Raw genomic sequence first — 408,136 nt, 5'->3', positions numbered from 1 at the left:
GCGTCCCTGTACGCCCTGCCCCACCCCACCGTACAATGCCGGTCCCGTCTCGATACCGACAGACCGCCCAGCCATGCGTACCAGTCAGTTCCTGCTGTCCACCCTCAAAGAAACCCCTTCCGATGCCGTGGTGATCAGCCACCAGTTGCTGCTGCGCGCCGGCATGATCCGCAAGCTGGCCTCCGGTCTCTACACCTGGTTGCCGCTGGGCCTGCGCGTGCTGCGCAAGGTGGAAGCCGTGGTCCGCGAGGAAATGAATGCCACCGGTGCCCTGGAAGTGCTGATGCCAGCCATCCAGCCCGCCGAGCTGTGGCAGGAATCCGGCCGCTGGGAGCAATACGGCCCCGAGCTGCTGCGCCTGAAGGATCGCCACCAGCGCGATTTTTGCGTGGGCCCGACCCACGAGGAAGTCATCACCGACCTGATGCGCAACGAGCTGAACAGCTACAAGCAGTTGCCGATCAACCTGTACCAGATCCAGACCAAGTTCCGCGACGAGATCCGTCCGCGCTTCGGCCTGATGCGTGGTCGCGAGTTCGTGATGAAGGACGCCTACTCCTTCCACCTGAACCAGGCCTCGCTGCAGCAAACCTACGACGCCATGTACCAGGCGTACTGCAACGTCTTCAGCCGCCTGGGCCTGAATTTCCGCCCGGTACAGGCGGACAATGGCGCCATCGGCGGCAGCGGCTCCCATGAATTCCACGTGTTGGCCAGCTCCGGCGAAGACGACATCGCCTTCAGCGACAGCTCCGACTACGCCGCCAACATCGAGAAGGCCGAAGCCCTGCCGCGGGAAATTGCACGCGGCGCCGCCACCGAAGAACTACGTCTGGTCGATACCCCCGAGACCAAGACCATCGCCGATCTGGTGGAAAAATTCGGCCTGGCCATCGAGAAGACCGTGAAGACCCTGGTCGTGCGTGGCGCCGAGGAAGGCAAGCTGGTCGCCCTGGTGGTGCGTGGCGATCACGAGCTGAACGAAATCAAGGCGGCCAACCTGCCCGAGGTCGCAAGCCCCCTGGTGTTCGCCACCGAGCCCGAGATCCGCGCTGCCATCGGCGCCAGCCCTGGCTCCCTGGGCCCGATGAACCTGCCGATTCCCTGCATCGTCGATCGCTCGGTCGCCCTGATGAGCGACTTCGGCATCGGCGCCAACGAGGAAGACAAGCACTACTTCGGCGTCAACTGGGAACGCGATCTGCCGCTGCCGCAGGTCGCCGACCTGCGCAACGTGGTGGCCGGCGACCCGAGCCCCGACGGCAAGGGCAGCCTGGTGATCAAGCGCGGCATCGAAGTGGGCCACATCTTCCAACTGGGTACCAAGTACAGCGAGGCCATGAAGCTGTCGGTCCTGGGCGAGGAAGGCAAGCCCACCCTCCTGACCATGGGCTGCTACGGTATCGGGGTGTCCCGCGTGGTCGCCGCCGCCATCGAGCAGAACCATGACGAGCGCGGTATCCGCTGGCCGGCCGCCCTGGCGCCCTTCCAGATCGCCCTGGTGCCGATGAAGTACGAGAACCCCGCGGTGAAGGAAGCGACCGATCGTCTCTACATCGAGCTGAAAGCGGCGGGTTTCGATGTGCTGCTGGATGATCGGGACAAGAAGACCAGCCCCGGCGTGAAGTTCGCCGACATGGAGCTGATCGGCATCCCCCATCGCCTGGTGGTGGGCGAGCGCGGCCTCAACGAGGGCGTGGTCGAGTACAAGGGTCGTACCGACAGCGACAGCCAGAATGTCGCCCTGGCCGAGATCGTCGGCTTCCTCAAGGCCCGCTAAGGGCTACCGCTCCAGGTCAGGCGTCCTTGCGCCTGACCTGGAAGTCGGTCAGGCCTTCGCAGGCCACCTCTTCCAGCACCACCCCGGTCACCTGGGCCGCTGTCGGTCCCTGCCAGAGCCAGCGCTCCATATGGGTAAGTGCCTCGACCGAACCTTCCAGGTGGCACTCCACCCGGCCATCCGCCAGATTCCGCACCCAGCCGGTGACGCCCAGTCGCTGCGCCTGCTGCCGGGTACTCTCGCGATAGTAGACGCCCTGTACGCGGCCACTGATCAGGCCGCGACGCGCCGCTCTGTCCCTCATCGCGGGGCTCCCCGTTCTTCCAGCGCCGGCGGGACCTTGAGCCACTGGGCCACGCTACCGGCGAGCAGTTCATGACGTTGTGCCTGCAGCCGCGCGAAGGCTTCCCGCAACCGCGGATACCAGTCACCGGGAAAGCGCTCGGCGGGCGGCCAGCAATCCGGCGCAGGCGGCGCCCAGGGCGCGCGATCCAGCAGGTCCAGCAGCGCATAGCCATGCAGGTCGCGGCAGAGCACCCAGTGACCGCTGTCGTTCTGGCACACCAGGCGTTCCTGTTGCAGGAAGGCCAGCACCGCGTGCCACTCATGCTCCGGCAGCTTCCAGCCGGCCTGGTGCAGCCGCCCCAGGTGCAGGCTGGAGCCACTCTGCTGCCTTTCCAGAAAGGCCCGCAGCACGGCGAGCAGGATGAAGAAGGCCGGCAGCGGCGCGCGGCGCCAGTGATGGGTGGTGGACAGGCTGCAGACCACCTCCGCGCCCAGTAGCACGATTAGCCAGCACACATAGATCCACACCAGGAACAGCGGCACCGTGGCGAAGGCGCCATAGATCAACTGGTAACCGGGGAAATAGAAGACATAGAGACCGAAAATGCTCTTGGCCGCCTCGAACAGTACGCCGGTCAGGGCGCCGCCGATCAGCGCATGGCGCAGCGGCACCCGGGTGTTGGGCACGGCGGCGTACATCAGGGTGAAGGCGGCGATGCTGAACAGCAGCGGCGTGACCTTGAGCAGCGCCTGGGCGCCGGACATGCCGTAGGAGCCGAACACCAGGGCCACCGAGGCCAGGTAGGTGCTCATGGCGAAGCCGGCGCCGAGCAGCAGCGGGCCGAGGCTCAATACCGCCCAATACAGTAGGAAGCTGGACACCCCGCGCCGCGGGATACGGACTCGCCAGATGTCGTTGAAGGTCTTTTCCACCGTCACCAGCATGAAGAAGGAGGTGACCGCCAGCAGGGCTACGCCGAGCCAGGTCAGGTGCCGCGCCTGCTCGATGAAGTTGCGCAGATACTCCTCCAGCGTCGCCCCGGTAGAGGGCACGAAGTTGCGGAAGATGAAGGCCTGGATCTGGGTTTCGGTGCCTTGGAAGGCGGGTATCGCCGAGAGCATGGCGAAGGTCACGGTCATCACCGGGACCACCGCGAACAGGGTGGTGTAGGTCAGGGCCGCGGCGTTGTTGGGCGCGCGGTCTTCGATGAAGCGGTCGGCGAGATAGCGCAAGAAGGACCACAGTTCACGCAAGCGGGCCGGCATTGGCGGTTCCTCGAAAGGCACGGTCAAGGGCTGGCGCGGCGGTCCTCGCCAACCCGCTACAATGGGCATCTTACCTTCTATGGATCAGCCCATGAGTGAAATCGTCCTTTATCACAACCCGCGCTGCTCGAAATCGCGCGCGGCCCTGGAGCTGCTGCAAAGCCGCGAGCTAGCCGTATCCGTGCTGCCCTACCTGGAAACGCCGCCGGATGCCGCGACCCTGCGCGCGCTGCTCGCCAAGCTGGGCCTGGCCGCGCGCCAGTTGCTCCGCACTGGCGAGGACGCCTATCGCGAATTGAACCTCGCCGATCCGGCGCTGGACGACGAAGCCCTGATCGCGGCCATGGTCGCCCACCCCCGCCTCATCGAGAGACCCATCGCCGTGCGCGGCGAACGCGCCGTCGTCGGTCGCCCCCCCGAGCGCGTCCTGGAGATCCTGCAATGACCCCCGAAGCGTATGTCCTGGTGCTCTACTACAGCCGCCATGGCGCCACCGCCGAGATGGCCCGCCAGGTGGCGCGCGGGGTGGAAATGGGCGGCATGACCGCCCGCCTGCGGACCGTGCCGGCGGTATCCGCCGAGTGCGCCGCCGTGGCACCTGCCGTACCCGAGCAAGGCGCGGTCTACGCGACCCTCGATGACCTGCGCGACTGTGCGGCGCTGGCCCTGGGCAGCCCGACGCGCTATGGCAACATGGCCGCCGCCATGAAGTATTTCCTCGACGGCACCAACAGCCTCTGGCTGACCGGCGCGCTGGTGGACAAGCCCGCAGGCGTCTTTACCTCCACCGCCAGCCTGCACGGTGGCCAGGAGAGCACCCTGCTGTCCATGGCGCTGCCGCTGCTGCACCACGGCATGCTCATCACCGGCCTGCCCTACAGCGAGAATGCCCTGTTGGAAACCAAGGGGGGCGGCACGCCCTATGGACCGAGCCATTTCGCCGGTGCCGATGGCAAGCGCGCGCTGGACGAACAGGAGACGGCGCTGTGCCGGGCCCTGGGCAAGCGCCTGGCGACGCTGGCGGGTCGCCTGCAGCAGTAGCGGGAGCCGGCGCGGCTACCAGCCCATGATTTCCTTGACGAAGGGAATGGTGAGCTTGCGCCGCGCCTGTAGCGACGCCTGATCCAGCCGTTCGAGCATGTCGAACAGCGCATCCATGCTGCGGGTATTGCGCGAGAGGATGAACCGACCGACCTCGTCGGTGAGGTGCAGCCCACGCCGGGAGGCACGTAGTTGCAGGGCGCGCAGCTTGTCTTCGTCGGACAGCGGACGCAGCTGGAAGACCAGCGCCAGGGTCAGCCGCGACTTGAGATCGGGCAGCTGCACCGGCAGGTGCCGCGGCGCGGCGGTACTGGAGATCAGCAACCGCTTGCCGGCGTCGCGCAGCCGGTTGAACAGGTGGAAGAGTGCCTCCTCCCAGCGGCGCTGGCCCGCCAGGGCGTCGAGATCGTCCAGGCAGACCAGCTCGCACTGCTCGAGGTTGTCGAACAGCTCCACGCCATAATCGGCCAGTTCGCCCATGGGCAGGTAGATGGCCCGCTCGCCCAGTTCCTCCAATCGGTGACAGGCGGCCTGCATCAGGTGGCTGCGACCGGCGCCGGCGCCCCCCCAGAGATAGATCAGGCTTTCCGTCCAGCCGGCATCGGCGTCGCACAGACGCTCGACATAGCCGAGCGCCGCGGCATTGGCGCCAGGGTAGTAGTTGACGAAGGTGGCGTCGTCACGCAGACGAATGCCCAGGGGCAGCTGTAGAGGCATCATGCCGGCTGGAACGGCTCTTGGCGGTTACGCGAGGGCGCCAAGTCTAACCAAAACCCGGCCCCCTCGCAGCAGCCACTTCAGCGGCCGTCGCTCGCCCCTATGGCCAGCGGAAATACAGGGTCGTCCGTGCGGGCTGGGCAGTCGGAGCCGGCTGGGCCGCAGGGGCGCCCGGGGCGGCATTGGCGTCTACCGGTGCGCCCGGGATAGCCGGCGCAGCAGCGGCCGGGGCCGCGGCAGGTTGCAGGCCGGCGAGACCCAACTGCGCCTGCAACTGGTCGGGGTTGGCGGTGAGGTCGTAGGTCAGCTGAGTACCCTCGACCTTCACCAGCCGACTCGAGAGGGGTTCCAGCACCTTCTGCAACTGGGCATAGCGCTCGAAGGTGGAGTTGTCGGCCACCAGGGTCAGCGGCTGGGTGGTGCCCGGACGGGAAACGAATTTCTTCGATAGCCGCGAACCGACGTCCTGCAGGACGGCCGCCGCCAAGGCGTCCTGGTCGGCCGCCTGGCTGCTGCCCTGCTCGGCGGCGCCGCCGTTCCACAGGCGCCACTGGGCCTGCCAACCATTGCCCTGGGGCTTGGCATGCACGGCCAGCAAGGCGTTGGCGCCATAGCGCTCGGAGGCCTGGCGCAGGGCGGTGGGATCGTTGGCGTCGATGTTGGCGGCGGTGCCGGCCAGTTGCTCGGTCAGGTCAGCGATGGGCAGACGGATTGGCAAGCCGGCACGCTGGGCACCGCGCTGCACGCTGGCGCTGGCGGGCTGGCCGTCGCCCACCAGAGTCGCGCCGCCGTCGCTGTCGTTGAGCCACCAGATCATCACCACCGGGCGATTGGCGCCCCAGACGGACAAGCCGGCCTGGCCCAGCGCGCGCTCGGCAGCGGCCGGATCGAAGTTGACCACCAGCACCTCCGGCGGACCGGCGTCATAGCCGTACTGGGTGACCAGGGCTTCCGGCGCGGCCAGGGCGCTGGCCAGGCCAGGATTCTGACCGGCCTGAGGATTGCCGGTCAGCCGTGCGGCGAGGACTTGAAAGGCGCGCTTGAGGGCGGCAGTACGCTCGTCCGGCTGTTGCGAGGCCACCGGCTCGCGAACCTGATAGAGGTTGTCCACCACCTCGGCGCGGGCCAGCGGACTCAAGACCAGCAGCGAGGCGAACAACGAAAGGACGAGACGGCGCATGGCGATTCCATAGAGAGGGCAAGGGGCATACCTTAAAAGCCGCCTGTCTCGCGGGCAAGGTGCCCGCGCGGATAGCGCGAAGTCGACCCGGCCGAGCAGGCGCTTAGCAAGCAGCCAAGTTGTGACCACGCCACGGTGGCCGGGTGCCATCCCATCCCGGACCGGAGGCCACGGCTGGCCGCGTGCTTTGGCACGGCTTCTGGTAAAATCGCCCGCCTCATCGCCGGCTGGCGCCAGCCGGCTCGTTTCGCCATTCGCTAAAGGCCAGGATTCATGAGCAAACAACCCCAGCTGAGCTACAAGGACGCCGGTGTAGACATCGACGCCGGTGAGGCTCTGGTAGAACGCATCAAGGGCGTCGCCAAGCGCACTGCCCGCCCGGAAGTCATGGGCGGCCTGGGGGGCTTCGGTGCCCTGTGCGAGATCCCGGTCGGCTATCGCCAGCCGGTCCTGGTCTCCGGCACCGACGGCGTCGGCACCAAGCTGCGGCTGGCCATGAACCTGGCCAAGCACGACAGCATCGGCATCGACCTGGTCGCCATGTGCGTCAATGACCTGGTGGTCTGCGGTGCCGAGCCGCTGTTCTTCCTCGACTACTATGCCACTGGCAAGCTCAACGTCGACGTCGCCGCCCAGGTGGTGACCGGCATTGGCACCGGGTGCGAACAGGCCGGCTGCTCCCTGGTGGGCGGCGAGACCGCCGAGATGCCCGGCATGTACGAAGGCGAAGACTACGACCTGGCCGGCTTCTGCGTCGGCGTGGTGGAGAAGTCCGAAATCATCGACGGTTCCAAGGTCGCCACCGGCGACGCCCTGATCGCCCTGCCCTCCTCAGGCCCGCACTCCAACGGCTATTCGCTGATCCGCAAGATCATCGAGGTGGCCGGTGCCGACATCGAGAACATCCAGCTCGACGGTCAGCCGCTGACCGAACTGTTGATGGCGCCCACCCGCATCTATGTGAAGCCGTTGCTCAAGCTGATCAAGGACACCGGCGCGGTCAAGGCCATGGCTCACATCACCGGCGGCGGCCTGCTGGACAACATCCCGCGCGTACTGCCCGAGGGTGCCCAGGCGGTGCTCGACGTGGCCAGCTGGCAGCGTCCGGCGGTGTTCGACTGGCTGCAGCAGCAGGGCAATGTCGACGAGACCGAGATGCACCGCGTGCTGAACTGCGGTGTGGGCATGGTCATCTGCGTGGCCCAGGACCAGGTCGAGAACGCGCTCAACGTCCTACGCGCCGAGGGTGAGCAGCCCTGGGTGATCGGCCGTATCGAACAGGCCGCCGCCGGTGCCGACCAGGTGGTGCTGAACAATCTGAAACAGCACGGATGAGTTCTGCCGACTGCGCCGTGGTGGTGCTCGTCTCCGGCCACGGCAGCAACCTGCAAGCCCTGATCGACGCTGCGAGGCCACCTGTGCGGATTGCAGCGGTGATCGCCAACCGTGCCGAGGCCTATGGCCTGAAGCGGGCCCGCCAGGCCGGCATCGCCACGGCGGTGATCGATCACCGCGAGCATGCCGACCGCGACAGCTTCGACGTGGCCCTGGCGGCCGCCATCGATGCCCAGGGCGCCGATCTGGTGGTACTGGCCGGTTTCATGCGCATCCTCACGCCAGCCTTCGTGCGGCGCTACCAGGGTCGCCTGCTCAATATCCATCCCTCGCTGCTGCCGCTGTACAAGGGGCTGCACACCCACCAGCGCGCCCTCGATGCCGGCGATGCCTGGCATGGCTGCAGCGTGCACTTCGTCACCGAGGAACTGGATGGCGGCCCGGTCGTCCTGCAGTCGCGGGTGCCGGTGCAGCCTGAAGATACGGCGGAGAGCCTCGCGACACGGGTACACGCCGCCGAGCACCTCCTTTATCCTGTGGCCGTGCGGTTGTTCGCCGAAGGTCGTCTGCGGCTGGGTACCCTGGGTGCCGAGCTCGATGGCGAGGCACTGCCGCCTACCGGGGCCACGTTGCCGTCGCTGACGGCCGCAGCCTCCCTTTCCTGATCCAAGGAGAAACTGATGCGACGTCTGTTGTTCCTATTGGCCACCCTCTGCAGTGCCTCGGCCTTCGCCTTCGACCTGCAGCCGTTCACGGCCAGCTACACCGCCGACTGGAAGCAGATGCCGGTCAGCGGCTCCGCCGAACGCTCGCTGGAGAAAGAAGCCGATGGTCGCTGGGAGCTGAAGTTCGAAGCCTCCATGCTGGTGGCGGGCCTCAACGAGTCCAGCACCTTCCGCCACGAGGGCGAGGCCTTCCTGCCGGACACCTACCAGTACAAGCGCAGTGGCCTGGGCAAGAGCCGCGAGAGCGAGCTGACCTTCGACTGGGCCGCCAAGAAGGTCACCGGCAAGGACAAGGACGATCCGGTCAGCCTGCCCCTGGATCGCGGTCTGCTGGACAAGTCGACCTATCAGCTCAAGCTGCAGCAGGACGTGGCCGACGGCAAGAAGAGCATGAGCTACCAGATCGTCGATGGCGACGGCATCGATACCTATGACTTCCGCGTCATCGGCCCCGAGCGCATCCGCACCCCGCTGGGCCTGTTCGATGCCATCAAGGTCGAGCGCGTGCGCGATCCCACCAAGAGCAGCCGCAAGACCGAGCTGTGGTTCGCCAAGGACTGGGACTATCTGCTGGTGCGTCTCTACCAGCAGGAGAGCGACGGCAAGGAATACCAGACCAGCCTCAAGGAAGGCACGGTCAATGGGCGCACGGTGAAAGGCGCCAACTGATTTGAGTCTTGATCACGACGCCCTCTTCGGAGGGCGTTTTCTTTTCAGCCAGGTGATTAGCGAACGGGCGCTATTGCTGGATTCCACCAGTGCGGCCGCTGCTTCGCGAAAGAATGGAACAGGGGAGCGACTCGCTCGACCGTCCGCTCGAGACTGCCCACCGCCAGTGCGAGGGTAGGCCCCTCGTCCACCGTTCCCAAGGGCGAGGCACTGCGCGGACAGCAGGCGCGGCAGGTCGCCGCCGAGAAGCGCCAGAGCGCGGGTTCGCCCCCGGGGCCCGTCCAGCGCAGCTGGATTTTGTCCAGCTCGATACAGACCAGGGTCAGGGCGCCCGAGCATCTTCGACAGTGCCCACAGGAGCAGATGTGAGGATCACGAGGAGATCCGCGGAATCGTTAACGGATACATCCGCGGAGACAACCTCCCGGCTAGGTCAGGTCCATCAGGCGATATCTCCAGCATTCCGCTCGATCAGGCGCGCCTTCTCGTAGCGTACATCCGTACCCTCAAGCCGGGCGACCTGCTGCCACCCCCGCGCCCGGTAGAAGGCATTGGCCCGTACCGAGGAGGCACCATCGGTGACCAGCCAGATCAGGGCATGGCGCCGAAACAGGGCCGTCTCGGCGGCAGCCAGCAGCCGGCTACCGAAGCCCTGCCCCTGACGATCGGGCCGGACGAACAGGGCGAAGACCTCCCCGGCGGCCAGATCCACCATGCTGAAGCCCACCACCTCTCCGCCCAGTTCCAGTACCCAGGCACAGGGTTCGGCGGCAAGGGCCGTGGCGATGGCTTGGGGAGTGATGCCCAGGTCGGCGAGTTGCTCCTGGGTCAAGGCGTTGTCCGCCACCGCGGTGCGGATGGCGAAGAGCGCCGTCACGTCGGCCAAGGTAGCGAGACGCAGAAGGCCTCTGGATGTCTGCATGGTCACGGGGTGGAACTCGAAGGCGAAGAAAGTCGAAGGCGCGGAGCCGGCTCACCACTGGCGATGAAGCCTGGCTATCCTTCCACGACCGCGGAAACTGCGGCGGATTGTCGCAGAAGTTGTAACGGCTTGTTGCTGAGACGTGCCTTGGTCCCGAAGCGAAACGCTCTAGTATGGGGACCAAGCCCAGCCGTAGCGCGGGCTCGATCAAGGAGATACAGCATGACCATTACCGTAACCGAACGTGACGAAGACCATATGTCCCGCGAAGCCCGTGGCTTGGGCCTGCATCTCTGGGACGTGAAGCAAGAAGGTGAACTGGTCGGCGTCTACCAGAGCGAGGCCGCTGCCCTCGAATACAAGGAACAGATCGAGCACGAAGGCGCGTCGCACGCGGAGTGAGTCGACAGGTTTCTTGATTGACTGCCTGAAAAAGGCCCGTCTCTTGGAGGCGGGCCTTTTTCGTTTCAGGGTGGGGTAAGGACGAAGAAGCCCAAGGCCCCTTTGTTCAGCGATGCACCGATCTATCCTCACCCCAGCCCTCTCCCGGAGGGAAAGGGAGTGGTCTGGTGCAGGTGGGTGTTGCTTGGGTTTGGCCGAGAAGGCTCCATTACCGAAGCCCCACGACCTACCTTCCTAGTGCAACAGCTCGTCGGCGAACACCTTGTCCAGGGTGAAGGGCAGATCCCGGACCCGCTTGCCGGTGGCGTGGAAGATGGCGTTGGCGATGGCTGCCGCCACCCCGACGATACCGATCTCGCCGATGCCCTTGGCGCCTAGCGGATTGACGATCTCATCGTGCTCCTCGACGAAGATCACCTCTAGTTGCTGGATGTCGGCCTGCACCGGGAAGTGATATTCGGCGAGGCTGTGGTTCATCCATCGACCTTCGGTGGTGTCCATCATTCCCTCTTCCTGCAGGCCCATGCCGATGCCCCAGACGATGCCGCCGGCCACCTGGTTCTCCCCGGTCTTGAGGTTGAGGATGCGGCCTGCAGCCACCGCCGTGACCACGCGACTGACCTGGACGCTGCCGAAGTCCTCATCGACCTTGACCTCGACGAACACCGCCGAGTGGGTACCGGTGGCGTAGTCGTCACGGCCTTCCGCCGGTTCGGCGCTGGCCAGGGTTTCCATGGACGGCGAGCCCGAAGCCTTGAGGATGGCGGTGAAGTCGACGCGCTGGGCCGGATCGGTCTTGAGGCTGATACCGCCGTCGGCGAACACCACCTGCTCCAGTTCGGCCTTGGCCAGCGGGGAGTCGTCCATTTCCTTGGCAGCATCCAGCAGTTGCTGACGCAGCTGGTCGCAGGCCAGTTTCACGGCGGTGCCCACCGAGGAAACGGTAAAGGAACCGCCCTCGAGGGGTGCCTTGGGCAGGGTGGAATCACCGAGCTTGAAGGTCACCTTGTCCAGCGGCAGACCGAGATTCTCGGCGGCGATCTGGGTCATCACCGTATAGGTGCCGGTGCCGATGTCGGCCGTGGCACTGGCCACCACCAGGCTGCCGTCGATGTTCATCACCGCCTTGGCGGTGGCGGGTTGCTGCATGGCTTCCCAGACCCCGGTGGCCATGCCCCAGCCCACCAGCTGGTTGCCGTCGCGCATGGAACGCGGCGCCATGCTGCGCTGCTCCCAGCCGAAACGCTCGGCCGCCTGGCGATAGCATTCCAGTAGTTCCTTGCTGGAATAGGGCTTGCCCTTGGCCGGATCCGTGTCGGTGAAGTTGCGGATGCGCAATTCCAGCGGATCGATGTCAGCGGCATAGGCCAGTTCGTCCATGGCGCTTTCCAGCGCATAGACGCCCAGCACCGCGCCGGGGGCGCGCATGTCCAGCGGGGTGTAGACGTCCAGCGCGGCCAGTTGATAGGCCAGCTTGACGTTGGGGCAGGCATAGAGCGAGGCGGACCAGACCAGCACCATCTCGGTGAAGTCTTCGAAACGCGAAGTGATGCCCAGGGCGCTGTGGTCGATGGCCTGCAGCTTGCCGTCCCTGTCGCAGGCCAGCTTGATCTGCTGGTAGGTCTCGGGACGATAGCCGAAGGTGAACATCTGTTGGCGGGTCAGGGTCACCCGCACCGAGCGCTTGAGCTGCAGCGCCGCCATGGTCGCCAGCACCAGTTGGTACTGGGGCCGCAGACCGGAGCCGAAGGCCCCGCCGACGAAGGGCGAGATGACCTTCACGTCACCCTCGCCCAGGCCGAAGATGCTGCTGACGAACTGGGCGCTGTTCTGCACGCCCTGGGTCTTGTCGTGCACCGTCAGCTTGCCGTCCTTGTGGTAGATGACGGTGGAGGCGTGCATCTCCATGGGGTTATGGAATTCCGCCGCGGAGTGGTACTCGGCCTCGATACGCACGGGCGCAGCGGCCAAGGCAGCCGGGGCGTCGCCGCGATTGTCCGGCAATTCCATGGGCGCTTCGTGGGCCTGATCGCGGGCCTTGGCCAGGTCGGTGGCGTGGTCTTCTTCGCTGTAGCGAGCGCGGATCAGCGAGGCGGCGTGGCGGGCGGCTTCGAAGGTCTCGGCCACCACCAGGGCGATGGGCTGGCCGCTATAGAGGATGCGGTCGTTGTACAGCGGCCGGAAGGGCTTGCCGTCGGCCGCGTCCATGTCGGTGTAGCTCTCGTCGTAGCTGGCCATCTTGGGCCGATTGAGATGACTGAGCACCTCGATCACCCCGGGCTGAGCCAGGGCTTCGCTGACATCCAGGTCGAGCAGGCGACCCTTGGCGATGGTGGCGTTGACCACGAAACCGAAGGCCAGATCCGGCACGCTGAATTCGCCGGCATAGAGCGCCTGGCCGGTGACCTTGAGCGGTCCATCGACGCGGGGAACGGCTTTTTGCAGATGGACGACGGTCATTGCAGGGTACCTCCGGCGGCTTCGGTAAGGGCACGCACGATGGCGCGCCGGGCCAGTTCGATCTTGAAGGCGTTGTGGGCGAAGCCCTGGGCGCCTTGCAGCAGGCGATCGGCCAGTTGGCCAAAGGCCGCCTTGTCCGCCATCTGACCGATCACGGCCTGCTCGGCCTCCGGCAGGCGCCAGGGCTTGTGGGCCACGCCACCCAGGGCGACGCGAACCTGCCTGATCCGGTCGCCATCCAGCTCCAGCGCCGCCGCCACCGAGACCAGGGCAAAGGCATAGGAGGCGCGGTCGCGGATCTTCAGGTAGGCGCTGTGGGCGGCAAGGCTCTCGGCCGGCAGGGTCACGGCGGTGATGAGTTCGTCGGCGGCGAGGTTGGTGTCGCGCTCGGGGGTGTCGCCGGGCAGCCGATGGAAGTCGGCGAAGTCGATGACACGCTCGCCGTTCGGACCGCTCACCTCGACCCGGGCTTCCAGCGCAGCCAGGGCCACGCACATGTCCGAGGGGTGGGTGGCGATGCACTGCTCACTGTGGCCGAGGATGGCATGGATGCGATTCTGCCCTTCACGGGCGCCGCAGCCGGAGCCAGGTTCGCGTTTGTTGCAGGGCGTGCCCACGTCATAGAAGTAGTAGCAGCGGGTGCGCTGCAGCAGGTTGCCGCCCGTGGAGGCCATGTTGCGCAGCTGTGGCGAGGCGCCGGCGAGGATGGCCTTGGCCAGCAGCGGGTAACGACGCTGCACCTCGGGGTGATAGGCCACCTCGGCATTCTTGACCAGGGCACCGATGCGCAGCCCACCTTCGGCGGTAGTCTCGACCTCGCGCAGGGGCAGGCCGTTGACGTCGATCAGTTGCTCGGGGCGCTCGACGTTTTCCTTCATCAGGTCCAGCAGGTTGGTGCCGCCGGCGATGAAATGGGCCTGGGGGCCATGCTGGCGGATGGCATCGGGCACGGCGTTGGGCTTGGCATAACCGAAGCGGTTCATTCGCGGCCCTCCCCTTGCTGGCAGTCTGGACGCGCCCGCTCGATGGCGGCGCGGATGTTGCGATAGGCCCCGCACCGGCAGAGATTGCCGCTCATCTGCTCGGCCACCTCGGCGTCGCTGTGGGCGTGGCCTTCCTTGAGCATGCCGATGGCCGAACAGATCTGGCCAGGGGTGCAGTAGCCACACTGGAAGGCGTCTTCGGCGACGAAGGCGGCCTGCATGGGATGCAGTTGCTCGCCCTGGGCCAGGCCCTCGATGGTGGTGACCTCGGCGCCGTCCTGCATCACCGCCAGGGCCAGGCAGCTGTTGATGCGAGTGCCATTGACCAAGACGGTGCAGGCGCCGCACTGGCCATGGTCGCAACCCTTCTTGGTGCCGGTCAGGTCGAGGTGGTCGCGCAGCAGGTCCAGCAAGGTGGTCCAGGGCTCGACCGCCAGTTGCAACTGCTTGCCGTTGAGGGTCAGGGCGATGGTATGGGACTCGGGTTCGGCCAGCGGCTGGAGCTGGCGCGCGGGGGTGGCGTTCATGGCGGACCTCACGGTTAAAGCCGCGGGGTGCAGATTGCCCCCGTGGTCGGAATAGGCGGTGGCAGCGAAAGGCCACCTCAGGTAAGGGACAGACGCCGACCGGAAGCGGTTCAGCACCCCTGCCCAGCGGTATTCAACGTGACGTTGAAAGTCGCTCAGCGAAGCGCTGAGAGTGCCAATCCAGAGCCCTTCTCAAGGGGCAGGACACATTCGGTATGCCGCCTGCTCGGGCCGGCAGCCCAATGGGCTGAACCCCACTGGCACCGGGGTAGTCATCAGAACTCCCGTGATGTGCCCCTAACGATGAGAATCCGACCATGGCTTCCGACTCCGATGCACGCTGGCGCCTGTCGCGGCGGCAGTTCCTCGGCACCTCCGCGGTGCTGGTGGCGACCAGCGCCATTCCCGGCTACACCTTCGCCCAGGCCAGCGGTGGCGCGCCCCTGACGCCCCAGGCCATCGCCGCGCGTCTGCCGCAGCTGCTGCCGCTGACCCTGCAGATCAATGGCGAGGCGCGCAGGCTCAAGGTCGACAGCCGCACCACCCTGCTCGATGCCCTGCGCGAGCACCTGCACCTCACGGGCACCAAGAAGGGCTGCGACCATGGCCAGTGCGGCGCCTGCACGGTGCTGGTGAACGGCCAACGCATCAACAGTTGCCTGAGCCTGGCGGCCATGCACGAAGGCGACGCCATCACCACCATCGAGGGACTGGGCCAGGCAGAGCGCCTGCATCCGATGCAGGCGGCCTTCCTGGCCAAGGATGGCTTCCAGTGCGGCTATTGCACGCCCGGGCAGATCTGTTCGGCGGTGGCCCTGCTGGAGGAGGTCAAGGCCGGCATGCCCAGTCACGTCTCGGCGCGTCTCGACGGCCCCATGACATTGAGCGAGGAAGAGATCCGCGAGCGCATGAGTGGCAATCTCTGCCGCTGCAGCGCCTATCCCAACATCGTCGCGGCCATCCAGATGGCGGGGGGCCAGGCATGAGAGTCTTCGACTATCGGCGCGTGCAGAGCGAAGCCGAGGCCAGCCGCCAGGGGGCCGAGGCCGGCAGCCGTTTCATCGCCGGCGGCACCAATCTGCTGGATCTGATGAAGCTGGAGATCGAAACGCCCAGCCAGGTACTGGACATCAATCGTCTGGCACTGGATCGCATCAGCCCTACCGCAGAGGGCGGCCTGCGCATCGGTACCCTGGTGCGCAACTCCACCCTGGCCGCCGACCCCCGGGTACGGGCGCGCTATCCGGTGCTCTCCCGCGCGCTGCTGGCCGGCGCCTCGGCGCAACTGCGCAACAAGGCCACCACCGGCGGCAACCTGCTGCAGCGCACTCGTTGCTCCTACTTCTACAACACCGCCATGCCCTGCAATAAACGCCAGCCGGGCAGTGGCTGCTCAGCCCTGGGCGGCTTCAACCGGATGAACGCCGTCATCGGCACCAGCGACCAGTGCATCGCCGTGCACCCCTCCGACATGGCAGTGGCCATGCGGGTCCTCGATGCTACGGTGGAGACCCGCGCGGCCGATGGCCGCACTCGACGCATTCCTATCGCCGACTTCCATCGCCTGCCCGACGATACCCCACAGATCGAGACGGTGCTGCAACCCGGCGAACTCATCACCGCCGTGACCTTGCCGCCACCGCCGCCCGGCATCCAGGTCTATCGCAAGGTGCGCGATCGCGCCTCCTATGCCTTCGCCCTGGTGTCCATGGCCGCCATCGTCGAGCTGGACGGCATGCGCATCCGCAGCGCTCGCGCGGCCTTCGGCGGCCTGGCGCACAAGCCCTGGCGGGTGGCGGCGGCCGACCAGGCCTTTGCCGGCCAGACCGTGGACAGTGATCTGGCGGCCGTGGGCGATGCCCTGCTCGCCGGTGCCCGTGGCTATGGCCACAACGACTTCAAGCTCGAGCTGACCCGCCGCGTGCTGCGCGCCGGGGTGGCCGATGCCCGCCAACAGGCCTGAGGACAGCGCCATGGAAATGAATGAACCCGCTGGCCGCAACCTGATCGACGAGAATCGCGGCGGCCTGATCGGCAAGCCCATCGACCGCGTCGACGGCCTGCTCAAGGTCACCGGCCAGGCGCCCTACAGCTTCGAATTCCGCAACGACCGCGTAGCCTACGGCTTCATCGTCGGCGCCACCATCGCCAAGGGCCGCATCCGCCGCCTGGACACCTCCGCCGCGGAGAGCGCGCCGGGCGTGCTCAGTGTGCTGACCTATCGCAATGCGCCGCGCCAGGCCGCCCGCGAGCCGGACAACAGCGGCCGCTTCACCCGGCCCAAGCCCTACCTGGACAGCGACCAGGTGCGCTATTTCGGCGAACCTGTGGCCTTCGTGGTGGCCGAGACCTTCGAGGAGGCGCGCCTGGCCGCGGCCCTGGTGGAGATCGACTACGCCGCCGAGCCGGGTGTCTTCGACCTGGCGGCCAACCTTGGCCAGGCGGTGAAGCCGCCGGATGCCGACCAACCCACCGACACCGCCTCGGGCGATGTCGACGCCGCCTTCGCCCGGGCGCCGATCAAGCTCGACGAGCGCTACACCACGCCCTACCACATCCATGCGCAGATGGAACCCCACGCCAGCCTCGCCCAGTGGGACGGCGACCGGGTGACCATCTATTGCTCCACTCAATTCGTCGAGCAGGCGCAGAGTTGCGTGGCCAATACCCTGCAATTGCCCAAGGAAAACGTCCGCATCGTGGCGCGCTACATCGGCGGCGGCTTCGGCGGCAAGCTGCCGATCTATGCCGACGCCCTGATCGGCGCCATGGCCGCCCGTACCATCGGCCGCCCAGTCAAGGTCACCCTGACCCGCCAACAGATGTTCCAGATCACCGACCATCGCTCCGCCACGGTGCAGCGCATCCGCCTGGGCGCCGACCGCGATGGCCGTATCCAGGCGATGGCCCACGAAGGCTGGTCCCATTCCGCTCGTGGCCTGACCTACTACGAGCCCACCGGCCTGTCCTCGCGCACCCTCTATGCCGGCGACGACCGCCTGGTGGCACACCGCATGGTCGAGCTGGACCTGCCCGAGTCAGGCTCCTGCCGGGCGCCCGGCGAGGCCGTGGGCATGCTCGCCAGCGAGAGCGCCATGGACGAGTTGGCGGTCATGCTCGATCTCGATCCCATCGAGCTGCGCATCCGCAACGAACCCAGCCAGGACCCGGAAAAGCACATCCCCTTCTCCTCCCGCAAGCTGGTGGAGTGCATGCAGGACGGTGCCCGCCGCTTCGGCTGGAACAGGCGCCAGGCCAAGCCCGGTCAGCTACGTGACGGTGACTGGCTGATCGGCATGGGCATGGCGGCGGCCAGTCGCGCCAATATGCTCAGGCCGTCCCAGGCCGGGGTTCGCCTGGAGGCAGACGGCACGGCCACGGTCAAGACCTCCATGACCGACATCGGCACCGGGACCTATACCATCCTGGCGCAAATCGCCGGGGAATCCCTTGGGCTGCCAGTGGAGCGGGTCAAGGTCCTGCTGGGCGACAGCGACGACCCCGCCGGGGCCGGCTCCGGTGGTTCCTTCGGTGCCGCCAGCTCCGGCTCCTCGGTGTACCTGGCCTGCGAGAATCTACGCCTGAAGGCGGCCGAGGCGGCTGGTCTGGACCCAGCCAGCGCGCGCTTCGTGGGAGGTCGATTGATCGCCGACAACGGCAGTCGCGACCTGGCCGAACTGGCCCGCGAGCACGATCTCCAGGCCATCGGCGAGATCAAGCCGGGGCAGACGCTCAAGGACTATTCCCAGCAGGGCTATGGCGCCTTCTTCGCCGAGGTGGGGGTGCATGCCCTCACCGGCGAGATCCGCCTGAGGCGCATGCTCGGGGTATTCGCCGCCGGGCGCATCCTCAACGAGAAGACCGCTCATTCGCAGATGCTCGGCGGGATGATCTGGGGCGTCGGCAGCGCGCTGCATGAAGACGGAGTGATCGATACCCGCCACGGCCACTTCGTCAATCGTGACCTGGCCGACTACCACTATCCCAGCCACCTGGACATCCCCGCCATCGAGGCCCATTTCCTGCCGGAGCTGGACGACAAGGCCAATCCGCTGAAGATCAAGGGCGTCGGTGAACTGGGGATCTGCGGCGCCGGGGCGTCCCTCACCAACGCCGTCTACAACGCGTGTGGGGTGCGCATCCGCGACTATCCGCTGACGGTGGACAAGGTGCTGGCGGGAATGCGGATGGTCTGAGAGCCTGACGCCAGGCCGGGGCGGGCCTCAGGGCTGTGGGCGCGGCACGGGAACGCTCTCGCTGCCCGGTAGCAGCGCCGCCAGGTCCACCGCCGCGGCCAGGGCGCGATTGCCCGCGTCGCCCGGGTGCAGATGATCACCGGAGTCGTACGCGGGCGCGAGCCGCGTCGGTTGGTGGGGATCGCGCAGCGCGGCGTCGGCATCCAGCACCGCATCGAAGGCGCCGGCCGTGCGGATCCAGGCATTGAGGCGCTGGCGCAGCTCTTCCTTGGCGGGCTGGTAGTAGTCGGCCAGGGGCGTGTCCGGTAGCGCGTCGGCGAAGGGCGTCAGGGTCGCACCCATGACCCTGAGTCCCCTGGCATGGGTGCGCTGGATCAGCTGTCGATAGCCGGCAATGAGTTCCTCCAGGGTCGGTCGCGAAGCCGTACGGGCGAAGGCGGTCCCCGGCCAGGCGATGTCGTTGATGCCCAGCAGCACGATGACGCTGGCCACACCGGGCTGTGCCAGGACGTCACGGTCCAGGCGGTCCAGCGCCTTGACCCCCATGCCGTCGCTCAGCAGCCGCGCCCCGGAGATACCGGCGTTGACCACCGCCACGCCCTGGGGCGCCAGGCGTTCGGCGAGGACGTCCGGCCAGCGCTGGTCTCGATCCAGAGTGGCCGTCGCGCCGTCGGTGATGGAGTCGCCGATGACCACGACACTGCGACCAGCCGCGGTCGTCTGCACCTGGATACCCGCCAGCAACGGTCGCGCAGTGGTCTCTACCGCCTTGTCGCCAGCGTCCGGGCGCAGAGCACGGGTCCGATCGCCCGGCACGATCCAGCCGGTCTGGCGGCCATCCCAGTGGAAGGTGGTCATGGGCGTGCGCCGTGGCAGGTAAAAGCTGACGACGACCTGGGCCAAGGCCGCGACTGGCAGGGCGACGGGATCGCTGAGCAACTCGCCGCCCGCGGGGATGACCGAGGTGGGCTGACCGCCGAAGGTCACCGCCTTGAGACTGGCCGCCACGACACTACCCGCCGTCGCTGCCGGCAACGCCAGGGTCACCGGCCCGAGGGGAACGGGCTGCCGGCCATAGGCATTGGAAAACAGCACCCGCACCCGTTCGCCGCCGAGGCTCAGCCGCGCGACCTGGCGTACCGTCTGGTCATTCAGGAGGTGCGGCAGCTGCGTGGGAAACAGGAAATCCTCCCCCCAGACCGGTTGGGGACTGGCCTGCCAGCTCGCCACCCAATGGCTGGAGCGAGTGTCTTCGGCAGCCTCCACACGGCCACCGGCCAGCAGGCCAGTCATCAGGGCACACAGCAGTGAGCCGGCTTTCGCCAGACTTGGAGAAAGGGGAAGAACGGTCATCGTCGGGCTCCAGAACGGGAAAGCTCCATCCTGCCGTTGCATGCCAAAGGCGAATAGACTGCCCGCAGGAACAGCATTGATGAACTGAATTCAAAGGAGTGCAGGGATGAGCGTCAATCGCTTCGGCGAACTGGAGGTCTTCGTGCGGGTGGTCGAAGCCGGCGGCTTTTCCAGCGCCGCCCGGGCCAGCGGCCTGACGCCCTCCGCGGTCAGCAAACTGGTCACCCGGCTCGAACAGCGCCTGGGCACCCGCCTGCTCAATCGCTCCACCCGCCAGTTGCGCCTTACCGCCGAAGGCTGCGCCTTCTACGAGCGCGGCGTTCGTCTGCTCGCCGATCTGGAGGAAGCCGAGCGCTGCGGTAGCGCGGGCAGCGCGCCGCGCGGACGCTTGCGCATCAACGCCAACGTGCCCTTCGGCCACCATGTGCTCTTGCCCCTGCTGCCCGACTTCCTCGCCCGCTATCCCGAGGTGACCCTGGACCTGGTACTCACCGACGAGGTGGTCGACCTGCTGGAGCACCGCACCGACGTGGCCATCCGCGCCGGACGGCTGAAGGACTCCCAACTGGTCGCCCGCCGACTGGGGACGACGCCCATGCTGATCGTCGGCGCCCCCCGCTATCTGGCACGCCAGGGCACGCCGACCACGCCCGACGATTTGCTTAGGCATAACCGACTGGGCGCGAATTACGCCCGGGCGCAACCCGGTTGGCCGCTGCACCAGGGCGCCGAGCTCCTGACCCTGCCGCTCTCGGGCACGGTCCAGGCCAGTGACGGCGAGGCCTTGCGGCATCTCGCGCTGGCCGGCGTCGGCCTGGCGCGGCTGGCGGCCTTCCAGGTCGCCGATGATCTCGCCACGGGTCGCCTGCAGGCGGTGCTGCAGGACTGCAACCCCGGCGACCGCGAGGAGATCCACGCCGTCTACCTGGGCCAGGGCGGCCCGATGCCCAAACGGATACGCGTCTTTCTCGACTTCCTCGCCGAACGCGTGGTCCTGGCCGAGCCTGAAGCCGGCTAGCGCGCCTTCCTGCCGGTACGGGTCGCCAGCAGCACCCCGCCGATGGCGATCGCCATGGCGCCCCAGGCCAACGGCGGCAGGGTCTCGTCCAGCAGCAACCAGGCGGTCAGGGCGGCGCCCGGTGGGACGCAGAAGAACAGCGCGCTGACTCGCGCTGCCTCGCCGGCGCGGATCATCCACACCAGCAGGCTGATGGCCAAGAGCGAATTGGCCAGCACTAGGTAGGCCAGGGCACCGACGAAGGCCGGCGCCCAGTGCACCGGGCTGTGCTCGAACAGCAGCGCCACGGGGGCACAGCAGACCAGGCCGACGCTGTACTGCACCAGGTTGTTGGTCACCGGATGCTGGGCCACGCCCAGGCGCTTTTCGTAGAGCACTGCGCTGGTCATGCCCAGCAGCGCGCCGACCGCCAGGAAGATGCCCGGGACGGACTCCACGGCGACGCTGGCCCGCGCCAGAATCACCCCGATGGCGCCGAGCAGGCCCAGGGCCAGCCCCAGCCACTGCAGCGGCGCCACCCGCTCGCCCACCAGCAGCGGAGCGCCCAGGGCCACCAGGATCGGCTGCAACGAGGCGACCATGGCCACCACGTTGGCCGAGGCACCCAGCACCAGGGCGCCATAGCTCATGCCGAAATAGACGCCCTGGATCAGAAAGCCCACCACGGCAAGATTCGCCCATTCCCGCCGCGTACGCGGCAGGGGCGGACGCAGAATCAGGAAAGCCACCAGCAGCACGCTGAATGCCAATGCATAACGCATCGCCAGCAGGGTGAAGGGCGGCGCATAGGCCAGGCCCACCTTGGACACGGCGAAGCCAGCGGACCAGAGGGCCAGGAACACCAGGGGGATGAGACGCAGCAGCCAGGGATTCAGCGGGGTGGACGACATCGGATTCTCGAAGCCAGGCGAATCAGCAGGACGCCACTCGCGAGCGGGAAGGATAGCTGACGATCAGCAGACCGCTGAGCACCAAGGCCGCACCGGCGAGAAATCCCGGCCCCGGTGTTTCGTTCAGCAACCAGACGCCCATCAGCACGCCGAACAGTGGCGTCATCAAGGTCAGCACGCCCAGAGGTGCGGCGCGATAGCGGCTGAGCAGCACGAACCAGCCCAGCAAGCTGATGCCGGCGACGATGAATACCTGGAACGCCAGGCTCGACCAGGCCAGGGAATCCAGCGCGGCCAGATTCAGTCGCTTGCCGAGCGGCAGGGCCAGCGCCAGCAGCAGCACGCCGGTCACCCCGAGTTGATAGAACAGGGTCCGCAGCGGCGGCGCCTCGGCCAGGGCGCTGCGGCGGATCAGCACCGTGGTGGCGCCCCAGCAGGCGCCGCCGAGCAGGCCGATGAGATCGCCCTGCCAGCTCGCCCCATTAGTCGGCTTGCCGACCAGGAACGCACAGACCACCCCACTTCCCGCCAGCGCGATGCCCAGCCACTGGCGCGCCGACAGCCGCTCCCCAGGCACCAGCCAGTGCAGGCCGCAGGCCGCGAACAGCGGTGCGGTGTAGATGAACACCACCATGTGCGCAGCGCTGGTGTACGTCAGGCCCACCGCCATGCAGAGGAATTCCAGGGCGAACAACGAGCCGGCCAGCAGACCGGGCACCAGCGTCTGGTCCCGGCCCAGGCAGCGGATGCCACGCCAGCGCGCCAGGCCATAGAGCAACCCGGCCGCCAGCAGCGAGCGCCAGCCGATCTGCAACAGCGGATCGACCTGCTCGGCGATGGACTTGATCGCCGTCTGTTGCAGCCCCCAGACCAGGCAGAGCATCAACATGGCCAGCACCGCCGTGGCATCCAGCTCCTTGCGCATGATCGTCTTTCCAGGAAAAAGTGAGCCTGCATGGTGACGGTGGCTGAATAGGTCGGACAAACGATGTTTAATGGGCGTCAGGCTCAGGAAAACTAAGGCTTGCCTGAGAAGTCGCCGCGCGAAGATCGGGCAAGGCGCAACGGCCAACGGCCGGCCCGAAGGGTGAGCGCCAGCGAATCAAATCGGCGAGGAAGCGGACCGGGCTCGCGCTCGGGTTTACGAGTGGTAAATGAGCATTGCGGCGGGGCCACCCTGGCCGGGTTGGCGATCCAGCCGGTGTTTAACGCGGCATGACCGAGCGCAGGCACTTTTCAGACAAATCGAGGCTGCCGTGACGACTACCCTCCCCCTCAACGCCCTGCGCGCCTTCGCCGCGGCAGCCCGTCATCAGCACTTTGCCAAGGCCGCGGAAGAGCTGCACGTCACCGCCGGGGCCATCAGCCGGCAGATCCGCCTGCTGGAGGAGGAGCTGGGGCAACCCCTGTTCGAGCGGCTGCCGCAGGGAGTGCGCCTCACCGTGCAGGGTCGCGCCCTGGCCGCCGAGATCGCGCCCCACCTCGACGGCCTGACCCGCGCCGTGGCCCGGGCGCGGGTCAAGAGCAGCGTGCTCACCGTCAGCGCCCCCCCCCACCTTCGGCCAGGAATGGCTGCTGCCGCGGCTGGAAGACTTTCAACGGCAGCACCCCGACATCGAGGTCTTCCTCGACGCCTCATCCGCCATCGTGCCCTTGGGTACCGAGGGTGGTGCCCAGGCAGCGATTCGCTATGGCCGAGGCGACTGGCAGGACGGTGAGACCCGTCTGCTGCTGCGCGAATGGATCTTCCCGGTGTGCAGCCCGGCGCTGATCCCAACGCCCCTCGCCGAACCCAGGGCCCTGCTGGACTATCCCCTGCTGCACGCCGAATGGCCCGGCGGTTGGCGCGCCGGCCGCCCGAGCAGCAGATTCAATGCCTGGCAGGATTGGTTCGCCAGCCAGGACGTCGGTCTCGGCGAAAACCTGCGCGGACCGCGCTACTCGCTCAGCGGCATGGCCCTGCAGCAGGCCGCGGCGGGCAAGGGCGTCGCCCTGGGCGGCTGCGTGCTGGCCCAGCGCCTGCTGGCCAGTGGCGCCCTGGTCCGCCCGCTGCCGGATCAATTCAACCAGCTCTCGCCCCAGGCCTACTTCCTCGTGTTGCCCCAGGGTCCGGTGGAAGCACCGGTCCAACGCTGGATCGCCTGGCTGCTGGAGCAGGTGCGCAGCTTCCGCGACACCCAGGGCCAGCGGCAGGAGACCGATGGTGCCTGGTGAGAACCTGGCAATTAGGTCAGTCTAGGCGGACTGCCCTCGACCCAGCCTTCCTGCATGATCGTCGCTCGCCGCCTCTCCTTGCTTCTCGCCCTGCTGCTCGCGACCTCGGTGCACGCCGCGGAAAGGCCATCGGTCGACTGTGAGCGCCAGGGCGATGAGCGCCAACTGGCCGCCTGTGCCGCTCAGGATCTGGCGGCGGCCGAGACCCGGCTGGACGAGGTCTATCAAAGGGTGCTGGCCGCCACCACGCCGGCCCAGCGCCCCAACCTCGAACGGCTGCAGCGCCTCTGGCAGGACGACCGGGCACCCCGCTGCGCCACCGCCACCCGGGGTTTCAGCGGCGCCATGCAGCAGTTGCAGTACCTGAGCTGTCTGAAGTCCATGACCCTGCTGCGCCTGGACGACCTGCAGCGCCAGGTTCCACGCCACGACTGACCCTTCGTCGCCGCCGCTGCTGTCCTGCGCCAGAACTCACTATCATGGCGCCCCGCTGTTGGAGTTCACGATGTACGAGCCTTACCTGCCCCTGGCGGTCCTGGTTGGACTGCTGCTGTTGGGGGCATCCTGGTGGTGGCAGCGCCGCCGCCAGGCCGCTTTTCCCTATCGCCAGGTCGAGGCCCTGTTCACCCCCGCCGAACAAGCCTTCCTCGCCGTACTCGACGAAGCCGTGGGTGACGACTACCGGGTGTTCGGCAAGGTACGCATCGCCGACGTGGTGCAGACCCTGCCGTTGCGCGACCGCCGCCGCTACCTGGTCGCCCAGAATCGCATCAACGCCAAGCACTTCGACTTCGCCATCTGCCGCCGCGACGACCTCGCCGTGCACGCCGTGGTGGAACTCAACGACCGTTCGCACCTGCAACGTCACCGCCAGCAACGGGACCGCTTCGTGCGGTCGGTATGCGAAGCGGCCCAGTTGCGCCTGGTGGAGATTCCGGCCGCGGCGCGCTATTCCGCCAGTGCCGTGCGCGACGCCGTGTTCGGCGGGCGCCGCCCACGCCTGCGCGCGAGCGAGCCGAGTCGGGCCCTGGCACCGCAATGCCCGGACTGCCAAGCCCCCATGGTGCGGCGCCGCGCCCGTAGCGGGCGCCACCAGGGCCGGGAATTCTGGGCCTGCTCGAATTACCCTGACTGCCGTGCCCTGCTCGACATCGACGACTGACGAAGGGGTCTCCCCCATGCGCTACCTCACCACCCCGGACGGACGCTACTTCGTGGTCAGAGGACGCCTCTGGCGCTGTACCGATCCCGCGCTTTCGAGCGAGCGCCGCGAAGCCTTGACGCACGACCTGATGGACGCGCGGCGTCAGGTGGGCGCTGCCAAACGCCAGGACGACGCAGCCGCCCTGCGCACCGCCCGCGCCGCGGTGGACGAGGCCAAGCGCGCCCTGGGTGAGCGCGGCCCGGTCTGGTGGACCGACGGCGCTCCCGACTACAACCGCCACCTGGCGAAGAACACGCCCTATGCCGACTGGTACGAGGCACTGGACGCGGATGCTTCCTAACGCCACGACCGGGGCGTAAGGTGAAACCCGACTCCTGCCTGCGAGACTCCTGCTTGCGCATCCGCCCCGCCTACGTCACCGATCTCGCCGCCATCTGCCGGCTGGCCGAACAGCTTGCCGCGCAGCATCATGACCATGCCCCCGAAACCTTCGCCACGCCCTCCGGTGGCTGGCGCGACCAGGACTACTGGGCGGCGCAGCTGGATCCCGAGGACGGCGCGCTCTTCGTCGCCGAGGCGGATGACCAGTTGGTGGGCTTCGTTACCGCCCGGCTGTCCGATACCCGCGCCATCTCCTTCCTGCAACCGCTGATCCTCTGCCGCATCGGTACCCTGGTGGTGGCCGCGAGCCACCGACGCCACGGCGTCGGCGCCCGCCTACTGGCCGAGGTGGAAACCTGGGCCAAGGACAACGACGCCGACGAGATCCGCCTGGAAGTCATGGAATTCAACCGCGACGCCCAGGCCTTCTATGCGCGGCAGGATTTCCATGGCCAGTCGCGGATTCTGGCCAAGCCGTTGCGGTAGACGGCCTCTAATCTAATGTGATCGCGGCCATGGCGGCCCGCTGCGGTGATCGATGCCAGGAAATGGATGTTCCGTTGGCGGAGCGGACCCTTATCGCGGCCACGGGCAGCTCCTACAGAAGCATCACACCCTGTAGTAGCGGCCCGTGGCCGCGATAAAGACCACTCAGCGCCGTAGCGTGGCAAACGGCGCAGCCTTTTCCACTGGGCCTGCGTGGCGAGAGTCGCCCTCACTCCAACCCCCACCCGAAGGGAGAGGAGCTATCCGAGCAGGCGCTCATCTCCATAACCCCGGCAAGATCGGGATCAGCCGTCTTCCCTCCCTTGGGAGTGGCCATATCGGCGGCCCATGGCCATGATCCGCCAAGCCCCCTACACACTCTCCCGACTCACCAGTTCGAACCCCAGATCCACGCAGGTCGGTTGGCTACGGCCATCGAGCAGGCCCAGCAACAGTGTCGCCGCCTGGCGGCCGACTGCAGCGCGGGGGGTCTGGATGGACGACAGCCGCGGCACCGTGTGCGCCGAGCCGGGCAGGTCGTTGAAGCCGATCACCGAAATCCGTTCCGGAATGGCGATGCCCAGGCGCTGCGCCTCGAACAGCGCGCCCTGGGCCAGGTCGTCGTTGCAGAAGAACAGGCCATCGACGTCCGGGCGCCGGGCCAGCAAGGCGCGAAACTGCTCCGCCCCCAGTCCGACGGACGAGGGCTGGGGGTCCAGCACGTCCAGGCTCGGGTCGTAGCAACCGGCTTCGCGCAGCACCTGGCGAAAGCCCTCGCCCCGCGCCAGCGCCCGGGGATCGAGCTGGGCGGCGACATAACCCAGGCGCTGGCGTCCCGCGGCCAGCAGATGCCGTGCGGCCGCAGCGCCCGCCTCTCGCTGGGAGAAGCCCACGCTCGGCACCCCGGCGTCCGGGTCCAGCTCCATCATGTGCACCCGCGGCACCCGGCTGGCGGCCAGCAGCTGGCGCGCCGTCTCGGTGCGGTCGAAGCCGGTCAGCAACAGGCCCCGGGGCTGATAGGCCAGGTAGTTGCGGATCAGCTTTTCCTCTTCCTCGGGATCGTAGTGGTAGTTGCCGATCAGCACCTCGAGCCCGCGTGGCCGCAGTACCTCATGGATGGCTTCCAGCGGCTCGATGAACAGGTGGTTGGAGAGCGAAGGCACCAGCACCACCACCGAATGGCCCTGGGCCGAGGCCAGCGCACGAGCGGCCGGATTGGTGACATAGCCGAGTCGCGCGGCCGCTTCCTGCACGCGGGTGACCAACTCGGGCGCCACGGTGGCGACGCCGCGCAGCGCGCGAGACGCCGTGATGGGGGAAACGCCGGCTTGCAGGGCCACCTCGGTGAGGGTGGGCCGGCCGGAACTACGAGAACCCGTTCGATTCATTGTTATGGTTTCAGGCTTGTCAGCGACGGAGAACGCGCCTAAGGTAGCGCTGTCTCACCAGACACTACAAGCCTGGCGTGCTCGTCTGACGCGCATGGGCATTCGGCTAACAAGATCGACAAGAACTGAAAGCCGCTACCTTTTTCTCCTTTCGGAGGTAGCGCTATCTCAGACCGGAGGTGACGATGAACACTCCCATTCCCGCGCTGGTGGTCATGGGCGTCGCAGGCTGTGGCAAGAGCAGCGTCGGCGCGGCCATCGCCGAGCAGGATGGTGGCCGCCTGATCGAAGGCGACGCCTTCCACCCCCCGGCCAACATCGCCAAGATGAGCGCCGGCATTCCCCTCGACGACGCTGACCGCGCCGGCTGGCTGACCCGCCTGGGTGAAGAGCTGGCCGCTGCCGTGGCCGCCGGCGAACGCCCGGTACTGACCTGCTCCGCGCTCAAGCGTCGCTATCGCGATCAACTGCGCCAGGCCGTACCGGGCCTCGGTTTCGTCTTCCTCGAACTGACCCGCGAGACCGCCGCCCAACGCGTCGCCAATCGCCCGGGGCACTTCATGCCCGCCAGCCTGATCGACAGCCAGTTCGCCGCCCTCGAGGCACCCCACGGTGAACCGGCTACGCTGGTAGTGGATGCCCGAGATCCGCTGTCCGCCATCGGTACCCAGGTCACGGCCTGGTGGAACACCTCGACGCGCCTGGCTCAGCCGGCCTGACGAGACAGCGCTACCCAAGCACACCCTCTAGCTTGCCCACAACAACAATAGGAGAGGCGCCATGTTCGGCATGGACCACAACAGCTTCCTTCTGCTCGACGCCGCGATCACCATCATCGGCCTGGTGCTCCTGATCACCAAGTTCAAGGTCCATCCCTTCATCGCCCTGACCATCGCCTCGGGCTTTCTCGGCCTGACCTCCGGGATGCCGGTGGAAAAGGTCATGAAATCCTTCCAGGACGGCTTCGGCGGCGTGCTCGGCTTCGTCGGCATCCTGCTCGGCCTGGGCACCATGCTCGGCAAGCTGATGGCCGATTCCGGCGGCGCCGACCAGATCGCCCAGACGCTGATCCGTGCCTTCGGCATCAGGCGCGTGCACTGGGCGATGATGTTCGCCGCCTTCCTGGTGGGCATCCCGCTGTTCTTCGAGATCGGCTTCGTGCTGCTGGCCCCCCTGGTGTTCATCGTCGCCCGCCGCACCGGCCTGTCGCTGGTCAAGCTGGGCATCCCGCTGCTGGCCGGCCTGTCCGCCGTGCACGGTCTGGTGCCGCCGCACCCGGGCCCGCTGCTGGCGGTCGGGGTGTTCGGTGCCGACATCGGCAAGACCATCTTCTATGGCCTGATCGTCGGCCTGCCCACCGCCATGATCGCCGGCCCCCTCTTCGGCGCCTGGATCTCCAAAAGCATCCCCGGTTCGGCCAATCCCGAGCTGGTCGCCCAGATCGCCCAGGAAACCGACAACCGCAACCTGCCGGGCTTCGGCATCACCGTCTTCACCGTGCTGCTGCCGGTGATCCTGATGCTGCTCAAGGCCTTCGCCGACATCTTCTTCGCCGCCGACAACCACTTCCGCATCTGGATGGACTTCATCGGCCACCCCATCACCGCCCTGCTCGCCGCACTGCTGCTGAGCTTCTACAGCTTCGGCACCGCCTGCGGCTTCTCCCGCGAGAAGATCGTCAAGCTGCTCGACCAGAGCCTGGCGCCGGTGGCGGCCATCGTGCTGATCGTCGGCGCCGGCGGCGGCTTCAAGCAGATGCTGGTGGCCAGCGGCGTCGGTGAGGTGATCGGCAACCTGGCGGTACAGACCCAGATCTCGCCGATCCTGCTGACCTGGCTGGTGGCGGCGGTGATCCGCGTGGCCACCGGCTCCGCCACCGTGGCGACCATCACCGGCGCCGGCATCGTCGCCCCCGTGGTGGCCCTGGTGCCCGGCGTGAACAAGGAACTGCTGGTGCTGGCCGCCGGCGCCGGCTCGGTGATCCTCTCCCACGTCAACGACGCCGGCTTCTGGCTGGTGAAGCAGTACTTCAACATGACCGTCGCCGAGACCTTCAAGACCTGGTCGATGATGGAAACCATCCTCTCGGTGGTGGCCCTGGCCTTCATCATGCTGCTGTCGCTGTTCGTCTGACGTCCGCTATGCCGGGACGGCCCCCGGCCGCCCTGCCTCCACCACGAAACTCGCCCGGGTGCCACGCGCGGCATCCGGGCGGGTGCGGTCGGAAATCGTGCGCAGATCCACCCGTAACCGCTCCCGCGTCAGCTCCAGGGCCAGGTAGCCGCGCTGCCGACTGTCGAAGAAGCGTACCTGGGGATTCTCTGGCAACAGCGCCTGGAAGCGCCGGTAATCCGGGCCGTCCGAGGTGACCGAAGTGCCGACGAACTCGCTCGCCACCACCGGGCTGGCCTCGTTTTCCGGCTCGCGGTGCAGATCCGTCACCCAGAACGAATGGATGTCCCCACCCAGGGTCACCGGATTGGCCAGGCGGCTATCGGCCATGGCCGCGAGCAGACGCTCGCGGGTGGCCGGATAGCCATCCCAGCCATCGGTCCAGCGTGCGGGATCGCCATCGGGCAGGCGTTGCCGCAGGGGCGCCAGCAGCAGGTCCTGCGCGATCAGGTTCCACTGGGTGGTGTTATGGCGAAAGCCGTCCATCAACCAGTCTTCCTGCGCCTGGCCGAGCATGCTGCGCCCGGCATCGCGCAGGCCCGGGCAATCCGGTGCGACCAGATGACCGCCGCGGGTCCGGGACGTCGCGCAGGCCGGCGCGCTGCGGTACTGGCGGCCATCGAGCAGGTGGAGCTCGGCCAGATCGCCGAAGCGCCAGCGGTCATAGAGACGTGTCTGCGCGGCCTGGGTCCGCCAGCCCCGCAGCGGCGCATGCTCGCGAAAGGCCTGGTAGGCCGCCTGACGCCGCAGGGCGAAGGCCGCGGGGCTGACGGTGGGATCGGCCGACCAGGCCCCGGAATAGTCGTTCTGCACCTCGTGGTCGTCCCAGGTCAGCAGGCTGGTGACGTTGGCGTGCAGGTACTGCAGATCGGGATCGGTACGATACAGGGCATAGCGCCGCCGGTAGCTCGCCAGGTCGCGGGCCTCTGGCAGGCCATGTCGACGAGCTGCCGGCAGCAGCGGAGGCACATTCGACTCATAGATATAGTCGCCGAGGAACAGTGCCAGATCCGGTTGTTCGTCGGCCATGTGCCGATAGGCACTGAAGAAACCCTTCTCGTAGTGTGAGCAGGATGCGGCCACCAGCTTCAGGCGTTGCGGCGTACTGGCAGGCGTCGGCAGGGTGGTGGCCCGGCCAATCCGGCTCTGGTGGCCCAGGGCGGTGAAGCGGTACCAGTAAGGCCGCCCCGGGGCCAGGCCCCTGAGGGTAACCGGCAGACTGAAGGCCATTTGCGGCAGCGCCGTGACCGTGCCCCTTTGCACCACCTGGCGCAGGCCTGGGTCCAGGGCCACTTCCCAGCGCGCCTCGACGGGGCCACGCAGGCCACCCAGGCCGTCCATAGCCAGCGGATCGGGCGCCAGGCGAGTCCAGATCACGCAGCCATCGGCGCTCGGATCACCGCTGGCGACGCCCAGGGTGAAGGGGTCGGGTCGCGGATCGCGAGCGCCGCAACCGGCGAACCAGGAGGCGCTCAGGCCTAAGCCGAGCAGACCGAGCGCCTGACGTCTCGAGGTATTCATCCAGGACTCCGGGCAAAGACCCCAGCATGGCGCAGGCGGGTGACAGCGGGATGTCGTACGCCTCAGGCCAGCGGCAGCTCCTCAAGGATCATGATCTGCGGCGCCTCGACCAGCAGACCGTCCAGATCGGCCAGCAGCCGCTTGAAGTGGGGAGTTTGCTCGTGCTCGGCCAGGGCCTCGCGACTGGCCCAGCGCTCGATGAAGACATAGCGACCTTCATGGCCTGGATCGCGGTGCGGGGTGTAGAAATGGCAGGCCGCCTCGGCGCGGGAGGGGGCGACGATGGCACTCAGGGCGCGCTCGACCGCGATGGCCTGACCGGGCCGGGCTTGCAGGATGGCGACTACGCGGATCTCGGTGGTCATGCTGGAACTCCGGATGGGCGTTTCAGCATGACGCGGTAGTCATATGATTGCCAGGGCCAAGGGCGCATCGGCCCTGGCCGAACTTCAGGGCTTGGCCTTGACGATCTTATCGATCACCCCGTTGCTGCGCTTGATCAGGACATAGTCCGCGCCGATCTTCACCCACTGGCTGTCTTCACCCGGTTGTTCGAGGCCGTGCTTCTTCCAGTCCTTGATCACGTAGTCGTCGCGGATGTACTTGCGCGGCGCCCGGCCGCCCTCTTCCAGCTCGAAGGTGGGATGGTCGGGGTCATGGGTCACGGCCTCGTCCCCCTGATTGCTTTCCTTCTGGTTCACCTTGTTCTGGTATTGCGAGCTGGTAGGCTCCGAGGCTTCCTTGTTGGCATCGGGCTTGACCGGCGTCGTCGACTCGGCCGCCTGCGCCTGCAGGGCGCCGCCCAGCACGACGGTACCCAGCACCAGGGAGAGCAGCGATTGTTTGATCATGGGTATATCTCCTCTGCGTTCCAGGTTATGACCCCGGGGTCAGGGGAAAAGCTCCACAGATACATACGGCCGCTGCGCCTGGTGTGGTGTTTCAGAAGTTCGCGCAAGAATTGGCGAGTGATTTTTGTTCGGTTCGGCGCCCCGAATGGGCCAGGCGCCGCGACGAGTCATAGCAGGGCTATGGCGAGGAGTGGCAACGACGTCCAGGGCGGTCCGCCGCTGCGGACAAAAAGCGCCGCCAAAATTGTGTAGTCAACGTCTGGAACACCACACTAGCTCGGCGAAGACTCTTCCGCGGTCTTCACCAGGGTCAGCACCGGGGGCAATTGCCGCGAGCGGTCGGTGGAGAAGGCGTCCAGGGAGCAGCTCAGCCGGAAGGCCTGCTGGGTGAGCCGCGAGGTTTCCTGACGCAGGGTCAGAAAGTTGAGGAAATAGCGTTGGTGCTGTCGCTTGGCCTGGCTACCGCGTTCGAGCAGGCGCTTGGCCTCGGCCATCACCATGATGTGGCGGTCTATCACGTCCTTCATGCAACGGCTTCCTCGCGGCGCTGACGACTATCGAACCAGTCTTCTGCTGACTGTAGCAGCCCGACCCGGCAGGCGCAGGCCAATCCACTGACTTTTCGTGTACACGCCAGGGACAGCGGACTGGCGCCCACCGGGGCACGTCAGGCAGAGTAGCCCACCTCTTCCGCCAGAAAGCCTGTTCATGGAACGCTGGAAGCTGCTCGCCTGCCTGGTGAGCTTCACCTTCTTCATGGAAAACCTCGACGCCACCGTCATCGCCACGGCCCTGCCGCAGATGGCCCTGTCCTTCGGTCGCGATCCGGTGGACCTCAACCTGGGCATCAGCGCCTACCTGCTGGCCATCGCCGTCGGTATTCCCGTGAGCGGCTGGATCGCTGAGCGCTTCGGTCCGCGGCCGGTCTTTACCCTGGCTATTGGCGTCTTCACCCTGGCCTCCTTGCTCTGCGGGATGGCCCAGTCCCTGGAACAGTTCATCGCCGCGCGCATCCTCCAGGGCATCGGTGGTGCCCTGATGGTGCCCGTGGGGCGCCTCGTGGTGCTGCAGGTGACGGAGAAGCACGAACTGGTGCGGGCCATCGCGCTCATCACCTGGCCCGGTCTGGTGGCGCCCGTGCTGGGCCCGCCCCTGGGCGGCCTGATCACCACCTATGCCGACTGGCGCTGGATCTTCTATCTCAACCTGCCGCTGGGCCTGATCGCTCTGCTGCTGGCCTGGCGACTGGTGCCCGCCGACCTGCCGACCCAGCGCCATCCGTTGGATTGGCGCGGGTTCCTGCTACTGGGTGGCGCCTGCGTTGCCTTCATGTGGGGCGTGGAACGCCTCGGCCAGAATCAAGGCAGCCTGGGCAGCAACCTTGCCTGGATGGGGATTGGACTGATTCTTGGCACCAAAGCGGTGCGCCACATGGTACGCATCGAACGACCGCTGATCGATTTTGGCACACTGCGCATTCCGACCTACCGCGCCTCCATCCTCGGCGGCGGACTGTTCCGCGTCACCATCGCCACCGCGCCCTTCCTGCTGCCGCTGATGTTCCAGCTCTCTTTCGGCCTGGACGCCTTCCAGGCGGGCCTGCTGCTGCTGGCGCTGTTCGCCGGCAACCTGGCAGCCAAACCCTTCACCACCGCCGCCATGCGCCGTTTCGGCCTGCGCCGCATCCTCACGGTGAACGGCCTGCTCAGTGCGCTCAGCCTGCTGGCCTGTGGCCTGCTCACGCCGGCCTGGCCGCTGCCACTGATCATGCTCCTGCTATTCGCCAGCGGAGTGTTCCGTTCGCTGCAATTCACTGCCGGCAACGCCCTGGCCTTCGCCGATATCCCCAAGCCGCAGATGAGCCATGCCTCCACCCTCTTCAGCACCAATTTCCAGCTCGCCATGGGCCTCGGCGTGGCCGTTGCCGCCCTGCTGCTGCGCGCCTCGATGGAGTGGCACGGGCACCTCGATCCGCAGCTGACGGACTTTCGGCTAGCCTTTTGCATAGTGGCCGTGCTCGGCATCCTGAGCACCCTGGATGCCTTCCGCCTGGCCCGCAATGCAGGCGATTCGGTCAGCGGCCATGCCCCTGAAAGTTGACCAACCGGTCAGTGCTCGATCTGATGCCGATTTGGGGGTAGGCCCTGGGTCTTACCCGTGTCAACCGAACTGTTATGATGCGCGCCGTTTTTTCCGATCAGACCGGCGCGTACGAGGCATCCCATGCTGGAAAGACTCTTCCAACTCAAGGCTCACAACACCTCCGTCCGCACCGAACTGCTGGCCGGGGTCACCACCTTCCTGGCCATGGCCTACATCCTGTTCGTCAACCCGAGCATCCTCGGCGCGACCGGCATGGACAAGGGCGCGATCTTCGTCGCCACCTGCCTGGCCGCGGCCATCGGCTCGGCGCTCATGGGGCTCATCGCCAACTACCCCATCGCCCTCGCCCCGGGCATGGGCCTCAACGCCTTCTTCACCTACACCGTGGTGCTGCACCTGGGTCATACCTGGCAGGTGGCCCTGGGTGCGGTATTCCTCTCGGCGCTGATGTTCTTCCTGCTGTCGATCTTCCGCATCCGTGAATGGATCATCAACAGCATCCCGCTGCCGCTGCGCTCGGGTATCGCCGCCGGCATCGGCCTGTTCCTGGCGCTGATCGCCCTGCAGACCGCCGGCATCGTGGTCGGCAATCCGGCCACCCTGGTCGGCCTCGGCGACCTGTCCAAGCCCGGTCCGCTGCTGGCCATCCTCGGCTTCTTCCTGATCGTCGTGCTGGAGGCGCGCAAGGTCACCGGCGCGGTGCTGATCGGCATCCTGGCGGTCACCGTCATCGCCATCGCCCTGGGCGTCAGCGCCTTCGGCGGCCTGGTGTCCATGCCGCCGTCGCTGGCGCCGACCTTCCTGCAGCTGGACATCAAGGGCGCCCTGGACGTCGGCCTGATCAGCGTCATCTTCGCCTTCCTGTTCGTCGACCTGTTCGACAACTCCGGCACCCTGATCGGCGTGGCCAAACGCGCCGGCCTGATGGGCAAGGACGGCCACCTGCCGAAGATGGGCCGCGCCCTGATCGCCGATAGCTCCGCCGCCATGTTCGGCTCGCTGCTGGGCACCTCCACCACCACCAGCTACATCGAATCCGCCGCGGGCGTCTCCGCCGGTGGCCGGACCGGTCTTACCGCCGTGGTGGTCGCCGTGCTGTTCCTGCTGGCGCTGTTCTTCGCGCCCCTGGCCGGTAGCGTGCCGGCCTTCGCCACCGCCCCGGCGCTGTTCTTCATCGCCGTGCTGATGACGTCGGGCCTGGCCGAGATCGAGTGGGACGATCTGACCACCGCCGCCCCGGTGCTGGTCACCGCCCTGGCCATGCCGCTGACCTATTCCATCGCCAACGGCATCGCCTTCGGCTTCATCACCTGGACCGTCATCAAGCTGCTCTCCGGCCGCACCCGCGAGCTGAATTCGGCACTGATCGTGCTGTCGATCCTGTTCGTCATCAAGCTGGGCTGGTTCAACGCCTGACCCCTCCCCTCGGGGCTCCGGCCCCGAGGTATCCCCCGCCTCGGCGCCTGCTCGACCTCCGCTACGCGTCGGCCAAACGGCGTGGAAAGTGGCCCGGATCACCCACCCGGTCCAGGCGACCCCGACGCAATGCTCATTCATTACTTGTAAACTCGCCCGCGTGCCCGGTCCTCTCGGCTGTTTTTGCGGGACCGCCCAGGCCTTGCCCGTCTTTGGCTCGCAAGACATCGAAAAGCCTCTTACCCCCCTGCTGCGGATCTACCCATGTCCCAACCCTCCTTCGCTCCCGCCGACTACCAGGCTCAACTCGACGCCAAGGCCGACCGCCTGCGCGAACTGCTGGCGCCCTTCCAGGCGCCTGAGCCCGAAGTCTTCGCCTCGCCGCTGCAGCACTACCGGCTGCGCGCCGAATTCCGCCTGTGGCGGGAAAACGAGGAGCGCCACTACGCCATGTTCGCCCCGGGCGACAAGCACACGCCGATCCTCATCGAAGCCTTTCCCATCGCCAGCCAGCGCATCAACGACCTGATGCCGCGCCTCAAGGCCGGCTGGCAGGCGGACGTGGCGCTGTCGTTCAAGCTGTTCCAGGTGGAATTCCTCACCACCCTGAGTGGCGACGCCCTCATCACCCTGGCCTACCACCGTCCGCTGGACGCCGCCTGGCAAGCCGCCGCCGAGCGCCTGGCCGCCGACCTCGGCGTCAGCCTGATCGGCCGCTCCCGCGGCCAGCGCCTGGTGATCGGCCGTGGCCATGTGATCGAGGAACTGGAAGTGGCTGGGAAGACCTATAGCTATCTGCAACCGGAAGGCGGCTTCACCCAGCCCAATGGCACGGTCAACCAGAAGATGCTGACCTGGGCCCACGCCGCCCTGGGCGAGCGCGAGGACGACCTGCTGGAGCTCTATTGCGGCAACGGCAACTTCACCCTGCCGCTGGCCAGCCGCGTGCGTAAGGTGCTGGCCACCGAGGTGAGCAAGACCTCGGTCAATGCAGCCCTGCACAACCTGGCCAGCAATGGCGTGGACAACGTCAGCCTGGTGCGGCTCTCCGCCGAGGAACTGACCCAGGCGCTCAACGACGTCCGCCCCTTCCGCCGCCTGGCCGGCGTGGATCTGAAGAGCTACCGCTTCGGTACCGTCTTCGTCGACCCGCCTCGCGCCGGCATGGACCCGGATACCTGCGAGCTGACCCGCCGCGTCGAACGCATCCTCTACATCTCCTGCAACCCGGAGACCCTGGCCGAGAACATCGCCCAGCTGCACGACACCCACCGCATCACCCGCAGTGCCCTGTTCGACCAGTTCCCCTGGACCCACCACATGGAGAGTGGGGTGTTGCTGGAGCGGCGTTGATACGCCCGCGTGGAAAAGGCTGCGCCGTTTTCCACCCTACGCCGGGGCTGAGCGCCCCTCTCCCTCGGGAAGAGGGCTGGGGTGAGGGAGGCTACTGAACCGTAGGTTGGGCTGAGACGGCTCTATCGTCGAAGCCCAACATGCCAGACACCCTTGTTGGGCTTCGCTTCGCTCAACCCAACCTACGAAAACGCAGCGGTGGCTCTGGACGCCCCCTCTCCCCTAGTGAAGGTTGGGGTGAGGGACCGCTAACTCATAGGTTGGGTTGAGACGGCTCCACCGTCGAAGCCCAACAGCCAAGCCCCGTTAGGCTTCGCTTTGCGCAACCCAACCTACACGAGCCCCGCCTTGACGCCCCTCTCTCTGGGAGAGGGCAGTTTCAAAGGCTCAACGTGGCGACAATCACCGCTAAAAAACGCATGCTGAGCCTTCCGATCAGTCAGGATCGATCATGGCGCCCAGCAAATCCTCTTTCGTGCGACCGCTGCCCTGCAAGCAACCAGGCATTGAAGCGATGGTGGCCGATACGTCCTGCACCTTCGCCCGTCATACCCATGACGACTTCGGTATCGACCTGATCCACCGGGGCGCGCAGAAATCCCTGAGCGGTCGAGGGCTGGTCGAGGCCGGTCCAGGAGATGTCATCACGGTGAATCCCGGCGAGGTACACGACGGGACGCCCTTTGATGAAACCGGCCGCGCCTGGCGCATGCTCTATCTGCATCCCAGCCTGGTCGCCGACGTGGGACAGGATGTTCTCGGGCACGCCCGCCAGGTGGAATTCAGCCAACCGCGTATTGCCGATAGACGCCTGTCACAGGGCTTCGCCAACGCCTTCATCGCTACGGTGAGCCCGGACAGCGAGGCCAGCCCCTTGGCATGGGAACAAAGCCTCATCCTGTTGCTAAGTGGTTTGCTCCAGCCTCGACTACTGGAACGCTGTGCCATTCCAGCCGGTATTGTCCGGGCACGAGAGCAGCTCGATGAAGCTCCGCTGAAAGCTCCTACCCTCGCCCAGTTGGCTGAGACTGCCGAGCTGAGCCGCTATCAGTTGCTCCGCGCCTTCACCCGGGCAACAGGACTTACCCCCCACGCCTATCTCACTCAGCGCCGGCTGCAGCAGGCACGCCGGCTGATCTTGGGGGGCATGTCGTTGGTCGAAAGCGCTGCGGCTTCGGGCTTCGCCGATCAGAGCCATCTCACTCGACTGTTCAAGCGTACCTACGGTTACCCGCCCGGTGCCTACGCCAAGGCATCAGTCAGCCTGCAATTTCGTTCAAGACGCTGAATGCCAACGCCGGCCAGGCTAAGACCCTGTTTCCCTGACAGGTATCAGCCGTGCACGCATTCAAAGATTACTTCCCGGCCTCGCGCCAGAAAGCTACAGACATCGACCTTGGTGCCTGGGTAGCCGTGATAGGCCAGGCGTTTTCTGGGGCGAGTCAACAGTCATGACACTCGACTTCTTGCTGACTACCTTCATCGTGGTCGCGTCGCCAGGGACAGGCGCCCTGCTGACGATAGCGGTCGGCACTACCTATGGACGCCGCGCCGCGCTGTTGGCCGCCGCAGGTTGTACCCTCGGAATCCTGCCTCACCTGCTGCTGACCCTTTGTGGCCTGACAGCGCTGCTACAAGCCCGGCCGCTAGTGCTGGAGGGCCTGCGCTATCTGGGAGTGACCTATCTGCTCTACCTGGCCTATCGGCAGATCCGCAATGCCAGCGCCTGGAGCACGGGCGCCACCTATCCCAACGGGGATCGACAGATCATCCGGCAAGCCGTCCTGCTGAACCTGTTCAATCCCAAGCTAACCCTGTTCTTTCTTGCCTATTTGCCGCAATTCCTGGACCGGCAATCTGCCGCGCCGCTCACCCAGGCGCTGCTTCTGTCCGGCGTGTTCATGGGCATGACGTGGGTGGTATTCACCCTGTACGGCCTGCTTGCAGCGCAGATGAGGACGCGCCTGGTTGCCAGCCCGCGCCTGGCGCAAGGCCTGAGTATCGGTTTCGCCTGCGCCTTTTTCAGCATGGCCATCCGTTTGTTGTGGACGAGCCTATGAGGGGATGCGAGGCGTAGCCCTGTTGGGCTTCGCTGCGCTCAGCCCAACCTACAAGAGCCCACCATGCCACCCCTCTCCACCGGGGAGAGGGCCGGGGTGAGGGAGGCCCTACTCGTGAAAATCCGCCACCGTCTCGCGCCGGCCATAGAGAAAGGCGTCGGCCACGTGGCGCAGCGGGGCCACGTCCACGTCGGAGCGGTTCTGGGCGACCAGCTCGGCGAAGCGGGCATAGAGGCCGGCGTATTCCCGGTCGGGGCCCTGGTGGGTCAGCTGGCCGTCCAGGTACAGCTCGCTGCCGCCCTTGCTCAGGGTCAGGCGACCGGCCTCGGTGTCGACGTGGATGTCCCAGGTCTGGGGGCCGGTCTGCAGGAAGTCGAAGTCGGCGGCGATGGGCACGCCAGCGCTGTCGACAAAGGCCAGTTGCGCGGCCACCGGGGTCTGGCAGTTACCCGGTACCTGCAGCGTCGCCTCCTTGAGGAAGAACGGCCGCGGCAGGATGGCGGTGACGATGGACAGGGCATTGATGCCCGGATCGAACACGCCCATGCCACCCGGCTGCCAGATCCAGGCCTGGCCCGGGTGCCAGACGCGCACGTCTTCCTTCCACTCGATACGCACCCCTTGGATGCGCTTGTCTTCCAGCCATTCGCGCGCCGGCTGCACGCCCTGGGCATGGCGGGAGTGCCAGGTGGCGAACAGCGACAGACCCGCCGCCTCGGCCTGGCGCGCCAGGGCCTCCACCTCGCTCAGGGTCGCGCCCGGGGGCTTTTCCAGCATCACGTGCTTGCCGGCGGCCAGCGCCTCGCGGGCCTGTTCGTAGCGCACCGCCGCTGGAGCGCAGAGGGACACGGCGTCGATGGGCGGGCCGTCTTCCAGCAGGGCGCTCAGGCTAGGGTAGTGGGCAACGCCCTCCAGCTGGGCGTTGCGGCTGGCCACGGCGACCAGTTCGTAGTCGGGATTGCTCTGGAGCGCCGGCAGGTGCTGGTCACGGGCGATCTTGCCCAAACCGACGATGGCTATTCTTATCATGATCGTCCTCGGTAGACGGTAGGAGTCCGCCGCCTAGGATCGGGCAATCATCACACCAAAGCAACAGCTTCGCGGGCAGTCTCCAGGCTCTCGTGCAACGCCAGCCAGCTGCGCAGATTGGCACCTTCGCGGCCCTTGCGCCACATCAGCCAGGTGGTGGCGCGGGTGAAGCGAGCCTCGATTTCGTGACGCTGCACCCGCTCGCGGCCGGGCAGGCTGTCGAGCATGGACTGCGGCATCAGCGCTACGCCGCCGGTGATCACGCAGGCCAGCATGCTGTGGTAGGACTCGATCTCCATCACCGGTCCGCTGGGCACACCGGCGGCGGCGTACCAGGTATCCAGGTAGCGGCGATAGGAACAGCCGGCGCGAAAGCCGAATACCGGCCGCCCGGCCACGTCGGCTGGCGAACGGACCGGACCATGCTCCAGCCCGGTGATCAGCACCAGGCGTTCTTCGAACCAGGGCTGGCCTTCCAGCGCCGCATCGGGCGCCGGACCGTCCACCAGGGCGGCGTCCAGGCGACCGGCCAGCAGGCCCTCCACCAGCTCCCCGCTGGGTCCGCTGTGCACCTGCAGATTCACCTTGGGATGACGCTGGTGATAGCGCGCCAGCAGCCCTGGCAGATGGATGGCTGCGGTGCTGAACATGGAGCCGAGCACGAAGGTACCGGCCGGCTCGCCATCCTGCACCGCGCTGCGCGCCTCGTCGGCGAGCGCGAACAGCCGGTGCGCATAGTCCAACAGGCGGTGGCCGGCGGCCGTCAGGTGCAGCCGCTGACGCTCGCGCAGGAACAGTTCTACACCGAGCTTTTCTTCCAGCTGGCGCAGGCGCGTGGAGAGATTGGACGGTACCCGGTTGAGGCGCTCGGCGGCCCTTACCAGGGAACCTTCCTCGGCCACCGCCTGGAAGATGCGTAGCTCGGCGAACTCCATGACCATCACCCTTTCTGTTTGGCTGAACATCTATTTCTTTATTATTCGTTTTTATTGATTAACTTCAAGGCCTAGGCTGTACTCATCCGCTCGCTACTGGAGTCTTGCGATGACCGCCACTACTCGCCTGCTGGCCTGCCTGCTGGCCCTGGCCACCGCCATGGGCATCGGCCGCTTCGCCCTCACCCCCGCCCTGCCCCACCTGATCGCCGAGGGCCAGATCGACCTCACCGGCGCCAGCCTGTTGGCCGCGGCCAACTACCTGGGCTATCTGCTCGGCGCCCTGGACGCCCTCTTCGCCCGCCGTACCCATGCGCGCCTGGTCGGGGGACTCTGGCTCTGCGCCGGTCTGACCCTGGCCTCGCTGCTGGCCTATGGCCTGGCCGCCCAGGCGCTGCTGCGCTTCGGCACCGGCCTGGCCAGTGCCTGGGTACTGGTCATGGTGACTGGCCTGAGCCAGCCCCTGGCCGCCGAGGCCGGTCGACCACGCCTTGGCGCCCTGATCTTCACTGGTCCCGGCGTCGGTATCCTCGTCAGTGGCCTCATGGCCCTGGTCAGCAATCGCCTGGGCGGCGGCTCCAGCCAGCTCTGGCTGAGCTACGGCCTGCTCGCCACCGTCGCCACCCTGGCGCTGCTGCCCCTGCTACCCCGGCGCGGTCCGGCCACCCCGCTGCCTACCAGCGCCGCGCCCGCCAAGCCTTCCCCGGCGTTCAACCGCTTGATCCTGGCCTATGGCCTGGTCGGGGTCGGCTACATTCTGCCGGCTACCTTCCTGTCGCAGATGGCCGCCAGCCGTTTCCATGGCCAGTGGCAGGCCGATCTCTTCTGGCCGGGCTACGGTCTGGCGGCGGCCCTCGGCGTGGTGCTGGTGAGTCTGAGACGCCCGGGCACCGATACCCGCCGCTGGTTGATCGCCACCCTCTGGCTGCAGGCCACCGGGGTGCTGCTCTGCCTGCTGCCGGGTAGCCTGGCGCTGTTCCTCGGCGTGCTGCTCTGCGGGGGGCCCTTCCTCGCCTGCATGCAGCTGGTGATGCAACACGGCCGCGAACTGGCGCCGACGACTCCACAGCGGAATGCCGGGGTCCTCACCGCCAGCTTCGCTACCGGCCAGTTGCTCGGTCCGCTGCTTGGCGCGGCCAGCAGTCACTTCGCCGGCAATCTGCAACCGGCCCTGGTCGTGGCCGCCTTCGGCCTGCTGCTCGCCGGCGTCCAACTGCTGCGGCCCAGCGCGACGCTCCAACGCTGCGCTGCGTGAATCGTTTCCGCTGTGACCATTCGTCACAGTTGCGGAAGCTGGCTGCGCCTTGTTTTGAAATATTTCGTCATTCCTGAGTACAGTTGCGGCTGCGCCTCACGAGGAGGCGCTTCAGGCGCTCGCCACCCACCCTTACAAGGAATACAAGACTCATGATGAAGGCCTCCGACCTGGTCGTTCGCTGCCTGGAAAACGAGGGTGTGGAATACATCTTCGGCATTCCCGGTGAAGAGAACCTGGACCTGCTCGAATCCCTGCGCCGCTCCTCGCAGATCAAGCTGATCCTGACTCGCCACGAGCAGTCCGCCGGCTTCATGGCCGCCACCTACGGCCGCTTCACCGGCAAGACCGGCGTCTGCCTCTCCACCCTCGGCCCAGGCGCTACCAACCTGGTCACCGCCGGCGCCTATGCCTACCTGGGCGGCATGCCGATGCTGATGCTGACCGGCCAGAAGCCGATCAAGAAATCCAAGCAAGGACGTTTCCAGATCCTGGACGTGTGCCGCATGATGGCGCCGCTCACCAAGTACACCCACCAATTCGCCTCCGCCGACAACATCCCGTCGCGCATTCGCGAGGCCTTCCGCCTCGCCGAGGAAGAAAAGCCCGGCTCCGTGCACCTGGAACTGCCGGAAGACATCGCCGACGAGCACACCGAGAGCCTGCCGGTGCCGCCGAGCCTGAGCCGCCGTCCGGTGGCCGAGGCCAAGGCCATCGCCGCCGCCGTCTCCAAGCTGGAGAACGCCCGCAGCCCGGTGCTGGTGCTGGGCGCCGGCACCAACCGCAAGATGACCGCACGTGTCCTGCGCCAGCTGATCGAGAAGACCGGCATCCCCTTCGTCACCACCCAACTGGGCAAGGGCGTGGTCGACGAGCGCCATCCGCGCTTCCTGGGCAACGCCGCTCTCTCCGCTGGCGACTTCGTGCACCGCGCCCTGGAGTCGGCCGACCTTATCGTCAACATCGGCCACGATGTGATCGAGAAGCCGCCGTTCTTCATGACCCGTGGCGGCACCGAGGTCATCCACATCAACTTCCGCTCCGCCGAAGTCGATCCGGTGTACTTCCCCCAGGTCGAGGTGGTCGGCGACATCGCCAACGCCATCTGGGAGATCAAGGAGCGCATCGAGGTCCAGCCCACCTGGGACTTCGACCGCCTGCTGCACATCCGCGAAGCCAACGAGGCCCACGTCGCCGAAGGCGCCACCGACGACCGCTTCCCGGTCTATCCGCAGCGCCTGGTGGCCGATATGCGCAACGTGCTGCCCTCCGATGGCATCGTCGCCCTGGACAACGGCATCTACAAGATCTGGTTCGCCCGCAACTACAAGGCCTACATGCCCAACACGGTGCTCTTGGACAATGCCCTGGCCACCATGGGCGCCGGCCTGCCGTCGGCCATGGCCGCACGCCTGGTGCACCCCAACACCCCCATCGTGGCGGTGTGCGGCGACGGCGGCTTCATGATGAACAGCCAGGAACTGGAAACCGCGGTGCGCCTGAAGATGAACCTGGTGGTCATCATCCTGCGCGACGACGGCTACGGCATGATCCGCTGGAAGCAGGCGCAGATGGGCTTCGAGGACTTCGGCCTGGACTACGGCAACCCGGACTTCGTCCGCTACGCCGAAAGCTACGGCGCCCAGGGCCACCGCGTGGAAAGCGCCGCCGCCTTCGCCCCGCTGGTGCAGCACTGCCTGGACACCCCCGGCGTCCACGTCATCGACTGCCCGGTGGACTACTCCGAGAACGACCGCATCCTGCACCAGGAGATCAAGGAGCGCAGTGCGGCGGTTTGAGTGGGTAGGTTAGGTAGATAAAGGAACGCCCCGGCCGTGAGGTCGGGGCGTTTTTTCCATTGCCAAAGTGCTTCGCCAGACAGACATTCAGTAGGGAGTTTGAACGAGCTCTGCCAGCAAGAGGCGGCAGCGCCTCCTGCACTCAGCCAAATAACCTCTATCCAGCCTCCGGACCATCCAGCAACGGCGTACTGGACAGTTTCACCGCTGCCTCCTTGGTGATCAGTAATTGCTCTTCTAGCTTCACCCCTTCTGCCGCGCCCTGCTCACCGATTCTCCTCGAAGACACCGTCGTAGCCCCACTCTGCGCAATCCACCGCGTAGGCCATGCAGGGATATTCATCGGCCAGACCGCAGCCGTGAGCCATCATCATGTAGCGGCTATGCTCGACTTTCTTGGGTAACGGCCAGCAGCACTCGGCGAACTCGCGATAGGTCAAACCCGCCTTGATCAGATCGATGTTGTGGCAAAGCGGGTCGCAGGCCGTTTGCAGCAGCGATGCCTGATGGGCCGTAGGTGCCTTGCCGGAGCAGATGAAGGAGCGGGAGATATCGTGCAGATACCTACCCGGCACGATCATGTCGATATCGCCGGCTTGGAACACCGGGTCGGTGGCGTCTCCGTCCCGACTCGGCTTATACCGGCATTGCCGTGAGGCTAGAGAATCCGGCAGGCCCGGTGCGCGGTCAGGCGCTCTACCAGGGTTCGTCCGAACTGACTCAGGCCTACAGGCCACTGCTCGCAACGCTCATTGAACGCCTGGCACCCGCGGCGAGTTCATCGACCGCCCCCATCGGTGATGAAGTAGGTCGCCCGGTCGGGGGTTCGCGGTAGCTGATCGAGTTCCTGGGTGATGAGCCCGAGACTCCTGGCGGCCGGGTAGTCCAGGCGGCGCCGGTTGCTTTCGGAGGAGAGCAGCGTGGCGATGTCGTTCGCGGGCAGCTTGAGACAGTCCTTGTAGATGTCGCTGAACTTGAGATTTTCCTGCTCGGCATCCTCGAACGCCTGCTTGGCCTGGTCAGGCTTGAGGTAGCCGCTCATGGCAATGCCGACCGCGGCCGGATGCAGGAGAAAACGCGAGAGTGGCTCGGCATAGCGGTCGGCGGTGGCGCAATAGAGCATCGTGGCGGCGGAGTCCGTGGTCGCCGCATTGATGGCACTCACCTTGAGCGGATAGCGGCGAAGGAATTCATAGGCGACATAGCCCGCCTCCATGCTCCCGCCCGAGCTGTTGATATAGAGATTGACGTTCTGGGTGCCCGGATACTTCGCGGAGATGTCGCTCAGGGCCGCCAGCAACGAACTGATCGAGCGATCGTTCACCCCCGCATTGAAGTACACCGATGCGGAGGTAGTGGTCGCGGCGCTGCCTTCCGCCCGAATCACCGTCATCTCGGCGAAGGCACTGCCCATGCAGGGGCTGACCGCCAAGGCCAAGGCCGCTCGCCTCAGCCAGGGCCTCGTCTTCGAAGGTCCGATGCTCATGCGCGTCTCGCAGGCTGCAGGCCGTCGAACCGGCCCGATTCCAGCAGCCTAGGGCGCGAGGCTTAACGTCTTCTTAAGCCGAAGCTCGGTTGCCAGGGCAAGCTGGCAACCGAGCAGCGCATGGGGATAAGTGCCGCCGCTCAGGGCCTGAACCGCCAGGACCCAACCTCGTTCAACCCCGCCCACCACACATCGCGGCCATGGGCCGCTCCTACAGGTGATGAGGCTTTTGTAGGAGCGGCCCATGGCCGCGATAGTCCAAACCAGAGCGGTCGCTACGGCGCACCGGCATGACCGCGACAAGACAGTTGCTCCTACAGAGGCGTGATGCTCCCGTAGGAGCGGCCGCATCGGCGGACCGCCATGGCTGCGATGAATAGCTGCTAACTGGTTGAAATCGGGCTAAACCCAACCTTCGCTCGGGATTAATCCTTTCTCAACACCCACTCCAGCCCCGCGAAGGGGTTGTGGGTGGCCTGGACCACCTTGGGGGTGCTCAGGGAGCTGTCGCAGAAGTACCGCTGGTCGGTGTAGCGGCCGTGCTCGTTGTCGTGGCAATAGAGGCACAGCAGTTCTCAGCTGGAGCCGTCCTGGGGATTGTCGTCGTGGTTGGTCACGATGGTGCACGGTCAGCTCGCTCAGGCGCTTGCCGGAAAATTCCCGGGCGCAGCGACCGCCCACAGCTGCTAGCCCGATGCCTCGGGCTGAGGATCCTTCAACAACGGGCAATTGCTGCAGAGGTCCTCGTCCGGCAACCGGTAGCGGATGCAGCAGACACGTCGCTGTCGCCACTGCCAGGACGTCCGCGCGGCATCACCCGCCAGGGGTAGCTCGACGTAGATCACCGGTTTGAACAACGGATTGCGTACACCCTGAGCGTCATATGGCTGCTCGAGCCAGTGATCGAAGGGCGGCAAGGTACTGGCGGGAAACCCTGCCTTACGCAACTCACCGACAAACCATTCCAGGTAGTTGCCAGCGTTGCTCCAGAGGACCTTGGGCGACAGCTTCACTTGCGCACAAACCCCTTCGATGAAAGGCCGAAGATTTTCAAGCACCAGCGGCTGCAGCACATCCAGGGGATCTTCCGCGAAAGCTTCGCCACCGTGAGGCAACACGAAGGCTTCCGGCACCCAGGCATCATTCAAGACCAGCCCCAACTGATCGACAGCGACCGGCAAACGCCAGCGCCGCAGCAGCGAGGCCGCCGCGACCGGCGGAATCAGCCGGGAGAAGTAGTATTTGGACCATACCGAGAGCAGCGCCCGCTGATCGAGGTCGGGGTCGCCGCCATAGTTCTGCAACACCTCTGTCAGCCCGCCAGCCAATACGCGACTGAGGGGTACTACCTCCTCTCCTGCCTTGGGCAAGCGCAACATGGTGGAGAACGGTTGAAGCGGCCCGCTGAAGAGGGGCGCCAAGGCGGGAATCATCGATTGAGCGATCCTATGAAGATTAGATCAGGTGTCATTCACCTACCTTAGAGAACCTGTTCAAAGTCTACTGCGCGTCGGCCAAACGGCGTTGGAAAATGCCCTGGAAGGCCAGCCCCACCTCGGCGGCCCGTCGCAATGCTCATTTACCACTCGTGAACCCGAGCGCGGGTCCGATGCGCTTCCTCAGCTATTTTCGCGGGGCCACCTGGGCCTTGTTTGGCTCTGGCTCGCGAGACATTGAACAGGCTCTTGGGCAACCGGCCTGCTGGGGCCAAGCACGCCGATACCATCAAACTTCCGGCAGCGTCACTAGTCGAAGAGGCCCCCATCGCCAGGGAAGACGCAGAAGTATTCCGTGCTCACGTTGTCCCTGGCTGGCAGATCAGCAAGGGACATACGCCACTTTCCCCAGGCCTCTGCGCAACAGGGCCCCTACGCCTGGCCCCCGTAGCCGCGAGAAAGCTTTGGGTTGGATATGAAAACTCCACCGGCATACAGACGGCAATGGGCGCCCCAAGGATAAGCGGCGTGGCCGCAATAGCTCATGACGTGCCCCTGCAGAGCAACAGCCTCGTAAGCCCGCTCCCTTAAAGGACGAACGAGGCACGCGGCTGTTTAGCGCGGCTGACAAATTATCGCGAACGGGCTGTCAGGCGGGTGCACGCAAGTGTACGAGCGGTACATGAGAATTCCGAGCACTGCACGCGCCCACCTGGCGGACGCGCAGCAGGTTTTTTAGTCGCTCTTTGTGCCTGCGCAGTCGCGAGGCAATCCGCATAACGGGCGACTATCCAGTGTGGTGTTTCAGACGTTCGCGCAAGAATGGGCGAGTGATTTTTTGGCGATTCGCGGCAATGCCGCACAGGAGGTCCGCCTCTGCAGCGAAAAAGCGCCGCCAGCATGGTGTAGATAACTTCACACCAGCCCGTCGGGGCCATGCACGCGTTGCTAAGCCCCAGGCAACCTGGCGACCGACAGACGTGATACGCGCCTGGCACACCGAGGATCGCGAGACCGCCGACCACAAGTCCGTCAGCACCAGCAGCGGCAACATTGATAAGCATTCTCGCTTGTTTTAGGCTGCCGGCTCGATCTTCCTCTGCGGCTGTCTCCATGTTCGAACTCCAAGGCGCCTCCTTCATCCTCGGTGACCGTGCTCTGTTGCAGCCGCTCGACTTGCATCTGCCGGACGGGCAGGTCGTCGGTCTCATAGGCCACAACGGCTCGGGCAAGTCGACGCTCATCAAGCTGCTTGCCCGCCAGCAAGGGCTGAGTGCCGGCGAAATCACCTTCGACGGACGGCCTCTGGCGCAGTGGAATAACCGGGACTTCGCACGCCGCGTAGCCTACTTACCGCAGCAACTGCCGGCGGCCGATGGCCTGACCGTACGGGAACTGGTCAGCTTTGGCCGTTACCCCTGGCATGGTGCCCTGGGTCGCTTTGGTGCCGCAGATCGCCAGTCCATCGAGCGGGCGCTGCAGCTCACCCATACCGAGGTGTACGCCGAGCGGCTGGTGGACAGCCTGTCCGGTGGCGAGCGTCAACGCGTCTGGCTGGCCATGCTGCTGGCTCAGGATACGAATTACTTGCTGCTGGACGAACCGACCTCGGCACTGGACATCGCCCATCAGGTCGAGGTCCTGCAACTGATCCGCGAGCTCAGCCACCGTCTTCGGTTAGGCGTGGTGGTAGTCCTTCATGAGATCAACATGGCGGCACGCTACTGCGACCACCTGGTGGCCTTGCACGGCGGTCGTCTGCTGGTCCAGGGCAGCCCAGAAGAACTCATGGACGGCGCGACGCTGGAATCCATCTATGGCATTCCCATGGGCGTGATTCCGCACCCCGTGAATGGTCGCCCGCTCAGCTTTCATCTCTAAAGAAGCTGTTCACGATCTCGCGAGCTAGAGACAAACAAGGCGCAACGACCAACGGGAGTAACAGCCAACGGCTGGCCCGTAGGGTGAGCGCCAGCGAATCAAATGCTTGAGAAAGCGCAGTTTACGCGTGGTAGATGAGCATTTCGAAAGCATTTTCAACGCCGTTTGGCCGACGCGCAGCAGATCGTGAACAGCTTCCAAGGCCTGTCTCCGCGCACCGTCAGGCGTGGCCTCAGGCCAGCACGCAACGGTCGAAGAAGCGCTCGCGCTCCAGCAGCATCAGCGCGGCTCTCTTGTGCGGAAAATCGAAGTCCTTCTGTCGATAGAAACCCTGACGTTGCAGATGGGCGATCATGCGCTCGTTGTCCGCTCGGGGCTCACAGACCAGGCGCTGCGTACGCGGCTCGTCCAGGAACAACCAGTGCGCCACCGCGGGCAGCCAACAAGCGACCTTATGTGCCCCCCGATGCCCTTCCTCGCCAACCAGCATGTGCAGGCCGCGGTCGTGATCGCCGACGCCATAGTAGGGTCCGATGCGATCCTCCTTGGCCCAGTAGGCCTCGAAGTAGGCGAAGGGTTCGTCGTCGAAGCAGCCGATCAACGTCTGGACGTGGGGATCCTCGGCGAGGCGCTGTAGATAGGCGCGGTGCTGCTCCAGGCTGCCCTCCTCTTGCCAGAAGGCGGCGACTCGCGGCGAATTCTGCCAGCGATGAAAACTCGGCAGATCGACCGTCAGATCCAGTGTGCGCAGAGAGATCCAGCTACCCAGGCGCGTGTCGAAGCGCCGATAGACCTCTCCTTCCGGCTTGGGAGGCCGGCGCAGATGGCGGATCGCGCCACTCCAGGCCCAGGTCTGCGGCCAGGGGGTCGTGGCGGGCTGTCGCAGCCACGGGGTTGGCAATTGCCAGAACGCCGTACGCTCGGTGACCAAGGCGCCATCGGTACGCCGAAGCACCAATCCACTGCGATTTGCCAAGTCCGGCGACAAGCCCTGCCATTCAAGCTGGTCGGCGACGCTGCGCACCAGCAGCCAGTAGGCCAGGCACCAGAGACTGGACTCTTGCTCGGCAGCCAGCTCCCTGACCTGCCAGAGATCATCCACACCGGTCGCAGTCGCCAGCTGACGGCCGTTCAAGCTCAAGGTCAGTACAGCCTCACTCCAGTGGCCATGGAGTTCCTGGCCGGAAGGAAGCAACAGGGTAGTCGGGACGGTCATGGCAGCTTTTCCAAAGGGCATCAGCTGGAAAGACGAAGCACGCCCACCAGGAATTACTGCCCCATCTGGTGGCGTTCGGGGTCGAGCAGGTTCTGGCGCGTCGCCAGCATGCAGGCCGCAGCCGCCGCCTGGGTATGTATCTGCAGACCATCCAGCCCCAACGCAAGGCGCTCATCCACGTCCAGCAGGCGAACCGGGGCGCCACGCGCCCTGAAAGCCTGGTAGGCGCTGCGCGCATTACGAAACTCGACCACGGTATCGCGCGAAGCGCCACACAGTAGGGTCGGGGTACGTGGCGTCCAGTCCAGCAGATCGTTGCGCCGCAGCGCCACGCGGAACGGCTGTTCCGGGTTTTCCATGAACTCCCGGGTGAAAGCCGGCTGCCGCAAGCGGTCGAGATGATTCGACGCCGGTAGCGCCTGCTCGCGCAGGAGCTGGAAAACGTTGTCCGGACCCGGCAGCAGCCGCTCCACACGCGTCGCCCAGGGCTCTTGCAGCAACTCATCCGGTCGTTGATAGAGATTCCCATAGACTCGCTGCATGGCCACCAGGGCATAGCCGAATAGATAAGGCGCGAAGACATTGGCGCCTGCTGGCGTGCGCCCCGACCAGTTATCCAGAAAGGTCTGACTCAGCGCATAGGGTCCGGACATGGGCGCACTGGCGACGAGATCGAACTCCTGGGCATAGCGCTGCTCCAGCGTCCGTTGCGCGGCCAGGGTGGCATGGCCGCCCTGAGAGTAGCCGGCCAACATGACCTGGCCAGACAGCGCCACCCCCTCGCGCGCCATGACTCGACGTGCCGCGCGCAAGGAATCGATCACGGCGCTGGCCTCGGTGGCGGCATGCAGATAAGGATGGAAGGGATAACTCGAATGGCCCAACCCCAGATAGTCGGTAGCGGCCACTGCGTAGCCCTGGGCAGCATAGAGTTCGATCAAGGGACTGCTGCCAGCCTGAGCCACAGCCTCCGCCTGAGCGGAAGCTCTGCGGGTCTCGGTCCCCCGTGCCCAGCCGAGTAGCGCCTTGGGCTCCCGGCAGTGAGAACCTTCGGGCAACAGGAGCATGGCGGAAGCATCGGCCGGCTCGTCGTGAACGCCCTGGGTGCGATAGGTGATCTCGATCAGGCGAACGTCGCAGCGGGGCTGACCGACACTGCGCACACGGTCGCCCAGCCTGGCGGCCAAGGCATCAGCCTTGAATACACGCAGGGTGCGCTCGCTCAGCACCTCGCCCGCTAGGGGGTCCGCCCGTACCCAAACGGGTACGGCCAGGCAGATAGACAGCGAAAGACGACACAAACAACGAAAAACAGGCACTCGTTCTCCCAAAAAACCAAGGGGACGGCAGGTGGCAACGCCTGAGCGTTGCCACTGTAGATCAGACGTCTGCCAGCTCGGCTCGCTCAGCCCGTAGCCGCGCGGACTCGAACGTCGCGTGGAGTGCCTCGGCGATCTCCCCGGCTCGCGCCGGCAGTACCGACAGCAAGGTATCGCTGAGGCCATGGCTGTGCTGACAGAAGCCCTGCAGGTAGATCGGTGCCTGCAGGCGTTCGTCGGTCTGCAGGCGATAGCTCCGATCCACCTCGAAATCCTGCAACAGCGGCGCCAGGGGTTCGAGCAGCTGTCGATGGGAGGTACGCTCATAGCCAGTCGCCAGGATCACCGCATCGTAGCGATGATTCTCCACCGCAGCGGTGGCCACATCCCGCAGGCGCAACTCCACTTTCCCGTCGACCAATTGCGCCGACTCTATGCTGCGGCGGCACAGGAAACCGTGGCGCTGGTTCCTGGCGACCTTCTGCCGATAGAGAATGCCGTAGATGCGCTCGATGAGATCGAGGTCCACCACCGAATAATTGGTGTTGTGATACTCGTTGATCAGCCTTTCACGCTCCTCGGGCGGCTGGTTGAACACCAGATCGGTGTACTCAGGAGCGAAGATCTCGTTGACGAAAGGACTGTCGTCGGCGGGCTTGAGCACCGCACCGCGAAGCACCATGTCGACCCTGACCTGGGGATAGCTGTCATTGAGATCGATGAAAGCCTCGGCCGCGCTCTGGCCACCGCCGACTACCGCGATGCGCATCGGCTGGCCCTGGGCGCAGGGTAGCGCAGCCAAACGCTCGAGGTACTGCGCATGGTGGAACACCTGCGGATACTGGCGGAGTGCGCGGAAGACCTGAGGAATGCGCGGCGTACCGCCAGTACTGAGCGCCAGGGAGCGGGTCCGATAGCGCCGCTCCTGCCCTGCCGCATCGCATGCCACGACGTCCAGCTGGCGCAGAGAGCCGTCGGCTTCCTGAGGACCAGGCTCGACCCGAACCACCGCTTCACCGTAGCGGCTTTGGCTGGCGAAGTGCTCCGCCACCCAGCGCAGGTAGTCGTTGAACTCCAATCGACAGGGATAGAAGGTCCCCAGGTTGATGAAGTCGACCAGGCGCCCTTGGCTATGCAGGTAATTGACGAAGCTGAAGGGACTGGTGGGATTACGCAGCGTCACCAGATCCTTGAGGAAGGAAATCTGCAGCTCGCTCTGGGTAACCAGGGTATTACCGTGCCAGCGGTAGTCAGCCTGGCGATCGATGAACAGCGAGCGCAGGGGGCGACCATCACGCTCGCTCTGCTCACGCAAGGCGATGGCCAAGGCCAGATTGGAAGGTCCGAAACCGACCCCGAGCAGGTCGTAGGGTGTGCTCGATGCACTGTCGTGCTGTGCCATGAGTGCCGTCCTCTGGAAAGCGGAAGACCCGAGGCGCCGGAGGCGTTCGGGGGTGCACTAGGAGGGACGACAGGACAGAGCCGGGATTTACCTAAAACGAACAACCAAGGTGCGCCTGCTTACGGCAATGCACCTCATCCAGGCATTGCGGATGCGGGCAAGGATCAGGCGTTCCAGTCCAGCAGACGGAGGCGGCAGTGGCGCATGGCGTTGACGATGTGCTTTTCCACGGAAGCCTTGGATAACCCCAGTTGCTCCGCGATCTGGACATGGCTCAACCCCTCGAGCTTACGCAACAGAAAGGCTTCGCGACAGGCTGGCGGCAGCTCTTCCAGCGCGCGGCGCAGCAGGGCAAGCTGCTGATCGCGCGCCAGACCTTCGTGGGGACAGTCGGCGGTCGGTACCTCTTCGGCCTCGAGACCACTAGTCAGCTCATCCTGGCGCACCCGCTCGCGACGCCGCAGATCGATGGACAGGTTGATGGCCGTGCGATACAGCAACGCCCGCGGCTCCTGGATTTCGACCGCGGACGAACGGTCGAGAAGGCGAAGATAGGCCGCCTGGACGAGGTCGGCCGCAGTCTGGCGATCACCCGTCGCGCGCGTCAGGAACTTGAGTAATTCCTGGTAGTAGCCTATCAATTCGTGCCTCCCGTGCCGATGAGTGGCGCCCATATTGCAGATCGCCACTATGCTTTACTCTGACGGTGCCAGCAATGTAGGTTGCCGGTCCCTTGCATTTTCGCCGATGGATGTCCGCCCGTGACCTGGTCTGCCGAACAACAGCGCCTGAGCGAAGAAGCTGCCACCTGGCATCTACGCCTCCAGGCGGAAGACTGTTCCGCAGCCGAGCGCGACGCCTTCAACGCCTGGTGTGCCCAGGACCCACGCCATCTGGCCGAATACCAGGCGATCGAAACCCTCTGGGGCTTGGCCGGCCATTTGCCGCCCACGCCTGCCCAGTTCCGACCACGCCTGCGGCGCCGACGGCTGCTACGCCTGAGCTGCGCGCTGGCGACCTGCTGCGGGCTGTGGTTGGCCGGCTGGTATGGTGGGCTGCTACCCAGTAGCGTCCGCTACTACGGTGCCACGGCAGGAATGCAGCAGATCAGCCTGCCCGACGGCTCTCAGGTGAGCCTCAATACCCATACATCGCTGTTCTACGGCGACTTCATCGACCGCCGGGATCTTTATCTGCCCGCGGGTCAGGCCTTCTTCGAGGTTCATCACGACCGCTTCCACCCGTTCACCGTCAAGACGCGCCAAGGCGAGATCAGGGTCACCGGCACGCGCTTCGATGTCTGGAATACCGGCAATGACCTTATCGTCACCGTCGCCGAAGGCCGGGTACGGGTGACCCCGGAAGGCCGGACCCAGGTCGTCGAGCTGACGGCCGGCATGCAGGCCCGCTACCTGGCCGGGCATGGACCGGAAATCCGCCACACCGATGTCCAGGCGCTGCTGGCCTGGCGCCAGGGCCAACTGGTGCTCGATGGCCAGTCGCTGGGCGAGGTCCTGCCGTTGATCGGTCGCTATCTGGAGCGTGACGTGAGAGTGGCCGATGCCCAGGCCGCCGCCATGCGCCCGGGCGGCATCTACAGCGTCGCGGCCCTGGAAAAGCTGCTGTACCAGCTACCGAAGATTTTGCCGGTGGAGGTGACCACCCAGCAGGATGGCAGCGTGCTCGTCGCGAGTCGCTACAAGGCCTTGTGATCGGCCAGCCACCGCGGACGGAGCCGCCCACCGCCGCGCGCCCTCGGTAATTTCCCACGCCCGCCATTCGTCACCTCCTGAGCCGTCCGTGACCAGGTTCAGCCTGGCCCCTCACTACAGGAATCCTTCATGCGCGCAAAATCCTCCACGGCCCTCGTCGAGCTCTTGGGACTGTTGCGGCCATTCTGGCCAATCCTCCTGTTGTCCGTGCTGCTGGGCATTGTCGGCGGCCTGAGCATCACCGCGCTGCTGGCCACCATCAATCGCAGCCTGCACGCCGAGGGCCTGGTGCCCAGTACCCTGCTGCTCGCCTTCGGCGGTTTCTGCCTGCTGGCGTTGACAGGTTCCATCCTCTCCGACATCGGCACCAACTACGTGGGCCAGCACGTCATCGCCAGGCTGCGCAAAGAACTGGGCCGCAAGATCATCAGCGCGCCCATGGACCAACTGGAACGCTATCGCAGCCACCGGCTGATCCCGGTACTGACGCACGACGTGGACACCATTAGCGACTTCGCCTTCGCCTTCGCGCCTTTGGCGGTGTCCTTCACCATCTCCCTCAGCTGCCTGCTGTACATGGCCTTCCTGTCATGGAGCATGTTCCTGGTCACCGCCGTGGCCATCATCATCGGCAGCGCCATCCAGTACTTCGCTCGCAGCCGCGGCATCCGCGGCTTCTTCGCCGCTCGCGAGCAGGAAGACGAATTGCAGAAGCACTACCAGGCACTGATGGAAGGCGCCAAGGAACTGCGCATCAACCGCCAGCGGCGGGAACGCCACTACGATGGGCGCCTCAAGGGGACCGCCGAGCGGATTTGCGCCATCCAGCTGAGCGCCATCAATCTGTTCGTCATCGCCAAGGGCTTCGGCTCCACGCTGTTCTTCATCGTCATCGGCGTCGCCCTCACCTACGAGTCGCTCTGGCCGAGCACCGACAAGGGCACCTTGAGCGGCTTCATCCTGGTGTTGCTGTACATGAAGGGCCCGCTGGAAAGCCTGATCGGCAACCTGCCCATCGTCAGCCGAGCCCAGGTGGCCTTCGGCCGCATCGCGGAGCTATCGGCGGACTTCTCCACCCCGGAACCCTCCCTGCCACTCAACGCCACCGACACCCCCCCTGCGGTCCTGCGCCAGGGCATCGAGCTACGTGGCCTGGCCTACCGCTATCCCGCCGCCGAGGGCACGGGCTTCGCGCTCGGCCCTATCGACCTGCACCTCCGCCGGGGCGAAATCCTGTTCATCGCCGGCGAGAACGGCTGCGGCAAGACCACCCTGATCAAGGTATTGCTGGGGCTGTACGAGGCACGTGACGGCGAGTTGCTGCACGATGGCGTACCGGTCACCGCGGAGAATCGTGATGCCTACCGCCAGTTGTTCACGACGGTGTTCACCGATTACTACCTGTTCGACGACGTCCTGCAGGACTCCGCGACCCTACCCGAGCAGGCCTTGCAGTACCTGGCGCGCCTCGAGATCGGCCACAAGGTGGACATTCGGGATCAGCGCTTCTCCACCACCGATCTATCCACCGGCCAGCGCAAGCGCCTCGCCCTGCTACAGGCCTGGCTGGAAGGGCGCCCGGTCCTGGTATTCGACGAATGGGCGGCAGACCAGGACCCTGCCTTCCGGCGCATCTTCTATCGCGAGCTGCTGCCCGAATTCCAGCGTCTGGGCAAGACCATCGTGGTCATCTCACACGATGACCGCTACTTCGAGGTAGCCGACCGCGTGTTGCATCTGGAGAAGGGAAACATCGTCACCCAGACCGTCAACGCACCGGTCGAGCCGACGCTCTTCGACTGAAAAGGCTCTATCCCCGCCCTCTAGCGAATTTTTTTCTTCCGGTTTTCCCGAGGTGATGCGTCTTATAAGCGAATAATTCACATTAACGATTGTCGTCCTGCACGGAGCACTTGCAACATGGGCTTTTCACCTCGCGTCTTTCGCCCCCATCGACTCGCCATGAGCATCACCTTGACCACGCTCGGCGCCCTGACCGGGAATGCCTGGGCGGTTCAGCTCGATATCCGTCCGCAGCCCCTGGCGCAGGCGCTGACCGACCTGGGTCGCCAAGCCAAGGTGCAGGTGCTCTTCGATGCCACCCAGGTCCGCGGTCTGCGCGCGCCTGCCGTACGCGGCGATCTGACGCCGCGCCAGGCCCTTGACCGCCTGCTGGGCGGGACCGGCATCCGTTACGAGCTCGAGGGCGACCGCGTCACGCTGCTTGCCAACGCCAGAACGGCGAGCGACACCACTGCCCTGCCCGCCACCACCATCGCCACCACGATCCAGGACGAACCCACGGGTTTCGTGGCCAATAGCAGTCAGGCCGGCAGCAAGACCGGCGCTCCGCTGTTGGAAACGCCCCAGTCCATCTCGGTGATCACCCGGCAGCAAATGGACGTGCAGAACGTGCAAAGCGTGACCCAGGCGCTGCGCTACGTGCCCGGGGTGAAGACCGAGACCTATGGCGTCGACCCCAAGGGCTACGACTGGCTCTACATTCGTGGCTTCAATGCCCAGAGCACCAGTGACTATCGCGATGGTCTGCGGCAGTTGAACAACAGCTACAGCTTCTTCCGCAGCGAGCCCTATGGGCTCGATAGCATCGAGGTGGTGCGCGGTCCATCCTCCAGCCTGTTCGGCCTGGGCGATGCCGGCGGCATCATCAACCGGGTGAGCAAGATGCCGACCGCCGCGGGTGTCCATGAGGTGGAACTGGGCTATGGCAGCCACGACCGTACCCAGGCACGCTTCGATATCGGTGACCGGCTGACCGACGACGGCACCCTGCTCTATCGCGTGGTAGGCGTGGTGCGTAAAAGCGATACCCAGTTCGAGTATTCCGATGGCCATGAGGTACCCGACGATCGCTTCTACCTCGCGCCCTCCTTCACCTGGGCACCGGACGACGATACCAGCCTGACCGTCCTCGCGGACTTCCTGAAGGACGACAATGGCGGCACCCTCTCCGCCTACACGCCCTATTACCAGCACGTCGACGAGGACGTGCTGCTTGGCGATCACTCCTTCAACCATTCGTACCAGCGTCAGTTCAGCCTGGGCTACCGCTTCCGCCATCGCTTCAACGACAACGTCGAGTTCCGCCAGAACCTGCGCTACGGTCAGGTGGACTTCGTGCTCAACAACCTGCTCGGCCAGGGTACCGTGGCCAGCGTGGCGCCCCTGCTCCAACTGCCGCCCGCGCAGACCGCGGCCCTGGTCAACGGCCCCCTGGCCAACTACGTGGTACGCCAGCCCCGCCGCTTCGACGAGCACCTCAATGCACTCACCGTCGACAACCAGCTGCAGTTCGACTTCGCCACCGCCGGCATCCAGCACACCCTGCTGACCGGGATCGACTACGCGCGTACCGAATCCGACGTCAAGCGCTACCAGACGCCGCTGACCACGGCCAACCTGGGTACCCTGCTGCCGCTGCTGCTCAATCCGGCCAATCCCGTGTATGGCCTCAACGTTGGCCGGCCGAACGCCCTGGCGGTCGACCAGAACCAGACCCAGGACCAGATCGGCTACTACCTGCAGGACCAGATTCATCTGGACGATCACTGGATCGTGACCGCCGGCGGTCGCTACGACGAGGTACGCACCAGCACCGCCAATCACCTCACCAGCAGCGATGCCCTGGCCAAGGATCAGGACTTCACCGGTCGTGTCGGCCTGACCTACCTGACCGACTTCGGCCTGGCGCCCTATGTCAGCTATGCCGAATCCTTCGTCCCCAACAGCGGGACCGATATCCGCGGTGCCACCTTCGATCCGAGCGAGGCGCGTCAGTGGGAAGCGGGGGTCAAGTACCAGCCCAACGATGGCCTGCTGCTGACCCTGGCGGCCTTCGACGTCACCAAGACCAATGTGCTGACCAATCTTTTGGTCAACGGTATTCCGAGCGGCTTCAGCGAGGCCACGGGCGAGGTGCGTTCCAAGGGCATCGAGGCCGAGGCGAAGGCCCGTCTGAACGCCAATTGGGATCTGCTGGCGTCCTATACCTACACGGACACCGAGATCACCAAGAGCAACAACGGCGACAAGGGTAACGAGTTTTCCAACGTGCCCAGGCACATGGCGTCCGGCTGGCTCAACTACACCTTCCGCGACGGCGCGCTACGCGGCCTGAGCCTGGGTGGCGGCTTGCGCTACGTGGGGTCCTTCTACGGCGACAACGCCAATGTCTACAAGATCGACCCCCATACCCTGTTCGATGCGGGCGCGAGCTATCCCATCAACCGCAACGTCACCGTCTCGCTCACCGGACAGAATCTGGGGAACAAGCACTACGTGGGTACCTGCGACGGCACCACCAGCTGCTATCCCGGCGAAACCCGTACCTTGCTGGGTACGGTCAAGTACAGCTGGTAAGCGTTGATCGACGATTCACCAGCCGCCTCACCCTCGAAGCCCCTCACGGGGCTTCGTCGTCTGTTTCGAGAACGTATCGTCCATGATCTTTGCCCGTCGTCAGTTGGTAAAAGGGTTGCTCGGAGGCGCGTTGCTCAGCGCGCTGCCACCCTTGTTCGCCGCCCCCGCTCAGCAAGCACGCATCGTCGCCATCAACTGGGCGGCCCTGGAGACGCTACTGGCCCTGGGGGTGATACCCCTCGCCGGCTCGGACACCGGCTATTACCGACGCCGCATGCCGACCTTTGCCCTGCCTGCACAGGTGCAGGACATAGGCCCCTTCTGGGAACCCAATCTGGAACTGCTGCAGCGCCTGCAGCCCAGCCTGATCCTCAGTGATCCGCTGGCCCCGGTGGTGGATCGGGCACTGCGCAGCATCGCGCCTACGGAAATCGTCGACCTCTACCCCTCCGCCGATCCCTATACGCGCGCCAGCGCCCTGCTGCTCACGCTGGGCGCCCGCCTCGACCGGCTCCAGGAGGCCCAGGCCTACCTTGCCGAGGTAGACCGGCGGCTCGGTGCCTTGGCTGCCCGCCTGGCCACCAGCCCACGCCCACCGGTACAGGTCGCCCTGGTCAACGCCGACGGGCGCCATGCCACCCTGTATGGGCGTGGCAGCCTGATCCAGGCCGTACTCGAGCGCCTGGGCCTGCGCAACGCCTGGCAGGGCCGCAGCAACGCCATGGGGGTGACCCTGGTGGGGATCGAGCGCCTGGCCGAGGCGCCCGAGGCCCTGCTGGTCTGCGTGGAGTTGCCGACCCGCCTGGCCGAGCTGCAACGCCTGCGCCAGGACGGTACCCTGTGGCAGGCGCTGCCGGCGGTCCGCGCCGGCCACGTGTTGACCTTGCCGCGCTTCTTTCCCTATGGCGGCGTGGCCTCGGCGCTGTTCCTCGCCGAGCAGTTGACCCGCCATCTCGAAGGAGTCCGACATGTCTGACTCCCGCCGCTCTTCGCCCTGGCCGCTGTTCGCCCTGCTGCTGGCGCTGGCCGCCTTGCTCACGGCCAAGGGGCTCGTGCCGCTATGGCCGGGTGTCAGCGGCGCCGACTCGGCGACCAGCCTGCAGGCGGTGCTGCTGCGCGACAGTTTCGCGCCGCGGGTGGCCATGGCCTGGCTGGCCGGCGCCGCCCTGGGCCTGGCCGGCGCCCTGTTCCAGCAGGTGCTGCGCAATCCGCTGGCCGAACCAGGCACCCTGGGCGTCTCGGCGGGGGCCAACCTGGCCCTGTCGCTGTGCCTGCTCTGGGCCCCCGGCCTGCTCGCCCATGGCCTGGAGGGCGTGGCCTTGGCCGGCGCCGCCCTGGCTACCCTGCTGCTGTTCGCCATCGCCTGGCAGCGTACCCTGGTGCCCCTGAACTTCATCCTCGCCGGCATGGTGATCAGTCTCTATTGCGGCGCGCTCAACTCGCTGCTGATCCTATTCAACCACGACTACCTGAGCGATCTGTTCCTCTGGCAGGCCGGCTCCCTGAGCCAGAACGGCTGGGGCGGGGCGACCTACCTGGCACCGCGCCTGCTGGTCCTCGGCGTGCTGGCGGCGCTGCTGGTCCGCCCGCTGGCGACCCTGGGCCTGGCCGACGAGAGCGCCGCCAGCCTGGGCGTGAATCTGGCGCGCACCCGCGTGCTGGCCCTGGCCATCGCCGTGACCCTCAGCGCCTGCGTGGTCGGCAGCGTCGGCCCGATCGGCTTCATCGGCCTGGCCGCACCGGCCATCGCCCGTCTCAGCGGCGCCCGGCGCTTGCCCCAGCGGCTGTTCTGGGCGCCGCTGTTCGGCGCGGTCCTGCTGTGGCTGGTGGATCAGGGCGCGCGCGAACTCTCGGCCCTGGCCGGCGAGGTCCCCGCCGGTCTGCTGACCTCGGTGCTGAGCGTGCCACTGCTGCTCTGGCTACTGGGCCGCCAACCGCGCGCCGCCCGCCTGCGGCCACCGCCAGCGCCGCCGGCCCGGGCGGCACGCCGCGTCGCCCCCCTGTTGCTGGGCGGTCTGCTGGTCGTGGCCGTGCTGCTGGTGCCGGCCCTGCTGCTGGGTCGCACGCCCCAGGGCTGGAGCCTGGGCGACAGCAGCCAGGTGGTGCTGCACTGGCGTCTGCCGCGGGTGGCCGGTGCCCTGGCCGCCGGGGCCATGCTGGCGCTGGCCGGCGCCTTGGTGCAACGCCTTACCGGTAATCCCATGGCCAGCCCGGAAGTGCTCGGGGTGAGTTCCGGGGCCGCGCTGGCGGTGATGCTGCTGTTCCTGCTGGTGGCCACCCCTCAGCCCTATCTGCTGCCGGCGGCCCTGCTCGGCGCGCTCCTCGCCCTGGGTGCGCTGCTGGCCATGGGGCGCCGCGACGGCTACGGCAGCGAGCGCATGCTGCTCACCGGTGTCTGCCTGACCACCTTGCTGGGCGCCCTGGGCACCCTGCTGCTGGCCAGTGGCGATCCGCGGGTGACCCAATTGCTCGGTTGGATGACCGGCTCGACCTACGCCGTGGACGGCCCACGCGCCCTGCTCGCCAACCTGGTCATGCTGCTGGGTCTGCTGCTGGCACTGGCCTTGGGCCGGCCCCTGGATCTGCTCGCCCTCGGCGGGCCGGCAGCGGCAGCGCTGGGCCTGCGCCTGGGTGCCGCACGGCTGGCCCTGGTGCTGTGCGCGGCCCTGCTCACGGCCACCGCCACCCTGGTCGTCGGACCGCTGAGCTTCGTCGGCCTGATCGCGCCGCACCTGGCGCGTCAGCTGGGCATCCACCGGGCCCGTCCGCAGCTGGCCCTGAGCGCCCTGGCGGGCGCCGGACTGATGCTGGTAGCCGACTGGCTGGGGCGCAACCTGGCCTATCCCTGGCCGGTCTCGGCCGGCCTGCTGGCGGCGTTCATCGGCTGCCCCTACTTTCTCTGGCTGATGCGCAGGGATCAGAAGCCCGCGCGCTCCGCCAGGAAGGCGCCGATCCGTCCATAGTGCGCGGCCACGTCTGGAACCAGGCTGCCGAGGCGCAGAAAGTCGTGGGTGAGCCCGGGGCAGATCGCCCAGTCGACGATGGTCCCGGCCGCCAGCAGGTGGTCGACATAGGCGCGGCCCTCGTCCAGCAGCGGATCGAACTGCGCCAGGAGCACCAGCGCCGGTGCCAGGCCGGCCGGAATCGGGCCGCGTAGCGGCGAGCAACGCGGATCGGCGCGGCGTCCATGGTCTGGCAGGTACAGGTCGTAGAACCAATCCAGGGTAGCGCTTTCCAGTAGATAGCCATCGGCGAAGACCTCGCGCGACTCGTAGTCGCCAAGGGCATCGGTGGTGGGATAGCAGAGTACCTGCGCACGTGGCGCTGGCTGTCCCTGGCGGGCGGCCGTGGCGGCGACCACGGTTGCCAGGGTGGCCCCGGCGCTGTCACCGGCCACCACCAGGCGCTGCGGATCCAGGCCGAGATCGGGGGCCTGGGCGACCAACCACGCCCAGGCATCCAGGGCGTCTTCCACCGGGCCTGGGAAGGGATGCTCGGGGGCACGGCGATAGGCGACCGCCAGCACGGCGCTGTCGGTCGCCACGGCCAGGCGCCGACAGAGGGCGTCATGGGTCTCCAGGTCGCCCACGCAGTAGCCGCCACCGTGGAAATACAGGATAGCCGGTGCCGGGCGCGTAGCCCGCGGCAGATAGAGGCGCGCGGCCAGCTGCGCGCCATCCCGGGTAGGCAGGTTCAGGGGCTCGTGGGCCAGGGCGGGGGCGGTCGGATCGAGCTCGCGGGAGGCCTCGGCGAAGCTCGCCCGGGCCGCCGCTATAGCCAGGGCATGCAGGGGCGGTCGCCCCGCCGCACGGCCCTGGTCGACCAGATCGAGAAAGGCTTCCAGGTCGGGATGGATGTTCATCGCGGATAACTCCCAAAACGAATAGCGGACTTCAAGCCGGTAGCTCCTTGGTGATCCGAGCCACCGCCGGTACCTGGCAATGCTCCAGCACCGCCAGCAATTCCTCGTGATAGGCCTGCATCAGGCGCTCCACGGTGCTGCGGCGGAACATGCGGCGGCTGTACAGGCAGCGCAGACGCAGGCGCCCGCCATACACCTGGCCGACGATCTCCAGCCAGTTGCCGAGCGGCGCCTGGGGGCTGTAGACGTCGCCGGCACGCTCGGCCAGGGGCCGGAACGGGGCGTCGCTGGCGAAGCTCTGGTCGAACTGGCCGAGGTAGTTGAAGGTGATACGGGCCTGGGGCTGGTCGCGCAGTTGCGCCTGTACCTCGGGCGGCCCCAGGTAGCGCAGCACGCCGAAGCCCAGACCACGGTTGGGGATGGCGGCGAGCTGGTCGCGGATCGCCGGGATGGCGGTCGCCAGGCCGCCGGGGCCAGGGGTCAGGCGCACCGGGAACAACGAGGTGAACCAGCCCAGGGTGCGCGACAGGTCCAGGTCGCCGAAGAGGTCTTCGCGGCCATGGCCCTCCAGGGCGATCAGCACCGACTCGCTGTCCAGCCAGCGGCACAGCACGCGACTCAAGGCCGCGAGCAGCAGGTCGTTGATCTGGGTGCCATGGGCCTGGGGCGCGCGCTTGAGCAGCGCCTGGGTCTCTTCGGTGGACAGCTCCAGGCTGACGTTCTCCGCTTCGGCCACCCGGGCGCGACCACGGGGATTGTCGCGCGGCAGTTCGGTCGGCGCGTCGGCCAGTTGGCCGAGCCAGTAGGGCAATTCCGCCGCCAGCTCGACCCCGCGCGCCTGGTCGCCAAGCGCCTGTACCCAGTCCCGGTAGCTGCTGGTGGGCGCCGGCAAGCGCGGTGTCTCGCCCTGGACCAGGCCCAGGTAGAGGCGCTGCAGCTCGTCCAGCAGGATGCGCCAGGACACCCCGTCCACCCCCAGGTGATGGATGATCAACAACAGGCGCTGCTCGCTGCCAACCCCATCGATCAATACCGCCCGCAGCAGGCGCCCCTTGGCCAGGTCGAGGCTGCGCTGCGCTTGATTGGCGATGGCCAGGGCACTGTCTTCGTCGACCGCCTGGCGTTGCCAGACCAGGGGGTCTTCGACGATGGCCGGGGCCAGCTCCGCCATGCTGCGCTCGCGCTGCACCCATTGGCCCGCGGCACGCTCGCGGAACGCCAGGCGCAGGCTAGCATGGCGCTCGAGGAGCAGGCGCAGGGCCTGCTCCAGGCACTCCGCGCGCAGCGGCTCGCGGCAGGCCAGCAGGACCGCCTGGTTGTAGTGGTCCGGCTCGGCGCGATTGTGCTCGAACAGCCACTGCTGGATCGGCAACAGGCCGAAGTCGCCGCCTTCAGGGCTCAGGTCGGCATGTGCCACCGCGGTCTGCTCGGACCGCCGCGCCAGCAGGCCCGCGATGGTCTGCTGCTGCAGCAGATCGCGCAGGCGCAGTGGCAGCCGCTCGCCGAGGGTCTCGCGGATGCGCGAGACCAGTTGCAGGCTGAGAATGGAATCACCGCCCAGCTCGAAGAAGTTGTCGGTGATGCCCACGCGCTCCACCTGCAGTACCTCCTGCCAGAGCGCCGCCAGTTGCCGCTCGAGGTCGTTGCGCGGGGCCTGGTAGGTGTCCTGCGCCCGTTCGGGCTCCGGCAGCGCACGCCGGTCGACCTTGCCGCCAGGAGTCAGCGGCAGCCGTTCGAGCACCACCAGCTGCGCCGGCACCAGATGCTCGGGCAGGCGCTCGCGCAACCAGCCCTTGAGCGCGCTGGGGTCCACCGCGCCCACCACATAGCCCACCAGTTGCCGACCGGAAAGAGCGGTGCGGGCATCCACCACCGCCTCGCGCACCTGCGGGTGCTCCAGCAGGCAAGCTTCGATCTCGCCCAGCTCGACGCGGAAGCCACGGATCTTCACCTGGTGGTCCAGCCGGCCGACGTAGTCGATCAGGCCATCCGCTCGGCCACGCACCAGGTCGCCGGTGCGATAGAGCCGTCCGCCCGGCGTGAAGGGATCGGCGACGAAGCGCTCGGCGGTGGCCGCCGGACGGCCCAGGTAGCCACGCGCCAGGCCGCGGCCGCCGATGTAGAGTTCGCCAGCCACCCCCAGGGGCACCGGTTCCAGGCGCTCGTCGAGGATATACAGCCGGCGCTCGCCCACCGCCTGGCCAATGGGGGCATAGGCGGCGCCGCAGGCATCGTCCGGGCCGGCCTTCCACAACAGCGGCGTGACCACGGTTTCGGTGGGACCGTAACCATTGATCAGGTGCGCGGCGCCGAGCAGGCGCTGCGCCTCGCGGAAGCTGGCCTCGGGTACCGCTTCGCCACCGAAGCAATAGATGCGCATGGATGGCGGGTTGCCGGTGCGGGCCACCTGAGCCACCAGTTGCTGCAGATAGACCGGTGGGAAGGCAGCCACGTCGATCTCTTCCCGGGCCAGCACCTCGAGGGTATGCCCGGGCGTCCACAGCTCCTCGCCGCGAATGAACAGTCGACCGCCGTGCATCAGGGGGGCGATCCAGCGCTCGTGGGCGCCATCGAAGGCGAAGGACATGAACAGCAGCTCATGGGTATGCTCGTCGAGGCTGTAGCGCTGGCCGATGGCGCGGCCATGCATGGCCAGGGCGCCATGGGCCACGGCCACGCCCTTGGGCCGGCCGGTGGAACCGGAGGTATAGATGACGTAGGCCAGGTGCTCGGGGCCCAGCGGCGGCTCCGCCGGGTACGGCGAGCAGGTCGTCAGGTCCAACTGGTCGAGACAGACGCGCAGCGTGCCGGCTACCTCCGGCAGGCGCTCGACCAGGGCGCTCTCGGTGAGCAACAACGCGGCACCGGCGTCCGCCAGCTGGTAGCTCAGGCGCTCGGCTGGGTAGCTGGCGTCCAGCGGTACATAGGCGCCGCCGGCGCGCCAGATGGCCAGCAGCGCCACCGGCCAGTCGACGCCCCGGCGTAACGCTACCGCCACCCGGGTTTCCGCGCCGACACCCTGTCCTTGCAGCCAGCTGGCCAGCCGGCCGCTGCGTTCCTCCAGCTCGCCCCAGCTCAGGCGTCGCTCAGGATCGCCCAGCACGGTTGCATCCGGCCGGCGGCGCGCCTGGGCGAGGATCGCCTGGGGCGCGAGGGAGGTCGCCGGGTCCTGCCAGGGCTCTCCTTGCAGCCGCGCCAGGGCGGTCTCCTCGACGACGCTCAGGCCATCGACCGTGCCCAGCGGCCGATCGGCCCCTGCGGCCAGGGCGAACAGCAGGTGTTCCAGGTTGGCACGGATGCGCTCCACCGCCGCGGCGGCGAAATGGCTGCGCAGGTACTGGTATTCGATCTCCAGGGTCTCGCCCAGGCGCACGGCCAGGTCCATGGGCACGCTGGTCTCGTCCTTGACCTGCAGCGGGCCGAAGCTCAGCCCGGCCCCGGTGCGCTGGCGCAGGGCCACGTCCACCGGATAGTTCTCGAATACAATGATGCTGTCGAACAGAGGTTGTCCCCCCTGCCCGGCCCAGCGCTGGATGTCGTACAGCGGGCTGTGCTCGAAGTCGCGCAGCCGGGCGTTCTCCTGCTGCAGCTCGCGTAGCCAGTCGCCCACGCGGCGGCCTTCAGCTACCGTCTGGGCCACTGGCAGGGTGTTGATGAACAGCCCGAGCACCTCCTCCATGCCGGGCAGCTCGGCCGGGCGACCAGCCACGGTGCTACCGAAGATCACCTGGGAGCGACCGGTGTAGCGCCGTAACAGCAGCAGCCAGGCACCCTGGATCAGGGTGTTGAGGGTGATGCGCTCGGTCCGGGCGAAACGTTGCAAGGCCTGGGTCGCCTCGGCATCCAGCCGGGTGAAGGTCAGGCCGTGGCCGGCGCCTCCGGGCGGGCGCGGCAGGCTTTCGGCCAGCAGGGTCGGCGTGGCGCCGGCCAGGCGTTGCTGCCAGAAGGCCTGTGCCGCGGCGGCGTCCTGACGCGCCAGCCAGGACAGGTAGTCGGCATAGCGACCGGGTACCTCCGGCAGCGCCTCGCCGGCATAGGCCTGGAGCACCTCGCTGATCAGGCGCGCGGCGCTCCAGCCATCCAGCAGCAGGTGGTGGCTGGTCCAGATCAGTTGTTGGCGCTGGTCATCCAGGCGGACCAGGGTCAGGCGCTGCAGGGGCGGCCGACCGAGGTCGAACGGCCGGCCGCGGTCTTCGGCGGCGAGGGCGGCCAGGTCCGGGGCGTGCTGGCGACCGTCGATCTCCCGTAGCGCCAGCCGCGCCTGGCGGCGGACCACCTGGATCGGATCGCGCAGACCTTCCCAGACGAAGGCCGTGCGCAGGATCGCGTGGCGCGCCACCGCGGCCTGCCAGGCGGCGGCGAAGCGGGCGTTGTCGAGGCCCTCGACGCAAACGCTGAGCTGATTGACGTAGAGTCCCGCTGTCGGTTCGTCGAGGACGTGGAACAGCATACCGCGTTGCATGGGCGAAAGCGGATAGGCATCGTCCAGCGCGGCGGCGTCCAGGTCCGCCGGCAGCGGCTCCGTCAGCAAGGCGAAGCGCTGGGCCGACGCGGCCGCTGGGGTCTCTTGCGGCAAGGTGGCTGCCGCGGCCAGGGCGGCCAATGTCGGCAGTTCGAAGACCTGCCGCGGCGCGATCTCCAGCCCCGCCTGGCGGGCCTGGTTGACCAGTTGCAGGGACAGGATGGAATCGCCGCCCAGTTCGAAGAAGTTGTCGTCCAGCCCGACCCTGTCCACCCCCAGCAACCGCTGCCAGATAGGCGCCAGGGTACGCTCGGCGGCGCTGGCCGGAGCTCGGTAGGGCCTGAGGTTCTGGCTGAGGTCCGGCTCCGGCAGGGCCTTGCGATCCAGCTTGCCGTTGGCCGACAGCGGCATGGCCTCCAGCACCAGCAGCTGCGCCGGCACCATGACGTCCGGCAGCGCCGCGCGCAGCCAGTCGCGCAGCTCTTCGACCGCGACAGCGCCGGTGACGTAGCCCACCAGGTGCAGGCCACCCTCGCCTGACCGCGCCACCACCACCGCTTCGTCCACCGCCGGATGGGCGCGCAGCCGTGCCTCGATCTCGCCCAGCTCCAGGCGCTGGCCGCGGATCTTCACCTGGTGATCGATCCGCCCCAGGTAGTCCAGGGCACCGTCCGCCCGCCAGCGCGCCAGGTCACCGGTGCGGTACAGCCGTGCTCCAGGCGTGAAGGGATCGGCGACGAAGCGTTCGGCGGTCAGGCCGGGCCGGCCGTGGTAGCCGCGCGCCAGGCCCGCGCCGCCGATGTACAGCTCGCCGGTCACCCCGTCCGGCACCGGCGCCAGCCAAGGATCCAGCACCAGCAGGCGCAGGTTGGCGATGGGCCGGCCGATGGGCACCGCCAGGCCTTCGTCTGCGGGATCGCACGGCCAGTGGCTGACGTCGATGGCCGCCTCGGTGGGACCATAGAGGTTGTGCAACGCGGCCCCGTGGGCCTGGTGGAAGGCCTGCTGCAGTTCGCGCGGCAGGGCCTCGCCACTGCAGATCACCTGGTCCAGGCTCGGGCAGCGCGCCAGTTCGCCAGCGGCCAGGAAGGCCTGCAGCATGGACGGCACGAAGTGCAGCACCTGCACCCCTTCGGCCACGATCACCTCGCGCAGCGCCCGTGGATCGCGGTGGGCGCCCGGCTCGGCCACCACCAGGGTGGCGCCGGTCAGTAGCGGCCAGAAGAATTCCCACACCGAGACGTCGAAGCTGAACGGGGTCTTCTGCAGCACCCGCCGGCCTTCGCGCAGTTGAAACGCCTCCTGCATCCACTGCAGGCGGTTGAGCAGCGCCGCCTGGGTGTTGCCGGCGCCCTTGGGCCGGCCGGTGGAGCCGGAGGTGTAGAGCACATAGGCCAGGTGTTCGCCGTGCAGCGCCGGGGTGGGCGCCTGCGCCGGCTGGTCCTGCCAGGCCGAGCGGTCGTCCAGCAGCAGTTGCGGCACGCTAGTGGTTGGCAGCCGGGCCTGCAGGTGACTCTGGGTCAGCAGCAGCCGCACCTGGCTGTCTTCGAGCTGATAGGCCAGGCGTTCGGCGGGATGATCCGGGTCCAGCGGCACATAGGCACCGCCGGCCTTGAGCACCGCCACCAGGGCTAGCACCAGTTCCACCGAGCGCTCGGCGGCCACCCCCACCAGGACGTCGGGACCCACGCCCTGGGCGATCAGCCAGTGCGCCAGGCGGTTGGCCTCGGCGTCGAATTCGGCGTAGTCCAGGCGCCGCGCGCCCTGGACCACGGCCAGGGCCTGGGGGCTGCGCCGCGCCTGCTCGGCCAGCAGCGCCGGCAGCAGCGGCGTCCGTGGATAGGCCACGGCGGTCTGGTTGCGCGCCGCGACCTGGGCCTGGCGTTCGCTGGCGTCCAACAGGCACAGCTCGCCCAGCGGCTGGTCGAGCAGCTCGGGCAGGCGTTGCAGCAGGCCGTCCAGTTGCCGGGCGAAACCCTGGACCTGGGGCGCGCTGAAATGGCTGAGGCGATAGTCGAATCTCAGCCTCAGGGTCTCGCCCTGGCCGACCATCAGGGTCAGCGGATAATGGTTGAGTTCGGCGGTACGCACCCCGGAGAACCTCAGGGTGGCGGGTGCCTGGGCCAGGGCCGCGGCGATCGGATAGTTCTCGAAGACCAGCAGGGTGTCGAACAGACCGTCGCTGCCCTGCCCCGCCCAGCGCTGGATGTCCTGCAAGGGCACCTGCTCGTGTTCGCGCAGCGCCAGGTTGAGCTCCTGCAGCGCCGGCAGCCAGTCGCCGAGCGGCTGGGCGGCCGGTGGGCTGACGATCAGCGGCAGGGTATTGATGAACAGCCCGAGCTGGCGCTGGATACCCGGCACCTCGGCTGGCCGACCCGACAGCACCACGCCGCAGGCGACCGTCGCCTGGCTGGTATGGCGCTGCAGCAACAGGGTCCAGGCGGCCTGCAGCAGGGTGTTGAGGGTGACCTTGCGACTCCGGGCACAGGCCACCAGGGCCGCGGTGGCCGTGGCCGACAGTTCCAGGCGTAGCTGGGCGACGCCCTCGGCCGCCACCGTGGGCGCGCTGGCGGCCAGCCGGGTGGGCGCCGGCAGGCCAGCCAGTTGCGCCCGCCAGAAGGCTTCCCCGGCGGCGGGCGCGTAGCCGGCGCGCCAGGCGCGGTAGGCCGCCAGCCCCTGGGGCGCGGCGGGCTGGCCACCCGCGTACTGTTCGAGCACCTCGGCGAGCAACTGGGCGTTGCTCCAGCCGTCCAGCAGCAGGTGGTGGTTGGTATAGATGAGGTGATGCTCGTCGTCGCCGCGACGTACCAATGTCAGCCGCAGCAGCGGCGCCTCGGCGAGGACGAAGCCGCGTTGGCGGTCGTCCGCGGCGAGTTGCTCCAGATCCGCCGCGCAGGTGGGACGGTCGCGCCAGTCGAGCAGGGTCAGCGGCAGTTCCACCTGGCGACGTTGGGCCTGCAGCGGCGTCTCGCGTCCTTCCCAGAAGAAGGCCGTGCGCAGACTGGCATGGCGCTCCAGGGCCGCCTGCCAGGCGGCGGTGAAGGCCGCTACGTCCAGCCCGCCGACGTCCAGGCGCAACTGGTTGACGTAGGTGCCGTCGCCGGCCAGTAGCGCCTGGTAGAGCAGGCCGAGCTGCAGCGGACCGAGGGGCTCGGCGCGTTCGAACAGCGTCGGGTCCAGTCCGGCCGCCACCACCGCCGCAGGATCCTCGGCCTGGCTGGGCAGCGGCTGATCCGGTACCCGGGCCACTGGCTGCGCCGCCGCGGCCAGGGCGGCCAGCGTCTGGTGCTGGAACACCTGGCGCGGGGTCAGGCGCCAGCCGGCCTCGCGAGCCTGACTGACCACCTGGATGGAGACGATGGAGTCGCCGCCGCTTTCGAAGAAGTTGTCGTCCAGACCGACCTGTTCCAACCCCAGCACCCCCTGCCAGATGGCGGCCAGGGCAACTTCCGCCGGTGTCTGCGGCGGGCGCAGGGTACGCCCCTGCCACTCCGGTTCGGGCAGCGCCCTGCGATCGAGCTTGCCATTGGGCGTGCGTGGCAGGCGCGCCAGGGCCACCCATTGCGTCGGCACCATGTAGTCCGGCAAGCGCTCGGCGAGGGCCGCCTTGAGCGCCTGGCGCCGGGTATCGTCGACCGCCGCCGCATCCACCCAGTAACCCACCAGATGCTGCGCCTGGCCCTGGCGACGCACCACCACCGCGGCTTCGCGCACCCCTGGCAAGGCGTTGAGACAGGCTTCGATCTCGCCCAGCTCGATGCGCAGACCGCGGATCTTGACCTGCTGGTCCAGCCGTCCGAGGTAGTCGAGGCGACCGTCCGCCCGCCAGCGCGCCAGATCGCCGGTGCGATACAGGCGTGCCCCGGGCGGGCCGAAGGGATCGGCGACGAAGCGCTCGGCGGTCAGGCCGGGACGCCCCTGGTAGCCGCGAGCCAGGCCGGCGCCGCCGATATAGAGCTCGCCAGCGGCGCCCAGGGGGACCGGATTGAGCGCCGTGTCCAGCACCCAGAGGCTGGTATTGGCCAGCGGCTGGCCGAGATTCGGCGGGCCCTCCGGAGTCACCGCACAGGCCGCCGACCAGATGGTGGTCTCGGTCGGCCCATAGAGATTCCACAGCGCCGTGCCCTGGTTGGCCAGGCGGTTCGCCAGTTCCTCCGGCAGGGCTTCGCCGCCGCAGAGCAGGCGACAGCCGTCGAGGCAGGCAAAATCCGGGTGCTCCAGCAGCAGGCGCCAGGTCGAGGGGGTCGCCTGGATCACGCTGACGCCCTGGCGCCGGATCTCGCCCAGCAGCAGTTCCGGGTCGCGCGCCTGGAGCCGCGAGACCAGCACCACCCGCGCGCCCACCAGCAACGGCAGATACAGCTCCAGGCCGGCGATGTCGAAGGACAGCGAGGTGAGACCCAGCAGTCGATCGCTGGCCGCCAGGCCCGGAGACCGCGCCATGCTGGCGAGGAAGTTGGCCAGTCCGCCGTGGCGCACCGCCACGCCCTTGGGCGTGCCGGTGGAGCCGGAGGTGTAGATGACGTAGGCAAGGTCCTCGGCCCGGGGCGTCCACTCCAGGTCGGTGTCGGCCTGCTGGTCCAGCGCCGCGGCGTCGCGATCCAGGCACCAGGTCGGCGTCGTCGTGGCCGGCAGTTCCGCCAGCAGCGACGCCTGCGTGAGCAGCAGCGCGGCCTGGCTGTCCTCCAGCATCAGGCGCAGGCGCTCGGCGGGAAACTCGGGATCCAGGGGCACATAGGCGCCGCCGGCCTTGAGCACCGCCAGCAGCGCCACCAGCAACTCGGGGGTGCGCTCCAGAGCGACCCCGACCGCCACCTCCGGACCCACGCCACGGGCGCGCAGCAGACGCGCCAGGCGGTTGGCCCGCTGATTGAGGGTGGCGTAATCCAGCGCCACGTCGCCGGCGACCACGGCGCTGGCCGTCGGCGTGCGCCGGACCTGGGCTTCGAAGGCACGGGTCAGGGGCCAGTCGGGCAGCGGCGCGGCGGTGGCGTTCCAGCCTTGCAGGGCCGACCATTCGGCCGCCGGCAGCTCCGCCAGGTCGGCCAGCGCCCGCTGTGGGGCGCGGCAGGCGGCGGCCAGCAGGCGCCGCAGATGTTCCAGCAGGCGCTCGGCGGTAGCGGCCTCGAACAGGTCGGTGGCATAGGCCAGCACCAGGCGCACGTCCGTACCCTGCTCTTCGGTGGTGAGCATCAGGTCGAACTTGGCGATCTCGCCGTCCAGTTGCAGCGGCTCCAGGCGCAGGTCGCCCAGAGTGGTAGCCGGGAGCTGGCGCGCCAGGTGGTTGTAGGCCACCTGGAACAAGGGATTGTGCGCCAGGCTGCGCTCCGGACGGAGCGCATCCACCACCTGTTCGAAGGGCAGGTCCTGGTGATCCTGGGCAGCCAGCACGTTACGCCGGAGCGCGCCCAGCAGGTCGGCGAAGGATTGCCGGGGCGTCAGGTCGCTGTGCAGCACCTGGGTATTGACGAAGAGACCTACCACCTCGCGGGTTTCGCTGCGAGTGCGCCCGGCCACCGGGATGCCGACGCGGATGTCGCCCTGGCCGCTGAAGCGCGCCAGTACCGCCTTGAAGCCGGCCAGCAGCACCATGAACAGGCTGGCATCGGCGCCGCGCGCCAGTTCGCGCAGCGCCGTCACCTCGGCGGCGGTCAGGGTCAGCGTGCGGCTGGCACCGCGGTAGCTCTGCTGCGGCGGTCGCGGTCGATCGGTGGGCAGGGCCAGGGGACGGTCGCCGTCGCCCAGGTGCTCACGCCAGAAGGCCAGTTGCCGCTCGCCCTCGCCTGCCGCCAACCACAGGGACTGCCAGCGCGCATGATCGCTGTAGTCGATGGGGGGCGTCGCGAGCCGAGGCTCCGCGCCGGCGCTGTAGGCGGCGTAGAGGGTGGCGAAGTCCCGTTGCAGCAGGTCCAGGGACCAGCCATCGGCGATGATGTGGTGCACATTGATCAGCAACAGGTGATCGTCGGCGGCCAGGCGCACCAGGGTCACCCGCAGCAGCGGCCCCTTGGCCAGGTCGAAGGGTTGCAGGGCGGCGGCCAGCAGGCGCTCGCGGGCTTCGCTCTCCCGCTCCGCGCCTTCCGGGGCCGCCAGCGACAGCTCCTGGAGGGCGACCTCGGCCGGCGGCCGGATGCGTTGCCAGACGGCGTTGCCATCCGTCTCGAACAGGGTCCTCAGGCTGGGGTGCTGGCGCTCCAGGGCGGCGAAGGTGCGGGCGAGGGCCACCCTGTCCAGGGAGCCGCGCAGGCGCAGGGCGCTGGGCAGGTTGTAGGCCGGGCTCTGGGGATCGAGCTGCCAGAGGAACCAGAGCCGGCGCTGGGCGGCCGACAAGGGCGCACGGGTCGTCGCCTGGCGCACGATGGGCAGCCGCTCCAGGCGCACGCCCTTCTGCCGCAACTGGCGCAGGAAGTCGAGTTGGCGCGCCTCGGGCAGCGCGGCGAGACGCTCGGCGATGGCGCGCAGTTGCGCGGCCGGCGTGGGCAGATCGGTCATTGCAGGTTCTCCAACTCGTCCAGCAGGTCGTCCATCAGGGCCAGCTCGTCGCGGGCCGCGGTGCCGGATTCGGTACTCAATTCAAGGGCGAGACGTTCCACCGTGGTGGCCTCGAACAACCGCTGGAACGGCAGTTCGACGCCCAGGCGCTCACGGATGGCCAGACCGATGCGGGTCAGCAGCAGGGAATGCCCGCCCAATTCGAAAAAGTCGTCGGTGACGCCGATGGGCGCGCTGGCGAAGACCTCCTCCCAGATCGCCACCAGGCGGGCTTCCAGCTCGGTACGGGGCGGCTGATGCAGCCGCGGTTGCCAGCCGGGCTCCGGCAGGGCCTGGCGATCCAGCTTGCCGTTGGCCGACAGCGGCATGGCCTCCAGCACCAGCAGCTGCGCCGGCACCATGACGTCCGGCAGCGCCTCGCGCAGCCAGCCGCGCAGGTCCTCGACCTTGGCCGTGCCGGTCACGTAGCCCACCAGGTGCAGGCCACCCTCGCCCGACCGCGCCACCACCACCGCTTCGTCCACCGCCGGATGGGCGCGCAGCCGCGCCTCGATCTCGCCCAGCTCCAGGCGCTGGCCGCGGATCTTCACCTGGTGATCGATCCGCCCCAGGTAGTCCAGGGCGCCGTCCGCCCGCCAGCGCGCCAGGTCACCCGTGCGGTACAGCCGTGCTCCAGGCGTGAAGGGATCGGCGACGAAGCGTTCGGCGGTCAGTCCGGGCCGGCCGTGGTAGCCGCGCGCCAGGCCCGCGCCACCGATGTACAGCTCGCCGGTCACCCCGTCCGGCACCGGCGCCAGCCAGGGGTCCAGCACCAGCAGGCGCAGGTTGGCGATGGGCCGGCCGATGGGCACCGCCAGGCCCTCGTCTGCGGGATCGCACGGCCAATGGCTGACGTCGATGGCCGCCTCGGTGGGACCATAGAGGTTGTGCAACGCGGCCCCGTGGGCCTGGTGGAAGGCCTGCTGCAGCTCGCGCGGCAGGGCCTCGCCACTGCAGATCACCTGGTCCAGGCTCGGGCAGCGCGCCAGTTCGCCAGCGGCCAGGAAGGCCTGCAGCATGGACGGCACGAAGTGCAGCACCTGCACCCCTTCGGCCACGATCACCTCGCGCAGCGCCCGTGGATCGCGGTGGGCGCCCGGCTCGGCCACCACCAGGGTGGCGCCGGTCAGTAGCGGCCAGAAGAATTCCCACACCGAGACGTCGAAGCTGAACGGGGTCTTCTGCAGCACCCGCCGGCCTTCGCGCAGTTGAAACGCCTCCTGCATCCACTGCAGGCGGTTGAGCAGCGCCGCCTGGGTGTTGCCGGCGCCCTTGGGCCGGCCGGTGGAGCCGGAGGTGTAGAGCACATAGGCCAGGTGTTCGCCGTGCAGCGCCGGGGTGGGCGCCTGCGCCGGCTGGTCCTGCCAGGCCGAGCGGTCGTCCAGCAGCAGTTGCGGCACGCTAGTGGTTGGCAGCCGGGCCTGCAGGTGACTTTGGGTCAGCAGCAGCCGCACCTGGCTGTCTTCGAGCTGATAGGCCAGGCGCTCGGCGGGATGATCCGGGTCCAGCGGCACGTAAGCGCCGCCGGCCTTGAGCACCGCCACCAGGGCCAGCACCAGTTCCACCGAGCGCTCGGCGGCCACCCCTACCAGGACGTCGGGGCCCACGCCCTGGGCAATCAGCCAGTGCGCCAGACGGTTGGCCTCGGCGTCGAATTCGGCGTAGTCCAGGCGCCGCGCGCCCTGGACCACGGCCAGGGCCTGGGGGCTGCGCCGCGCCTGCTCGGCCAGCAGCGCCGGCAGCAACGGTGTACGCGGATAGGCCACGGCGGTCTGGTTGCGCGCCTCGACCTGGGCCTGGCGTTCGCTGGCGTCCAACAGGCACAGCTCACCCAGCGGCTGGTCGACTAGGGCGGGCAACTCGATCAACAGCGTCTCGAAGGCCGCCGCCAGGCGTTGCACCGTGGCGCGGCTGAAGCGCTCGGGGCGATAGCTGTATATGAGCTGCAGTTGCTCGCCCGCGCTGGCGATCAGCGCCAGGGGATAGTGCACGCCATCGACATGGCTCGGCGTGCCGATGCGCAGCCGCGGATGGGGACTGGCCAGGGCCGCTTCCAGGGGGAAGTTCTCGAACACCAAGAGGGTGTCAAACAGTCCGTGCCCGGCATGGCCCGCCAGGCGCTGGATCTCGTGCAGCGGTACCTGCTCGTGCTCGCGCACCTCCAGGTTGTAGGCCTGCAGCTGCGGCAGCCACTCGCCCAGGGTCGCCGCCGAAGCGGGCCGCTGGACGATGGGCAAGGTATTGATGAACAGGCCCAGCAGTTCCTCGGCGCCCGGCAGGCTCGCCGGGCGTCCCGCCACGGTGGCACCGAAGCACACCTGGGCCTGCCCGGTGTAACGCTGCAGCAGCAGTATCCAGGCCGCCTGCAACAGGGTGTTGAGGGTGACTCGCCGGGCCTGGGCGAAGGCCTGCAGGCGCTGGGTACTGGCCGTATCCAAGACCGCGACCAGGGGCTCGGCCGGCTCCTCCGCCGGCCCGGCCGACGCTAACGGCAGGGCGTCGGCCAGGCGGGTGGCGCCGTCCAGGTCGGCGAGCCGGGCCTGCCAGAAGTCGGCGCCCGCCTGCGCATCCTGCGCCTGCAGCCAGGCAATGTAGTCGCGGAACTGCCCGGCGGGTGCACCAGGCGTCCGTCCGTCGTAATGCGCCAAGACTTCGCCGAGCATCCGGCTGCTGCTCCAGCCGTCCAGCAGCAGATGGTGGCAGGTCCAGACCAGGCGGTAGCGCTGCTCGTCCAGTTGCACCAGCGCCAGGCGCTGCAACGGCGGCCGGGCCAGGTCGAAGGGCTCGGCGCGCTGGGCCCGGGCCAGTTGATCCAGCGCCATGGCGTCGACATCGCGCCCACGCCAGTCGAGCAGGGTCACCGGCAACTCGGGTGCCTGACTGACCCACTGCAGCGGCTCGCGCAACGCCGCCGCGCCACCTGGCACCAGGAAGCCGGTACGCAGGATGGCATGGCGCTGCTGGACGGCGCGCCAGGCCCGCACGAACAGGTCGGCATCCAGGCCGTCGAGGGTCACCGCCAGCTGGTTGACGTAGAGCCCAGCGCCAGGCCGGTCCAGGGCATGGAACAGCAGCCCCTGCTGCAACGGCGACAGCGGATAGAGATCGCCCACCTCGGCCAGGGGCAACGGCAAGCGATCAAGCTGCTCCTGGTCGAGACCGGCCAGGGGTACGTCACTGGGCGTCAGGCCGCCGCGCGGCGTGTTCAGGCACAGCTCGACCAGGGCTTCGAGTTCTCCTTGGAACAGGTGCAGGAGAGTCTCGATGTCGGCACGCCCATACTGGGCCGAGCTGTAGCTCAGGGCGAAGCCGAGACGACCGTCGAGGACCTTGCCGCTGAGGGTCAGGCGATTGCCCAGGGGCGCCGCCGGCTCGACGGTTCGCCCGGGCGACTCGGGCGCCAGGCTGAACAGCGCCTCGTCGCCGAACGCCTGGTCGAACTGCCCCAGGTAGTTGAAGGTGAGCGTCGGCTGCGGCAGGGCGGCCAGCGTGGTGCCCTGCGCGCTCAGGTAGCGCAGCACCCCGTAGCCGATCCCGCCGCGAGGCACCTGGCGCAGGTATTCCTTGACCAGCTTGAGGTTGGCCAGCCGCTCGCCGCCACCCGGCAGGCGCACCGGGTAGAGACTGGTGAACCAGCCCAGGGTGCGGTCCAGCACCAGGTCGGTATCGGCGCTCGGTTGCTCACGACCGTGGCCTTCCAGCAGGACCAGCGCCTCGGTCTGGTCGCTCCAGGCGCCCAAGGCGCGGCCCAGGGCGGTCAGCAGCAGCTCGTTGATGCGGGTGCGATAGGCGCGACTCGCCTCCTCCAGTAGGCACCGGGTGGTGGTCGCATCCAGGGCGAAGCGGGCCTCGGCGACCTGGGCCCAGGTCGCTGGCGCCTGGGGATCGCCTGGGGGAAGGCACGGCGCATCCTGCAGGCAGGCCTGCCAGTAGGGCAGCTCGGCGAGCAGCTCGGGGCTGCTGGCCAGGCGCTGCAGCTGGGCCGACCACTCGGCGAAGCTGCTGCCCTCACCGTCCTCCCCCTGTCCGGAACCCGTCGGCGCAAGCACCTGCCGATAGGCCAGTTGCAATTCTTCCAGCAGCACCCGCCAGGACACGGCATCCACCACCAGATGGTGAATGACCAGCAGCAGCCGCTCGCTGCCGTCCGCCAGGCGCAGGTGCAGCAGCCGCAACAGCGGACCGGCATGGATGTTCAGGCTGCCCTGGGCCGCGTCGACCTGCTCGGCGAAGGCCGCGGCATCGGCCACCTCGCGAACCCACAGCAGGTCTGCCACGGCCTGGGGCTGGCCGGCGCGGGCCGTCCAGGGCGCGGCGTCGGTGAATACCAGGCTCAGCACCGGATGGCGCGCCAGCACCTGGCTCAGCGCGACCAGCAGGGCCGCCCGCTGCAGGGGCTGACGCGGCGTCAACAGGACGCTCTGGTTCCAGCGCTGGCGCAGCGGTGCCGGCACCTCGGCGAAGAAGCGCGCCTGGATCGGCGTGGCGGCGATCGCGCGGATACTCGCGTCTGGTGCGGGCTCCGCCGCGGTACGGCTAGCTTCCAGCCCCTGGGCCAGCTGGCGCAGGGTCTGGCGCTCGAACAGCTGCCGCGGGGTGAGTTTGTAGCCCAGTTTGCGGACGCGCGCGACGATCTGCAGGCTGAGAATGGAATCACCGCCCAGTTCGAAGAAGTTTTCGTCCAGGCCTATGTGGTCGCGCTTGAGCACCTGCTGCCAGATGGCCATGAGCTGGCCTTCCAGAGCGTCCGGGACGACCTCGGGCGGAGTAGCGGGCTCCAGCTGGCGTGCGAGCTGGCGCACCGTCTGGCGCTCGAACAGCTGCCGCGGGGTGAGCCTGTAGCCCAGTTTGCGGATCCGCGCGACGATCTGCAGGCTGAGAATGGAATCGCCACCCAGTTCGAAGAAATTATCGTCCGGCCCCAGCCTGTCGCGCTTGAGCACCTGCTGCCAGACCTCGGCCAGCTGGCGTTCGAGTGGCGTCAAGGCCGCTGCTGGTGCGACGCCTGCGGCCTCGACCGCAGCGACCCGCGCCAGGGCCTGGCGATCGACCTTGCCGTTGGCCGTGCGCGGGATGCGTTCGACCCGCTGCAGTCGGGCGGGCAGCAAGGGTGCCGGCAGGCGTTCGGCCAGGGCCTGGCGGAGGGCCTCGACGCTCTGCCCAGGCGCGACGCAGTAGGCCAGCAGCCGCGCCGGCTGTCCTGCGGGGCGCTCGGCCAATGCCCAGGCGTCGGCGACTCCCGGCAGGCTGGCCAGCACCCGCCCCAGCTCGGCAGGTTCGACGCGATAACCGCGGATCTTGACCTGGTCATCGGTCCGCCCAAGGAATTCGATGGCGCTCTGCGCGTTCAGCCGGGCGCGATCCCCGGTGCGATAGAGGCGTTCACCGGCCACATGGGGATCGGCGACGAAGCGCTCTGCCGTGAGTCCCGGCTGGCCCAGGTAGCCGACGGCCAAGCCCGCGCCGCCGATATAGAGTTCGCCGACCATGCCCGGCGGCACGGGATTCAGGTGGTCATCCAGCAGGCAGATCCGGGTGTTGGCCAGGGGCCGACCGACGGGCAGCCGGGCCGGTACCTGGATTCCAGCCGGCCATTCGTGGGTCAGGACCCCAACGGTAGTCTCGGTCGGGCCGTAGTGATTGACGATGCGCAACGCCGGGGCCAGCGTGCGGATCCGCGCCAGCAACTCAGGCTCGCAGGCCTCGCCGCCCAGCACCAGCAGGCGCCGCGGCAGCAGGGCAAGCGGCTCGGGCGCCGCGGCGAGCAGCCCGCCCAGGTGACCAGGGACGATCTTGAGCACGGCGACCCGTGCCTCTTCCAGCGCCAGGGCCAGGCGCTCGGCATCGGCGACCGTATCGTCGTCGGGCAAATAGAGGCAGCCACCGCTGGTCAGGGCGCCGAACACCGTGGTGTAGCCCAGATCCGCCGCCACCGACGACAGCATCGCCTGGCATTCGCCCGCCTCGGGCTGGAGCCGGCGGGCCAGGGCCTGGGTGTAGTTCAGTAGGGCGCCATGGCTGACCAGCACGCCCTTGGGCCGGCCGGTGGAGCCGGAGGTGAAGACCACATAGGCCGGATCGCTGGCAGCAGGCATGATCGGCGTGACGCGCGGCGCCGCGTCCGCTGCCTCGCCGTGGACGCTCAATGCCCGGCCCGCGAAGCGAGCCCCCTCCTCCGCGGCGGCCACCAACACCTTGACCGCGCCGCTCTCGTCGAGCAGCTCCTGCAAGCGGGCCGTGGGCTGGCGCGGGTCCAGCGCGACGCAGACGGCGCCAGCCCGGTGTACCGCCAGCAACGCGGTGATCCAGTCACGGCCACGCGGCAGGCAGAGGCCGACCCGCTGCCCAGGCGCCACGCCGGCAGCGACCAGCCGCTGCGCCAGGTGCGCGGCGGTGGCGTCCAGCTCGGCATAGCTCAGGGCGCCGCGCCCATCGCGCAGGGCGGCTGCCGTGGGGGTCTGGCCGCACCAATGGGCGAAGGATTCCAGCCAACTGCCGCCGGCCTGCGCCAGGGTCTCGCCGGCCAGCCGCGCCATGGCACCGGGCACTTCCAGCTCGCGCAGCGGGCGGGTCGGCGCGGCGACCAGCGCCCGCAGCCAGCCGCGGAAATGCTCGGCCAGGGCCTGGACGCTGGCCTCGTCGAACAGGTCGGTGGCATAGGTGAAGGCCCCCTTGAGACCTTCGCCGCTGGCCGCCTCGGCCAGGTCCAGCGCCAGGTCGAAGCGAGCGCCGTACTGGGCTTCGTCGACCAGCGACAGCTGCAGCCCGGCCGGACTGGGCAGCGCGGACAGATCGAAGCCGAAGTTGAACTTCACCTGCACCAACGGATTGTGCGCCAGGCTGCGCTCGGGTTGCAGCGCCTCCACCAGTTGCTCGAAGGGCAGGTCCTGGTTGGCCTGGGCCTCCTGTACCGCCTGGCGGGCGTATCCGAGCAGCCGGTCGAAGCCCTCCTCCAGCCGCACCGGGCAGCGCAGCACCTGGGTGTTGACGAAGAAGCCCACCACCCGTTCGATCTCCTGCCGGGTGCGGTTGGCCACCGGCACCGCCACGCTGATCTCGGACTGGCCGCTGTAGCGCGCCAACAGGATTTGGAAGGCGGCCAGCAGGACGGTGAACAGGGTGGTGTCCTGGGCCCGGGCCAGGGCTCTCAAGGCCGCCCCTTCTTCGCCAGTCAGGGCGAAGGGCAGGCTCGCGCCCTGCAGGCTCTGCACCGCGGGCCGCGGGCGATCGGTGGGCAGGTGCAGAGGTTCGTGGTGCACCTCGCCCAGCCGGCGGGTCCAGTAGTCCAGTTGCCGCTGTCCCTCGTCGCCGGCCAGCAGCGCCTGCTGCCAGTGGGCGAAGTCCTGGTAGCGCACCGGCAGCGGCGCGAAACGGGGTTCCTCATCCACGGCATAGGCACTGTAGGCGCTGGCGAACTCCTCGATGAGGATCGCCAGGGACCAACCATCGGCGGCGATGTGGTGCAGGGTCAGCAGCAGCACGTGCTCCTGCTCGTCCAGGCGCAGCAGGCGCAGGCGGAGCAGCGGTCCCTGCTCCAGGTCGAAGGGCCGCAGGGCCTCCTCCCGGGCCAGGCGGGCGACTTCCCACTCCCGGGCGGCCGCATCCAGTTCGCGCAGGTCCTGCAGCGCGATGGCCTGGTCGCTGGCCGGCTGCACGCGCGGCCGGACCTGGCCGTCATGCTCGCCGAACAGGGTACGCAGGCTCTCGTGACGCGCCACCAGGGCACTGAAGGTCCGCTCCAGGGCGCTCCGCACCAGCGGCCCCTGCAGACGCAGGGCGGCCGGGATGTTGTAGGCCGCACTCTCGGGGTCGAGCCGCCAGAGAAACCACAGGCGGCTCTGCGCCGGTGAGGCCACCGGCGCCTGACTGTCGTCCAACCGGCGCAACGGCGGCGCGGTGGATGCCGCGGCCGGCGTCGCCAGGCGCTGCACCAAGTCGGCGAACACCGGCGTTTCGAACACCCAGCGCAGCGGGCACTCCAGCCCCAGCTCGAACTTGAGCCGCGCCACCAGGCGGGTGGCCAGCAGGGAATGTCCGCCCAGGTCGAAGAAATCGTCGGTGCGCTCCAGGGCCGGCACCTCCAGCAACTCTTGCCAGAGCGCCGCCACCCGGATCTCCAACGCACCCCGCGGTGCTTCGCGCGGCGCGGTGGTCGTGGCTGGGGCCGGTAGCCGGCGGCGATCCACCTTGCCATTGGGTGACAGCGGCAAGGCATCCAACACCAGGATCTGGCTGGGTATCTGATAGTCGGGCAGTTGCAGGCGCAGGGCCTCACGCAGGGCCCGGCTTTCCAGCGTCGCCCCGGCCTGGGCGGTCACGTAGGCGGCGAGGTAACGGCCCTGGTTGCCCTCGACCGCCTCCACCACCGCCTCACGCACCCCCGGCAGCCGGCGCAACTGCGCCTCCACCTCGCCGGACTCGATACGAAAGCCGCGGATCTTCAACTGGCCGTCGAGACGACCAAGATAGTCCAGGGCACCATCCGCCCGTTGCCGTACCCGGTCACCGGTGCGGTACATGCGCCCGCCGGCCAGGAAGGGGTCGGCGATGAAGCGCTCCGCGGTGAGCCCCGGTCGATTCAGGTAGCCACGTGCGAGGCCCGGACCGCCGATGTGCAATTCGCCGGCAACCCCGGGCGGAACGGGTTGCAGGTCGGCATCCAGGATGTAGAGCCGCCGCTCGCCGACGGCCGTGCCGATGGGCGCATAGGCGGCACCACAGGCCTGGTCCGGCTGCGCCTTCCACAGCAGCGGCGTGATCACCGTCTCGGTGGGACCGTAGCCGTTGATCAGGTGCTGCGGGCGCAGTGCCTGCCAGGCCTTCTGGTAGCTGGCCGCGGGCACGGCATCGCCGCCGAAGCAGTAGATCCGTACCGGCGGCGCCCAACCGACCTGCTCGGCATGCTCGGCGAGCTGCTGCAGGTAGGCCGGCGGAAAGGCCGCCACCGTCACCCCGAAGCGCTGCAGCGCCGCCTGGGTCTGCTCCGGTGTCCAGAGCTCGTCGCCGCGCAGCACCAGGCTGCCGCCATGGGCCAGGGTCGCCAGCCAACGCTCCTGCACGCCGTCGAAGGCGAACGACATGAAGAGCAACTCGCGATCCGCCGGCCCCAGGCCATAGCGCTCGCCGATGGCCTGGCAGTGCATGTCCAGTTCGCCATGGGCCACGGCGACGCCCTTGGGCTGGCCGGTGGAGCCGGAGGTGTAGATGAGATAGGCCAGTTGCCCGGCGCGGATGACCGGCCGGGACGGCGGCGCCCCCTCCTCGTCCAGCAGCTCGGCCACGTCCAGGCACTGCACCTCCGGCGGCAGCGGCAGGCAGCCCGCCACCGCGCGGGTGGTCAGCACCCAGCGCGCGCCACAGTCCTGCAGCAGATAGGCCAGGCGTTCGCGTGGATAGTCGATGTCCAGCGGCACATAGGCGCCACCTGCCTTGAGCACGGCGAGCAGGGCCACCGGCAGGTCGAGACCGCGCGGAAGCGCCACCGCCACCCGCTCTTCGGCTTGCAGCCCGAGCCGCCACAGGGCGGCGGCCATTCGCTCGCTGCGCCGGTGCAGCTCGGCATAGCTGAGCGCTCCCTGGTCGGCCAGCAACGCGGGTCGTTCGGGTTGCCGCTCGGCCTGGGCGACGATACGACCGACGATACCGCTGCGCGACCAGCGGCCCGCGGCATCCCCATGCAGATCGGCCGGTGCCAGCCAGGCGAGGTCGGCGACCGCTCGCTCCCAAGGCGTGGCCAGCAAGGCATCCAGCACCGCGCGATAGTCCGCCAGCAGACGAGCGACGGTGGCCTCCTCGAACAGCGCCTTGGCATAGGTGAACTCACAATCCAGCCGGCCATCGGCCTGCTCCAGGGCATCCAGCGCCAAGTCAAACTTGGCTACCGGCGGCGTCTCTTCGAGCAACCGGGCCTGCAGCCCCGCCATCGTCGGCAGTTGCCAGGCGTCGCGCCGCTGATGGTTGAACAGCACCTGGAAGGGCGCGTTACCGGTAGCGCCACGCTCGGCCGCCGAGCCCTCGAACAGTCGCTCCAGGGGCAATTCGCCTTGGCTCTGGGCGTCCAGCGCCTCACGTTGCAGCGTGGCCAGGAAGCCGCCCAGGCTCAAGCCCGAGGCACGCGGCGCGCGCAGCACCAGGGTATTGACGAAGCAGCCGATCAGGTCGCTGGTCTCGGCCCGGGCACGCCCGGCGACCGGCATGCCGAGGCGCACGTCGCGCTGCCCGGCATGGCGTTGCAGCAACAGCATGAAGCCGCCCAGCAGCAGGTGCGGCAAGGTGATGCCCTGGGCCTGGCCGCGCTGGCGCAGGGCAGCCACGGTCGACGCCGCCAGGCCCAGGCGCAACCGGGCGCCCTGGGTATCGAGCTGCGGCGGTCGCGGATGGTCGAGTGACAACGGCAGTACCGGCGGCTCCGTCCCCAGATAGTCACGCCACCACTGGCGCTGGCGCTCGGCCTCGCCAGCGGCCAGGCGCTGCTGCTGCCAGCTGGCGTAGTCGGCGAATTGCACCGGCAGCGGCGGCAGCGCGGCCTGCGGCTCGCCATAGAGCGCCGCCAGTTCGCGCAGGAAGATCGCCACCGAGACGCCGTCGGCCACCACATGATGCAGGCTCACCAGCAACTGATGGCGCTCCGCGGCCAGACGCACCAGTTGCACCCGCAACAAGGGACCGCGCTCCAGATCGAAGGGCCGCAGCGCGAAGGCCTCGCGCTGCGCCGCGGCACGCTCCGGCACAGTCGTCAGATCGAGCTGCTCCAGTGGTAGGTCGCAGCGCTCGTCGATGCGCTGCCAGGTCCCCTGGGCATCCTCATAGAGCCGAGTGCGCAGACTTTCGTGGCGCTGCACCAGGGCCTGCAGGGCGCCTTGCAGGCGGGTCTGGTCCAGCGCCCCCTCCAGCTCCAGGGCGCCGGCGATGTTGTAGGCCGGACTGTGCGGGTCCAGGCGCCAGAGGAACCACAGACGCTGCTGCAAACCGGTCAGGGGCAGCGGCCGAGCCCGATCGGCGCGGGGGATGGGCAGGCGCTCGGAGATATCGATGCCTTTTTTCGCCAGCACGGCGGTCAGCGCCCGACGCTGGGCGGGGGTGAGCTGCTGCAGGGAGTGCGTGAGGTCGTTCATGACAGATTCTCTTGATCCGCGCGCTCGGCGAGCGCCAGTAATTCGGCTTCGGACAGCCCTTCGAGGGCGGCCAGGGCGGCGGCGACTTCCTGGTCGACGGCGGTGGTCGGGGCGTGTGGCTGCGCCTGCTCGAGGCGCCGGGCCAGCTCGGCCAGGTCGGCCGTGGCGAACAGCTCACGCAGTGGCAACTCGACGCCGAAGCGTTCGTTGATCCGCGCCAGCAACTGGACGGCCAGCAGCGAGTGCCCACCCAGCTCGAAGAAATTGGCCGAACGACTCACCCGGACACGGCCCAGCGCCTGGGCCCAGAGCTCGGCCAGGACCGTCTCGGTGGCGCCCTGGGGCGGCTGGTATCGACGCTCCTGGCCGTTATCCTGCTGGGGTTCGGGCAACCCCGCCTCGTCGAGCTTGCCGTTGACGGTGAGGGGCCATCGCGGCAGGACGAACAGCCGCGCCGGGATGGCCTGGGCGGGCAACGCCTGACGCAGGCACTCCCGCAACCCGGCTTCGGCCAGGGCCATACCGCTCTTGGCCAGCGCATAGCCGACCAGCACCTCGGCGCCGCTGGGATCGCGACGCATCCGGACCAGGGCGTCGGCTACGCCGGGGATGGCCCGCAGCTGGGCCTCCACCTCGCCCAATTCGATGCGGAATCCCCGGAGCTGGACCTGGCGGTCGGCACGCCCCAGGTATTGCATGCCGTCTTCCGGCGACCAGCGCGCCAGGTCGCCGGTGCGATACAGCCGTGCGCCCTCGGCCCAGGGATGGGAGATGAAACGCTCCGCGGTAAGGCCCGGGCGGCCAAGGTAGCCCCGAGCCAGACCCGCCCCGCCGACGTACAGCTCGCCCACCATGCCCGGCGGGACCGGTTCTCCATATTCGTCGAGCAGGTACCAGTCGAGATCCGCCAGGGGCGTGCCGATCAGGCTGGGGCCGTCCAGATCGGCCGCCGCCAAGGCCCGAGCCGTGACATGGACAGTGGTCTCGGTAATGCCATACATGTTCACCAGGCGCGGCCGCTCGACACCAAAGCGCTCGAACCAGGGCCGCAGCAGCGCCGGTTCCAAGGCTTCACCGCCAAAGATCACGTAGCGCAGCGGTGATGGCCGCGGATCGGCCACCGCCACCGGGATCAGACCGCGGAACGCCGACGGCGTCTGGTTCAGCACCGTGACGCCCTCCTCCTGCAGCAAGGCCTGCAGCGCCTGGGGCGAACGACTGGTCAGCCAGGGCACGACCACCAGGCGACCACCGTGCAGCAAGGCGCCGAAGATCTCCCAGACCGAGAAGTCGAAGGCGTAGGCGTGGAACAGCGTCCAGACATCCCGGGCATCGCAGCGGAACTCCGCCGAGGCGCTCTCGAACAGGCGCAGCACGTTGCCCTGGGTGACCTGAACGCCCTTGGGCGTACCGGTGGAGCCCGAGGTATAAATGACGTAGGCCAACTGCTCAGGTAGCACCCGGCGCGACGGATTGGCCGCGCTCCGGCGTTCCGCCCAGTCATCCAGGTAGAGGGTGTCCCGCTCCCGTGCCCAGGGCTGGTCGTCCAGCAGGCCGCGGCTGGTCAACAGCAGGTGCACCCCACTGTCGTCGCACATGAAGGCCAGGCGCTGCGCCGGATAGCCCGGATCGAGCGGCAGATAGGCACCGCCGGCCTTGAGGATGGCCAGCAGGCCCACCACCAGCTCCAGCGAACGTTCCACCGCCAGGCCGACCAGTACCTCGGCACCGACGCCGCGACGCTGCAGCTCGTGGGCCAGGGCATTGGCCCGGGCATTGAGATCGGCATAGCAGAGCTGCGCCGCACCACAGGTCACGGCGATGGCCTGCGGCCGGCAGGCGGCCTGGGCCTCGATCAGACCGGCCAGGTCCGCATGGGTCCAACGCAGTCCCGGCTGCACCTGGCATGGTCGCTGATTCCAGGCGAGGACCTGCGCCCGGGCCTGGGCCGGGCTCTGCCAGGGCAGCTGGGCCACCAGGGTGGTCACCGGTGCGGCCAGCTGTTCGAGCAGGGCCAGCCAGCGTTCGGCCAAGGCCTCGAGGGTCGTGCGCTCGAACAGGTCGCGGCGATAGACCAGGCGTGCCGACAGCACGGCGCCGCACTCCAGGGTATGCAACGCGAGATCGAACGGCGTCTGTCGCTGGACCAGCGCCAGCGCTTCCAATTCCAGGCCCGGCAAGGCAGCGAACCCGGGAGCGGGACGCCACTGGTGGTCGTAGACCACCTGGAACAGCGGATGGGTGCCGGCCAGACGTTGCGGATGCAGCGCCTCGACGATCTGCTCGAATGGCAGCTCGCCGTGGGCCTGGGCCGCCAGCAGTTCGTCGCGGACCTGGGTCAGCAGGGTACCGACCGTGGCCTCCTCGGCCAGGCTCAGGCGTAGCGGCAAGAGGTTGACGAAGAAGCCCACCAGCGGCTCCAGTTCGCGGCGACTGCGGCCGGCGGTGGTCACGCCGATGCAGAAATCGCGCTGGCGGCCATAGCGGCTCAAGACCTGCTGGAAGGCCGCCAGCAGCAGCATGGGCAAGGTCACCCCGCGCGCGATGGCCAGTTGCCGCAGCGCCTCGACCTGCGTGGCGTCCAGGGTCACGGCCACCTCGGCGGCCGGTCCCTGGGCCGCCGAGGTGCGCGGTCGATCCAGCGGCAGCGCCAGCACCTCGGGCACCTCGGCCAGGCGCTGTTGCCAATGGCGCAGCTGGCGTTCGCCCTCGGCACCGGCCAGGCGTGCCCGCTGCCAACGGGCGAAGTCACCGTAGGCGACGGCCAGCGGCGTCCAGCCGGGCTGGCGGCCCTGAAGCGCCGCCCGATAACCCTCGGCAAATTCCTCCAGCAGCAGATTGAGCGACCAGCCGTCCGCGGCGATATGGTGGGTGCAGAGCTGCAGGGTGTACCGGTGATCGCCCGTGGACAGCACCTGGACGCGCAACAAGGGTCCCGTGTCCAGGGCAAAGGGGGCGTCGGCCGCCTGATCGAGCAGCGCGGTATCGCCCTGCAGATACAGTATCTCGACGGGTGCCGCCGACAGCACCTCGGCCTCGGGCTGACCCGCCCGCTCGATCACCCGGGTGCGCAGGGGGGCATGGCGGGCGACCAGTGCATCCAGTGCCTCCTGCAGCGCCTGGTGCTCCAGGGTACCGCGCAACTGCAGGCGCCCGGCCAGATTGTAGGCGGTATTGTCCGGCTCCAGGCGCCAGAGGAACCACAGGCGATTCTGCGCCGGGGACAGTTGGCGATGCTCGTGCTCGGCGACCGCTACCAGGACCGGGTCGGCACCCGTGGTCGCCGTGCCCAACTGGCGGGCCAGCTCGCCCAGCGTCGGTGCCGCGAACAGCGTCGCCAGCGGCAGTTCCAGGCCCAGTCGTTCGCGCACCCGACTGGTCAGTTGTACCGCCTTCAGCGAATTGCCGCCGAGGGCGAAGAAATGCGCGGCGCGCTGTTGCGGACGGACGTCCAGCAGCTCTTCCCAGAGATCGGCCAGGCGGCCTTCCAGCTCGTCCAGGTCGTCGACCGCGGTCGCGACCGGCGCCGCCGGGGCCAGCAGCGGCAACTCGCCGGCCTCCAGCAGGCGGCGGCAGGCCGAGCGCTGCAACTTGCCGCTGGAGGTCTTGGGCATGCCGCCCGGCTCCAGCAACGCCACCTGCTGCGGCGCCTCGCCATGTACCTCGGCCACCGCCTGGCGGATGCCGGCGACCAGCGCGGCGACGTCCAGATCGCGCAACCGGTTGCGCGCGACCTCGGCGGCGATGCCGATGCCCGGCATGCCGCTGGCATCGCTCACGGCGAAGGCCGCCACCCGCCCCTTGCGTAACACCGGCGCCGCGGTTTCCACGGTCAGCTCGATGTCCTGGGGATAGAGATTCTGACCGCGCAGGATCAGCACGTCCTTCAGCCGGCCGGTGACATAGAGCTCTCCATCCAGCAGCACGCCCAGGTCGCCGGTGCGCAGCCAGCGCCGCCCATCGCGCTCGACGAAGGTCGCGGCGGTCGCCGCGGGATTACGCCAGTAACCGCGCGCCACGCTGGGGCCGCTGGTCCAGATCTCGCCGACCTGACCGGCCGGCGTCAGCGCGCCGCTGTCGGCATCCACCAGCAGCAGTTGCTGGCCGGGACAGGCCTGGCCGCAGGCGGCCAGTTGCAGGTCAATGCCCATCTCGGCACGCCCGGCGGCCAGGGCGTCGCGGGAAAAACCACGCCGCCCGATCCCTTCACCCGGGGCGCCGCCGCTCACGTAGAGCGTCGCCTCGGCCAGGCCGTAGCAGGCCATGAAGGAGGTCGGCGCGAAGCCGGCCGGCGCGAAGCGCTCGGCGAACAGATCCAGGGTGTCCGGGCGAATCGGCTCCGCCCCGGAAAAGGCCACCCGCCAGCGCGACAGATCCAGCTCCGCCACGGCGCTGTCACGCAGGCGCTCGGCGCAGAGTCGATAGGCGAAATCGGGTCCGCCGCTGACCGTGCCGCCATAGCGCGCCACCGCCTGCAGCCAGCGCACCGGACGCTGCAGGAAATGCAGCGGCGACATCAGCACGCAGGGAATGCCGCTGTAGATGGCCTGCAGCAGGCCGCCGATCAGGCCCATGTCGTGGTAGAGCGGCAGCCAGCTGACCATGACGTCGTCGCTGCCGATGTGGAAACCCTGGCGGATGGCCGCTTCGTTGGCCGCCAGGTTGCCATGGGTGACCTCGACGCCCTTGGGCGTGGCGGTGGAACCTGAGGTGTACTGCAGGAAGGCGATCTGCTCGGGCGCCGGCAGGCACGGCTGCCAATCGGTCGACACCGGCAGGTCGTCGGTGGCCAGCACGGTAGGCGCCTCGGCGCCCTGGCCGCAGGCCTGCTGCAGGCTCTCCTGCAGGCTGCCCAGGGTCAGCACCAGGCGTGGCGCGCAGTCGGCGAGGATGCCGTGCAGCCGGGCCAGGTGTTGCGGGCGCAGGGATTCCGGCGGGTAGGCTGGCACGGCGATGACGCCGGCATAGAGACAGCCGAAGAAGGCCGCCACGTAGTCCGGTCCGCTGGGATACAGCAGGATGGCGCGCGCGCCGGGCTCCGCCTCGGCAAGCAGCCGGCGAGCGATGGCGCGCGCCCGGGCATCGAGTTCGCGATAGCTCAGCGGGGTTTCGCCCTGCTCGTCGAGAAAGCGCAGAGCCAACCGATCGGGGGCGAGCCGCGCCCATTCGGTCAAGGCCGCGGCCAGGCCCCGTGCGTCGTCAAAGCGACCGTCCATTGCATCGTCCTGTAGGCAGGCGAACGCAGCTCCGCGGAGAGAGCCGTGTTCAGAGGGTTTCATTGAGGTTGGAATGGCCTTCGGCCATGGCCACGATGACCTTGCGTGGCCCTTCGAACGGGGCGCGGGCATGGGCGGCCAGCATGTTGTCGAGCATCAGGACATCGCCGCTCTGCCAGGGAAAACTGACCTTTTCCTCTTCCAGTACGCCCCGTACGTCGTCCAGCAGGTCGACCTCGATGGGGCTACCGTCGCCGTAGTAGACGTTACGCGGCAGATCCTCCTCGTCGACGATCTCCAGCAGCGACTCGCGCACCTCGGGCGGCAGGTTGGAGACGTGGAACAGGTGAGCCTGGTTGAACCACACCGCCTCCCCGGTACGCGGGTGCCGGGCGGTAGCCTGGCAGCGCTGGCGCGTGCGCAACTCGCCATCGTCCTTCCACAGGCAATCGATACCGCGCGCTCGACAATAGGCTTCCACGACCTGGCGATCGGAGGTGTTGAACACCTGTTCCCAGGGCACGTCCAGGCCGTTACCGAAGTTGCGGGTGTAGAGCAGGCCGCGCGCCTCGAAGCGTTCGCGGATCGCCGTACCCATCCGCGCGTAGAGGGCGCGACTGTCGGCGATCGGCGTCTCGCCACCGCGAGCGGCCGCCACCAGGCTGTAGAACCAGATGCGCAGTGGCCACTCACGGGTATAGGCCTGCTCGTTGTGCAGGGGGATATGCTGGTGCGCCGGATACTCGGTGGAGGTGTACACCCCCTGGGTCACGTTACTGCGTGGCGTCGAGCCGAACTCGTAGTTGAGCAACGGCTGACCGAAGCCGGCGGCGAAGCTGCGAAAGCGCTCGGCCTCCCCCACGCTGAAGCCACGGAACAGCAGCCCGCCGCAACGTTCCAGGCGCTCGTCCACCAGCGGTCGCAGCAACGCCTGGGCCTCGAGCAGATCGACACCCGGCTCGCGGGCCTCGACCAGCAGGGGTAGCGCGCCCGGTACCCCGGGCAGCGTCTCGATACGGAACAGTTCGGTGTTCATGCGGGCCTCGTCTCCCCGGCCGCCGCGACGGCCGCTTGCAGGTGAGCCACGAGTGCTGCGAGTACCGCGGCCTCCTGGCTGTTGATGAAGAAGTGGTCGCCCGGGAACCAATCCAGGGTGAAGGGACCGCGGGTCTCCTGCCGCCAGGCCTGCATGACCGCTTCGCTGGCGTCATCCTCGCGGCCGGCGAAGACGTGCAACGGGCAGTCGAGGGGCGGCCGCGCCAGGGGCTGGTAATGCCCACAGAGGTGGAAGTCGGCGCGCAACACCGGCAGGGTCAGGGCCAGCAACTCGGCGTCTTCGAGCACCGCCGGATCCGTCCCGCCCAGGCTGCGCAGCCGCGCGATCAGCAGGTCGTCGGAGAGCGGCCCGCGCAGCTCGGCATCGTCACGCCGAGTCGGCGCCTCGGTGCCGGAGGCCAGTAGCGCGCACGGCATCGGCGCGCCCTGCTCGCCCAGGGCATGGGCCATCTCCAGGGCCAGCAAGGCACCGAGGCTGTGGCCGAAGAGGGCATAGGGCTGTGTGATGGCCGGCACGATCTCGCCGGCCAGCTGGCGCGCGAGGCTGCGCAGATCGGTGGCGAACGGCTCGTCGAAGCGCCGACCGCGGCCCGGCAACTCCACCGGCCGCACCTCGATCCAGGCGGGCAGGAGTCGCCGCCAGCGGGCGTAGACCATGGCGCTGGCGCCGGAATGGGGCAGGCAGAACAGGTGCAGACCCATGGCTTACTCGCCTGCCTGGGCTTCCATGGCCTGGCGCAGACTCAACGGCCGCATGTCGGTCCAGGTACGCTCGACGTAGTCCAGACATTCCTGCTTGGAGCCGCGAGCCCCGGTCTCGCGCCAGCCTGCGGGCACCGCCTTGTAGTCCGGCCACAGCGAGTACTGCTCTTCGTGGTTCACCAGCACCTTGAAGGTCGCGTCTTCTTGATCAAAGGCCATCTCAATTCTCCTCTGGATAGGGGCGTGCCACCCGCGATTCGCTCGAGGGTGTAAGCCATTGCTCAAAGGAAGACGCGTGACCGAAGAGATTAATTAGCTGCTGATCACGGGTGGGCGCGCTCAGTCAGCCGAATGCGGACCAGGCGAGCGGTGTCACCACGAACCGAACGACACGCCTATGGCAGGCAAGGTGCCGTTTGTAAAACTATTGTAAACCATTCTCATTAACATTAGATTAGAGTCCCATTTCAGCAGGAGGCCAAGCTATGTCCGTTCGCCCCGATCCTCTTCCTCAAGAAGGTTTCGAGTCCCTGCAAGAAATCTATCTGACCAATCGGCCCTCCCTGCTCAGCGTGGCCACCCGTATCACCGGCTGCCGTAGCCACGCCGAGGATGTGGTGCAGGACGCCTTTTTCCGCCTGAAACGGTCGTCCTTGTCGAACATCCGATCGCAGATCAGCTATCTCTTCCAAGTCGTCCGCAACCTCTCCATCGATCACTACCGCAAACAGACGCTGGAACACCGCTACGCCGCGCCTGAAGAAGAGGGGCTGGCGGTCGTCAATCACTACGCCACTCCTGAAGAGATCAATACCCAGCAGCAGACGCTCGAAGTGGTGGAGGAGGCCTTGGCGCAACTTCCGGAGCGGACGCGCTATGCCTTCGAGGCCTATCGGCTCCATGGCCGCCCGCAAAAGGACATCGCCCGGGACCTGGGAGTGTCCCCTACCCTGGTCAACTTCATGATTCGCGATGCCATGGTGCATTGTCGTAAGGAAGTGCTAAGGCGCGATAGCTGACTCGCCTTGAAGCGGTGACCTCGACCGGGCTACCCAGGTAACCGTCCGGCGCCCCTGGAGATCAGCACCACCGCCTGCCGGCGCGGTGCCCAGGTGCCGATGAGGCGCCAGGGCAGCTCCATGGCGCCTCGATAGACGGGTAGGCGCCATGGATTGCCCCAGTGAAGGCGGATGCCGGCCGCTGGGAGCCAGACCGCCCGCGCCCTCACTCCTTCTTCAACAACCCCGCCAGCCCCGCGAAGGGATTGTGGGTGGCCTGGGCCACCTTGGGGGTACTCAGGGAGCTGTCGCTGAAGTACTGCTGGTCGGTGTAGCGGCTGTGCTCGTTGTCGTGGCAGTACAGGCATAGCAATTCCCAGTTGGAGCCGTCCTGGGGATTGTTGTCGTGGTTGTGGTCACGATGGTGCACGGTCAGCTCGCTCAGGCGCTTGCCGGAGAATTCCCGGGCGCAGCGGCCGCAGACGTGGGGATACATCTTCAGCGCCTTGTCGCGGTAGCCGCGTTCGCGCTCGCGCTGGGTCTCGGCGAGGATGCGATCCAGCTTCGAGGTATCGGTGGCCATGCTGCGTCCTGGAGTCGTGTGGAAAGACCCAGTATAGCCCGCGCCTGGCCCGGCGGGTGATCAGGCGCGAGCCCGCTCAAGGCTTCGGCTGGGCGCCACCCTCCTCGCTCTCGAACTGGGCGAAGTATTGCTCCGCCATGGCCCGCAGCGAGCGACCGATGTTGGCGTATTCGTATTCGTTGAGGTTGGCCAGGGACACCCGGGCGGCCGGTTGCTGGGTGCCGAAGCCCTTGCCGGGCAGGAGCACGATGCCGGTCTCCTTGGCGATGCGGAACAGCAGGTCGCCGCTGCTGAACTTGGCCTTCACCCAGGTGGCGAAGGCGTCGCCATGGAGCTTGCGCGCCAGGTTTTCCAGATCCAGCAGGGTGTAGTAGTCGACGGCATTGGGGTCGCTTTCCGGGGCGACGCCCAGTTCGCGATAGAGGGCGGCTTCGCGGCGGCGCACCAGCTTCTTCAGTTCGGTCTTGTAGCCGTCGCTTTCGTCCATCAGGGCGAACAGCGCGAACAGCACCATCTGCACCTGCTGCGGGGTGGAGAGCCCGGCGGTGTGGTTGAGGGCCACGGTGCGGCTGTCGGCGACGAGGCGGTCGAGGAACTTGAGGCTGCGCACGTCCGGCAGCAGGCTGCCGTAGCGGCGGTCGAGAGAAGCCTTGGTCTCCTCGGGCAGTTCGGCCAGGGCCTGGTCGAAGATGCTGTCCTGGTGCGCCCCTATCACCCCCAGCCGCCAGCCCGTGGCACCGAAGTACTTGGAGAGGGAATACACCAGCAGGGTGTTGCGCGGGCAGGTGGCGAACAGCGAGCGGAAGTCGTCGGCGAAGGTACCGTAGACATCGTCGGTGAGAATGAAAAGGTCCGGACGCGCCTCGGCGACGAGACGGGCAACGGTGGCCAGGCTGCGGTCGTCCATCTTCACCGAGGCCGGGTTGCTGGGGTTGATGCAGAAGAAGATCTTGATCGCCGGATCGCGCAACTTGTCGAGTTCGGCCTCGGGGTACTGCCAGTTGGCCTGGGGATCGGCGTGGATGTGCACCTGCTCCAGACCGAATTCCTCCAGCTCCGGGATCTCGATGTAGGGGGTGAAGGCCGGCATGCCGATGGCCACCTTGTCGCCGCGCCTGACCAGGCCGTTCTGCTGCAGCGAGTGGAAGATGTAGGTCATGGCCGCCGTGCCGCCTTCCACGGCGAAGAGATCGACGGAACCCGCGGGGACGTAGCCACCGATCATCTCCTTGACGATGTAGTGACTGACCACCTGCTCGGAGATCCTCAGCATGCGCGGCGGCACCGGGTAGTTGACGCCGAGGATGCCTTCCACCATCTCGTGGAGAAAGGCCGAGGCCGAGAGTCCCAGCTGGTCGCGCACGTAGCTCAGGCTCTTGGCCAGGAACAGCACCCCGGGCTGGTCGCGGTGCTCGGCGGTGTAGCGCTCGAAGCGTGCCTCGATGCCATCGATCTGCGGTAGCCCGCCGACCCCATGGGGCATGTAGGAATAGGACAGCTCGGCCTCGCTGGTGGCGAACAGGCCGAGGCGGAAGAAGGCCCGCCGCGGCAGGGTCGCCAGGAAGTTGGGATTGCCACGCCCGGCATTGAGCATCAGGCGGTTCTCGCTGCCGGAGGCGAGCTTGATCAGTTCGTCCTTGAGCTCGAAGGGACTCAGCTTGGCGTATTGGGCGTAATCGTCTTGGGCTTCGCTCATGTCTTGCCTCTTTCGGTTAGGCGAAGGCCACCACCAGTGGCCCGAGCAGGGTGAGGAACACGTTGGCCAGGGCGTAGGTGACCGCGAAGGGCACCGTGGGGATGGAGTTGCCGGCCTTGTCCAGTACCTCGCCGAAGGCTGGATTGGCACTGCGGGCACCGGCGACGGCCCCGGCGAACAGCGCCAGGTTGTCGTAACGCAGGAGGTAGCGGCCGACCAGGATGGTGATGACGATGGGCACCACGCAAACCACTACCCCGATCAGGAAGATGGAGAGGCCCTGGGTGGCGATGGTCTCCACCGCCTGGCGTCCGGATTGCAAGCCCACCACCGCCACGAAGCCGGCCAGGCCGAGGTCGCGCAACAGCGTCGAGGCCGGCAACGGCAGGTTGCCCCGGGTCAGGTGGCGACTGCGATACCAGCCGAACACCAGCCCGGCGATCAGCGCCCCGCCGCCGCTGCCCAAGGTCAGGGGGATGGCGCCCAGGCGGATCACGATCAGACCGATGAGCAGGCCCACCGCCAGGCCGAAGCCATGAAAGACGAAGTCGGTCTTGTCGCTGGGCACGACGAGGGAGCCGACCTGCTGGGCGACGCGCTGGATGTCGTCGGGAGTGCCGTAGAGGGTGACCAGGTCGCCCGCCTCGATGACGGTGTCCGGTTCCAGGGCCAGCGGTCGCCCGGCGCGTTTCACGCCCACCACGTAGACGCCATGGCGCAGGGCCCGATTGGCCGCCTGGCGGATCTCGGCCACGCGGCGGCCGATGAAGGTGGGGTTGTCGAGGCTGACGTCGCGTTGCACCACCACCACGTCCATGTCGGGCGAGGATTGCAGCTCGGCGCCCAGCCGCGCGGCGATGGCCACCACCCCGGCGCGGCGCCCTACCACCAGCACCACGTCGCCGGCTTCCAGCACGGTCGTCGGGCTGACCCCGATCAAGGCGCCGTCGCGCTTGATGCGCTCGATGGTCAGGCTCGCCTGGGAATCGCCCTGGCCGCCCACCTCCAGTTGCTCTACGGTCTGGCCGGCGGCCTGGTCGATGCGATAGAGACGGCCCACCAGCGGCGGGATGGCCGGCAATTCCCCCGGTCCGTAGACCTTGGCGCCGGCCAGCAACTCGGCCTCGGCCCTAGTGGCATCGTCGCGGATGCTGCGCTTCATGAACCAGGGCAGCACATTGACGCAGAGGATGATGGCGCCGAAGGAGCCGAAGATGTAGGTCACGGCGTAGCCCACGGCGACATTGCCCTGCAGCACCTGGATCTGTTCCAACGGCAGGTCGAGCTTGGCGATGGCCGCGCTGGCGGTGCCGATGATGGCCGACTGGGTCATGGAGCCAGCGGCGATTCCGGCGGCGATGCCCTTGTCGAGACCGAACAGCCGGGCGCAGGCGATGATGGTCAGCAGGCCGCTGAGCGCCATCACCGCGGCCAGGACGATCTCGCGCAGGGACTGACGCCCCAGGGAGCGAAAGAATTGCGGCCCGCTCTCGAAGCCCACGGCATAGATGAACAGCGCGAAGAGCACTGACTTGATGCCGTTGTCGATGCTGATGCCGACCTGGCTGAGGACCACCGCCACCAGCAGCGAACCGGCGACCCCGCCGAGCTGGAACTTGCCGAACTGGATGCTGCCGATCCAGTAGCCGAGGGCCAGGGAGAGGAACAGCGCCAGTTCCGGGGCCTGGTTCAAGATCTGGTGGACGTATTCCATGGGGCTACCTTCGACCGGGGTCCGCAAGCGGAAGAAGGTGAAGCGGGTATCTGGCCTGACACCTGAGCTGCCGGGAGAACCACGTTCCACCTGGTACGCTGCCTGTGCCCTGCAGGATTTTCCTGACCACGAGGGCGGCCTGCTGGAAATGGTCATGTCATAAGAAGACATAACTCAACAGGGCCCAAGGAACCTAAGCACAGCATTCCAGAGCTGTCAAAAGCGCGACCGTGGCGAATTCGGACTGGGAAAAGAAGGTTTTCAAGGGTGAATTCTGGGCACTAGGGGCACCTCTCGATAGCGGTCGATAGGAGCTCGAGCACCCGCCGTGACTCGGGTTGCGCTGGATCGAGGCAAGCCGTCGCGGCGGCGCCCCTGCCTGCTCGAACAGCCCGGTACCTAGCCGGTCCGCTCGTCGGGTTCCACGTCGGGATGCCCGAGAGCGGCAATGGCGGGCTCGCGGTCCTGGCTATCGGGGGCAATAGCCAGCCCTAGAGCTTCATCCCCACCGCCAGGCGGTTGAAGGCATTCATCAGCGCCACCACCATCGTCAGGTCGGAGATCTCGGCGTCGCTGAAGTGGGCCTTGAGGGGCTCATAGAGAGCGTCAGGCGCCCCCTTGTCACTGACGTGCGTGAGGGTCTCGGCCCACTCCAGGGCGGCGCGTTCGCGGGCATCGAACAGCTCGCTGATCCGCCAGCCGGCCAGGCGGTCGAGCTTGGCCTGGGCGATGCCCTGCTCGCGCAGGGTCTGGGCGTGCTTGCCGAGGCAGAAGGCGCAGCCGTTGATCTGGGAAATGCGCAGGTAGACCAGCTCCACCAGCGGCAGGCCGAGCGAACTGTCAGCCAGGGCCTGGCTGGTGGCCACCAGGCCCTGGTAGGCAGCGGGAGACAGGGTGGAAAACGGCAGGCGTAGCAGACTCATGATTCACTCCGGGAGGGTCGTGGGGGAAGGATCGAGATGCCGGAAGGGCACCTCCTGGGAAAGCTGCAGGCGCGCGCGGGCCAGGGTGTCGGAAACCCTGTGGGGATCGCCGACCAGGCCTTCGAGATAGCAGAAGTGCAGGTCGAACAGCCCCAGGGTGCCCAGGGCATGGCGCAGGTAGGAGGTGAAGAAGTCTGGCTGACGTGCCTCCGGACCGCGGTGGCGGCCACCCGAGCCGACAAGCAGATAGACCGGGCGATCGGCCAGCAGGCCGACCTTGCCCTCGGCGGTGGCGGCGAAGGTGCGGCCGATGCGCAACACGTAGTCCAGCCACAGCTTGAGCGCCGCCGGCAGGGTGAAGTTGTGCAGCGGTGCGTTGATCAGCAGCAACTCGCTGGCCTCAAGCTCGGCGATGAGGGCTTCCGACAGAGCGAACACCGGTGCCTCAGATGGCGTGCGCCGGGTCAGGGCAGCGGCGTAGTCGGCGCTGAGCGGCGGCAGGGGCTCGGTGGCGAGATCGCGTTCCAGCACCTGAACGCCGGGGTGGCCGTGGCGCAAGGCCCCGAGCAACTCGCCGGCCAGGCGATACCCGTGGGAACTGACCGGGCGCGGACTGGCGTTGAGGGAGAGGACGGTCTTCATGCCCGCCCCTCCCCGGTCAGCCGTTCGGCGAAATGCAGGCCACGGGCGAGCAAACCTTGGCGGAAGTAGAAGCGCTGGGCCAGGGGCATGTGCAAGCCGGTGTCCAGGATGAGGTGCGCGCAGCCACGCTGTACGGCCTCGACGCGCACGGCGGCGAGCAGTTGCGCGCCCAGCCCTCCGCGCTGGCACCCTGGCTGGACCACCAGGTCGTCGACATAGACGAAGCGGCCGTACAGCAGGTTTTCCAGTTCGCGATAGCCGGCCAGGCCGACCAGCTCGCCTGCGACGCAGGCGGCCAGCAACCGATAGCCCTGGGCGGCCTGGCGCTGGAGCTGATGCTGATACGCCTGGGCGTCGACGAGCTGTGGGCGCAACTCGCGCATCAGCGTAAAGCTGGCCGGACACAGGGGCGAATCCGGTTCCACGTGGTGGAAGGTCAGGGCCATGGGGCAGGTCTCCATTCAAGATGGCGCCACTCTAGCCGGCGCATGCCCTAGGCTATAGGGCCAAGAAAGCGACAAACGACTAGGCCATGACCCTCTCCGCCGCCCTCGACAAGCGTCTCGCCCTGCCCCTCTACCGGCAGCTGTACCAGCGCTTCCGCGACGCCCTGGACGAAGGCCGGCTGCGTCCCGGCGACCGGGTACCGGCGGTGCGCGCCCTGGCGGCGGAACTCAATGTGGCCCGAGGGACGGTGGAGGCGGCCTACCAGCAATTGATCGCCGAAGGCTTTCTGGTGCCCCGCGGGCCAGCGGGAACCATCGTCTCGCCGCAATGGAGCCGAGCCGCTCCGCCCGCTGCCGCGACCGCGCTGCCCGCCCCGGCCATCGCGCTGACCCACACCGGCGGCGCCCCCCTACCACTGCAGCTGGGCCTACCGGCCCTGGACGCCTTTCCACGCAAGCTCTGGACCCGCCTGGCCGCCCGTGAGCTGCGCGGCGCCGGCGTAGACGGCCTGGTCTATCCGGACGCCTGCGGCCACGCTGGCCTGCGGGCGGCCATCGCCACCTACCTGGGGCTGTCCCGCGGGATCACCTGCAGCCCGGAACAGGTGTTCGTCTGCGCCGGTTACCGCGCCTGCCTGGACCTGGTGGTCCAGACCCTGCTGGCGCCTGGCGATGCCTGCTGGTTCGAGGAACCGGGCTACTTCATCGCCCGTCAGGCGCTGCAGGCCGCACGCCTTGAACTGGTGCCGGTATCGGTGGACAACCGGGGGCTGGACGTCGCTGCCGGCCTCGCCCAGGCACCCCATGCCCGCTGCGCCCTGGTCACCCCGAGCCACCAGAGTCCGTTGGGCGTCTCCCTCGCCTTGCCCCGGCGGCTGGCGCTGCTGGACTGGGCGCGCCAAGCCGATGCCTGGGTCATCGAGGACGACTACGACAGCGAATTCCGCTACCTGGGCAAACCGCTACCGGCGCTCAAGAGCCTGGATGACGGCGGCAGGGTGCTCTACACCGGCACCTTCAGCAAGGTGCTGTTTCCCGCCCTGCGCCTGGCCTATCTGGTGGTACCTCCCCGGCTGGTGGACAGCTTCGCCGCCAGCGCGGACCGCCGGCACAACCATGTCCCGCCGCTGTGGCAGGCCACTGTGGCGAGCTTCCTGGCGGAAGGCCACTTCGCCCGTCATCTGAATCGGATGCGCACGCTCTATCGGCAACGCCGCCAGTGGTTGGCCGAGGCCCTCAGCAGCAGCCTCGGCGAGCGTGTAGGAATCGACCTCCAGGCCGGCGGCCTGCACCTGCTGGCCCGCCTGGAGGATGGCGAAGACCAGGCCTGGGCGGCCGCGGCCCAGGCCAAGGGGCTGGCGGTCCAGGCGCTGTCACGCTGGTATCTGGCCGCGCCGCAACGCCAGGGACTGCTGCTGGGCTTCACCAACGTCACCCAGGCCGACGAGGCGTTGGTCCTGGCCCAACGCCTGGCCCAGCTGCGGGTCTGAGCCGTCCCGCGGCGGTGCCTCTGTGGTGGAAAGCGCCTTACCATTCAGCCAGCCTGGACAACCATCCATCGCCAACCGCTCTGGAACGCCCGTTTCGCACTCTCGTACGGATCCAGCGTCGGGCTTGGCTTTCGCCTTTCGCGAAGGCTTCACTTGCCGCCACGCGCGACGAAAGCGCGCACTGTGTCACAGAAAACTTTTTCCAGAGCGCTCCCTCCAAAAACGGGTCCTGCGGCTCTGGCAAGCACCTGCTGGCCGGGCACGCCTCTCCTTTCAACGCACGGTCCAGACACCGACCAGGCCGCGTACGCCACGCCTGGGCGCCGCTGCCTGCCAGAACCGTCCGCATCGTCGTACCGCCACCGCGCGAGGATTCCCATGCTGAAACGCCTGACTATCTCGAACAAACTCAACCTCGGCTTCGGCGCGATCCTGGTCATCATCCTGGCGCTGATCCTCGCCGCCAGCCGGGGCTTCACCGAGGTCAACTCGGCGGTCCGGCAGAACATCCACTCCTACGAGGTATTGCAGGACTCCGATGCCGCGCTGCTGGCACTGGTCAACATGGAGACCGGCATGCGCGGCTTCGCCCTGACCGGCAAGGACGACTTCCTCGCACCGCTGAACGAAGGCGAGCGGCTGTTCGCCGAGCAGTTGCAGGAGCTGATCCAGCTCACCCATGACAACCCCGAGCAGCAGCGCAGCCTGACCCAGCTCGGCGCGGACAAGGCGGCCTGGAATGGCGACTCGGTGCAGCAGATCCTCGCCCTGCGCCGGCAGGTCAACGCCGGCACCCTGTCCCTGGACGTCCTCACCGCCCGCATCGCCACTGCCCAGGACAAGGCGAAGATGGACGCCATGCGCGCGCTGTTGGGGCAAATCAAGGCCCGCGAGACGCAGTTGCTGGATGCCCGTACCGCGTCCATGGACGACGCCAAGCGCCAGGCCATGCTGACGCTCATCGTCGGCGGTGTGATCGCCGCCCTGCTGGCCCTCGGCATCGCCTGGTCGTTGTCGCGCACCATCGTCGGTCGCCTGGCCCAGGCGGTGACGGTGGCGCGCAACATCGCCGACGGCCGCCTGGATTCGCCCATCAGCGAAAGTGGTGGCGACGAAGTGGGCCAGTTGCTCGGCGCCTTCGGCCTGATGCAGGAGAAGCTGCGCGAGATGATCCAGCGCATCAAGCAGGGCACCGACCAGCTGGTCGCCGCCGCCCAGGGCATCTCGGCCAATTCGCAGCAGCTCTCCGCCGCCGCCCAGGAGCAGTCCAGCGCCGCCTCCAGCATGGCCGCCACCGTCGAGGAACTGACGGTGAGCATCAATCACGTGGCGGACAACGCCAACGAGGCCCACGACCTGTCCAGCCAGTCCGGTCGCCTGGCTCAGGATGGCGGTCGCACCATCCAGGCGTCGGTGGACAGCATGAGGTCCATCGCCGGCACCGTGCAGTCCTCGGCCGACCGCATCGGCGAGCTGGGTGGGCACGCCGAGCGCGTTTCTTCCATCGTCAGCGTGATCAAGGGCATCGCCGACCAGACCAACCTGCTGGCGCTCAACGCCGCCATCGAAGCAGCCCGGGCCGGGGAACAGGGACGCGGCTTCGCCGTGGTGGCCGATGAGGTTCGGCAGCTGGCGCAACGCACCGCCAACTCCACGCAGGAGATCGCCGCCATGATCGAGAAGATCCAGGCCGCCACCCATGCCGCCATGGCCGACATGGACGTGGGCGTGCGCCAGGTCAACGCAGGGGTGGACCTGGCCAACCAGGCCGGCGAGGCGGTGGTCAGCATCAACAGCTCGTCGGACAACGTGGTGCGGGTGGTCAACCAGATTTCCCTCGCCCTGCGCGAACAGACCGCCGCCAGCCACGACGTGGCGCGCAACGTCGAACGCATCGCCCAGATGGCCCAGCAGAACAGCGAAGCCATTGGCGAGACGGTGCAGACGGCGGTATCCCTGGACGCCCTGGCCCAGGACCTGAATCGGCAGATCGGGCAGTTCCGCTGCTGAAAGTTAGAGAGTGGCAGCAACCTCCGTTACGAAACAACCTGCCACTCAAAAACTCAGGCGTCAGACCTTTACCAAACACCAAGTATAGGCTACCAAGAAAAATCACCGACCCAAAATCAAACAAAATACAACACCAACTAAAACACAAGATTTCAATCAACGTAGTCATCCCACTTAACGTCCCTCATCAGCAAGCAGCCTGTAATTTTAGAAAGAATTGTAAGAAGACGCGCAAGCCCAACAGAGGGATCGTCATAAACAAGATATGACCCAGACCCACTAACAGGATAGATAAGCCCCTCATTCCTAATAAGAATCCCCTTCTTAAAATCCAAATACACATCAGGAATGGAAGAATCAGAAAAATCATCAAATTTACGTAAAATGCTGTCCAAGCTTGATCCACCATACGTTATTACCACCGTCAATATTCTTGCATACGGCCAGGTAGCATCACCAAGCTTAGCTCCCCCAAGAGAGCTAGACTTGAGACCCCTTACACTTTTTATATTTTCAAAAACATCTTCAAGCAATGATGGAGTTATCTCTGTTTTTATCTCAAAAGTAGCAACCACGCCCTCCTGAAGTATCAAGTCGTGACCGCTAGCAAAGGGCAACCTTGGTATAGATTTGAGCACAAGAACTATATCCTGCTGCTTTGAGCGAGCCCCGCTTGAATCTACAATAACTCCACTTACGGCATTAGTCATCTGAGGCAGATGTGCAATGAGAAAATCCTGAATGAGCTTCTCACGTGTAGAGCCCATAGTCGCAGAATGCCCTAAAACTTTAGTCATTTCATATTGAGCAATGATCGATCCAACTGCTCCACAACAATACTCGACTAATGGTTTCATAAAGCACCTCTAATATTTTGCTTTCTGAAAATCTCGGACCTAAAACTCACCTACCAGTGCAAGCCCCCGAAATACCTTGCAACATTCACCCAGCGAAGCGGTCACACAGGCGTCCCCCTCAAGGCTTCGCTTGCATGACTACCCCTCGCCCCGCCGATCGCCTGCCCCGCCTCAACCAACTGCGCAACCTGAAGATGGCCCGCTCCGCCCACGCCTATGTGCGCGGCAGCACCGTGCAATTCTATGAGTGGCTGCACAGCCAGCCCGGGCGCAACCTGCCCAATGGACCGGCGGTGTGGATCTGCGGCGATTGCCATGCCGGCAACCTGGGCCCGACTGGCGACCTCAAGGGCGCCACCGACGTCAACATCCGTGACCTGGACCAGACCGTGGTGGGCAATCCGGCCCATGACCTGGTGCGGCTGGCTTTGTCACTGGCCACCGCGGCGCGCGGCTCCGATCTGCCAGGGGTGACCACCGCGCGGATGCTGGAAGAGATGATGCGCGGCTACGAAATCGCCTTCGAAGACGATCTCGAGCGCGAGGTGCCGCGCCCCGCCCAGGTCAAGGCCGGGATGCGCAGCGCGGTGCAGCGCACCTGGAAGCACCTGGCCCGCGAGCGCATGGAGAACACCCGGCCCAAGCTGCCACTGGGCAAGCACTTCTGGCAACTGAGCAAGGCCGAGCGCCAAGCCATCGCCGAACTGTGCCAGACGCCGGGTATCCACGCCCTGGTGACCTCGCTCAAGGGCCGCAGTCACGACAGCCGCGTCGAGCTGCTCGACAGCGCCTACTGGGTCAAGGGTTGCAGCTCCCTGGGCCTGAGACGCTACGCCGTGCTGTTGGGGGTGGATGATGGCGACGACCAGGACTTCTGCCTGATCGACGTCAAGCAGGCGGTGGCCGCCGCCGCACCACGGGCCGCCCACGCCGCCATGCCGCGCGACAACGGCAAGCGGGTGGTGGAAGGCGCGCGCCAGCTCTCCCCTGCCCTGGGCAATCGCATGCTGGCGGTGCGCCTGCTGGAGCACTCCTTCTTCATCCGCGAGCTGCTGCCCCAGGATCTCAAGCTGGAGCTGGACGAGATCAGCGCCCGCGAGGCCATGGGCGCGGCGGCCTATCTGGCGCGGGTGGTGGGCCGCGCCCACGCCCGGCAGATGGACCTCGCGACCCGCGTGGAGTGGATGAGCGACCTGCAGCGCAACCGCACCCGAACCCTGGATGCGCCCTCCTGGCTGTGGAGCAGCGTGGTGCAACTGGTGGGCGCCCACGAGATGGGCTACCTGGAGCACTGCCGGCGCTATGCGCTGGAGCATGCGCAGGACTGACGTCGGCAAGGCTATGCCGCCGGAAGGTGCACGGTCCGGGTACCAGACGGACAGCCAGAACCGCGAATGATCCAGGAGGGGATGTAGCGATGCCACCGGCACCTGTTACCGCTCTTCCCCTCCTTTTGCCCGTCTGCCAGTTTCAGCGGCAACAACGTCATCCGGCACTTAAACTTCCGTTTTTACAAGGAGGTTCCAGTGAAAAGGACGATCATTCTCTTGGCTGCGTTGCTCGGCGGCTGCAGTATCAAACAGCAGGTAGCTCCTGCAGAGCTGTCCGCGGCGAGCTCTTCCGAGATGTGTACCATCCCCGCTGCAGGACTGAGATCAGGCTTCAATACGACCTATGTCAAGGCTCTGCAGCAGAAAGGATTCAAGGTCAGGCCACTATCTGCCGGTTCCAATCCCGGCGAGTGCGAGCTTTCGACCACCTACACCGCCACCTGGGGCTGGGATCTGGCGCTGTACATGAAGTTCGCCGATATCCGTGTGTTTCAAAACGGACGCCAGATTGGCCAGGCCGTATACGACTCACGCTGGGGCTCTGGCCGACCGGACAAGTTCATTGACGCCGAAAACAAGATCAACCAGCTCGCCGACGAGTTGTTTCCCCGCGGTGCCAGCGCACTCGCCGCCCGGTATCCAGTGTCCTCTTCCATCCCAGCGCCTGGCAGCTTGTCCAAGGAGGCCCAGATCCAGGCGCTTCAGGGGCAAGGTTTGTCCTATGAGGAGTACTCGAAACGGTATCGGGAAATCTTGGCTCAGTGATAGGTCGCACCTCGTTGCTGTTCAAGCCAACAGACCCCTGGGGTAGATTTTGAGCGACCTGCAGGTGACAACGCTGAAGCGCTGCTTTCGCCCGCCCATTCCCGCGCTTCTCGATGTAGCACGCTATCTGGACGCCGCGGTATCCGCGCACCACGCCGGCTATGCACTGGACGCAGCAAGGCTGTTCACGCTCGCGGACTGTTCGATTTCGCGGCAGTGGCTGGAGTCCATCTGGGGCCGGGCCAGTCCTTACGTGACGGTGACCAGGTTGCCGCCCGTACCTATCACGATGCCCGTCAAGGCCAGGATGCCTACCGGCTCTCAGATCCGCTGCCTTCATCAGCGCGACGGTTTTCACTGCCGCTTCTGTGGGCTACCCGTGATTCGCGCGGAAATTCGCAAGAAGGTGGTCGCGCTGTATCCCGATGCCGTCAGCTGGGGCAGGACGAATGCCTCTCAGCATGCGGGCTTCCAGGCGTTATGGGCCCAGTACGATCATGTCGTGCCCCATTCCGCAGGCGGTACCAACGAGCTGGATAATCTGGTCGTGACCTGTGCTGCCTGCAACTTCGGCAAGATGTCCTATCGCTTGGAGGAAATTGGCTTGCTGGACCCGAGAGAGTTTCCAATCGTGGTCAGTCATTGGGACGGACTGGAGCGGCTTTAGGCGTTCCCAGACCAAAAATTCGATCTGAGTAGTGACTCTTACTACCTCATAGGGTCCGATTCTGCACGTTCCTGAACAAGGCTGTACTGCGCTCATGCCCTCCTCCCCCCGTCCCGGTTTCGTCTCCGTCCGCGGTGCCCGCGAGCACAATCTGAAGAACGTCGACGTAGACATCCCCCGCGATGCCCTGGTGGTGTTCACCGGGGTGTCCGGCTCGGGCAAGTCGTCGCTGGCCTTCGGTACCCTCTACGCCGAGGCCCAGCGGCGCTACTTCGAATCCGTGGCGCCCTATGCCCGACGGTTGATCGACCAGGTCGGGGTGCCCCAGGTGGAGGCCATCGAGGGCCTGCCGCCGGCGGTGGCCCTGCAGCAGCAACGCGGCCAGCCCAGCAGTCGCTCGTCCATGGGCAGCGTGACCGGACTGTCCAGCCTGGTGCGGATGCTCTATTCACGCGCCGGCCGCTATCCGGCCGACCAGCCGATGCTCTATGCCGAGGACTTCTCGCCCAACACGCCCCAGGGCGCCTGCCCCGAGTGCCACGGCCTGGGCCGGGTCTACGAGGTGACCGAGGCCTCCATGGTGCCGGACCCGTCGCTGACCATCCGCCAGCGCGCCATCGCCGCCTGGCCCACCGCCTGGGGCGGGCAGAACCTGAGGGATATCCTGGTGACCCTGGGCTATGACGTCGATATCCCCTGGCGCGACCTGCCCCAGAAGCAACGCGACTGGATCCTCTTCACCGAGGAGCAGCCCACCGTACCGGTCTATGCCGGCCTCACCCCCGAGCAGACCCGCGCCGCGCTCAAGCGCAAGGCCGAGCCCAGCTACCAGGGCACCTACACCGGGGCGCGGCGCCATGTGCTGCACACCTTCGCCAACTCCCAGAGCGCCAAGATGAAGCAGCGCGCGGCGCGCTTCATGATCGGCCAGACCTGCCCGCTGTGCCACGGCAAGCGCCTGACCCGGGCGGCGCTCTCGGTGACCTTCGCCGGCCTGGACATCGGCGAGCTGTCGCGCCTGCCGCTGGACGACCTGAGCGTGCTGCTGCGCCGGGTCGCTGCCGGCGACTTCGACGAGACCAAGGACGCGGAAGTGCTGGACGCCAAGGCCGGCCAGCAGGATCGCGCCCGGCGCAAGGCCGCCGGTGGCAGCGACCACGCCGGCGCGCCGGACGTGCGCCGCACCCCCAATCTGTCCCCGGAAAAACGCCTGGCCGCCCAGCGCATGGCCAGCGAATTGCTGGAACGACTGCAGACCCTGACCCGCCTGGGACTCGGTTACCTGGCGCTGGAGCGCAGCACCACCACCCTTTCCTCCGGCGAATTGCAGCGGCTGCGCCTGGCGACCCAGCTGGTGTCGCAGCTGTTCGGCGTGGTCTATGTGCTGGACGAACCCTCCGCCGGTCTGCATCCCGCCGACGGCGAAGCCCTGCTGGAGTCCCTCGACGGCCTCAAGGCCCAGGGCAATTCGCTGTTCGTGGTGGAGCACGACCTGGCCACCATGAAGCGCGCCGACTGGCTGGTGGACGTCGGCCCCGCGGCCGGCGAAGGCGGCGGCCGGGTGCTCTACAGCGGTCCGCCCGCGGGCCTCGCCGAGGTCGAGGAATCGGTGACGGCACGCTATCTGTTCGCCGCACCGCAACGGGAGACCCGGCCACCGCGTGAACCCCAGGGCTGGCTCCGGCTGGCCGGGGTCACCCGCAACAACCTGCAGGGGCTGGACGCCGCCTTTCCCCTGGGCTGCCTGACGGCGGTGACCGGCGTTTCCGGCTCGGGCAAGTCCAGCCTGGTCAGCCAGGCGCTGCTGGAACTGGTGGGCGCCGAGCTGGGCCAGCGCGCCGCCGAAGACGGCGACGAGGCTCCGGAACTGGACGGCGACGCCCTGCCCGCCACCACCGGCCAGGTGGTCGATGGCCTTGGCGGCATACGCCGGCTGGTCCCGGTGGACCAGAAGCCCATCGGCCGCACCCCGCGTTCCAACCTGGCCACCTACACCGGCCTGTTCGACGGGGTGCGCAAGCTGTTCGCCGCCACCCCCGAGGCGCAGGAAAGAGGCTTCGACGCCGGACGCTTCTCCTTCAACGTCGCCAAGGGCCGCTGCCCGACCTGCGAGGGCGAAGGCTTCGTCAGCGTCGAGCTGCTGTTCATGCCCAGCGTGTATGCCGCCTGCCCCACCTGCCAGGGGGCGCGCTACAACCCCGAGACCCTGGAGGTGCGCTGGCAGGGCAAGACCATCGCCGAGGTGCTGGGTCTGACGGTGGACGAGGCCCTGGTCTTCTTCGCCGATGAAACACCGGTGGCGCGCGCACTGCGGGTGCTGGCCGATATCGGGCTGGGCTATCTGCGCCTGGGCCAGCCGGCCACCGAACTCTCCGGCGGCGAGGCCCAGCGCATCAAGCTGGCCACCGAGCTGCAGCGCACCAGTCGTGGCACCACCCTCTATGTGCTGGACGAACCCACCACCGGCCTGCACCCAGCCGACGTGGAGCGCCTGATGCGCCAGCTGCACGGCCTGGTCGATGAAGGCAACACGGTGGTGCTGGTGGAGCACAACCTGCAGGTGGTGGCCGGCAGCGACTGGCTGATCGACATCGGCCCCGGCGCCGGCGCGGCGGGCGGCCGTATCGTCGCCAGCGGCACGCCGCGCGCGGTGGCGGACGATCCCGCCAGCCCCACGGCGCCCTATCTGCGGCCCCTGTTCGACTAGCCCGTGATCGGCGCCACGCTGCGGCGGCAGGCCGCCAGCACCAGCAGGGAAGCCACCGCCGCCAGGGCGCCGAACTGGAAGGTGGCGGCGGCGCCGAGGAAGTGCCAGAGCGCACCGGCGATGGTGCTCGCCAGCAACAGGGCGATGCCGCTGACCAGGTTGAACAGGCCGAAGGCGGTACCGCGCAACTCGGCCGGGGCGGTGCGGGCGACCATGGCGGCGAGCAGGCCCTGGGTCATGCCCATGTGCAGCCCCCAGAGCAGGATGCCCACGGCCAGGCCGGTCCAGTTGCTGCTGAAGGCCAGCGCCAGGTCAGCCAGGATCAGCAGGACCAGTCCCCAGGCCAGCAGCGTGCGGTGACCGACCCGGTCGGACAGCGCTCCCAGCGGATAGGCCGACAGCGAGAACACCAGGTGCATGCCCACCATCACCAGCGGCACCAGCGCCAGGGGCACCCCAACCTGCTCGGCCTTGAGCACCAGGAACGCCTCGCTGAAGCGCGCCAGGGTGAAGACGCCGCCGAGCAGGGCCACTTGCCAGAAGGCCGCCGGCAACTTGCGCAGCTGGCTGCGGGTGAGTGGATTGGTGCGCGCCTGGACGATGGCCGCCTTGGGTTCGTCCAGGCCGAAGTACAGCAGCGCGACGGCGATGAAGGCCGGGATCACCGCCACCCAGAACACCGCGCGAAAGTCATTGGCCCAGAGCAGCATCAGCCCCACCGCCAGCAGCGGGCCGAGAAAGGCGCCGAAGGTGTCCAGCGATTGGCGCAGGCCATAGGCGGCGCCACGGATCTCCGGCGGCGTGACGTCGGCCACCAGGGCGTCACGCGGCGCCCCGCGGATGCCCTTGCCGATGCGATCCATGAAGCGCGCGCCGAACACCAGGCCGGCACCGCTGGCCAGGGCGAACAGCGGCTTGCTCAGGGCGCCCAGGCCATAGCCCAGCATCGCCAGGCCCTTGCGCCTGCCCAGGTAGTCGCTGAGTACGCCGGAAAAGATCTTGGTGATGAGCGCGGTCGCCTCGGCCACCCCTTCGAGGATGCCGATGTAGAGCACGCTCAGGCCCAGGCCGGTGGCCAGGAACAGGGGCAGCAAGCTGTGGATCATCTCCGAGGAGATGTCCATGAACAGGCTCACCCCGCCCAGTATCCAGACCCCGCGGGGTATCCGTCGCCAGCTTCCCATCATCCCCAAGACTCCCCCAGTACCGTGGCAGGCAAACCGGTCGAACCTAGCATGGCGATTGTGCACGGCTCTACCAAAGCGACATCCCTGGTTACACTGATGGCCACGTCCACCGTCGAGACAACCTCATGAAAACCCTACTGGTCATCGGCATCGGCGCCGGCGATCCCGACTACCTTACCCTCCAGGCCGTCTCCGCCCTCAATCGCGCCAGTACCTTCTTCCTGTTCGACAAGGGCACGGAGAAGGACAGCCTGATCCACCTGCGCGAAACCATCTGCGCTCGCCACATCCGCCAGGCGGACTATCGCTTCGTCACCGCGCCCATTCCCGAGCGCCGCCGCGAAGGCGACTACCGCCAGGCGGTGGACGACCTCAACGCTGCCAAGCAGGCGCTGATGGTGGAGATGATCGAGCACGAGCTGGCGGACGACGAATGCGGCGCCTTCCTGGTCTGGGGCGATCCGGCGCTGTACGACAGCACCCTGCGCATCCTGGCGGCGATCAAGCGCGAAGGCCGGCTGGACTTCGACTACGAGGTGATCCCCGGCATCTCCAGCGTCCAGGCCCTGGCCGCGCGCCACCGGGTGCCACTCAATCGCATCGGCCAGGCCCTGGAGATCACCCCCGGCCGGCGTCTGGAACGCTTCCCCGAGCACCTCGATAGCCTGGTGGTGATGCTCGACTCCCACGAGGCCTATCGCCGCCTGGACGAGCCCGATCTCTACATCTATTGGGGAGCCTACGTCGGCACGGCGGACGAGATCCTCATCGCCGGACCGCTGCAGGAGGTAGCCGAGGACATCCACCGGGTGCGCAGCGCGGCTCGCGAAGAGCACGGCTGGATCATGGATACCTATCTGCTGTGCCGGGGGCCGGCGGACGCCTGAGCGCCCGCCAACCGCCGATCCAGGTGAAGGGTCAGCCAGGGCAAGGCCGTCTCCCGCGCGACGACCTGGAAGCCCTGGCCGAGCCAGAAAGCCTCGGCGCCAGGCAGGAAGGGATGGGTGTGCAGGTACAGGCGCTCCACCCCATCGTGCGCCGCCTCGATCAGTAGTGCCTGGAACAGCCGGCGCGCCAGGCCCTGCCGGCGGTACTGCGGCGCCACGAACAGCCGCGCCACCTCGACCACCCGTTCCCCGACGTAGGCCAATTGCGGAAAGCGGCAGTCATAGGGTCGATAGGCGATGCTGGCGACAGGCTCACCCGCGGCATCGCGCACCAGCAGCAGGCAACCGCGACCCCTCCCGTAGTGCTCGCTGAACAGGCGCAGATCCGCCGGCACTGCCCCCGAGGCCAACCGACCAGCGAACAGCTGGCGCTGGTTCGCCAGCAGGAAGGCCAGCACCTGGGGTTCGGCGCAGGTCACCCGCTCGAGGGGAAGGGGCAAGGCGTGGTTCATATCCGTTGCGGATCGTTCTGCTGGCGAATCGGGAGCGCGACATTTCGGCGCAGGCGAGGCTTGCGTCCGTCCGGGTGGGCTGTGTGCCCGCGGCGACGATGATACAGTCCACCGCCATGAAAACCGTCCGTTCCCCGCGCGCTTCGCTCGCCTGGATGCTGCTCGCCTGCATCCTGCTGAACGGACTCGTCTGCGCCCTGGGGCATGGCCAGATGCTGGCTCGTTTCACCCAGCCGCTGCCGCCCAGCGGCGTCCAGGCGCACGCGCATCACCACGATGCCCAGGCGCTGCCCATGCCCGCGGACATGGCCGGCATGCACGCCCAGGCGCCAGGCGGCAGCGTCACGACGCTCTCCCCCACCGGCGATTGCGTGTTCGCCGCCACCCTGCTGCTCGCCACCCTGGCCACCATCCTGCTGCAGTGGCTGCTGCGCCCGAGCGATCCCCACCGGCGCCGCTATCGGAACGCCCTGCCGCCCCCGCCCCGGGCGCGGCGCTCCGCGCTCCACCCCCAGGCCCCCTGACACCTCGGCTACGGAAACCTTCGTCCTCCTTTTCCGTCATTCCGCACGTGGCCACCCTCTGGCCGCGCGCCGCTCCGTGGTGAACGCTATGACTTCGTCCTCTTCCGCTCCGGCCAGCAAACCGGGGCCGCTGTTGCAGCTGCTGGCGCGGCTGCATTTCCTGATCGGTCTGTTCGTCGGCCCCTTCCTGCTGGTGGCCGCCGCCAGCGGCCTGCTCTACGCCCTCACCCCGCAACTGGAAGCCCGCCTCTACGCCGAGGCCTTGCATACCCCCAGTCGCGGTGAACCCCTGCCACTGGCCGAACAGATCCGCGCCGCCCAGGCGGTGGCCGGCCCGACCCTGACCCTGGGCGCGGTACGGCCGGCGCCGGCCGCGGGCGATACCACCCGGGTGATGTTCAACGATCCCTCCCTGGGCGAATCGGCCCATCGCGCGCTGTTCGTCGATCCGGTCACCGGCGCCATCCGGGGCGACCTGACCGTCTATGGCACCAGCGGCATCCTGCCGCTGCGCACCGCCATCGATCAGTTCCACCGCAGCCTGCTGCTAGGCGAACCCGGCCGCCTCTACAGCGAGCTGGCCGCCTCCTGGCTGTGGGTCGCCGCCCTGGGCGGTCTCACGCTCTGGCTGGTACGCCGTCGCCAACGCCGCCCGGCTCGGGAGTTGCGCGGCCTGCATGCCAGCACCGGCATCTGGCTGCTGGGCGGGTTGCTGTTTCTCTCCGCCACCGGCCTGACCTGGTCGCGCTTCGCTGGCGACAACATCGGCATCCTGCGTGCCCACTATGGCTGGTCGACGCCGAGCGTGAAGACCGCCCTGGGTGCCACGCCGGCACCCGCCGTGGCCCACGACGAGCACGCCGACCACCACGGCCATGGCGCCATGCCCATGGCCATGGCCGCCCCCCTGGCCCCCTCCACCTTCGACCGGGTACTGGCCAGCGCCCGCGCCGCCGGGATCGATGCCGGCAAGGTGGAAATCCGCCCGGCCCGCAGCGCCGACAAAGCCTGGACCGTCAGCGAGATCGACCGCCGTTGGCCGACCCAGGTCGACGCCGTCGCCGTCGACCCGACCAGCCTCAAGGTGGTGGATCAGGTGCGCTTCGCCCAGTACTCCCTGCCAGCCAAGCTGACCCGCTGGGGCATCGATGCCCACATGGGCGTGCTATTCGGCCTGGCCAACCAGCTGGTGCTGGTGGCCATCGCCCTCGGCCTGCTGGTGATGACGGTCTGGGGCTACCTGCTCTGGTGGCGCCGTCGGCCCACCCGAGATCCGGCGCAACCCGGCCTGATCGGGCTCTGGCGCCAGCTGCCGCCGCTGTCGCGTCTGCTGGTGCCGGTCGTGGCCCTGGCACTCGGGCTGTGTTTGCCGGTGCTGGGCGGTAGTCTGCTGGTCTTCCTGCTGGTCGACGCCCTGCCCGGCCTGCGCGGTCCGGCGCTGCGTACGGAGGCCGGTTCGGCCTGAGGTGGAAAGGAGGCAAGGGCTGGGGTGAGGGCCCGGAGCGTGGAAAACCGCGCAGCGTTTTCTGTGCCATGCCGGACGCGTGGACAAGGCTGCGCCGTTGTCCACCCTACAACGCGCACGGCATCTCGCCTGCTCCAGACCATCCATCGGCCTACCCCGTTCCTGGCTGGCGCACTCTGACGAGGCGATTATAGTTATCGCAATCCCCATCACCCCAGGATCTGCCCATGCCTCGTCTGCTGCACGTGATAGGTTCGCCCCGCCAGGATCGCTCCGCCTCCCTGGAAGTCGCCAACGCCTTCGTCCAGGCCTGGCAAGGCAAGCACCCGGATGGCGAGGTCGACATCCTCGACGTCTGGCACTGCGCCCTGCCGGAATTCGACGGCCCCATCCTCGACGCCAAGTACGCCGGCATCCAGGGTCAAGCCCTGAGCGCCGAGCAGGAGCATGCCTGGACGGTCGCCAAGCAGCTGGCGCAGCGCTTCAAGGCCGCCGACGTGCTGCTGTTCGGCGTGCCCTGCTGGAATTTCGGCATTCCCTACAAGCTCAAGCAGCTGTTCGACGTGGTCAGCCAGAAGGACCTGCTGTTCACCTTCGACGAGCGCGGCCTCAACGGCCTGCTCGGTGGCCGCCAGGCGCTGGTGATCGCCGCTCGCGGCGCGGCCCTGGATCGCCAGGAGCACCAGGAATCCTATCTGCGGACCTGGTGCGAGATGGTCGGCATCGACCGGACGCACACCGTGGTGCTGGAAAAGACCCTGTTCGGTCCCGACGTCGACCAGGCCTCGCGCGACCAGGCCAGCCGCGAGGCCGTGGCGCTGGTGGACAAGCTCTGAGCTCTCGTCCCGCCGTTGCTTCCTGTAGGGGGCTGAGCCCAGGCCAAACTGGAGCCACCCTCCCCCCAGCCCTCTCCCGGCGGGAGAGGGGACGGCCCGAGGGTGTGCCTGCCGGACCACCGCACGATCAGAGACTGGGCAACAACTGCGCCGGCACCAGCTCGTTCAGGCAGCCGCCCGCCAGAAGGTCCACCGCACGCTCGATGTCCGGCGCGAAGAAGCGGTCCTCCTGATAGTAGGGTACCGCGGCGCGCAGCAGGCCACGAGCCCGCTCCAGCACCGGCGTGGTCTTGAGCCCGGTGCGGAAGTCCAGGCCCTGGCAGGCCCCCAGCCATTCGATGGCGAGGATGCCGCGCACGTTGTCGGCCATGGCCCAGAGCCGCTTGCCGGCGTTGGGCGCCATGGATACGTGGTCTTCCTGGTTGGCCGAGGTGGGCAGGCTGTCGACGCTGGCCGGGTGAGCCAGGGCCTTGTTGTCGCTGGCCAGGGCCGCGGCAGTGACCTGGGCGATCATGAAGCCGGAGTTGACCCCGCCGTTCTCCACCAGGAAGGGCGGCAGCTGGGACATGTGCCGGTCCATCATCAGCGAGATGCGCCGTTCGGACAGGGCACCGATCTCGGCCAGGGCCAAGGCCAGGTTGTCGGCGGCCATCGCCACCGGCTCGGCGTGGAAGTTGCCACCGGAGATCACCTCGAATTCCTCGGCGAACACCAGGGGATTGTCGGAGACGGCGTTGGACTCCACCTCCAGTACCTCGGCGGCCTGGCGCAACTGGGTCAGGCAGGCGCCCATCACCTGGGGCTGGCAGCGTAGCGAGTACGGGTCCTGCACCTTGTCACAGTTGGCGTGGGACTGGGCGATCTCGCTGGTCTCGGTGAGTAGCGCCCGATAAGCCGCGGCGGCGTCGATCTGGCCACGCTGGCCACGGGCGGCATGAATGCGTGCATCGAAGGGCGCGCGCGAGCCAAGCATGGCCTCCACGCTGAGTCCTCCGCAGACGGTGGCGGCGGCATAGAGATCCTCCCCCTCGAACAGGCCACGCAGGGCGTAGGCGGTGGACACCTGGGTGCCGTTGAGCAGCGCCAGACCCTCCTTGGCCGCCAGGGTCAGAGGCTCCAGGCCGGCGACCGCCAGGGCCTCGCTGGCCGGCAGCCACTGACCGCGATGACGCGCCTTGCCCTCGCCCAGCAGCACCAGGGATAGATGGGCCAAGGGCGCCAGGTCACCCGAGGCACCCACCGATCCCTTGAGCGGAATGTGCGGATAGACCTCGGCATTGATCAGTGCCACCAGGGCGTCGATCACCTGGCGGCGGATGCCGGAGAAGCCGCGCGCCAGGCTGTTGACCTTGAGCCAGAGGATCAGCCGCACCAGGGCGTCGTCCAGCGGTTCGCCGATACCGGCGGCGTGGGACAGCACCAGGGAGCGCTGCAGCTTCTCCAGGTCATGGGGGGCGATGCGGGTCGAGGCCAGCAGGCCGAACCCGGTGTTGATGCCGTAGGCGGTGCGACCCTCGGCGAGGATGCGTTCGACGCAGCCGACGCTGGCGTCGATGGCCGCCGCGGCACCCTCGGCCAGCACCAGGGTGACGGGCTGGCGATGGATCTCGCGGAGCTGGGCCAGGGTCAGGTGGCCGGGCTGCAGGGTGAGGGTGTTCATTCGGTGACTCCAGTGTCGATGATGGGCAGCGTCAGCCCCTGCTCCCAGGCGTGATCGATGGCGAGGTCGTGGCAGAGTACCGGGCCCCAGGCCCTCGCACCGCCCTGATGCCGCGATACCCCATAGAATGCAGACAGCGGCAGCGCCCATACCAGCCTATATATGTATATACATTTAATCGAGAACACCGGAATCGTCAAGCCTGGCCATGCCGGCCTCTTGCTGCAAAAGGACTTGGAGCAGCTAAAAGAGCGAAGAAGGTACGGCCGGTCCTGGTATAGCCAACAATGGAGCAACTATCGGAAGGCCGATAGCCAGGCGCTGCCCTGCTGCCACAGCCAGGTAAAACCGGGCCGCATCAGCGGTTCCGCCTTGAAGATCGCCACTATCAACAAGACCCGCACGACCCAGATCATCAGAGGCGCGAAGCTATAGCGACAACGCCGCTGCCAGTCGTCCAGGCCCAAGAAATTACCCAACACCAACCAGGTCAGTGGCAGGCCGACGAACAGCAGATAGAGCCAGGCCTCCAGCGTCTTGGGCCATAGGATCACAGCGGATCCCAGCAGGACGTAGAAGGCCGTCGAACCGAAATACGAAGAACGGGAAGGACCAAGCGGGATATTCAGCCAGCGGTCATTTTTCATGATTGGAATCCTTTCCAGCGTTACGTCTACAGCGGCGTCACCGTCACCTCGACTACCGGATCGTGATTCCCGCCGCCGAGGATGACCCCACGTAGGGGCGAGACGTCGGTGAAGTCGCGGCCCCAGGCCAGGGTGATGTGCTCCAGATCCGGCAGGACGTCGTTGGTGGGGTCGAAGTCGACCCAGCCCAGCACCGGGCAATGCACGCTGACCCAGGCGTGGGAGGCGTCGGCACCGATCAGCCGCGGTTTGCCGGGCGGCGGCTGGGTCAGCAGGTAGCCGCTGACATAGCGCGCCACCAGGCCCAGGCCGCGCAGGCAGGCCAGCATCAGGTGGGCGAAGTCCTGGCAGACCCCATGGCGATGCTCCAGCACCTCGCGCAAGGGCGTCGCCACCTGGGTGGCGGTGGCGTCGAAGCGGAATTCGCGGTTGATCTTCTCCATCAACGCCTGGCACCCCAGCAGCAGCGGCCGGCCAGGCGGGAAGCAGTCCGCCGCGAAGCCGGCGAAGATGCGGTCGATGGGGACCGCCGGCGATTCGAAGCGGAAATGGTGGACGTCCAGCGCCACGGTGGCCGCCGGATAGCGCAGGCCCTCGCGTACCTCTTCCCAGGCCGGCGAGTCTTCCAGCACCCATCCGGCGCGGGAATCCACCTCCACCTCCAGGTCGGTGCCGACGTAGAGTTCGTCGTGCGGGCGCTCGAAGGACAGCCGGGTCAGCGGATTGCCGAAGGCGTCCCAGGCGTCCTGGCGCTGGGTCGGTGCCGGCAGGATGGCCAGTTGCTGCGACCGGCAACGTTGCCAGGCGCACTCACGCGGCGAGAGGTGCAGCAACTGCTGCGAGAGCGACACCGGCGCCTCGTAGCGGTAGTGGGTGTCGTGCTGGATGCGATAGCGAACCTGCTTCATCACATGGACACCGTGCGCTGGCTCACGACGTCGACATGGGCGAAGCAGCGATAGATGACCCGTTCGGAGAGCTGGCCGCTGGCCTCGGCGATCTGCCGCAGCAGCCGCGCCAGGCCCTGCTGGACCTCGACCCGGCCGACGTCGCCGAACAGGGTGCTTTCCAGGGTGCCCAGGTCGAACCGGCGCAGGCGATCGTAGGCGTCGTTCAGCGCGGGATCGCGCGCCAGGCCGAAGTAGCGCTCCAGGTGTTCCACGGCGTTGATCAGAGCATGCAACTGGAAGCGGATCGAATAGGGGTTGTGCTCGTGCAGCATCAGCAGGTCCAGCACCGGGATGAGTTGCGGTGCCGCCTGGTAGCGCGAGCGGTAGGTGATGATGCTGTTGCCCAGTTCCAGCAGCCACTCGAGCCCCGCCGCATCCCAGGTGGCGCCGCCTTCGAGGAACTGCGCCAGGCTGCCGGCGAGGAACTGCACCCGCTCGATACGCCGGCCGATCATCAGGAAGCGCCAGCTCTCGTCGTGGGTCATGTCGTCGAAGGTGAAGCCGGCCACCGCCGCCAGGGCCATCACCAGGCGGTTGAGGCTCTGCAGGGCTTCGCCCGGCTCGCTGCCTACCTGGCCCAGTCCGCGCGCCTCGCGCTCCACCTCGCGGACCGCGCGCCAGTTCTCCGGCGACAACCGTCCACGTACCTGGGCCGCGGCCCAGTGCAGGCGTTGCAGGTTGGCGCCGAGACCGCTGGGGAAGTCGCCCGGGCCGAGCGCCGCATGCAGCTGTTCGGCGAGGGTGCCCTCCTCCGGCAGCAGCTCCAGGGCCATGGCCAGTTCGATGGCGGCCTGCACCGCCGGTCCCTGGTCGTCGGCATCCAGGTAGCGGCTGAGCACGATGCGCAGCAGGCGCGCGGCATCTTCGCAGCGCTCGCTGTAGCGCCCGTACCAGAACAGATTCTCGGCGGTGCGCGAGGGCAGGAAAGGATCCTTGCGCACCAGGTCGCGCACCCCCAGCATGCGCGGTGCTGGCACCTCGGCGGCGCTGCGACTGCCACCCAGCACCCAGGTGTCCTTGCTCGAACCGCCACGCTGCATGGACACCACTTCGGCGCCCTCGTGGGCGACCCGGGTCAGCCCGCCGGGCATCACCCAGTAGCCATCTTCGCTGGCCACGGCATAGACGCGCATGCCGATGGCCCGCGACTGCAGGCTGCCGCCCTGCCAGACCGGCGCGCGGGAGAGCTGGATGCGCTCCTGGGCGACGTAGGCATGGGGCCGCGCCTCGATGCGCTCGCGCAGGGCAGCGTGCTCCTCGGCATCCAGGGCCTTGCCGAATACGGGCTCGAAGCGCTGGGAGGGATAGGCCGGCTTGATCACCAGCTCGCCGAGGCGCGCCAGGGCCTCTTCCCGCACCGGCGTCTCGCCGCACCACCAGGTGGCGACCGCCGGCAGCGCCAGGGTCTCGCCCAGCAGCGCCTGGCAGACGCCGGGCAGGAAACCCAGCAGGCCAGGCGACTCCAGCAGGCCGCTGCCCAGGGCGTTGGCCATGATGACGTTGCCCTGGCGTACCGCCTCCAGCAGCCCGGGCACGCCCAGGGCCGAGTCGGTACGCAGTTCCAGCGGATCGCAGAAGTCGTCGTCCAGGCGGCGGAACACCGCGTGGACCCGTCGCAGTCCGCTCAGGGTCTTGAGGTAGAGGCAGGCGTCGCGAACCGTGAGGTCCTGGCCTTCCACCAGCGGGAAGCCCAGTTGCCGCGCTTGGTAGAGGTGCTCGAAATAGGTCTCGTTGTAGCGCCCCGGGGTGAGCAGCACCGCCAGCGGCGCCTCGTCACCGGTGTCCAGGCCGGCACTGAGGGTACGCTGCAGGGCCTGGAAGTAACCATTGAGCGGCTGGACCTGCAGGTCGCGGTGCTGCTCGGGAAAGGCGCGCGCCACGATGTGACGGTTCTCCAGGGCATAGCCGGCGCCGGAGGGTGCCTGGGTGCGGTCCGCCAGCACCCACCAGCGGCCATCCGGCGCCCGCGCCAGGTCCACGGCATAGACGTGCAGCCAGGTATCGCCCGGCGGGCGCAGGCCCTGGCAGGCCCAGAGGAAGTTGTTGTGGCCGAACACCAGCTCCGGCGGCAGCAGGCCCTCGCGCAGCAGCCGCTGTTCGCCATAGAGATCGCCCAGCACCCGATTGAGCAACCGGGCCCGCTGCGCCACCCCGGCGGCCAGCGGCGCCCATTCCTCCGCCGAGATCAGCTGCGGCAGCAGGTCCAGCGCCCAGGGCCGGTCGCTGCCCTTGGGATCGGCGTAGACGTTGTAGGTCACGCCGTTTTCCTGGATCTGCCGGGCGATCAGCGCCTGGCGCTGGTCCAGCTGGGCCGGCCGCAACCCGGCCAGGTGCCCGTAGAAGCGGCGCCAGGTCGGGCGGACGCCGCCGCGGGGGTCCCAGAGCTCGTTGAAGCTGCCGGCCGCCTCGAGGGCGGCACGTGTGGAGGTCGGTTGCATGTCGGGAGCGGTCAGCTGACGTGGGTCTGGCGCAGATCCAAGGTGAAGGGGGCCTCCAGACTCGTCGCGAGAGAAGTCGGAACCTGCCGCCCCGGGGTATGCCCGAAGCGGAAGAAGCGCGCCAGGCGCCGACTTTCCGCCTCATAGGCGTTGACCGGTAGCGTAGCGTAGTTGCGCCCGCCCGGATGGGCCACATGATACTGGCAACCACCCAGGGAGCGCTGCATCCAGGTATCCACCAGATCGAACACCAGGGGGGCGTCCACGCCCAGGTTGGGGTGCAGGGCCGAAGCCGGTTGCCAGGCGCGGAAGCGCACCCCGCCGACATATTCGCCCACTCGGCCGGTCGGCCGCAGCGGCACCCGGGCGCCGTTGCAGGTCAGGGCGTAGCGATCCGGCGCGAGGCCGGTGACCTTGACCTGGACCCGCTCCAGGGAGGAATCGACATAGCGCACCGTGCCGCCGATGGCACCCTCCTCGCCCAACACGTGCCAGGGTTCCAGCGCCTGGCGCAGCTCCAGCTCGATGCCCTTGACCGCGAAGTCGCCGTACTTGGGAAAGCGGAATTCGAAGTGCGCGGCGAACCAGGCCGGGTCGAAGGCGTAACCGGCGTCGGCCAGCTCGGCGAGCACGTCCTGGAAATCATCCTGGATGAAGTGCGGCAGCAGGAAGCGGTCGTGCAGCTCGGTGCCCCAGCGGGCCAGGCGCTCCGGCGCATAGGGTTCGCGCCAGAACCGGGCGACCAGGGCGCGCAGCAGCAGTTGCTGCACCAACTGCAGGCGGCTATGGGGCGGCATCTCGAAGGCACGCAACTCCAGCAGGCCGAGGCGCCCGCTGGCGCTGTCGGGCGAATAGAGCTTGTCGATGCAGAATTCGGCGCGGTGAGTGTTGCCGGTCACGTCCACCAGCAGGTTGCGCAGCAGCCGATCCACCAGCCAGGGCGGACAGGCGGTGCCCGGCGCCGGCAGCTGGGCGAAGGCCTGTTCCAGTTCGTAGAGGGCGTCGTTGCGCGCCTCGTCGACCCGTGGCGCCTGGGAGGTCGGGCCGATGAACAGGCCGGCGAACAGGTAGGACAGCGAGGGATGGTTGTGCCAGTAGCTGATCAGGCTGCGCAGCAGGTCGGGGCGGCGCAGGAAGGGCGAATCGCCCGGCGTCGCCCCGCCCAGCACGCAGTGACTGCCACCGCCGGTACCGGTATGGCGGCCGTCGACCATGAACTTCTCGCTGGTCAGGCGCGACAGCCGCGCCGCCTCGTAGAGGAATTCGCTCTGCTCGACCAGGGCATCCCAGGTCGCGACCGGATGGATGTTGACCTCGATGACGCCGGGGTCGGGGGTCACGCGGAAATTGATCAGTCGGGCGTCGCGCGGCGGCTCGTAGCCTTCCAGTACCACCGGGCAGCCCAGGGCGGTAGCGCTATCCTCGATGGCGGCGACCAGCTCCAGGTAGTCCTCCAGGCGTGCCAGTGGCGGCATGAAGAGGTACAGCCGACCCTCGCGCGGCTCGGCGCAGAAGGCGGTCCGAACGATGTCGCTCGCCGAGTCGAACGGCGCCGGTGCGGCCTGAACCTTGCCCGCATCGACGCTGCGTGCCGGCCGCGGCGGACGCCAGCGTTCCTGCTGGCGGACGGGATCGGGCAAGGGTGGCAAGGCCTGGTTGGGATCGGTGGGGTGCAGGTAGGGATAGTCTTCGTCGCGCACCCAGGGCTGGGAATCCAGCGGCAGGCGATAGCCCAGCGGGGAGTCGCCCGGTACCAGCCGGCACTGCTCCTCGCGCAGGAACCAGGGCCCACTGCGCCAGCCATCCTCGGCGACGGTACGCGCCAGCGGCAGGACGTAGCCCACTACCCGATCCAGGCCCTGGTCGAACACCCGCCGCAGTCGCTCGCGCTCCAGCGGATCGCTCAGCCGCGAGTCCAGGGCGTCGACGTTGCTCGGCAGACGGCGCTCGCGCCAGAGGTAGTACAGCCAGTCCTCGAAGGCCGGGAAGCGATGCTCATCGGCCACGCCCAGACGCTGGGCCACTTCCTGCACGAAGCGCTCGGCCAGGGCGGCGTCGGCACCGTAGTCGCGACGCTCGTCGGCCAGCAGGGCGGGATCGCGCCACAGCGGTTGGCCGTCGGCGCGCCAGAAGCAGTTGAGCGACCAGCGTGGCAGTTGCTCGCCGGGATACCACTTGCCCTGACCGAAGTGCACCAGCCCCTGGGGTGCGTAGTGCTGGCGCAGGCGGTGGAACAACTCGGCGGCCAGGCGGCGCTTGTTCGGCCCCAGGGCGGCGGTGCTCCACTCCTCGTCGTCGGGATGGTCGAGGGCGACGAAGGTCGGCTCGCCACCGAGGGTCAGGCGTACGTCCTGGGCCTGCAGGTCGGCGTCCACCCGCCGGCCCAGGGCGAGGACGTCCCGCCACTGGCGCTCGTCGTAGGGCCGTGTGACCCGTGGGGCTTCCCACAGGCGCTCCACGCCCATTTGATGGGTGAAGGTACACTCGCTCTCGCTGACCAGGCCGGAGATGGGCGCTGCCGAGGCTGGTTCCGGGCTGCAGGCCAGGGGGATGTGACCCTCGCCGGCCAGCAGGCCGCTGGTGGGATCGAGTCCGATCCAGCCCGCGCCGGGCAGATAGACCTCACACCAGGCGTGCAGGTCGGTGAAGTCCACCTCGGTGCCGGAGGGGCCGTCCAGGGCCTTCTGGTCGGCCGTCAGCTGGATCAGGTAGCCGGAGACGAAACGCGCCGCCAATCCCAGGTGACGCAGCAGCTGTACCAGCAGCCAGGCGCTGTCGCGGCAGGAGCCGGAGCCCTTCTCCAGGGTCTCCTCCGGGGTCTGCACGCCGGGTTCGAGGCGGATCAGGTAGGCCACGTCGCGACTCAGGCGCTGGTTCAGGGCGACCAGGAAGTCCAGGGTCGCCACCGGCTCGCGGACGATGCCGGCCAGGTAATGCTCGAACAGGGGCATCACGGGCAGGCACTCGCAAAAAGCGCTCAGCTCGCGCCGCTCCTCCTCGGCATAGGTGAAAGGGATTTTTTCGGCGTAGGGTTCGAGGAAGAAATCGAAGGGGTTGAACACCGCCATCTCGGCGATCAGGTCGACCTCCACGCGAAATTCGCGGGTCGGCTCGGGGAACACCAGCCGCGCCAGGTAGTTGCCCTGGGGATCCTGCTGCCAGTTGATGAAATGCTGCTCCGGCTGGACCCGCAGCGAATAGGACAGGATGCGGGTTCGGCTATGGGGTGCCGGGCGCAGCCGCACGATCTGCGGGCCCAGTTCCACCAGGCGATCGTAGGTGTAATGGCTGATATGCTGCAGAGCGACATGGATGGACACAGGGAGACTCCGTTCACCGGTTGAACTCGAAGGAAGAGCAAATCTCGTGCCCCGACACCCCAGAGGGCGTCGCAGAGGGCTTCTCGTACCGACCAGGCGACGAACAACCCGGAACTCCAATCACCGCCCGCTCTACTAAATCGCTAGCAAGGCGCCAGCGTTCCGCTCGGTGTCAGACGCGGTCGTTCCCGCCAGGTATCCAACATGCGCAACTTTCTCGGAAGCTACAGCTCGAACCGCCTAGAACGCAACGCCCTGCGTGCGCTACCCGTGCAACGCAAGGTCGCCAACTGCACCTGTGGGCAGGCCATCTTCTTTCCCAATAGCGAGTGCCTCGCCTGCGGCGCCGCCCTCGGTTATGCCCCGGATCAGGGCACGCCCACGGCGCTGCAACCTGGCGACGGCGGTCTCTGGCAACTGCCCGACGCCAGCAGTGGTCTCTATCGCCGTTGCGCGAACCTGGATACTCCGGCCGCCTGCAACTGGCTGGTGCCCGCCGATGCAGGCAGCGACTTCTGCCTGGCCTGCCAGCTCAACCACACCATTCCCGATCTCACCTTCGAGGGCAATGGCGAGCGCTGGCGCAAGCTGGAGCTGGCCAAGCGGCAGCTGGTCGCGCAATTGCTGGGCCTGGGCCTGCAGGTGATCCCGCAGAGCGTCGATCCCGAACAGGGACTGGCCTTCGACTTCCTCGCCCCGGATGCCAACGGCACGCCCACCACCGGTCATGCCAACGGCCTCATCACCCTGAACATCCTCGAAGCGGACGACGCCCATCGCGAGAAGGTACGGGCCGACATGCACGAGCCCTATCGCACCCTGCTCGGCCACTTCCGCCACGAGGTCGGCCACTATTACTTCGACCGGCTGGTCGCCGGCACCGACTGGGAAGAACCCTTCCGCGCCCTGTTCGGCGACGAACGCGCCGACTACGGTCAAGCGCTGGAGCGCCACTATCAGCAGGGCGCACCGGCGGATTGGGACACCCAGTACGTGAGCGCCTATGCCACCATGCATCCCTGGGAAGACTGGGCGGAAACCTGGGCACACTACCTGCACATGATGGACACCCTCGCCACGGCGGCCAACCTGGGTATGAACGCGACCACCACCCAGCTGGATTTCCAGCCCTTCACCCGCGAGGCGCTGTACGAGGCCGAAGACCGCGGCGACGACGAGTTCCTCGGCTTCGCCAACGCCTGGATCGAACTCGCGGCCATGCTCAACGAGCTGTCGCGCAGCATGGGCCAGCCGGACTTCTACCCTTTCGCCCTGCCCGCGCCAGTGATCGCCAAGCTGCACTTCATCCACAAGGTCGTGGATGGCGCAAATGTCATTAATATCAATGAGTTAAAGGGTGACGCCGCCGCGTGAATCCGACAAGTGGCCGGGGCTTGTGTCCCGGTCCAGGAGGGCTATACAGCTTTCTTGAGCAATGCCATATTGATATCAATCGGATCAATACCAAGGCAGGACGCATGAAGCAGCTACTCCCACTGGACCGGGTGAGCAAGGCCACCGGACTAAAGCTAGATCAGCAAACAATCGTGCTTACCTTCAGCTTGCAGACGCCCGAGCAAACGGACCAATACATCGACGCACTCAATGTCGTGACTGTGCTCTATGAAGACGCGCTGCTCCACGGAGGGGCTATGACCGAGGCAGGACATGCGGAGTGGCAGCGGCTCAACAAGCAGATTGCCTTTTGGGCTCACATGACCGACCTCGCTATGCCACAGCGGCGCGGGTGGTTCAGGAGGAAGACAATCCATCCAATTGCCTGGACCACCCTCCTCCGTACCTTGTCGCCCGACGCACCTATTATCAAGGCGCGTGCTACTGGGCTCGGACGTTAAGCAACCTGGACCAGCTCCTGCTGCGCGTCTGCCAGGACCTTTGCATTAGTAGCAGCCAGGACACGTACAGGCAGCAGCGACTGGCCCGCGCCGGTATCGCCCACCTGGTACAGCGTCGCGGTGCAGTGGTTTACGCGAATCATCGAATCGCCAACGTAGAAGTCCAGGGCATCAGCTGACAGGCCGTAGTTCGGCAGCGGTAGAGGCGCGATAGCCAGACCAACCAGGGCGGCGAGCACTTCGAGGTCCTCCTGGGTCAAGTCAGCTACGGCAACCCCGGCGCTCTGCAGATGCATCAAGCCACGGCCAGCAGCCAGCACCGGCAGAGTCGAGGCCACAGTGCTGCTGTACTTGTCATCGACGTAGAGCTTAAGAGCCATGGCGGCGCTGGTCTTGGTGCGCTCTTGGGCGGCCTCCTGCATGTCATCAGCGTCGACTGCATCGCGCAGCACCAGTACAGCCTTTAGGTCATCGATCCAATCAGAGGCGGCCAGGGCCAGTGCTTCGGCACGGGCACCACTGCCTCGGATGTAGTTGGCTTGACGCTCGCGGTGCACGGTCATGGCCTGGTCATAGGCAAAGGCGGCCGGCAGTTGGGCGAACGGTAGGCCCTTCTCTGCAGCACGTGCTAGCAGTTCGGTCAGGTCGCGGGTCACGTCATCGACAGAGGTACGGCGGGACTCGCCACGCTCGCCCTGCGCCATATATTCGCCCATCCGGTCTAGGCCGTATTTCACCTCGGCATAGCCTTCGGGCAGGGTCGGGGCGGTCAGGGTCGGAACGTCTTCGCGGTCCAGTGTGACGGTGGATTGGAGCACAGCCAGCAGGGCACGGGCGGTCTGGTCGGCTGCAGCTACCACGGGTTGGGTTTTGATAGTCATGGTTCAGGTCTCTTTGATATGGGATAGGTCAGGCGCGGTCAGCAAGACGGCGCAGGATTGGAAGGGTGTCCAGCGGGCAGCCCTTGCGGGTCCATCGACTTGCGGAGCGCAAGGTCTGCCGGACGAAGGCACTGCGGTTTAGCTGGCTGGAGGGTGTCCAGAGGGCAGCGGCAGCCAGGGCCACACGCAGTTCATCGGTAAGGGTCATGCTGGGTCTCGATAGATAAGGCGCACGAAGGCTCACAGGAGGCGCTACAGGCGGCCTCCGTGGCGTGCCTTAGGGTTGACTGATCGGCCAGGTAAGGCCCTCAGAGCGGCCGCCAGGGGCCTATGCGTTGATGCCGAGTACGGTCCCTGGCAGGCGGCGGGTCATCTGCCCGGTGTGGGCGGTTTGCGGAATACCCGACTCGACGTTAGGGTCTTCGGGCTGGATGCTTGCCGGCACTGGCACGGGGGCAGCCTGGCGGGCCTGCTGGCGCTGTGTTACCTGGTCGTGCAATTCGTAGAGGCGGGCCAAAGTCAGGACCTTGGAATCCCGCCGGGCCTGGGATTCCGCAAAGGTCTCCTCGGGAAAGCTGGCGTGGACCGCTAGAATGTCGTCGAAGGTTGTTAGCATGCTGGTCTCGGTATCAGTTGCCCACGGCTACACCTCGCGGCAAGGCGATGCTAGGGCTTGGTGGAAGGAAGGTCGGCGCGCAGGTGCAGCTTGATTCAGGCCGTGAATGCAGACGGGACAGAATTGTCCGGTCTGTCACAGGCAGAGGCGAGCCAACTCTGAATCGTCGTGGGCCACTTGCAAAGGGGCACCCTCTGGAACCCGCGCCGTAGAGGGCCGGGCCAATTGCCCCGCTATATTAATGGGGTGGCCCGCCAGGTAATCGACGATAGCGGCAGTACGTTCCAACCGCTGCCCCAGCGGCTCAGCGCTCACACCAGGAACGGCGATGCACCGGAGTTCATGCATGGCTGACTGGTAGGGCACACCAGGGAAACGCTCTGCGAACTCCAACGCTGCGTGTTCAATGGCTTCAAAGACGCGCTGGGCAGCATTCAACATCGCTTGCTGGCTAGCTCGCGGATCGTTGGCATCAATCCACGCAGGTACAAAGACCGCCTCCTGTCCACTTGCACGCGCCTTGCGTTTCACATCTGATCGAATCTGACGGTGCTCCTCCTCAGACATATTGAGTTTGCCCTCAGCAGTGGCGCCAAAGCACGCGAGAAGAATGTGCTCATACTCGTAATAACGGACACCGACTGGACGGACAGCAAGCGCACAGATTGCGGTTAATGCATCGCTTCGCTTCATCGTTGGTTCACTCGTCATTGGGTGGTAGATATCAATCGCGTCGGATGTTGCGCTCATATCTAGGTCGAGAGGTCGCGGGCGAGCTGCATGCTCGGCAACCTTACGGCGAGACAACTTCAATTCGGTCGCTATCTGACGCTGGCTTTTGAGGGGCAGGAGCGCATGCACTGCGCACAGGGCCGTGTAATTAGCGATGGTGGTTTGTATGCGGTGGGGAAGTTCTTGTGCGGTGGTCATATCGGGCCTCGCGTTTATGGTGGCTGAAGGTTTCAGGCGATAGCCCTCCGGCGCATCAGCATGTGGTTATTTGTCTACGTTGGGTTTGAGCCCTGCCCCCTCGTACAGGGCCAGGATGGCTTCTTCGGATAGTTCTTCTCGCGGTGCGCTGGACTTGGGCTGACGCCTGGAATGGAACTCGGCCTGGAGCTTCGCCAACTCAACAGCGTGGTCATCGCGAGTGGCAGCGGCGCGGGCCTCTACCAACTTGAGCAGCGACACACTTGCGCTGATGGTGGCAGCGTCGATGGGGTAGCCGTTGTCGGGGTCCAGCGCCTGCTTGAATCGCTGAGTGGACGCCTTGAGGGTCAGGTCCAGCAACTCTACTGCGCTGCGGTCTAGGTTGATCTTGCGGGGACGGGCCATATCAGCGCTCTCCTTTAGCGTGGCCGGCCAGAATGACCAGCAGAGTGTTCTCCGAACGGGCACCCTCGCGGATGGTGTCGGGGTCCAACTTGATGCCGTGGTGCAGGGCAGCCGTAGCCAGGATGTACTGCCGGGTACCTCGGCTGCCTGGCAGACTGCGCACCTGCAGGTTCGCCTCAGTTGGCAGTTGGGCCAGGGCGTGCAGCGCTGTAGATGTGGCCAGCTTGGGCTCGCGCTCCAGGATGGTCTGTAAAGTGGCCGGGATTCCTTGCGCTTGAAGTGCACGAAGCGCCCGGATAACGAGTGCTTTCGCGATAGGCTTTCGGCCCGCGCGGGTTTCGTATCTCATCGGTTTGATGTCCTAAGTAGAGGTTGTCTGCCGGAATGGCAAAAGAGTTGAGCCCTTGCGGCTCATGGTCTGGCGGAGGATGCAGCGCGTATTCACAGACCAGCGCACCGGCTATGCAGGCCGACGGGATTTGGTCTAGGAACAGGGCGAAATGGGCGGTGTGATGCTGGCGCTTGTAGGTACAGCCGCAACTAGGCTGCGAGTGCAGCTTGATGCGTGATCGGGTTTAGACTCCGGGTGGGGATACCCTTTGTTCTGTACCTGGGATGAGTGTGACGTGCTGTCCTAGAGCAGTGGGCTCTGACGTGCTGCAACCGCTTGGCTGGCGTTCATCATGTGGTCAATGTCCTCACGGGCCCAGGCATCCCAATTCATCGCGGAGGCGTTCTTGCCGCCCTCTCGATATGTGACATCAACAATCCAACAACCGGAATAGCCGCCTGCCGTGACCGTGATCGGCCTCCCCTGGGCACCCAGTGCAGCCAGCCTGTCCAGGAGCACGCGAGGGAGGCGTAGCCGCAGACCTGTAGGGTAGCCAGGCCCAGCTACTGACCGCCTCGCCTAGGGCGCCGTGCTGGGCTACGCCTGCCCTGCCGCCTGGGCCATGAGCTTCCGCACCCGCTGTACAGTCTCGGTGCTGCAGCCTACGAGGTGCGCCACCTGGCGGACGGTATGGCCGGCGACTAGGGCTTTCTTGATCCGGTCGTGCAGCTCGGTGTTGGTCTTCCGGCCTTTGTAAGCGCCGTCAGCCTTCGCCTTCTCGATACCCTGGGCCTGGCGACGGCGGCGGTCCTCGTAGTCCTTGCGAGCCACGGCAGCGAGCATATCCAGCAGCATGTCGTTGACGGCGCCCAGCATACGGCGGGTGAAGTCGTCCCCGGCCTTGGTGCCCTGCATGACCTGGTGAGAGGTAGGCAGGTCCAGCGCCACAACCAGCACCCCCTTGGCCGATAGCTCGGCGCGGAGCTTAGCCCAGTCCGCCTCATTCAAACGCGCCAGACGGTCCACCTGCTCCACCAGCAGCACGTCCCCAGGCTGGCAGTCCGACAGCAGCCGGAATAGCTCGGGACGCTTGAGCGTGGCGCCTGACTCGTTCTCGGGGTAGTAGCTAGCAATGCGCTGCCCGTATTGCTTGGCGAACTCGTCCAGGTCGGCCTTGGCGCGGTTGGCGTCTTGCTCGGCAGTGGAGGCGCGGAGGTAGGCACGGATCATCATGGCGGCACAGCCTGTATCGGTTAGGATGTGTCGATATTGATTGTGTCGATTAGACTGGTCAAGCGCCGTTATCACCACAGCCAAGGAAGCCGATAAACGGTGGTGCCTGAGGTATACCCATATCACTACAAGCGATACGGTACTGGATGCACCTCGTATCGCGTGCAATCAATGTTCTGGATGCGCTGTGATGCACGGCCTCACTCTCCCCGGCAAGCGGCCCGCCTGGCGCCAGTCAGCCCACCCGCGGGGGAACGGAGGCCGTGATAGGGTCGGAGACGCCCGCGCAGATTTGATCCAAATTCAGGCCGCAATAAGGACTAGTTGACACCGCATACGGGCAGGCTACTGTGAGACAACCATCACACGGAGAGTGCAACATGCCTAGCTTTACAATACGCATAGAACTACATGATGCCATTTGGCAGCACTACATTGATCTTGCTAGGAATCTGAAAGCTATCGGTATCACTGACACGATAGTTGCAGGCGACGGTAAAAAGTACAGATTATCGCCTGCCGAATATAACTACGAAGGAAACTCTACACTTAATGATGTGTTCCTTGCTGCTAGTGGCGCGGCCGCTCAAGTCGTCCCTAGGTATGCTGTGTTTGTAACCGAGTCAGGGGAGCTGGCCGCATATGGCAAGGACTTGAACAGATACCTTAGAACTAGTCCGGTAGCGCCTTGCCGTATCAATCAGGCGATAAAGCTTCTCACGCCTAATAAAATCTCTTTGGCGCGATCTAAAGATTTACCCCCGCCATAGATACCAGTCACCTTCGACGCACCTTTGGTCGTGTGCCCAAGCAGGGCACCGGCCTCCTCCTCCGTAGCACCAGCAGCGCGGGCAAGGTCAGCGAATAGGTGCCGCACACCGTACAGGCTTAGCTCCGGGCGCAGCTCCGGCGGCAGCAACCGCCGGAAGCGCTTCGCTAGTTCGTTGCTTCTGATGCGTCCTCGGTGCTCTCGCTCATCAAGCGAACAGTCCTCCGCCAATCCCAGGGATGCATGCACCGTGGCAAACAGCGGTAGGTCGTCAGGGTGGATCGGCAGCGCCCGCTTACTGTTCCGCGTCTTGCGCATCGTGAGCCCAGCCACGAACACCGTATCAACATTGCCTAGCACGTCCCGCCGCTCCTGAATGCTCGATGGCCCTTCGCGTAGCAGCTCCGAGGGCCGCATGCCATACAGCGCCAGCAGCCGGAACGCAGCAGCCGATACGTCATCCCCTACTTCCTGGAAGGACTGGATAGCGCTTAGCAGTACGTCTCGCGGGACAGGCGCTCTAGCCTCCGCATCCAGCATCTCACCCCGTAGCGCCTCGGTGGTGGGGTGTCGCTTCGGCAGGGCCAGCCCCTCGAACCCCGGTAGCCATTTCAGGATGGCGAACAGCAGCGTGCTGGCGGTGCGCAGCGTACTGGGCTTGATCCCCTCCTCCAGCTTTCCCGTCAGGTACTCCAGAATCTGCGCCTCGGCTTGGGTAGGTGTGCAGGGGAAGCGCAGCACGGCGGCGCTGACGTTCCTGGCCTGGGCCTTGCGGGACTTCGACTTCCCTACGCAATACGCCTCTAGCGCCAGCTCGAACTCTGCCTGAGTGGCAACACTGGACCCTACCGCAGTGGGCAGTGCTTGAGCCTCTGCGAGGGGCCTAGGCGGGGCGATCTCCTGTGGGGCTGGCATTGGTACGTCTCCAGCCACAACGCCGTCCAAGGCCCTCATAGCGCCCGCTGCGATGGTGGGGTGCATGGCTATCTCGGCGGGCATCTGGCCGGCAGCATGGGCAGCCAGGGAGGCACGCCGCCACGCCAGCTCCTGCTGCCATCCAGGCGCCTGCATACGCTCCAGCGCCTCGACCTGTACCCGGTGCATAGCTGCCTGCATCTGGCGCAGGATGTCGTCCGCTGTGAGGCGTACAGGGGCAGGTACTGAGCACGCGCCAGGGGCAGCATGGACAGGCGCCAGGGCAGCCTCGCAGATGCGGTCAAACTCGACAGACAGGGAACGGGAAAGCTTCAGCGCCTCCGTCCGGTCTGCGGTGCCAAGGGCGCGCTTCATCTCCGCCTTGCCTATGGCGTCGGCTACGGCCTTGGGGAATCGACGGCGATAGAGATAGCGCCCATCCTTGCGCGTTAGGTACGTGCTCATACTGCTGGCTCCGGTGACACGTGACCCCGGCACGAGGACACGGCACCCGGCCCGAAAGTCGGGCGTTGTGTCCCGCTCTCGATTCGGGCTAAAGCCGCATCATAGCTGGGCTTCAGCCCGTTCAGTCAATGACAACGTGACCCGCAAGCTTCATCCACAAGGTCATCCATTCGGCGCAGCCCAGCGTGCCGGAACAGGGCATGGTCAGCGACGCAACCGCCGCAGGCGCTACCCTCGGCGCACCAGTCTGAGTGGTCGTCCTGCTCAGCCGAGCAGGACGATGCCCCACACCGCCGTGATGATGATCATGGCCACGAACTGCGCGGCACTGCCGAGATCCTTGGCATTCTTCGACAGTTCGTGCCAGTCCAGCGAGATGCGATCCACCACCGCCTCGATGGCGGCGTTGAACAGTTCGACCACCAGCGACAGCAGGCAGACCGCCACCAGCAGGGCACGCTCGCCCCGGCTCACGTCCAGCCAGAAGGCGATGGGCAAGAGCACCACGTTGAGCGCTACCAGGGAGCGAAACGCCGCCTCCTGGCGAAAGGCCGTGCGCAAGCCGGCCAGTGAATAACCCGTTGCGTTGATGACCCGGCGCAGACCGGTCTTGCCTTTGTAGGGAGAGATCACCTGGAACTCCATTCAGCGTGGTCGAACCGCCGACGATAGCGGGCGACAGGTGCACAAAGCGGGAAATCGGCACCTCTGGCGCGAGCCGACTGCCCGCGCCAGAGGTGCCGGCTAGCTGGAGGTACTCTCCAGCTGCTGCAGCAGCAGCGCCGCCTGGGTGCGGGTACGAACGCCGAGCTTACGGAAGATGGCCGTGGCATGGGCCTTCACCGTGGCTTCGGAGACATTCAGCTCGAAGGCGATCTGCTTGTTGAGCAGGCCTTCGCAGAGCATGGTCAGGACGCGGAATTGCTGCGGGGTAAGGCTGGCGAGCCCGGCGCTGGCGGCCTTGGCCTCCTCGCTCAGGGCAGCGGCGCCTTCCACCTGCGGCGGCCACCAGGTATCGCCATCCAGCACCTGGCTGACCGCCTGTTGCAAGGTGCCCAGATCGCTGGACTTGGGAATGAAGCCGCTGGCACCGAATTCCCGGGCGCGCTGCACCACGGCGGGCTCTTCCTGCGCCGAGATCATCACCACCGGCACCTGGGGATACTGCCCGCGCAGCAGCACCAGCCCGGAGAAGCCGTAGGCCCCGGGCATGTTCAGGTCCAGCAGCACCAGGTCCCAGTCGGTACTCTCGGCGAGACAGGCCTGGAGTTCGGCGATGTCGGCCACCTCGGTGAGCCGCGCCTGGGCACCGAGGCCCAGGGTGAGCGCCTGCTGCAGCGCGCTGCGAAACAGCGGATGATCGTCCGCGATCAGGATCTGGTAGGCAGCCGCCATGGTGTCGCTTTCCTTGTTGTCTGAGGCGGCGAACACCCGGCGCCTCGCGCACCGGCAGCGTTCGCTGCTCGCCTCAGCATGCCGAACGGCGCGGGCGGGAGCAAGGCCGAAGGGTATACGAGCGGTAGGCAAGGCTCGACGGTTGCGGCACAGTGGCGCTTTTTTGCCCAAGAGACATCCGATGCCCAGCGCCGCTCTCCGTGCCGACCTGCTCATGCTGCTCACCGCCATCATCTGGGGCAGCGCTTTCGTCGCCCAGACCGGCGGCATGGCGCACATCGGTCCTTTCCTCTATACCGGCCTGAGATTCGCCCTGGGCGCCCTTACCCTGCTGCCCCTGCTGCTGTTCCTGCGTCATAGCGGCCGCCAGCAGGCCTTCACCCGCGACACCCTCAAGGGCGGCCTGCTGATGGGCCTGGTGCTGACCCTGGGCATCAACCTGCAACAGGTCGGCCTGCTGTTCACCAGCGTGACCAACTCCGGCTTCATCACCGGGCTGTATGTCATCGTCGTGCCCCTGCTGGGACTGCTGCTGGGCCAGCGCAGCCACGTCGGGACCTGGGTCGGCGCCTGTCTCGCGGTGGTCGGCATGGCCCTGCTCAGCCTCGGCGACAACTTCCAGGTGGCCTCGGGCGATCTGCTGCAACTGGCCGGCGCCCTGGCCTGGGGCGTGCACGTACTGCTGGTGGGGCACTATTCCAGTCGCCATGACGCGACCCTGCTATCCATCGTGCAGTTTCTGGTCTGCGCCGTCCTGAGCCTGCTGCTGGCGCTGGTCTTCGAGCCGATCCAGGCCGGCCAGATCGCCCTCGCCCTGCCTGAATTGCTCTATGGCGGGGTGATCGCCGCGGGTATCGGCTACACCTTGCAGGTCTTCGCCCAGCGCGGCGCCATCGCCTCCCACGCAGCGGTGATCTTTTCCCTGGAGGCGGTGTTCGCCGCCGTCTTCGGCGCCTGGCTGCTGGGCGAATCCCTCAGCGGCCGCGGTTATCTGGGCTGTGCCCTGATGTTCGCCGGCATGTTGGCGGCGCAACTCTGGCCCCGACAGGCGCCGGTGGAGGTCAAGCCGGTCAACTAGACCGCAGCGCCCTCAGGTGCTGGCTGGCCGGACTGTCCGCCGCCAGCGGCAGATGGTGCTTGGCATCCAGGTAGCGCTCGCTGAAGACATCCAGATAGGCCTCCAGCAATCGACCGACCGGCGCCTCTCCGGCCAGCTCCAGGCACAGCGCCGCCACCTCGGCGGTACAGAGGTGCTCGTTCCGGGTGGAACGACGCAGCCGATAGCGCGACAGCGCCGAGGGCTGGAAGCTCAGCACTGGCAGGGCATCCAGATAGGGGCTCTTGCGGAACATCTTGCGCGCTTCGGTCCAGGTGGCATCCAGCAGCACGAACAGCGGCCGCTGGCCAGGCGCGAGCGGCAAGGTCTCCACCACCCGCTCGGACGCGGCGTACTCGCCAGGAAACACCAGCAGCGGCTGCCACTCGGGTTGTTCCAGCAAGGCCGGCAGACGTGGATCGACGGCGGTACGGCTCCAGCCGAAGGCATGGGTATCGGCCACTACGTCGGCAATCAGCCAGCCGGTGTTGCTCGGCTTGAGCGGCTCCACATCGTGCATCAGCAGACACATCCCGGCCCGGGTCTGGCGTAGCGGGCGCAGCTCGCACAGGCAATGACTTGGGGCCAGGCGGCAGTTCGGGCAGCGCGCCATGCGTGACCCCCGGGCGACGAAAGGCTTGATGCTGCGCGCCAGGCGCTCCTGGCGCAGGCGAGCCACGGCATGAGGGGAGGTATCTGAGGTCGGGGTCATGCCGGGCTCTTGGGCAAAAACGCAGTTTACCAGAGCGACCGGGATGCTCGCGGCGGCTAGGCAAGGTACCCTGCGTAGACGCCTTGCGAACCCCTGCCCGCGACCACGGTCGAAACGGGCTTCCCCAAAGCTGGAGAACACGATGCCTCGTTTTGCCTTGCTCGCCCTGATGCTCGCCCTGCCCTTCACCACCCAGGCGGCCGAGTCGCTCAAGGACCACGAGCTCAACCAGATGCTGCGCAAGGTCGCCGCCGAGAGCAGCCAGGGCACGCCTCGCGCCATCAACGAAGACATCCTCGACCGTGGCTACACCGTGCAGGGCAAGCAACTGATCGACCACCTCAGCGTGCGCCCGGCCCATGCCGCCCGCATGCGCGAGAATCCGGCGACGGTCCGTGTGCAGCTCGCCGAGAGCGTCTGCCAGAACAACGGCTACCGTCAGTTGCTGGCTCGCGGCGCCACCCTGGTCTATGACTTCACCGAATACCAGACCAACAAGCCGATCATGGTCGAGCGCTTCCAGGCGGCCGACTGCGGCCTGGGCAAGTAACGGGAGTTCGCGCAATGACCGAAGACAGCGACGACAGCTACCTGGCCCGCCACGTGGAGCCCAGCGCCGCCGATCTCGGTCAGCGCATCGACGACCTGCTGGAGCATGCCCTGCCCGGCGGCAGTCCCAACCTGAGCCTGTACCGCGAGATGCTGGTGACGGTGGTGCGCATGGCGCAGACCAACCCGGCGCGCTGGGACGCCAAGATCATGCTGCAGACGCTTAAGGAGCTGGAGCAGGCCTTCCGCACCCTGGAGCGCTTCCGGCGGCGGCGCAAGGTCACGGTGTTCGGCTCGGCGCGTACCCGCATCGACCATGCCCTGTATTCGCTCGCCCGCGAGCTGGGCAGCGCCCTGGCCCGGCGCGACATGATGGTCATCACCGGCGGCGGCGCCGGCATCATGGGCGCGGCCCACGAAGGTGCCGGTCCCGACGCCAGCCTGGGCTTCAACATCACCCTGCCTTTCGAGCAGCGGGCCAATCCGATCATCGACGGTACGGATCACCTGCTGTCCTTCCACTTCTTCTATGTGCGCAAGCTGTTCTTCCTCAAGGAAGCCGATGCGCTGGTGCTCTGCCCTGGTGGCTTCGGCACCCTGGACGAAACCTTCGAAGTACTCACCCTGATCCAGACCGGCAAGAGTCCGCTGGTACCCCTGGTGCTACTGGACACGCCCGACGGCCACTTCTGGGACGACGCCCTGGCCTATCTGGAGCGCAACCTGCTCGATGAAGGCTACATCCTGCCCGCCGATCTCAAGCTGGTCCGCCTGGTACGTTCCGCCGAGGCAGCCGCCGCGGAGATCGAGCAGTTCTATGGCAACTACCACTCCACTCGCCGGCGTGACCAACGCTTCTATATCCGCCTGAAGCACGCGCTGACGCCCGCCTGCCTGGAGAACCTGGCAACGGACTTCGCCGACCTCTGCCGTAGCCCAGGCTTCACCCAGCTGGCACCGGGCGAAGGTGACCTCGACGAAGCGGAATTCGCCCATCTGACGCGTCTCACCTTCGACTTCCACGGTCGCCACTACGGCCGACTGCGCGAACTGGTGGACGAACTCAATCGACCGGAGTCCTGGGCATCTACGTAGGTTGGGTTGAGCGCAGTGCAACCTGCGCCACCGAGGTTGATCGCTGCCATCGCGGCCATGGGCCGCTCCTACGGTCCAATCAGCGTCAGTAGGAGCGGCCGCATCGGCGGACCGCCATGGCCGCGATGGCTCTGAACTCGATCCCTTTCCTGGCAAACGCATGGGAAAACGGCGCCTCCTTTTCCACTCGGGCATCATCGCGAAGCACGCCCTTACCCCCACCCCCTCCCTGAGGGAGAGGGGTTAGCCGTGCGAGCCTTCGTTTTCCGCAATCAGTCGCTCACCGTGGGCGGGATGAACCTGCAGGCCGGTTTGAGCGCAGCGAAGCCCAGCCCCCTAGGCCACTCCCCTCTACCGCCGGCTCAACACTCGGTTGATCCCATCCATGGCGTAGCCACGGTAGGCCAGGAAACGTCCCTGCTTGGCGCGCTCCTTGGCATCGGCCGGTGGCGTGCCGAACTTCTTGCGCCAGACGGCTTCCAGATGGGCCTGCCAGTCCACCTCCACTTCGCGCAGCGCCACCTCTATCTGCTCCCGTTTCAGGCCCCGCTGACCCAGCTCCTCGCGGATGCGCAGGGGGCCATAGCCGGCCCGGGCGCGGCTGGCGATGTAGCTATCCAGATAGCGACTCTCGTCGAGCAGACCATCCTCGGCCAGGCGATCCAGCACCGGACCGAGCAGGCCCTCCTCGGCGCCCCGGCGACGCAGCTTGCGCGACAGCTCTTCGCGCCCGTGCTCCCGCCGCGCCAGCAGGTCCATGGCGGCCAGGCGGATGGCGGCGGTGGTATCCAGTGGATTGCCCAAGATAATTCCCCTTAGAACGTGCTCAAAATCTGCAGACTTTGAACAGGTTCTTATGCGAAAACCCCCGCACAGGGCGGGGGTCGTCTCAAGCTTGAGTGCGCGATCAGAAGTCGACGTCGGCGTCTTCTTCCTGGGCCACTTCGGCTTTCTGGTTGCTCGGCTGGCTCAGCAGCTTCTCGCGGATCGCCTTGTCCAGGGCGCCCTTGACCTCGGCATTATCCTCCAGGAACTTGGCCGCGTTGCCCTTGCCCTGGCCGATCTTGCTGCCCTGGTAGCTGTACCAGGCACCGGACTTCTCGATCAGCCCCAGTTGCACGCCGAGGTCGATGATCTCGCCGTTCAGGTAGATACCCTTGCCATAGAGGATCTGGAACTCGGCCTGGCGGAACGGCGGTGCCACCTTGTTCTTGACCACCTTGACACGGGTTTCGCTACCGATCACCTCGTCGCCTTCCTTCACCGCGCCGATGCGGCGGATATCCAGACGGACCGAGGAGTAGAACTTCAGGGCGTTGCCACCGGTGGTGGTCTCGGGGTTGCCGAACATCACGCCGATCTTCATGCGGATCTGGTTGATGAAGATGACCAGGCAGTTGGCGTTCTTGATGTTGCCGGTGATCTTGCGCAGCGCCTGGGACATCAGACGCGCCTGCAGACCCACGTGCATGTCACCCATCTCGCCTTCGATCTCGGCCTTGGGGACCAGGGCCGCCACGGAGTCGACGATGATCACGTCGACCGCGTTGGAGCGCACCAGCATGTCGGTGATTTCCAGGGCCTGTTCGCCGGTGTCCGGCTGGGAGACCAGCAGGTCGTCGACGTTGACGCCCAGCTTGCCGGCGTAGTCCGGGTCCAGCGCGTGCTCGGCGTCGACGAAGGCGCAGGTGGCGCCCTGCTTCTGGGCCTGGGCGATGACCGACAGGGTCAGGGTAGTCTTACCCGAGGACTCGGGACCGTAGATCTCGACGATCCGGCCCTTGGGCAGCCCGCCGATGCCGAGGGCGATGTCCAGGCCCAGGGAGCCGGTGGAGATCGCCGGAATGGCCTGGCGCTCGTGATCACCCATGCGCATCACGGTACCCTTGCCGAATTGCTTTTCGATCTGTCCCAAGGCCGCGGCCAGGGCGCGCTTTTTGTTGTCGTCCATTAGATTCCTCTCGAAGAAAGAAGGGGCCAGACGGCCGTGGATAACTGTATAAGTGAACAGTATTAAACCATAGTCGCCACCCGGTTGCTACACCTGAGAGGCTTTTTCCTCACCCAACAGCGCCAGCAAAACCTCCAGGGCGCGTACCTGGGTCTGGTGGCGAACCGCCGCGCGATCGCCGGCAAAGACCTGCCGTTCGGTGCGCAGCTTTTCCCTGTCCATCCAGGCCAGCCAGACGGTACCCACCGGCTTGCCCGGTACTGCGCCGCCCGGTCCGGCGATACCGCTCACCGCCACGGCGAAGCGAGCATTGGCGCGCCGTTGGGCGCCACGGGCCATGGCCGTCACCACCTCTTCGCTGACGGCGCCTACCTGCTCGAACAGGGCGGCCGGGACATCCAGTTGCGCCGTCTTCTGGCGATTGGAGTAGGTCACGAAACCGGCCTCGAACCAGGCGGAGCTGCCAGCGATGCGAGTGATCGCCTCGGCGATGCCGCCACCGGTGCAGGATTCGGCGGTGGTGACCTGGGCACCGGCGGCTTGCAGGGCTTCACCCAGGCGGCTGGCGAGACTGTCGATGATGTCCATCGGAACCTCTCTGGCTTAGGCAGACATAAGAAGGTGACCACCCCAGACGAGGGGCTGCGGCGACCACTGGTCGGCAGGCACCTTAGACCGGCTTGCCCGCCAAGGGCAGAAAAGATTTACTGAAACCGGTTTCAGGCACCTACAAAACTCCAACAGCGGTACGCCATGAACGACTTCTTTGCTTCCGGCGTGCGTACCTCGCGCGCCACCATCGCCGAAGTGGCCGCCGTCGCCGGCGTATCCAAGGCCAGCGTGTCCCGCTACATCGGCGGCGATCGTCGCCTGCTGTCGGACGCCCTCGCCGCGCGCATCGAGGCGGCCGTGGTCGCCCTGGAATTCCAGCCCAACCAGATGGCGCGTGGCCTCAAGCGCGGGCGCAGTCGCCTGGTCGGCATGCTGGTGGCCGACATGCTCAACCCCTACTCCACCGCGGTGATGCATGGCGTGGAAACCGCCTGTCGCCAGCAGGGCTATTCGCTGCTGGTCTGCAACACCGACCAGGATGCCCAGCAGGAGCGCCAGCAACTGGCCGCCTTGCAGTCCTACAGCATCGAAGGCCTGATCGTGAACACCTTCGGCCAGCATGCGGCTGACCTGCGGCAGTTGGGCAAAATGCTGCCGCTGGTGCTGCTCGACCGCGAATTGCCGGGCGTCGACGCCGATCTGGTCGGGCTGGACAACCACCAGGCCATCGAGACCGGCGTCGATCATTTGCTGGAGCAGGGCTATCGCGATCTGTTGCTGGTGAGCGAGCCGCTGGATGGCACCAGCTCTCGCCAGCAGCGCCTGGCCGCTTTCGCAGCCAGATTGGCGGCCCAGCCCGGCTGTCGCGGCAGCCACAGCATCCAGGCGGACCAGCCCCCGGCGCTGCAGAGCGACCTGGCAGCCTTCCTGGCCGCGCCGGGACCAGGCCCCAAGGCCATTCTCACCGCCAACGGCGTGGCCACCCTGGCGACCACCCTGGCCCTGCAGGCCCTGGGCGAGCCCCTGTTCGAACGCTTCGGCCTGCTCGCCCTGGACGATCTGGACTGGTTTCCCCTGGTGGGGGGCGGCATCAGCGCCCTGGCCCAGCCGACCCATGCACTGGGCGTGGCGGCCTTCGAGCGCCTGCAACGGCGAATCGACGGTGATCGCAGCGCACCGGTGCGACAGACCTTCGCTGCGGAACTGCACGTCCGCCGATCCACTCGCGCTCGAACCTGAGGCACCTTTCCCCTTTTTGCTCGTCTGTTGATGAAACCGGTTTCAGGAGAACAACAATGCCACCGGAGATCGCTATCACCACCTCGGCCTTCGGCGCCGACGTGGTCCGCCCCAAGGGCCAGGCTGCCTGGCTCGACCTCATCGCCGCCACGGGCGCTTCCCACGTGGAGATTCGTGCGGAGCTGTTCGACGGCGAACCCGATTTCGACGCCCTGCGCGCCGCCATCGCGGCCGCCGGCCTGGGCTGCGTATATTCGGTGCCGCTGGAGCTGTGGCCTGCCGCTGGCGCCACCTTGTCGCCGCATCTGCCCAAGGCCCTGGAAGAAGCCCGGCGCCTGGGCGCCGATACCCTCAAGGTCTCGCTCGGTCACTATCGCCCTGCCGCTGACCTGACGGCCCTGGCGACCTTGCTGGCGGGCGCTGGTCCGCAACTGCTGGTGGAAAACGACCAGACCGTGCAGGGCGGCCGTCTCGAGCCCCTGCGCGCCTTCATCCAGGCAGCGCGGGCTGCGCAACTGCCGGTGGGACTGACCTTCGACGTCGGCAACTGGCGCTGGCAGAACGAGGACCCGCTGCAGGCTGCCCGCCTGCTCGGTCCGGACGTACGCTATCTGCACTGCAAGGCGGTCCGCCGGCGTGCCGGCGGGCTGCATGCCGTGCCACCGGAAGCCGCCGACCTGCTGGCCTGGCAGGGCCTGATGGGGTACTTCCCCGCCGGCCTCCGGCGAGCCATCGAGTTTCCCCTGATGGGTGCCGATCTGCTTGCCGAAGCACGCCGCCAGGTGGCGACGCTGCGCACCTTCGATAGCCCGCAGGAGATGCGCCGCCATGGCTGACTTCGACATCCTCGCCTTCGGCGAAACCATGGCCATGTTCGTGGCCGAAACCCCGGGCGACCTGGCTAGCGTCGCCCAGTTCGGCAAGCGCATCGCCGGCGCCGACAACAATGTCGCCATCGGTCTGAGCCGTCTCGGCTTCAAGGTGGCCTGGCTGTCCCGGGTGGGCAACGACTCCTTCGGTCGCTTCGTTCGCGCCAGTCTCGAGGCCGAGGGCCTGGACTGCAGCCGGCTGAGGGTCGATCCCAGGCATCCCACCGGTTTCCAGCTCAAGTCCCGCGCCACCGATGGCAGCGATCCGGTGGTCGAGTACTTCCGCCGCGGTTCGGCGGCCAGTCACCTCTCTATCGCCGAGGACTTCGATCCCAGCCTGCTGCAGGCGCGCCATCTGCACGCCACCGGCATCCCGCCGGCATTGTCGGCCAGCGTCCGCTCCTTCAGCCGCCATCTGCTGGAAGCCATGCGTGGCGCCGGCCGCAGCATCTCCTTCGATCCCAACCTGCGCCCATCGCTGTGGGACAGCGAAGCCCAGATGCGCCACGAGCTCAACGAACTCGCCAGCCTGGCCGACTGGGTATTGCCCGGCCTGGCCGAAGGGCGTCTGCTGACCGGCTACGACGAGCCCGCCGACATCGCTGCCTTCTACCTCGACCACGGCGCCCAGGCGGTGGCCATCAAGCTCGGCCCGGAGGGGGCCTACTGGCGTACCCCCGAGGCCGAGGGCGAGGTTCCTGGCGTACCCGTAGCGAAGGTGGTCGACACCGTCGGCGCCGGCGATGGCTTCGCCACCGGGTTCGTCAGCGCCATGCTCGACGGCCTGGACGTGGCCGCCGCCGTCGCCCGCGGCAACTGGATCGGCGCCCGTGCCGTCAAGGTGGTCGGCGACATGGAAGGCCTGCCCCACCGTCACGAACTCCCCTGATCGACTCTACACCCTGACAAGAACAATCAAGCAGGTGATCCCATGAACGCTTCCCCTCTCGCTCCGCGCCGCTGGTGGTATCTGATGCCGGTGGTCTTCATCACCTACAGCCTGGCCTACCTCGACCGGGCCAACTACGGCTTCGCCGCCGCCTCGGGCATGGCCGACGACCTGGGCATCACCCCGGCGATGTCGTCGCTGCTGGGGGCACTGTTCTTCCTCGGCTATTTCTTCTTCCAGGTGCCCGGTGCCATCTATGCCGAGAAGCGCAGCGTCAAGCGGCTGATCTTCTGGAGCCTGATCGCCTGGGGCGGCCTGGCCACCCTGACCGGCATGGTGCCCAACGTCACCCTCCTCATCGCCATCCGCTTCCTCCTGGGCGTGGTGGAAGCTGCGGTGATGCCGGCGATGCTGGTCTATCTCTGCCACTGGTTCACCAAGCGGGAACGCTCGCGGGCCAACACCTTCCTGATCCTCGGCAATCCGGTGACCATTCTCTGGATGTCGGTGGTCTCAGGCTATCTGATCCATGCCCTGGACTGGCGCTGGATGTTCATCATCGAAGGCCTGCCGGCGGTGATCTGGGCCTTCATCTGGTGGCGCCTGGCCGCCGAGCGCCCCAAGGATGCCAAGTGGCTCGCCGCTGACGAAAAGGCCCGCCTGGAAGAGGCCCTGAAGGCCGAGCAACAGGGTATGAAGCCGGTGAAGAACTACGCCGAGGCCTTCCGCTCGCCCAAGGTCATCCTGCTGTCGCTGCAGTACTTCTGCTGGAGCATCGGTGTCTACGGTTTCGTCATCTGGCTGCCGTCGATCCTGCGCCAGGGCGCCCAGCTGGACATCGTCCAGGCCGGTTGGCTGTCCTCCCTGCCCTATCTCGCCGCCGTGCTGGCCATGGTCGGCGTCTCCTGGGCGTCCGATCGGCTGCAGAATCGCAAGCTGTTCGTCTGGCCGCCGCTACTGATCGCCGCCCTCGCCTTCCTCGGCTCCTTCGCCCTCGGCCCTCACCACTTCTGGTGGTCCTACGCGCTACTGGTGGTGGCCGGCGCCTGCATGTACGCCCCCTATGGCCCCTTCTTCGCCATCGTCCCGGAGATCCTGCCGGGCAACGTCGCCGGCGGTGCCATGGCGCTGATCAACAGCATGGGCGCCCTGGGCTCCTTCGCCGGTTCCTACCTGGTGGGCTATCTGAATGGCGTCACCGGCGGTCCCGGCGCCTCCTTCGGCTTCATGGGCGGTGCCCTGCTGGTAGCGGTGGTCCTGACCCTGCTCTTGCGCCAGGAGCCGGTCACCCGTTCCGCGGCGCTCAATCCCGCCACCAGTCACTGAAAGGAATGCCCCGCGCATGAAAAAGAAGGTGATCCACTACAAGGCCCTGTCCCCGGCCCTTACCGCGCGTCTGGAGGAAGCCTGCGACCTGGAGTTTGTCGATCTCAAGGCGCCGGGCGGCGAAGCCAGGTTGCGCGAGCGGCTGCCCGAGGCCCGGGGCCTGCTCGGCTCCAGTTTCAAACTGACCCCCGAGCTGCTGGACCTGGCGCCCAAGCTGGAGGCCATCGCCAGCGTCTCGGTCGGCTTCGACAGCTATGATCTGCCCTATCTGGAACGTCGTGGCATCCTGCTCTGCAACACCCCGGATGTCCTGACCGAGAGCGTGGCCGACGCCGCCTTCGCCCTGTTGCTGGCCACGGCGCGGCGCATCGTCGAGCTGGCCGACTGGGTGCGCGCTGGCCAGTGGCAGGCCAGCCTGGGCGAGGCGCACTTCGGCTGCGACGTCCACGGCAAGACCCTTGGCCTGGTCGGCATGGGCCGCATCGGCCAGGCCATCGCCCGCCGCGCCCATCTGGGCTTCGGCATGCAGGTCACCTACACCGCCCATGCCGCCAAGCCCGCGGTGGACGAACGCTACGGGGCACGCTTCCTGCCTCTGCCGGACCTGCTGGCGAGCTGCGACTTCCTGTGCGTCACCGTGCCCCTGAGCGACGAGACCCACCACCTGCTGGGAGCGGCCGAACTCGCCCGACTGCCGGCCCACGCCATCCTGATCAACGTCTCACGCGGGCCAGTGATCGACGAGACCGCGCTGATCGCGGCCCTGCTGGAAGGGCGGCTGCGCGGCGCCGGGCTGGACGTCTTCGACCGCGAACCGGTGGCGCCGGACTCACCGTTGTTGCAGTTGTCCAACGTAGTGCCCACGCCGCACCTGGGCTCGGCGACCCACGAGACCCGCGAGGCCATGGCCCGCTGCGCAGTGGACAACCTGCTCGCTGCGCTGTCCGGCCAGCGCCCGGCCAATCTGGTCAATCCGCAGGTCTGGCGGCGCCCCTAGCGCCTGTTCAAGGCCGCGCGAGCGAGCGAGAGAGAGACGAGGCGAAAGCGGCTGAGGAGGCGGATCGGACCCGCGCGCGCGTTTGCGAAGAGCACAGGAGTATTCCGACCGGGCTGGCGACCCGGCCCGTTTTCAACACCGTCTGGCAGACGCGCAGCAGACTTGGACAGGCTCTGAATGAGTCTTGGCGATGGTTTGTGGTCAGACGTCTATCACCCCACAGGAGAACGACCATGACCGCCTTCGACGATCCCCACGCCTTCGTCAACCGCGTACGCGAACAGGCCGCCGATGCCGAGCGCACCGGTGACATTCCGCGCCTGCTGCAGCTGGTCAACGAACTGGCGGACGCCTTCGAGCGCCAGACGCAGAACACCACGCGCGACAACGCCGAAGTCGCACGGGCGGTGGAAGAATACGAACGCCACGAAGGTACCTGAGCGATCCGCGCCCTTCGTTCACCGCCCCAGGTCACGCGCAGGATCAGCGTCCCGAGGTCTAGGATTCAGTGCCCATCTTCACCCCCACCCTGCTCGGCCGGCTGCTGCAGCTGGTCCCGCGGAACGCCCCCGCGCCCCTGCGTTACCTCGGCGCCGCCCTGCTGATCGGCATGGCGGCGGCCATCCGCCTGAGCCTGGACATCGACAGCCTGCCCTATCTGCTGTTCATCCCCTTCATCATGACGGCGGCCTTCTGGTTCGGCCTGGGTCCTGGCGTATTCGCCACCCTGCTCTCGGTGCTGCTGGCCGAGACCCTGTTCGTCAAGGCGCCAGCCTACTTCGCGCTGTTCTCGGAGCGCTGGGTGTCCCATGCGCTGTTCGTCTTCGTCAATATCGTCATGGCGGTGGTTTGCGCGGCCCAGCGCCGCAGTCTCGAATCGCTCTACCGCTTCGCCGGCGTCCTCGATGAACAGGTGACGTTGCGGACTCGCCAGCGCGACCTCATCTGGCAGGCCAGTCCCGACCTGCTCTGCACGGCGAGCCCGGAAGGCCGGCTGCTCGACCTCAACCCAGCGTGGACCGCCACGCTGGGCTGGACGGCGGAAGAGCTGCGCCGGGAACCCTTCATGGCCTTCGTCCATGCCGACGACCGCGAGCGCACCGAAGTCGCCCTGAAGCTCCTGCTGGCCGGTGAACCCGTGTTCGGCTTCGAGAACCGCTATCGCCACCGCACGGGCGGCTATCGCTGGTTTTCCTGGAACGCCGTACTGCAGGACGGTCTCATCTATGCCACGGTGCGCGAGGTCACCGCCATCCGCGAGCAGCAAGAGGCTCTGCAGCAGGCCGAGGAACAGCTGCGCCAGAGCCAGAAGATGGAAGCCGTGGGTCAACTCACCGGTGGCATCGCCCACGACTTCAACAACCTGCTGACCGGTGTGATCGGTAGCCTCGACCTGCTGTCCCTGCGTCTCGACCAGGGACGTTTCGGCGATCTGCAGCGCTACGCAAGTGCCGCCAAGGGCGCGGCGGAACGCGCTGCCGCCCTTACCCAGCGGCTGCTGGCCTTTTCCCGCCGTCAGGACCTCGAGCCTACCGTCACCCACGCCAACGAGCTGGTAGTGGGCATGGCAGAGCTCATCCGGCACTCGGTGGGTTCATCCATCCAGATCCATACCGAGCTGGCCGAGGATCTGCATCTCACCCTCTGCGATCCGCATCAGCTGGAAAACGCCCTGCTCAACCTGTGCATCAACGCACGCGATGCCATGCCCGGCGGCGGCCTGCTGCGCATCGTCACTGCCAATCGCCGGCTGAACGAGGTCCAGGCGGCCGCCCTGGAGTTGCCGGCTGGCGACTATGTGACCCTGGCGGTGCTCGATACCGGCTCGGGCATGCCGCCCGAGGTGCTGGCCCGCGCCTTCGATCCCTTCTTCACCACCAAACCGGTCGGCATGGGCACCGGCCTCGGCCTGTCGATGATCTATGGCTTCGCCCGGCAATCGGGCGGCTTGGCACAACTCGCCTCGCTACCCGAGGTAGGGACCACGGTCACCCTGTATCTTCCTCGTCTCCTGGCGGAGCCTGTGCAGCCGGTGAAAGCGCCTTCGCCAGCCCCCGCGCAGCCTGCCCCAGGCAGGACGGTCCTGGTAGTGGACGATGAACGCCTGGTGCGCATGCTGGTGGACGAAGGCCTGCGCGAACACGGCTTCACCACCCTGCAGGCGACCGACGGAGCCGCAGCGCTACAGGTGCTGGAATCGGCCATTGAGCTGGACCTGCTGATCACCGACGTGGGCCTACCCGGCGACCTGAGCGGCTGCCAGCTGGCCACCCTGGCCAGGGCCCGGCGCCCGGCCCTGGAGATCCTGCTGATCACCGGCTACGCCGAGGCCCAGCTACCCGGTGAATCTGCCGCCCTGGCGGGCGTCGAGGTGCTGGCCAAACCCTTCACCCTGGGTCGCCTGCTGGCGCAGATCGACCTGCTGCTGAGCAGACGCGGCAACCAGCCGCCCCGGTGAAACCCGCCGCCTGAACGATCCGGGGCCGACAAAAGCCCCGAGTTATTGGACAATACGCGGCTATCCACTAGGCAACCGGATCGAATGACCCGCATGAGCGATCTCTCCGCGCACACGCCCATGATGCAGCAGTACCTCAAGATCAAGCAGCAGCATCCCGAACAGCTGCTGTTCTATCGCATGGGCGATTTCTACGAGCTGTTCTACGACGACGCCCGGCGTGCCGCCAAGTTGCTCGACATCACCCTGACCGCCCGCGGCGCCTCGGCCGGCAAGTCCATCCCCATGGCCGGCATCCCCTTCCACTCCGCCGAAGGCTACCTGGCCAAGCTGGTCAAGCTCGGCGAATCGGTGGTCATCTGCGAGCAGATCGGCGATCCGGCCACCAGCAAGGGCCCGGTGGAACGCCAGGTGGTGCGCATCATCACTCCCGGCACCGTCAGCGACGAAGCCCTGCTCGACGAGCGCCGCGACAACCTGCTGACCGCCGTGCTGGGCGATGAGCGCCTGTTCGGCCTGGCCGTGCTGGACATCGCCAGCGGCCGCTTCACCGTGCAGGAGCTGGCCGGTTGGGAGACCCTGCTAGCCGAGCTGGATCGCCTCAATCCCGCCGAGCTGCTGATCCCCGACGACTGGCCCACCGGCCTGCCCGCCGAGAAGCGCCGCGGCGTGCGTAGACGCGCGCCCTGGGACTTCGATTGCGACTCGGCGCTCAAGAGCCTCTGCCAGCAATTCGGCACCGGCGACCTCAAGGGCTTCGGCTGCGACAAGCTGGGCCTGGCCATCGGCGCCGCCGGCTGCCTGCTGGCCTACGCCAAGGAAACCCAGCGCACCGCCCTGCCCCACCTGCGCAGCCTCAGGCACGAGCGCCTGGACGATACCGTCATCCTCGACGGTGCCAGCCGGCGCAACCTGGAACTGGACGTCAACCTGGCCGGCGGTCGCGACAACACCCTGCAATCGGTGGTCGACCGCTGCCAGACCGCCATGGGCAGTCGCCTGCTGACCCGCTGGCTGAATCGCCCGTTGCGCAATCGCGCCATCATCGAAGCCCGCCAGGACGCCATCACCTGCCTGCTGGAGGGCTATCGCTTCGAAACGCTGCAGCCGCAACTCAAGGACATCGGCGACCTGGAGCGCATCCTCGCCCGCATCGGCCTGCGCAACGCCCGCCCCCGTGACCTCGCCCGCCTGAGAGACGCCCTGGCCGCGCTGCCGGCGTTGCAGGAGGGGCTGACACAGATGATCGCTCCGCACCTGCTCGACCTGGCCCGGAGCATCCAGACCTATCCGGAGCTGGCCGCCACCCTGGCCCGCGCCATCATCGACAACCCGCCCGCGGTGATCCGCGACGGCGGCGTCATCAAGCGGGGCTACGACGCCGAGCTGGACGAGCTGCAGACCCTGAGCGAAAACGCCGGCCAGTTCCTCATGGACCTGGAGGCAAGGGAAAAGGCCCGCACCGGTCTGCAAGGCCTCAAGGTCGGCTACAACCGCGTCCACGGCTATTTCATCGAGATCCCCAGCAAGCAGGCCGAGTCGGCACCGGCCGACTACATCCGCCGCCAGACCCTCAAGGGTGCCGAGCGCTTCATCACCCCGGAGCTCAAGGCCTTCGAGGACAAGGCGCTGTCGGCCCAGAGTCGTGCCCTGGCGCGGGAAAAGGCGCTCTACGAGGCCTTGCTCGACGACCTCATCGGTCACCTGGCGCCGCTGCAGGACAGCGCCGCCGCCCTGGCCGAGCTGGACGTCCTGGCCAACTTCGCCGAGCGGGCGCTCAACCTGGACCTGAACAAGCCACGCTTCGTCGAGGAGCCCTGCCTGAAGATCGGCCAGGGTCGCCACCCGGTGGTGGAGCAGGTGCTGGAAACGCCCTTCGTCGCCAACGACGTCACCCTCGACAACGACACCCGCATGCTGGTGATCACCGGCCCGAACATGGGCGGCAAGTCCACCTACATGCGCCAGACCGCGCTGATCGTGCTGCTGGCCCATGTCGGCAGCTTCGTCCCGGCGGCCAGTTGCGAGCTGTCCCTGGTGGATCGCATCTTCACCCGCATCGGCTCCAGCGACGACCTGGCCGGCGGCCGCTCCACCTTCATGGTGGAGATGAGCGAGACCGCCAACATCCTGCACAACGCCAGCGAACACAGCCTGGTGCTGATGGACGAGGTCGGCCGTGGTACCAGCACCTTCGACGGCCTGTCGCTGGCCTGGGCCGCTGCCGAGCAACTGGCGCGGCTGCGCGCCTGGACCCTGTTCGCCACCCACTACTTCGAGCTGACCGTGCTGCCGGAGGGCCAGCCCAGCGTGGCCAACGTCCACCTCAACGCCACCGAGCACAACGACCGCATCGTCTTCCTGCACCATGTCCTGCCCGGCCCAGCCAGCCAGAGCTATGGCCTGGCGGTGGCGCAACTGGCCGGGGTGCCGGAAGACGTCATCCTCCGTGCCCGCGAGCATCTCGCACGCCTGGAAGCCGCCAGCTTCAACGGTGAGGTGGGAACGCCGCTACCGGTGAGCGCGCCGCCCAAGGACCGTCCCTTGCAGGCCGATCTGTTCGCCAGCGCCGCCCATCCTCTCATCGAGGAACTGGAACGCCTGCAGCCGGACGACATCACACCGAGACGGGCCCTGGAGCTTATCTACGAATGGAAAAAGCGTATCTGAGTTAACGGATACGAGGGTTCCGGCAATGCTGCTAGAATCTGCCGCCTTAGCCTGAGGAGAACGAGCAGATGACCTTCGTCGTCACTGACAACTGCATCAAATGCAAATATACCGACTGCGTGGAAGTCTGCCCGGTGGACTGCTTCTACGAAGGCCCCAACTTCCTGGTGATCCACCCGGACGAGTGCATCGACTGCGCCCTGTGCGAGCCCGAGTGCCCGGCCCAGGCGATCTTCTCGGAAGACGAGGTGCCAGCCGGCCAGGAAGCCTTCATCGAACTCAACAGTGAATTGGCCAACATCTGGCCGAACATCACCGAGAAGAAGGATGCCCTGCCCGACGCCGCCGAATGGGATGGCAAGCCCAACAAGCTCGCCCAGCTCGAGCGCTAGGGTCTGTACGAAAAATCCCTGCGCTCGGTGATGCTTCGTTGAAAAAGGCCTGGATCGCCAGCCCGGTCGCAATGCTCATTTACCACTCGTAAACCCGAGCGCGGGTCCGATCCGCTTCCTCAGCCTTTTTCGCCTCGCCTAATCGTCGCTCGGCGACTTTTCGTACAGAACCTAGGAAGCTGTTCCACGATCTCGCGAGCCAGTGCGATGTCTCAGAAGTTATCTACAACATTTGCGCGAACTTCTGAAGCGCCACACTAGAGACAAACAAGGCGAAAGGCCTGAGGAAGCGGATCGGATTCACGCTCGCGTTTACGAATGGTAAATGAGCATTGCGGCGGGGCCGCCCAGGCGGGGCTGGCCTTCCAGGCCATTTTCGACGCGCAGCAGATTGTGATCAGGTTCCAAGCATCGTTGGAAAGGCCCGGGCAAAAAAAAGGGGGCGGATCGCTCCGCCCCCTTCGTCCCTGTCCCTGAATTCCTGTCACCGTCCTAGTGAACTTCGTCCTGAAGTGTTCCCGATCCGCATCCTGCCGATCCGTGTCGTCCCAGACACAGAGCCGATATTACCCTGTCCTCCAAGACTGGCAATCTGCCACGATAAGATTCACACCGTCGTGCAGGTGTTTGGCCGGAAACAAAAAACCGTTATGCAGCAAGCACTTGTCTATTGGTATTGCTGATCAAGCGGTGCTGTCCCGCAGCCGCCCCTGTCTTCTGCTTACGCAACCTGTAAGCCCTGGCTTACAACAACACGCAGAAAAAAGCCCGGGAAAATCCGGGCTTCGTTTGGCTGGCATTCAGCTATCGGCGATCAAAGCCAAGGTTGGTCAGAACAGGGCATCGCTGGACAGCCCATTGCGCTCGAAGATCTCCCGTAACCGCCTGAGCGCCTCGACCTGGATCTGCCGGACCCGCTCGCGGGTGAGCCCTATCTCCTGGCCGACCTCCTCCAGGGTACTGGCCTCGTGACCACGCAGGCCGAAGCGGCGCACCACCACCTCGCGCTGCTTCTCCGGCAGTTCCAGCAGCCATTGGTCGATGCTCTGGTTGAGGTCGGAGTCCTGTAGCAATTCACAGGGATCGGTGGGCCGGTCGTCGGTGAGGGTATCGAGCAGGGTCTTCTCGGAGTCCGGCCCCAGCACCATGTCCACCGAGCTGATGCGCTCGTTCAGGCCCATTACCCGCTTCACGTCAGCCACCGGCTTCTCCAGCAGCGCCGCGATTTCCTCCGGGGAGGGCTCGTGGTCGAGCTTCTGGGTCAACTCCCGGGCGGCACGCAGGTGAAGATTCAACTCCTTCACCACATGGATCGGCAGGCGAATGGTGCGGGTCTGATTCATGATCGCCCGCTCGATGGTCTGCCGAATCCACCAGGTGGCGTAGGTGGAGAAGCGGAAACCGCGCTCGGGATCGAATTTCTCCACCGCGCGGATCAGGCCGAGATTGCCCTCTTCGATCAGGTCCAGCAGCGACAGGCCGCGGTTAATGTAGCGCCTGGCGATCTTCACCACCAGGCGCAGGTTGCTCTCGATCATGCGCTTGCGACCGGCGGGATCGCCGCGCTGGGCCAGGCGGGCGAAGTGCACCTCCTCCGCCGGCGAGAGCAAGGGCGAGAAGCCGATTTCGTTGAGATAAAGCTGAGTGGCGTCCAGTGCTCGTCCGTAGTCGGCCAGCTTGGCCCCGCGGACGACCTGGTTGCCGCGCCCGGACAGCGCCTTGGCCATGGCGGTATCTGCGGATTCCTCACCGAAGGGATTGGAATCGAGAAGCAGGACATCATCGCCGAGGTCGTACTCGGTTTCTTGTTTGTTCTGGATCATCTTGAGTAACCCTTGCTCGTCTGTACTTCGAGCCCGGGCGTATCGATACGTTGCCGATGCGCCATGACCCGCCCCCAAAGGACTGCGGGATCGGGTCGGCGCCTAGCGAATCAGCGATTGGGCAGGAACTGCAAGGGATCCACCGGTTTGCCCTGGCGGCGGATCTCGAAATGGAGCTTGACCCTGTCGGTACCGGTCGAACCCATCTCGGCAATCGTCTGCCCTATCTTGACACGCTCACCTTCCCGAACCAGCAACCTACGGTTGTGACCGTAGGCACTGACGTAGGTTTCGCTGTGTTTGACGATAACCAGTTCACCATAACCCCGTAGACCATTTCCCGCATAGACCACGGTGCCATCGGCGGCGGCCATCACGGGTTGTCCTTCCTGGCCGGCGATGTCTATTCCCTTGTTCAGGCTGCTGCTGGCACCGAAGCGACTGATCAAGGTACCTTTCGTCGGCCAAGCCCAGCCGGCGGCGGATTGAGGGACGTCGCGGGTGGGGGTCTGGGCCGGCGTCACCGGAGTCGGCGGCGGTGCGGCGGGCAGATTCGAGGTCACCACCGGGGTCACGGCGGTGGGATTCGAGGTGACTGGCGGCGGGATCGGGACCGGGGTGGCAACCGGATTACCCGGTGCCGGACCGGAAGCCACGGTCGTCGGACGCCGGGTGATGCGGCTGGAGCTGCTGGCGGTGGTGGCCGAGCCGCTGCCGAAGCGAATGACCTGGCCGACATGGATAACATAGGGCGCGCTGAGCCCATTCTGGGCGGCGAGGGCGCGCCACTCCCAGCCATTCCGGGAGGCGATGGAGAACAGGGTGTCACCGCGCTTGACGCGATACTGTCCGGAGGTGACCTGGGGCACGCCGGCGCGGCCATCGCCGCGCTCGACCACCGGCGCTCGCGAACCCGAGGTGGAGCAACCCGCCAGCAACAGCGCCACGAGCAACCCTGCCAGCCAACCCGCCCGCCCTCGTCCTGAAAATCCTTGCGCTCGGGCCTTCACCCGTTCCTCCCGCCGTGTCTGATCTCGTACCGTCCTGTCATCCGGCCGGCCTCAGAACCTGTTCACGATCTGCTGCGCGTCGGCCAAACAGCGTTGAAAATGGCTTCGGAATGCTCATTTACCCTTTGTAAACTCCGCTTTTCTCAGCCATTTGATTCGCTAGCGCTCACCCTTCGGGCCAGCCGTTGGCTGTTACTCCCGATGGTCGTTGCGCCTTGTTTGGCTCCAGGTCGCGAGATCGCAAACAGGTTCTCAGGCGACCGCAGCCGTCTGGCTGCCTTGGAGCCTGGCGTACCGGTAACGTTCCCAGGTCTCTCACTGGGCCAAGGGCCCATTGAGCAACGGGACGAAACGCACCGCGTTGAGTTCGTGGCGCACGAAGCCGTCGTCCTGCCGTACGATCAGCAAGAGCTTCTGTTCCTCGTCCACGCCGACTGGAATGACCAGCCGACCACCCGGTGCCAGTTGGTCCAGCAGCGCCTGGGGCACCTCGCGGGCCGCGGCGGTGACGATGATGCCATTGTAGGGCGCCAAGGCCGGCCAACCCTCCCAGCCATCGCCCCAGCGGAACACCACGTTGCGCAGATTGAGTTCGAGCAGACGCTCCTTGGCACGGTCCTGCAGCGACTGGATGCGCTCCACGGAAAACACTCGTTCCACGGTCTGCGCCAGGATGGCGGTCTGGTAGCCGGAACCGGTGCCTATCTCCATGACCTTGTCCAGCGGACCGCCGGCCAGCAGCAGCTCGGTCATGCGCGCCACCATGAAGGGCTGGGAGATGGTCTGGTTGTGACCGATGGGCAGCGCCGTGTCCTCGTAGGCCCGGTGGGCCAGGGCCTCGTCGACGAACAGATGACGCGGCGTGCGACGAATCACCTCCAGCACCTGGGCGTTGGACAGCCCCTCCTCGTAGAGACGCTGGATGAGCCGTTCCCGGGTACGCTGGGACGTCATGCCGATGCCGTGTCTTTGCATATGCTCTTGCCCCTGATTCATGCCAGCAGCTCCGTAAGCCCCGCCAACCCGGCGAAGCCCTCGCGGAAGGTGCGATCGAACTGCAGTGGCGTGACCGACACATAGCCCTCCAGCACGGCATGGAAGTCGGTGCCCGGTCCGCCATCCACCGCATCGCCCGATACCGAGATCCAGTAGCCCACCTTGCCGCGTGGGTTGATCTCGCGCACCGGCGGCTTGGCCTGGGCACGATGGCCCAGGCGCGTCAGTTGCAGCCCCTTGATCCGCTCCAGCGGCAGGTCCGGGATGTTGACGTTGAGGACGGTGCGCGGCGGCAGGTCGAAATTTTCATGGACGGCGACGATGCGGGCGGCGATCTCCGCGGCCACGGCCATGTTATCCGCGCTGCGCGAGACCAGCGAGAAGGCGATGGCCGGACGGCTGAGGAAGCGTCCCTCCATGGCCGCGGCCACGGTACCGGAATAGAGGACGTCGTCACCCAGGTTGGCGCCCAGGTTGATACCGGCCACCACCATGTCCGGTGTCTCTTCCAGCAGCCCGTTCAGGCCCAGATGGACGCAGTCGGTAGGCGTGCCATTGACGCCCAGGTAGCCATTGGGCAAACGCTGCGGGTGCAGCGGCCGGTCCAGCGTCAGGGCACTGCTCACGCCGCTCATGTCATAGAGCGGCGCGACCACCTGGCAATCGTAGTCCGCACGGGCGGCGAGCGCGGCATGCAGCGCGGCGATACCGGGGGCCAGTACCCCATCGTCGTTGGCGATCAGAAGTCGCATGGATGTTCCGTCTGCCCTGCCTCGCCGAGCGTTACCAGCTCGCGAACCACTGCGGTGGCGAAACAGCCGGCCGGCAGGACGAATTCGAGTTGCAGAATGTCAGGAGCGGGATAATGCCACGTCAGGCCGCCGATGGGGAGGCGCAGGATGCGCCGTTCATGCGAGAGGCCGGCACCGGCCAGCCAGGCGGGCAGCTCTCCGGCGGCGCTTGCCACGCTTTGTTCGAGGCTGGCGGCCGGACCCTGTATTGGCGATTCGCCTTTACCCCACAGGGGGCCGGTGGGGTGCAGGTCGAGGGCCGCCAGGCGCGGGTCAGTCATATCGGCGGCGGTCGCCGGGAAATGGCTGCGACTGTCGGTGAAGGCCAGTAGGTCGCCCTCCTGGGCTCTGTTCCAGGAACCCGCGGCGACGCGCTGCGCCAAGACTTGATTGAACAGCCAGCTGCGCGCGGCGGACAGGGTCCGCGAACGGCGATTGCGCTGCTCGGGCAGACGCTGCTGGCGGGCACAATCCTGGGCATCGGCCAGATTACTGCCCTGATAGCCGAAGCGCTGCGGACCGAAGTAGTTGGGCACGCCCTGGGCGGCGATGGCCTGCAACCGGGCCTCCAGCGCCGCGGGATCGCCCTGGAGTCCGGTCAGGCGCAGGCGGAAGCCGTTGGCGGCATGGGCGCCACGCTGCAGTTTGCGGCGATGCCGACCCTGTTGGAGGATAACCAACGTCTCGTCGCAGGCGGCGGTCAGATCCGGATCGATCTTGCCAGGCAGGTGCAGGCTGAACCACTGGCGGGTCAACGCCTGGCGGTCCTTGAGTCCGGCATAGCTGATCGCCCGCTGCGGCACACCTGCGGCCCTCGCCAAGCGGCGCACGGCCTCCTCGGTATTGAGGCCACGCTTCTCGACCCACAGCCAGAGGTGCTCGCCATCGCCGCTGAGCGGGATGTCCAGCACCTCGTCCACCTGGAAGTCTTCGGCACTGGCCTTGAGGATCGCCCGGCCGCAGGGCTCGCCATGGGCGCGCGGCCCGAGCAGCTGGTCTTCGGTCATAGTGGTAGCAGCAGGGCCAAGGCGTGCACGGCGATACCCTCTTCGCGCCCGACGAAGCCCAGGCGCTCGGTAGTGGTGGCCTTGACGTTTACCTGGCCGAGTTCGACCTGCAGGTCCTCGGCGATAGCCTGGCGCATGGCCTCGATGTGCGGCGCCATCTTGGGCGCCTGGGCAGCGATGGTGCCGTCGACGTTACCGACCTGCCAGCCCTGCTGACGCACCAGGCCAACCACGTGGCGCAAGAGCACCCGGCTATCGGCGCCCTTGAAGCGCGGATCGGTATCGGGGAAGTGCTTGCCGATGTCGCCCAGCGCCGCGGCGCCCAGCAGGGCATCGGCCAGGGCATGCAGCAGCACGTCGCCATCGGAGTGGGCGACCAGGCCATGGTGGTGGGGGATGCGAATGCCGCCGAGGATGATGAAGTCGCCCTCACCGAAGGCGTGAACGTCGAAACCGTGACCTATGCGCATGAAAAAGACGCCCTGGAGAATGACAGGGCGTCGATTCTACCGGCTGGCAACAGCTCCCGTCGCCCTTAGGCTCTGTACCAAAAGTGCCTGCGCTCGGTGATGCTTCGTTGAAAAACGCTTCGGAATGCTCATTTACCACTCGTAAACTCCGCTTCCTCAGCGTTTTTCGCCTCGCCTAACCTTCGCTCGGCGACTTTTCGTACAGAGCCTATGGGGTCGACAGGGCCGCCGCGTGATGCCGCAGATGGTCGTCGATGAAGCTGGCGACGAAGAAATAGCTGTGGTCGTAGCCCGGCTGCAGGCGCAGCTCCAGCGGATGACCCGCGGCTTCCGCCGCGCGCTGCAGGGCCTGGGGCTTGAGCTGTTCGGCGAGGAAACTGTCCTGTTCGCCCTGGTCGATCAGCAGCGGCAGGCGCTCTTCGGCTTTCTCCAGCAGCGCGCAGGCATCCCACTCCGCCCAGGCAGTGCGATCCTCGCCCAGATAGTTCGAGAAAGCCTTGTGCCCCCAAGGGCAATCCAGCGGATTGACGATGGGCGAGAAGGCCGACACCGAGCGATAGCGCCCCGGATGGCGCAGGGCGCAGATCAGGGCGCCATGGCCGCCCATGGAATGACCGCTGACGCCGCGGCGATCCGAGACCGGGAAGTTGGCCTCGATCAATGCCGGCAATTCCTCCACCACGTAGTCGTGCATGCGGTAGTGCTTGGCCCAGGGCTGCTGGGTGGCGTTGACGTAGAAGCCCGCCCCCAGGCCGAAATCCCAGGCCTTCTCGGGATCGTCCGGTACCCCCTCGCCGCGCGGGCTGGTGTCCGGCGCCACCAGTACCAGGCCCAGCTCGGCGGCCAGGCGCTGGGCGCCGGCCTTCTGCATGAAGTTCTCGTCGGTGCAGGTCAGGCCCGACAGCCAGTAGAGCACCGGCAGGTCGCTGCGGGCTTCCGCCTGGGGCGGCAGGTAGACGGCGAAGGTCATGTCGCAGTCGAGACTGCGGGCGCGATGGCGATAGCGTTTGTGCCAGCCGCCGAAACTCTTGTTGCTGGAGAGCAGTTCGAGACTCATGGTCATCTCCCGTGCAGAGGGCGCCCTAAGCAGCTGTTCACGATCTCGCGAGCTAGAGACAAACAAGGCATTTTCAACGCCGTTTGGCCGACGCGCAGCAGATCGTGAACAGCTTCTAAGGCGCCCTCCTGGTGATCAGTAGTGAACGACGGTACGGATGCTCTTGCCTTCGTGCATCAGCTCGAAGGCCTCGTTGATCTGCTCCAGGCCCATGGTGTGGGTGATGAAGGTGTCCAGGGGGATCTCGCCGCTCTGCGCCTTGCGCACGTAGCCCGGCAGCTCGCTGCGGCCCTTGACGCCACCGAAGGCGCTGCCGCGCCAGACACGACCGGTCACCAGCTGGAACGGGCGGGTGCTGATCTCCTGGCCGGCTCCGGCCACGCCGATGATCACCGACTCGCCCCAGCCCTTGTGGCAGCATTCCAGGGCCGCACGCATCAGGTTGACGTTGCCGACGCACTCGAAGCTATAGTCGACGCCGCCGTCGGTCAGCTCGACGATGACCTCCTGGATCGGCTTTTGGTGATCCTTGGGGTTGATGAAGTCGGTGGCGCCCAGTTCACGGGCGATGTCGAACTTGGACGGGTTGATGTCGATGGCGATGATGCGGCTGGCCTTGGCCATCTTGGCACCGATGATGGCCGCCAGGCCAATGCCGCCCAGCCCGAAGACGGCCACGGTCGCACCCTCTTCCACCTTGGCGGTGTTCAACACGGCGCCGATGCCGGTGGTGACGCCGCAACCCAGCAGGCAGACCTTTTCCAGCGGCGCCTCCTGGGGAATCTTGGCCACCGAGACCTCCGGCAGCACCGTGTATTCGGAAAAGGTGGAGCAGCCCATGTAGTGGTAGATCGGCTCGCCGTTGTAGGAGAAACGGGTGGTGCCGTCGGGCATTAGCCCCTTGCCCTGGGTGGCGCGCACCGAGCTGCACAGGTTGGTCTTGCCGGATTTGCAGAACTTGCACTGGCCGCATTCGGCGGTGTACAGCGGAATCACGTGATCGCCCACGGCGACCGAGGTCACGCCCTCACCCACCGCCTCGACGATGCCACCGCCCTCGTGACCGAGGATGCAGGGGAATACGCCTTCGGAGTCCTGGCCGGACAGGGTGTAGGCGTCGGTATGGCAGACGCCGGTGGCGACGATGCGGATGAGCACCTCGCCGGCCTTGGGCGGCTCGACGTCCACTTCGACGATCTTCAGGGGCTCATTGGGCGCGAAGGCTACGGCGGCGCGGGACTTGATCATGGTCGACTCCGAGAGGACGAAAAAACGAAGGAACCAGTTTAGACGCCAGAAATCCTGGAACAATCGGGCATACTGGAATTCATTTTTGCCATAGAGAAACAATCATGGGCTGGGAGGGCATCGACGAATTCGTCGCGGTGGCGAGTACCCTGCACTTCGGCCGGGCCGCCGATCGCCTGGGCACCTCGACCTCCCACGTGAGCCGCCAGATCGCAAAGCTGGAAGAACGCCTGCAAGCCCGCCTGCTCTATCGCAGCACTCGCAGCGTGGCGCTCACCGAAGCCGGCCATACCTTTCTGCAACACTGCCGCCGACTGCAGGAGGCCCGCGACGAAGCCCTGCGCGAGGTGAGTGATCTCTCCAGCCAGCCAAAAGGCCTGATCCGCATGACCTGCGCTGTTACCTATGGCGAGAGATTCGTCGTCCCCCTGGTCAACGACTTCCTCGCCCGCTATCCCGAGGTGAGCCTGGAACTGGACCTGACCAATCGCACGGTCGACCTGCTTCACGAAGGCTACGACCTGGCCATCCGCCTGGGTCGCCTGGCCGATTCCCGCCTGGTGGCGACGCGCCTGGCGCCGCGCGAGCTCTATCTATGCGCCGCGCCGAGCTATCTGGAGCGCTTCGGCGCGCCTCATACCCTGTCGGAACTCAGCCGCCACCGCTGCCTGGTCGGCACCAGCGACATCTGGAGCTTTCGCGAAAACGACCGCGAGGTGCTGCACCGCGTCCAGGGCTCGTGGCGCTGCAACAGCGGCCAGGCGGTGCTGGACGCCGCCCTGCGCGGTTTCGGCCTGTGCCAGTTGCCGGACTACTATGTGCTGCCGCACCTGGCCCGGGGCGAGTTGCGCGCCCTGCTGGACAATCGGCAGCCACCCAATAGCGCGGTCTGGGCGCTCTATCCGCAGCGGCGCTTTCTCTCGCCGAAGATCAGGCTGCTGGTAGAGCACCTCAAACAGGGCTTGAGCAGCCCGCGACCAGGCGGTCGCCGTTCAGCCAGCGGCTGAGCGCAGTGATCTCGCCGTCTCGTCAAGGCATCTGGTGGCCTGCATCTCAGCCTTTGGCGAAGACCACCTGCAGCCGCTGTAGGTCTTCAGGGGTGGTGACCTTGATGTTGTCCGCCCGCCCCTCGACCAGGCGCGGCGCATGCCCGGCCCACTCCATGGCCGAGGCCTCGTCGGTGATGGCGGCGCCTGCTGCCAGGCCAGCGCTCAGCGCCTCGCGTAGCGCGCCGAGACGGAACATCTGCGGTGTGTAGGCCAACCATACCTGGCTACGATCCACGGTTTCACTGATCCGGCCATCACGGCCGACGCGCTTGAGGGTATCCCGTGCCGGCACGCCCAAGAGGCCACCCACCGAGTCTTGGGCCAGCTCGGCCAGCAGGCGGTCCAGATCATCACGGCGCAGATTGGGCCGCGCGGCATCATGCACCAGCACCCAGTCAGCGTCGCTAGCGCCACGCTCGCTCAACAGCAGCAGGCCGCCGAGCACCGAGTCGGCACGCTCGCGGCCGCCCGGCGCCCGCAGGATGCGAGCATCACGGGCGCAAACCAACGTCGGCCACCAGGGATCTTCAGGCGCCAGGCTCACCGCCAGGCCACGCAGTCGCGGGTGGTCGAGAAAACAATCGAGGGTACGCTCCAGCAGGCTGCGGCCGCACAGATCGAGGTATTGCTTGGGTCGGTCGGCACGCATCCGCGTACCCACGCCCGCGGCGGGAATGACCGCCCAGAAGGAAGGCAGGAGGGACATTATTTGGATTGCAGAAAGAGGGTTTCGCCCTGTTTGACCATGCCGAGTTCGTGGCGCGCACGCTCCTCGACGGTCTCCATGCCTTTCTTGAGCTCGACGACCTCGGCTTCGAGGATCTCGTTGCGCTCCAGCAGGCGCTTGTTCTCGCCGCTCTGTTCAGCGATCTGCTGCTTGAGTTCGCGAACCTGGGCGAAGCTGCCGTCACCGATCCACAGGCGATACTGGAGACCGCCGAGCAGCAGGAGCAGGAAGGGAAACAGCCAGTAGGGACTTCGCATGGATAGCAACGGATTCGTGGACGATGGATGCCACAAAGGCGGCAGCAAAGACGAAAACAGGATAGAAGCCCAGCTCTACGCTTGTAAACTGGGCATCTATCCTGTGGTTCGTCAGACGATTCAGGAGGCGACGGACCGAATCCCCGCCTCCGCACTCGCGCAGCCCTTAGCTACGGAACTCGGCACGACCGCGGTAAGGCGCCTTGGCACCCAGTTGCTCTTCGATGCGCAGCAGCTGGTTGTACTTGGAAACGCGGTCGGAGCGGCACAGCGAGCCGGTCTTGATCTGACCGGCGGCGGTGCCTACGGCCAGGTCGGCGATGGTGGCGTCTTCGGTCTCGCCGCTGCGGTGGGAGATCACCGCGGTGTAACCGGCGGCCTTGGCCATCTGGATGGCTTCCAGGGTTTCGGTCAGGGAGCCGATCTGGTTGAACTTGATCAGGATCGAGTTACCGATGCCCTTCTCGATGCCTTCCTTGAGGATCTTGGTGTTGGTGACGAACAGGTCGTCGCCCACCAGTTGCACCTTGCTGCCGATCTTGTCGGTCAGGGCCTTCCAGCCGGCCCAGTCGGACTCGTCCATGCCGTCTTCGATGGAGATGATCGGGAACTGCTCGGTCAGGCCGGTCAGGTAGTCGGCGAAGCCATTGGCGTCGAAGGCCTTGCCCTCGCCGGACAGGTCGTACTGACCGTCCTTGTAGAATTCGCTGGAGGCGCAGTCCAGGGCCAGGGTCACGTCGGTGCCCAACTCGTAGCCGGCGTTCTTCACCGCTTCGGCGATGGCAGCCAGGGCGTCGGCGTTGGAGGCCAGGTTCGGCGCGAAGCCGCCTTCGTCACCCACGGAGGTGCTCAGGCCACGGGCCTTGAGCACGGCTTTGAGGTGATGGAAGATCTCGGCGCCCACGCGCAGGGCGTCGGCGAAGCTCTTGGCGCCGACCGGCTGGACCATGAATTCCTGGATGTCGACGTTGTTGTCGGCATGCTCGCCGCCGTTGATGATGTTCATCATCGGCACCGGCATGGAGTACTGACCGGGAGTGCCGTTCAGGTTGGCGATGTGGGCGTAGAGCGGCAGGTCCTGGTCTTCGGCGGCGGCCTTGGCGGCCGCCAGGGACACGGCCAGGATGGCGTTGGCGCCCAGCTTGGCCTTGTTCTCGGTACCGTCCAGCTCGATCATGGCGCGGTCCAGGGCCTTCTGGTCGCTCGGATCCTTGCCCAGCAGCAGGTCACGGATCGGGCCGTTGATGTTGCCCACGGCCTTCAGTACGCCCTTGCCCAGGTAACGGCTCTTGTCGCCGTCGCGCAGCTCCAGTGCCTCGCGCGAACCGGTGGACGCGCCGGACGGCGCGGTGGCGCGACCGACGATACCATTGTCCAGGATCACATCCGCTTCAACGGTGGGGTTGCCGCGGGAATCCAGGACTTCACGTCCCTTGATGTCGACGATGTTAGCCATTTTTGTATCGATCTCCATGTTACCGGTCATTGACGGATCAGCCTTCGGCTGTGCCAAGGGCTTTTGGTTCAAGCCGCCACTACGAGCCTGTCCAAAATTTGCTACGCGTTGGCCAAACTGCGTTGAAAATGCCTTCGGAATGCTCATTTACCACTCGTAAACTCCGCTTCCTCAGACCTTTTCGCCTTGTTTGGCTCTGGCTCGCAAAATTTGAACAGGCTCTCAGGCAGTTTCGATCGGCGTGAACGACTTCACCAGTTCGTCCAGCGCCTTGAGCTGGGCCAGGAAGGGCTCCAGCTTCTCCAGGCGCAGGGCACAGGGGCCGTCGCACTTGGCATGTTCGGGATCGGGATGGGCTTCGAGGAACAGCCCGGCCAGGCCCTGGCTCATGCCGGCCTTGGCCAGGTCGGTGACCTGGGCGCGGCGACCGCCAGCGGAATCGGCGCGACCGCCCGGCATCTGCAGGGCATGGGTCACGTCGAAGAACACCGGGTAGCCGAAGCTCTTCATGATGCCGAAGCCGAGCATGTCGACCACCAGGTTGTTGTAGCCGAAGGAGGAGCCCCGCTCGCAGAGGATCAGCTGGTCGTTACCGGCTTCTTCGCACTTGGCGAGGATGTGCTTCATCTCCTGGGGCGCGAGGAACTGCGCTTTCTTGATGTTGATCACGGCGTCGGTCTTGGCCATGGCCACCACCAGGTCGGTCTGCCGCGAGAGGAAGGCCGGCAGCTGGATGATGTCGCACACCGCCGCCACCGGGGCGGCCTGGTAGGGCTCGTGGACGTCGGTGATCACCGGCATGCCGAAGGTGGCCTTGAGCTCTTCGAAGATGCGCAGGCCGGCTTCCATGCCGGGGCCACGGTAGCTGGTCACCGAGGAGCGATTGGCCTTGTCGAAGCTGGCCTTGAAGACATAGGGGATGCTCAGCTTCTCGGTCACCTTGACGTACTGCTCGCACACCTGCATGGCCAGGTCGCGGGATTCCAGCACGTTCATGCCACCGAACAGCACGAAGGGCTTGTCGTTGGCGATCTCGATGTTGCCGACGCGGACGATCTTCTGCACGGTCATGCTCAATCCTTCTTGGCGTAACGCAGGGCGGCATTGACGAAGCCACTGAACAGCGGGTGGCCGTCACGCGGGGTGGAGGTGAACTCCGGGTGGAACTGGCAGGCGACGAACCAGGGGTGATCCGGGGCCTCCACCACTTCCACCAGGGCGCCGTCGCCCGAGCGACCGGAGATCTTCAGGCCGGCGGCCTGGATCTGCGGCAGCAGGTTGTTGTTGACCTCGTAACGGTGGCGGTGACGCTCGACGATGACGTCCTGGCCGTAGCAGTCGTGTACCAGGGTGCCGTCGCTGAGCTGGCACTCCTGGGCACCCAGGCGCATGGTGCCGCCCAGGTCGGAGCCTTCGGTGCGGATCTCGGTGGCGCCGGTGGCGTCCTGCCACTCGGTGATCAGGCCGACCACCGGGTGACCGCTGGCTTTGTCGAATTCGGTGGAGTTGGCGTCCTTCCAGCCCAGCACGTTACGGGCGAATTCGATGACCGCCACCTGCATGCCCAGGCAGATGCCCAGGTAGGGAATCTTGTTCTCGCGGGCGTACTGCACGGTGGCGATCTTGCCTTCCACGCCGCGCAGGCCGAAGCCGCCGGGGACCAGGATGGCATCGACGCCCTTGAGCAGGTGGGTGCCCTGCTGCTCGATGTGCTCGGAGTCGATATAGCGCAGGTTGACCTTGGTGCGGCTCTGGATGCCGGCGTGGGTCATGGCCTCGATCAGCGACTTGTAGGCGTCGAGCAGTTCCATGTACTTGCCGACCATGGCGATGGTGACTTCGCGCTCGGGATTGAGCTTGGCGTCGACCACGCGATCCCACTCGGACAGGTCGGCCGGCTTGCACTCCAGGCCGAAGCGCTCGACGACGAACTCGTCCAGGCCCTGGGCATGCAGCACGGAGGGAATGCGGTAGATGGTGTCGACGTCTTCCAGGGAGATCACCGCGCGCTCTTCGACGTTGGTGAAGAGCGCGATCTTGCGCCGGGACGAGCTGTCGACGGTGTGGTCGGAACGGCAGATCAGCACATCGGGCTGCAGGCCGATGGAGCGCAGTTCCTTGACCGAATGCTGGGTCGGCTTGGTCTTGGTCTCGCCGGCGGTGGCGATGTAGGGCACCAGGGTCAGGTGCATCAGCATGGCGCGGCGGGCGCCGATCTCCACCCGCAGTTGGCGGATGGCTTCGAGGAAGGGCTGCGACTCGATGTCGCCGACGGTGCCGCCGATCTCCACCAGGGCCACGTCGGCATCGCCGGCGCCCTTGATGATGCGTCTCTTGATCTCGTCGGTGATGTGCGGGATCACCTGCACGGTGGCGCCCAGGTAGTCACCGCGCCGCTCCTTGCGCAGGACGTCCATGTAGATGCGCCCCGTGGTGAAGTTGTTGTTCTGGGTCACCGTGGTACGAATGAAGCGCTCGTAGTGCCCCAGGTCCAGGTCGGTCTCGGCGCCGTCGTGGGTGACGAACACCTCGCCGTGCTGGAAGGGGCTCATGGTGCCGGGATCCACGTTGATGTACGGGTCCAGCTTGAGCATGGTGACCTTCAGCCCTCTCGCTTCCAGAATGGCGCCCAGGGAGGCCGAGGCGATGCCTTTCCCCAAAGAAGAAACAACACCGCCCGTGACGAAAATAAAGCGCGTCATGAAAATTCCTAGAATCTGCGTTGAGGCGGAGAGCCGCCGATGAAAGCGAGAGCGGTCGGCATGGCGCCGGACCAATGCACACCGTCCACTCGGAGCGAGCGGAAAATGCGGTACAAGACGGGAGCGTAGTCTAGCCTAAAGGTCATGGCAGCTCAAACCCGGCCACACCGTCTGCGGGCTGCCACTCAAGCCGCCCGCCCCCTGGCAGGCCGTTCAGGCCTGGGAGGTTGGCCACGGCCAGCAGTTCGTCGCCCTGCCAGAGCAGCGGCAACCGTCCCCGCAGGAAGGTCGGCACTCCACGCTCGTTGAGCAGGCGCTTGAGATCACGATGGCCACGTCCGGGCACCACCAGTTGCTCGCCGCCCTGACGATAGGCGATCCGCCAGCCGGGCTGGGCGTCCACGCCGACGAAGCGCAGCCGACCGTTGCCGGCCAGGTCCAGGGTGGTTTGCCGCGTCCCGATCGCCAGAGGGCGAAGCTCGGCCTGCCAGGCGTCGGGCACCCACCAGAGCTGCCCTGCCCCGCGCCGCACCGCGCCACCCTCCAGCCGCCAACAGGGATCGCTGGCCTCACCGCCCTCGCGCAGCGCCTGCCAGCCGACCCAATGGGCGCTGTCGGGCTGGCGCGCCAGGGGCGCCAGCCAGGTGCGCAGGAGGTTGCGTTGGCGCGCGTCGCTCAGGGCCTGCAAGGGCGCCAGCATCAGGCTGGGCAAAGGGACCCAGGCGAACGCCCGCTGGCCGGTCTGGGCCTGCCGCAGATCAAGGCGCGCCAGTTCACCGAGCAACTCCTCGGCCTCGGCCAGGTGCCTGGCACTGCGGGCCATGACCCGATCGACGCCGGGCCAGCGGTTGCGCAGCCGCGGCATTATCTCGTGTCTCAGGTAATTGCGATCCAGCTGGGTATCGGCGTTGCTGGGATCTTCGATCCAGTGAAGCCCTTCGGCCTCTGCGTAAGCCAGCAACGCGGCCCGTGGCTCGTCCAGCAGGGGACGCCAGAGGCGGCCCCTGGCCAGTGGGCGGGTCTCCGGCATGCCGGCCAGGCCCTTCACACCGGCGCCGCGCACCAGCCGCTGGAGCAGCGTTTCCAGCTGGTCGTCACGGTGCTGCCCCAGCAACAGACAGCCGCCGATCGGCAAGACCTCAGCGAAGGCGGCATAGCGCGCCTCCCGGGCAGCGCGTTCGAGGCTGGCCATCTTGTCGGTACGGACGTGGCGGGTGACGAGGGGTACGTCCAGCGCTGCACAGACCCGCCCACAGTGCTCGACCCAGGCATCCGCCGCGGGCTGCAAACCATGGTGGACGTGCACCGCCTGCACTTCGCCCGCCAGACCTTGCTCACGCAGCCGGGCGAAGAGATGCAGCAGGACGGTGGAGTCGAGTCCGCCGGAGAAACCTACCCGCCAGTGACAGGTAGGCGGCTGCCGCTCCAGGCGGGCGTGCAGCCGGTCCAGCAGACCCATGCCGGCAGGATCAGGCGATGCCGTAGCTCATCAGGCGCTCGTAGCGACGTTCCAGCAGCGCCGGCACGTCATAGCCCTTGAGCTCGTCGAGTTGCTGCAGCAGCGCGTTGCGCAGGCTGGCAGCCATGGCCTGGGGATCGCGGTGGGCGCCACCCAGGGGCTCGTCGATGACCTGGTCGACGATATTCAGGCTCTTCAGCCGCTCGGCGGTGATGCCCATGGCCTCGGCGGCCTCGGGCGCCTTCTCGGCGGTCTTCCACAGGATGGACGCGCAACCTTCCGGCGAGATCACCGAGTAGGTGGAATGCTGCAGCATGTTGAGCTGGTCGCAGACACCGATGGCCAGGGCACCGCCGGAACCACCTTCGCCGATCACGGTGGCGATGATGGGGGTCTTCAACCGCGCCATGACGCGCAGGTTCCAGGCGATGGCTTCGCTCTGGCCACGCTCTTCGGCGTCGATGCCCGGGTAGGCGCCGGGGGTGTCGATGAAGGTCAGGATCGGCATCTTGAAGCGTTCGGCCATTTCCATCAGGCGGCAGGCCTTGCGATAGCCTTCCGGACGCGGCATGCCGAAGTTGCGGCGCACCTTCTCGCGCACTTCACGACCCTTCTGGTGGCCGATGATCATCACCGGGCGACCGTCCAGGCGGGCGATGCCCCCCACGATGGCCGGGTCGTCGGCGAAGTGGCGATCACCGTGCAGCTCTTCGAAATCGCTGAACAGGTAGCCGATGTAGTCGAGGGTGTAGGGACGCAGCGGATGACGCGCCAGACGAGCCACCTGCCAGCTGGACAGGTCGCTGAAGATGCTCTTGGTGAGCGCCTGGCTCTTCTCCTGCAACCGGGCGATCTCGTCACTGATGTTCAGCGCATTGTCGTTACCGACCAGTCGAAGTTCTTCGATCTTGGCCTGGAGATCGGCGATAGGCTGTTCGAAATCGAGATAGTTCGGGTTCATGGGCATCCGTTTTTGCGTTCTGCAAGCTAAAGGGAGAGCCAGGGGCCGGGGCGCATACCTTAAGGGATAGCGCGCAACAGGTCGAGACTGCGGCCGTACGAGACGGCCAACCGACTCCTGACGGAAACGGGCAAGGAGCGCGCAGGGCGCTCCGCATCAACGATAGTTGAGAAAGACGTTCTCCCTGCCGAACTGGTCACGCAGGGTTTGAATCAGGCCGTCGGCCGGGTCGATCCGGTAGTTCTCACCGAACTGCAGCAGCGCCCGCGCGGTGGGCCCCTGGTAGTCGATGGTGACCGGGCAGGCGCCACGATGACGACCGCACAACTCGCCCAGCCAGCGCAGTCGATCCCCCGCCAAGGCCTCGCTGCGCACCGCGATCCTCAGGCTCTCCGCCAGGGCGGTACGGGCTTCTTCCAGCCCCAGCACCCGCTTGGCACGCAGGCGCAGGCCACCGGAAAAATCATCCTGGCTGACCTCACCCTCGACGATCACCAGGGCATCGGTCTGCAACAGCGCCTGGGCGGCGTTGAAGGCCTCGGCGAACAGCGAAGCCTCGATGCGCCCGGAGCGGTCGTCCAGGGTGACGAAGCCCATCTTGTCGCCGCGCTTGTTCTTCATCACCCGTAGGTTGACGATCAGCCCGGCCACGGTCTGGGTCTCGCGCGACGGCTTGAGGTCGACGATGCGCTGGCGCGCCAGGCGGCGAACCTCGCCTTCGTATTCCTCGATGGGGTGACCGGTCAGGTACAGCCCCAGGGTCTCCTTCTCGCCGCGCAGACGCTCCTTGAGATTGAGCTCGCGGGCGCGGCGGTGATTGGCATAGACATCGGCCTCGGGCTCGGCGAAGACACCGCCGAAAAGATCGACGTGACCGCTGTCGTGGCTGCGCGCGGTCTGCTCCGCGGAGGCAATGGCCTCTTCCATGGCGGCCAGTAGCACGGCGCGATTCTGGTCGATGGTGGCCTGGTAGGCCTTGATCTCGTCGTGGTAGTGCGGCCCCAGGCGATCCAGGGCCCCGGAGCGGATCAAGGCTTCCAGGGTGCGCTTGTTGATGCGTTTGAGGTCGACGCGGGCACAGAAGTCGAACAGATCCTTGAAGGGCCCTTCGGCCCGCGCCTCGACGATGGCCTCCACCGGTCCCTCGCCCACGCCCTTGATGGCGCCGAGGCCGTAGACGATGCGCCCGCCTTCGTTCACGGTGAACTTGAATTCGGAAATGTTCACGTCCGGCGTATCGATGCGCAGCTTCATGTGGCGGCATTCCTCGATGAGGATCACCACCTTGTCGGTGTTGTGCATGTCCGCCGACAGTACCGCCGCCATGAAGGGCGCCGGATGGTGGGTCTTCAGCCAGGCGGTCTGGTAGGAGACCAGGCCATAGGCGGCCGAGTGAGACTTGTTGAAGCCATAACCGGCGAATTTCTCCACCAGGTCGAAGATGTTGCCCGCCAGATCGGCATCGATGCCGTTGTTGGCGCAGCCTTCGATGAAGCCGCCGCGCTGCTTGGCCATCTCCTCGGGCTTCTTCTTGCCCATGGCCCGGCGCAGCATGTCCGCCTGGCCCAGGGTATAGCCCCCCATGACCTGGGCGATCTGCATCACCTGCTCCTGGTAGAGGATGATGCCGTAGGTGGGCGCCAGCACCGGCTGCAGGCCGTCGTACTGGTAGTCCGGGTGCGGATAGGCCAGCTCGGCGCGGCCGTGCTTGCGGTTGATGAAGTCGTCCACCATGCCCGACTGCAGCGGACCCGGGCGAAACAGCGCCACCAGGGCGATGAGGTCTTCCAGGCAGTCCGGCTTGAGCTTCTTGATCAGCTCCTTCATGCCGCGGGATTCCAGCTGGAAGACGGCAGTGGTCTCGGCCTTCTGCAGCAAGGCGTAGGTCGGCTTGTCATCCAGTGGAATGAAGTCGATGTTGATCGGTTCGAGACCCTGCTTGGCCTGTTCGCGATTGATCGTCTCCAGCGCCCACTTGATGATGGTCAGGGTACGCAGACCGAGGAAGTCGAACTTGACCAGGCCGGCCTGCTCGACGTCATCCTTGTCGAACTGGGTCACCAGACCGTTGCCGTCCTCGTCACAGGCGATGGGCGAGAAATCGGTCAGCTTGGTCGGCGCGATCACCACGCCCCCGGCGTGCTTTCCGGTACCCCGGGTGATGCCCTCGAGCTTCAGGGCCATGTCCCAGATTTCCTTGGCGTCCTCGTCGGTCGCCAGGAAGTCGCGCAGCGGCTCCTCCTGCTCGTAGGCCTTCTGCAGGGTCATGCCCACTTCGAAGGGAATCATCTTCGACAGGCGATCGGCCAGGCCGTAGGACTTGCCCTGCACCCGTGCCACGTCGCGCACCACCGCCTTGGCCGCCATGGTGCCGAAGGTGATGATCTGGCTCACCGCCTCGCGCCCGTACAGGTCGGCCACGTAGTCGATCACCCGATCACGACCGTCCATGCAGAAGTCGACGTCGAAGTCGGGCATGGAGATCCGTTCGGGATTCAAGAAGCGCTCGAACAGCAGGTCGTAGGCCAGCGGATCGAGGTCGGTGATCTTCAGTACATAGGCCACCAGGGAGCCGGCACCCGAGCCCCGGCCGGGGCCGACCGGCACACCGTTGTTCTTCGCCCACTTGATGAAGTCCATCACGATGAGGAAGTAGCCGGGGAAGCCCATCTGGATGATGATGTCGAGCTCGAAGTTGAGCCGGTCGACGTACTCCTGGCGCTTCTCCTCGTAGTTGGGCGTGGTTTCCCGTGGCCAGAGCACGGCCAGGCGCTCTTCCAGGCCCTCGAAGGACACGTGGCGCAGGTAGTCGTTGATGGTCATCCCGTTGGGAATCGGGAAGTTGGGCAGGAAGTACTTGCCCAGCTGGATCTCGATGTTGCAGCGCTTGGCGATCTCGACGGTGTTTTCCAGCGCCTCCGGCAGGTCGCTGAACAGCTCGGTCATCTCGGCCGCCGACTTCAGGTACTGCTGGTCGCTGTACTTGCGCTCGCGGCGAGGGTCGTCCAGCGGGCGACCTTCACCGATGCAGACGCGGGTCTCGTGGGCCTCGAAGTCCTCGGCCTTGAGAAAGCGCACGTCGTTGGTCGCCACCAGCGCACCACCGCAGCGATCGGCCAGGGCCACGGCGGCATGCAAATGCTCTTCGTCACCGGCTCGCTCGGTACGCTGCACCTCCAGATAGAAGCGATCCTGGAAGACCGCCTGCCATTCCGCGAACAGCCGATCGGCCAGGACCAGGTCGCCTTCCAGCAGCGCCAGGCCGATTTCCCCCTCCTTGGCCCCGGACAGGGCGATCAAGCCTTCGTTCGCTTCCTTCACCCAGTCACGCTGGATGATGATCTGGCCTTCGCGCTGGCCTTCCTGGAAGCCGCGCGACAGCAGTTCGGTGAGGTTGCGATAGCCCTTGGCGTTCATCACCAGGAGGGACATCCGGGTCAGGGGGGCATCGCTGTCCAGGCCGGCCAGCCAGATGTCCGCTCCGGCGATGGGCTTGATACCCGCGCCCATGGCCGCCTTGTAGAACTTGACCAGCGAACAGAGGTTGCCCTGGTCGGTCACGGCGACCGCCGGCATGCCGGCCGCTTCGGCGGCCTTGACCAGCCCCTTCACCCGCACGATCCCGTCGACCAGGGAGTATTCCGTGTGTAGACGCAGGTGGACGAAGGATGCGGACATGGCAAAGACCCCTTGATGCTTGAGGCGCGAGATTGTACCGGATAGTCGAGCCTGGGCTTGTCTGAAAAGTAGTCGAGTGACGGTCAGGCTTGGCAAAAATCCGTGAGGAAGCGGAGTTTACGGATGGTAAATGAGCATTCCGATCGGACTGGCGACCCAGCGGACTATTAACGCCACATGGCCGAGCACAGGCACTTTTCAGACATAAGCCTAGGGGCAGACCGCTGCGACGGCTGTCAGTAGGTCGCGATGATCTGGGTCGAGGCCTGGGTCTCGAGCGCCAGCCAGGCGTCCCGTACCGGCGCGAAGGAACGCCGGTGAATGGGCGTCGGCCCCAGGCGCCGGAGGGCATCCAGATGCTCGGCCGTGGGATAGCCCTTGTGGCCGGCCAGGCCGTAGCCCGGATAGAGCGCATCCAAGACCTGCATTTCGCGGTCGCGGGTCACCTTGGCCAGGATCGAGGCGGCGGCGATCGCCGGCACCTGGCTATCGCCCTTCACCACCGGCGAACTGGGCACGGCCAGCTTGGGACAGCGATTGCCATCGATCAACGCCAACCGTGGCTGGACCGCCAGGCCTTCCACGGCGCGCTGCATGGCCAGCATGGTGGCGTGCAGGATGTTCAACCTGTCGATCTCGGCGACCTCGGCCCGGGCAACGCACCAGGCCAGGGCCTTTTCCTGGATTTCGTCGAACAGGGCCTCACGGCGAGTCAGCGACAGCTTCTTCGAATCGTTCAGCCCTAGAATGGGCTTACCCGGATCGAGGATCACCGCAGCCGTGACTACGGCGCCGCACAGCGGACCGCGACCCACTTCGTCCACCCCGGCAACCAGCGCCTCCACTAGGTTGAAATCCAGCCCCAGCTGCATCAGCCGCGCTCCCGCAAGAGCGCTAGCACGGCGCTGGCCGCCTGTACCGACGCATCGCGTCTCAGGCTGTGATGGATGGCAGCGAAACTGTCGGTCTGCTGCTCCGGCCGCTCCAGCAATGGCAGCAGCTCGGCCACCAGGTGCTCCGGCGTCGCCTCGTGCTGGATCAACTCGGGCACCAGCTTGCGCCCAGCCAGCAGGTTGGGCAGCGAGATATAGGGACTCTTCACCAACTGCTTGAGGATCAGATAGGTCAGGGGTGCCACCCGATAGGCCACCACCATGGGCCGCTTGAACAGCAACGTTTCCAGGGTCGCGGTGCCCGAAGCGATCAGCACGCCATCACAGGCGGCCAGTACCTCGTGGGAACGACCATCGGTCAACAGCAGCGGCAAAGGCGGTCGCCCTTCCAGCAGTTGCTCCACCTGCGCCCGCCGCGCGGCATTGGCACAGGGCAGCACGAAGCGCACGTCGGGACGCTTGGCCAACAATAGCGCCGCAGCATCCAGGAATAGCGCACCCAGGCGCCCCACCTCACCACCGCGACTACCAGGCAGCAGGGCGATAACCTTCCCCTCTTCCGGCAGCCCCAGGGACTGCCTGGCCGCCCGGCGGTCGCTGTCGAAGGGAATGGTGTCGGCCAGCGGATGGCCAACGAAGCGCACCGGCACCCGCTGCTCTTCGTAGAAGCGGGCTTCGAAGGGGAACAGGGTCAGCATCAGGTCGCAGCCGTCGCGAATCTTCAGCACCCGCTTTTGCCGCCAGGCCCACACCGAAGGACTGACGTAGTGCACCGCTGGTATCCCGGCACCATGCAGCTGGGCCTCGATCTCCAGGACGAAATCCGGGGCATCGATGCCGATGAAGACGTCCGGTCGAGCCGCGAGCAACTGGGCGATCAGCGCCTTGCGCCGACCCAGGAGTTCACGCAGACGACCAAGCACCTCGACCAGCCCCATGACCGCCAGGCGCTCCATGGGAAACTCGGATACCAGGCCCTCGGCTTCCATCCGCGGTCCGCCGACGCCCATGAATTCGATGTGCGGATGCTGCGCGCGCAACGCCTGCATGAGACCGGCGCCCAGCAGGTCACCCGACGCCTCTCCTGCCACCAGCGCCACCCGCAGGGGACGCTGGGCGAACTCAGCGGGTGATGCCACGCGTGGCACTCTGGATGGAATCGCGGAACACCGCCACTTCGGGAAATTGCTGGGCCACGGGCTCCAGTTCGCGCAGGGCCTCGTCGACGGTCAGGCCCTGGCGGTAGACCACCTTGTAGCAGCGCCGCAGCGTCTGGATGGCCTCGGTCGAAAAACCACGCCGACGCATGCCTTCGAAGTTCATGCTGCGCGCTTCGGCCGGGTTGCCGAACACCGTCACGTAGGCCGGTACGTCCTTACCGATCGCGGTACCCATGCCCGAGAAGCTGTGGGCGCCGATGCGGCAGAACTGGTGCACCAGGGTATAGCCGGACAGGATCGCCCAGTCGTCCACATGCACGTGCCCGGCGAGCGCAGTGTTGTTGACCAGGATGCAATGGTTGCCGATCACGCTGTCGTGCCCGATGTGCACATAGGCCATCAGCAGATTGTGGTCACCGATGGTGGTCTCTTCACGATCCTGCACAGTACCGCGATGGATGGTGACCCCTTCGCGAATGACGTTGTGATCGCCGATACGCAGCCGTGTCGGCTCACCCCGGTACTTCAGATCGGGCGTGTCTTCGCCGATCGAGGAAAACTGGTAAATCCGGTTGTGACGACCAATGACGGTCGGGCCCTTGAGAATGACGTGCGGACCTATCACGGTCCCCTCGCCTATCTCGACATCCGGCCCGATGATCGACCAGGGGCCGACCTGGACATCGGCGGCGAGCCGTGCCTGGGGGTCGACGATAGCCCTGGAGTCGATCAACGTCATAGCTTGCGTTCCGCGCAGATGATTTCGGCCGAGCAGACGGGCTTGTCGTCCACGCTGGCTTGGCATTCGAATTTCCAGATGCCACGCTTGGTGCTGAGGAAGCGGGCTTCGAGGACCAGTTGGTCGCCCGGCGTCACCGGCTGGCGAAACCGCAGCTTATCCGATCCGACGAAGTAGTACAGGGTGCCATCGGCGGGCGAGGAATTCATCATCTTGAAGCCCAGCACGCCAGCGGCCTGGGCCATCGCCTCGACGATGAGCACGCCCGGCATGATCGGGTGCTGCGGGAAATGGCCGGTGAAGAACGGCTCGTTGATGCTGACGTTCTTGTAGGCGCGAATGCGCTTGGCTTCGATATCCAGCTCCGTCACGCGATCCACTAACAAAAAGGGATAGCGGTGCGGGAGATATTCACGGATCTCGTTGATGTCCATCATGGTCGGGGAAGGCCTGTTCAAAAAGGGGAAACATCCGATGCGCAATCAAGCATCAGAAGCAGCGTCATCCCGCGAGGTCACGGTAGCAACGATTTTTTCCAGATGTTGCAGACGGCGAGCCATGTCGTCGAGGTGGCGAATGCGCGCCGCGCTCTTCTTCCATTCCCCGGCCGGCTGCATGGCCGTACCGGAGGAATAGGCGCCTGGCTCGGTGATGGAGCGCGTCACCATGGTCATGCCGGTGACGAAGACGTTGTCGCATACCTCGATGTGACCAACCATGCCCACGCCACCGGCGATGGTGCAGTGCTTGCCGATCTTGGTACTGCCGGAAATGCCCACGCAGGCAGCCATGGCGGTGTGCTCACCGACCTGGACGTTGTGCGCGATCATGATCTGGTTATCCAGCTTGACGCCGTCGCTGATGACGGTATTGGCCAGGGCGCCACGATCAATGGTGGTATTGGCACCTATCTCGACGTCATCACCGATCAACACGCCACCCAACTGGGCGATCTTCTGCCACTGGCCACGCTCGTTGGCGAAACCGAAGCCTTCGGCCCCGATTACGGCCCCGGACTGCACCACGGCGCGTTCGCCGAGGATCACGTCGTGATAGAGGGTGACCCGTGGCGCCAGCCAGCTGTCGGCGCCGATGACGCTACGCGCACCCACCACGCAGTGGGCACCCAGGCTGACACCGGCACCGATCCGTGCCTGCGCCTCGATCACCACGTAGGGACCGATGGCGGCGGTCGGATCGACGACGGCATCCGCCGCGACCACGGCCGTGGGATGGATGCCAGCCGCGCTACGCGGCTTGCGGTCGAACAGATGGGACAACCGCGCGTAGGCGAGATAGGGGTTGGCCAGGATCAGGGCGTCGCCGGCATAGCCGTCGGCGTCCTTTTCCGACAACAGCACCGCACCAGCCCGGGTATCGGGCAGGTAACGGCGGTATTGCGGATTGGCGAGGAAACTCAACTGGTCGGGACCGGCTTCCGGCAGGGTGGCCAGGCCGGTCACCACGCGCTCGGGCGATCCGCGCAACTCCGCGGTCAACTGGCGGCTTTCCAGCCACTGCGCCAGTTCGCCCAGCGTGAAGGTCGGATGGCTCATTAACGACCTGCGTTCATCCGCTCGATCACCTGGCGGGTGATGTCGTACTGCGGCTTCACGTCGACCACGGCACCACGCTCGAGTACCAGATCGTAATCGCCCTTCTTCAACACCTCTTCCACGGCCTTGTCCAGGCGCGGCTTGAGCAGCTTGAGCATGTCGCGATCGGAGGCAGCCTTGGCGTCGTTGAGTTCCTTGGACTGGAACTGGAAGTCACGTGCCTTCTGGCGGAAGTCGTTCTCCAGACGGGTACGCTCGGCCTCGGCCATCTTGTCGCCGCCCTTGTTCAGCCGGTCCTGGATGTCCTTGGCGGAGCTTTCCAGGGTCTTGAGCTTGTTCAGCTGGGGACCGAACTTCTTCTCGGAGTCGACCGCGTACTTCTTGGCGGCGTCCGATTCCAGCAGGGCCATCTGATAGTTGAGGACCGCGATCTTGGTGTCGGCGAACACCGGAGCAGCGACGAGAACGGCAGCGAACAGAGCGTAACGGGTGTACTTGTGCACAGTTGACTCCTGCGTGAAGCGCAAAGGTGTAGCCTGGGTCAGAACGTCTGACCCAGCGAGAACTGGAAGACCTGCGGATCGGAATTGCCCGGCTTCTTGACCGGCACGCCGAGGCTGAAGCTCAGCGGACCCAGGGCGGTTACCCAGGTCAAACCGACGCCGACCGAGCTCGCCATGTTCGAGAGGCTGACGTCGCCGCAATTCTGCGTGGTGTTCAGATAGCACTTGGTGCTGAACACGTTACCCACGTCCCAGAACAGCACGGTGCGCAGGGACTTCTGATCCTTCACGAAGGGTAGCGGGAAGAGATATTCCACGCCGCCGGTGATGAGGACGTTACCACCGAAGGCCTCGGACTTGTCGCGATCGCGGTAGCCCTGACCCTGGGCGCCATAGGTCGGCGGATTCCCCGGCGGCGTGGTGCGTGGGCCCAGGCTGCTGTCTTCGAAGCCGCGCACGGAGTTGAAACCACCGGCGTAGTAGTTCTCGTAGAACGGCAGGCCATCGGTGCTGCCATAGCCGTCGCCGTAACCCAGCTCGGTGTGGAAGCGCAACGCGGTGTTATCGGTCAGCGGCGTGAACAGCTGGCCACGGTAGTCGAGCTTGTAGAAGCTCAGGTCGCTGCCGGGGATGGTGATCTGGCCGGTCAGGCTCTGGGAAGCACCCCGGGTCGGCAAGACGCCACGGTTGAGCGTGGAGCTCGACCAGCCGATGCTGGCCTTGAAGTTGGTGAAGTCCTTCCCTTCGCGCTCGACGAAGTCATAGATCTCGTCGGCACTGTAGGTACCGGGGTTGATCTCGTCGTTCTGCACGCTCAGCCCGTAGGTCAGACGCGAGGTCTCGCTGATCGGATAACCCAGGGTGACACCGGTACCCAGGCTGTTGATCGAGTAATAGGAGACGTCACTGTCGTACAGCTTGCTGTAGTCGGTGCTGCGATAGAAGATGTTGTAGCCAAGGCTCACGCCGTCTGGCGTGAAGTAGGGATCGGTGAAACTGAAGTTGTAGCGGCTCTGGTACTGGGAGCGGGTCAGACCGATGCTGACCTGGTTACCGGTACCCAGGAAGTTGTTCTGGCTGATGGAACCACCGAGGATCAGGCCGGCGCTCTGGGCGAAGCCGACGCTGGCGGTGATGGAGCCGGAGGGTTGCTCCTCGACGTTGTAGTTCACGTCGACCATGTCGTCGGTGCCAGGCACCTGAGGCGTCTCGACCTTGACCTCCTTGAAGTAGCCCAGACGCTCGAGACGAGTCTTGGACTGGTCGATGAGATAGGTGGAAGCCCAACCACCTTCCATCTGGCGCATCTCGCGACGCAGCACCTCGTCCTCGGTCTTGGTGTTACCGCGGAAGTTGATGCGATTGACGTAGGCGCGCTTGCCCGGATCGACCACGTAGGTCAGGGACACGCTGTGATCGTCGTCGTGGGGCTCGGGCAGACCGTTGACGTTGGCGAAGGTGTAACCCTCGTTGCCCAGACGGCGAGTGATCAGGTCCGAGGTGGTGGTCATCACCTTGCGCGAGAAGACCTGGCCCGGCTGGACCAGCATCAGCTTGCGCAGCTCTTCCTCCGGCACTTTGAGGTCACCGGACAGCTTTACCTCACGAACGGTGTACTTCTGCCCTTCGTTGACGTTGACCGTGATGTAGACGTGCTTCTTGTCGGGCGTGATGGACACCTGGGTCGAGGTGATGTCCATGTTGATGTAGCCACGGTCGAGGTAGTAGGAGCGCAGTCGCTCCAGGTCACCCGACAGCTTTTCCCGAGAGTACTTGTCATCGTTACGGAAGAACGACAGCCAGTTGCTCGGCTTGAGCTCGAACAGCGAGGTCAGATCGTCTTCGGGGAAGACCGTGTTGCCCACCACGTTGACGTGGGAGATGGTAGCCACCTCGCCCTCGTTGATGGTGATCTTCAGTTGCACGCGGTTGCGCGGCTGGGGCACCACCTCGGTGTCGATGCTGGCGGAATAGCGCCCCTGGGCGACGTACTGGCGCAGCAGCTCGTTGCGGACGCCTTCGAGCGTCGCGCGCTGGAATATCTCGCCTTCGGCGAGGCCGGCCTGCTTGAGCCCTTTCATCAGGTCATCGGTGGAGATCGCCTTGTTCCCTTCCAAAGTGATGCTGGAAATGGACGGACGCTCGACGACGTTGACCACCAGGACGTTGCCGTCACGGCCCAACTGGATGTCCTGGAAGAAACCGGTGCGGAACAGCGACCGGGAGGCTTCGGCCAGCTTGTTGTCGTCGACGGCCTCGCCGACGTTCAGCGGCAGGGCACCGAAGACGCTGCCGGACGATACTCGTTGCAGTCCGTTGACACGGATATCGGAGATGGTGAAGGACTCGGCGTGTACCTCGCCGATCATCAGCGCGGCTATTACCGCAGGTAGCAGCAGGCGTTTCATGAGTCCCTTTTATTCCAACTGGCAAATAAAGAATCTGCCGCACTGGGCGGCAGATTCGGCAATCAGCAGAGTGTCAGAGGCGACCGAGGTCATTGACCAAGGCCAGCAGCATCACACCCACGACGAGGCTAATACCGATCTGCATGCCCCAGGTCTGCACGCGCTCGGACAAGGGCCGCCCGCGAATCCACTCGACGAAGTAGAACACCAGGTGACCACCGTCGAGCACGGGGATAGGCAACAGATTCAGAACCCCCAGGCTTATGCTCAAGTACGCCAGGAAATTGAGAAAATCCCCCAGGCCCGACTGAGCGGAAGCGCCCGCCACTTTAGCAATGGTTATCGGCCCGCTCAAGTTTTTTACCGACAGCTCTCCCAAGAGCATCTTCTTCAGGGAAACCAGCGTCAGCACGCTCATCTGCCAGGTACGGGCAATGCCTTCGCCCACGGCTGCCACGGGTCCGTAGCTGATTTCGCGAACCATTTCCGCGGGCCACTTGACCGGGGCCACACCGGCACCGAGGTAGCCCGCCTCGGCGTTATCGACCCGCCGCGCGCCCAGACGCAGGGAGACATCGTGCTGCTGACCCTGGCGCTCGTAGGTCAGTTTGATCTGACGATTGGGATGAGCCCTCACCCACTCCACGGCCTGCTGCCAGTCGTCGATGGCCTGGTCGTCCAGGGCGACCAGGCGGTCGCCGGTCTGCAAGCCGGCCGCCTGGGCAGGACCCGCGGGATCGAGTTCGGCGAAGACCGCCGGCATGCGGGGCCGCCAGGGTCGCAGCCCCAGGGCCTGGATGGGATCCGGATCCTCGGCACCGCGCAGCCAGGACTGCAGCTCGATGACGCTACCCTGCTCCGCCGTGGTGCCAGGAACGACGTAGCTCAGCCGCAGCGGCCCGCTCTCGCCCAGCCGATCGACCAGTCGCAGGTTGACCGCCGACCAGCTGTCCACCGGCTCATCGTCGACCGCGGTCAATTCGGCGCCGACCGGGATACCCGCCTGGGCCGCCAGCGTGCCGGCAACGACCGCACCCACCACCGGACGCGGCTGCTGGGACCCCAGCATGGCCAGCAACCAGAAGAACAGGATGGCCAGCAGGAAGTTGGCGATGGGTCCGGCGGCGACGATGGCGATACGCTGGCGAACGGTCTTACGATTGAAGGCGGCGTGCTGCTCTTCTGGCGGCACCGGCGCCTCGCGTTCGTCCAGCATCTTGACGTAGCCACCCAGGGGAATGGCCGCGACCACGAATTCGGTGCCGTGGCGGTCGTGCCAGCGCAGCAGGGGCTTGCCGAAGCCTACCGAGAAGCGCAGCACCTTGACGCCGCAACGCCGCGCCGTCCAGAAATGGCCGTACTCATGGATGGTCACCAGGACGCCTAGGGCGACCAGGGTTCCCAGAATCGTGTACAGGATGGACATTGGCTGCCTCCGCTACCTCAGTGTGCAGATTCTGCGGACTCGCGGACCGGGTGTCGAGGCGCCGGATCAGCGACTCGACAACCAGGCCTGCGCCAACCGCCGAGCGGTGGCGTCGGCCGCGAAGACCGTGTCGAGATTGTCCGCCGGGCACGGTACCGTGCGCTGGAGCACCGATTCGATCAGCCGGGGGATTTCGGTGAAGCCCAACCGACCTGCGAGGAAGGCCTCGACGGCGACTTCGTTGGCCGCATTGAGCGTCGCCGGCAGGCAGCCGCCCGCCTGGGCCGCCTCGCGCGCCAGGCGCAGACAAGGAAAGCGCTCTTCATCGGGCCGCTCGAATTCGAGCCGACCGATCTCGAACAGATCGAGCGCCGCGACGCCGGACGTTATGCGTTCCGGCCACGCCAGGGCATGGGCGATGGGCGTACGCATGTCGGGATTGCCCAGCTGAGCCAGCACCGAGCCGTCCACGTAGTCCACCAGGGAGTGGATGACACTCTGGGGATGGATGACCACTTCGACCTGAGCCGGGGCGGCATCGAACAACCAGCAGGCCTCGATCAGTTCGAGCCCCTTGTTCATCAGGGTCGCGGAATCCACCGAGATCTTGCGCCCCATGGACCACTTGGGATGGGCACAAGCCTGATCGGGAGTGACATCCCGCAACAGCTCGGCAGGCGTCTGGCGGAAGGGGCCACCCGAGGCAGTCAACAGGATGCGACGCACGCCCTTGGCGGCCAGACCCGGCGTGGCAGGATCGGCCAGGCATTGGAAGATGGCATTGTGCTCGCTGTCGATCGGCAGCAGCGTCGCGCCACTGGCGCGCACGGCCTCGATGAACAGCGCACCGCTCATGACCAGCGCTTCCTTGTTGGCGAGCAGTACCCGCTTGCCGGCCTTGACCGCCGCCAGCGTGGGCTTGAGGCCCGCCGCACCGACGATCGCCGCCATGACGGTATCGACCTGCGGGTGGGCGGCAATGGCCTCCAGCCCGGACTCGCCGATGAGGATGTCGGGCGAGGCGCCGGCCGTCTGGAGCAGCAGCTGCAAGCGCTCGGCGGAAGCCTCATCCGGCACGGCTACGCAACGCGGGCGGAACCTCTGGCAGAGTTCGGCCAGCTCATCCAGACGGCGATGGCCGCTGAGGGCGAAGATTTCGTACCGCTGCGGATGCTGCGCCACCACGTCCAGGGTACTGGCGCCGATGGACCCGGTGGCGCCAAGAACGCACAGGCGCTGGAGACTCACTGCACACCCCAGCCAGCCCACCAGAGCAGTAGCGCGAACAGCGGTACCGCGGCCGTCAGGCTGTCGATACGATCCAGCACCCCGCCATGCCCCGGCAGCAGCTGGCTGCTGTCCTTGAGGCCGGCCTGGCGCTTGAACATGCTTTCGGTGAGATCACCGACGACGGAGATGAGCACCACGCAGGCGGCACCGATGAGCGCCTGCAGCAGATCGCCCAGCCCCCAACCGCGGACCAGGCCGAGCACCAGGGTCGCGACCAGCGCGGCGGCCAGGCCACCATAGAGGCCTTCCCAGCTCTTGCCGGGGCTCACGGCCGGCGCCAGCTTGCGCTTGCCAAAGGCCCGTCCGGAGAAATAGGCGAAGATGTCGGCCAGCCAGACCAGCATCATCACTTCGAGAATCAGCAGATTGCCGCCCGGTGCCGCCTTGAGCAGCATCAGACCCTGCCAGGCCGGGACCAGCACCACCAGCCCGATGAGCAGCCGCCGCCAGGGCGCCTGCCAGGCGCGAGCACTGTCCGGATAGGTCAGCACCAGCACGGTCGCGTACAGCCACCAGGCGAGGCTGATGAACAGCAGTCCGTGAGCACCCGCGGGAAGCGTCCAGCACACCAACAGCGCCAGCGCGACGATGGCGGCGTAGGCACAGCGCAGGGGCTGCGCCTCGAGACCGGCCAGGCGGGACCATTCCCAGGCGCCCAGCACCACCACCGCACCGATGAACAGCGCGAACGCCGCCCCTTCCAGCCAGAAAAACCCGGCCAGAGCGATGGGCAACAGCACCATCGCCGTGATAACTCGCTGTTTCAGCATTAGGCGCGTAGCTCCGCTTCCACCTGTTCGCAGGTCCGGCCGAAACGCCGCTGGCGAGTGGCGAAGTCAGCCAGGGCTGCCTGCATGGCTTCGTGCTTGAAGTCCGGCCAGAAGAGGTCGGAAAAATATAGCTCGGCGTAGGCGATCTGCCAGAGCAGGAAGTTGCTCACCCGCCGCTCGCCACCGGTACGGATGCACAGATCGGGCAACGGCAAGTCAGCGGTCGCGAGACATCCCTGCAGCAACTCCGGCGTGATGTCCGCCGGCTGCAGGCTACCCTGCTGGACCTGCGACGCCAGCTGCTGGGCGGCCTGGGTGATATCCCACTGGCCGCCGTAGTTGGCGGCGATCTGCAACACGAAACGGGTGTGATGGGCCGTGAGCGCCTCGACTTCCGCCATGGCGGCCTGCAGCTCCGGATGGAACAGCGAGCGGTCGCCGATGATGCGCAGGCGGATGCCGTTCTGATGCAGCTTCTTGGCTTCCCGGCGCAGGGCGGACAGGAACAGCTCCATCAGGGCCCCGACCTCGTCGGCCGGGCGCCGCCAGTTCTCGCTGGAAAAGGCGAACAGCGTGAGCACCTCGACGCCCGCGTCGCCGCAGACCTCGATGACCGCCCGTACGGCATCGACCCCGGCCTTGTGACCGGCGACACCGGGCAGCAACCTACGGCGCGCCCAGCGATTGTTCCCGTCCATGATGATCGCCACGTGACGCGGCACCACCTTGCCTGGCTTGCTCATGCCCATGCTACGTCCCAATCGTTGTCAAACGGCCATCAGGTCGGCTTCTTTGGCCTCCAGAGCCTTGTCCACCTCGGCGACGTACTTGTCCGTCAGCTTCTGGACTTCGTCCTGCGCACGGCGGTCTTCGTCCTCGCTGATTTCCTTTTCCTTGAGCAGATCCTTGAGCTGGGCCAGGGCATCGCGACGGATGTTGCGCACCGACACGCGCGCCTGCTCCGCCTCGGCACGGGCCTGCTTGGTGTAACCCTTGCGGGTTTCCTCGGTCAGCGCCGGCATCGGCACGCGGATGGTGGTGCCCGCGGTCGCCGGGTTCAGCCCGAGGTCCGAGGTCATGATGGCCTTTTCCACGGCCTGGATCATGCTCTTGTCGAACACGCTCAGCGCCAGGGTGCGCGAGTCCTCGACGGTGACGTTGGCTACTTGGCGCAGCGGGGTATCACTGCCGTAGTAGGAAACCATGACGCTATCCAGGATGCTTGGATGGGCACGTCCGGTGCGAATCTTGGCAAAGGTGTGACCCAGCGCCTCCAGGGTCTTGGTCATGCGCGCCTGCGCGTCCTTCTTGATTTCGTCGATCATGCTGTTCCCTCCTCGATCAGGGTACCCTCGCCGCCACCCACCACGATGTTGAGCAGGGCGCCGGGCTTGTTCATGTTGAAGACCCGCAGGGGCATGCTGTGGTCACGGCAGAGACAGATGGCCGTGAGATCCATGACGCCCAGTTTGCGGTCGAGCACCTCATCGTAGGTGAGACGCTCGAATTTTTCGGCATTGGGATCCTTGAAGGGATCCGCCGTGTATACACCATCCACCTTGGTGGCCTTTAGCACCAGGTCGGCTTCCACCTCGATCGCCCGCAGACAGGCGGCCGAATCGGTGGTGAAGAAGGGGTTGCCGGTACCCGCGGAGAAGATGACGACCTCGCCATCCTTCAGCTGGCGCAGCGCCTTGCGGCGGTCGTACTGGTCGGTCACACCGACCATGGAGATCGCGGACATCACCGTCGCGGGAATGTTGGAGCGCTCCAGGGCATCGCGCATGGCCAGGGCATTCATCACCGTGGCCAGCATGCCCATGTGGTCGCCCGTGACGCGATCCATGCCGGCTGCGGACAGGGCCGCGCCGCGGAACAGGTTGCCACCGCCGATCACCAGGCCGACCTGGACACCGATACCCACCAGTTGCCCGATCTCCAGCGACATGCGGTCCAGCACCTTCGGGTCGATCCCGAAGTCTTCACTTCCCATCAGGGCTTCGCCACTGAGCTTCAGCAGAATACGCTTGTAACGGGGTTGGCGACCACTCATCTGCTGTGCCATTCACTCTCTCCTGTGGCGATGAACATGTGCGGGGGATTTTGATCCAGCGATAGGAAAGCGCAACCGTAGTTGCGTTCACTCCAATCGGCAAAAAACTCCTTGGGAGGCGAGAAACTAGACGTGCCTTCCAATTTGACAAAGAGGCCGCGCGCTCGAAGCGGGCGGCCTCCTGGTCATCAGCGGATGCCGATCTTACTGCTTGCTGGCAGCCAGCTGGGCAGCGACTTCGGCAGCGAAGTCGACTTCGGCCTTCTCGATGCCCTCACCCACTTCGTAGCGTACGAAGGAGACGATCTCGGCACCGGCTTTCTTAGCCAGCTCGCCGACCTTGACGTCCGGGTCCTTGATGAAAGGCTGCTCGACCAGGCTGGCTTCGGCCAGGAACTTGTTGATGCGGCCCTTGACCATGTTCTCCACGATGTTCTCCGGCTTGCCGGCGATCTTGTCGGCGTTCAGCGCCAGGAAGATTTCCTTTTCCTTGGCGATGGCGTCTTCGGAAACCTGGGAGGGGTTCAGGAACTGGGGGTTGCTCGCCGCGACGTGCATGGCGATTTCCTTGGCCAGTTCGGCGGTGCCGCCTTGCAGGGTGACGACCACACCGATGCGATGACCGTGCAGGTAGGCGCCAACCACATCGCCTTCGACGCGGGTCAGGCGACGGATGTTGACGTTCTCGCCGCACTTGGCGACCAGGGCTTCACGAGCACCTTCCTGAGCGGCGATCAGCGGAGCGGCATCGCTCATCTTCTCGGCGAAGGCCTTGTCCAGGCTGGCGGCAACGAAGCCTTTGAAGTCGTCCTGCAGAGCCAGGAAATCGGTCTGGGAGTTGACTTCGATGATGACGGCAGCCTTGTGGTCGTCGGCGACCTTGACCGCGATGGAGCCTTCGGCAGCCACGTTACCGGCTTTCTTGGCGGCCTTGATGGCGCCAGCGGCACGCATGTCGTCGATGGCCTTCTCGATGTCGCCACCGGCAGCGGCCAGGGCCTTCTTGCAATCCATCATGCCTTGGCCGGTACGCTCGCGCAGTTCTTTGACCAGGGCTGCAGTGATTTCTGCCATGTTTGAAATCCTCTTGAAACGGTTTCGAGGTCACTCCGCACGATGACGGAGCCAATGAAACGCTAGTAGGCAAAAAGGGGGCTAGGCCCCCTTCTCGCACGTCGAACCACTCGACCCGGAGGGTCGTTTCGCTTAGCCCTCGACGGCTTCGGCAGCGGCTTCTTCGACGAAAGCTTCGCCCGCGCCGGCGTTGCTGCCGCCACGGATCACAGCGTCGGCGACGCTGCTCAGGTACAGCTGAACGGCGCGGAAGGCGTCGTCGTTACCGGGAATGACGTAGTCCACGCCTTCCGGGCTGCTGTTGGTATCGACGACGCCGATGACCGGGATGCCCAGCTTGTTGGCTTCGGTGATGGCAATGCGCTCGTGGTCGACATCGACGACGAACAGCGCGTCCGGCAGGCCGCCCATGTCCTTGATACCACCCAGGCTGCGCTCGAGCTTCTCGAGGTCACGGGTACGCATCAGGGCTTCTTTCTTGGTCAGCTTGTCGAAAGTACCGTCCTGGGACTGGATTTCCAGATCGCGCAGACGCTTGATCGAGGCACGGATGGTCTTGTAGTTGGTCAGCATGCCGCCCAACCAGCGATGGTCGACGAAGGGCTGACCGCAACGGGCGGCTTCTTCGCGCACGATCTTGCCGGCGGAACGCTTGGTGCCGACGAACAGGATCTTGTTCTTGCCGGAAGCCAGGCGCTCAACGAAGGTCAGGGCCTCGTTGAACATCGGCAGGGTCTTTTCGAGGTTGATGATGTGGATCTTGTTGCGCGCGCCGAAGATGTACTTGCCCATCTTCGGGTTCCAGTAACGGGTTTGGTGGCCGAAATGCACGCCGGCTTTCAGCATGTCACGCATGGAGACTTGAGACATTAGATGTTCCTCGTAGTCGGGTTGGGCCTCCACGCATCCCAATGACCAACTTCCCATCGGGAAGCACCCAGGTCATCGTGTCGATGCGTGTGTGGGGTTAGGAGCGCATCAAGGGGCTTGACCCCGAAAAAGCGCGCGACTTTATATCACGCCTCGCGGCATACCACCAGCGGCGATTGCCGACTGCCGGGCGCAACCGATGCCGCGGCAGCTCCAGCGCGACCGCCAGACCTGATAGAATAGCGGATCGAAAGCTAACACCCGGCGTGATACCTAGAGATTTCCGATGACCGTCATCCTGAAGACCCCTGAAGACATCGCCAAGATGCGCGTCGCCGGCCAGTTGGCCGCCGAGGTGCTGGAAATGCTGGACGCGCATGTGCGTCCCGGCATCACTACCGAGGAACTGGATCGCCTGGCCCACGACTACATCGTCAACGTGCAGCAGGCCATCCCCGCGCCGCTGAACTACAAGGGCTATCCGAAATCCATCTGCACCTCGTTGAATCACGTGGTCTGCCATGGCATTCCCAATGACAAGCCGCTCAAGAGCGGCGACATCATGAATGTGGACATCACCGTCATCAAGGACGGCTACCACGGCGACACCAGCAAGATGTACCTGGTGGGCGACGTGCCCGAGTGGGCGGATCGGCTGTGCCAGGTCACCCAGGAGTGCCTCTATAAAGGTATCTCCCTCGTCCGCCCGGGTGCGCGCCTGGGCGACATCGGCGAGATCATCCAGAAGCACGCCGAGAAGAACGGCTTCTCGGTGGTGCGCGAATACTGTGGCCACGGCATCGGCAAGGGTTTCCACGAGGAGCCGCAGGTGGTGCACTACGGGCGCGCCGGCACGGGCCTGGAGCTGCAGGCCGGGATGATCTTCACCATCGAGCCGATGATCAACCAGGGGCGCTACGAGACCCGCCTGCTGGGCGATGGCTGGACCGCCATCACCAAGGACCGCAAGCTGTCCGCGCAGTGGGAGCACACGGTGCTGGTCACCGAAGAGGGTTACGAGATCCTGACCCTGAGAAAGGACGAAACCTTTCCCCGCGTTTCTGCGTGAGTGAGCGCCCATGCCCCAGGTCGATTCGGAGTTGTTCGACGCCGGCCAGTTTCAGGCTGAGCTTTCGCTGAAAGCCAGCCCCATCGCGGCCTTCAAGAAATTCATCCGTTCCGCGAACGCCACCCTCGATGAGCGCTTCCTGGCGGGTCGCAGCGTGCGGCGGCTGGTCGAGGATCGCGCCTGGTTCATCGACCAGATGCTGACCGCGGCCTGGAATCGCTTCGATTGGCCGGGCGACGGTATCGCCCTGCTCGCCGTCGGCGGTTACGGCCGGGGTGAGCTGCATCCGCATTCCGACATCGACCTGCTGATCCTGCTGGCCGAGGAGGAGCAGGAGCGCTTCCGTGACTCCATCGAAGGCTTCCTGACCCTGCTGTGGGACGTCGGCCTGGCCGTCGGGCAGAGCGTGAGATCCCTGCGCGAATGCGCGACCGAGGCACTGGCCGATCTGACGGTGATCACCAACCTGATGGAAAGCCGCACCCTGGCCGGCCCCGAGCATCTGCGGCAGGCGATGCTGGCAGCCACCAGCGTGGAGCATCTCTGGCCCGGGCGCGCTTTCTACCTCGCCAAGCGCGCCGAGCAGAGCGCGCGCCACGCCAAGTACAACGACACCGAGTACAACCTCGAACCCAACGTCAAGGGCTCGCCCGGCGGCCTGCGCGATATCCAGACGATACTGTGGATCGCCCGTCGCCAGTTCGGCACCCTCAACCTGCAGGCCCTGGTAGGCCAGGGTTTCCTGACCGAGAGCGAATGCAGCCTGCTGACCTCGGCGCAGGAGTATCTCTGGAAGGTGCGCTACGCCCTGCACATGCTGGCAGGGCGACCCGAGGACCGGCTGCTGTTCGATCACCAGCGGCGGATCGCCAACTTGCTCGGCTACGAGGACAACGATGCCAAGCTGGCGGTGGAGCGCTTCATGCAGAAGTACTACCGCGTGGTGATGGACGTCTCCCAGCTGAGCGACGTGGTGATGCAACACTTCGAGGAAGTGAATCTGCGCGACGAGCAGGCGCCCAACGCGGTGACCCCGCTCAACAACAGATTCCAGGTGCGTAACGGCTACCTCGAGGTGATCCACCCGCAGGTGTTCCTGCGCACGCCGTTCGCCCTGATGGAGCTGTTCGTCCTGCTGGCGCAGAATCCCGCGATCAAGGGCCCCAGCGCCGGCACCATCCGCCTGCTGCGTGACAGCCGCCACCTGATCGACGACGCCTTCCGCCAGGACATCCGCAACACCAGCCTGTTCATCGAGCTGCTCAAGAGCGAATCCGGCATCCATCGCAATCTGCGGCGGATGAATCGCTATGGACTGCTGGGACTCTACCTGCCCGAATTCGGCCAGATCGTCGGCCAGATGCAGCACGATCTCTTCCACATCTATACGGTCGACGCCCACACCCTGAATCTCATCAAACACCTGCGCAAGATGAGCTACGACGTGCTGGCCGAGAAGTATCCGCTGGCCACCCGGGTGATCCACAAGTTGCCCAAGCCGGAGCTGATCTACATCGCCGGCCTCTACCACGACATCGCCAAGGGGCGTGGTGGCGATCATTCGGAGCTCGGCGCGGAAGACGTGGAAGCCTTCGGGCGTCGCCATCAGTTGCCCGACTGGGACACCCGCCTGGTCAGCTGGCTGGTGCGCAACCACCTGGTGATGTCGACTACCGCGCAGCGCAAGGACCTGTCCGATCCGCAGGTGATCCACGATTTCGCCCTCACCGTCGGTGACCATACGCACCTGGACTATCTGTACGTCCTGACCGTAGCCGACATCACCGCGACCAACCCCTCGCTGTGGAACTCCTGGCGCGCCACCCTGCTCCGCCAGCTCTACACCGAGACCAAGCGCGCCCTGCGCCGGGGCCTGGAGAATCCGGTCAATCGCGAAGAACAGATCCGCAGCACCCAGCAATCGGCGCTGGACACCCTGATGCGCCGCGGCATCGATGCGGATGACGCCGAACAGCTATGGTCGCAGTTGGGCGATGCCTATTTCCTGCGCCATACCGCCCTGGACGTCGCCTGGCACACCGAGGCCATCCTCGGTCATGGCGATGTGGCCGAGCCCCTGGTGCTGATCCGGGAAACCACCCAACGCGACTCCGAGGGCGGCACCCAGATCTTCATCTATGCCGCCGACCAGCATGATTTCTTCGCGGTGACCGTGGCGGTGATGGACCAGCTCAACCTGAACATTCAGGACGCGCGCATCATCACCTCCACCAGCCAGTTCACCCTGGACACCTACATCGTGCTGGACACCGATGGCGGCTCCATCGGCAACAATCCGGCCCGTATCGCGCAGATTCGCGCAGGCCTGATCGAGGCGCTGAAGCACCCCGAGGAATACCCGAGCATCATCAACCGGCGCGTCACGCGGCAGCTCAAGCATTTCGCCTTCTCCCCCCAGGTGAACATCTATACCGAGACCGCCCGCTCGGCCAGCCTGATCGAGTTGACGGCGCCGGACCGCCCCGGCCTGCTGGCCCGGGTGGGGCGCATCTTCCTGGACTTCGACCTCTCGGTACTCAACGCCAAGATCGCCACCCTCGGCGAGCGCGTGGAGGACGTCTTCTACGTCACCGACGCGGACGGCCGACCGCTGTCGGACCCGCAGCTGTGCACCGCCCTGCAACAGGCGCTGATCAAGCAGTTGGGCGAGCCGGACAGCCAGGTACCGCTCTCTCGCATCAGCATCTAGCGCCTCGAACGAAGGATCTCCCGACGATGAACCCCACCCTCGATCTGCTGCACCCCTACCCGTTCGAGAAACTCCGCGCCCTGTTCGCCGGCGTCACCCCGCCGGCCTCGATCAGACCCATCCCGCTATCGATCGGTGAGCCCAAGCATCCGGCGCCCGCCTTCGTCGCCGAAGCGCTGACGGCGAATCTGGACCAGCTGGCGGTCTATCCCACCACCCTGGGCATCGCCGACCTGCGCGAGGCCATCGCGTCATGGGCCAGCCAGCGTTTCGCCGTCCCGGCGGGCTGGCTCGACCCGGCGCGCCACGTGCTGCCGGTGACCGGCACCCGGGAAGCGCTTTTTTCCTTCACCCAGGCGGTGGTGGATCGCAGCAAGGCCGGCCTGGTACTGAGCCCCAATCCCTTCTACCAGATCTATGAAGGGGCCGCCCTGCTGGCTGGCGCCGAGCCCTACTACCTGCCCTGCCTGGCGGAGAACGGCTTCAACCCCGACTTCGACAGCGTGCCGGATGACGTCTGGCAGCGCTGCCAGCTGCTGTTCCTCTGCTCCCCCGGCAATCCCACCGGCGCCTTGCTGCCCCTGGAGACCCAGAAGAAGCTCATCGCTCTGGCCGATCACCACGACTTCGTCATCGCCGCCGACGAATGCTACAGCGAACTCTATTTCGATGAAGGCAACCCGCCGCCTGGGCTGCTCACCGCCTGCGCCGAATTGGGTCGCAGCGATTTCGCCCGCTGCGTGGTCTTCCATAGCCTGTCCAAGCGTTCCAACCTGCCAGGCATGAGGTCGGGCTTCGTCGCGGGCGATGCCGCCATCCTCAAGCGCTTCCTGCTCTATCGCACCTACCACGGCTGCGCCATGCCGGTGCAGGTACAGAAGGCCAGCGCCGTGGCCTGGCGCGACGAAGCCCATGTGCGCGAAAACCGCGAACTCTACCGACAGAAATTCGCTGCCGTGCTGGATATCCTGCAGGGCAGCCTGGAAGTGTCCCTGCCCGATGGCGGCTTCTATCTCTGGGCGAAGACCCCGGGCGATGACGAAGCCTTCGCCCGCGAGCTGTTCGCCACCGAGCATGTCACGGTCGTGCCGGGCTCCTACCTGTCGCGCGAGGTGGCTGGCGCCAATCCCGGCGCCGGTCGGGTGCGGATGGCCCTGGTCGCTCCCCTGGCAGAGTGCGTGGAAGCAGCTGAGCGTATCCGCCGCTTCTGCCGCCGCTAGCGGTTGCCCTGATCGCGCATCAGCGCGGTCTCCTGGATGTCCAGCTCGCGCAGGAATTCGTTGACCACCAGGTCGTCGATCACCCCGGCGATACGCAGTCGATAGAGTTCGCGACGCTGGGCACGGATGGCGAGCAGGCGCAGCTCGCCATCCAGCGTATCCCTCAGCCGCGCCAGTGAGCGCGCATCCTCGCTGTCATCGGCCGAACTCAGCTCGTCGCGGAACTCCGCGATGATGCCGGCCTTGATCTCAGCCTGCAGCGCGGCTCGCGCCGGCTCATCGTCCTCGCTGGACTCAACGCCCTCCAGCGCGGTGATGGCCGCCCGGGCGGCATTGATCCGCACCTCGCAGCGTTCCCGCTCCAGCAGGTCGTTGGACTGTTCCGGCAGATGCGCCAGCAACAGCGGAATGCCGATGCTCGCCACCACCAGCGACAGCAGGATCACGCCCGCGGCGATGAACACCAGCACGTCCCGCAACGGGAAGGGCGTGCCATCCGACAGCACCAACGGCAGGGACAGCACGCCGGCCAGGGTCACCGCCCCGCGCACGCCACTGAGCGAGGCGATGGCGGCGATGAGGCGGGGGTCGCCAGCGAGGGTCATGGGGCCTTCGCTGGGTTGGGTCAGGCGCCAATAGCCGAGGATGACCGCGAAGCGAATCGCCATGATCACCCCGTAGGCACCCAGCACATAGAGCGCCAGCCAGCCCGCGGCCGGCCAGAGCGCCTGGGACGCCGGCAGCGCCGCCGCCAGGATATCGGGCAGTTGCAGGCCGAGAATGAGGAAGACCAGGCCGTTGAAGGCGAACTCCACCAGCCCCCAGACACTGTGGTTGAGCAGGCGGGTGGCGGTCTGCCGCGGGAGCAGGTCGACCCGACTCTGCATCATGCCGGCGGCCACCGCCGAGAGGATGCCCGAGACGCCCAGACGCTCCGCCAGCACGTAGGCAGCGAAGGGCAGCAGCAGCATGAAGACCACATGGGGCGCGGCATCGCTCCAGCCGTGGCGCACCACCATCCAGGCGCGGGCCCGTCCGACCAGCCAGCTGAGCACCGCCCCGATCAGGGCGCCACCCACGGCGACGACGACGAAGTTCAGGCTCGCCTGGCTCAGGGAGAAGACGCCGGTCAGGGCCGCCGCCACGGCGAACTTGAAGGTCACCAGGCCGGAGGCATCGTTGAGCAACGCCTCCCCCTGGATGACGTGTAGCAGCGCGCTGGGTAGCCGTCCGCGGACGATGCTGGACACCGCCACGGCATCGGTGGGCGACAGCACCGCTGCCAGGGCGAAGGCCACGGCCCAGGGCAGTTTGAGCATCCAGTGCAGGAACCAGCCGGCACCCAGGACGGTGAGGAACACCAGGCCGAAGGCGAGGATGAAGATGGGCCGCCGCAGCCGCCAGAATTCGCGCTTGGGCATGCGCCAGCCATCGGAGAACAGTAGCGCCGGGATGAACAGCAGCAGGAACAGCTCGGGGTCCAGGGCGACATGCAGCCCCAGGGTCGGCCAGGCGAGCAAAGCACCGACCACCACCTGGATCAGGGGCAGCGGAATGGGAATGAGATGGGCGCTGAGGCGGGTGGCACCCACCATCAGCAGCAGGATCAAGGCGGTATAGAGAATCTGCACGGCTGTCTCGCGGTCAGGGCACCGGTGGCGGTACCTAATACAGAGATGCGCCCCAGGGTCGCGGGGACACGTCGACCTCGGGTTGTTGGGACTGACGTCCGCGAATTTGGTTTTACCGAAACTTTACCCGAGGCGCCCTAGGCGACTCGCCGCCGTTGCGGTCTGATAGACATACCCGGTTTCATTACCCCGGGTCGCAGGAGAATGATCATGCTACGTCGCATCACTCAGGTCGTGGTGCTTGCCAGTTGCCTCGCCATCGCCGGCCAGGCGTCCGCCCATGGCCGTGGCGCGGGCCCTGCCTTTCTCGGTGCGGTGGTGGGCGCCGTGGTAGGCGGTGCCATCGTTTCCAATTCCTATGCCCGCGAGCCGGTGTACGTGCAGGGACCGCCCCCGCCACCCCCGCCGCGCGTGGTCTACTACGAGCCGGCGCCGGTCTACGAGTATCGCGTGGTGGAGCCACGCCCCGTGTACTACGGCCCGCCGCCCGGGGCCTATTACTATGGCCCGCCGCGCTGGTAAGCGCGCATGAAAAAACCCGCCATCAGGCGGGTTTTTTCATGCTCGACTGGCCTAGATCACCTGGCGGCGGCGCAGGACGTCGAGGATCTGCTGGACGCCCTCCTCTACCGACAGCTGCTCGGTATCGATCACCAGATCGGCATCTTCCGGCGCATCGTAGGCGAAGGAGATGCCGGGGATGTTGTCGCCACCTGCGGCATAGAGCCCCTGCGGATCACGCTCGGCGCAGACTGCCGGCGATGCCTTGACGTGCACCGTCAGCAGGCGCTCGGCACCGATCAGCGCCTGGGCCTGGGCCCGGCCTTCAGCGTCCGGGGCGACGAAGGCAGCCAGGGCGATCAGGCCGGCCTCGTTGAACTGGCGGGCCACCTGGGCGGCACGCAACCAGTTCTCGCGACGACCGGCGCGATCCTGCGGTAGCCCCTTGTTCAGGTCATGGCGCAGATTCTGGCCGTCCAGCACGAAGACCGCACGACCGGCATCGAACAGCCGGCGCTCCAGGGCATAGGCCAAGGTGGTCTTGCCCGCACCGGACAAACCGGTGAAGAGCACGGTACTGGGCTGCTGGCCGAAACGGGCAGCGCGCTCGCTGGTGCCGACGTGCAGCTGGTGCGCGCCCTGGCCGTGGCCCCTCGTGCCCATCGGCTCGGCGATGATCATGCCGGCACCCACGGTGCCGTTGGTCAGGCGGTCGATGACGATGAAGGCGCCGGTGGTGCGGTTGACGCCATAGCCGTCCAGGGCGATGGCGGCATCCAGGGCCACCTTGACCCGGCCGATCTCGTTGAGCTTGAGTTCGCTGGCAGCGCCGTGCTCCAGGGTGTTGACGTCCACGGTGTGCACGATGCTCGGCAGCGAACCCGGCACATAGCTGGTAGCACGCTTGATGTCGTATTTCTTGCCCGGGCGCATGGGCTCCTCGGCCATCCATACCAGCATGGCCTCGAAGCTGTCGGTCACCTGCGGACGATTGTCGGCATGCACCAGGACATCGCCACGGGAGATGTCGATCTCGTCTTCCAGGGTCAGGGTCACCGCCTGGCCAGGACCGGCCTGTTCCAGCTCGCCTTCGTAGGTGACGATGGACTTGACCCGGCTGCCCTTGCCCGACGGCAGGACCACCACGGCATCGCCCTTGGTGACCACGCCCGAGGCCAGGGTGCCGGCGAAGCCGCGGAAGTTGAGATTGGGCCGGTTGACGTACTGCACCGGAAAGCGCAGGTCGTCCAGGTTGCGGTCCGCGGCGATTTCCACGGTCTCGAGGATTTCCATCAGCGGCTTGCCGCTGTACCAGGGCGTCTGCTCGCTGCGGTTCACCACGTTGTCGCCCTTGAGCGCCGACATGGGGACGAAATGGATGTCCTTGGCGTTCAGGTCGATGCGCTGGGCGAAGGCCAGGTAGTCGTCCTTGATGCGCTTGAACACCGCTTCGTCGAAGCCCAGCAGGTCCATCTTGTTGATGGCGACCACGATGTGCTTGATGCCCAGCAGCGAGGCGATATAGCTGTGCCGCCGGGTCTGGGTCTGGATACCGTAGCGGGCGTCGACCAGGATGATCGCCAGGTCGCAGGTGGAAGCACCGGTGGCCATGTTGCGCGTGTACTGCTCATGGCCGGGGGTATCGGCGATGATGAATTTGCGCTTGGCGGTGGAGAAGTAGCGATAGGCCACGTCGATGGTGATGCCTTGCTCGCGCTCGGCCTGCAGGCCGTCCACCAGTAACGCCAGGTCGACCTCCTCGCCAGTGGTCCCTACCTTCTTGGAATCGCGGGTGATGGCTTCCAGGTGATCCTCGTAGATCATCTTGGAATCGTGCAGCAGGCGCCCGATCAGGGTGCTCTTGCCGTCGTCGACGTTGCCGCAGGTAAGAAAGCGCAGCAGCTCCTTGCGTTCGTGCTGCGCGAGGTAGGCCAGGATGTCCTGGCCGATCAGATCGGATTGGTGCGACATCTTAGAAATACCCCTGACGTTTCTTCTCTTCCATGGACCCGGCGCCATCGTGGTCGATGACCCGGCCCTGGCGTTCGGAGGTGCGGGTGAGCAGCATCTCCTGGATGATGTCCGTCAGCGTGGTCGCCTGGGACTCCACCGCACCGGTCAGGGGGTAGCAGCCAAGGGTACGGAAGCGCACCTGGCGCTTGTGGATGCGCGCCCTCTCCTCGGGCGAGAGGTGCTCGAGGATACGGTCGTCGTCGATCATGAGCAGGGTGCCGTTCTTCTCGATCACCTCGCGCTCGGCGGCGAAGTACAGCGGCACGATCGGGATGCCTTCGAGATAGATGTACTGCCAGATGTCCAGCTCGGTCCAGTTGGACAGCGGGAACACCCGGATCGACTCGCCCTTGTTGGTCTTGCCGTTGTAGATGTTCCAGAGCTCGGGACGCTGGTTCTTCGGGTCCCAGCGGTGCTTGCTGTCGCGGAAGGAATAGACGCGCTCCTTGGCACGGGACTTCTCTTCGTCGCGGCGGGCACCACCGAAGGCGGCGTCGAAACCGTACTTGTCCAACGCCTGCTTGAGGCCCTGGGTCTTCATGATGTCGGTGTGCTTGGCGCTGCCATGGGTGAAGGGATTGATACCCTGGGCGACCCCTTCCGGATTCTTGTGCACCAGCAGGTCGAGGCCCATGTCGGCGACCATGCGGTCGCGGAATTCGTACATGGCCTGGAATTTCCAGCCGGTGTCCACGTGGAGTACCGGGAATGGCAGCTTGCCGGGAAAGAAGGCCTTGCGGGCCAGGTGCAGCATCACGGCCGAGTCCTTGCCGATGGAATACAGCATGACCGGATTGTCGAACTCGGCGGCCACTTCACGGATGATGTGGATGCTTTCCGCCTCAAGTTGTTTGAGGTGCGTCTGTTTGTCGAGCATGGCTACTCACGATTGCAGAAAGGTGGCCTGAAGAGGTGTCCGTTGCGGCATCCAGTCGCCTGAATGCACCGGACGGGGCGGGCCGTGGACGAAACTCAACCTTACCATAGGCTACGGTTATGGCCTGCCCGCCCATTTAGAACCAGAAGTTCTATGCTTATGACGCTCAGGCCGGGTTGTCGCAGTCGATGAAGCGATGCTCGATCCCCAGTTGCGTGGCCAGATAATCCCCCAGCGCCTGCACCCCGTAGCGCTCGGTGGCGTGGTGACCTGCGGCGAAGAAGCTCACGCCGTTCTCCCGGGCGCTGTGTACCGTCTGCTCGGAGACTTCACCGGTCAGGTAGGCATCCACGCCAGCGGCGATGGCCTGGTCGATGTAGCCCTGGGCGCCGCCCGTGCACCAGGCCAGTCGGCGGATCGACCGGCCGCCATCGACCACCAGGGGTTCGCGCTGCAGGGTGCTGGCGACGCGCTGCGCAAAGGCCACGGCAGAAAGGGCGTCGGCTAGCTCGCCCTGCCAGATCAGGTTCTTGGCGTCGCCCGGCAGCGGCGCGATGTTCTGCAGGCCCAGGCGCCGTCCCAGTTGCACGTTGTTGCCCACCTCGGGATGGACGTCCAGCGGCAAGTGGTAGGCCAGCAGACTGATGTCGTGGCTGAGCAGCGTCTTGATCCGCCGGTGCTTCATGCCGATCAGCCGGGCATCCTCGTTTTTCCAGAAATAGCCGTGATGCACTAGGACGGCATCGGCCCCGGCGGCCACGGCGGCGTCCAGCAGTCGCTGGGAGGCGGTCACGCCGGTGACCAGCAGTCGCACCTGAGCGCGACCCTGGACCTGCAGGCCATTGGGGCAATAATCCTGGATGCGGGCGCTCTCCAGGTAGCGATCGGCAGTCATCACCAGTTCATCAAGGGACAGGGTCACGCGCGGATACCTCCTCGTCGAGGGCGCTGCGCCGGGTTCCCAGGGCCGCGCCGCTCCTTATAATGCCCGCCAGCTTATCCGCCATGTCCCGGGCGGACAAATTCAAGGATGTGACCGATGTACAAGGCTTTGCGGTATCTCGGCTGGCCCGTGGTGTGCGGCGTGCTGGTGGCGGTCCTGATCATCCAGCGCTATCCGCAGTGGCTGGGCCTGCCCGCCAGTCAAGCGCGACTCGAGTCCGCCCAACCGTCCTCCGGCGCCCGCCAGCAGGGGCCGGTCTCCTATGCCGACGCGGCCAGTCGCGCCGCGCCCGCGGTGGTGTCCCTGCGCTCGACCAAGGCCGTCAAGCGCACGCAATCCGACTCGGCGAAACCAGAGCGTCCTGGCTCGGCGAAGCCCGTCGAAGAACTCAGTCTCGGTTCCGCCGTGCTGATGAGCCACGATGGCTACCTGCTGACCAACAACCATGTGACGCTGGACGCCGAGTCCATCGTGGTGGCGCTGGCCGATGGCCGTCAGACCCTGGCCAAGCTGATCGGCAACGACCCGGCCACGGACCTGGCGGTGCTCAAGATCGACCTTCCCAATCTGCCGGCCATTTCGGTGGGCGACTCCACCGCCATCCGTATCGGCGACGTGGTACTCGCCATCGGCAACCCCTTCGGCGTCGGCCAGACCGTGACCATGGGCATCATCAGCGCCACCGGGCGCAATCAGTTGGGCCTCAACACCTACGAGGATTTCATCCAGACCGACGCGGCGATCAATCTAGGCAATTCGGGCGGTGCCCTGGTGGACGCCAACGGCAACCTGATCGGCATCAACACCGCCATTCTCTCCGGTGGCTCCCAGGGCATCGGCTTCGCCATCCCGATCAAGCTGGCGCTGGACGTCATGCAGTCGATCATCCAGCACGGCCAGGTCATCCGCGGCTGGCTGGGCGTGGCGGTGGAGGTCATCACACCCGAGCTGGTGAAGACCTATGGGCTCAAGGTCGACCAAGGCATCGTGGTGACGGACATCGACCCTGAAGGCCCGGCGCACAAGGCCGGCCTGCGTTCGGGCGACGTGCTGCTGCGGCTGGCGGGTCAGCCGGTGAAGGATGGCCGCCTGGCGATGAACCAGATCGCCCGCAAGCAACCGGGCGACAGCATCGCCATCGAGGTACTGCGCCAGGACAAGACCCTGCAGCTCAAGGCCGGCGTCGGTCTGCGCCCCCTCATGGAGAAGGCGCGCTAGCGAGAGCCTGTTCAAAGGATCGCGAGCTAGAGACAAACAAGGCGAAAATGGCTGAGGAAGCGGAGTTTACAAGTAGTAAATGAGCATCCGAAGCCATTTTCAACGCCGTTTGGCCGACGCGCAGCAGCCTTTGAATAGACTCTCAGAGAGTATCGAGCGCAGTGATCAACGCCTGGTTCTGCGCCGGGGTGCCGATGGTGATGCGCAGGAAGTCGGCGATGCGCTCCGGGCGGCTGAAGTGGCGAACGATGACGCCATGCTCGCGCAGTCCCGCCGCCAGTGCCGCACCGCCCTTCTGCACATGACGGGCGAAGATGAAGTTCGCCGCCGAAGGCAGTACTTCGAAGCCGCGCTCCAGCAACGCACTCACCAGCCCCTCCCGACTCTCGATCACCTGCCGGCAGGTCTCGTCGAAATAGCCGCGATCCTCGAAGGCGGCCACCGCGCCGGCCAGGGCGAGGCGGTCCAGCGGGTAGGAGTTGAAGCTGTTCTTGATCCGCTCCAGGGCTTCCATCAAAGGCGCCTGCCCCATGGCCAGGCCCACGCGCAGCCCGGCCAGGGAACGCGACTTGGACAGCGTCTGGGTCACCACCAGATTGGGATAGCGATTGATCAGGGCGACCGCCGATTCGGCACCGAAGTCGACATAGGCCTCGTCCACCACCACCACGGAGGTGGGATTGCCGGCCAGAACGCGCTCGATGGCGTCCAGCGCCAGGGCGCTACCGGTGGGCGCATTGGGATTGGGGAAGATGATGCCGCCATTGGGCCGCAGATAGTCTTCCGGGACGATCTGAAAATCCTCGTCCAGCGCCGGCGTCTCGAAGGCGATGTCGTAGAGGCCGCAATACACCGGATAGAAGCTGTAGCTGATATCCGGGAAGAGGATCGGCCGGCCGTGGCCGAACAGGCCCAGGAAGATGTGCGCCAGGACTTCGTCCGAACCATTGCCGACGAAGACCTGCTCGCTCTGGATGCCGTAATAGCGAGCGACCGCATCCTTGAGCGCCTGGCCGTTCGGATCGGGATAGAGACGCAGGTCGTCGGTGGCCGCGGCGCGGATGGCCTCCAGCACCTGCGGCGACGGGCCGTAGGGGTTCTCGTTGGTGTTGAGCTTGACCAGGTTGGTCAGCTTGGGCTGCTCGCCCGGCACATAGGGCACCAGGTTCCTGACGAAGGGACTCCAGAGGTCGCTCATGCCTGCTCCTCCTGAATGCGGTATTCGGCGCTGCGGGCGTGGGCGGTCAGGGACTCGCCGCGCGCCAGGACCGAGGCGACCCGGCCCAGCGCAGAAGCGCCGGTGGCCGAGCAGTGGATGATCGAGGAGCGCTTCTGGAAGTCGTACACGCCCAGGGGCGACGAGAAACGCGCGGTGCCCGAGGTGGGCAGTACGTGGTTCGGGCCGGCGCAATAGTCGCCCAGGGCCTCTGCGGTGTAGCGACCCATGAAGATGGCACCGGCATGGCGGATCTTGGGCAGCCACTGCTCTGGCTCGGCGACGGACAGCTCCAGATGCTCGGGGGCGATGCGGTTGGCCACCTCGATGGCCTGCGCCATGTCGGCGACCTGGATCAGGGCACCGCGGCCTTCCAGGGAGGCGCGGATGATGTCGGCGCGCTCCATCTCCGGCAGCAACCGGGCGATGCTGGCCGCCACGGCGTCGAGGAAGGCGGCGTCCGGGCTGACCAGGATGGCCTGGGCGTCTTCGTCGTGCTCGGCCTGGGAGAACAGGTCCATGGCGATCCAGTCGGGATCGGTCTGGCCGTCGCAGACCACCAGGATTTCCGAGGGACCGGCGATCATGTCGATACCGACCTTGCCGAACACGTGGCGCTTGGCGGTGGCGACATAGATGTTGCCGGGGCCGACGATCTTGTCCACCGGCGGCACGCTCTCGGTGCCATAGGCCAGGGCGGCCACGGCCTGGGCGCCACCGATGGTGAAGACGCGATCGACGCCGGCCAGGGCCGCCGCCGCCAGCACCAGTTCATTGAGCTCGCCGCGGGGCGTGGGCACCACCATGACCACCTCGGACACGCCAGCGACCTTGGCGGGAATGGCGTTCATCAGCACCGAGGAGGGATAGGAAGCCTTGCCACCGGGCACATAGAGACCGGCACGATCCAGCGGAGTAACCTGCTGGCCGAGCACGGTCCCGTCGGCTTCCCGGTATTGCCAGGAGTCCTGGCGCTGCTTCTCGTGATAGCTGCGGACGCGCTCGGCTGCGGCTTCCAGCGCGGTGCGCTGCTCCGGCGTGATGCGGGTCAGGGCTTCTTCGAGGCGCGCGCGCGGCAGGATGAGATCGCTCATGGCCGTCGCCTGGACGCCATCGAAGCGGCGGGTGTATTCGAGCAGCGCGGCGTCGCCCTGGTGGCGCACGTCGGCGATGATCGCCAGGACCCGCTGGTTGATATCGGCGTCGGACACCCCTTCCCAGCTCAGCAGATGATCCAGATGCTCGGCGAAATCCGGAGCGGCGGCAGCGAGTCGGCGGATGGCGAGCGGAGCGGTCATGGCGAGTCCTCTTCAGGATGAGCGAAAGGGGCGCCCGAGAGTAACAGCCGGCTCCGTGTGGGCGCCCGACAATTTGGCTATGGCACGGATAGGCGAAGCTGGAGGGATGGAATCAGCCCGGGCCGGCGTTCAGCATGCCGGCCCAGCCTTAGAGCCTGTTCAAAGTCTCGCGAGCTAGAGACAAACAAGGCCTAGGCGGCCCCGCGAAAATGGCTGAGGAAGCGGACCGGGCTCGCGAACGAGTTTACGAGTGGTAAATGAGCATTCCGAAGCCATTTTTAACGTAGTTTGGCCGACGCGCAGCAGGCTTTGAACAGGTTCTCAGGCGCCGCGCGCTTCGACGGCGTGGCGCAGGGTCTCGATGAGGGCCTTGATGCGACCATGCTGCATCTTCATCGACGCCTTGTTGACGATCAAGCGCGAGCTGATATGGGCGATCAGCTCCTGGGGCTCCAGGCCATTGGCCTTGAGGGTGTTGCCGGTATCGACCACGTCGATGATCTTGTCGGCCAGCCCCACCAGCGGTGCCAGCTCCATGGAGCCGTACAGCTTGATGATGTCGACCTGGCGACCCTGTTCGGCATAGTAGCGCTTGGCGACGTTGACGAACTTGGTCGCCACCCGCAGCCGGCCGCGTGGCACCGGAGCGCCCACGGCGCCTGCGGTCATCAGCTTGCAGCAGGCGATGCGCAGGTCCAGCGGCTCGTAGAGGCCATCGCCGCCGTACTCCATCAGCACGTCCTTGCCGGCCACACCGAGATCCGCGGCGCCATGCTCCACATAGGTGGGCACGTCGGTGGCGCGGACGATGAGCAGGCGCACATCGTCCTGGGTGGTCGGGATGATGAGCTTGCGGCTCTTGTCCGGATTCTCGGTCGGCGCTATCCCTGCCGCCGCCAGCAGCGGCAGGGTGTCGTCGAGGATACGGCCCTTGGACAGGGCGATGGTCAGCATCGGAGGTCCTTACTTGGGCGTACGACGGATCTTGGCGCCGAGCAGCTGGAATTTCTCCTCGATGCATTCGTAGCCGCGGTCGATGTGGTAGATGCGATCGATCAGGGTATCGCCTTCGGCCACCAGGGCTGCGATGACCAGGCTCGCCGAGGCGCGCAGGTCGGTCGCCATGACCGGGGCAGCCTTGAGGCTGGGCACACCGGTGACGATGGCGGCATTGCCTTCGATGGCGATGTTGGCGCCCATGCGCACCATTTCGTGAACGTGCATGAAGCGGTTCTCGAAGATGGTTTCCACCACGGTACCGGTGCCTTCGGCGACGGCGTTCATGGAAATGAACTGCGCCTGCATATCGGTGGGGAACGCCGGGTACGGTGCCGTGCGGATGTTCACCGCGCGGGGGCGATTGCCCTTCATGTCCAGCTCGATCCAGTTGCTGCCGGTCGAGATGTGGGCACCCGCTTCCTCCAGCTTGGCCAGCACGGCTTCGAGGATGGTCGGATCGGTGTCCTTGAGCTTGACGCGACCGCGGGTAGCCGCGGCAGCGACCAGGTAGCTGCCGGTCTCGATGCGGTCGGGCAGCACCGAATAGGTGGCGCCGCCGAGGCGCTCGACGCCTTCCACGGTGATGGTGTCGGTGCCGGCGCCCTTGATGTTGGCCCCCATGGCGATCAGGCAATTGGCCAGATCCACCACTTCGGGCTCACGGGCGGCGTTCTGGATGACGCTGCGCCCCTTGGCCAGGGTGGCGGCCATCAGCACGTTCTCGGTACCGGTCACGCTGACGGTATCGAAATAGTAGTGGGCACCGCGCAGACCGCCGGCCGGGGCCTTGGCCTTGATGTAGCCGCCCTCGACGGTGATCTTGGCGCCCATGGCCTCCAGACCGCGCAGGTGCAGGTCGACCGGACGCGAGCCGATGGCGCAACCGCCGGGCAGGGCGACTTCGGCCTCGCCGAAGCGAGCCACCATCGGACCCAGCACCAGGATGGAGGCGCGCATGGTCTTGACCAGCTCGTAGGGCGCGACCAGCGTCTTGATGCTGGAGGCATCCACCTCGACGTTGAGCTTCTCGCCGATGATGGGCTGCACGCCCATGCGGCCGAACAGCTCGATCATGGTGGTGATGTCGTGCAGGTGCGGCAGGTTGGCGACGGTCACCGGGGTATCGGCGAGCAGGGTCGCAGCCAGGATCGGCAGGGCGGAGTTCTTGGCCCCGGAAATGCGAATTTCACCGTTCAGGCTATTGCCGCCGGTAATGATCAGTTTGTCCATAGCGAGTTCTCGGCGCTGCGAATCAGGCGCGTTCGGCCCAGGCGGCGCGGGTGAAGAATTTCATGGTGACAGCATGGATGCTGCCATCGGCGATCTGCGGCTGGAGATGGGAGTAGACCTGCTGCTGACGCTTGACCGGGCTGAGTGCCTGGAGCTCGTCGCTGATCAGGTAGAGCTGGAAGTTGCAGCCCTCGCCTTCCACTTCGACCTGGGTATCGGCCAGTTTCGCCTCCAGGAGGCTTTTGACTTCTTGGGCCTGCATGGCGGCACCTCGGCAATCTAGTACAGCCGGCGATCATACAAAAAAACCGGCTGTACGGCGACTGCGATGACCGCTAGGGCTCATCTGGAAAATTGCCGAACGAAGGCTCGGCAAGGTGAAGTGAGGGCGGACGCTCAGTGTACGAGTGGTAAACGAGCATCCCGACCGGGCTGGCTACCTCGCGGACTTCAACACCGCCCGGCCGAGCGCAGGCACCTTTCCGACGGAGCCTAGGCGTGAGCCTGGTCCGCGAGAGGAAGGAGCTCCAAGGCATCCGAGACATCGGCGATCTGCCGTAGCTCGGAAGGCAGATTGGCAATGGTGAAGGACCGACCCGCGGCCTGGGCATCGCGCACCCAGGCCAGCAAAAGCGCCAGGCCGGCGCTGTTGGAGCGCTCGACCGCCGCACAGTCCAGCACCAGCGGGCCGCTACCCTGTCCGATCAGCGCCCCACCCCGCTCGCGCAGGGTCGGCACCGTGGCGTGGTCGAGCACGCCCGACAGTTGCAGCCGGGCGCCTTCGCCGGTGATGGCGGCGCGGCTCACGAACCGACCTTGGCCTTCTGGGCCTCGGGAGAATCCTTGGCCTTGGCCACGGTGCCCGCCCAGTTGTCGATGGTCTTGTTCAGATCGCCGTTGTTGTCCTGCATCGCCTGGGCGAACTGGTCGCGGAACAGCTTGCCAAGGTTCAGGCCGTTGATGATGACGTTGCGCACCTTCCAGTCATCACCCTGCTTGACCATGCTGTACTGCACCGGATACACGGCGCCGTTGTTGCCCTTGACCTCCATGCCGACGCTGGTGCGGTCGGGACCGTCGGCCGGACCTTCCGGCAGCACGCGAATGCCCTGGTTGTTGTATTCCAGCAGGGCGTTGCCATAGAACTGCATCAGGCTGCGCTTGAAGTTGTCCTGGAAGCGGGCCATCTGCTCCGGGGTAGCGCTGCGGCTGTAGCGCACGGTCATGATGCTGCGCGAGATGCCCTCGGCGTCCACCACCGGACCGAGGATGGTGTTCAGCGACTCGTAGAAGGCTTCCGGACTGCTGCGATACTTGTCGCGATTGGCCTGGAGGTCCGACAGCAGCGTATTGGTGGTCTGCTGGATCACGTCGTGGGCCGAGGGTGCCGCCTGGGAGACCAGAGGCAGCAGGGCCAGGATCGCGATCACTCCGTGACGAATTAGCTTGAGCATGGAAAAGCCTCTCATCATTTATTGGCGGAAGAGTCTTTATTGACCGAGTTGAGCAGGAATTTGCCGATCAGATCCTCGAGAACCAGCGAGGATTGTGTGTCACGAATGGTCGAGCCATCCTTGAGCACCTGCTCGTCGCCACCGACGCTGATACCGATGTACTTCTCGCCGAGCAGGCCGGCGGTCAGGATCGACGCGATGGAGTCGGTCGGCAGGTTGTCCACCTGCTGGTCGATCTGCATGGTGACTCGGCCACGGTAGCTGTTGCGGTCGAGGTCGATGGCGGTGACCTTGCCGATGGTCACGCCCGACAGCGTCACCCGCGATCTGACGGTGAGACCGGCAATGTTGTCGAAGTAGGCATAGACCTTGTAGGTGTCGCGATGGTCGCTCATCGTCAGACCGCTTACCCGCAGCGCCAGCAGCAGCAGTGCGAGCACGCCGGCCAGCAGGAAGAGTCCGACACCGATTTCCTGGGTGCGGGTTTGCATCAGAGATCTCCAAACATCAGGGCGGTAAGAATGAAGTCGAGGCCGAGCACGGCTAGCGACGCATAGACGACGGTACGGGTGGTAGCGCGACCGATACCTTCGGAGGTCGGCTCGCAGTCATACCCCTGGAAGACGGCGACCCAGGTCACCACGAAGGCGAACACCAGGCTCTTGATCACGCCGTTGAGCACGTCGCTGAGCATCACGCTGTTCTGCATGGTGGCCCAGAAGGAGCCGTCGTAGACGCCGAGCCAGTCGATGGCGACCATGGCGGCGCCCCAGATGCCCACCACGCTGAACATGGCGGCCAGCAGCGGCATGGAAATGAAACCGGCCCAGAACCGCGGCGCGACGATGTACTTGAGTGGGTCCACGCCGATCATTTCCAGGCTGGACAGTTGCTCGGTGGATTTCATGTTGCCGATCTCGGCGGTCAGGGCGGAGCCTGCCCGGCCGGCGAACAGCAGCGCGGTCACTACCGGGCCCAGCTCGCGCAGCAGGGTCAGGGCGACCATCTGGCCGACCGCCTGCTCGGAGCCATACTTGACCAGGATGTTATAGCCCTGCAGGGCGATCACCATGCCGATGAAGAAGCCCGAGACCACGATGATGGGCAGCGACAGCACGCCCACCGAATAGAGCTGCTTACCCAACAGTTGCAGACCGCTGCCCGCGCCACCGCGGCCGAACACGGCCAATACCAGCACGATCACCGAGCGGCCAATGGCCGCCACGACGTCCAGCCCGGCGCGGCCCAGCCGACGAATCCGCTCCACGGCGGAGACCTTACGCATCAGTTTTTCCCCAGCAAGGCATCGCGCAGTTCCGGCGCGGCGAAGTGGAAGGGTACCGGACCATCGGGGATACCCTGCATGAACTGGCGAACCCGAGGATCCGGGGATTCGCGCAGTTCCTTGGGCGTGCCCTGCCCCAGCACCTTGGTATCACCCACCACATAGAGGTAGTCGGCGATGCTGGCGGTCTCGGCGAGGTCGTGGGACACCACGATGCTGGTCAACCCCAGGGCCTGGTTGAGCAGCCGGATCAGGCGGACCAGCACGCCCATGGCGATGGGATCCTGGCCGACGAAGGGCTCGTCGTACATGAGGATCTGCGGGTCCAGGGCGATGGCGCGCGCCAGGGCGACCCGGCGCTTCATGCCTCCGGAGAGCTCGTCCGGCATCAAGTCGACGGCACCGCGCAGACCCACGGCCTGCAACTTGAGCAGGACGATGTCGCGGATCATTTCCTCGGGCAGCTTGGTGTGCACGCGCAAGGGGAAGGCCACGTTCTCGAAGACGTCGAGATCGGTGAACAGCGCGCCGCTCTGGAACAGCACCCCCATTTGCCGGCGCATCTCGAACAGTTCGCCGCGGGACAGCTGCGGCAGGTTGGCGCCATTGACCCAGATCTCGCCGGCGCTTGGCCGCAACTGGGCGGCGATCAACCGTAGCAAGGTGGTCTTGCCACTGCCGGACGGCCCCATGATCCCGGTGACCTTGCCCCGCGGGATGCGGATATCGACCCGGTCGTAGATGAGACGCGTGCCGCGCTTGAAGGAAACGCCCTTCAACTCCACGGCGTACGGGCTATCGACGGTCATCGAAACTCCTAAGGTTCAACTCTGTGCAAGGAGACGTCGCTCCGCTGCGTCAGGGCACGCCTTGCTCGCTGGCAGCGGCCCGTGAAAAAAGGCGGCACTATAGCATTCGTCTGTCGATACCCTAGATCTGAGACGACATTGCTGCCGGTCGCGGCTTTGCGCATATAATTTCCGATTGTTCCGTCACCTGCCTTCTGACCCATGTCCGACTCAATAGATTTCATCGCGTCCGCCAAGCGCACCATAGAAGTAGAGCGAGCGGCCGTGGCCGCCCTCGGCGAACGCGTCGACGCGACCTTCTCCCAGGCCTGTCGCCTGCTGCTGGAATGCCGAGGCCGTATCGTGGTGCTGGGCATGGGCAAGTCCGGTCATGTCGGCAACAAGATCGCCGCCACCCTGGCCAGCACCGGCAGCCCGGCCTTCTTTGTCCACCCGGCCGAAGCCAGCCATGGCGACATGGGCATGATCACCCGGGACGACGTCATCATCGCCATCTCGCAGTCGGGCACCTCGAGCGAGATCCTCACCCTGCTGCCGCTGATCAAGCGACTGGGCGTGCCCTTGATCAGTTTCGCCGGCAACGCCACCTCGCCGCTGGCCAAGGCCGCCGACGTCAATTTGGACACCAGCGTCGCCACCGAGGCCTGCCCGCTCAACCTGGCACCGACCTCATCCACCACCGTCGCCCTGGTCCTGGGCGATGCCCTGGCCATCGCCCTGTTGGAAGCCCGCGGCTTCACCGCCGAGGATTTCGCCTTCTCCCATCCAGGTGGCGCCCTGGGTCGGCGACTGCTGCTCAAGGTCGAGAACGTCATGCACGCCGGCGGCGACCTGCCGCAGGTGAGCGAGGACACCCTGGTATCCGATGCGTTGCTGGAGATGTCGCGCAAAGGCCTGGGCATGACCAGCGTGATCGGCGCCGACGGCCGGCTGGCCGGCATCTTCACCGATGGCGACCTGCGTCGAGCGCTGGATCGCGGCATCGACGTGCGCACCACGGCCATCGCAACCGTCATGACCCGTGGCGGTCGAACGGCCAGGGCGCAGATGCTCGCCGCCGAAGCGCTCAAGATCATGGAAGAGCACAAGATCAACGCCCTGGTAGTGGTCGACGAGGACCGGCAACCGATCGGCGCCCTCAACATGGGCGACCTGCTACGCGCCGGGGTGCTGTAGGCCGGGTTATACTGGACGACCGCTGTGCTCGAAAAACGTGTTCAACCGCCGCCACCTTGCGCGGCCCACTACAGGTAGCCTCATGTTTGGCAGTTTGCGCCGCCCCGTGCTGTTGGTCCTGATCGCCGCCGCGCTCATCGCGATCGGCTACTGGAACATCCTGCCACAGCGCTTCGTCGATGCCCCGGCCTCGACGACTCCGCAAGACAACGCCATCGATGGCTATGCGCTCAATACGCGGACGATTCAGTACCGCCTGGACGGCAAGGTCCAATACGAACTCAAGGCCGAGCGCAGCGAACACGTTGCGGCCACCGACATCACCCTGGTGACCCGCCCCGACATGCTGGCCTTCCGCGGGACCGATTTTCCCTGGCACATCCGCAGTGCCCGGGCCGAAGTGGCGCCCGGCGGCAGCCAGGCGGAGCTGATCGACGACGTGCGCGTGGAGCGAACCGATGCGAAAGGCCGCCCGGTGGTGCTGACCACCACTCGTATGACGGTCTTTCCCGACAAACAATATGCGCAGACCGAGCAAGCCGTTAGAATCGACGCCGCCAATGGGGTGACCACGGCCAACGGCATGAAAGCGTATCTAGAAGACGGCAGAATGCTCCTGCTGTCCAACGTAAGAGGCCAGTATGAGGTTCGTTAAAACCCTCCCCTTTCTGTTCACCCTCGGCGCCACCCTGGGCAGTGCCGCGGCTTGGGCCCTGCCGACCGATCGCAACCAGCCGATTCGCGTGCAGGCCGATAGCGCCGAGCTCGATGACAAGCAAGGCGTGGCCGTGTATCGCGGTGACGTGGTCATCACCCAGGGCAGCATGAAGATCACCGGCAACACCGTGACCTTGACCCAGGACAACCAGGGCAACATCAAGGTCGCGACCGCAGTGGGCAAGCCGGCCTACTACGAGCAGAAGCCCTCGGCTGACAAGGACATCGTCAAGGCCTATGGTCTGACGATCCAATACTTCGCCCAGGAAAACCGCATCATCCTGATCGACCAGGCCAAGGTGGTTCAGCAGGGCAATACCTTCGAAGGCGAGAAGATCGTCTACGACACCCAGCGCCAGATCGTGAATGCCGGCCGCGCCAACGGCAGCAAGGTCACCACGCCACGGCCGCGGATCGACATGGTCATCCAGCCCAAGGACCAGCAGCCGGGGCAGGGACAATGACGGTAACGCTCAAAGCCCAGCATCTGGCCAAGAGCTACAAGGGTCGTCAGGTCGTCCGCGACGTCAGCCTCAGCATCGACAGCGGCCAGATCGTCGGCCTGCTCGGCCCCAACGGCGCCGGCAAGACCACCTGTTTCTACATGATCGTCGGCCTGGTCAAGGCCGATCAGGGCCGGGTGCTGATCGACGACCAGGACGTCACCGCCCTGCCCATGCATGGTCGGGCCCGCGCCGGGATCGGTTATCTGCCGCAGGAAGCCTCGATCTTCCGCAAGCTGACAGTGGCCGACAACATCCTCGGCATCCTGGAAACCCGCAAGGACCTGGACAAGGCCGGGCGGCTGCGCGAGCTGGAAAGCCTGCTGCAGGAATTCCATATCACCCACATCCGCGACAACCGCGGCATGAGCCTGTCCGGTGGCGAACGCCGCCGTGTCGAGATCGCCCGCGCCCTGGCAACGGCGCCCAAGTTCATCCTGCTGGACGAACCCTTCGCCGGCGTGGACCCCATCTCGGTGGGCGACATCAAGCAGATCATCCGTCACCTCAAGGCCAAGGGCATCGGCGTCCTCATCACCGACCACAACGTCCGGGAAACCCTGACCATCTGCGAGACGGCCTACATCGTCAACGACGGCCAGCTCATCGCCGAAGGCACCGCCGAGGAGGTCCTCGCCAACGACCTGGTGAAGGAAGTCTACCTGGGCCACGAATTCCGCCTCTAGGCAAACGGGGCAAAACAAGGCATATAATTTGCTAATGCTCGCAGGTTTCGCGAGGTTCGGTGGCGCTGTTCGCGTCGGTAGACAAGGTGTAATTCCGCAGCCATGAAACCATCGCTAGTCCTCAAGATGGGCCAGCAGCTGACGATGACGCCGCAGCTGCAACAAGCCATTCGTTTGCTCCAGCTCTCCACGCTCGATCTGCAGCAGGAAATCCAGGAAGCCCTGGAATCCAATCCAATGCTCGAGCGCCAGGAGGAAGGCGAAGACTTCGACCAGAGCGAACCCCTGAGCGAAAGCGATGAGCTGGCCAACCCCGGCAGTGCCGAGATCAACTTCAAGGAGACGTCGGTCGCCACCAACGAGATGGCCGACGAACCTTCCGACTGGAGCGAGCGCATTCCCAGCGAGCTGCCAGTCGACACCGCCTGGGAGGACATCTACCAGACCAGCGCCAGCAGCCTGCCCAGCAACGACGACGACGAGTGGGATTTCACCACCCGCACCTCGGCCGGCGAGAGCCTGCAGACCCATCTGCTCTGGCAGTTGAATCTGGCCCCCATGTCGGATCTGGATCGCCTGATCGCCATGGCCATCATCGATGGCATCGACACCGACGGCTATCTGCAGGAAAGCCTGGAAGACATCCATGCCTCCCTCGACCCCGAGCTGGAAGTCGATCTCGACGAGGTCGAAGTGGTCCTGCGCCGCGTCCAGCAGTTCGAGCCTGCCGGAGTCGCGGCGCGCAACCTGCGCGAATGCCTGCTGATCCAGCTGGCGCAATTGCCGGCCACCCTGCCCCTGCTGGGTGAGGCCAAGCGCCTGGTCGGTGATTACCTGGATCTGCTCGGCAGCCGTGACTACGCGCAGTTGATGCGGCGCATGAAAATCAAGGAAGAGGAGCTCAAGCCGGTCATCGAGCTGATCCAAACCCTGCATCCGCGACCGGGCTCCCAGATCGAATCCGGCGATGCCGAATACGTGGTGCCGGACGTCATCGTCCGCAAGCACAACGAGCGCTGGCTGGTGGAGCTCAACCAGGAAGCGGTGCCGCGCCTGCGGGTGAATCCCCAGTACGCCGGTTTCGTCAAGCGCGCCGACAGCAGCGCCGACAACACTTACATGCGTAACCAGCTGCAGGAAGCCCGCTGGTTCATCAAGAGTCTGCAGAGCCGCAACGAGACCCTGATGAAGGTGGCGACCCAGATCGTCGAGCACCAGCGCGGTTTCCTCGAATACGGCGAAGAGGCCATGAAGCCGCTCGTCCTGCACGACATCGCCGAGGCGGTGGGCATGCACGAGTCGACCATCTCGCGGGTGACCACCCAGAAATTCATGCACACCCCGCGTGGCATCTACGAACTCAAGTACTTCTTCTCCAGCCACGTCAGCACCGCCGAGGGGGGCGAATGCTCCTCCACCGCCATCCGCGCGATCATCAAGAAACTGGTGGCGGCTGAAAACGCGAAAAAGCCGTTGAGTGACAGCAAGATCGCTGGTTTACTGGAATCGCAAGGTATCCAAGTCGCTCGTCGCACGGTGGCTAAGTACCGGGAATCCTTGGGTATCGCTCCCTCCAGCGAACGCAAGCGTCTGATCTGACGTCTCCTGGTCGCGACCGTAGCCGAGTGCCCCTTGTCCTGTCGGCGAGCAGCTTCGCCGACACAGCCCGGCAATAAGGAGAAGCGGTATGCAAGTCAACATCAGCGGCCATCAGCTTGAAGTGACAGAAGCCCTGCGTGACTACATCGGCGAGAAACTCGCCCGCCTCGAAAGACACTTCGACCGGATCACCAATGTGCAGGTCATTCTCGAAGTGGACAAGCTCAAGCACAAAGCCGAAGCCACTCTCCACGTTGCCGGCGCGGCGGTGGTCGCCAATGCCGAGCACGACGACATGTATGCCGCCATCGACCTCCTGGCCGACAAGCTCGACCGCCAACTGATTAAACACAAGGAAAAATCGATCGAACGTCAGCAGGGTGTAGGCATCCGCTGAGGCTTCGATCGCCGCTTTATGATCAGACTCGAAAATATCCTGACCCCCGGTCGCACCCAGACGGGTGCGCCGGGAGGCAGCAAAGCCGCCGTACTGGAGCGCATCGCCGAACTGGCCGCGCAGGAACTGCCCGGCCACGACGCCCAGCACATCTATGATTGCCTGATGGCCCGCGAACGCCTGGGCTCCACCGGCTTCGGCAATGGCATCGCCATCCCCCACTGCCGCCTCGCCGGCCTGCAGCAACCCCTGTGCGTGCTGTTCCACCTGCAACATCCGGTGGATTTCGACTCCCTGGATGGCGCTCCCGTGGACCTGGTGTTCGTCCTGCTGGTGCCCGAAGCCGCCACCGAGCAACATCTCACCCTGTTGCGTCAGATCGCCGGCATACTGGATCGCGCGGACATCCGCGACCGGCTGCGCAAGGCCAGGGACAGCCAGGCGCTCTATCAGATCGTCGTCGAGGCCCAGAGCGGACACTGACATGCACCTCATCATCGTGAGCGGACGTTCCGGATCGGGCAAGAGTACCGCGCTCAACGTGCTTGAGGACAATGGCTTCTACTGCATCGACAATCTCCCGGCGAGCCTGTTGCCCGATCTCGCCCAGCACGCCCTGACCGACATGGAGCGACCGCAACCCAAGGTCGCCCTGTCCATCGATGCACGCAATCTCCCGAGTCAGCTGCAGCGCTTTCCCGAACTGCTCGAACAGGTGCGCAGCCGCAACATCCGCTGCGATATCCTCTATCTGGATGCCGATGACCAGACGCTGCTCAAGCGCTTCTCCGAGACACGCCGTCGGCATCCGTTGTCCAACCAGGAAAGATCCCTGGCGGAAGCCATCCACGACGAACAGGTGCTGTTGTCGCCCATCGCCGATCTGTCCGACCTGAAGATCGACACCACCCACCTGAATCTCTATCAGCTGCGCGATATCCTCAAGCTGCGCCTGCTGAACGCGCCAGAGCCCGGCACCGCCTATCTGGTGGAGTCCTTCGGCTTCAAGCGAGGCCTGCCGGTGGATGCGGACATGGTGTTCGACGTGCGCTTCCTGCCCAATCCCTACTGGAAACCGGAACTACGCGACTTTTCCGGCCTGGACGCGCAGGTGCGGGAATATCTCGAGCAACAGCCCGAGGTAGAGACCCTGTACAATGACATTCGCGATTATCTGGTGAAGTGGTTGCCGCGTTTCGCGGCCAACAACAGGTCCTATGTGACCGTCGCCATTGGCTGTACCGGTGGCCATCACCGCTCGGTCTACCTGGCCGACCGCCTGGGTCGCGAACTCAAAGACCTGCTCAAGAACGTCCAGATCCGTCACCGCGATCTCTGACGCCCGTTTTTCGCTTCGACAAGGACAGACTCAATGCCTGCCCAACAGATCACCATCATCAACAAACTGGGCCTGCACGCCCGCGCGGCCGCCAAGTTCGTCGGCGTGGCCGGTCGCTTTCCCGCCAGCGTGCGGGTGGGCCGCAGTGGCGAGCCGCCGGTGGATGGCAAGAGCATCATGGCGGTCATGATGCTGGCCGCCGGCAAGGGTACGGTGCTGCAACTGGAGACGGAGGGCGAGCAGAGCGACGACGCCATGCGCGCCCTGGTCGAACTGATCAACAACTACTTCGACGAAGGTGAATGACCGGTATCCGTAACCAGGTCCTGTCGTTCATCCATGAAAAAAGCCGCCCTAGGGCGGCTTTTTCTATTGCACGTCGATTCAGGCGTTCAGCGCCGCTTCGTAGCGACGGGACACTTCCGGCCAGTTGATCACGTTGAAGAAGGCACCGATGTACTCGGGACGACGGTTCTGGTAGCGCAGGTAGTAGGCGTGCTCCCAGACGTCCAGGCCGAGGATCGGGGTGTTGCCGGTCATCAGCGGGCTGTCCTGGTTACCGGTGCTTTCCACCACCAGCTTCTTGGCGGGGGTGACGCTCAGCCAGGCCCAGCCGCTGCCGAAACGGGTCAGGGCAGCCTTGGTGAAGGCTTCCTTGAAGGCGTCGAAGCCGCCCAGCTGGGATTCGATGGCCTCGGCCAGGGCGCCCTCGGGCTTGCCACCGCCGTTGGGGGCCATCACGGTCCAGAACAGGCTGTGGTTGGCATGGCCGCCACCGTTGTTCTGCACGGCACCGCGCTTGTCCTGGGGCAGCTTGTCCAGCTGACGGACGACTTCCTCGGCCGGCAGGTTGGCGAACTCGGTGCCTTCCAGCGCAGCGTTCAGGTTGTTGATGTAGGTCTGGTGGTGCTTGGTGTGGTGGATTTCCATGGTCTGGGCATCGACGTGCGGTTCCAGCGCGTCGTAGGCGTAGGGCAGCTGAGGCAGAGTGTGCGACATACGGATTGTCTCCATGGTGGCTTTGGTATGGACCCGCCGCGGCGGGGCGACGGGAAGTACGGCTGGCGCGCAGTAGCGCGCCGACTGACCGTAGGCCCGTTCGGTCGATGGTTCCGACCGCGCGGGCTATGTCCTAGTGCATTGCTAGGATACTAACGAGTAACGGGGTGGGCTGTCTCGACTTCGACCGGATTTTCTCGCGACGGCTCCCCGGATGTCGTTTTCAGCTCCCGGCCAGGGTCATGCCCTCGATCAGCACCGAACCGGTCCGCAGGCTGCCTCGACGCTCCACGTCACTGCCGACGGCGACGATCTGGCGGAACATGTCCCCCAGCCGCCCGGCGATGGTGACCTCCTGGACCGGGAACTGGATCTCGCCGTTCTCGATCCAGAAGCCGCCGGCACCACGGGAATAGTCGCCGGTGACCAGGTTGGTGCCCTGCCCCATCATCTCCGTGACCAGGAAGCCCGTGCCCATCTGGCGGATCAGCTCGGCCTGGTCGGCGGCGCCGTGGCTGACGTGCAGGTTGTGCACACCACCGGCGTTGGCGGTGCTCTGCATGCCCAGCTTGCGCGCGGAATAGCTGCCGAGAACATAGGACACCAGTTGGCCGTTCTCGACGAAGGGCTTGGCGTAGGTGGCCAGGCCTTCACTGTCGAAGGCGGCACTGCCCAGGGCGCGCGGCAGGTGCGGCCTTTCGTCCAAGGTCAGCCAGTCGGGAAACAGCTGCTGCCCAAGGGCGCCTTCGAGGAAGGAGGACTTGCGATAGAGGTTGCCACCGGAAATGGCGGCGAGGAAGGTACCGAATAGCCCCGCAGCCATTTCCGGGGAGAACAGCACCGGTACCTTGGCGGTGGGCACCGGCCGTGCACCCAGGCGGCTCACGGCGCGTTCGGCGGCGCGACGGCCGATCTCTGCGGCACTCATCAGCTCGCGACCGACGCGATTGACGTCGTAGTAGTAGTCGCGCTGCATCGCCTCGCCGCTGCCGGCGATCATCACGCAGCTCAGGCTGTGGCGGGTACTGGCATAGCCGCCGACGAAGCCGTGGCTATTGCCGTACACCCGGCAACCCTGGTGGGTGTTGAGGGTGGTGCCATCGGCGTTGCCGATGCGGCTGTCGGCGGCATAGGCCGCCGCTTCGCAGGCCAGCGCCTGTTCGATGGCCTGCTCCGGGGTGATGTCCCAGGGATGGTAGAGGTCGAGATCGGGCAACTCGCCGCGCGCCATCAGCTCGGCGTCGGCCAAACCCGCGCAGGGGTCTTCCGAGGTGTGCTTGGCGATGGCGAGGGCTGCCGCCACCGTCTCGCGGATCGCCTCCGGACCGGTGGCGGAGGTGCTGGCCGAGCCCTTGCGCTGCCCGACGTAGAGGGTGATGCCGAAGCCCTGGTCGCGGTTGAACTCGACCGTCTCGACCTCACCCTTGCGCACCGAAGTGGATAGGCCCTGGTCGACCGAGACGGCTACCTCACCGGCGCTGGCGCCCTGTCGGCGGGCTTCGGCGAGGATGGCCTCGACCTGCTCGCGCAATTCGGGAAGCGCGGCGGGACCCACGGCAGCGTTGCGATTCATGACGTTCTCCTTACGGACGGCGCCGGCCAGGCCGGACAACCGTGCGGCAACTCGTTATGATGGCGCCCATTCTTAGCTGGACCCCATAGTTCATGGTTGATTCTTACGACGACGACGCGCCGCTGGGCGAAAAGAGCAAGACGCAGGTCAAGCGCGAGCTGCATGCGCTGCAGGACCTCGGCGAACGCCTGGCCGGTCTGCCGGCCGAGCAACTGGACCGCCTGCCGCTGACCGATCCGCTGCGCAAGGCGCTGGCGGAAGCGCCCAAGCACAAGACGCACATCGCGCGCAAACGGCACGTCCAGTACCTGGGCAAGCTGATGCGCGACCAGGATCTGGAAGCCATCCTGGCGCTGGTCGACCAGATGGACAGCTCGACCCGGCAATACAACGAGCGTTTCCACGCCCTGGAACGCTGGCGCGACCGCCTGATCGCCGAGGGCGACGCGGCGCTGGAAGCCTTCGTGGCGCTGTACCCGGAGACCGACCGCCAGCACCTGCGCGGTCTGGTGCGCCATGCCCAGCACGAGGCGGCGCACAACAAGCCGCCCGCGGCGGCACGCAAGGTCTTCAAGTACATCCGCACCCTCGACGAAACCCAGCGCGGCCTGCGCTAGGTTTTCGTTGGCCCTGGCCACGGCCGGCATCGGCATCGGCATCGGCATCAGGCGCCGGTGCCGCCCACGGTGATGGCGTCGATCTTCAGCGTCGGCTGACCCACGCCCACCGGCAGCGACTGGCCGTCCTTGCCGCAGGTCCCTACCCCCGCATCCAGCGCCAGGTCGTTGCCGACCATGGACACCCGGTTCATGACCTCGGGACCATTGCCGATCAGGGTGGCGCCCTTCACCGGGCGACCCAGCTTGCCGTTCTCGATCAGGTAGGCCTCGTTGGTGGTGAAGACGAACTTGCCGCTGGTGATGTCCACCTGGCCACCGCCCAGGCTGGCGCAGTAGATGCCCTTTTCCACCGAGGCGATGATCTCGGCCGGATCGCTCTGGCCGGCGAGCATGTAGGTGTTGGTCATGCGCGGCATCGGCAGGTGGGCGTAGGATTCGCGCCGGCCGTTGCCGGTGGGCGCCACGCCCATCAGCCGGGCGTTGAGCTTGTCCTGCATGTAGCCCTTGAGGATGCCGTTCTCGATCAGCACGTTGTAGCCGCTGGGGGTGCCCTCGTCGTCGATGGACAGCGAACCTCGGCGATCCGGCAGAGTGCCGTCGTCGACGATGGTGCACAACGAGGACGCCACCTGGCGACCGAGCTGGCCGCTGTAGTTGGAGCTGCCCTTGCGGTTGAAGTCGCCCTCCAGACCATGACCGACCGCTTCGTGCAGCAGCACGCCGGACCAGCCGGCACCCAGCACCACCGGCAGGGTGCCGGCCGGGGCCGCGGTGGCTTCCAGATTGACCAGTGCCTGGCGCACGGCTTCGCGGGCGTAGCCGAGGGCGCGGTCGTCGGCCTGGAAATAGCGGTAGTCGCTGCGTCCACCGCCACCGCTGTTGCCGCGCTCGCGACGACCGTTCTGCTCGACGATGACGCTCACCCCCAGGCGTACCAGGGGGCGCACGTCGGCGGCCAGGGTGCCGTCGACGGCGGCCACCAGGGTCCGCTCCCAGACGCCGGCCAGGCTGATGGTGACCTGCTGGATGCGCGGATCGAGGGCGCGGGTGGCCTCGTCCAGTTGCTGCAGGAAGGCCACCTTGGCGGCGCGATCCAATACATCGAGGGGATTGTCCTGGCCATAGAGACGCTGTGCCGGCTCCACGGCGCGGAACGCCTGGACCTGGCCTTCGGCGCCACTGCGGGAAATGGAGCGTGCCGCCTGGGCCGCCAGGTCCAGGGCCTCGCCGGTGATGGCGTTGCTGTAGGCGAAGCCGGTCTTCTCGCCGGACAGCGCCCGCACCCCGACACCCTGGTCGAGGTGGAAGCCGCCTTCCTTGACGATGCCGTCCTCCAGCAGCCAGGACTCGGAGACGATGCTCTGGAAGTAGAGATCGGCGGCGTCGATGCCGGGGCCGGCCAGGCGCTGCAGCACCGGTTGCAGATCATCGACGGCCAGTCCGCCAGGGCTCAGCAGGGCCGAGCCGACGCTCGTCAGGTAATCACTCATGGAAACTCCAGACGACGCCAGAAGGCGTCGGAACGATGAAAGGGGTGCGCCTAGCCTACGCGCGGCGAGTCCGGGTCTCTGATGCAAATGACCAATGGCCGTCATTGGCGTTCGGCCACTCAGGCGCCGGCCAGGCGCGCGGGCGCGAAGCGGCGGTGTTGTTGCAGCGGCATCCGGCGACGCAAGTCGGCCTGGCGCTCGGCATCGCGCTCGATGAGCAGGACCGCCTCGCCGCTGGCCTGTACGGCGAGCACCTCGCCCCAGGGGTCCACCGCCATGGCATGGCCCCAGGTGCTGCGGCCATTGGCATGGACGCCACCCTGGGCCGCGCCCAGCAGGTAGCTCTGGGTCTCCACCGCCCGGGCGCGCAGCAGCAATTCCCAATGCGCCTGGCCGGTGGGCACGGTGAAGGCCGAGGGCGCGCTGATCAGCTCCGCCCCGGCCGCGCGCAGGGCGCCGTAGAGTTCGGGAAAGCGCAGGTCGTAGCAGACGCTCAGGCCCAGGCGGCCGACCGGGGTATCCACTACCGTGAAGGTCTCACCAGCAGCATAGTGATCGGATTCGCGATAGCTGCCCTGGCTGTCGCTGACGTCGGCGTCGAACAGATGCAGCTTGTCGTAGCGAGCGACGCGGCGCCCTTGATCGTCGAACAGCAGCGAGCAGGCACAGGGCTTGCCCTCGGTGACGCCGTCGGGCAACAGCGGCAGAGTGCCGGCCAGCAGCCACAACCCTCGCTCGCGTGCCTGGTGGGCAAGCCAGGGCAGGATTTCACCCTCGCCACACGCCTCCGCCCGGGCCAGGTCGGCGGGGGCCGGGTGACCGATGGCGACGAAGTTCTCCGGCAGTACCGCCAGCTGGGCACCGGCGTTGGCGGCGCGTTCGAGCAGCCGCTCGGCGGCGCGCAGATTGGCCGCCACCGCGGGACCGCTGACCATCTGCAGGATGGCTATGGACATGCGCACTCTCCGGACAGGAGCGTCCATCCTAGGCGGCGGTACGGTGGCAGGGCAATGCTCAATCGCGCTTGCCCGCGGTCATGGTCGGATTCTGCCAGGGTCCCTCGATGTGGTAGTTGATGCTGGCCATGCGGGTGAGGCGATCGCCGATCAGCCGGTCGACGATGAACAGGGCTCCACCGATGGCCGGCGCACCGGCGATCAGGGCAGCCAGCGGCAGCGAGTTGCTCACCGGCAGGCCGACCTTGAGATCGGCATCGACCTGGTTGTTGGCCATGTCCAGTAACCCCCGCAGGCTCATCTCGGCGCCGGGGCCGGTCAGGGTGATGGGTTTGCGGGTGCGGAAGGCGCCCTGCTGGGCGTCGAGCACCCCGGTGATGCTGTCGTAGCTCAGGCCACGGCCGAACAGGTCGGAGAAGTCCAGGCGCAAACGGCGGCGGATGGATTCGAAATTGAGCAGACCGAAGATGCGCAGCGCCGAGGCGGTGCCCTCCACCTGCTGCAACTGGCCGTTGTTGAAGCGGGCGTCGAGGCTGCCGTTGAGGCGGGCCAGGGCGACGTAGGCCGGCGAGCCGGGCCAATCGACCCGGGCATCCAGGCGGAAATCGCGGCTGGTCACACTGGAGGCGAAGTTCCAGCCCAGCAGGATGTCGGCGATGTTGCCGCCGGAAAGGCGACCTTGGTAATAACTGCGGGTCGCCCCGGGTGCGCCCTCCCAGCGCAGGGCGCCCTGTACCTTGAGGCCACGCAGGTCCAGGTCCAGGGCATTGAAGTTGGCTCCGGAAGGCGACGGCCTGAGTTGCAGACGCTGGGCACCGACCAGCCGACCGCCCAGCTCCAGGCGGTCGATGGCCAGATTGAGCGCCGGCAGCTTGCGCGGATCCACGTCGGCCAGCGGATCGGGACGGGGCGCCTCGCTGGCCACGGAGGGATCAGCCGGGGTCTGGGGGATACGCAGTTGCTGCAGGTTGACGTCGATTGGCTGGCCGGTCTGGCGCGGGATGCGTACCTGACCGGTGACCGCCTGGCTGGCCAGCCCGAGTTGCCAGGCGCTGTCCTGGGGTTCGTAGGTGAGGCGCAGATCGTCGATCTCCTGGCCGAAGGCGAGGAAGCGGTCGAAGGTGAGATCGCCCCGCCCCAGGCTGGAGACATCGGGCCGGTTGCCACCGCCCTGCCCGGCGCCACTGCCGTCGCTGGCCGGTGGCGCGAGATAGCGCTGATAGACGCCCTGCCAGGCGCTCAGGTCGAATTCCGCCAGACGCCCGCGCAGGTCGTAGCCGGCGCTGGTGGGTAGATTGGCGGTGCCGCCGCCCAGGACGATCTCGCCACGGCCCTTGGCGATGGCGGCGGGATCGACCATCAGCACGGCATCGGCGAGGCCCTTGTAGGTCGCCTCGACCCGTCGCTCACCGTCGTTGAGGGCCAGGCTGAAGAAACCGTCGCGGGCCTCATCGGCGCCCTTGCCGAAGGGCGCCGGCAGATCGATGCGTACCCCGCGCAGATCGGAGGTGACGGCCAGCTCGCTGTGGTCGTCCAGGGTCAGCCCCAGGCGATAGCCCAGCAGTCCCCGCGCGGGCAGGGGCCGGCGGCCACTGCCCAACCAGCGGGCCAGTTGATCCACCTCCACCTGACCGTCCAGCACCAGCCGAGTGCGGGGAGCATCGGGCTTGCCTTCCGCCAGGGCCTGCCCACGGATCGGCTGATCGAAGGCGCGCGCCTGGATGTCCGGCGCGCTTAGGCCGCTGCGGGTGTCGTAGCGAAAGGCGCCGCGGATGTCGCTGAGGGTCAGCTTGGGGTCCGCCAGTTCCAGGCGCGCCTTGTCCGCGGTCAGATCGACCACCACCACCGGCGGCTGGGCCTTGGCCAGGGGGATGTCCAGGCTCAGGCCGCTGTTGGCGAGCGCCCCCTCCCCCTTCCAGCCGGCGAACACCTTGGCGGTCGGCAGGGGCGCTTCCTGGAGGATCTTCAAGCCATCGCGCACGCTGCTGTCGAGGCGTGCGGTAAGGCGCAGGTGGGGGGCGCTGCCGTCGTGCAGCAGCGGGATGAGTGCCTCGACGTCCCGTACCCGGGTATCGAGGATGCGCCCTTCCGGGACCTGGACCTTGACTCCGTCGTTTTCGATGAAGACGTCACCCCGGGCCTGGCGCAGGGCCGGCCAGCCCGGTTGGTAGGCCAGCTGGGCATCGTGCACCCGGAAGAACAGGCTCATGGTCCGCGAATGGACTGGCGAACCGTGGCGCAGGGAGCCCTGGTACTGGTAGATGGCCTCGTCGATGCGCCCGCCGACGATGGCGGTGCTCAGCCACTGGGCGAGTTCCGGGCTGAAGTCCGCCGCCGGCAGGCGGGTGGGGAGGTACTTGCGGGTGTAGCTGGCGTCACCGTCCTTGAGACCGACGCGCAGGTCCATGTAGCTGTCCACTTCCGGGTGCAGGCCGAGCTGGATGTGCATGTCGCCGCTGGCCGTGCCTTCCGGGCCGGTGACCTGCATCAGGGCACTGCCCAGGGTGAAGCGCTGATCGTCGAGACTCCAGGTCAGGCGCGCCTTGGCGGTGCGGTAGCGCCAGGGCTCGGGGAAGAGATCGGCCAGGTGCAGCATGAAGTCCGAGGTGTCCAGGCGCAGCTCACCGCTACCCAGGCTACCGCTCAGGCTACCGGTGATGCCGTCCGCGGCGGGTGCACCATGGTAGGCGGCGAAGCCCAGCCGCTCGACGTTGGTGGCGTAGGTGAGACGCTCCGCCAGCGGCTTCTGCGGATAGAGATCGGCATTGAGATTGCGCAGCCGGCCATGGGGGGCCAGTGCCTGCACGGCCTGGGCGACCGGGGCGGGCAAGGGCGCGAGATCCCTGGCCAGGCGCGCGGCCTGGGCGAGATCGAGCTGGTCACCGCGCACCTGCAGGTGCTGGGCGGCGCTGTCGTAGACCAGGCCGAAGCTTCCTTCCAAGGGCTGGCCATCGAGCCGTGCCTTGAGCGCCAGCGCCGCCTGCTGATGGGCCGCGGTAGCGTCCTGGGCCACGTCCAGCTGCAGCGCTTCCAACCGCACCGGAGCGCGCTCGGCGTAGGCCAGGGTCAACTCGGCGGCGCGCAATTGCAGGCGTGAGCGCTGCAGGCGCCCCTCGGCCCAGTCGAACCAGAGTTCGCCTTCCGCCTGCGCCCGCCGGAGCTGCCACTGCTGCAGCAATTCCGCCGGGACCCAGCGTGCCCAGTCACTGGCCGGCAGGCTGACATAGCCCTGCAGGGTACTGGCACGCCAGTCCTGGGGCCGTGGCGTGGCGTCGAGATGGGCGGCCACGGTGCCGCCATCGGGCAGCCGGAAGCGCGTCGCCAGCGCCAGGGAGCCATTCAGTTGCCGACTCAGGCTGGCCTCGACATACCTCAGGGTGACCGGCGATCCCTGCCGTGGAATCAGGCTGAGCTGGCTGTCCAGCAGACTGGCATGGTCCAGGCGGGCCAGGGCGTCGAGCACCGGCGCGGGATCGAAGGGCTTGGTGTCCGGTTGCCGCGGGGGCAGGCCACGCAACTGCCAGTGGCCCTGGGCATCCTCCTGCAGGACCAGGTGGACGCCGTCGATCTGCACGGACTTCAGACGCAGTTGCCGATGCCAGAGGCTGGCGAAGACATCCGGAACCACCTTCAGGTGGTCGAGCTGTACCGCGCTATCGCCCCGGCCGAGGGTAAGGTCGCGCAGCACCAACACCGGATTCCACACGGCCCAGCGACCTTCGAGGCGACCCAGGCGGACCGGCTCGCCCAGAGCGGTCGCGGCGCGTGCCTCGACCTCGTTGCGATACTCGCCGACCCAGGGCATGAGCAGGCGGCCGAGTCCGACGTAGAGGGTCAACAGGGCGAGCAGGGTCAACTCCAGGATCAGCGCGCCGCGCTTGAGCAGGGACATTACCGGACAGCCCTAGAGCAGCACGACATCGTACTGCTCCTGGGAGTACATGGTCTCCACCTGGAATTTGACGGTACGGCCAATGAAGGCCTCGAGATCGGCGACGTTGCCCGACTCTTCGTCCAGCAGCCGGTCCACCACCTTCTGATTGGCCAGCACCAGATAGGAATTGGCCTGGTAGGCCCGCGCCTCGCGCAGGATCTCGCGGAAGATCTCGTAGCAGATGGTCTCGGCGGTACGCAGGATGCCGCGCCCCTGGCAGTTGGCGCAGGGCTCGCAGAGCACCTGGGACAGGCTCTCGCGGGTGCGTTTGCGGGTCATCTGCAGGAGGCCCAGCTCGGTGATGCCGATGATGTTGGTCTTGGCGTGGTCACGTTCGAGCTGCTTTTCCAGGGTACGGATCACCTGGCGCTGGTGCTCTTCGTCTTCCATGTCGATGAAGTCGATGATGATGATGCCGCCGAGGTTGCGCAGGCGCAGCTGGCGGGCGATGGCGGTGGCCGCCTCCAGGTTGGTCTTGAAGATGGTCTCTTCCAGATTGCGGTGGCCGACGAAGGCGCCGGTGTTGACGTCGACGGTGGTCATCGCCTCGGTGGGATCTATCACCAGGTAGCCGCCGGACTTGAGCAGTACCTTGCGCTCCAGGGCCTTCTGCATCTCGTCTTCCACGCCATAGAGGTCGAAGATCGGCCGTTCGCCCGGATAGTGCTCCAGGCGCGAGGCCACCTCCGGCATCAGCTCCTCGACGAACTGGCCGATGCGCTGGAAATTCTCCCGGCTGTCGACGCGGATCTTCTCGGTGCGTGGCCCCACCAGGTCACGCAGGGCGCGCAGGGCCAGGGTCAGGTCCTCGTAGATGGGCACTGGCGTCGGCCCCTGGAGGTTGCCGGAGATCTGCTGCCAGAGCCGGCGCAGGTAACGGATGTCGGCGAGGATGTCTTCTTCACGCGCTGCCTCGGCGGCGGTACGCAGGATGAAGCCGCCTTCCTGCTCGATCCCCTCGCTCTCCACGCAACGCGCCATGATCGCCTTGAGCCGCTCGCGCTCGGCTTCGTCCTCGATCTTCAGCGAGATCCCGACATGGGACGTCCGCGGCATATAGACGAGGTAGCGCGAGGGGATCGACAGGTGGGTGGTGAGCCGGGCGCCCTTGGTGCCTATGGGGTCCTTGGTGACCTGTACCACCAGGGTCTGCCCCTCGCGCACCAGGGCATTGATGCTTTCCACCGCCGCGCCTTCGCGCTGGGAGATCTCCGCGGCATGGATGAAGGCCGCCCGGGCCAGGCCGATGTCGACGAAGGCCGCCTGCATGCCCGGCAGCACCCGCACCACGCGCCCACGATAGATGTTGCCGACGATGCCGCGTCTCAGGGTGCGTTCGACGTGCACTTCCTGCAGCACACCGTTTTCCACGACGGCGACACGGGACTCCATGGGAGTGATGTTGATGAGGATCTCTTCGCTCATGGAGGACTCTTGGCGTCGTGGGAAGGCGGATGGCAGACCGAGGCGCGGGGCGCGTCAGGGCTGTGCAGTGGTCAGTCCGAGATACCGCCAACAAGGGATGGCGAAAGCGCTCAGCAGTTCCGCGGTTTCGCACAGCGGCAGACCTACCACGGCGCTGTAGCTGCCCTCCACCCCGCGCACGAAGACCGCACCGGCGCCCTGGATGCCGTAGCCGCCCGCCTTGTCTGCCGGCTCGCCGGTGTCCCAGTAGCGCTCGGCCTCCCCGGGCAGCAAGGGGCGGAACTCCACCTCCGTGGCCACCACGCGACTCAGGCAACGCGCGCCATCGGCGACGGCCACGCCGGTCACCACCCGATGACGTCGGCCACCGAGCGCTGCGAGCATGGCCAGGGCCTCGGCCCGGTCGCCTGGCTTGCCGAGCAGGCGGTCATCCAGCACCACACAGGTATCGGCGCCCAGCACACAGGCGTCCGCGGCACCGGCCAGTACCTGCCGCCCCATGGCCGCCTTGGCCCGCGCCAGGCGCTCGACATAGGCCTCCGCCCCCTCGCCCGGATGGGGTGTCTCGTCCACCGTTGCAGCGACTTTCTCGAAGGCGACGCCGATCTGTTCGAGCAGTTCGGCACGCCGTGGCGAAGCGGAGGCAAGGTAGAGCTGGGGCATCGACGACGACCAGACGACAGGAAGATGACGGGAGCATGCCAGCCCGGCGCGGGTGAAACCAGTTCAGTTGACACCGAATCTGCGGCGCAGCCCACGAAGCAGCATGTAGATCCACGGCCAGAGCAAGGCGCTGACCAGGGAGGGGGTGAGGAAGACCAGGGTCGGCGGCCGGCTGCCGGCCAGGGCGTTGAGCCACAGCGCCAGCAACTGGGCGATGCCGTAGACCACCAGCAGCACGAAGCTCTGTTGCCAGATCGGGAAGGCGCGCAGGCGCTGCGCCAGGGAGCGGACCAGGAACACCACCAGGCTCAGGACCAGCGCCGTCTGTCCCAGCAGGCTGCCGTAGAGCACGTCCTCGGCGATCCCCATGGTCCAGGCGGTGAACAGGCCGACGCGGTGCGGCAGGGTCAGGGTCCAGAAGGTCAGCAGCATCGCCAGCCACAGCGGGCGGCCGATCTCCATGAATTCCGGCATGGGTACCACGGACAGCAGCAGCCCGACCAACAGGGTGAGCCAGATCACCCACCCGTTGTGGCCGATGCGCAGCGCCATCAGCGATCACCCTCGTCGGGCAATTCCGGAGCCGGCTGCTGGCTCGCGGCGGGCAGCGGTGGCACCCGTTTCTGGGGCTGGGCGGGGGTGGCTGCCGACTGGCCGGTCGCCGGAGCGGCGCCATGCGCCGGCGGCTTGGCCGGGGTACTCGGATGGGCCGCCGTACCCGTGGCGTTCACCGGGGGCTTGGTCGGCGTCGCCTGGCGGCCATTGGTGGTGGCGCCCGGCGTCGCAGCGGGGGCACCTGCGGCTGGTGCACCGGCCGCCGCCGGTTGCGCGGCCGAGGCGCCCGCCGGTGGCGGATTGGCCGCCGCGGCCGGACGCTGGGCGGCATGGCGATCAGCGGCCTCCTGGGCCTCGGCGGCATCGTTGGCGCGCTGCTCGGGGGTGCGGGTATCACTGAACACCAGCAGCATGTAGCGACTGCGATTGAGCTTGGCGGTGGGAATGGCCCGGACCACGGCGAAGGGCTGCCCGGAGTCGTGGATCACCTTGGATACGGTGGCCACCGGGTAGCCGGCGGGGAAGCGTTGACCCAGGCCGGAGCTCACCAGCAGGTCGCCCTCCTTGATGTCGGCGGTGTCGGCCACGTAGCGCAATTCCAGGCGCTCGGGGTTGCCGGTACCGGCGGCGATGGCGCGCAGGCCGTTGCGGTTGACCTGGACCGGGATGCTGTGGGTGACGTCGGTGAGCAACAGGACGCGCGCCGAATAGGGCATCACCTCCACCACCTGTCCCATCAGGCCGCTGGCGTCGAGCACCGGCTGACCGACGAAGACGCCGTCCTTCGCGCCCTTGTCGATGATGATGCGATGGGTATAGGGATTGGGATCGACGCCGATCAGCTCGCCCACCAGCACCTTGTCGTCCACCAGGGCGGCGGAATTGAGCAATTCGCGCAGGCGCACGTTCTGCTCGGTGAGGGCGGCAAGCTTTTGCAGGCGGCGTTGCAACAGCAGTTGTTCGGCCTTGAGTCTTTCGTTCTCCGCCATCAGTTCGCTGCGGCTGGAGAATTGATCGCTAACGCCTTCCCAGACGCGCAGGGGAAAGCCCGCCACCTCGTAGAGGGGCGAGAGTACCAGCGCCAGCTCGCTGCGCACGGGTTTCAGATAGTCGAAACGCGCATCGGTGACCATGACACCCACCGAAAGGGCGGCCAGGATCAACAGACGAATGCCCAGCGCCGGGCCTTTGCTGAAAATCGGCTTGATGGTGAGTTCCTCGCAGAACGCGCCCGACGACCCGGCCACCCAGGGCGACCGGATCGGGGCCTGTAGCCTGGAACTGCCTTATTCGGTGGACAGCAGGTCCATGGCGTGGCGATCCATCATTTCCAGCGCCTTGCCGCCGCCCCGGGCCACGCAGGTCAGCGGGTCCTCGGCGACGATCACCGGCAGGCCGGTCTCCAGCGCCAGCAGCTTGTCCAGATCACGCAGCAGGGCGCCACCACCGGTCAGCACCAGGCCACGCTCGGCGATGTCGGAGGCCAGCTCCGGCGGCGACTGCTCTAGGCAGCTCTTGACCGCCTGGACGATGGTCGCCAGGGATTCCTGCATGGCTTCGAGCACCTCGTTGGAATTGAGGGTGAAGCTGCGCGGCACGCCTTCGGCCAGGTTGCGGCCACGGACGTCGATCTCGCGGACCTCGCCGCCCGGATAGGCGGTACCGATTTCCTGCTTGATGCGCTCGGCGGTGGATTCGCCGATCAGGCTGCCGTAGTTGCGGCGCACGTAGGTGACGATGGCCTCGTCGAAGCGATCACCGCCGACGCGGACCGACTCGGCATAGACCACGCCGTTCAGGGAGATCAGCGCGATCTCGGTGGTACCGCCGCCGATGTCGACGACCATGGAGCCATGGGCTTCCTCGACCGGCAAGCCGGCACCGATGGCCGCGGCCATGGGCTCCTCGATGAGGAACACCTCGCGGGCACCGGCACCCAGCGCGGATTCGCGAATGGCCCGGCGCTCGACCTGGGTCGACTTGCAGGGCACGCAGATCAGCACCCGCGGACTGGGCTGCAGGAAGCTGTTCTCGTGCACCTTGTTGATGAAGTATTGCAGCATCTTCTCGCAGACACTGAAGTCGGCGATGACGCCATCCTTCATCGGGCGAATGGCGGAGATGTTGCCCGGCGTACGGCCGAGCATGCGCTTGGCGTCGGTACCGACGGCGACCACGCTCTTCTGGTTGCTGTTGCCGTGGGTACGGATAGCGACCACCGACGGCTCGTTCAGCACGATGCCGCGCTCGCGGACGTAAATCAGAGTGTTGGCGGTTCCCAGGTCGATCGACAGATCGCTGGAGAACATGCCACGCAATTTCTTGAACATGAGGTGACCCTAGGCGGTGACGAGCAGGCACGCGACAGGACAAACGTGCGGGTAAAAAAGTGCGGCAGACTCTAACAATCGCAGGGATTTAGGGCAAGGCGCCGATGTGCTAGATTGAGAGCTTTTCCGGGCCATTAAGCCCTCGTTCAACGCGGCGCCCGACCCGCCCTGCCCGTCTCCTGCATACGCGGCCGCCACCCGGGTCACGCCGCCTTCCTGCTGGAGAAGCCGATGGCGCTCGAACGCACCGACGTCGAAAAGATCGCTCACCTGGCCCGTTTGGGCCTCGACGAAGCGGATCTCGCCGCTACCACCGCCACCCTCAACGACATTCTCGGCCTCGTGGATCTCATGCAGGCCGTGGACACCGCGGGCGTCGAACCCCTCGCCCACCCACTGGAAGCCACCCAGCGGCTGCGCGCCGACCAGGCCACCGAAAGCGATCGACGCGACGCCTACCAGGCCATCGCCCCCGCCGTGGAAGCCGGGCTCTACCTGGTACCCAGGGTGATCGAGTGAGACACGACATGCATCAGTTGACCCTGACCGAGATCGCCGCCGCCCTGGCCGCGAAGGACTTTTCCGCCGAAGAGCTGACCCGCGACCTGCTGGCCCGGATCGAGCGCCTCGATCCGCAGCTCAACAGCTTCATCACCGTGACCGCCGACCAGGCCCAGGCCCAGGCGCGCGCCGCCGATGCCCGCCGCGCCGCCGGCGAGAACGGTGCCCTGCTCGGCGCGCCCCTCGCCCACAAGGATCTGTTCTGCACCCAGGGCGTGCTGACCAGCTGCGGCTCGAAGATCCTCACCGGTTTCCAGGCGCCCTACGACGCCACCGTGGTGGAGAAGCTGGCCGCCGCCGGTACCGTCACCCTCGGCAAGCTGAACATGGACGAATTCGCCATGGGCTCGGCCAACGAATCCAGCCACTACGGCCCGGTCAAGAACCCCTGGGATCGTACGCGCGTCCCCGGCGGCTCCTCCGGCGGCTCAGCCGCGGCGGTGGCCGCGCGCCTGCTGCCGGCTGCCACCGGCACCGACACCGGCGGCTCGATCCGCCAGCCGGCAGCCCTGACCAACCTCACCGGCCTCAAGCCCACCTACGGCCGCGTCTCGCGCTGGGGCATGATCGCCTATGCCTCCAGCCTCGACCAAGGCGGCCCGCTGGCGCGCACCGCCGAAGACTGCGCCCTGTTGCTGCAGGCCATGGCCGGCTTCGATCCCAAGGACTCCACCAGCGTCGACCAGCCGGTGGACGACTACCGCGCCGCCCTCCAGCAACCGCTGACCGGGCTACGCATCGGCCTGCCCAAGGAATACTTCGGCGCCGGTCTCGACGCCCGCATCGGCGAGAAGGTGCTGGCCGTGGTCGAGGAGCTGAAAAAGCTCGGCGCCACGGTCAAGGACATCTCCCTGCCCAACCTGCAGCATGCGATTCCGGCCTACTACGTCATCGCCCCGGCCGAGGCCAGCTCCAACCTGTCGCGCTTCGACGGCGTGCGCTTCGGCTATCGCTGCGAGAATCCGGTGAATCTGGAGGACCTCTACAAGAGGTCCCGTGGCGAAGGCTTCGGCGCCGAGGTGAAGCGCCGCATCATGGTCGGCACCTATGCCCTCTCGGCCGGCTACTACGACGCCTACTACCTCAAGGCCCAGCGCATCCGCCGGCTGATCAAGAACGACTTCGTCACGGCCTTCGCCGAGGTCGATGTCATCCTCGGCCCGACCACGCCAAACCTGGCCTGGAAGCTTGGCGAGAAGAGCAACGACCCGGTCTCCGCCTATCTCGAGGATCTCTACACCATCGCCGCCAACCTCGCCGGCATCCCCGGCCTGTCCATGCCGGCCGGCTTCATCGATGGCCTGCCGGTAGGCGTGCAACTGCTCGGCAACTATTTCCAGGAAGGCCGCCTGCTGAACGTCGCCCACCAGTATCAACAGGTCAGCGACTGGCACCGCCAGGCGCCGAGCGGCTTTTGAGGAAAGGATCAAGACATGCAATGGGAAACCGTGATCGGGCTTGAGATCCACGCTCAGCTCAGCACCCAATCGAAGATTTTCTCCGGCAGCGCCACCAGTTTCGGCGCCGAGCCCAACGCCCACGCCAGCCTGATCGACCTGGGCATGCCCGGCACCCTGCCGGTGCTCAACGCCGAGGCCGTGCGCATGGCCTGCAAGTTCGGCCTGGCCATCGACGCCGAGATCGCCGAGCGCAACGTCTTCGCGCGCAAGAACTACTTTTACCCGGACCTGCCCAAGGGCTACCAGACCAGCCAGATGGACCATCCCATCGTCGGCAAGGGGCACCTGGACATCACCCTAGAAGACGGCACCGTCAAGCGTATCGGCATCACCCGCGCGCACCTGGAAGAAGACGCCGGCAAGAGCCTGCACGAGGACTTCCATGGCATGAGCGGCATCGATCTGAACCGCGCCGGCACGCCGCTGCTGGAGATCGTCTCCGAGCCGGATATCCGCAGCGCCAAGGAAGCCGTGGCCTACGTCAAGGCCATCCACGCCCTGGTGCGCTACCTGGGCATCTGCGACGGCAACATGGCCGAGGGTTCGCTGCGCTGCGACTGCAACGTATCCGTGCGCCCGAAAGGCCAGGAAGCCTTCGGTACCCGCGCCGAGATCAAGAACGTCAACTCCTTCCGCTTCATCGAGAAGGCCATCAACCATGAGGTGCAGCGCCAGATCGAGCTCATCGAGGACGGTGGCAAGGTGGTCCAGGAAACCCGCCTGTACGATCCGAACAAGGACGAGACCCGCTCCATGCGGAGCAAGGAAGAAGCCAACGACTACCGTTACTTCCCCTGCCCCGACCTGTTGCCGGTGGTGATCGAGCCGGCCTTCCTCGCCGAGGTGCGCAGCCAGTTGCCCGAGTTGCCGACCGAGAAGCGCGACCGCTTCCAGAGCGAATACGGCCTGTCGGTCTATGACGCCAGCGTGCTGTCCGCCAGCCGCGAACTGGCCGACTACTTCGAGGAGGTCCAGCGGGTGAGTGGCGATGCCAAGCTGGCCGCCAACTGGGTGATGGGCGAGTTGTCCAGCCTGCTCAACAAGGATGGCCTGGAGATCGCCCAGTCGCCGGTGAGCGCGGCCCAACTGGGCGGCCTGATCCTGCGCATCAAGGACGACACCATCTCCGGGAAGATCGCCAAGATGGTGTTCGAGGCCCTGGCCGCCAGCGAAGGCGAGAGTGCCGATGCCATCATCGAAGCCAAGGGACTCAAGCAGGTCACCGACAGCGGCGCCATCGAGGCCATGCTGGACGAGGTCCTGGCCGCCAACGCCGCCCAGGTCGAGCAGTACCGTGCCAGCGACGAAGCCAAGCGCGGCAAGATGTTCGGCTTCTTCGTCGGCCAGGCGATGAAGGCCTCCAAGGGCAAGGCCAACCCTGGCCAGGTCAATCAGTTGCTCAAGCAGAAACTGGAAGGCTGACGGCTGTCGCAAGGTCCTGTACGAAAAGCAGCCGAGCGGAGGTCAGGCGAAGCCTTTTTCAACGAAGCATCGCCGAGCGCGGGCATCTTTCGTACAGAACCCAGGGGTTATGGAGCGGGGCTGACAGCCCCGCTCCTAGTGTGATGTATCGGAAGTTCGCGCAAGAATTGGCGAGTGATTTTTTGGCGGTTCGGCGTTCCGATTGGGCTAGGCGCCGCGACGAGTCATAGCAGGGCTATGGCGAGGAGTGGCAACGCCGCCGCGGCCGAAAAAGCGCCGCCAAAATTGTGTAGTCAACTTCTGAAACACCACACTAATCCCTTAAGCTGCTGCCGGTCGTTTTGCCAGGAGGCATTAGAGATGCATCGGATCCACCGTGCCGGGCTGCTGTCGCTGGTCCTGCTGTTCGCCGGTTGCGCCAGCCAGGAAAGCTTCCCGCCTACCCTGTCCGCCAGCGCCGCCCACGATTACCAGGATACTGGCCTTGCGTCCTTCTACTCCAAGTGGCACGCCGGGCGCCGCACCGCCAGCGGCGAGAAGTACGACCCCGCCGCCTTCACCGCTGCCCATCGCACCCTGCCCTTCGGCACCCGCGTCCAGGTCACCAACCTCGCCAATGGTCGCAGCGTGGTGGTGCGTATCAATGATCGCGGCCCGACCGTACGCCGCCGCGTGATCGATCTCTCGCGCAGCGCCGCCGACCGCCTCGACATGGTGGCCGACGGGACGGCCAAGGTCAGCATCCGCAGCCTGGACTGATCAGCGCAGGCCTGCCTGACCTGAACAAGGTGGGGCGTAGGCCCAGAGGGCACGGGGCGGCGCCTCAGCCAACTGCCTGGCGACGGCCACATAGCGCGGATCGAGCAGAGTCGCCGACCAGTACAGCGCCTTGGCACCTTTGGGGTCCCAGACGCCGCTGAAACCGGGTAGGCCCGCCGCAGCGCGCTGGGCATCGAAGCGCACCTGCGAATGGCGGAATTCCTCATGCTGGCGCTGGCCCCGGACGAAGGGCAGCAGCCAGTCGAGCGCCGCGGCCAGGGTTTGCCCTTCGGCGCCCGGCAGCCGCCACCAGTCCTCACCCTGCCCCTGGGCCACTGCCGCAGCCAGCACCAGGGGTTCGAGGTCATAGACGACATAGTGCAGGGCATCGCGCTCGGCAAAGTCGCGCGACTCGCCATCAGGCCTGAGATTGGCCGATAGCTGAGCGACGAAGGCTGCGCGGGCCCGAGCGAACAGTGCCGGATCATTCAGGGCGCTGGCGGCCAGCGTCACCAGCTTGATCCTGTGGCTCTGCCATTTGTTGCTCCAGACGCTCTTGTCATCGCCACGGTGTGCCTCCATTCGCTGCAGATAGCCCAGCGCCAGCTGCTGGATGAAGGCACGGGTACGCTGGGCCGTCGGCGCGGGAAGGTCTGCTGCGGTGAGGCGATAGGCGACGATGAGATGGGCGAGGTTCGTCTCGTCTATCGGGTCGAAGCTCGGTCGATAGCGCTGTACCCAGGCATCGAGGTAGGTCGCCAACCGCGCCAGGGCCGCGACGTCGTGGGTATCCCGCCAGGCCAGGACGAGATCGAGCAGGTAGCCGAAATCCCGCACGGCCGCGGCGGACTCATCGTGGATGCCCGTGTGGGGCAAGGTCCCCTCGGTATGGATGACCGCCAACGCCTGGGGCTCCGAAGCGGGCGGATGGGCCACCGCCCGGGTCAGCGCGGCGACCGAAGGTGGCCGGGCCGCCAGGCAGGTGGTGCTACCCGGGTTTGCGGCGAGGGCGAGAAACAGGATGGCAGCGGTCAAGGCGAGAATCCCCGGTATGGACGTCGACCCGGGACCGGCGCGGCCGCCCCCCCTCTCCAGCCATGGGCCGCACGGAGTGGGCGACCAGTCTGGCAGGATAGCCTTAGACGCGACTCAAGGCAGGGATCGTCCGCCATTCACCCTGGACGACAAGCAGCCCGCGATCAGGATGCTGATCGCGGGCTGCTTGGTCGAGACGCTATCGGCGGCGGTCGCGACCGCCCAGACTCACTGGGGACCGAGCTTGTCCATGAGCGCGGCCAGGCGCTCGTACTCGTCCTGCTTGAGGTCGGTCAGCGGCGTCCGTACCGGGCCCGCATCGTAGCCGGCGATCTTGGCGCCCGCCTTGACGATGCTGACGGCGTAGCCGGCGCAACGGTTGCGGATTTCCAGGTAGGGCAGGAAGAAGTCGTCGATCAGCTTGCCGACCGCCTCGTGGTCGTCACGGGCGATGGCTTCGTAGAACTGCACGGCGGTCTTGGGAATGAAGTTGAACACGGCCGAGGAATAGACCGGTACGCCCAGCGCCTTGTAGGCCGCGGCGTAGACTTCCGCGGTGGGCAGGCCGCCCAGGTAGCTGAAGCGATCGCCCAGGCGGCGGCGGATCGCGACCATCAGCTCGATGTCGCCCAGGCCATCCTTGTAGCCGATCAGGTTCGGGCAGCGCTCGGCCAGTTGCTCCAGGTGATGCGGCTGCAGGCGGCAGACGTTGCGGTTGTAGACCACCACGCCGATCTTGACCGACTTGCACACGGCTTCGACATGGGCGGCCACGCCGTCCTGGCTGGCTTCGGTCAGGTAGTGCGGCAGCAGCAGCAGGCCCTTGGCGCCGAGGCGCTCGGCTTCCTGGGCATAGGCGATGGCCTGACGGGTGGAGCCGCCGACGCCGGCGAGGATGGGCACGCTGCCCTGGCAGGTGTCCACGGCGGTCTTGATGACGCTGCGGTATTCGCTGGCTTCCAGGGAGAAGAACTCACCGGTGCCGCCCGCGGCGAACAGGGCGGTGGCGCCATAGGGAGCCAGCCACTCCAGGCGCTTGGCATAGGTGTCGGCACGGAAGTCGCCGTTGGCATCGAAGTCGGTCAGCGGGAAGGACAGCAGACCGGAGGAGAGGACGTGTTTGAGTTCTTGTGGGGTCATCTGGAATGCCTCGGCATGGATTGTACGGAGGTGCGGTCAACCCGCGACCTGTTGTAAGTCATCGTACAACCTATCCGAAGGGGGCGGCAAGCCCTCCATGAAAAAAGTCCCGCGGGCGGCCTGGCCGCCCTTCCTCAGGCCTGTTCCGCTTGTCGTTCCATTTCCGCATGGGCGCGGCGCAGACGCTCGCGGCTGTTGCTCAGGTGCAGGCGCATGGCCGAACCGGCGGCTTCCGCATCACCAGCCTCGATGGCCTGGACGATGGCCTCGTGCTCGGCATCCAGACGCTGCTGGTAGCGCCGCTGATCGTCATGGGCCAGGTAGGCGGAATTCAGCCGGGTACGGGGGATGAGCACCGTGCCCAGGTAGCCCATGATGTCGCTGAAGTAGCGATTGCCGGTGGAGCGGGCGATCAGCAGGTGCAGCTCCAGATCGGCACTCACGGCGCTATCGGGCTGCTCGACGCCGGCGCGCATGGCTTCCAGCAGGTCCCACATCTGCTGCAACTGCTCCGCCGAGCGCCGTTGCGCGGCGAGGCCCGCCGCCTCTACTTCCAGGCTGATGCGCAGCTCGAGCATCGCCAGGACGTCCTTGAGGGTGGTGATGGTGGCCGGGTCGATGGGCAGCACCGTCTCGACCCGTTCCAGGACGAAGGTGCCGATGCCGTGACGCGTCTCCACGTAGCCCCCGGCCTGTAGGCGGGAGATGGCTTCGCGGACCACGGTACGGCTCACCCCCTGGGCCTGCATGATGGCCGACTCCGTGGGGAGCTTGTCGCCAGGCTGGAACTGTCCATCGCCAATCTGCTGGATCAGTACCGCGACCACCTCTTCTGCCAGGCTGCGGGGTCTTTTACGGGGACGGGTTACGGTTGGCGCGGACATGGATTTCGTACCAATTGAAGTGACACTTTCATCATAGCACCCCCCCTTCGCCGAACGCCCCATTTAGACCGCTCAGTCCGTATCAGGACAAGTCATCCACCGCTCTGGCCCGCAGCTCTTGGTCCTCCAGCAACAGGTGTCGCTGGTGATAGGCGCGCAGGCTCGGGCGATGACCGACGCTGACCAGGGTCAGCCCTGGATTCTCGGCGAGCAGCCGCTGGTAGAGCGCCCGCTCGTCCGCTTCGCTCAGCGCCGAACTGGCTTCGTCGAGGAACAGCCAGTCGGGGGCATAGAGCAGCGCCCGCGCCAGGGCCACGCGCTGTTGCTCACCGGGTGACAGGGTGCGTTCCCAGTGGCGACTTTCATCCAGGTGCTCGACCAGGTGTCCCAGGCGACACTGTTGCAGGACCTCGGTCAGGCGCTCGTCGGTGTAGGCCTCCACCGGCTGCGGATAGGCCAGCGCCTCGCGCAGGGTGCCGATGGGCAGATAGGGTTGCTGCGGCAGGAATAGTTGGCGCCCACCCGGCACGGCGATACCGCCCTGCCCCTGCCGCCAGAGTCCGGCCAGGGCGCGCAGCAGGGTGCTCTTGCCACTTCCCGAGGCACCCTCGATCAACAGATGCTCGCCCCGGGCGATGCGCAGGTCGGTGGGGTGCAGCAGCAGGCGGCCGGCGGCGCCCAGGGTGAGGCCCTCCAGGACCAGGTCATTGTCACTGGTGCGAGGTACCAGGATGTCGGTCTCCTGGCCGAATTCGGCCATGGTCTCGCGGAAGGTGAGCAGACGATCGGAAACGGCGCGCCAGCCGGCCAGGCTGACGTAGGCGTCGACGAACCAGCTGAGGCTCTCCTGGACGTTACCGAAGGCCGAGTTGATCTGCATCAGGTCACCCAGCTGGATCTTGCCGGAGAAATAGCGCGGTGCCGCCAGGACGAAGCCGGCGATGATGGCGATCTGGCTGTAGCCGGCGGTGAAGAAGGTCAGCCGCTTGGTGTAGTTCATCACCAGGTGGTAGTTGCCCCAGACATAGCCGAAGCGATCCAGCAGGCGCCGATGCTCGTTGGCCTCACCGCGGAACAGGGCGACACTCTCGGCCTTTTCGCGGACACGGATCAGGCCGAAGCGCAGGTCCGCCTCGTAGCGTTGCTGCTGGTTGTACAGGCCGATCAGCCGGCGCCCGATGAGGTGGGTCAGCCAGGTGCCGATGGTGGCGTAGATCAGCGCGGCCCAGAACATGTAGGCCGGGATGGTGATGCCGAACAGGGTGATGTCGCCGGAGATGCCGAACAGGATGACGCTGAAGGACACCAGGCTGACCACGGTACGGATGAAGCCCAGCCCCAGGCTCAGGGTGGTGTCGGCGAAGTCGCGGATGTCCTCGGTGAGGCGCTGGTCGGGGTTGTCGGCGCCGCCTTCGCGTTCCAGCTGGTAGTAGTTGCGGTCGGACAGCCAGAGGCCGAAGTGCTGTTCGGTCAGCCAGCGCCGCCAGTTGATGGTCAGCGCCTGGGTCAGGTAGAGCCGGTACACGGCCAGCAGGATGGCGGTGGCGGCCAGGCCGCAGAAATACAGCATCAGCCGGATGAAGGCGGCGAGATCGCGATTCTGCAGGGCATCGTAGAAATAGCGATACCAGGTGTTCAGGGCGACGGACAGGCCGACCCCTGCCAGGGACAGGGCGATCACCACGCCGAGCAGGAGCCAGGCCTTGCCCTTCTCTTCGCTGCGCCAGTAGGGAGTGATCAGGGCCCAGACACGGGCGAGGAAGTGTCCACGGGAAGCCCCATAGACGGAGGGTACGGGTACGGCGGATTCGGACATGCTCGGACTCTCAAGGACTGCACGACGAGACGCCTGCACAGCCTATGCCGGAATGCCTGAACGAATTCTGACTGAAACAATGTAACAGTTTATCGCCCACGGCACCCTGGGCGATGGCGAGAAGGAGGAGCCTGTTCAAGTCGCGCGAGCTAGGCCAAACAAGGCTTGGGCGGCCCCACGAAAAGACCTGGGGAAGCGGATCGGACTCGCGCCCGGATTTACGAGCGGTAAATGAGCATTGCGACGGGGCCGCCCAGGTGGGGCTGGCGACCCAGGGTCTTTTCAACGCTGGTTGGCCGACGCGCAGCCGACTTCGAATAGGTTCTCAGCGGCGTACCGGGCGCTTCTGCAGCTTGCGCTGCAGCGTACGGCGGTGCATGCCCAGGGCGCGGGCGGTAGCCGAGATGTTGCCTTCGTGCTCGGCCAGTACCCGCTGGATGTGCTCCCACTGCAGGCGATCCACGGACATGGGATTGTCCGGCACCAGGGTGTCGAGATCGGCGTGCTGGGCCAGCAGGGCCGCGAGGACGTCGTCGGCATCGGCGGGTTTGCACAGGTAATTGGTGGCGCCGCGCTTGATGGCTTCCACCGCAGTGGCGATGCTGGAGTAGCCGGTGAGGATCACCACCCGCATCTCCGGGTGCAACTCCAGGAGCTGCGGCAGCAGCACCAGGCCCGAATCGCCTTCCATCTTCAGGTCCAGCACGGCGTAGTCCGGCAGGTCCTCCTTGGCCAGCTGCAGGCCTTCCTCGGCGCTGTCGGCGATGGACACGCGCAGGCCACGGCGGTCCATGGCGCGGGCCATGACGCGGGTGAAGGTAGGATCGTCATCGACCAGCAGGATGTGGGGCTGGTCGTCGAAACCGCTGTTGAGTTCGTCAGTCATGCAAGTCTCCAGGCATTCACGCCAGGGCGTAGTGCCGCGGCAGGCGCAATTCGGTCAGGGTGCCGCCTTCTTCGTGATTGTAGAGCTTCACGGTGCCGCCGGCGCGGGTCACGCTGGCCTGGCTGAGGAAGAGGCCCAGACCGAAGCCCTTGCCCTTGGTGGTGAAAAAGGGTTTGCCGAGTTGTTCGGCGATGGCCAGAGGCACGCCAGCACCGTGGTCGCGAATCGACAGGCACAGTTCGCGGGCGTCCCAGTGCAGCCGGATGCCGAGGTTCTCCGGGCAGGCGTCGGCGGCGTTGTTGAGTAGATTCAGCAGCGCCTGGGTAAGTTCGACCGGCGGCGTCAGCCGCGGCGGCGCGCCGAGGCTGGCCACCTCGAAGCTATAGGTGGCCTCCGGACGCATCAGGTGCCAGCGATCCATGGTCGCTTCCAGCCATTCCACGGCGGTCTGCTCCTGCACGGTCTGGCGGCGATCGGCCTCGGCGGCGCGTACCAGTTGCTGCAGGGTCTGCTTGCACTGGCCGACCTGGGTCTGCAACAGCTTGAGGTCTTCGCTCAGCGTCGGTTGGCCGGCGTACTCCTGCTGCAGCTCCTTGAGCAGCACGCTCATGGTGGACAGCGGCGTACCCAGCTCGTGGGCGGCCCCGGCGGCCTGGGTGGCCACGGCCAGCAGCTGCTGATCGCGCATGGCCTGCTCGCGGCGCTGGGCCTGCAGGCTCTCCTGCTCCCGCAGGGCGGCCGCCATCCGCGCCACGAACAGGGTGATGACCGCCGCCGAGAGGGCGAAGCTCAGCCACATGCCGTAGCTCAGCACCGCGCCGTCGTTGGCCACCAGCAGGTGCAGCGGCTGGTAGGACAGCAGCATCAGGGAGAAGACCGTCAGGGTCAGGGCGGCGAGAACCAGGGTGTAGAGCCAGGGCAGCGTCGCCGCGGCGATGGTCAGAGGCACCAGGTAATAGGAGGCGAAGGGGTTGGTCGGGCCGCCGGCGAAATAGAGCAGTGCGCTGTGAATGGCCAGGTCGCAGCCCAGGTGCGCGGCGTATTCCTGCTCGGTGACCGGCCAAGAGCGCGTCAGCCGCAGGGCGGCGAACAGGCAGAGCACCGCCGAGACGCCGAGGGTGATGGCCAGGGCGGTCCAGGGCAGCTCGACGATGCCGGAGAGTCGGGCGATGCCCACCGAGCCGGCCTGGGCGGCCAGCACCAGCACGCGGATGAGGACCAGGCGCCCGAGATTCTGGCGATTGGCGGACAACCATTGAACGGGCAAGGAGAACATGCGAGGTTCCAGGCGCAGGAAACGATCGAGACGGTCGTCGCCAGCGGCGCGCGCCCGTCGGAGCAGACTCGCCATTATAGCGAGCGCTATCCGCCCTCGACCGCCGACGCGGCAAAGCGACGCACCATCGCCCGGCCCTGCGGTCCCAGAGCTTGCGCAACACCACTAGGAGAACACCATGACCTTTCCGCTTCGCCCCCTCGTCTTCGGCGCCGCCCTGTTCAGCGCCATCTTGGCCACCGGCGTCCAGGCCGACGAGCCGCGCTACAACCAGATCAGCCTGAGGGCCGAGGTCAGCCGCGAAGTGCCGCGCGATCGCATGCAGGTCATGCTCTATACCGAAAGCCAGGGCCAGGACCCGGCGGCGCTGGCCAACGAGACGAGCAAGACCCTGAACGCGGCCCTGGAGCAGGCACGCAAGGTGGCGGGCGTGACCGTCTCCCTGGGCAACCGCAACACCTATCCGCTCTACGAGGAGCAGGGCCGGGCCATCAATGGCTGGCGCGAGCGTGGCGAGGTACGCCTGGAAAGCGCGGATTTCGCCGCCCTGTCCAAGTTGACCGGGGAACTGCTCGGCAGCCTGAAGATGGGCAACCTGCAGTTCACCATCGCCGATGGCACGCGCAAGCAGCAGGAAGATGCCCTGTTCAAGGACGCCGTGGCGGCCTTCAAGGCCCGCGCTCAACTGGCGACCGAGGCCCTGGGCGGTTCCGGCTACCGCATCGTCAACCTCGACCTGGGCACCAGCGGCGTTCCCCAGCCGTTGCCGATGCTGCGCATGTCGGCGATGAAGGCCGCCAGCGACGCCGTGACTCCGGATGTCGCACCCGGCACCACCACGGTCGAAGTCACCGCGGGAGGGACCATCGAGGTACAGATGCCCTGATCCAGTGCAGAAAAGTAACATCGCTGTCTCTGCGCGCACTTTTGGTGCGCACGGAGACAATGCCTGGGCAAACCTTCTTACACCTTTGCGACATCTCTTTTTCGTTTGGGTCGTCTCGCGCCAATAGCCCCACCAGAGGTTGGAGATGGGCACAGGCTGTGCATGTGGGCCTATCTGTCCACAAGACATCGGCAATTCGTTTCGCAACGCCACACCCGGTTGCGCCGTCCCCGACATGAGGTCTCCATGCACAAGAACGTACTCGCTGCCCTTTTCGCCTCCGGTCTGCTGGCCGGGGCACCCCTGGCCCAGGCGGCCAATCTGGTGTTCTGCTCGGAAGGCAGCCCGGCCGGATTCGATCCGGCGCAATACACCACCGGTACAGACTGGGATGCCTCAGCGGAGACCGTATTCAACGAACTGGTCCAGTTCGAGCGCGGCGGTACCCAGGTGAAGCCCGGTCTGGCCGAGCGCTGGGACATCAGCCCCGATAGCAAGACCTACACCTTCCACCTGCGTCAGGGGGTGAAATTCCACACCACCGACTACTTCAAGCCCACCCGCGACTTCAATGCCGACGACGTGGTCTTCACCTTCCAGCGCATGCTGGACAAGAACAATCCGTTCCGTAAGGCCTATCCGACCGAATTCCCCTACTTCACCGACATGGGCCTGGACAAGAACATTGCCAAGGTCGAGAAGGTCGACGAGCACACCGTACGCTTCACCCTGAACGACGTCGACGCCGCCTTCCTGCAGAACGTCGCCATGCCCTTCGCTTCTATTCTTTCCGCCGAGTACGCCGATCAATTGCTCAAGCAGGGCAAGGCCGCCGAGATCAACCAGAAGCCAGTCGGTACCGGTCCCTTCGTCTTCAACCGCTACCAGAAGGACGCGGTGATCCGTTTCAAGGCCAACCCCAGCTACTGGGACAAAGAAGACGGCCCCAAGGTGGATAACCTGATCTTCTCCATCAATACCGATCCCTCGGTACGGATGCAGAAGCTCAAGGCCGGCGAGTGCCAGATCACCGCCTACCCACGACCCGCGGATCTGGAAGGCCTGAAGAAGGATCCCAACCTGCAAATGCCCTCGCAGCCGGGTTTCAACGAAGGCTGGCTGGGCTTCAACGTCAAGCATGCGCCGCTGGACAAGGTCGAGGTGCGCCAGGCGTTGGATATGGCCATCAACAAGAAGGCCATTATCGATACCGTCTACCAGGGGGCTGGTCAGGAGGCGGTCAACGCCATGCCGCCGACCCAATGGTCCTATGACACCTCGATCAAGGCGGTGCCCTACGATCCAGCCAAAGCCAAGGCCATGCTGGAAAAGGCCGGCGTCAAGGAAGGCACCGAGATCACCCTCTGGGCCATGCCGGTGCAGCGCCCCTACAACCCCAATGCGCGGCTGATGGCCGAGATGATCCAGCAGGACTGGTCCAAGGTCGGCGTCAAGGCCAAGATCGTCAGCTACGAATGGGGCGAGTACATCAAGCGTGCCCACAACGGTGAACACGACAGCCTGTTGATCGGCTGGAGCGGCGACAATGGTGATCCGGACAACTGGCTGGGCACCAACTTCGGTTGCGACGCGGTCGGCGGCAACAACTTCTCCATGTGGTGCTACAAGCCCTATGAGGATCTGATCCAGGCCGCCAAGCGCACCACCGACCAGGCCAAACGGACCGAGCTCTACCAGCAGGCCCAGAAGGTCATCATGGAGCAGCGCCCTCTGGCGCCCATCGCCCATTCGACCCTCTATATGCCCATGCGCAAAGAGGTCCAGGGCTTCAAGATCAGCCCCTTCGGACTGAACCAGTTCTACGGCGTCAGCGTCAGCAAGTGAAGCCTGTTGGTCAGGGTCGGGAGCCAGGCTCCCGGCCTTGGCCGTTCATTTGACTGATGGAGTGAACCCCCATGCGCCTTCCCTACGCCTACTCCTTGCTGGCGGCGAGCCTGCTCGCCTGTGCCCCGCTCGCCCAGGCGGCGAGCAATCTCGTCTACTGCTCGGAAGCCAGCCCCGCCGGTTTCGATCCGGCGCAATACACCTCGGGCACCGAGTTCGACGCCTCGGCCGAGACGGTCTTCAACCGCCTGGTGCAGTTCCAGCGCGGCGGCACCACCCTGGAACCGGGTCTCGCGACCCAATGGGAGGTGAGTGCCGATGGCAAGACCTACACCTTTCATCTGCGCCAGGGCGTGAAGTTCCACACCACCGACTACTTCAAGCCCACGCGCGACTTCAACGCCGACGACGTGGTATTCACCTTCCAGCGCATGCTCGACAAGCAGCAGCCGTTCCGTAAGGCCTATCCCACCGAATTCCCCTACTTCACCGACATGGGGCTGGACCAGAACATCGCCAAGGTGGCCAAGCTCGACGACCACACGGTGGTCTTCACCCTGAACCAGGTCGACGCCGCCTTCGCCGCCGACCTGGCGATGAGCTTCGCCTCCATCCAATCGGCCGAGTACGCCGCCCAGCTGCTCAAGGAGGGCAAGCCGGAGCTGCTCAACCAGCAGCCCATCGGCACCGGGCCCTTCGTCTTCAGCCGCTACCAGAAGGATGCGGTGATCCGCTTCAAGGGCAACCACGACTACTGGAAGCCCGAGGACGTCAAGCTCGACAACCTGATCTTCGCCATCACCCCCGACGCCGCCACCCGCCTGCAGAAGCTCAAGGCCAACGAGTGCCAGGTCAGCGGCTATGCGCGCCCGGCCGACCTGGTGGAGATGAAGCAGGATCCGCACCTGAAGGTGCTGCAGCAGCCGGGCTTCAACGTCGGCTTCCTCGCCTACAACGTCCAGCACCCGCCGTTGGACAAGCCCGAGGTACGGCGTGCCCTGGACATGGCCATCAACAAGCAGGCCATCGTCGACACCGTCTTCCAGGGGGCCGGCCAGGTGGCGCAGAACGTGATCCCGCCGACGCAGTGGTCCTACGACAAGCGTATCAAGGGCGCGCCCTATGATCCGGAGAAGGCCCGTGCCCTGCTCAAGCAGGCCGGGATCAAGGACGGCACCGAGATCGCCCTCTGGGCCATGACGGTGCAGCGCGCCTCCAACCCCAACGCCCGTCAGTCGGCGCAGATGATCCAGCAGGATTGGGCCAAGGTCGGCATCAAGGCCAGGATCGTCAGTTACGAATGGGGCGAATACATCAAGCGCGCCAAGGCCGGCGAACACGATGTGCTGACCTACGGCTGGACCGGCGACAACGGCGATCCGGACAACTGGCTCGGCGTGCTCTACGGCTGCAGCGCCATCGGCGGCAGCAACTATGCGCGCTGGTGCGACCAGGACTACGACGCCCTGATCCGGAAGGCCAAGACCAGCAACGATCGCGCCGAGCGCACCCGCCTCTACGAGCAGGCGCAGCAGATCATCCGCCAGCAGATGCCGGTGAGTCCCATGGCCCATTCGGTGGTGTCCCAGCCCATGCGCCAGGAGGTGCAGGGCTTCAAGATCAATCCCTTCGGCGTCACCGGTTTCTATGGTGTAAGCCTCGACCGCTGACCCTGTCCGGCCCGCCCGGCGGGCCTTTCACGAGGAGCCTTTCGTGTCCAAGCCACTCTTTTCCCTATCGCTCGCCGCCCTGCTCTGCCTGACCGCCAATGCGGCCTTCGCCCGTCCCCTGGTGGTCTGCACCGAGGCCAACCCGGAAGGCTTCGATCCGGGGCGCTACACCTCGGGCTACACCTTCAACGCCTCGGCTACGCCGCTCTATAACCGCCTGGTGGAATTCAAGCAGGGCAGCGCCGAGCTGGAACCCGGCCTGGCGGAAAGCTGGGAGGTATCCCCGGATGGCCTGCAGTACACCTTCGCGCTGCGCCAGGGGGTGAAATTCCACACCACCGAGTACTTCAAGCCCACCCGCGACCTCAACGCCGACGACGTGGTGTTCAGCTTCGAGCGCATGCTCGACAAGAACAACCCCTGGTACAACCTCTCCCCCAGCGGCTACCCCTACGCCGCGGCCATGGAGATGGGTACCCTGATCAAGTCCATCGAGAAGGTGGACGACCAGCACGTGCGCTTCACCCTCAACCAGCCCGAGGCGCCCTTCCTCGCCGACCTGGCCATGGCTTTCGGTTCGATCCTGTCCAAGGAGTACGCCGACAGCCTGCTGGCCAGCAAGAAGACCGACGACATCAACCAGAAGCCCATCGGCACCGGTCCCTTCGTCTTCCAGCGCTACGCCAAGGATTCCAACACCCGCTACAAGGTCAACCCGGACTACTTCGGCAAGAAGCCGCAGCTGGATGGCCTAGTGCTGGCGGTGACCCTGGACCCCAATGTGCGCATCCAGCGGGTGCGCAACAACGAGTGCCAGATCGGCTTGACGGTCAAGCCGCAGGATGTGCCGATGCTGAAACAGGACAAGCAGATCAAGCTGGCCCAGGTGGAAAGCCAGACCACCTCCTACCTGGCGCTGAATACCCAGCACAAGCCGTTGAACGACGTGCGGGTGCGCCAGGCCATGGCCATGGCCTTCGACCAGCAGAACTACCTGAAGACAGTGTTCGGCGAGGGCGGCGCCAAGCCAGCGATCAATCCCTACCCCTCTTCGCTGCTGGGCTACGCCAAGGACATCAAGCCCTGGCCCCATGACCTGGAGAAGGCCAAGGCGCTGCTCAAGGAAGCCGGCTACGCCGATGGCTTCACCCTCAAGTACTACATCAGCACCGGCAGCGGCCCAGGTGGCAGCCCGGCACTGGTGGCCCAGCTGATCCAGGGCGACCTGGCCAAGATCGGCATCAAGGCCGAGATCACCCAGTTCGAGTGGGGCGAATTCATGAAGCGCACCAAGGCCGGCGAACATGACCTGATGATGGCGAGCTGGACCGGCGACAACGGTGATCCGGACAACTTCCTCACCAACAACCTGAGTTGCTCGGCGGCACAGAGCGGTGAAAACCGTTCGTTCTGGTGCGACAAGGCCTTCAACGGCGCCATCGAGAAGGCCAAGCGCATCAACGATCCGGCCCAGCGCGCCGCCCTCTACGAGCAGGCCCAGCAGATCTTCCACCAGCAGATGCCGTGGATTCCGCTGGCACATCCGCTGTTCACCGACGTCCTGCAACCCAAGGTGCAGGGCTATGTCCAGAGCCCGCTGGGGGTCTACGACTTCTCCACGGTGACCCTCGACTGACCGGCGCCTGACGCCGAACCGAACCGGGCCCGGGCGGCCCGGCCTCCGCTGCCGTCCCGCTGCGTGCCGTTTCTCGGCGCGGCGGGTCCGGCTGGCCGAAAAATGCCCAGACAACCAGAAAACACGATCGCTTTGGAGCACAACCGATGACCAACGTCCACCGTGGCGGCCTCGCCCTCTCCCTGTTGACCCTGGCCCTGGCCGCCCACGCCCAGTCCCCGGCGCCGACCGATCCCAGCTACGCCAACGAGGTGCAGACCCTGCCCAACGTGCAGAAGCCGGTGAAGGGCCAGGAAGGCGCCAAGGGCTTTCTCGCCGATGACAGCCTGACCCTGACCACGCGCAACTTCTTCTCCCGCGAGACCAGCTCCGACCCCATCTTCAGCTACGGAAAGAACGGCACCCGGGTCCGCACCCATTCCCGCAACACCTGGGTCCAGGCCACGGCGCTCAAGTACAGCTCCGGCTACACCCAGGGCACCGTGGGCTTCGGCCTCGACGTGGCCGGCTACCAGGCCACCAACCTGGAGCGCGGCAATAGGCCGCATCGGCGGTGGCGGCAACCGCACCCTGGCCAACGCCGACGGCGAGGGCCATGCCGAGTGGTCCAAGCTGGGCATCGCCGATGCGCGGATGCGGATCTCCAACACCGAGCTCAAGGTCGGCCGCTTCATGCTCGACACCCCGGTGATCAGCTACAACGACAACCGCCCCTTCCCTTCCAGCTTCGATGGCCTGGCCTTCACCAGCGACGAGTGGGACAACCTCTCGCTGCAGGGCGGGACCTTCACCCGGGTGAGCCCGCGGACCGGCGCCGGCGACGAGAAGTGGACCACCGAGTACGGCACCCGCGAGGTCACGGCCGATCGCCTGAGCTTCCTCGGCGGCAACTACAAGCTGCCCCAGGGCTGGGAGGTCAGCGTCTATGGCGCCAATTTCGAGGACGTCTGGAATCAGTACTTCCTGAGCCTGACCCAGGCCGGTGGCAACCTGGACACCTTCGCCTGGAAGGCAGTGGCCAACGCCTATCGTACCCTCGACGCCGGCAGCGCCAAGGCCGGCGACATCGACAACACCGCCTGGAGCCTGGCGTTCACCGGCAGCCACCAGGCCCACAGCCTGACCCTGGCCTACCAGCAGATCGACGGCAACGAGTACTTCGACTACGCCCACGAGACGGCCGCCATCTACCTGGCCAACTCCCTGGTCTCGGACTACAACGGCCCCAACGAGAAGTCGCTGCAGATCCGCTACGAGACCGACTGGAGCTATTTCGGCGTGCCCGGTCTGAGCACCGGCCTCTGGTACGCCAAGGGCTGGGACATCGACGGCACCCACTACGACGCCGGCGCCGGCAAGTTCGCCAACTATGCCGAGGTCCTGCAGCAGGACGGTGAGAAGCACCACGAGATCGGCCTGATCACCACCTACAAGGTGCAGCAGGGCGCCCTCAAGGACAGTCGCTTCCGCCTGCTGCTGACCGATCACCGCGCCAGCCAGAACCAGATCGACGGCAACGTGAAGGAACTGCGCCTGGTCTCCACCCTGCCGTTCAACCTGCTGTGATGGCCAGGTCCGGCAGATTCAGCGAAGCGCCCGGCATCTGGCCGGGATCGCGTAGCGAACACCGGCGAAGCCCGGGCTATGTCGAGGATGTCGACAGCGCGGGCGACGTGGTAACCTGCCGGGCTTGCAGCGCCGTTCCAGAGCGCTCTTCGACAGTTTCAGTAGGAACGAACGAGGCGCCGTTATCAGGCATCGCTCGTCCAGCGCCAGGATGGCGCCTTCAAGGATGAATGGAGACCCACAAGGTCTCATCCAAAAACGCGGCCGGGCACGTACTCGCGCCGTCTTGATCAGCCTCAAGAGGAGACACCCCCTCCGATGCTCGCCTTCATCGCCCGTCGCTTCGGGCTGCTGATACCGACGTTCTTTGGCGTCACCCTGCTGACCTTCGCCCTGATCCGCCTCATCCCCGGCGATCCGGTGGAGGTCATGATGGGCGAACGCCGCGTCGATCCGCAGATGCACGCCGAAGCTATGCACCGCCTGGGCCTCGACAAGCCCCTGTACCAGCAGTATTTCGACTACATCGGCAATCTCGCCCAGGGCAACCTTGGCGAATCCCTGCGCAGTCGCGTCGGGGTCTGGGATGAATTCCTGACCCTGTTCCCGGCCACCCTGGAACTCTCGGTGGCGGCCATGCTGTTCGCCACGGTGTTCGGCGTGCTGGCCGGCATCCTCGCCGCCCTGAGGCGCGGCACCACGGTGGACCACGGGGTGATGGGCGTGGCCCTGACCGGCTACTCGATGCCGATCTTCTGGTGGGGCCTGCTGCTGATCATGCTGTTCTCGGTACAACTCGGCTGGACCCCGGTCTCCGGCCGCCTGGACCTGCTCTACGACATCCCGCCGCGCACCGGCTTCATGCTCGTCGACACCCTGCTCTCCGACGAGCCCGGCGCCTTCCTCGATGCGCTCAAGCACCTGATCCTGCCGGCCATCGTGGTGGGCACCATCCCCCTGGCGGTGATCGCCCGCATGACCCGCTCGGCCATGCTCGAGGTGCTGCGTGAAGACTACGTCCGCACGGCCCGGGCCAAGGGCCTGTCGCCCAAGCGGGTGGTCTTCGTCCATGCCCTGCGCAACGCCCTGATCCCGGTGCTGACGGTGCTCGGCCTGCAGGTGGGCAGCCTGCTCTCCGGCGCGGTGCTGACCGAGACCATCTTCTCCTGGCCCGGCATCGGCAAGTGGCTGATCGAGGCCATCGGCGCCCGGGACTACCCGGTGGTGCAGAACGGCATCCTGCTGATCGCCACCCTGGTCATCCTGGTCAATTTCGTCGTGGACATCCTCTACGGCCTGGTCAACCCGCGCATCCGCCACCAGCGTTGATGCGCCCGCACGGACAGAGCCTATGACAACGGTAAACACCCCGGCCGCTCAAGACCCGAGCGCCCTCTACCCCTCTCCCTTCAAGGAGTTCTGGCACGCCTTCGCCCGCAACAAGGGCGCCCTGGGCGGACTGGTCTTCATGGTTATCGTGGTCTTCTGCGCACTCTTCGCGCCCTGGGTCGCGCCCCATGCGCCCAGCGAGCAGTTCCGCGACTTCATGCTCACCCCCCCGCTATGGCTGGAAGGCGGCACCCGCCAGTTCCTCCTGGGGACCGACGAGCTCGGCCGCGACATCCTCAGCCGGTTGATCCACGGCGCCCGGCTGTCGCTGCTGATCGGTCTCGCCTCGGTGGTCTTCTCGCTGATCCCGGGCATCCTGCTCGGGCTGGTCGCCGGCTTCTCGCCCAATCGCGCGGGCCCGGTGATCATGCGCCTGATGGACATCATGCTGGCGCTGCCCTCGCTGCTGCTGGCCGTGGCCATCGTCGCCATCCTCGGCCCAGGCCTGATCAACACCGTGGTGGCCATCGCCGTGGTCTCGCTGCCCTCCTACGTGCGCCTGACCCGCGCCGCGGTGATGGGCGAGTTGCATCGCGACTATGTCACCGCCTCGCGGCTGGCCGGCGCCGGCACGTTGCGGCTGATGTTCGTCAGCGTGCTGCCCAACTGCATGGCGCCGCTGATCGTCCAGGCCACCCTGAGCTTTTCCTCGGCGATCCTCGATGCCGCCGCCCTGGGCTTCCTCGGCCTTGGCGTGCAGCCGCCCACCCCCGAGTGGGGCACCATGCTGGCCTCGGCCCGCGACTACATCGAGCGCGCCTGGTGGGTGGTGACCCTGCCGGGCCTCGCCATCCTCTTCACCGTGCTGGCCATCAACCTGATGGGCGACGGCCTGCGCGATGCCCTCGATCCGCGTCTGAAGGTGCAGTCATGAGCCTCCTCGAAATCCAGAACCTCTCGGTGCGCTTCGGCGGCACCGACGCCCCGCCGGTGGTGGAAGGCCTCGATCTCACGGTGGATCAGGGCGAGATCGTCGCCATCGTCGGTGAGTCCGGCTCCGGCAAGTCGGTGACCATGATGGCCGTGATGGGCCTGGTCGATCACCCTGGCCGCATCACCGCCGACCGGCTGCACTTCGACGGCCAGGACCTGCTCAGCCTCAAGGGCCGCCGTCGGCGCCACCTGATCGGCAAGGAGCTGTCGATGGTCTTCCAGGACCCGATGACGGCGCTCAATCCCAGCTATACCGTGGGCTTCCAGCTGGAAGAGGTGATCCGCCAGCACCTCGGTCTCAAGGGCGCCGCCGCCCGCCAGCGCGCCCTGCAGTTGCTGGAGAAGGTCGAGATCCCGGCAGCCGCCAGCCGCCTGGGTGCCTATCCGCACCAGCTGTCCGGCGGCATGAGCCAGCGCGTGGCCATCGCCATGGCCATCGCCGCCGAGCCGCGCCTGCTGATCGCCGACGAACCCACCACTGCCCTGGACGTGACCATCCAGGCGCAGATCATGGAACTGCTGGTCAACCTGCAGCGCGACGAGGGCATGGGCCTGATCCTCATCACCCATGACCTCGCCGTGGTAGCCGAGACCGCCCAGCGCGTGGTGGTGATGTATGCCGGCCAGGCGGTGGAGAAAGGCGTGGTGCCGACCCTGTTCGACGCCCCCGCCCACCCCTACACCGAAGCCCTGCTGGCGGCCATCCCCGAGCACAGCCAGACGGATCGTCTGCACACCCTGCCGGGCATCGTCCCCGGTCGCTATGACCGTCCCGCCGGCTGTCTGCTCAGCCCGCGCTGCCCCTATGTACAGCCGCGCTGCCAGGAGAGGCCGGCGTTGGAACCCTACGACCGCGGCGCGGTGCGCTGCTTCTTCCCGCGCAATGTCAGCCCGGGCGAGGCGCCCGAGGTGCTGCCCGAACATCAACGACCCAGCCAGTTGCCGGAGGATCGCCATGGCGCCGTCTGAAGCCACCGTCCTCGATAGCCCCGCTACCCAGGGGAACGTCCTCGAAGCCCGGAACCTGACCCGGCACTACCAGCTCTCCCGCGGCCTGTTCAAGGACAGCGCCACGGTCAAGGCGCTCAACGGCGTCTCCTTCGATCTCCAGGCCGGGCGCACCCTGGCCGTGGTGGGCGAATCCGGCTGTGGCAAGTCCACCCTGGCCCGCGCCCTGACCCTGATCGAACAGCCCACCGCCGGCAGCCTGCTGATCGGCGGCCAGGACGTCGCCCAGGCCGACGCTGCCCGGCGCAAGGCACTGCGCCGCGAGGTGCAGATGGTGTTCCAGAACCCCTACGCCTCGCTCAATCCGCGGCGCAAGATCGGCGACCAACTGGCCGAGCCGCTGCAGATCAACACCGATCTCTCCCGCGGCGAAAGACGCGAGAAGGTGCAGGCGATGATGCAGCAGGTGGGTCTGCGGCCCGAGCACTACCAGCGCTATCCACACATGTTCTCCGGCGGCCAGCGCCAGCGCATCGCCGTGGCCCGCGCCATGATGCTGCAACCCAGGGTACTGGTAGCGGACGAGCCGACCTCGGCGCTGGACGTGTCCATCCAGGCGCAGGTGCTCAACCTGTTCATGGATCTGCAGCAGCAGTACCGGACCGCCTATGTGTTCATCTCCCACAACCTCTCGGTGGTGCGTCATATCGCCGATGAGGTGATGGTGATGTACCTCGGCTGCATCGTCGAGAAGACCAGCCGCGACCTGCTGTTCGAACGGCCGCTGCACCCCTACACCCAGATGCTGCTGTCGGCCACCCCGAGCCTGCACCCGGACCCGAGCAAGCCGCGTATCCGCATCCAGGGCGAACTGCCCAATCCACTGGACCCGCCACCCGGTTGCGTCTTCCACCGTCGCTGCCCCTATGCCACGGAGAAGTGCAAGACCGAGGTGCCGGCCCTGCGCAACGTGGAAGCCCGCCAGGTGGCCTGCCACTATGCGGAGAACTTCCTGTAGGGATGGGCAACGCCGGGGGCAGGCGCAGTCTCCTCCGCCTGCATCCTGGCAGCAGGCCTACCCGCTGGAAAACGCGCTGCGGTTTTCCACGCCATAGCACTTATCGCGGCCATGGGCCGCTCCTACAGGTCGTAGTGTGGAAAACGGCGCAGCCTTTTCCACGGGTGAGTTCGCCGCGAAGGACTCCCTCACCCCAGCCCTCTCCCGAAGGGAGAGGGGGCGCTTGGAGCGGACGCTCGTCTTCAGTGACTCGGGCGATAAGACAGTGCTCCTACAGTGACATAGGTAACCCGTAGGAGCGGCCCATGGCCGCGATGGAGATCCAGCCCCATGCACATCCGCCCCTTCCAGCCCGCCGATACCGAGGCCGTGGTCAGCCTCTGGCAGGCCTGCGACCTTACCCGCCCCTGGAACGATCCCTACCGCGACATCCAGCGCAAGCTCGCCGCGCAGCCGGAGCTGTTCCTGGTGGGCGAAGTGGACGGCGTGCTGATGGCCAGCGCCATGATCGGCAACGACGGTCATCGCGGCTGGCTCTATTACCTGGCGGTGGCACCGGAGCATCGGCGCCGCGGCCATGCCCGGCGCCTGGTGGAGACCGCCGAGCGCCTGCTGATCGAACGGGGCTGCCCCAAGCTGCAGCTGATGGTGCGCCGCGAGAACACGGCAGTGGCGGGCTTCTATGTGGCACTGGGCTATGCGGAGGTTGAGGCCGTCACCCTGGGCAAGCGGCTGATCGCCGACGATTAAATTGGATGACGGACAGCCCTACCCGCCGCTGGGCCCCACGGCCAGTGGCAAACGCTCCGCGGTTTTCCACGCTACGGGCTAGCGTCCACCGTAGATACAAGGGTGGGTAACGGGGCAGCCCAGACGGTATCCACGGGGTGTAGCCTGTCTGGAGTGGATGGACAGGACCCTGAGAGGAGACGGGCTTCCGAATCCCCTGCCAGCGAGGCGGTCATGTCCCTGTCACCCCGCTGTCAGGCTGCTGTCGGGTTGTCGTCGTGTCGGACAGCAGGCCCTGCGGCTACGCTTTTGCTCGTCTATCACCGCTGGAGAAACCGACATGCAACTGCCCAACAAGATCAAGGAACACCGCCTGGCTCGGGCGTGGTCGCAAGAGCAGCTGGCCGAACTCGCGGGTATCAGCACCCGTACGGTGCAACGCATCGAAAATGGCGAGCAGGCCAGTCTGGAGACGCTGAGCGCCTTGGCCGCCGTCCTCGAAATCAGCGTGGGTGACCTGACAGGGCAGGCCACTCAAGCGGTGGGATCCGCCGCAGACGAGCGGATCGCGAATGCCCGTGAACAGGTAGCCGCCGAGATCGGCTTCTATTGGCAAGTGCTGCGCGGCCTGGTCATCTGCGTCTTTCTCTACGTGCTCAATCGCACGACCTCGCCTGAGAGCCACTGGTCCCTGTGGGTCGCCGTCATCTGGGGAATTCTGTTGCTGGGTCGTGGCATCCAGACCTTCTTCCTGCGCGACAGGATCGCCCTTTGGCAGCACGGCCGGCTGCAAAAGCTCTTGCGAAAATAGGGAACGCCGCTGATGGGCACCAGAATTAAGCGCAGTTGAACTGCCTAGTCGGCCATAGCGCTGCCATCCGGCCGTCAGACTTCTGAGCCAGGCCGCGATGTTGGGCTGCAATACGCTCAGCGCCAACCTGCGGGCGTGCCACCAACCGCCGTAGGTTGGGCTGAGACGACCCATCGTCGAGTCCCAACACCCCAGACCTGTTCCTTGCTATTGGGCTTCGCTGCGCGCAACCCAACCTAAGCTTAGCTTAGCGGGGCAGCAATCCCACCAATGGCCCCGGATGCTTGCGGACCTCGGCGTAGGGCACCAGGGTGCCGCCGGGTTCGTCGCAGTTGCGGGCGGCGCGAAAGAAGGTCGGGCCGAGGTAGAGGCCCTCGGGCGTCAGGTACCAGGGGCGAATTGCCAGACGTCGGCGCTGCGGTAGTCGCAGCCGTCGCCAGCGGCCGGGGCCTGCATCAATTCGGGATACAGGCGAATGAACAGCCGTATCACCCAGGGTGCCAGGGCCCTTGCCCGGTAGTCCGCCAGGGCCTGGGAATAGCGATCTTCCGCCGCGGGCCGAATCGGCTTGCCGTGGCCCAGCCAAAGGAAATCCTCCAACGCCAGCTCCTGGCCGGTCTTGAGATCCAGGGTCAGGGGTGCACTACCGAAATCCGGATGGGCGGCGCCGCTGCAACTGTACTGGCTGAACAGATTGACGCTGAGTACCCGCTCGGTGAGCAGTTGGGGCGTCACCGTCAGGCTATGGTCACCATCGCTGCCGACGCAGCTCAGATGGGCATCCACCTCCGTCCAGAGTCGCTCGCGCAGCGCAGCATTGGCCATCTCGCTGGCGCCTGCCACGGTGAACAGCCGCATGCCCGAGATGGGCTCGCGCCACCAGCGCAGCTCGCGGCCCATGAAGGCCTGGCGCTCGCCTTGTTCCAGCTTGAGCCCCTGCAGGCGACGGAATTCGTAGCGATCGTCCTGGCGCAGTTTCTGCCGATAGCGATCCGCGGCTGGGGCCTGGGCCAACTGCAGGGGTGCCAGGGCGATGGGCAGGGTCTTGCCGTCGCCGCTCCAAATGCCGGTCCAGCGACCGTCCTTCCCGCGCGTCAGCGACCAGCTTGCCTTGGGGCCGTCCTGCCAGGGCGCGCCCTCTTCCAATTTCAGCTGGTCACCCGACTGCGCCGGACCGCTCAGCCGCAGATCACGCCGGTAGCGGTCGTAGAAATAGCGACCATAGGCTTCGTCACCCGCCGCCGTGTCGACGTCCACCACCACGACGGCCTTGCCGAGGGTCCCTTCCAGCAGCAGTTTTTCCGCATGGGCACTGCCGGTGAACGTGATCAGCGCCAACCACAGCGCGCAAAGGCGAACGCTCATAGGATCTCCAGTTTTGTCTCGATGGCCTCAGAGCCTGTTCAAAGTCTCGCGAGCTAGAGCCAAACAAGGCCTAGGCGGCCCCGCGAAAATAGCTGAGGAAGCGGATCGGACCCACGCTCGGGTTTACGAGTGGTAAATGAGCATTCCGACGGGGCTGGCCTTCCAGGCCATTTTCACCGTAGTTTGGCCGACGCGCAGCAGACGTTGAACAGGCTCTCAGGGTAGAGCAGCGGCGTCAGGCTGTCCTCTACAGGCGTCGCTCACCCATGGGAGAATGCGCCTTTTCCGCCAACCTCGGACGCCCATGGACCTCCCCGCCCTGCTCTCCCGCCTGCACGCCATCCGCGACGCCAACGCCTGGCGGCGTTACCACAACCCCAAGAACCTGGCGATGGCCGCCAGCGTCGAGATGGCCGAGCTGGTGGAGATCTTCCAGTGGAAGAGCGACGCCGAGGCGCGCGAACTGAGCGCTGCCGAGCGCGAACATGCCGGCCAGGAGATCGCCGACGTGCTGCTCTATCTGCTGCAACTGGGCAGCGAACTGGGGCTGGACGTGGAACAGGCGGTACTGGCCAAGCTGGCCGACAACGAGAGGCGCTTCCTGCCGTGAGCGATACCTTCTTCGACGACCGTGCCACCCGCTTCGCCGCCAACATCTATGGCGGCACCAAGGGCGCCATTCGCCTCGCCGTGCTGCAGGCGGACCTCGCCGAGGTGCTGCCGCAACGCCCGCTGCGGGTGCTGGACATCGGTGCCGGCCTCGGCCACATGAGTCTCTGGCTGGCCCAGCAGGGTCACGCCGTGACCCTGGCCGAACCCTCGGCCCCCATGCTCGCTGGCGCCCAGGAGGCCTTCGCCGCTGCCGGCCTCAGCGCCGACTGGCTGGCGCTGCCCTGGCAGGAGCTGCCCGGCTTCGCCGAACCCTTCGACCTGGTGCTCTGCCACGCCGTACTGGAATGGCTGGAGACGCCCACGGCCATCCTGCCTACGCTGCACCGTTGCCTGGCCCCGGACGGTTGGCTGTCCCTGGCCTTCTACAACCGCGACGCCCTGATCTATCGCAACCTGCTCAAGGGGCATTTCCGCAAGCTCAGGCGCGGTCACTACGCCGGTGAAGGTCGCGGCCTCACCCCGCAGCAGCCCCTCGATCCCCGTGAGGTGGAGACCTGGCTGGCGCCACAGTGGCAGATCCAGGCACGCAGCGGCGTGCGCGTCTTCCACGACTACATGCCAGCGGATTTCCAGTCCCGTGCCGACGGCGAGGAACTGGTGGCCATGGAGCTGGCCCATCGGCGCCATCCGGTCTTCGCTGGCCTGGGGCGCTACCTGCACTGGCTCTGCCAGGCTAAGGCAGGATAGCGCCGGGCACGGTATGCTCTGGCCAGGCACTCCGTCGAGGAAGAGGTCATGCGTCGCCCCCTGTTCTGCCTGTCGCTCGCGCTGCTCACCCTGGCCGGTTGCCAGAGCCCCAACCCTTACGTCGCCAGCAGCCTGCCGGAGGCCTCCGCGCCGGTGCTGCCGCAGCAGGACCCGGCGGCCTATCCGGCGGCCCCCATCGATTGGAGTCGCTACCGGACCTGGGCCTGGGCGCCCGGTGCGGCGGTGGTCAGTGGCGGCCTGGATGGCCAGACCGTGCGGCAGGTGGTGGCGGACGGCCTCGACCAGCGTGGCCTGCGTCCGGCCGTAGGCGGCGCCCGCGCCGACCTGCAGGTACGCGCCCGCCTCACCCAGCAACAACGCAGCGAGCAGTACACCGACTATTACGACACGAGCTACGGCTACGGTGGCTACGGTCCCTATGGCTACGGCCCCGGCTACGGCGCCACGGTTGGCCAGGCGCGCACCCGTACCCGCACCTACGTGGTCGACGTGCTGGAGGTGGAACTGCTGGACCCCGCCACCGGCCGCCTGCTCTGGCATTCGGCCGCCGAACAGGCCGCTGGCGGCAGCAGCGGCGAACGCGCCCGCTCCCTGAGGGACACCACCCAGCGCCTGCTGGCCAACTATCCGCCCCGCTGAGAACCTGTTCAGGATCTGCTGCGCGTCGGCCAGACGGCGGTGAAATCGCCCTGGGTCGCCAGCCCGGCCTGGGCGGCCCCGGCGCCATGCTCATTTACCCTGTCGTAAGCTCGTTCGCGAGCCCGGTCCGCTTGTTTGGCTCAAGCTCGCGAGATTATGAACAGGTTAGAAGGGGATAAGTCGTCCTTAAGCCAGTCCAAGCAGACTGACCACCTCATCGTCGAGGCCTGCCCATGAAACGCTGCCTGTTCCTGCTTTCGGTCCTGCTGCTCGCCGCCTGCGCCGAGCGGGGGCCAAACAATCTGGACTACGATGCCAGCCGCGATTTCGCCGCCTATCGCAGTTGGAGCTGGGCGGACCCGGCCATCGAGTACCGCCCCAACGATCCGCGCATCCGCAGCGATCTCACCGAGCAGCGCCTGCGCGATGCGGTCAGCGGCGGCCTCGATCAGCGCGGGCTGCGCCCCGCCGCGGCCGGCACTCGACCGGACCTGAGGATCAAGCTCTATGTGATCCTCGACCAGCGCCAGCAGAGCTACAGCTACGCCGATCCCTACTGGGGCGGCGGCTGGGGCGGCCCCTGGGGTCCTGGCTGGGGCCCTGGTCCCTGGGGACCCGGCTACGTGCGCACCCAGACCGTCAGCTATCCGGTGATGACGGTGCAGCTCGACATGCTCGACGGTCGCGACGGCAAGCTGGTCTGGCGCGCCAGCGAAGAGCGCCTGGCGGACGACCAGAACGCCACGCCCGCCCAGCGCAACGCCGCCTTCGGCCGCCTGGTCAACGAGTTGCTGACCGCCTACCCGCCTCACCGCTGAGCGCAACGACCGTCCGGGGGGCTACCGTCACCCCCGGTCAGAAGGCTGGGGGCCTGCGGCCTGGGCACACGGATAATCGCCTGCGGCCAGTCACGCCACGGACGGACTCAGGTGGCCAACCGAATGCCTAGCCGCCGCCCCGTATCAGGTCCTGCATGCTGTCAGTTCCCGTCGCCACCCGCCGAAGCCACAACCTCCTGCTGCGGCTGTTTCCGGCCATCTGCGCCCTGCCGATCCTGCTCGGCCTGGGCTGCTACCTGCTGATCAAGACCGCCACCAGCCAGGATGCCGACGTCCAGCAACGCGCCCAGACCTACATCGCCCGTACCCTGGCCCAGGTGCAGAACGAGATCGGCCACAACATCATCAACTACGCCAAGTGGGGCGAGGCCTACAAGCACCTGCACCTGAGCGTGGACCTGTTCTGGGCCAACGACGAGCGCAACGTCGGCGACATTCCCTACGAGCTCTATGGCTACAACGGCGTGTTCGTCCTGAACCCCGAGGATCGCACCGTCTATGCGGTGATCGACGGCGTGCCTACACAGCGTCCCGCCGAGCAATGGCTACAGGGCGACCTGATCGAACTGCTGGCGGCGACGCGCGATCACCCTGGGGAAACCGACAGCGTGGTACGCCTGTTCGGCGTCGCCGGGGTACCCGCGCTGGTCGCCGCAGCGACCATCACCCCCGGTGCCAGCTCCAGCGTCGCCGCCGAGGCCGGGACGCCGTCGGTGATGCTGTTCGTCAACGTCCTCGATCCGATCAAGCTGGACCACCTGAGCGATACCTACGGCCTGCCGGCGCTGCAGCCCTCGCCGACGCCCCTGGAAGGCTTCGAGTCCATGCACCTGCTGGACTCTCCCTGGCTGCTCAACTGGCGGCCGCCGCAGCCCGGTGCCCACCTCTTGCGCCAGACCCTGCCGGTGTTTCTCGCCGGGGTGCTGGTGCTGGCCCTGGTGCTGGCGTTGTTGATCCGCCACGCCCTGAGTTCGGCCCGCCAGCTCGACCAGCAGTTCGATGCCCTGGTCACCAGCCAGGCGGAACTGACCCGAAGCGAAAGACGCTTTCGCGACCTCGCCGAGGCCGCCTCCGACTGGCTCTGGGAGGTCGATACCGAAGGCCGGATCTCCTACCTGTCCGAGCGCTTCGCCCGGGTCACCGGCAATACCCCGCACAGCTGGCTGGGCCGCTCCCTGGCCGAGCTGTTCAGCCCCGAGACGACCACCCTGGCCGCCTGGCTCGCCGCCAGCACCCAGCGTAGCGATGAGCGCGAAGTGCTGCGCTGCCACTATCGCGACCGCCTGGGCCAGCCCCGCGTCTGCGAGATCACCGCCCGGCCGCTGCCCCAGGGCAACGGCTACCGCGGCACCGCCAGCGACATCACCGCCGCGGTCACCGCCCAGGCGGAAATCGAGCACCTGTCCCTGCACGACAGCCTGACCGGCCTCTCCAACCGCTTGCATCTGCAGCAATTCCTTGCCGGTCAGCTCATGGGGGCGGCGGCCCCCCTCACTCTGCTCAGCCTCGACCTGGACCGCTTCAAGCCGATCAACGACAGTCTCGGGCACGCCGCCGGCGACCACGTGCTGCAGAAGGTCGCCCAGCGCCTGCAGACCAACCTGCGTCCCGGCGGACTGGTCGCCCGCATCGGTGGCGACGAATTCATCGTGGTCCTGCTGGGCGCCCTGGAAACGGAGGTGATCGAGCAGATCTGCGCGCGCCTGGTGGCGGCCCTGAACCAGCCCATCGTCCTGGAAGAGCAGACGGTGAGCGTCGGCACCAGCATCGGCATCGCCCAGGCCCCCAGCCAGGCTACCCAGGCCGAAGAATTGCTGCGGCTGGCCGACATCGCGCTCTACCAGGCCAAGGCCGCGGGACGCAACGGCTGGTGCTTCTACGCTTCGGCGATGGACGCCCAACTCAGCCAGCGCCGCCAACTGGAACAGGAGCTGCGCCTGGCCATGGAGCAGGCCCGCGACCAGTTGCGCCTGCACTTCCTGCCGTACCGGGCCAGTCGCGACGGCCACCTGCTGGGCTTCGAGGCCCAGGTGTTCTGGGCGCATCCGATCCGCGGCCTGCTGCCCCCCGCCGCCTTCCTGCCGCTGGCCGAAGACAGCGGCCTCAGCCTTCCCTTGGGTAGCTGGCTGCTGGACCAGGCTTGCCGCGAAGCGGCGACCTGGCCCGCCAGACTCAAGGTCGGAGTGCGGCTGTCGACCCGCCAGTTCAATGGCCGTGCACCGCTGGCAGACGGCGTTGTCCAGGCCCTGCAGGACAGCGGTCTTACGCCCGCGCGGCTGGAGCTCCAGGTCAGCGAAGCGACGTTACGGGACGATACCGAAGCCCGGCTCGGGCAACTGGCGGCGCTCAAGGGGCTGGGCGTGCGCCTGAGCCTGGCGGACTTCGCCGGGGGCAGCGCCGCACTCGCCCTGGTGCGCCGCCTGCCAATGGACGGTGTGCGCCTCGACCCGGGCCGACTGCCACCCGGCGAAAACGGCTCGGCCGATCCGACCATCGTCCGCTCGCTCGCCATCCTCGGGCGGTCGCTGGGCGTAGACGTGGTCATCGAAGGGCTGACGGCAACGCAGCGGGAGTGGCTAGACGACCTGCCCTGCGACGAGGTCCAGGACGCCATCGCCCTGGCCGCCAGCGAGCTGGCGCCGCTACTGGCCCGCGTGACGCCACCCGCCTAGCCAGGCGTCAGAGGCGCTCCAGCCAACCGAAGTCGCCGCCCCGCATCGGCACCGGATAACAGCCGTAGGGGGCATAGCCGTGGGTGCAGACCGGATCGGCGAGCTGCAGCGGCTCCGGCGGCGACCGCGTCAACCAGCCATCCAGCAAGGCGAGCGCGAGCAACAGGGCGATGAAAAGCACGGAGCGAATGGTTCTTGTAGTACGCATGGTGACCTCCTGCGGGGCATGGCGACAGTCCGAAGGACAGTGCCCTGCCTCTGCAGTATCGACCCACCGCGGCTGCTCCGCCGCCCCGGACGGACACCATTCGCGCAATGCTGCACTACCGCTGGTGCAACAGTTCCCCGGCGAGCGCAACGTTTCCCGGACCAGCTGCGGTGGACGCCCTTTCCCGCCAGCCATTCCCGCGCCCAGGGAGGGGACGAGGATGAGGGCAATCCGACCGACTCGCTGATCGGTCCCGGACAAGGCTCCGCCGTTGTCCAGGCTACGGCACTACCGCTGGTGCAACAGTTACCTCCGTGGACGCAACGCTTCCCGGACCAGGCTGTGGGGCCGCCCTTCCCACCAGCCCATCCCCGCTTCCCTGGGAGAGGACAAGGATGAGGGCAATCCGACCGACTCGCTGATCGGCACCGGACAAGGCTCCGCCGTTGTCCAGGCTCCGACAGAAACGACACCGCCACACCGAACCCTCCCTTCTCCTCCCGGAAGGGAGCCAGGATGAGGGCAATCCGGCCGGCTCGCTGCTCGACCCCGGACAAGGCTCCGCCGTTGTCCAGGCTACGGCACCTAGGTCCCTCCGCTCCCTACCGCTCCCTTTCCCTCCAGGAGAGGACTGGGGTGAGGGTCGAGCCGGCCAGCTCGCTGCTCGGCACCGGACAAGGCTCCGCCGTTGTCCAGGCACCGGCACTCAGGCCTCCGCTCCCTACCGCCCCCTCGCCCTCCGGGAGAGGGTTGGGGTGAGGGTAGATCCGGCTCAGGCGATCTCCACCTGGTCTCCGTTCAGCCGCACCGCCCAGGTGGGCAGCGCCTGCTCGGGATACTCCAGGCAGCCACCGTCGCTCAGGCGGAAATGCTGCTTGTACAGCGGCGAGGCGATCACCAGGTCGTCGCCCAACTGGCCGACGATGCCGCGGCCGATGACGTTGGCACCGGACTTGGGATCGCGGTTGCCCACGGCGAAGACCTTCTGCGCGGTGTCGGGCAGGTAGAACAGCGCCACCTGCTCACCGTCGTGCAGGGCCACCACCCCGGAGCGGGGCACCAGGTCGGCCAGGCTGCACAGGGGTTGCCAGGCAGGTTGCAGGGCGCGTGCGGTGTTGGTCTGGGTCATGGTCAGGCCTCCTCGGTGACGGCGATCAGGTGAAGTTCATGGTCATGCGCCGGCCGGCGCTGGCCGCGCTCCTTGACGAAGTGGATGTCCGGGTCGCCGCCGCGCTCATTGACGAAGGTGCGGAAGCGCTTGAGCTTGTCGGGATCGTTCAGGGCATTGGCCCATTCGCACTCGTAGCGATCCACTACCAGCTGCATCTGGGCTTCCAGCTCGGCACCCAGGCCCAGGCTGTCGTCGATGATCACCTGCTTGAGGTAGTCCAGCCCGCCTTCCAGGGACTCGCGCCACACCGAGGTGCGCTGCAGGCGGTCGGCGGTGCGGATGTAGAACATCAGTAGGCGGTCGATGTAGCGGATCAGCGTTTCGTCATCCAGGTCGGTGGCGAACAGCTCGGCGTGGCGCGGGCGCATGCCACCGTTGCCGCAGACATAGAGGTTCCAGCCGTTCTCGGTGGCGATCACGCCGATGTCCTTGCTCTGCGCCTCGGCGCATTCACGGGTGCAGCCGCTGACGGCGAACTTGAGCTTGTGCGGCGAACGCAGGCCCTTGTAGCGGTGCTCGATGTCGAGCGCCATCTTGACGCTGTCCTGCACCCCGTAGCGGCACCAGGTGCTGCCCACGCAGCTCTTCACCGTACGGGTCGACTTGCCGTAGGCATGACCGGTCTCGAAGCCGGCGGCGATCAGCTCGCCCCAGATGTCCGGCAATTCGTGCAGCTGGGCGCCGAACAGGTCGATGCGCTGGCCACCGGTGATCTTGGTGTAGAGGTCGTATTTCTTCGCCACCTGGCCGATGGCGATCAGGCCTTCCGGGGTGATCTCGCCACCCGGGATGCGCGGCACCACCGAATAGGTCCCGTTCTTCTGCATGTTGGCCATGAAGGTGTCGTTGGTGTCCTGCAGCGGCACCAGGTGCGGATCGGTGATGGAGCCGTTCCAGCAGGACGCCAGGATGGAGCCCACCGCCGGCTTGCAGATGTCGCAGCCATGGTGACCGCGGCCATGGCGCGCCAGCAGTTCCTCGAAGCTTTCGATGCCTTCCACGCGCACCAGGTGATAGAGCTCCTGACGGGTATGGGCGAAGTGCTCGCAGAGGCTCTTGTCGACCGCCACGCCGCGGGCGATCAGCTCGTGCTCGAACACCTGCTTGACCAGTGCCGCGCAGCCGCCGCAGCCGGTGCCGGCCTTGGTGCAGCTCTTGATGCCGGCGAGATCGGTGCAGCCGGCGTCGATGGCGGCGCAGACCGCGCCCTTGGTGACGTTGTGGCAGGAGCAGAGGGTAGCGCTGGCCGGCAGGGCATCGGCACCCAGGGTGGGGGCGCCCTCGCCCACCGGCATGATCAGGCTGGCCGGGTCCTGGGGCAGCGGGATGCCGTTCTGGGCGTATTGCAGCAGGGTGTCGTAGTAGCTGTTGTCACCCACCAGCACGGCGCCGAGGACGTGCTTGCCATCGGCGGAGACCACCAGGCGGCGGTAGCTGGCGCTGGCCTCGTCGATGTAGCGATAGCTGCGCGCACCCGGGGTAGCGCCGTGGGCATCGCCGATGGAGCCCACGTCCACGCCCAGCAGCTTGAGCTTGGTGGACATGTCGGCGCCGGTGAAGGGAGTGCTCTGGCCGTGGCAGAGTTCGGCGGCCACCAGGCGCGCCATCTGGTAGCCCGGGGCGACCAGGCCGAAGATGCTGCCGTTCCAGGCCGCGCACTCGCCGATGGCATGGATGGCGGGGTCGCTGGTCAGGCAGAGGTTGTCCACCGCCACCCCGCCACGAGGGCCGAGTTCCAGGCCGCAGCCGCGGGCCAGGGCGTCCTGGGGACGGATGCCGGCGGAAAACAGGATGAGGTCGGTCTCGAGGAAATCCTCGCCGGCGAAGTTCATGCGGTAGCGATACGCGCTGCCGGCGGTGATGTTCTGGGTGGCCTTGGACAGGTGCACGCCCACGCCGAGGTCTTCGATACGCTGCTTGAGCGCGGCGCCGCCGAGATCGTCCAGCTGCACCGGCATCAGGCGTGGGGCGAATTCCACCACATGGGCTTCCAGGCCCAGGGACTTCAGCGCATTGGCCGCTTCCAGACCGAGCAGGCCACCGCCCACCACCACGCCACGGCGGGCCTTGGTGGCGGCCAGGCGGATGGTGTCCAGGTCGTCGAGGGTCCGGTAGACCAGGCGCGAATCGCCCTCGGCGCCCTCGATGGGCGGCACGAAGGGATAGGAGCCGGTGGCCAGCACCAGGCGGTCGTAGCCGAAGGCGCCCTCGGCGGTCTGCACCTCGCGCTGCGCGCGGTCGATGGCGGTCACCGCGCAGCCCAGGTGCAGCACCAGACCGGGCACGGCGTAGAGACCGGCTTCGCTCATGGCCAGGGATTCGGCGTCGCGACCGGCGAAGTATTCGGAGAGGTGCACGCGGTCATAGGCGCGCTGGCGCTCTTCGCCGAAAACGTGGATCTCGTAGTGGTCCAGGGCACCGGCCGCCAACAGTTGCTCGACGAGGTGATGGCCGACCATGCCGTTGCCGACGACGATCAGGCGTTCTTTGCGGGTCACGATGCTGTTCATGGAGGCTATCCCCCGGCCGAGGCCAATCAGGTTGATTCGCGGCAATAAAAAAAGGCGCCTGAAACCTTGCGGTCTCAGGCGCCTTTGCCTGTTCTCTGTAAGGAGGAGCGCTTGGCGCTGCTCCGTGCCCGTTGCCTGCAGTGGCAGTCGATCGCCGTTGATCGACCGGGCGACCCGAGGTGGCGGGTCTGCCAGGGCATCTGCATCGGCTGTGCCAGTTTTGCGCAGGCATCTGGAAATTCACGGCTGGCGCAGTCTGCAGCCAGTCATAGCGACCTTAGCGACCTGGAGCGCGCATGGCCGGATGGAACCAGAACGGTGCAACGACACCTGCCGTTGCCCCATCGCAGCGCACCCCAGAACCGGGCGCCCCTGCCGTTCCAGGCCCCTTCAGCGCTCGCCAGACCAGTCCTGGCGCGCCTCGCCCCCACGCTCATGGCAAGCTGGCGCGGGCCTTGCTAATTCCCTGGCATGGAGCGGTCAACGCAGATCGTTCCCACTCACGACAAAGGCGCCGTGCTCGCCTCCCCCAGGGGAGAGCGACCGGTGCCTTTTTGCTTTCTGGTCTTTCGGGGAATCTGCCATGGCCACCAACCACCTCAAGAGCGTCTGCCCCTATTGCGGCGTCGGCTGCGGGATCGTCATGCAGGTGGAAGATGGCCGGGTCACCAAGGTCAGCGGCGATCGCGACCATCCCGCCAATCGCGGCCGCCTCTGCACCAAGGGCAGCACCAGCCACCAGGCGCTGGTGGACAGTGGCCGCATGGAGCACGCCTATATCAGGGGCGACCGCTCCCACGAACCGGTGCAGACCGGCATGGACCAGGCCATCGCCGCCACCGCCGAGCGGTTGCGCGCCATCCTCGAGCGCGATGGGCCCGACGCCATCGCCTTCTACGTGTCGGGGCAAATGTCGCTGGAGGCCCAATACCTGGCGAGCAAGCTGGCGCGGGGCTTCATCGGCACCAATCAGCTGGAATCCAACTCGCGGCTGTGCATGGCCAGCGCCGGTACCGGCTACAAGCTGTCCCTGGGTTCCGACGGTCCGCCCGGTTCCTACGACGACCTCGACCACGCCGACCTCTTCCTGGTCAGCGGTGCCAACATGGCCGATTGCCACCCCATCCTCTTCCTGCGCCTGCTGGACAGAGTCAAGCGCGGCGCCAAGTTGATCGTCATCGATCCGCGGCGCACCGCTACCGCCGAGAAGGCCGATCTCTTCCTGCAACTGCGCCCTGGCACCGACCTGCTGCTGCTCAACGGCCTGCTGCATCTGCTGCACGCCGAGGGCTACCTCGACGAAGCCTTCATCGCCGACCACACCGAAGGCTGGGATGCCATGCCCACCTTTCTCGCCGACTATCCCCCGGCGCGCGTCGCGGCGGAGACCGGCCTGGCCGAGGCGGACATCCGCACCGCCGCGCGCTGGATCGGCGCAGCTGGCGAATGGACCAGCCTCTGGACCATGGGGCTGAACCAGAGCACCCACGGCACCTGGAGCACCAACGCCCTGTGCAACCTGCACCTGGCCACCGGCAAGATCTGCCGCCCCGGCAGCGGACCCTTCTCCCTCACCGGCCAGCCCAACGCCATGGGCGGGCGCGAGATGGGCTACATGGGCCCCGGCCTGCCCGGTCAGCGCAGCGTGCTCTCCGCCACCGACCGCGCCTTCGTCGAGCAGGCCTGGGGTGTGCCGGCGGGTACCCTGCACACCCGTCTGGGCCAGGGCACCGTCGCCCTGTTCGAGGACCTGGCCGCGGGCACCGTGAAAGCCTGCTGGATCATCTGCACCAACCCGGTGGCCAGCGTGGCCAATCGCGCCAGCGTCATCAAGGGTCTCCAGGCCGCCGAACTGGTGATCGCCCAGGATGCCTTCCTCGATACCGAGACCAACCAATACGCCGACATCCTGCTGCCCGGTGCCCTCTGGGCCGAAGCGGATGGCGTACTGATCAACTCCGAGCGCAACCTGACCCTGGCGCCCCAGGCCGTCGCCCCGCCCGGCGACGCCCGTGCCGACTGGCGGATCATCGCCGACGTTGCCTGCGCCCTGGGTTACGGCGAGCACTTCGCCTACACCTCGGCTGCCGAGGTGTTCGAAGAGATCAAGCAGTTCCACAACCCCCAGACCGGCTACGACATCCGCGGCGCCAGCCATGCCCGCCTGCGCGAGACGCCGCTGCAATGGCCCTGCCCCAGCGTGGAGAGCGCTCCGCGCCAGCCGATCCGCTATCGCAACGACGGCCGCAGCCAGACCCTGCGCCTGGACGAGACGGGCGAGCCGACCGCGCTCAACTTCGCCACCGCCAGCGGCAAGGCGCAGTTCTTCGCCCGCCCGCACCTGGACCCGGCGGAATTGCCCGACGACGACTACCCCTTCGTGCTCAACACCGGTCGCCTGCAACACCAGTGGCACACCCTGACCAAGACCGGCAAGATCGCCGCCCTCAACCGCCTCAACCCAACGCCCTTCGTCGAGGTGCATCCCCAGGACGCCCAGGCGTTGGCCCTCCAGGACGGCGACCGCCTGGAAATCGCCTCCCGCCGTGGGCGCGCCGTGTTGCCGGTGACGATCAGCGACCGGGTACAGCCCGGTAACTGCTTCGCGCCCTTCCACTGGGCCGACGTGCACGGCCAGGACCTGGCCATCAACGCCGTCACCAGCGATGCCATCGACCCGCTCTCCCAGCAGCCCGAACTCAAGGTCTGCGCTGTACGCCTGACCCGCGTCGCCACCATTCCCCATCGCCAGTTGCCGACCGACGAGCCCGCCATGGAGCCCACCCGTCTACCCGTCCTCGAGCGCCTGGCCGAGCTCACCGGCGTCGCCACCGCCGTGCGCCCCCGGCTCAGCGCCGCCGAGCGCACCTACCTGGCCGGCTTCATGGACGGCCTGCGCGATAGTGGCGCCCAGGGCGTGCCCTGCCTGCCGGCCCAGGCGCCGCTGGCCGCCGACACCCGCCTCTGGCTCGACGGCCTGCTCGCCGGAGTGTTCAGCCGCCTGCCGGAAAGCCAGGCCGCCGGCCTGGTCATGGCCCCCACCGCCGCGGCCGATCTGGTGGTGCTCTGGGCCTCCCAGACCGGCAACGCCGAAGCCCTGGCCGAGCGCTGCGTCGCCCGCCTGTGCCAGGCCGGTCTCAGCGTGGAGCTGCACGACATGGCCGCCTATGCGGTGGAACGCCTGGCTGGTGCCCGCCGTGTCCTGCTGGTGAGCAGTACCTTTGGCGATGGCGAAGCCCCGGACAATGGCCAGGCCTTCTGGCAGGGCCTCAGCCGCCTGGACACCCCCCTCGCCGAGCTGGACTACGCCGTGCTGGCCCTCGGCGACTCCACCTACGAGCAATTCTGCGGCCACGGCCAGCGCCTCGATGCCCGCCTCGCCGAACTCGGTGCCCGCCGCCTGTGCGCCCGGCTCGACTGCGATGCCGACGGCCTGGACGGCGCCGACGCCTGGTTGGCCACGCTGCTGCAGCAACTGGCCCCGACCGCGCAGCCCGTCCCGTCCGCCAGCCCGGCGACCGCGACGACCCGCCCTGCCGCCGTACCGGCACGCCTGGTCATCAACCAGAGGCTCAATGGCGCCAGCTCCAACAAGGAAGTCCGGCTCTTCGGCTTCGAAAGCGAGCCCCACCTGGACTACCAGGCCGGCGACGCCCTCAGCGTCCGGGCGCGCAACTGCCCCGAGCTGGTCGAGGAAATCCTCGCCCTGGCCGGGCTCGACGGTGAGCGCGCCGTTAACGTGCCCAAGGTCGGCGAGCTGCCCTTGCGCCAGGCCCTGAGCGAGCACTACGAGATCGCCCGCCCCAGCCCCGAGACGCTGGCCCTGGTGGCCGAACGCAGCGGGCGCGCCGACTGCCGGGCCCTGCTGGCCGCCCGCGACGAACTCAAGGCCTGGCTCTGGGGCCGGCAACTGGCCGATGTCCTGGCCACCTTCCCCGCCCGCCTCGGCGCCGAGGAACTGCTCGGCAGCCTCAAGCGCCTGCAGCCGCGGCTCTACTCCATCGCCTCCAGCCCCCTGGCCCATGCCGGCCAGGTACACCTCACCGTCTCGACGGTGCGCTATGGCAATCGCAAGGGCGTGGCCTCCACCTTCCTCGCCGACCGCCTGCAGGACGCCACCACCGAGGTGCTTGTCCAGCCCTCGCGCCATTTCCGCCTGCCGGAACAGGGCGACGTGCCCCTGATCATGATCGGCCCCGGCACCGGCATCGCGCCCTTCCGCGGCTTTCTCCACGAGCGCCGCGCCCGGGGCGATAACGGCCGCAACTGGTTGTTCTTCGGCGAACGGCACGCCGCCCACGACTTCTACTACCGCGACGAACTGGAAGCCTTCCAGCGCGACGGCACCCTGAGCGAGCTCAGCCTGGCCTTCTCCCGCGACCAGGCCGAGAAGATCTACGTCCAGGATCGCCTGCGCGAGCGCGGCGCCGAGGTCTGGCGCTGGCTGCAGGACGGCGCCCGCGTCTATGTCTGCGGCGACGCCAGCCGCATGGCCAAGGACGTCGACCAGGCCCTGCGCCAGGTGGTGGCGACCCACGGCCAGCTCGGCGACGAAGCCGCCGCCGAGTACGTGCGTGGGATGAGCGAGCAGAAGCGCTATCTGAAGGATGTGTATTGAGTGGGGGTCGCCGCCCTGAGCCAGCCGCTCACTCGATGAAGGTCAGCCCCTGCTGCACCGGCAGGACGGGCGCCACCGCACGCAGATGCTCGCGCAACCCGGCGAGGGCATCATGGGCTTCGCTGCGCCGGGGCCAGACCAGGTAGTAGCTCAGGCCCGAGCGCACCACGGCGCGATTGGCGAACACCAGTTGCCCGCTGGCGATCTGATCCTGGACCAGCGACAGATCGCCGATCGCCACGCCAAAGCCCTGGACCGCAGCCGAAATCCCCGCATCCAGGGTTTCGAATCTCTTGCCGGCATGCCAGTTCACCTCGGCCAGGCGGCCGATCCGGTCCAGCCAGAGACGCCAGTCGCGGCAATCGTGGGACGCATGCAGCAGGCCGTCGCCGCCGAAGATCGGGTCCCCGCCATCGCAGGCATTCTGATAGCGCGGCGCGCAGACCGGCACCAGCCACTCATCGAACAGCCGGACGCAGTCGCAATCGCCGGGGAATTCGCCGTCGGCCAGCAGCACCGCGCAGTCATAGGGCTCGGCGCGGAAATCGACGAAATCGATGTCCATCCACACGCTGGTCAGCTGCACGCGGCTCTCCCCCGTCGCCACCCGATGCGCCTCGACGGCCCCCATCAGCCAGCGCATCGTCAGGGTGGAGGGTGCCTTCAGCCGCAGGCAGCCGCGACCGCTGCGCACCAGATCGCAGACGCCCTGCATGTCGGCGAAGGCCGAACTCAGGTCCTTGCCCAGGATCAGCCCGGTCGGCGTCAGCTTGAGGTTGGGCCCCTTGCGCTCGAACAGCAGGCAGCCCAGGTCCTGCTCCAGGGTCTTGATATGGCGACTGATCGCACTCTGGGTGATGTTCAATTCCTTCGCCGCGCGGGTGAAGGAGAGTTGCCGGGACGCACTTTCAAAAGCACGCAACGCATAGAGCGGCGGAAGGCGGGACATCCCTGGTCCTCGATGATGAGTCTGAATCATCCTTGCTCCGAGTTTTATCCGTTTTTTCCCCAGCGTCCAGCACCGGATGATGGCCGTCCTTGACGCCCCGGGGCGTCATGACTGCCAAAGCTCATCGAGACACAGCATGTATTTGGGATCAGTCTCCTTCGACGTCCTGCTGGACCAGGCCATCCGTCATGGCGAGCTCTCGGCCGCGGCCATCGCCGACCTGCTGCATTTCCGCCTCTTCGGTAATCCCCAGGGCTTCCTGCTGCTGCCGGATCAGGACATCGGCGACGTCCCGCCCACGCCCGCCGACCGGGCCGCCCTCGCCAAGCCGGACTACCGCAGCGAACGCCTGCTGCTGCAAGCCACGGCCCTGCTGGGTGATCCCGTCGGCTATCGCCAGGAATGCGACGGCAGCCTGATCAACAACTTCTTTCCCCAGGCCGACAGGGCCCGGCAGCCCTCCTCGGACAGCTTCGACACCGAACTCGAACTGCATACCGAGAATGCCTTCCACGAGGTCCCGCCGGACTTCCTCGCGCTGCTCTGCCTTAGAGGCGCGCCCCAGGACGACGCCATCACCTACATCGCCTCGGTGGACCGGATGCTCGCGGTGATCGATGCCGATACCACCGACCTGCTGTTCCAGGAACCCTTCAACTTCCTCTCCGACTACTGCCTGCACGAGAAGAACTGTCGGATCGACCTGGGCCGGCATCGCTCCATCCTCTATGGCCAACGCACCAGGCCCTACCTGAGGTTCGATCCGCACTTCATGCTCGCCCGCTCCGCCCGGATGCAGCGGCTGATCGAGGAAATCAAGGAAATCACCTGGAGCGTCGCCCAGCCGGTACGTCTCGCCGCCGGCGACCTGCTGATCATCGACAATCGCCGCGCGGTCCACGCCCGCAGCGCCTTCCAGGCACGGTTCGACGGTAGCGACCGCTGGATCCAACGAACCTTCGCCATCTGTCATCAACGGCACTTGATCGGCGAGACGGGCAATCCCTCGCGGATCATCGACCTGGGTCCCCCAGGGCCATGAGCGAATACCTCGGCTTCGCCATCACGGTGTTCCTGCTGATATCCTCGCCAGGCCCCATCGTCGCCCTGGTCGTCGCCGATGGTCGCCATGCCTTTCCCTGGTGGACGATCCTCGGCGGTCTGCTCTCCGCCCAGGTCCTGCTGGTACTGGCCTTGACCCTGATCCACCTGGCCATCGGCATCAGCCCTACCCTGTTGCTGGCCGGTCAGATCCTCGGCGGTCTCTACCTGCTCTGGCTGGGCGTGCGGCTGTTCCAGGCGCCGGCCGACGATTCGCCGAGCACCCGGCGCGGCAGCTTCGGGCGCGCCCTGTTCGTGGGCCTCGCCAATCCCAAGGACATCCTCTTCCTGGTGGCCTTCCTGCCGGCGTTCATCTCCCTGCAGGCGCCGCTCGCCCAGCAGGCCCCGCTGCTGCTGGCGATCTGGGCCGCCATCGACCTGGCGGTGCTGGTTGCCTACGGCCACCTGGCCAGCCAGTTGCACCGGCTGAACCGCCTGGGCCGGCTCACCCAGCGCCTGCCCAGCACCGCCCTCTGCCTGATCGGCCTGGCATCAGTCGGTGTGGGGCTGCGTGCCCTTTCTTTGAGCTAGGTCCGCGTACATCGGCGCTCAAGACAGGCGCCAGATGACCTCGTCCTTCAAGGTAGCCCGGATGCCCCCTACCCAGCCAGCGCTGCTGGATCGCAGGCCTGGAAGATCAAATCGGCTAGGTCTTGATTAGCCATCTAGGCCCCCTTGGCCGGCGACCGCAACACTGCCAAGCTGGACTCGACCGCCACCACCGATCCTGACCCCATGCTCACCAAACACCTGAACTGGGACGACCTGCGCATCTTTCTCGAACTGGCTCGCGCCGGTAGCCTGGCCCGGGCGGCCAAGCGCTTGAAGATCGACCAATCAACCGTCAGCCGGCGCCTGGCGCACCTGGAACAGGCCCTGGGCGCCAGCCTGTTCGAGCGCACGCCCAAGGGCCTACAGCTCAACACCCTGGGTCACCAGGTACTGGCCGCCACCGATCCGATGGACAGCGCCTATGCCGCCGCGCTGGCGAGCCTCGGCGGCCAGGCACGGGAGGCCGCCGGTCCGGTGCGCATCGGCACCATGGAAGGCATCGCCTCGCTCTATCTCACCCAGCACCTGCCACGCTTCAGCCAGAGCCATCCGCGCATCACCCTGGAACTGGTCACCTCCACCCAGCAACTGCACGTCACCCGTCGTGAAGCCGACATCTTCCTGAGCTTCTTCCAACCCAGCGGCAGTGGCCTGGACGTGGAGCACCTGGGCCGCTTCGCCCTGCACCTCTATGCCTCGCCCACCTACCTGGCCCGCCTGAGCGAACCGCGCACGGTGGCGGAACTGGGTGCCCACGAGTTCGTCGGCTACATCGATGATCTGGTGCAGATCGAGGCGGTCCGCTGGCTGGAAGAGGCCGTCCCCGAGGCCCAGACGGTATTCCAGTCCAGCAGCATGCTGGCGCAGATGTTCGCCGCGGCGGCCGGGAGCGGCCTGGTGCTGTTGCCCGAATTCGCCGGCGCCGGGCGCTTCGGCTTGCAGCGCCTGCTCGCCCAGGAGGTGGAGGTGCGCCGCGACCTCTGGCTGAGCGTGCACCACGACCTGCGCTACGCGCCGCGCATCAAGGCCGTGGTGGGCTTTCTCCAGCAGCTATTCGCCAACGATCCGCTCTACGCCTATTGAGGGCCAGGGACTCGGCGCGCCGCTCTCGTCCTGCCAGCGCACCGGTTGGTGCCGACGGCGCTCCACTTGCAGGTCGAAGATGTCGAAGCGGTTGTAGTAGCCGACCACGTCATGGAATTGCTTGGGCTCGATGCAGCGATTGAGGTCGAGATCGGCGTAGAGGATGCCTTCCTCGTCTTGCAGCATCCCGCCGATCTGGCTGCCGGTGGGATCGAGGAACAGCGTCGCGCCGCGCGGCGTTTCATCGAGGATCGGCGCCACCGCTGGATCGCGGGCCAAGAGGAATTCGCGCATGCCCGCATCCAGGTAGCCGGCGCAGAGGATACCGAAGGCCTTGGCCTCGAACGAATGGGCGCCCGCGCGGATGCGATTGGCCGCCACGTTGTCGAAGTTGCCGCCGCCCGCCGGTGGGCGCGTCGGCCACAGCGCCGGCCAGCAAGAGATATGCAGCTGCTCGCCCTGGGCCATCAAGGCATAGCGCGCTAGGGGATTGGTGTTTTCCCCGCAGATCAGGGCGCCGATCCGGCCGATGCGGGTATCGGCTACCCGCAGGCCGGCACCATCGCCGGCGGCCCATACCAGTTTCTCGTAGAAGGTCGGCACCAGCTTGCGGTGGTGCACCAGTACGTCCCCCTCGTCGCCGATCAATAGATTGCTGTTCCAGACACAGCCCGCGCTCACCTCGCTGCGCTCGCTGAAACCCAGGGAGACGAACACCCCCCGACGCTTGGCCTCGGCGCGGATCGCGGCCAGCTCAGGCCCGGCGGGATAGAGGCTGTTGTGCACCATGGCCTCGAACAGATCATGGTTGAGCAGGGGCGACCACAGCGCCGCCCAGATGGGAAAGGCGGGGATGTAGGATTCGGGAAAGACCACCAGGTCGGCGCCGTTGGCCGCGGCCTCGCGGATCAGGTCGATGGCCTTGGCGGTGGTGGCGGTTTTATCCAGGAACACCGGCGCGACGTGGCACGCCGCCGCCTTGAGCGATGCAAGAGAGGTCATGGCAGAGCCCTTCTAGGGAGGAATGGACCGGGCGACACGCGTCGCCCGGCAGCGTCAGTGGGCGACCGGGCTGTCGATGCCCAGGCCGGTGTGCTGGCGCACCAGCATCTCGGCCCAGCGCCCTTCGCTGAGCGGATCGCGGCGCAGGAGTGACACCAGGATCACCAGCAGGAAACCCAGCGGAATGGAGATCAACCCCGGATTGCGCAGGCTGATCAGCGGCTGGGCCAGGCCCACCAGACTGGTCGCATCCGGGGCGATGCCCGCCACGGTCTGCCGGGCCTGGGTCTGGCTGGCTTCCAGGGCGGCGCGTTCGGCGCCGACCGGCAAGGCATCCAGCCGCTGTTGCAGTTGAACCACGCGCTGCTCCGCGGCCACCCGCACGGCCTGGGGATAGGTCATGTTCGGCGAGACCAACACCAGGACCACCGCCGCGAGGGTGCCGCCGATCACGCCGGCCAACACTCCGGCGGTGGTGCAGCGCCGCCAGTAGAGGGTCAGCAACAGCGCCGGCAAATTGGCCGAGGCCGCCACCGCATAGGCCAACCCCACCAGATGGGCGACGTTCTGCCCCTTGGCCAGGATGCTCAGCACGATGGCGACCAGGCCCACCGCCACAGTGGCCAACCGAGCGGCCACCAGTTGCTCGCGCTCGCTGACCTGGCCACCGCGCACGGCCCCCACGTAGATGTCGTGGGCCAGCGCCGAGGCCGCGGCCAGGGCCAGCCCGGCCACCACCGCGACGATGGTGGCGAAGGCCACGGCGGCGACGAAGGCCAGCAGGAAGTTGCCCAGCAGACTCTCGGCGCCACCGCCAAGGAATTGCGCCAGCAGGGGCGCGGCCAGGTTGCCGCCCTTGTCGAAGCCGGCGATGGTCGCCGAGCCGACGTAATAGGCGGCGGCGAAGCCGATACCGATGATGAATAGATGGCAGACGCCGATGGCCAGCATCGCCCAGAGCACCGAGCTACGCGCCCGCTCGGCATCGCTCACGGTAAAGAATCTCATCAGCACGTGGGGCATGGCGGCAGTCCCCAGTACCAGGGCCAGACCCAGCGAAAATTGCTCCACGGGATTCTTCAGGTAGAGGCCCGGCTCGAAGAAGGCGCGCGTGCCCTCCTGCCCCGGTACTAGGCCTCCCAGGTAGCTGCGTAGCGCCGGGTCGGCGGCCAGGGTGCCAAGAAAGGTCGGGATGCGAAAGCCGAAAGGCGCCCAGGCCAGGGTCACCAGCAGGAAGCAAGTGGAGATCAGCAAGACCGCCTTGATCAACTGCACCCAGGTGGTCGCCAGCATGCCGCCGAAGAACACGTAGATCAGCATCAGCGTCCCGACCAGCACCACCGACCACTCGAAAGGCACCCCGATCAACGCCTTGATGATCACCGCACCGCCCACCACCTGGGGGATCAGGTAACAGATGGCCACCACCACGCTGGACAGCGCCCCGGCGCTCTTGGCCGCCCGGAAACCGTTGCGAAAGGCCAGGACGTCACCCAGGGTATAGCGCCCCAGGTTGCGACAGGGCTCGGCCACCAGCAACAGCACCGGGACGAAGCCGACGAAGAAGCCCACCACATAGAGGATGCCGTCGAAGCCATAGAGAGCGATCAACCCCGAGACGCCGAGGAAGGCCGCCGCGGACAGGTAGTCCCCGGCGATGGCCAGGCCGTTCTGCCGGCCGCTGATCCCGCCGCCGGCGGTATAGAAGGCGCTCGCCGAACGATTCTGGCGCGCCGCCCAGGCGGTGACCAGTAGCGTCAGCAACAGGATGGCGCCGAAGACGCTGAAGGTCAGGGTGCGATAGTCCGCGCTTACCACGGCGTCGGCAGCCGAGGCCGAAGGTGCCAGTGCCCAGAGCGCCAATAGCACCACCCCGGCGCCAAGGGGATGACGACTCATGGTGCCACCTCCGGTAGATAACGCTGGCGAACTGCCTGCAAGCGGGCGTCGAGGGTGCGGGTACCGCGCAGGTAGGCCAGCGCCAGCAGGCCGCCCACGGGATACTGCGACAGTGCGAAGACCAGGCCGACATTCAGCTCGCCCACCAGGCTGTGCTGGAACAGCGGCTTGAGCAGCGAGGCGCCCAGCGGCAAGGCGAAGTAGTACAGGGCCGCGATCACCAGGAGCGCCGTGACCAGTCGCGCCTTGGCACGCGTGGTAGCGACGAACTCCGTGTCACGGCTGATGAGTTCCCAGGGGATAGCGGAAGGGATGGACATGATCCGTACTCCAGACGACGAAGGACGGCAGGGGGTAAGGGCCGCGAGCGACCAGACCACGATGGCGTTTGCAAACGCTCTAGGGCAGGACAACGGCCCCAGCATAAGGCCAATGGCCAGCCGGTCTGAGCGGTAATCGCGAAACGCCCCTTGCAGATTTGCAAGGCGTAGCGCGGGCCAGGGCGGCCCATGCCAGAAGTGGCGGAAGGCAGTGGGAGTCGAACCCACCCGGGAACGGCTGCCGTCCCCAACCGGGTTTGAAGCCCGGCCACGCCACCGGGCGTGATTGCCTTCCTCTGTAGCGCTAGCCCTCGGCGGCGCGGGCCCAGGCGCTGTCCGGGCGAACGCGGCGTTCGTCGCCGAAGCGCCGGGTGAAGCCGATGCGATCCAGGCATTCGAGGATCTGGATGCTGCGCTTGCGACCGATGCCGAGGGCATCGCGGAAGGCCGCGGCGCGAATGATCCCCGCTTCGCGCTCCAGGCGCAATGCCTCGCCGGCCGCGGCTTCCAGGCTCGCCTGGGGATAGAAGAGATCCCTGACCACCTGGGTCAGTTCCCCCAGCCGGGCCAGTTTGCGCAGCAGCAGCCGCACCTCGGCCTCAGGCTGGCCGAGGGTCTTGGCGAGATCCCGGGTCCAGGGCGGCTCGAAGCGCGCGGCTTCCAGCAACGGCCAGAGCCGGGCCTTGAGCCCTTCCTCGGCCTCGGTGAGACGCACCCGGTGGTCGGGCAGGTGCAGCCAGGGACCGCTGCTCTGCAGGCGCCCCTCCGCCAGGGCCGTCTCCAGCAAGGCCAGATAGACCGGCCGCTCCACTGCCGGCGCGGCGATCCGACGGAGACGATCTCGGTCGGGGCCCAGCTCGTCGGGCTGTTCCCGGTGGAAGGTCGCCAGCGCCGTGCCCAGGCGTTCGAGGGCGGCCCGCCAGAGGGGCGCGGCGAACAGCCGGGGACCGACCCGGGTGTCGATCCTCAAGGTATCCGCCGGCAATCGCCAGTCGCCTTCGGGTCGGTTGAATTGCCGGGCCAGCAGGCGCGGATCGAGACCGCCCCCGGCCTGGGCCAGGAGTTCCGGCAGCGCCTCTTCCAGACCGCCCTGAGCGAGCGCCCGCAGTTGCGCCAGGCGTTGTGGCGTGCGGCGATGGCGCGCCGGGGCGAAGGGGTCGAGCAACCGCGCGCCGCCCAGGGTGCGCTGAGCGGACTGGTCGCGCAGCACCAGGCGATCGCCATGCACGCCGTGCAGTGGCGCATTGAGCACCAGTTGGGCCAGGGCCGTGGCACCTGGGGCGAGGCCGTCGCCTTCCAGCAGGGCCACCCGGCCGGTGAGGTCCTGGGCGCCGAGGTGGACGTGTACCGGCGTCCAGTGCGCCAGGTTGCGCGTTTCGCCGGGCAGGAGGCGCAGCTCTACATCGATGCGGGTGGTGGGCGCGTGCAGCGCTTCGGCCACCAGCCAGTCGCCGCGGGCGAGGCGGTCGGTGCTCAGGCGCTCGCCCGCCAGATTGAGGGAAACGCGCTGCCCGGCATGTGCCTGCTCGGCCGCCTGGTTCTGCGCGTGCAACCCCCGCACCCGCACGCGTTGGCCGCGCGGGGTGAGGAGGAGTTCGTCGCCGACGGCCACCTGGCCGGCGAAGGCGGTGCCGGTGACCACCACGCCAGCCCCCGCGACGCTGAACACCCGGTCCACCGCCAGGCGAAAACCGCCGCGGGCATTGCGCGCGCGCAACTCCCCCAGGCCTGCGAGCAAGGCCGTGCGCAACGCGGGGATACCCGCGCCGTTGGGGCTGGCGACCGGATAGAGCGGCGCGCCGGCGAAGGGACTGGCGGCGAGCAGCGCCGTGACGTCCTCGCGCACCTGGGCCAGTCGCTCGGCATCTACCCGATCGGCCTTGGTCAGGGCCACCAGCAGTCGGGGAATGCCGAGCAGTTCGAGGATCGCCAGGTGCTCGCGAGTCTGGGGCATGACGCCGTCGTCGGCCGCCACCACCAGCAGGGCCAGGTCCAGGCCGCTGGCGCCGGCCAGCATGTTGTGCACGAAACGCTCGTGGCCGGGCACGTCGATGAAGCCGGTGAGGCCGCCGTCGCCCAGGTCGGCATAGACGTAGCCCAGGTCGATGGTGATGCCGCGGGCCTGCTCCTCGCGACGGCGGTCACCGGCGATCCCGGTGAGGGCCTGGATCAGGGCGGTCTTGCCATGGTCGATGTGGCCGGCGGTACCGATGATCATGGGCGGGGTACCGGGCGGGAAAACGGGAACGTCATGGCGGCTCCGAACGGCGGGCAGGCCCCAAGGGTAGCGGCGCCCGGCGGTGACGCCTAGCCGTTGCGCTCGCGCAGAAAGGCCACGAAGGCCCGCAGGGGCGCCGGCGGCTGGCGGCGATCCGCATAGTAGAGCCGCGGACCGGGAAAGGGAGTGGACCAGTCCGCCAGGACCTCCACCAACCGTCCATCGGCCAGGGGCTCGGCCAGATAGTCGGCGAAGGAACAGATCAGGCCGACGCCCTCGAGGGCGGCCTGCAGCTCCAGATCCAGCGCCGAGGCCAGCAGGCGACTGCCCGGCTGAATGTTGATCACCTCGCTGCCGCGCTCGAAACTCCATTGCGCCACCAGCCCGCTGGCGAAGCGATGGCCGATGCAGGAGTGCCGGACCAGGTCGGCGGGATGCGCCGGCAAACCATGGCGCGCCAGGTAGTCGGGGGTGGCGGCCACGACGAATCTCTGGGTGGCCGGGCCCAGCCGCACACTGATCATGTCGGCCTCCAGATGCTCGTCGTAGCGCACGCCGGCATCGAAACCGGCGGCGAGCACATCGATCAGCCGGTCATCGGCCACCACTTCCAGGCGAATGCCCGGATGGCTGGCGAGGAAGGGGCCGATCAGCGGCGGCAGGAGTACCCGGGCGACGATGGTGGGCACATTGAGCCTCAGGGTACCGACCGGACTCTCGCCCTCGGCGTTGATGGCATCCAGCGCCCCCTGCACCTCGCGTAGCGCCGGGGTCAGGCGTTGCAGCAGTCGTTGGCCGGCATCGGTGGGCGTCACGCTGCGGGTGGTGCGGTGCAGCAGGCGGACGTCCAGTTCCCGCTCCAGCCGGCGCACGGCGTCGCTCAGGGAAGAGGCCGCCACCCCGCGGGCATAGGCCGCACCGCGAAAGCTGCGGGCTTCGGCCACGGCAGCGAAGGCCGCCAGATCGTCCAGATTCATCACGCCACCCATTGTACGAAAAGGCGAACAGGCTGTTGTGTCGAAGCCGGATTATCGCACGGCGCCTCCACAGCTAGAGTGGGGTCTCAGTCACTTCAGGAGGAATCCCTCATGCAACAGCGTCGTCTGGGCCGCCAGGGCCCGCAGGTATCGACCCTCGGTCTGGGCTGCATGGGCATGTCCGACCTCTATGGTCCCGCCGATCGCGGCGAGGCCATCGCCACCGTCCACGCCGCCCTGGAGCAGGGCGTCACCCTGTTCGACACCGGGGACTTCTATGGCATGGGCCACAACGAGCTGCTGCTGGGCGAAGCCCTGCACGGTCGCCGCGACAGGGCCCTGATCAGCGTCAAGTTCGGCGCCCTGCGTGGGCCGGGTGGCGACTGGCTGGGCTATGACACCCGCCCCGCGGCGATCAAGAATTTCGTCGCCTACAGCCTCAAGCGCCTCGGCGTGGACCACATCGACATCTATCGCCCGGCGCGGCTGGATCGCCAGGTACCCATCGAGGACACCATGGGCGCCCTTGCCGAGCTGGTGCAGGCCGGCTACGTGCGCCACATCGGCCTGTCGGAGGTGGGCGCGGAGACCCTGAAGCGTGCGGCCGCGGTGCATCCGGTGTGCGACCTGCAGATCGAGTACTCGCTGGTCTCGCGCGGCATCGAAGCCGAGATCCTGCCGACCTGTCGCGACCTGGGCATCGGCATCACCGCCTATGGCGTGCTGTCCCGCGGTCTGCTCAGCGGTCACTGGCGCCAGCCCGCCGGCGGCAGCGACTTCCGCGGCCACAGCCCGCGCTTCCAGCCGGGTAACGTCGAGCACAACCTGGCACTGGTGGCGGAGCTGCGCCGCTTCGCCGAAGCCCGGGGCACCACGCCCGCCCGGCTGGCGATAGCCTGGGTCGCCGCCCAGGGCGAGGATATCGTGCCCTTGGTCGGTGCCCGGCGGCGCGACCAGCTCGCCGGATCCCTCGGCGCGCAGGAGGTGACCCTCGACGCAGCGGACCGCGCCGAACTGGAACGACTGCTGCCGCCAGGCGCGGTGGCCGGCGATCGCTACGGCGAGCACCAGTTGCGCGACCTCGACAGCGAGCGCTGAGCGCCGCCCGTCATCCCCCCGCCCGCCTCGTGCGGGCGGGGGTCTTCCTAGTCCGTCGCGCGCGCGGCCGGACGTTCCTGCATCAGCACCCAGGGCGCCACCACCACCGCCCACAGCGCCACCTCGGGCGCTTCCAGCCGGCGCAGGGCCCGGGCTTCGTCGACCTTGGCCAGTTGCCCGGCTTGCAGCCAGGCCCCGACACGGGCGGCATCGTCCCGGGTCACGGCGATGGCCGCCTCGATCAGGTCCAGCTCCGGCGCCACCTCCAGCAGCACGCCCCTTGCAAAATGCGGTTGCAATTCTTCCCAGCCGATGGCGGCGGTCTGCCCGAGCAGGGTGGCGTAGAGCGTGGCGTGATCGGTCATGGTGCGGGTCTCGCGAAAAGGGCGGATTCTACCGGCCCCCTCCCCACTTGCCGAGCGCCCGGACACGCGGCATCCGTAACCGACGAGTTGTCATGGCCAGCTTTCCAAGAGGAACGCCCGGTGATTAAACTGCGCAGCGCGTCATAACGAACAAAATCGGCACACTTTCGCGTCCATCTGCCTCATTAAAAAAGCATTCCGAGTGGAGCACTCATGAAAAAGGCAACTCTGCGTTTCTCCCGCCTGGTCGCGGCCCTGGCCCTCGCCGGCATGGCCAGCCACACCCTGGCAGCCGACACCCTGAAGATTGGCCTGGCCGGCCCCAAGACCGGTCCGGTCGCCCAGTACGGTGACATGGAGTTCATCGGTGCCCAGATGGCCATCGAGCAGATCAACAAGGCCGGTGGCGTCAAGGGCAAGCAGCTCGAAGGCGTGGTCTACGACGACGCCTGCGATCCCAAGCAGGCCGTGGCGGTTGCCAACAAGATCGTCAACGATGGCGTCAAGTTCGTCGTCGGTCACCTCTGCTCCAGCTCCACTCAGCCCGCGTCCGACATCTACGAGGACGAAGGCATCCTGATGGTGACCCCGGCGGCCACCAGCCCCGACATCACCAACCGTGGCTACAAGCTGATCTTCCGCACCATCGGCCTGGACAACATGCAGGGCCCGACCGCCGGCAAGTTCATCGTCGAGCACGTCAAGCCGAAGATTGTCGCCGTCATCCACGACAAGCAGCAGTACGGCGAAGGCATCGCCACCGCGGTCAAGCAGACCCTGGACAAGGCGGGCGTCAAGGTCGCCGTGTTCGAAGGCATCAACTCCGGCGACAAGGACTTCTCCTCGCTGATCGCCAAGCTCAAGCAGGCCAACGTGGACTTCGTCTACTACGGCGGCTACCACCCCGAGCTGGGCCTGATCCTGCGCCAGGCCGCCGAGAAGGGCCTGACCGCCAAGTTCATGGGTCCGGAAGGTGTGGGCAACAGCTCCATTTCCGCCATCGCCGGCAAGGCTTCCGAAGGCCTGCTGGTCACCCTGCCGCGCTCCTTCGACCAGGATCCCAAGAACCAGGCCCTGGTGCAGGCGTTCAAGGACAAGAAGCAGGATCCGAGCGGTCCCTTCGTGTTCCCCTCCTACGCCGCCGTGCAGGTCATCGCCGAAGGCATCGAGAAGGCCGGCGACGAGAAGCCCGAGGACGTGGCCAAGGCGCTGCGCAGCAACACCTTCAACACCCCCACCGGCGAACTGGCGTTCGACGAGAAAGGCGACCTGAAGAACTTCGAGTTCGTGGTCTACGAATGGCACGCCGACGGCACCAAGACCGAAGCCAAGTAAGCCCTGCCTGCAAGACCAAAGCCCACTGCCATTACCGGCAGTGGGCTTCGTTTATCCGCCTCCACCCGAGGCCTGGGACCTGCACCAGAAGTGCTCATCGGTCCCCTGGAGACACCCATGCCCGAGTTCTACCACTACCTGCAACAGCTGGTGAACGGCCTCACGGTCGGCAGCACCTATGCCCTGATCGCCATCGGCTACACCATGGTCTACGGCATCATCGGCATGATCAACTTCGCCCACGGCGAGGTGTACATGATCGGCTCCTACGTGGCTTTCATCGCCATCGCGGGCCTCGCCATGCTGGGTATCCACAGCCTGCCCATCGTCATGCTCGCCGCCTTCGCCGCCAGCATCGTCATCGCCAGCGCCTATGGCTACAGCATCGAACGCATCGCCTATCGTCCCCTGCGCGGCGGTAACCGGCTGATCCCGCTGATCTCGGCGATCGGCATGTCGATCTTCCTGCAGAACTGGGTGCTGCTGGCCCAGGACTCCAAGGACAAGTCGATCCCCAACCTGCTGCCCGGCAACTTCATCATCGGCACCGACGCCATGAACGGCGTGGTGATCTCCTACGTGCAGGTGCTGATTTTCATCGTCACCCTGCTCACCATGCTCGGCCTGACCTGGTTCATCTCCCGCTCCCGCCTGGGCCGCGCCTGTCGCGCCTGCGCCGAGGACATCAAGATGGCCAACCTGCTGGGCATCAACACCAACGGCATCATCGCCCTGACCTTCGTCATCGGCGCCACCCTGGCTGCCGTGGCCGCGGTGCTGCTGGGCATCCAGTACGGCGTGATCAACCCGAGCCTGGGCTTCCTGGCCGGGATCAAGGCCTTCACCGCGGCGGTACTCGGCGGCATCGGCAGCATTCCCGGCGCCATGCTCGGCGGCCTGGTGCTGGGCGTGGCCGAGGCCTTCGGCGCCGACGTCTTCGGCGACCAGTACAAGGACGTGGTGGCCTTCAGCCTGCTGGTGCTGGTGCTGCTGTTCCGCCCCACCGGCATCCTCGGTCGCCCGGAGGTGGAAAAGGTATGACTGCCCGTCTGCGAACCGCCTTCTTCAGCGCCTTGCTGGTGCTGGCCGTCGCCTATCCCATCCTCGGCCTCAAGCTGGAAACCGTCGGCGTCAACCTCGAGGTGCATGGTGCCACACCTCGTACCCTCTGGACCGTGGCCCTGGCTGCGGTGCTGATGTTCGTCTGGCAGCTGGTGCGTGACCCGCTCACCGCCGGCTGGCGCCGCAGTGGCGGCATCCAGCTGCCGCAGACCGGCCTGGGCACCAAGCTTACCGAACCCAAGACCCAGCGCTGGGTGATCCTCGCCCTGGTCCTGGTCGCCCTGGTCTGGCCCTTCTTCGGCTCGCGCGGCGCGGTGGACATCGCCACCCTTATCCTGATCTACGTGATGCTCGGCCTGGGCCTGAACATCGTGGTCGGCCTGGCCGGCCTGCTGGATCTGGGCTACGTCGGCTTCTACGCCGTCGGCGCCTACACCTACGCCATGCTCTCCCACTACTACGGCCTGGGCTTCTGGGTCTGCCTGCCGCTGGCGGGGCTGATGGCGGCGCTGTTCGGCTTCCTGCTCGGTTTCCCGGTGCTGCGCCTGCGCGGCGACTACCTGGCCATCGTCACCCTGGGCTTCGGCGAGATCATCCGCATCCTGTTGCGCAACCTCACCGAATGGACGGGCGGCCCCAACGGCATCAGCGGCATCGACAAGCCCACCCTGTTCGGCCTGACCTTCGAACGCCGCGCGCCGGAAGGCATGACGCCCTTCCACGAGTATTTCGGCATCCCCTACAACTCCGAATACAAGGTGATCTTCCTCTACCTGATCGCCCTGCTGCTGGTGCTGCTGACTCTGTTCGTGATCAACCGCCTGCTACGCATGCCCATCGGTCGCGCCTGGGAAGCCCTGCGCGAAGACGAGATCGCCTGCCGCGCCCTGGGCCTGAACCCGACGCTGATCAAGCTCTCGGCCTTCACCCTGGGTGCCTGCTTCGCCGGTTTCGCCGGTAGCTTCTTCGCCGCCCGCCAGGGCCTGGTCTCGCCGGAATCCTTCACCTTCATCGAATCGGCCATCATCCTGGCCATCGTGGTGCTGGGCGGCATGGGTTCCCAGCTCGGCGTGATCCTCGCGGCCATCGTGATGATCCTCTTGCCGGAGCTGATGCGCGAGTTCAGCGAATACCGCATGTTGATGTTCGGCCTGCTGATGGTCGTGATGATGATCTGGCGTCCGCAAGGCCTGCTCCCGATGCAACGCCCGCACCTGGAGTTGCGCAAATGAGCCAAGCCCTTCTCGACGTCACCGGCCTGTCCATGAGGTTCGGCGGCCTGCTGGCCGTCAACGGCGTCAACATCCGCGTGGAACAGGGCCAGGTGGTCTCGCTGATCGGTCCCAACGGCGCCGGCAAGACCACGGTATTCAACTGCCTGACCGGCTTCTACCGCCCCACCGGCGGTGAGATCCTGCTGAACGGCGAGGCCATCCAGGGCCTGCCAGGCCACCGGATCGCCCGCAAGGGCGTGGTGCGTACCTTCCAGAACGTCCTCCTGTTCAAGGAAATGACCGCGGTGGAAAACCTGCTGGTCGCCCAGCACCGTCACCTCAACACCGGCTTCCTGGCCGGCCTGTTCAAGACCCCGGCCTTCCGCAAGAGCGAAGCCGAGGCCATGGAATACGCGCGTTTCTGGCTGGAGCAGGTCAACCTCAGCGAGTTCGCCAACCGTAACGCCGGCAACCTCGCCTACGGCCAGCAGCGACGCCTGGAAATCGCCCGCTGCATGATGACCCGCCCGCAGATCCTCATGCTCGACGAGCCGGCCGCCGGCCTCAACCCGCGCGAGACCGAGGACCTCAAGGCGCTCATCGCCCTGCTGCGCGCCGACCACGGCGTGACCGTGCTCTTGATCGAGCACGACATGCACCTGGTGATGAGCATTTCCGACCACATCGTGGTGATCAACCAGGGTACCCCCCTGGCCGACGGGACGCCGGAGCAGATCCGCAACAACCCCGACGTGATCAAGGCCTACCTGGGCGAATCCTGATGGAGACCTCCATGCTGCAGTTCGACAACGTCTCCACCTTCTACGGCAAGATCCAGGCCCTGCACGGCGTCAGCGTGCAGGTGAACCGGGGCGAGATCGTCACCCTGATCGGTGCCAACGGCGCCGGCAAGTCCACCCTGTTGATGACCCTCTGTGGCTCCCCGCGCGCCCACGGCGGCAGCATCCGCTACGAAGGCGAGGAACTGGTCGGCCAGGAAACCGCGCAGATCATGCGCAAGGGCATCGCCGTGGTGCCGGAAGGCCGCCGGGTATTCGCCCGCCTGACCGTGGAAGAGAACCTGGCCATGGGCGGCTTCTTCACCGACAAGCACGCCTATGACCGCCAGCTGGACAAGGTCCTCGGCCTCTTCCCACGGCTCAAGGAGCGCTACGCGCAGCGCGCCGGCACCATGTCCGGCGGCGAGCAGCAGATGCTCGCCATCGGCCGCGCGATGATGAGCGAGCCGCGCCTGCTGCTGCTCGACGAACCGTCGCTGGGCCTGGCGCCCATCATCATCCAGCAGATCTTCGAGATCATCGAGCAACTGCGCCAGGATGGGGTGACGGTGTTCCTGGTCGAGCAGAACGCCAACCAGGCGCTCAAGCTGGCCGACCGCGGCTACGTGCTGGAGAACGGGCGGATCGTCATGCAGGACAGCGGCGCCGAGCTGCTGGCCAACCCGGACGTGCGCAAGGCCTACCTGGGCGGTTGAGCCTGCGCATCGCGGTCGCTCCTGTTGTGCCGCTACTCTGTTCTATCGCGGCCATGGGCCGCTCCTACAGGTATCGATCCCCCCGTAGGAGCGGCCCATGGCCGCGATAATGCATAGGGAGGAAGCGACCTTATCGGCGCACCGCCATGGCCGCGATAGCGCCCTCAGCCCAAGGCCTCCAGCCGTTGCCGACTGCGCTCGAACCAGTCGCTCAGCGCCTCTGCCACCACCCGCGTGCGCCTGGGCAATCCGCTCTGGTAGGGATGCACCAGGAACAGCGGCTGGCTGGGCGTGCGCCACTCCTTGAGCAGCCAGACCAGCGCCCCGCTGGCCAATTCCTCGTGGACCATGAAGGACGGCAGCCGGGCGATGCCCTGCCCCGCCAGCGCCGCCTGCTTGAGCAGGCTGTAGTGGTTGCAGGCCAGGCTGGGCGCCACCTGGACACGGCTGAGTCGATGTTCCCGGTGATAGAGCCAGACATCGCCCTCGACATAGTGGTTGTTCACCAGGCAGCGGTGCTCGAGCAGCACCTCGGGCCTGTCCGGTGACGGGCGATCCTGCAGATACGCGGGCGCGGCACAGGTCACCTCCTGCATGGCGAACAGCGGACGGGCCACCAGGCGCTCGTCCGGCTCCACCCGCGCGCGGATGGCCAGGTCGAATCCCTCCGCCACCAGGTCGCGATAGCCGTTGTCCAGCACCAGGTCCAGCTGGATGGCGGGGTGGGCGGCGCGGCAGGCCAGCAGCACCTCGAAGAAGGTATAGCCGAGGGACACCGGCACCGTCAGGCGGACCTGCCCAGCCGCCTCCTCGCGCAGCCGGGCCACGCTCTGCAGCGCCCGTTCGCGTTGCCGTACCAGGGCCTGGGCTTCGGGCAAGAGTGCCCGGCCAGCCGTGGTGGGATCGAGCCGGCGGGTAGTGCGGTGCAACAGGGTGGTTTCCAGACGCGACTCCAGCGCCCGGATGCGCTTCGACAATTGCCCCTTGCTGCACCCGAGTCGCTCGGCAGCGCGGGTGAAGCTGCCGCTTTCGCACAGGATGGCGAAGGCGGCGAGATCGGCGAAGTCATCCTGCATCGTTTCCTCCTGGAAACACTGGATTGCCAATTAGACGATTTATCAGGGCAATGCCTCATTCTAGGCTGGAGACTCCTTTCCCTACATGGAGCCATCCCATGAAAATCATCCTTGTCGGTGCCAGCGGTACCCTTGGTAGCGCCATCGCCGAGCGCCTCGGTAGCCGCCACGAGCTGATCCGCGTCGGCCGCCAATCCGGCGATCTGCAGGTCGACATCACCCAACCGGATTCCATCCGCGCCCTGTTCGCCCAGGTGGGTCGTTTCGATGCCCTGATCAGCGCCGTGGGTTCGGTGACCTTCGCCCCCTTCGTCGAGATGACCCCCGAGGCCTATCAGAAAGGCCTGCAGGACAAACTCATGGGCCAGGTCAACCTGGTGCTTCTTGGCCAGGACCAGGCTGCCGAGGGAGCCTCCTTCACCCTGACCACCGGCATTCTCAGCGAGCACCCCATCGCTCAGGGCAGCTCGGCGGCCATGGTCAACGCGGCGCTGGAAGGCTTCGTCCGTGGTGCCGCCATCGAGTTGCCCCGCGGTCAGCGCCTCAATGCAGTCAGCCCGACGGTGCTGCAGGAGTCCCTGGGCCACTACGGCGACTTCTTCCGCGGCTTCAAGGCGGTATCGGGTGCCGAGGCGGCCCTGGCCTACGAACGCAGTGTGGAAGGACGGGAAACCGGCAAGACTTATCGCGTCTGGTAAGTCCTTGAGCTCGCGGCGCTGTCTGAGTAACGTGTGCCCACCTCAGTCGGAGTCCTGCGATGCCAGCGCCGCGTGCCATCTTTCCCCTTGCCCTGCTCGGCCTCCTTGGCGGCTGCAGCCTGTTCCAGAGCGACGACACCCCGCGTGCACCGGGCGGCGAGCGCCTGCAGGGCGATCTGCGCTGGAGCGGTGACCAGTTGCTGTTCCGCCCCTGCCAGGAACAGCGTTTCTTCGACGTCACCGACGCCAACAACACCGCCATCCTGCGCGATGCCCACGAGCTGGCGGCCGATAGCGGCGCCGCCTCGCTGTTCGCCGATCTGCGCGGCCAGGTGAAGTCCGGGGGCCGGGACGGCGCCCAGGGCGTCTTCGCCGTCACCGACGTCTATCGTGTGCAATACACCGGTCCCGGCTGCAGCGATCCCAACTTCAAGCGCACCGCGATGAGCGCCGGGGGCCATGGCCCGGACTGGAGCGTCCAGGTCAGCAACCAGGGCATGCTGGTCAGCACCGGCGGCGAACCGCGGCGCGCCCTGCCTTACCTGCAGGAAGAGCTGCCTGGCGGCATGCGGGCGCTGTCCACCGAAGCCAATGGCGAAAAGGTCGAGCTGTGGATCAATCCGCGCCGCTGCGTGGACGGTCGTACCGGGACCGTACAGTCGCTGCAGGCCGAACTGCGCATCAATGGCGAGACCTGGCAAGGCTGCGCCTTCTACGGGGGCGCGGGCAACCCCGGCTAGCCGGCGGCTTTTCGCGCCAATAGCGCGATCCCCTTGGCATCTCCCTCTTTACGTTCAGCGGCGCGGGCGCCAGCGGGCTAGTCTGGCCGCGCCGTGGCATCATCCGTTATGTTCACCCGCCAGTCGTGTCGATCCGCGAGGCGAAGGCACAGGAAGGCTCATCCAGCCAGGGTCCAGGCATGCATCCATCGTCATCGTCCCGCAGCGCGCCGCCTCGTCGTCGGGGGCTCACCCTCATCCTGCGGCTATTCCCGGCGCTGTGCCTGTTGCTGCTGGGCCTCATCGGCCTGGGCTGCTACCTGCTGGTGGACAACGCCATACGCCAGGACGCCAGCGTCGCCGAGCATACCGAGCGCGGCGTCAGCCGCACCTTCACCCGTCTCGACGAGGAAGTGGCGCGCAACATCATCGACTACAGCAAGTGGGAGGAAGGCTATCGGCGACTCCACCTGACCCTGGACCGGGACTGGGCCTTCGAGCAGAACAACCTCGGCCCGGCGCTGTTCAAGGTCTATGGCTACGAAGGGGTGCTGGTGTTCGACGGCCAGGACCGACCTCGCTACCGGCTGCTCGACGGCGAACTCGCCGAACCGACGGCGCCCTGGCTGGAGGGCAACGTCACCGGCCTGCTGGCCGCGGCCCGCAGCGCCGATGGTCGTGCAGGCAGCGTCTCCGGCATCCTCAGCGTCGGCGGGGTACCGGCCCTGGTGGCCGCCGCCGCCATCACCCCCGGTGACCAGGCCAGCGACCGCGCAACGGACGCACCGCTGTCGGTGCTGGTCTTCGTCGACCTGCTGAGTCCGGCGAAACTGGCCGAACTCAGCGCAGCCAACGGCCTGCCGCCCCTGAGCGCGACCACCACGCCCGCTGAAGGCCGCGCCAGTTGGCAATTGCCGGGCTCCGGCTTCCAGCTGACCTGGCGACCACTACGCCCCGGCCTGTGGCTGATGCAGCAGACCCTGCCGCTGTTCGGTGGTGGCGTGCTGATCCTGTTGCTGGGCCTGGTCTGGCTGCTGCGCCAGGCGCTGGTGTCGGCACGGCAGCTGGATGCCCAGTACGACGACCTGCTGGCCAGCCGCAGCGAACTGGCCATCGGCGAACGGCGTTTCCGCGATATCGCCGAGGCCACGTCGGACTGGCTCTGGGAAGTCGACGCCGCGCTGCGCCTGGTCTATGTCTCGGAGCGCTTCGCCGAGGTCACCGGCGAAGCCGCCGAACGCTGGCTGGGCCGGCCGCTCGCCGAATTGCTCACCCCCCATGCCGACACCCTCGCCCATTGGCTGGCCGGGCATCATCATGAGCGCAAGCCGCGGCCGCCGCTGATCTGCCACTACCTGGACGGCGCCGGTCGCGAAAGGACCTGTCGCGTGGCCGCCCGGGCGATTCCCGAGGGCGGCTACCGGGGCACCGTCACCGACCTCACCGACGAGATCGAGGCCCTGGCCCAGGTCCAGCACCTGTCCTGGCACGATCCCCTGACCGGCCTGCCCAATCGCCATCGCCTGCACCAGTTCCTGGCGACGCACCTGGAAGGCCCGGAACCGCAGCCCCTGGCCCTGCTCAGCCTGGACCTGGATCGTTTCAAGACGGTCAACGACGCCCTGGGCCATGCCGCGGGTGACCAGGTGCTGCAGGAGGCGGCGCAGCGGCTGCGCCAGAACGTCACCGCCTCCGACCTGGTCGCGCGCCTGGGTGGCGACGAATTCTGCGTGGTGCTCGGCGGCGAACGGGCGCCTGAGGCCATCGCCGACCTCTGCCGACGGCTGGTGGAACAGCTGCGCCAGCCGTTCCGGCTCGGCGAGCAGCGGGTGTTCATCGGCAGCAGCATCGGCGTCGCCCTGGCCCCGCGCGATACCGGTATCCCTGCCGAATTGCTGCGCCTGGCCGACATCGCCCTCTACCAGGCCAAGACCTCCGGCCGCGGCACCTGGCGTTTCCACGAACCGGCGATGAACGAGGAGGTACTGCTGCGCCGCCAGCTGGAGCAGGATCTGCGGCAGGCGCTCCGTGACGACCAGCTCAGCCTCCACTACCAACCCCGGCGGCGACTGGCCGACGGCGCCCTCAGCGGCTTCGAGGCCCTGGTGCGCTGGGAACACCCGACCCAGGGCCTGCTGGAACCCCTCGACTTCCTCGCCCTGGCCGAGGATGCCGGCCTGGCACAGCGGCTCGGCCAGTGGGTGCTGGAAACCGCCTGTCACGACGCCCAGGGCTGGCCGGAGCATCTCTCGGTGTCGGTGAACCTGTCGCCCCAGCAATTCCATGCCAACGAAGACCCGGTGCAGAGCGTGGCCGAGGTGCTCTATCGCAGCGGCCTGCCGCCCCGGCGCCTGGAGCTGGAGCTGACCGAACGCACCCTGCTCGATCCGGCGACGGACATCTCCAACACCCTGGCCGCGCTCAAGGGCCTGGGCGTGCGCCTGTGCCTGGACGATTTCGGTTCCGGGATCTGCTCCCTGGCCTATCTGCGCCGCTACCCGCTGGATGGCATCCGCATCGACCGCAGCCTGATCGAGAAGCGCGACCGCGCCCCGGAAGACTGCGCCCTGGTGCGTGCCCTCATCGACCTGGGTCGCTCCCTGGGCCTGCAGGTGACGCTCAAGGGCGTGGAAGACGCCGACCACCTGCGCCTGCTGCAGCGCCTGCCGGCGGACGAGATCCAGGGCTTTCATTGCGGCCAACCGCTACCGGCGAATCGCCTGGGTGTCTGGCTGGAAGAGCCGGCCCCGGTACAGCCCTAGCGTTCGGCCATCACGTTGCCCTCGCCGCTCGCCCCGCGCCGCTGGTTGCGGTCGTCGCGCGGGGTGACGCCGAAGAAGTTGCGGTAGGCGCTGGAGAAGTGCGGGCCCGAGGAAAAGCCGCAGGACAGCCCGATCTGGATGATGGACTTGCTGGTCTGAGTGAGCATCTTGCGTGCCCGGTTCAGTCGCAGCTCCAGGTAGTACTGGCTGGGCACCCGCGCCAGGTACTGCTTGAAGATGCGCTCCAGCTGCCGGCGCGACACGCAGACGTGCTGGGCGATCTCGTCGGTGGTCAGCGGTTCCTCGATGTTGGCTTCCATCAGCATCACCGCCTGGGTCAGCTTGGGATGGCTCGACCCCAGGCGATTCTTCAGCGGAATGCGCTGCCGCTCGCTGCCCTCGCGCAGGCGCTCGACGATCAGCTCCTCGGCGATGGCACCGGCCTGTTCGGCGTCGCGGTCGCGACCGATCATGGCCAGCAGCAGATCGAGAATGGCCAGGCCGCCGCAGGCGGTCAGGCGGTCGCGGTCCCATTCGTAGAGATGATGGGTGGCGATGACCTTGGGATGCTGCTCGCTGAATTCCTCCAGCCAGCGCCAGTGCACGGCGGCGCGATGGCCGTCGAGCAGCCCCAGCTGGGCCAGCACCTGCACGCCTGCGGAAAAGCCACCCATGACCACCCCGGCCCGAGCGCTCTGGCGCAGGGCGGCGGCCAGGGGCGGCGGCAAGGCACGCGGTGGCTCGTCGGCCAGCACGAACAGGCGATCCAGCCGCTCCAGCTGGCCCTCCCAATGGCCACCCGGCAGGCGCGGCTGCAAGTCGCTGGCGACCTGCAGGAAACGCACCTCGTAGGGCGTATCGCTCGAATGGCGAGCGGCGAGTTCCAGCGCTTCCTCGACCAGGCCCACGGTCAGCGGACGGACGTCGGGCCAAAGCAGAAAGGCGATGCGGGTGGTCATCTAACGTCTGGCTTCCTGTCGAGAGCGGCGATGGCGGACCGATCCAGGGACCGCGCACCGGAAGACCCTTGTGGGGTGGAGGGCATGGTACGCCGGCGCGTTGCCCCTGTCCCGGCCTTTGCACCGGTGGCGGATCGACGTGCCCGCCGACCCGCCGGCTGGCGCGATTCTAGACCCAGCCAGGCGACGGCGGCTTTTACCCTGGCGACAACTCCTTACAGGACCGGCGCGCCCAAAAAGAAACCGCCCGCTACCGGGGGGTAGCGGGCGGCGCGGGGCGCAGCTGGATCAGGCGACGGCCTGGTTCATCTGCTTGTGGGTACCGACCAGGTGCTGGACCACGCCCGGATCGGCCAGGGTGGAGATGTCACCGAGGGCGTCGTATTCGCCCACGGCGATCTTGCGCAGGATCCGCCGCATGATCTTGCCGGAGCGGGTCTTCGGCAGGCCCGGCGCCCATTGGATGACGTCGGGCGTGGCGATGGGGCCGATCTCCTTGCGCACCCACTGCTTGAGTTCCTGGCGCAAGGCCTCGCTGCCCTCCTCGCCCTGGTTGAGGGTGACGTAGACATAGATGCCCTGGCCCTTGAGGTCGTGGGGCATGCCCACCACCGCGGCCTCGGCCACCTTGGGATGGGCCACCAGGGCGCTCTCGATCTCGGCGGTGCCCATGCGGTGGCCGGAGACGTTGAGCACGTCGTCGACGCGACCGGTGATCCAGTAGTAGCCGTCCTCGTCGCGCCGGGCGCCGTCGCCGGTGAAGTACATGCCCTTGAAGGTCTTGAAGTAGGTGTCGACGAAGCGGTCGTGGTCGCCATAGATGGAGCGCGACTGGCCCGGCCAGGAATCGAGGATCACCAGGTTGCCTTCCACGGCGCCGTCGAGCAGGTTGCCTTCGTTGTCCACCAGCGCCGGCTGGATGCCGAAGAAGGGCCGGGTCGCGGAGCCGGGCTTCTGGCCGATGGCGCCGGGCAGCGGGCTGATGAGGATGCCGCCGGTCTCGGTCTGCCACCAGGTATCGACGATGGGGCAGCGCTCTTGGCCGACGGTCTTGTAGTACCAGTGCCAGGCCTCGGGGTTGATGGGCTCGCCCACCGAACCGAGCAGCCGCAGGCTGCTGCCGTCGATGCCACGCATGGCGGCGTCGCCCTGGGCCATCATGGCGCGGATGGCAGTGGGCGCGGTGTAGAGGATGTTGACCTTGTGCTTGTCCACCACCTGCCCCATGCGGGTGACATCCGGGTAGTTGGGCACGCCTTCGAACAGCAGGGTGGTGGCGCCGTTGGCCAGGGGACCGTAGACGATGTAGCTGTGGCCGGTGATCCAGCCGACGTCGGCGGTGCACCAGTAGACCTCGCCGGGGCGATAGTCGAAGACCCGCTCGTGGGTCAGGGCGGCGTAGGTCAGGTAGCCACCGGTGGTGTGCAGGATGCCCTTGGGTTTGCCGGTGGAGCCGGAGGTATAGAGGATGAACAGCGGCGCCTCGGCGGACATCTCCTTGGGCTCGCAATGTTCCGGGGCCACCGAGGTGATGTCCTCGTACCAGACGTCACGGTGGCGGTGCCAGGCGATGTCGGCGCCCGTGCGCTTGCAGACGATGACCTTGTGCACCGAATGGGTAGCCGGGTTGGTCAAGGCCTCGTCGACGTTGGCCTTGAGCGGGATCTTGCGACCGCCGCGCACGCCTTCGTCGGCGGTGATCACCAGCTTGGACTGGCAGTCGCTGATGCGGCCGGCCAGGGATTCGGGCGAGAAGCCGCCGAATACCACCGAGTGCACGGCGCCGATGCGGGCGCAGGCCAGCATGGCCACAACCGCCTCGGGGATCATCGGCATGTAGATGGTCACCACGTCGCCGCGGTGGATGTCCTGGCCGCGCAGGGCATTGGCCAGTTGGCAGACCTCGCGGTGCAGCTCGCGGTAGCTGATATGACGGCTGTCGGCGGGATCGTCGCCTTCCCAGATGATGGCGGTCTGGTCGCCACGGGTTTCCAGGTGCCGATCCAGGCAATTATAGGAGGCGTTCAGGGTGCCGTCGGCGAACCACTGGATATCGACGCGATGGTCGTCGAAGGACGTCTGCTTGACCCGGCTGAAGGGCTTGATCCAATCCAGGCGCTGGGCCTGCTCGCGCCAGAAGCCATCGGGATTGAGGATGGACTGCTGGTACAGGCGACGATAGGTGACCTCGTCGGTCAGGGTCCGGGAAGCGACTTCCGCGCGGACCGGGTAAAAGGCGGCACTCATGGGACGATCTCCTCGGCGGGAAACTGTTGTTCTTGTTGTCGTCCGTTGTACGGCGCGTATCCGCTTCGAGCCATTCGACCATGGTCGGACGGGACGCCGGGAGTTGACTGGCGGGTCTGCTACTCTGGGCGCCTCACCCTCTATGCCCGCCGGAGCATCCATGGCCGATCTCGCCCACTCCCATTGCGTTCCCTGCCGTTCCAACGAACCCGCGCTGAGCGAGGCCGCCAGCGCCGAGCTGCTCAAGGCGGTCCCCGGCTGGACCCTGGTGGAACGCGAGGGCATTCCGCGCCTGGAACGACGCTATGCCTTCGGCAACTTTCTGGAGGCCCTGGACTTCACCAACAGGGTCGGCCGGGAAGCCCAGGACGAAGACCATCACCCGGCCCTGCTCACCGAGTGGGGCGGCGTGACGGTGAGCTGGTGGACCCACAACATCGGCGGCCTGCACCGCAACGACTTCATCATGGCGGCGCGCACCGATGCCGTTGCCCTGGCGGCCCAGGCCTAAGATTCTGCTCAACGGCTCGCGAGCGAGACGACGGGGCCGCCCAGGCGGGGCTGGCGACCCAGGCCATTCTCAACGCCGCTTGGCCGACGCACAGCAGACCTCTTATCGCGGCCATGGGCCGCTCCTACGGGATAGAGCGGTGCCTGTAGGAGCGGCCGCATCGGCGGACCGCCATGGCCGCGATAAGGACAGTTACGCCTACAGTCAGAACATCATCGTAGAAACATAAGCATCGCCATGATCGCTAAGGCCTAAGGAAGCGGATCGGACCCGCGCTCCGGTTTACGGGTGCTAAACGAGCATGGCGACGGGACCGCCCAGGCGGGGCTGGCGGCCCAGGCCATTTTCAACGCCGTTTGGCCAACGCGCAGCAGACGTTGAACAGGCTCTACGCCTCAAGCGCTGGCCTCGACCAGCCCCGCAGCATGCACGAAGCACAGCTTGTTGCCCTCCGGATCGCGGCAATAGGCGGCGTAGAAGTCCGCGCCATAGCCGGGGCGCACCCCGGGCGCCCCTTCGTCGCTGCCGCCCAGTTGCAGGGCGCGGTGCCAGGCCGCCTCCACGGCCGCCGGCGTAGGCGCGGCAAAGCTCACCTGGACGCCATTGCCCCAGGAGGCCGGCAGGCCGTTGAACGGCAGTTGCACATAGAATTGCGGCCATGCCCGCCCCGGGCGCTGCCAGCCGCAACCGGGCGGGCCGCCGTCGTCTTCCAGCGGCATCCGCACCAGACCGAGTTCGTGCAAAACGCTGTCATAGAATCCAATCAGGCGCTCCAGATCGCGCGCGCCTACCTGTACATGGCTGAACATGGGCTCTCTCCCGCTTGCAGGGGCCATCAGGCCACGGTAGACCAGTCCGCCGCGGCTGCCTATCGGCTCGACAAGCCTGGTTCGGACGGTTAGCGTGGCGGCCTTTACCTTTGACGACATGCCCATGAATCTGCGCAACCTCCCCCGCCTGACCAAGATCGGTCTGGTCTTCTTCATCCTCGGCCTGCTGGGCGTGGCCTTCGCCCTCTACGGCCTCTACCAGGGGCCCCGCCCTGCCGACCCCGGCGCGATCCGCAGCCTGCTGTTCGCGGCGGGGCTGCAGTTGACCGGCTACGTGCTGCTCAACCGCAATCGCTTTCGCTTCATGTTCGGCCGACGCAAGGACTGAGCATGACTATCGACTGGTCCTGCCGCGCCGCCCAGGCGCTGACCACCGCCGAACTCTATGCCGCCCTGGTGCTGCGCGCCCGGGTCTTCGTGGTGGAGCAGCAATGCATCTATCCCGATGCCGACGGCCTGGACCTGGCGGCAGACGTCTGGCACCTGTTCGGCTGGCAGGACGGCGTCTTGCACGCCTACCTGCGGCTGCTCGGTGCCGTGCGTGACGAGGTGGTGATCGGCCGGGTGATCGTCGCTCCGGAAGGTCGCGGCAGCGGTCTCGGTCATCGGTTGCTGGAGGAGGCCCTGCGCGCCTGCAACGAGCGCTGGCCGGGCCGTCCGCTGTTTCTCTCGGCGCAGGCCCATCTGCAGGCCTACTATGGCCGCTACGGCTTCACGCCCTGCTCGGCGGTGTACGACGAGGATGGCATTCCCCATATCGACATGCGTCGCGCGGCCAGCCGCTAGCGCCGCCGCAGCGGATCGAGCAGCGGCTTGAGGCCGTTATGGTCGATCTCCTGCATCAGCGCCAGCAGCCGGCCCAGCTCCCCCGCCGGAAAGCCACTGCGGGCGAACCAATTCAGGTAGTGACCCGGCAGATCGGCCAGCAGGCGGCCGGCGTACTTGCCATAGGGCATGGTCCAGGTCACCAGGGCTTCCAGATCCGCGGGTTGCATCGCTTGTCTCCTCCAGACGGCATGGCGATTATGCCATGCCGGCTCGGGTTAACCGTCGGCTGCGGGGAGCGTCGGACCTCCGCGACGATCCCAGCTAAAACAGGTCTGCAGAGGATTTGAGCATGAGCAACGTTACCCGGCCGCTGGCTGCCGTCACCGGCGCCTCCAGCGGGATCGGCTTCGAATTGGCCAAGCAACTGGCCCGCCACGGCCACGACCTGCTGCTGGTCTCCCGCGGCGAGGGCTTAGACGCCGCCGAGCGCGAATTGCGCGCCCTGGGGGTCAAGGTGTGGAGCCATGCCGCCGACCTGCGGACGGCGGTAGGCGTGGAGGAAACCTTTCGTTTCCTCAGGCGCCAGGGTCGTCCGCTGGACGTCGTGGTGCTCAATGCCGGAGTCGGCCTGGGCGGCGCCTTCGTCGGCCAGACACGCCTGGAAGACGAGCTGGCACTGATCCAGCTCAACGTCATGTCCACCGTGCACCTGGCCAAGCTGGTGCTGCCGGACATGGTGGCCGCCGGTCGCGGGCGGGTGCTCTTCACCTCCTCCATCTCGGCGACGGCACCCATTCCCTTCGAAGCCGTCTACGGCGCCTCCAAGGCCTTCATCAACTCCTTCGCCTTCGCCGTACGCAACGAACTCAAGGACAGCGGCGTGACCCTCACGGTGCTCATGCCCGGCCAGACGGACACCAATTTCTTCCATCGCGCCGGCGAGGACGACACCAGCGTCGGCGCCGGTCCTAAGCACGACCCGGCGCAGGTGGCTGCCCAGGGCTACGCAGCCCTGATGCAGGGGTTGGATCACGTCTATGGGGGTGGCCCCGAGGTTCAGCATGAAGGCGAGGTGCTCAACCGGATCGAGAGCGAGGCCGAGCAGGCCGAACGTCATCGCGCCTGGTCGGAGCCCGGCTCGGCGGATCGTGATCATTGAACCGACCGCGGACACCAGGGTGCCAGGTTATATCTGGCACCCTGGTTCGTGGAAGTTTCAGCTTTACTATCAGTCTCGTTCGGAACAGTTGATCCGAATTAAACCTTTCGATACTTATATCAACCCTCCGAGACCTCCTCGCCTTCGAACGCCAGCCTTTTATAAACGACATAAAAAGCCAGTCGACACCTCTCCAAAAAACTTTAATAAAAGTTTTAATTAGTGGTGACCGATGCCTGCCTACCCCATCGCGGCATGGGCTGCTCAGCGTCCTAGACACACCGGCTGGAAATGCACGTCCGGCACGCTGCTGGCTCGCCATAATCGAAATTTCACCGCATTCTAAATCGATGAATCGATTCATCGATTTAGAACCACGCATGCCTCGACAGAATAATAACGCCATTAAACTGCCGAACCATAAGTCAACTCACAAAGCCTGTTCCACTATATGACCGATCAGAGTCTATTTACGCGCTCCCATCGGCCCGGACGTTTCAGACCTCGGTTTTTTTGAAACAGTGTTTCTAAGCAATACCGTGCTGTTCGAGGAGTGGAAGATGTCCCTACGTGATTTGAAAATCGGCAATCGTGCTTTATTGTGTTTCACCAGCTTCGCCGTACTGCTGATCTGTATCGGCAGCTTCAGCCTGGTACAGATCGGCAAGCTGCGCGACAGCGAGCAGCAGGTCGAGCAGAACACCTTGCCCAGCGTCATGCAGGCGGCCTTCCTGGAATCCACCATCCTGCGCATTCGCCTGGAAACCCTGAGATTCATCAGCACCTCGGACCCCGACCTGAGCCACAAGACCGAGGCGCTGCTCAAGCAGGAGCGCGAGGCCTTCGTCCAGGGCGTCGGCGATTACCAGAAGCTGGTCAGCGCCGAAAGCGAGCGCCGCGCCTACCAGGAGCTGCTCCAACTCGTCGGGCCCTGGCGCAGTGCCCTGGACGAGGTGCTACGGCAATCGGAGAGCAATGGCATGCAGGCGGCCCAGGCGGTGGTGACCCAGAGCTTCCGGCCGCTCAGCGAGCCGCTGCTGGCCAAGGTCCAGGCCCTGATCAAGGCCAACCACGAAGAGGCCGCCCTGGTCGGGCATGAGGCGACCACGCTCTATCATGAGAGCCTGATCTACGTCATCGCCAGCATGGTCCTGGCCCTGGTGATGACCTTGCTCATCGCCTGGCGCTTCACCCAGAGCCTGGTGGTGCCGGTGCGGCGTAGCATGGCGGTGGCCGAGAGCATCGCCGATGGCGACCTGTTGCAGTCTTGGCAGGATGAAGGCCGCGACGAGATCCATCAGCTGAGCCTGAGCTTCGAGCGGATGCGCCTGAACCTGGTGCAGACCCTGCAGCAGATCAGCGATTCCGCCATCCAGCTGTCTTCCGCCGCGACCGAGATGCATGCCGTGACCGAGGACGCCAACCGTGGGCTCAACCAGCAGAATCAGGAGATCGAACAGGCCGCCACCGCCGTCAACCAGATGACCGCCGCCGTGGAAGAAGTGGCTCGCAATGCCGAGAGCACCTCGAGCGAAGCCCGCAGTTCGGACCTGGCCTCGCGCCAGGGCAAGTCCAGCGTCGAGCAGACCGTGCAGGCCATCGAGGCCCTCAATGGCAACGTGGTCGACAGCAGCGACCGCATCCAGCAACTGGCCAATGACGTCGGCAATATCACCAAGGTCCTGGAGGTGATCCGCGGGGTCGCCGAACAGACCAACCTGCTGGCGCTCAACGCCGCCATCGAAGCCGCTCGCGCCGGCGATGCCGGCCGCGGTTTCGCCGTGGTGGCCGACGAGGTGCGGGCCTTGGCGCAGCGTACCCAGCAGTCGACCCAGGAGATCGAGGCCGTCATCGGCCAGGTCCAGCGCGGCAGCAGCGAGGCGGTCAACACCATGAACGCCACCGCCAGCCTGGCCCAGCGCACCCTGGTCCTCGCCCGGGACTCCGACCAGTCGCTGGCGGTCATCACCAGCGCGGTCACCGGCATCACCGAGCGCACTACCCTGATCGCCACCGCCGCCGAAGAACAGGCCCACGTCGCCCGGGAAGTCGACCGGGCCCTGATCACCATCCGCGATCTATCGGTGCAGAGCGCAGCCGGCGCCAGCCAGACCGCCACGGCCAGCAGCGAACTCTCGCAACTGGCAGTGCAGATGAATCAGCTGGTGGGACGCTTCAAGGTCGCCTGACGCAAGCGAAACCGAGCGAACGTCCCGGCTCCCTGCCGGACATTCGCTCGGTCGCTCCGCTCAGGCGCTCACTTGATCGGCTTGGCCCCTGGCGCGTCGCATTTGGCGAACTTGCCCTTGGCATCCTTGCACTGCACGGCCTTGGTCTTGGCCGCCTCGCATTTCACGAACTTGCCCTGGGCATCCCGACAGGGCGCCGCCTGGACGGTGGCGGAGGCGAAGAGGGTCAGGGTTAGCGTGGCGAGCAAGGCTTTCAGCATGGCGATCACCTACTGAGGCTGGGGTTGGCCAATCGAAGCGTAGCTCGGAGGTGACAGCTCTGCCATGGGGAACACGGGACCCGTGGGAACGGCTCATTGGCATCGCTTGGGAAATCGCGGCCGTGGGCCGCTCCTACAACAGCAGGATGCTTCCGTAGGAGCGGCCCACGGCCGCGATAAGACAGTGGTTCCTACCAATACCTCGACCTTATCCACTGCTTCTCGTTAGAAAGAATTACGCCCTGACAGCCTGCCGGCCTTTGAGCGGCCGACTGACTGTACCGCCGGATCTGCACCCCACTGCCCCTCACCCAAGGCTCCCATAATCGCCAAGCTGTCCGTTCGCCAATCACCGAGAGAAAGCCCATGCGCACCCTGGGTCTGTTGGGCGGTATGAGTTGGGAAAGTTCGGCGCAGTACTATCGCCTTCTCAATGAGGAGGTGCGCCGGCGGCTGGGCGGCAGCCATTCGGCGGCCTGCCTGCTGCTGTCGGTGGATTTCGCCGAGATCGCCCGGCTGCAGCATGCGGGCGACTGGGCCACGCTGGGTCGGCTGCTGGGTGATGCGGCTCGGCAGTTGGCGGCGGGTGGCGCCGAGGGATTGGTGCTCTGTACCAACACCATGCACTGCCTGGCAGCGGAGATCGAGGCGGCCAGTGGGCTAGCGCTGCTGCACATCGCCGATCCCACCGGAGCAGCGATCCGCGCCCAGGGGCTGAAGACCATCGGCCTGTTGGGGACGGCCTTCACCATGGAGCAAGCCTTCTACCGGGAACGACTGGCGCAGCGCTTCGGCCTGGAGGTACTGACGCCCGACCCCGCGCAGCGCCAGGTCGTGCATCGCATCATCTATGAGGAACTGGTGCGCGGCGAGGTCCGGCCAGCCTCGCGGGAGACCTATCGCAGGGTCATCGCCGAACTGGTCGCCCAGGGCGCCGAGGGCATCGTGCTCGGCTGTACCGAGATCATGCTGCTGGTGGAGCAGAGCGACAGCGCGGTGCCGCTGTTCGACACCACCACCCTGCACGCCCTGGCCGCCGTGGACTGGGCGCTCAGCTAGCCCGGCAGCCGCCGCGCGACCTCGGCCAGCAGCGGGCGCGCGTCCAGCTCGCGCTGCTGGCATTCCGCGGCCAGCGCCACCAGGTCCGCCGCGACCGGCTCGCTGCAACGGGCCAGCCATTCCTCCAGCAGGATGCCGAAGGCGCGACTCTCGAAGCGCTGCAGGCGCGCGGCCTGGCGGGCATCCTCGGGTAGCAGCGAAGCCCCCCCGAAGTCGCCGAGCAGGCAGCGCGCGCCCCCGTCCCAGAGGATGTTGTGGGCATAGAAATCGCCGTGTACCAGGCCGCGCGCGTGCAGGTGCGCCAGGGCACTGGCCATGCCGCCGGCCATCCCTTGCAGCGCGGCGGCGCTGAAGCGGGTGTCCGCGGGATAGACGTCGCGGCTGCAGGTGGTGAAACTGGGCGGACCGGCCAGGTTGCCGAAGGCCGGCTCCACCAGTTCCAGCACCAGGCCGCTACGCCGCTCGGGATGATCGGCCAGGTCGCCGAGGGCACCGATCAGCCAGGGATGGGTGCCGGCGCTGAGGCTGGCCGCGCTTTCGCTTTCCGGGGTGCCGTCGCTGGTCATGCTGCCCCTGAACAGCTTGACCGCCACCTCCCGCGGTCCGCTGGGCGATTGCCAGCGCGCCTGGTGGATGATGCCGGAGGCACCCTCGCCCAGCCGTTCACCGAGTACCAGATCGCTCCAGGCGATGCGCTGCTGGCGCGCCGCCTGGGCCCGTACCGCCTGCTCGCGGGCAGCGCCCAGCGGGTTGTCGCCGTAGGCCAGCCAGGTCAGGCGGGGCAGGTCGAGGATGGCCGGCGGCAGCGCCGTGAAGCGATTGGCTGACAGGCGCAGCAGCTCCAGCTGGTGCAGATCGGCCATGGACGCCGGCAGGGCCTCCAGCCGATTGCCGGCCAGCATCAGCTTTTGCAGGGCGGGTCGCTCACCCAGGGCAGCAGGCACCTCGGCGATGCGATTGTCGGTGAGGATCAGCCAGCGAAGGCGTGGCGGCAGGGCCGCGGCGCTCACCCGCTCCAGCGCGCAGGCCTTGAAGCCGATCATCTCCAGATTGGGCAGCGTGCCCAGCACCTCGGGCAATTCATTGAAGGGATTGCTCGAGCAGAAGAGGATGCGCAGCCGGTGCAGCCGACCGAGGTCGGCAGGCAGGCCGCGCAGCCGATTGCCCGACAGGTCGAGGATCTCGAGGCTGTCGGCCAGGGCGTAGATCTCCTCGGGAAACTCGGTCAGGTCGGCACGCAGGGTCAGGCACGTGGCCCCGGCCAGTTCGCCGGCACGCAGCCGGGCTAGGGTATCCGTCATGGGAAAGCGACTCTCACTGTCAGGGAAGAACCGGGATCGGGCCGGCGATGATGCGGACGTCAGGATAGTGTTTCAGTGGTTCGCACAAGAACTGGCGAGGGCTTTCCCGGTCGCTTCGGCGGCCCGTTGGACCAGGTGCCGCGACGACTCATGGCCGGGCCATGGCGAGGAGTGGCAACACCGCCAAGGTCGACAAGCGCCGCCACACTTGTGCAGTAAACTTCTGATGCACCACACTAGCACGACTGACCTCTGGCGGCCGCCTCCGTGCGGCAGAATGAGCGTCACTCCAGCTTCTGGAATAGCTTGCCGTGACCAGCGTCGCGCCGACGAATCGGCCACCTGCTCGGGCGCACAGGCCATCCGGGGCAGACCCGTCGAGCAGGGTTTCATCGATGTCGAACAGGCAGTTGACGGCAGGAACTCCAGACAGGCTGCGCTCGCGCCCTCAGGCGTACGCAACGTCAACCCGTGCCTGGGCTCACGGGGTTGCCAAGCGCAACGAGACAGCTAAAGTCCTCGGGGTGCCTGCCGACATTCTCAGACAAGCGGCCTCTTCCGCCGCCGCCCCCCGCTCGGCTTGGATGGCAACCCTCTCGCTGGAGGCCGGTTGCTCGTACAAGGCTCGTCGATATCCCGAGATCGCCTGATGGTCACTGCCCCACCCAACGAAGATGATCGCCTGAACGCCCTGCACGCCCTGGAGCTTCTCGACTCGGCGCCGGCGGAGGAATTCGATCGCCTCTGCGAGCTGGTCGCCAGCAGCTTCAACGTGCCGACCGCGCTGATCAGCCTGGTGGATCGTGACCGCCAGTGGTTCAAGGCCCGGGTCGGCTTCGAGTTGGCGCAGATGCCGGTGGAAGATGCCTTCTGCGCCCATACCATCCAGAGCGCGGATGGCCGGCTGGAAATCAACGATGCCCGCTGCGATGCCCGCTTCAGCCACAATCCGCTGGTGGTGCGGGCACCGCACGTGCGCTTCTATGCCGGCTCTTCGCTGGTCACCGAGGGGGGCTATGCCATCGGCAGCCTCTGCATCCTCGACAACCAGCCACGTGAGCTGAGCCCGGCGGAGCGCAAGCGGCTGGACGACTTCGCCGCCCAGGTGATGCGCCTCATCGCCCTACGCCAGCACCTGCGCCGCCGCGATCCGGTCAGTGGCCTGCCCAACCGCCAGCAGTTCCAGGCCGATGTCGCCCAATTGGCCGAACTCCAGCCGGGCGAGCTGCGCCTGCTGGTGCTGGTGGACCCGCTGGATACCCCCTGGAAGGAACAACTGATCCTGGCCCAGGGCATGTGGCCGTTCGAGACCTTCCTGCGCTGCCTGGCGCTGCGCCTGTGCGAGGCCCTGGGCGAGCGTGCCAAGGTCTATCACGTGGACACCAAGAGATTCGCCTTCCTGCTGCCGGCGGACTGCGACTACCCGACGCTGCTGGACGGCCTGCTCGCCCAATTGCGCGCTCCGGTGCAGGCCGACCAGATCCCCATCGATCCGCCGGTGAAGGCCGGCGTGGTGCCCTTCACCCTGAGCCCCGACGACGTACGCGACCTGCTGCGCAAGGGGATGGTAGCGGTCGACCAGGCGGCCCTGGGCCCGCGCCACTGGGGCACCTACGAGCGACCGCAGGACGAGGCCTTCCAGCGAATTTTCCAACTGGTCCGGCAAATTCCCGAAGCCCTCGAGCGCGGTGACTTCAGCCTGGCTTTCCAGCCGCGCCTGGCGCTGCCCGGGGGTGCGCTGCGCAGCGCCGAAGCCCTGCTGCGCTGGACCCATCCCCAGCTCGGCCCCATCGCGCCCGGTGACTTCATCCCGGCGATCGAGAAGACCGCGCTGATCCACACCGTCACCCGCTGGGTGGTTCGCACCGCCGTGACCCAGTTGGCGCGCTGGGGTAGTCGCTATACCGGCCGGCTGTCGCTCAACCTGTCGCCGCGGGACTTCGACGAGGGCGATCTGGTCGAGCTGCTGCGCGAGACCTGCCGGCAACAGGGCGTGCTCCCGCAGCGACTGGAAGTGGAAATTACCGAAGACACCTGGTTGCGCCGCAATCCGGGCGCCATCGCCCAGTTGCATGAGTTACGGGCCCTGGGAGTGGAGATCGCCATCGACGACTTCGGCAGCGGCTACAGCAACTTCGCCTACCTCTATGAACTGCCGATCACCAGCGTCAAGCTCGATCGCTCGCTGCTCCACGACCTGCCCACCGATCCACGCAAGCAGGAAGTGATCAGGGCGCTGCTGACGCTGATCGGCAAGCTGGGCTATCGCCGTGTCGCCGAGGGGATCGAGACGGCAGAGGTACTGGCCTTCCTGCAGGACGCCGGTTGCGACGAGGTCCAGGGCTATCTGCTGGCCCGCCCCATGGCGCTGCCGGCCTTCGAGGCCTGGTACGACGCACGGCGCTGATCGATATCATTTGACTGACAAATTCACTTCAGCCTCTACACTGGTTCAGTGTCGTGGTATCCCCAGGAGTGAGGACATGAGGGCTTCGAGTACCGAGTTGTTGGATGTCGTCGGCCTGGACACGGGAGAGCTGAGCAGCCAAGGCTGCATCGACAAGGTGCTGCACGCGCTGCGCACCCATCTAGACATGGACGTGGCCTTTCTCGCCGAATTCCGCCAGCAGGATCGCGTATTCCGTAACGTCGACGCCGAGCCAGGGGCTCCGCTCAAGGCCGGTGACGCCCTGCCGCTCAGCCAGGGCTATTGCCAGCAGGTGGTCAAGGGCCACCTGCCCGAATTCATCCCGGACACCCGTGCCCTGGGTGCCACACGCCTGATCCCGGAGACCCGCAGCGTGCCCATCGGGGCGCACCTGAGCGTACCCGTGCGCCTGAACGACGGCGAATTGTTCGGCACCTTCTGCTGCTTCAAGTACCAGCCCGACCCCACTCTGAGCCCGCGTGACCTGGAGCTGGTGCGCACCTTCGCCGAGCTGGTCGCCGATCGGCTCAGCCTGGACGTTTCCAGTCGGCGCGGCCAGGTGGAGATGCGCCAGCGCATCCAGGGTGCCGTGGCGGCGCACCAACCGAGCATCGTCTACCAGCCGATCTACTACCTGGCAGACCTGCGCATCGCTGGCTGGGAGTCGCTGTCGCGCTTCCATTGCCCGCCGCAGCGCAGCCCCGACCTGTGGTTCTCCGAGGCCAGCGCAGTGGGTCTCGGCGACGAACTCGAAGAGAGCGCCATGCGCTACGCCCTGCAAGGGCTGCAGGGCCTGCCGGGCGACAGCTACCTGACCATGAACTGCTCGCCGCAGACCATCCTCGGCGGGCGCCTGCCGGCGCTGCTGGCCGGTACCGCTCCCGGACGGCTGGTGCTGGAGATCACCGAGCATGCCGAGGTGGACGACTACGACACCCTGCATGCCCAGTTGCAGCCGTTGCGCCGCCAGGGGGTCCGGCTGGCGATCGACGATGCCGGCGCCGGCTATGCGAGCCTGAGGCACATCCTCCGGCTGCGACCGGACATGATCAAGCTGGACATGAGCCTGGTACGCGACATCGACCACGATGCCGAGCGACGAGCGCTGGCTTCGGCGATCATCGCCTTCGCCCGGGAGACCGGCAAGGAGGTCATCGCCGAGGGGGTGGAAACCCTGGCCGAACTCCAAGCCCTGAAAGCCTTGAATGTCGACAAGGTACAGGGCAACCTGCTGAGCAGACCGTTGCCTCGCGACGAGGCCCTGCGACTGCCCCGCCATCGGCAGCTCGAAGAGCTCTAGTCCGGGCCTGACAGGCGTGATCATCAACCTTCAAGTTGTCGGTCGCGCGGTCGATATGACGGGGGGTGAATCCCGCCCAACCGCCCGGCCCCGCGCTCGGTCGATCATTGCCTCATGCAGGAGTTACCGGTGCGTTCCATCCTGGTCATCGAAGACAGCCCCATGGTCCTCAAGATCCTGGCGCACCTCTTTCGTCAGCAGCGTGACTTCGAGCCGGTGTTCTGCGCCACCCTGGCCGAAGCCGAGGTGATGCTGGAGACCTCCGCCGAGCTGTTCTTCGCCGCCCTGGTGGATCTCAACCTGCCCGACGCACCCAAGGGCGAGAGCGTCGACCTGGTACTGCGTTACCGACTGCCCTGCATCGTGCTCAGCGGCTCCTATGACGAGCGCCGCCGTGACGACCTGCTGACCAAGGGCGTGGTCGACTACGTACTCAAGGAAAGCCAATACTCATACGAATTCGCCTTTCGCCTGCTACGGCGGCTGGAGAGCAATACCGGGGTGAAGATCCTCATCGCCGAGGATTCCGATGCCACCCGCAACTACATTCGCCACGTACTGACGCCCCACCGCTATCAGTTGCTGGACGCCCGCGACGGCAATGAAGCCCTGCGCCTGTTGCAGGAGCAGCCCGACATCGACCTGCTGGTGGTCGACCACAGCATGCCGGGACTCAGTGGCTTCGAACTGGTGCAGACGCTGCGCCAGAAACTGCGTCGCAACGACCTCTGCATCATCGGCCTCTCGGCCGATGAGAAGGGTTCGCTCAGCGCCAAGTTCATCAAGCAGGGGGCGGACGACTTCCTGCGCAAACCCTTCTGTCCCGAAGAGCTCAACTGCCGAGTGGTGTCCACGCTGGAGCGCCGCGATCTGCTGCGGGCCCTGACCCATGCCGCCCAGTACGATTCCCTGACCGGGCTGCGCAATCGCCGCTCCTTCCAGGAGCAGGCGCTGGAATGGTTTCGCCAGGCCGAGCGGGAAGGCCAGTCGCTGAGCGTGGCCATGCTCGATCTGGATCACTTCAAGCGCATCAACGACGAACACGGCCATGCCAGCGGCGACAGCGCCCTGCTGGTGTTCGCCCAGGCCCTGGCACGCACCCTGCCCCAGGATCTCACCGGGCGCCTGGGCGGTGAGGAATTCGCCGTGGTCAGCCGCATGCCGCCGGAGCAATTGCTGCAGGCGCTGGATCTGCTGCGTCGCTACTGCCAGGCGCAGACCTATGCGCCCGGGGCACCACCGCTGTCGTTCAGCGCCGGGGTCTTCGCCGGGACGCCCGACGACCTGGAAGGCTTCCTCCATGAAGCCGACCGCCGCCTCTACCAAGCCAAGTGCCAGGGTCGCGGACGGACCTGCCTGACGCTCGACGCCAGCTGAGCGCCTCCACCGGTTGGCGCGCCACGCCACAAGTCATATGATGTCGTATGATTATTCTCCTGCAGTCGGCGGCCTGCCGTGGAGGACGATCCGCGCCTTGCCCACAATAACAATCAAGGACTCGCTTCATGACCGACGCCTTCCCGGGCCTTGCCCGACCGCTATCCCGTCGCCGCCTGCTCCAGCACGGCCTCGTCTGCGGCACCGCGCTCGCCCTGCCCGCGCTGGGCCGAGCCGCCGAACCCCTCGGCCAGCGCTACCCCGATCCCCTGATCGAGATCCTCGACGACCGCTTCCTAGAACTGCGCCTCTTCAATGCCAGCGTCGAACGCCTGGCCACTGGCCTGCGTTGGGCCGAAGGTCCGGTCTGGATCGGTGACGGCAACTACCTGCTGCTGAGCGACATTCCCAACAACCGCATCATGCGCTGGGACGAGGTGAGCGGCCGACTGGACACCTATCGTGCCCAGTCCAACTTCGCCAATGGCCTGACCCGTGACCGCCAGGGTCGGCTGATCGCCTGCGAAGGCTCGACCACTCACGGCCTGGGCCGGCGGATCACCCGCACCGAGCATGACGGGCGCCTCACGGTGCTGGCCGACGCCTTCGACGGCAAGCCGTTCAATTCGCCCAACGACGTGGTGGTCAAGCGCGATGGCTCCATCTGGTTCAGCGATCCGCCGTTCCAGGCCAACAGCGACTACGAGGGCCACCGGGTCAAGACCGAACAGCCCGATGGGGTCTATCGCATCGATGGCGAGAGCCTGGTGGTGACACGGGTGATCGACGAGCTCAACGGCCCCAACGGTCTGGCCTTCTCGCCGGACGAGAAGCTGCTCTACGTGGTGGAAGGCCGCGCCAAGCCCAATCGCCTGGTGTGGGCCTATGGCGTCCAGGACGATGGCAGCCTGGGGGAACGGCGCAAGCACATCGAGGCGCTGGAGTACGGCGCCCTGGACGGCATCAAGTGCGACGTGGCGGGCAATCTCTGGTGCGGCTGGGGCAGCAGCGGCGCGCCGGCGGCCAAGCCCGAGGCCCTCGACGGAGTGCGGGTCTTCGATCCGAGCGGCAAGGCACTGGGCCATGTCCACCTGCCGGAGCGCTGCCCGAACCTGTGCTTCGGCGGAGCGGAAGGCAACCGGCTGTTCATGGCCGGCTCCCACTCGCTGTACAGCCTCTATGTCAATATCCGCGGCGCCGGGCTGTAGGTTCGGGAGGAAGGTCGAGGAGCGAAGCTCAGGCGAGGCCCTTGTCGACATGGCGTCGCCGAGCCCGGCCGGCCAGCCAGCCGTCAGCGGGATTCCGGCGGCGAGCGTTCGGCCAGCACGGCCAGGGAGTCGAGCACCCTGTCCAGGGCGTAGGCCGCCTCGAAGCGCGCCAGGTTTTGCGTGAGATCGGCCAGACTGGTGGTGATTCCCAGCCAGTTGCCCAGGCCGATCTGGCGCGCCGCCTCGGGTAGTGAACAGCCACCGCCGCGCCGCTCCAGCCAGGCCAGCACCAGCTCGGGTGGGGTATCGGCTTCCAGGCCGAGAGTACGCAGCAGGCGCAGCGCCTTGGCCTGCTCGCGCGGCGGAATGCGCAGACTGGGCGCAGGGTTGGGCTGGTCGACGACGAGCGTCAACCCGGACCCGGAAGGGACATCGGCCATCTGGACCTCTAAGGGACTACACCAGAACCGGACGGCGCAAGGCCGCTGTATGCCGCCATGGTAGGCCAATAGTCTGGCTAAGTGCCATCCCCTCCCTTGATCCTCGTCCGCCAGGCGCCACCGTTCGGCGACGACTGCCGCCGTCAGCCTTTGGCACGGCTCAGGCAGCGCTGCCAGCGCTCCTCGACCCGCTGGGCGAACCAGGCGGTAGTGAGGTTACGGGTGATCTTGGGACTTTCCAGGGTGATGCCCGGCAGCACGGCGCGCGGCAGTGTCCGTCCGGCCTTGCGCTCGGCCAGGGCATAGACCTTGGCGTAGAGATCGGTCTCGGCGAACTCCACCGAAGCGCCCGCTTCCAGGTCATGGCGAATGGCGATGTCGCTCATGCCCAGGGCCGGCGCCAGGCGGTTCACTGCCCGCTCGGTCTCGCCCATGGCCCGCGAGCCCGGCACCACCAGATCGCCGTCCAGCGCCAGCTTCACTCCGGCGGCTCGACTCACCGCGCTCTGGAAGGCAGCGTTGCGACTGGCGTACCAGCCGGCGTTGAAATCGGCGAAGCGGTAGAGCGGCGAGGGATAGTCGACGGGATAGCCGAGCAGGTGCGCGGTGCCGAAGTAGAGACCACCGCGACGGCTGAACACCTCATGGCGGATGGAGCCCTGCCGGTCATAGGGATAGTCGCGGGCGTGGGCCTCGGCGAACTCGATGCTGACCTGCATGGGACCGCCGGTGCGCACCGGATTGAAGCGGCCGAACAACTGGCCGCCCAGCGGCACCATGGCGATGAAGTCCTCGAAGATCAGGCTCAGTTCACGCTCGGTGCGCGCGCCGTCCAGGCGTTCGGCGTAGGTCTTGCCGGTGGGTGACTGAAGATTCAGCGCCGTACGCACCAGCAGTTGTGGCACGTAGGCCCGGGCGGCGCGCCGGTCGATCTCCTCACGCGCAATGCGACCGAGGCCGGGTACCGGCGGATCGACTCGGTAGGTGGACTCCTGCTCCGCCACCGCCAGCACGGCGCAGAGATTCTCGGTCGAAGGTTCGAGGCGCTGGGTACTGAAGGCGGTCTGGATGTCAGCGGCCCAACCCTGGCGATCCGCCACGCTGGTCGGTAGCAGGCGCAGGAGTTCGGCCCGGACCTCCGCCGGGGAACGCTGCGGGCCTGGCGCGGTGGGTGTCAGGCTACAGCCGCCCAGCAGCAACACCAGCAGGATCGTGGCCCAGCGCCAGGCTCGGGGCGACAGAGAAAGCGAAAACGGCAAGCGGGCAACGGACGACACGGCGACTCCCGGAAGGACTTCAGGCCGCTTTGACCACGTTCCACAGCAAACGACCGATTAGCCGACGTTATAACCACGAGCTATAAGCTTGTAACGGATTCATTCAACAACCGGGATCTGGCCTGTGGGCACCGGCAGCAAGCCCGACTAAAATAGTCGGACTTTAGTTCGAAGCTACTGGAAAGATAATGCAGCAGACCTCCACCCTCTCCGCCCCCCGCTTGCCCTGGGCCGCACTTGGGGCAGCGCTCCTGCTCGCCCTGGGCATGATCTTCGTCGGCCAGACCGTGGGGAGCCGCCAGGCGCTCCTGCTGCTGGTCGGCGGTGCCCTGGGCCTGACGCTCTACCATGCGGCCTTCGGCTTCACCTCGGCCTGGCGGGTGCTCATCCGCGACCGTCGCGGCGCCGGCCTGCGCGCCCAGATGGTGATGTTGGCCATCGCGGTGCTGCTGTTCTTCCCTGCGCTGGGCGCCGGCAGCCTCTTCGGTGAAGCGGTGCGGGGCAACGTCTCGCCGCTGTCCACCTCGGTGGCGATCGGCGCCTTCCTGTTCGGCATCGGCATGCAACTGGGCGGCGGCTGCGCCTCCGGCACCCTCTTCACTGTGGGTGGCGGCAACGCCCGGATGCTGGTGACCCTGCTGTTCTTCATCATCGGCTCGGTGGTCGCCACCCATCACCTGGGCTGGTGGTTCGCCCTGCCCAGCCTGCCGCCCACCTCGCTGGTGACCAGCCTGGGCGTACTGCCCGGCATCCTGGCCAGCCTGGCGGCCTTCGCCCTGATCGCCTGGATCTCGGTGGTACTGGAGCGGCGGCGCCACGGTCGATTGGAAGCCACGGCGCCCGGTGAGCACCAGGGTGCGGCGCGCCTGCTGCGCGGTCACTGGCCGCTGGTGTGGGGCGCCATCGCCCTGGCGCTGCTCAACTTCGTCACCCTGGCCCTGGCCGGTCGCCCCTGGGGCATCACCTCGGCCTTCGCCCTCTGGGGCGCCAAGGGTGCCGGCTTGCTGGGCCTGGATGTCTCCGGCTGGGCCTTCTGGCGGCAACCGGCCAATGCCAAGGCGCTGGCCGAGCCGTTCTGGTTCGACGTCACCAGCGTGATGAACCTCGGCATCGTGCTCGGTGCCCTGATCGCCGCGGGCCTGGCGGGTCGCTTCGCGCCCAGCCTGCGCATCCCCGTGCGCTCACTGGTGGCGGCGGTCATCGGCGGCCTGTTGCTGGGCTACGGCGCGCGCCTGGCCTACGGCTGCAACATCGGCGCCTACTTCAGCGGCATCGCCTCGGGCAGCCTGCACGGCTGGCTGTGGCTGGTGGCGGCCTTCGCCGGCAACAGCGTCGGCGTACGGCTGCGTCCGCTGTTCTTCCCCGGCGAGCGCCGCGTGGAACGCCTGACTGGTTGCTAGACCGGTAACGGCTGGCGTCCGGGTGGCAGTGCCCCCGGGCGCTCGTGCATGGTCAACACGTCATACTGGGGCGCGCCGTGGAAGGTCTTGAGCGCCTGCATGACGAACAGCAGGGCCGAGGTACCCTGGTACTCGAACAGCCCTTGCAGCGGCCAGATGACCATGAAGGCGAGGAACACCGCCAGGGTGAATTCCAGGTCCCGCGACAGCTTGCGAGCCACCAGGTAATGGACGGCGAGCCCGATGGGAATGACCAGGACCGACAGGAAGCCGAAGCGGAACACGGTACCGAAGATGCCGACGTCGGAGAGGAAGAAGTAGTCGCCGAAGATCGGCTTGAAGCCGTCGTTCCACATCAGGCTGAGGCTACCACTGGGTAGGCCGTTGTACAGCTGCAGGTGATTGATGATCTGGGAGATGGTGTTCTCCCGGACGTTGTCGGTGGGCCCTTCCTGCACCGAACGCGCATAGAAATCCAGGTTGAAGCCGAGGGTTTCCAGCAGGTGCGGATAGAGGATCAGCGGCGCGATGGCGATGGCGCCGAACAGCGCCGGACCGATCAGCCGGGCGCGCAGCGCCAGGATGGTGAACACCATGCAGACGATGATCAGCTGGCGGGTCTGCAGCACCACCACGATGGTGGCCAGGAAGAATAGCGCCAGCGCCCCGTTGCGCAGCTTGGGCCGCAACTGGCCGTCGAGGAAGGAACGCCCGCGACCGGCGAAATAGATGCAGATGAAGTAGCCGAAGAAGATGGCACCTGCGCCGGTGGAGGCTCGTCCGGGCCGACTGAGGTCCTTCACCTCCTCGCGCAGGTCGGGGAGCATCTTGAAATAGGACAGCCAGCACAGCAGCGCCGACAACAGGCCGACCAGGATGATCAGGTTCTCGAACTGGGCGGCGGTCAGCCGCTTGGCCAGGTACAGCACCAGGAAGGCACTGAAGCAGTAGAGCACCCGCCGCTCCTCGATGAGACCGTAGACCAGCGGCTGGCCCCAGAACAGTTGGGCGAACACCGCCGGCAGGCCGCAGAACACCACCGTCGAGAATAGGCAGAAGGCCATCAGCAGACGGTAGTCGCGTTGCGGCCGATGCCAGGTGCTCAGGGTGAAGAGCGCGAAGAACCCCAGGCAAATCGCCAGGTACAGCTCGCCCACGTAGCGGATGCCCACCGGGTTGGTGGGGCTCTGCTCGAACACGCCGAACTGCAGGACCATCAGGCCGCCCAGGGCCAGAAAACTCAGTCTATTGATCAGCGAACCCGGCATTCCCGGTCTCCTCGTGGCAACGTCATGGATGAAAAGGTCATTGCTGGCGCCAATCGCCCTCCACCTTGGCGTAGGTCAGCTGGCGGCCGTCCGCCAGGCTCAGGCGGGCGCGGGTGTACTCCGGCAGATCGACGCGGAAGTCTCGCCCTTCCAGATAGAGGCCGGCGCAGGCGCCCTGCTCGCCGCGATAGTCCAGCGGCTGGCGCTGCAGCTCATGGATGCTGCGGTGGAACAGCAGGCTGCCGTAGCCACGCACCGTCATGTCGGTGGAGATCAGGGTGCACCCCAGGTCCACCTGCCCACGCACCAGACTGGCCAGGGCTTGGTTCTGCCGGTCGATGGCGCCCCAGCCGGCGTAGGTGGCCAGGTCGCTGCGATAGGTCTGGGCGTTCTGCACCGCGGCCACCAGCAGTAGACCGGCGAGCAGGGCGCGGCCGCCCCCCTTGAGCACGCGGAAGGCCAGGACGATCACCAGGGCGGCCGGGAAGATGAACTTGAGGCGGTCGAAGGAGAACTGGGTGGCGTGCTGCAGCAACAGCAGGTTTTCCAGTAGCGGCACACTGGCGGCGACCAGCAGCAGGACCGTGCTGCGCGGCCAGTTCAGACGGCGCCGCCGCCACAGCAGTACGCCGCCGGCGATGGCCACGGCCGCGAGGAACAGACCGAAGGACAGGCCATAGCCGGCGAAGAAATCGGCCAGATGGGCGTTGTTCGGGCTGCGGGCGAGAAAGCGGCGGGCGAAGGCCTTGAGGGTCGGCAGCAGGCCGGCGGCCAGGCTGTAGTGCAGCAGGATCAGCAGGCCGGCCAGCGCGGTGGCGAAGGCCAGCCGCCAGGCCAGGCGCTGGCCGTCCGGCAGGTGTCGGCGCTGCAACCAGAGCAACGCGGCCAGGCCACCGCCGAACACGTAGCCGGTCCACTCGGTCAGGGCGCCGAAGCAGACCAGGGCGGCCAGCAGCCAGCCGAGGCGTGTCCGCTGGCGGCCCGCGGGGGCCTCGAGGTAGTGGAAGAAGGTAAGCAGCCCAGCCAGCAGCAGCACCTGGTAGAAACTCTGGACCCAGTACAGCAGCCCCTGGGAGAGCAGCGCCTCACGACTGAACACGGCCAGCAGGCACCCCAGGGTCGCCGCGGTGGCGGCCAGGGCGCGACTGGCCGCGTTGCGCCGCATGACCAGGTACAGCAGGCGGAACAGCAGTAGCGCCGTCAAGGCACCGAGGGCGGCATTGAACAGCGCGAGATTGTGCAACGAAGGCGGCAGGCCCGCCGCCTTCAGCCCCAGGTAGGGCGCGAGAAAACCGTAGCTGCTGAAGCTGGTGTAGACGTAGTCGCCCGTGCGGGTGGGGATGGTGGCGCCCCAGGACACCTGCTTGTCGTGGCTGCCGCCCAGGGTCACGGTGGGCAGCCACCAGTGCTGGGCGACGCCGGATTCGTCCAGCGCATCGAGGCTGAGCACCACGTGATAGCTGGCTTCGAGATTCTGGGCGCCGACGCCGTCGCGGAAATCCGGCAACCGCCAGAGCAGTGCGGCCAGCAGCAGCAGGACGACCGCCAGGCCGCCCAGCCAGAAGGGCAACCGCCGGGCCTGGACGCCGGTATGGGTGACGCCGGATAACACGCTCATCGTTCCTGTCTCCTGACAGCCGTGCAGTCGAGAACGCCGTCCAGGGCAGTGAAGAACCAGGACGCCGCCATCCGCGGGCCTGGTACAACCGGTGCAAAACCGCCCTCGCCGGCCATAGGCCACGCGAACGGGTAACCGGGCTTCAACCGTTGACTACATTCAGGAAGCCGTACAGAGACGTCATCGCCGGGATGACGCGGAACGCGCAGAACCGTCCACCATCACGACGGTGAACGGCTAGAAGCAGCCCACGATCCGGCGCGTGGAATCGGCGGTCGTTGGGCACTACGTCATGTCGCGAAGAAGACTGCCTTAGCACCCTGACGCTGCCAAGACGGCAGTCGTCTCGTTCTGCACGGGCAGTCACACTTTTGGCCTTTGCTTTCGCTTAGAGTCGAAGTGGCACCCAGCCGGTAAGGTGCGGATGCCCGATCTAGCGCCTGGCGTTCCACCAGGTGCGAAGATGCGAATCCCGTTTCGCCACCTTCCCGACGCGTGCGTTGCGCGTGTCCTCTTGCGACGGATGTCCCTCCTGAACTCGCCCAAGGCCCGACCCCGCATGGACATGTCGCACCAGGCTCTACCCGCCGCCCCCGCCGCCGCGGACATAGGTTTCGCCCGCTATTGCGCGGCCCTCTGGCGCCACCGCGGCAGCCTGCTCGCCTGGGTGGGAATCTGCACCCTGGCCGGGTTGGCCTACGCCCAGTTCGCCGCGCCGCACTACCAGGCGGTGGCGACGGTGCAGATCGAGTACCAGCGCGGCATCGTGCGGCTGGACGAGGCGGACAACGGCCGCCCTCTGCCGCCGCCCGAAGCCATCACCGAGATGCAGTTGCTGACCTCGCGACGCGTGGTGGGCGAGGTAGTGGATGCCCTGGGACTGGACCTGAGCGTCACGCCGCGGCGCCTGCCGCTGCTCGGCGATTGGCTGGCTCGCCGCCACGAGGCTGGCAGCGCCGACATCGCCACCGCCCGCTTCGGCCTCGGCCACTACGGCTGGGGAGGCGAGCGCCTCAGGATCGCCAGCCTGACGGTGCCCGACGCCCTCTACGGCCAACCGCTGACCCTGCGGGCGGAGGCGCCGGATCGCTTCGTGCTCAGCGATGCCCAGGGGACGCAGTTGCTGGAGGGCCGCCTGGGCCAACCGGCCAGCGCCGGCGCCCTGCACCTGGACATCGCCCAGCTGCGCGCCTATCCGGGTACCGAATTCATCCTCGTCAAGCAACGTCGCGAGGTGGCCGTCCAGGCGCTGCAGGACCGCCTCAGCGTCAGCGAGCGCGGCAAGCGCTCCGGCATCCTGTCGATCCAGTTGCAGGACAGCGATCCCGGGCGGGCGCAGCGGATCCTGCAGGGCATCGTCGAGGCCTACGTCCGTCAGGACGTGGCTCGCAATGCCGACGAATCCACCCAGCAACTGGCCTTCCTGCGTCACGAGCTGCCGCAGGTGAGCCAGCGGCTGACCGAGGGGCGCCAGGCCCTGGATGCCTACCAGCGCCGCCAGGGCTCCATCGCCATCGGCGAAGAGGCGCGCAGCCTGTTGCGCCAGGCGGTGGACCTCGATGCCCAGCTCTCGGCCCTGGAGGTCGAGCGCCTGGGCCTGGCCCTGCGCTTCACCCCCACCCACCCGCTCTACCAGACCCTGCTGGCCCGGCGCCAAGTGCTGAACCAGCAGCGCCAGGTACTGCAACGCCGGCTCGGCAAGCTGCCGGAGACCCAGCAGGAACTGCTGCGGCGGCAACGCGAGGTGGAAGCGGCGGACAAGCTCTATGCCCTGATGAGCAAGCGCATCCAGGAACTGTCGGTGGTCCGCGCCGGTACGGTGAGCGACGTCCGCATCATCGACGATGCCTATGTGCAGACCGCCCCGGTCTATCCCAAGAAGCCGCTGCTGATACTCAGCGCCCTGCTCTTCGGCTGCCTGGCCGGTGGCGCCTGGGTCTATCTGCGCGCCAGCCTGGAACGCGGGATCGAGGACGCCGACGCCCTGGAGCGCCTGGGCCTGCCGCTGCTGGCGACTCTGCCGCTGGCCACGCGCCGCGAGCTGGGTGGTTGGCAGGCAGCATCCGACTCCAGCTACCAGGAGGCACTGCGCACCCTGCGCACCAGTCTCGCCTTCACCCGTACCGAGGCCCGCAACGATCTGCTGCTGATCACCAGCGCCAGCCCGGCGGCCGGCAAGTCGACGGTGGCCCTGCAACTGGCCCGGGTGCTGGCGGACGGGGGAACGCGGGTCCTGCTGGTGGACGCCGACCTGCGCCGTGGACGGCTGCATCGGCGCCTGCAACTGCCCCGCCGGCCGGGGCTGACCGATGTGCTGGCCGGCCTGGCGACCGCCGAAGAGGCGATCCAGCCCACCGGCCTGCCCGAGCTGGACTGCCTGGTGGGCGGCACCCGGCCACCCAATCCGGCCGAGTTGCTGCTGAGCCCGCGCTGCACCGAACTGCTGCGCGAGTTGCAACACCACTACGACCTGATCATCCTCGACACCCCGCCGGTACTGGCGGTGACCGATGCGGTCCTGCTGGCCGCCCAGGCCGGCACCTCGTTGCTGGTGACCCGCCATGGCTGCAACACCGCCAAGGAGATCGAGGCCACCCTGCGGCAGTTCGCCCACAGCGGCCTGGTGCTGCAGGGTGCCGTGCTCAACGCCGTGCCCCCGGAACCCTTCGCCCGCGGCACGCGGGGCGTCCTGACCGGTTGAGCACGGCAACTACCCGGACGCCACAGGGGTTCCGCCCATGATGGCGTCTTGCCACATCTTGTCATGAAAGCTCAACACAGAGGCTCTAGGCTGGCTTGACCTTCCGAACGGATTCGAACTGATGTCGTCCGCTCCCCTGCAAGCCTCCCGCGCCACCTCGCGTCCCAGCCAGCGCTGCGCCATCGATCTGTGCACCTCCTGGCCGGCGGTCGAGGCCGAGCACACCAATGCCATGGTCATGGACCTGTTCAACGAGCGGCGCGAGATCACCAGTCTCGCGGTGATCGAGCACGACCGCCCGATCGGCCTCATCAACCGCGACATCTTCCTCTCGCAGATGAGCAAGCCGTACCACCGGGAAGTCTACGACCGCAAGAGCTGCATCGCCTTCATGGACAAGGAGCCCCTGGTGGTGGACGCCGGGCTGTCCATCGAGGAACTCACGCGGCGGACCGTCGAGGTGGGCGAGAAGGCCCTGGCCGATGGCTTCATCGTCACTCGCGAGGGTCGCTTCGCCGGTCTCGGCCTGGGTGTGCAGCTGATGCGCATCGTCGCCGATCTGCAGGCCGAGAAGAATCGCCAGATCATGTACAGCATCGAGTACGCCAGCGTGATCCAGCGGGCCATGCTGCGCAGCTCCCGCGAGGCCCTGGCGATCATGGAGCAGGACGCCACCCTGGTCTGGCAGCCGCGCGACGTGGTCGGCGGCGACTTCTATCACTTCGCCCAGTACCAGGACGGCTGGTTCGGCGCCATCGCCGACTGCACCGGCCACGGCGTGCCGGGTGCCTTCATGACCATGATCGCCTCCGCCTCCCTGACCCAGGCGCTGCAACAGCTGGGGCCGCGCGATCCGTCCGCCCTGCTGGCGGCGGTCAACGTCAGCGTCAAGGCCATGCTCGGCCAATCCGGCGACCTGTCGGAATCCAATGACGGCCTGGACATCGCCTGCTTCTGGGTGGATCGGCGCGACCATCTGCTGACCTATGCCGGCGCGCGCCTGGCGCTCCATGTGCTGCCGCCCGACGACGCCACGGTGCTGACCCTGGCACCTTTGCGCATCGGTCTCGGCTACGCCGACAGCCCCGCCGACCAGAGCTGGCAGGCCACCACCCTGCCCCTGCAACCGGGCAGCCTGCTGTTCGCCACCACCGACGGCCTGGTCGATCAGATCGGCGGTCCGCGCCGGACCTCCTTCGGCAAGCGACGCGCCCTGACCCGGCTGGTCGACTCGCGACTGCCCACCGCAGAGCTCTGCCGGCAACTGAGCGAAGACCTCGCCACCTGGCAAGGCGACGAGCTGCGCCGGGACGACCTCACCTTCCTCTGCATTCGCGTGGCTTCGCTGACATGATGAAATCCTTCGCTCAGGACGGCGCCTTCCTCGAGATCGCCCAGCAGCAACACGTCATCTTCTATCACCTGGGTTACTTCTCCCATGGCATCGTCGCCGCCATGGCCGAGGTGGTGAAGCTGCAACTGGAATTCGAAGGGGTCGCCGGCACCACTCGGCGCAAGCTGTTCTCCTCCTTCATCGAATTGTCACAGAACGTCCTGCATTATTCGGCGGATGCGTTGCCCACGGAGCCTCCCGAAGACGCCAAGCTGGGACAGGGCTCGGTCTGTATCTCCCGCCAGGACGGCCATTACCAGATGCTCTGTGCCAATCCCATCGCCAGCGACAAGGTGAACGCCCTGCGCGACCGCCTGGAGCCGCTGCGCAGCATGTCATTGGAGCAGATCAAGCAGGCCTATCGCGAATCCCTGCGCGCCGAGACCCCGGCCGACAGCAAGGGCGCCGGGCTCGGCTTCCTGACCATGGCCCGGGATGCCAGCGCACCGCTGGAATTCGCCTTTCATCCTTCCACGCAGGACGCGGGCATCACCCTGTTCTGCCTGAAAGCCACCATCTGATCAGGGCCACTCTCGTATGGACACCGTGTTCATCGCTCCCACGCCCACGTCGCCGGAAGTGGATTTCCGCTTCGCCGAAGACGTGCTCTGGCTCAAGGGAGAATCCTTTCCCGAGAACGCCGCCGCCTTCTACCTGCCGGTGATCGAACGCCTGCGCGCCTATCTGGAGCAGCGACACGGCGCCACCATCCTGGTGCACGTCGCCCTGGCCTATTTCAACAGCTCCAGCACCAAGATGCTGTTCACTCTGTTCGATGCCCTCGATCAGGCGGCCCAGGCCGGCAACGTCGTCGAGCTGCACTGGTACTACGACGCCGAGGACGAGACCATCCAGGAATTCGGCGAGGAGCTGCGGCTGGACTTCGAGGCCCTGGTGTTCGTCGAACACCCCGAGCTGCCGGCATGACCACCAGCGCCAGACGCTACAGCCCGGCCAGCGTCGGGCCCGACCTGTTCGAGCAGGAAGCCGCGGTCCTGCAGGCGGCCCGCGCCCTGTACGCGAGCGGCGACAGCTCGGGCGAGAGCTACCGGGCGGCGCTGGGTGAGCTGAGCCTGCACTTCGAGCGGCTGATGCGCGAGACGCGGCGGCTGATCGCCCGCAGCGACCGCGCCGAACGGGAGATGAACGCCCTGAACCAGCAGTTGCAGACCCTCACCCAGCAGTTGGAATACCGGGCCAGCCACGACGCCCTCACCGGGGTGTTCAACCGAGGCGCGGTGATCGAGCATGCCGGTGGCATTCTGCGCCAGTCCGGCGGCGCCATGATCGTGCTGGACATCGATCACTTCAAACGCATCAACGATGAATTCGGCCATCCCGCGGGGGACAGGGTCATCCAGGCCATCGCCCGCTGCCTGCAGGAGATCGTCCAGGAACCGGCCATCGTCGGCCGGGTGGGCGGCGAGGAATTCACCGTGCTGCTGCCGGCCTGCGAGCCTGGCGAGGCCCTGGTCGTGGCCGAACGCCTGCGCCAGCGCATCGCCACGGACACCACGGGACCGGCTCCGGTGACCGCCAGCTTCGGCCTCAGCCTGAACACCCCGGGCACCGCCTTCGACATCGCCTACAGCCTGGCCGACGCCGCCCTCTACCAGGCCAAGCGTGGCGGCCGCAATCGCGTGGTTCTGGCCGACTAGCCGCCGGACCGCCCTGGGTCATGGCCCAGCGCGTCCTCGCCCCCTCCCCAGGCAAAACCGCCGCTGTCCCGGCGAGGGTACAGCGGCGGCTGGACAGCTACCGGTCAGGTCAGGACTGTTTCCAGTCCGGATAGCGACGCTTGTCCGCTGCCGGCGGGAAGTACTGGTAGAGCCAGGTCTCGCTCAGGGCGCGGTCCTGGGTCCGGATGAAGGCGCGCATCGCCACCGGCTCGGTGCTGTCGCTGGTGGGATACCAGTCGAAGATGACCCGGTAGCCGCCGATCTCGTCGATCTTCAGCACGTGGAAATCCTGCACCTTGCCGTCCGAAACGGTCACCACCGGCTCGATGCCGGTACCCTCGGGCAGGAACGACAGACCGCCACCGTTGAAGTCCAGGGCGAAGCGTCGTGCCCAGACCTTGGGCCAGTGCTCTCCCGGCGCCCAGCCCTCGGGAAAGCCGCCGATTCCGGAACGGGTGGCATAGACCCGTGCCAGCGGCGTGCTCACCGGCGGCAGCGCGCTCCAGTGCAGCTTGTAGCCGTAGTGCAGCGACTTGCCGGCGGTGATGGTCTCCGCCGGCGCCCAGAAGGCCACGATGTTGTCCAGGGTCTCGCCGGTGGTGGGGATCTCCAGCAACTGGATGGCACCCTCGCCCCAGGCGGTGGTGGGCTCGACCCACAGGCTCGGCCGGCGGTCGTAGCGCACCATGACGTCCTGGTAGCTCTCGAACTCGTGATCGGTCTGCACCAGGCCGAAACCCTTGGGACTCTCGTCCTTGAAGGCGTTGAACTGCAGCTTGGGAGGGTTGTTCAGCGGACGGCAGATCCACTCGCCATTGCCCTTCCACATGGACAGGCGATCCGAGTCGTGGATCTGCGGGTGGTAGGTGGTGCAGGTCTGGCGCTCGTAGGTGCCGCAGCTGAACATGCTGGTCATGGGCGCGATGCCCAGCTGCTTGATGTCGCGGCGGGCGTTGACGTTGGCGTCCACTTCCATCACCACCCGGTCGTTCAGACAGTCGATGTCGAAGCGATAGGCGCCGGTGGCGCTGGGCGAATCCAGCAGCGCATAGACCACGAAGCGGGTGCTGTTCTTGTTCGGGGTGACGAACCAGAACTTGGTGAAGTCGGGGAATTCCTCGGGGCGATCGGCATAGGTGTCGATCGCCAGGCCGCGGGCCGACAGGCCGTACTGGCGGGTCTTGTCCACCGCGCGGAAGTAGCTGGCGCCGAGGAAGGAGACGATGTCGTACTGCGCCAGGTGTGGCGCCTTGAACAGCTTGAAGCCGGCGAAACCCAGGTCGCCCTTGAGCTGGCCCTGGTCGACGCCGCTGTTGTTGTAGCTGAACAGCTCGGGGCGGAAGTGGACCTCCTTGGCCTGCTTGGTCTTGGGGTCCACCGAGTACATGCGTACCGGCGTCTTGAAGCCCATGCCGACGTGGAAGAACTGCACGTCCAACTGCCCTTTGACGTCATGCCAGAGCGAATGCTGGGCATCGTAGCCAATGGCGTTGAACTGCTGGGGCGTCATGTTCGCCAGGGTGTCGGGCAGCTTCTGGGCGGTCGGCTGGTAGGCCTGGCCGGCCAGGTCCTTGGCATGCTGCTTGAGCCAGTCGTAATCGAAGGCCTGGCCTTCGCCATCGGCCGGATTGGCGAAGGCCTGGAGGGCGAACAGCCCGGTGGAGGGAATGCCGGTGTAGGCCGCCAGGGCCAGGGACGCTTTGAGCAGGTGTCTACGCTGCATGGATCAACCTTGGTCACTAAGGATGAAAGATTCGGCCCAGCCGAACCGCCAGAGAGAAAAAAGAATGCACGATACCCCGATAGGTTCGCCATCGCACCGGTGAACTGCAGCCCAGCGCACGCTCTGGGCCGCCAGGACGGTAACCAAAGCTTTCCGGATCACAGTTCGGGTTACCGATCATCGCGCAAAGGCGCATCATCAGGCCTGCCTTCGACCGCGCCTCCTGTATCCAAGCGAGCCCAGCCATGTCCAGCGCCGTCATCGCCTTCGGGCAGTCCAGCCCCATCCTGCGCATTTTCGATGACGAAAAGGCGCGCGAATTCCACTGCCAGTTCCTCGGTTTCCGCCTGGTCTGGGAGCACGGATTCGAGCCGGGGCTGCCGCTGTACGCCGAGGTCGAGCGGGCCGGCCTGCGCCTGCACCTCTCCGGACGCCTGCCCGGACGCGACGGTCTTCGTCCGCACGACCGGCATCCGCGCCTTCCAGGCCGAACTGCTCGCCCAGAACTACGGCTTCGCCCGTCCCGGCCTCGAGGAGGTGCCCTGGGGTCTGGTGATGGAGGTCGCCGATCCCTTTGGCAATCGGCTGAGGTTCTGCGAGCTGGCCTCGGAGGCGTGAGCGGCTCCTCTGCGGATCGCGGCCATGGGCCGCTCCTACGGGTACGGACACCACCGTAGGAGCGGCCCATGGCCGCGATAGCCTTCAAGCCGGTGCAGGCTCGACCGTGGGCACCGCCCCCTCCTCCACCTGCCACCAGCTCGGCAGCAGCGCCCTGACCTCGGGTTGGGTGAATCTATCGTCGATGAGATAGAGGCAGCCGCGATCCTGCACGGTGCGGATCACCCGGCCGGCGGCCTGGATGACCTTTTGCAGGCCCGGATAGAGATAGGCGTAGCGATAGCCGTCGCCGAAGCGCCGTTGCAGGCGCTGGCGCAGCTGTTCGTTGACCGGATTGAGCTGGGGCAGGCCGAGGGTGGCGACGAAAGCGCCGATCAGGCGGTCGCCGGGCAGGTCGATGCCTTCGCCGAAGCTGCCGCCGAGCACGGCGAAACCGATGCCGCGACCGTCGGCCCGGAAGCGCTCGAGAAAGGCCTGGCGAGCGGCTTCGTCCATGCCGCGGGCCTGGCGCCACTGGGGGACCTCGGGCGCCCGCTCGGCCAGGGCCTCGGCCACCTGATCGAGATAGTCGAAGCTGCTGAAGAAGGCCAGGTAGTTGCCCGGCCGCTGGCGATAGCGCGCCGCGATCAGGGCGGCGATGGGCACCCGCGACGCAGCACGGTCGGCGTAGCGGGTAGAGAGGCGCACCAGGCGCACCTCCAGCTGCTCGGCAGCGAAGGGCGAGGCGACATCGACCCAGGCACTGCCGGCCGGCACCCCGAGCAGGTCGCGATGGAAATGCGCTGGCGTCAGGGTGGCGGAGAACAGGGTGCAGCTGTGGGCCGCCGCCAGCCGCGGGCCGACGAAGGGCGCCGGCACCAGGTTGCGCAGATGGAGTTGCGACTGCGCCTTGCCGCGACCCTTGAGCAGGGTGACGTCGAACAGCGAGTGATCGCCGAAGGTCTCGCCCAGGCGCATGAACTGCAGCAGGTCGAAGAACAGCGTCTGCAGCTCCGGCGCCGGCGGCTGCCCGGATTCACCGAAGTGCTCGGTGAGCAGGCCTACCACCCGTTGCAGCGCGGTCAGGAAGGCAGCGGGCAATTCCAGCTGTACCTGGTAGTCGACCCGTTGCTCCTTGTGCAGGCGATTCCATTCGCGATTGAGCGCCTGCAGCCCCTTGGCGATGGCCGGCGGCGCCACCGCCCTGCCGGCCGCCAGACGGCGTTGGTCGAGGCTGGCGCTGTACATGCCGCGGGCGCGGTCGAGCAGGTTGTGGGCTTCGTCCACCAGCACCCCGACCCGCCACTCCTGGGTCTGGGCCAGGGCATGGAGCATGGCGCTGCCGTCGAAGTAGTAGTTGTAGTCGCCCACCACCACGTCGCTCCAGCGCGCCAGTTCCTGGGCCAGGTAGTAGGGGCAGACCTCATGCGCCAGGGCCGTCTCCCGTACCCGCTCGCGAGTCAACTGCGTGGGTTCGGCCAGGGCGGCGGCGCGGGCGGCCGGCAGGCGGTCGTAGAAGCCGCGCGCCAGCGGGCAGGATTCGCCATGACAGGCCAGCTCCGGGTGCTCGCAGGCCTTGTCCCGCGCCACCAGCTCCAGCACCCGCACCGGCGCGGCCAGGGTCTCGAGACCGTGCAGGGCCAGGGCGCGGCCAGGGGTCTTGGCGGCCAGGAAGAACAGGCGGTCGAGGTTCTGCCGGGGCATGGCCTTGAGCAACGGGAACAGGGTGCCCACCGTCTTGCCGATGCCGGTGGGCGCCTGGGCCAAGAGGCAGCAGCCGACGCTGGCGGCCTTGTAGACGGCTTCGGCCAGGGGCCGCTGGCCGTGGCGAAAGTCGGGATGGGGAAAGGCCAGGGTCGCCAGGGCCAGGTCACGCGTGGCGCGATGGGCCAGTTCCTGGCGCGCCCAGGCGAGAAAGCGCGAACACTGCAAGTCGAAATGCGCGGCCAGGTCCGCGGCCGTCCACTGCTCGGTGAGGACGGTCTCGGCACCCGTGCCAATGTCGAAATAGACCAGCGCCAGGGTCAACCCAGGCAGCTCGCGGCTCTGGCAGAGCAGATGGCCATAGACCTTGGCCTGGGCCCAGTGCAACTGGCGGTGATTGCCCGGCTGGCGCTCCAGGCTGCCCCTGTGGGTCTTGATCTCTTCCAGGCGCTTGGCGGCAGCGTCGAAGCCATCGGCGCGGCCGCGCACCTGCAGGTCCTCGAACTCGCCCTGCAGGCTGACCTCGCGCTCATAGTCGGGTCCGCGCCGCGCCGCCACCCGCTGGTGGCCCTCGATGCCTTCCAGGGCGGTGGGCGACGGGGTGAACCTGAGGTCCAGATCGCCGGCCTTGGCGGTGAATTCGCAGAGGGCGCGAACGGCGATGCGATAGCTCATGCGGGGGTCGCGGCCGCCTGCCACTGCACGTGGCAGACGCTGACCGGGATGTCATGGGCGGCGAAGAAGTCCAGCCAGCGGCGCTGGTTGTCCTGCAGGCGGTCGCCCGGGCCCTTGACCTCGATCATCCGGTAGCGGCCTTCCGCCGGCCAGAACTGGATCAGGTCGGGCAAGCCGGTGCGGTTGTTTTCAGGGTCTTCCAGCAGCCGCTCGAAGCACAGCCGCAGATGCTGTGCCGGCAGGCAGGCCAGGGCCTGGTCGAGCAGTTCGCTGCTCAAGATACCCCAGGCGACGAAAGGCGAGGCCAGGCCGCGCTTGCCGGCGAAGCGCTCGCGGATCACCGCTGGATAGGAGCCATCGTCGAGCCGCGCCAGGCAGGTGGCGAAAGCCTCGGCGCGCCGCTCGCGAAAACCCGGCAGGCGCAGGTCGGCCGGCTCGCGCTGGTAGGGGTGGAAGAAGGCGCCGGGGATGGCCAGAAAGACGGCGTCCCAGCACAGCAGGCCGAACAGGCTGGTGAGCAGGGTGTTTTCCACGTAGTGCACCGGCGCCTCGTCGCGACCCAGGTGCTCGCGCACCAGCCACTCGACCCGGCGCAGGCCATCGTTGACCAATTCGAAATCGAGGCGCTCCACCGGGCTGGCCGGGCGGCGCCTGTTGGGCGGACCGCCCTGCTTGCGCACCAGCCGCGGCAGGATGCGCGCCACCTGCTGGCGCTCGGCGTCATGGGCTGGGGCAGCGACGATGGCTTCCGCCAGCGCCTGGGCGGCGGGCCAGTCCTCCAGCCGTTCGAGCATACGCAGGGCGCGGATGCGCGACTCAGGGTGCGCCGAGGCGGCATAGAGCGCCTGCGCCTGGGCCAGTTCGCCGAGGCGTTCGTGGTGCTGTGCCAGTTCGTGGAGCAGCTTGCCCCGACGCAATTCCAGCCAGGTATTGGCGAAGCGCTCGGCGGGCAACAGCGGCAGCAGCTCCGCGGCTGGCAGCCCATCGCGCAGCGCCTGGCGGCAGCGCTGGATGTGCAGATAGGCATCCACCTCGTGACGCTGGCCAAAGGCGCGGGATTCGGGACTGAAGGCCACCGTCTCGTACTGGAAGATACCCAGGTCGGCCAGCACGAAGTCGGTCCAGTCCTGGTGCAGGTTGCCGAAGAACAGCAGGCGCAGGCGGTCGCAGAGGTCCATCAGCGTCAGCCGCCAGACACCCTCCGCCACCAGCTCGGGCACCGGGCCGGTCCAGCCGCTGAAGGCCAGGGGGGTGGTCTGCTCAACGTCCAGGAGGGCCAGCCAGTCTTCCTTGCGCCCGGCCTTGGGCAGCCGGGCACCGAAGCAGCCGAGCAACTCCTCCTTGCGCAGCAGGGCGAAGAGCTCGATCAGGTGCAATTCGGGGTCGGCCAGCAGCCAGCCGAGGGTCACCAGGGGCTCTGCCGCGGCGCGGGGGCAGCCGATCTCGCCGTAGACCAGCTTGCTGGCGCGGAACACCTCGCCCTTGCGCATCACCAGGCGCACCAGCAGCGCGCGGGAGGGCTGCGGCAAGTCGGCGAAGGCGGCGATGAAGCCTTGTTCGCGATCGTCGAGCAGATCGGGATAGCGCAGGGCGACCCAGTCCAGTACCCGCTGGAAGTTGTGCAGATAGTAGAGGGGATCTTCGAGCGGAGCTTTCATGCGAAACGGGCAAGCAGGTAGGCGGCTGGCTATTTATCCAGCCCCGACCGACACGAGCAAGTCCGATGCGATGCGCGGTCGTCCGGCTGGAACGCTGGCTCTTCTTTCCGGTTGAAGATCGACATCACTAGTCATACGATGACTGACAAAGACCAACACAACTATAAGTCCAGGAGTCTGCGCGTGAAGATCAAACGCATCACCGTCACCCCCATCGCCTTTCGCGATGCCCCGCTGCTCAATGCCAGCGGTATCCACGAACCCTATGCGCTGAGATCCATCATCGAGGTGGAAGGCGACAATGGCTACGTCGGCCTCGGCGAAAGCTACGGCGACGCCCCGGTGCTGGCGGTGCTGAAGGCCATGGAAAGCAGCCTGGTCGGCCTTTCCGCCTGGGACCTCAATGGCCTGCGCGCCCGGGTGGTGGACACCGTCGCGGGGCTCGCCGGTGGCGTGGTGGCCGGCGCCGAGCTGGCGCCCGGCTCCCATCCGAGCAAGCAGGTGGCCAATGCCTATTCCGCCTTCGAGGTAGCCTTTCTCGACCTGCAGGCGCGCTCCCTGGGCATTCCCCTGGTGGAGCTGCTCGGCGGCGCGGTCCGCCGCGAGGTGCCCTTCAGCGCCTACCTGTTCCTCAAGTACGCCGAGCACATCGATGCGCCCTACCCGCCCGATCGCTGGGGCGAAGCCATCAGCCCCGCGCAGGTGGTGGCCCAGGCGGCGCGGATGATCGAGGAGAACGGCTTCCAGAGCATCAAGCTCAAGGCCGGTACCCTGCTCGGCCCGGACCACGAGGCGGCCTGCATCAAGGCGCTGCGCCAGGCCTTCCCGGAGACGCCGCTGCGCATCGATCCGAACGGCAATTGGTCGCTGGAGACCTCACTGCGCATCGCCGAGGTACTCAAGGACGACCTGCAGTACTACGAGGACCCGACCCCGGGCCTGGACGGCATGGCCGAACTGCACCGGCGCACCGGCATTCCCCTGGCCACCAACATGGTGGTCACCGACTTCGACGAATTCCGCCGCAGCGTGGCCCAGAACAGCGTGCAGATCGTGCTGGCCGACCATCATTACTGGGGCGGCCTGAGGGACACCCAGATCCTCGCCCGGCTGTGCGACACCTTCGGCCTGGGCGTGTCCATGCATTCCAACTCGCACCTGGGCATCAGCCTCATGGCCATGACCCATGTAGCGGCCGCGGTACCCAACCTCGCCTACGCCTGCGACACCCACTACCCCTGGCAGGAAGCGGACGAGGAAGTCATCCAGGGCGGCAAGCTGCCGATCAGGAATGGCTGCGTGGCGATCAGCGACGCCCCCGGCCTGGGCGTGGAGCTGGATCAGGACCAGCTCGCCAAGCTGCACGAGCAGTTCCTCTCCATCGACATCCGCAGCCGCGACGACGTGCGCCAGATGCGCAAGTACCAGCCGGACTGGGAGACTCGCAAGCCACGCTTCTAGAGCGACTTCGCTACCCGCCCGGTCCCTGACGACCGGCCCCGCGCCGGCCGTCGACGGCTCTGGTGCCCCACCCTTCGCCCTGTACAATCGGCGACGCACAGCAGTGCCAGAACAACGAGAAAAGACGTACAGGGAATTTGGGGAAGATGTCGAACGCACCGCGCCTCACCGCACTCATGCTCGGCCTGGGACTGGCCGCCACCGTCACCTTCGCCGCGGCGCAGGACGCCGATCCGGCGCGTGTTTACGTCGACGCCCTGCTGGCGAAGATGACCCTGGAAGAGAAGATCGGCCAGCTCAACCTGGTGAGCGTGGGCCCGGACTACCCCAAGGAAGCCATCATGGCGGACATCCGCGCCGGCAAGGTGGGCGCCATGTTCAACACCGTGACCCGTCCCGACATCCGCCAGATGCAGGACCAGGTCGCCCACAGCCGGCTGAAGATCCCGCTGTTCTACGCCTATGACGTCATCCACGGCATGCGCACCATCTTCCCCATCAACCTGGGCCTGGCCAGCACCTGGAATCTCGACGCCATCGCCACCAGCGCGCGTATCTCGGCCATCGAGGCGGCCGCCGACGGCCTCGACCTGACCTTTTCCCCCACCGTCGACGTGACCCGCGAACCGCGTTGGGGCCGTGCCTCGGAGACCTTCGGCGAGGACACCTGGCTGACCTCGCGCATCGGCGCCACCCTGGTGCACGCCTATCAAGGCAACGACCTGCGCGCCCCCGACAGCCTCATGGCCAGCATCAAGCACTTCGGCGGCTACGGCGCCGTGGAAGCCGGGCGCGACTACAGCAACGTCGACATGAGTCCGCAGCGCCTCATGCAGGACTACCTGCCACCCTATCGCGCCGCCGCCGAGGCCGGTGCCGGGGCGGTGATGGTGGCGCTGAACAGCATCAACGGTGTCCCGGCCACGGCCAACCGCTGGCTGCTGCAGGACCTGCTGCGCAAGGACTGGAACTACAAGGGCCTGCTGATCAGCGACCACGGCGCCATCAACGAACTGGTGCTGCACGGCGTGGCCAAGGACACCCGCGACGCCGCCGAGCAGGCGCTCAAGGCCGGCGTCGAGCTGAACATGCACGACGACGTCTACGGCAAGCAGCTGCCCGCGCTGCTGGCCGCCGGCAAGGTGACCCAGGCCGAGGTCGACCAGGCCGTGCGCGACATGTTGCTGACCAAGTACCGCCTGGGCCTGTTCGACGATCCCTATCGCCGGCTGCAGGGCCAGGACCCGGTCGACACCAACGCCGAATCGCGGCTGCACCGCGCCGAGGCGCGCCAGGTGGCCCGCGAGAGCCTGGTGCTGCTGAAGAACGAGAAGGCCGTGCTACCGCTGCGCAAGGGCGCCACCCTGGCGGTGGTCGGTCCGTTGGCCGACAGCCAGCGCGACGTCATGGGCAACTGGTCCGCCGCCGGCGTGGCCGCCCAGGCCGTTTCCATCCGCCGCGGCCTGGAGAACGCCGTGGCCGGCCAGGGCAGGGTGCTCTATGCCAAGGGCGCCAACCTGCTGGCCGACCGCGACGTGCTGGCCTACCTCAACTCCTACGAGCCCGCGGTCGCCGTGGACACTCGCAGCGCCGGCGAGATGATCGCCGAGGCGGTGGCCGCCGCGCGCCAGGCCGACGTGGTGGTGGCCGTGGTCGGCGAGTCCCAGGGCATGGCTCACGAGGCTTCCAGTCGCGCGCGCATCAGCGTGCCCGACACCCAGCGCGAGCTGATCAAGGCGCTCAAGGCCACCGGCAAGCCGCTGGTGCTGGTCTTGATGAACGGCCGCCCGCTAGCCCTGGAGTGGGAACAGGAGCAGGCCGACGCCCTGCTGGAAGCCTGGTTCCCCGGCACCGAGGGCGGCAACGCCGTGGCCGATGTCCTGTTCGGCGACCACAATCCCTCGGGCAAGCTGACCATGACCTTCCCCCGCGAAGTGGGCCAGGTGCCGCTGTACTACAACCACCTGAGCAGCGGCCGGCCCTTCGACGCGGCCAAGCCGAACAAGTACACCTCGCGCTACTTCGACATCGTCAACGGCCCGCTCTACCCCTTCGGCTACGGCCTGAGCTACACCACCTTCGACGTCTCGGCGCCGCAACTGTCCAGTGCCACCCTGAAGAAGGGCGACACCCTCACCGCCAAGGTCAAGGTGCAGAACACCGGCGACCGCGCCGGCGCCACCGTCGTGCAGCTCTATCTGCACGACGTGACCGCCTCCCTGGCGCGTCCGGTCAAGGAACTCAAGGGCTTCCAGAAGGTGATGCTGCAACCCGGCGAGAGCCGCGAGCTGGAATTCCCCATCACCGAGACGGACCTGCGCTTCTACAACAACGACCTCAAGCTGGTCTCGGAGCCGGGCGAATTCAAGGTGATGGTCGGTCTGGATTCGGAGCGGGTGCGTGAGGGAAGCTTCACGCTGTTGTAGCGGCAGGCCCAGCGCTTTTCCCCCTCTCCCTCAGGGAGAGGGCCGGGGTGAGGGATGGGCAAACACCGCTACCTTGTCCCCTTAGACTCATCTCCTCCATCCGAACCCCAGTGCCTCAGATGGAAAACGCTGCGCGGTTTTCCATGCTACGGGCCCACCTGACGCCTCCTCTCCTCATCGGAGAGGGCCGGGGTGAGGGAGACCCCACTCAAGGATCCAAGATGCCGACCCTGACCCTCGCCGCTGCCCAATCCGCCTCGGTCGCCGGGGACCTCGCCGCCAACCTGCGCATCCACCTGGGCTTCATCGCCGCGGCAGCGGCGGCCGGGGTGGATCTGCTGCTGTTTCCCGAGCTGTCGCTGACCGGCTACGAACCCAGCCTGGCCGAGGCGCTGACGCTGGACCCGGCCGACGCCCGCCTGCAACCCCTGCGCGACGCCTGCCGCGCGGCGGGGCTCACGGCCATCGTCGGCGCCCCCGTGCGCAGCCCCGCCGGCCTGCATATCGGCGCCTTGATCCTGGGCGCCGATGGCGGCTGCCAGGTACACACCAAGCAGTATCTGCATCCGGGCGAGGCGCCGCCCTTCTCGGCCGGCACCGGCGGCAGCCCGTTGCCGGTGAACGGCGTGAGCTGCGCCCTGGCCATCTGCGCCGACAGCAATCACCGCGCCCACGCCGAGGCAGCCAGGGCCCAGGGCGCCGACGTCTACCTGGTCTCGGCGGTGATCGGGCCGACGGGCTATCCGGCCGACAGCGCCCGCCTGGCGGCGCACGCCCGCGAGCTGGGGTTGCCGGTACTTCTGGCCAATCATCATGCCCCGACCGGTGGCTACGCCTGCGTGGGGCGCAGCGCCTTCTGGCTGGCTGACGGCCAGTGCCTGGTGGCGGCGCCGGATGCCGGTGATCTGCTGCTGATTGTTCGTCTGGAGGGGGCGGATTGGCACAGCGAGCAGCGCGCCCTGGCCCGCTGAATCCCACCTGCACCGAGCGGTACGCGACCTGCCCGCCGGGTCACGGCGCGACCGCTTTGGGCCAAGGATATCCCGTCGCGCCTGCGGCTAAAGGTCACTCTTTTTAAGCCGATAAGCCTCTAACATCCTCGTTTCAGACCATCGTAAAGGATGCTTCTCGCAGCGTGGACGACGCTGTATCTGAAGGAGCGACACCATGGCCCTGGCCACCATCCGGACGCGTTACACCCTGATCTTCCTCGGCTTCATCGGCGCGACCGTGCTCGCCACCATCGTCGGCATCCGCCTCTGGGTCACCCCGGACCTGATCGCCGCGGGCGAGTCCGCCGTGCTGACGCGGGTCAATGAGATAGGGACGCGCATCTATCGCGAACTCAACCAGATCCAGGCCCAGCAGCGTGCCATCACCGAGACGGTCCCGCTGCTGGACAGCGCCACCATCGACAAGGTCCTGCCCGGCCTGGTGAACCAGTACGGCGACGCCAAGGTGTTCGGCGGCGGCATCTGGCCGCTGCCCAATCAGCGCGAGCAGGGCCGCGACAAGTTCAGCACCTTCTACCACCGCGATGCCAGCGGCAAGCTGATCGTCAATACCCATTGGAACTCGGCCGAGTCGCTCAACTACTGGGAACAGCCCTGGTTCCAGGCCGGTCTCAAGGCCACCGCCGGCCAGTGCGTCTGGGCCGCCGCCTACAAGGACGCCGCCAGCGCCCAGCCGCGCACCAACTGCGCCATGGCCATCCAGCGCGATGGCAAGGCCTACGGCGTGTCCACCATCGACCTCACCCTGGGCTTCTTCAACCCGCTGGTGGATGGGCTGCGCAAGGAGCTCGACGACACCGACATGATGATCGTCGAGGCCGATGGCAAGATCCTCAGCAACCTCACCGAGCTGGGCGATTCGCAGGTCCTGAACAACGTCTCGGCCTACGCCGCCCGTTCGCCCTTCGTCGCCGCCATCCAGCAGAATCTCGGCAAGCTGCGCGGCGATGCCCTGGTCCGGGACGCCTACATCGACGAGCATGGCACCCCGCACACCTTCTTCCTGCAACCCCTGGCCGGTACGCCCTGGCTGTTGGCCACGGCGCTGCCGACCGCCCTGCTGGGCGCCACCAACACCAGCATCCTCAAGACCCTGGCGGCCATCCAGCTGCCTCTGGTCCTGCTGCTGGTGGCGATCATGGTGCTGGCCCTGGGCAAGCTGATGGGCCGCCTGGGCGTATTGCAGCGCAACATCGAATCGCTGTCCGCCGGCGACGCCGACCTGACCCCCGCGTGCCGGTGAACGGCAAGGACGAAGTGGATGCGGTGGCCAGTGCGGTGAATGGCTTCATCGCCTACCTGCAGCGGCTGATCGGTGAGGTCGGCGACGCCACCGATCGCATCGATACCGGCCTCAAGCAGCTCCATGGCCAGGCCCAGCAGAACGGGGCCATCCTCGCGCGCCATGCCAGCGAGACCGACCAGGCGGTGACCGCCATCACCGAGATGAGCGCCACCTCCGATTCCGTGGCGCGTAGCGCCGGCGATACCGCCGCCCTTACCCAGTCCGCCACCGGTCAAGCCGAGCGTTCCCGCGCCGTGGTGCAGCAGGCGTCCACCAGCGTGCTGGCCCTGGTCGAGCAGGTGGAAGATGCCACCCTCAAGGTGCAGGCCATGCAAACCGATGCCCAACGCATCAATGACGTACTCGGCGTGATCGGCGAAATCGCCGGTCAGACCAACCTGCTGGCGCTCAACGCGGCCATCGAGGCGGCGCGCGCCGGCGAGCAGGGCCGTGGCTTCGCGGTGGTGGCCGACGAGGTCCGCGCCCTGGCCGGTCGTACCCAGCAGAGCACTGCCGAGATCAACGAGATGCTCAACCGGCTGCAGCAAGGGGTGAGTTCCGCCGTAGCAGCCATGGAAGTGACCAAGGCCAGCTGCCAGAGCACCGCCGAGCGGACCCGTGAGGTCACCAGCGGCCTGGACGAGATGACCGGTTCGGTGGTGCGCATCAGCGATCTCTCGACCCAGATCGCCGCGGCCGCCGAGGAGCAGAGCGCGGTGGCCGGCGAGATCAACCAGAACATGGTCGCCGTGCGCCATATCGTCGACGACCTGGTCACCAGCGGCCAGCGTACCGCGGAGAGTACCGCGGCGGTGCAGTCCTCCAACGAACAGCTGATCGCCGTGGTACGCCGCTTCCGGGTGAAGTAACCCACCCTCCGCAACACGAGAAAGCCGGGCGTTGCGCCCGGCTTTCCTATTTCAGCCCACCAGATGCAGGAAGTGCATATGGCGCTCGTACTGGTCGAGGATGTCGCCGATGACGTCCTCCCGCGACCAGCCCATGACGTCATGGTCCTGACCGCCCTCGCGCAGGTGCACCTGGGCGCGGAAGTACTTGCGCTCTTCCCCCGGTTCGCTGCCCATGACGAAACTGGGCATGGCGTAGGCGTGGGGGCGTACCTCGTAGACGAACTCCGGCTGCTCGGCTGGCCCGACGTACAGCCGCACCCCGCCATCGTCACGGTCTTCCACGCCGCACTCGTAACCCTGCTTGCGCCATTCCTCGGCCACCGCCAGGCACGCCGGCTTGGCCACCTCGCCGATGAAGCGCACCACGTGGCTGCGTCGCGGGAACATGGCCAGACCGCGCAGCCGACGCTGCCAGCCACCGGGCGATCTCATGGTCGGTGGCGAGATGCTCAGCGCCTGATGACGAAGACCGCGCTTGGTGGCATCCAGCTTCAAGGCCTTGAGCAGGCCGTGCATGCTGAACAACAGGGCGATGGTGAACGGCAGGGCGCTGGCGATGGTGGCGGTCTGTAGCGCCTTGAGGCCACCGGCCAAGAGCAATGCGATGGCCACCAGACCCATGCTGGATGCCCAGAACACCCGCTGCCAGACCGGCGTCTGGTCCTGGCCGCCCGAGGCCAGCATGTCCACGACCATGGCGCCCGAGTCGGCGGAGGTGACAAAGAACACCACCACCATGACGATGGCCACCATGGAGATCACGCTGTGCAACGGGAAGTGTTCCAGGAAGGCGAACAGCGCCAGGGAGCTGTCCTTGTTTACCGCGGCGGCGAGATCGGTAAGGCCATCGGTGAGGATCATGTGGATCGCCGTGTTGCCGAACACCGTCATCCACAGCAGGGTGAACCCGGCCGGCACCAGCAGTACGCCGGAGACGAATTCGCGGATGGTCCGCCCGCGGGAGATGCGCGCGATGAACAGCCCGACGAAGGGCGACCAGGCCAGCCACCAGCCCCAGTAGAACAGCGTCCAGCCGCCGATCCAGTCGGTGGGTTGGTAGGCATTGAGGTTGAGGGTGCGGCTGACGATCTCGCTCAGGTAACCGCCGGTGTTCTGCACGAAGGTCTGCAGGATCAGCACGGTCGGGCCGAGCACGATCACCGAGACCATCAGCAACAGCGCCAACCCCAGGTTCAGCTCGGATAGACGGCGGACGCCCTTGTCCAGACCGGTCGCCACCGATAGGGTAGCCAAGGCGGTGGTCACGATGATCAGGCTGATCTGCACCGGCACCGAGATGGGCACACCGAACAGCGCATTGAGTCCGGTATTGATCTGGGCCACGCCAAAGCCAAGGGATGTCGCGACCCCCAGCACGGTACCGATGATGGCGAAGATGTCCACCGCATGGCCGATGGGGCCATGGATGCGTTCCCCGATCAATGGATAGAGCGCCGATCTCAGGGTCAGTGGCAGGCCATGTCGATAGCTGAAATAGGCCAGGATCAGCGCGACGATGGCGTAGATGGCCCAGGCGTGCAGCCCCCAGTGGAAAAAGGTGATGCGCATGGCCTCGCGCGCGGCGTCCACCGTCTGGCCGTCGGCATAGGGCGGATTGAGGAAGTGCATCACCGGCTCGGCGACGCCGAAGAACATCAGGCCGATGCCCATGCCGGCGGAAAACAGCATGGCGAACCAGGTGGTGTTGGCGTAGTCCGGCTCGCTGTGGTCCGGGCCCAGCTTGATGTCGCCGTAGCGGCTGATGCCGAGGAAGACCACGGTGCCGAGGATGATGGCCACGGCGAGGATGTAGAACCAGCTGAGGTTGGTGATGATCCAGCCCTGGATGGCGGCGAACAACCACTGGGCGTTGGCCTGGAACAGGCTGGCGTAGAGCACCAGCGCCAAGAGCAGCAGGGTCGAGGTCCAGAACACGGGGGGACTGAAGGTGGGACGGGCGGCGGATTCTCCCTGGCCGGTCATGAAAAGGGCTCCTGTTCGTTAAGTGCGCACAGGTGGACTGCTCTCGGCCGTGATCGTTTCGCTGGCGACGCCGATTGAACGGTGCCCGTCGTTCCGCACCAACCGCCCGAGCAGCTGGTGCTAATCCCGGAGCGGCGCCTTCGCGCCAGAGAAGCCGGGGGCTGCGGCCAAGCCACGCAACCAGCGCGCCGGGGCGATGCCGAAGGCCTGGCGGAAATGTCTGGTCATATGACTCTGGTCATAGAAGCCCGCCGCCACTGCCGCCTGGGCCAAGTCCATACCCAGGCGCACCTGCAGCCGGACCCGGTCGAGCCGGCGCAGGGTCAGGTAGCGGTGCGGACTGGTGCCGAAGTAGGCGCGGAAGTCGCGACTCAGGCTCCAGCGATCGCGTCCGGCACAGCGAGCCAGGTCGTCGAGGGTGACGGGCTGGTCGAGGTGGTCCTCCAGGTATTCGCGGGCCTGCAGGGCAGCAGCGAAGTCCACCCGCCCTCGGCTCGGCCAGGCCTGGCACACCTCGGCCAGGGTGCTCACCAGGTCGAACAGCGCCGCGTCGCGCCCCAGGGCATCGGGGCGTTCATCCAGGACGGCGAATACCGCGTCGGTAGCCCGGGCCAGGCGTGGGTCCAGGGAGACACCCTCGCGATGGAAGGGCAAGGGCCGCCCGCCGAGGACGTCTTGCACCAGCGCCGGTGGCACATAGAGCATGCGGTAGCGAAAGCCGCAGGCGGCGCCGGCGCGGCCGTCATGGACCTCATCCGGGTGGAAGACCATGGTCTCGCCCGGCAGGCTGTGGGTCTGGGCACCACGATAGGAAAAGCTCTGTACCCCGGCCAGGGTGCGGCCGATGGCATAGGTGGCGTGGCGATGCGGGTCGAAGGCGTGACCGCTGAAGAAGGCCTCGATGGATTCCAGCTCGGCGAACGCCGGGGCGTGGCGCACCCAGTCCGTGGCATGGGGCAGCTCGGTCTTGGTACCCATGGCATCTCCCTGTCGGCCTCAGTCTAGCAGACCGCGCCAGGCATCGTGGAACAACAACAGGGCGCAGCCGACCAGGCTCAGCCCCAGCAGCCGATTCACCCAGCGCAGCCCGCGCCCCCGCACCAGGTAGCGTCCCAGTCCGGCGCCGAGCAGGGCATAACCGGCCGGCGCACCACAGGCCGCCGCGGCCAGCGGCACCGAGCAGAGGGCGATCTTCATCCCGGTTATCTGGGCCGCCGGGAACATCACCGTGGCGATGGGCAGCACCGCCAGCCAGCCCTTGGGATTGAGCCCCTGGATCAGCAGGCCACGGGTGAAGGTCAGGCGCTCCACCGATTCGCCCCGCCCTTCCGCGGCCGGGGGTGGGGCCTGGGCGATGCGATACCCCAGGTAGAGACTGTAGCCGCCACCGAGCAGCGCAAGCCAGGGCAGCAGCGCCCCGGAGATCAGCGCCGCGCCGGCATAGCCGAGCGCCAGGAACATCAGCAGCATGGCGCAGCCTACCCCGGCATAGAAACCCAGGGCCCGCCGAGCCTGGCCGCGCAGGCCGGCATCGAGGCCCAGGGCGTTGACCGGGCCAGGGCTGTACATGACGCTCAAGGCATAGAGAAAGATTTCCACAGGGCACCTGCCAGCAGTCGAAAGGAGTGCCCAGGCTAGCCAAGGGCCCCGGCCCTGGCTTGTACGTTCGTGGCTCCACTGCCTTGAGAGTCATCGTATGACTCGGCAGAATCGCGCTTCAGCCCCTGCCGTGGAGACCGTCCTTGTCCAGCGATGCTCGCAGTGCCCCGCCCTGGCGTGGCCGACCGGACGGCAAGCCGCCGACCCTGAAGGACGTGGCTCGCCTGGCCGGGGTCTCGCCGATCACCGTCTCGCGTACCCTCAACCAGCCGGAGATCGTTCGGCCGGCGCTGCGCGAAAAGGTCTTTCGCGCGGTGCGCGAGAGCGGCTACCAACCGGCCATGCTCACCACCGGCGCCGCGCCCCAGATGTCAGCCTGCCGCCACCGGCCACCCCGGCACTGGGTCGCCAGGGCCTGGCCCGCCTGCTCGACGCCGGCGTCCGCCCCGAGGTGGTGGTCTGCAGCTCCGACACCCTCGCCCATGGGGTGCTTGCCGAAGCCCATGCCCGCGGCCTGCGGGTACCGGGGGAACTGGCCGTGATGGGCTTCGGCAACCTGGCCAGCGCCGCCCATCTGATCCCGGCGCTGAGCACCGTGGACGTGCGCGGCGCCGCGATGGGCGCCCAGGCCGCGGAGGCCCTGCTCGCCCGGCTGGCAGGCGCGGAAACCCAGCTGCGAAGGGATACCGGCTTCGAGCTGGTCATGCGCGAGAGCACGCGCTGACGCTTGAATGATTGCGTAATCAGCTTAGCGTCCTCCTGCAGGTGCCGGCCTCGCCGCCGGTCTTGCCCGCAGAAAAGGACAATAACAATGCGCAATCCCACCGCCCCGTCACGGCGTACCCACGTCCGCTATCTCGTCCTGGCGATGATCTTCCTGGTCACGGTGTTCAACTACGTCGACCGCGCCACCCTGTCCATCGCCGCACCGGCCATGCGCCACGACCTCGGCTTCGACGCCGTGGCCATGGGCCTGGCCTTCTCGGCCTTCGGCTGGGCCTATACCGCCATGCAGATTCCCGGCGGCATCGTGCTCGATCGCTTCGGCTCGCGGTTGGTGCTGGGCGCCAGCCTGATCCTCTGGTCGGCGCTGACCTTCCTGCAGGGCTACGTCGAATTCTTCTCCTCGGCGCTGCTGGCGCTGTTCGTGCTGCGCTTTCTGATGGGCGTGGCCGAGTCGCCCGCCTTTCCGGCCAACAACCGCCTCACGGTGATGTGGTTCCCGCGCCAGGAACGCGGCCTGGCCACCGCCATCTTCCAGTCGGCGCAGTACTTCGCCCTGGCGGTGTTCACCCCGCTGATGGTGATCCTGCTCAGCCAGTTCGGCTGGGAGCACGTGTTCTTCTGGACCGGCGGCGCCGGCCTCCTCATCGGCCTGCTGTGGTTCGCCACCGTACAGGAGCCCCGGCACGACAGGCGCGTCAGCCAGAGCGAGCTGGACCATATCGAGGCCGGCGGTGGCCTGCCCGATCTGGGCGACACCCGGGCGCCCTTCAGTTGGCGCACCTTCAAGGCCATCAGCGGCAACCGCATGATGCTCGGCATCTACCTGGGCCAGTTCTGCCTCACCACCATCACCTGGTTCTTTCTCACCTGGTTTCCCACCTACCTGGTCGAGGCCAAGGGGCTGACGATGCTCAAGGTCGGCCTGATCGCCGCCATCCCACCGGTGGCCGGCTGCCTGGGCGGAGTCCTCGGCGGACTATGCTCGGACGGCATGCTGCGCCGTGGCTACAGCCTCACCGCCGCGCGCAAGACACCGATCATCGTCGGCCTGCTGCTCTCCAGCAGCATCGTGGTGGCCAACTACACCCAGTCCATCGCCCTGGTCACCCTGGTGATGTCCATCGCCTTCTTCGCCAAGGGGGTAGGCAACCTCGGCTGGTGCATCGTCGGCGACGTCTCGCCCAAGCGCGCCATGGGCGTGAGCGGCGCCCTCTTCAACTTCTGCGGCAACCTCGCCAGCATCGTCACCCCGCTGGCCATCGGCCTGATGATCAACCAGCTCGGCTCCTTCGACGTGGCCCTCACCTACGTCGCCGCCATGGGCCTGCTCGGCGCCTTCTCCTACCTGGTCATCGTCGGCCCGCTCAAGCGCCTGGACCTCGGCGAACTCAACGACGAGCCGCCCGCCCCCGCCGACGCCGCCCTGACCGCCACCCGTCCCTGATCCCTCACCCCGGAGACTCCCGCCATGACCGACACCTCCCACAGCGCCGACCAGGACCGCATCGCCTGGGTCCGCCTGGCATCCGTGTTCCTGCCGCTGGCCACCCCCATCAGCGACGCCAAGGTGCTCACCGGCCGGCAGAAGCCGATGACCGAGATCGCCATCCTCTTCGTCGAGATCGAGACCCGCGACGGCCAGCGCGGCCTGGGCTTCAGCTATTCCAAGCGCGCCGGTGGCCCCGGCCAGTTCGCCCACGCCCATGAAATTGCCCCGGTGCTGCTCGACGAGAATCCCAGCGACATCCAGAAGCTCTGGACCAAGCTCTGCTGGGCCGGCGCCTCGGTGGGGCGCAGCGGCCTCGCCACCCAGGCCATCGGCGCCTTCGACGTGGCCCTCTGGGACCTCAAGGCCCGTCGCGCCAACCTCTCACTGGCGCGCCTGCTGGGCGCCCAGCGCGACTCGGTGCGCTGCTACAACACCTCCGGCGGCTTCCTGCACACGCCGCTGGAGCAGTTGCTGGTGAACACCGACCTCTCCCGGGAAAAAGGCATCGGCGGCATCAAGCTCAAGGTCGGCCAGCCCGACTGCGCCCTGGACCTGGAACGCGTCGCCCGCGTGCGCCGCCACTTGGGCGACAGCTTCCCGCTGATGGTCGACGCCAACCAGCAATGGGACAGACCCACCGCCCAGCGGATGTGCCGGCGCTTCGAGGAATTCAACCTGATCTGGATCGAGGAGCCGCTGGACTGCTACGACGCCGAAGGTCACGCCGCCCTGGCCGCGGCCTTCGACCCCCCCATCGCCACTGGCGAGATGCTGACCAGCATCGCCGAGCACCAGGAATTCATCCGCCTGCGCGGTGCCGACTTCCTGATGCCCGACGCGCCTCGGGTCGGTGGCATTACCCCCTTCCTCAAGGTGGCCGCCCTGGCCGAGCAGGCCGGCGTGATGCTGGCACCGCACTTCGCCATGGAGTTGCACGTTCACCTGGCCGCCACCTATCCCACCGAGCCCTGGGTGGAACACTTCGAGTGGCTGGAGCCGCTGTTCAACGAACGCCTGGAAACCCGTGACGGGCGAATGCAGGTGCCGACCCGTCCGGGGCTCGGGCTATCCCTGAGCGAGCGGGTGCCCGGCTGGACGGCGCAGGAAGCGGAATTCGGCCGCCGCGCCTGACGTCCGCTCTGGCACTCGAACTCCGCCCGGGTGTGGCACTCTATCCAGGCCAAGGCCTGGAAGAGAAACCCATGTTCGGATCGCTGCGCAGTCGCCTGCTGGCCGTGTTGCTGTTGCTCGGCGGCATGGCCGTCGGGGTCGGCTGGCTGATGGTCTTGCTGTTGCGGCAATCGGAAAGCGCCCAGCTCGGCCAGGCCAGGGTGGAAGCCGAGCAGGCCTGCCAGGCCATCGCCAGCAGCTATCGCTTCTACAGCAACGGCTGGTCCGGCCCCAGCGCCGGGCTGAATGATCCGGCGTTGCGCCAGGGCCTTACAGGCGTGGCCGCCACCGCCCTGCTGCGCTATCGCGGCATGGCCGGCGGCCTCTGGCAGGAGCAGGCCGGCCCCCTGGCCGAAGCCAGTGCCTTCGAACTGTCCAGCGCCGAGCGCCAGCGCCTGTCCAGTCTCATCGCGGCGACCCTCGCCGACGCGCGCAGCCTGACCGACCGCCTCAGCAGCGGCGGCACCACCACCCTGCTCGCCGCCTGCCCGCTGCCCGGCCCGATCGCCGATCTCGCCGCCTGGACTCTGACCCGCCTGACCTTCGCCGAGAGCAGTGGTCAGCGCCAACTCAAGCTGGGCCTGGGCCTGCTACTGCTGGCCATGCTGGCGACCACCCTGCTGCTCGGCCGCCTGACCTGGCAGTGGTCGCGCCATGTCGCGCGGGTCGAGCGCGATCTCGCCGCCAATGCCAGCCACGACCTGCCCACCCTGGCCCTCACCGGCGAACGGGAACTCGACCGGGTGCTGGCCGCGCTCAACCAGGCCGGCCAGCGCCTGGCCCAGGCACGCGACGAGGCCCAGCGGCTGACCACCCAGGTCCACGCCAGCGAGCGGCTGGCCGCCCTGGGCCGAGTGGCCGCTGGGGTCGCCCACGAGATCCGCAATCCCCTGGCCGCCATGCGCCTCAAGGCCGAGAACGCCCTGGCCGGCGATAGCAGCCGTCAGCAGCGTGCCCTGGACGCCATCCTCACGCAGATCACCCGGCTGGACGTCCTGCTGCGGCGCCTGCTCGACCTCACCCAGCCGCCGCAGCTACAGCCGACCACCGTGGAACTACCGGCTTTCTGCCACGAAGTCCTGGCCGGTCATGAAGACCATGCCGGCCAGCGCGGCCTCCGTCTGACCGCCCAGGTGGCGGTCGAACAGGGCTATTTCGACCGCGACGCCCTGGCCCGCGCCCTGGACAACCTGCTGCTCAACGCCCTCCAGGCCGCCCCGGCGGGCAGCGAGATCCGCCTCGACGCCAGCCGGCGCGGCGACTGGCTGTTACTGGCGGTGGAGGACGAGGGCCAGGGCCCACCCGCCGATCTGCGCGCCCAGCTGTTCGAACCCTTCGTCACCGGTCGCCCCGAGGGCACCGGCCTGGGTCTGGCCCTGGTCCGCGAGACCGCACGCGCCCACGGCGGCGAGGCGCGCCTGGCCGAACAACCCGCCCCCACCCGCTTCGAGATCCTGCTGCCATGCCAACCCTGCTAATCATCGACGACGACGCCGGCCTGCGCGACGCCTTGGCGGAAACCGCCGCGGACCAGGGCTACCGGGTGCTCCAGGCCGACCAGGGCGAAGCCGGCTTGGCCCTGCTGCAACGGGAGACGGTGGCCGCCGTGCTGCTCGACCTGCGCATGCCCGGGCTGGATGGCCTGGAGGTGCTGGCGCGCATCCGCGCCCTCCCCGAGCCGCCGCCGGTGACGGTGCTCACCGCCTTCGCCAGCGCCGGCAACACCATCGAAGCCATGCGCCTGGGCGCCTTCGACCATCTCACCAAACCCATCGGCCGCGAGGAATTGATCCGGGTGCTGGCCGGCATGACCGCCCAGCGCGGCCCGGCCAGTGCGCCACCGGCGGAGGTCGAGGGCCATACCCTGGTGGGCGGCAGCGACGCCCTGCGCCAGGTGCAGAAGGCCATTGGCCGCCTGGTGGACAGCGAGGCCACGGTGCTGGTCACCGGCGAGACCGGCACCGGCAAGGAGCTGGTAGCCCGCGCCATCCACGAGCACGGCAAGAGACACGGCGCGCCCTTCGTGGCGGTCAACTGCGCGGCCATCCCGCCGGACCTGCTGGAGAGCGAACTCTTCGGCCATGTGCGCGGCGCCTTCAGCGGGGCCACCGCCAATCGCCTCGGCGCCTTTCGCGAAGCCCAGGGCGGCACTCTCTTTCTCGACGAGATCGGCGACATGCCACTGCCGATGCAAGCCAAGATCCTGCGTGCCCTGCAGGAGCGCGAGGTGACCCCGGTGGGTGGCGCGCCGGTGCGCCTGGACGTGCGCCTGGTGGCCGCCACCCACCGCGACCTGGCCCAGCGCGTCGCCAGCGGCGACTTCCGCGAGGACCTCTTCTATCGCCTGCACGTGGTGCCCATCCACCTGCCCGCCCTGCGCGAGCGTCGTGCCGACATCCTGCCCCTGGCCGAACACTTCCTCGCCCCCAGCGGCCGGGTGCTGGCGGACGATGCCGCCGCCTTGCTGCTGCGCCACCCCTGGCCGGGCAACGTACGGGAATTGCGCAACGCCATCCAGCGCGCCGCGACCCTGGCCCAGGGCGAGCGCATCGTCGCCGCCGACCTGGCCTTCCTGCAGGGCGAGGCACCGGATGAGTTAGCCATCGACACCAGCTGGCCGGAGGAGACCCTGGCCGAAGCCACCGCGCGCCTGGAACGCCTGCTGATCGAGCGCGCCCTGCGGCGCAGCGGCGGCAATCGCGCCGAAGCGGCCCGCCGCCTGGGCATCCATCGCCAGCTGCTCTATACCAAGCTGAGTCGGCTGGGCCTGGGTGTCGGTGCAGACGACAGCCCCGCCTAGGCTGTCCGCTTTGCCGACAGGCCTGTCCGCCAGCCGGACGCAATGCCTGGCCCGAATGGCCGCCTAAAATCGCAAGCTATTGATTTATATATAAAATAAAACCTGGCACAGGCCCTGCAATAGCCTGATCGTCAACCACCGCAGGAGTCATCCATGCCTACCAAGACCCAAACCCTCGTGATCGGGACCTTCGCCCTGCTGTCCGTCAGCGGCCTCGTCCTGGCACAGACCGCACCCGCCGGCAGCAGCGCCACCACCACCGCGGCCAGCGCCCAGATTCCCACCCAGCAGGGCCAGCTCAAGCAATTCCTGCTCAATCCCCGCGGCGATATCGACGGCCTGATCCTGGCCGACGGCACCGAGGTCAATACCCCGCCGCACCTGTCCGAGCAGCTGGCCGCCACCTTCAAACCGGGTGACAGCGTCAACGTCGCCGGCCTGCGCGCCGCCAGCCTGCCGCTGGTCCAGGCGGTGTCCCTGACCAATGTCCAGACCGGCAAGACGGTCACCGATGAAGGCCCGGATCGCGTGGGCGGTCGCCGTCCGCCAGCGCCCCCGGCACCTGGCGCCGAACGCGATGGCGACAGTCTCCAGGGCCAGATCGTCCAGCTGCTGCACGGTCCCCGTGGCGACGTGAACGGCGCCCTGCTGCAGGACGGTACCGCCCTGCGCCTGCCGCCCCATGAAGCCCTGCGCCTGCAGGCCCTGCTCAAGCCGGGTCAGAACGTGGCCGTGCGCGGCGAGCTGGTGGCCAATGCCCAGGGGCGTGCCTTCCGGGTCAGCGCCCTCGGCGCCGACGCCAACTCGCTGCAGACCCTGGACACCCCGCCGCCCCCGCGTGGTCCCGGTCGAGCGATCCCACATCAACGCTTTCTGGCTTTCGGTGTAGTAGATCCGAGGTCTTTGTTTCATCTGCAACACCCTCCTGCTTACGCAGGATTTAGTGTGTTGCGTTCACCGGTTGAATCCACAGTCGATAGCGGTCGTTTTCGAGACGCTGCTTCCCGACTGATTACCTTCTCTTTTTGAAGATTTTTCCAGCTACCAGCCATCTAGTGCGACAAGCGGTGTGTAGTCGTTGAGCTATAGACAAAAGAAACCCCCGCCGAAGCGGGGGATGTCATCAGACTCTTCTATTGGCAGCGTCGTAAACCTCGTCATCACGTCTGGCCCCTACACATAGGACCAGTATGATTTCCGTGCCTTCGATCCTGTAAACGATGCGTACATCACCGGTCCTGATCCTGCGATGTCCTGCGAGGGCACCACGGAGCGGCTTGCCAATTTTTTCAGGTTCACCTTCAGCGATTCGCTCCCGGATGACTTTCAGTACCCTTTTCGCCTCAGCTTTGCCTAGCTGGACGAGATCTTGCTCGACATCAGGGTGAAACCGAACGCTCCATTTCATCAGCCTTTGCCTATTCGAAGCGAGCCTCCATGTCCTCAAGGCTCACTGTCTTCTGTTTGTCCAAGGTGGAAAGGCGCTCAATGGCAAGACGCTCAGTACGAAGGTCTTCAAGTTCGTCCTGCAGAGCTTGGTAGGCCTCTACGCCTACCAACACTGCAGCTGGCTCGTTGTCCTTAAAAATCACCAGGTGAGTGACCTCACCACTGGTGACTTCTTTCAATTTCGCGCTAAAGCCTCGAACCATTGCTGTAGCGGACACCGCCTGTTCAGCCCGGTCTAGGAGTGCACTCATGCGCTGTGGCCTCAATTCATCAATTAGCAGTAGGTAGGTGTGATCGTCTGAGTCAGTTCGGTTTTCGTGTCGGTGCGATCAAAGTATTTAGCTTAGTCATAGGTATGGCACGCGCAGGTCAATGATACACAAAATTGTGCGTAAGAAAATACAGTTTTTTGATCGTGGCCTGATGCGTATGAGGAAGCGCTTGTAGCTGCTCGATCAGACTAGCGAGGGAGGGCCCCTCCAAGGAGGGGCGAAATTTCATCCACTCACCAGCTGTCTAGCCAACGCCATCTCAACCGAATCACCATCCTGGTTCAGCGCATCGAGCCCTGACTCCGGAACGTCTCCCGACGTGCTCTGAGCCACCGCGATCTTCTTGGCCATCAGCTGCAGGCAGGTGATCTGCGAGCTACCGGCATAGCCGAAGAACAGCACCCGTACCGCCTGCTTCTGCCCGATCCGCCACGACCGGCGCGCGGCCTGCTGCAGGGTGTAGACGTTGTAGCCCGTCTGCAGGAAGACGATGGTCGGGAAGTCCAGCAGATCCAGACCTGTCTTCACCAGCTCCGGGTTGGTGATCAGCACGTCGACGCCACGGTCGACCTGGTCGAGGATCCAATCCTCGCGCCGGGCCGTTTCCACCGAGGCACGCAGGACCGCCACCTTCAGACCGGCCTGCTCGAGCAAGCGCTTGAGCCGACTGGTCGTGTCCCGGGTGCCGCTGTAGACGGTGTAGGCCAGCACCTTGCGGCTCAGCGCCTTCTCCTGACGGCACAGCTCGATCAGCGCCTCCTCCTTGGGGCTCGCCTGGTCTTCGTCGAAGATCGCGTCGACCCTGGCCAAGGTGTCCCGGGTCCAAGGGTGTTTCACCACCTCCGGCCGAAAACAGCAGTCCGGCCAGGCCAGCAGCACATTGAGCACCACCCCAAGTAGCGTGGTGTCTCGCCGTGCCAGAGCCTGGCGGAGCTCCGCGGTCAGTTTGCTGGCCAGCTGCCGATAGGCCGCTTCCTGGTGCGCCTCCATCGGGATGTCGACGAACTCCTCCTGGTACGCCGGCAGCACATTGCCGCCGATGTCCTTGAGCTTGAGGAACACGGTAAAGGGCAGCACGAAGCGATGGATGCCTTTGGGGCCGAAGCCTGGGGCCTTCACCGTCCGTACCGATAGCTTCTTGCCCCGTGCGGTCTTGTGCGATTGGCTGTCGCGCTCGGTGTAGATGTCCTTGAGCACGCCGTGGTCGCGCATGAACGACATGGCCGCAGGGGCCAGGCTGCCGCGCGCGTTCGGTCGGTAGCCGTCCTCGATCATGCGCCGGGAGAGGATCCGGAACAGGAGGTAGAACAGGTCGTCGGCGTAGCCGCCCATGAGTGTGCCGGTCAGCAGCAGCGTTTTGCGCGCTTTCGCTGCCAGCACCCCCATTGCCTGGCCCTGCGCCGAACCGCTGTTCTTGTACTCGTGTCCCTCGTCCACCACCAGCAGGTCGAAGTAGCCGTCCGGGAGGTAGCGCTTGATGAACTCGGTCGGTTGGTAGCCGCCCTCGCCGAAGCCGAACTCCAGGTTGGCCATCGCCCGCTCCATGCGCTTGGCCTGGCGGTCGCTGAAGACGAAGTTGCCCTTGGCGTCCATCAGATTGATGAACTCGTGGACGTTGTCAGCCAGCATCGTGGCGAGAAACTCTTCGCCGAAGTCCGTCACCAACTTCTCGGCCCGGATGGGGCCGATGGTGGGTATGCGGCACATCGACTTGAGGATCACGCTGCGTCTGTCACCACTCGCGGCCTTGCCCGGGCGCATCAGCGTCCAGAGGGGCGCCTTGCACTTCGGACAATGTCGGCGCCGTTCCTCGCGCTGGAAGTCCTCCAGGGTGAGGGAGTTGCCTTCCTCGTCCTCGAGCACGCGACCACAGTCCGTACAGCAGGCCAGTCTCCGTCCGCCGGCGGCGCGGCGCGTACCGCACGCCAGCCGCCAGTGAAAGCCCATCCGCATCCGCACGCGGCCCAGGATGAAGAACTCCTGACGACCATCGTACGGCTCGCCGAGGGCCTGGCGGAGCTTGAGCAGCTTCACCAGGGTGTCAGGCCCGTTGAGTACCCAGACGCGCGCGCCCGGGACGGTTTCCAGGATCTCGCGCCGCCACTTGTAGATCAGGTGGGGCGGCGAGACGACCAGGGTGCGGCGGTAGCCTTCCGCGTGGAGTACAGCTGCCACGGCGATGGCCATCATGGTTTTCCCGGTCCCCATCTCGGCGTTGATGATGCCGGCCTGTTCGCCGCGGTCGAGCAGCAGCGCGGCGATCGCCTGGACGACATCGACTTGAGCAGGGAACGGAGTGCGTTTGAGATCCGCCATCACGGCCTGGCGTCCGGGATGAGCAGCGCCGGCATAGACCGGTGGGTTGGAGCGGTTGAGGGAGTCGAGCAGACCCTCGCCGAACTCGGCGATGAAGTCGGTCAGGCTGACGGTGGTGAGCAGGGCCGGTTGGCCAGCGTTGAGGTCGGTCATGTGGATCTCCTGAAATGAGAAACGGGCACGGCCGACCCCGGATGGGTATCGGCGTACCCAGTGGGGTTAATGGTTGAGCAAAAGGTGAAATTGCAGGTCTGAAGCGGCGAAGGCGCAGTGAGTCTATGAAGTATCAGTGCCGAGGGTTTGGCTAATGACGATCCATCTCGATTTGATCTTGAGCGTGCTGGCCGCAGGAAATATCAGTGGCTTCCTCTTCGTTATTTTCATTGACTTTTGGGCCGCTGGGTTACCCAAGCAAGTCAGCTAGTAGTCTGAGGGCAACAGCAGCGTGGTCACGCTGCGATCGGCTTCGGTGATGATCCAGAGCTGGGGCTCATCGGACATTGGGGTGTCGTAGCTGGAGAACAGCCGATTGCCCAAGCGCAGGGCCTGGTCGTTGCTGTGCTTGTCCTCTTGGTCAAGCTCGCCCCAGTCCGCCTGCAGGTGACGCCGCAGGTAGGTCACGGGGTTGAGCTCACCGCGCTCCACCAGCTCGCTTACGGCTGCCGTCATGACGATCCGACCAGGGTCGAAGCGTCCAGCCGGTAGCCGGAGCGGTTCAGGTGCTGCAGGTGGTGGTGGCTCGGCCGCTGCCGGCGCCGAGGTGATGGTCAGGACCTGTCCCAGCGTCTGAGATCCCGGTGTCATGTCCCAAGCCCGGATCACGGGCACGAAACGGTCGGTCAGGATGCGCGACTCCAAGACGTTGCCGTCCTCATCCTCAGTGAATTCGGTGCGGCTGACCTTTTCCTTATAGGTGTCGCCCTTGAGTACCAAGACGCGCCCGTTGGGAGAGGTGACCACGCCCGAGATCGCCCCGGCCGCGAGAGCCAGGGCCAGGTGCCATTGCGACAGCGCCTTGACCGGTGGTCGTGGTACTTGGCCAGCCTGGCCAAAGTGCAGGGTGAAGTCGCTCCAGAGTCCGCCCAGTCGACCTGTTTCCAGGGTGAGCTGCTCGGGCTCCAGGGTGACGCGGTAGAAGTGCTCCAGCTCCGTGACGGCGGCTGGCACACCATAGGGTTCCCCGATCCATACCTCCGGTAGCGGGTCGGCCGAGGCCTCGCCGCTGCCGATCGCACGCAAACACTCCCGGGTTGCCTTGACGTCAGCGGGTCTCGCCAGGTCCTGCCGGCGAATCCGGATACCGAAGATCACCACCTGCTTGAAGGTCGGATCTGCGGCCGCGTGGATCTGCAGGCTGGTGAAGTGGTTGCAGAGCCAGCCATACAGCTCATCGTCCAAGACGTAGTGAGGCACGATCAGCACCAGGGTCCCGCCGTATTGCAGCAGCGGTAGCGAGCGTTGATAGAACAGCTTCTCCAGTCGCCGGCGGCCGCTGCCCTGATATTGGGTGGCGCCGCTGTGGTCGGCGACCAGGTCGCCGTAGGGTGGGTTGAGCCAGAGCAGCCCAAAGGCCTGCCGCGTGACGATGGTGTCCATCAGGTCGCCCTGCAGGACGCGATCGAGCAGGCCACGGGCGTGCTCGGCACGTTCCCGGTCGTACTCCACCGCGTAGGCCTGGACGCGCTCACGCCCGAGGGTATGAGCAGCTTCCGCCAGAGCCACACCTTCGCCGGCGCACGGATCGAGGATCCGCATGGAGCCGGTGGAGGCAGGGGTCAGGGCCTGCAGGGTACGTTCGAGCGTGACCTCGTCGGTGGGGTAATAGCCGTTCTTGGCGAAGTTGCGCGCCAGGCGCGGAAACATCAGGGCCATGGTTGGAGCTCCAGTGTTGGGAAAGTGAAGGAGAGGGGCCGCGTGCGGCCCGATCAGGAGGTGGTGAGCTGACCGGCGCGGATACGCTGGCCAAGGTGGACCTGCAGCTCATCGAGCTTGAGACGGAGTCGCCAGCCGGCCAGGTCGCCCAGGGCGCCGGGTAGGCGCTCGAGCATCTGCTCCTGCAGGAGCAGCTCCATGACCGATTTCTGCCAGTGCGGCAGGAGCGGGAGTGGGCAGGTATCGACCACCAGTGGCCAGAGGCTGGCTAGGGGGTCGATGTTGTCGCGCACCAGGGCGTAGGCCAGGTGATTGGCGCGATCCGGTACCGCGCAGCGCCCGTCGAACAGCCAGACGTGAAGTAGGCTGCCGAACAGGGTGCCGCGCAGTTGGCGGGTCGTGCGCTTCTCCAGCCTCTCAGCGTCCGGAAAGACCGGCAGGCTGCGGCCGCTCTGGACCAGGTGAAACTGCTCGAGTCCGCCTTCGCTGCGTCCCAGGGTGAGCCTGGCCAGGAATTCCTGGACGGCGGTGTCGCGGCCCCAGGCCGACAGAAAGATCAGCCGCCGTTCTTCATCGCAGACGCAGGCGTCCACCAGCAGATCGGGGCACTCATCGATAGGGTAGAGGGGCATCGTCAGCTCCTTGTGGAGGCAACGCCCCTACGGGGCGGTTGCCCCGAGGTGGGTGATAGGTCAGCGGGATGGCGGTAGGAAAGCGGCCATCTGCGTGAAGAAATGATCGACAACGGTTTGATCGCCGCCGGCGAAATGAAGCCATACGGCAGTGTCTTTGCCCTCTTCATCAGCGACGACGTGATCGGCGCACTCGATGTCGTCCGAGTCATTGCTGACGAAGATGATCTCTACCGGAAGACCCGCGTAGGTGCCATTAATAGCTCCGCCGCTGATGTCCACGACCAGGCGTACAGGTTCTTGCATAGGAAGGTCCTTTAGGTGACGGCCAGGCCTTCCCGCTGGGAGAAGTCCCAGCCGGGTGTGGTTGTGAGGGTAAGGTCAGGCCGCGCGGTTCCAGGCCTGCGACTTGAAGTCCATGGCGTAGCCCAGCTCGCCCAACCGCTGGCATTGCTGCCGGAGGCGGTGCCGGTCGACCGTGGAGTCCAGCCGTACGGTCTCGCCAAGTGGCCAGACCGTACCGAAGAGCTCCTGGTCAGCCTCATCGACATCAGGCGCAGGCGTTACCGGAGCAACTGCTGGTGATGGCGGCATCCCGAAGGGTGCGTTGTCGTGTGCAGGCGCTACCGGAGCGCTGGCAGGCCTGGCGGGGCGAGAGGGTTGTGGTCGAGCCTTTGGCGGCGGTGCCGCGACAGATTGCTCTTCATCGAGCGGATCCGGCGACTGCGCATCGATCTGCGCGTTGTCGTAGGCCGTCAGAGCATCAAGGTCCTCGAGCACCATGCTGTCCAGGCGCGCGCGAATCTCGATGACCAGGCGGCCGCCGGAGCTGTAGGACGATGCACGGATCTCGGTGATGACGAACTCGCCGCGGTACTTGCCCTCGACGTGTTGCTCGAGCACAGCGTCCTTGATGACGAATTCGCCGATAGAGGTAGAGAGCCGGCCGACGTTAAAAGCGCCGTTGCGTCCCTGGATGGTGCGGATGGCCAGGTGGCCGGGGATCTTGATCATGGCGGTCCTCGTGAATAGGGGGCACGCCATGCCCGACAGGGGATGGGTACCCTGTGGAAGAAAACGGTGAGAGGTGCATCCATCGGCGGGGCCGACCGCTTGCGCTACCGGATGCTCGGCAAGCTTAGGGGTTGGATCAGCGCGGGGCGCCGTGGTCTTGAGATCCTGACCACCTGTGCATGGCTGACAACGTCAGCGGCATGTGTGATGGATTCTGAAATCAGATTGAGAGATAGTCAATAATTATCCTGGAAAGGTTTCATCTAAGTATCGACGAGCCTCGATCGGATGCAGCCGCTCTAATGTGAAGACTCTATCTATGATTCTTGACAACGTCTTGGAGAACGCTTTGGCATCTAAAAATTCCGTCAGGAGCTGCGACCGGAGATGGTGAGGCCTGACTGGTGGATATGTGTTTTGAGCGTAATTTTTTACCTGAGCTTTGGCGTTTTTTTATATTTAAAGGGCATGCTGCTGCAGTAGTCTCCTGCTTGGTAATGTCTTTTTTGATTATGCTGTATTGGGGGTTGCAAGTTTTGTACTTCGGCAGAGGGAGGGCCGCCAAGCTATTCAACTGTGTTGCGATTATTGGTATAGATACTTATTTCTATCTGGAAGTGCTTCGAGAAACTCTATAAGCGTTTGAATCGTCACCGCTTGAGTGTCAGAGGATCGCCTTGGGTATCTCTTCAGTAAACAAAAGTGACAGGTCTGCTAGGCAATCCGCTACGTGGCAAGAATAAAGTGTGATCGCCGTAATTAGGCTCTTTATAGCGTCTTGCATCTGCGAACATTGCATCTGCGAGCATTCGTTTTGAGAATTCAGGACGCGGGGACAGATGCGTAACAGCCTAACAAGGCCCACGCCGATCCAGCTTCATTTCCACTTGGCACGTTAGATCACCAAAAATCGAATAGTACGATTGAAAGTAGAATGATCGCAAGGGTGCCTCCCACGATGAAGCACAGCACGCCCTCGCCAAGTGCGTTGCTTTTCGACATGGAATCCCAAAGTGTGCGGCAATAAGAATCTCAACATCCTGCTCGTCAAATCGTCGCGGCGAAACAGCTTTAATGTCGATGCCGAATTTTTTGTGAAGAGTTGTGAGGTAGACCGCTTGCGTTCACTTGTGCCAAGACGTACCTGGTGTGTCGTTGTGCCGCTGGTTTTATGTATCAAGCGTTTCGCTTAATTTTTTTTCTAGAAAGAATTAAACCCACAGCCCCAGCCTTGCGGGTGAATCAGCGAAAACCAATTCAATAGCATTAAGCCTATGAGTTAAGGTAATCCTGGTTTCTTCAATTTGACGCCTCGTGGGATGTGCTAACGAGGGAAAGCGCCACCATAGGCGAGGGCGAGGGCGAGGGCGAGGGCTACCGTATGAGTAGAGTACCGGGCTCCAACGGGATATGCGATCCCTTCAGGCGGAGCTCGTTGACGGCATAGAGGACGACTACGTTCAGGGTATCCGCATCGGCTAACGTCTTTCTTGAGATAAAGCGCGTGACTTTGGCCGGTACCCCAGGGTCAAGCAATGTCAAAAACAAGCCTTCAGTGCGCCACTCCGCAAGATGCTTTACCGGGGGATCGAGGGCTTCCAGGATCTGGGCCAAGCCTTTCATTGCATTTACCTTAGGTCTATAGAATCGCTAGGCAGCCCGTCGCTGCTATGAGGCTAGGCTAAGCTGTGATTTTTGGGGCAGTATTTTCATTTACGCCGACAGCCGGCTCGCAAAAATGGATCGCCGCTGAAAATTGCAAAAAGGAGGTGTATGAATGAACCAGGAAAATCGCAAACATGGCTTAGATCTTCTTGAGCGATACGCTATACAGGAGGATCACATTGTGTGTTTGCTGCGACAGATCGAAGAGTGCAAAGGACGATTAGAGTCCCAAGATCTCCATTATATGCTTGGCTTGTGCCTTATCGAAAATAAACAAAATCAGGTTATTATTAAAAAAGCGTTTCGCTTTCTGCTTGATTTGGACGATGGTTGTAATCAGGGTGTAGGGATCGATTAAGAAAGAAATCTTTTTCAGTCTAAGAGCGTTTGGCTTAAATGCAGCTCGTCGTTTTATGCGGGTAAAAGGCAGTCTTGATTGTGCGATAAAGGAGTTGAGGGTATGGTTGATAGAAAAGATCCATTTCAAGATGCTCCTTCGTACTATATGCAGTACCTTGCGGTACGTAACGGTGGAGGGGCAAAAGTTGCTAATCATGTTGCAGAGGCACATGGGGTTACTATTGACCAGTTGAAAGCTAACTGCCGGAAAGCAGCCGAGGAGTGTCGGCTGCACAACGGAGGGCTGATGTCATACGATCAGGCAGTACTTGACTGGGCCAATGGCTGAACGCTTCTGATTAAAAATAGATTTGAGGCAGAATAGATGCGTGCTTTTGAGACTTGAAATGACAAGAAAAAGACGCCCGAAGGCGCCTGATATAGAGGCTAGAACTGGGGCAGTCGTTCGAGGAGGCAACCGTTGGGATCAAGGATCAGAATCCTGACGTCGGCCTGGCCTGCCAGGCCGAGCACCCGTATGGTCTCAGGCATGAAGCCTTCTTCGTGTTGCTTGGCTTGCAGGGCCGATAGTCCGAACCCTTCAAGCTGGTTCAGGTGCTCATCCGTCCAAGGCGTACCGTGCAGCTTGAAGCCGACGGCGTCGCTGTCTGGCAGGGTGAAGCACTCGAACATCAGCTGGTCGGTGTCAGCGTGCTGCACCAGGTCCTGCAGGTCATCCCACTCGTCATAGGGCAGATGGGACGAGGTGATCTCGAAGGCTCGACTGTAGAAGCCGGTTTCGAACTGGATCCGCTTAAGCAGGCCTTGGGCCCTAGCCAGAGTCTCAGTGTCACCGAGGTGAATCTCCTCGCCATTCTCAATGGCACGAAGCGCATAGACAACCGCGCGTACCTGGCCATTGGCCGGGTAGAGCGTGTGCTGGTCAGCAGTGACTTCCTCCGGCTCGATAGCCAGGGCATGGGTTCCGTTGAAGACACTGTAGTGCCCTACCAGTTGGTCGTCGGCTGCATCCTGCTGCTCGGCCGTTATCTGTCGGTAGCAAGGCTCGAAGTGCTCGTCGTACGTGATCAGCAGCTCGCGGCGGATAAACAGGTCCTGGTAGCCGCGAATGAAGGGGTTAGGGGTGGTCATGGGGCTCTCCTCAGGAAGGGGAGCCGCCCAGTCTGGGTGGTGTGGTGGTTGATGGAGCTCAGCAGAGCTAGGGTTAGGGTTGTTCCAGGTCACTCGCGAAGAACATCGAGAGATCCTGGTGTTGGCAGGTGTTGCAGGTCATCTTGCAGGTGTCGTCCCAGTCGGACTCAGCGTCCTCGGGCGCATCGATGTCGGGTCGAGGTGGTATCACTCCCCCTCGGCTGAGACCTCAGCAGAGCCGCACTGCGGGCAGGTCCAGCACATGGCTATTCCTCCTCCGGGTAGTGCGGCCAAACGCTTCGCTGGGCCAGCTCGACGGCTTCGCCGAAGCCGTTCGCCATGGTCATGTCGGCGATCAGCTCGATAGGGCTATTGCCCCATACCAGCAGCATCACACCTTCGTGGCCGGCGGTGCTTTCTGATAGGAAGCGCAGCTTGGCCAACTCGGTTTCTGCCGCGTGCTTAGCGATCTCATCAGCGGACCAGATGGCGTGGATAGGCCCCCAGGCCTCGCCATCCCACAGCTCAGAGGCGCGCCACCCTTGGCGTTGTAGATCGGTCAGGACGGCTACCAGGCCGCTGTGTTCGGTTACCGACTGGGCGGTGGAAGTGGACGAATTGTTCATTGACGACTCCTCAGACGAGGAGCTGCCCAGAGGGTCAGCCCCTCTGGGTAGGTGAATGGAAGGTGTAGTGCTAGGGGCTGTATCAGCCCGAGGTGGCGAAGGTGAAACGTCCGGCTTCCGCCATCGAGAGCGGTTGGCCTTTGCCCACGATGAAGTGGTCCAGCAGCTGGATATCCAGCAGCGCTAGCGCGTCCCGCAGACGTTCAGTGAGGCTGTAATCGTCCTCGCTAGGCTCAGGATTACCGGAGGGGTGATTGTGCGCCACGATGACCGCGGCGGCGTTGTGCTTCAGGCAGCGTTGGGCAACGTGTCGAGGACTGATCAAGGCCTTGTCGATGGTGCCGTACTGCAGGATCTCGAACGCGATCACCCGAAATGGGGAATCCATGAAGATGACGGCGAAGACTTCGTTAGGCTCAGGAGCGAGCTTGAGCTTCAGGTAGCTGCGGACATCGTCAGGACTGTTGAGGCGCCTTCCGCGGGTGAAGAGCCGCTGGTCCAAGATGACCTTGGCTTCGGCGATGATGGCGTCTTCACGAGCGCGTATGGCCGAGGTACTGTCGAGCGTGTGAACGTTGGTCATGGTTGTCTCCAAAGCGTTGGCGGACAACCGCCCCTAGGGGACGGTGTCCCCTGATGGGTGTGGGTGAGATCAGGCGCTTAGCAGGGCACGGACGTGCGGCCGCCAGGCTTTGTGGACCAGCCGGCCCTTGAGTAGGTCAGCGTCGGTATCTAGCAGTCGTGAGGTACTGAAGTTGTCCCAGCCGTGTTGGAACGCAGAGCGCGAACGCAACAGCTGGATCTGAGCCAGCACCACCTTCTCTTCCTCGGCCGTGCGGCAGGGGGCGATCCAGTCGATGCTGCGGCTCTCACGATCCACCTTGCCAGCCATGACCAGGTGGCCGTGGCGATCGGAAACGGAGATCCGCTTCGGGCAGAAGGTAAGGGCTGCTGCAGGTGCCGGATAGCGGTCTTGTCGGACTGCGTCCAGGGCGATGGGCAGGATGTCATCAAGCAGGCCGCACTGGCCGAGCTGGACGTAGCCATCGATGTGGAAGGTGCCGCGACCGGAGTCCTCAAACAGCTCCATCGACCCATGCAGGAGGATGGTGAACTGCCGCTCGAAGAGGTCTTGGCGAAGAGACGTACCAGGTGCGTACGGGTTGCTGACGAAAGCCTGGCCTTCGAAGTGTTGAATAATCAATTCCATGATGCCTCCAACGTCCCTGGATCCATCATGCCCTCAAGGGATGACGAATCCCTTAAGGGTAGACGAAGCGGGTTAGAAGCCAAGCAAGGCAGGAACGAGCGACGACAAAACGTGCTGGGTCCAGGTGCCTTCTGCCAGGGCTTGGTCAGCCTCGGCCTGCTTGCGGAAGTACTCCTTCGACTCGCGACTCAGCGGAAAGCCATCCTCATCGACAGTGCCGATGTAGTAGCCCGCGTTGCTGCGCAGTACTTGAAGGGGAAAGTGTTTGCCTTCGGATTCGAAGGCGAGCCGGCCGAAGCCTGCAGGGGTATCGGTAGCCATGGGGCCTCCAAAAGACAAAGGCGCCCGAGGGCGCCTATAGGGTGTGGTCAGTCAGGCCTGGACGCGGTCGGCGCTGGTGGCGTTCATCTCGAACAGGAACCAGGCGTTGTCGCAGAACAGGTCGCTGCTCAGCAGCTCTTCGGTGACGTCGTCATAGGAGACTTCGGCAACGATGGGCAGGGCGGGCAGCTCGGACTTGATGGTGGCGATGACTTGCATGATGGGCTCCAAAATTCAGCTATGGAGATCACCATGCGCCCGGTCCGGGAGATGGTGCCCCCGGATGGGTGTGCGAAGAGAAGGAAAGCGCCCGAAGGCGCTCAGGGTGTTATTTCAGGCGCGGCGACGTTGCTGACGACGCGGGGGTTGCTGTTGTTCAGTCACCTCAGAGTGGGCCGGTTGGCTCTCTTCGTTGGCAGGAGTCACTTCCTCGCCTTGCGGTGCAGCCGGGGCTGCTTCGCGCGGTTTGGCTTGGTGGACAATTTCCCCATCGACCTTGATCCAGCCGATGTACAGGAGACGACCTTTCAGGCTTGCGCCGTGTTGTCCCTGCTTCGGTCCGGAGGAGTAGGTGAAGGGATCAGCCCAGCAATCACCGATGCGGAAGGACACGAGGACCTTCTTCTCAGCGTCGACGGCATCAATGCAACGGCGAATCAGCTTTTCAGCTTCGGCGCCGACGACATTGCAGTCGATGTAGCGGTATTCCACATCGTCTTTGCTGCCGCACAGGGCTGCTACGGAGACGGCCAAAAACGGCTTTGCGCCTCTGCCTTTGGGTTTCACTTCGCGGATGCGGTTGAGGTAACCGATACCGGTGGTGTGCAGGTCGAAGTATTGGCTTTCGTTGGCTTGGTTGCTCATGGTGACTCTCCAGTTTCAATAGGTGAAAACGGAGAACACCTTGCCCGGGAGGGGAAGAGTATTCCCCGCGTGGGTGGGTGTAGCCAGAAAGGGTGGTGCCAGGTCAGTGCATGAATTTCATCGCGGCCAGCAGGATGCCGACAGCAGTAGAAATCATGACGCCCATGCGGATGGTGAGCTTGAGTTCGAGCTGTGCGAGATCAGCCTTGGTAGCAAGGTGAGTTTGCATATCGGACTCCAGAGCATCGACAACAGCAGTTGCTTTGTCATCAGGGACATCGATGGAGCGCAATGCCTGGTACAACGCAAGACCGCTTTTCATGGAAGGTCTCCAGGTTTAGACGGAGACCGGCCCTGACGGGTAGTCCCGTCGAGGGTGGGTGGAAGGTGCATTCATCAACCGGGGGGGCCGGTCAATCGTTCGCGCTACCGAATGCTTAGCGAACTTGGGTTTGGATCAATGCGCTTGGAGCGCATCGCAGTCGTGAGATCCGAGACTGCCTGGGGCATGTTGCTGACAATGTCAGCGGCATACATCCTCAGAATGTTCAGGGCCGTATCGCTTGTCAATACCCTGGAAATGAAAAAGCCCTCCGAGGAGGGCTTTGGTAGAGCGGTGCATCAATGCGAGCGGATCAGCTTCTGTGCCTTCTGCTTCACGTTGGGCCAGTCGGCCCAAACCGCTACAGCGCTAAAGAACACCAGCATGCCGCTCAACATAAGAACGCCAAAAGTGGTTTGGTCCATGTCAGTCCTCCCGTGTGAGGCAGATACCAATGAGCCAGAGTATAGCACCGGACATGAAGGTATAGACCGTGAGGATCTGGTGATCGCTCAGGAACACACCGATCAGAGCCGCGCCCATGGCGGTGGTACCAACCTTACGGAAGTCGTCTGCAATTGCAGCGAGTCGTTTCGACGCCATAGCTTTCCTTTCGATTGTGGCATCAGGAAAACCGCCTTGACGGGAGGTTTCCCGACAGGGGTAGGTAGGGTGTGGATCAGCCAGCCATGTCGACTTCAAGGTCGACCGGGCCAAGCAACTGGTCCAGGGGGCCCGGACGCAGCACGCGCGTAGGAGCCGGAGCGATAGGCTCAGGCGCTGGAGCTACAGCCTTGGGTTTGCGTGGCTTACGCGGACGCTTCGGCTTTTCAGCCTGGGCTTCGCGAGTGTTTGCCGCATACCAGTCGTTCAGGTTCACGCCACGCAGCCTGACAATCGCCGGGGTGTGATCCATCTTCTCGAGTTCTTCGACCGAGAGAGTCGGCTTCGGAAACTCCACGAGACGCAGGGCCGGAGTGCTTGCAGCCGATTGAGCGACTTCGACAGTTTGAGACTGGGCGTTGCGCATGGACCGCATGCATTCACGCACGACAGTACCGGCCGCTTCACCAAGCCGAAAGCTCAGGGTGGTAGGGGTCATGGTGTTTCTCCTGCAGGTGGAATCGCGGAGAAACACTGACCCTGGGCGGGGAGTGAGTCCCCGCTGGGTGGGTAGAGCAGTAGTGCAAGGTGCTTCCATCGACCGGGGGTACCGGCCAACTGTTCGCGCCTCCGGAAGCTTGGCGAACTATGGGTTTGGATCAATACGCTTGAGGCGCATCGCAGTCATGAGATCCAGAACTGCCTGGGCATGTTGCTGACGACGTCAGCTAAACACTCCTTGAGAATGTTCAGGGCCGCTGCCGTTGTCAATTGCCACTCCATGAAAAAGCCCTCCAGAAGGAGGGCTGTAAGGGGCGTCAATCGATCTCGCCGCATCCGCGGGGGCAGATCCGGTTGTCCAAACCGTGGCCGCAGATTCCATTAGCTGCGTTCTCTTGGTCGAGATGCTCCTCTTCGTCAGGGCTGAGGTAGTAGAACTCCTCACGTGCATAAGCAAAGGCCTTGATCGCGTCTTCGCTGCCCTGCTCGTCGTCACCGAAGACCCTCCGCATGGAGGCGGCGAACGCCTTATTCACCATCACCTCGTACGTGGGATAGCTTAGGCACGCCTGGTGGAAGAGTTCGTCGACTTGCGCCTCGATGCTGAGTTGCTCGGGCTCGACGGGTGCATCATCAGTAGATTCGCTCCACGTTTCGAGTACCGGGGGATGCTCCAGCTCCGGTTCGCGATTTGTTGAGCAGAGGTCAATGGGTTCAGCGACGACGGGGCGCCGTAGCGGTATGGCCACGAAGCTCAGTGCGGAACCGAGGATGCCGAAAAAACGCTGGGTGATAGCGGCCATGATGTCTCTCCTGCAAAGGCTGAATGCGGAGAAACACTGACCCTGGCGGGGAGTGTCCCCGCTGGGTGGGTGAAGCTGCTGTGAACGGTGCTTCCATCAACCGGTACAACCGGTCAACCGTTCGCGCCTCCGGAAGCTTGGCGAACTATGGGTGCGGATCGACGTGGGTAACCACGTTGCAGTCTTGAGATCCAGAACTGCCTGGGCATGTTGCTGACGACGTCAGCGGAACATGGGGCAATCATCGGAGGCGGCGGATAGGGCTGTCAAGCAGAAGGAGGGCAGAGCAAGGCAGGAGCGGAAGCGGCGGTAGAGCGAGGGGGAAGCAGGAGAAGCGCGCCAGGCGCAACGCTGGGTCTAGCAGCAAGGCGCCTCGGCGAGGGTGAGGCTAGTGGAGCTCAAGACAAAGATGCCACCTGTGAGCGTGAGCACCGGCACTGGTGGTCCCTGGGCATTGACCTACCGTCCTGATGATCGTCGCATTCACCCGACCCGTTATCGTGGCTAGGGCCAGTAATCGCAAGGCACGCATCCGCGCACAAAGGGATCCCATTTTTGCGCCGGCGGGCACCGGCAGAGAGGAGGGCTACCCGAGGGGTAGCCTCGTCCACCAGGCGATGCCGAGAGGACCAGGCTACCCTTCGAATGCAGCTGAAGGGGAGGAACAGTGTGGGCCAACACACCAGGTTGGCCCGAGGTACAGTGTGCACCGAACCTTCTGTGAGCCCTATGTGCCTGTGAACCCGCTTATCACGAGTTAGACGGCTGCGTGTCTGCTGCAGAACAGGGAGACACAGGGAGAGCATCACGCAAAGATCTACACGCCCTACCCGATGCTTAGCGTGCTCTTGGGGGTGAAACTTCAAGACCAGGTCGAGAAACTCCGGGGTTGCCACTGATGACCGCCAGTGCGCGAGCGGGGTGGAACATTTGCATTATGGGGGGTGACTTCTGGGTAAAGCAATATCGCACGACCTAGCACCCTTGGAGTCGGACCCTATTAGGACACCTGCGGTGTCCACCAACAGCCGTAGATATCACTGCGGCAGGGCCGACTCATGAGCGCGGTAACAATCCAGCATCTCGCTGACGGTAATGCACAACCTTGGCGTGTCTCGATTCCTGGTGCGGATGCCTACTTCGCGAGCGAAGGGGAAGCACATGAGTACGCGGATCTGCTTCAGACGCGACTCCAAGCGCCTCATCCCTGGCCACAAGACGGCAAAGAAGACTCGCAAGAGTCCTCCTTAAGCTAAGTGGCCACCTGTCCGCGTCGACGGTTTCGCCTTACCTGTGCCGCCCTTGCCTTTCCCTTTTGACGTTTCGATGTTCACCAGGCCTTTGCAGTCGGGGTAACGCAGGCAGGACCAGAAGTCGCCGCTCTTGCCCTTTCGCTGCGCCATCTTGCCCTGGCAGAGCGGGCACGACGGACCTTCTGGGACCTTGATGCTGAGCGTGGTCTGGCGGTACTGAGCGACCAGCTTGCCGATCCAGGCGCCTTGCTTGGCGATGAAGTCATCCAGCTGCATGGTGCCGGCCTCGATCATGTCCAGGGCCTGCTCCCAGATGGCGGTAGTGCCAGGGTCGGCCACTGCCGGCGGCACCGCGGCAATCAGCGAGACGCCGGCGTCGGATGCCCGCACTGCCTTGCCCTTCTTGAGCAGGAACCCACGATCGATCAGGCCCTGGATGATGCTGGCCCGGGTGGCCTCGGTGCCGATGCCGGTGGTCTCCTTGAGCTTGGCGGCCAGGCGCGGGTCGGTCACCAGCTTGGCCACGGTCTTCATCGCCTTGATGAGATCGCCTTCGGTATAGGGCTTGGGTGGTTGCGTCTGCTGCGCCTTGAGCTGGGCCTGCTGCACCTGGGCGCGAGAGGCGTTCTGCAGCGGTGGCAGGATCTGCGCGCGGTCCTTCTCCTTGCTGTCCTCATCGTCCTCACTTGCAGGAACTGCCTGGAACAGCGTCTTCCAGCCCGGCACGACGATGCGCTTGCCCACCGCCCTCAACGCCACCTGGTTGCAGTCGAAATCCGCCACCGTCCGGTCGAACTCGTGGTGGGGCATGAACTGGGCAAGGTAGTGCGCGCGGATCAGGGTGTAGACCGCACGTTCCTTGTCGCTCATGGCCGCCAGGTTGGCGGGCTCCAGGGTCGGGATGATGCCGTGGTGCGCGGTGATCTTGGCGTCGTTCCAGGCACGCGAGCGCTGTGCCGGATCGATGCCGGCGAGCACCGGGGCAATGGAGGGATCCGTGCGCCGGATCGCCTCGAGCACGGCCGGCACTTCCGGCAACATGCTGGTGGGCAGATAGCCGCAGTCGGTCCGGGGGTAGGTCGTGGCTTTATGGGTCTCGTACAGTGACTGGGCGACGTTCAGCGTCTCCTGTGCCCCGAGGCCAAGCTTCTTCGAGCAGATCTCCTGCAGCGTGCCCAGATCGAAGGGCAGAGGCGCCACCTCCTTGACCCGCTCAGTTTCAACTGAGACGGCGATAGTTGTAGATCCCGCGGTTAGGCGCGCCTGGGCCGCCTGCGCATGTCGCTGGTCCAGGCAGCGGCCCTCGTCATCCGTGATGTCGCGACCGGGTCGCCACTGCGCGGTAAAGGTCTGGCCGTTGGCGGCCAGCAGCACCTCCAGGCTCCAGAACGGCACAGGGACGAAGTGGGCGATCTCCCGATCGCGATCGATCACCAGGCGCAGGGTAGGCGTCTGCACTCGTCCTACTGACAGCACCCCGCTGTAGCCGGCCTGGCGCCCGAGCAGAGTGAATAGCCGAGTGAAGTTCATGCCGATCAGCCAGTCGGCCCGGGAGCGAGCCAGCGCCGAATGATACAGGGGGAAGGTCTCGGCGCCCGGCTTGAGACTGGCCAACGCCTGGCGAATCGAGGCGTCATTCAAAGCCGATAGCCACAGCCGCTGGACGGGTCCGCGATAGCCGCAGTGCTCCAGCAGCTCGCGGGCGATCATCTCGCCTTCGCGATCGGCGTCGGTGGCGATCACCAGTTCGGTCGCTTCCTTGAGCAAGCCCTTGACCACCTTGAATTGGCTGCTGGTCTTGGGCTTGACCTCAACCTTCCAGCTCGCCGGCAGGATCGGCAGGGCATCGAGCGACCACGACTTCAACTGCGGATCGTAGGCCTCGGGTGGCGCCTGCTCGAGGAGATGGCCGATTCCCCAGGTCACCACGACCCCCTGGCCGCGAATGCAGCCCTCACCGCGCCCGGTAGCGCCGAGCACCCGGGCAATGTCCTTGCCCTGGCTGGGCTTCTCGCACAAAAACACACGCATGGGATTCCCCTGTCGATGGCCGAATGGCCTACAGGGCGAACGGTGGCAGGTGCGGCATACAAGGGCAGCGCCTAACCGAATCTAGTCCAGATATGGTTACAACTTGGGAATAGTTGTCCCGCTAACGATCATTGCGGGCGAAGGGCCAGGTTTGCGATTATTGTGACCTGGGTCAATTTTTAGCGCACACCAACTGCCAGTTTTTCCTGCTTCCCAAGGTGGTTTTCTGCAACGGCCCCCTCGCTTTCAATAACAACAAGCCCTTCTTTCCGATCCCTATTCGCGCTTGGCCAAGGTCAAGTTGTCTGGTCCGCCTATGGAGGCTGTCCACGTGGGAAGCGCTTTCTCGTCACAAAAAAATGCTTATCGAGGCCCTGTCCTGATCTTGGCGTCCGGTCCTTCGGCTGCGGAACTCGACATCCGTTGCTGGGCACACCTGCCGATCATCACCATGAACGGCGCGGTCACCAAGCTGCTCGAAGCCTCCATTCGGCCGCTGTACTACGTCTGCAGTGATCGCAGCTTCCAGGAGCAGCAGCCAGCGCTCTACGAAGCAGCGGTCGAACAGGCGCAGCGCCTGGCGTTATGGCCTGAGGACATTCAGCGGCTCTCCCGCCGCTACGTTGGCAAGACCTACGCGCTGCGCAAGGCGCCCCGGGCGAGCTTTCGCGACTACTTCGGGCGTGACCAAGGCCAGGCCGTGCGGCTGGTCTCGCCATTCAGCAAGCGCGCTCGGGACATCGGCTTCAGCAAGGACATGGATTACGGCGTTTTCGACGTGCGCACGGTGGCGTACATCTGCCTGCAGCTGGCCTATCACCTGGGGTTTGACGAGATCTACCTGGCCGGGGTGGATCTCAACGTCCAGGCCCCACGGTTCTATGAGGCCACCCCCGGCCAGTCGGCCCCCTGCGGCCTGGATCAGCACCTGCTGACGCGCATCCTGCCGGCGATGGAGCTGGCCGCTAACGTGCTGGAAGCGGAAGGTCGACGTGTGATCAATTTGTCCCAGCAGAGCTTGATACCTGCGGAAGTTTTCCCCCGGGCGTGCCCGCAGCAGGTACAGCGTGAACTGGCCAGCCCCCACCGAACGCAGGCCTCGTAGCAGGGCTTGGCTGGCTTAGCGAAATTTCAGCGGGTAGTAGCAGAGAAACTTGGCGGCCAACCACCACAGCTTGGGATAGCCCAGCGCGCCACTGGCCAGCACCCACTCCCACCGTAGGCGCCACGGCGCCTTCACCTTGCGCAGGAACTTCATCCAGAAGCGCGCGCCACGTTGCTCCAGCGTGGCCACGGATAGGTCTTGGGCACCCATTGCCACACGGGCCACCGACTCCTCGCGCAGCGCCTGGTAGTCCAATGCCGCTCGCATCCAGCGTGCATCGAAATGGCCTTCCGAGAAGTGGCGTAGGCCAACGTCATACACGACGGCAACCCCATACCGCCGGCTTACCCGCAGGGCGAAATCGATGTCGTAGAAATGAAAGGGAGGAAGGGCCTCGTTGAACGGCAACTCCAGCGCCACCTCGCGGCGCGCGCAGATCCAGACACCATCGAGCGTGCAGACGGGCTGGCGCGGACGATCATCACCTGCAGGGCGAAGGTAAAACAGGTTATCGGTACCGTCACGATGCCGCTGGTACAGACGCATGCAGTTCGTTTCGGCCTTGCCGGCGGCCATCCAGCCCGAGGGGCCACGGCTCTTGAAGCGGGCCCCAGCAATGCCGATCGCACCGAGCTGGAGATCGTCCTGGAAGTGGTCGATCACGCGAAGTCCCCAGTCCGCCTCCAAGAACTCCAGATCCTCATGCATGAAGCAGACGATGTCGTGCCGAGCACGTTGGGCGCCTTCGTTGTAGACGGCGCAAAGCCCGCGGTTGGCCTGCCGGTTGTCGATGGCGATCAACTGGTAGGGCACGCCGATTGTGGCTTCAATGTTGTGGGTCACCGCTTCCAGCAGCTCAAGCTTCACCGAGCAGATGACGATGGAGATCATGGCGCTACTTCCTGGAAGGCCGGTAAGGCGTGAGCAGGCGACGGACGCGGTGAAGGGTGGTGCGATCCATGGCCCGCAGCGGGATCAGCCGTAGCATGCGCAGTGCCTCCAGCTTGTCGTGCCGTACAGCGTATTTCAGGGCTTTGTTGACGACTGAGGTATGTCCTTGCCGATAGCCAGGGTGATCCTGATAGGGCGCAATCGCCAGCAGATCCGCCTCGAGCAGCAGCCGGTATCGTCGAGAGAGATTGCCCGCATGGCGTCGATAGCGGGTGACCGTAACAGGCAAGATCGCAATGGGCTGACCTAGTGCCGCGACCTTGAGCGTCATTTGGAAGTCCTGGACGCGAATCGCCGGGTCGTAGCCACCGAACTGGTCGAGTACCGCCTTGCGATAGAGCGCAACCGGCGCGCCCACCACTCGGGTCTTGCGCAGGATCTCATCGAAGTCCAGCAGCTGAACGCCTACGGCGTGCTGGTCCTTGAGCCAGTTGCCGGCGCTATCCATAAAGCTGACCAGGGCGCCCACACAAGGCGCTTCGGGATGCTCTTCCAGGTAGGCCGCGCGGATTCGCAAGGACTGCGGCAGCATCAGATCATCCAAGTCAGGAGTCGCGACGTATTTGCCTCGGGCATGGGCGAGACCGGTATTCAATGCAGCGCTGACGCCGGCATTGGGCTGGGTCACCAGCTTGAAATCAAAACGCTCCTGCAGCGCGACCAGGCGCTGCACGCTGTCGTCGGTTGATCCATCGTCGACCACGATGACTTCGAAGCGCGGGTAGTCCTGGGCGTAGATGCTGGCCAGGCCTTCCTCAAGATAAGCACCTGCGTTGCAGCAGGGAGCGATCACGGAAATCAGGGGCAGATGCCTCAGGGCATCATCATCCGGTGACATGCGCGGGAGGGGGAGAGCTTGCATAGCGAAAGGTCCATTCTTGACGCCATGAAAGTGTACTGGGCATAGGGGCGCCTCGCGACCGAAACGTCACTTTACGCGCCTATATGGGATCGCTCGTCACTGCTCGCCTTTCAGCTCTGATCCAGCCGTACCAGTCACGCCCCGGAAGTTTCCATTGATCCTAATTTTAGGCGTCCTAACGGAATTTCCGTGCTACCCAACCGATCCAGAGCGAACTCTCCAAATGGGTTTCATCATGGATACCGAAGACCATCCCACCGACAGATCGCGGCGACCGCTAGTGGTTTGATGATAGCTCTGACCCTGACCGTTGGCGCCGCTTTGGCCGGTGGCGTTGCCCTGTTTGCTGAGCTGCTCGTCTAGCGGTAGGCCACGGCTGCGCCTGTGGGCACGGCTGCTGGCAGGGCAATCCCGGTGGCGCCAGACGAAGGGCTGACGAGTTGCCCGTTCGTGGCATAGCCCACCGCAGTAGACTCCGTGAGTTCGGCCAGCGTCGTGACCAGGCCGTTGGGCGGTGCCGCGACGTAGGCATAGCTAGATCCGGCCTGCACATAACCGCTTACCCCTGCCGCGTGTACCCACCAGCTTGGCAAGGCCAGCGCGGAATCTGCCGGCGCGCCAGAGATGCCCGGGTTGTTGTAGGCGTACTCGGCCAGCGCGTTTCGGTAGATCAGCAGATTGTGAGCGAGTGCGGAAACGTCCACGGTCTGACGCCGGTTGTCACTACGCTGCAGCTGCTCGCTCAGCAAGCCAGCCCCTGCCAGCATCACGACCAAGATGACCCACAGCATGGGCATGGCTCAGCCCACCTTCCGGCTCAGGCGGTGCTGTTCATCAACCAGGGTCTGGAGCTGCTCCGGATCAATCATCTCTTCGAGCAAGGCGTCGACTTGGCGCAACAGCTCACGGGCCTGATGAGTTCCTGGCTCGTCGCGTGCCATGGTTTCCAGCGTCTGCTGCTGAACACGTACAGCGCTGGCCAGAAGGCGTAGCGCTAGAAGGGTCGGAATGTCGTACATGCGTCTACCTCAGAATTCACAGCAGAAGATGGTCGCATAATCGTTCTGGCCGATGGCGATGTTGGGCGTAGATGCCCAGCGCTGCCCGCTGCCGCCCGTATCCCAGCCTACCTTCGTGCCTACCGGACACGCCCGAGTTGTCACGTCGTTCGGATCGTAGCCAGGAATGGTGTAGGCCGTGCAGGTTGGTGTTTTTGCCTTAGGCCTGCGCCACAGGCCGCTCTCGCAGGAGAGCAGTGCACCGGCGCCGTCGCGGCTCACCAGCCCGTTGGGGCTACAACCCCAATTTTCGTTGGCTGAACCAATCAGCTGGATGTATTCGCCGACATAGGTCCTGCCGTCAGAAAAGAGGCTGTTCCCGCGCATCTGGCCTGAGGTGTAAACGCTCTTGCCGGCATAGGCCCGTACCCAGTCGCTGTCGGTCATGTGCCAGCCGCCGCCCCACTTCTCGCTGTACCAGCCGGTGTCCCCTCGGGTCCTGAACCAGCCCGTGGTGTAGGTCTCCCCCGACATGCTGGCGGTGACGCCCTGGACGTTGCCACGCGCATACATCGAGCCGGTAGTTGTGTCTCCTGTGACAGCGACATTCCCCCCGACCGTAGCAGTGCCGTTCATGGACGCATTGCCCTGCAGGTACATCGAGCCAGCCCGGAGGTCTCCGCCGGCCGTAACCGTACCGTTGAGGTTCACGTTGCCCGTAGCGTTGACGTTGCGGCCAGCGTTCACATCGCCGCTGATGCTGGCGGTACCGGAGGCGGTGATGTTGGCCGCATTGTTCAGGTCGTTGCCGCCCATGTTGAGCGCAGTGTTCATCCGGTTCAGTTCTGGCTTGCCGGCGATGGCATTGCGGTAGAGATAGTCGTTGGCCAGGGTGCCATCCTGGAGGAACAGGGCACTGGCGGTATGGCCCGCGCCTGGGTTCACACCGTAGTTGCTGAGCGTCAACGACCAGCCCCCGCGCACGCCCTGGATGATGCCGGTGTTCGACACCGGCACGAAGCCGCCCGGGGCGCCGAGATTCTCGGCGATCTCGCGGGTGCCCATCTCATCGATGGTCTGGCCACCGGTGGTGAGCACGATGGATTCGAGCTGGTTGGTAGCCACCCGCCTGACCAGCACCACAAAGGTCTGGCCGAAGGCGTTGGCATCGGTGAAGCCAGCAGGGAGGTAGTTGGTGTTGCGCAGCATCGCCGGGGTGATCTGTGCCGGCGTCGTGGTACCGGCCGCAGCATAGACCGTGGCGAAGTTGTCCTTCAGGTACTTGGCCGCGGCGTCGGCAACCTGCTTTTGCTGGTCAGCCGCGATCTGGTAGTTCTGGGAGTCCATCTGGTTGGCGATCATGACCGCGGCTCCGGTCATGACGGCCGCCAAGACGATCAGCCCAAAAAGCATGTCCAGGGCGATGAAGCCCCGCTGTGCGGCGTAGCGGCGTGAGGTGTTCATCCCCAGAGGTCTCGTTTGAGTTGGTTGTCGATGTCCTGGTCCAGTTGCGCGATTTGTCCGGCGCGGATCTTCTCGCGGATGCTGGGCCCGTCTTCTCCGGTGACCAGCAGACTGCGCACCTTGAGGATGCGGCGGTCATTACGGGTTTCCAGCGTTTGAGCCACCACCGCCACCAGGCCCTGAGCCAGGATCTCGCGGGCGTTCTTGATCTCGTTACTGGCCAGGGCCAGGACTCGTTCAAGCGCCTGGGTAGGGTTGCCGGCGTGGAAGGTGGTTGCCACGAAGACGCCATTGATGGCGGCCCGTACCGCTTGAACAGCAGTCGGGATGTCTCGGATCTCACCGATGAGGATCATGTCGGCACCGGTGCGCAGGGCGCGCAGCAGCGCTTCTTCGTAACCCCCCGTGCGACGGGATACCTGCATCTGGATGCAGCGTCCCTCGCCGTGCAGACCATTGAGATTGGTCTCGGCCGGATCCTCGATGGCCAGCGCCGTGCCGCCGCAGGCCTGCAGGCGTGCGGCGATCAGTGAGGCGGCGCTGCTGGTTTTGCCGGTGCCCATCTCGCCACAAAAGATCACCAGGCCGCGCACCTGGTCATTGAGCATGGCCGTGGCCAGCGACTCGGGAAACCCCAGCATGTGGAAGGGGCGGATCTGGGCATTGGATTTGCGGATGATGAAGACGTCTTCCGAAAAAGCGTCCTTGATCTGCGTCACCCGCAGGACGATGCCGTCCTGGACCAGCGAGAACTCCGGGTCGCCAAACTCAATCGACTTTGCCTGGCATTGCTCGCGCAGCGCCTGCAGCTCTGCGCTCCAGGCAGCCGGCGCAGATTCCCGCCGGCTGCCGGAGCCGTCTAGACCCTTGACGTCCGAGAAGTCCGGGCCGAGGAAGAGGTCGACGAAGTTGGCTTGCGTGATCAGGCTCATGCGAACTCAGTAAACCGTCCAGGCCACGACATTGCTGTCCTTGCTGCAGCCGCTGGTGGCGGTGCCGGGATCCACTTCGCCGGTGACCGCAGTGCCGCCGTTGATGGCGGTGGTGACCTTGGTGCCGCGGCTGATCTTGGTGGCCAGGGTGACGCAGGCATCCTGAGGCAGCGCGTTCTCGGTGATGGTGAAGGTCATGCCGCTCGATACCACGGTGACCGAACCGCCCCAGGCGTTGTACAGGTTGCTGCCATTGACGCTCATGTTGGGCAGGCCCTTGCTGGCCACCAGTTGGGAGACCAGGCTGGTACCTGAAGTCCCGTAGCCGCTACTGGCCTTGAGCTTACGGGTGTTGGCGATGAGGGTGCCGATGTTGGACTGCTCGTTGGTCACATCCTGGGAGCCCATGAGGCTGCCGCCGTTGTAGATGATGTAGCCCAGGGCGACCACGGCGATGATCAGGACGAACATCATTTCCAGGCTGAAGACGCCACGCTGCCGGTGACGCGGCGGCAGGCGAAATGGCTTGGACTCTACCGTGTTGTGCGACGCTTCAACGTCGGCGGAAGTGAGGCTGGTGCAGGGTTGGCTCATGGTGGCTCCTTGGGTGGTGGGTCTAGTGGTGGAGGCTGGCAACGTTGCTCTGCAGGCTGAATGCGCCGCTGACGACCAGGAGCATCAAGAGCCCCATGGCGATGGTCGAGAAGGTGAGGAAAGCCTTGGTGTAGCGCTCCACCTGCTTGAGCGTTTGCTCGATCCAGCGGTTGCTGAAGCGGTGGATCGCCTCGGAGAAGCCTTTCCGGGAAGCCAGCACGCAAAGGAACTGAACGGCGGTCTTGTCGGGGAATTCGTGGCCTGCCAGACGCAGGGCCTCGCCAAAGTTCTTGCCCTGGTTGACCCCGTAGATGGCGGCGACCAGCCGCTCTCGCAGCCAGGGATTGGCGCCGCGTTGGAGGGAGTGCAAGGCCTCGATCTGATTGATGTTGGCCTTGAGCATCACCGAGACGTTGAGCAGGAACGTTGAGCCGTACAGCGCCTTGTAGATGGACCAGGGCGGCAGACGGTCCAGCCTGACGCGTATGGGGCCGGTGAGATAGGGCAGCGAGCCCATGGCCAGCGTGATCACGCTGAGCACGCTGATGAGGGTCAGCAGGCCCCAGTTGTTGACATAGGTGGCGACCAGGTAAAGCAGGTAGGGAATGCCTGTCCAGCCTTCCGGGTTGGAGACGCGGGTCATGGCGGGAACCATGCGCGAAGCGATGACGTGGAGCAGGTAGGCCATCATCGCCCAGAGCATCACCGGATACACGGTCACAGACAGGATCAGCGACAGGATCCGACCGCGTGCTTCGATCATCTTCACGCAATCCAGGAAGGCCTGAACCAGTGCCCCAGAGCGCTCGCCGGCGGCGATGATGGCTGTCTCCTGATAGGGCATCCAGCGCTGACAGGCCTCGCCGAACGATCTGCCGTTACGCACCGCCTGGATGATGCCCGAGGTGGCCAGCGCGGTCGGATCGCGACTCCGCTTGCCGTTGTCGCTGAAGATGTCGCGCACCTCCTCCAGAGCATCGTCGATGCCGACGCCGTTCTCCAGGAGCGCACAGAGGCTCTCGTAGAACTGGATGCGCTCCTTGGCGCCAAACTGCTTCGCGTACCAACCATCGGCGAAGGCCGTCCAACCGTCCAAGAGTCTACTGAGCATGGGTCTGCTCCAGGACGAAGAGATCGAAGTCCAGCGGGCCGACGATGGTCTCGGCCATCCGCGGATCGACCTGGCCGGCGGCCACCTTACGAATGGCGTGCTGGATCTTGGTGATCCCGCCCATTTCCTTCACCCAGTGGCTACGTGCTTCACCCGCCCCTTTCTCGCGGAAGATCCGCATGAAGCGGTAGCTGGGCAGCAGAACCTCCGCTGCAACGCTACGATCGGTCACACCCAGGTGGCGGCAGTGTTCGCAACCAGGACCCTGCAGACGCACGTGAGTCGGGTCCATCACCAGATCCAGACGTTCAAGGAGGGCCTGCTCCTGCCCCGCGCGATGGCTGTCGAGCGGTAATGAACAATGAGGGCAGAGCACTGGCAGCAGCGACTGGTTGATGATCCCTGTCAGCAACGCAGGATCAGTCACGAGGTTAGGATCAGCGCCCATGTCGATCAGCCGTTGCAGGCTGGCCACCGCATTGTTGGTATGCAGCGTCGACCACAGTTGGTGACCCGTCATGCCGCCTCGAAAAGCTGCCAGGGCGGAAAGCAGATCGCGTATCTCACCCGGCATCATGATGTCCGGATCCAGGCGTAGCTGGTTGGAGATGGCGTGGTCCCAGGTCTCGTTGTGGCCAAGCGGGGACTGGTTTGCCTTGATCGGATACTCCGGCGGATCCTCGACGGTCAGGATATGCCGGGTGCCCCCGGTTTCCTCCTCGATCAGGTTGAGGGTGACCTGCAGGGTTTTCGATTTGCCCGAACCGGTTGGTCCGGTAATGAGATTTACGCCGTAGGGCAGCCGGCGAAGACGAGCGAGGAGAGCGTCCTGTTCGGGCAGGAAGCCCAGCTCTTGAAACGATTGCTTGCGTTGGTCATCAGATAGCAGGCGAAGCACCATGAGCGGCCCGTCTACCAGCGGACGGGTCGCAACCCGCGCGCCGAACAGACCCAACTGAGCGACGAAGGTATGCTTGACCCGGGCGTCCTGAGGAATTTCCGACTGGTAGTGCTCCTCGGCGACATCGCACATCGAGTTGTACAGCGCTGAGCAGAGTTCTCGGCCATCGTGGCTCTGAATCTGGCCGTACTCGCTCATGAGGCCGTGGATCCGGAAGCGGATCCGAGTGATGTGGCGGCCAACGACGAAGTGAACATCGGAGGCACCTCGGGCGTGCGCTTCGCCCAGCAGGCGGATTACATCCTGCTGACGCGAGGTGCTATCGATGGTTGCCGAGACACGGCCCCCGGCCGCCTCCACCTGGTACAGCGCCTGGATCTCACTCAGGGTGCTGGGCACCACCTGGTAGTCGAGACCGGCCCGGTCCAACTGACCCATAAACGCCAGAACGTAGGGGTCGCGCAGGTGTTGGGCCGAGACCAACAACTGAGGATCATCGGTGGTGCGCGGGCCTTCGACGAGAGCGAGTAACTGGCGTAACTCCGTCTTGATCTCCCCCCAGGGGGCGCCCTCAGCGGTCAGAACACGGCGTGTCTGGCGCGGCACTGCAGCGAGCGCGCTGGCCAGGTCGGTAGCGGCCTGCTCACCAGCCGCCCGAGCATGGTCGTGCAGCTCATCGGGAATGGATTCGATAGGGGTGATAGTGCTCATGGTTGGCGTCTCAAGGCTTCAGGTCGGTCGGCAAGGAGCCGGGCAGTGCAATGGGTGACGGCGGCTCAACCGGGACCGGAGGCGTTGAAGTCATGGGTGTGAAGGTCACCGGCAACGGCGAGGCTTGCGGAGCTGCGGCGACGGGATAGCTCGGCGGGCGATTGGAGAAACCCAGCGGGAAGCGTCTGCCACCCTTGCTCAGCACGACGCTGTCCAAGCTCAGGCTGGCGACGCGGTAGCCGCCCGGGAGGTCGGTCGACGCCAGGGAAGCATCGATCTCGAAGCCACCGCTGTAGAGCAGGGTTGCATGCAGCGCGTGGCCAGCGCTGTAGACCAGCTTGACTACCGGCAACTGTTCGACCGCGCCGCCTTGCTCAGTGGCGCCGTTCATGCGATTGCCTGGCGTCGCGACAGGCTGCGGTAGGTAGCGGGGTTGCGTGGCCGTGGCGGCTTGAGCGCCGTCGCCGTTGAGCTCGCGCAGCGCCTTGGCCCGCTCGACCTGGGCCTTGTAGAGGATCGTCTCGCTCTGTACCTGCGACAGCTCGCCCACTGTGATGCCGTCCGGGGCGGACGACTTCGCCTCTGCGGCCAGGAGCGGCCCGGCCAGTGTCAGCATCAGGGCGCCGATCACGGCGCGGGAAAGCTCATTTGACATAGAGGTCACCAGTCACCGACCAGGCCAGCTGATCGCTTTGCAGAAGGGTCTTGATCTCACGCAGCCGTAGGCCCTGGTTGGGTATGCCTTGGAGGACGATGGCCGGCGGCAGCGCGGTGTTGAAGCTCAGCTCGAAGTGTTTGAAGTCCGGCGGCGGCGGTGCCTGGGGGGCCGGCTGGCCAGGTAAGGGCTCTGGCATCGGCACCACGACCGCCATCTCCTTGATGGTCGGTGCCAGGCCTTGGCCATGGAGCCAGGAGGTCAGGTCGGCCAGGGCTGGGGACGCCTCCAGCAGCTCATCGTCACCCGCCAACGGCGGTTCGAAGGTCAGTTTCAGGGCGGCGCCGTTGCCTTCATCGAAGAAGGCTGGCTGGTCAGCGAAATGCCCCTCGGTGGCGGCCAGGAAATCGACAGCGGTGCTGTTGCCTTCGCGCCTGTAGTTGGTGGACAGCAACACGCCATCACATTGGGCGGACGTGAACCGCCAGCCGGCTATCGCCAGCGGCAGCCGATCAATGGCGCCGTTACAGGTCTGCAGGAAGGTGGCGACCCCAGGACGTTTCGCCCAGGGGTGTTCCAGGGCCTGCACCGGCAGTTGCTCTCCTGATCGTTGACTCAGGGCTTGTAGCTCTGCCAGGCGAGCAGCCTCCGCCGCCGCTGCTGCCCGGCGAGCCACTTCTTGCTTGTGTGCTTGCCACTGGAGGTAACCGACGGCGCCCGCCGTCACCGCCAGACCCAAGACGCCCACCTTGACCCATTCGCCTGTGCTCATGCCGAAGGCGAGTGGGCGCAGGGCGTACTCGCGCTTGAGATTGCCCGGCTGCAGCAGCGCCTCGATGTCCAGCAGCTGACCACCTAGCCCGAATTCCTCGGGCAAGAACATGGCATCGAAGGTGATGGAGCGGCTCAGCAACTGGGCGACGCGCTTCTGCACATCTGCGGCCGAGGCCACCAGGTCAGCGTTTGGGATGATCGCCCCATCCAAGACGGCGACCAGCGCATAGCGCGGTTCGTCCGGAGCGATCCGCCAGGCAGCCAGCCAGGAGTCGCCCAGTTGACCGGCGAGGGTCGCTGCCAGGGAGTACATGCCTTTCATGGCGCCCGCGCTGCGCGCGACGAAGCCCGCCTGGATGACGTTGCGCGCGCGGCGGATGGCGATGATGTCCATCTTGTGGCGGCGCCCGTACTCACGGGCTTCCTTCATGTAGGCGGTGGGGCTGTCCAGGGGGTGCCAGTCCAGGCCGGAGACGAACTGCCGGCCGTGATAGCTCAGGATCTGGACGTTCTGCTGGGGCACGGCAGTGGCAGCAGTAGCGATAGCCATGGCGTCAGCCCGTCACAATAGGCGTGATCAGCACGACCAGGACGCTATGGCCCGAGGTGCGCGTCCGGCCACCGCCCAGTCCGAAGAAGCCAGGGTCGCCCACACCGGATTTCTTGGCGTTCTCGCTGAGTTCTTCGAACCCCGACAGGATGAGTGTCTGCCCGCTACGAAGCTTAACCTTGGGAGAGAGCGACTTCGCATCGTAGTCCGGCAACTGGACGCTCGACCCATTGCTCGTGAACGTCTGGAACGTCGGCTTGCTGCTCATGTTGATCGAAACCATCAGCAGCAGCTCGTCGTTGTCGAGTACGCGCGGTAGCAGCGTCATGTTGAAGCCGCTGGTGATGGTCCCTGGCGTGAGTGAGGTACTGGAGCCGACCGATGCCGTGGTGGTGGTTGAGCTTGACGCCAGATAGCCCTGAACATTGCCGATCTGCAGCGGTGCCGGCTGCATGTTCAGGGTCGTGACGGATGGCGAGCGTACGTTGGATACCCGGCCCTGCTCGGCCAGCGCCTTGACTATCGCATTGGAGCCGGCCCAGGCCGACTTGGCGGTATTGACGATACCCACCGAGCCAGCGACCGCATTGGTGCTGATGCCGGATACCGTATTGGAAAGGGACAGGCCCCATTTGGCATTTAGTGACCGGTAGACCGCTGCCCAGTTGAGACCAAGCTGGTCCGAATCGGTCAGCGTGACCTCGAACACCTTCACATTGAATAGCACCTGTTGAGTGATGCTGCGATTGGTAGCGTTGAGGTAAGCCTCGATACGTGAGAGGACTTCTGGCCGGTCGGTGACCGTCAGGGTGCCGGTAGAGGGCGCCAGGTACATGCGCCCGGCAGGGGCCACGCTGAGCATCGCCTTCACGTTGTTCTGGATGTCCTGCAGGATCGAGGACTCCAGTGTCACGGTGGTGCTCTGGTTGCTGCCTGAGTCGCCCGACACGCCCGCATTGGTGCTCGATCCAGCAGAGGTCGACCCACTGGTGCCGGCGGCCGTGGCCATGCCGGATTTCACGGTGCTGGCGATGACCTGCTTGTCACCGAAGGACCAGACATCGAAGACCCGTGTCTCGAAGTAGCTGATCCTGATCGCTCGCTCGACGGGCGAGTACCGCCAGCCCAGGCCCAGGCGCGCGGTTACCTCATCAAGCAGACCCGACGCTTTGCCACTGTACTTGAGACCGCTGACCTGGCTACTGCCGCCAAAACCTGTGAAGTCGGACCCCCGATACCCGACACCGGCGCTGGCAGTGGCTGCGCCCATGGTGGCCGGATTGGTGATGACGCCTGCAGGCAGCAGGCCCGCCAGGCTATCAGGGCTTGGATTTCCGATTGGTGCAGGGCCAGAGCCGGCTGGCTGTGTCCCGACTGAGGCCGCGTTAGGATTCAGCGCATCGGGCGACACCAGGACGGCGATACCGCACTGGCTGGTGATGAACTGGGCGATTTCGGTGATGCCGACACTGCCTGACGGGCGATAGCTGAGCTCACAGTCTTGGGCCGAAGGCATACCGCGCTTGGCCACCACCGGCTGGGTCGAGACCCAGGGCTTGTCGCTGAACACGACGGTTTCGCGGCTGGGCTGTTGCTGCTGATTGCGCAGCAGCGCGGTGTACTGGCCTGCGATTGCCGCATCGTCCTCGGCCCGCTGGGCTGACTGGTCGACCCGTTGTACCGAGCAGCTGGTGAGAAGAAACGCCGCGGCAAGAGCGCTAATGCGAAGGGAGTGGATCATAGCTTTTTCCTCTCGGCCACGGCGACGAAGCGCTGGCTGGTGTTGACGTCGACGACGAACGAGCGACGGGCGCCGTCGTAGAGCGGAAAAATCTGGGCGATGGCCTCGGCAAAGGTGCCGCGGAAGTGGAGGGCGGCCTCGATGGGATAGTCGAGGTCAGCAGCTTCCCAGATCACTCGCCAACTGGGTCCTTGCCCACTGGCCCGCTTGGCCCACGCCTCGACCGACTGCCTGAGCGTGCTGCCCACAGGCGCATCCCAGGTCTCGCTCATGGCGGACGCCGGCTCGGTCAGCCGGACCGAGGGCTGGCCGTAGAGACTGCTGGTCGTCGAACTGCTCGACGCCGTAGCGGGTCTCGGCGCGGTTGCCACTGCGTTGGACTTGGCGCGAGACGCCGCTGAGGGCTGGGTGGTGGACGGCTGTGCACGGGTAGACACTGCCTGCCCAGACAGGCCAGTCGCTGGAGCGGAATGAGAAGGGCCGTCCTTGGCCGGAGTCGCACGATGGTGCTCGGTGGCGGCCAGGGCTGCCGTGCCCTTGGCCGCGGTTAGAGGGGGCGCCGATTGCGTAGCCGTGGACGCTGGTTGCACCTGCAGGGGAGTGCTGGCGACCACTGCGGACGTCGTGACAGTGGAGGCGGTGGGCGTGGCCGGAGGAGCCGAGGTCCGCGCCGTCGCGGCTGGCAGAGTGGGCGCCGTGGCCAGGCGCGACGTTTCCGGCAGCTGATAGCCCGGGCGCAGTACAAAGCACACCGACCGCACAACCTCGTCGACCTTGACCCGCCAGGCCGGGCCGGCCAGCACCTGCAGGGTGTTGCGCAAGCTCATGGGGCCCAGCTTGTACTGGGCCGCCGGCAGCGGGCGGGTGAAGAGGATATTGACGTGTCCCTGCTCGGGGCCGCACAGGCTATAACCGGAGCGATTGACCACGTACTGCATCGCGTCGCGAACGGTCGGCTTCATGTTGGCCGGGATGTTTACGTCGATGATCTGGGCCATCAGGTCCCGCTGCTCGGTCTCCGGCGCGGTATTTACCAGGGTATAACGGCCGTACCGGACCTGGGGTTCTGACACAGCGCCTTTCGGGTAGAGATCGGGCTGTAGCAGCTCAGGATTGCGCGAGCTGTCGGGGCCGGCAGCCGGCGGGGCGGATTCGTGCGCAACGCAGCCAGCCAGAGCGGCGGCGAGTGCCAGCGGAGGGAGGGAGGATAGCTTCCAGGTCATGTGCGGCGTGGCCCCAATTCGTGATGGGGGTCACGGTGCCAGCGCGCCTAACTGAAAGCAGGAGATAACCGTAACTAGAGCGAAAGAGGTTAGGAGTAGGCCATCCCTGGCCTTACAGATTGCTCAATCCCGATCTACGTTGTTGCCTTTCTGTCCATCAGGGTGAGCTCGAACATAGGGCGTTCCGTTGCGGGTCATGATCCCAAAGTCGGGATGCTTGCCTGCCTCAACTTCCTTCACCAATTGGGGCCGCGACACGGTGCCACGGCCTTGTATGGTGTAGGACTGGTTTTCCCCATTGGGGCCGTCGCCGTTTCCACGAATATGCTTGGCCATGCTCATGCGTCCCCAAAATCGAAGACAAGCTGTGGCTGAGGCAGGCTGCGGTAGTGCTGGCAAACGTCCTCCCAGCGGCCAAAGCGGAAGCGCCGATAGCGGTGGACGAGTACGGTTCTGATGCGTGGAATGCGCCGAATACGGCGACGTCGAGAGATATTGCTCATGTCTGATTCCTCGTGGTCCAGACGTTTTCGGAGGGTGAGCGATCCCTCAGCCGTCAGTAAAACGCGTTGACGTGATAATCACGCTGGGCGTTAAATACGGCCTTCCGAAGTGCTGCTCACCAGTGTCATTTCGGAGCCACGGGTGGCTGCGGTGCGCCGTCGGAAGCTAGTCGCAGTCCACCCGTATCCTATCTCCAGGATGGCTTTTGACCACCCTCATTATCGGCATCCCTGCCGAGCCTCCTCAGCTGAGGTGGCCCTTTCATCTCAAATGCTACCTATAGTGCCTTTGGGTATCTACAGCACAATAAGTGGAGTTTTTGATCCGTGTCATGACGGTGTCTTTAACCTCATGTATGGGCGACAGAATAAGCCCCTGTTGCAGGGAGAGACAGTCTTGACAGGGGGGTGTTTCGCCGTCCCAGGTCATAGCGATCAACTGCTATATATGGTGGTATTGGCAGGCAAACGCCACTAGATGTCGCGTTTTTCACGTTTGTGGCTGTGGATAATACGTGGATAAGCTGTTCGGTAGTGGGGGTATCCTGAGGACCGAACCGAGCCGGGGCACGTAAATGCTGGGTTTAGAGAGGGGTGGTCGAATAACGTACATCCGAGTTCACCCTTAGTGCCAGGGACGTCGACAGATATACCGGATCGGTATGAACAACTTTGCGAGCATAAGAAAACGTTAGAAGGCGACTGTGGCATTCTGGCCCCGTGACCTTCAGTTTTTTTAGTCAAAGGCCTGGAATTGCTAGGAAAAGCTACCTGCAAGCTCGGATTGCACGCGCTTAATGGCATCAGGCTCAATCAGATCAGAGGCGATCCGCCGCTTGTCCTGGAGCATCTGCCACAGCTGCAGATCGATGCTGTTCTCCACCAGCGGGATCTTCACCACCACCAGCCGCTGCTGGCCGTTGCGATACGCCCGATCCTCGGCCTGGTCCTGCTGGCCGGGCGTCCAGGGCAAGCCCAGGAAGAACACGTAATTGGCCGCAGTCAGGTTGTTGCCGGTGCCGGCTGCTGACGTGGTGCAGATAAAGACCCGGCAGTCGGCGTCTTGCTGGAAGTGATCGATCGCCTTCTGCCGCTTGGTCACGCTGTCGGTCCCCACCAGCGTGACACAACAGATGCCAGCGGCTGCGCACAGTGCCTGCAACGTGGCGACCGTCTCCTTGTACTCACAGAACAGGATCGCCTTGTCGTCAGGCTCCAGCTCGGTCAGCAGCTCCATCACCACCGGCACCTTGACCCGCTCCAGCAACTGCCTGAGTTGTCCCAGTCGCGCGAAGACGGGTCGATCCGCAGTGCGGATAGCGTTGTACTCATGCTGCTGCCGCTCATCGAGCACCACCGGTACGGTCTGCTGCTGCTTGCCCTTGAGGTCGGGGAGGACGTCCTTGCGCCTGCGCAGCATCCAGTCGCAGATCTCGGCGCGCAGCGCTTGGCGGAATTCAGGACTGCCGGCGAAGCGCTCACAGAAGTCCTTGAGCGGCAGCTGGCCGATGGGGTGGCCGGACAGGCGCAGCAGCGTATGCAGTTCCGACTCCCGGTTGAGCACCGGCGTCCCGGTCAGAAGGTAGCGGTTGGGCACCTTGGCGGCGATGTCGAAGCCATTGCGGGTCCAGGCCGCGGTTGGCTCCTTCAGCCGGTGCGCCTCATCGACGATCATCACGGCGAACTGACCGGCGATGGCCACGAAGTCGCCCAAGCGTTCGTAATTGACGATCACCCACTGGGCGTCCGCCAGATACCGCTGCCGGGCGATCCGCGCGTCCGGATAGACCGCCTGGATCTCCCGCTCCCAGTTGATTACCAGGCTGGCTAGCACCACCACCAGGATCGGGCGACCTGCGGACTGGATGCCGGCGGCGATCACCGCCTGACGGCTCTTGCCCAGCCCCATATCGTCCGCCAGTAATGCGCTGGTCCGCTGCAGCAGGTGCCGGATGCCGGCCGGCTGGTGCGACATCAGTGAAAACGGCTTGAGCTCGGCGTCGATGGCTTCCAGCGTCCAGCTGGTAGTCGTGATGTCCGGTACCGCGGCCAGGTAGACATCCGCTTCACTGCCCTCTTCGACCGAGCACGACGCTCGCTCCTGGGGCGGCCCGCCAATCGACATCGACGTGACGTCCCGCGCCGTGCTGATGGAGCCGTCTGACAGCAGCTCCTGGAGCACGTCGAGCATCTCGAACTGCTCCTCGAGCAGTCCCAGCTCCAGGATGAGGTTGCTTCGCAGCAGCTCCGCTGACGCCGGCACCCGCCAGGCGCGACTGCTGGAGAGGAAGGCGCCGCGCATGCGCTTGGCCACGGCGACGCACCCCGGGTGGTAGTCACCGGACAGCACCACACCCCCACCGGACAGCGGCGCAATCCGTAGCCGCATGCCCCAGATGAAGAGATCCCTCCGGACGTCGGCTTGGGCATCGGCGATCTTGCGGCTGAAGACGGACCAGTCCTGGGCGAAACGGCCATCGGCCAACTCCACCAACTGGTGGAAGAGCACCTCCAGGTCGTCCAGTAATCGACGCTGGGGCACCCGCCAGAACCGCCACAACGGGTGCTCGCCTCGGCGAATGAAGGATCCACCGCGGGCCGTGAGCAGGCGGTTGGCGCCCTCGATGTAGGGCATCTTCAGGCCGAAGTCGTAGCCGTCGCAGACGGCCCGCTGCAGCAACTGGGAGGTACCTGCCGCATTGCGCAGCGAGGGTTGCCTCATCTTTTGCTCGGCGATAAGTACTGGGGCCTCAGGTGGTTAACGTCGACCCCGATCAAACAGCCGAATAGCACCGCGACGAAAAGCAGCATGAGGGACCTCCGCGTTCAATGCCGCGGAGGATCAGAGGTTCAGCTGAGCGATGGAAGCTACAACCTCAACCTGCCGCCGTTAGGTTGCCGCCGGTTAAGCTACTCGTTCCAGGGGCCAGCCTCGAAGCTTTGCTCACCTCCAGCGAATTCACGAACCCAAGTGTCCCTTATTTCCTCACCTACGCCTCGGGCTGCGAACTCAAGTTTGGGTAGTTGCTTCGAAACTTCGGCGAGCAGTGCTCGCACAGACCAGCCATCCAGATTGAAGATTGAGTTGCCTGACGAGAAAGCGGTGATCAGGTCGTTGTAAACGACGTGATGAAGCGCGTTCCGATCCAAGTAGCTTGTCAGGTGATCACGGATGCCTTCGACATCCGCCGCCCGGCCTTCCTCCAGCTGGATCCATAATTCAGTATGAAAACTCATGAACGTTGCCTCGGCAGCTCGCGATAGAGGGACAAAGTGTCGATCAGTTCGCGTTTGTGGTCTAGCTAGCGCTACGGAGATCGATAGTGCGATTTTCGCCAAGGTCGATCCGTACTAGACCACGAGTCAGACATCGAGCGTCAGCTGAGCCGCTCGTTGGTAGCCCTTCAACCACGATGCCCGAAACGGCGGGTGGGTATAGGGGCAGGTGTGCAATCCCGCCCGGGCCATGGCTGCCTCGGCGCCGGCCTTCGCTGTGGCCGCATGGGCGAGGGCGCCCGAACGTCGGTCATGCGGTTTGAGTTTCGTTTCTGCAGCAGCTCTCTTCGCCATGGCAGTGCCCCGCTGAGGAAGTCGACTGGTCCAGCAGTTTCACGTCGAGGCGCGCCCCAAATGCCTGGTCCGAGGAGATGAGGCATGGCCGAGAGTGCCCCGAACAAGTCGCTTCGCCTCTACCAGCAGCTTCACGATCTGGCGATTTTTTTCCCCAGCGAGCCAGGCCTGCGGAACGGGAGGCTCACGTTGAACGGGCCTCCCATCACCTGAAGCGTCACGTAGGGGCGGCGCCAATTTCAAAGACCCCTAACAGGGGATGTCGTCGTCAAAGTCGTCCGAAGTCGGCGCCGCCGGTGCCGGCTGCGGAGCAGTGCTCTGCCGCGCCTGGCCGTTGCCCGAACGCTGGCCCAGTTCCACCGAGACCAGCCGGTGCGGGAGGATGGCCACGCGCGAGGCCTCAAGCTTCAATGCCGCCTGCTCCAACCCGTTGGCGTCCTTCCAGCGATCCATGACCGCTACCCCATCGACCAGTACACGCATCCCTTTCTGGAACAGACTGCTGTAGCTTTCTGCATCCTGGTGCCACCACTCGACGTTTGCCCAGAATCCTCCCCGGTCTTCGTAGCTGCCGTCCGCGAGCCGAATGCTGCGGTCGAAGTAGACATTGAGCCGCAGCAGATGCCGAGGCTCGTTATTGCCTTTCTGGATTTTGCGGTACTCCGGATCGGAGCCGATGTTGCCTTCCCACACTACTGCTGTGCCCATGTTTGGCCTCCTGCTGGGATGCGGCGTCTGTGCCGCGGGATTGAGTGATCTGTTGCAGCCGTTCTGTGTAAACGGCATCGGCCTGGGCCATCTTCTCGGCGCACTCGGCGGCCTGCCGGCCGATGGTGTGGACCAGGCTGATTTGCATGTTCAACGCGATGCGCTGCCGCTCCAGGGCGAGTAGGTCTGCAAGCAGCGTCTCGGGTGTCCGGGGATCACGGCAGAGCTGGGCCCACAGCCCCACGCCCATCTTGCGGGTTCCGCTCTGCTGCCAGCGCAGGAACACGGGGCCCGCCGAGGTGTGTTGATGAGTCATGCGGATGGGCAGCAGGCTGAAGGGAAACCGCCTGGCCTGGGCGAGGATCCGCTCCTGAGCCAGGACGTTCAGGTCAGCCTCAAGGGAACGGCATTGCTCAGCCAAATGGTCCAGCTCCCCCTTACCTTTAAAGGGTCCCTTAAAGGGTTTTAAAAGCCCTTTGAAGAAGGGCGCGTGTTGCAGGGTCGCGAAGTCACCTTGTTGCAGGGGCTGGAAGGCGGCCTGTTGCAGGTCTGCTGCGCTTGAACTGCGACTGGACTGTTGCAGTGCCATGGTCGTCAAGTCTCACCGATCACGCTGGTGCTCGGTACGCGGCTCAATGCACCCAAGGGCTCATCCTCGCCGGCGCTATCTCTGTCACCGAAGTCGTCATCGCCGCTCCGGGGGCTGGTCGGAGCCTCGCCTGCGCGCTGAATCGCGGGGGCGAACTTGCTGCGACGGGTGCCCTCGAGAACGTCCTGGGGCATGTCGAGGAAGGCGTACATCTGCTGGGCGTTGATGGCCCGGGCGTTGTTGGCGGCGATGTCATCGCGCGAGGCACCGCTATAACCCTTGTAGCGTTGGCCCACGCCATACAGCCGGCGAAGCACGGCGGCGCCTTCGTCGAGCCACATTTCCCTGGAACGGCTATCGATCAGGCCAATGTGGGCGGCGAGCAGGATCCGGCGTACCAATTCGTCATACCGGGTCAGCAGGTAGACGCCCTTGAAGGCCAGCGGGGAGTTCAGATACAGCGGCAGCTTGAGAGGTTGCAGCGACAGGTTGGTCCCCACATCGAGCTGCTTGGGCAAGAGGGCCATCGCCTGGTCCAGTCGTTCGTCGATCGCGGTCAGCTGCTGCTCCGACTCTTCGATCTTGTCCTCGATGATGATGAGGAAGAGATCGGAGTAAGGATCGTCTTTGGAGGCCCCAGTAGAGATGCGGTTGATGACGTTGGCAAAGCCGGACAGCCCGATCATGCCGGGCTTGTTGTCGGAGCGCTGCCGCCCGAACCAGAGCCGCGAGGCATGGTGGGTGTGTAGGGTGAGATCGATGCTCGATCTGAGCGAGCCCAGGTTGAGCTGAAAGGTGTCAGCCATGAGAAGGATTCCTTAGATTGAGAGATGATGCCCGGGCAGGGTGCCGAGACTGACGCCGGGTGGCAGCGGGAAACCGTATTTCCGTCCGTGGAGGTTGTTTGCGGACTAGTTCGAAGCTGGCGATACCCGCGGCACAACCGGGAGTTTGGCTGTTTAACGGGCTTCCCCGGGAATCACCCTGAGAGATGGTGGCCGAAGTGATTCCCCGGGAATCACCCTGGGAGATGGTGGCCGAAGTGATTCCCCGGGAATCACCCTGGAAGACGGTGGTCGAAGTGATTCCCCGGGAATCACCCTGGGAGATGGTGGCCGAAGTGATTCCCCGGGAATCACCCTGGAAGACGGTGGCCGAAGTGATTCCCCGGGAATCACCCTGGAAGACGGTGGCCGAAGTGATTCCCCGGGAATCACCCTGGGAGATGGTAGCCGAAGTGATTCCTCGGGAATCACCCACAGCTTCGGTGCTGGCAGTGATTACAGTGGAATCACCCAGAGTGTCGATGTTGGAAGTGATTCCAGTGGAATCACTCTCAGCGCAAAAGAGGTGATCAACCATCAATCTGCACCTCCCCGGCCCATCATTTTCCGAATGCCCTTCAAGGCGTCGCGCCCGGTCTGGGCATCCCCTACCGCTTTGGGCTGAACAGCCGTCGGCTCAAAGCGATGCATGGCGGGGTGCGCAGGTGGTATCGGGGCAGGTCGAGGAGGCGTGGCTCTAGGCACGGTGGCGGGCTGCCACTGGGCGTTGAAGTCTCCCGTCAGGGCCTTCTGGACTAGTTTCATCAGGTAGCCAAGGGGTTTGGCGACTCCACCAGCGGCGCAGCGAGCACCCCATTGCCTGACCACCGACGCCCGAGACTCAACGCTGACAGTCGAGATTGCCCGCTGGGCGTGCTGTTGCTGCTCGGCCGTCAGCTGCTGATAGGCAGCAGGCCAAACCCAAGTCGCGTCCGCCTGCTCACGCTGTACAGAGCTTTTACATACATCAGTATCTGTATTTGTATTCGTACTAGATGAGTTCGGATTCCGAACTAAGGGCGAAACCCTCTGATTTGGACTGAGTTCGGAATCCGAACTGAGGGTTGAGAGCGGGTCCGCCGGGCTTTTTTGACCGAGTTCGGAATCCGAACTCTGCGGATTCATGGTGACCGCCGCCTGAGTTCGGATTCCGAACTCAGGCGGCGGCGTGGCCGCGCGGGCTGGATCCTCGAGCCCCTGGACACGAAAGCGCTCTCTAAACACCTCGACTCGGGTGGGCAACTCCTGGGTCTCGCTGACCAACATCTCGTCAAAGGTCAGGCCGGCGATCTCGCGGACGGCGCTGTTTGCATGCTCAAGGCCGTTGGCCACCAGCGGGAGAAAGTCCTGATCGAGCTGGATGGCTTCCGAATAGGCCACCGGCTCGTCGTGCAGGATGTAGATGTTGCCCTGGACATGACCTGTGATCGCATCGCGGACACGGCGCCCAAGGCTCAGCCAGCGCGTCAGGCGCAAGACGATCAGGGCCTTGGCCACCGTCTCGCGAGAAGCCGGCCGGCCGGGGTTGTTGCCGAGGTACGGTCGCAACTGGTCATAGGTGGGGAACGCCGTGACACCGTCGCCGTTCATGAGCAGGCGAAACACCTGCCAGGCGTTGCGCTCTAGTGGAGAAAGTCGATCATCTAGCAGCAGGCGACGCGGAACGGTCTCGTGGGGGTTGCCGCTGAATACGATGCCGGCGAAGTCCCTTGGTAGGTCTTCGCCGGTCTTTTGCTTATGGTCGCGCTGGGCTTGGACATGGACATTCAAATGAGAGGCGGCAATGTCCAAGGCGCGACTGATCAGAGAGGAGCCACGTGGAGCAGGGGTCTTCACCTGTTATCGCCTTCTACCGAATCCAGCTCGATCAGGCTCAGTTGCCCGAGTCCGTCATCCTGTTCGTCCACCGGGGGTATGGCGTACAGTCCCGGTTGCTCGTCCGGCAACTGGCTGTCACGTCGCCGCCGTGCATCAGCGATAAGCAGCAACGGCGCCTTAGCGATTTTCGATGGGTAGAGGCCCTCGTTAATCCAGGTCTGTACGAGGTTCCAAATCAGGGCAAGGGTGATCTGGTCATGCTTGTCCTTGATGGACTCCAGGGGGCCGTTGAGCTCCTCCGTGATCAGCATGCAGATGTCGAGCAGCGCCACGGGGTCCTTATAGTCGACTCCATGGGTTTTCATGAGGTCGAGGAAGCGATACCAGACCTGTTTGGTGTCGCTAAGCCCCGCCACCCTGCCGGAGCGACCTGGAACATTCAGCAGCTGACGCAGCACGCTGATCTCGCTGGGCCCCATGCCAAAGAACTCGCGGATCATGCCGTTGGTGGCGCCCAACTGGATGGCGCGATGGACCAGGCGGGTCTCGCGCTCATCCCGCTCGCAGTTCTCCAGCAGGCGCTTGACCATGTCGAGATCGATCTGGATCTTGCACCAGCGCGCGGGGGCATTTTTCAGGATGCTGTGCGCCTGTGGCTGACGCAGCTGGTTCAAGACCTCGATGTCCAGACCTATGTCGAGGCAGCGCTGGACCTGACCGTTGCGCAGATGGTTGAGGATCAGGTCCATCAACGCCTGGTTCATAGAGTTGTACTTCGTGGACATTGGCGACTTCCTAATGCGTAGGTCCAGAAGGCGACCGGGCTAGTGCCCGGCCTCGAGTTCGATCAGACGGCGAGCGAGACGGATCACCCGGAACAGCTTCACGACGGCAACATCGGGCATGCGGCCTTCAAGGCTGGCGGGCGAGCTGTCAAAGAGCGGGTTACCGATCAGCAACTGGCCGAGGGTCAGCGCGAAGGTGGCGGTTTCCTCGGCCACGCTTGCGGCAAGCGCCGCCGCTGCGTCCGGCTCGCGCGAGACGGCATAGCGATACATGCCGCCCAGCGATTGCAGGAGTTGCCAGGTGGTAATGCCGCGCTTGCTCAGCTCGGTGCGAGGGCTGATCAGGGCAAAGCCCAACCCCAGCTCGGTCGAGATGAGCACCTCACCCGGCACGTCAGAGAGTTCTGCGATTTCGAAAGCGAGCATGCGCAGCACCTTGCGCAAGGACTCTGGGTCATCGAGGTTGCGCTCGATGTACCAGACATCGGAGATCGCATGGAGGCCACCGACCTGCACGGGAATGGCGCGCAGGGCATCGCTGTTGAAATCGGGGAGGGTTTCGCCGCTCTCGGCGGCGATCCGTCGTTGCACCTCGCGCACCTTCTGGCCAATGCCATCCGGGGTGACGATGTGGCCGTTCAAGCGCGCTGTGCGTTCTTCATCAGAGAGCTGCTCAGGATCGGGCGGAGTCTGCCGCGCAGGCGTTTGGGGCTCAACGGCGTCCACCTTGCTAACCCCCGAAACCCGTTCGGGCAGCGATGGTGGGGGCGCGGGAGGTCCCGCCTTGGGCGTCTGTTTGTTCGTAGGTGTCTGCTGACCACCGTCGCCCGGTTGCGACGCCGGCAGCCCGGGTATCGCGGGTATGAGGGCAACCTCAGGAATCTGGGGCATGAGCCCATCGGGCATCTGGACGCCGACCAGCTGCGCACGACGACTGCTGTCCTGATGATCGACGATCGCCTTGAGCACCTCCTCATAGCCGACATGCCGCGCCGTGCGGATCTGCCCGATCAGCTTGTCCTGGACGGAATCGAAGACGAAGTTGTCGGTTGGACCGTCGAAGCCATTGAGCACTTCCTGGAACAGCAGCTCGAAGTCAGCCTCCTCGCCATTGAAGTGAATCCAGGCTTTCAGGGCTGCGCTGCGCAATGTCAGAAGCTTTTCGACTTGGTGTTTGCCAAGGCCCGAATAAAGCAAGCCAGGAATCGCCGGTACCAAGGTGCGCAACGTCTCTTGCATCTTGCTGATATGAGATTGCGAGATCCGATAGCCATCGTCGGCGAGTTTCTTGACCAACTCGCGCTGGGAGATGTCCTTGCCCGCTTCCTGAGCATAGAGCTGGCGCGCTGCTTCGAGGCTGACGGCGCGCTCGATGAACATGAGGTTACCTCGCATATCGTTCTCGGCCAGGTGGCCGGTCAGCGCGACGATCTCGCCGCGGTCCGACCAAGGACGGAACAGGCAGTTGATGCGGAAATAGCGCTCTTCCTTGGTTTCCCGCCATAGCTCATTGAGGATCGCCAGGCGCGTATTGCCGCCGGTGCGGATGATGTATTTCTCCTCGCCTGGGCGTCGGGTCACCGGAGGTGGCTGGTCCAGCCCCCGAGCCCGGATGGAGGCCTTGATCTCGTCATAGAGCGGATTACGGGTGGTGCGCGGGTTATGGTTGTACGGATCCATCTGGTCCAGGGTCAGGACCATGGGGGTTTCCTTGATCGGATCCGCCAGGCGGGTGACGGGCGTGCTGGCTCCTGGGAAGCCACCTGCCAATAGGCGCTGAGCGACCATATCGTTGCTGGGCTTGCTCATGCATGGATCTCCAGGGCAGGACGTGATACGTGCCGACCAGGGCCATCATTCGCCGCCAGCAGCTGGTCGATGACGCGCTTCAGGCGAAAGACCTCATCCTCCAGTTCGAGCGTGCGGCCCATACGCAGAACGATCTCGTTGTTCATGGAGCGATTGGCTTGCTTGGCCGCTTCAGCGATCCGAGAGCGCAGTCCCTCGGGAAAGCGGACGACGAACTTTTCATCCTTTACTGCAGGTTTGCGTGCGGCTTGCCTGCGCTTTGAGACTGTAGTCATAGGGATTGGTCCAGGTCATTCGTAGGCTGGGCGCGGCGAAGTTGCGCGCGGGCATTGAGTCCGGCGCGGCAATCGCTGGGCGTTGAAGAGGTGAAGATCGGTGCGCAGCCGGTCTTGGTGAACCTGAGGTGGCCACCCTTGGTTCGGGTGACTACCCAGCCCTCGTCGACGGCAAATGCAATTAGGGCTCGAACGTTCTTGTGTGTGGCGCGTACCGACAGCGAGGGAGAGTGGCTCATGGTTTCCTCTCCTGGCTCAGTTGGAGAAACCCGCTCCCGCCAGTTCCGCCCAGAACTTCGATAGCCTTTACCTCGACTTTTGCGGTCTCGATAAGAACCGAGCCGACATGGGCCACTGCCTTGGCGCGCTCGATCTCCAACGGATTCTCTCTATCAAGCAGGCCTTCAATGGCCACGAAGAGATGGTTACGTAGGTCTTCAAGCTTGTTCTTCATCGGCAGCCTCCTGAATGGCACGCTTGAGTCGCCCAAGGGTGCGGATTGCGTCCTTGAGTTCTGGCGGGTAGCGATGGATGGTGTTGCGGCGCATACGCTCGGCGCGGCTGACCAGCTCAAGATTGTCCAGGGTGATGTGTCGCTTGTTGCCATCCCGGAAGCTCAAGCAGTGACCGGCCGGCACGGGACCGTAGGCCTCTACCCACAGAAGGATGTGCACACCAATCCAGTCGCGAGGGGGATAGCCGGTATCGGTCACTTTTCGTTGGAGGTAGCCCTCTTGGCTCAGGCGCAGACTTCCAATGGGTAACCAGTTCTGCGGCTTATGCCCAGGTTTGAAACGAGTCGCGTGGCCGCCGGTCGCAACTCCTTTCAAGCCCTTGTTCCAGGGCTGATGGCCTTTGGCAAAGCGGCAGCTCAGGCCTTGAGATCCATCCAGCCGGTGGCATTCCTTACTCTCGAGGAAGTCCTCGCTTTTGCTGAGTCCCAACCGCTTGGCTTTTGCGTGGATGCGATAGACGGCCCGGCCAAGTTCGTCGGCCAAGACACGGGCAACTTCGCTGGGATACCGCCGACGCAACATCTCTTCTTCGGCATGTGTCCAGGGGCGCCGTTGTGGTGTGGTCGACCTGCGACGAAGGCGCTCCCCGGCACGGTCATAGGCGGCTTGTGCTAATGGGCTGAGTTTCATCGAGTCGACCCTCCCGCTTTCAGCAGTTGGGCCTCAATGCATGTCATTGAGGCCACGCCCTGGACGGCCTGGGAAGGCAACGCCTGAACCATGGTCGGTGGATCCGTAAGTTCAGCAAGGCGCTGCAGAAACTTCAGCTCGGCCGTTTCTGCCGACCAGGGGTCGATCCGTATGCGCAACGGCTCAATGCCTTCCAGGCACTCCCACACCTCCTCATCTCGCGGCATGAGGTCGCGCCGTTCTGTGGCCAGTAGTCGCAGGTCGATGGCCGCCACGCTCGCGGGGTAGCGCTTCGAAATGTCGAATCGCTCGGCGACCAGGCCAAGCAAGTGACGCTCGAGCTGGTGGTAGAAAGGCCGGTTGGCGTGCAGGCCCATAGAGTGAGTGGTGACAGGCATAGTCCAGTTCATGGGCAGCAGATAACCCAGTTTCTCGATGAAGCTCGCCGGCTCCATCCCCGCGACGTCGGCCGCACTAGTCAGCAGCGCCTGGTGATAACTGACCAATAGGCGCTTGAGAGGGCCGGTGAGATCGCCCAGGTAGGCTTCGGCGGCATCGTGCAGCAGCGCGGGCAAGGCGTCCTCGGGAGGGACGTGATAGCTGGCCAGGACGCTGTGCTGGGCGACCGAATAGAACGCTGTGGTCTGGCCTGCGAAGCGACAGGCTCTTGAAAGGCCCCGAGCAAGGTCCAGCGGATCGATGTCGTCGGCCATGCTTCCGGTAAGGTCAAGGCGGCGGCCAGTTGCCGTGAGGATCCAGCTCATGAGCGGCTACCCCCTTTCACATACCCGACTTTGAAGGGCAGGCGATGAGTGCGGGCCAGGGTATGGCAGCGCTCCAGTGGCTGACGCAGTCGCCTCGACGCTGTGCGCAACGTATCTCCCACGAGGGCGCGGGCGCGCAGCAGAGCAACGAGAGCCTCGTCCGATAGCTGCTCCGCGGCGGTGGCTGCTGCTGAGTCTCCAGTGGCCTCTTGTCGCTCCGCCTCAAGGGCTTCTTCGCGCCGGGCGCTGATGACGAAAGCGGGAGCTGAGGCCGACCGTTTGGTGGTCTCGACGACCTGGACCTTGCCGCCCTTCGCTTCGAATTCGGCGAGGGCCCGTTCCAGCCACTCGCGTTCACGCGCGCGCGTTGTCAGGTCTGAAATGGGCAAGTCGGTTTCTGGTTGGTGAAAAGGCAGCATCTCATTGCCCTCCCGCCGGATGTTGGAGCTGGTTGCCGGACTCGATGGCGACGATCTCCGCTAACCCGTCATCCCTGAACAACAAATCCAGGGTCTTGAACAGGCCTGCAGCGTCCTCGCTGGAGCCGGAGACGCGGAAGACCACGGTGGTGTCGTGGTAGGGGCCAGCCTCTGCTTGCTCGACCTGCTGCAGCAGCTCCACATCCGGAGAGTGGCATACGCTGCAGACCAAAGACTCTTGAGAGGTCAGTAGGCGACGGCAGAGGTGATGGCCGCAGTGGCGGCACTGGTGAGTGACCCCAGACAACATAGCTTGCGGGCTCATCGAGCAACTCCTTGCCGGCTCCCGCCGGCGAACGATCGGAGGGAAGGGCAGGGTATGAGCAGCGACCTGCTGGCGATGGCCGGCAGGTGCGAAAGGGTGCCGGATGCATCCGGTGGTAAGGTCGAAGGTGCGAACCAAAACCACCCAGACCACAGGAGGTGCGGCATTGAACTGCAAGCGCGGGGATTCATGACTGCATCTCCCGCCAGACCTGGGCATTGAGATTCTCGAAGCGGGTCTGCTGGGCGATGAAGGCTGCGTACACCGTGCCCAGAGGCCCCGAGCGATGCTTACCCAGGATCAGCTCAGCAGTGCCCTTGTGCTCGGTCTCGGGGTGGTAATACTCCTCCCGGTAAAGGAAAAGGATGACGTCGGCATCCTGTTCAATCGAGCCCCCGTCGCGCAGATCGGCATTGATGGGCCGCTTGTTCGCACGCTTCTCCAGCTCCCGGTTGAGTTGCGACAGCGCAATGACGGGGCACCTCATTTCCTTGGCCAGACCCTTGAGTGAGCTGGTGATGGCACTGATCTCGTTGGCCCTGTTTTCTTTTCCGGAGCACTGCATCATCTGCAGGTAGTCAACGAAGATTGCCGCAGGGTGGCCGAATCGCTTGGCGGCGCGACGGGAGCGAGCCCGAAGCTGCGTTGGGGTAACTGCGGCCTGGTCATCGATCACCAGGCGGTCGCCGTACTTATTGATCCGGTCGACGGCGTAGGTGAGTTTGGTCCAGTCCTCGTCTTCGAGCCTTCCAAGCTTGAGTTTCTGGGCATCCAGCTTGCCGAGGATCGCTAGTTGGCGAAGCAATAGTTGCTCGGCCGGCATCTCAAGGCTGAATACCTGCACAGACTTCTGCAGGTCGCGCTGTAAAGCAGCATCAATGCAATTGAGGAGAAAGCTGGTTTTTCCCATGCCTGGACGGGCGCCGACGATGATCAGATCCGTGTCCTGCCACCCTGAAGTCAGGGTGTCCAGGTCGGTGAGCCCTGTCGGCACCCCCGTGACCAGCGTCGGGTTGTTGAAGCGCTCGTCGATGGTATCGATCAGCTTGTCGAGGGCGGCCGGTACGTTGCAGAACTCGGCACCTTTGCGGTCCTGGCTTAGAGCGAACAGCTGCTGTTCGACCTGCTCCTGCACTTCAGCCGCCTTGGCGCCGGGAGTACTGGCCTCCCGGCTGCAGCCGAAGCCGAACAGCGTGAGCCGGCGCAGGTGTGCTCGCTCGGCGACGATCTCTGCGTACGCCACGATGTTGGCTACGGAAGGCGTGTCTTTGGCGAGCGTGGCGAGGTAGGCGATACCGCCTACCTCCTCCACTTCGGGTAGCACCTCGGCCAGAGTGACCACGTCGAAGGGCGACGACTGACCCGCAAGCAGGGCGATGCGCCGGAAGATCAGTTGGTGTGGCCGGAAGAAGAAGTCCTCCTCCTGCAACACATCAGCGATCATGTCCCAGGTGCTGTTGTCGAGCATGAGCCCGCCTAGCACCGCTTGCTCTGCCTCTTGAGAGTGAGCCGGCACCAGACCGCCGGCCACCCGCTCGATGTCGGGTAAGACCAGGGCTTGGTTCATACTCGATCCCCCAGTGCCAGGCCGCCTTGGCGACTCACCCCGTGATGTAGCTGCGCGGTCTTGCCCTGTTGGAAGCCCTGGAGTCGTGAGCGGGTGTCGTGGCCCTTGGCTTCGATGTACTCCAGCTCGAAGGTTTTCAGGTTCGGATGAGTGATAGCCAGATAGGCATCGATGACGCGCTGGGTCTCTTCCGGCTTGCCCTGGGCGAATGCCTGGACCTTCACCCGCACGGCTTCGATCCAGCCCTCGGCGAAGATCTGGCCGCGACGCCGCTTCGTTGCAAGCTTGCAGCGGCTCTGGCTCTGCACGAAGATCTTCCGTGCAGCCAGCAATTGCTGGTGAAGGGCGGAGTAGGCATAGCTGGCCAGTTCGGGGCCGACGCCCACACCGACGAACTTGAAAGCCCATCCCAGACGCTGATCGAAGTAGGCCAGATGCTCGCAGTCGAAGGCGGCCGAGCAGACCTGGGCTAGCTGATGAAGCCAGTGGGCTGGGGTTCGGCGTGTGCCGGTTGCTACAGATGCCTCGCAGGCCAGTACGGCGTGGACTTCCACCTCCTGAAGATTGTGTTGTTGCATCAACTTGCGGGCCTGACGCAGCGCGGTCTCGGCTTCGTTCGGCGCGGCGCCGGCGTCCTTCGCCAGAGCGAAGCACTTGGCGACGCGCTCCAGGATCTTCTGCTTGTTGGCGTCCATCAGTCAGCTCCTCCTTGCGAAGGGGCCGTAGCCGGTGCCGGGTTCGACCCCAGTGCGACTTCCTGAAGTACCTCTGTCCAGACTTTGATGGTCTCCTTAGCGCTCGGCTTCGAGAGCTGAGCTTCCTGTACCTCGGCGATGCGCTCCTGCAGGGACTCAAGCCGCTGGGAGGGAGACTGATCCACGAAAACTAGGTGATATTCGACTGAGGATTTCAGGTCAGCGATGAGGCTGTTTACCTGGTCCAGGCGCCATTTCTTGGTGGTCGTCCAGCTTGGAGCGCGGGACTGCATCATGTCGCGAAGGTGACCATCTCGTTTCAGCAACCAGCCATCGGTGATTGGCCTGATTGTGATGTACATCTTCAGCACTTCGATCTGCTGCTCGACCGTCGTGGCCGGCAGCGGGAAGTGCTCAGCTACCAGCTGCTTTGCTTGTCGCTCTCGTTGCTCGCGAAGCTTGGCAGCCGCCTTTTCTTCGCGCGCCTTGCGCTCTTTGGCGTGCTCGACGTTGTACTTCACCGAGTCCAGCAGGGCGGCTGCGTTGCTCAGCAGCTCGCGCTGCTCATGGGAGAGCTGCTCGCCGAGGCGACCTAAGAGCGTACCGTACTGGGTCAGTGCCCGAAGCTCGCGGGCCGCGCTGGAGAGCCCGGTCTGCACCTTGCGGAAATCCTTCGCGTCGTAGAATTTTCCCTGTTCCAGCACCACTTCTGCCGTGATGCCTGTGGCCTGGGTCAGATTAGGCTTTTGAGAGATCGCCATCTCACTTGCCCTCTCGAACCAGTGCGTGCACGACCGATTCGGTCATGCCGGTGAAGCGGTCAGTCCACTCCGGGAAGACCTCGATCGCCAGGTCGCGGATGACCTGCAGGGCGGGCGGAGCCTTACGGTCGGCGAGTTGGCGATAGTCCAGACGGTGCGCAGGGATGCCATGGGTCGCTGATTCGCAATAGACGACGGCGTGGGGAATGACGGTGTCGATCACCTCGATGTCGGGGTGGCCGCGGAAGGCATAGCGTATGGATTCGTTGATCTGCCTCGCATCTGAGGTCAACTTGAGGTTATTGACCACGGCCTTGATGGGCGGCACAGGTAGGCCTAGCCGAGCATAGGGGCGCAGGCCATCCAACATCTGTAGGGTGCCGCGATTGAATTCCCGGGCGGATAGCATCTCTGGGGGAACGGGCGACACCACCAGGTCCGAGGCCAGTATCGCCATCTCGAGCAACACGCTACGCGCGCCCTGGGTATCGATCAGCACCAGGTCGAAATCTTCTTGGAAGACCTCCTTGAGATGAGCCAGTCGTAGACGACCATCAGGCGCCTGGAGCAGCAGGTTGATCAGATGGTTGTGCGGATCGTTGGAATAGATCAGCGAAAGGTTGTTGATACAGGTCTTGGAGACAATCTGGCTGAGGTCCGTCTCGTTGCTGGCGATCAACTCGAAGATCCCGCACGGCGCAGTTTTCGTCAGCTCGAAATACGACGACAGCGAAGGCTGGACAGGATCGAGGTCGATCAGTAGCGTGCGGAGTCCTGCATCGGCGCAGAACGCGCCTAGGTTGGCAACCGACGTGGTTTTCCCGGTACCGCCCTTGGAAGAAATCTCGGATGTGGTTTTCAAATTCGCAGCCTCTAATGGGTTCATTAGAGGCTGCTGCTACAGGCCCAGCTCTACATCTCGTGGAACCTAGGTCGATACCTAAATCCCTGCTGTCGACCAGTTATCTTTTAACCAATTGGTCGCAGGTTCGAATCCTGCACGACCCACCATTTTTACCAGAAACCCTCCGCAAGGAGGGTTTTTGCGTTTCTGGCCCTTGTCTCGTCCCGCCTGAGGTCTCACAGGCGCCTTCCCGCACTCCGGTCTCACCTGGGGCGGAGCCTGCCGATCACTAGGTTCTGTACGAAAAGTGCCTGCGCTCGGTGATGCTTCGTTGAAAAAGGCACTCGGAATGCTCATTTACCGCTCGTAAACTCCGCTTCCTCGGCCTTTTTCGCCTCGCCTGACCTTCGCTCGGCGACTTTTCGTACAGAGCCTAGGTTCGGGCCGAGGAGCCCGCCGGCTCGGTCGCTTCACCGGCAAGTGGTCGACCAAGACGCCGGCCGGGAAAGGGCTCTACTCCGCTCATCTGCAGCTATCACCTGGATTCGGTCGGCGTCTCGCCGGCAGCGAGGCGATAGTCGGTAGTAGTGACCCCTGATCGTCTGACTACTATCAAGCAAGGAATCCGGTTTTCAGGGCGGTGGAATGCGGTCGAAACACCTCTCGGGCTTCACCCTCATCGAGGTCTTGGTCGTCGTCGCCTTGCTGGGCATCGTCACTGCCCTGGCGGCGCCAGGCTTCGCCAGCCTGGTGCAGAACAATCGTATCCAGGCCGCGGCGGGGGAGTTGCAGCGAGCCCTGTACTACGCCCGTAGCGAGGCCATGAGCAGGGGGGTGAACGTCATCGTCACCACCGATCCCGAGGATGCCAACGGCTGGACCGGCGCCTTGAAGATCAGCACCGTCAACACCGTGGTGCTGCCCACGGCCGAGGTGCTGCGCCAGTACAGTGGCGGCCTGGGCACCGGCGTCAACGGTACCGGCAGCGTGGGAGGAAGCCCCTTGACCAGACTGACCTTCCAGCCCAATGGCAGCGTGCGCATCGCTGCGGATGCCATCCTGCGCGTCTGTGCCACCAATGCGCTCACTCCCGGCAAGCAATTCACCCTTAGCCTCGGCGGTGTCCTCTCGGTGACCGACTTCGTGCCCACCCGGGCCAGCGCCGTGGGGTGTGGCTAGGTGAAGCGGGGGCAGCGGGCGTTCAGCATGATCGAGGTGCTGGTCAGCCTGGTGATCATCTGCCTCGGGGTGCTGGGCATGGTCGCCTTGCAGACGCGCAGCGTCGCCCTGTCCCAGGATTCCATACAGCGCAGCAACGCCATGGTACTGGCCAACGATCTGCTCGAGCTGATGCGCAGCAATCGCGATCAGGTCCTGGCGAACGACAAGGTCAAGCCCGATGGGGTCTATGCCAAGCAGGCGGGTGCCAACTTTCGCACCAGAGCGCTGGATGCCGGCAAGACCTGTCTGACCCGGGATCGCTCGGCCGGTGGGGAGACGGTCGCCGGTCAGGATCTCGGCTGCTGGCTGGCCCAGGTCAAGGCGCTGCTGCCAGTGACCGACGCGCTGATCACCAGCAGTTTCGCCGTCTGCCCGGCGTCCGGGGTGCCACCCCTGCCGGCCAGCGATACCTCGGGGAACACCACGCCGCTCAATGCCTGCGAGACCACGGCGCGTGCCGCGGTGATGGTGGTAATCGCCTGGCAGGACGCCAGCAACGATTCGGTGAACTGTCCCAGGGGCATCTGCTACTACGCCCTGCGTTCGGAGCCTTGAACATGAATCAGCGGTTTCCCAGGCGCGGTCGGCTGAAGGGGTTTTCGCTCATCGAGATGATGATCGCCCTGACCGTGGGCGCCTTCCTGGTGCTGGGCGTCTCGCAGATCTACCTCGACAACAAGCGCAGCTTTCTCTTCCAGCAGGGGCAGACCGGCAACAGGAACAACGCCCAACTGACCCTGCAGTTGCTCGATCGACAGCTGGCCCGCACCGGTTTTCGCGCCGATATCCGCTACCAGAACAGTCTGGCGGCGGCCTTTCCTGCCGTCGGTGCCGTGGCGGATGCCGATGGCATCAGCTGCCCGGCCTTCGCTGCCGGGGTCACCTTCGCTGCCACCACCGATGGCGTCAATGCTCCCACGGGGGTCTGCATTCGTTACCAGGGCGCGCTGGATGGCAAGGATCTGGATTGCCTCGGCAACCTCATTCCCCGGGTGAACCTCAACACCGGTGGCAACGTCCTGCTCAAGCTGCGTTACCTGGCGAGCGCCACGCCCGGTGCCGGAACCCTGAGTTGCACCGTCTGGAGCGAGCGGGCAGGGGCACTGGCGCGCAAGGGCAGTGCCGTGCTGGTGCAGGGGCTACGGGATTTCCGCTGGTCCATCCCGCCGAAGGCGGACGCCCCGGCCGTTCGCTACGCCGCTCTGCTCAGCACCAGTGATGCGGTACCGGGCGATGTCGCCAGCAATGCCGCGGCCAACTGGCAGATCCTGACTGGCCAGCAGCTCGACGAGGCGACCCGGCCCATGCAGATGGTGCAGAGCACCGTCACCCTGAGGAATCTCGCGCTATGAGCCGTATCCCGCTCGGGCAGCGGGGCGCGACCTTGCTGGTCACCCTGGTGATGTTGCTCCTGCTGTCGCTGCTGGCGGCGTCCAGCATGCGTCAGACCCTGCTGCAGACCCGTAGCGGTGGCGCCGCCCTGGAGAATGTCCAGGCGTTCAATGCCGCGGAGGCGGCCTTGCGCGAAGGCGAGCGGCGTCTGGTCGCGCTCAGCCAGCAGCCGACCTTCACCGCCTTCAGCGCGGGATTCGCCAGCTGTAGCGAAAGTGTGGCGGCCGTCCGCGGGGCCTTTGCCAAGCCGTCCAGTGGCGATCTGTGCATCCTGGGCAAGGCCAGCGACCTCAATACCAGTGCCCTGACCCAAACCTGGGCGGCGACCGCCCTGCAGGCGACCGACAAGACGCCGACGGCGCGTTCGGTGGCCTACAGCGGCTCCGATGGCAGCTCGACGTTCGCCCGTACGCCGCGCTGGGTGGTGACCGCCATCGGTAGTAATTCCGTCGATGTCTCCGCGCCGGCCAACAAGCTGTTCCGGGTCACCGCCATCGCCCAGGATCGCGGCGGCCGCTTCCCGGTGATCCTGCAGAGCGTCGTTTCCCTGGAGGTGCCATGAGCCGAGCCGTACTGGCATCCACCGCCCTGTTGGCCGCCGTCGTCACCAGCGGCGTCCAGGGCGCGGCCCTGAATCTCAGTCAGCAGCCCCTGTTCCTCAGCAACAGCGTCGGCCCCAATCTCTTCGTCACCCTGGACAACTCCACCAGCATGCAGATGGCCGTGGTGCCGGATGCCTCCAACACCGATGCCATCCGACCGACCCGGCGGGCCAAATCGGCGGCCTTCAACAGCCTCTACTACAATCCGGCGATCAGCTATCCCGCGCCCTACGCGGTGAGCTATAGCAGTACCTCCGGCCTGACTCGTACGCGACTGACGACCAGTTTCTCCAGCGCCTACATCAACGGCTATCGGCCCGGCCTGGGCAGCGTCAATCTCGCCAGCGACTACCGGGTGAGCTGGAGCTACAACCCCAACCTGGTGACCACCGATCCCAATGTGGCGCGCGGAAACACCTACGGCAATCCGGGATTGCAGAACAACAGTCCGAGCATGCTGGCGGAGAATCCGTCACAGGATTTCCAAGGCACGGGTACCTACCAGGGGACCAGTGCCAGTTATGGTCGGGTGACGCTGCTGGACATCCTCCTGGGTGGCGGCTTCACCGAAACCATCAATGGCGCCCAGGTCTCCATCAGCGACTCGTCCCTGCTCGGTTGGCTGTTGCGCGGCCAGTCCCAGCCCCTGGCCGGAGGTTGCACGGCGAGCATCGCCAACACCACGTCGGTCAGCTACAGCAACGTGACCTGCACACGGAATGTGAACTACAACGCGGGCGGTTTGTTTTCGTCGGTGACCTATACCATCACCGCCAATACCAATACCTCGACGGCCATCGCGGGCGTCCCGGCCTACTACTATCTCTACGACACCACCCTGAACACCTGCACCCCGGCGTCCCTGCAGACCGATGGCTGCTATCGGCGCATAGCGGTCAGCGCCACTTCGGGTCCCAACGGCACGGACGAGCGGCAGAACTTCGCCAACTGGTATTCCTTCTATCGCAGCCGTGCCCTGGCGGCGCAGACCGCCACCAACCTGGCCCTGGCGGATGCCTCGGAAAACATCCGGGTCGGCTGGCAGGCGCTGGGCACCAGCGACAGCTGCATCCTGGTGACCACCAATGCCAACTGCCGCGGGATCGGCAGCACCAGCACGACGACCTATGACAATCGCCTGCGGCCATTCACCGGCGCGCACCGGGCTGCCTTCTTCACCTGGCTGGGCGATGTCTACTACAACCAGAGCACGCCCCTGTTGCAGGCGGTCGCCCGGGTCGGGGAGCTGCTCAAGACCAATGGCAGTGAAAGTCCCTACGCCTTCCAGCCGGGTACCAGCGAAGCACCGGTCTATGGCTGCCGGGCCAGCTACAGCCTGGTGGTGACCGACGGTATCTGGAACGCGGCCTTCACCAGCAGCAACGTCGATGGCTCGGCCGCCACCCTGCCGGATGGCCAGCAATATTCGCCGCAGGCGCCTTTCCAGGACAGTACGGCCAGCACCTTGGCGGACCTGGCCTTCCTCTATTGGCGTACCGACGCCCAGCCCAACCTGGACAACAAGGTGCCGCCCTACAACACCGTGAGCAGTAACGAAGTCCAGGGCAGCCGCACCCTCACGCCCTACTGGAATCCGCGCAACGATCCCGCTACCTGGCAGCACCTCACCGGCTTCTACGTCGGCATCGGCCTGAGCAGCGCCCTGGTCAACCCGGCCTGGGGTGGCGATACCTTCTCCGGGGGTTATGCCGGGCTCGCAGCGGGCAGCACGGCCTGGCCGGTCGCCGGCGCGGACAATTCGGTCAACCAGAACAATGTCTACGATCTCTGGCACGCGGCGATCAACTCGCGTGGGGAATTCTTCAGCGCGGAAAACGCCAGCGATCTCATCACCTCCCTCAGCGAAGTGGTCTCGCGTATCAGTCAGTCCACCAGCGTTGGTGCCAGCCAGACCGTCTCGCCGACCCAGGAGGGCGACAGCACCGCGCTCTATACCTATGTACCGTCCTTCTCCAGCACCGACTGGAGCGGGGATCTGATCAAGTACCAGCGCACGGCGACCAACCGGACGCGCATCTGGAGTGCGGGTCAACAGCTCGACAGCCGTTTCCCTGTGGGCAATACCGGCTATGCCAACCGGACGATCTACTTCGCCAGCCGCGGCGCCCTTACCCCCTTCACCTGGGCGAGCCTGACCGCCACCCAGCAGGGTTATCTCAATCGCACCGCAGCCGGCACCACAGATACCTACGGCAGTCGCCGGGTGGACTACCTGCGGGGTGACCGCAGCCAGGAGGCGCCTGGCGTGACGCCGTCCTTCCGCCCACGCAACCACATCCTCGGTGACATGGTGAATTCCTCGCCCGTGGTGGTCGGTGCCCCCAACAGTCCCATCGCCCTGATGAACGCCACGGTTGGCGATGCCTCCTACGCGGATTTCCGCAACGCCAACCTGAGTCGCGAGCGGCGTATCTACGTGGGGGCCAACGACGGCATGTTGCACGCCTTCAACGATCAGGGCGCGGAGGTCTTCGCCTTCATCCCTAGTGCAGTCATCCCGGCGCTCAACAGGCTGACCGACCGTGGCTACAACGGTGGCCACCAGTCCTACGTCGACAACACGCCGGTGGTGGGTGACGTCTACAGCGGCGGCCGGTGGCGTACCGTACTGATCGGTACCCTGCGTGGGGGAGGGCAGGGCATCTTCGCCCTGGACATCACCAACCCGAACGCACCCACGCTGCTCTGGGAAAAGTCCGCCAGCGATGCCGACTACGCCGACCTGGGCTTCACCTACGGCCGGCCGGTCATCACCCGCCTGCGTTCCGGCGACTGGGGGGTGGTGGTGAGCAATGGCTACAACAGCACCCGGGACAACGCCGTGCTGTACGTGATGAACGTCGCCGATGGCAGTCTGATCAAATCCCTGCCGGCGACCGATGGTCTGGCCACTCCCAACGGCCTGGGTTCGCCCTTCGTGGCCGATGTCGACGGCGATCTGATCGCCGACTACGTCTACGCCGGCGACCTGCACGGTAACCTCTGGCGTTTCGATCTGATGGACACCCTGCGCGTCGCTTTCGGTGGTCGGCCGCTTTACACCACCCAGGCCAGTAGCGTGGCGCCTGGCACCACCAATCTGGTCCAGCCCATCACCGCCAGCCCGACGGTGATCGCCCATCCGACCGGCACGGGTCATCTGGTGATCTTCGGTACCGGCAAGTACCTGGAGACCGGTGACGCCATCGCCAATCCCAGCAAGGCCATGACCCTCTACGGCATCTGGGATCGCCAGACCGATGGCTCGGCGGCGGGTAGCACGCCCAGCCTGACGGTGGCCAATCTGCAGCAGCAGACCCTGGGGATCGACCAGCGCATCAGCTATACCGGTGCCGGTGGCTCCAGTGTGAGCAGCACGGCGAACGTCGTTTCCACCAATTCGGTCAGTTGGTACGACCCCGCGACGGCCGCCAGTGGCAAGCAGGGCTGGTACCTCAACCTGCCGCTCAACGGCGAGCTGGTCATCAACAAGCCCCAGCTCTTCAGCGGCACCCTGCTGATGAGTTCGCTGATACCCAGCACCGATGCCTGTACCGCTGGCGTCACCACCTATCTCTATGCCTTGGATCCCTACACGGGTGGTAACAACAGTGGACTGTTCAACCTGGGGGTGGACACGGCCTACGGACGTATCCAGCTGGACGGCCTGCTGGGTGGCATCGTGCCCTTCCTCTATGGCAACGGCAATTTCAGCGTGGAAGGTACCCTGGCCGACTCGGCGCTTTTCGGCAGCGATGGTGGCCCCCAGGCGGAGGGCTTGACCGGCAGGCAGCCGCCCAGTCGGCGGCAGACCTGGCGGGTCATCAGCAACCAGGATTAGCCTGGGCTGGCTTGACGAGCGCCCATGAAAAAGCCCGGCACGGGCCGGGCTTCTTCACGGAGCGATGCGTCTCAACGCGCGTAGGTCAGCAGCACGTCGCCCGGGATCTGGAAGTCCACCGACATCATCACGGAGAGCGCGGTGATGGCGATGATGGAGAACCCGAACAGCTTGCGTGCCCACTGCGCATCGTTCTCGGCCTGATAGCCCATGAACGCCAGGCGCAGCCACCAGGCACCGATCACGAACGCCACTGCCAGATAGACGTAGCCGGCGTAGCCAAGCACGGTCAGCAGCAGGGTGGCAGCCAGGAAGGCCACGGTGTACCAGACGATGTGCCGCTTGGTCACCGAGATGCCCTTGGCCACCGGCAGTACCGGAATCGAGGCCGCGGTGTAGTCCTTGAGACGGAAGATGGCGATGGCGTAGGAGTGCGGCATCTGCCACAGGCAGAAGATCAACAGCAGCACCGCGGCGCCGCTGTCGAACTGGCCGCTGGCGGCGCAGTAGCCGATCACCGGCGGGGCGGCACCGGACAGGCTGCCGACCAGGGTGCCGTACACCGAGGTGCGCTTGAGCCAGAGGCTGTAGAGCCCCACGTACACCACGAAACCCATCACCGCGAAGGCGGTGGCGACCAGGTTGGTCGCCCCGTACAGCAGCCCTACCCCGGCCAGGCCGAGGAGGGTGGCATAGGCCAGCGCCACCTTCGAGGAGATCGTGCCCTGGACCAGGGCACGATTGCGGGTCCTTTCCATCTTCTGATCGATGTCCCTATCGATCACGTTGTTGAACACACAGCCGGAAGCAATGACCAACGATACCCCGATGGCCGTCGCCAGCAGCAACAGCGGGTCGATGCTTCCTTTGGAAGCCAGGAAGAACCCGCCGGCAACCGAGATCAGGTTGCCGAAGATGATGCCCGGCTTGGTCACGAGAAGGTACTTCTTGATCATCACGTCGGCCCGGTTCAGTGGATCATCATGTTCTGGTGCATGTGGTACATGATCCACAGGGATCCCACGACCACGATGCCGACGATGACCACGGTGAACCCGAAGGAGATCACGTTCCAACGCTGCTCTTCGGAGGTGTTCAGGTGCAGGAAGAAGTACAGGTGCACCAGCAGCTGTACCACCGCCATGATCACCACGATCGCCAGGGTCGCGCCCTTGGAGAAGGTGGGGAACATCACCAGGCCGAAGGGAATGACCGTCAGGATGACCGACAGGATGAAGCCGACCATGTAGCTCTTGAAAGTGCCATGGCTCTCGGCGGTGTGCCCGTGGGCGTTATGGTCGTGCGCCATTACAGAACCCCCATCAGATAGACGATGGTGAAGACGAAGATCCAGATGATGTCCAGGAAGTGCCAGAACAGGCTCAGGCACGACAGGCGGGTCACGTTGGTGGTGGTCAGGCCCTTGGAAGCGACCTGCAGCATCAACACGATCATCCAGATCAGACCGGAACTCACGTGCAGACCGTGGGTGCCGACCAGCGCGAAGAAGGACGACAGGAAGGCACTGCGATCCGGACCGTAGCCCTCTTCGATCAGGTGATGGAACTCATAGACCTCCATGCCGATGAAGCCGGCACCGAACAGCCAGGTGATCGCCAGCCAACCCAGGACGCCGCCCTTGCTGCCCTTGTGCTGGGCGATCATGGCGAAGCCGTAGGTGATACTGGAGAACAGCAGGAGGAAGGTTTCCACCAGGACGAACGACAGTTCGAAGATGTCCTTCTGCGAGGGGCCATCGGCATGGGCCCCGCTCAGCACTGCATAGGTCGCGAACAGCGTCCCGAACAGAATGCAGTCGGTCATCAGGTAGGACCAGAAGCCGAACGTCTTCATCGATCCGGCGTCGTGGTGCCCATGCTCCTCGGCATGGGCGACTTCATTATGCATAACTTGATTCGCCATTGGGTTAGGCCTGCTTCAATTTCGCCAGGGACTGGATGCGGGCGGTTTCGATGCGCGCCACTTCTTCCGCTGGTACGTAGTAGTCGACGTCTTCGTCGTAGCTGCGGACGACCGCAGTGACGATGCAGCCCACGAAGCTGGCGATGGCCAGCCACCAGATGTGCCAGATCAGGGCGAAGCCGAGGATCAGGGCGAAGAGGCTGATCACGATGCCGGCGCCGGTGTTGCGCGGCATGTGGATCTGCTTGTAGTCCGCATCCTTCTTCTCGGTGATGCCTTTTTCCTTCATGCCCCAATAGGCGTCGATGTCGTGCACTTCCGGCACTTCAGCGAAGTTGTAGAAGGGCGGCGGCGAGGAAGTCGACCATTCCAGGGTACGGCCATCCCACGGATCACCGGTCACGTCCACGTTCTCCGGCAGATTGCGGTCGCGGATACTGACGTAGAACATCCACAGTTGGCTCAGGATGCCGAGGGCGATGATGCCGGCGCCGATGGCGGCGGTCACCAGGAAGGGATGCCAATCGGGGTTGTCGTAGTGGTTCAGACGACGGGTCATGCCCATGAAGCCCAGCATGTACAGCGGCATGAAGGCGACATAGAAGCCGATCAGCCAGCACCAGAAGGCCTGCTTGTTCAGGCGCTCGTTCAGCTTGAAGCCGAACACCTTCGGGAACCAGTAGATCATGCCGGCGAAGTAGCCGAACACGGCGCCGCCGATGATCACGTTGTGGAAGTGGGCGATCAGGAACAGGCTGTTGTGCAGCACGAAGTCGGCACCCGGCACCGCCAGCAGGACGCCGGTCATGCCGCCGATGCTGAAGGTCACGATGAAGCCCAGGGTCCAGAGCATCGGCGAGGTGAACTGGATGCGCCCCTGGTACATGGTGAACAGCCAGGTGAAGATCTTCACGCCCGTCGGGATCGCAATGATCATGGTCGCGATGCCGAAGAAGGCGTTGACGTTGCCGCCCGAGCCCATGGTGAAGAAGTGGTGCAGCCAGACGATGAAGGACAGCACTGTGATCGCCACGGTGGCCCAGACCATCGACACGTAGCCGAACAGCCGCTTCTTGCTGAAGGTGGAGGTCACTTCCGAGAACACGCCGAAGGCCGGCAGGATCAGGATGTAAACCTCGGGGTGGCCCCAGGCCCAGATCAGGTTGGTGTACATCATCTGGTTGCCGCCGGCTTCCGCGGTGAAGAAGTGGAAGCCCAGGTAACGGTCCAGGGTCAGCAGCGCCAGGGTCACGGTCAGGATCGGGAACGCGGCCATGATCAGGATGGCGGTGCAGAACGACGTCCAGGTGAAGATCGGCATACGCATCAGGGTCATGCCCTTGGTACGCATCTTCAGTACGGTGACGAAGAAGTTCACACCGGTCAGGGTCGTCCCGATACCCGATAGCTGCAGCGCCCAGATGTAGTAGTCAACCCCCACCCCTGGACTGTACTGAATGCCTGACAGTGGCGGATAGGCCACCCAGCCGGTCGCGGCGAACTCGCCCACGAACAGCGACAGCATCACCAGCACGGCACCGGCCACGAACAGCCAGAAGCTCAGCGAGTTCAGGAAGGGGAAGGCCACGTCGCGGGCACCGATCTGCAGCGGTGTCACCACGTTCATCAGGCCGGCCACGAAGGGCATCGCCACGAAGAAGATCATGATCACGCCGTGGGCGGTGAAGATCTGGTCGTAGTGATGCGGTGGCAGGTAGCCCTCGGCACCGCCGGAGGCGATGGCCTGCTGGCTACGCATGAGGATGGCGTCGGAGAAGCCGCGCAGCAGCATGACGAGCGCGACGATGAAGTACATCACGCCGATCTTCTTGTGGTCGACGGTGGTCAGCCACTCTTTCCAGAGATAGCCCCACTTGCCGTAGTAGCTGATCGCGCCGAGCAGCCCCAGGCCACCCAGGGCGACCACGACGAACGTCACGAGAATGATCGGCTCGTGATACGGAATATCCGCAAGAGTTAATTTACCGAACATAACTTATTCCTCGGTACCGTGTTGACCGGCGTGCTGGCTCATGTCCATCACGTGGTCGGTCTGCTTGCTGAAGTCGGACTTCATGAACTTCTTGATGACCGTTCTGAACAGGTCCGGCTCGACCGCCGAGTAGTAGGCGACTGGCTGCTTCTCGCTGGGCTTGGCCAGCTCGGTGTAGCTCGCCTGGTCCAGCGTCTTGCCACCCGACTGCTTGACCTTGGCCACCCAGGCGTCGAAGTCGCCGGCGGTGGGGACCGCGTGCACGGTGAAGATCATGTCGGAGAAGCCGGCGCCGCTGTAGTTGGCCGAGCGACCTTCGAAGACGCCGGGATGATCGGCGATCAGGTGCAACTGGCTCTGCATGCCGGACATGGCGTAGATCATGCCGCCCAGGGCCGGGATCGACAGGGTGTTCATGACCGACTCGGAGGTGATCTTGAACTGCACCGGACGGTTGACCGGGATGGCGAGCTCGTTGACCGAGGCGATGCCCTGCTCCGGATAGATGAACAGCCATTTCCAGTCCATCGAGACGGCTTCGATCACCAGCGGCTGCTCGGGATGATCCAGCGGCTTGAAGGGATCGAGTTCGTGGGAGGTCTTCCAGGACAGGATGCTCAGGAACACCACGATGGCCAGGGGGACCAGCCAGACCACGGCTTCGATCTTGTAGGAGTGAGCCCAGTTCGGGGTGTACTTGGCTTCCTTGTTATCGGCGCGGTACTTCCAGGCGAACAGGAAGGTCATCACGATGACCGGGATCACCACGATCAGCATGAGGCCGAACGCTGTGTAGATGAGGTTGCGTTCTTGCACGCCGATGGAGCCTTTCGGATCCAGCAGCACGGCATCGCACCCGCTGAGCAGCAGCGCGGCGGCACCGGCTAGAAGCCAACCGGTTGGTTTTAGATACTTCGTTAGTTTCATCTCACGACCTCAGTAGAGCGGCTCATCGTGGTTATTCTCTCAACGTGCCTGTCGCCAGCCTCACGCTCCGCAACGGACAGGCATCCGTGCGGCAGGCTGATGGATTGCGGAAATTGCGGGATTTCGCAGCGCGGTATGGTGCCACAGAGGGGAGGGATATTCGACCCTTTGGTCAGCCGCCATTCAGGTATTGCCGGCCGTCAAGAAAGGCCTAAACCGCTGGCGTAAGGCACTGTCATGCGCTGGGTAAGAGTAGTCGAGCGGGGCACGACCGCCAGTTTGGCGGACGCCTTTCGACGACGCGGCTGGGCGTTCGCGAGGCCGAAAAATCGCTCAGGAAGACGCGCTCCAGGGCGGCTAAGGCCTTGAAGGCTTTGAAAAGGCATAAGGATAGAAGCGTTGGGAAGGTGGTGCCGGAGATAGGAGTCGAACCTACGACCTTCGCATTACGAATGCGCCGCTCTACCAACTGAGCTACACCGGCACGAAGCTTTTGATGATAAGGCCCTGGCAGCTTCGTGCGCAAGTCTGACGATCCTGAGGGCGTACCTGCCTGTGGCGATGTGTCGCAGTATTGCGCGGGCCGCCCTACGCCATTTCGAAAGACGCCTCCCCCCGCCGGTCAGCTGCGCTGCCGACCCACTTCGTCGGTGCCGCGGATACCTGGGAAACCTTCGCACTGGTTGTCATACCTAAATTTCGGTAGGTCACGCAAGGCGCGATCCGTTCCCGATGCTCAGGCTGGTGCCTGACGACTCACCGCTCTGGAGATTCCGATGACCGACTACTCCCTTACCCGCCGTCACGTCCTCGTCGGCTCCGCCGTAGGGATCGCCGCTGCCGCGTCGGGCGCCGCCGTCGCCCAAGATGGCACCGCGGCCAGCCGTCCCGCGAAGCCGCTGCAGGATCCGCGCACCAAGTACACCCGGGAGCCCTTCAAGGAGCAACGCCAGGAGTGGCCCGCCCTGACCAGCAGGATGGAGCCGCGTCCCGATCATGGCGAAACCAGCTACCACGGTTCGGGGCGACTGACCGGCCGCAAGGCACTGATCACCGGCGGCGACAGCGGCATCGGTCGCGCGGTGGCCATCGCCTTCGCCCGCGAAGGGGCGGACGTCGCCATCAACTATCACCCCGACGAGGAATCCGATGCCCAGGAAGTGGTCAAGCTGATCGTTGCGGCCGGCCGCAAGGCCATCACCCTGCCAGCCGACATCCGTAGCCAAGCCGCCTGCGAAGAGGTGGTCAGCAAGGCCTTCGAGCAACTCGGTGGCCTGGATCTGCTGGTGAACAACGCGGCCTACCAGCAGAGCAAGGCCGATATCCTCGAAATCACCGATGAGCAATTCGATCGCACCTTCAAGACCAACGTCTATCACGTCTTCCGCTTCAGCAAGGCAGCCATTCCCCATTTGCCGCCAGGCGCCAGCATCATCAATACCGTCTCGGTGAACTCCTACGATCCCGGCGAAGAACTGATCGACTACGCCTCGACCAAGGCCGCCATCCTCAATCTCACCAAGGGCATGGCCAAGCAACTGGCCAGGAAGGGCATACGCGTCAACGCCGTGGCACCGGGGCCGGTATGGACGCCGCTACAGGTGGCAGGTGGTCAGCTGGAAGGGCAGATGAAGGCGTTCGGGCAGGACACGCCGTTGGGCCGGGCAGGGCAGCCGGCGGAGTTGGCGTCGTTGTATGTGGCGTTGGCAGAGGAAGACGCGAGCTTCAGTACGGGAACGGTGGTGGGGGCGTTTGGGGGGAAGGGGATGCCTTGAGAGAAGAAGGCTCCAATTCGCTCCGTCCAGCTCGTGCGTTGTGACGGTACGCTCATGTATATCTTTGGCACTCGTCACCTATCAATCAGATCTATATCAACCACCTGCTGACCGGCATATATTGGGCGAGGCATGGCATCTGAGGCGTCGGCTCGCCTATCGGCATCCTCGGTCAATGGCGACTAAGACTGGCCAGCATTCCAAAGTGACTGGTCCTAGTTCCGCGTTTAGATCGAGCACGTCCAATCTACTCTCCGCTCTGACCAATTGCCGAGAAAATAAGTGAATTCCCCTATCGCTGATCGAACTTCGCAAGCAGTCGCTGCTCCTGTAATCTGCCGGGGTGTACATTTTATTGTACGCTTATTCGGTTGCTTAGTTGATAATAGGCATGATTGGTGTGACGCAAAAGCGCCAGGGTTCCATGTCTGACATCGGCAGTAGTCGCGTGTGTAGTGGGCGATGGAGTTGTCAATATTTCAGTTTTTAGCTGTTGGTTTTCCGATATTCTTTTTGATTTTCTCTTCGATTACTCTGGCCGCGCTCAGTCGAGCCACTCCGGTGAATAATTCATACAGAGGAAGCGCAAAGGTTATTGATAGTATCAATATTGCTATTCGTTGTTCGATAATGTTTTTTTCTACCCATTTCTTTGCTCCGTTGTCTGTAAGCGCCGAGCAGATGACTTGCGCTTCTGCTATTGGGAAGTGATGAGCCTGACTTTGACGCTTTACCTCTTCGGGGTTTCTGCAGTTTTCAATATTAAGAGTATCAAGAGTAAAAAAACCCAGCTTTGCCTCTTGTTCACTGAGGTGAAATGTCGGGGAGTTTGGGAAGCTTGCGATTACATATCGGTAGGGTATTAATGAGAGTGTCAATGTAAGGGCTGTAAGCAGAAGTATGGAGGCTGCGAAGCACCAATTATTCTTTGTCTCAATATTTTTTGTTTTTATGATAAGGCTTTCTGTGTCAATATGGTTTATTGAACTTCTCGCGATTCGTGCTGGGATGTCGTTTTCAATTAGCCAGCGGGAGAATCTTCTACTCTGATCAAGGCCTCCGATGTTGAATCTGAATTGTTTCCGAAAGTCCTTTAGAGTGCTCTCCCTTTTTTGTAGCTCTTGAAGTTCCGGGTAGTCGAAGTTAACGGGTGCTTTGATTGATGTCTTTCGTGTAGGCTCCTTGAGTGGGTCTTGGATTTTTCGCTTGTAAAAATTCCATCCGGACAGGGCTAGAGTGGTTATCAGTAGCGCTATATAAGCGTAATCTTTCAATTTTTCGGAGAGCAAATTCGTGGTGACGTCGGTTAGTATTTGTACAAGCATGGGTGGCTATTTGCTAAGATCAGGTTTTATGAATTTGCATTGCCAAGAGCGATTGGGCTTATTAGAGGGGTCAGTCCTTTTGTAAATCGCTTTGGGCTTATATGATTTTTTAGATGTTGGGTCGTCAGTGTTGCGTTAGCCCATAACGTCGTTCTTTCTTGGTGTATGCTGGCTAAGCTTGTTGCTGCTATATGTAGGCTCAACTCGGTATCTTGAAGCGCTAATTGATAGTGTGGATAAGCGTTTAGAGTGATTTTTCAGATGCTCTTTCGTCATTTCTCTGTAATTCGTCATATGTATTGGATGCGGCGATATATTTTTCGCTGCCGGCTGAACTCAATAGGCTATTAAATGTAGGGTGCGTGCGATGACCGTCGACCAAAGCTCGTCAGCCTCACGGCTAAATGGGTTGTCTTGATCATTTTCGCATCAGGGATGATCGCTAGAGATGTGTCCGCGGTGCTACGGCAAGCAGATGGCCAACGGATCCGCCAATGACAGATTTTGAAGTGAATATGCGTCGCAGGCAAGCGCAGAGCCGCCGGCAGAACTTGCGCTGCTCAGCGTAGCGCTGGCCTAGGGCGATGCAATGTTACAAGAGGGGAGGAGCTGACAACGTTCGAGAGAAGAAGCACTATGATAAGCAAATCGGCTACTAGGCTCTGTACGAAAAATCCGAGCGAGTAGAATTGGCACCATGAGGGGCTGGAGGGCCGCATGGCAAAGCGTTACGAACTCCCGGATGAAGCGTGGGAGCTGATTGCAGATGTTGTTTCGCCTGAGCAGAAGAGGGGGCGGCCACGCAGTGATGACCGGCTGATGCTCAATGGCATCTTCTGGATCCTGTGTTCAGGTGCTGCCTGGCGCGACCTGCCAGAGCGGTTCGGCCCCTGGTCGACGGTGTATCAGCGGTTTCGTGACTGGCGAGATGACGGCACCTTTGATCGAGTTCTCGAGCGCCTAC

Annotated in this window: 351 protein-coding genes, 2 tRNA genes and 8 pseudogenes; 147 read left to right on the top strand and 214 right to left on the bottom strand. The window is 65.8% G+C overall.

Annotated features, from left to right (window positions below):
- Positions 1–73: 73 nt before the first annotated feature.
- Positions 74–1,780 carry a proline--tRNA ligase gene (locus AR540_RS04510; RefSeq protein ID WP_059226643.1) on the top strand — a complete coding sequence of 569 codons (1,707 nt, stop codon included), beginning with the start codon at positions 74–76 and terminating at the stop codon, positions 1,778–1,780.
- Between the two features lie 16 nt (positions 1,781–1,796).
- Here the strand turns inward: AR540_RS04510 and AR540_RS04505 are convergent, their stop codons facing one another.
- Together AR540_RS04505 and AR540_RS04500 are read right to left on the bottom strand one after the other, a co-directional pair.
- Entirely contained in the window at positions 1,797–2,084 is a 288-nt protein-coding gene (locus AR540_RS04505; RefSeq protein ID WP_059226642.1) for an acylphosphatase, read from the bottom strand.
- The gene (locus tag AR540_RS04500) at positions 2,081–3,331 is read right to left on the bottom strand and encodes a YihY family inner membrane protein (protein ID WP_059226641.1); all 1,251 of its coding nucleotides are present in this window, start codon (positions 3,329–3,331) and stop codon (positions 2,081–2,083) included. The genes AR540_RS04505 and AR540_RS04500 overlap by 4 nt, the downstream gene beginning before the upstream one ends.
- A gap of 91 nt (positions 3,332–3,422) precedes the next feature.
- On the opposite strand from AR540_RS04500, the gene arsC reads away from it, so the two are divergent.
- Together arsC and wrbA are read left to right on the top strand one after the other, a co-directional pair.
- Positions 3,423–3,776: an arsenate reductase (glutaredoxin) gene (gene arsC, locus AR540_RS04495; RefSeq protein WP_059226640.1), complete on the top strand. Its 354-nt coding sequence runs from the start codon at positions 3,423–3,425 to the stop codon at positions 3,774–3,776.
- Positions 3,773–4,372 carry an NAD(P)H:quinone oxidoreductase gene (gene wrbA / locus AR540_RS04490; protein ID WP_059226639.1) on the top strand — a complete coding sequence of 200 codons (600 nt, stop codon included), beginning with the start codon at positions 3,773–3,775 and terminating at the stop codon, positions 4,370–4,372. The genes arsC and wrbA overlap by 4 nt, the downstream gene beginning before the upstream one ends.
- A gap of 15 nt (positions 4,373–4,387) precedes the next feature.
- Here the strand turns inward: wrbA and hda are convergent, their stop codons facing one another.
- Both hda and AR540_RS04480 read right to left on the bottom strand, forming a co-directional pair.
- Entirely contained in the window at positions 4,388–5,092 is a 705-nt protein-coding gene (gene hda / locus AR540_RS04485; protein WP_059226638.1) for a DnaA regulatory inactivator Hda, read from the bottom strand.
- 97 nt (positions 5,093–5,189) lie between these two features.
- Entirely contained in the window at positions 5,190–6,269 is a 1,080-nt protein-coding gene (locus tag AR540_RS04480; RefSeq protein ID WP_059226637.1) for a DUF2066 domain-containing protein, read from the bottom strand.
- A gap of 273 nt (positions 6,270–6,542) precedes the next feature.
- Here AR540_RS04480 and purM point away from each other — a divergent pair, with 273 nt between their 5' ends.
- From purM to AR540_RS04465, 3 genes are read left to right on the top strand one after another with little or no spacing between them, the layout of a single operon-like run.
- Entirely contained in the window at positions 6,543–7,604 is a 1,062-nt protein-coding gene (gene purM, locus AR540_RS04475; protein WP_059226636.1) for a phosphoribosylformylglycinamidine cyclo-ligase, read from the top strand.
- Positions 7,601–8,269 (top strand): phosphoribosylglycinamide formyltransferase, encoded by a 669-nt coding sequence (gene purN, locus AR540_RS04470; RefSeq protein ID WP_059226635.1) that lies wholly within the window; start codon positions 7,601–7,603, stop codon positions 8,267–8,269. Before purM ends, purN begins: the two co-directional genes overlap by 4 nt.
- Before the next feature lie 15 nt (positions 8,270–8,284).
- Positions 8,285–8,998, top strand: coding sequence for a DUF3108 domain-containing protein (locus AR540_RS04465; protein WP_059226634.1), 714 nt, complete (start codon positions 8,285–8,287; stop codon positions 8,996–8,998).
- A gap of 56 nt (positions 8,999–9,054) precedes the next feature.
- Here the strand turns inward: AR540_RS04465 and AR540_RS26355 are convergent.
- Positions 9,055–9,378: pseudogene (locus tag AR540_RS26355) on the bottom strand (GFA family protein); the annotation flags it as partial.
- A gap of 62 nt (positions 9,379–9,440) precedes the next feature.
- Positions 9,441–9,920 carry a GNAT family N-acetyltransferase gene (locus AR540_RS04460; RefSeq protein WP_059227945.1) on the bottom strand — a complete coding sequence of 160 codons (480 nt, stop codon included), beginning with the start codon at positions 9,918–9,920 and terminating at the stop codon, positions 9,441–9,443.
- 222 nt (positions 9,921–10,142) lie between these two features.
- Here AR540_RS04460 and AR540_RS04455 point away from each other — a divergent pair, with 222 nt between their 5' ends.
- A complete protein-coding gene (locus tag AR540_RS04455; RefSeq protein ID WP_059226633.1) occupies positions 10,143–10,322 on the top strand; it encodes a hypothetical protein in 180 nt (59 codons plus the stop codon).
- Positions 10,323–10,556: 234 nt separating this feature from the next.
- On the opposite strand, the gene AR540_RS04450 is transcribed toward AR540_RS04455, so the two are convergent.
- Genes AR540_RS04450 through AR540_RS04440 form a run of 3 tightly spaced genes read right to left on the bottom strand, consistent with a single transcriptional unit; the run spans position 10,557 to position 14,292 of the window.
- Positions 10,557–12,782, bottom strand: coding sequence for a xanthine dehydrogenase family protein molybdopterin-binding subunit (locus tag AR540_RS04450; protein WP_059226632.1), 2,226 nt, complete (start codon positions 12,780–12,782; stop codon positions 10,557–10,559).
- Positions 12,779–13,765: an FAD binding domain-containing protein gene (locus tag AR540_RS04445; RefSeq protein WP_059226631.1), complete on the bottom strand. Its 987-nt coding sequence runs from the start codon at positions 13,763–13,765 to the stop codon at positions 12,779–12,781. The genes AR540_RS04450 and AR540_RS04445 overlap by 4 nt, the downstream gene beginning before the upstream one ends.
- Positions 13,762–14,292, bottom strand: a complete 531-nt coding sequence (locus AR540_RS04440) for a (2Fe-2S)-binding protein (RefSeq protein WP_059226630.1) — start codon at positions 14,290–14,292, stop codon at positions 13,762–13,764. The genes AR540_RS04445 and AR540_RS04440 overlap by 4 nt, the downstream gene beginning before the upstream one ends.
- 317 nt (positions 14,293–14,609) lie before the next feature.
- On the opposite strand from AR540_RS04440, the gene paoA reads away from it, so the two are divergent.
- From paoA to AR540_RS04425, 3 genes are read left to right on the top strand one after another with little or no spacing between them, the layout of a single operon-like run.
- A complete protein-coding gene (gene paoA / locus AR540_RS04435; protein ID WP_059226629.1) occupies positions 14,610–15,278 on the top strand; it encodes an aldehyde dehydrogenase iron-sulfur subunit PaoA in 669 nt (222 codons plus the stop codon).
- Positions 15,275–16,255, top strand: coding sequence for an FAD binding domain-containing protein (locus AR540_RS04430; protein ID WP_059226628.1), 981 nt, complete (start codon positions 15,275–15,277; stop codon positions 16,253–16,255). Before paoA ends, AR540_RS04430 begins: the two co-directional genes overlap by 4 nt.
- A gap of 10 nt (positions 16,256–16,265) precedes the next feature.
- Positions 16,266–18,488 (top strand): xanthine dehydrogenase family protein molybdopterin-binding subunit, encoded by a 2,223-nt coding sequence (locus AR540_RS04425; RefSeq protein ID WP_059226627.1) that lies wholly within the window; start codon positions 16,266–16,268, stop codon positions 18,486–18,488.
- A gap of 27 nt (positions 18,489–18,515) precedes the next feature.
- On the opposite strand, the gene AR540_RS04420 is transcribed toward AR540_RS04425, so the two are convergent.
- The gene (locus AR540_RS04420; RefSeq protein WP_082706907.1) at positions 18,516–19,841 is read right to left on the bottom strand and encodes an SGNH/GDSL hydrolase family protein; all 1,326 of its coding nucleotides are present in this window, start codon (positions 19,839–19,841) and stop codon (positions 18,516–18,518) included.
- A 106-nt stretch (positions 19,842–19,947) separates the two neighbouring features.
- Between AR540_RS04420 and AR540_RS04415 the strand changes: the two genes are divergently transcribed.
- The gene (locus tag AR540_RS04415) at positions 19,948–20,859 is read left to right on the top strand and encodes a LysR family transcriptional regulator (RefSeq protein ID WP_059226625.1); all 912 of its coding nucleotides are present in this window, start codon (positions 19,948–19,950) and stop codon (positions 20,857–20,859) included.
- Here the strand turns inward: AR540_RS04415 and AR540_RS04410 are convergent.
- Positions 20,856–21,749, bottom strand: coding sequence for a DMT family transporter (locus AR540_RS04410; protein ID WP_059226624.1), 894 nt, complete (start codon positions 21,747–21,749; stop codon positions 20,856–20,858). The two genes, AR540_RS04415 and AR540_RS04410, sit on opposite strands and share 4 nt — an antisense overlap.
- Before the next feature lie 22 nt (positions 21,750–21,771).
- The gene (locus AR540_RS04405) at positions 21,772–22,674 is read right to left on the bottom strand and encodes a DMT family transporter (protein ID WP_059226623.1); all 903 of its coding nucleotides are present in this window, start codon (positions 22,672–22,674) and stop codon (positions 21,772–21,774) included.
- Between the two features lie 229 nt (positions 22,675–22,903).
- On the opposite strand from AR540_RS04405, the pseudogene AR540_RS25960 reads away from it, so the two are divergent.
- The 6 genes and pseudogenes from AR540_RS25960 to AR540_RS04380 all read left to right on the top strand — a co-directional run.
- Positions 22,904–23,143 (top strand): annotated as a pseudogene (locus AR540_RS25960) (LysR family transcriptional regulator); the annotation flags it as partial.
- Between the two features lie 178 nt (positions 23,144–23,321).
- A complete protein-coding gene (locus tag AR540_RS04400; RefSeq protein ID WP_330219585.1) occupies positions 23,322–23,963 on the top strand; it encodes a LysR substrate-binding domain-containing protein in 642 nt (213 codons plus the stop codon).
- A 54-nt stretch (positions 23,964–24,017) separates the two neighbouring features.
- Complete coding sequence (locus AR540_RS04395; RefSeq protein WP_059226622.1) at positions 24,018–24,398, top strand: lysozyme inhibitor LprI family protein; 381 nt, start codon at positions 24,018–24,020, stop codon at positions 24,396–24,398.
- Positions 24,399–24,468: 70 nt separating this feature from the next.
- On the top strand, positions 24,469–25,125 hold the full coding sequence (locus AR540_RS04390; RefSeq protein WP_059226621.1) for a DUF2726 domain-containing protein: 657 nt from the start codon (positions 24,469–24,471) through the stop codon (positions 25,123–25,125).
- Between the two features lie 16 nt (positions 25,126–25,141).
- Positions 25,142–25,468, top strand: coding sequence for a hypothetical protein (locus tag AR540_RS04385; protein ID WP_059226620.1), 327 nt, complete (start codon positions 25,142–25,144; stop codon positions 25,466–25,468).
- A 53-nt stretch (positions 25,469–25,521) separates the two neighbouring features.
- Positions 25,522–25,995 carry a GNAT family N-acetyltransferase gene (locus AR540_RS04380; RefSeq protein ID WP_059226619.1) on the top strand — a complete coding sequence of 158 codons (474 nt, stop codon included), beginning with the start codon at positions 25,522–25,524 and terminating at the stop codon, positions 25,993–25,995.
- Between the two features lie 371 nt (positions 25,996–26,366).
- On the opposite strand, the gene AR540_RS04375 is transcribed toward AR540_RS04380, so the two are convergent.
- Positions 26,367–27,383, bottom strand: a complete 1,017-nt coding sequence (locus tag AR540_RS04375) for a LacI family DNA-binding transcriptional regulator (RefSeq protein WP_059226618.1) — start codon at positions 27,381–27,383, stop codon at positions 26,367–26,369.
- A gap of 185 nt (positions 27,384–27,568) precedes the next feature.
- Between AR540_RS04375 and AR540_RS04370 the strand changes: the two genes are divergently transcribed.
- Both AR540_RS04370 and AR540_RS04365 read left to right on the top strand, forming a co-directional pair.
- A complete protein-coding gene (locus AR540_RS04370; protein WP_059226617.1) occupies positions 27,569–28,102 on the top strand; it encodes a gluconokinase in 534 nt (177 codons plus the stop codon).
- Positions 28,103–28,163: 61 nt separating this feature from the next.
- Complete coding sequence (locus tag AR540_RS04365) at positions 28,164–29,516, top strand: GntP family permease (RefSeq protein ID WP_059226616.1); 1,353 nt, start codon at positions 28,164–28,166, stop codon at positions 29,514–29,516.
- A 6-nt stretch (positions 29,517–29,522) separates the two neighbouring features.
- Here the strand turns inward: AR540_RS04365 and AR540_RS04360 are convergent, their stop codons facing one another.
- The 4 genes from AR540_RS04360 to AR540_RS04345 all read right to left on the bottom strand — a co-directional run bounded on the left by AR540_RS04360 (position 29,523) and on the right by AR540_RS04345 (position 32,454).
- Positions 29,523–31,076 carry an alkaline phosphatase D family protein gene (locus AR540_RS04360; RefSeq protein WP_082706906.1) on the bottom strand — a complete coding sequence of 518 codons (1,554 nt, stop codon included), beginning with the start codon at positions 31,074–31,076 and terminating at the stop codon, positions 29,523–29,525.
- Between the two features lie 62 nt (positions 31,077–31,138).
- Positions 31,139–31,441: a putative quinol monooxygenase gene (locus tag AR540_RS04355; RefSeq protein ID WP_059226614.1), complete on the bottom strand. Its 303-nt coding sequence runs from the start codon at positions 31,439–31,441 to the stop codon at positions 31,139–31,141.
- A gap of 84 nt (positions 31,442–31,525) precedes the next feature.
- Positions 31,526–31,927 (bottom strand): RcnB family protein, encoded by a 402-nt coding sequence (locus AR540_RS04350; RefSeq protein ID WP_059226613.1) that lies wholly within the window; start codon positions 31,925–31,927, stop codon positions 31,526–31,528.
- A 272-nt stretch (positions 31,928–32,199) separates the two neighbouring features.
- Positions 32,200–32,454, bottom strand: a complete 255-nt coding sequence (locus AR540_RS04345; RefSeq protein WP_059226612.1) for a hypothetical protein — start codon at positions 32,452–32,454, stop codon at positions 32,200–32,202.
- Positions 32,455–32,635: 181 nt separating this feature from the next.
- On the opposite strand from AR540_RS04345, the gene AR540_RS04340 reads away from it, so the two are divergent.
- From AR540_RS04340 to AR540_RS04320, 5 genes are all read left to right on the top strand, one after another.
- Complete coding sequence (locus tag AR540_RS04340) at positions 32,636–34,027, top strand: MFS transporter (RefSeq protein ID WP_059226611.1); 1,392 nt, start codon at positions 32,636–32,638, stop codon at positions 34,025–34,027.
- Positions 34,028–34,150: 123 nt separating this feature from the next.
- Positions 34,151–35,446, top strand: a complete 1,296-nt coding sequence (locus AR540_RS04335) for an NCS2 family permease (RefSeq protein WP_059226610.1) — start codon at positions 34,151–34,153, stop codon at positions 35,444–35,446.
- A gap of 264 nt (positions 35,447–35,710) precedes the next feature.
- Entirely contained in the window at positions 35,711–36,799 is a 1,089-nt protein-coding gene (gene trmA, locus AR540_RS04330) for a tRNA (uridine(54)-C5)-methyltransferase TrmA (RefSeq protein ID WP_059226609.1), read from the top strand.
- A 451-nt stretch (positions 36,800–37,250) separates the two neighbouring features.
- Complete coding sequence (locus AR540_RS04325) at positions 37,251–38,087, top strand: helix-turn-helix transcriptional regulator (protein WP_059226608.1); 837 nt, start codon at positions 37,251–37,253, stop codon at positions 38,085–38,087.
- A 163-nt stretch (positions 38,088–38,250) separates the two neighbouring features.
- Positions 38,251–38,859 carry a LysE family translocator gene (locus AR540_RS04320; protein ID WP_059226607.1) on the top strand — a complete coding sequence of 203 codons (609 nt, stop codon included), beginning with the start codon at positions 38,251–38,253 and terminating at the stop codon, positions 38,857–38,859.
- A gap of 108 nt (positions 38,860–38,967) precedes the next feature.
- Here the strand turns inward: AR540_RS04320 and AR540_RS04315 are convergent, their stop codons facing one another.
- On the bottom strand, positions 38,968–39,888 hold the full coding sequence (locus AR540_RS04315; RefSeq protein ID WP_059226606.1) for a Gfo/Idh/MocA family protein: 921 nt from the start codon (positions 39,886–39,888) through the stop codon (positions 38,968–38,970).
- A gap of 50 nt (positions 39,889–39,938) precedes the next feature.
- Positions 39,939–40,823, bottom strand: coding sequence for a putrescine utilization regulator PtrR (gene ptrR, locus AR540_RS04310; RefSeq protein ID WP_059227944.1), 885 nt, complete (start codon positions 40,821–40,823; stop codon positions 39,939–39,941).
- A 109-nt stretch (positions 40,824–40,932) separates the two neighbouring features.
- Here ptrR and AR540_RS04305 point away from each other — a divergent pair, with 109 nt between their 5' ends.
- A complete protein-coding gene (locus tag AR540_RS04305; RefSeq protein ID WP_059226605.1) occupies positions 40,933–42,078 on the top strand; it encodes a YbfB/YjiJ family MFS transporter in 1,146 nt (381 codons plus the stop codon).
- Positions 42,079–42,230: 152 nt separating this feature from the next.
- On the top strand, positions 42,231–43,877 hold the full coding sequence (locus tag AR540_RS04300) for an acetolactate synthase large subunit (RefSeq protein WP_059226604.1): 1,647 nt from the start codon (positions 42,231–42,233) through the stop codon (positions 43,875–43,877).
- Positions 43,878–44,034: 157 nt separating this feature from the next.
- Here AR540_RS04300 and AR540_RS04295 read toward each other — a convergent pair.
- From AR540_RS04295 to fhuF, 4 genes and pseudogenes are all read right to left on the bottom strand, one after another.
- Positions 44,035–44,497, bottom strand: a pseudogene (locus AR540_RS04295) (aminopeptidase P family protein); the annotation flags it as partial.
- A gap of 158 nt (positions 44,498–44,655) precedes the next feature.
- The gene (locus AR540_RS04290) at positions 44,656–45,363 is read right to left on the bottom strand and encodes an ATP-dependent Clp protease proteolytic subunit (RefSeq protein WP_082706905.1); all 708 of its coding nucleotides are present in this window, start codon (positions 45,361–45,363) and stop codon (positions 44,656–44,658) included.
- A gap of 425 nt (positions 45,364–45,788) precedes the next feature.
- A pseudogene (locus AR540_RS24585) lies at positions 45,789–46,044 on the bottom strand (YajD family HNH nuclease); the annotation flags it as partial.
- Positions 46,045–46,049: 5 nt separating this feature from the next.
- Positions 46,050–46,796: a siderophore-iron reductase FhuF gene (fhuF, locus tag AR540_RS04285; RefSeq protein WP_059226601.1), complete on the bottom strand. Its 747-nt coding sequence runs from the start codon at positions 46,794–46,796 to the stop codon at positions 46,050–46,052.
- 1,116 nt (positions 46,797–47,912) lie between these two features.
- On the opposite strand from fhuF, the gene AR540_RS04280 reads away from it, so the two are divergent.
- Positions 47,913–48,680: an ATP-binding cassette domain-containing protein gene (locus tag AR540_RS04280; RefSeq protein WP_059226600.1), complete on the top strand. Its 768-nt coding sequence runs from the start codon at positions 47,913–47,915 to the stop codon at positions 48,678–48,680.
- A 232-nt stretch (positions 48,681–48,912) separates the two neighbouring features.
- Here AR540_RS04280 and AR540_RS04275 read toward each other — a convergent pair whose 3' ends face one another.
- The 4 genes from AR540_RS04275 to AR540_RS04260 all read right to left on the bottom strand — a co-directional run bounded on the left by AR540_RS04275 (position 48,913) and on the right by AR540_RS04260 (position 53,291).
- Positions 48,913–49,896 carry a GNAT family N-acetyltransferase gene (locus AR540_RS04275; protein ID WP_059226599.1) on the bottom strand — a complete coding sequence of 328 codons (984 nt, stop codon included), beginning with the start codon at positions 49,894–49,896 and terminating at the stop codon, positions 48,913–48,915.
- A gap of 53 nt (positions 49,897–49,949) precedes the next feature.
- A complete protein-coding gene (locus tag AR540_RS04270) occupies positions 49,950–51,083 on the bottom strand; it encodes an alpha/beta hydrolase (protein WP_177339177.1) in 1,134 nt (377 codons plus the stop codon).
- A gap of 193 nt (positions 51,084–51,276) precedes the next feature.
- A complete protein-coding gene (locus AR540_RS04265) occupies positions 51,277–52,617 on the bottom strand; it encodes a lysine N(6)-hydroxylase/L-ornithine N(5)-oxygenase family protein (protein WP_059226597.1) in 1,341 nt (446 codons plus the stop codon).
- Positions 52,618–52,781: 164 nt separating this feature from the next.
- Positions 52,782–53,291 (bottom strand): sigma-70 family RNA polymerase sigma factor, encoded by a 510-nt coding sequence (locus tag AR540_RS04260; RefSeq protein ID WP_059226596.1) that lies wholly within the window; start codon positions 53,289–53,291, stop codon positions 52,782–52,784.
- Positions 53,292–53,378: 87 nt separating this feature from the next.
- On the opposite strand from AR540_RS04260, the gene AR540_RS04255 reads away from it, so the two are divergent.
- The 5 genes from AR540_RS04255 (at position 53,379) to fhuB (ending at position 61,672) form a co-directional block, all read left to right on the top strand.
- A complete protein-coding gene (locus AR540_RS04255; RefSeq protein WP_059226595.1) occupies positions 53,379–54,329 on the top strand; it encodes a FecR family protein in 951 nt (316 codons plus the stop codon).
- A 129-nt stretch (positions 54,330–54,458) separates the two neighbouring features.
- The gene (locus tag AR540_RS04250; protein WP_059226594.1) at positions 54,459–56,132 is read left to right on the top strand and encodes a cyclic peptide export ABC transporter; all 1,674 of its coding nucleotides are present in this window, start codon (positions 54,459–54,461) and stop codon (positions 56,130–56,132) included.
- Between the two features lie 159 nt (positions 56,133–56,291).
- Complete coding sequence (locus tag AR540_RS04245) at positions 56,292–58,709, top strand: TonB-dependent siderophore receptor (RefSeq protein ID WP_201786098.1); 2,418 nt, start codon at positions 56,292–56,294, stop codon at positions 58,707–58,709.
- Positions 58,710–58,791: 82 nt separating this feature from the next.
- Positions 58,792–59,685 (top strand): ABC transporter substrate-binding protein, encoded by an 894-nt coding sequence (locus AR540_RS04240; RefSeq protein WP_059226592.1) that lies wholly within the window; start codon positions 58,792–58,794, stop codon positions 59,683–59,685.
- A complete protein-coding gene (gene fhuB / locus AR540_RS04235) occupies positions 59,678–61,672 on the top strand; it encodes a Fe(3+)-hydroxamate ABC transporter permease FhuB (RefSeq protein WP_059226591.1) in 1,995 nt (664 codons plus the stop codon). The genes AR540_RS04240 and fhuB overlap by 8 nt, the downstream gene beginning before the upstream one ends.
- Here fhuB and AR540_RS04230 read toward each other — a convergent pair.
- The 7 genes from AR540_RS04230 to AR540_RS04200 are packed head-to-tail and all read right to left on the bottom strand — an operon-like array spanning position 61,627 to position 91,871.
- On the bottom strand, positions 61,627–62,571 hold the full coding sequence (locus AR540_RS04230) for an alpha/beta hydrolase (RefSeq protein ID WP_059226590.1): 945 nt from the start codon (positions 62,569–62,571) through the stop codon (positions 61,627–61,629). The two genes, fhuB and AR540_RS04230, sit on opposite strands and share 46 nt — an antisense overlap.
- 31 nt (positions 62,572–62,602) lie before the next feature.
- Positions 62,603–73,525, bottom strand: coding sequence for a non-ribosomal peptide synthetase (locus AR540_RS04225; RefSeq protein ID WP_059226589.1), 10,923 nt, complete (start codon positions 73,523–73,525; stop codon positions 62,603–62,605).
- Positions 73,522–84,678, bottom strand: a complete 11,157-nt coding sequence (locus tag AR540_RS04220; RefSeq protein ID WP_059226588.1) for a non-ribosomal peptide synthetase — start codon at positions 84,676–84,678, stop codon at positions 73,522–73,524. Before AR540_RS04220 ends, AR540_RS04225 begins: the two co-directional genes overlap by 4 nt.
- Positions 84,675–89,894, bottom strand: a complete 5,220-nt coding sequence (locus tag AR540_RS04215) for a non-ribosomal peptide synthetase (protein ID WP_059226587.1) — start codon at positions 89,892–89,894, stop codon at positions 84,675–84,677. The genes AR540_RS04220 and AR540_RS04215 overlap by 4 nt, the downstream gene beginning before the upstream one ends.
- Before the next feature lie 49 nt (positions 89,895–89,943).
- Positions 89,944–90,930, bottom strand: a complete 987-nt coding sequence (locus tag AR540_RS04210; protein WP_059226586.1) for a TauD/TfdA family dioxygenase — start codon at positions 90,928–90,930, stop codon at positions 89,944–89,946.
- Positions 90,927–91,652 carry a thioesterase II family protein gene (locus AR540_RS04205; RefSeq protein WP_059226585.1) on the bottom strand — a complete coding sequence of 242 codons (726 nt, stop codon included), beginning with the start codon at positions 91,650–91,652 and terminating at the stop codon, positions 90,927–90,929. The genes AR540_RS04210 and AR540_RS04205 overlap by 4 nt, the downstream gene beginning before the upstream one ends.
- A gap of 3 nt (positions 91,653–91,655) precedes the next feature.
- A complete protein-coding gene (locus AR540_RS04200; protein ID WP_059226584.1) occupies positions 91,656–91,871 on the bottom strand; it encodes an MbtH family protein in 216 nt (71 codons plus the stop codon).
- 266 nt (positions 91,872–92,137) lie between these two features.
- On the opposite strand from AR540_RS04200, the gene AR540_RS04195 reads away from it, so the two are divergent.
- A complete protein-coding gene (locus AR540_RS04195) occupies positions 92,138–92,671 on the top strand; it encodes an RNA polymerase factor sigma-70 (protein ID WP_059226583.1) in 534 nt (177 codons plus the stop codon).
- A gap of 205 nt (positions 92,672–92,876) precedes the next feature.
- Here AR540_RS04195 and AR540_RS04190 read toward each other — a convergent pair whose 3' ends face one another.
- The 6 genes from AR540_RS04190 to AR540_RS04165 all read right to left on the bottom strand — a co-directional run bounded on the left by AR540_RS04190 (position 92,877) and on the right by AR540_RS04165 (position 98,654).
- A complete protein-coding gene (locus tag AR540_RS04190; protein ID WP_059226582.1) occupies positions 92,877–93,233 on the bottom strand; it encodes a YajD family HNH nuclease in 357 nt (118 codons plus the stop codon).
- Positions 93,234–93,309: 76 nt separating this feature from the next.
- The gene (locus AR540_RS04185; RefSeq protein WP_059226581.1) at positions 93,310–94,929 is read right to left on the bottom strand and encodes a bifunctional aspartate transaminase/aspartate 4-decarboxylase; all 1,620 of its coding nucleotides are present in this window, start codon (positions 94,927–94,929) and stop codon (positions 93,310–93,312) included.
- A 16-nt stretch (positions 94,930–94,945) separates the two neighbouring features.
- Complete coding sequence (gene aspT / locus AR540_RS04180; RefSeq protein WP_059226580.1) at positions 94,946–96,643, bottom strand: aspartate-alanine antiporter; 1,698 nt, start codon at positions 96,641–96,643, stop codon at positions 94,946–94,948.
- Positions 96,644–97,134: 491 nt separating this feature from the next.
- Entirely contained in the window at positions 97,135–97,566 is a 432-nt protein-coding gene (locus tag AR540_RS04175; RefSeq protein WP_059226579.1) for a carboxymuconolactone decarboxylase family protein, read from the bottom strand.
- 3 nt (positions 97,567–97,569) lie between these two features.
- Positions 97,570–98,208 carry an FMN-dependent NADH-azoreductase gene (locus AR540_RS04170; protein ID WP_059226578.1) on the bottom strand — a complete coding sequence of 213 codons (639 nt, stop codon included), beginning with the start codon at positions 98,206–98,208 and terminating at the stop codon, positions 97,570–97,572.
- Positions 98,205–98,654: a GNAT family N-acetyltransferase gene (locus tag AR540_RS04165; protein WP_059226577.1), complete on the bottom strand. Its 450-nt coding sequence runs from the start codon at positions 98,652–98,654 to the stop codon at positions 98,205–98,207. The genes AR540_RS04170 and AR540_RS04165 overlap by 4 nt, the downstream gene beginning before the upstream one ends.
- 86 nt (positions 98,655–98,740) lie before the next feature.
- Here AR540_RS04165 and pdxR point away from each other — a divergent pair, with 86 nt between their 5' ends.
- From pdxR to AR540_RS26345, 3 genes and pseudogenes are all read left to right on the top strand, one after another.
- The gene (gene pdxR / locus AR540_RS04160; RefSeq protein WP_059226576.1) at positions 98,741–100,144 is read left to right on the top strand and encodes a MocR-like pyridoxine biosynthesis transcription factor PdxR; all 1,404 of its coding nucleotides are present in this window, start codon (positions 98,741–98,743) and stop codon (positions 100,142–100,144) included.
- Positions 100,145–100,522: 378 nt separating this feature from the next.
- Positions 100,523–101,299, top strand: a pseudogene (locus AR540_RS26350) (CHASE3 domain-containing protein); the annotation flags it as partial.
- Positions 101,291–102,154, top strand: coding sequence for a methyl-accepting chemotaxis protein (locus tag AR540_RS26345; RefSeq protein WP_442963763.1), 864 nt, complete (start codon positions 101,291–101,293; stop codon positions 102,152–102,154). The pseudogene AR540_RS26350 and the gene AR540_RS26345, both read left to right, overlap by 9 nt.
- A 152-nt stretch (positions 102,155–102,306) precedes the next feature.
- Here AR540_RS26345 and AR540_RS25195 read toward each other — a convergent pair whose 3' ends face one another.
- The gene (locus AR540_RS25195) at positions 102,307–103,011 is read right to left on the bottom strand and encodes a DUF6602 domain-containing protein (protein WP_153014164.1); all 705 of its coding nucleotides are present in this window, start codon (positions 103,009–103,011) and stop codon (positions 102,307–102,309) included.
- A 134-nt stretch (positions 103,012–103,145) separates the two neighbouring features.
- Between AR540_RS25195 and AR540_RS04145 the strand changes: the two genes are divergently transcribed.
- The 4 genes from AR540_RS04145 (at position 103,146) to AR540_RS04130 (ending at position 108,481) form a co-directional block, all read left to right on the top strand.
- On the top strand, positions 103,146–104,339 hold the full coding sequence (locus AR540_RS04145) for a DUF2252 domain-containing protein (RefSeq protein WP_059226573.1): 1,194 nt from the start codon (positions 103,146–103,148) through the stop codon (positions 104,337–104,339).
- Between the two features lie 198 nt (positions 104,340–104,537).
- Entirely contained in the window at positions 104,538–105,107 is a 570-nt protein-coding gene (locus AR540_RS04140; RefSeq protein ID WP_059226572.1) for an Sbal_3080 family lipoprotein, read from the top strand.
- 49 nt (positions 105,108–105,156) lie between these two features.
- Positions 105,157–105,774 (top strand): HNH endonuclease, encoded by a 618-nt coding sequence (locus tag AR540_RS04135; protein WP_236712004.1) that lies wholly within the window; start codon positions 105,157–105,159, stop codon positions 105,772–105,774.
- Between the two features lie 94 nt (positions 105,775–105,868).
- A complete protein-coding gene (locus AR540_RS04130) occupies positions 105,869–108,481 on the top strand; it encodes an excinuclease ABC subunit UvrA (RefSeq protein WP_059226570.1) in 2,613 nt (870 codons plus the stop codon).
- Here the strand turns inward: AR540_RS04130 and AR540_RS04125 are convergent.
- Positions 108,478–109,668 (bottom strand): MFS transporter, encoded by a 1,191-nt coding sequence (locus AR540_RS04125; RefSeq protein WP_059226569.1) that lies wholly within the window; start codon positions 109,666–109,668, stop codon positions 108,478–108,480. The genes AR540_RS04130 and AR540_RS04125 overlap by 4 nt on opposite strands.
- Before the next feature lie 125 nt (positions 109,669–109,793).
- Here AR540_RS04125 and cobF point away from each other — a divergent pair, with 125 nt between their 5' ends.
- A complete protein-coding gene (cobF, locus tag AR540_RS04120) occupies positions 109,794–110,555 on the top strand; it encodes a precorrin-6A synthase (deacetylating) (RefSeq protein WP_059226568.1) in 762 nt (253 codons plus the stop codon).
- Here cobF and AR540_RS04115 read toward each other — a convergent pair.
- Complete coding sequence (locus AR540_RS04115; RefSeq protein ID WP_236712003.1) at positions 110,522–111,055, bottom strand: GNAT family N-acetyltransferase; 534 nt, start codon at positions 111,053–111,055, stop codon at positions 110,522–110,524. The two genes, cobF and AR540_RS04115, sit on opposite strands and share 34 nt — an antisense overlap.
- A gap of 128 nt (positions 111,056–111,183) precedes the next feature.
- Here AR540_RS04115 and AR540_RS04110 point away from each other — a divergent pair, with 128 nt between their 5' ends.
- From AR540_RS04110 to AR540_RS04100, 3 genes are all read left to right on the top strand, one after another.
- On the top strand, positions 111,184–111,591 hold the full coding sequence (locus tag AR540_RS04110) for a hypothetical protein (RefSeq protein ID WP_059226566.1): 408 nt from the start codon (positions 111,184–111,186) through the stop codon (positions 111,589–111,591).
- An 88-nt stretch (positions 111,592–111,679) separates the two neighbouring features.
- Positions 111,680–113,056, top strand: a complete 1,377-nt coding sequence (locus AR540_RS04105) for a PepSY-associated TM helix domain-containing protein (RefSeq protein ID WP_059226565.1) — start codon at positions 111,680–111,682, stop codon at positions 113,054–113,056.
- Positions 113,057–113,283: 227 nt separating this feature from the next.
- Positions 113,284–113,892: an FMN-dependent NADH-azoreductase gene (locus tag AR540_RS04100; protein WP_059226564.1), complete on the top strand. Its 609-nt coding sequence runs from the start codon at positions 113,284–113,286 to the stop codon at positions 113,890–113,892.
- Positions 113,893–114,019: 127 nt separating this feature from the next.
- Here AR540_RS04100 and hutH read toward each other — a convergent pair whose 3' ends face one another.
- The 5 genes from hutH to AR540_RS04070 form a co-directional block, all read right to left on the bottom strand.
- Positions 114,020–115,552 carry a histidine ammonia-lyase gene (gene hutH / locus AR540_RS04095; RefSeq protein WP_059226563.1) on the bottom strand — a complete coding sequence of 511 codons (1,533 nt, stop codon included), beginning with the start codon at positions 115,550–115,552 and terminating at the stop codon, positions 114,020–114,022.
- Positions 115,553–115,848: 296 nt separating this feature from the next.
- Positions 115,849–116,199, bottom strand: coding sequence for a hypothetical protein (locus AR540_RS04085; protein WP_059226561.1), 351 nt, complete (start codon positions 116,197–116,199; stop codon positions 115,849–115,851).
- Between the two features lie 26 nt (positions 116,200–116,225).
- On the bottom strand, positions 116,226–117,107 hold the full coding sequence (locus tag AR540_RS04080) for a transglutaminase family protein (protein ID WP_059226560.1): 882 nt from the start codon (positions 117,105–117,107) through the stop codon (positions 116,226–116,228).
- Entirely contained in the window at positions 117,107–119,587 is a 2,481-nt protein-coding gene (locus AR540_RS04075) for a circularly permuted type 2 ATP-grasp protein (RefSeq protein ID WP_059226559.1), read from the bottom strand. The genes AR540_RS04080 and AR540_RS04075 overlap by 1 nt, the downstream gene beginning before the upstream one ends.
- A gap of 11 nt (positions 119,588–119,598) precedes the next feature.
- Positions 119,599–122,907 (bottom strand): transglutaminase family protein, encoded by a 3,309-nt coding sequence (locus tag AR540_RS04070; protein WP_059226558.1) that lies wholly within the window; start codon positions 122,905–122,907, stop codon positions 119,599–119,601.
- Positions 122,908–123,111: 204 nt separating this feature from the next.
- On the opposite strand from AR540_RS04070, the gene AR540_RS04065 reads away from it, so the two are divergent.
- Positions 123,112–124,281, top strand: coding sequence for a zinc-binding metallopeptidase family protein (locus tag AR540_RS04065; protein ID WP_059226557.1), 1,170 nt, complete (start codon positions 123,112–123,114; stop codon positions 124,279–124,281).
- A gap of 104 nt (positions 124,282–124,385) precedes the next feature.
- Complete coding sequence (locus AR540_RS04060) at positions 124,386–124,763, top strand: hypothetical protein (protein ID WP_059226556.1); 378 nt, start codon at positions 124,386–124,388, stop codon at positions 124,761–124,763.
- On the opposite strand, the gene AR540_RS04055 is transcribed toward AR540_RS04060, so the two are convergent.
- The 10 genes from AR540_RS04055 to erdR form a co-directional block, all read right to left on the bottom strand.
- Positions 124,760–125,644 carry a hypothetical protein gene (locus AR540_RS04055; protein WP_059226555.1) on the bottom strand — a complete coding sequence of 295 codons (885 nt, stop codon included), beginning with the start codon at positions 125,642–125,644 and terminating at the stop codon, positions 124,760–124,762. The two genes, AR540_RS04060 and AR540_RS04055, sit on opposite strands and share 4 nt — an antisense overlap.
- Before the next feature lie 28 nt (positions 125,645–125,672).
- The gene (locus AR540_RS25190; RefSeq protein ID WP_153014163.1) at positions 125,673–125,852 is read right to left on the bottom strand and encodes a hypothetical protein; all 180 of its coding nucleotides are present in this window, start codon (positions 125,850–125,852) and stop codon (positions 125,673–125,675) included.
- Between the two features lie 120 nt (positions 125,853–125,972).
- The gene (locus AR540_RS04050; RefSeq protein WP_059226554.1) at positions 125,973–126,260 is read right to left on the bottom strand and encodes a hypothetical protein; all 288 of its coding nucleotides are present in this window, start codon (positions 126,258–126,260) and stop codon (positions 125,973–125,975) included.
- Positions 126,261–126,395: 135 nt separating this feature from the next.
- On the bottom strand, positions 126,396–127,190 hold the full coding sequence (locus tag AR540_RS04045) for a hypothetical protein (protein ID WP_059226553.1): 795 nt from the start codon (positions 127,188–127,190) through the stop codon (positions 126,396–126,398).
- 66 nt (positions 127,191–127,256) lie between these two features.
- Positions 127,257–127,595, bottom strand: a complete 339-nt coding sequence (locus tag AR540_RS04040; RefSeq protein WP_059226552.1) for a hypothetical protein — start codon at positions 127,593–127,595, stop codon at positions 127,257–127,259.
- A 1-nt stretch (position 127,596) separates the two neighbouring features.
- Positions 127,597–127,944: a hypothetical protein gene (locus AR540_RS04035; protein ID WP_059226551.1), complete on the bottom strand. Its 348-nt coding sequence runs from the start codon at positions 127,942–127,944 to the stop codon at positions 127,597–127,599.
- Positions 127,945–128,523: 579 nt separating this feature from the next.
- A complete protein-coding gene (locus AR540_RS04030; RefSeq protein WP_059226550.1) occupies positions 128,524–129,159 on the bottom strand; it encodes a recombinase family protein in 636 nt (211 codons plus the stop codon).
- Between the two features lie 700 nt (positions 129,160–129,859).
- The gene (locus AR540_RS04025; protein WP_059226549.1) at positions 129,860–131,308 is read right to left on the bottom strand and encodes a DUF6538 domain-containing protein; all 1,449 of its coding nucleotides are present in this window, start codon (positions 131,306–131,308) and stop codon (positions 129,860–129,862) included.
- A 264-nt stretch (positions 131,309–131,572) separates the two neighbouring features.
- A complete protein-coding gene (locus AR540_RS04020; protein WP_059226548.1) occupies positions 131,573–131,953 on the bottom strand; it encodes a diacylglycerol kinase in 381 nt (126 codons plus the stop codon).
- Between the two features lie 99 nt (positions 131,954–132,052).
- Positions 132,053–132,703 (bottom strand): response regulator transcription factor ErdR, encoded by a 651-nt coding sequence (gene erdR / locus AR540_RS04015; RefSeq protein WP_059227941.1) that lies wholly within the window; start codon positions 132,701–132,703, stop codon positions 132,053–132,055.
- 181 nt (positions 132,704–132,884) lie between these two features.
- On the opposite strand from erdR, the gene AR540_RS04010 reads away from it, so the two are divergent.
- Complete coding sequence (locus AR540_RS04010; protein WP_059226547.1) at positions 132,885–133,781, top strand: DMT family transporter; 897 nt, start codon at positions 132,885–132,887, stop codon at positions 133,779–133,781.
- Here the strand turns inward: AR540_RS04010 and AR540_RS04005 are convergent.
- The gene (locus AR540_RS04005) at positions 133,774–134,511 is read right to left on the bottom strand and encodes a tRNA-uridine aminocarboxypropyltransferase (protein WP_059226546.1); all 738 of its coding nucleotides are present in this window, start codon (positions 134,509–134,511) and stop codon (positions 133,774–133,776) included. The genes AR540_RS04010 and AR540_RS04005 overlap by 8 nt on opposite strands.
- 142 nt (positions 134,512–134,653) lie before the next feature.
- Here AR540_RS04005 and AR540_RS04000 point away from each other — a divergent pair, with 142 nt between their 5' ends.
- Both AR540_RS04000 and AR540_RS03995 read left to right on the top strand, forming a co-directional pair.
- Positions 134,654–135,061, top strand: coding sequence for a quorum-sensing-regulated virulence factor family protein (locus AR540_RS04000; protein ID WP_059226545.1), 408 nt, complete (start codon positions 134,654–134,656; stop codon positions 135,059–135,061).
- Between the two features lie 14 nt (positions 135,062–135,075).
- Positions 135,076–136,155, top strand: a complete 1,080-nt coding sequence (locus AR540_RS03995) for a TIGR00730 family Rossman fold protein (protein WP_059226544.1) — start codon at positions 135,076–135,078, stop codon at positions 136,153–136,155.
- Positions 136,156–136,506: 351 nt separating this feature from the next.
- Here AR540_RS03995 and recX read toward each other — a convergent pair whose 3' ends face one another.
- The 3 genes from recX to AR540_RS03980 form a co-directional block, all read right to left on the bottom strand.
- Entirely contained in the window at positions 136,507–136,959 is a 453-nt protein-coding gene (gene recX / locus AR540_RS03990; protein WP_082706901.1) for a recombination regulator RecX, read from the bottom strand.
- Positions 136,960–137,062: 103 nt separating this feature from the next.
- Positions 137,063–138,106 (bottom strand): recombinase RecA, encoded by a 1,044-nt coding sequence (gene recA / locus AR540_RS03985; RefSeq protein ID WP_059226543.1) that lies wholly within the window; start codon positions 138,104–138,106, stop codon positions 137,063–137,065.
- 87 nt (positions 138,107–138,193) lie between these two features.
- Complete coding sequence (locus tag AR540_RS03980) at positions 138,194–138,694, bottom strand: CinA family protein (protein WP_059226542.1); 501 nt, start codon at positions 138,692–138,694, stop codon at positions 138,194–138,196.
- A 165-nt stretch (positions 138,695–138,859) separates the two neighbouring features.
- Here AR540_RS03980 and AR540_RS03975 point away from each other — a divergent pair, with 165 nt between their 5' ends.
- The 9 genes from AR540_RS03975 (at position 138,860) to fdxA (ending at position 149,498) form a co-directional block, all read left to right on the top strand.
- Positions 138,860–139,897 carry a LacI family DNA-binding transcriptional regulator gene (locus AR540_RS03975; protein ID WP_059226541.1) on the top strand — a complete coding sequence of 346 codons (1,038 nt, stop codon included), beginning with the start codon at positions 138,860–138,862 and terminating at the stop codon, positions 139,895–139,897.
- A gap of 56 nt (positions 139,898–139,953) precedes the next feature.
- The gene (locus tag AR540_RS03970) at positions 139,954–140,733 is read left to right on the top strand and encodes a sugar phosphate isomerase/epimerase family protein (RefSeq protein ID WP_059226540.1); all 780 of its coding nucleotides are present in this window, start codon (positions 139,954–139,956) and stop codon (positions 140,731–140,733) included.
- A complete protein-coding gene (locus tag AR540_RS03965; protein WP_059226539.1) occupies positions 140,726–141,655 on the top strand; it encodes a sugar kinase in 930 nt (309 codons plus the stop codon). The genes AR540_RS03970 and AR540_RS03965 overlap by 8 nt, the downstream gene beginning before the upstream one ends.
- Before the next feature lie 42 nt (positions 141,656–141,697).
- Complete coding sequence (locus AR540_RS03960) at positions 141,698–142,981, top strand: MFS transporter (protein WP_059226538.1); 1,284 nt, start codon at positions 141,698–141,700, stop codon at positions 142,979–142,981.
- Positions 142,982–142,997: 16 nt separating this feature from the next.
- Positions 142,998–143,978 (top strand): NAD(P)-dependent oxidoreductase, encoded by a 981-nt coding sequence (locus tag AR540_RS03955; RefSeq protein WP_059226537.1) that lies wholly within the window; start codon positions 142,998–143,000, stop codon positions 143,976–143,978.
- 233 nt (positions 143,979–144,211) lie between these two features.
- A complete protein-coding gene (locus AR540_RS03950) occupies positions 144,212–144,418 on the top strand; it encodes a hypothetical protein (protein ID WP_059226536.1) in 207 nt (68 codons plus the stop codon).
- Between the two features lie 68 nt (positions 144,419–144,486).
- Positions 144,487–146,436 carry a hybrid sensor histidine kinase/response regulator gene (locus AR540_RS03945; RefSeq protein WP_059226535.1) on the top strand — a complete coding sequence of 650 codons (1,950 nt, stop codon included), beginning with the start codon at positions 144,487–144,489 and terminating at the stop codon, positions 146,434–146,436.
- Between the two features lie 93 nt (positions 146,437–146,529).
- The gene (gene mutS, locus AR540_RS03940) at positions 146,530–149,106 is read left to right on the top strand and encodes a DNA mismatch repair protein MutS (protein WP_153014162.1); all 2,577 of its coding nucleotides are present in this window, start codon (positions 146,530–146,532) and stop codon (positions 149,104–149,106) included.
- Positions 149,107–149,174: 68 nt separating this feature from the next.
- Entirely contained in the window at positions 149,175–149,498 is a 324-nt protein-coding gene (fdxA, locus tag AR540_RS03935; protein WP_059226533.1) for a ferredoxin FdxA, read from the top strand.
- A gap of 830 nt (positions 149,499–150,328) precedes the next feature.
- Here fdxA and rpoS read toward each other — a convergent pair.
- From rpoS to AR540_RS03895, 8 genes are all read right to left on the bottom strand, one after another.
- The gene (gene rpoS / locus AR540_RS03930) at positions 150,329–151,321 is read right to left on the bottom strand and encodes an RNA polymerase sigma factor RpoS (protein WP_059226532.1); all 993 of its coding nucleotides are present in this window, start codon (positions 151,319–151,321) and stop codon (positions 150,329–150,331) included.
- A 110-nt stretch (positions 151,322–151,431) separates the two neighbouring features.
- Positions 151,432–152,274 (bottom strand): peptidoglycan DD-metalloendopeptidase family protein, encoded by an 843-nt coding sequence (locus AR540_RS03925; protein WP_065242502.1) that lies wholly within the window; start codon positions 152,272–152,274, stop codon positions 151,432–151,434.
- Positions 152,275–152,646: 372 nt separating this feature from the next.
- Complete coding sequence (locus tag AR540_RS03920) at positions 152,647–153,285, bottom strand: protein-L-isoaspartate(D-aspartate) O-methyltransferase (protein WP_167371488.1); 639 nt, start codon at positions 153,283–153,285, stop codon at positions 152,647–152,649.
- A gap of 38 nt (positions 153,286–153,323) precedes the next feature.
- Positions 153,324–154,079, bottom strand: coding sequence for a 5'/3'-nucleotidase SurE (gene surE, locus AR540_RS03915; RefSeq protein ID WP_059226531.1), 756 nt, complete (start codon positions 154,077–154,079; stop codon positions 153,324–153,326).
- Positions 154,067–155,125 (bottom strand): tRNA pseudouridine(13) synthase TruD, encoded by a 1,059-nt coding sequence (gene truD, locus AR540_RS03910; RefSeq protein ID WP_059226530.1) that lies wholly within the window; start codon positions 155,123–155,125, stop codon positions 154,067–154,069. Before truD ends, surE begins: the two co-directional genes overlap by 13 nt.
- Positions 155,122–155,595, bottom strand: a complete 474-nt coding sequence (gene ispF / locus AR540_RS03905; RefSeq protein ID WP_059226529.1) for a 2-C-methyl-D-erythritol 2,4-cyclodiphosphate synthase — start codon at positions 155,593–155,595, stop codon at positions 155,122–155,124. Before ispF ends, truD begins: the two co-directional genes overlap by 4 nt.
- Positions 155,596–155,803: 208 nt before the next feature.
- Positions 155,804–156,658, bottom strand: a complete 855-nt coding sequence (gene fghA, locus AR540_RS03900; RefSeq protein ID WP_177339187.1) for an S-formylglutathione hydrolase — start codon at positions 156,656–156,658, stop codon at positions 155,804–155,806.
- Positions 156,659–156,787: 129 nt separating this feature from the next.
- On the bottom strand, positions 156,788–157,900 hold the full coding sequence (locus AR540_RS03895) for an S-(hydroxymethyl)glutathione dehydrogenase/class III alcohol dehydrogenase (protein ID WP_027597065.1): 1,113 nt from the start codon (positions 157,898–157,900) through the stop codon (positions 156,788–156,790).
- A gap of 101 nt (positions 157,901–158,001) precedes the next feature.
- Here AR540_RS03895 and AR540_RS03890 point away from each other — a divergent pair, with 101 nt between their 5' ends.
- Positions 158,002–158,907: a LysR substrate-binding domain-containing protein gene (locus AR540_RS03890; RefSeq protein ID WP_153014161.1), complete on the top strand. Its 906-nt coding sequence runs from the start codon at positions 158,002–158,004 to the stop codon at positions 158,905–158,907.
- Between the two features lie 46 nt (positions 158,908–158,953).
- Here AR540_RS03890 and ispD read toward each other — a convergent pair whose 3' ends face one another.
- The 23 genes from ispD to rpsB all read right to left on the bottom strand — a co-directional run bounded on the left by ispD (position 158,954) and on the right by rpsB (position 184,931).
- Positions 158,954–159,655, bottom strand: a complete 702-nt coding sequence (gene ispD / locus AR540_RS03885) for a 2-C-methyl-D-erythritol 4-phosphate cytidylyltransferase (protein ID WP_059226526.1) — start codon at positions 159,653–159,655, stop codon at positions 158,954–158,956.
- Positions 159,655–159,933, bottom strand: coding sequence for a septum formation initiator family protein (locus AR540_RS03880; RefSeq protein ID WP_059226525.1), 279 nt, complete (start codon positions 159,931–159,933; stop codon positions 159,655–159,657). The genes ispD and AR540_RS03880 overlap by 1 nt, the downstream gene beginning before the upstream one ends.
- Before the next feature lie 166 nt (positions 159,934–160,099).
- On the bottom strand, positions 160,100–161,389 hold the full coding sequence (gene eno, locus AR540_RS03875; RefSeq protein WP_059226524.1) for a phosphopyruvate hydratase: 1,290 nt from the start codon (positions 161,387–161,389) through the stop codon (positions 160,100–160,102).
- A gap of 222 nt (positions 161,390–161,611) precedes the next feature.
- Positions 161,612–162,460, bottom strand: a complete 849-nt coding sequence (gene kdsA / locus AR540_RS03870) for a 3-deoxy-8-phosphooctulonate synthase (RefSeq protein WP_059226523.1) — start codon at positions 162,458–162,460, stop codon at positions 161,612–161,614.
- 2 nt (positions 162,461–162,462) lie between these two features.
- The gene (locus AR540_RS03865; RefSeq protein ID WP_059226522.1) at positions 162,463–164,091 is read right to left on the bottom strand and encodes a CTP synthase; all 1,629 of its coding nucleotides are present in this window, start codon (positions 164,089–164,091) and stop codon (positions 162,463–162,465) included.
- A gap of 142 nt (positions 164,092–164,233) precedes the next feature.
- Complete coding sequence (gene tilS / locus AR540_RS03860; protein ID WP_059226521.1) at positions 164,234–165,550, bottom strand: tRNA lysidine(34) synthetase TilS; 1,317 nt, start codon at positions 165,548–165,550, stop codon at positions 164,234–164,236.
- A gap of 10 nt (positions 165,551–165,560) precedes the next feature.
- Positions 165,561–166,511 carry an acetyl-CoA carboxylase carboxyltransferase subunit alpha gene (locus AR540_RS03855; RefSeq protein ID WP_059226520.1) on the bottom strand — a complete coding sequence of 317 codons (951 nt, stop codon included), beginning with the start codon at positions 166,509–166,511 and terminating at the stop codon, positions 165,561–165,563.
- Between the two features lie 156 nt (positions 166,512–166,667).
- Positions 166,668–170,189 carry a DNA polymerase III subunit alpha gene (gene dnaE, locus AR540_RS03850; protein WP_059226519.1) on the bottom strand — a complete coding sequence of 1,174 codons (3,522 nt, stop codon included), beginning with the start codon at positions 170,187–170,189 and terminating at the stop codon, positions 166,668–166,670.
- Positions 170,190–170,425: 236 nt separating this feature from the next.
- Positions 170,426–171,061, bottom strand: coding sequence for a ribonuclease HII (gene rnhB, locus AR540_RS03845; RefSeq protein WP_059226518.1), 636 nt, complete (start codon positions 171,059–171,061; stop codon positions 170,426–170,428).
- The gene (lpxB, locus tag AR540_RS03840) at positions 171,061–172,188 is read right to left on the bottom strand and encodes a lipid-A-disaccharide synthase (RefSeq protein ID WP_065242519.1); all 1,128 of its coding nucleotides are present in this window, start codon (positions 172,186–172,188) and stop codon (positions 171,061–171,063) included. Before lpxB ends, rnhB begins: the two co-directional genes overlap by 1 nt.
- 16 nt (positions 172,189–172,204) lie before the next feature.
- Entirely contained in the window at positions 172,205–172,981 is a 777-nt protein-coding gene (gene lpxA / locus AR540_RS03835) for an acyl-ACP--UDP-N-acetylglucosamine O-acyltransferase (RefSeq protein WP_059226516.1), read from the bottom strand.
- Positions 172,978–173,418, bottom strand: coding sequence for a 3-hydroxyacyl-ACP dehydratase FabZ (fabZ, locus tag AR540_RS03830; RefSeq protein ID WP_059226515.1), 441 nt, complete (start codon positions 173,416–173,418; stop codon positions 172,978–172,980). The genes lpxA and fabZ overlap by 4 nt, the downstream gene beginning before the upstream one ends.
- Before the next feature lie 45 nt (positions 173,419–173,463).
- A complete protein-coding gene (gene lpxD, locus AR540_RS03825; protein ID WP_059226514.1) occupies positions 173,464–174,537 on the bottom strand; it encodes a UDP-3-O-(3-hydroxymyristoyl)glucosamine N-acyltransferase in 1,074 nt (357 codons plus the stop codon).
- On the bottom strand, positions 174,537–175,040 hold the full coding sequence (locus AR540_RS03820) for an OmpH family outer membrane protein (RefSeq protein WP_059226513.1): 504 nt from the start codon (positions 175,038–175,040) through the stop codon (positions 174,537–174,539). Before AR540_RS03820 ends, lpxD begins: the two co-directional genes overlap by 1 nt.
- Before the next feature lie 38 nt (positions 175,041–175,078).
- On the bottom strand, positions 175,079–177,448 hold the full coding sequence (gene bamA / locus AR540_RS03815) for an outer membrane protein assembly factor BamA (protein WP_059226512.1): 2,370 nt from the start codon (positions 177,446–177,448) through the stop codon (positions 175,079–175,081).
- Between the two features lie 73 nt (positions 177,449–177,521).
- Positions 177,522–178,874 carry a sigma E protease regulator RseP gene (rseP, locus tag AR540_RS03810; protein ID WP_059226511.1) on the bottom strand — a complete coding sequence of 451 codons (1,353 nt, stop codon included), beginning with the start codon at positions 178,872–178,874 and terminating at the stop codon, positions 177,522–177,524.
- Positions 178,875–178,940: 66 nt separating this feature from the next.
- Positions 178,941–180,122 (bottom strand): 1-deoxy-D-xylulose-5-phosphate reductoisomerase, encoded by a 1,182-nt coding sequence (gene ispC / locus AR540_RS03805; protein ID WP_177339186.1) that lies wholly within the window; start codon positions 180,120–180,122, stop codon positions 178,941–178,943.
- Complete coding sequence (locus AR540_RS03800; protein WP_059226510.1) at positions 180,119–180,934, bottom strand: phosphatidate cytidylyltransferase; 816 nt, start codon at positions 180,932–180,934, stop codon at positions 180,119–180,121. Before AR540_RS03800 ends, ispC begins: the two co-directional genes overlap by 4 nt.
- Entirely contained in the window at positions 180,934–181,683 is a 750-nt protein-coding gene (gene uppS, locus AR540_RS03795) for a polyprenyl diphosphate synthase (RefSeq protein WP_177339185.1), read from the bottom strand. Before uppS ends, AR540_RS03800 begins: the two co-directional genes overlap by 1 nt.
- A gap of 18 nt (positions 181,684–181,701) precedes the next feature.
- Positions 181,702–182,259 carry a ribosome recycling factor gene (frr, locus tag AR540_RS03790; RefSeq protein ID WP_058761983.1) on the bottom strand — a complete coding sequence of 186 codons (558 nt, stop codon included), beginning with the start codon at positions 182,257–182,259 and terminating at the stop codon, positions 181,702–181,704.
- The gene (pyrH, locus tag AR540_RS03785) at positions 182,256–182,999 is read right to left on the bottom strand and encodes a UMP kinase (protein ID WP_059226509.1); all 744 of its coding nucleotides are present in this window, start codon (positions 182,997–182,999) and stop codon (positions 182,256–182,258) included. The genes frr and pyrH overlap by 4 nt, the downstream gene beginning before the upstream one ends.
- 192 nt (positions 183,000–183,191) lie before the next feature.
- Entirely contained in the window at positions 183,192–184,061 is an 870-nt protein-coding gene (gene tsf / locus AR540_RS03780; RefSeq protein WP_059226508.1) for a translation elongation factor Ts, read from the bottom strand.
- 132 nt (positions 184,062–184,193) lie between these two features.
- A complete protein-coding gene (gene rpsB / locus AR540_RS03775; protein WP_059226507.1) occupies positions 184,194–184,931 on the bottom strand; it encodes a 30S ribosomal protein S2 in 738 nt (245 codons plus the stop codon).
- Between the two features lie 286 nt (positions 184,932–185,217).
- Here rpsB and map point away from each other — a divergent pair, with 286 nt between their 5' ends.
- The 3 genes from map to dapC are packed head-to-tail and all read left to right on the top strand — an operon-like array spanning position 185,218 to position 189,930.
- Positions 185,218–186,000, top strand: a complete 783-nt coding sequence (gene map / locus AR540_RS03770) for a type I methionyl aminopeptidase (RefSeq protein WP_059226506.1) — start codon at positions 185,218–185,220, stop codon at positions 185,998–186,000.
- Positions 186,001–186,010: 10 nt separating this feature from the next.
- Entirely contained in the window at positions 186,011–188,710 is a 2,700-nt protein-coding gene (locus AR540_RS03765; RefSeq protein ID WP_059226505.1) for a [protein-PII] uridylyltransferase, read from the top strand.
- Positions 188,711–188,736: 26 nt separating this feature from the next.
- The gene (dapC, locus tag AR540_RS03760; protein ID WP_059226504.1) at positions 188,737–189,930 is read left to right on the top strand and encodes a succinyldiaminopimelate transaminase; all 1,194 of its coding nucleotides are present in this window, start codon (positions 188,737–188,739) and stop codon (positions 189,928–189,930) included.
- Here the strand turns inward: dapC and AR540_RS03755 are convergent.
- On the bottom strand, positions 189,927–191,561 hold the full coding sequence (locus tag AR540_RS03755; protein ID WP_059226503.1) for a Na+/H+ antiporter: 1,635 nt from the start codon (positions 191,559–191,561) through the stop codon (positions 189,927–189,929). The two genes, dapC and AR540_RS03755, sit on opposite strands and share 4 nt — an antisense overlap.
- 210 nt (positions 191,562–191,771) lie before the next feature.
- Here AR540_RS03755 and AR540_RS03750 point away from each other — a divergent pair, with 210 nt between their 5' ends.
- Positions 191,772–192,083 carry a hypothetical protein gene (locus AR540_RS03750; RefSeq protein WP_059226502.1) on the top strand — a complete coding sequence of 104 codons (312 nt, stop codon included), beginning with the start codon at positions 191,772–191,774 and terminating at the stop codon, positions 192,081–192,083.
- A 51-nt stretch (positions 192,084–192,134) separates the two neighbouring features.
- Here the strand turns inward: AR540_RS03750 and cysN are convergent, their stop codons facing one another.
- The 3 genes from cysN to AR540_RS03735 form a co-directional block, all read right to left on the bottom strand.
- Entirely contained in the window at positions 192,135–194,033 is a 1,899-nt protein-coding gene (cysN, locus tag AR540_RS03745; protein ID WP_059226501.1) for a sulfate adenylyltransferase subunit CysN, read from the bottom strand.
- A 1-nt stretch (position 194,034) separates the two neighbouring features.
- Complete coding sequence (gene cysD / locus AR540_RS03740) at positions 194,035–194,952, bottom strand: sulfate adenylyltransferase subunit CysD (protein ID WP_059226500.1); 918 nt, start codon at positions 194,950–194,952, stop codon at positions 194,035–194,037.
- 166 nt (positions 194,953–195,118) lie between these two features.
- Positions 195,119–195,847, bottom strand: coding sequence for a Nif3-like dinuclear metal center hexameric protein (locus AR540_RS03735; RefSeq protein ID WP_177339201.1), 729 nt, complete (start codon positions 195,845–195,847; stop codon positions 195,119–195,121).
- Positions 195,848–195,991: 144 nt separating this feature from the next.
- Between AR540_RS03735 and AR540_RS03730 the strand changes: the two genes are divergently transcribed.
- Positions 195,992–197,113: a S1C family serine protease gene (locus AR540_RS03730; protein ID WP_059226498.1), complete on the top strand. Its 1,122-nt coding sequence runs from the start codon at positions 195,992–195,994 to the stop codon at positions 197,111–197,113.
- A gap of 142 nt (positions 197,114–197,255) precedes the next feature.
- Here AR540_RS03730 and hisC read toward each other — a convergent pair whose 3' ends face one another.
- The 10 genes from hisC to AR540_RS03680 form a co-directional block, all read right to left on the bottom strand.
- On the bottom strand, positions 197,256–198,311 hold the full coding sequence (gene hisC, locus AR540_RS03725; protein ID WP_059226497.1) for a histidinol-phosphate transaminase: 1,056 nt from the start codon (positions 198,309–198,311) through the stop codon (positions 197,256–197,258).
- On the bottom strand, positions 198,308–199,627 hold the full coding sequence (gene hisD / locus AR540_RS03720; RefSeq protein ID WP_059226496.1) for a histidinol dehydrogenase: 1,320 nt from the start codon (positions 199,625–199,627) through the stop codon (positions 198,308–198,310). The genes hisC and hisD overlap by 4 nt, the downstream gene beginning before the upstream one ends.
- A gap of 321 nt (positions 199,628–199,948) precedes the next feature.
- Positions 199,949–200,581 (bottom strand): ATP phosphoribosyltransferase, encoded by a 633-nt coding sequence (gene hisG, locus AR540_RS03715; protein ID WP_059226495.1) that lies wholly within the window; start codon positions 200,579–200,581, stop codon positions 199,949–199,951.
- A 9-nt stretch (positions 200,582–200,590) separates the two neighbouring features.
- Entirely contained in the window at positions 200,591–201,856 is a 1,266-nt protein-coding gene (gene murA / locus AR540_RS03710; protein WP_059226494.1) for a UDP-N-acetylglucosamine 1-carboxyvinyltransferase, read from the bottom strand.
- A gap of 22 nt (positions 201,857–201,878) precedes the next feature.
- Positions 201,879–202,118 carry a BolA family protein gene (locus tag AR540_RS03705; RefSeq protein WP_007159508.1) on the bottom strand — a complete coding sequence of 80 codons (240 nt, stop codon included), beginning with the start codon at positions 202,116–202,118 and terminating at the stop codon, positions 201,879–201,881.
- 230 nt (positions 202,119–202,348) lie between these two features.
- Complete coding sequence (locus AR540_RS03700) at positions 202,349–202,663, bottom strand: STAS domain-containing protein (RefSeq protein WP_059226493.1); 315 nt, start codon at positions 202,661–202,663, stop codon at positions 202,349–202,351.
- The gene (locus AR540_RS03695) at positions 202,660–203,310 is read right to left on the bottom strand and encodes an MlaC/ttg2D family ABC transporter substrate-binding protein (RefSeq protein WP_059226492.1); all 651 of its coding nucleotides are present in this window, start codon (positions 203,308–203,310) and stop codon (positions 202,660–202,662) included. The genes AR540_RS03700 and AR540_RS03695 overlap by 4 nt, the downstream gene beginning before the upstream one ends.
- A gap of 14 nt (positions 203,311–203,324) precedes the next feature.
- A complete protein-coding gene (gene mlaD, locus AR540_RS03690) occupies positions 203,325–203,801 on the bottom strand; it encodes an outer membrane lipid asymmetry maintenance protein MlaD (RefSeq protein WP_059226491.1) in 477 nt (158 codons plus the stop codon).
- Complete coding sequence (gene mlaE, locus AR540_RS03685) at positions 203,801–204,595, bottom strand: lipid asymmetry maintenance ABC transporter permease subunit MlaE (RefSeq protein WP_059226490.1); 795 nt, start codon at positions 204,593–204,595, stop codon at positions 203,801–203,803. The genes mlaD and mlaE overlap by 1 nt, the downstream gene beginning before the upstream one ends.
- A complete protein-coding gene (locus AR540_RS03680; protein WP_059226489.1) occupies positions 204,595–205,404 on the bottom strand; it encodes an ATP-binding cassette domain-containing protein in 810 nt (269 codons plus the stop codon). The genes mlaE and AR540_RS03680 overlap by 1 nt, the downstream gene beginning before the upstream one ends.
- A 201-nt stretch (positions 205,405–205,605) precedes the next feature.
- On the opposite strand from AR540_RS03680, the gene AR540_RS03675 reads away from it, so the two are divergent.
- The 9 genes from AR540_RS03675 to AR540_RS03635 all read left to right on the top strand — a co-directional run bounded on the left by AR540_RS03675 (position 205,606) and on the right by AR540_RS03635 (position 212,127).
- Positions 205,606–206,580: a KpsF/GutQ family sugar-phosphate isomerase gene (locus AR540_RS03675; protein ID WP_059226488.1), complete on the top strand. Its 975-nt coding sequence runs from the start codon at positions 205,606–205,608 to the stop codon at positions 206,578–206,580.
- Between the two features lie 82 nt (positions 206,581–206,662).
- Positions 206,663–207,235 carry an LPS export ABC transporter periplasmic protein LptC gene (gene lptC / locus AR540_RS03670; RefSeq protein WP_059226487.1) on the top strand — a complete coding sequence of 191 codons (573 nt, stop codon included), beginning with the start codon at positions 206,663–206,665 and terminating at the stop codon, positions 207,233–207,235.
- Entirely contained in the window at positions 207,222–207,761 is a 540-nt protein-coding gene (lptA, locus tag AR540_RS03665; protein ID WP_059226486.1) for a lipopolysaccharide transport periplasmic protein LptA, read from the top strand. The genes lptC and lptA overlap by 14 nt, the downstream gene beginning before the upstream one ends.
- Positions 207,758–208,486, top strand: a complete 729-nt coding sequence (gene lptB, locus AR540_RS03660) for an LPS export ABC transporter ATP-binding protein (protein ID WP_059226485.1) — start codon at positions 207,758–207,760, stop codon at positions 208,484–208,486. Before lptA ends, lptB begins: the two co-directional genes overlap by 4 nt.
- Before the next feature lie 102 nt (positions 208,487–208,588).
- Positions 208,589–210,085, top strand: coding sequence for an RNA polymerase factor sigma-54 (locus tag AR540_RS03655; protein ID WP_082706898.1), 1,497 nt, complete (start codon positions 208,589–208,591; stop codon positions 210,083–210,085).
- 88 nt (positions 210,086–210,173) lie between these two features.
- Positions 210,174–210,482 carry a ribosome hibernation-promoting factor, HPF/YfiA family gene (hpf, locus tag AR540_RS03650; protein WP_059226483.1) on the top strand — a complete coding sequence of 103 codons (309 nt, stop codon included), beginning with the start codon at positions 210,174–210,176 and terminating at the stop codon, positions 210,480–210,482.
- Between the two features lie 18 nt (positions 210,483–210,500).
- Entirely contained in the window at positions 210,501–210,965 is a 465-nt protein-coding gene (ptsN, locus tag AR540_RS03645; protein WP_059226482.1) for a PTS IIA-like nitrogen regulatory protein PtsN, read from the top strand.
- Between the two features lies 1 nt (position 210,966).
- Complete coding sequence (gene rapZ, locus AR540_RS03640; RefSeq protein WP_059226481.1) at positions 210,967–211,821, top strand: RNase adapter RapZ; 855 nt, start codon at positions 210,967–210,969, stop codon at positions 211,819–211,821.
- A 33-nt stretch (positions 211,822–211,854) separates the two neighbouring features.
- Positions 211,855–212,127, top strand: a complete 273-nt coding sequence (locus AR540_RS03635; protein ID WP_059226480.1) for an HPr family phosphocarrier protein — start codon at positions 211,855–211,857, stop codon at positions 212,125–212,127.
- Positions 212,128–212,205: 78 nt separating this feature from the next.
- Here AR540_RS03635 and AR540_RS03630 read toward each other — a convergent pair whose 3' ends face one another.
- Complete coding sequence (locus tag AR540_RS03630; RefSeq protein WP_059226479.1) at positions 212,206–212,820, bottom strand: superoxide dismutase; 615 nt, start codon at positions 212,818–212,820, stop codon at positions 212,206–212,208.
- A 223-nt stretch (positions 212,821–213,043) separates the two neighbouring features.
- Positions 213,044–214,393 (bottom strand): metalloprotease PmbA, encoded by a 1,350-nt coding sequence (gene pmbA / locus AR540_RS03625; RefSeq protein ID WP_059226478.1) that lies wholly within the window; start codon positions 214,391–214,393, stop codon positions 213,044–213,046.
- 92 nt (positions 214,394–214,485) lie between these two features.
- Here pmbA and yjgA point away from each other — a divergent pair, with 92 nt between their 5' ends.
- Positions 214,486–215,010, top strand: a complete 525-nt coding sequence (gene yjgA, locus AR540_RS03620) for a ribosome biogenesis factor YjgA (RefSeq protein ID WP_059226477.1) — start codon at positions 214,486–214,488, stop codon at positions 215,008–215,010.
- A 47-nt stretch (positions 215,011–215,057) separates the two neighbouring features.
- On the opposite strand, the gene tldD is transcribed toward yjgA, so the two are convergent.
- The 8 genes and pseudogenes from tldD to mreB all read right to left on the bottom strand — a co-directional run bounded on the left by tldD (position 215,058) and on the right by mreB (position 226,366).
- A complete protein-coding gene (gene tldD, locus AR540_RS03615; RefSeq protein ID WP_059226476.1) occupies positions 215,058–216,503 on the bottom strand; it encodes a metalloprotease TldD in 1,446 nt (481 codons plus the stop codon).
- Positions 216,504–216,622: 119 nt separating this feature from the next.
- Entirely contained in the window at positions 216,623–217,459 is an 837-nt protein-coding gene (locus AR540_RS03610; RefSeq protein WP_059226475.1) for a carbon-nitrogen hydrolase family protein, read from the bottom strand.
- 58 nt (positions 217,460–217,517) lie between these two features.
- Positions 217,518–221,351, bottom strand: a complete 3,834-nt coding sequence (locus AR540_RS03605) for a YhdP family protein (RefSeq protein ID WP_059226474.1) — start codon at positions 221,349–221,351, stop codon at positions 217,518–217,520.
- 12 nt (positions 221,352–221,363) lie between these two features.
- Positions 221,364–222,818 (bottom strand): ribonuclease G, encoded by a 1,455-nt coding sequence (rng, locus tag AR540_RS03600; RefSeq protein WP_059226473.1) that lies wholly within the window; start codon positions 222,816–222,818, stop codon positions 221,364–221,366.
- Between the two features lie 54 nt (positions 222,819–222,872).
- A complete protein-coding gene (locus AR540_RS03595) occupies positions 222,873–223,481 on the bottom strand; it encodes a Maf family protein (protein WP_059226472.1) in 609 nt (202 codons plus the stop codon).
- Between the two features lie 63 nt (positions 223,482–223,544).
- Positions 223,545–224,033 (bottom strand): rod shape-determining protein MreD, encoded by a 489-nt coding sequence (mreD, locus tag AR540_RS03590; RefSeq protein ID WP_059226471.1) that lies wholly within the window; start codon positions 224,031–224,033, stop codon positions 223,545–223,547.
- A 200-nt stretch (positions 224,034–224,233) separates the two neighbouring features.
- Positions 224,234–225,235 (bottom strand): annotated as a pseudogene (gene mreC, locus AR540_RS03585) (rod shape-determining protein MreC); the annotation flags it as partial.
- Positions 225,236–225,322: 87 nt separating this feature from the next.
- Entirely contained in the window at positions 225,323–226,366 is a 1,044-nt protein-coding gene (gene mreB, locus AR540_RS03580) for a rod shape-determining protein MreB (protein ID WP_059226470.1), read from the bottom strand.
- A 231-nt stretch (positions 226,367–226,597) separates the two neighbouring features.
- Here mreB and gatC point away from each other — a divergent pair, with 231 nt between their 5' ends.
- The 4 genes from gatC to AR540_RS03560 all read left to right on the top strand — a co-directional run bounded on the left by gatC (position 226,598) and on the right by AR540_RS03560 (position 230,568).
- Positions 226,598–226,885, top strand: a complete 288-nt coding sequence (gatC, locus tag AR540_RS03575) for an Asp-tRNA(Asn)/Glu-tRNA(Gln) amidotransferase subunit GatC (RefSeq protein WP_059226469.1) — start codon at positions 226,598–226,600, stop codon at positions 226,883–226,885.
- An 8-nt stretch (positions 226,886–226,893) separates the two neighbouring features.
- On the top strand, positions 226,894–228,345 hold the full coding sequence (gatA, locus tag AR540_RS03570; protein ID WP_059226468.1) for an Asp-tRNA(Asn)/Glu-tRNA(Gln) amidotransferase subunit GatA: 1,452 nt from the start codon (positions 226,894–226,896) through the stop codon (positions 228,343–228,345).
- A gap of 15 nt (positions 228,346–228,360) precedes the next feature.
- Positions 228,361–229,809 carry an Asp-tRNA(Asn)/Glu-tRNA(Gln) amidotransferase subunit GatB gene (gene gatB, locus AR540_RS03565; protein ID WP_059226467.1) on the top strand — a complete coding sequence of 483 codons (1,449 nt, stop codon included), beginning with the start codon at positions 228,361–228,363 and terminating at the stop codon, positions 229,807–229,809.
- Positions 229,810–230,169: 360 nt separating this feature from the next.
- Positions 230,170–230,568, top strand: a complete 399-nt coding sequence (locus AR540_RS03560; protein WP_059226466.1) for a septal ring lytic transglycosylase RlpA family protein — start codon at positions 230,170–230,172, stop codon at positions 230,566–230,568.
- Here the strand turns inward: AR540_RS03560 and AR540_RS03555 are convergent, their stop codons facing one another.
- From AR540_RS03555 to AR540_RS03530, 6 genes are all read right to left on the bottom strand, one after another.
- Positions 230,569–231,603, bottom strand: coding sequence for an alginate lyase family protein (locus AR540_RS03555; protein ID WP_059226465.1), 1,035 nt, complete (start codon positions 231,601–231,603; stop codon positions 230,569–230,571).
- Positions 231,604–231,831: 228 nt separating this feature from the next.
- Entirely contained in the window at positions 231,832–232,743 is a 912-nt protein-coding gene (gene kdgD, locus AR540_RS03550) for a 5-dehydro-4-deoxyglucarate dehydratase (RefSeq protein ID WP_059226464.1), read from the bottom strand.
- Between the two features lie 134 nt (positions 232,744–232,877).
- Complete coding sequence (locus AR540_RS03545) at positions 232,878–233,627, bottom strand: FadR/GntR family transcriptional regulator (RefSeq protein WP_177339184.1); 750 nt, start codon at positions 233,625–233,627, stop codon at positions 232,878–232,880.
- Positions 233,628–233,709: 82 nt separating this feature from the next.
- Entirely contained in the window at positions 233,710–235,443 is a 1,734-nt protein-coding gene (locus AR540_RS03540) for an ABC transporter ATP-binding protein/permease (RefSeq protein ID WP_059226462.1), read from the bottom strand.
- Positions 235,444–235,768: 325 nt separating this feature from the next.
- Complete coding sequence (locus AR540_RS03535) at positions 235,769–236,329, bottom strand: response regulator transcription factor (protein WP_059226461.1); 561 nt, start codon at positions 236,327–236,329, stop codon at positions 235,769–235,771.
- A gap of 16 nt (positions 236,330–236,345) precedes the next feature.
- The gene (locus AR540_RS03530) at positions 236,346–237,605 is read right to left on the bottom strand and encodes an ATP-binding protein (protein WP_059226460.1); all 1,260 of its coding nucleotides are present in this window, start codon (positions 237,603–237,605) and stop codon (positions 236,346–236,348) included.
- 178 nt (positions 237,606–237,783) lie between these two features.
- Here AR540_RS03530 and AR540_RS03525 point away from each other — a divergent pair, with 178 nt between their 5' ends.
- The 11 genes and pseudogenes from AR540_RS03525 to AR540_RS03475 all read left to right on the top strand — a co-directional run bounded on the left by AR540_RS03525 (position 237,784) and on the right by AR540_RS03475 (position 251,036).
- On the top strand, positions 237,784–238,491 hold the full coding sequence (locus AR540_RS03525; RefSeq protein WP_059226459.1) for an SIMPL domain-containing protein: 708 nt from the start codon (positions 237,784–237,786) through the stop codon (positions 238,489–238,491).
- A gap of 246 nt (positions 238,492–238,737) precedes the next feature.
- Complete coding sequence (locus AR540_RS03520; RefSeq protein WP_059226458.1) at positions 238,738–240,336, top strand: ABC transporter substrate-binding protein; 1,599 nt, start codon at positions 238,738–238,740, stop codon at positions 240,334–240,336.
- A 71-nt stretch (positions 240,337–240,407) separates the two neighbouring features.
- Positions 240,408–242,006, top strand: a complete 1,599-nt coding sequence (locus tag AR540_RS03515) for an ABC transporter substrate-binding protein (RefSeq protein WP_059226457.1) — start codon at positions 240,408–240,410, stop codon at positions 242,004–242,006.
- Between the two features lie 43 nt (positions 242,007–242,049).
- Entirely contained in the window at positions 242,050–243,642 is a 1,593-nt protein-coding gene (locus AR540_RS03510) for an ABC transporter substrate-binding protein (protein WP_059226456.1), read from the top strand.
- Positions 243,643–243,788: 146 nt separating this feature from the next.
- A pseudogene (locus AR540_RS03505) lies at positions 243,789–245,208 on the top strand (OprD family outer membrane porin).
- A gap of 318 nt (positions 245,209–245,526) precedes the next feature.
- Entirely contained in the window at positions 245,527–246,537 is a 1,011-nt protein-coding gene (locus tag AR540_RS03500) for an ABC transporter permease subunit (protein ID WP_059226455.1), read from the top strand.
- A 22-nt stretch (positions 246,538–246,559) separates the two neighbouring features.
- Complete coding sequence (locus AR540_RS03495) at positions 246,560–247,471, top strand: ABC transporter permease subunit (protein ID WP_059226454.1); 912 nt, start codon at positions 246,560–246,562, stop codon at positions 247,469–247,471.
- Positions 247,468–248,499: an ABC transporter ATP-binding protein gene (locus AR540_RS03490; RefSeq protein WP_059226453.1), complete on the top strand. Its 1,032-nt coding sequence runs from the start codon at positions 247,468–247,470 to the stop codon at positions 248,497–248,499. Before AR540_RS03495 ends, AR540_RS03490 begins: the two co-directional genes overlap by 4 nt.
- Complete coding sequence (locus tag AR540_RS03485) at positions 248,486–249,496, top strand: peptide ABC transporter ATP-binding protein (protein ID WP_059226452.1); 1,011 nt, start codon at positions 248,486–248,488, stop codon at positions 249,494–249,496. The genes AR540_RS03490 and AR540_RS03485 overlap by 14 nt, the downstream gene beginning before the upstream one ends.
- 330 nt (positions 249,497–249,826) lie before the next feature.
- Complete coding sequence (locus AR540_RS03480; protein WP_059226451.1) at positions 249,827–250,246, top strand: GNAT family acetyltransferase; 420 nt, start codon at positions 249,827–249,829, stop codon at positions 250,244–250,246.
- A 319-nt stretch (positions 250,247–250,565) separates the two neighbouring features.
- Positions 250,566–251,036 (top strand): helix-turn-helix domain-containing protein, encoded by a 471-nt coding sequence (locus tag AR540_RS03475; RefSeq protein ID WP_059226450.1) that lies wholly within the window; start codon positions 250,566–250,568, stop codon positions 251,034–251,036.
- A 381-nt stretch (positions 251,037–251,417) separates the two neighbouring features.
- Here AR540_RS03475 and AR540_RS03470 read toward each other — a convergent pair whose 3' ends face one another.
- Positions 251,418–252,401, bottom strand: a complete 984-nt coding sequence (locus AR540_RS03470) for a hypothetical protein (RefSeq protein ID WP_236712001.1) — start codon at positions 252,399–252,401, stop codon at positions 251,418–251,420.
- 304 nt (positions 252,402–252,705) lie between these two features.
- Between AR540_RS03470 and AR540_RS03465 the strand changes: the two genes are divergently transcribed.
- From AR540_RS03465 to AR540_RS03445, 5 genes are all read left to right on the top strand, one after another.
- Positions 252,706–253,011 carry a nucleotide pyrophosphohydrolase gene (locus AR540_RS03465; protein ID WP_059226449.1) on the top strand — a complete coding sequence of 102 codons (306 nt, stop codon included), beginning with the start codon at positions 252,706–252,708 and terminating at the stop codon, positions 253,009–253,011.
- Complete coding sequence (locus AR540_RS03460; protein WP_059226448.1) at positions 253,008–253,760, top strand: methyltransferase domain-containing protein; 753 nt, start codon at positions 253,008–253,010, stop codon at positions 253,758–253,760. The genes AR540_RS03465 and AR540_RS03460 overlap by 4 nt, the downstream gene beginning before the upstream one ends.
- A gap of 48 nt (positions 253,761–253,808) precedes the next feature.
- Positions 253,809–254,420 carry a DUF4136 domain-containing protein gene (locus AR540_RS03455; protein ID WP_059226447.1) on the top strand — a complete coding sequence of 204 codons (612 nt, stop codon included), beginning with the start codon at positions 253,809–253,811 and terminating at the stop codon, positions 254,418–254,420.
- Between the two features lie 233 nt (positions 254,421–254,653).
- A complete protein-coding gene (locus AR540_RS03450; protein ID WP_059226446.1) occupies positions 254,654–255,238 on the top strand; it encodes a DUF4136 domain-containing protein in 585 nt (194 codons plus the stop codon).
- 155 nt (positions 255,239–255,393) lie between these two features.
- Positions 255,394–257,931 (top strand): bifunctional diguanylate cyclase/phosphodiesterase, encoded by a 2,538-nt coding sequence (locus tag AR540_RS03445; RefSeq protein WP_059226445.1) that lies wholly within the window; start codon positions 255,394–255,396, stop codon positions 257,929–257,931.
- 7 nt (positions 257,932–257,938) lie between these two features.
- Here AR540_RS03445 and AR540_RS03440 read toward each other — a convergent pair whose 3' ends face one another.
- From AR540_RS03440 to nirB, 3 genes are all read right to left on the bottom strand, one after another.
- Entirely contained in the window at positions 257,939–258,139 is a 201-nt protein-coding gene (locus tag AR540_RS03440; RefSeq protein ID WP_059226444.1) for a hypothetical protein, read from the bottom strand.
- A gap of 772 nt (positions 258,140–258,911) precedes the next feature.
- Positions 258,912–259,268 (bottom strand): nitrite reductase small subunit NirD, encoded by a 357-nt coding sequence (nirD, locus tag AR540_RS03435; RefSeq protein ID WP_059226443.1) that lies wholly within the window; start codon positions 259,266–259,268, stop codon positions 258,912–258,914.
- A 2-nt stretch (positions 259,269–259,270) separates the two neighbouring features.
- Positions 259,271–261,820: a nitrite reductase large subunit NirB gene (nirB, locus tag AR540_RS03430; RefSeq protein ID WP_059226442.1), complete on the bottom strand. Its 2,550-nt coding sequence runs from the start codon at positions 261,818–261,820 to the stop codon at positions 259,271–259,273.
- A 583-nt stretch (positions 261,821–262,403) separates the two neighbouring features.
- On the opposite strand from nirB, the gene AR540_RS03425 reads away from it, so the two are divergent.
- On the top strand, positions 262,404–266,438 hold the full coding sequence (locus AR540_RS03425; RefSeq protein ID WP_059226441.1) for a bifunctional nitrate reductase/sulfite reductase flavoprotein subunit alpha: 4,035 nt from the start codon (positions 262,404–262,406) through the stop codon (positions 266,436–266,438).
- 28 nt (positions 266,439–266,466) lie between these two features.
- Here AR540_RS03425 and AR540_RS03420 read toward each other — a convergent pair whose 3' ends face one another.
- A complete protein-coding gene (locus AR540_RS03420) occupies positions 266,467–267,387 on the bottom strand; it encodes a LysR substrate-binding domain-containing protein (RefSeq protein ID WP_059226440.1) in 921 nt (306 codons plus the stop codon).
- Between the two features lie 136 nt (positions 267,388–267,523).
- Between AR540_RS03420 and AR540_RS03415 the strand changes: the two genes are divergently transcribed.
- The 3 genes from AR540_RS03415 to AR540_RS03405 all read left to right on the top strand — a co-directional run bounded on the left by AR540_RS03415 (position 267,524) and on the right by AR540_RS03405 (position 270,123).
- Positions 267,524–268,429 carry a TauD/TfdA family dioxygenase gene (locus AR540_RS03415; protein WP_065242501.1) on the top strand — a complete coding sequence of 302 codons (906 nt, stop codon included), beginning with the start codon at positions 267,524–267,526 and terminating at the stop codon, positions 268,427–268,429.
- Positions 268,426–269,019 (top strand): LysE family translocator, encoded by a 594-nt coding sequence (locus AR540_RS03410; protein WP_059226439.1) that lies wholly within the window; start codon positions 268,426–268,428, stop codon positions 269,017–269,019. The genes AR540_RS03415 and AR540_RS03410 overlap by 4 nt, the downstream gene beginning before the upstream one ends.
- Positions 269,020–269,223: 204 nt before the next feature.
- The gene (locus AR540_RS03405; protein ID WP_059227929.1) at positions 269,224–270,123 is read left to right on the top strand and encodes a LysR family transcriptional regulator; all 900 of its coding nucleotides are present in this window, start codon (positions 269,224–269,226) and stop codon (positions 270,121–270,123) included.
- Here the strand turns inward: AR540_RS03405 and AR540_RS03400 are convergent.
- The 6 genes from AR540_RS03400 to AR540_RS03375 form a co-directional block, all read right to left on the bottom strand.
- A complete protein-coding gene (locus AR540_RS03400) occupies positions 270,091–271,125 on the bottom strand; it encodes a carbon-nitrogen hydrolase family protein (RefSeq protein ID WP_059226438.1) in 1,035 nt (344 codons plus the stop codon). The two genes, AR540_RS03405 and AR540_RS03400, sit on opposite strands and share 33 nt — an antisense overlap.
- Positions 271,126–271,179: 54 nt before the next feature.
- Complete coding sequence (locus tag AR540_RS03395; RefSeq protein WP_059226437.1) at positions 271,180–273,024, bottom strand: solute symporter family protein; 1,845 nt, start codon at positions 273,022–273,024, stop codon at positions 271,180–271,182.
- On the bottom strand, positions 273,021–273,344 hold the full coding sequence (locus AR540_RS03390) for a DUF485 domain-containing protein (RefSeq protein WP_059226436.1): 324 nt from the start codon (positions 273,342–273,344) through the stop codon (positions 273,021–273,023). The genes AR540_RS03395 and AR540_RS03390 overlap by 4 nt, the downstream gene beginning before the upstream one ends.
- Positions 273,345–273,543: 199 nt before the next feature.
- Positions 273,544–273,639 (bottom strand) — tRNA-Sec (locus tag AR540_RS03385).
- 9 nt (positions 273,640–273,648) lie between these two features.
- Positions 273,649–275,562, bottom strand: coding sequence for a selenocysteine-specific translation elongation factor (selB, locus tag AR540_RS03380; RefSeq protein WP_059226435.1), 1,914 nt, complete (start codon positions 275,560–275,562; stop codon positions 273,649–273,651).
- Between the two features lie 89 nt (positions 275,563–275,651).
- Positions 275,652–276,539 carry a LysR family transcriptional regulator gene (locus tag AR540_RS03375; RefSeq protein WP_059226434.1) on the bottom strand — a complete coding sequence of 296 codons (888 nt, stop codon included), beginning with the start codon at positions 276,537–276,539 and terminating at the stop codon, positions 275,652–275,654.
- Between the two features lie 111 nt (positions 276,540–276,650).
- Here AR540_RS03375 and AR540_RS03370 point away from each other — a divergent pair, with 111 nt between their 5' ends.
- The gene (locus AR540_RS03370; RefSeq protein WP_059226433.1) at positions 276,651–277,637 is read left to right on the top strand and encodes an aldo/keto reductase; all 987 of its coding nucleotides are present in this window, start codon (positions 276,651–276,653) and stop codon (positions 277,635–277,637) included.
- Positions 277,638–277,684: 47 nt separating this feature from the next.
- Here AR540_RS03370 and AR540_RS03365 read toward each other — a convergent pair whose 3' ends face one another.
- Positions 277,685–278,002 (bottom strand): DUF2288 domain-containing protein, encoded by a 318-nt coding sequence (locus tag AR540_RS03365; RefSeq protein ID WP_059226432.1) that lies wholly within the window; start codon positions 278,000–278,002, stop codon positions 277,685–277,687.
- A gap of 213 nt (positions 278,003–278,215) precedes the next feature.
- Between AR540_RS03365 and AR540_RS03360 the strand changes: the two genes are divergently transcribed.
- The 5 genes from AR540_RS03360 (at position 278,216) to AR540_RS03340 (ending at position 283,108) form a co-directional block, all read left to right on the top strand.
- Positions 278,216–279,337, top strand: a complete 1,122-nt coding sequence (locus tag AR540_RS03360; RefSeq protein WP_059226431.1) for a branched-chain amino acid ABC transporter substrate-binding protein — start codon at positions 278,216–278,218, stop codon at positions 279,335–279,337.
- Positions 279,338–279,454: 117 nt separating this feature from the next.
- Positions 279,455–280,378: a high-affinity branched-chain amino acid ABC transporter permease LivH gene (livH, locus tag AR540_RS03355; RefSeq protein WP_059226430.1), complete on the top strand. Its 924-nt coding sequence runs from the start codon at positions 279,455–279,457 to the stop codon at positions 280,376–280,378.
- On the top strand, positions 280,375–281,631 hold the full coding sequence (locus AR540_RS03350) for a high-affinity branched-chain amino acid ABC transporter permease LivM (RefSeq protein ID WP_059226429.1): 1,257 nt from the start codon (positions 280,375–280,377) through the stop codon (positions 281,629–281,631). Before livH ends, AR540_RS03350 begins: the two co-directional genes overlap by 4 nt.
- Positions 281,628–282,395, top strand: a complete 768-nt coding sequence (livG, locus tag AR540_RS03345; RefSeq protein WP_059226428.1) for a high-affinity branched-chain amino acid ABC transporter ATP-binding protein LivG — start codon at positions 281,628–281,630, stop codon at positions 282,393–282,395. Before AR540_RS03350 ends, livG begins: the two co-directional genes overlap by 4 nt.
- Positions 282,396–282,406: 11 nt before the next feature.
- Complete coding sequence (locus AR540_RS03340; protein ID WP_059226427.1) at positions 282,407–283,108, top strand: ABC transporter ATP-binding protein; 702 nt, start codon at positions 282,407–282,409, stop codon at positions 283,106–283,108.
- A 164-nt stretch (positions 283,109–283,272) separates the two neighbouring features.
- On the opposite strand, the gene AR540_RS03335 is transcribed toward AR540_RS03340, so the two are convergent.
- Positions 283,273–284,184, bottom strand: coding sequence for a LysR family transcriptional regulator (locus AR540_RS03335; RefSeq protein WP_059226426.1), 912 nt, complete (start codon positions 284,182–284,184; stop codon positions 283,273–283,275).
- 98 nt (positions 284,185–284,282) lie between these two features.
- Between AR540_RS03335 and AR540_RS03330 the strand changes: the two genes are divergently transcribed.
- From AR540_RS03330 to AR540_RS03320, 3 genes are all read left to right on the top strand, one after another.
- Positions 284,283–284,882: a short chain dehydrogenase gene (locus AR540_RS03330; protein ID WP_059226425.1), complete on the top strand. Its 600-nt coding sequence runs from the start codon at positions 284,283–284,285 to the stop codon at positions 284,880–284,882.
- Positions 284,883–284,941: 59 nt separating this feature from the next.
- Positions 284,942–285,622 carry a hypothetical protein gene (locus AR540_RS03325; RefSeq protein ID WP_059226424.1) on the top strand — a complete coding sequence of 227 codons (681 nt, stop codon included), beginning with the start codon at positions 284,942–284,944 and terminating at the stop codon, positions 285,620–285,622.
- 179 nt (positions 285,623–285,801) lie between these two features.
- Positions 285,802–288,363 carry a bifunctional diguanylate cyclase/phosphodiesterase gene (locus tag AR540_RS03320; RefSeq protein WP_059226423.1) on the top strand — a complete coding sequence of 854 codons (2,562 nt, stop codon included), beginning with the start codon at positions 285,802–285,804 and terminating at the stop codon, positions 288,361–288,363.
- On the opposite strand, the gene AR540_RS03315 is transcribed toward AR540_RS03320, so the two are convergent.
- Both AR540_RS03315 and acs read right to left on the bottom strand, forming a co-directional pair.
- Positions 288,360–289,322 (bottom strand): GlxA family transcriptional regulator, encoded by a 963-nt coding sequence (locus AR540_RS03315; protein WP_059226422.1) that lies wholly within the window; start codon positions 289,320–289,322, stop codon positions 288,360–288,362. The genes AR540_RS03320 and AR540_RS03315 overlap by 4 nt on opposite strands.
- Positions 289,323–289,610: 288 nt before the next feature.
- Positions 289,611–291,569, bottom strand: coding sequence for an acetate--CoA ligase (gene acs / locus AR540_RS03310; RefSeq protein WP_059226421.1), 1,959 nt, complete (start codon positions 291,567–291,569; stop codon positions 289,611–289,613).
- Between the two features lie 160 nt (positions 291,570–291,729).
- On the opposite strand from acs, the gene AR540_RS03305 reads away from it, so the two are divergent.
- Positions 291,730–292,080 (top strand): 4a-hydroxytetrahydrobiopterin dehydratase, encoded by a 351-nt coding sequence (locus AR540_RS03305; protein ID WP_059226420.1) that lies wholly within the window; start codon positions 291,730–291,732, stop codon positions 292,078–292,080.
- A 395-nt stretch (positions 292,081–292,475) separates the two neighbouring features.
- On the opposite strand, the gene AR540_RS03300 is transcribed toward AR540_RS03305, so the two are convergent.
- Positions 292,476–292,889 carry a VOC family protein gene (locus tag AR540_RS03300; protein WP_059226419.1) on the bottom strand — a complete coding sequence of 138 codons (414 nt, stop codon included), beginning with the start codon at positions 292,887–292,889 and terminating at the stop codon, positions 292,476–292,478.
- Positions 292,890–293,013: 124 nt separating this feature from the next.
- On the opposite strand from AR540_RS03300, the gene AR540_RS03295 reads away from it, so the two are divergent.
- On the top strand, positions 293,014–293,238 hold the full coding sequence (locus AR540_RS03295; RefSeq protein ID WP_059226418.1) for a hypothetical protein: 225 nt from the start codon (positions 293,014–293,016) through the stop codon (positions 293,236–293,238).
- 2 nt (positions 293,239–293,240) lie between these two features.
- Positions 293,241–293,696: a GNAT family N-acetyltransferase gene (locus tag AR540_RS03290; RefSeq protein ID WP_059226417.1), complete on the top strand. Its 456-nt coding sequence runs from the start codon at positions 293,241–293,243 to the stop codon at positions 293,694–293,696.
- On the opposite strand, the gene AR540_RS03285 is transcribed toward AR540_RS03290, so the two are convergent.
- The gene (locus AR540_RS03285) at positions 293,693–293,905 is read right to left on the bottom strand and encodes a DUF3820 family protein (RefSeq protein WP_059226416.1); all 213 of its coding nucleotides are present in this window, start codon (positions 293,903–293,905) and stop codon (positions 293,693–293,695) included. The two genes, AR540_RS03290 and AR540_RS03285, sit on opposite strands and share 4 nt — an antisense overlap.
- Positions 293,906–294,027: 122 nt before the next feature.
- Between AR540_RS03285 and AR540_RS03280 the strand changes: the two genes are divergently transcribed.
- Together AR540_RS03280 and AR540_RS03275 are read left to right on the top strand one after the other, a co-directional pair.
- Positions 294,028–294,837, top strand: coding sequence for an SDR family NAD(P)-dependent oxidoreductase (locus AR540_RS03280; RefSeq protein ID WP_059226415.1), 810 nt, complete (start codon positions 294,028–294,030; stop codon positions 294,835–294,837).
- Positions 294,838–295,397: 560 nt separating this feature from the next.
- Complete coding sequence (locus AR540_RS03275) at positions 295,398–297,026, top strand: methyl-accepting chemotaxis protein (RefSeq protein ID WP_059226414.1); 1,629 nt, start codon at positions 295,398–295,400, stop codon at positions 297,024–297,026.
- 68 nt (positions 297,027–297,094) lie between these two features.
- Here the strand turns inward: AR540_RS03275 and AR540_RS03270 are convergent, their stop codons facing one another.
- The gene (locus tag AR540_RS03270) at positions 297,095–297,286 is read right to left on the bottom strand and encodes a hypothetical protein (protein WP_059226413.1); all 192 of its coding nucleotides are present in this window, start codon (positions 297,284–297,286) and stop codon (positions 297,095–297,097) included.
- 366 nt (positions 297,287–297,652) lie between these two features.
- Here AR540_RS03270 and AR540_RS03265 point away from each other — a divergent pair, with 366 nt between their 5' ends.
- A complete protein-coding gene (locus tag AR540_RS03265) occupies positions 297,653–298,345 on the top strand; it encodes an aspartate/glutamate racemase family protein (RefSeq protein ID WP_059226412.1) in 693 nt (230 codons plus the stop codon).
- On the opposite strand, the gene AR540_RS03260 is transcribed toward AR540_RS03265, so the two are convergent.
- Positions 298,342–299,646: a leucine-rich repeat-containing protein kinase family protein gene (locus AR540_RS03260; protein ID WP_059226411.1), complete on the bottom strand. Its 1,305-nt coding sequence runs from the start codon at positions 299,644–299,646 to the stop codon at positions 298,342–298,344. The genes AR540_RS03265 and AR540_RS03260 overlap by 4 nt on opposite strands.
- 649 nt (positions 299,647–300,295) lie before the next feature.
- Here AR540_RS03260 and AR540_RS03255 point away from each other — a divergent pair.
- The 4 genes from AR540_RS03255 (at position 300,296) to AR540_RS03240 (ending at position 305,959) form a co-directional block, all read left to right on the top strand.
- A complete protein-coding gene (locus AR540_RS03255; RefSeq protein ID WP_082706895.1) occupies positions 300,296–302,053 on the top strand; it encodes a putative bifunctional diguanylate cyclase/phosphodiesterase in 1,758 nt (585 codons plus the stop codon).
- A gap of 76 nt (positions 302,054–302,129) precedes the next feature.
- Positions 302,130–303,374 carry a sensor domain-containing phosphodiesterase gene (locus AR540_RS03250; protein ID WP_059226410.1) on the top strand — a complete coding sequence of 415 codons (1,245 nt, stop codon included), beginning with the start codon at positions 302,130–302,132 and terminating at the stop codon, positions 303,372–303,374.
- A 129-nt stretch (positions 303,375–303,503) separates the two neighbouring features.
- On the top strand, positions 303,504–304,751 hold the full coding sequence (locus tag AR540_RS03245) for a GGDEF domain-containing response regulator (RefSeq protein ID WP_059226409.1): 1,248 nt from the start codon (positions 303,504–303,506) through the stop codon (positions 304,749–304,751).
- Positions 304,752–304,879: 128 nt separating this feature from the next.
- The gene (locus tag AR540_RS03240; protein WP_059226408.1) at positions 304,880–305,959 is read left to right on the top strand and encodes an SMP-30/gluconolactonase/LRE family protein; all 1,080 of its coding nucleotides are present in this window, start codon (positions 304,880–304,882) and stop codon (positions 305,957–305,959) included.
- An 83-nt stretch (positions 305,960–306,042) separates the two neighbouring features.
- Here the strand turns inward: AR540_RS03240 and AR540_RS03235 are convergent, their stop codons facing one another.
- Together AR540_RS03235 and AR540_RS03230 are read right to left on the bottom strand one after the other, a co-directional pair.
- Positions 306,043–306,399, bottom strand: coding sequence for a hypothetical protein (locus tag AR540_RS03235; protein ID WP_059226407.1), 357 nt, complete (start codon positions 306,397–306,399; stop codon positions 306,043–306,045).
- A 143-nt stretch (positions 306,400–306,542) separates the two neighbouring features.
- Entirely contained in the window at positions 306,543–307,640 is a 1,098-nt protein-coding gene (locus AR540_RS03230) for a DUF1615 domain-containing protein (protein WP_201786102.1), read from the bottom strand.
- A 224-nt stretch (positions 307,641–307,864) separates the two neighbouring features.
- Here AR540_RS03230 and AR540_RS03225 point away from each other — a divergent pair, with 224 nt between their 5' ends.
- On the top strand, positions 307,865–309,076 hold the full coding sequence (locus AR540_RS03225; protein WP_059226406.1) for a YeeE/YedE family protein: 1,212 nt from the start codon (positions 307,865–307,867) through the stop codon (positions 309,074–309,076).
- Here the strand turns inward: AR540_RS03225 and AR540_RS03220 are convergent.
- Positions 309,073–310,344: a hypothetical protein gene (locus AR540_RS03220; RefSeq protein ID WP_059226405.1), complete on the bottom strand. Its 1,272-nt coding sequence runs from the start codon at positions 310,342–310,344 to the stop codon at positions 309,073–309,075. The genes AR540_RS03225 and AR540_RS03220 overlap by 4 nt on opposite strands.
- A gap of 37 nt (positions 310,345–310,381) precedes the next feature.
- Complete coding sequence (locus tag AR540_RS03215) at positions 310,382–311,962, bottom strand: hypothetical protein (RefSeq protein WP_059226404.1); 1,581 nt, start codon at positions 311,960–311,962, stop codon at positions 310,382–310,384.
- Between the two features lie 559 nt (positions 311,963–312,521).
- Here AR540_RS03215 and AR540_RS03210 point away from each other — a divergent pair.
- From AR540_RS03210 to AR540_RS03190, 5 genes are all read left to right on the top strand, one after another.
- Positions 312,522–314,663 carry a polysaccharide biosynthesis tyrosine autokinase gene (locus AR540_RS03210; RefSeq protein WP_059226403.1) on the top strand — a complete coding sequence of 714 codons (2,142 nt, stop codon included), beginning with the start codon at positions 312,522–312,524 and terminating at the stop codon, positions 314,661–314,663.
- Between the two features lie 121 nt (positions 314,664–314,784).
- A complete protein-coding gene (locus AR540_RS03205) occupies positions 314,785–316,017 on the top strand; it encodes a SpoIIE family protein phosphatase (RefSeq protein WP_059226402.1) in 1,233 nt (410 codons plus the stop codon).
- Positions 316,014–316,577, top strand: a complete 564-nt coding sequence (locus tag AR540_RS03200; protein WP_059226401.1) for a SiaB family protein kinase — start codon at positions 316,014–316,016, stop codon at positions 316,575–316,577. The genes AR540_RS03205 and AR540_RS03200 overlap by 4 nt, the downstream gene beginning before the upstream one ends.
- Positions 316,578–316,593: 16 nt before the next feature.
- Positions 316,594–316,983 carry a DUF1987 domain-containing protein gene (locus AR540_RS03195; RefSeq protein WP_059226400.1) on the top strand — a complete coding sequence of 130 codons (390 nt, stop codon included), beginning with the start codon at positions 316,594–316,596 and terminating at the stop codon, positions 316,981–316,983.
- Entirely contained in the window at positions 316,980–317,714 is a 735-nt protein-coding gene (locus AR540_RS03190) for a GGDEF domain-containing protein (RefSeq protein ID WP_059226399.1), read from the top strand. Before AR540_RS03195 ends, AR540_RS03190 begins: the two co-directional genes overlap by 4 nt.
- A 109-nt stretch (positions 317,715–317,823) precedes the next feature.
- On the opposite strand, the gene AR540_RS03185 is transcribed toward AR540_RS03190, so the two are convergent.
- The gene (locus AR540_RS03185; RefSeq protein WP_059226398.1) at positions 317,824–319,458 is read right to left on the bottom strand and encodes a glucan biosynthesis protein D; all 1,635 of its coding nucleotides are present in this window, start codon (positions 319,456–319,458) and stop codon (positions 317,824–317,826) included.
- Between the two features lie 245 nt (positions 319,459–319,703).
- Here AR540_RS03185 and AR540_RS25950 point away from each other — a divergent pair.
- Positions 319,704–320,076 (top strand): annotated as a pseudogene (locus AR540_RS25950) (glyoxalase superfamily protein).
- An 84-nt stretch (positions 320,077–320,160) separates the two neighbouring features.
- Here AR540_RS25950 and AR540_RS03175 read toward each other — a convergent pair.
- Both AR540_RS03175 and AR540_RS03170 read right to left on the bottom strand, forming a co-directional pair.
- A complete protein-coding gene (locus AR540_RS03175; RefSeq protein ID WP_059226397.1) occupies positions 320,161–322,434 on the bottom strand; it encodes an ATP-dependent DNA helicase in 2,274 nt (757 codons plus the stop codon).
- Positions 322,431–324,092: a VRR-NUC domain-containing protein gene (locus tag AR540_RS03170; RefSeq protein WP_059226396.1), complete on the bottom strand. Its 1,662-nt coding sequence runs from the start codon at positions 324,090–324,092 to the stop codon at positions 322,431–322,433. Before AR540_RS03170 ends, AR540_RS03175 begins: the two co-directional genes overlap by 4 nt.
- A gap of 183 nt (positions 324,093–324,275) precedes the next feature.
- On the opposite strand from AR540_RS03170, the gene AR540_RS03165 reads away from it, so the two are divergent.
- The 5 genes from AR540_RS03165 (at position 324,276) to AR540_RS26335 (ending at position 331,146) form a co-directional block, all read left to right on the top strand.
- Positions 324,276–325,553, top strand: a complete 1,278-nt coding sequence (locus tag AR540_RS03165; RefSeq protein WP_059226395.1) for a glucarate dehydratase family protein — start codon at positions 324,276–324,278, stop codon at positions 325,551–325,553.
- A 146-nt stretch (positions 325,554–325,699) separates the two neighbouring features.
- The gene (bglX, locus tag AR540_RS03160) at positions 325,700–327,979 is read left to right on the top strand and encodes a beta-glucosidase BglX (protein ID WP_059226394.1); all 2,280 of its coding nucleotides are present in this window, start codon (positions 325,700–325,702) and stop codon (positions 327,977–327,979) included.
- A gap of 221 nt (positions 327,980–328,200) precedes the next feature.
- Positions 328,201–328,950, top strand: a complete 750-nt coding sequence (locus AR540_RS03155) for a carbon-nitrogen hydrolase family protein (protein ID WP_059226393.1) — start codon at positions 328,201–328,203, stop codon at positions 328,948–328,950.
- Between the two features lie 196 nt (positions 328,951–329,146).
- Entirely contained in the window at positions 329,147–330,235 is a 1,089-nt protein-coding gene (locus tag AR540_RS26340; RefSeq protein ID WP_442963755.1) for a cache domain-containing protein, read from the top strand.
- A 203-nt stretch (positions 330,236–330,438) separates the two neighbouring features.
- Complete coding sequence (locus tag AR540_RS26335) at positions 330,439–331,146, top strand: methyl-accepting chemotaxis protein (RefSeq protein WP_442963762.1); 708 nt, start codon at positions 330,439–330,441, stop codon at positions 331,144–331,146.
- A gap of 51 nt (positions 331,147–331,197) precedes the next feature.
- Here AR540_RS26335 and AR540_RS03145 read toward each other — a convergent pair whose 3' ends face one another.
- The 3 genes from AR540_RS03145 to AR540_RS03135 form a co-directional block, all read right to left on the bottom strand.
- Positions 331,198–333,171 carry a BCCT family transporter gene (locus tag AR540_RS03145; RefSeq protein ID WP_059226392.1) on the bottom strand — a complete coding sequence of 658 codons (1,974 nt, stop codon included), beginning with the start codon at positions 333,169–333,171 and terminating at the stop codon, positions 331,198–331,200.
- A 120-nt stretch (positions 333,172–333,291) separates the two neighbouring features.
- A complete protein-coding gene (locus tag AR540_RS03140; protein WP_059226391.1) occupies positions 333,292–334,149 on the bottom strand; it encodes an AraC family transcriptional regulator in 858 nt (285 codons plus the stop codon).
- Positions 334,150–334,167: 18 nt separating this feature from the next.
- The gene (locus tag AR540_RS03135; RefSeq protein ID WP_059226390.1) at positions 334,168–334,770 is read right to left on the bottom strand and encodes a LysE family translocator; all 603 of its coding nucleotides are present in this window, start codon (positions 334,768–334,770) and stop codon (positions 334,168–334,170) included.
- 215 nt (positions 334,771–334,985) lie between these two features.
- Between AR540_RS03135 and AR540_RS26330 the strand changes: the two genes are divergently transcribed.
- From AR540_RS26330 to AR540_RS03105, 7 genes are all read left to right on the top strand, one after another.
- Positions 334,986–335,312: a LacI family DNA-binding transcriptional regulator gene (locus tag AR540_RS26330; protein ID WP_442963761.1), complete on the top strand. Its 327-nt coding sequence runs from the start codon at positions 334,986–334,988 to the stop codon at positions 335,310–335,312.
- Entirely contained in the window at positions 335,195–335,494 is a 300-nt protein-coding gene (locus AR540_RS25940) for a substrate-binding domain-containing protein (RefSeq protein ID WP_442963760.1), read from the top strand. Before AR540_RS26330 ends, AR540_RS25940 begins: the two co-directional genes overlap by 118 nt.
- Before the next feature lie 87 nt (positions 335,495–335,581).
- Positions 335,582–336,940, top strand: coding sequence for an MFS transporter (locus tag AR540_RS03125; RefSeq protein ID WP_059226388.1), 1,359 nt, complete (start codon positions 335,582–335,584; stop codon positions 336,938–336,940).
- A gap of 24 nt (positions 336,941–336,964) precedes the next feature.
- Entirely contained in the window at positions 336,965–338,116 is a 1,152-nt protein-coding gene (locus AR540_RS03120) for an L-talarate/galactarate dehydratase (RefSeq protein ID WP_059226387.1), read from the top strand.
- 71 nt (positions 338,117–338,187) lie between these two features.
- Positions 338,188–339,633: a sensor histidine kinase gene (locus AR540_RS03115; protein ID WP_059226386.1), complete on the top strand. Its 1,446-nt coding sequence runs from the start codon at positions 338,188–338,190 to the stop codon at positions 339,631–339,633.
- Positions 339,618–340,955, top strand: a complete 1,338-nt coding sequence (locus AR540_RS03110) for a sigma-54-dependent transcriptional regulator (protein ID WP_059226385.1) — start codon at positions 339,618–339,620, stop codon at positions 340,953–340,955. The genes AR540_RS03115 and AR540_RS03110 overlap by 16 nt, the downstream gene beginning before the upstream one ends.
- A gap of 153 nt (positions 340,956–341,108) precedes the next feature.
- On the top strand, positions 341,109–341,984 hold the full coding sequence (locus AR540_RS03105) for a hypothetical protein (protein WP_177339183.1): 876 nt from the start codon (positions 341,109–341,111) through the stop codon (positions 341,982–341,984).
- Positions 341,985–342,078: 94 nt separating this feature from the next.
- On the opposite strand, the gene AR540_RS24570 is transcribed toward AR540_RS03105, so the two are convergent.
- The 8 genes from AR540_RS24570 to AR540_RS03070 form a co-directional block, all read right to left on the bottom strand.
- Positions 342,079–342,363: a type II toxin-antitoxin system RelE family toxin gene (locus AR540_RS24570; protein ID WP_082706894.1), complete on the bottom strand. Its 285-nt coding sequence runs from the start codon at positions 342,361–342,363 to the stop codon at positions 342,079–342,081.
- A gap of 10 nt (positions 342,364–342,373) precedes the next feature.
- On the bottom strand, positions 342,374–342,607 hold the full coding sequence (locus AR540_RS03100) for a type II toxin-antitoxin system Phd/YefM family antitoxin (protein WP_160328337.1): 234 nt from the start codon (positions 342,605–342,607) through the stop codon (positions 342,374–342,376).
- 294 nt (positions 342,608–342,901) lie between these two features.
- A complete protein-coding gene (locus tag AR540_RS03095) occupies positions 342,902–345,145 on the bottom strand; it encodes a DEAD/DEAH box helicase (protein ID WP_059226383.1) in 2,244 nt (747 codons plus the stop codon).
- Between the two features lie 267 nt (positions 345,146–345,412).
- Positions 345,413–346,864, bottom strand: coding sequence for a DUF6094 domain-containing protein (locus AR540_RS03090; protein WP_059226382.1), 1,452 nt, complete (start codon positions 346,862–346,864; stop codon positions 345,413–345,415).
- Between the two features lie 53 nt (positions 346,865–346,917).
- Complete coding sequence (locus tag AR540_RS03085) at positions 346,918–347,496, bottom strand: hypothetical protein (RefSeq protein WP_059226381.1); 579 nt, start codon at positions 347,494–347,496, stop codon at positions 346,918–346,920.
- 60 nt (positions 347,497–347,556) lie between these two features.
- On the bottom strand, positions 347,557–347,802 hold the full coding sequence (locus AR540_RS25185) for a hypothetical protein (protein WP_153014159.1): 246 nt from the start codon (positions 347,800–347,802) through the stop codon (positions 347,557–347,559).
- A 75-nt stretch (positions 347,803–347,877) separates the two neighbouring features.
- Positions 347,878–348,510, bottom strand: coding sequence for a DUF3275 family protein (locus AR540_RS03075; protein WP_059226379.1), 633 nt, complete (start codon positions 348,508–348,510; stop codon positions 347,878–347,880).
- A 1,374-nt stretch (positions 348,511–349,884) separates the two neighbouring features.
- On the bottom strand, positions 349,885–350,133 hold the full coding sequence (locus AR540_RS03070; RefSeq protein WP_059226378.1) for a hypothetical protein: 249 nt from the start codon (positions 350,131–350,133) through the stop codon (positions 349,885–349,887).
- Between the two features lie 154 nt (positions 350,134–350,287).
- Here AR540_RS03070 and AR540_RS03065 point away from each other — a divergent pair, with 154 nt between their 5' ends.
- Positions 350,288–350,533, top strand: a complete 246-nt coding sequence (locus AR540_RS03065) for a hypothetical protein (RefSeq protein ID WP_059226377.1) — start codon at positions 350,288–350,290, stop codon at positions 350,531–350,533.
- Between the two features lie 102 nt (positions 350,534–350,635).
- A complete protein-coding gene (locus tag AR540_RS25180) occupies positions 350,636–350,863 on the top strand; it encodes a hypothetical protein (RefSeq protein WP_153014158.1) in 228 nt (75 codons plus the stop codon).
- A gap of 98 nt (positions 350,864–350,961) precedes the next feature.
- On the opposite strand, the gene AR540_RS03060 is transcribed toward AR540_RS25180, so the two are convergent.
- The 13 genes from AR540_RS03060 to AR540_RS03010 all read right to left on the bottom strand — a co-directional run bounded on the left by AR540_RS03060 (position 350,962) and on the right by AR540_RS03010 (position 360,200).
- The gene (locus AR540_RS03060; protein WP_059226376.1) at positions 350,962–351,666 is read right to left on the bottom strand and encodes a hypothetical protein; all 705 of its coding nucleotides are present in this window, start codon (positions 351,664–351,666) and stop codon (positions 350,962–350,964) included.
- Between the two features lie 266 nt (positions 351,667–351,932).
- Positions 351,933–352,292, bottom strand: coding sequence for a hypothetical protein (locus AR540_RS03055; protein WP_059226375.1), 360 nt, complete (start codon positions 352,290–352,292; stop codon positions 351,933–351,935).
- Positions 352,293–352,374: 82 nt separating this feature from the next.
- Entirely contained in the window at positions 352,375–352,875 is a 501-nt protein-coding gene (locus AR540_RS03050) for a JAB domain-containing protein (protein WP_059226374.1), read from the bottom strand.
- Between the two features lie 69 nt (positions 352,876–352,944).
- Positions 352,945–353,502 (bottom strand): hypothetical protein, encoded by a 558-nt coding sequence (locus tag AR540_RS03045; protein WP_059226373.1) that lies wholly within the window; start codon positions 353,500–353,502, stop codon positions 352,945–352,947.
- A 72-nt stretch (positions 353,503–353,574) separates the two neighbouring features.
- A complete protein-coding gene (locus AR540_RS03040) occupies positions 353,575–353,823 on the bottom strand; it encodes a hypothetical protein (protein WP_059226372.1) in 249 nt (82 codons plus the stop codon).
- Positions 353,824–353,874: 51 nt separating this feature from the next.
- The gene (locus AR540_RS25695; RefSeq protein ID WP_165904673.1) at positions 353,875–354,042 is read right to left on the bottom strand and encodes a hypothetical protein; all 168 of its coding nucleotides are present in this window, start codon (positions 354,040–354,042) and stop codon (positions 353,875–353,877) included.
- 114 nt (positions 354,043–354,156) lie between these two features.
- A complete protein-coding gene (locus tag AR540_RS03035; protein WP_059226371.1) occupies positions 354,157–354,687 on the bottom strand; it encodes an STY4534 family ICE replication protein in 531 nt (176 codons plus the stop codon).
- Positions 354,688–354,790: 103 nt separating this feature from the next.
- Positions 354,791–355,009: a hypothetical protein gene (locus tag AR540_RS03030; protein ID WP_027597849.1), complete on the bottom strand. Its 219-nt coding sequence runs from the start codon at positions 355,007–355,009 to the stop codon at positions 354,791–354,793.
- A 299-nt stretch (positions 355,010–355,308) separates the two neighbouring features.
- The gene (locus AR540_RS26180; RefSeq protein ID WP_256664731.1) at positions 355,309–355,434 is read right to left on the bottom strand and encodes a hypothetical protein; all 126 of its coding nucleotides are present in this window, start codon (positions 355,432–355,434) and stop codon (positions 355,309–355,311) included.
- A gap of 1 nt (position 355,435) precedes the next feature.
- The gene (locus tag AR540_RS25935) at positions 355,436–355,612 is read right to left on the bottom strand and encodes a hypothetical protein (RefSeq protein WP_236712000.1); all 177 of its coding nucleotides are present in this window, start codon (positions 355,610–355,612) and stop codon (positions 355,436–355,438) included.
- A 76-nt stretch (positions 355,613–355,688) separates the two neighbouring features.
- Positions 355,689–356,111: a hypothetical protein gene (locus AR540_RS25690; protein ID WP_177339182.1), complete on the bottom strand. Its 423-nt coding sequence runs from the start codon at positions 356,109–356,111 to the stop codon at positions 355,689–355,691.
- A 319-nt stretch (positions 356,112–356,430) separates the two neighbouring features.
- On the bottom strand, positions 356,431–356,916 hold the full coding sequence (locus AR540_RS03020; protein WP_059226370.1) for a hypothetical protein: 486 nt from the start codon (positions 356,914–356,916) through the stop codon (positions 356,431–356,433).
- A gap of 1,247 nt (positions 356,917–358,163) precedes the next feature.
- On the bottom strand, positions 358,164–360,200 hold the full coding sequence (locus AR540_RS03010) for a DNA topoisomerase III (protein ID WP_059226368.1): 2,037 nt from the start codon (positions 360,198–360,200) through the stop codon (positions 358,164–358,166).
- 331 nt (positions 360,201–360,531) lie between these two features.
- Here AR540_RS03010 and AR540_RS03005 point away from each other — a divergent pair, with 331 nt between their 5' ends.
- Positions 360,532–361,305 carry a 6-hydroxymethylpterin diphosphokinase MptE-like protein gene (locus AR540_RS03005; protein ID WP_082706893.1) on the top strand — a complete coding sequence of 258 codons (774 nt, stop codon included), beginning with the start codon at positions 360,532–360,534 and terminating at the stop codon, positions 361,303–361,305.
- 15 nt (positions 361,306–361,320) lie between these two features.
- Here the strand turns inward: AR540_RS03005 and AR540_RS03000 are convergent, their stop codons facing one another.
- The 20 genes from AR540_RS03000 to AR540_RS02920 form a co-directional block, all read right to left on the bottom strand.
- On the bottom strand, positions 361,321–362,196 hold the full coding sequence (locus AR540_RS03000) for a glycosyltransferase (RefSeq protein WP_059226366.1): 876 nt from the start codon (positions 362,194–362,196) through the stop codon (positions 361,321–361,323).
- Positions 362,197–362,200: 4 nt separating this feature from the next.
- Positions 362,201–363,118 carry a glycosyltransferase family 2 protein gene (locus tag AR540_RS02995; protein WP_082706892.1) on the bottom strand — a complete coding sequence of 306 codons (918 nt, stop codon included), beginning with the start codon at positions 363,116–363,118 and terminating at the stop codon, positions 362,201–362,203.
- A 359-nt stretch (positions 363,119–363,477) separates the two neighbouring features.
- Complete coding sequence (gene pilM / locus AR540_RS02990; RefSeq protein ID WP_059226364.1) at positions 363,478–363,915, bottom strand: type IV pilus biogenesis protein PilM; 438 nt, start codon at positions 363,913–363,915, stop codon at positions 363,478–363,480.
- 3 nt (positions 363,916–363,918) lie between these two features.
- Positions 363,919–364,137: a hypothetical protein gene (locus tag AR540_RS25175; RefSeq protein ID WP_153014157.1), complete on the bottom strand. Its 219-nt coding sequence runs from the start codon at positions 364,135–364,137 to the stop codon at positions 363,919–363,921.
- A gap of 9 nt (positions 364,138–364,146) precedes the next feature.
- Positions 364,147–365,580, bottom strand: coding sequence for a shufflon system plasmid conjugative transfer pilus tip adhesin PilV (gene pilV, locus AR540_RS02985; protein ID WP_059226363.1), 1,434 nt, complete (start codon positions 365,578–365,580; stop codon positions 364,147–364,149).
- Positions 365,577–366,512, bottom strand: coding sequence for an ATPase, T2SS/T4P/T4SS family (locus AR540_RS02980; protein ID WP_059226362.1), 936 nt, complete (start codon positions 366,510–366,512; stop codon positions 365,577–365,579). The genes pilV (AR540_RS02985) and AR540_RS02980 overlap by 4 nt, the downstream gene beginning before the upstream one ends.
- A gap of 6 nt (positions 366,513–366,518) precedes the next feature.
- Entirely contained in the window at positions 366,519–366,986 is a 468-nt protein-coding gene (locus AR540_RS02975; protein ID WP_177323760.1) for a type 4 pilus major pilin, read from the bottom strand.
- A gap of 142 nt (positions 366,987–367,128) precedes the next feature.
- Positions 367,129–368,217, bottom strand: coding sequence for a type II secretion system F family protein (locus AR540_RS02970; RefSeq protein WP_059226361.1), 1,089 nt, complete (start codon positions 368,215–368,217; stop codon positions 367,129–367,131).
- Entirely contained in the window at positions 368,207–369,829 is a 1,623-nt protein-coding gene (locus AR540_RS02965; protein ID WP_082706891.1) for a GspE/PulE family protein, read from the bottom strand. The genes AR540_RS02970 and AR540_RS02965 overlap by 11 nt, the downstream gene beginning before the upstream one ends.
- A 10-nt stretch (positions 369,830–369,839) precedes the next feature.
- The gene (pilP, locus tag AR540_RS02960) at positions 369,840–370,484 is read right to left on the bottom strand and encodes a type IV pilus biogenesis protein PilP (protein ID WP_065242500.1); all 645 of its coding nucleotides are present in this window, start codon (positions 370,482–370,484) and stop codon (positions 369,840–369,842) included.
- Positions 370,474–371,808 carry a type 4b pilus protein PilO2 gene (gene pilO2 / locus AR540_RS02955; protein WP_082706890.1) on the bottom strand — a complete coding sequence of 445 codons (1,335 nt, stop codon included), beginning with the start codon at positions 371,806–371,808 and terminating at the stop codon, positions 370,474–370,476. Before pilO2 ends, pilP begins: the two co-directional genes overlap by 11 nt.
- Positions 371,809–371,812: 4 nt before the next feature.
- Positions 371,813–373,549 carry a PilN family type IVB pilus formation outer membrane protein gene (gene pilN, locus AR540_RS02950; RefSeq protein ID WP_059226359.1) on the bottom strand — a complete coding sequence of 579 codons (1,737 nt, stop codon included), beginning with the start codon at positions 373,547–373,549 and terminating at the stop codon, positions 371,813–371,815.
- Positions 373,546–374,772: a PFGI-1 class ICE element type IV pilus protein PilL2 gene (pilL2, locus tag AR540_RS02945; protein WP_059226358.1), complete on the bottom strand. Its 1,227-nt coding sequence runs from the start codon at positions 374,770–374,772 to the stop codon at positions 373,546–373,548. The genes pilN and pilL2 overlap by 4 nt, the downstream gene beginning before the upstream one ends.
- Positions 374,773–374,895: 123 nt before the next feature.
- Positions 374,896–375,108 (bottom strand): DUF3892 domain-containing protein, encoded by a 213-nt coding sequence (locus AR540_RS24565; protein ID WP_082706889.1) that lies wholly within the window; start codon positions 375,106–375,108, stop codon positions 374,896–374,898.
- 924 nt (positions 375,109–376,032) lie between these two features.
- Complete coding sequence (locus AR540_RS02940; protein ID WP_059226357.1) at positions 376,033–377,997, bottom strand: DEAD/DEAH box helicase; 1,965 nt, start codon at positions 377,995–377,997, stop codon at positions 376,033–376,035.
- A gap of 188 nt (positions 377,998–378,185) precedes the next feature.
- Positions 378,186–378,512 carry a hypothetical protein gene (locus AR540_RS02935; protein ID WP_059226356.1) on the bottom strand — a complete coding sequence of 109 codons (327 nt, stop codon included), beginning with the start codon at positions 378,510–378,512 and terminating at the stop codon, positions 378,186–378,188.
- A 126-nt stretch (positions 378,513–378,638) separates the two neighbouring features.
- Positions 378,639–378,845 (bottom strand): CrpP family ICE-associated protein, encoded by a 207-nt coding sequence (locus AR540_RS24560; protein ID WP_082706888.1) that lies wholly within the window; start codon positions 378,843–378,845, stop codon positions 378,639–378,641.
- Between the two features lie 249 nt (positions 378,846–379,094).
- Entirely contained in the window at positions 379,095–379,553 is a 459-nt protein-coding gene (locus AR540_RS02930) for a single-stranded DNA-binding protein (protein ID WP_059226355.1), read from the bottom strand.
- The gene (locus AR540_RS02925) at positions 379,480–380,142 is read right to left on the bottom strand and encodes a DUF3158 family protein (protein ID WP_082706945.1); all 663 of its coding nucleotides are present in this window, start codon (positions 380,140–380,142) and stop codon (positions 379,480–379,482) included. The genes AR540_RS02930 and AR540_RS02925 overlap by 74 nt, the downstream gene beginning before the upstream one ends.
- 5 nt (positions 380,143–380,147) lie before the next feature.
- Positions 380,148–380,948, bottom strand: a complete 801-nt coding sequence (locus AR540_RS02920) for a PFL_4669 family integrating conjugative element protein (RefSeq protein ID WP_059226354.1) — start codon at positions 380,946–380,948, stop codon at positions 380,148–380,150.
- Positions 380,949–381,133: 185 nt separating this feature from the next.
- Here AR540_RS02920 and AR540_RS25170 point away from each other — a divergent pair, with 185 nt between their 5' ends.
- Positions 381,134–381,496, top strand: a complete 363-nt coding sequence (locus tag AR540_RS25170; RefSeq protein WP_153014155.1) for a hypothetical protein — start codon at positions 381,134–381,136, stop codon at positions 381,494–381,496.
- 7 nt (positions 381,497–381,503) lie between these two features.
- Here AR540_RS25170 and AR540_RS02915 read toward each other — a convergent pair whose 3' ends face one another.
- From AR540_RS02915 to AR540_RS02850, 14 genes are all read right to left on the bottom strand, one after another.
- Positions 381,504–382,757 (bottom strand): STY4528 family pathogenicity island replication protein, encoded by a 1,254-nt coding sequence (locus AR540_RS02915; RefSeq protein WP_153014154.1) that lies wholly within the window; start codon positions 382,755–382,757, stop codon positions 381,504–381,506.
- Between the two features lie 41 nt (positions 382,758–382,798).
- Complete coding sequence (locus tag AR540_RS02910) at positions 382,799–383,569, bottom strand: STY4526/YPO1902 family pathogenicity island replication protein (protein WP_059226352.1); 771 nt, start codon at positions 383,567–383,569, stop codon at positions 382,799–382,801.
- 39 nt (positions 383,570–383,608) lie between these two features.
- Positions 383,609–385,378, bottom strand: coding sequence for a ParB family protein (locus tag AR540_RS02905; protein ID WP_059226351.1), 1,770 nt, complete (start codon positions 385,376–385,378; stop codon positions 383,609–383,611).
- Complete coding sequence (locus tag AR540_RS24555; RefSeq protein ID WP_082706887.1) at positions 385,375–385,653, bottom strand: Arc family DNA-binding protein; 279 nt, start codon at positions 385,651–385,653, stop codon at positions 385,375–385,377. The genes AR540_RS02905 and AR540_RS24555 overlap by 4 nt, the downstream gene beginning before the upstream one ends.
- Entirely contained in the window at positions 385,650–385,892 is a 243-nt protein-coding gene (locus AR540_RS24550; protein WP_082706886.1) for a hypothetical protein, read from the bottom strand. The genes AR540_RS24555 and AR540_RS24550 overlap by 4 nt, the downstream gene beginning before the upstream one ends.
- A complete protein-coding gene (locus AR540_RS02895) occupies positions 385,889–386,107 on the bottom strand; it encodes a hypothetical protein (RefSeq protein WP_059226349.1) in 219 nt (72 codons plus the stop codon). The genes AR540_RS24550 and AR540_RS02895 overlap by 4 nt, the downstream gene beginning before the upstream one ends.
- Positions 386,091–386,798, bottom strand: coding sequence for an HNH endonuclease signature motif containing protein (locus AR540_RS24545; RefSeq protein WP_082706885.1), 708 nt, complete (start codon positions 386,796–386,798; stop codon positions 386,091–386,093). The genes AR540_RS02895 and AR540_RS24545 overlap by 17 nt, the downstream gene beginning before the upstream one ends.
- A complete protein-coding gene (locus AR540_RS25685; RefSeq protein ID WP_059226346.1) occupies positions 386,795–387,562 on the bottom strand; it encodes a hypothetical protein in 768 nt (255 codons plus the stop codon). The genes AR540_RS24545 and AR540_RS25685 overlap by 4 nt, the downstream gene beginning before the upstream one ends.
- Positions 387,559–387,981, bottom strand: a complete 423-nt coding sequence (locus AR540_RS02875; RefSeq protein WP_059226345.1) for a hypothetical protein — start codon at positions 387,979–387,981, stop codon at positions 387,559–387,561. The genes AR540_RS25685 and AR540_RS02875 overlap by 4 nt, the downstream gene beginning before the upstream one ends.
- A gap of 1 nt (position 387,982) precedes the next feature.
- Complete coding sequence (locus tag AR540_RS02870) at positions 387,983–388,306, bottom strand: hypothetical protein (RefSeq protein WP_059226344.1); 324 nt, start codon at positions 388,304–388,306, stop codon at positions 387,983–387,985.
- A 187-nt stretch (positions 388,307–388,493) separates the two neighbouring features.
- Positions 388,494–389,873 (bottom strand): replicative DNA helicase, encoded by a 1,380-nt coding sequence (gene dnaB / locus AR540_RS02865; RefSeq protein WP_059226343.1) that lies wholly within the window; start codon positions 389,871–389,873, stop codon positions 388,494–388,496.
- Positions 389,870–390,568 carry a DUF2786 domain-containing protein gene (locus tag AR540_RS02860; protein ID WP_059226342.1) on the bottom strand — a complete coding sequence of 233 codons (699 nt, stop codon included), beginning with the start codon at positions 390,566–390,568 and terminating at the stop codon, positions 389,870–389,872. The genes dnaB and AR540_RS02860 overlap by 4 nt, the downstream gene beginning before the upstream one ends.
- Complete coding sequence (locus tag AR540_RS02855) at positions 390,568–391,329, bottom strand: hypothetical protein (protein ID WP_059226341.1); 762 nt, start codon at positions 391,327–391,329, stop codon at positions 390,568–390,570. The genes AR540_RS02860 and AR540_RS02855 overlap by 1 nt, the downstream gene beginning before the upstream one ends.
- 1 nt (position 391,330) lies before the next feature.
- Entirely contained in the window at positions 391,331–392,191 is an 861-nt protein-coding gene (locus AR540_RS02850) for a ParA family protein (RefSeq protein WP_153014193.1), read from the bottom strand.
- Between the two features lie 627 nt (positions 392,192–392,818).
- Between AR540_RS02850 and AR540_RS02845 the strand changes: the two genes are divergently transcribed.
- From AR540_RS02845 to AR540_RS24540, 5 genes are read left to right on the top strand one after another with little or no spacing between them, the layout of a single operon-like run.
- A complete protein-coding gene (locus tag AR540_RS02845; protein ID WP_059226339.1) occupies positions 392,819–393,352 on the top strand; it encodes a GspH/FimT family pseudopilin in 534 nt (177 codons plus the stop codon).
- Positions 393,353–393,949 carry a type IV pilus modification protein PilV gene (gene pilV, locus AR540_RS02840; protein WP_059226338.1) on the top strand — a complete coding sequence of 199 codons (597 nt, stop codon included), beginning with the start codon at positions 393,353–393,355 and terminating at the stop codon, positions 393,947–393,949.
- Between the two features lie 2 nt (positions 393,950–393,951).
- Complete coding sequence (locus AR540_RS02835; protein WP_059226337.1) at positions 393,952–394,746, top strand: PilW family protein; 795 nt, start codon at positions 393,952–393,954, stop codon at positions 394,744–394,746.
- Positions 394,743–395,348: a pilus assembly PilX family protein gene (locus tag AR540_RS02830; RefSeq protein ID WP_059226336.1), complete on the top strand. Its 606-nt coding sequence runs from the start codon at positions 394,743–394,745 to the stop codon at positions 395,346–395,348. The genes AR540_RS02835 and AR540_RS02830 overlap by 4 nt, the downstream gene beginning before the upstream one ends.
- Positions 395,345–399,229: a pilus assembly protein gene (locus AR540_RS24540; protein ID WP_236711998.1), complete on the top strand. Its 3,885-nt coding sequence runs from the start codon at positions 395,345–395,347 to the stop codon at positions 399,227–399,229. Before AR540_RS02830 ends, AR540_RS24540 begins: the two co-directional genes overlap by 4 nt.
- Before the next feature lie 71 nt (positions 399,230–399,300).
- Here AR540_RS24540 and cyoE read toward each other — a convergent pair whose 3' ends face one another.
- The 6 genes from cyoE to AR540_RS02795 form a co-directional block, all read right to left on the bottom strand.
- Positions 399,301–400,188 carry a heme o synthase gene (cyoE, locus tag AR540_RS02820; protein ID WP_236711997.1) on the bottom strand — a complete coding sequence of 296 codons (888 nt, stop codon included), beginning with the start codon at positions 400,186–400,188 and terminating at the stop codon, positions 399,301–399,303.
- An 11-nt stretch (positions 400,189–400,199) separates the two neighbouring features.
- Positions 400,200–400,538 (bottom strand): cytochrome o ubiquinol oxidase subunit IV, encoded by a 339-nt coding sequence (gene cyoD / locus AR540_RS02815; RefSeq protein ID WP_059226334.1) that lies wholly within the window; start codon positions 400,536–400,538, stop codon positions 400,200–400,202.
- Positions 400,538–401,152, bottom strand: a complete 615-nt coding sequence (locus AR540_RS02810; RefSeq protein WP_059226333.1) for a cytochrome o ubiquinol oxidase subunit III — start codon at positions 401,150–401,152, stop codon at positions 400,538–400,540. The genes cyoD and AR540_RS02810 overlap by 1 nt, the downstream gene beginning before the upstream one ends.
- A 4-nt stretch (positions 401,153–401,156) precedes the next feature.
- Entirely contained in the window at positions 401,157–403,145 is a 1,989-nt protein-coding gene (gene cyoB, locus AR540_RS02805; protein ID WP_059226332.1) for a cytochrome o ubiquinol oxidase subunit I, read from the bottom strand.
- Positions 403,146–403,148: 3 nt separating this feature from the next.
- Entirely contained in the window at positions 403,149–404,072 is a 924-nt protein-coding gene (cyoA, locus tag AR540_RS02800; protein ID WP_059226331.1) for a ubiquinol oxidase subunit II, read from the bottom strand.
- 408 nt (positions 404,073–404,480) lie between these two features.
- A tRNA-Thr gene (locus AR540_RS02795) sits at positions 404,481–404,556 on the bottom strand.
- A gap of 292 nt (positions 404,557–404,848) precedes the next feature.
- Between AR540_RS02795 and AR540_RS02790 the strand changes: the two genes are divergently transcribed.
- Entirely contained in the window at positions 404,849–405,847 is a 999-nt protein-coding gene (locus tag AR540_RS02790; RefSeq protein ID WP_059226330.1) for an SDR family oxidoreductase, read from the top strand.
- Between the two features lie 479 nt (positions 405,848–406,326).
- Here AR540_RS02790 and AR540_RS25155 read toward each other — a convergent pair whose 3' ends face one another.
- On the bottom strand, positions 406,327–407,172 hold the full coding sequence (locus AR540_RS25155; protein ID WP_153014153.1) for a DUF6216 family protein: 846 nt from the start codon (positions 407,170–407,172) through the stop codon (positions 406,327–406,329).
- A 717-nt stretch (positions 407,173–407,889) separates the two neighbouring features.
- Here AR540_RS25155 and AR540_RS02785 point away from each other — a divergent pair.
- Positions 407,890–408,136, top strand: a 247-nt coding sequence (locus AR540_RS02785) for an IS5 family transposase (protein ID WP_059226329.1), incomplete at its 3' end; no start/stop codon positions are given.

It is taken from the genome of Pseudomonas sp. EpS/L25, from assembly GCF_001512295.1.
Lineage (GTDB): Bacteria > Pseudomonadota > Gammaproteobacteria > Pseudomonadales > Pseudomonadaceae > Chryseomonas.
Note: the sequence above shows the minus strand (reverse complement) of the source record. Positions and strands in the feature narration are given on the sequence as shown.

Bases quoted from the DNA above. Each gene is read 5' to 3' on its own strand.
- AR540_RS03305 (WP_059226420.1), top strand. From the start codon at position 291,730: ATGGCCGATCTCGCCCACTCCCATTGCGTTCCCTGCCGTTCCAACGAA.
- AR540_RS03445 (WP_059226445.1), top strand. From the start codon at position 255,394: ATGCTGTCAGTTCCCGTCGCCACCCGCCGAAGCCACAACCTCCTGCTG.
- AR540_RS03965 (WP_059226539.1), top strand. From the start codon at position 140,726: ATGGCTGACTTCGACATCCTCGCCTTCGGCGAAACCATGGCCATGTTC.
- AR540_RS04265 (WP_059226597.1), bottom strand. From the start codon at position 52,617: ATGGCACAGCACGACAGTGCATCGAGCACACCCTACGACCTGCTCGGG.
- AR540_RS04050 (WP_059226554.1), bottom strand. From the start codon at position 126,260: ATGCTAACAACCTTCGACGACATTCTAGCGGTCCACGCCAGCTTTCCC.
- purM (WP_059226636.1), top strand. From the start codon at position 6,543: ATGAGCAAACAACCCCAGCTGAGCTACAAGGACGCCGGTGTAGACATC.
- fhuF (WP_059226601.1), bottom strand. From the start codon at position 46,796: ATGATTCCCGCCTTGGCGCCCCTCTTCAGCGGGCCGCTTCAACCGTTC.
- AR540_RS03420 (WP_059226440.1), bottom strand. From the start codon at position 267,387: ATGTCCCGCCTTCCGCCGCTCTATGCGTTGCGTGCTTTTGAAAGTGCG.
- AR540_RS03280 (WP_059226415.1), top strand. From the start codon at position 294,028: ATGAGCAACGTTACCCGGCCGCTGGCTGCCGTCACCGGCGCCTCCAGC.
- AR540_RS04450 (WP_059226632.1), bottom strand. From the start codon at position 12,782: ATGACCGTCGTCCATCTGCAAAAAGCCGTTCCCCGCGTCGATGGACCG.
- AR540_RS25190 (WP_153014163.1), bottom strand. From the start codon at position 125,852: ATGACCCTTACCGATGAACTGCGTGTGGCCCTGGCTGCCGCTGCCCTC.
- mreB (WP_059226470.1), bottom strand. From the start codon at position 226,366: ATGTTCAAGAAATTGCGTGGCATGTTCTCCAGCGATCTGTCGATCGAC.
- AR540_RS03730 (WP_059226498.1), top strand. From the start codon at position 195,992: ATGTACAAGGCTTTGCGGTATCTCGGCTGGCCCGTGGTGTGCGGCGTG.
- AR540_RS03035 (WP_059226371.1), bottom strand. From the start codon at position 354,687: ATGAGCAACCAAGCCAACGAAAGCCAATACTTCGACCTGCACACCACC.
- AR540_RS04420 (WP_082706907.1), bottom strand. From the start codon at position 19,841: ATGACCGTTCTTCCCCTTTCTCCAAGTCTGGCGAAAGCCGGCTCACTG.
- AR540_RS03340 (WP_059226427.1), top strand. From the start codon at position 282,407: ATGCTGCAGTTCGACAACGTCTCCACCTTCTACGGCAAGATCCAGGCC.
- AR540_RS04220 (WP_059226588.1), bottom strand. From the start codon at position 84,678: ATGAACGACCTCACGCACTCCCTGCAGCAGCTCACCCCCGCCCAGCGT.
- AR540_RS03545 (WP_177339184.1), bottom strand. From the start codon at position 233,627: ATGTCCGCGCCAACCGTAACCCGTCCCCGTAAAAGACCCCGCAGCCTG.
- lptC (WP_059226487.1), top strand. From the start codon at position 206,663: ATGTTTGGCAGTTTGCGCCGCCCCGTGCTGTTGGTCCTGATCGCCGCC.
- purN (WP_059226635.1), top strand. From the start codon at position 7,601: ATGAGTTCTGCCGACTGCGCCGTGGTGGTGCTCGTCTCCGGCCACGGC.
- AR540_RS03425 (WP_059226441.1), top strand. From the start codon at position 262,404: ATGGCCACCAACCACCTCAAGAGCGTCTGCCCCTATTGCGGCGTCGGC.
- AR540_RS02860 (WP_059226342.1), bottom strand. From the start codon at position 390,568: ATGGACGCCAACAAGCAGAAGATCCTGGAGCGCGTCGCCAAGTGCTTC.
- cyoD (WP_059226334.1), bottom strand. From the start codon at position 400,538: ATGGCGCACGACCATAACGCCCACGGGCACACCGCCGAGAGCCATGGC.
- cysD (WP_059226500.1), bottom strand. From the start codon at position 194,952: ATGCTCGACAAACAGACGCACCTCAAACAACTTGAGGCGGAAAGCATC.
- AR540_RS04275 (WP_059226599.1), bottom strand. From the start codon at position 49,896: ATGACCGTCCCGACTACCCTGTTGCTTCCTTCCGGCCAGGAACTCCAT.
- eno (WP_059226524.1), bottom strand. From the start codon at position 161,389: ATGGCTAACATCGTCGACATCAAGGGACGTGAAGTCCTGGATTCCCGC.
- AR540_RS03610 (WP_059226475.1), bottom strand. From the start codon at position 217,459: ATGTCCATAGCCATCCTGCAGATGGTCAGCGGTCCCGCGGTGGCGGCC.
- hisC (WP_059226497.1), bottom strand. From the start codon at position 198,311: ATGAGCGACCTCTGGAGTCCCTTCGTCAGGAACCTGGTGCCCTATGTG.
- AR540_RS03455 (WP_059226447.1), top strand. From the start codon at position 253,809: ATGCGTCGCCCCCTGTTCTGCCTGTCGCTCGCGCTGCTCACCCTGGCC.
- pilP (WP_065242500.1), bottom strand. From the start codon at position 370,484: ATGTCAAATGAGCTTTCCCGCGCCGTGATCGGCGCCCTGATGCTGACA.
- AR540_RS03205 (WP_059226402.1), top strand. From the start codon at position 314,785: ATGTCGTCCGCTCCCCTGCAAGCCTCCCGCGCCACCTCGCGTCCCAGC.
- kdgD (WP_059226464.1), bottom strand. From the start codon at position 232,743: ATGACCCCACAAGAACTCAAACACGTCCTCTCCTCCGGTCTGCTGTCC.
- lptB (WP_059226485.1), top strand. From the start codon at position 207,758: ATGACGGTAACGCTCAAAGCCCAGCATCTGGCCAAGAGCTACAAGGGT.
- pilN (WP_059226359.1), bottom strand. From the start codon at position 373,549: ATGATCCACTCCCTTCGCATTAGCGCTCTTGCCGCGGCGTTTCTTCTC.
- AR540_RS03225 (WP_059226406.1), top strand. From the start codon at position 307,865: ATGCAGCAGACCTCCACCCTCTCCGCCCCCCGCTTGCCCTGGGCCGCA.
- AR540_RS03520 (WP_059226458.1), top strand. From the start codon at position 238,738: ATGCACAAGAACGTACTCGCTGCCCTTTTCGCCTCCGGTCTGCTGGCC.
- AR540_RS03475 (WP_059226450.1), top strand. From the start codon at position 250,566: ATGCAACTGCCCAACAAGATCAAGGAACACCGCCTGGCTCGGGCGTGG.
- AR540_RS03215 (WP_059226404.1), bottom strand. From the start codon at position 311,962: ATGAGCGTGTTATCCGGCGTCACCCATACCGGCGTCCAGGCCCGGCGG.
- AR540_RS04210 (WP_059226586.1), bottom strand. From the start codon at position 90,930: ATGAACACCGAACTGTTCCGTATCGAGACGCTGCCCGGGGTACCGGGC.
- AR540_RS03260 (WP_059226411.1), bottom strand. From the start codon at position 299,646: ATGACGGATACCCTAGCCCGGCTGCGTGCCGGCGAACTGGCCGGGGCC.
- AR540_RS03055 (WP_059226375.1), bottom strand. From the start codon at position 352,292: ATGAACAATTCGTCCACTTCCACCGCCCAGTCGGTAACCGAACACAGC.
- wrbA (WP_059226639.1), top strand. From the start codon at position 3,773: ATGACCCCCGAAGCGTATGTCCTGGTGCTCTACTACAGCCGCCATGGC.
- bglX (WP_059226394.1), top strand. From the start codon at position 325,700: ATGTCGAACGCACCGCGCCTCACCGCACTCATGCTCGGCCTGGGACTG.
- AR540_RS04510 (WP_059226643.1), top strand. From the start codon at position 74: ATGCGTACCAGTCAGTTCCTGCTGTCCACCCTCAAAGAAACCCCTTCC.
- AR540_RS03125 (WP_059226388.1), top strand. From the start codon at position 335,582: ATGCGCAATCCCACCGCCCCGTCACGGCGTACCCACGTCCGCTATCTC.
- AR540_RS02930 (WP_059226355.1), bottom strand. From the start codon at position 379,553: ATGGGCACAGCAGTAGTGTGGGAAGGCAACATCGGCTCCGATCCGGAG.
- AR540_RS03250 (WP_059226410.1), top strand. From the start codon at position 302,130: ATGAGGGCTTCGAGTACCGAGTTGTTGGATGTCGTCGGCCTGGACACG.
- AR540_RS04185 (WP_059226581.1), bottom strand. From the start codon at position 94,929: ATGAGCGAAGCCCAAGACGATTACGCCCAATACGCCAAGCTGAGTCCC.
- AR540_RS25690 (WP_177339182.1), bottom strand. From the start codon at position 356,111: ATGACCCCTACCACCCTGAGCTTTCGGCTTGGTGAAGCGGCCGGTACT.
- AR540_RS02830 (WP_059226336.1), top strand. From the start codon at position 394,743: ATGAGCCGTATCCCGCTCGGGCAGCGGGGCGCGACCTTGCTGGTCACC.
- AR540_RS03335 (WP_059226426.1), bottom strand. From the start codon at position 284,184: ATGCAGGATGACTTCGCCGATCTCGCCGCCTTCGCCATCCTGTGCGAA.
- AR540_RS03880 (WP_059226525.1), bottom strand. From the start codon at position 159,933: ATGCGAAGTCCCTACTGGCTGTTTCCCTTCCTGCTCCTGCTGCTCGGC.
- AR540_RS03065 (WP_059226377.1), top strand. From the start codon at position 350,288: ATGAACCAGGAAAATCGCAAACATGGCTTAGATCTTCTTGAGCGATAC.
- AR540_RS04350 (WP_059226613.1), bottom strand. From the start codon at position 31,927: ATGATCAAACAATCGCTGCTCTCCCTGGTGCTGGGTACCGTCGTGCTG.
- AR540_RS04000 (WP_059226545.1), top strand. From the start codon at position 134,654: ATGCCTCGTTTTGCCTTGCTCGCCCTGATGCTCGCCCTGCCCTTCACC.
- mutS (WP_153014162.1), top strand. From the start codon at position 146,530: ATGAGCGATCTCTCCGCGCACACGCCCATGATGCAGCAGTACCTCAAG.
- AR540_RS04250 (WP_059226594.1), top strand. From the start codon at position 54,459: ATGCGCGCAAAATCCTCCACGGCCCTCGTCGAGCTCTTGGGACTGTTG.
- AR540_RS03855 (WP_059226520.1), bottom strand. From the start codon at position 166,511: ATGAACCCGAACTATCTCGATTTCGAACAGCCTATCGCCGATCTCCAG.
- pmbA (WP_059226478.1), bottom strand. From the start codon at position 214,393: ATGAATCGCAACGCTGCCGTGGGTCCCGCCGCGCTTCCCGAATTGCGC.
- AR540_RS04355 (WP_059226614.1), bottom strand. From the start codon at position 31,441: ATGACCACCGAGATCCGCGTAGTCGCCATCCTGCAAGCCCGGCCCGGT.
- AR540_RS03265 (WP_059226412.1), top strand. From the start codon at position 297,653: ATGCGCACCCTGGGTCTGTTGGGCGGTATGAGTTGGGAAAGTTCGGCG.
- AR540_RS03000 (WP_059226366.1), bottom strand. From the start codon at position 362,196: ATGATCTCCATCGTCATCTGCTCGGTGAAGCTTGAGCTGCTGGAAGCG.
- AR540_RS03290 (WP_059226417.1), top strand. From the start codon at position 293,241: ATGACTATCGACTGGTCCTGCCGCGCCGCCCAGGCGCTGACCACCGCC.
- pyrH (WP_059226509.1), bottom strand. From the start codon at position 182,999: ATGGCACAGCAGATGAGTGGTCGCCAACCCCGTTACAAGCGTATTCTG.
- mlaD (WP_059226491.1), bottom strand. From the start codon at position 203,801: ATGCAAACCCGCACCCAGGAAATCGGTGTCGGACTCTTCCTGCTGGCC.
- AR540_RS03365 (WP_059226432.1), bottom strand. From the start codon at position 278,002: ATGACCGATCACGCCACGCTCTACGCCACCCTGCTCGGGCAGACCGCC.
- kdsA (WP_059226523.1), bottom strand. From the start codon at position 162,460: ATGACCGTGCAGAAGATCGTCCGCGTCGGCAACATCGAGATCGCCAAC.
- AR540_RS03980 (WP_059226542.1), bottom strand. From the start codon at position 138,694: ATGGACATCATCGACAGTCTCGCCAGCCGCCTGGGTGAAGCCCTGCAA.
- nirD (WP_059226443.1), bottom strand. From the start codon at position 259,268: ATGACCCAGACCAACACCGCACGCGCCCTGCAACCTGCCTGGCAACCC.
- lpxD (WP_059226514.1), bottom strand. From the start codon at position 174,537: ATGAGCCATCCGACCTTCACGCTGGGCGAACTGGCGCAGTGGCTGGAA.
- lpxA (WP_059226516.1), bottom strand. From the start codon at position 172,981: ATGACGTTGATCGACTCCAGGGCTATCGTCGACCCCCAGGCACGGCTC.
- hisD (WP_059226496.1), bottom strand. From the start codon at position 199,627: ATGACCGCTCCGCTCGCCATCCGCCGACTCGCTGCCGCCGCTCCGGAT.
- AR540_RS03525 (WP_059226459.1), top strand. From the start codon at position 237,784: ATGACCTTTCCGCTTCGCCCCCTCGTCTTCGGCGCCGCCCTGTTCAGC.
- AR540_RS03170 (WP_059226396.1), bottom strand. From the start codon at position 324,092: ATGAAAGCTCCGCTCGAAGATCCCCTCTACTATCTGCACAACTTCCAG.
- AR540_RS04040 (WP_059226552.1), bottom strand. From the start codon at position 127,595: ATGGCCCGTCCCCGCAAGATCAACCTAGACCGCAGCGCAGTAGAGTTG.
- cyoA (WP_059226331.1), bottom strand. From the start codon at position 404,072: ATGAAACTAACGAAGTATCTAAAACCAACCGGTTGGCTTCTAGCCGGT.
- AR540_RS04315 (WP_059226606.1), bottom strand. From the start codon at position 39,888: ATGATAAGAATAGCCATCGTCGGTTTGGGCAAGATCGCCCGTGACCAG.
- map (WP_059226506.1), top strand. From the start codon at position 185,218: ATGACCGTCATCCTGAAGACCCCTGAAGACATCGCCAAGATGCGCGTC.
- mlaE (WP_059226490.1), bottom strand. From the start codon at position 204,595: ATGCGTAAGGTCTCCGCCGTGGAGCGGATTCGTCGGCTGGGCCGCGCC.
- AR540_RS03465 (WP_059226449.1), top strand. From the start codon at position 252,706: ATGGACCTCCCCGCCCTGCTCTCCCGCCTGCACGCCATCCGCGACGCC.
- AR540_RS04105 (WP_059226565.1), top strand. From the start codon at position 111,680: ATGACTTCGTCCTCTTCCGCTCCGGCCAGCAAACCGGGGCCGCTGTTG.
- AR540_RS04430 (WP_059226628.1), top strand. From the start codon at position 15,275: ATGAGAGTCTTCGACTATCGGCGCGTGCAGAGCGAAGCCGAGGCCAGC.
- erdR (WP_059227941.1), bottom strand. From the start codon at position 132,703: ATGGCGGCTGCCTACCAGATCCTGATCGCGGACGATCATCCGCTGTTT.
- AR540_RS03285 (WP_059226416.1), bottom strand. From the start codon at position 293,905: ATGCAACCCGCGGATCTGGAAGCCCTGGTGACCTGGACCATGCCCTAT.
- AR540_RS03995 (WP_059226544.1), top strand. From the start codon at position 135,076: ATGACCGAAGACAGCGACGACAGCTACCTGGCCCGCCACGTGGAGCCC.
- AR540_RS03540 (WP_059226462.1), bottom strand. From the start codon at position 235,443: ATGTCCGAATCCGCCGTACCCGTACCCTCCGTCTATGGGGCTTCCCGT.
- pilM (WP_059226364.1), bottom strand. From the start codon at position 363,915: ATGCCCATGCTGTGGGTCATCTTGGTCGTGATGCTGGCAGGGGCTGGC.
- AR540_RS04060 (WP_059226556.1), top strand. From the start codon at position 124,386: ATGAAGCAGCTACTCCCACTGGACCGGGTGAGCAAGGCCACCGGACTA.
- truD (WP_059226530.1), bottom strand. From the start codon at position 155,125: ATGACCGAAGACCAGCTGCTCGGGCCGCGCGCCCATGGCGAGCCCTGC.
- AR540_RS03950 (WP_059226536.1), top strand. From the start codon at position 144,212: ATGACCGCCTTCGACGATCCCCACGCCTTCGTCAACCGCGTACGCGAA.
- AR540_RS25185 (WP_153014159.1), bottom strand. From the start codon at position 347,802: ATGCAAGAACCTGTACGCCTGGTCGTGGACATCAGCGGCGGAGCTATT.
- rng (WP_059226473.1), bottom strand. From the start codon at position 222,818: ATGAGCGAAGAGATCCTCATCAACATCACTCCCATGGAGTCCCGTGTC.
- AR540_RS02965 (WP_082706891.1), bottom strand. From the start codon at position 369,829: ATGAGCACTATCACCCCTATCGAATCCATTCCCGATGAGCTGCACGAC.
- AR540_RS02835 (WP_059226337.1), top strand. From the start codon at position 393,952: ATGAATCAGCGGTTTCCCAGGCGCGGTCGGCTGAAGGGGTTTTCGCTC.
- gatB (WP_059226467.1), top strand. From the start codon at position 228,361: ATGCAATGGGAAACCGTGATCGGGCTTGAGATCCACGCTCAGCTCAGC.
- hutH (WP_059226563.1), bottom strand. From the start codon at position 115,552: ATGAACACCCTCACCCTGCAGCCCGGCCACCTGACCCTGGCCCAGCTC.
- AR540_RS03140 (WP_059226391.1), bottom strand. From the start codon at position 334,149: ATGGGTACCAAGACCGAGCTGCCCCATGCCACGGACTGGGTGCGCCAC.
- AR540_RS02975 (WP_177323760.1), bottom strand. From the start codon at position 366,986: ATGATGTTCGTCCTGATCATCGCCGTGGTCGCCCTGGGCTACATCATC.
- ispF (WP_059226529.1), bottom strand. From the start codon at position 155,595: ATGCGCATAGGTCACGGTTTCGACGTTCACGCCTTCGGTGAGGGCGAC.
- AR540_RS03200 (WP_059226401.1), top strand. From the start codon at position 316,014: ATGATGAAATCCTTCGCTCAGGACGGCGCCTTCCTCGAGATCGCCCAG.
- AR540_RS24565 (WP_082706889.1), bottom strand. From the start codon at position 375,108: ATGGCCAAGCATATTCGTGGAAACGGCGACGGCCCCAATGGGGAAAAC.
- AR540_RS04205 (WP_059226585.1), bottom strand. From the start codon at position 91,652: ATGGGTCTGCACCTGTTCTGCCTGCCCCATTCCGGCGCCAGCGCCATG.
- AR540_RS04480 (WP_059226637.1), bottom strand. From the start codon at position 6,269: ATGCGCCGTCTCGTCCTTTCGTTGTTCGCCTCGCTGCTGGTCTTGAGT.
- AR540_RS04100 (WP_059226564.1), top strand. From the start codon at position 113,284: ATGCCTCGTCTGCTGCACGTGATAGGTTCGCCCCGCCAGGATCGCTCC.
- AR540_RS03060 (WP_059226376.1), bottom strand. From the start codon at position 351,666: ATGACCACCCCTAACCCCTTCATTCGCGGCTACCAGGACCTGTTTATC.
- AR540_RS26340 (WP_442963755.1), top strand. From the start codon at position 329,147: ATGGCCCTGGCCACCATCCGGACGCGTTACACCCTGATCTTCCTCGGC.
- AR540_RS03240 (WP_059226408.1), top strand. From the start codon at position 304,880: ATGACCGACGCCTTCCCGGGCCTTGCCCGACCGCTATCCCGTCGCCGC.
- AR540_RS03495 (WP_059226454.1), top strand. From the start codon at position 246,560: ATGACAACGGTAAACACCCCGGCCGCTCAAGACCCGAGCGCCCTCTAC.
- AR540_RS02970 (WP_059226361.1), bottom strand. From the start codon at position 368,217: ATGCTCAGTAGACTCTTGGACGGTTGGACGGCCTTCGCCGATGGTTGG.
- gatA (WP_059226468.1), top strand. From the start codon at position 226,894: ATGCATCAGTTGACCCTGACCGAGATCGCCGCCGCCCTGGCCGCGAAG.
- AR540_RS03375 (WP_059226434.1), bottom strand. From the start codon at position 276,539: ATGAATCTGGACGATCTGGCGGCCTTCGCTGCCGTGGCCGAAGCCCGC.
- recA (WP_059226543.1), bottom strand. From the start codon at position 138,106: ATGGACGACAACAAAAAGCGCGCCCTGGCCGCGGCCTTGGGACAGATC.
- AR540_RS24540 (WP_236711998.1), top strand. From the start codon at position 395,345: ATGAGCCGAGCCGTACTGGCATCCACCGCCCTGTTGGCCGCCGTCGTC.
- AR540_RS04445 (WP_059226631.1), bottom strand. From the start codon at position 13,765: ATGAACCGCTTCGGTTATGCCAAGCCCAACGCCGTGCCCGATGCCATC.
- AR540_RS04410 (WP_059226624.1), bottom strand. From the start codon at position 21,749: ATGTCGTCCACCCCGCTGAATCCCTGGCTGCTGCGTCTCATCCCCCTG.
- AR540_RS02895 (WP_059226349.1), bottom strand. From the start codon at position 386,107: ATGAAGAACAAGCTTGAAGACCTACGTAACCATCTCTTCGTGGCCATT.
- AR540_RS03030 (WP_027597849.1), bottom strand. From the start codon at position 355,009: ATGAAAAGCGGTCTTGCGTTGTACCAGGCATTGCGCTCCATCGATGTC.
- AR540_RS03410 (WP_059226439.1), top strand. From the start codon at position 268,426: ATGAGCGAATACCTCGGCTTCGCCATCACGGTGTTCCTGCTGATATCC.
- AR540_RS02855 (WP_059226341.1), bottom strand. From the start codon at position 391,329: ATGGCGATCTCTCAAAAGCCTAATCTGACCCAGGCCACAGGCATCACG.
- pdxR (WP_059226576.1), top strand. From the start codon at position 98,741: ATGACCCTCTCCGCCGCCCTCGACAAGCGTCTCGCCCTGCCCCTCTAC.
- AR540_RS04455 (WP_059226633.1), top strand. From the start codon at position 10,143: ATGACCATTACCGTAACCGAACGTGACGAAGACCATATGTCCCGCGAA.
- AR540_RS02905 (WP_059226351.1), bottom strand. From the start codon at position 385,378: ATGAGCAAGCCCAGCAACGATATGGTCGCTCAGCGCCTATTGGCAGGT.
- AR540_RS03895 (WP_027597065.1), bottom strand. From the start codon at position 157,900: ATGATCAAGTCCCGCGCCGCCGTAGCCTTCGCGCCCAATGAGCCCCTG.
- AR540_RS04190 (WP_059226582.1), bottom strand. From the start codon at position 93,233: ATGGCCACCGATACCTCGAAGCTGGATCGCATCCTCGCCGAGACCCAG.
- AR540_RS03450 (WP_059226446.1), top strand. From the start codon at position 254,654: ATGAAACGCTGCCTGTTCCTGCTTTCGGTCCTGCTGCTCGCCGCCTGC.
- AR540_RS03315 (WP_059226422.1), bottom strand. From the start codon at position 289,322: ATGACCACCCGCATCGCCTTTCTGCTTTGGCCCGACGTCCGTCCGCTG.
- AR540_RS03675 (WP_059226488.1), top strand. From the start codon at position 205,606: ATGTCCGACTCAATAGATTTCATCGCGTCCGCCAAGCGCACCATAGAA.
- livH (WP_059226430.1), top strand. From the start codon at position 279,455: ATGCCCGAGTTCTACCACTACCTGCAACAGCTGGTGAACGGCCTCACG.
- AR540_RS04145 (WP_059226573.1), top strand. From the start codon at position 103,146: ATGACTACCCCTCGCCCCGCCGATCGCCTGCCCCGCCTCAACCAACTG.
- AR540_RS02940 (WP_059226357.1), bottom strand. From the start codon at position 377,997: ATGAGGCAACCCTCGCTGCGCAATGCGGCAGGTACCTCCCAGTTGCTG.
- ptsN (WP_059226482.1), top strand. From the start codon at position 210,501: ATGATCAGACTCGAAAATATCCTGACCCCCGGTCGCACCCAGACGGGT.
- AR540_RS03295 (WP_059226418.1), top strand. From the start codon at position 293,014: ATGAATCTGCGCAACCTCCCCCGCCTGACCAAGATCGGTCTGGTCTTC.
- mreD (WP_059226471.1), bottom strand. From the start codon at position 224,033: ATGGCGCTGCGCATCGGCCACAACGGGTGGGTGATCTGGCTCACCCTG.
- AR540_RS04305 (WP_059226605.1), top strand. From the start codon at position 40,933: ATGACCGCCACTACTCGCCTGCTGGCCTGCCTGCTGGCCCTGGCCACC.
- tldD (WP_059226476.1), bottom strand. From the start codon at position 216,503: ATGAGTGATTACCTGACGAGCGTCGGCTCGGCCCTGCTGAGCCCTGGC.
- AR540_RS04405 (WP_059226623.1), bottom strand. From the start codon at position 22,674: ATGCGCAAGGAGCTGGATGCCACGGCGGTGCTGGCCATGTTGATGCTC.
- AR540_RS04245 (WP_201786098.1), top strand. From the start codon at position 56,292: ATGAGCATCACCTTGACCACGCTCGGCGCCCTGACCGGGAATGCCTGG.
- AR540_RS03415 (WP_065242501.1), top strand. From the start codon at position 267,524: ATGTATTTGGGATCAGTCTCCTTCGACGTCCTGCTGGACCAGGCCATC.
- uppS (WP_177339185.1), bottom strand. From the start codon at position 181,683: ATGGGCATGAGCAAGCCAGGCAAGGTGGTGCCGCGTCACGTGGCGATC.
- AR540_RS02935 (WP_059226356.1), bottom strand. From the start codon at position 378,512: ATGAGTTTTCATACTGAATTATGGATCCAGCTGGAGGAAGGCCGGGCG.
- AR540_RS03010 (WP_059226368.1), bottom strand. From the start codon at position 360,200: ATGCGTGTGTTTTTGTGCGAGAAGCCCAGCCAGGGCAAGGACATTGCC.
- AR540_RS03195 (WP_059226400.1), top strand. From the start codon at position 316,594: ATGGACACCGTGTTCATCGCTCCCACGCCCACGTCGCCGGAAGTGGAT.
- AR540_RS03735 (WP_177339201.1), bottom strand. From the start codon at position 195,847: ATGACTGCCGATCGCTACCTGGAGAGCGCCCGCATCCAGGATTATTGC.
- AR540_RS04340 (WP_059226611.1), top strand. From the start codon at position 32,636: ATGGAACGCTGGAAGCTGCTCGCCTGCCTGGTGAGCTTCACCTTCTTC.
- fghA (WP_177339187.1), bottom strand. From the start codon at position 156,658: ATGACCATGAGTCTCGAACTGCTCTCCAGCAACAAGAGTTTCGGCGGC.
- AR540_RS04260 (WP_059226596.1), bottom strand. From the start codon at position 53,291: ATGGGCGCCACTCATCGGCACGGGAGGCACGAATTGATAGGCTACTAC.
- AR540_RS04500 (WP_059226641.1), bottom strand. From the start codon at position 3,331: ATGCCGGCCCGCTTGCGTGAACTGTGGTCCTTCTTGCGCTATCTCGCC.
- AR540_RS03695 (WP_059226492.1), bottom strand. From the start codon at position 203,310: ATGCTCAAGCTAATTCGTCACGGAGTGATCGCGATCCTGGCCCTGCTG.
- AR540_RS04195 (WP_059226583.1), top strand. From the start codon at position 92,138: ATGTCCGTTCGCCCCGATCCTCTTCCTCAAGAAGGTTTCGAGTCCCTG.
- AR540_RS02875 (WP_059226345.1), bottom strand. From the start codon at position 387,981: ATGCTGCCTTTTCACCAACCAGAAACCGACTTGCCCATTTCAGACCTG.
- AR540_RS03070 (WP_059226378.1), bottom strand. From the start codon at position 350,133: ATGAAAGGCTTGGCCCAGATCCTGGAAGCCCTCGATCCCCCGGTAAAG.
- AR540_RS04280 (WP_059226600.1), top strand. From the start codon at position 47,913: ATGTTCGAACTCCAAGGCGCCTCCTTCATCCTCGGTGACCGTGCTCTG.
- AR540_RS03330 (WP_059226425.1), top strand. From the start codon at position 284,283: ATGAAAATCATCCTTGTCGGTGCCAGCGGTACCCTTGGTAGCGCCATC.
- trmA (WP_059226609.1), top strand. From the start codon at position 35,711: ATGTCCCAACCCTCCTTCGCTCCCGCCGACTACCAGGCTCAACTCGAC.
- AR540_RS25180 (WP_153014158.1), top strand. From the start codon at position 350,636: ATGGTTGATAGAAAAGATCCATTTCAAGATGCTCCTTCGTACTATATG.
- frr (WP_058761983.1), bottom strand. From the start codon at position 182,259: ATGATCGACGAAATCAAGAAGGACGCGCAGGCGCGCATGACCAAGACC.
- AR540_RS03275 (WP_059226414.1), top strand. From the start codon at position 295,398: ATGTCCCTACGTGATTTGAAAATCGGCAATCGTGCTTTATTGTGTTTC.
- AR540_RS04125 (WP_059226569.1), bottom strand. From the start codon at position 109,668: ATGATGGGAAGCTGGCGACGGATACCCCGCGGGGTCTGGATACTGGGC.
- gatC (WP_059226469.1), top strand. From the start codon at position 226,598: ATGGCGCTCGAACGCACCGACGTCGAAAAGATCGCTCACCTGGCCCGT.
- AR540_RS02925 (WP_082706945.1), bottom strand. From the start codon at position 380,142: ATGGCACTGCAACAGTCCAGTCGCAGTTCAAGCGCAGCAGACCTGCAA.
- AR540_RS04110 (WP_059226566.1), top strand. From the start codon at position 111,184: ATGAAAACCGTCCGTTCCCCGCGCGCTTCGCTCGCCTGGATGCTGCTC.
- AR540_RS03630 (WP_059226479.1), bottom strand. From the start codon at position 212,820: ATGTCGCACACTCTGCCTCAGCTGCCCTACGCCTACGACGCGCTGGAA.
- AR540_RS03560 (WP_059226466.1), top strand. From the start codon at position 230,170: ATGCATCGGATCCACCGTGCCGGGCTGCTGTCGCTGGTCCTGCTGTTC.
- AR540_RS04335 (WP_059226610.1), top strand. From the start codon at position 34,151: ATGCTGGAAAGACTCTTCCAACTCAAGGCTCACAACACCTCCGTCCGC.
- AR540_RS03395 (WP_059226437.1), bottom strand. From the start codon at position 273,024: ATGAGTCGTCATCCCCTTGGCGCCGGGGTGGTGCTATTGGCGCTCTGG.
- AR540_RS04425 (WP_059226627.1), top strand. From the start codon at position 16,266: ATGGAAATGAATGAACCCGCTGGCCGCAACCTGATCGACGAGAATCGC.
- AR540_RS24570 (WP_082706894.1), bottom strand. From the start codon at position 342,363: ATGAAATGGAGCGTTCGGTTTCACCCTGATGTCGAGCAAGATCTCGTC.
- AR540_RS03040 (WP_059226372.1), bottom strand. From the start codon at position 353,823: ATGGCTACCGATACCCCTGCAGGCTTCGGCCGGCTCGCCTTCGAATCC.
- AR540_RS03975 (WP_059226541.1), top strand. From the start codon at position 138,860: ATGAACGACTTCTTTGCTTCCGGCGTGCGTACCTCGCGCGCCACCATC.
- AR540_RS24555 (WP_082706887.1), bottom strand. From the start codon at position 385,653: ATGACTACAGTCTCAAAGCGCAGGCAAGCCGCACGCAAACCTGCAGTA.
- hisG (WP_059226495.1), bottom strand. From the start codon at position 200,581: ATGCTGACCATCGCCCTGTCCAAGGGCCGTATCCTCGACGACACCCTG.
- AR540_RS03920 (WP_167371488.1), bottom strand. From the start codon at position 153,285: ATGACGTCCCAGCGTACCCGGGAACGGCTCATCCAGCGTCTCTACGAG.
- AR540_RS04025 (WP_059226549.1), bottom strand. From the start codon at position 131,308: ATGAGCACGTACCTAACGCGCAAGGATGGGCGCTATCTCTATCGCCGT.
- dnaB (WP_059226343.1), bottom strand. From the start codon at position 389,873: ATGAACCAAGCCCTGGTCTTACCCGACATCGAGCGGGTGGCCGGCGGT.
- AR540_RS04370 (WP_059226617.1), top strand. From the start codon at position 27,569: ATGAACACTCCCATTCCCGCGCTGGTGGTCATGGGCGTCGCAGGCTGT.
- AR540_RS04175 (WP_059226579.1), bottom strand. From the start codon at position 97,566: ATGAGTCTGCTACGCCTGCCGTTTTCCACCCTGTCTCCCGCTGCCTAC.
- rpoS (WP_059226532.1), bottom strand. From the start codon at position 151,321: ATGATCCAGAACAAACAAGAAACCGAGTACGACCTCGGCGATGATGTC.
- AR540_RS03220 (WP_059226405.1), bottom strand. From the start codon at position 310,344: ATGCCGGGTTCGCTGATCAATAGACTGAGTTTTCTGGCCCTGGGCGGC.
- AR540_RS03235 (WP_059226407.1), bottom strand. From the start codon at position 306,399: ATGGCCGATGTCCCTTCCGGGTCCGGGTTGACGCTCGTCGTCGACCAG.
- AR540_RS04465 (WP_059226634.1), top strand. From the start codon at position 8,285: ATGCGACGTCTGTTGTTCCTATTGGCCACCCTCTGCAGTGCCTCGGCC.
- rnhB (WP_059226518.1), bottom strand. From the start codon at position 171,061: ATGCAGCTGGGGCTGGATTTCAACCTAGTGGAGGCGCTGGTTGCCGGG.
- AR540_RS26180 (WP_256664731.1), bottom strand. From the start codon at position 355,434: ATGGACCAAACCACTTTTGGCGTTCTTATGTTGAGCGGCATGCTGGTG.
- tsf (WP_059226508.1), bottom strand. From the start codon at position 184,061: ATGGCAGAAATCACTGCAGCCCTGGTCAAAGAACTGCGCGAGCGTACC.
- AR540_RS04375 (WP_059226618.1), bottom strand. From the start codon at position 27,383: ATGAATCGAACGGGTTCTCGTAGTTCCGGCCGGCCCACCCTCACCGAG.
- AR540_RS02995 (WP_082706892.1), bottom strand. From the start codon at position 363,118: ATGCAAGCTCTCCCCCTCCCGCGCATGTCACCGGATGATGATGCCCTG.
- AR540_RS04345 (WP_059226612.1), bottom strand. From the start codon at position 32,454: ATGAAGGACGTGATAGACCGCCACATCATGGTGATGGCCGAGGCCAAG.
- AR540_RS03655 (WP_082706898.1), top strand. From the start codon at position 208,589: ATGAAACCATCGCTAGTCCTCAAGATGGGCCAGCAGCTGACGATGACG.
- AR540_RS04165 (WP_059226577.1), bottom strand. From the start codon at position 98,654: ATGGCCCTGACCTTCCACCACGTGGAACCGGATTCGCCCCTGTGTCCG.
- AR540_RS04240 (WP_059226592.1), top strand. From the start codon at position 58,792: ATGATCTTTGCCCGTCGTCAGTTGGTAAAAGGGTTGCTCGGAGGCGCG.
- surE (WP_059226531.1), bottom strand. From the start codon at position 154,079: ATGCGACTTCTGATCGCCAACGACGATGGGGTACTGGCCCCCGGTATC.
- AR540_RS03955 (WP_059226537.1), top strand. From the start codon at position 142,998: ATGAAAAAGAAGGTGATCCACTACAAGGCCCTGTCCCCGGCCCTTACC.
- AR540_RS25935 (WP_236712000.1), bottom strand. From the start codon at position 355,612: ATGGCGTCGAAACGACTCGCTGCAATTGCAGACGACTTCCGTAAGGTT.
- AR540_RS04360 (WP_082706906.1), bottom strand. From the start codon at position 31,076: ATGAATACCTCGAGACGTCAGGCGCTCGGTCTGCTCGGCTTAGGCCTG.
- AR540_RS04085 (WP_059226561.1), bottom strand. From the start codon at position 116,199: ATGAAAAATGACCGCTGGCTGAATATCCCGCTTGGTCCTTCCCGTTCT.
- dnaE (WP_059226519.1), bottom strand. From the start codon at position 170,189: ATGTCCGCATCCTTCGTCCACCTGCGTCTACACACGGAATACTCCCTG.
- AR540_RS03190 (WP_059226399.1), top strand. From the start codon at position 316,980: ATGACCACCAGCGCCAGACGCTACAGCCCGGCCAGCGTCGGGCCCGAC.
- aspT (WP_059226580.1), bottom strand. From the start codon at position 96,643: ATGGAATACGTCCACCAGATCTTGAACCAGGCCCCGGAACTGGCGCTG.
- AR540_RS24560 (WP_082706888.1), bottom strand. From the start codon at position 378,845: ATGGCGAAGAGAGCTGCTGCAGAAACGAAACTCAAACCGCATGACCGA.
- AR540_RS04065 (WP_059226557.1), top strand. From the start codon at position 123,112: ATGCGCAACTTTCTCGGAAGCTACAGCTCGAACCGCCTAGAACGCAAC.
- AR540_RS03480 (WP_059226451.1), top strand. From the start codon at position 249,827: ATGCACATCCGCCCCTTCCAGCCCGCCGATACCGAGGCCGTGGTCAGC.
- AR540_RS03960 (WP_059226538.1), top strand. From the start codon at position 141,698: ATGAACGCTTCCCCTCTCGCTCCGCGCCGCTGGTGGTATCTGATGCCG.
- AR540_RS02810 (WP_059226333.1), bottom strand. From the start codon at position 401,152: ATGGCGAATCAAGTTATGCATAATGAAGTCGCCCATGCCGAGGAGCAT.
- AR540_RS03595 (WP_059226472.1), bottom strand. From the start codon at position 223,481: ATGCCCCAGCTCTACCTTGCCTCCGCTTCGCCACGGCGTGCCGAACTG.
- AR540_RS04010 (WP_059226547.1), top strand. From the start codon at position 132,885: ATGCCCAGCGCCGCTCTCCGTGCCGACCTGCTCATGCTGCTCACCGCC.
- AR540_RS04020 (WP_059226548.1), bottom strand. From the start codon at position 131,953: ATGGAGTTCCAGGTGATCTCTCCCTACAAAGGCAAGACCGGTCTGCGC.
- AR540_RS04300 (WP_059226604.1), top strand. From the start codon at position 42,231: ATGATGAAGGCCTCCGACCTGGTCGTTCGCTGCCTGGAAAACGAGGGT.
- AR540_RS04035 (WP_059226551.1), bottom strand. From the start codon at position 127,944: ATGAGATACGAAACCCGCGCGGGCCGAAAGCCTATCGCGAAAGCACTC.
- AR540_RS03020 (WP_059226370.1), bottom strand. From the start codon at position 356,916: ATGGCCGCTATCACCCAGCGTTTTTTCGGCATCCTCGGTTCCGCACTG.
- AR540_RS03970 (WP_059226540.1), top strand. From the start codon at position 139,954: ATGCCACCGGAGATCGCTATCACCACCTCGGCCTTCGGCGCCGACGTG.
- AR540_RS03470 (WP_236712001.1), bottom strand. From the start codon at position 252,401: ATGAGCGTTCGCCTTTGCGCGCTGTGGTTGGCGCTGATCACGTTCACC.
- AR540_RS04200 (WP_059226584.1), bottom strand. From the start codon at position 91,871: ATGGCCTTTGATCAAGAAGACGCGACCTTCAAGGTGCTGGTGAACCAC.
- AR540_RS03090 (WP_059226382.1), bottom strand. From the start codon at position 346,864: ATGGCCCTGATGTTTCCGCGCCTGGCGCGCAACTTCGCCAAGAACGGC.
- bamA (WP_059226512.1), bottom strand. From the start codon at position 177,448: ATGAAACGCCTGCTGCTACCTGCGGTAATAGCCGCGCTGATGATCGGC.
- AR540_RS03050 (WP_059226374.1), bottom strand. From the start codon at position 352,875: ATGACCAACGTTCACACGCTCGACAGTACCTCGGCCATACGCGCTCGT.
- cysN (WP_059226501.1), bottom strand. From the start codon at position 194,033: ATGTCGCACCAATCCGATCTGATCGGCCAGGACATCCTGGCCTACCTC.
- fdxA (WP_059226533.1), top strand. From the start codon at position 149,175: ATGACCTTCGTCGTCACTGACAACTGCATCAAATGCAAATATACCGAC.
- AR540_RS03145 (WP_059226392.1), bottom strand. From the start codon at position 333,171: ATGACCGGCCAGGGAGAATCCGCCGCCCGTCCCACCTTCAGTCCCCCC.
- AR540_RS25170 (WP_153014155.1), top strand. From the start codon at position 381,134: ATGGTGGCCGAAGTGATTCCCCGGGAATCACCCTGGGAGATGGTGGCC.
- AR540_RS03680 (WP_059226489.1), bottom strand. From the start codon at position 205,404: ATGACCGTCGATAGCCCGTACGCCGTGGAGTTGAAGGGCGTTTCCTTC.
- AR540_RS03115 (WP_059226386.1), top strand. From the start codon at position 338,188: ATGTTCGGATCGCTGCGCAGTCGCCTGCTGGCCGTGTTGCTGTTGCTC.
- AR540_RS02980 (WP_059226362.1), bottom strand. From the start codon at position 366,512: ATGAGCCTGATCACGCAAGCCAACTTCGTCGACCTCTTCCTCGGCCCG.
- AR540_RS03750 (WP_059226502.1), top strand. From the start codon at position 191,772: ATGCTACGTCGCATCACTCAGGTCGTGGTGCTTGCCAGTTGCCTCGCC.
- dapC (WP_059226504.1), top strand. From the start codon at position 188,737: ATGAACCCCACCCTCGATCTGCTGCACCCCTACCCGTTCGAGAAACTC.
- AR540_RS04215 (WP_059226587.1), bottom strand. From the start codon at position 89,894: ATGGACGGTCGCTTTGACGACGCACGGGGCCTGGCCGCGGCCTTGACC.
- AR540_RS04130 (WP_059226570.1), top strand. From the start codon at position 105,869: ATGCCCTCCTCCCCCCGTCCCGGTTTCGTCTCCGTCCGCGGTGCCCGC.
- AR540_RS04045 (WP_059226553.1), bottom strand. From the start codon at position 127,190: ATGACCACCGCACAAGAACTTCCCCACCGCATACAAACCACCATCGCT.
- AR540_RS04075 (WP_059226559.1), bottom strand. From the start codon at position 119,587: ATGCAACCGACCTCCACACGTGCCGCCCTCGAGGCGGCCGGCAGCTTC.
- AR540_RS03120 (WP_059226387.1), top strand. From the start codon at position 336,965: ATGACCGACACCTCCCACAGCGCCGACCAGGACCGCATCGCCTGGGTC.
- pilO2 (WP_082706890.1), bottom strand. From the start codon at position 371,808: ATGGCTATCGCTACTGCTGCCACTGCCGTGCCCCAGCAGAACGTCCAG.
- AR540_RS24545 (WP_082706885.1), bottom strand. From the start codon at position 386,798: ATGAAACTCAGCCCATTAGCACAAGCCGCCTATGACCGTGCCGGGGAG.
- AR540_RS03075 (WP_059226379.1), bottom strand. From the start codon at position 348,510: ATGATCAAGATCCCCGGCCACCTGGCCATCCGCACCATCCAGGGACGC.
- pilL2 (WP_059226358.1), bottom strand. From the start codon at position 374,772: ATGACCTGGAAGCTATCCTCCCTCCCTCCGCTGGCACTCGCCGCCGCT.
- AR540_RS04325 (WP_059226608.1), top strand. From the start codon at position 37,251: ATGGCGCCCAGCAAATCCTCTTTCGTGCGACCGCTGCCCTGCAAGCAA.
- selB (WP_059226435.1), bottom strand. From the start codon at position 275,562: ATGATCATCGGTACCGCCGGCCACATCGACCATGGCAAGACCGCCCTG.
- AR540_RS04390 (WP_059226621.1), top strand. From the start codon at position 24,469: ATGTACGAGCCTTACCTGCCCCTGGCGGTCCTGGTTGGACTGCTGCTG.
- AR540_RS03320 (WP_059226423.1), top strand. From the start codon at position 285,802: ATGCATCCATCGTCATCGTCCCGCAGCGCGCCGCCTCGTCGTCGGGGG.
- AR540_RS03185 (WP_059226398.1), bottom strand. From the start codon at position 319,458: ATGCAGCGTAGACACCTGCTCAAAGCGTCCCTGGCCCTGGCGGCCTAC.
- AR540_RS03500 (WP_059226455.1), top strand. From the start codon at position 245,527: ATGCTCGCCTTCATCGCCCGTCGCTTCGGGCTGCTGATACCGACGTTC.
- AR540_RS04055 (WP_059226555.1), bottom strand. From the start codon at position 125,644: ATGACTATCAAAACCCAACCCGTGGTAGCTGCAGCCGACCAGACCGCC.
- fhuB (WP_059226591.1), top strand. From the start codon at position 59,678: ATGTCTGACTCCCGCCGCTCTTCGCCCTGGCCGCTGTTCGCCCTGCTG.
- AR540_RS25155 (WP_153014153.1), bottom strand. From the start codon at position 407,172: ATGCTTGTACAAATACTAACCGACGTCACCACGAATTTGCTCTCCGAA.
- AR540_RS03400 (WP_059226438.1), bottom strand. From the start codon at position 271,125: ATGACCTCTCTTGCATCGCTCAAGGCGGCGGCGTGCCACGTCGCGCCG.
- AR540_RS25175 (WP_153014157.1), bottom strand. From the start codon at position 364,137: ATGTACGACATTCCGACCCTTCTAGCGCTACGCCTTCTGGCCAGCGCT.
- ispD (WP_059226526.1), bottom strand. From the start codon at position 159,655: ATGTCCCTCCTGCCTTCCTTCTGGGCGGTCATTCCCGCCGCGGGCGTG.
- AR540_RS03350 (WP_059226429.1), top strand. From the start codon at position 280,375: ATGACTGCCCGTCTGCGAACCGCCTTCTTCAGCGCCTTGCTGGTGCTG.
- AR540_RS03440 (WP_059226444.1), bottom strand. From the start codon at position 258,139: ATGCGTACTACAAGAACCATTCGCTCCGTGCTTTTCATCGCCCTGTTG.
- AR540_RS03530 (WP_059226460.1), bottom strand. From the start codon at position 237,605: ATGTTCTCCTTGCCCGTTCAATGGTTGTCCGCCAATCGCCAGAATCTC.
- AR540_RS03175 (WP_059226397.1), bottom strand. From the start codon at position 322,434: ATGAGCTATCGCATCGCCGTTCGCGCCCTCTGCGAATTCACCGCCAAG.
- arsC (WP_059226640.1), top strand. From the start codon at position 3,423: ATGAGTGAAATCGTCCTTTATCACAACCCGCGCTGCTCGAAATCGCGC.
- AR540_RS04005 (WP_059226546.1), bottom strand. From the start codon at position 134,511: ATGACCCCGACCTCAGATACCTCCCCTCATGCCGTGGCTCGCCTGCGC.
- AR540_RS04290 (WP_082706905.1), bottom strand. From the start codon at position 45,363: ATGAGCATCGGACCTTCGAAGACGAGGCCCTGGCTGAGGCGAGCGGCC.
- AR540_RS03515 (WP_059226457.1), top strand. From the start codon at position 240,408: ATGCGCCTTCCCTACGCCTACTCCTTGCTGGCGGCGAGCCTGCTCGCC.
- livG (WP_059226428.1), top strand. From the start codon at position 281,628: ATGAGCCAAGCCCTTCTCGACGTCACCGGCCTGTCCATGAGGTTCGGC.
- AR540_RS03635 (WP_059226480.1), top strand. From the start codon at position 211,855: ATGCCTGCCCAACAGATCACCATCATCAACAAACTGGGCCTGCACGCC.
- rseP (WP_059226511.1), bottom strand. From the start codon at position 178,874: ATGTCCATCCTGTACACGATTCTGGGAACCCTGGTCGCCCTAGGCGTC.
- cyoB (WP_059226332.1), bottom strand. From the start codon at position 403,145: ATGTTCGGTAAATTAACTCTTGCGGATATTCCGTATCACGAGCCGATC.
- AR540_RS03405 (WP_059227929.1), top strand. From the start codon at position 269,224: ATGCTCACCAAACACCTGAACTGGGACGACCTGCGCATCTTTCTCGAA.
- yjgA (WP_059226477.1), top strand. From the start codon at position 214,486: ATGGTTGATTCTTACGACGACGACGCGCCGCTGGGCGAAAAGAGCAAG.
- fabZ (WP_059226515.1), bottom strand. From the start codon at position 173,418: ATGATGGACATCAACGAGATCCGTGAATATCTCCCGCACCGCTATCCC.
- murA (WP_059226494.1), bottom strand. From the start codon at position 201,856: ATGGACAAACTGATCATTACCGGCGGCAATAGCCTGAACGGTGAAATT.
- AR540_RS03095 (WP_059226383.1), bottom strand. From the start codon at position 345,145: ATGACCGACCTCAACGCTGGCCAACCGGCCCTGCTCACCACCGTCAGC.
- AR540_RS03800 (WP_059226510.1), bottom strand. From the start codon at position 180,934: ATGCTGAAACAGCGAGTTATCACGGCGATGGTGCTGTTGCCCATCGCT.
- AR540_RS03705 (WP_007159508.1), bottom strand. From the start codon at position 202,118: ATGCAGGCCCAAGAAGTCAAAAGCCTCCTGGAGGCGAAACTGGCCGAT.
- cobF (WP_059226568.1), top strand. From the start codon at position 109,794: ATGAAAACCCTACTGGTCATCGGCATCGGCGCCGGCGATCCCGACTAC.
- AR540_RS04230 (WP_059226590.1), bottom strand. From the start codon at position 62,571: ATGAACATCCATCCCGACCTGGAAGCCTTTCTCGATCTGGTCGACCAG.
- AR540_RS03360 (WP_059226431.1), top strand. From the start codon at position 278,216: ATGAAAAAGGCAACTCTGCGTTTCTCCCGCCTGGTCGCGGCCCTGGCC.
- rapZ (WP_059226481.1), top strand. From the start codon at position 210,967: ATGCACCTCATCATCGTGAGCGGACGTTCCGGATCGGGCAAGAGTACC.
- rpsB (WP_059226507.1), bottom strand. From the start codon at position 184,931: ATGTCTCAAGTCTCCATGCGTGACATGCTGAAAGCCGGCGTGCATTTC.
- AR540_RS03390 (WP_059226436.1), bottom strand. From the start codon at position 273,344: ATGTCCATCCCTTCCGCTATCCCCTGGGAACTCATCAGCCGTGACACG.
- tilS (WP_059226521.1), bottom strand. From the start codon at position 165,550: ATGGGTCTGCTGGACCGGCTGCACGCCCGCCTGGAGCGGCAGCCGCCT.
- AR540_RS26345 (WP_442963763.1), top strand. From the start codon at position 101,291: ATGCAGGAGAAGCTGCGCGAGATGATCCAGCGCATCAAGCAGGGCACC.
- AR540_RS04320 (WP_059226607.1), top strand. From the start codon at position 38,251: ATGACACTCGACTTCTTGCTGACTACCTTCATCGTGGTCGCGTCGCCA.
- AR540_RS03255 (WP_082706895.1), top strand. From the start codon at position 300,296: ATGGTCACTGCCCCACCCAACGAAGATGATCGCCTGAACGCCCTGCAC.
- AR540_RS04170 (WP_059226578.1), bottom strand. From the start codon at position 98,208: ATGAAGACCGTCCTCTCCCTCAACGCCAGTCCGCGCCCGGTCAGTTCC.
- AR540_RS04440 (WP_059226630.1), bottom strand. From the start codon at position 14,292: ATGAACGCCACCCCCGCGCGCCAGCTCCAGCCGCTGGCCGAACCCGAG.
- AR540_RS02790 (WP_059226330.1), top strand. From the start codon at position 404,849: ATGACCGACTACTCCCTTACCCGCCGTCACGTCCTCGTCGGCTCCGCC.
- lptA (WP_059226486.1), top strand. From the start codon at position 207,222: ATGAGGTTCGTTAAAACCCTCCCCTTTCTGTTCACCCTCGGCGCCACC.
- AR540_RS03370 (WP_059226433.1), top strand. From the start codon at position 276,651: ATGCAACAGCGTCGTCTGGGCCGCCAGGGCCCGCAGGTATCGACCCTC.
- acs (WP_059226421.1), bottom strand. From the start codon at position 291,569: ATGAGTGCCGCCTTTTACCCGGTCCGCGCGGAAGTCGCTTCCCGGACC.
- hpf (WP_059226483.1), top strand. From the start codon at position 210,174: ATGCAAGTCAACATCAGCGGCCATCAGCTTGAAGTGACAGAAGCCCTG.
- AR540_RS04505 (WP_059226642.1), bottom strand. From the start codon at position 2,084: ATGAGGGACAGAGCGGCGCGTCGCGGCCTGATCAGTGGCCGCGTACAG.
- AR540_RS03300 (WP_059226419.1), bottom strand. From the start codon at position 292,889: ATGTTCAGCCATGTACAGGTAGGCGCGCGCGATCTGGAGCGCCTGATT.
- AR540_RS04415 (WP_059226625.1), top strand. From the start codon at position 19,948: ATGAGCGTCAATCGCTTCGGCGAACTGGAGGTCTTCGTGCGGGTGGTC.
- AR540_RS03105 (WP_177339183.1), top strand. From the start codon at position 341,109: ATGCCTACCAAGACCCAAACCCTCGTGATCGGGACCTTCGCCCTGCTG.
- ptrR (WP_059227944.1), bottom strand. From the start codon at position 40,823: ATGGAGTTCGCCGAGCTACGCATCTTCCAGGCGGTGGCCGAGGAAGGT.
- AR540_RS04080 (WP_059226560.1), bottom strand. From the start codon at position 117,107: ATGAAGCAGGTTCGCTATCGCATCCAGCACGACACCCACTACCGCTAC.
- AR540_RS02845 (WP_059226339.1), top strand. From the start codon at position 392,819: ATGCGGTCGAAACACCTCTCGGGCTTCACCCTCATCGAGGTCTTGGTC.
- AR540_RS03270 (WP_059226413.1), bottom strand. From the start codon at position 297,286: ATGCTGAAAGCCTTGCTCGCCACGCTAACCCTGACCCTCTTCGCCTCC.
- AR540_RS25685 (WP_059226346.1), bottom strand. From the start codon at position 387,562: ATGAGCTGGATCCTCACGGCAACTGGCCGCCGCCTTGACCTTACCGGA.
- AR540_RS02870 (WP_059226344.1), bottom strand. From the start codon at position 388,306: ATGAGCCCGCAAGCTATGTTGTCTGGGGTCACTCACCAGTGCCGCCAC.
- AR540_RS03485 (WP_059226452.1), top strand. From the start codon at position 248,486: ATGGCGCCGTCTGAAGCCACCGTCCTCGATAGCCCCGCTACCCAGGGG.
- AR540_RS03155 (WP_059226393.1), top strand. From the start codon at position 328,201: ATGCCGACCCTGACCCTCGCCGCTGCCCAATCCGCCTCGGTCGCCGGG.
- AR540_RS03045 (WP_059226373.1), bottom strand. From the start codon at position 353,502: ATGGAATTGATTATTCAACACTTCGAAGGCCAGGCTTTCGTCAGCAAC.
- AR540_RS25695 (WP_165904673.1), bottom strand. From the start codon at position 354,042: ATGCAAGTCATCGCCACCATCAAGTCCGAGCTGCCCGCCCTGCCCATC.
- AR540_RS03325 (WP_059226424.1), top strand. From the start codon at position 284,942: ATGCCAGCGCCGCGTGCCATCTTTCCCCTTGCCCTGCTCGGCCTCCTT.
- AR540_RS02920 (WP_059226354.1), bottom strand. From the start codon at position 380,948: ATGGCTGACACCTTTCAGCTCAACCTGGGCTCGCTCAGATCGAGCATC.
- AR540_RS03605 (WP_059226474.1), bottom strand. From the start codon at position 221,351: ATGTCCCTGCTCAAGCGCGGCGCGCTGATCCTGGAGTTGACCCTGCTC.
- pilV (WP_059226363.1), bottom strand. From the start codon at position 365,580: ATGAACACCTCACGCCGCTACGCCGCACAGCGGGGCTTCATCGCCCTG.
- AR540_RS04460 (WP_059227945.1), bottom strand. From the start codon at position 9,920: ATGCAGACATCCAGAGGCCTTCTGCGTCTCGCTACCTTGGCCGACGTG.
- AR540_RS03085 (WP_059226381.1), bottom strand. From the start codon at position 347,496: ATGCCCCTCTACCCTATCGATGAGTGCCCCGATCTGCTGGTGGACGCC.
- AR540_RS04225 (WP_059226589.1), bottom strand. From the start codon at position 73,525: ATGACCGATCTGCCCACGCCGGCCGCGCAACTGCGCGCCATCGCCGAG.
- AR540_RS04395 (WP_059226622.1), top strand. From the start codon at position 24,018: ATGATCGTCGCTCGCCGCCTCTCCTTGCTTCTCGCCCTGCTGCTCGCG.
- nirB (WP_059226442.1), bottom strand. From the start codon at position 261,820: ATGAACAGCATCGTGACCCGCAAAGAACGCCTGATCGTCGTCGGCAAC.
- AR540_RS25195 (WP_153014164.1), bottom strand. From the start codon at position 103,011: ATGAAACCATTAGTCGAGTATTGTTGTGGAGCAGTTGGATCGATCATT.
- paoA (WP_059226629.1), top strand. From the start codon at position 14,610: ATGGCTTCCGACTCCGATGCACGCTGGCGCCTGTCGCGGCGGCAGTTC.
- AR540_RS03865 (WP_059226522.1), bottom strand. From the start codon at position 164,091: ATGACGCGCTTTATTTTCGTCACGGGCGGTGTTGTTTCTTCTTTGGGG.
- AR540_RS03535 (WP_059226461.1), bottom strand. From the start codon at position 236,329: ATGACTGACGAACTCAACAGCGGTTTCGACGACCAGCCCCACATCCTG.
- AR540_RS03490 (WP_059226453.1), top strand. From the start codon at position 247,468: ATGAGCCTCCTCGAAATCCAGAACCTCTCGGTGCGCTTCGGCGGCACC.
- AR540_RS03100 (WP_160328337.1), bottom strand. From the start codon at position 342,607: ATGGTTCGAGGCTTTAGCGCGAAATTGAAAGAAGTCACCAGTGGTGAG.
- hda (WP_059226638.1), bottom strand. From the start codon at position 5,092: ATGATGCCTCTACAGCTGCCCCTGGGCATTCGTCTGCGTGACGACGCC.
- AR540_RS02910 (WP_059226352.1), bottom strand. From the start codon at position 383,569: ATGTCCACGAAGTACAACTCTATGAACCAGGCGTTGATGGACCTGATC.
- AR540_RS04030 (WP_059226550.1), bottom strand. From the start codon at position 129,159: ATGATGATCCGTGCCTACCTCCGCGCCTCCACTGCCGAGCAAGACGCC.
- AR540_RS26335 (WP_442963762.1), top strand. From the start codon at position 330,439: ATGAGCGCCACCTCCGATTCCGTGGCGCGTAGCGCCGGCGATACCGCC.
- AR540_RS04385 (WP_059226620.1), top strand. From the start codon at position 25,142: ATGCGCTACCTCACCACCCCGGACGGACGCTACTTCGTGGTCAGAGGA.
- AR540_RS04365 (WP_059226616.1), top strand. From the start codon at position 28,164: ATGTTCGGCATGGACCACAACAGCTTCCTTCTGCTCGACGCCGCGATC.
- AR540_RS03110 (WP_059226385.1), top strand. From the start codon at position 339,618: ATGCCAACCCTGCTAATCATCGACGACGACGCCGGCCTGCGCGACGCC.
- AR540_RS03765 (WP_059226505.1), top strand. From the start codon at position 186,011: ATGCCCCAGGTCGATTCGGAGTTGTTCGACGCCGGCCAGTTTCAGGCT.
- AR540_RS24550 (WP_082706886.1), bottom strand. From the start codon at position 385,892: ATGAGCCACTCTCCCTCGCTGTCGGTACGCGCCACACACAAGAACGTT.
- AR540_RS03210 (WP_059226403.1), top strand. From the start codon at position 312,522: ATGGACATGTCGCACCAGGCTCTACCCGCCGCCCCCGCCGCCGCGGAC.